This is a genomic window from Cupriavidus sp. C1SS-2L (assembly GCF_057073735.1).
Map to the genome: position 1 here is coordinate 2,154,559 of NZ_CP172709.1, position 449,016 is coordinate 2,603,574.

At 64.4% G+C, this 449,016-nt stretch carries 419 protein-coding genes, 2 tRNA genes, 10 pseudogenes and 1 riboswitch (2 of these 432 cut by a window edge); of the genes and pseudogenes, 226 read left to right on the top strand and 205 right to left on the bottom strand.

The annotated features are described in order from the left end of the window. The 7 genes from ACIGJG_RS27615 to ACIGJG_RS27645 all read left to right on the top strand — a co-directional run. Positions 1 to 502: the 3' portion of an alpha/beta hydrolase gene (locus tag ACIGJG_RS27615; protein ID WP_140949482.1), read on the top strand. Its footprint begins 428 nt before the window's first position; 502 of the gene's 930 nt are visible here — the last part of the coding sequence; the start codon falls outside the window, past its left edge; the stop codon is at positions 500 to 502. 188 nt (positions 503 to 690) lie between these two features. After that, positions 691 to 1,923 carry an efflux RND transporter periplasmic adaptor subunit gene (locus tag ACIGJG_RS27620; RefSeq protein ID WP_011300454.1) on the top strand — a complete coding sequence of 411 codons (1,233 nt, stop codon included), beginning with the start codon at positions 691 to 693 and terminating at the stop codon, positions 1,921 to 1,923. 117 nt (positions 1,924 to 2,040) lie between these two features. Continuing rightward, positions 2,041 to 5,232: an efflux RND transporter permease subunit gene (locus ACIGJG_RS27625; protein WP_483673415.1), complete on the top strand. Its 3,192-nt coding sequence runs from the start codon at positions 2,041 to 2,043 to the stop codon at positions 5,230 to 5,232. Positions 5,233 to 5,243: 11 nt separating this feature from the next. Continuing rightward, entirely contained in the window at positions 5,244 to 6,743 is a 1,500-nt protein-coding gene (locus ACIGJG_RS27630; RefSeq protein WP_483673417.1) for an efflux transporter outer membrane subunit, read from the top strand. Between the two features lie 97 nt (positions 6,744 to 6,840). Then, positions 6,841 to 7,398 (top strand): SRPBCC family protein, encoded by a 558-nt coding sequence (locus ACIGJG_RS27635; protein ID WP_041680486.1) that lies wholly within the window; start codon positions 6,841 to 6,843, stop codon positions 7,396 to 7,398. A gap of 98 nt (positions 7,399 to 7,496) precedes the next feature. Further along, positions 7,497 to 7,931: a hypothetical protein gene (locus ACIGJG_RS27640; RefSeq protein ID WP_011300450.1), complete on the top strand. Its 435-nt coding sequence runs from the start codon at positions 7,497 to 7,499 to the stop codon at positions 7,929 to 7,931. 81 nt (positions 7,932 to 8,012) lie between these two features. After that, positions 8,013 to 8,474 (top strand): DUF2127 domain-containing protein, encoded by a 462-nt coding sequence (locus ACIGJG_RS27645; protein ID WP_011300449.1) that lies wholly within the window; start codon positions 8,013 to 8,015, stop codon positions 8,472 to 8,474. A gap of 66 nt (positions 8,475 to 8,540) precedes the next feature. On the opposite strand, the gene oxlT is transcribed toward ACIGJG_RS27645, so the two are convergent. After that, a complete protein-coding gene (gene oxlT / locus ACIGJG_RS27650) occupies positions 8,541 to 9,857 on the bottom strand; it encodes an oxalate/formate MFS antiporter (RefSeq protein ID WP_220630293.1) in 1,317 nt (438 codons plus the stop codon). A 210-nt stretch (positions 9,858 to 10,067) separates the two neighbouring features. Here oxlT and ACIGJG_RS27655 point away from each other — a divergent pair, with 210 nt between their 5' ends. Continuing rightward, complete coding sequence (locus ACIGJG_RS27655) at positions 10,068 to 10,355, top strand: hypothetical protein (RefSeq protein ID WP_483673418.1); 288 nt, start codon at positions 10,068 to 10,070, stop codon at positions 10,353 to 10,355. A 342-nt stretch (positions 10,356 to 10,697) separates the two neighbouring features. Further along, positions 10,698 to 11,288 carry a hypothetical protein gene (locus ACIGJG_RS27660; protein ID WP_011300447.1) on the top strand — a complete coding sequence of 197 codons (591 nt, stop codon included), beginning with the start codon at positions 10,698 to 10,700 and terminating at the stop codon, positions 11,286 to 11,288. Here ACIGJG_RS27660 and ACIGJG_RS27665 read toward each other — a convergent pair. Continuing rightward, positions 11,264 to 12,406, bottom strand: coding sequence for an ExeM/NucH family extracellular endonuclease (locus ACIGJG_RS27665; RefSeq protein ID WP_483673419.1), 1,143 nt, complete (start codon positions 12,404 to 12,406; stop codon positions 11,264 to 11,266). The genes ACIGJG_RS27660 and ACIGJG_RS27665 overlap by 25 nt on opposite strands. 872 nt (positions 12,407 to 13,278) lie before the next feature. After that, entirely contained in the window at positions 13,279 to 14,868 is a 1,590-nt protein-coding gene (gene tnpC / locus ACIGJG_RS27670; protein ID WP_483673420.1) for an IS66 family transposase, read from the bottom strand. A 43-nt stretch (positions 14,869 to 14,911) separates the two neighbouring features. Here tnpC and ACIGJG_RS27675 point away from each other — a divergent pair, with 43 nt between their 5' ends. Continuing rightward, on the top strand, positions 14,912 to 15,340 hold the full coding sequence (locus ACIGJG_RS27675) for a hypothetical protein (protein WP_483673422.1): 429 nt from the start codon (positions 14,912 to 14,914) through the stop codon (positions 15,338 to 15,340). Further along, entirely contained in the window at positions 15,341 to 16,372 is a 1,032-nt protein-coding gene (locus tag ACIGJG_RS27680; protein ID WP_483673423.1) for an AAA family ATPase, read from the top strand. 523 nt (positions 16,373 to 16,895) lie between these two features. Here ACIGJG_RS27680 and ACIGJG_RS27685 read toward each other — a convergent pair. Beyond that, complete coding sequence (locus ACIGJG_RS27685; protein WP_483673424.1) at positions 16,896 to 18,233, bottom strand: IS4 family transposase; 1,338 nt, start codon at positions 18,231 to 18,233, stop codon at positions 16,896 to 16,898. Positions 18,234 to 19,329: 1,096 nt separating this feature from the next. Between ACIGJG_RS27685 and ACIGJG_RS27690 the strand changes: the two genes are divergently transcribed. Continuing rightward, positions 19,330 to 19,773, top strand: a complete 444-nt coding sequence (locus ACIGJG_RS27690; RefSeq protein WP_483673426.1) for a MarR family winged helix-turn-helix transcriptional regulator — start codon at positions 19,330 to 19,332, stop codon at positions 19,771 to 19,773. 357 nt (positions 19,774 to 20,130) lie between these two features. Here the strand turns inward: ACIGJG_RS27690 and ACIGJG_RS27695 are convergent, their stop codons facing one another. The 4 genes from ACIGJG_RS27695 to ACIGJG_RS27710 form a co-directional block, all read right to left on the bottom strand. After that, a complete protein-coding gene (locus ACIGJG_RS27695; RefSeq protein WP_483673427.1) occupies positions 20,131 to 21,150 on the bottom strand; it encodes a LacI family DNA-binding transcriptional regulator in 1,020 nt (339 codons plus the stop codon). 129 nt (positions 21,151 to 21,279) lie between these two features. Then, positions 21,280 to 22,266, bottom strand: a complete 987-nt coding sequence (locus tag ACIGJG_RS27700) for a Bug family tripartite tricarboxylate transporter substrate binding protein (RefSeq protein ID WP_483673428.1) — start codon at positions 22,264 to 22,266, stop codon at positions 21,280 to 21,282. A 58-nt stretch (positions 22,267 to 22,324) separates the two neighbouring features. Further along, a complete protein-coding gene (locus ACIGJG_RS27705) occupies positions 22,325 to 23,548 on the bottom strand; it encodes a CaiB/BaiF CoA transferase family protein (RefSeq protein ID WP_043355344.1) in 1,224 nt (407 codons plus the stop codon). A gap of 34 nt (positions 23,549 to 23,582) precedes the next feature. Continuing rightward, entirely contained in the window at positions 23,583 to 25,292 is a 1,710-nt protein-coding gene (locus tag ACIGJG_RS27710) for an FAD-binding oxidoreductase (RefSeq protein ID WP_483673429.1), read from the bottom strand. A gap of 367 nt (positions 25,293 to 25,659) precedes the next feature. Here ACIGJG_RS27710 and ACIGJG_RS27715 point away from each other — a divergent pair, with 367 nt between their 5' ends. The 6 genes from ACIGJG_RS27715 to ACIGJG_RS27740 all read left to right on the top strand — a co-directional run bounded on the left by ACIGJG_RS27715 (position 25,660) and on the right by ACIGJG_RS27740 (position 32,137). Beyond that, on the top strand, positions 25,660 to 26,541 hold the full coding sequence (locus tag ACIGJG_RS27715; RefSeq protein WP_043355340.1) for a LysR substrate-binding domain-containing protein: 882 nt from the start codon (positions 25,660 to 25,662) through the stop codon (positions 26,539 to 26,541). Between the two features lie 332 nt (positions 26,542 to 26,873). Then, positions 26,874 to 28,385, top strand: a complete 1,512-nt coding sequence (locus ACIGJG_RS27720; protein ID WP_483673430.1) for an FAD-linked oxidase C-terminal domain-containing protein — start codon at positions 26,874 to 26,876, stop codon at positions 28,383 to 28,385. A gap of 1 nt (position 28,386) precedes the next feature. Continuing rightward, complete coding sequence (gene glcE, locus ACIGJG_RS27725) at positions 28,387 to 29,460, top strand: glycolate oxidase subunit GlcE (RefSeq protein WP_435384340.1); 1,074 nt, start codon at positions 28,387 to 28,389, stop codon at positions 29,458 to 29,460. Positions 29,461 to 29,470: 10 nt separating this feature from the next. Continuing rightward, on the top strand, positions 29,471 to 30,730 hold the full coding sequence (gene glcF / locus ACIGJG_RS27730; protein WP_483673431.1) for a glycolate oxidase subunit GlcF: 1,260 nt from the start codon (positions 29,471 to 29,473) through the stop codon (positions 30,728 to 30,730). Positions 30,731 to 30,857: 127 nt separating this feature from the next. Further along, positions 30,858 to 31,382 (top strand): gamma carbonic anhydrase family protein, encoded by a 525-nt coding sequence (locus tag ACIGJG_RS27735; RefSeq protein ID WP_435384342.1) that lies wholly within the window; start codon positions 30,858 to 30,860, stop codon positions 31,380 to 31,382. A gap of 389 nt (positions 31,383 to 31,771) precedes the next feature. Beyond that, a complete protein-coding gene (locus tag ACIGJG_RS27740; RefSeq protein WP_435384460.1) occupies positions 31,772 to 32,137 on the top strand; it encodes a MarR family winged helix-turn-helix transcriptional regulator in 366 nt (121 codons plus the stop codon). Positions 32,138 to 32,393: 256 nt separating this feature from the next. On the opposite strand, the gene ACIGJG_RS27745 is transcribed toward ACIGJG_RS27740, so the two are convergent. The 5 genes from ACIGJG_RS27745 to ACIGJG_RS27765 all read right to left on the bottom strand — a co-directional run bounded on the left by ACIGJG_RS27745 (position 32,394) and on the right by ACIGJG_RS27765 (position 37,591). Then, complete coding sequence (locus tag ACIGJG_RS27745) at positions 32,394 to 33,821, bottom strand: NAD-dependent succinate-semialdehyde dehydrogenase (protein ID WP_435384343.1); 1,428 nt, start codon at positions 33,819 to 33,821, stop codon at positions 32,394 to 32,396. 62 nt (positions 33,822 to 33,883) lie between these two features. Further along, positions 33,884 to 34,852, bottom strand: a complete 969-nt coding sequence (locus ACIGJG_RS27750) for a tripartite tricarboxylate transporter substrate binding protein (protein WP_483673432.1) — start codon at positions 34,850 to 34,852, stop codon at positions 33,884 to 33,886. 31 nt (positions 34,853 to 34,883) lie between these two features. Continuing rightward, a complete protein-coding gene (locus ACIGJG_RS27755; protein WP_483673433.1) occupies positions 34,884 to 36,083 on the bottom strand; it encodes an NAD(P)/FAD-dependent oxidoreductase in 1,200 nt (399 codons plus the stop codon). Further along, positions 36,080 to 36,277, bottom strand: a complete 198-nt coding sequence (locus ACIGJG_RS27760) for a ferredoxin (RefSeq protein WP_062802147.1) — start codon at positions 36,275 to 36,277, stop codon at positions 36,080 to 36,082. The genes ACIGJG_RS27755 and ACIGJG_RS27760 overlap by 4 nt, the downstream gene beginning before the upstream one ends. Positions 36,278 to 36,301: 24 nt before the next feature. Further along, positions 36,302 to 37,591, bottom strand: coding sequence for a cytochrome P450 (locus ACIGJG_RS27765; RefSeq protein WP_483673434.1), 1,290 nt, complete (start codon positions 37,589 to 37,591; stop codon positions 36,302 to 36,304). A 962-nt stretch (positions 37,592 to 38,553) separates the two neighbouring features. On the opposite strand from ACIGJG_RS27765, the gene ACIGJG_RS27770 reads away from it, so the two are divergent. The 3 genes from ACIGJG_RS27770 to ACIGJG_RS27780 all read left to right on the top strand — a co-directional run bounded on the left by ACIGJG_RS27770 (position 38,554) and on the right by ACIGJG_RS27780 (position 42,214). Continuing rightward, complete coding sequence (locus tag ACIGJG_RS27770; protein ID WP_483673435.1) at positions 38,554 to 39,930, top strand: MFS transporter; 1,377 nt, start codon at positions 38,554 to 38,556, stop codon at positions 39,928 to 39,930. Next, positions 39,923 to 41,548 carry a GMC family oxidoreductase gene (locus ACIGJG_RS27775; RefSeq protein WP_483673437.1) on the top strand — a complete coding sequence of 542 codons (1,626 nt, stop codon included), beginning with the start codon at positions 39,923 to 39,925 and terminating at the stop codon, positions 41,546 to 41,548. The genes ACIGJG_RS27770 and ACIGJG_RS27775 overlap by 8 nt, the downstream gene beginning before the upstream one ends. A 327-nt stretch (positions 41,549 to 41,875) precedes the next feature. Further along, positions 41,876 to 42,214: an EthD domain-containing protein gene (locus ACIGJG_RS27780; RefSeq protein ID WP_052495067.1), complete on the top strand. Its 339-nt coding sequence runs from the start codon at positions 41,876 to 41,878 to the stop codon at positions 42,212 to 42,214. Positions 42,215 to 42,444: 230 nt separating this feature from the next. Here ACIGJG_RS27780 and ACIGJG_RS27785 read toward each other — a convergent pair whose 3' ends face one another. Next, positions 42,445 to 43,443, bottom strand: coding sequence for an AraC family transcriptional regulator (locus ACIGJG_RS27785; protein ID WP_043355323.1), 999 nt, complete (start codon positions 43,441 to 43,443; stop codon positions 42,445 to 42,447). Between the two features lie 124 nt (positions 43,444 to 43,567). On the opposite strand from ACIGJG_RS27785, the gene ACIGJG_RS27790 reads away from it, so the two are divergent. Both ACIGJG_RS27790 and ACIGJG_RS27795 read left to right on the top strand, forming a co-directional pair. Continuing rightward, a complete protein-coding gene (locus tag ACIGJG_RS27790) occupies positions 43,568 to 44,524 on the top strand; it encodes a sterol desaturase family protein (RefSeq protein ID WP_483673440.1) in 957 nt (318 codons plus the stop codon). 10 nt (positions 44,525 to 44,534) lie between these two features. After that, entirely contained in the window at positions 44,535 to 44,942 is a 408-nt protein-coding gene (locus ACIGJG_RS27795) for a DUF4345 domain-containing protein (protein WP_483673442.1), read from the top strand. A 359-nt stretch (positions 44,943 to 45,301) separates the two neighbouring features. Here ACIGJG_RS27795 and ACIGJG_RS27800 read toward each other — a convergent pair. Both ACIGJG_RS27800 and ACIGJG_RS27805 read right to left on the bottom strand, forming a co-directional pair. Beyond that, positions 45,302 to 45,550: pseudogene (locus tag ACIGJG_RS27800) on the bottom strand (transposase domain-containing protein); the annotation flags it as partial. Between the two features lie 148 nt (positions 45,551 to 45,698). Further along, positions 45,699 to 45,932, bottom strand: a complete 234-nt coding sequence (locus tag ACIGJG_RS27805) for a helix-turn-helix domain-containing protein (RefSeq protein ID WP_432261725.1) — start codon at positions 45,930 to 45,932, stop codon at positions 45,699 to 45,701. A 139-nt stretch (positions 45,933 to 46,071) separates the two neighbouring features. On the opposite strand from ACIGJG_RS27805, the gene ACIGJG_RS27810 reads away from it, so the two are divergent. The 9 genes from ACIGJG_RS27810 to ACIGJG_RS27850 all read left to right on the top strand — a co-directional run bounded on the left by ACIGJG_RS27810 (position 46,072) and on the right by ACIGJG_RS27850 (position 57,602). Then, positions 46,072 to 46,362: a hypothetical protein gene (locus tag ACIGJG_RS27810; RefSeq protein ID WP_483673444.1), complete on the top strand. Its 291-nt coding sequence runs from the start codon at positions 46,072 to 46,074 to the stop codon at positions 46,360 to 46,362. Between the two features lie 920 nt (positions 46,363 to 47,282). Next, positions 47,283 to 47,678: a hypothetical protein gene (locus ACIGJG_RS27815; protein ID WP_483673446.1), complete on the top strand. Its 396-nt coding sequence runs from the start codon at positions 47,283 to 47,285 to the stop codon at positions 47,676 to 47,678. A gap of 1 nt (position 47,679) precedes the next feature. After that, entirely contained in the window at positions 47,680 to 48,186 is a 507-nt protein-coding gene (locus ACIGJG_RS27820; protein ID WP_483673447.1) for a 3'-5' exoribonuclease domain-containing protein, read from the top strand. Between the two features lie 93 nt (positions 48,187 to 48,279). Further along, on the top strand, positions 48,280 to 48,783 hold the full coding sequence (locus ACIGJG_RS27825) for a 3'-5' exonuclease family protein (RefSeq protein WP_483673448.1): 504 nt from the start codon (positions 48,280 to 48,282) through the stop codon (positions 48,781 to 48,783). 957 nt (positions 48,784 to 49,740) lie between these two features. Then, the gene (locus tag ACIGJG_RS27830; RefSeq protein ID WP_483673450.1) at positions 49,741 to 51,483 is read left to right on the top strand and encodes a phage integrase family protein; all 1,743 of its coding nucleotides are present in this window, start codon (positions 49,741 to 49,743) and stop codon (positions 51,481 to 51,483) included. A 1,231-nt stretch (positions 51,484 to 52,714) separates the two neighbouring features. Then, positions 52,715 to 53,950 carry a hypothetical protein gene (locus tag ACIGJG_RS27835; protein ID WP_483673451.1) on the top strand — a complete coding sequence of 412 codons (1,236 nt, stop codon included), beginning with the start codon at positions 52,715 to 52,717 and terminating at the stop codon, positions 53,948 to 53,950. Continuing rightward, on the top strand, positions 53,947 to 55,518 hold the full coding sequence (locus ACIGJG_RS27840) for a TnsD family Tn7-like transposition protein (RefSeq protein WP_483673452.1): 1,572 nt from the start codon (positions 53,947 to 53,949) through the stop codon (positions 55,516 to 55,518). Before ACIGJG_RS27835 ends, ACIGJG_RS27840 begins: the two co-directional genes overlap by 4 nt. A gap of 106 nt (positions 55,519 to 55,624) precedes the next feature. Then, positions 55,625 to 56,368, top strand: coding sequence for a hypothetical protein (locus ACIGJG_RS27845; RefSeq protein WP_483673453.1), 744 nt, complete (start codon positions 55,625 to 55,627; stop codon positions 56,366 to 56,368). After that, the gene (locus tag ACIGJG_RS27850) at positions 56,310 to 57,602 is read left to right on the top strand and encodes a hypothetical protein (RefSeq protein WP_483673454.1); all 1,293 of its coding nucleotides are present in this window, start codon (positions 56,310 to 56,312) and stop codon (positions 57,600 to 57,602) included. The genes ACIGJG_RS27845 and ACIGJG_RS27850 overlap by 59 nt, the downstream gene beginning before the upstream one ends. Before the next feature lie 136 nt (positions 57,603 to 57,738). Here ACIGJG_RS27850 and ACIGJG_RS27855 read toward each other — a convergent pair whose 3' ends face one another. After that, entirely contained in the window at positions 57,739 to 58,713 is a 975-nt protein-coding gene (locus tag ACIGJG_RS27855; protein WP_483672899.1) for an IS5 family transposase, read from the bottom strand. Between the two features lie 59 nt (positions 58,714 to 58,772). Here ACIGJG_RS27855 and ACIGJG_RS27860 point away from each other — a divergent pair, with 59 nt between their 5' ends. The 5 genes from ACIGJG_RS27860 to ACIGJG_RS27880 all read left to right on the top strand — a co-directional run bounded on the left by ACIGJG_RS27860 (position 58,773) and on the right by ACIGJG_RS27880 (position 66,534). Beyond that, positions 58,773 to 60,080, top strand: a complete 1,308-nt coding sequence (locus ACIGJG_RS27860) for a hypothetical protein (RefSeq protein ID WP_483673455.1) — start codon at positions 58,773 to 58,775, stop codon at positions 60,078 to 60,080. Between the two features lie 897 nt (positions 60,081 to 60,977). Beyond that, entirely contained in the window at positions 60,978 to 61,724 is a 747-nt protein-coding gene (locus tag ACIGJG_RS27865; RefSeq protein WP_483674052.1) for a TnsD family Tn7-like transposition protein, read from the top strand. A gap of 644 nt (positions 61,725 to 62,368) precedes the next feature. Then, complete coding sequence (locus ACIGJG_RS27870) at positions 62,369 to 63,934, top strand: ATP-dependent nuclease (RefSeq protein ID WP_483673456.1); 1,566 nt, start codon at positions 62,369 to 62,371, stop codon at positions 63,932 to 63,934. Next, positions 63,919 to 64,950, top strand: a complete 1,032-nt coding sequence (locus tag ACIGJG_RS27875; protein WP_483673458.1) for a DEAD/DEAH box helicase family protein — start codon at positions 63,919 to 63,921, stop codon at positions 64,948 to 64,950. The genes ACIGJG_RS27870 and ACIGJG_RS27875 overlap by 16 nt, the downstream gene beginning before the upstream one ends. Positions 64,951 to 65,205: 255 nt before the next feature. Beyond that, positions 65,206 to 66,534 (top strand): hypothetical protein, encoded by a 1,329-nt coding sequence (locus ACIGJG_RS27880; RefSeq protein ID WP_483673460.1) that lies wholly within the window; start codon positions 65,206 to 65,208, stop codon positions 66,532 to 66,534. Positions 66,535 to 67,110: 576 nt separating this feature from the next. On the opposite strand, the pseudogene ACIGJG_RS27885 reads toward ACIGJG_RS27880, so the two are convergent. Next, a pseudogene (locus tag ACIGJG_RS27885) lies at positions 67,111 to 67,959 on the bottom strand (ExeM/NucH family extracellular endonuclease); the annotation flags it as partial. 154 nt (positions 67,960 to 68,113) lie between these two features. Between ACIGJG_RS27885 and ACIGJG_RS27890 the strand changes: the two are divergent. Then, entirely contained in the window at positions 68,114 to 68,404 is a 291-nt protein-coding gene (locus tag ACIGJG_RS27890; RefSeq protein WP_041680205.1) for an antibiotic biosynthesis monooxygenase family protein, read from the top strand. Positions 68,405 to 68,415: 11 nt separating this feature from the next. Next, entirely contained in the window at positions 68,416 to 69,048 is a 633-nt protein-coding gene (locus ACIGJG_RS27895; RefSeq protein ID WP_011300444.1) for a CDP-alcohol phosphatidyltransferase family protein, read from the top strand. A gap of 40 nt (positions 69,049 to 69,088) precedes the next feature. Here the strand turns inward: ACIGJG_RS27895 and ACIGJG_RS27900 are convergent. Continuing rightward, positions 69,089 to 69,331, bottom strand: a pseudogene (locus tag ACIGJG_RS27900) (IclR family transcriptional regulator); the annotation flags it as partial. On the opposite strand from ACIGJG_RS27900, the gene ACIGJG_RS27905 reads away from it, so the two are divergent. Further along, positions 69,242 to 69,736, top strand: coding sequence for a discoidin domain-containing protein (locus ACIGJG_RS27905; protein WP_483673462.1), 495 nt, complete (start codon positions 69,242 to 69,244; stop codon positions 69,734 to 69,736). The pseudogene ACIGJG_RS27900 and the gene ACIGJG_RS27905 overlap by 90 nt on opposite strands. 10 nt (positions 69,737 to 69,746) lie before the next feature. Here the strand turns inward: ACIGJG_RS27905 and ACIGJG_RS27910 are convergent, their stop codons facing one another. Both ACIGJG_RS27910 and ACIGJG_RS27915 read right to left on the bottom strand, forming a co-directional pair. Then, on the bottom strand, positions 69,747 to 71,057 hold the full coding sequence (locus tag ACIGJG_RS27910; RefSeq protein WP_011300442.1) for an MFS transporter: 1,311 nt from the start codon (positions 71,055 to 71,057) through the stop codon (positions 69,747 to 69,749). 123 nt (positions 71,058 to 71,180) lie between these two features. Beyond that, positions 71,181 to 71,777: a TetR/AcrR family transcriptional regulator gene (locus ACIGJG_RS27915; protein ID WP_220630296.1), complete on the bottom strand. Its 597-nt coding sequence runs from the start codon at positions 71,775 to 71,777 to the stop codon at positions 71,181 to 71,183. 141 nt (positions 71,778 to 71,918) lie between these two features. Between ACIGJG_RS27915 and ACIGJG_RS27920 the strand changes: the two genes are divergently transcribed. From ACIGJG_RS27920 to ACIGJG_RS27970, 11 genes are all read left to right on the top strand, one after another. Then, on the top strand, positions 71,919 to 72,686 hold the full coding sequence (locus ACIGJG_RS27920) for an SDR family NAD(P)-dependent oxidoreductase (RefSeq protein ID WP_011300440.1): 768 nt from the start codon (positions 71,919 to 71,921) through the stop codon (positions 72,684 to 72,686). 194 nt (positions 72,687 to 72,880) lie between these two features. Further along, entirely contained in the window at positions 72,881 to 74,221 is a 1,341-nt protein-coding gene (locus tag ACIGJG_RS27925; protein ID WP_011300439.1) for an MFS transporter, read from the top strand. 90 nt (positions 74,222 to 74,311) lie between these two features. After that, the gene (locus tag ACIGJG_RS27930) at positions 74,312 to 74,935 is read left to right on the top strand and encodes a TetR/AcrR family transcriptional regulator (RefSeq protein ID WP_011300438.1); all 624 of its coding nucleotides are present in this window, start codon (positions 74,312 to 74,314) and stop codon (positions 74,933 to 74,935) included. 132 nt (positions 74,936 to 75,067) lie between these two features. Further along, positions 75,068 to 76,297 carry a YbfB/YjiJ family MFS transporter gene (locus ACIGJG_RS27935; protein WP_140949487.1) on the top strand — a complete coding sequence of 410 codons (1,230 nt, stop codon included), beginning with the start codon at positions 75,068 to 75,070 and terminating at the stop codon, positions 76,295 to 76,297. Between the two features lie 80 nt (positions 76,298 to 76,377). After that, complete coding sequence (locus ACIGJG_RS27940) at positions 76,378 to 77,493, top strand: NADH:flavin oxidoreductase/NADH oxidase (protein ID WP_483673464.1); 1,116 nt, start codon at positions 76,378 to 76,380, stop codon at positions 77,491 to 77,493. A 43-nt stretch (positions 77,494 to 77,536) separates the two neighbouring features. Next, positions 77,537 to 77,959: a VOC family protein gene (locus ACIGJG_RS27945; RefSeq protein WP_011300435.1), complete on the top strand. Its 423-nt coding sequence runs from the start codon at positions 77,537 to 77,539 to the stop codon at positions 77,957 to 77,959. Between the two features lie 95 nt (positions 77,960 to 78,054). After that, positions 78,055 to 78,531 (top strand): YjjA family protein, encoded by a 477-nt coding sequence (locus ACIGJG_RS27950; protein ID WP_483673465.1) that lies wholly within the window; start codon positions 78,055 to 78,057, stop codon positions 78,529 to 78,531. A 207-nt stretch (positions 78,532 to 78,738) separates the two neighbouring features. Further along, positions 78,739 to 78,906: a hypothetical protein gene (locus tag ACIGJG_RS27955; RefSeq protein ID WP_011300433.1), complete on the top strand. Its 168-nt coding sequence runs from the start codon at positions 78,739 to 78,741 to the stop codon at positions 78,904 to 78,906. A 731-nt stretch (positions 78,907 to 79,637) separates the two neighbouring features. Beyond that, the gene (locus tag ACIGJG_RS27960) at positions 79,638 to 80,933 is read left to right on the top strand and encodes an MFS transporter (protein WP_483673466.1); all 1,296 of its coding nucleotides are present in this window, start codon (positions 79,638 to 79,640) and stop codon (positions 80,931 to 80,933) included. Between the two features lie 76 nt (positions 80,934 to 81,009). Then, entirely contained in the window at positions 81,010 to 81,447 is a 438-nt protein-coding gene (locus tag ACIGJG_RS27965) for an EamA family transporter (RefSeq protein ID WP_011300431.1), read from the top strand. A 256-nt stretch (positions 81,448 to 81,703) separates the two neighbouring features. Further along, the gene (locus tag ACIGJG_RS27970) at positions 81,704 to 82,009 is read left to right on the top strand and encodes a hypothetical protein (protein WP_011300430.1); all 306 of its coding nucleotides are present in this window, start codon (positions 81,704 to 81,706) and stop codon (positions 82,007 to 82,009) included. Here the strand turns inward: ACIGJG_RS27970 and ACIGJG_RS27975 are convergent. Together ACIGJG_RS27975 and ACIGJG_RS27980 are read right to left on the bottom strand one after the other, a co-directional pair. Beyond that, positions 82,006 to 82,746, bottom strand: coding sequence for an AraC family transcriptional regulator (locus ACIGJG_RS27975; protein WP_483673467.1), 741 nt, complete (start codon positions 82,744 to 82,746; stop codon positions 82,006 to 82,008). The two genes, ACIGJG_RS27970 and ACIGJG_RS27975, sit on opposite strands and share 4 nt — an antisense overlap. Positions 82,747 to 82,763: 17 nt before the next feature. After that, positions 82,764 to 83,462 carry a Crp/Fnr family transcriptional regulator gene (locus ACIGJG_RS27980; protein ID WP_011300428.1) on the bottom strand — a complete coding sequence of 233 codons (699 nt, stop codon included), beginning with the start codon at positions 83,460 to 83,462 and terminating at the stop codon, positions 82,764 to 82,766. Between the two features lie 205 nt (positions 83,463 to 83,667). Here ACIGJG_RS27980 and ACIGJG_RS27985 point away from each other — a divergent pair, with 205 nt between their 5' ends. Beyond that, positions 83,668 to 85,302 (top strand): acyl-CoA synthetase, encoded by a 1,635-nt coding sequence (locus ACIGJG_RS27985; protein ID WP_483673469.1) that lies wholly within the window; start codon positions 83,668 to 83,670, stop codon positions 85,300 to 85,302. A gap of 8 nt (positions 85,303 to 85,310) precedes the next feature. On the opposite strand, the gene ACIGJG_RS27990 is transcribed toward ACIGJG_RS27985, so the two are convergent. From ACIGJG_RS27990 to ACIGJG_RS28000, 3 genes are all read right to left on the bottom strand, one after another. Beyond that, positions 85,311 to 85,583, bottom strand: a complete 273-nt coding sequence (locus ACIGJG_RS27990; protein WP_483673470.1) for a hypothetical protein — start codon at positions 85,581 to 85,583, stop codon at positions 85,311 to 85,313. A 12-nt stretch (positions 85,584 to 85,595) separates the two neighbouring features. After that, positions 85,596 to 85,871, bottom strand: coding sequence for a hypothetical protein (locus ACIGJG_RS27995; protein ID WP_011300425.1), 276 nt, complete (start codon positions 85,869 to 85,871; stop codon positions 85,596 to 85,598). 221 nt (positions 85,872 to 86,092) lie between these two features. Next, a complete protein-coding gene (locus ACIGJG_RS28000) occupies positions 86,093 to 86,341 on the bottom strand; it encodes a hypothetical protein (protein ID WP_011300424.1) in 249 nt (82 codons plus the stop codon). Positions 86,342 to 86,520: 179 nt separating this feature from the next. On the opposite strand from ACIGJG_RS28000, the gene ACIGJG_RS28005 reads away from it, so the two are divergent. Further along, positions 86,521 to 87,624: an AGE family epimerase/isomerase gene (locus ACIGJG_RS28005; protein ID WP_483673473.1), complete on the top strand. Its 1,104-nt coding sequence runs from the start codon at positions 86,521 to 86,523 to the stop codon at positions 87,622 to 87,624. On the opposite strand, the gene ACIGJG_RS28010 is transcribed toward ACIGJG_RS28005, so the two are convergent. Further along, the gene (locus ACIGJG_RS28010; RefSeq protein WP_041680480.1) at positions 87,621 to 88,487 is read right to left on the bottom strand and encodes a LysR family transcriptional regulator; all 867 of its coding nucleotides are present in this window, start codon (positions 88,485 to 88,487) and stop codon (positions 87,621 to 87,623) included. The genes ACIGJG_RS28005 and ACIGJG_RS28010 overlap by 4 nt on opposite strands. A gap of 161 nt (positions 88,488 to 88,648) precedes the next feature. Between ACIGJG_RS28010 and mdtD the strand changes: the two genes are divergently transcribed. Next, entirely contained in the window at positions 88,649 to 90,049 is a 1,401-nt protein-coding gene (gene mdtD, locus ACIGJG_RS28015; RefSeq protein WP_011300421.1) for a multidrug transporter subunit MdtD, read from the top strand. A 15-nt stretch (positions 90,050 to 90,064) separates the two neighbouring features. On the opposite strand, the gene ACIGJG_RS28020 is transcribed toward mdtD, so the two are convergent. Both ACIGJG_RS28020 and ACIGJG_RS28025 read right to left on the bottom strand, forming a co-directional pair. Further along, positions 90,065 to 91,075, bottom strand: a complete 1,011-nt coding sequence (locus tag ACIGJG_RS28020) for a Bug family tripartite tricarboxylate transporter substrate binding protein (RefSeq protein ID WP_140949494.1) — start codon at positions 91,073 to 91,075, stop codon at positions 90,065 to 90,067. A gap of 55 nt (positions 91,076 to 91,130) precedes the next feature. Then, positions 91,131 to 92,312, bottom strand: a complete 1,182-nt coding sequence (locus ACIGJG_RS28025; protein ID WP_140949509.1) for a M20 aminoacylase family protein — start codon at positions 92,310 to 92,312, stop codon at positions 91,131 to 91,133. Between the two features lie 134 nt (positions 92,313 to 92,446). Here ACIGJG_RS28025 and ACIGJG_RS28030 point away from each other — a divergent pair, with 134 nt between their 5' ends. Further along, positions 92,447 to 93,355 (top strand): LysR family transcriptional regulator, encoded by a 909-nt coding sequence (locus tag ACIGJG_RS28030; protein WP_483674053.1) that lies wholly within the window; start codon positions 92,447 to 92,449, stop codon positions 93,353 to 93,355. Position 93,356: 1 nt separating this feature from the next. Here the strand turns inward: ACIGJG_RS28030 and ACIGJG_RS28035 are convergent, their stop codons facing one another. From ACIGJG_RS28035 to ACIGJG_RS28050, 4 genes are all read right to left on the bottom strand, one after another. Further along, a complete protein-coding gene (locus ACIGJG_RS28035) occupies positions 93,357 to 93,725 on the bottom strand; it encodes a hypothetical protein (RefSeq protein ID WP_011300417.1) in 369 nt (122 codons plus the stop codon). Between the two features lie 33 nt (positions 93,726 to 93,758). Continuing rightward, positions 93,759 to 94,457: an alpha/beta hydrolase gene (locus ACIGJG_RS28040; RefSeq protein ID WP_140949495.1), complete on the bottom strand. Its 699-nt coding sequence runs from the start codon at positions 94,455 to 94,457 to the stop codon at positions 93,759 to 93,761. 313 nt (positions 94,458 to 94,770) lie between these two features. Further along, positions 94,771 to 95,067 carry a hypothetical protein gene (locus tag ACIGJG_RS28045; RefSeq protein WP_011300415.1) on the bottom strand — a complete coding sequence of 99 codons (297 nt, stop codon included), beginning with the start codon at positions 95,065 to 95,067 and terminating at the stop codon, positions 94,771 to 94,773. Positions 95,068 to 95,319: 252 nt separating this feature from the next. Further along, positions 95,320 to 96,189, bottom strand: coding sequence for an alpha/beta hydrolase (locus tag ACIGJG_RS28050; RefSeq protein WP_483673474.1), 870 nt, complete (start codon positions 96,187 to 96,189; stop codon positions 95,320 to 95,322). Positions 96,190 to 96,608: 419 nt separating this feature from the next. Here ACIGJG_RS28050 and ACIGJG_RS28055 point away from each other — a divergent pair, with 419 nt between their 5' ends. The 4 genes from ACIGJG_RS28055 (at position 96,609) to ACIGJG_RS28070 (ending at position 99,874) form a co-directional block, all read left to right on the top strand. Beyond that, positions 96,609 to 97,115, top strand: coding sequence for a hypothetical protein (locus ACIGJG_RS28055; RefSeq protein WP_011300413.1), 507 nt, complete (start codon positions 96,609 to 96,611; stop codon positions 97,113 to 97,115). A gap of 362 nt (positions 97,116 to 97,477) precedes the next feature. Further along, complete coding sequence (locus tag ACIGJG_RS28060; RefSeq protein WP_011300412.1) at positions 97,478 to 98,044, top strand: TetR/AcrR family transcriptional regulator; 567 nt, start codon at positions 97,478 to 97,480, stop codon at positions 98,042 to 98,044. A 422-nt stretch (positions 98,045 to 98,466) separates the two neighbouring features. Next, positions 98,467 to 99,090, top strand: a complete 624-nt coding sequence (locus ACIGJG_RS28065; protein ID WP_011300411.1) for a hypothetical protein — start codon at positions 98,467 to 98,469, stop codon at positions 99,088 to 99,090. A 214-nt stretch (positions 99,091 to 99,304) separates the two neighbouring features. Beyond that, positions 99,305 to 99,874, top strand: a complete 570-nt coding sequence (locus ACIGJG_RS28070; protein ID WP_011300410.1) for a TetR/AcrR family transcriptional regulator — start codon at positions 99,305 to 99,307, stop codon at positions 99,872 to 99,874. On the opposite strand, the gene ACIGJG_RS28075 is transcribed toward ACIGJG_RS28070, so the two are convergent. From ACIGJG_RS28075 to ACIGJG_RS28115, 9 genes are all read right to left on the bottom strand, one after another. Further along, positions 99,858 to 100,610 carry an alpha/beta fold hydrolase gene (locus ACIGJG_RS28075; RefSeq protein WP_011300409.1) on the bottom strand — a complete coding sequence of 251 codons (753 nt, stop codon included), beginning with the start codon at positions 100,608 to 100,610 and terminating at the stop codon, positions 99,858 to 99,860. The genes ACIGJG_RS28070 and ACIGJG_RS28075 overlap by 17 nt on opposite strands. After that, the gene (locus tag ACIGJG_RS28080; protein ID WP_483673476.1) at positions 100,607 to 101,629 is read right to left on the bottom strand and encodes a M14 family zinc carboxypeptidase; all 1,023 of its coding nucleotides are present in this window, start codon (positions 101,627 to 101,629) and stop codon (positions 100,607 to 100,609) included. Before ACIGJG_RS28080 ends, ACIGJG_RS28075 begins: the two co-directional genes overlap by 4 nt. A 68-nt stretch (positions 101,630 to 101,697) precedes the next feature. Further along, a complete protein-coding gene (locus ACIGJG_RS28085) occupies positions 101,698 to 102,585 on the bottom strand; it encodes a LysR substrate-binding domain-containing protein (protein WP_483673477.1) in 888 nt (295 codons plus the stop codon). 105 nt (positions 102,586 to 102,690) lie between these two features. Then, a complete protein-coding gene (locus tag ACIGJG_RS28090; RefSeq protein ID WP_140949499.1) occupies positions 102,691 to 104,826 on the bottom strand; it encodes a phosphocholine-specific phospholipase C in 2,136 nt (711 codons plus the stop codon). Positions 104,827 to 104,876: 50 nt separating this feature from the next. Then, positions 104,877 to 105,080, bottom strand: coding sequence for a hypothetical protein (locus tag ACIGJG_RS28095; RefSeq protein WP_041680201.1), 204 nt, complete (start codon positions 105,078 to 105,080; stop codon positions 104,877 to 104,879). Between the two features lie 49 nt (positions 105,081 to 105,129). After that, complete coding sequence (locus ACIGJG_RS28100; protein ID WP_483673478.1) at positions 105,130 to 107,166, bottom strand: hypothetical protein; 2,037 nt, start codon at positions 107,164 to 107,166, stop codon at positions 105,130 to 105,132. A 186-nt stretch (positions 107,167 to 107,352) separates the two neighbouring features. Beyond that, entirely contained in the window at positions 107,353 to 107,496 is a 144-nt protein-coding gene (locus ACIGJG_RS28105) for a DUF2474 domain-containing protein (RefSeq protein WP_084791945.1), read from the bottom strand. After that, entirely contained in the window at positions 107,496 to 108,503 is a 1,008-nt protein-coding gene (cydB, locus tag ACIGJG_RS28110) for a cytochrome d ubiquinol oxidase subunit II (RefSeq protein ID WP_140949501.1), read from the bottom strand. The genes ACIGJG_RS28105 and cydB (ACIGJG_RS28110) overlap by 1 nt, the downstream gene beginning before the upstream one ends. A 4-nt stretch (positions 108,504 to 108,507) precedes the next feature. After that, a complete protein-coding gene (locus ACIGJG_RS28115) occupies positions 108,508 to 109,950 on the bottom strand; it encodes a cytochrome ubiquinol oxidase subunit I (protein ID WP_140949502.1) in 1,443 nt (480 codons plus the stop codon). Positions 109,951 to 110,313: 363 nt separating this feature from the next. Here ACIGJG_RS28115 and ACIGJG_RS28120 point away from each other — a divergent pair, with 363 nt between their 5' ends. Next, on the top strand, positions 110,314 to 111,066 hold the full coding sequence (locus ACIGJG_RS28120; RefSeq protein WP_140949503.1) for a sulfite exporter TauE/SafE family protein: 753 nt from the start codon (positions 110,314 to 110,316) through the stop codon (positions 111,064 to 111,066). A gap of 38 nt (positions 111,067 to 111,104) precedes the next feature. On the opposite strand, the gene ACIGJG_RS28125 is transcribed toward ACIGJG_RS28120, so the two are convergent. The 3 genes from ACIGJG_RS28125 to ACIGJG_RS28135 all read right to left on the bottom strand — a co-directional run bounded on the left by ACIGJG_RS28125 (position 111,105) and on the right by ACIGJG_RS28135 (position 114,593). Then, entirely contained in the window at positions 111,105 to 112,199 is a 1,095-nt protein-coding gene (locus ACIGJG_RS28125; RefSeq protein ID WP_483673479.1) for a branched-chain amino acid aminotransferase, read from the bottom strand. Between the two features lie 246 nt (positions 112,200 to 112,445). After that, on the bottom strand, positions 112,446 to 113,579 hold the full coding sequence (locus ACIGJG_RS28130; RefSeq protein ID WP_483673480.1) for a 3-deoxy-7-phosphoheptulonate synthase: 1,134 nt from the start codon (positions 113,577 to 113,579) through the stop codon (positions 112,446 to 112,448). A 72-nt stretch (positions 113,580 to 113,651) separates the two neighbouring features. Next, a complete protein-coding gene (locus ACIGJG_RS28135) occupies positions 113,652 to 114,593 on the bottom strand; it encodes a LysR substrate-binding domain-containing protein (RefSeq protein ID WP_011300399.1) in 942 nt (313 codons plus the stop codon). Between the two features lie 131 nt (positions 114,594 to 114,724). Between ACIGJG_RS28135 and ACIGJG_RS28140 the strand changes: the two genes are divergently transcribed. From ACIGJG_RS28140 to alaC, 12 genes are all read left to right on the top strand, one after another. Next, entirely contained in the window at positions 114,725 to 115,744 is a 1,020-nt protein-coding gene (locus tag ACIGJG_RS28140; RefSeq protein ID WP_483673481.1) for a tripartite tricarboxylate transporter substrate binding protein, read from the top strand. 7 nt (positions 115,745 to 115,751) lie between these two features. Continuing rightward, the gene (locus tag ACIGJG_RS28145; protein WP_011300397.1) at positions 115,752 to 117,275 is read left to right on the top strand and encodes a UxaA family hydrolase; all 1,524 of its coding nucleotides are present in this window, start codon (positions 115,752 to 115,754) and stop codon (positions 117,273 to 117,275) included. A 39-nt stretch (positions 117,276 to 117,314) separates the two neighbouring features. Then, positions 117,315 to 118,790 carry an NAD-dependent succinate-semialdehyde dehydrogenase gene (locus tag ACIGJG_RS28150; protein WP_483673482.1) on the top strand — a complete coding sequence of 492 codons (1,476 nt, stop codon included), beginning with the start codon at positions 117,315 to 117,317 and terminating at the stop codon, positions 118,788 to 118,790. A gap of 40 nt (positions 118,791 to 118,830) precedes the next feature. Next, complete coding sequence (gene hpaI, locus ACIGJG_RS28155) at positions 118,831 to 119,637, top strand: 4-hydroxy-2-oxoheptanedioate aldolase (RefSeq protein WP_011300395.1); 807 nt, start codon at positions 118,831 to 118,833, stop codon at positions 119,635 to 119,637. Between the two features lie 74 nt (positions 119,638 to 119,711). Further along, the gene (locus ACIGJG_RS28160) at positions 119,712 to 121,115 is read left to right on the top strand and encodes an FAD-binding oxidoreductase (protein ID WP_166487143.1); all 1,404 of its coding nucleotides are present in this window, start codon (positions 119,712 to 119,714) and stop codon (positions 121,113 to 121,115) included. A 127-nt stretch (positions 121,116 to 121,242) separates the two neighbouring features. Further along, positions 121,243 to 122,316: an MBL fold metallo-hydrolase gene (locus ACIGJG_RS28165; RefSeq protein WP_011300393.1), complete on the top strand. Its 1,074-nt coding sequence runs from the start codon at positions 121,243 to 121,245 to the stop codon at positions 122,314 to 122,316. A 168-nt stretch (positions 122,317 to 122,484) separates the two neighbouring features. Beyond that, positions 122,485 to 123,120, top strand: a complete 636-nt coding sequence (locus ACIGJG_RS28170) for a PadR family transcriptional regulator (RefSeq protein ID WP_049796495.1) — start codon at positions 122,485 to 122,487, stop codon at positions 123,118 to 123,120. Between the two features lie 65 nt (positions 123,121 to 123,185). After that, positions 123,186 to 124,019, top strand: a complete 834-nt coding sequence (locus tag ACIGJG_RS28175; protein WP_483673483.1) for a siderophore-interacting protein — start codon at positions 123,186 to 123,188, stop codon at positions 124,017 to 124,019. 113 nt (positions 124,020 to 124,132) lie between these two features. Next, positions 124,133 to 124,477: a hypothetical protein gene (locus ACIGJG_RS28180; RefSeq protein WP_483674054.1), complete on the top strand. Its 345-nt coding sequence runs from the start codon at positions 124,133 to 124,135 to the stop codon at positions 124,475 to 124,477. Positions 124,478 to 124,567: 90 nt separating this feature from the next. Continuing rightward, positions 124,568 to 124,801, top strand: a complete 234-nt coding sequence (locus ACIGJG_RS28185) for a type II toxin-antitoxin system Phd/YefM family antitoxin (protein ID WP_483673484.1) — start codon at positions 124,568 to 124,570, stop codon at positions 124,799 to 124,801. Continuing rightward, on the top strand, positions 124,798 to 125,193 hold the full coding sequence (locus ACIGJG_RS28190) for a type II toxin-antitoxin system VapC family toxin (protein ID WP_041680197.1): 396 nt from the start codon (positions 124,798 to 124,800) through the stop codon (positions 125,191 to 125,193). The genes ACIGJG_RS28185 and ACIGJG_RS28190 overlap by 4 nt, the downstream gene beginning before the upstream one ends. A 129-nt stretch (positions 125,194 to 125,322) precedes the next feature. Continuing rightward, a complete protein-coding gene (gene alaC / locus ACIGJG_RS28195; protein WP_011300387.1) occupies positions 125,323 to 126,579 on the top strand; it encodes an alanine transaminase in 1,257 nt (418 codons plus the stop codon). A gap of 38 nt (positions 126,580 to 126,617) precedes the next feature. Here alaC and ACIGJG_RS28200 read toward each other — a convergent pair whose 3' ends face one another. Further along, positions 126,618 to 127,619 (bottom strand): AraC family transcriptional regulator, encoded by a 1,002-nt coding sequence (locus ACIGJG_RS28200; RefSeq protein ID WP_245001813.1) that lies wholly within the window; start codon positions 127,617 to 127,619, stop codon positions 126,618 to 126,620. A 254-nt stretch (positions 127,620 to 127,873) separates the two neighbouring features. Between ACIGJG_RS28200 and ACIGJG_RS28205 the strand changes: the two genes are divergently transcribed. The 5 genes and pseudogenes from ACIGJG_RS28205 to ACIGJG_RS28225 all read left to right on the top strand — a co-directional run bounded on the left by ACIGJG_RS28205 (position 127,874) and on the right by ACIGJG_RS28225 (position 131,750). After that, a complete protein-coding gene (locus tag ACIGJG_RS28205) occupies positions 127,874 to 128,218 on the top strand; it encodes a hypothetical protein (RefSeq protein WP_483673485.1) in 345 nt (114 codons plus the stop codon). Continuing rightward, the gene (locus ACIGJG_RS28210) at positions 128,208 to 128,849 is read left to right on the top strand and encodes a Dabb family protein (protein ID WP_483673487.1); all 642 of its coding nucleotides are present in this window, start codon (positions 128,208 to 128,210) and stop codon (positions 128,847 to 128,849) included. The genes ACIGJG_RS28205 and ACIGJG_RS28210 overlap by 11 nt, the downstream gene beginning before the upstream one ends. A 29-nt stretch (positions 128,850 to 128,878) precedes the next feature. Continuing rightward, positions 128,879 to 129,301: pseudogene (locus ACIGJG_RS28215) on the top strand (SDR family NAD(P)-dependent oxidoreductase); the annotation flags it as partial. Between the two features lie 3 nt (positions 129,302 to 129,304). Next, complete coding sequence (locus tag ACIGJG_RS28220) at positions 129,305 to 130,333, top strand: NADP-dependent oxidoreductase (protein ID WP_483673488.1); 1,029 nt, start codon at positions 129,305 to 129,307, stop codon at positions 130,331 to 130,333. Between the two features lie 37 nt (positions 130,334 to 130,370). Beyond that, on the top strand, positions 130,371 to 131,750 hold the full coding sequence (locus ACIGJG_RS28225; protein ID WP_220630313.1) for a DUF1329 domain-containing protein: 1,380 nt from the start codon (positions 130,371 to 130,373) through the stop codon (positions 131,748 to 131,750). A 34-nt stretch (positions 131,751 to 131,784) separates the two neighbouring features. On the opposite strand, the gene ACIGJG_RS28230 is transcribed toward ACIGJG_RS28225, so the two are convergent. The 5 genes from ACIGJG_RS28230 to ACIGJG_RS28250 are packed head-to-tail and all read right to left on the bottom strand — an operon-like array spanning position 131,785 to position 137,363. After that, positions 131,785 to 132,915 (bottom strand): enoyl-CoA hydratase/isomerase family protein, encoded by a 1,131-nt coding sequence (locus tag ACIGJG_RS28230; protein ID WP_483673489.1) that lies wholly within the window; start codon positions 132,913 to 132,915, stop codon positions 131,785 to 131,787. 9 nt (positions 132,916 to 132,924) lie between these two features. Next, the gene (locus tag ACIGJG_RS28235) at positions 132,925 to 133,695 is read right to left on the bottom strand and encodes an enoyl-CoA hydratase (RefSeq protein WP_011300379.1); all 771 of its coding nucleotides are present in this window, start codon (positions 133,693 to 133,695) and stop codon (positions 132,925 to 132,927) included. A 12-nt stretch (positions 133,696 to 133,707) separates the two neighbouring features. Next, complete coding sequence (gene mmsB / locus ACIGJG_RS28240; RefSeq protein ID WP_011300378.1) at positions 133,708 to 134,601, bottom strand: 3-hydroxyisobutyrate dehydrogenase; 894 nt, start codon at positions 134,599 to 134,601, stop codon at positions 133,708 to 133,710. Between the two features lie 44 nt (positions 134,602 to 134,645). Then, a complete protein-coding gene (locus ACIGJG_RS28245) occupies positions 134,646 to 136,169 on the bottom strand; it encodes a CoA-acylating methylmalonate-semialdehyde dehydrogenase (RefSeq protein WP_140950119.1) in 1,524 nt (507 codons plus the stop codon). A gap of 60 nt (positions 136,170 to 136,229) precedes the next feature. Further along, the gene (locus ACIGJG_RS28250; RefSeq protein ID WP_011300376.1) at positions 136,230 to 137,363 is read right to left on the bottom strand and encodes an acyl-CoA dehydrogenase family protein; all 1,134 of its coding nucleotides are present in this window, start codon (positions 137,361 to 137,363) and stop codon (positions 136,230 to 136,232) included. A 165-nt stretch (positions 137,364 to 137,528) separates the two neighbouring features. Between ACIGJG_RS28250 and ACIGJG_RS28255 the strand changes: the two genes are divergently transcribed. Continuing rightward, on the top strand, positions 137,529 to 138,545 hold the full coding sequence (locus ACIGJG_RS28255) for an AraC family transcriptional regulator (protein ID WP_011300375.1): 1,017 nt from the start codon (positions 137,529 to 137,531) through the stop codon (positions 138,543 to 138,545). 25 nt (positions 138,546 to 138,570) lie between these two features. Here the strand turns inward: ACIGJG_RS28255 and ACIGJG_RS28260 are convergent, their stop codons facing one another. The 5 genes from ACIGJG_RS28260 to ACIGJG_RS28280 all read right to left on the bottom strand — a co-directional run bounded on the left by ACIGJG_RS28260 (position 138,571) and on the right by ACIGJG_RS28280 (position 142,391). Then, positions 138,571 to 139,773, bottom strand: coding sequence for a GGDEF domain-containing protein (locus ACIGJG_RS28260; protein ID WP_140950120.1), 1,203 nt, complete (start codon positions 139,771 to 139,773; stop codon positions 138,571 to 138,573). 120 nt (positions 139,774 to 139,893) lie between these two features. After that, the gene (locus ACIGJG_RS28265; protein ID WP_166487079.1) at positions 139,894 to 140,046 is read right to left on the bottom strand and encodes a hypothetical protein; all 153 of its coding nucleotides are present in this window, start codon (positions 140,044 to 140,046) and stop codon (positions 139,894 to 139,896) included. A 171-nt stretch (positions 140,047 to 140,217) separates the two neighbouring features. Continuing rightward, entirely contained in the window at positions 140,218 to 141,036 is an 819-nt protein-coding gene (locus ACIGJG_RS28270) for a class I SAM-dependent methyltransferase (RefSeq protein WP_140950121.1), read from the bottom strand. A gap of 69 nt (positions 141,037 to 141,105) precedes the next feature. Beyond that, on the bottom strand, positions 141,106 to 141,480 hold the full coding sequence (locus ACIGJG_RS28275) for a cupredoxin domain-containing protein (protein WP_011300372.1): 375 nt from the start codon (positions 141,478 to 141,480) through the stop codon (positions 141,106 to 141,108). 23 nt (positions 141,481 to 141,503) lie between these two features. Next, the gene (locus ACIGJG_RS28280; protein WP_140950123.1) at positions 141,504 to 142,391 is read right to left on the bottom strand and encodes a metallophosphoesterase family protein; all 888 of its coding nucleotides are present in this window, start codon (positions 142,389 to 142,391) and stop codon (positions 141,504 to 141,506) included. Positions 142,392 to 142,580: 189 nt separating this feature from the next. On the opposite strand from ACIGJG_RS28280, the gene ACIGJG_RS28285 reads away from it, so the two are divergent. Next, positions 142,581 to 143,204 (top strand): RNA polymerase sigma factor, encoded by a 624-nt coding sequence (locus ACIGJG_RS28285; RefSeq protein WP_011300370.1) that lies wholly within the window; start codon positions 142,581 to 142,583, stop codon positions 143,202 to 143,204. Then, on the top strand, positions 143,191 to 143,991 hold the full coding sequence (locus tag ACIGJG_RS28290; protein WP_011300369.1) for an anti-sigma factor family protein: 801 nt from the start codon (positions 143,191 to 143,193) through the stop codon (positions 143,989 to 143,991). The genes ACIGJG_RS28285 and ACIGJG_RS28290 overlap by 14 nt, the downstream gene beginning before the upstream one ends. Before the next feature lie 5 nt (positions 143,992 to 143,996). Here ACIGJG_RS28290 and ACIGJG_RS28295 read toward each other — a convergent pair whose 3' ends face one another. Next, entirely contained in the window at positions 143,997 to 145,697 is a 1,701-nt protein-coding gene (locus ACIGJG_RS28295; RefSeq protein WP_483673492.1) for an MBL fold metallo-hydrolase, read from the bottom strand. 257 nt (positions 145,698 to 145,954) lie between these two features. Between ACIGJG_RS28295 and ACIGJG_RS28300 the strand changes: the two genes are divergently transcribed. After that, positions 145,955 to 146,320 (top strand): short-chain fatty acid transporter, encoded by a 366-nt coding sequence (locus tag ACIGJG_RS28300; RefSeq protein ID WP_483673493.1) that lies wholly within the window; start codon positions 145,955 to 145,957, stop codon positions 146,318 to 146,320. Between the two features lie 246 nt (positions 146,321 to 146,566). Continuing rightward, the gene (locus tag ACIGJG_RS28305) at positions 146,567 to 147,985 is read left to right on the top strand and encodes a DUF1254 domain-containing protein (RefSeq protein ID WP_011300366.1); all 1,419 of its coding nucleotides are present in this window, start codon (positions 146,567 to 146,569) and stop codon (positions 147,983 to 147,985) included. A 78-nt stretch (positions 147,986 to 148,063) separates the two neighbouring features. Here the strand turns inward: ACIGJG_RS28305 and ACIGJG_RS28310 are convergent, their stop codons facing one another. Both ACIGJG_RS28310 and metE read right to left on the bottom strand, forming a co-directional pair. Further along, positions 148,064 to 150,160, bottom strand: coding sequence for a TonB-dependent receptor family protein (locus tag ACIGJG_RS28310; protein WP_483673494.1), 2,097 nt, complete (start codon positions 150,158 to 150,160; stop codon positions 148,064 to 148,066). A 153-nt stretch (positions 150,161 to 150,313) separates the two neighbouring features. Continuing rightward, positions 150,314 to 152,683, bottom strand: a complete 2,370-nt coding sequence (gene metE, locus ACIGJG_RS28315) for a 5-methyltetrahydropteroyltriglutamate--homocysteine S-methyltransferase (protein ID WP_483673495.1) — start codon at positions 152,681 to 152,683, stop codon at positions 150,314 to 150,316. 136 nt (positions 152,684 to 152,819) lie between these two features. Between metE and ACIGJG_RS28320 the strand changes: the two genes are divergently transcribed. Next, positions 152,820 to 153,740 carry a LysR family transcriptional regulator gene (locus ACIGJG_RS28320; protein WP_011300363.1) on the top strand — a complete coding sequence of 307 codons (921 nt, stop codon included), beginning with the start codon at positions 152,820 to 152,822 and terminating at the stop codon, positions 153,738 to 153,740. Positions 153,741 to 153,749: 9 nt separating this feature from the next. On the opposite strand, the gene ACIGJG_RS28325 is transcribed toward ACIGJG_RS28320, so the two are convergent. Then, positions 153,750 to 154,082, bottom strand: a complete 333-nt coding sequence (locus ACIGJG_RS28325; protein ID WP_483673496.1) for an AsnC family transcriptional regulator — start codon at positions 154,080 to 154,082, stop codon at positions 153,750 to 153,752. 154 nt (positions 154,083 to 154,236) lie between these two features. Between ACIGJG_RS28325 and ACIGJG_RS28330 the strand changes: the two genes are divergently transcribed. The 5 genes from ACIGJG_RS28330 (at position 154,237) to ACIGJG_RS28350 (ending at position 163,134) form a co-directional block, all read left to right on the top strand. After that, positions 154,237 to 154,707: an Lrp/AsnC family transcriptional regulator gene (locus ACIGJG_RS28330; protein ID WP_140950126.1), complete on the top strand. Its 471-nt coding sequence runs from the start codon at positions 154,237 to 154,239 to the stop codon at positions 154,705 to 154,707. Between the two features lie 181 nt (positions 154,708 to 154,888). Next, a complete protein-coding gene (gene ribA, locus ACIGJG_RS28335; RefSeq protein ID WP_011300360.1) occupies positions 154,889 to 155,485 on the top strand; it encodes a GTP cyclohydrolase II in 597 nt (198 codons plus the stop codon). Positions 155,486 to 155,824: 339 nt separating this feature from the next. Further along, entirely contained in the window at positions 155,825 to 161,698 is a 5,874-nt protein-coding gene (gene uvrA, locus ACIGJG_RS28340; RefSeq protein WP_011300359.1) for an excinuclease ABC subunit UvrA, read from the top strand. A gap of 153 nt (positions 161,699 to 161,851) precedes the next feature. Further along, on the top strand, positions 161,852 to 162,229 hold the full coding sequence (locus ACIGJG_RS28345) for an endonuclease (RefSeq protein ID WP_011300358.1): 378 nt from the start codon (positions 161,852 to 161,854) through the stop codon (positions 162,227 to 162,229). Between the two features lie 170 nt (positions 162,230 to 162,399). Continuing rightward, on the top strand, positions 162,400 to 163,134 hold the full coding sequence (locus tag ACIGJG_RS28350; RefSeq protein WP_220630319.1) for a BON domain-containing protein: 735 nt from the start codon (positions 162,400 to 162,402) through the stop codon (positions 163,132 to 163,134). A 159-nt stretch (positions 163,135 to 163,293) separates the two neighbouring features. Here ACIGJG_RS28350 and ACIGJG_RS28355 read toward each other — a convergent pair whose 3' ends face one another. The 3 genes from ACIGJG_RS28355 to ACIGJG_RS28365 all read right to left on the bottom strand — a co-directional run bounded on the left by ACIGJG_RS28355 (position 163,294) and on the right by ACIGJG_RS28365 (position 164,374). Beyond that, the gene (locus ACIGJG_RS28355) at positions 163,294 to 163,677 is read right to left on the bottom strand and encodes a hypothetical protein (protein ID WP_011300356.1); all 384 of its coding nucleotides are present in this window, start codon (positions 163,675 to 163,677) and stop codon (positions 163,294 to 163,296) included. Between the two features lie 23 nt (positions 163,678 to 163,700). Then, on the bottom strand, positions 163,701 to 163,922 hold the full coding sequence (locus ACIGJG_RS28360; protein WP_041680192.1) for a hypothetical protein: 222 nt from the start codon (positions 163,920 to 163,922) through the stop codon (positions 163,701 to 163,703). Positions 163,923 to 164,002: 80 nt separating this feature from the next. Next, positions 164,003 to 164,374, bottom strand: a complete 372-nt coding sequence (locus ACIGJG_RS28365; RefSeq protein ID WP_041680191.1) for a BON domain-containing protein — start codon at positions 164,372 to 164,374, stop codon at positions 164,003 to 164,005. A gap of 388 nt (positions 164,375 to 164,762) precedes the next feature. On the opposite strand from ACIGJG_RS28365, the gene ACIGJG_RS28370 reads away from it, so the two are divergent. After that, positions 164,763 to 165,338 (top strand): hypothetical protein, encoded by a 576-nt coding sequence (locus tag ACIGJG_RS28370; protein WP_011300354.1) that lies wholly within the window; start codon positions 164,763 to 164,765, stop codon positions 165,336 to 165,338. 8 nt (positions 165,339 to 165,346) lie between these two features. Here ACIGJG_RS28370 and treY read toward each other — a convergent pair whose 3' ends face one another. The 8 genes from treY to ACIGJG_RS28410 all read right to left on the bottom strand — a co-directional run bounded on the left by treY (position 165,347) and on the right by ACIGJG_RS28410 (position 186,134). After that, the gene (treY, locus tag ACIGJG_RS28375; RefSeq protein ID WP_483674055.1) at positions 165,347 to 168,001 is read right to left on the bottom strand and encodes a malto-oligosyltrehalose synthase; all 2,655 of its coding nucleotides are present in this window, start codon (positions 167,999 to 168,001) and stop codon (positions 165,347 to 165,349) included. Next, positions 167,979 to 169,964 (bottom strand): malto-oligosyltrehalose trehalohydrolase, encoded by a 1,986-nt coding sequence (gene treZ / locus ACIGJG_RS28380; RefSeq protein WP_483673497.1) that lies wholly within the window; start codon positions 169,962 to 169,964, stop codon positions 167,979 to 167,981. Before treZ ends, treY begins: the two co-directional genes overlap by 23 nt. 174 nt (positions 169,965 to 170,138) lie before the next feature. Beyond that, on the bottom strand, positions 170,139 to 172,685 hold the full coding sequence (locus ACIGJG_RS28385) for a glycogen/starch/alpha-glucan phosphorylase (RefSeq protein WP_011300351.1): 2,547 nt from the start codon (positions 172,683 to 172,685) through the stop codon (positions 170,139 to 170,141). Between the two features lie 24 nt (positions 172,686 to 172,709). Continuing rightward, positions 172,710 to 174,911, bottom strand: a complete 2,202-nt coding sequence (malQ, locus tag ACIGJG_RS28390) for a 4-alpha-glucanotransferase (RefSeq protein ID WP_483673498.1) — start codon at positions 174,909 to 174,911, stop codon at positions 172,710 to 172,712. Then, positions 174,908 to 177,139 (bottom strand): glycogen debranching protein GlgX, encoded by a 2,232-nt coding sequence (gene glgX / locus ACIGJG_RS28395; protein ID WP_140950974.1) that lies wholly within the window; start codon positions 177,137 to 177,139, stop codon positions 174,908 to 174,910. The genes malQ and glgX overlap by 4 nt, the downstream gene beginning before the upstream one ends. Next, positions 177,136 to 179,388, bottom strand: a complete 2,253-nt coding sequence (gene glgB, locus ACIGJG_RS28400; protein ID WP_483673499.1) for a 1,4-alpha-glucan branching protein GlgB — start codon at positions 179,386 to 179,388, stop codon at positions 177,136 to 177,138. Before glgB ends, glgX begins: the two co-directional genes overlap by 4 nt. After that, complete coding sequence (treS, locus tag ACIGJG_RS28405; protein ID WP_220630322.1) at positions 179,385 to 182,750, bottom strand: maltose alpha-D-glucosyltransferase; 3,366 nt, start codon at positions 182,748 to 182,750, stop codon at positions 179,385 to 179,387. Before treS ends, glgB begins: the two co-directional genes overlap by 4 nt. A 33-nt stretch (positions 182,751 to 182,783) precedes the next feature. Then, positions 182,784 to 186,134 (bottom strand): maltotransferase domain-containing protein, encoded by a 3,351-nt coding sequence (locus ACIGJG_RS28410; RefSeq protein ID WP_483673500.1) that lies wholly within the window; start codon positions 186,132 to 186,134, stop codon positions 182,784 to 182,786. A 322-nt stretch (positions 186,135 to 186,456) separates the two neighbouring features. Here ACIGJG_RS28410 and ACIGJG_RS28415 point away from each other — a divergent pair, with 322 nt between their 5' ends. Beyond that, on the top strand, positions 186,457 to 186,723 hold the full coding sequence (locus ACIGJG_RS28415) for a hypothetical protein (protein ID WP_011300345.1): 267 nt from the start codon (positions 186,457 to 186,459) through the stop codon (positions 186,721 to 186,723). Between the two features lie 72 nt (positions 186,724 to 186,795). Here ACIGJG_RS28415 and ACIGJG_RS28420 read toward each other — a convergent pair whose 3' ends face one another. From ACIGJG_RS28420 to ACIGJG_RS28430, 3 genes are all read right to left on the bottom strand, one after another. Then, entirely contained in the window at positions 186,796 to 187,143 is a 348-nt protein-coding gene (locus ACIGJG_RS28420; RefSeq protein ID WP_011300344.1) for a hypothetical protein, read from the bottom strand. Further along, positions 187,140 to 187,298, bottom strand: coding sequence for a hypothetical protein (locus ACIGJG_RS28425; RefSeq protein ID WP_166487078.1), 159 nt, complete (start codon positions 187,296 to 187,298; stop codon positions 187,140 to 187,142). Before ACIGJG_RS28425 ends, ACIGJG_RS28420 begins: the two co-directional genes overlap by 4 nt. An 82-nt stretch (positions 187,299 to 187,380) precedes the next feature. After that, positions 187,381 to 187,971, bottom strand: coding sequence for a DUF421 domain-containing protein (locus ACIGJG_RS28430; RefSeq protein ID WP_011300343.1), 591 nt, complete (start codon positions 187,969 to 187,971; stop codon positions 187,381 to 187,383). 264 nt (positions 187,972 to 188,235) lie between these two features. Here ACIGJG_RS28430 and ACIGJG_RS28435 point away from each other — a divergent pair, with 264 nt between their 5' ends. Then, entirely contained in the window at positions 188,236 to 188,772 is a 537-nt protein-coding gene (locus ACIGJG_RS28435; RefSeq protein WP_220630327.1) for a BON domain-containing protein, read from the top strand. An 85-nt stretch (positions 188,773 to 188,857) separates the two neighbouring features. On the opposite strand, the gene ACIGJG_RS28440 is transcribed toward ACIGJG_RS28435, so the two are convergent. Next, positions 188,858 to 189,082 (bottom strand): DUF2188 domain-containing protein, encoded by a 225-nt coding sequence (locus tag ACIGJG_RS28440; protein WP_483673502.1) that lies wholly within the window; start codon positions 189,080 to 189,082, stop codon positions 188,858 to 188,860. A gap of 186 nt (positions 189,083 to 189,268) precedes the next feature. On the opposite strand from ACIGJG_RS28440, the gene ACIGJG_RS28445 reads away from it, so the two are divergent. After that, the gene (locus tag ACIGJG_RS28445; protein ID WP_011300340.1) at positions 189,269 to 189,577 is read left to right on the top strand and encodes a hypothetical protein; all 309 of its coding nucleotides are present in this window, start codon (positions 189,269 to 189,271) and stop codon (positions 189,575 to 189,577) included. Between the two features lie 57 nt (positions 189,578 to 189,634). On the opposite strand, the gene ACIGJG_RS28450 is transcribed toward ACIGJG_RS28445, so the two are convergent. The 4 genes from ACIGJG_RS28450 to ACIGJG_RS28465 form a co-directional block, all read right to left on the bottom strand. Continuing rightward, entirely contained in the window at positions 189,635 to 190,957 is a 1,323-nt protein-coding gene (locus ACIGJG_RS28450; RefSeq protein ID WP_220630328.1) for an MFS transporter, read from the bottom strand. 105 nt (positions 190,958 to 191,062) lie between these two features. Further along, positions 191,063 to 191,308, bottom strand: coding sequence for a DUF2783 domain-containing protein (locus ACIGJG_RS28455; protein WP_011300338.1), 246 nt, complete (start codon positions 191,306 to 191,308; stop codon positions 191,063 to 191,065). Positions 191,309 to 191,345: 37 nt separating this feature from the next. Further along, positions 191,346 to 193,085 (bottom strand): FAD-dependent oxidoreductase, encoded by a 1,740-nt coding sequence (locus tag ACIGJG_RS28460; RefSeq protein WP_483673504.1) that lies wholly within the window; start codon positions 193,083 to 193,085, stop codon positions 191,346 to 191,348. 52 nt (positions 193,086 to 193,137) lie between these two features. After that, complete coding sequence (locus ACIGJG_RS28465) at positions 193,138 to 194,097, bottom strand: MBL fold metallo-hydrolase (protein WP_140951156.1); 960 nt, start codon at positions 194,095 to 194,097, stop codon at positions 193,138 to 193,140. A gap of 288 nt (positions 194,098 to 194,385) precedes the next feature. On the opposite strand from ACIGJG_RS28465, the gene ACIGJG_RS28470 reads away from it, so the two are divergent. Together ACIGJG_RS28470 and ACIGJG_RS28475 are read left to right on the top strand one after the other, a co-directional pair. Then, positions 194,386 to 195,180: an IclR family transcriptional regulator gene (locus tag ACIGJG_RS28470; RefSeq protein ID WP_011300335.1), complete on the top strand. Its 795-nt coding sequence runs from the start codon at positions 194,386 to 194,388 to the stop codon at positions 195,178 to 195,180. Then, complete coding sequence (locus ACIGJG_RS28475; RefSeq protein ID WP_220630331.1) at positions 195,177 to 196,016, top strand: IclR family transcriptional regulator; 840 nt, start codon at positions 195,177 to 195,179, stop codon at positions 196,014 to 196,016. Before ACIGJG_RS28470 ends, ACIGJG_RS28475 begins: the two co-directional genes overlap by 4 nt. A 21-nt stretch (positions 196,017 to 196,037) precedes the next feature. Here ACIGJG_RS28475 and ACIGJG_RS28480 read toward each other — a convergent pair whose 3' ends face one another. Beyond that, the gene (locus tag ACIGJG_RS28480) at positions 196,038 to 197,012 is read right to left on the bottom strand and encodes a Bug family tripartite tricarboxylate transporter substrate binding protein (protein WP_011300333.1); all 975 of its coding nucleotides are present in this window, start codon (positions 197,010 to 197,012) and stop codon (positions 196,038 to 196,040) included. A gap of 105 nt (positions 197,013 to 197,117) precedes the next feature. After that, complete coding sequence (locus ACIGJG_RS28485) at positions 197,118 to 198,290, bottom strand: EAL and HDOD domain-containing protein (RefSeq protein WP_049796489.1); 1,173 nt, start codon at positions 198,288 to 198,290, stop codon at positions 197,118 to 197,120. A gap of 4 nt (positions 198,291 to 198,294) precedes the next feature. Between ACIGJG_RS28485 and ACIGJG_RS28490 the strand changes: the two genes are divergently transcribed. From ACIGJG_RS28490 to ACIGJG_RS28510, 5 genes are all read left to right on the top strand, one after another. Beyond that, the gene (locus tag ACIGJG_RS28490; protein ID WP_166487077.1) at positions 198,295 to 198,504 is read left to right on the top strand and encodes a hypothetical protein; all 210 of its coding nucleotides are present in this window, start codon (positions 198,295 to 198,297) and stop codon (positions 198,502 to 198,504) included. Positions 198,505 to 198,809: 305 nt separating this feature from the next. After that, on the top strand, positions 198,810 to 199,661 hold the full coding sequence (locus ACIGJG_RS28495; RefSeq protein WP_235679794.1) for a helix-turn-helix domain-containing protein: 852 nt from the start codon (positions 198,810 to 198,812) through the stop codon (positions 199,659 to 199,661). Further along, positions 199,648 to 199,965: a flagellar transcriptional regulator FlhD gene (gene flhD, locus ACIGJG_RS28500; protein WP_011300330.1), complete on the top strand. Its 318-nt coding sequence runs from the start codon at positions 199,648 to 199,650 to the stop codon at positions 199,963 to 199,965. The genes ACIGJG_RS28495 and flhD overlap by 14 nt, the downstream gene beginning before the upstream one ends. Beyond that, complete coding sequence (gene flhC, locus ACIGJG_RS28505) at positions 199,962 to 200,594, top strand: flagellar transcriptional regulator FlhC (RefSeq protein ID WP_011300329.1); 633 nt, start codon at positions 199,962 to 199,964, stop codon at positions 200,592 to 200,594. Before flhD ends, flhC begins: the two co-directional genes overlap by 4 nt. A 180-nt stretch (positions 200,595 to 200,774) precedes the next feature. Further along, positions 200,775 to 201,554, top strand: a complete 780-nt coding sequence (locus tag ACIGJG_RS28510; RefSeq protein WP_182142221.1) for a hypothetical protein — start codon at positions 200,775 to 200,777, stop codon at positions 201,552 to 201,554. Positions 201,555 to 201,575: 21 nt separating this feature from the next. Here ACIGJG_RS28510 and gabD read toward each other — a convergent pair whose 3' ends face one another. Beyond that, positions 201,576 to 203,024: an NADP-dependent succinate-semialdehyde dehydrogenase gene (gabD, locus tag ACIGJG_RS28515; RefSeq protein WP_483673506.1), complete on the bottom strand. Its 1,449-nt coding sequence runs from the start codon at positions 203,022 to 203,024 to the stop codon at positions 201,576 to 201,578. 298 nt (positions 203,025 to 203,322) lie between these two features. Here gabD and ACIGJG_RS28520 point away from each other — a divergent pair, with 298 nt between their 5' ends. The 4 genes from ACIGJG_RS28520 to ACIGJG_RS28535 are packed head-to-tail and all read left to right on the top strand — an operon-like array spanning position 203,323 to position 206,967. Continuing rightward, the gene (locus ACIGJG_RS28520) at positions 203,323 to 204,114 is read left to right on the top strand and encodes a hypothetical protein (protein ID WP_140948874.1); all 792 of its coding nucleotides are present in this window, start codon (positions 203,323 to 203,325) and stop codon (positions 204,112 to 204,114) included. 7 nt (positions 204,115 to 204,121) lie between these two features. After that, positions 204,122 to 205,501 (top strand): COG3014 family protein, encoded by a 1,380-nt coding sequence (locus tag ACIGJG_RS28525; protein WP_483673507.1) that lies wholly within the window; start codon positions 204,122 to 204,124, stop codon positions 205,499 to 205,501. 21 nt (positions 205,502 to 205,522) lie between these two features. Then, positions 205,523 to 206,149: a penicillin-binding protein activator LpoB gene (locus ACIGJG_RS28530; RefSeq protein ID WP_483673508.1), complete on the top strand. Its 627-nt coding sequence runs from the start codon at positions 205,523 to 205,525 to the stop codon at positions 206,147 to 206,149. Between the two features lie 5 nt (positions 206,150 to 206,154). Continuing rightward, entirely contained in the window at positions 206,155 to 206,967 is an 813-nt protein-coding gene (locus ACIGJG_RS28535) for a hypothetical protein (RefSeq protein WP_483673509.1), read from the top strand. 21 nt (positions 206,968 to 206,988) lie between these two features. On the opposite strand, the gene ACIGJG_RS28540 is transcribed toward ACIGJG_RS28535, so the two are convergent. After that, complete coding sequence (locus tag ACIGJG_RS28540) at positions 206,989 to 207,192, bottom strand: DUF3079 domain-containing protein (RefSeq protein ID WP_041680465.1); 204 nt, start codon at positions 207,190 to 207,192, stop codon at positions 206,989 to 206,991. Between the two features lie 269 nt (positions 207,193 to 207,461). Further along, on the bottom strand, positions 207,462 to 207,713 hold the full coding sequence (locus ACIGJG_RS28545) for a hypothetical protein (protein WP_011300321.1): 252 nt from the start codon (positions 207,711 to 207,713) through the stop codon (positions 207,462 to 207,464). Here ACIGJG_RS28545 and ACIGJG_RS28550 point away from each other — a divergent pair. Beyond that, complete coding sequence (locus ACIGJG_RS28550) at positions 207,712 to 207,969, top strand: hypothetical protein (RefSeq protein WP_483673510.1); 258 nt, start codon at positions 207,712 to 207,714, stop codon at positions 207,967 to 207,969. The genes ACIGJG_RS28545 and ACIGJG_RS28550 overlap by 2 nt on opposite strands. A 7-nt stretch (positions 207,970 to 207,976) precedes the next feature. Here ACIGJG_RS28550 and ACIGJG_RS28555 read toward each other — a convergent pair whose 3' ends face one another. Together ACIGJG_RS28555 and ACIGJG_RS28560 are read right to left on the bottom strand one after the other, a co-directional pair. Beyond that, complete coding sequence (locus ACIGJG_RS28555) at positions 207,977 to 210,220, bottom strand: NADP-dependent isocitrate dehydrogenase (RefSeq protein WP_011300320.1); 2,244 nt, start codon at positions 210,218 to 210,220, stop codon at positions 207,977 to 207,979. 25 nt (positions 210,221 to 210,245) lie between these two features. Further along, a complete protein-coding gene (locus ACIGJG_RS28560; RefSeq protein ID WP_140950732.1) occupies positions 210,246 to 210,590 on the bottom strand; it encodes a hypothetical protein in 345 nt (114 codons plus the stop codon). Here ACIGJG_RS28560 and ACIGJG_RS28565 point away from each other — a divergent pair. Next, entirely contained in the window at positions 210,589 to 211,104 is a 516-nt protein-coding gene (locus tag ACIGJG_RS28565; protein ID WP_483673511.1) for a hypothetical protein, read from the top strand. The two genes, ACIGJG_RS28560 and ACIGJG_RS28565, sit on opposite strands and share 2 nt — an antisense overlap. Before the next feature lie 33 nt (positions 211,105 to 211,137). Here ACIGJG_RS28565 and ACIGJG_RS28570 read toward each other — a convergent pair whose 3' ends face one another. Beyond that, positions 211,138 to 211,356 (bottom strand): hypothetical protein, encoded by a 219-nt coding sequence (locus ACIGJG_RS28570; RefSeq protein ID WP_483673512.1) that lies wholly within the window; start codon positions 211,354 to 211,356, stop codon positions 211,138 to 211,140. Between the two features lie 725 nt (positions 211,357 to 212,081). On the opposite strand from ACIGJG_RS28570, the gene ACIGJG_RS28575 reads away from it, so the two are divergent. From ACIGJG_RS28575 to ppk2, 5 genes are all read left to right on the top strand, one after another. Next, positions 212,082 to 212,843, top strand: coding sequence for a GntR family transcriptional regulator (locus ACIGJG_RS28575; RefSeq protein WP_483673513.1), 762 nt, complete (start codon positions 212,082 to 212,084; stop codon positions 212,841 to 212,843). 457 nt (positions 212,844 to 213,300) lie between these two features. Continuing rightward, positions 213,301 to 214,251, top strand: coding sequence for an ATP-binding cassette domain-containing protein (locus ACIGJG_RS28580; RefSeq protein WP_483673514.1), 951 nt, complete (start codon positions 213,301 to 213,303; stop codon positions 214,249 to 214,251). A gap of 20 nt (positions 214,252 to 214,271) precedes the next feature. After that, a complete protein-coding gene (locus tag ACIGJG_RS28585) occupies positions 214,272 to 215,207 on the top strand; it encodes a polysaccharide deacetylase family protein (protein ID WP_483673515.1) in 936 nt (311 codons plus the stop codon). Then, complete coding sequence (locus ACIGJG_RS28590; RefSeq protein WP_483673516.1) at positions 215,204 to 216,169, top strand: beta/alpha barrel domain-containing protein; 966 nt, start codon at positions 215,204 to 215,206, stop codon at positions 216,167 to 216,169. The genes ACIGJG_RS28585 and ACIGJG_RS28590 overlap by 4 nt, the downstream gene beginning before the upstream one ends. A gap of 41 nt (positions 216,170 to 216,210) precedes the next feature. Further along, a complete protein-coding gene (ppk2, locus tag ACIGJG_RS28595; RefSeq protein WP_483673517.1) occupies positions 216,211 to 217,047 on the top strand; it encodes a polyphosphate kinase 2 in 837 nt (278 codons plus the stop codon). 67 nt (positions 217,048 to 217,114) lie between these two features. Here the strand turns inward: ppk2 and ACIGJG_RS28600 are convergent, their stop codons facing one another. From ACIGJG_RS28600 to phnG, 7 genes are read right to left on the bottom strand one after another with little or no spacing between them, the layout of a single operon-like run. Then, positions 217,115 to 218,347 carry an alpha-D-ribose 1-methylphosphonate 5-triphosphate diphosphatase gene (locus tag ACIGJG_RS28600; RefSeq protein ID WP_483674056.1) on the bottom strand — a complete coding sequence of 411 codons (1,233 nt, stop codon included), beginning with the start codon at positions 218,345 to 218,347 and terminating at the stop codon, positions 217,115 to 217,117. A 33-nt stretch (positions 218,348 to 218,380) separates the two neighbouring features. Beyond that, complete coding sequence (phnL, locus tag ACIGJG_RS28605; protein WP_483673518.1) at positions 218,381 to 219,109, bottom strand: phosphonate C-P lyase system protein PhnL; 729 nt, start codon at positions 219,107 to 219,109, stop codon at positions 218,381 to 218,383. Positions 219,110 to 219,111: 2 nt separating this feature from the next. Continuing rightward, the gene (gene phnK / locus ACIGJG_RS28610) at positions 219,112 to 219,888 is read right to left on the bottom strand and encodes a phosphonate C-P lyase system protein PhnK (RefSeq protein WP_220630338.1); all 777 of its coding nucleotides are present in this window, start codon (positions 219,886 to 219,888) and stop codon (positions 219,112 to 219,114) included. Then, on the bottom strand, positions 219,885 to 220,766 hold the full coding sequence (locus ACIGJG_RS28615) for an alpha-D-ribose 1-methylphosphonate 5-phosphate C-P-lyase PhnJ (protein WP_011300308.1): 882 nt from the start codon (positions 220,764 to 220,766) through the stop codon (positions 219,885 to 219,887). Before ACIGJG_RS28615 ends, phnK begins: the two co-directional genes overlap by 4 nt. Next, positions 220,763 to 221,899 (bottom strand): carbon-phosphorus lyase complex subunit, encoded by a 1,137-nt coding sequence (locus tag ACIGJG_RS28620; RefSeq protein ID WP_483673519.1) that lies wholly within the window; start codon positions 221,897 to 221,899, stop codon positions 220,763 to 220,765. Before ACIGJG_RS28620 ends, ACIGJG_RS28615 begins: the two co-directional genes overlap by 4 nt. 1 nt (position 221,900) lies before the next feature. Continuing rightward, positions 221,901 to 222,521, bottom strand: a complete 621-nt coding sequence (gene phnH / locus ACIGJG_RS28625; RefSeq protein WP_483673520.1) for a phosphonate C-P lyase system protein PhnH — start codon at positions 222,519 to 222,521, stop codon at positions 221,901 to 221,903. Between the two features lies 1 nt (position 222,522). After that, the gene (gene phnG / locus ACIGJG_RS28630; RefSeq protein ID WP_483673521.1) at positions 222,523 to 223,008 is read right to left on the bottom strand and encodes a phosphonate C-P lyase system protein PhnG; all 486 of its coding nucleotides are present in this window, start codon (positions 223,006 to 223,008) and stop codon (positions 222,523 to 222,525) included. Positions 223,009 to 223,258: 250 nt separating this feature from the next. Between phnG and phnF the strand changes: the two genes are divergently transcribed. The 4 genes from phnF (at position 223,259) to phnN (ending at position 226,614) form a co-directional block, all read left to right on the top strand. Next, complete coding sequence (phnF, locus tag ACIGJG_RS28635) at positions 223,259 to 224,008, top strand: phosphonate metabolism transcriptional regulator PhnF (RefSeq protein WP_011300304.1); 750 nt, start codon at positions 223,259 to 223,261, stop codon at positions 224,006 to 224,008. 85 nt (positions 224,009 to 224,093) lie between these two features. Next, positions 224,094 to 225,320, top strand: a complete 1,227-nt coding sequence (locus ACIGJG_RS28640; RefSeq protein ID WP_483673522.1) for an alpha-D-ribose 1-methylphosphonate 5-triphosphate diphosphatase — start codon at positions 224,094 to 224,096, stop codon at positions 225,318 to 225,320. Beyond that, on the top strand, positions 225,317 to 226,036 hold the full coding sequence (locus tag ACIGJG_RS28645) for a DUF1045 domain-containing protein (protein WP_483673523.1): 720 nt from the start codon (positions 225,317 to 225,319) through the stop codon (positions 226,034 to 226,036). Before ACIGJG_RS28640 ends, ACIGJG_RS28645 begins: the two co-directional genes overlap by 4 nt. Continuing rightward, complete coding sequence (gene phnN / locus ACIGJG_RS28650) at positions 226,033 to 226,614, top strand: phosphonate metabolism protein/1,5-bisphosphokinase (PRPP-forming) PhnN (protein WP_483673525.1); 582 nt, start codon at positions 226,033 to 226,035, stop codon at positions 226,612 to 226,614. The genes ACIGJG_RS28645 and phnN overlap by 4 nt, the downstream gene beginning before the upstream one ends. 73 nt (positions 226,615 to 226,687) lie before the next feature. Here the strand turns inward: phnN and ACIGJG_RS28655 are convergent, their stop codons facing one another. From ACIGJG_RS28655 to phnC, 6 genes are all read right to left on the bottom strand, one after another. Next, a complete protein-coding gene (locus ACIGJG_RS28655; RefSeq protein ID WP_483673526.1) occupies positions 226,688 to 227,008 on the bottom strand; it encodes a GNAT family N-acetyltransferase in 321 nt (106 codons plus the stop codon). Next, positions 226,975 to 227,175, bottom strand: coding sequence for a hypothetical protein (locus ACIGJG_RS28660; RefSeq protein ID WP_483673527.1), 201 nt, complete (start codon positions 227,173 to 227,175; stop codon positions 226,975 to 226,977). The genes ACIGJG_RS28655 and ACIGJG_RS28660 overlap by 34 nt, the downstream gene beginning before the upstream one ends. Then, on the bottom strand, positions 227,172 to 227,711 hold the full coding sequence (locus ACIGJG_RS28665) for a phosphonate degradation HD-domain oxygenase (protein WP_483673528.1): 540 nt from the start codon (positions 227,709 to 227,711) through the stop codon (positions 227,172 to 227,174). Before ACIGJG_RS28665 ends, ACIGJG_RS28660 begins: the two co-directional genes overlap by 4 nt. Before the next feature lie 29 nt (positions 227,712 to 227,740). Continuing rightward, the gene (phnE, locus tag ACIGJG_RS28670; RefSeq protein ID WP_041680183.1) at positions 227,741 to 228,553 is read right to left on the bottom strand and encodes a phosphonate ABC transporter, permease protein PhnE; all 813 of its coding nucleotides are present in this window, start codon (positions 228,551 to 228,553) and stop codon (positions 227,741 to 227,743) included. Positions 228,554 to 228,628: 75 nt separating this feature from the next. Further along, the gene (gene phnD / locus ACIGJG_RS28675) at positions 228,629 to 229,609 is read right to left on the bottom strand and encodes a phosphonate ABC transporter substrate-binding protein (protein WP_483673529.1); all 981 of its coding nucleotides are present in this window, start codon (positions 229,607 to 229,609) and stop codon (positions 228,629 to 228,631) included. 93 nt (positions 229,610 to 229,702) lie between these two features. After that, positions 229,703 to 230,548 (bottom strand): phosphonate ABC transporter ATP-binding protein, encoded by an 846-nt coding sequence (gene phnC / locus ACIGJG_RS28680; RefSeq protein WP_483673530.1) that lies wholly within the window; start codon positions 230,546 to 230,548, stop codon positions 229,703 to 229,705. A gap of 143 nt (positions 230,549 to 230,691) precedes the next feature. Here phnC and ACIGJG_RS28685 point away from each other — a divergent pair, with 143 nt between their 5' ends. From ACIGJG_RS28685 to ACIGJG_RS28710, 6 genes are all read left to right on the top strand, one after another. Further along, a complete protein-coding gene (locus ACIGJG_RS28685) occupies positions 230,692 to 230,961 on the top strand; it encodes a CDP-diacylglycerol pyrophosphatase (RefSeq protein ID WP_224010235.1) in 270 nt (89 codons plus the stop codon). 305 nt (positions 230,962 to 231,266) lie between these two features. Then, the gene (locus tag ACIGJG_RS28690; protein ID WP_049796488.1) at positions 231,267 to 231,605 is read left to right on the top strand and encodes a type 2 periplasmic-binding domain-containing protein; all 339 of its coding nucleotides are present in this window, start codon (positions 231,267 to 231,269) and stop codon (positions 231,603 to 231,605) included. 98 nt (positions 231,606 to 231,703) lie between these two features. Further along, entirely contained in the window at positions 231,704 to 232,522 is an 819-nt protein-coding gene (locus tag ACIGJG_RS28695) for a CDP-diacylglycerol diphosphatase (protein ID WP_483673531.1), read from the top strand. A 143-nt stretch (positions 232,523 to 232,665) separates the two neighbouring features. Further along, the gene (locus ACIGJG_RS28700; protein WP_140950721.1) at positions 232,666 to 232,977 is read left to right on the top strand and encodes a hypothetical protein; all 312 of its coding nucleotides are present in this window, start codon (positions 232,666 to 232,668) and stop codon (positions 232,975 to 232,977) included. 92 nt (positions 232,978 to 233,069) lie between these two features. After that, positions 233,070 to 233,747, top strand: a complete 678-nt coding sequence (locus tag ACIGJG_RS28705; protein ID WP_140950720.1) for an alpha/beta hydrolase — start codon at positions 233,070 to 233,072, stop codon at positions 233,745 to 233,747. A 13-nt stretch (positions 233,748 to 233,760) separates the two neighbouring features. Next, positions 233,761 to 235,383, top strand: coding sequence for an AAA family ATPase (locus ACIGJG_RS28710; RefSeq protein ID WP_483673532.1), 1,623 nt, complete (start codon positions 233,761 to 233,763; stop codon positions 235,381 to 235,383). Between the two features lie 62 nt (positions 235,384 to 235,445). On the opposite strand, the pseudogene ACIGJG_RS28715 reads toward ACIGJG_RS28710, so the two are convergent. Together ACIGJG_RS28715 and msrA are read right to left on the bottom strand one after the other, a co-directional pair. Next, positions 235,446 to 236,837: pseudogene (locus ACIGJG_RS28715) on the bottom strand (c-type cytochrome); the annotation flags it as partial. A gap of 191 nt (positions 236,838 to 237,028) precedes the next feature. Then, complete coding sequence (gene msrA, locus ACIGJG_RS28720) at positions 237,029 to 237,535, bottom strand: peptide-methionine (S)-S-oxide reductase MsrA (RefSeq protein WP_483673533.1); 507 nt, start codon at positions 237,533 to 237,535, stop codon at positions 237,029 to 237,031. A gap of 467 nt (positions 237,536 to 238,002) precedes the next feature. On the opposite strand from msrA, the gene ACIGJG_RS28725 reads away from it, so the two are divergent. The 3 genes from ACIGJG_RS28725 to ACIGJG_RS28735 all read left to right on the top strand — a co-directional run bounded on the left by ACIGJG_RS28725 (position 238,003) and on the right by ACIGJG_RS28735 (position 240,986). Then, the gene (locus ACIGJG_RS28725; protein WP_483673534.1) at positions 238,003 to 239,064 is read left to right on the top strand and encodes a MaoC family dehydratase; all 1,062 of its coding nucleotides are present in this window, start codon (positions 238,003 to 238,005) and stop codon (positions 239,062 to 239,064) included. Between the two features lie 51 nt (positions 239,065 to 239,115). After that, entirely contained in the window at positions 239,116 to 240,111 is a 996-nt protein-coding gene (locus ACIGJG_RS28730; RefSeq protein ID WP_483673535.1) for an HpcH/HpaI aldolase/citrate lyase family protein, read from the top strand. A gap of 80 nt (positions 240,112 to 240,191) precedes the next feature. Continuing rightward, a complete protein-coding gene (locus ACIGJG_RS28735; protein ID WP_483673536.1) occupies positions 240,192 to 240,986 on the top strand; it encodes a GntR family transcriptional regulator in 795 nt (264 codons plus the stop codon). A gap of 2 nt (positions 240,987 to 240,988) precedes the next feature. On the opposite strand, the gene ACIGJG_RS28740 is transcribed toward ACIGJG_RS28735, so the two are convergent. Beyond that, on the bottom strand, positions 240,989 to 241,864 hold the full coding sequence (locus ACIGJG_RS28740; RefSeq protein ID WP_011300266.1) for a LysR family transcriptional regulator: 876 nt from the start codon (positions 241,862 to 241,864) through the stop codon (positions 240,989 to 240,991). Positions 241,865 to 242,013: 149 nt separating this feature from the next. Between ACIGJG_RS28740 and ACIGJG_RS28745 the strand changes: the two genes are divergently transcribed. Further along, entirely contained in the window at positions 242,014 to 242,448 is a 435-nt protein-coding gene (locus tag ACIGJG_RS28745) for a VOC family protein (RefSeq protein ID WP_483673538.1), read from the top strand. A gap of 21 nt (positions 242,449 to 242,469) precedes the next feature. Here ACIGJG_RS28745 and ACIGJG_RS28750 read toward each other — a convergent pair whose 3' ends face one another. After that, on the bottom strand, positions 242,470 to 243,393 hold the full coding sequence (locus ACIGJG_RS28750; protein ID WP_483673539.1) for a LysR family transcriptional regulator: 924 nt from the start codon (positions 243,391 to 243,393) through the stop codon (positions 242,470 to 242,472). A gap of 138 nt (positions 243,394 to 243,531) precedes the next feature. Between ACIGJG_RS28750 and ACIGJG_RS28755 the strand changes: the two genes are divergently transcribed. From ACIGJG_RS28755 to ACIGJG_RS28770, 4 genes are all read left to right on the top strand, one after another. Next, positions 243,532 to 244,992, top strand: coding sequence for an amidase (locus ACIGJG_RS28755; RefSeq protein WP_220630346.1), 1,461 nt, complete (start codon positions 243,532 to 243,534; stop codon positions 244,990 to 244,992). 106 nt (positions 244,993 to 245,098) lie between these two features. Continuing rightward, positions 245,099 to 246,085 carry a Bug family tripartite tricarboxylate transporter substrate binding protein gene (locus ACIGJG_RS28760; RefSeq protein ID WP_483673540.1) on the top strand — a complete coding sequence of 329 codons (987 nt, stop codon included), beginning with the start codon at positions 245,099 to 245,101 and terminating at the stop codon, positions 246,083 to 246,085. Positions 246,086 to 246,321: 236 nt separating this feature from the next. Then, on the top strand, positions 246,322 to 247,914 hold the full coding sequence (locus ACIGJG_RS28765) for an aspartate:alanine exchanger family transporter (protein WP_011300261.1): 1,593 nt from the start codon (positions 246,322 to 246,324) through the stop codon (positions 247,912 to 247,914). A gap of 58 nt (positions 247,915 to 247,972) precedes the next feature. Next, positions 247,973 to 248,965 carry a 2-hydroxyacid dehydrogenase gene (locus ACIGJG_RS28770; RefSeq protein WP_011300260.1) on the top strand — a complete coding sequence of 331 codons (993 nt, stop codon included), beginning with the start codon at positions 247,973 to 247,975 and terminating at the stop codon, positions 248,963 to 248,965. An 85-nt stretch (positions 248,966 to 249,050) separates the two neighbouring features. On the opposite strand, the gene ACIGJG_RS28775 is transcribed toward ACIGJG_RS28770, so the two are convergent. Genes ACIGJG_RS28775 through ACIGJG_RS28810 form a run of 8 tightly spaced genes read right to left on the bottom strand, consistent with a single transcriptional unit; the run spans position 249,051 to position 256,440 of the window. After that, the gene (locus ACIGJG_RS28775; RefSeq protein WP_483673541.1) at positions 249,051 to 249,374 is read right to left on the bottom strand and encodes a Dabb family protein; all 324 of its coding nucleotides are present in this window, start codon (positions 249,372 to 249,374) and stop codon (positions 249,051 to 249,053) included. A 51-nt stretch (positions 249,375 to 249,425) separates the two neighbouring features. Further along, positions 249,426 to 249,728, bottom strand: a complete 303-nt coding sequence (locus ACIGJG_RS28780) for a YciI family protein (RefSeq protein ID WP_483673542.1) — start codon at positions 249,726 to 249,728, stop codon at positions 249,426 to 249,428. A gap of 3 nt (positions 249,729 to 249,731) precedes the next feature. Beyond that, positions 249,732 to 250,628 carry an intradiol ring-cleavage dioxygenase gene (locus tag ACIGJG_RS28785; RefSeq protein ID WP_140950705.1) on the bottom strand — a complete coding sequence of 299 codons (897 nt, stop codon included), beginning with the start codon at positions 250,626 to 250,628 and terminating at the stop codon, positions 249,732 to 249,734. Between the two features lie 30 nt (positions 250,629 to 250,658). Further along, positions 250,659 to 251,627, bottom strand: coding sequence for a sugar ABC transporter substrate-binding protein (locus ACIGJG_RS28790; RefSeq protein ID WP_011300256.1), 969 nt, complete (start codon positions 251,625 to 251,627; stop codon positions 250,659 to 250,661). Between the two features lie 52 nt (positions 251,628 to 251,679). Then, positions 251,680 to 252,603: an ABC transporter permease gene (locus tag ACIGJG_RS28795; RefSeq protein WP_483673543.1), complete on the bottom strand. Its 924-nt coding sequence runs from the start codon at positions 252,601 to 252,603 to the stop codon at positions 251,680 to 251,682. Then, positions 252,600 to 253,574, bottom strand: a complete 975-nt coding sequence (locus tag ACIGJG_RS28800) for an ABC transporter permease (RefSeq protein WP_483673545.1) — start codon at positions 253,572 to 253,574, stop codon at positions 252,600 to 252,602. Before ACIGJG_RS28800 ends, ACIGJG_RS28795 begins: the two co-directional genes overlap by 4 nt. Beyond that, entirely contained in the window at positions 253,567 to 255,075 is a 1,509-nt protein-coding gene (locus tag ACIGJG_RS28805) for a sugar ABC transporter ATP-binding protein (protein ID WP_011300253.1), read from the bottom strand. The genes ACIGJG_RS28800 and ACIGJG_RS28805 overlap by 8 nt, the downstream gene beginning before the upstream one ends. 9 nt (positions 255,076 to 255,084) lie before the next feature. Beyond that, positions 255,085 to 256,440: an amidohydrolase family protein gene (locus ACIGJG_RS28810; RefSeq protein WP_483673547.1), complete on the bottom strand. Its 1,356-nt coding sequence runs from the start codon at positions 256,438 to 256,440 to the stop codon at positions 255,085 to 255,087. Between the two features lie 221 nt (positions 256,441 to 256,661). Here ACIGJG_RS28810 and ACIGJG_RS28815 point away from each other — a divergent pair, with 221 nt between their 5' ends. Continuing rightward, positions 256,662 to 257,576: a LysR family transcriptional regulator gene (locus ACIGJG_RS28815; protein WP_011300251.1), complete on the top strand. Its 915-nt coding sequence runs from the start codon at positions 256,662 to 256,664 to the stop codon at positions 257,574 to 257,576. A gap of 39 nt (positions 257,577 to 257,615) precedes the next feature. Here the strand turns inward: ACIGJG_RS28815 and ACIGJG_RS28820 are convergent, their stop codons facing one another. The 4 genes from ACIGJG_RS28820 to phbB all read right to left on the bottom strand — a co-directional run bounded on the left by ACIGJG_RS28820 (position 257,616) and on the right by phbB (position 260,851). After that, complete coding sequence (locus ACIGJG_RS28820; RefSeq protein WP_483673548.1) at positions 257,616 to 258,500, bottom strand: NAD(P)-dependent oxidoreductase; 885 nt, start codon at positions 258,498 to 258,500, stop codon at positions 257,616 to 257,618. Between the two features lie 38 nt (positions 258,501 to 258,538). After that, positions 258,539 to 259,612 carry a maleylacetate reductase gene (locus ACIGJG_RS28825; protein WP_011300249.1) on the bottom strand — a complete coding sequence of 358 codons (1,074 nt, stop codon included), beginning with the start codon at positions 259,610 to 259,612 and terminating at the stop codon, positions 258,539 to 258,541. Between the two features lie 149 nt (positions 259,613 to 259,761). After that, the gene (locus ACIGJG_RS28830) at positions 259,762 to 260,016 is read right to left on the bottom strand and encodes a hypothetical protein (RefSeq protein ID WP_235679791.1); all 255 of its coding nucleotides are present in this window, start codon (positions 260,014 to 260,016) and stop codon (positions 259,762 to 259,764) included. A gap of 91 nt (positions 260,017 to 260,107) precedes the next feature. Further along, positions 260,108 to 260,851 carry an acetoacetyl-CoA reductase gene (gene phbB, locus ACIGJG_RS28835; protein ID WP_483673549.1) on the bottom strand — a complete coding sequence of 248 codons (744 nt, stop codon included), beginning with the start codon at positions 260,849 to 260,851 and terminating at the stop codon, positions 260,108 to 260,110. Positions 260,852 to 261,688: 837 nt separating this feature from the next. On the opposite strand from phbB, the gene ACIGJG_RS28840 reads away from it, so the two are divergent. Continuing rightward, positions 261,689 to 262,600: a LysR family transcriptional regulator gene (locus tag ACIGJG_RS28840; RefSeq protein WP_011300245.1), complete on the top strand. Its 912-nt coding sequence runs from the start codon at positions 261,689 to 261,691 to the stop codon at positions 262,598 to 262,600. A 31-nt stretch (positions 262,601 to 262,631) separates the two neighbouring features. Here the strand turns inward: ACIGJG_RS28840 and ACIGJG_RS28845 are convergent, their stop codons facing one another. Continuing rightward, positions 262,632 to 263,531 (bottom strand): N-acyl homoserine lactonase family protein, encoded by a 900-nt coding sequence (locus ACIGJG_RS28845; RefSeq protein WP_483673550.1) that lies wholly within the window; start codon positions 263,529 to 263,531, stop codon positions 262,632 to 262,634. 126 nt (positions 263,532 to 263,657) lie between these two features. Continuing rightward, the gene (locus ACIGJG_RS28850) at positions 263,658 to 264,047 is read right to left on the bottom strand and encodes a cupin domain-containing protein (protein WP_011300243.1); all 390 of its coding nucleotides are present in this window, start codon (positions 264,045 to 264,047) and stop codon (positions 263,658 to 263,660) included. Between the two features lie 457 nt (positions 264,048 to 264,504). On the opposite strand from ACIGJG_RS28850, the gene ACIGJG_RS28855 reads away from it, so the two are divergent. The 5 genes from ACIGJG_RS28855 (at position 264,505) to ACIGJG_RS28875 (ending at position 269,959) form a co-directional block, all read left to right on the top strand. Beyond that, positions 264,505 to 265,695, top strand: a complete 1,191-nt coding sequence (locus ACIGJG_RS28855; protein WP_011300242.1) for a mandelate racemase/muconate lactonizing enzyme family protein — start codon at positions 264,505 to 264,507, stop codon at positions 265,693 to 265,695. 185 nt (positions 265,696 to 265,880) lie between these two features. Next, on the top strand, positions 265,881 to 267,218 hold the full coding sequence (locus tag ACIGJG_RS28860) for an MFS transporter (RefSeq protein WP_140950825.1): 1,338 nt from the start codon (positions 265,881 to 265,883) through the stop codon (positions 267,216 to 267,218). Positions 267,219 to 267,294: 76 nt separating this feature from the next. Continuing rightward, a complete protein-coding gene (locus tag ACIGJG_RS28865) occupies positions 267,295 to 267,438 on the top strand; it encodes a 2-dehydropantoate 2-reductase N-terminal domain-containing protein (RefSeq protein WP_483673552.1) in 144 nt (47 codons plus the stop codon). Positions 267,439 to 267,547: 109 nt separating this feature from the next. Next, on the top strand, positions 267,548 to 268,324 hold the full coding sequence (locus tag ACIGJG_RS28870) for a GntR family transcriptional regulator (RefSeq protein ID WP_011300239.1): 777 nt from the start codon (positions 267,548 to 267,550) through the stop codon (positions 268,322 to 268,324). 384 nt (positions 268,325 to 268,708) lie between these two features. After that, positions 268,709 to 269,959: an MFS transporter gene (locus tag ACIGJG_RS28875; protein WP_011300238.1), complete on the top strand. Its 1,251-nt coding sequence runs from the start codon at positions 268,709 to 268,711 to the stop codon at positions 269,957 to 269,959. 59 nt (positions 269,960 to 270,018) lie between these two features. Here ACIGJG_RS28875 and ACIGJG_RS28880 read toward each other — a convergent pair whose 3' ends face one another. The 3 genes from ACIGJG_RS28880 to ACIGJG_RS28890 are packed head-to-tail and all read right to left on the bottom strand — an operon-like array spanning position 270,019 to position 271,915. Then, on the bottom strand, positions 270,019 to 270,549 hold the full coding sequence (locus ACIGJG_RS28880; protein WP_483673554.1) for a PAS domain-containing protein: 531 nt from the start codon (positions 270,547 to 270,549) through the stop codon (positions 270,019 to 270,021). Continuing rightward, the gene (locus ACIGJG_RS28885; RefSeq protein WP_483673555.1) at positions 270,546 to 271,004 is read right to left on the bottom strand and encodes a helix-turn-helix domain-containing protein; all 459 of its coding nucleotides are present in this window, start codon (positions 271,002 to 271,004) and stop codon (positions 270,546 to 270,548) included. The genes ACIGJG_RS28880 and ACIGJG_RS28885 overlap by 4 nt, the downstream gene beginning before the upstream one ends. Further along, positions 271,001 to 271,915 (bottom strand): LysR substrate-binding domain-containing protein, encoded by a 915-nt coding sequence (locus ACIGJG_RS28890; RefSeq protein WP_483673556.1) that lies wholly within the window; start codon positions 271,913 to 271,915, stop codon positions 271,001 to 271,003. The genes ACIGJG_RS28885 and ACIGJG_RS28890 overlap by 4 nt, the downstream gene beginning before the upstream one ends. A 110-nt stretch (positions 271,916 to 272,025) precedes the next feature. Between ACIGJG_RS28890 and ACIGJG_RS28895 the strand changes: the two are divergent. The 3 genes and pseudogenes from ACIGJG_RS28895 (at position 272,026) to ACIGJG_RS28905 (ending at position 276,002) form a co-directional block, all read left to right on the top strand. Next, positions 272,026 to 273,111: pseudogene (locus ACIGJG_RS28895) on the top strand (tartrate dehydrogenase). Between the two features lie 106 nt (positions 273,112 to 273,217). Further along, positions 273,218 to 273,862, top strand: a pseudogene (locus ACIGJG_RS28900) (porin); the annotation flags it as partial. 220 nt (positions 273,863 to 274,082) lie between these two features. After that, a complete protein-coding gene (locus tag ACIGJG_RS28905; protein WP_140950822.1) occupies positions 274,083 to 276,002 on the top strand; it encodes a PAS domain-containing hybrid sensor histidine kinase/response regulator in 1,920 nt (639 codons plus the stop codon). 27 nt (positions 276,003 to 276,029) lie between these two features. Here ACIGJG_RS28905 and ACIGJG_RS28910 read toward each other — a convergent pair whose 3' ends face one another. Continuing rightward, complete coding sequence (locus ACIGJG_RS28910; protein WP_011300233.1) at positions 276,030 to 276,428, bottom strand: DUF1801 domain-containing protein; 399 nt, start codon at positions 276,426 to 276,428, stop codon at positions 276,030 to 276,032. Positions 276,429 to 276,719: 291 nt separating this feature from the next. Between ACIGJG_RS28910 and ACIGJG_RS28915 the strand changes: the two genes are divergently transcribed. Next, entirely contained in the window at positions 276,720 to 276,980 is a 261-nt protein-coding gene (locus tag ACIGJG_RS28915; RefSeq protein ID WP_483673557.1) for a hypothetical protein, read from the top strand. Between the two features lie 149 nt (positions 276,981 to 277,129). Here the strand turns inward: ACIGJG_RS28915 and ACIGJG_RS28920 are convergent, their stop codons facing one another. Continuing rightward, positions 277,130 to 278,029 carry a GNAT family N-acetyltransferase gene (locus ACIGJG_RS28920; protein ID WP_483673558.1) on the bottom strand — a complete coding sequence of 300 codons (900 nt, stop codon included), beginning with the start codon at positions 278,027 to 278,029 and terminating at the stop codon, positions 277,130 to 277,132. Between the two features lie 353 nt (positions 278,030 to 278,382). Continuing rightward, on the bottom strand, positions 278,383 to 278,631 hold the full coding sequence (locus ACIGJG_RS28925) for a type 2 periplasmic-binding domain-containing protein (protein WP_011300230.1): 249 nt from the start codon (positions 278,629 to 278,631) through the stop codon (positions 278,383 to 278,385). A gap of 323 nt (positions 278,632 to 278,954) precedes the next feature. Between ACIGJG_RS28925 and ACIGJG_RS28930 the strand changes: the two genes are divergently transcribed. The 4 genes from ACIGJG_RS28930 (at position 278,955) to ACIGJG_RS28945 (ending at position 281,753) form a co-directional block, all read left to right on the top strand. Beyond that, the gene (locus ACIGJG_RS28930) at positions 278,955 to 279,215 is read left to right on the top strand and encodes a hypothetical protein (RefSeq protein WP_011300229.1); all 261 of its coding nucleotides are present in this window, start codon (positions 278,955 to 278,957) and stop codon (positions 279,213 to 279,215) included. 48 nt (positions 279,216 to 279,263) lie between these two features. Beyond that, a complete protein-coding gene (locus tag ACIGJG_RS28935; RefSeq protein ID WP_011300228.1) occupies positions 279,264 to 279,524 on the top strand; it encodes a hypothetical protein in 261 nt (86 codons plus the stop codon). Positions 279,525 to 279,571: 47 nt separating this feature from the next. Next, the gene (locus ACIGJG_RS28940) at positions 279,572 to 279,832 is read left to right on the top strand and encodes a hypothetical protein (protein WP_220630361.1); all 261 of its coding nucleotides are present in this window, start codon (positions 279,572 to 279,574) and stop codon (positions 279,830 to 279,832) included. A gap of 874 nt (positions 279,833 to 280,706) precedes the next feature. After that, positions 280,707 to 281,753 carry a hypothetical protein gene (locus tag ACIGJG_RS28945; RefSeq protein ID WP_220630362.1) on the top strand — a complete coding sequence of 349 codons (1,047 nt, stop codon included), beginning with the start codon at positions 280,707 to 280,709 and terminating at the stop codon, positions 281,751 to 281,753. On the opposite strand, the gene ACIGJG_RS28950 is transcribed toward ACIGJG_RS28945, so the two are convergent. Continuing rightward, on the bottom strand, positions 281,754 to 282,212 hold the full coding sequence (locus tag ACIGJG_RS28950; protein WP_140953538.1) for a hypothetical protein: 459 nt from the start codon (positions 282,210 to 282,212) through the stop codon (positions 281,754 to 281,756). It abuts the gene before it with no gap. Between the two features lie 12 nt (positions 282,213 to 282,224). Then, positions 282,225 to 282,566, bottom strand: a complete 342-nt coding sequence (locus ACIGJG_RS28955) for a helix-turn-helix domain-containing protein (RefSeq protein ID WP_211951933.1) — start codon at positions 282,564 to 282,566, stop codon at positions 282,225 to 282,227. 430 nt (positions 282,567 to 282,996) lie between these two features. Here ACIGJG_RS28955 and ACIGJG_RS28960 point away from each other — a divergent pair, with 430 nt between their 5' ends. From ACIGJG_RS28960 to ACIGJG_RS28995, 8 genes are all read left to right on the top strand, one after another. Then, positions 282,997 to 283,257, top strand: coding sequence for a hypothetical protein (locus ACIGJG_RS28960; RefSeq protein ID WP_483673559.1), 261 nt, complete (start codon positions 282,997 to 282,999; stop codon positions 283,255 to 283,257). Between the two features lie 47 nt (positions 283,258 to 283,304). Next, positions 283,305 to 283,565, top strand: a complete 261-nt coding sequence (locus tag ACIGJG_RS28965) for a hypothetical protein (RefSeq protein ID WP_483673560.1) — start codon at positions 283,305 to 283,307, stop codon at positions 283,563 to 283,565. 226 nt (positions 283,566 to 283,791) lie between these two features. Further along, on the top strand, positions 283,792 to 285,243 hold the full coding sequence (locus ACIGJG_RS28970) for a cytochrome ubiquinol oxidase subunit I (RefSeq protein WP_220630364.1): 1,452 nt from the start codon (positions 283,792 to 283,794) through the stop codon (positions 285,241 to 285,243). Positions 285,244 to 285,256: 13 nt separating this feature from the next. Then, positions 285,257 to 286,264: a cytochrome d ubiquinol oxidase subunit II gene (cydB, locus tag ACIGJG_RS28975; RefSeq protein WP_140950854.1), complete on the top strand. Its 1,008-nt coding sequence runs from the start codon at positions 285,257 to 285,259 to the stop codon at positions 286,262 to 286,264. After that, positions 286,264 to 286,401: a DUF2474 domain-containing protein gene (locus ACIGJG_RS28980; RefSeq protein WP_011300221.1), complete on the top strand. Its 138-nt coding sequence runs from the start codon at positions 286,264 to 286,266 to the stop codon at positions 286,399 to 286,401. Before cydB (ACIGJG_RS28975) ends, ACIGJG_RS28980 begins: the two co-directional genes overlap by 1 nt. A 9-nt stretch (positions 286,402 to 286,410) precedes the next feature. Further along, entirely contained in the window at positions 286,411 to 288,492 is a 2,082-nt protein-coding gene (locus ACIGJG_RS28985; RefSeq protein ID WP_220630365.1) for an FUSC family protein, read from the top strand. Further along, entirely contained in the window at positions 288,479 to 288,691 is a 213-nt protein-coding gene (locus tag ACIGJG_RS28990) for a DUF1656 domain-containing protein (RefSeq protein ID WP_041680173.1), read from the top strand. The genes ACIGJG_RS28985 and ACIGJG_RS28990 overlap by 14 nt, the downstream gene beginning before the upstream one ends. Further along, entirely contained in the window at positions 288,688 to 289,500 is an 813-nt protein-coding gene (locus ACIGJG_RS28995) for an HlyD family secretion protein (RefSeq protein ID WP_483673562.1), read from the top strand. The genes ACIGJG_RS28990 and ACIGJG_RS28995 overlap by 4 nt, the downstream gene beginning before the upstream one ends. 55 nt (positions 289,501 to 289,555) lie before the next feature. Here ACIGJG_RS28995 and ACIGJG_RS29000 read toward each other — a convergent pair whose 3' ends face one another. The 5 genes from ACIGJG_RS29000 to ACIGJG_RS29020 form a co-directional block, all read right to left on the bottom strand. Then, complete coding sequence (locus tag ACIGJG_RS29000; RefSeq protein ID WP_011300217.1) at positions 289,556 to 289,843, bottom strand: helix-turn-helix domain-containing protein; 288 nt, start codon at positions 289,841 to 289,843, stop codon at positions 289,556 to 289,558. Positions 289,844 to 289,848: 5 nt separating this feature from the next. Next, positions 289,849 to 291,288 carry an aminotransferase-like domain-containing protein gene (locus ACIGJG_RS29005; protein ID WP_483673563.1) on the bottom strand — a complete coding sequence of 480 codons (1,440 nt, stop codon included), beginning with the start codon at positions 291,286 to 291,288 and terminating at the stop codon, positions 289,849 to 289,851. A gap of 78 nt (positions 291,289 to 291,366) precedes the next feature. Further along, positions 291,367 to 292,587, bottom strand: a complete 1,221-nt coding sequence (locus ACIGJG_RS29010; RefSeq protein ID WP_483673564.1) for a molybdopterin molybdotransferase MoeA — start codon at positions 292,585 to 292,587, stop codon at positions 291,367 to 291,369. After that, a complete protein-coding gene (fdhD, locus tag ACIGJG_RS29015; RefSeq protein WP_011300214.1) occupies positions 292,581 to 293,453 on the bottom strand; it encodes a formate dehydrogenase accessory sulfurtransferase FdhD in 873 nt (290 codons plus the stop codon). The genes ACIGJG_RS29010 and fdhD overlap by 7 nt, the downstream gene beginning before the upstream one ends. A gap of 35 nt (positions 293,454 to 293,488) precedes the next feature. Beyond that, positions 293,489 to 295,813: an FdhF/YdeP family oxidoreductase gene (locus tag ACIGJG_RS29020; RefSeq protein WP_483673565.1), complete on the bottom strand. Its 2,325-nt coding sequence runs from the start codon at positions 295,811 to 295,813 to the stop codon at positions 293,489 to 293,491. Positions 295,814 to 296,417: 604 nt separating this feature from the next. Between ACIGJG_RS29020 and ACIGJG_RS29025 the strand changes: the two genes are divergently transcribed. The 6 genes from ACIGJG_RS29025 (at position 296,418) to ACIGJG_RS29050 (ending at position 304,443) form a co-directional block, all read left to right on the top strand. Next, positions 296,418 to 297,578 carry an efflux RND transporter periplasmic adaptor subunit gene (locus tag ACIGJG_RS29025; RefSeq protein ID WP_483673566.1) on the top strand — a complete coding sequence of 387 codons (1,161 nt, stop codon included), beginning with the start codon at positions 296,418 to 296,420 and terminating at the stop codon, positions 297,576 to 297,578. A 27-nt stretch (positions 297,579 to 297,605) separates the two neighbouring features. Next, positions 297,606 to 300,758, top strand: coding sequence for an efflux RND transporter permease subunit (locus tag ACIGJG_RS29030; RefSeq protein ID WP_483673567.1), 3,153 nt, complete (start codon positions 297,606 to 297,608; stop codon positions 300,756 to 300,758). Then, on the top strand, positions 300,755 to 302,224 hold the full coding sequence (gene adeC, locus ACIGJG_RS29035) for an AdeC/AdeK/OprM family multidrug efflux complex outer membrane factor (protein ID WP_483673568.1): 1,470 nt from the start codon (positions 300,755 to 300,757) through the stop codon (positions 302,222 to 302,224). The genes ACIGJG_RS29030 and adeC overlap by 4 nt, the downstream gene beginning before the upstream one ends. 132 nt (positions 302,225 to 302,356) lie before the next feature. Continuing rightward, a complete protein-coding gene (locus ACIGJG_RS29040; protein ID WP_011300209.1) occupies positions 302,357 to 302,698 on the top strand; it encodes a cupin domain-containing protein in 342 nt (113 codons plus the stop codon). Positions 302,699 to 303,043: 345 nt separating this feature from the next. Further along, a complete protein-coding gene (gene pgl / locus ACIGJG_RS29045) occupies positions 303,044 to 303,739 on the top strand; it encodes a 6-phosphogluconolactonase (RefSeq protein WP_011300208.1) in 696 nt (231 codons plus the stop codon). Positions 303,740 to 303,939: 200 nt separating this feature from the next. Continuing rightward, positions 303,940 to 304,443 (top strand): hypothetical protein, encoded by a 504-nt coding sequence (locus ACIGJG_RS29050; protein WP_235679790.1) that lies wholly within the window; start codon positions 303,940 to 303,942, stop codon positions 304,441 to 304,443. Positions 304,444 to 304,516: 73 nt separating this feature from the next. Here ACIGJG_RS29050 and ACIGJG_RS29055 read toward each other — a convergent pair whose 3' ends face one another. Then, entirely contained in the window at positions 304,517 to 305,425 is a 909-nt protein-coding gene (locus tag ACIGJG_RS29055) for a LysR family transcriptional regulator (RefSeq protein WP_011300206.1), read from the bottom strand. 180 nt (positions 305,426 to 305,605) lie between these two features. On the opposite strand from ACIGJG_RS29055, the gene ACIGJG_RS29060 reads away from it, so the two are divergent. From ACIGJG_RS29060 to ACIGJG_RS29115, 12 genes are all read left to right on the top strand, one after another. Beyond that, entirely contained in the window at positions 305,606 to 307,618 is a 2,013-nt protein-coding gene (locus ACIGJG_RS29060; protein ID WP_041680172.1) for an FUSC family protein, read from the top strand. Beyond that, complete coding sequence (locus ACIGJG_RS29065) at positions 307,608 to 307,817, top strand: DUF1656 domain-containing protein (protein ID WP_041680171.1); 210 nt, start codon at positions 307,608 to 307,610, stop codon at positions 307,815 to 307,817. Before ACIGJG_RS29060 ends, ACIGJG_RS29065 begins: the two co-directional genes overlap by 11 nt. Further along, positions 307,814 to 308,698 carry an efflux RND transporter periplasmic adaptor subunit gene (locus ACIGJG_RS29070; RefSeq protein ID WP_140950393.1) on the top strand — a complete coding sequence of 295 codons (885 nt, stop codon included), beginning with the start codon at positions 307,814 to 307,816 and terminating at the stop codon, positions 308,696 to 308,698. Before ACIGJG_RS29065 ends, ACIGJG_RS29070 begins: the two co-directional genes overlap by 4 nt. A 23-nt stretch (positions 308,699 to 308,721) precedes the next feature. Next, positions 308,722 to 310,248: an efflux transporter outer membrane subunit gene (locus ACIGJG_RS29075; RefSeq protein WP_049796487.1), complete on the top strand. Its 1,527-nt coding sequence runs from the start codon at positions 308,722 to 308,724 to the stop codon at positions 310,246 to 310,248. A gap of 166 nt (positions 310,249 to 310,414) precedes the next feature. After that, positions 310,415 to 311,620, top strand: coding sequence for an amine dehydrogenase large subunit (locus ACIGJG_RS29080; RefSeq protein WP_483673569.1), 1,206 nt, complete (start codon positions 310,415 to 310,417; stop codon positions 311,618 to 311,620). Continuing rightward, on the top strand, positions 311,617 to 312,180 hold the full coding sequence (locus ACIGJG_RS29085) for a MauE/DoxX family redox-associated membrane protein (protein ID WP_483673570.1): 564 nt from the start codon (positions 311,617 to 311,619) through the stop codon (positions 312,178 to 312,180). The genes ACIGJG_RS29080 and ACIGJG_RS29085 overlap by 4 nt, the downstream gene beginning before the upstream one ends. 34 nt (positions 312,181 to 312,214) lie before the next feature. Then, positions 312,215 to 312,802, top strand: a complete 588-nt coding sequence (gene mauD / locus ACIGJG_RS29090; protein ID WP_140950395.1) for a methylamine dehydrogenase accessory protein MauD — start codon at positions 312,215 to 312,217, stop codon at positions 312,800 to 312,802. A gap of 19 nt (positions 312,803 to 312,821) precedes the next feature. Beyond that, entirely contained in the window at positions 312,822 to 313,337 is a 516-nt protein-coding gene (locus tag ACIGJG_RS29095) for a methylamine dehydrogenase light chain (RefSeq protein ID WP_011300199.1), read from the top strand. After that, the gene (locus ACIGJG_RS29100) at positions 313,334 to 313,789 is read left to right on the top strand and encodes a c-type cytochrome (RefSeq protein ID WP_140950396.1); all 456 of its coding nucleotides are present in this window, start codon (positions 313,334 to 313,336) and stop codon (positions 313,787 to 313,789) included. The genes ACIGJG_RS29095 and ACIGJG_RS29100 overlap by 4 nt, the downstream gene beginning before the upstream one ends. A 1-nt stretch (position 313,790) precedes the next feature. Continuing rightward, entirely contained in the window at positions 313,791 to 314,210 is a 420-nt protein-coding gene (locus tag ACIGJG_RS29105; protein ID WP_483673571.1) for a cytochrome C, read from the top strand. Positions 314,211 to 314,244: 34 nt separating this feature from the next. Then, positions 314,245 to 315,744, top strand: coding sequence for an aldehyde dehydrogenase family protein (locus tag ACIGJG_RS29110; RefSeq protein WP_011300196.1), 1,500 nt, complete (start codon positions 314,245 to 314,247; stop codon positions 315,742 to 315,744). Between the two features lie 258 nt (positions 315,745 to 316,002). Further along, positions 316,003 to 317,445: an amidase gene (locus ACIGJG_RS29115; RefSeq protein ID WP_483674057.1), complete on the top strand. Its 1,443-nt coding sequence runs from the start codon at positions 316,003 to 316,005 to the stop codon at positions 317,443 to 317,445. A 15-nt stretch (positions 317,446 to 317,460) separates the two neighbouring features. Here ACIGJG_RS29115 and ACIGJG_RS29120 read toward each other — a convergent pair whose 3' ends face one another. Next, positions 317,461 to 318,453 (bottom strand): helix-turn-helix domain-containing protein, encoded by a 993-nt coding sequence (locus ACIGJG_RS29120; protein ID WP_140950399.1) that lies wholly within the window; start codon positions 318,451 to 318,453, stop codon positions 317,461 to 317,463. A gap of 354 nt (positions 318,454 to 318,807) precedes the next feature. Here ACIGJG_RS29120 and ACIGJG_RS29125 point away from each other — a divergent pair, with 354 nt between their 5' ends. From ACIGJG_RS29125 to ACIGJG_RS29135, 3 genes are all read left to right on the top strand, one after another. Further along, on the top strand, positions 318,808 to 319,140 hold the full coding sequence (locus tag ACIGJG_RS29125; RefSeq protein WP_483673572.1) for a hypothetical protein: 333 nt from the start codon (positions 318,808 to 318,810) through the stop codon (positions 319,138 to 319,140). Positions 319,141 to 319,202: 62 nt separating this feature from the next. Continuing rightward, positions 319,203 to 319,397, top strand: coding sequence for a hypothetical protein (locus tag ACIGJG_RS29130; RefSeq protein WP_041680169.1), 195 nt, complete (start codon positions 319,203 to 319,205; stop codon positions 319,395 to 319,397). A 93-nt stretch (positions 319,398 to 319,490) separates the two neighbouring features. Beyond that, the gene (locus ACIGJG_RS29135; RefSeq protein WP_041680168.1) at positions 319,491 to 319,871 is read left to right on the top strand and encodes a bleomycin resistance family protein; all 381 of its coding nucleotides are present in this window, start codon (positions 319,491 to 319,493) and stop codon (positions 319,869 to 319,871) included. A 77-nt stretch (positions 319,872 to 319,948) separates the two neighbouring features. Here the strand turns inward: ACIGJG_RS29135 and ACIGJG_RS29140 are convergent, their stop codons facing one another. From ACIGJG_RS29140 to ACIGJG_RS29150, 3 genes are all read right to left on the bottom strand, one after another. After that, on the bottom strand, positions 319,949 to 323,803 hold the full coding sequence (locus ACIGJG_RS29140) for a response regulator (RefSeq protein WP_483673573.1): 3,855 nt from the start codon (positions 323,801 to 323,803) through the stop codon (positions 319,949 to 319,951). Then, positions 323,804 to 324,937 carry a response regulator gene (locus ACIGJG_RS29145; protein WP_011300190.1) on the bottom strand — a complete coding sequence of 378 codons (1,134 nt, stop codon included), beginning with the start codon at positions 324,935 to 324,937 and terminating at the stop codon, positions 323,804 to 323,806. 211 nt (positions 324,938 to 325,148) lie between these two features. Then, complete coding sequence (locus ACIGJG_RS29150; RefSeq protein WP_011300189.1) at positions 325,149 to 325,472, bottom strand: thioredoxin family protein; 324 nt, start codon at positions 325,470 to 325,472, stop codon at positions 325,149 to 325,151. A gap of 340 nt (positions 325,473 to 325,812) precedes the next feature. Between ACIGJG_RS29150 and ACIGJG_RS29155 the strand changes: the two genes are divergently transcribed. From ACIGJG_RS29155 to ACIGJG_RS29170, 4 genes are all read left to right on the top strand, one after another. Next, positions 325,813 to 326,211 (top strand): AMP-binding protein, encoded by a 399-nt coding sequence (locus ACIGJG_RS29155; protein WP_483673574.1) that lies wholly within the window; start codon positions 325,813 to 325,815, stop codon positions 326,209 to 326,211. 50 nt (positions 326,212 to 326,261) lie between these two features. Further along, entirely contained in the window at positions 326,262 to 327,083 is an 822-nt protein-coding gene (locus ACIGJG_RS29160) for an AMP-binding protein (RefSeq protein ID WP_483673575.1), read from the top strand. A gap of 335 nt (positions 327,084 to 327,418) precedes the next feature. Beyond that, complete coding sequence (locus ACIGJG_RS29165) at positions 327,419 to 327,772, top strand: ArsR/SmtB family transcription factor (protein ID WP_483673577.1); 354 nt, start codon at positions 327,419 to 327,421, stop codon at positions 327,770 to 327,772. An 87-nt stretch (positions 327,773 to 327,859) separates the two neighbouring features. Then, a complete protein-coding gene (locus ACIGJG_RS29170; RefSeq protein WP_041680167.1) occupies positions 327,860 to 328,915 on the top strand; it encodes an alkene reductase in 1,056 nt (351 codons plus the stop codon). Positions 328,916 to 329,007: 92 nt separating this feature from the next. Here the strand turns inward: ACIGJG_RS29170 and ACIGJG_RS29175 are convergent, their stop codons facing one another. Next, positions 329,008 to 330,021 (bottom strand): J domain-containing protein, encoded by a 1,014-nt coding sequence (locus ACIGJG_RS29175; protein ID WP_220630378.1) that lies wholly within the window; start codon positions 330,019 to 330,021, stop codon positions 329,008 to 329,010. A 123-nt stretch (positions 330,022 to 330,144) separates the two neighbouring features. Then, positions 330,145 to 330,894 carry an HD-GYP domain-containing protein gene (locus tag ACIGJG_RS29180; protein ID WP_011300184.1) on the bottom strand — a complete coding sequence of 250 codons (750 nt, stop codon included), beginning with the start codon at positions 330,892 to 330,894 and terminating at the stop codon, positions 330,145 to 330,147. 806 nt (positions 330,895 to 331,700) lie between these two features. On the opposite strand from ACIGJG_RS29180, the gene ACIGJG_RS29185 reads away from it, so the two are divergent. Then, positions 331,701 to 332,120, top strand: a complete 420-nt coding sequence (locus ACIGJG_RS29185) for a hypothetical protein (protein ID WP_041680442.1) — start codon at positions 331,701 to 331,703, stop codon at positions 332,118 to 332,120. Positions 332,121 to 332,136: 16 nt separating this feature from the next. Here ACIGJG_RS29185 and ACIGJG_RS29190 read toward each other — a convergent pair whose 3' ends face one another. The 4 genes from ACIGJG_RS29190 to cls all read right to left on the bottom strand — a co-directional run bounded on the left by ACIGJG_RS29190 (position 332,137) and on the right by cls (position 335,216). Next, entirely contained in the window at positions 332,137 to 332,310 is a 174-nt protein-coding gene (locus ACIGJG_RS29190; protein ID WP_166487071.1) for a hypothetical protein, read from the bottom strand. Between the two features lie 86 nt (positions 332,311 to 332,396). Then, a complete protein-coding gene (locus tag ACIGJG_RS29195; RefSeq protein ID WP_235679789.1) occupies positions 332,397 to 332,720 on the bottom strand; it encodes a hypothetical protein in 324 nt (107 codons plus the stop codon). A 314-nt stretch (positions 332,721 to 333,034) separates the two neighbouring features. Then, positions 333,035 to 333,691, bottom strand: coding sequence for a TetR/AcrR family transcriptional regulator (locus ACIGJG_RS29200; RefSeq protein ID WP_011300180.1), 657 nt, complete (start codon positions 333,689 to 333,691; stop codon positions 333,035 to 333,037). A 91-nt stretch (positions 333,692 to 333,782) separates the two neighbouring features. Continuing rightward, on the bottom strand, positions 333,783 to 335,216 hold the full coding sequence (gene cls / locus ACIGJG_RS29205; RefSeq protein ID WP_041680441.1) for a cardiolipin synthase: 1,434 nt from the start codon (positions 335,214 to 335,216) through the stop codon (positions 333,783 to 333,785). Positions 335,217 to 335,500: 284 nt separating this feature from the next. On the opposite strand from cls, the gene ACIGJG_RS29210 reads away from it, so the two are divergent. Both ACIGJG_RS29210 and ACIGJG_RS29215 read left to right on the top strand, forming a co-directional pair. Further along, the gene (locus tag ACIGJG_RS29210) at positions 335,501 to 336,316 is read left to right on the top strand and encodes a response regulator transcription factor (RefSeq protein WP_084791943.1); all 816 of its coding nucleotides are present in this window, start codon (positions 335,501 to 335,503) and stop codon (positions 336,314 to 336,316) included. 209 nt (positions 336,317 to 336,525) lie between these two features. Then, positions 336,526 to 337,119 (top strand): HAD domain-containing protein, encoded by a 594-nt coding sequence (locus tag ACIGJG_RS29215; protein WP_011300177.1) that lies wholly within the window; start codon positions 336,526 to 336,528, stop codon positions 337,117 to 337,119. Between the two features lie 68 nt (positions 337,120 to 337,187). Here the strand turns inward: ACIGJG_RS29215 and rocF are convergent, their stop codons facing one another. Both rocF and ACIGJG_RS29225 read right to left on the bottom strand, forming a co-directional pair. Next, positions 337,188 to 338,102, bottom strand: coding sequence for an arginase (gene rocF / locus ACIGJG_RS29220; protein ID WP_011300176.1), 915 nt, complete (start codon positions 338,100 to 338,102; stop codon positions 337,188 to 337,190). A 135-nt stretch (positions 338,103 to 338,237) separates the two neighbouring features. Beyond that, positions 338,238 to 338,759, bottom strand: a complete 522-nt coding sequence (locus ACIGJG_RS29225; protein WP_011300175.1) for an MgtC/SapB family protein — start codon at positions 338,757 to 338,759, stop codon at positions 338,238 to 338,240. A 161-nt stretch (positions 338,760 to 338,920) separates the two neighbouring features. Here ACIGJG_RS29225 and ACIGJG_RS29230 point away from each other — a divergent pair, with 161 nt between their 5' ends. Beyond that, positions 338,921 to 339,292, top strand: coding sequence for a 5-carboxymethyl-2-hydroxymuconate Delta-isomerase (locus ACIGJG_RS29230; protein ID WP_011300174.1), 372 nt, complete (start codon positions 338,921 to 338,923; stop codon positions 339,290 to 339,292). Positions 339,293 to 339,582: 290 nt separating this feature from the next. On the opposite strand, the gene ACIGJG_RS29235 is transcribed toward ACIGJG_RS29230, so the two are convergent. Together ACIGJG_RS29235 and ACIGJG_RS29240 are read right to left on the bottom strand one after the other, a co-directional pair. After that, on the bottom strand, positions 339,583 to 340,047 hold the full coding sequence (locus ACIGJG_RS29235; RefSeq protein WP_011300173.1) for an HU family DNA-binding protein: 465 nt from the start codon (positions 340,045 to 340,047) through the stop codon (positions 339,583 to 339,585). A gap of 299 nt (positions 340,048 to 340,346) precedes the next feature. Beyond that, positions 340,347 to 340,604, bottom strand: a complete 258-nt coding sequence (locus ACIGJG_RS29240; protein WP_041680165.1) for a hypothetical protein — start codon at positions 340,602 to 340,604, stop codon at positions 340,347 to 340,349. 108 nt (positions 340,605 to 340,712) lie between these two features. Between ACIGJG_RS29240 and ACIGJG_RS29245 the strand changes: the two genes are divergently transcribed. The 3 genes and pseudogenes from ACIGJG_RS29245 to ACIGJG_RS29255 all read left to right on the top strand — a co-directional run bounded on the left by ACIGJG_RS29245 (position 340,713) and on the right by ACIGJG_RS29255 (position 342,719). Then, complete coding sequence (locus ACIGJG_RS29245; RefSeq protein ID WP_140950406.1) at positions 340,713 to 340,943, top strand: hypothetical protein; 231 nt, start codon at positions 340,713 to 340,715, stop codon at positions 340,941 to 340,943. Further along, a pseudogene (locus tag ACIGJG_RS29250) lies at positions 340,916 to 341,368 on the top strand (winged helix-turn-helix domain-containing protein); the annotation flags it as partial. The gene ACIGJG_RS29245 and the pseudogene ACIGJG_RS29250, both read left to right, overlap by 28 nt. A 16-nt stretch (positions 341,369 to 341,384) precedes the next feature. Next, positions 341,385 to 342,719, top strand: coding sequence for a sensor histidine kinase (locus ACIGJG_RS29255; protein WP_483673578.1), 1,335 nt, complete (start codon positions 341,385 to 341,387; stop codon positions 342,717 to 342,719). 11 nt (positions 342,720 to 342,730) lie between these two features. Here ACIGJG_RS29255 and ACIGJG_RS29260 read toward each other — a convergent pair whose 3' ends face one another. After that, a complete protein-coding gene (locus tag ACIGJG_RS29260) occupies positions 342,731 to 343,228 on the bottom strand; it encodes an Mpo1 family 2-hydroxy fatty acid dioxygenase (protein ID WP_483673579.1) in 498 nt (165 codons plus the stop codon). A 178-nt stretch (positions 343,229 to 343,406) separates the two neighbouring features. Here ACIGJG_RS29260 and ACIGJG_RS29265 point away from each other — a divergent pair, with 178 nt between their 5' ends. From ACIGJG_RS29265 to ACIGJG_RS29280, 4 genes are all read left to right on the top strand, one after another. Further along, positions 343,407 to 344,189 carry a Crp/Fnr family transcriptional regulator gene (locus tag ACIGJG_RS29265; protein ID WP_011300167.1) on the top strand — a complete coding sequence of 261 codons (783 nt, stop codon included), beginning with the start codon at positions 343,407 to 343,409 and terminating at the stop codon, positions 344,187 to 344,189. 14 nt (positions 344,190 to 344,203) lie between these two features. Beyond that, positions 344,204 to 345,049 (top strand): arylamine N-acetyltransferase family protein, encoded by an 846-nt coding sequence (locus ACIGJG_RS29270; RefSeq protein ID WP_220630379.1) that lies wholly within the window; start codon positions 344,204 to 344,206, stop codon positions 345,047 to 345,049. Positions 345,050 to 345,264: 215 nt separating this feature from the next. Next, positions 345,265 to 346,029: an SDR family oxidoreductase gene (locus ACIGJG_RS29275; RefSeq protein WP_011300165.1), complete on the top strand. Its 765-nt coding sequence runs from the start codon at positions 345,265 to 345,267 to the stop codon at positions 346,027 to 346,029. 134 nt (positions 346,030 to 346,163) lie between these two features. Beyond that, positions 346,164 to 347,912, top strand: coding sequence for a class I adenylate-forming enzyme family protein (locus ACIGJG_RS29280; protein WP_483673580.1), 1,749 nt, complete (start codon positions 346,164 to 346,166; stop codon positions 347,910 to 347,912). A 30-nt stretch (positions 347,913 to 347,942) separates the two neighbouring features. Here the strand turns inward: ACIGJG_RS29280 and ACIGJG_RS29285 are convergent, their stop codons facing one another. The 4 genes from ACIGJG_RS29285 to ACIGJG_RS29300 form a co-directional block, all read right to left on the bottom strand. Beyond that, positions 347,943 to 348,416, bottom strand: coding sequence for a CreA family protein (locus ACIGJG_RS29285; protein WP_011300163.1), 474 nt, complete (start codon positions 348,414 to 348,416; stop codon positions 347,943 to 347,945). Positions 348,417 to 348,423: 7 nt separating this feature from the next. Further along, positions 348,424 to 348,909, bottom strand: coding sequence for an acyl-CoA thioesterase (locus ACIGJG_RS29290; protein WP_011300162.1), 486 nt, complete (start codon positions 348,907 to 348,909; stop codon positions 348,424 to 348,426). A 180-nt stretch (positions 348,910 to 349,089) separates the two neighbouring features. Then, positions 349,090 to 349,371 carry an HU family DNA-binding protein gene (locus ACIGJG_RS29295; RefSeq protein ID WP_008651272.1) on the bottom strand — a complete coding sequence of 94 codons (282 nt, stop codon included), beginning with the start codon at positions 349,369 to 349,371 and terminating at the stop codon, positions 349,090 to 349,092. Between the two features lie 326 nt (positions 349,372 to 349,697). Continuing rightward, a complete protein-coding gene (locus ACIGJG_RS29300) occupies positions 349,698 to 349,859 on the bottom strand; it encodes a hypothetical protein (RefSeq protein WP_181184431.1) in 162 nt (53 codons plus the stop codon). A gap of 32 nt (positions 349,860 to 349,891) precedes the next feature. On the opposite strand from ACIGJG_RS29300, the gene ACIGJG_RS29305 reads away from it, so the two are divergent. Then, complete coding sequence (locus tag ACIGJG_RS29305) at positions 349,892 to 351,094, top strand: ammonium transporter (RefSeq protein WP_483673582.1); 1,203 nt, start codon at positions 349,892 to 349,894, stop codon at positions 351,092 to 351,094. A 190-nt stretch (positions 351,095 to 351,284) separates the two neighbouring features. Next, positions 351,285 to 352,112 (top strand): mechanosensitive ion channel family protein, encoded by an 828-nt coding sequence (locus tag ACIGJG_RS29310; RefSeq protein ID WP_483673583.1) that lies wholly within the window; start codon positions 351,285 to 351,287, stop codon positions 352,110 to 352,112. 4 nt (positions 352,113 to 352,116) lie between these two features. Here ACIGJG_RS29310 and ACIGJG_RS29315 read toward each other — a convergent pair whose 3' ends face one another. Beyond that, positions 352,117 to 353,337: a Bcr/CflA family multidrug efflux MFS transporter gene (locus ACIGJG_RS29315; RefSeq protein ID WP_483673584.1), complete on the bottom strand. Its 1,221-nt coding sequence runs from the start codon at positions 353,335 to 353,337 to the stop codon at positions 352,117 to 352,119. A 383-nt stretch (positions 353,338 to 353,720) separates the two neighbouring features. On the opposite strand from ACIGJG_RS29315, the gene ACIGJG_RS29320 reads away from it, so the two are divergent. After that, positions 353,721 to 354,302: a hypothetical protein gene (locus ACIGJG_RS29320; protein ID WP_041680164.1), complete on the top strand. Its 582-nt coding sequence runs from the start codon at positions 353,721 to 353,723 to the stop codon at positions 354,300 to 354,302. Positions 354,303 to 354,352: 50 nt separating this feature from the next. Here the strand turns inward: ACIGJG_RS29320 and mdoH are convergent, their stop codons facing one another. The 3 genes from mdoH to ACIGJG_RS29335 form a co-directional block, all read right to left on the bottom strand. Next, positions 354,353 to 356,938 (bottom strand): glucans biosynthesis glucosyltransferase MdoH, encoded by a 2,586-nt coding sequence (gene mdoH, locus ACIGJG_RS29325; RefSeq protein ID WP_140950410.1) that lies wholly within the window; start codon positions 356,936 to 356,938, stop codon positions 354,353 to 354,355. Further along, positions 356,911 to 358,512, bottom strand: coding sequence for a glucan biosynthesis protein G (locus ACIGJG_RS29330; protein ID WP_011300156.1), 1,602 nt, complete (start codon positions 358,510 to 358,512; stop codon positions 356,911 to 356,913). Before ACIGJG_RS29330 ends, mdoH begins: the two co-directional genes overlap by 28 nt. A gap of 353 nt (positions 358,513 to 358,865) precedes the next feature. Then, positions 358,866 to 359,237, bottom strand: coding sequence for a hypothetical protein (locus ACIGJG_RS29335; RefSeq protein WP_011300155.1), 372 nt, complete (start codon positions 359,235 to 359,237; stop codon positions 358,866 to 358,868). A gap of 282 nt (positions 359,238 to 359,519) precedes the next feature. On the opposite strand from ACIGJG_RS29335, the gene ACIGJG_RS29340 reads away from it, so the two are divergent. After that, positions 359,520 to 359,930, top strand: coding sequence for an RT0821/Lpp0805 family surface protein (locus ACIGJG_RS29340; RefSeq protein ID WP_011300154.1), 411 nt, complete (start codon positions 359,520 to 359,522; stop codon positions 359,928 to 359,930). A 15-nt stretch (positions 359,931 to 359,945) separates the two neighbouring features. On the opposite strand, the gene ACIGJG_RS29345 is transcribed toward ACIGJG_RS29340, so the two are convergent. Further along, a complete protein-coding gene (locus tag ACIGJG_RS29345) occupies positions 359,946 to 360,500 on the bottom strand; it encodes a surface-adhesin E family protein (RefSeq protein ID WP_483673585.1) in 555 nt (184 codons plus the stop codon). An 81-nt stretch (positions 360,501 to 360,581) separates the two neighbouring features. Further along, complete coding sequence (ribB, locus tag ACIGJG_RS29350; protein ID WP_011300152.1) at positions 360,582 to 361,253, bottom strand: 3,4-dihydroxy-2-butanone-4-phosphate synthase; 672 nt, start codon at positions 361,251 to 361,253, stop codon at positions 360,582 to 360,584. 173 nt (positions 361,254 to 361,426) lie between these two features. After that, positions 361,427 to 361,590, bottom strand: a riboswitch (FMN riboswitch). A gap of 243 nt (positions 361,591 to 361,833) precedes the next feature. Between ribB and ACIGJG_RS29355 the strand changes: the two genes are divergently transcribed. Continuing rightward, the gene (locus ACIGJG_RS29355; RefSeq protein ID WP_483673586.1) at positions 361,834 to 362,412 is read left to right on the top strand and encodes an acyloxyacyl hydrolase; all 579 of its coding nucleotides are present in this window, start codon (positions 361,834 to 361,836) and stop codon (positions 362,410 to 362,412) included. On the opposite strand, the gene ACIGJG_RS29360 is transcribed toward ACIGJG_RS29355, so the two are convergent. Further along, on the bottom strand, positions 362,400 to 363,284 hold the full coding sequence (locus ACIGJG_RS29360) for a helix-turn-helix domain-containing protein (RefSeq protein ID WP_483673587.1): 885 nt from the start codon (positions 363,282 to 363,284) through the stop codon (positions 362,400 to 362,402). The two genes, ACIGJG_RS29355 and ACIGJG_RS29360, sit on opposite strands and share 13 nt — an antisense overlap. 167 nt (positions 363,285 to 363,451) lie before the next feature. Here ACIGJG_RS29360 and ACIGJG_RS29365 point away from each other — a divergent pair, with 167 nt between their 5' ends. From ACIGJG_RS29365 to ACIGJG_RS29375, 3 genes are all read left to right on the top strand, one after another. Further along, positions 363,452 to 364,765, top strand: a complete 1,314-nt coding sequence (locus ACIGJG_RS29365) for a hemolysin family protein (protein ID WP_011300149.1) — start codon at positions 363,452 to 363,454, stop codon at positions 364,763 to 364,765. Between the two features lie 265 nt (positions 364,766 to 365,030). After that, positions 365,031 to 366,353, top strand: a complete 1,323-nt coding sequence (locus ACIGJG_RS29370) for an EAL domain-containing protein (protein ID WP_483673588.1) — start codon at positions 365,031 to 365,033, stop codon at positions 366,351 to 366,353. A 130-nt stretch (positions 366,354 to 366,483) separates the two neighbouring features. Next, complete coding sequence (locus ACIGJG_RS29375; protein ID WP_041680161.1) at positions 366,484 to 366,615, top strand: entericidin A/B family lipoprotein; 132 nt, start codon at positions 366,484 to 366,486, stop codon at positions 366,613 to 366,615. 89 nt (positions 366,616 to 366,704) lie between these two features. On the opposite strand, the gene ACIGJG_RS29380 is transcribed toward ACIGJG_RS29375, so the two are convergent. The 3 genes from ACIGJG_RS29380 to ACIGJG_RS29390 are packed head-to-tail and all read right to left on the bottom strand — an operon-like array spanning position 366,705 to position 369,603. Continuing rightward, positions 366,705 to 367,346 (bottom strand): bifunctional 4-hydroxy-2-oxoglutarate aldolase/2-dehydro-3-deoxy-phosphogluconate aldolase, encoded by a 642-nt coding sequence (locus ACIGJG_RS29380; protein ID WP_483673589.1) that lies wholly within the window; start codon positions 367,344 to 367,346, stop codon positions 366,705 to 366,707. Positions 367,347 to 367,386: 40 nt separating this feature from the next. Next, positions 367,387 to 368,322, bottom strand: coding sequence for a sugar kinase (locus ACIGJG_RS29385; protein WP_140950413.1), 936 nt, complete (start codon positions 368,320 to 368,322; stop codon positions 367,387 to 367,389). Between the two features lie 12 nt (positions 368,323 to 368,334). Then, positions 368,335 to 369,603 (bottom strand): amino acid deaminase, encoded by a 1,269-nt coding sequence (locus tag ACIGJG_RS29390; RefSeq protein WP_011300145.1) that lies wholly within the window; start codon positions 369,601 to 369,603, stop codon positions 368,335 to 368,337. A gap of 195 nt (positions 369,604 to 369,798) precedes the next feature. Between ACIGJG_RS29390 and ACIGJG_RS29395 the strand changes: the two genes are divergently transcribed. The 5 genes from ACIGJG_RS29395 (at position 369,799) to ACIGJG_RS29415 (ending at position 375,419) form a co-directional block, all read left to right on the top strand. Next, positions 369,799 to 370,719 carry a MurR/RpiR family transcriptional regulator gene (locus ACIGJG_RS29395; protein ID WP_011300144.1) on the top strand — a complete coding sequence of 307 codons (921 nt, stop codon included), beginning with the start codon at positions 369,799 to 369,801 and terminating at the stop codon, positions 370,717 to 370,719. 3 nt (positions 370,720 to 370,722) lie between these two features. Next, complete coding sequence (locus ACIGJG_RS29400) at positions 370,723 to 372,186, top strand: N-acyl-D-amino-acid deacylase family protein (protein ID WP_483673590.1); 1,464 nt, start codon at positions 370,723 to 370,725, stop codon at positions 372,184 to 372,186. Between the two features lie 40 nt (positions 372,187 to 372,226). Further along, on the top strand, positions 372,227 to 372,619 hold the full coding sequence (locus tag ACIGJG_RS29405; protein ID WP_011300142.1) for a RidA family protein: 393 nt from the start codon (positions 372,227 to 372,229) through the stop codon (positions 372,617 to 372,619). Between the two features lie 141 nt (positions 372,620 to 372,760). Further along, on the top strand, positions 372,761 to 374,122 hold the full coding sequence (locus ACIGJG_RS29410; protein ID WP_011300141.1) for a GntP family permease: 1,362 nt from the start codon (positions 372,761 to 372,763) through the stop codon (positions 374,120 to 374,122). A 121-nt stretch (positions 374,123 to 374,243) separates the two neighbouring features. After that, complete coding sequence (locus tag ACIGJG_RS29415; RefSeq protein WP_011300140.1) at positions 374,244 to 375,419, top strand: ABC transporter substrate-binding protein; 1,176 nt, start codon at positions 374,244 to 374,246, stop codon at positions 375,417 to 375,419. 34 nt (positions 375,420 to 375,453) lie between these two features. On the opposite strand, the pseudogene ACIGJG_RS29420 reads toward ACIGJG_RS29415, so the two are convergent. The 13 genes and pseudogenes from ACIGJG_RS29420 to ACIGJG_RS29480 all read right to left on the bottom strand — a co-directional run bounded on the left by ACIGJG_RS29420 (position 375,454) and on the right by ACIGJG_RS29480 (position 388,338). Continuing rightward, positions 375,454 to 376,412 (bottom strand): annotated as a pseudogene (locus ACIGJG_RS29420) (phosphatidate cytidylyltransferase). 4 nt (positions 376,413 to 376,416) lie between these two features. Next, positions 376,417 to 377,052: a lysophospholipid acyltransferase family protein gene (locus ACIGJG_RS29425; RefSeq protein WP_011300138.1), complete on the bottom strand. Its 636-nt coding sequence runs from the start codon at positions 377,050 to 377,052 to the stop codon at positions 376,417 to 376,419. 7 nt (positions 377,053 to 377,059) lie between these two features. Continuing rightward, positions 377,060 to 377,506 carry a hypothetical protein gene (locus ACIGJG_RS29430; protein ID WP_011300137.1) on the bottom strand — a complete coding sequence of 149 codons (447 nt, stop codon included), beginning with the start codon at positions 377,504 to 377,506 and terminating at the stop codon, positions 377,060 to 377,062. Beyond that, positions 377,496 to 378,890 (bottom strand): phosphatase PAP2/dual specificity phosphatase family protein, encoded by a 1,395-nt coding sequence (locus tag ACIGJG_RS29435; RefSeq protein WP_483673591.1) that lies wholly within the window; start codon positions 378,888 to 378,890, stop codon positions 377,496 to 377,498. The genes ACIGJG_RS29430 and ACIGJG_RS29435 overlap by 11 nt, the downstream gene beginning before the upstream one ends. Further along, positions 378,890 to 380,665 carry a bifunctional alpha/beta hydrolase/class I SAM-dependent methyltransferase gene (locus ACIGJG_RS29440; protein WP_011300135.1) on the bottom strand — a complete coding sequence of 592 codons (1,776 nt, stop codon included), beginning with the start codon at positions 380,663 to 380,665 and terminating at the stop codon, positions 378,890 to 378,892. The genes ACIGJG_RS29435 and ACIGJG_RS29440 overlap by 1 nt, the downstream gene beginning before the upstream one ends. A 17-nt stretch (positions 380,666 to 380,682) precedes the next feature. Further along, positions 380,683 to 381,312: a CDP-alcohol phosphatidyltransferase family protein gene (locus tag ACIGJG_RS29445; RefSeq protein ID WP_011300134.1), complete on the bottom strand. Its 630-nt coding sequence runs from the start codon at positions 381,310 to 381,312 to the stop codon at positions 380,683 to 380,685. 182 nt (positions 381,313 to 381,494) lie between these two features. Beyond that, positions 381,495 to 382,196 carry an ABC transporter ATP-binding protein gene (locus tag ACIGJG_RS29450; RefSeq protein ID WP_483673592.1) on the bottom strand — a complete coding sequence of 234 codons (702 nt, stop codon included), beginning with the start codon at positions 382,194 to 382,196 and terminating at the stop codon, positions 381,495 to 381,497. Continuing rightward, the gene (locus ACIGJG_RS29455) at positions 382,189 to 382,941 is read right to left on the bottom strand and encodes an ABC transporter ATP-binding protein (RefSeq protein ID WP_483673593.1); all 753 of its coding nucleotides are present in this window, start codon (positions 382,939 to 382,941) and stop codon (positions 382,189 to 382,191) included. Before ACIGJG_RS29455 ends, ACIGJG_RS29450 begins: the two co-directional genes overlap by 8 nt. Further along, positions 382,938 to 383,975: a branched-chain amino acid ABC transporter permease gene (locus tag ACIGJG_RS29460; protein ID WP_049796548.1), complete on the bottom strand. Its 1,038-nt coding sequence runs from the start codon at positions 383,973 to 383,975 to the stop codon at positions 382,938 to 382,940. The genes ACIGJG_RS29455 and ACIGJG_RS29460 overlap by 4 nt, the downstream gene beginning before the upstream one ends. 17 nt (positions 383,976 to 383,992) lie before the next feature. After that, positions 383,993 to 384,856 carry a branched-chain amino acid ABC transporter permease gene (locus ACIGJG_RS29465; RefSeq protein WP_483673594.1) on the bottom strand — a complete coding sequence of 288 codons (864 nt, stop codon included), beginning with the start codon at positions 384,854 to 384,856 and terminating at the stop codon, positions 383,993 to 383,995. A gap of 51 nt (positions 384,857 to 384,907) precedes the next feature. Continuing rightward, on the bottom strand, positions 384,908 to 386,095 hold the full coding sequence (pobA, locus tag ACIGJG_RS29470; RefSeq protein WP_011300129.1) for a 4-hydroxybenzoate 3-monooxygenase: 1,188 nt from the start codon (positions 386,093 to 386,095) through the stop codon (positions 384,908 to 384,910). Positions 386,096 to 386,249: 154 nt separating this feature from the next. Then, positions 386,250 to 386,888 carry a VTT domain-containing protein gene (locus ACIGJG_RS29475; protein WP_483673596.1) on the bottom strand — a complete coding sequence of 213 codons (639 nt, stop codon included), beginning with the start codon at positions 386,886 to 386,888 and terminating at the stop codon, positions 386,250 to 386,252. A 79-nt stretch (positions 386,889 to 386,967) separates the two neighbouring features. Beyond that, complete coding sequence (locus ACIGJG_RS29480; RefSeq protein WP_140950161.1) at positions 386,968 to 388,338, bottom strand: APC family permease; 1,371 nt, start codon at positions 388,336 to 388,338, stop codon at positions 386,968 to 386,970. Positions 388,339 to 388,572: 234 nt separating this feature from the next. Between ACIGJG_RS29480 and ACIGJG_RS29485 the strand changes: the two genes are divergently transcribed. Continuing rightward, entirely contained in the window at positions 388,573 to 389,496 is a 924-nt protein-coding gene (locus ACIGJG_RS29485) for an aldo/keto reductase (RefSeq protein ID WP_041680160.1), read from the top strand. A gap of 3 nt (positions 389,497 to 389,499) precedes the next feature. After that, the gene (locus tag ACIGJG_RS29490) at positions 389,500 to 390,891 is read left to right on the top strand and encodes an NTP/NDP exchange transporter (protein ID WP_011300125.1); all 1,392 of its coding nucleotides are present in this window, start codon (positions 389,500 to 389,502) and stop codon (positions 390,889 to 390,891) included. Positions 390,892 to 390,901: 10 nt separating this feature from the next. Here the strand turns inward: ACIGJG_RS29490 and ACIGJG_RS29495 are convergent, their stop codons facing one another. Then, entirely contained in the window at positions 390,902 to 392,641 is a 1,740-nt protein-coding gene (locus ACIGJG_RS29495; protein ID WP_483673599.1) for a methyl-accepting chemotaxis protein, read from the bottom strand. 256 nt (positions 392,642 to 392,897) lie between these two features. Here ACIGJG_RS29495 and ACIGJG_RS29500 point away from each other — a divergent pair, with 256 nt between their 5' ends. Together ACIGJG_RS29500 and fghA are read left to right on the top strand one after the other, a co-directional pair. Then, a complete protein-coding gene (locus ACIGJG_RS29500; protein WP_483673601.1) occupies positions 392,898 to 394,004 on the top strand; it encodes an S-(hydroxymethyl)glutathione dehydrogenase/class III alcohol dehydrogenase in 1,107 nt (368 codons plus the stop codon). Positions 394,005 to 394,014: 10 nt separating this feature from the next. Then, positions 394,015 to 394,867 (top strand): annotated as a pseudogene (gene fghA, locus ACIGJG_RS29505) (S-formylglutathione hydrolase). 44 nt (positions 394,868 to 394,911) lie between these two features. Here fghA and ACIGJG_RS29510 read toward each other — a convergent pair. From ACIGJG_RS29510 to ACIGJG_RS29525, 4 genes are all read right to left on the bottom strand, one after another. After that, on the bottom strand, positions 394,912 to 395,166 hold the full coding sequence (locus ACIGJG_RS29510; RefSeq protein ID WP_011300121.1) for an RNA-binding protein: 255 nt from the start codon (positions 395,164 to 395,166) through the stop codon (positions 394,912 to 394,914). Between the two features lie 43 nt (positions 395,167 to 395,209). Then, entirely contained in the window at positions 395,210 to 395,791 is a 582-nt protein-coding gene (locus tag ACIGJG_RS29515; protein ID WP_011300120.1) for a GNAT family N-acetyltransferase, read from the bottom strand. A gap of 183 nt (positions 395,792 to 395,974) precedes the next feature. Further along, a tRNA-Arg gene (locus ACIGJG_RS29520) sits at positions 395,975 to 396,051 on the bottom strand. Between the two features lie 96 nt (positions 396,052 to 396,147). After that, a complete protein-coding gene (locus ACIGJG_RS29525) occupies positions 396,148 to 397,020 on the bottom strand; it encodes a hydrolase (RefSeq protein ID WP_483673603.1) in 873 nt (290 codons plus the stop codon). Between the two features lie 264 nt (positions 397,021 to 397,284). Here ACIGJG_RS29525 and ACIGJG_RS29530 point away from each other — a divergent pair, with 264 nt between their 5' ends. After that, the gene (locus tag ACIGJG_RS29530; protein WP_140950156.1) at positions 397,285 to 399,072 is read left to right on the top strand and encodes a GGDEF domain-containing protein; all 1,788 of its coding nucleotides are present in this window, start codon (positions 397,285 to 397,287) and stop codon (positions 399,070 to 399,072) included. A gap of 112 nt (positions 399,073 to 399,184) precedes the next feature. Here ACIGJG_RS29530 and ACIGJG_RS29535 read toward each other — a convergent pair. The 11 genes from ACIGJG_RS29535 to ACIGJG_RS29585 form a co-directional block, all read right to left on the bottom strand. Then, positions 399,185 to 399,271 (bottom strand) — tRNA-Leu (locus ACIGJG_RS29535). A gap of 95 nt (positions 399,272 to 399,366) precedes the next feature. Next, complete coding sequence (locus ACIGJG_RS29540; RefSeq protein WP_483673605.1) at positions 399,367 to 400,665, bottom strand: amidohydrolase family protein; 1,299 nt, start codon at positions 400,663 to 400,665, stop codon at positions 399,367 to 399,369. 27 nt (positions 400,666 to 400,692) lie between these two features. After that, entirely contained in the window at positions 400,693 to 401,658 is a 966-nt protein-coding gene (locus tag ACIGJG_RS29545) for an ABC transporter permease (RefSeq protein ID WP_041680433.1), read from the bottom strand. Further along, positions 401,655 to 402,746, bottom strand: coding sequence for an ABC transporter permease (locus tag ACIGJG_RS29550; RefSeq protein ID WP_011300114.1), 1,092 nt, complete (start codon positions 402,744 to 402,746; stop codon positions 401,655 to 401,657). Before ACIGJG_RS29550 ends, ACIGJG_RS29545 begins: the two co-directional genes overlap by 4 nt. Further along, positions 402,736 to 404,328 (bottom strand): ABC transporter ATP-binding protein, encoded by a 1,593-nt coding sequence (locus tag ACIGJG_RS29555; RefSeq protein WP_483673606.1) that lies wholly within the window; start codon positions 404,326 to 404,328, stop codon positions 402,736 to 402,738. The genes ACIGJG_RS29550 and ACIGJG_RS29555 overlap by 11 nt, the downstream gene beginning before the upstream one ends. A 47-nt stretch (positions 404,329 to 404,375) precedes the next feature. After that, positions 404,376 to 405,383 (bottom strand): BMP family protein, encoded by a 1,008-nt coding sequence (locus ACIGJG_RS29560; protein WP_011300112.1) that lies wholly within the window; start codon positions 405,381 to 405,383, stop codon positions 404,376 to 404,378. A 39-nt stretch (positions 405,384 to 405,422) separates the two neighbouring features. Further along, positions 405,423 to 406,124: a TetR/AcrR family transcriptional regulator gene (locus ACIGJG_RS29565; RefSeq protein WP_011300111.1), complete on the bottom strand. Its 702-nt coding sequence runs from the start codon at positions 406,122 to 406,124 to the stop codon at positions 405,423 to 405,425. After that, positions 406,124 to 406,807: a uracil phosphoribosyltransferase gene (upp, locus tag ACIGJG_RS29570; RefSeq protein WP_011300110.1), complete on the bottom strand. Its 684-nt coding sequence runs from the start codon at positions 406,805 to 406,807 to the stop codon at positions 406,124 to 406,126. Before upp ends, ACIGJG_RS29565 begins: the two co-directional genes overlap by 1 nt. Positions 406,808 to 406,901: 94 nt before the next feature. Beyond that, entirely contained in the window at positions 406,902 to 408,206 is a 1,305-nt protein-coding gene (locus ACIGJG_RS29575) for a URC4/urg3 family protein (RefSeq protein WP_011300109.1), read from the bottom strand. After that, entirely contained in the window at positions 408,203 to 409,441 is a 1,239-nt protein-coding gene (locus tag ACIGJG_RS29580) for a GTP cyclohydrolase II (RefSeq protein ID WP_483673607.1), read from the bottom strand. The genes ACIGJG_RS29575 and ACIGJG_RS29580 overlap by 4 nt, the downstream gene beginning before the upstream one ends. 276 nt (positions 409,442 to 409,717) lie before the next feature. Further along, entirely contained in the window at positions 409,718 to 410,809 is a 1,092-nt protein-coding gene (locus tag ACIGJG_RS29585; protein WP_011300107.1) for an acyltransferase family protein, read from the bottom strand. A 273-nt stretch (positions 410,810 to 411,082) separates the two neighbouring features. On the opposite strand from ACIGJG_RS29585, the gene ACIGJG_RS29590 reads away from it, so the two are divergent. Further along, positions 411,083 to 411,997 (top strand): amino acid ABC transporter substrate-binding protein, encoded by a 915-nt coding sequence (locus ACIGJG_RS29590; protein WP_483674058.1) that lies wholly within the window; start codon positions 411,083 to 411,085, stop codon positions 411,995 to 411,997. A 194-nt stretch (positions 411,998 to 412,191) separates the two neighbouring features. Continuing rightward, positions 412,192 to 412,494, top strand: coding sequence for a hypothetical protein (locus tag ACIGJG_RS29595; protein ID WP_011300105.1), 303 nt, complete (start codon positions 412,192 to 412,194; stop codon positions 412,492 to 412,494). Between the two features lie 78 nt (positions 412,495 to 412,572). Here the strand turns inward: ACIGJG_RS29595 and ACIGJG_RS29600 are convergent, their stop codons facing one another. After that, complete coding sequence (locus ACIGJG_RS29600) at positions 412,573 to 413,454, bottom strand: hypothetical protein (protein WP_011300104.1); 882 nt, start codon at positions 413,452 to 413,454, stop codon at positions 412,573 to 412,575. Positions 413,455 to 413,616: 162 nt separating this feature from the next. On the opposite strand from ACIGJG_RS29600, the gene ACIGJG_RS29605 reads away from it, so the two are divergent. From ACIGJG_RS29605 to ACIGJG_RS29640, 8 genes are all read left to right on the top strand, one after another. Then, a complete protein-coding gene (locus ACIGJG_RS29605) occupies positions 413,617 to 414,177 on the top strand; it encodes an HdeD family acid-resistance protein (RefSeq protein WP_483673608.1) in 561 nt (186 codons plus the stop codon). Positions 414,178 to 414,597: 420 nt separating this feature from the next. Further along, the gene (locus ACIGJG_RS29610; protein WP_140950150.1) at positions 414,598 to 416,319 is read left to right on the top strand and encodes a glycosyltransferase family 39 protein; all 1,722 of its coding nucleotides are present in this window, start codon (positions 414,598 to 414,600) and stop codon (positions 416,317 to 416,319) included. Between the two features lie 10 nt (positions 416,320 to 416,329). After that, entirely contained in the window at positions 416,330 to 416,701 is a 372-nt protein-coding gene (locus ACIGJG_RS29615; RefSeq protein ID WP_011300101.1) for a DMT family transporter, read from the top strand. A gap of 43 nt (positions 416,702 to 416,744) precedes the next feature. Continuing rightward, the gene (locus ACIGJG_RS29620; RefSeq protein WP_011300100.1) at positions 416,745 to 417,920 is read left to right on the top strand and encodes a DegT/DnrJ/EryC1/StrS family aminotransferase; all 1,176 of its coding nucleotides are present in this window, start codon (positions 416,745 to 416,747) and stop codon (positions 417,918 to 417,920) included. After that, positions 417,899 to 418,876: a glycosyltransferase gene (locus ACIGJG_RS29625; RefSeq protein ID WP_011300099.1), complete on the top strand. Its 978-nt coding sequence runs from the start codon at positions 417,899 to 417,901 to the stop codon at positions 418,874 to 418,876. Before ACIGJG_RS29620 ends, ACIGJG_RS29625 begins: the two co-directional genes overlap by 22 nt. Continuing rightward, the gene (locus ACIGJG_RS29630; protein ID WP_140950163.1) at positions 418,876 to 419,811 is read left to right on the top strand and encodes a formyltransferase; all 936 of its coding nucleotides are present in this window, start codon (positions 418,876 to 418,878) and stop codon (positions 419,809 to 419,811) included. Before ACIGJG_RS29625 ends, ACIGJG_RS29630 begins: the two co-directional genes overlap by 1 nt. Then, positions 419,808 to 420,860, top strand: coding sequence for a bifunctional UDP-4-keto-pentose/UDP-xylose synthase (locus ACIGJG_RS29635; RefSeq protein WP_011300097.1), 1,053 nt, complete (start codon positions 419,808 to 419,810; stop codon positions 420,858 to 420,860). Before ACIGJG_RS29630 ends, ACIGJG_RS29635 begins: the two co-directional genes overlap by 4 nt. A 10-nt stretch (positions 420,861 to 420,870) precedes the next feature. After that, on the top strand, positions 420,871 to 421,764 hold the full coding sequence (locus tag ACIGJG_RS29640) for a polysaccharide deacetylase family protein (RefSeq protein ID WP_140950221.1): 894 nt from the start codon (positions 420,871 to 420,873) through the stop codon (positions 421,762 to 421,764). Positions 421,765 to 421,816: 52 nt separating this feature from the next. On the opposite strand, the gene ACIGJG_RS29645 is transcribed toward ACIGJG_RS29640, so the two are convergent. Further along, on the bottom strand, positions 421,817 to 423,907 hold the full coding sequence (locus ACIGJG_RS29645; RefSeq protein WP_258234536.1) for a heavy metal translocating P-type ATPase: 2,091 nt from the start codon (positions 423,905 to 423,907) through the stop codon (positions 421,817 to 421,819). Positions 423,908 to 424,024: 117 nt separating this feature from the next. On the opposite strand from ACIGJG_RS29645, the gene ACIGJG_RS29650 reads away from it, so the two are divergent. From ACIGJG_RS29650 to ACIGJG_RS29670, 5 genes are all read left to right on the top strand, one after another. After that, positions 424,025 to 424,195, top strand: coding sequence for a hypothetical protein (locus ACIGJG_RS29650; protein ID WP_258234537.1), 171 nt, complete (start codon positions 424,025 to 424,027; stop codon positions 424,193 to 424,195). Positions 424,196 to 424,317: 122 nt separating this feature from the next. Beyond that, the gene (czcI, locus tag ACIGJG_RS29655; protein ID WP_220630390.1) at positions 424,318 to 424,689 is read left to right on the top strand and encodes a cation efflux protein, CzcI family; all 372 of its coding nucleotides are present in this window, start codon (positions 424,318 to 424,320) and stop codon (positions 424,687 to 424,689) included. A gap of 171 nt (positions 424,690 to 424,860) precedes the next feature. Continuing rightward, on the top strand, positions 424,861 to 426,141 hold the full coding sequence (locus ACIGJG_RS29660; RefSeq protein WP_483673609.1) for a TolC family protein: 1,281 nt from the start codon (positions 424,861 to 424,863) through the stop codon (positions 426,139 to 426,141). Between the two features lie 19 nt (positions 426,142 to 426,160). Then, on the top strand, positions 426,161 to 427,384 hold the full coding sequence (locus tag ACIGJG_RS29665; RefSeq protein WP_483673611.1) for an efflux RND transporter periplasmic adaptor subunit: 1,224 nt from the start codon (positions 426,161 to 426,163) through the stop codon (positions 427,382 to 427,384). Between the two features lie 16 nt (positions 427,385 to 427,400). Continuing rightward, positions 427,401 to 430,628, top strand: coding sequence for a CusA/CzcA family heavy metal efflux RND transporter (locus ACIGJG_RS29670; protein ID WP_483673612.1), 3,228 nt, complete (start codon positions 427,401 to 427,403; stop codon positions 430,626 to 430,628). On the opposite strand, the gene ACIGJG_RS29675 is transcribed toward ACIGJG_RS29670, so the two are convergent. The 3 genes from ACIGJG_RS29675 to ACIGJG_RS29685 form a co-directional block, all read right to left on the bottom strand. Further along, positions 430,625 to 431,125, bottom strand: coding sequence for a GAF domain-containing protein (locus tag ACIGJG_RS29675; RefSeq protein WP_373460989.1), 501 nt, complete (start codon positions 431,123 to 431,125; stop codon positions 430,625 to 430,627). The genes ACIGJG_RS29670 and ACIGJG_RS29675 overlap by 4 nt on opposite strands. Continuing rightward, positions 431,125 to 432,096 (bottom strand): Bug family tripartite tricarboxylate transporter substrate binding protein, encoded by a 972-nt coding sequence (locus ACIGJG_RS29680; RefSeq protein ID WP_041680158.1) that lies wholly within the window; start codon positions 432,094 to 432,096, stop codon positions 431,125 to 431,127. The genes ACIGJG_RS29675 and ACIGJG_RS29680 overlap by 1 nt, the downstream gene beginning before the upstream one ends. An 82-nt stretch (positions 432,097 to 432,178) precedes the next feature. Continuing rightward, positions 432,179 to 434,008, bottom strand: a complete 1,830-nt coding sequence (locus tag ACIGJG_RS29685; protein WP_220630394.1) for a gamma-glutamyltransferase family protein — start codon at positions 434,006 to 434,008, stop codon at positions 432,179 to 432,181. Positions 434,009 to 434,123: 115 nt separating this feature from the next. On the opposite strand from ACIGJG_RS29685, the gene ACIGJG_RS29690 reads away from it, so the two are divergent. Further along, a complete protein-coding gene (locus ACIGJG_RS29690; RefSeq protein WP_011300087.1) occupies positions 434,124 to 435,071 on the top strand; it encodes a LysR family transcriptional regulator in 948 nt (315 codons plus the stop codon). A gap of 73 nt (positions 435,072 to 435,144) precedes the next feature. On the opposite strand, the gene ACIGJG_RS29695 is transcribed toward ACIGJG_RS29690, so the two are convergent. From ACIGJG_RS29695 to ACIGJG_RS29705, 3 genes are all read right to left on the bottom strand, one after another. Continuing rightward, a complete protein-coding gene (locus ACIGJG_RS29695; RefSeq protein WP_011300086.1) occupies positions 435,145 to 435,552 on the bottom strand; it encodes a VOC family protein in 408 nt (135 codons plus the stop codon). A 107-nt stretch (positions 435,553 to 435,659) separates the two neighbouring features. Further along, positions 435,660 to 437,102, bottom strand: coding sequence for a heavy metal sensor histidine kinase (locus ACIGJG_RS29700; RefSeq protein ID WP_011300085.1), 1,443 nt, complete (start codon positions 437,100 to 437,102; stop codon positions 435,660 to 435,662). Continuing rightward, positions 437,102 to 437,791, bottom strand: a complete 690-nt coding sequence (locus tag ACIGJG_RS29705) for a heavy metal response regulator transcription factor (RefSeq protein ID WP_011300084.1) — start codon at positions 437,789 to 437,791, stop codon at positions 437,102 to 437,104. The genes ACIGJG_RS29700 and ACIGJG_RS29705 overlap by 1 nt, the downstream gene beginning before the upstream one ends. 172 nt (positions 437,792 to 437,963) lie before the next feature. Here ACIGJG_RS29705 and ACIGJG_RS29710 point away from each other — a divergent pair, with 172 nt between their 5' ends. Next, the gene (locus ACIGJG_RS29710) at positions 437,964 to 438,368 is read left to right on the top strand and encodes a hypothetical protein (RefSeq protein WP_483673613.1); all 405 of its coding nucleotides are present in this window, start codon (positions 437,964 to 437,966) and stop codon (positions 438,366 to 438,368) included. Between the two features lie 110 nt (positions 438,369 to 438,478). On the opposite strand, the gene ACIGJG_RS29715 is transcribed toward ACIGJG_RS29710, so the two are convergent. Beyond that, positions 438,479 to 438,805, bottom strand: a complete 327-nt coding sequence (locus tag ACIGJG_RS29715; RefSeq protein WP_011300082.1) for an H-NS family nucleoid-associated regulatory protein — start codon at positions 438,803 to 438,805, stop codon at positions 438,479 to 438,481. A 254-nt stretch (positions 438,806 to 439,059) separates the two neighbouring features. On the opposite strand from ACIGJG_RS29715, the gene ACIGJG_RS29720 reads away from it, so the two are divergent. Continuing rightward, the gene (locus tag ACIGJG_RS29720) at positions 439,060 to 439,299 is read left to right on the top strand and encodes a hypothetical protein (protein WP_483673614.1); all 240 of its coding nucleotides are present in this window, start codon (positions 439,060 to 439,062) and stop codon (positions 439,297 to 439,299) included. A gap of 11 nt (positions 439,300 to 439,310) precedes the next feature. Here the strand turns inward: ACIGJG_RS29720 and ACIGJG_RS29725 are convergent, their stop codons facing one another. Together ACIGJG_RS29725 and ACIGJG_RS29730 are read right to left on the bottom strand one after the other, a co-directional pair. Then, entirely contained in the window at positions 439,311 to 440,171 is an 861-nt protein-coding gene (locus ACIGJG_RS29725) for a beta-keto acid cleavage family enzyme (protein WP_483673615.1), read from the bottom strand. Next, a complete protein-coding gene (locus ACIGJG_RS29730) occupies positions 440,168 to 441,136 on the bottom strand; it encodes a 3-hydroxyacyl-CoA dehydrogenase family protein (protein WP_140951309.1) in 969 nt (322 codons plus the stop codon). The genes ACIGJG_RS29725 and ACIGJG_RS29730 overlap by 4 nt, the downstream gene beginning before the upstream one ends. Positions 441,137 to 441,315: 179 nt before the next feature. On the opposite strand from ACIGJG_RS29730, the gene ACIGJG_RS29735 reads away from it, so the two are divergent. Together ACIGJG_RS29735 and ACIGJG_RS29740 are read left to right on the top strand one after the other, a co-directional pair. Then, positions 441,316 to 442,257: a LysR family transcriptional regulator gene (locus ACIGJG_RS29735; protein ID WP_483673616.1), complete on the top strand. Its 942-nt coding sequence runs from the start codon at positions 441,316 to 441,318 to the stop codon at positions 442,255 to 442,257. Further along, positions 442,254 to 444,431, top strand: coding sequence for a cation:proton antiporter (locus ACIGJG_RS29740; protein ID WP_140951305.1), 2,178 nt, complete (start codon positions 442,254 to 442,256; stop codon positions 444,429 to 444,431). Before ACIGJG_RS29735 ends, ACIGJG_RS29740 begins: the two co-directional genes overlap by 4 nt. 9 nt (positions 444,432 to 444,440) lie before the next feature. On the opposite strand, the gene ACIGJG_RS29745 is transcribed toward ACIGJG_RS29740, so the two are convergent. Together ACIGJG_RS29745 and ACIGJG_RS29750 are read right to left on the bottom strand one after the other, a co-directional pair. Then, a complete protein-coding gene (locus tag ACIGJG_RS29745; RefSeq protein WP_140951303.1) occupies positions 444,441 to 444,656 on the bottom strand; it encodes a hypothetical protein in 216 nt (71 codons plus the stop codon). Between the two features lie 14 nt (positions 444,657 to 444,670). Next, positions 444,671 to 445,903: an MFS transporter gene (locus tag ACIGJG_RS29750; protein ID WP_483673617.1), complete on the bottom strand. Its 1,233-nt coding sequence runs from the start codon at positions 445,901 to 445,903 to the stop codon at positions 444,671 to 444,673. Positions 445,904 to 446,107: 204 nt separating this feature from the next. Here ACIGJG_RS29750 and ACIGJG_RS29755 point away from each other — a divergent pair, with 204 nt between their 5' ends. Beyond that, positions 446,108 to 447,088 (top strand): GlxA family transcriptional regulator, encoded by a 981-nt coding sequence (locus tag ACIGJG_RS29755; RefSeq protein ID WP_140949292.1) that lies wholly within the window; start codon positions 446,108 to 446,110, stop codon positions 447,086 to 447,088. Between the two features lie 15 nt (positions 447,089 to 447,103). Here ACIGJG_RS29755 and ACIGJG_RS29760 read toward each other — a convergent pair whose 3' ends face one another. Together ACIGJG_RS29760 and ACIGJG_RS29765 are read right to left on the bottom strand one after the other, a co-directional pair. Further along, a complete protein-coding gene (locus ACIGJG_RS29760) occupies positions 447,104 to 447,736 on the bottom strand; it encodes a GntR family transcriptional regulator (RefSeq protein WP_425332980.1) in 633 nt (210 codons plus the stop codon). Between the two features lie 51 nt (positions 447,737 to 447,787). Then, positions 447,788 to 449,016, bottom strand: the 3' portion of a protein-coding gene (locus tag ACIGJG_RS29765; protein ID WP_483673618.1) for an IlvD/Edd family dehydratase. It continues 535 nt past the right edge of the window; 1,229 of the gene's 1,764 nt are visible here — the last part of the coding sequence; its start codon lies off the right edge, out of view; the stop codon is at positions 447,788 to 447,790.

Genomic DNA, 449,016 nt, shown 5'->3' on the forward strand with positions numbered 1-449,016 from the left:
GATCGCGCTGTCGCAGATGCTGCGCGACCGTTGCGCCCCGCAACCGAGCGGGCAATGGCTGATCCGCCCGGTAACGGACCCGTGCCTGCAGCATGCGTCGTGCACCGGCGCGGGCCGTGGCGCGGTACCGCTGGAAACCCTGCAGCGGCTCGCCTGCAATTATCGCGACTATCTGCCGACGCCGGCCGCCAGCGTGCATCCGTATGCCGCGCCGGCGCTGGCCTCGCGGCTGGCAGGGCTGCCACCCACGCTGGTGCAGGTGGCGGAAGTCGATGCGCTGCGCGCCGAAGGCGAAGCCTTCGCGGGGCGCCTTGCCAAGGCCGGTGTGCCGGCCGAGGCCATGATCATGCCTGGCGCCTGTGGCGACGGCGTAGAAGACACCCACGACGACTGTCAGTCGTGGGTAGACGAAGGTGCGCGGTTCCTGCGGCGATGTCTGGCCGTGGCCGACGACACCTCATCCCGGCGCGAAAGCCGGTCCGGAATGAAGCCTGCCGGCTGAGGCATTCCGGGTAACACGCCAGCCGGTACTGATGCCGCCGAGACGGACTGCGCGGCATCCGGCAAACAGACTTGCTGATCTGTCCGACAAGCTCCGGACCGCATTCCGCGGCCCGGCCGGCGGCGTTCGTGCTTTCGCAGCCTTTTGCTTTTCCAGTTGAAGAAAACCCGCAACAGGAGTGAAGAGAAATGAGTACCCTGAATCGACGCACGTTGATCGCGATTGCCATCGTGGTCGTCCTCGGCGCTGGCGTTGCCACCTCCATGCTGCAGCCATGGCATGGCGGCGAGGCGCATGCCAACACGCCGCCGCCGGCTCCGACTATTGAAGTGGCAAACGTGGTCGGCAAGACCATTACCGAATGGGACGAGTTCTCGGGCCGTATCGAAGCCGTGGACCGCGTGGAAATCCGCCCGCGCGTTTCCGGCACGATTGAAACGGTGCATTTCCGCGAAGGCTCGATCGTGAAGAAGGGCGATCCGCTGTTCACGATCGATCCGCGTCCGTACGCGGCTGAAGTGGCGCGCGCCGAGGCAGCGCTGGCCGCGGCTCAGGTGCGCGCCTCGCACGCGCAGACCGAGAAGGCGCGCGCCCAGCGCCTGCTGGACGACAACGCCATCTCGAAGCGCGAATTTGACGAGCGCATCAACGCCGCCAGCGAACTGTCCGCCGACGTGCGCGGCGCGCAGGCGGCGCTAGAGGTGGCGAAGCTGAACCTGAGCTATACGCGCATCGTTGCGCCGGTATCGGGCAAGGTATCGCGTGCGGAAATCACGGTAGGCAACCTTGTCGCAGCGGGCGCCGCATCGCCGCCGCTGACGTCGGTGGTGTCGGTCTCACCGGTGTATGCAAGTTTCGATGTCGACGAGCAGAGCTACCTGCGCTATACCGCGCCCGGTGCCGGCGGCGGCAAGAACGGCCTGCCGGTGTTCCTGGGCCTGGCTAACGAGGACGGCAATCCGCACGAGGGCAAGATCCACTCGATCGACAACCGGCTCGATACGCGCAGCGGCACCATCCGCGTGCGCGCGGTGTTCGACAACGAGGATGGCCGCCTGTTGCCGGGCCTGTATGCGAAGGTCAAGCTTGGGGGCGGTTCGCCGCACGACGCCGTGCTGATCAACGACCGCGCGATCGGCACTGACCAGGGCAAGAAGTTCGTGCTCGTGGTCGATAAGGCCAACAAGCTGACCTATCGCGAAGTCGACCTCGGGCCGACCTTTGAAGGGCTGCGCGTGATCCGCAAGGGTTTGAAGCCCGGCGAGAGCATCGTCGTGAACGGCCTGCAGCGTGTGCGCCCCGGCGATACGGTGGCACCGAAGCCCGTCTCGATGGCGTTCCGCAGCGAACTGGAGCCACGCCCCAACGCGCCTGACCGCAAGCAGGCGGCCGCCGAGGCCGAAGGCAAGCCCGTCAGCTAAGCAGGCAGACAAGCCCCAACACAGACAGTCAGGCGCTTTGCTTCCCCGCATGTGCATGGCGCCCGCCACGGCGGGCCGCCAGGGGGGCTTGCATGCCGAAACAGGCCGAGAACCAAGATGAATCTCTCGAAATTCTTTATTGACCGCCCGATCTTCGCGGGCGTGTTGTCGGTGCTGATCTTCCTGATCGGTGCCATCTCGATGTTCAAGCTGCCGATTTCCGAATACCCGGAAGTCGTGCCGCCATCCGTCGTCGTGCGCGCGCAGTTCCCGGGCGCCAACCCGAAAGTGATCGCGGAAACCGTGGCCACGCCGCTGGAAGAGCAGATCAACGGCGTCGAGGACATGCTCTACATGAACTCGCAGGCCAACAGCGACGGCTCGCTCACGCTGACGGTAACCTTCAAATTGGGCACCGACCCCGACAAGGCCCAGCAGCTCGTGCAGAACCGCGTGTCGCAGGCCGAGCCGCGCTTGCCTGAGGACGTGCGGCGCCTGGGTATCACGACCGTCAAGAGCTCGCCCGACCTGACCATGGTGGTTCACCTGGTCTCGCCGAACGATCGCTATGACATGACATACCTGCGCAACTACGCGCTGATCAACGTGAAGGACCGCCTCGCGCGTATCCAGGGCGTGGGCCAGGTGCAGATGTTCGGCTCGGGCGACTACTCGATGCGTGTGTGGCTGAACCCGGAGAAGATCGCCGAGCGCAACCTGTCGGCATCGGACGTGGTCAAGGCCATCCGCGAGCAGAACGTGCAGGTGGCGGCCGGCGTGATCGGCCAGTCGCCGACGCTGCCTGGCACTGACCTGCAGTTGTCAGTGAACGCGCAGGGCCGCCTGCAGACCGTGGAAGAGTTTGGCGACATCATCGTCAAGACGTCTTCGGACGGCGCGGTCACGTACCTGAAGGACATCGCGCGCATTGAACTCGGTGCGTCGGAATACGCGCTGCGCTCACTCCTGGACAACAAGTCCGCGGTCGCGATCCCGATCTTCCAGGCGCCTGGTTCGAACGCGATCCAGATCTCGAACGATGTGCGCAAGACCATGGAGGAACTGAAGCAGAACATGCCGGAAGGCGTGGACTACAGCATCGTCTATGACCCGACGCAATTCGTGCGCCACAGCATCGAGGCGGTGGTCCACACGCTGTTCGAGGCCATCGCGCTCGTGGTGCTCGTGGTGATCCTGTTCCTGCAGACGTGGCGCGCGTCGATCATTCCGCTGCTCGCAGTGCCGGTGTCGATCGTCGGTACGTTTGGCCTGATGCACGCGTTCGGCTTCTCGATCAACGCGCTGAGCCTGTTCGGGCTGGTCCTGGCGATCGGTATCGTCGTGGACGATGCGATCGTGGTGGTCGAGAACGTCGAGCGGAACATCGAGGAAGGGCTGTCGCCGAAGGAAGCGACCTACAAGGCCATGCGCGAAGTCAGCGGCCCGATCATTGCGATCGCGCTGACGCTGATCGCCGTGTTCGTGCCGCTGGCATTCATGACCGGCCTGACCGGCCAGTTCTACAAGCAGTTTGCACTGACGATCTCGATCTCGACGATCATCTCGGCCTTCAACTCGCTGACGCTGTCACCTGCGCTGTCGGCGCTGCTGCTCCGTGGTCACGACGCGCCCAAGGACTGGCTCACGCGCGGCATGGACAAGGTATTGGGCGGCTTCTTCGCGCGCTTCAACCGCTTCTTCGGCCGGAGTTCGGACAAGTATGGTCGCGGCGTGAAGGGTGTGATTCGCCGCAAGGGCTCGGTGTTCGGCGTCTATGCCGTGATGCTGCTGGCTACGTGGGGCATTTTCCAGATGGTGCCGAAGGGCTTCGTCCCGGCGCAGGACAAGCAGTATCTGGTGAGCTTCGCCAAGCTGCCCGATGGTGCGACGCTCGATCGCACCGAAGACGTGATCCGCCGCATGTCCGAGATCGCGCTCAAGCATCCGGGCGTGGAATCGGCCGTGGCATTCCCGGGCCTGTCGATCAACGGCTTCACCAACAGCCCGAGCGCCGGCATCGTGTTCGTCACGCTCGATCCGTTCGAGAAGCGCAAGGGCAAGGAATTGTCCGGCGGTGCGATCGCAGCGGACCTGAACAAGCACTATGGGTCGATCCAGGATGCATTCATCGCGGTATTCCCGCCGCCGCCAGTACAGGGCCTGGGCACGATCGGCGGGTTCAAGATGATGATCGAGGACCGCTCCGCACTCGGCTATGACGCGCTGTTCGACGCGACCAACGCGTTCATGGCGAAGGCACGCGCCACGCCAGAGCTGGCCGGGATCTTCAGCAACTACCAGGTCAATGTGCCGCAGCTCGACGTGCAGCTCGACCGTACCAAGGCCAAGCAGCTTGGCGTGCCCGTGACCGATGTGTTCGAGACGCTGCAGACGTATCTTGGCTCGGCCTACGTGAACGACTTCAACAAGTTCGGCCGCACATACCAGGTCAAGGTGCAGGCGGATGCGCAGTTCCGGCAGCATGCCGAGGACATCCTGCAACTCAAGGCACGCAGCGCCAGCGGCGAAATGGTGCCGTTGTCGTCGCTGGTGAAGGTCAAGCAGAGCTTTGGTCCGGACAGCGTGAGCCGCTACAACGGCTTCACCGCTGCCGATATGAACGGCGGTCCGGCGCCGGGCTTCTCGTCTGGCCAGGCACAGGCTGCAGCTGAGCGGATCGCCGCCGAGACGCTGCCGAAGGGCATCGGCTTCGAGTGGACCGAGCTGACCTACCAGGACATCCTGGCCGGCAATGCGGGCGTGTGGATCTTCCCGCTGTGCGTGCTGCTCGTGTTCCTGGTGCTGGCCGCGCAGTATGAAAGCCTGACGCTGCCGCTGGCCGTGATCCTGATCGTGCCGATGAGCCTGCTGGCCGCCATGACGGGCGTGTGGTTGACGCGTGGGGACAACAACATCTTCACGCAGATCGGCTTCATCGTGCTCGTCGGGTTGTCCGCGAAGAACGCGATCCTGATCGTGGAGTTCGCACGGGAACTGGAGCATCACGGCCGCACGGTGGTGCAGGCCGCGATCGAAGCAAGCCGCCTGCGTCTGCGCCCGATTTTGATGACCTCGTTCGCGTTCATCATGGGTGTGGTGCCGCTGGTGGTGTCGACTGGCGCCGGCTCGGAGATGCGCCATGCGATGGGCGTGGCGGTGTTTGCGGGGATGCTCGGGGTGACTTTCTTCGGCTTGTTCCTGACGCCGGTGTTCTATGTGGCGCTGCGTTTGCTGGCTACGCGCAAGCAGCGCCGGGAAGCGGCGGCGGCCGGTGCTTCGGCATCGCACGCCGTGCCGTCGGCAGAATGATGGTGAACGACATGAACAACAACATGATGAAGCAGTACCTGCCCAGGCTTGCGACATTGGCCGCCGCGCTGGTGCTCGCCGGTTGCTCGTTGGCGCCGACCTACAAGGTGCCGGAAACGCCCACCGCCGCGACCTTCAAGGAGGCCGACGCCGCGGCCGCCGAAGGCGCGCAGTGGAAGACCGCCGCGCCGGCCGAAGGCCAGCATCGCGGCGACTGGTGGAAGATCTTTGGCGACGCCGAGCTGGACCGGCTGATCGACGCGGCCAACAGCTACAACCAGGATCTCGCTGCCGCTGCGGCGCGCCTGAAGCAGGCGCGGGCATTCACCGGCGCGACGGAAGCGGACCTGTATCCGCAGCTGAGCGTCGGACTCGATCCGACGCGTTCGCAGCCGTCGGCCGCTTCGCAGGGTTTGCCGGATGGCACGCGCGTGGCGCCGCAGACGGTGCTCAAGGCGCGGGCCCTTGCCAGCTACGAGCTTGACCTGTTCGGCCGTGTGGCCAGCAGCGTGAACGCGGCCCGCGCCGACGAGCAGGGCGCCGAAGACCTGTACCGTTCGGTGCAGCTCGCGCTGCAAGCCGACACGGCGCAGGCGTACTTTGCGCTGCGCACGCTGGACAGCGAACGTAATCTGCTCAACGCGACAATCAAGCTGCGTGAAGATGCGCTGAACTTGCTGCGCAAGCGCTATGAAGCAGGCGAAACGACGGATCTGGACCCCGCCCGCGCCGAAGCCGAACTCGGCACCGCGCGAGCCGACCTGGCCGGTATCGAGCGTCGCCGCGCCAACCAGGAACATGCGCTGGCGGTGCTGACCGGCGTGTCGCCGTCGCAGTTCGGGCTCGCCGCGAAGCCGTTCGACACGGCACCTGTGGCGGTGCCGGCAGGCTTGTCGTCGGAACTGCTCGAACGCCGCCCTGACATCACGGCAGCGGAGCGGCAGATGGCAGCCGCCAATGCGCGGATCGGTGTGGCGAAGGCAGCGTTTTTCCCGCGCATTTCGCTCACGGCGCTGTTCGGCTTCGAGTCGGCGGACCTGTCAAACCTGTTCAAGTGGTCGTCGCGCACATGGATGCTTGGCCCGTTGCTGGGGTCGACGGTGGCGCAGACCGTATTCGACGGCGGCCGCAACAGCTCGAACCTTGCCGGCGCCCGCGCTGCGCATGAAGAGAGCGTGGCGCGCTACCGGCAGACCGTACTCGTGGCGTTCCGCGAGGTCGAGGACAGCCTTGCCGATGTACGTTGGCTCAGCCAGCAGGCCACGGCACTCGACAGCGCGCTGGCGGGTGCCCGGCGCGCCCAGCGTACCTCGCGCAGCCGCTATGACGCGGGCGCCGTCGATTACCTGACGGTGATCGATGCCGACCGGACCGTGCTGCAATCGCAGCGCGATGCCAATGCGGTGGCCGGGCTGCGCGCGGCGGCGACCGTGGCGCTGGTGCGCAGTCTCGGCGGCGGCTGGGGGCCGGTGCCGGAGTCGGTGGCGTCCGCGTCGGCACCCGCGCAGTAATATCGGGCGCCCGGCAAGTGCCGCAGGGGTGGCGCGATGCAATCGGATCACTACACTGAATGCATTGCGCCGCTCCCGAATGCGCGCGGCACCTGCCATGCACCGACACAAGACGCTGTTCTGGATATTCATCGCCGTGGCCGTGAGCGTTGCGGCATTGTTCGTGCCGTTACCGTGGACCGATACCACCCGCATCCACAATGAAGCGGTCATCGCGCGCCCCCCGGCTGTGGTGTTCGACTATGTATCCACGCCCGGCAACTGGCCTGCCTGGCATCCGTCATCGCTGGGGGTGAAGGGGGCTACGGATCACTCTTTGCTGCCCGGCGAGCGTGTGACCGAGACTTTCGTCGTAGCCGGGCGCAGCGGCGTGGTCATCTGGACCGTGACGAAGCGCGATCCCCCGCGCGCATGGACGATCGAAGGCGAGATCGAAGGCCGCAAGGCCGGCACCGTCGCGTACACGCTGACCCCGGCGCTGACGCCGTCGTTGACGCCCACCGAGGAAAGCACGCGCTTCGAGCGCGATTTCAGCTATCAGTCGCCCACGCTGTTGTTCCTGCTGCTGAACCGCGTGGTGCTCCGTCCCCGCATCGAGGCGGAGTCGGCCGAAGCGGTCAGGCGCCTCAAGGCCACGCTGGAAGCCCGGCGCTGACCGGGTGCTGCGCCAGCGCGTCGCTTGCGCGGCCGTTGCATCCCCACTAAGTTGGAAATATCACTACTGAACGAGCGTCCGCCCCACGGACACCTGTCATGAGTACTATGCTTCCTTTGACTCGCATGAAGTGCCCGCACGGTGGCATGGCGTCGGCGTTGCTGGCCGCACTGGCCCTGTGCGCATCCATTCCCTTGCACGCTCAGCCTCAAGAAACCGGGTCGATGACCGTTGGCGGCTCCGCGCATGTGCGAGGGCCGGTGGTCGTGCACGGCCCCCTCGTGGTCGCCGGACGCGTCCATGCGCGCGGGCCGTTGACGGCCGCGTACTTCACTGGGCCCGCCGCAGCCCGTGGCCTGCCTTACGCGGGCGGGTACTACAAGGTCTTCGATGGGCCAGTTACCGTACATGGCACGATGGTCGTCAACGGCGATCTGCTGGTAGATGGCCCACTCACCGTTGACGGGCCGCTGGAAGCGAGTGGCGGCATCGACGCGGACGGGCCCATGCGCGAGCGCTATTACGGGCGCTGACGTCATCGCTGACAAGAGGTGGAACCCGGGCAGCCTGTATTGCACAATATGGGCCTTGCATCACAACCCCGGAGCTTCGCCATGGCAAAACCGGCCTTAGTTGGCCTCAGGAGCATTGCGCTGTTCGAAGCCGCCAAAGGCGCGCTGGTCATCGTTGCGGGGCTCGGGCTCGTGGCCCTGCTGCACCGGGACGCGCAGGCGCTGGCCGAATCGATCATCATGCGGCTCCATATCAATCCGGCCAGCCGCTATCCCACCATCTTCCTGTCGCTGCTCTCGAACCCGAGCGATGCCCGCTTGTGGGCCATTGGCGGCTCCGCAGCCGTTTATGCGCTGATGCGGTTTGCGGAGGCCTGGGGGCTTTGGCATCGGCTGGCCTGGGGCAACTGGCTTGGCGTGTGGTCAGGCGGCATTTACCTGCCGATCGAACTCTATGAGGCGCTGGCGCACCCTAGCTGGATGCATGCGGGCCTGGCGGCGGCGAACCTGCTGGTAGTGCTGTACCTCGTCAAAAGTCTGGCGCGCCACGAAGTCAAAACCTGAGCTCGCTGCGCCATTCCCAAAAGCAAGCGGGCTTCCGACGAAGCCCGCTTGTACTTCGCGCCAGCGTCAGGCGGGAACCCGAGCGCCGGCTGCCGCGGTTTCCTTAGAGTGAAGGCTCCGGGCCGTTGCTACATGCGATGCCAGCACGGGGCGCAGGACCATCATCGCGAGGAATGCGGCGCTAAGATCCATGGCGGCGACTGTGTAGAGAACCGTCGACCACGTGCCGGTCGCCTCCATCAGCAGGTTACCAATCGGGACAAATAGCGCGCCGATACCCTTCGCCGTATAAAGCACGCCGTAGATCTTGCCGATGTGCTTCGTGCCGAAGGCATCGCCCGCCAGCGCCGAGAACAGCGAATACACCTCGCCCCAGGCCAGGAACACCACGCCGGACAGGATCAGGAACGCATACGGATTGCTGCCGAAGTAGCCGAGCGCGATGATGCCGAGGCCTTCGAGCGAGAACGCGATGACCATGGTTTTCTCGCGGCCGATGTTGTCCGAGATCCAGCCGAACAGTGGGCGCGAGATGCCGTTCATGATGCGGTCGAGCATCAGCGCGAGCGGCAGCGCGGCCATCACGAAGAAGTGCAGGTCGACCTGGAACTCCTTCACGCCAAGGTCCTTCGCAATGACGCCGAGCTGCGCAACGGCCATCATGCCGCCGGTCACGACCAGCACGAACATCACCAGCATCAGCCAGAACAGCTTCGTGCTCATCGCTTCCTTGAGCGTGTAGTCGCGCGTTGCCTGCACGAGCTTCTGGGAAGCCCGGACCTCATTGGCCTTCGGCGAGCGCAGGAACCACGCAGCGACGAACGCCAGGGAGCCCTGCAGGACGCCGAAGAACAGGAAGGTGTGCTGGAAGCCCGACGACTCGATCATCGCGGCGATCGGCAGGATGGTGGCTGCCGAGCCCGCGCCATAGCCGCCCGCAGTCAGGCCTACGGCCAGGCCGCGCCGGTCGGGGAACCACTTGAGCGCGTTGTTGATGCAGGTCGCGTAGATCGAACCCACGCCAAGACCGCCGACCGCCGCGCCGACGTAGAAGCCCATCAGCGTGGTGGCCTGCGAGTTGATGATCCACGCGGCGCCGATGAACACCGCGCCGAACGCGACCATCATGCGCGGCCCGAACTTGTCGATGAAATAGCCTTCGATCGGTGCGAGCCAGGTCTGGACCAGCACGAATACCGTAAAGGCGATCTGGATGCTGGCCCGGGACCAGCCATAGGTTTCCTGGATCTCGGGCACGAACAGCGTCCACGCGTACTGGATGTTCGCTGTGGCAATCATGCAGACAACGCCGACAATCAGCTGGATCCAGCGCGTGTTTTCCGGAGTTTGCTGCGAAGGGAGGGCTGCCGATGGATGAGTCATTGTGCGCTCCGTGAATTGGATCGGTGCAATCCGACGGCGTGAATGCCTGGTTCTCGTGAGGTCGCTCTCATTTTTCATGTCTCCTGTTCCATTGCTTATTAAGTCTGGGATTCCCTGATTTTTTCGAGGCGCAGGAATACCCGGCTCTCCGGTATATGCCGGTAGCAGAAATGGCAAAAAAATGGATTTGTCAGATCGACTCATCTGACGATGAAAGAAATATTTGGTAAATGCCCTGGCGATTCCTCCTCGGGAGATGTGCTGCCTGCCAATATTACAAAGCTGTCATGTTTATCCCGTGCGAAGCCGCTTTGTGGCACGCATTCGGATACACAGTATGTGATATATCAAGTAAGTCAAGGAAAAGAAACAATCATAGGCATAGTTGAATGTATTTATGAAAATATCAAATGGAAGAATGCATTAACGCGGACAGCGAATGATTATTGCCGCGCAAAAAAAAAGCCCGCAGGCAAGGCTTGCGGGCTTGAGGCGTGATGCGCGACTCCACCACAGTGCGGCAACACGTATTGCACTGGCTTGAATTAGTCTGGTGATGGACGTCGTGAATTATTGGATTATCGAATTGCGCAATTGTATTAGGGTTTTCTCCGAGGTATTTGTCACGGGCTGTCATTCGATTGGGCTACCACCGGCGCGGCATCCCGGATCGTGGGGCTTCGGCGACAGCAAGGTGAACGGACCGGTACAGGCGCGACAAGTCACGCAAGCAACACCTCTGGCCGTTGCAGATCATCGAGTAAAAAAAAATCCAGATTGATGTAATGCCGGGCGAGGCCAGCCGACCAACAGGGACATTCACCCCGCCTGGAGACTGCCATGCCCACGACCATCGCCAAGACCCTGCTGACCGCCGCTGTAGCTGCCGCGACGCTTTCGATCGGTTCCGTTCAGGCTGCCGGCAACACTGCAGTGCGCACGCCTGATCCCTATAGCGACGGCGCTCGCACCCGGCAGATCGACCTGTTCACCGATGGCGCGCTGATCCTCGCCGGGATGGACACTTCAGGCGTGTCGGCGTCACCGGCCCGCAGTTTTGATCCGTACAGCGACGGCACGCGCACGCGGCAAGTGGACCTGTTCACCGATGGTGGACGTACCCTCGCCGGAATGGACACTTCAGGCGTATCGGCGTCGCCGGCCCGCAGTGTTGATCCGTACAGCGACGGCGGCCGCACGCGGCAAGTGGATCCGTTCACCGATGGCGGACGTACCCTCGCGGGAATGGACACTTCAGGTGTGTCAGCGTCGCCGGCCCGCAGCGTCGATCCGTACACGGATGGCGGGCGCGTGCGCCAGGCCGATCCATTCACCGACGGTGGGCGGACCATCGCGGGCATGGACACGCGCGGTGTGTCCGGTACGCCCAGCCGCAGCTTCGATCCTTACCGGAACGACTGGCGCGTCTGACGCGCGGGGGCGGCCAGCGTTGCGCATGCGGCCAGCATGATCCCCAGCAGCGCGGCGAGTCCGACGCTGCCGCCGCCACCATCCGGCTCGGCCGCGCCGATGCCGTTCCTGGGGCTGGCATCAAGGCGGCCAGCGTCCGGAGCCGCCTCTCGCCACGACAAATCCACGAGCACGGGGTCGTGGTCGGAGGCGCGCCACGCATCCGGCGCGTAGTAGCGTTCCTGCTGGGCAGCGTTGCGATACGCCTGCGCGTAGGCAAAAGCGACCGGCTCGTCGGCATTGACATGCCAGATGCTGACGGCGCGAATGCGCGGGACGAGCGCAGCATCGGCGAGCGCATAGTCGAGGTAACCGGCCCGGCCGTCGAAGACGTAGGTGTAGGCATCGCGCCCGGCGAACCGTGCCACAATGTCTTCGTAGCCTTCGCGCGCGAGCACCGTAAGCGGATCTTCGCTGGCATAGCTGTTCAGGTCGCCGATCACGAGCTTGCCGGCATTCGCGACGCCGGTCGGCGACGTGCCAAGCCAGTCGGCCAGCGCCCGCGCTGCACGCGACCGGGTCGCGTTCCAGCATCCTTGTCCGTCGCCCTGGTCGCGGTCAGTTCCGTCAGCGTCCGCGCAACCCTTGGATTTCAGGTGGTTGACCACGACGGTGAACGTTTGCGACAGGTTGCCGATCAGCTGGAACGTCTGTGCGAGCGGCTGCCGGTTGCGCATATCGAGCACTGTGGTGGCGGGCATGCCTACCGGCTTCACGGCACGCTGGTTATAGAGCAGTGCGACGGCAATGGCGTCAGTCCCAAGCCTGGGCGTGCCGGGATCGACCGCGCGCCAGCCGGGCCCCATCAGTGCCGCGAGTCGCTGCACGGCACTGTGCGGACCATAGCCGTTGTTCTCCACTTCCATCAGGCCGATCACGTCGGCATCGAGCGCGTGCAGCGCCGCGAGCAACTTGGCTTCCTGCCGATCGAACTCGGCGGTGTTGCGGGCGCCACGGTTGTCGGGCGCATTGAAGCCGCCGCCCTGGCCGTTGCCGTTGAAGTAGTTGAGCACGTTGAACGCCGCCACGCGTACGTCGGTACCGCCGGTCCTGTGTCCCGGGAGAATAGGGTTTGTCAAACTCGCTGCTTGAGTTTGTCAAACTTGGCGGAATTGGCTGGAAACCCTTATGGCACCGAGCTTTGACAATTCGCTCCAGTTGTTACTCGGAGCGTTCGGAAATCGATGATGTACAGGATTTTTTTGGTTCTTCTGTCTTCCTGTTCGAGCGCCTTGGTTTCGACAGCCATCGCGCTGGAGAGGCCGTCCGTCAAGCCCAGTATAGGTCATGCGAGCCCCGGCGCGAAGGCCCTGTTGCTACGACCAAGGCTCGATGACGACGCATGCCCTCGAGCATCAGCGAAGCTCGTCGCTGATTTTGATGCGTGGGATGAGCGTGCAGAGGTTATCGGATGCGGAGTTTTACCTGGCGTTCTGGTGGTTGAGAGCCTGCTTCTCCAAGGCGATGCAGAACGGAGCGGCGCGGATGGGCTACTAGCTGTCGTGAGCAACGCGGCGGCGCGTTGACGCAGCCCTACGCGGTCCCTCGTTTTCTTTCTCCGTGTCCAGAAAGCTGCTTGGTTGCCTAATCGACAGACTCGCGCGCATCAAGGCGCCTTGCCACAACTCAATTAGGTACGTCCCCGCTCCTACGGAGGTTCGCCACCGTGTGGCTGGTGATGTCATACCCATCCAGAGCGCCTCGACCTCCCATCTTGGCATCTTCGGAAGGTCTCCCTCTATGCTCAGCTCATAGGTAGGCATTGGGACGAGGTATGTATGGTAGTTCCAACCATCACCGTTCTTGACTCCAACTACAATCGGCTTGGCCTTCTCACGCTTCCACCTCTCGATGGCTTGCCAGATTTCTGGGTCTGTCATGTCCGCAAGCCAGATTATCTGAGTGTAAGCGATCTTTTGAGGGCGTCCCTTGCGGCCGCCGGCGGTATTCGCTAGACGGTTGAGGGCTTGAGCCTCCAGGGCAGCAGAGCCTCGTAGTCGTCGGCGGTCTGTGCGTGTGGCAACGCCTTGAACAAGGCAACGAGATACTGATACGGATCGACGTCGTTGGCCTTGCAGGTTTCCACCAGTGAGTAAAGACTTGCGCTGGCGTTGGCACCGGCTACGGTGTCGCAGAAGAGGAAGTTTCTCCGTCCGATCACGAATGGCCTAATCGCGTTCTCGACCGGATTGTTCGAGATCGGCCAGGTTCCGTTCTCGATGTAGCGCACGAGCTTTGGCCACTGCCCATGCAGGTAGTGCAGCGCCTTGCCGAACAGGCTTTGCGGCAGTACGGTATGCAGGTGTTGCAGCAGCATCGTTTCGATCTCGGCCAGCAGCGGCTGGCTTTGTTCGGCGCGAACCTGCTGCCGTTGTTCTGGCTTCATCTCGAGCGTGTGGCGTTCGATGGCAAACAGCTTGCCGATGCGCTGCAGGAATCCGGTGACCGGGTGGTCGGTGCGCTTGTCCTTGGGCAAGGCTTGCTCCGCCTCGACCAGGTAGCGCCGCGCGTGCGCCCAGCATCCGATATGCACCAACTGATAGGTGTTTGCGACGTCGTCGTATGGTGCATAGCCGTCGGTCATCAACACCGCCCCAGGCTTGATGCCGGCATAGAGAGCCGTAGCCTGCTTTGTCTCGCGTGTGGGGCTATAGGCAAACAACCGTACCGGCGGGCCCGTGCCATTCATCTGCGCCCATAGGAAGCTCTTTCTCTGGGCAGGCCTGCCGGGCTCCTTGAGCACCTGTACCGTTGTCTCATCACCGTACACGACGTCTGCTTCCAGCAGATGGTCACGCAGCAGGTTGATGATTGGCTGCACCGCTTGGCCTACTCGCACTATGCTTGCGGCCAGGGTGCCGCGAGAGAGGTCCCCGCCGAAGCGATGCAGCAGCGCTGCCTGGCGGTACAGCGGCAGGCCATCCTGATACTTCGAGGTGATGCACCAGGCCAGCGCCGATTCGGTAAGGAGTCCCTTGGGAAAAATGCGTGCCGGTGCCGGCGTCGTCTTGATGCCGCCGTCGCAGCATGGGCAGGCATACTTGACCCGCTGGTGCTGGATCACGCGGACCTGTTGCGGCACGATGTCGAGCTGTTCGCTGACCTCAACACCAATCTCGACCAGAGTCTGGCCATCGAGGGGGCAGACGCGTTCCGATTCGGGTAGCTCGTGACGAACCTCGACACGGGGCAGCGCCGGGTCGAGCGGCTTGCGGCCGCGCTTCTTGCGTGTGTGCCCGGCCACTTCGGTCTCGGGCGTACCTTCTTCTTCCTGCGCCGGCTGCGCGGCCGCTGCCGCCATGGCTTCGGCCTCATTGAGGAACAAGTCCTTCTGCTCCGAGCCTCGCGCCTCGCTCTTGGCGGCGAACAGCTTACGCTGGAACGCCTTGAGCTGTTCCAAGAGCAGGTCTCGCTGGACCGTCATCACACGCAGCTCGCCCTTGATTGCCTCGCGTTCCGCGAGTATTGCCTTGAGCTCGCGCTCGGCGTCTCGCAACAGTTGCAGCTCGGCGGCGGTAACGGTGACGGGCGTGGATGGCATGGCGGGTTAGACCGCTGCCGCCAAGCAGCGTTCACGCAGCGCGATGGTTGTCTACATCAATCGTCTCGATGCGAGAGAGGCATGGGCAAGTGACGCGGAAACTGGCGAGAATTTGGGCAAGCTATACGGTGAGGAAAAATGGGAAAACTGGCGATGTGCATTGCGGGTCAGAGAACTCGTAGGCGCAAAAGCAAAGGGACGGCCCCGAGGCCGGAGCCCCGATATTTATGCTAGATCCGGAAAAGTAGATTATGAGTTTGTAACGAGCGAAAATAGCGGCGAAAATATCGGAAAAAAAACTGCGCTTGCGATAGCGAAAGTAGCTCGGGATAGCTTTACTGGTTCGAAATCAGCATCCCTAAAGCCGGCCGAAGAAGATCACCACAATAATAATGTTGGGAGTGATAACGATCTGCTTCCAAATATAAATCCGCGCGGAATATTCAGGCTGGATTCGAGGAATAAGAAATGATTGCGTGCGATCGTGGAGAAAGAAATGGATGAGGGTCATCTTCGAGCATTAATGCTGCAGCACCCGATTATATCCAAGAAGAGCAGAGCGGAATCACCATTATGGACACTCCCGATATCGAATTTTTATGACAACGCCAGAACTTTATTGTTTCTCAGGCAAAGTTTTTTCATAGAAGAGATCGCTGGCGAGGGAAAAACCATCATGATGAATGTCCTTCGTGAGCGGTTACCAAGAGATCTCAGCGAAATTCACGTACTCTCTTATAGAGGATTAAATAGGGAAATATTTTCTCATGGTGGATTTGTGAGGGATTTGCTTTATACGGTTAATCATGCCGCTCTTGATGGAAATTCATACGAATTAAGTCGGAGATTGATTAATGACATTGTGGCTTCTGCACTGGAGACTAATTGGAAGCTAATTGTGATGCTGGTTGACGAAGCGCAGGCCCTTCGTCCTATAGATTTCGGTTTTATCAAAGATCTGCATAATGAATTAGAAGAGGTGAGGATTGATTTCGTCGTGATTTGTTGTGGCGAGTCTCCAAAAATTCGTGAATTATTCAGAACCTTATCCAGTGAGCAGCAAATAGGCTGCCTGGATCGGTATTTTAGGCATCGGCTGAGACTCAGCGGATATGGGTTGGAAGAGCTGCGAGATCTGCTTGAGGTGATCGACGTGAAAAGATGGCCGACGGATTTTGGACCAACATGGACAGAATTTTGCTTTCCACTCGGATATGCCTCTGGCTTTCGTCTGGCTAATCAAGCCAGTTTATTTTGGCAGGCAATGAAGGAGGTGCATCTTATAAGAGACGATAAAATATCAGAACCAAGTCAAAAGGGAAAATTGCTTTCGAGGCGTATTTTCGATGCTCTTTGGTTTTTAGCGTTTAAGGGTATGGATAAAGATTGCCCAAACTTCGAGTTTCCAAAGGAAGATTGGCAGAGTGCCGCTAAGTTTGCAGCTAAATCGGCCTGGGATGAAAAACCGGATGCCACGGATAGACCAGACTGCTCTCAAGCTTAGGCATGAAAGACGCTCACTGGTGCGGTGGTGGATTAGATTCGATACCAAATGAGTCTTCATTCGGGTATTTTCATCGGTTGTGTTGGCTGAATGCAGTTGGCATGAAAGCCGCAATGAGGATACTCGATGCTCCGAATTTTCCCACGCGCACGCAGACTTTTTTCGGCAAGCTGAAACGAATCCGCCATGTCATAGAGCGAGTTAACTTCAATAGTACTAGGTTTCCAGAGGAGCGTTCGCTGGTGGCTGGGGAGGTTTCAAATTTGTTGGGCGCCATTTTTACTAGTCGCCTTAGATTTTGTCCCGTTTGTTTGGAGTCCGGATATCACTCGATCTGGTTTCAGTGTAGCAAGTTAGCGCGATGCCCGATTCACAATGTTGATATACATGATCGTTGCATGAAGTGTAGTAGCCTTCTCTCCGATATAGGTATTTTGGAAAACTTCAGAGAGGCGCTTCATTGTCCGGTATGTCACTGTGCATTATCGGGGGCGCCCCTTAGTCCCATTTGATTACACACATCTCAGTCGTCAAGTTCACGGGCGTACCTGAGGCCTGCGGCGAAATCCACCGCTCGCTGCAGGCCTTGCCAGATAGTCTTGACTCCGGGTTCGCCGTCGCCTTTGCGCGCCAGGAAGCCGCCGAGCATAGCGACCAAGCGCACGACCTCATTCAGACGCGGTGACGTCTTCGGCGGCTTCTTCTTGTTAAGAATGAATGCCGCGCGCCATTCATCGCGCTCGAACAACAGCCCTGCATCCAAGTCCGGGCAAGTTCGGCCCAGTCGCATCAACCGAGCGATGCGCCATGCCACCACCATGAACAGCGCCAAGGCACGCTCAAGCCGTGCCATCGATGCGAGTTGCAACGCCTCGACCCGACAGCCGTTCTTGAGCACGTGAAAGAATAGTTCCACTTCCCAGCGCGCGCGGTACCAGTCAATAAGCTGTGCTGCCGCGTCAAGGTCGTCCACCTCGCGATTACTCAGCAGTCGCCATTCAATCGGTTTGACGCCGGCCGGCGGGTCGACCTCCCGGGCGACGATGCAAGTGGCACTTACCACGCCGCCTGCAGCATCAGGCAACGCGACACGTTGTGCCCACACCTGCTGCCGTACCGCGCGCGCCGGCTGAGCCTGACGGGCTGCCAGCGTAAAGTGAATCCTGCCCACTGGCTCACCCGCAGTCACTTGGTCCCACAGCTTGCCGCCGCCAGGCAAGGTGCGATTGTGCTGCGAGCGCAGTAGCCAATCCGCCGGGTGGCCCAACTCCTTTGCCTTGACCATCAGCGCCATGATGTCCGACTCCCGGTCAGCCACATAGACGAGTCGCGTGGCAGGCAGTGCGGCCGCCTGTTCGGCGACCCGCTCATATCCTTCGGTCCAGCGGGTACTTTCCTTGATGCCGGGGCGCACGCCATCCGCACCCTTGGGCTCGCGCGCCCACATGTAGGCGTCAAGCACGCCCAGCGGTTCGCGCGCTGGCGTTACCGCGTAAGTCGGGTGCAGATATAGCCCGCGTTGCGCCTCATACGACAGCGGTCCCAGGCCTGCGATGGCCTGGCCGTTAAAGTCCAGCTCCGTGGTGTCTTGGATGCATAGCACCACTTCGCAAGCTCGCATCCGCTCGGCTGAACTCTGCCAGTGGGGCGCCAGAATATCGCGCCAGTCCAGTTCATCCTGAGCCAGGAAGCGGTACGCCGCAGCCGTTTCCGCCCAGCCGCCGCATGCACTGGGTATGCTTGCCGTCGGCTTCTCTGCGAGCCGCTCCGCTAGCAGTACCGCCCGCTTGTTCAGGCGCTGGTCGCCCAAGTCAATGTCCTTAAATTCTGCCGCCGCCCAACTCGTTGCCTCTCGCTGCATGTGCCGCCCAAAATGCAAGAGTGAACGACAATCCGAAAGAGTTTACAACCCCACCCGCTATGTCATTGACCGTAAACGACTTTCTGCGGAGCACCAGCCGCCAGGAGTTGTGTGTAACGAGGTGCCTTAGTCCAGGAGTTTTTGTCGAAAGCTACCTCCACGAACATCGAACCCACGTAAAAATATATCGACAAGCATTCTCTACGTTGAATGAGTGGGTAGAGGATGTCTCCGCTCGCGGTGACAGTTGGATCGCCTACTCCAACGTCGAAATATGGGCCGCGGATGCGAAATGTGCCTTTGCGATTGCATGTGCGCTGGCAAAGCCTCCGGAGATATTGGAACGGCCATCATGCAACGGCGTAGCCCTGTTCTGGCAACGACATTTGGCGGGAAATATGTCATTCGTGCCTTTGTTTACTATTAGACGGCGCGAAGACGAGCTTATACGCGTTGTCTATTGCTGCACTTTGCGGCTTCTGCGTTCTTATGCTGCGGGTATTGCGAGCTCCGGGAGGGTTCCGCTGAAGCAATTTGTCGTCTTCAGGAAGGGCGACGGAATACAAGTCAGCACAGGGGATGTACGAGTACAGGCCTACCTGCTGCTACGCTATTTTGTGGAACAACCTGCCAATAGTGTTATCGCGCTTGATTCAGCAGTAGAACAGGTGTCGCCAAGTAGAGATTTGGGATGGTTTCTCTCCAGGGACGAGAACTCGAGAGCATCGACCCGAGCAGGAATTCTATTGGCGTATGCGACAATGCATCGTGCGATTCGAGAAGCAGCGACCTCCGGATTTGTAAAATGGGATCGTCTGATCGAACTGGTACAAGGTGTCGTCATGGCCCATCAATACTCGGAGACTGTCGAGCGGGGAGTCGTAGTATTCCGGATGCCCGTGGGAATGCCTTTGGCTCCGTTTCGGCCTTTGCCGAATCTTCCCCGCATTTCTGCGTAAGAATGACGGGGCTTCGGTTCGCATCAGGCCCGGTCGGATAGGCGTGGCCATTGCGCTTCAAATTAATTGTAGTTGCAATCGTCTGGGCATTGTGAGCGCTCTGCGGCATAATTGCAACTGCAACTATTGGAGATACCATGTCGACTGAGAAGCCGGATTTGTGGTTTTCGTTTGTACGGTCGCACCGGGCCTTGATACGTGAGGTGGATCGGCGTCTTGCCGAGGCTGGACTGCCTGTCTACGCGTGGTACGACGTGCTGTGGGGGATGGAAAGCGGGCCGGAGGAAAGCCGCCGGATGCATGAGCTGGCCGATGTGCTTGCCATCGAGCGGTACAACCTGACTCGCCTGATTGACCGGCTGGAGCGTGAAGAGCTGGTGACCCGTATCCGGTCAGAGGAAGACGGCCGCGCCGCGTTCGTGTCCGTCACACGGCAAGGTAAGGCCTTGCGCAAGAAGATGTGGGGCATCTACGAGGCGGCGGTCAAAGAACTGTTTCTGGCCGAGTTCTGGCCGGAAGACATCGGGCGATTTTCTCGCGCGCTGGATGCGGCGGCAGCCAAAGCGGGGTGGCCGAAATAGGTTCGAACTCCCTTTTCGTGCGGTGACGCTTCTGGCTCGCGCCGGAGGGGACGAATGTGTCCGCTTTTTGGGACACGTTCGACTTAGTTGGCAACGGCGGTACCCTGACGCCTCAATCAAAGGTCAGTGGCATGACCGGCGCTTACCGGCCCACCCTAAGCGGACATCAGGATGGAGCAGAGACTGATATCCATTAGGCGCCCCGCATGACTGAAGAATTCCCTCAGAACGTTGTCTGCAACGGTTCATTTAATAGCTGGACAACGTATGCTTCGACCGCTTTGTGCCCGGTGAGGGCCTAGCTAGAGCGACGGCTGAGTTCCGTCCGTAGCGACAAAACGTAGTTTGGCTCACCAACTATCGGGGCGGCGCCGTACTTTCGCGAACTACAAGGTCAGGCTCGAACTCGGTCTGAATGCGTTTGGACCCGCCTTCAATCTGATCAACCAGGTTACGAGAAGTAAGTTCGCCAATCAGAACGGGATTCGAGTGTACGGTCGTGAGTGCGGGCGTCATCAGTTCCGCCATCTGCCAGTCGCCGAAGCCTGTAACTGAGATGTCGCTCGGAACCGATAGTCCCAATGTGCGGCACTCCGCGATCGCTGCCACAGCAACGAAGTCATTGATGCATATCAGGGCAGTCGGCTGTTCCTGATGCGGCAGCGAGTCATTACGCTCGAGACAGGTCCGAACCGCTTGCCGGACGGCAGATGCTTCGTACGGTGTCGGGAGAATGCGGTCGTCGGGTATCGAAATGCCGTTCTCACTGAGGACGTCTTGGATGCCCAGAAGTCGTTGAGAGGAGAGAAATTGAGTCTCTAGTGGCCCTGGGAGGACGGCAAACTTTCGATGTCCCTGTTTGACCAAATAGCTCGTCAACCTGCGCATCGCCAAGCGATTGTCATATCCCACCGTGGGATGCATACCCTCACGATCGACGGCCCACATTAGGACATACGGAATGGCATGCTTGTGGATTAGCGAGAAGACGTCAGGGTGATGCTGTGACCCGATAATGGCGATTCCGTCGACTCTGCGCTCCAAAAGCGCGCGCGCGCAGCGTAGTTCTGTCTCACTGTCGTCCCGGTGGCACGTCAATAAAACGCTGTATCCGAGCCGATCGAGCTGCGCCTCTAAGGTATCGACCGCTTTCGCGTAAAGCTCGTTCATCAGTGTCGGCGCAATGATGCCGACCGATCGCGTGCGCCCTTGACGCAGGTCCCGAGCCGAGGAAGACGGGACGTAGTTGAGGCTTGCGATGGCGTTCTGCACGCGCTCCAGCGTGTCAGGTCGCAGCCGATCCGGCGATGTCAGTGCACGGGAGACTGTTGCCGAGGAAACGCCGGCGAGGAGGGCGACTTGCTTGACATTCACCATATCGGATCAGCGGTTATCTTCAGCCTGGGATATCGGCCGACTGCCGTCATTGTAACGACCTTGGTAGTCCACAGGCAGTTTCCGTCGTCGGGGGGTATCCCGACGACGGACCGGCATTCCCGGTGAGGGCTAGTCGAGCCGGACCTTTGCTGAATCAGCCACGCGCTTCCATTTCGTAACTTCGGTGCGCAGAAACGCATCGAATGCTTCCGGGGTGCCGCCTGCGATCTGCGCGCCTTGAGCCATCAGCTTGTCGCGGACCTCCGGATCCTGAAGGGCTTTGTTGAACTGGCTGTTCATCTTAGCAACGATGGCTGGTGAGGTCCCGGTCGGCACCATAAATCCACCCCAAGAAACGGCTTCGTATCCGCTTATCCCGAGCGCTTCATCTACCGTCGGCACATCGGGCAGTGCCGGCAATCGAGTCTTGCTCGTGACCGCAAGAGCCCTGAGTTTTCCACTCTTGACATGTGGCATTCCAGCAAGCGCGGTGGGAAGGGCAACATTGATCTGCTGACCGAGCACGTCTGTGAGCGAAGGCGCGTCTCCCTTATAGGGAACGTGGTTCATCTTGACGCCAGCCATGGTACTAAGGAGTTCCCCGGCCAGATGGCTGCCCGAACCGTTGCCTGCAGATCCAAAGGTAATCTGTCCTGGCTTGGCCTTTGCTAATGAGACCAGTTGGCGCAGGTCCTTCACCGGCGAATTTGCTGCCGTGACGATAATGAGCGGCACCTTTGTCACCAACACAACTGGCGTAAAGTCTTTCAGCGTGTCATAAGGAAGTCTCCCGTATACGGCCGGGTTGATGGCATTCGGCCCAAGGTTGGCCATCAGCACGGTGTAGCCGTCAGGCTGCGCCTTCGCAACGGCTTCATTAGCGATGATGCCGTTTGCGCCAGGCCGGTTCTCCACAACAGCAGACTCTCCCCATGCCTGGCTAAGCTTAGCGCTTAGGAGCCTGGCGGTCACGTCTGAGGCGCCGCCAGGGGGATATGGAAGAACGACCCGAATCGGCTGGACCGGCCATTCCTTAGCGTGGGCGGCGGCCAGACCGATGGTCAGTGTCACTCCGCAAACGGCTAATGCCCCCGCAATTCGTAGCAATCGATGCATGTCTGTCTCCTTTGAACGTGATCTTTATGGTGATCACTGTGGTCGGGCGGATTACACGTCAGATCGTCCCATCGCGGCGCATTGCCTCAATTTGCTCCACAGACTTCCCGAGCTCATTTTTCAGGATGGTTTCAGTGTGTTCGCCCAGCGCTGGGGGCGCGCGAAGGTAGTCGATACTGCTGCGAGAAAACTTGATAGGGTTCGCAACCTGGGGCGCGCTTGCACCGCTGCTGTGGGGCAAAGAGAAAACCATTTCACGCGCCCGGATATGGGGATCCTCCAGTGCTTCTGGAATGCTCTGGATCGGGCCACAAGGTACGCCGACCGATTCCAGCAGTTTGAGCCACGTGTCTCTCTCTTCTTCTTCAAAGCGAGCCGAGAGCACCTCCACAAGACTTTCACGGTTCTTTAGACGATCCGCATTGCGTCGATAGCGGTCATCATCCGGAAGATTGATTAAACCCAGCGCTTCGCACATGGCTCGGAACTGCCGGTCATTACCGACTGCTACGATCAGAGAGCCATCGCTTGCAGGGAATGACTGATAAGGTGCGAGATTGGGGTGCGCGTTGCCCCAACGACGCGGGTGGCTCCCGCCCACCAAATAGTTCGAGGCCTGGTTTGCCAGCCACGCCACCTGCGTATCCAGCAGGCTCATATCGATGTACTGCCCGCGGCCACTGCCGACTCGCTCAAATAGCGCGCTGACAATTGCAACGCTTGCATACATGCCAGTCATCAAGTCCGATATGGGCACCCCGCATTTTTGCGGGCCGCCACCGGGGACGCCGTCGCGCTCGCCTGTGATGCTCATCAGCCCGCCCATGGCTTGCACCACGAAATCGTATCCAGCCCGCTTGCGGTATGGGCCCGTCTGCCCGAAGCCGGTGATGGAGCAGTAGACGAGCCGAGGATTGATCTCACTCAGGGTCTTGAAGTCCAACCCGTAACGTTGCATATCGCCGAACTTGTAGTTCTCAACGAAAACGTCGCAATCTTTGACTAGCTCGTGCAGCAAATCCTGACCGACCTTGCTGCTGACATCCAGAGTGATCGAACGCTTCCCGCGATTGGCGCAAAGGAAGTACGCCGACTCTTCCGTCGTCGTGCCATCCTCACGAGTAAGGAACGGCGGGCCCCAAGCTCGCGTGTCATCGCCGGTGCCGGGACGCTCAACCTTCATCACGTCAGCGCCCAGGTCGGACAATAGTTGCGTGCTCCAGGGTCCAGCAAGGATCCGGCTCAAGTCTAGGACCTTGATACCTGCAAGGGGGCCTGCCATATCTCCTACTCCTCTTTTTTGAGTTTCTAACTAATTAGCTCGGGTCGAACAGCACGCCAGGGTTCAAGACCTGGTGCGGATCAAAGGCCTGCTTGGCGGCCTTTAGCGCGGTGCAGAACAGCTCCGGCCGTTCCTTGTCGTACCAAGGGCGATGGTCCCGACCAAGCGCATGGTGGTGGGTCACCGTACCGCCTGCGTCCACCATGGCTTGCTCTCCAATGCGTTTGATCGCTTGGAACTGCTCGGGCAATCGAGCCTTATCGCCATAGGCAAACCACGTGAAATATGGCGCAGGGCCATCAGGGTAGAGGTGGGTAAAGCGGCAAGTCACCGAACCCGGGCGGCCGGTAACTTCGCGAATGGCCCTATGCGTTTCTGCCTTGACGTGCGCGTGAAGAGCGGCGAACTTGTCCCACGTGCACGCGGTTTCCATGGTCTCGCGCATGACGCCGCGAGCAATGGCGTACTCGCGCAGGTATGGGCCGCGCAGGAACTTGTTTCGCCAGCTCGATGTCGCAGCGTCCGCACCACCTTGGTTTCCGCTGACCGGATCATCGTCCCATTCGCCGCCGCACTCCGCGCAAATTTCCTGTGCTCGCTTCAGGCGTGCCTCGACCGGGTGGTCGGCGGACTCGAATCCCAGCACGAGAATGTCATAGCTGCCGTCGCTCGAACCCGTGTACAAGGCTTCTTCGCGTTCCACAAGGCGGGCATTGGCAGGGTTCAGTCCAGATTGAGACAGTACCCGTGTGGCCTCGACAGCGCGCGCATAGTCACGGAAACGTACGGTCACCTGCTTGCGGAAGACCGGCCGGCGGTGAAGCTTGACCCACGCCTCGGTAATGATGCCCAGTGCGCCTTCGGAGCCGAGGAAAAGTCGATCCGGATTGGGTCCCGAACCCGATACCGGGAAACGTCGGGATTCAATGGCACCCTGGGGCGTTACCACTCGCATGCTCTCGACGTGGTCGTCGATCTGAGTGAACGCGGTCGCAAAGTGGCCTGCTGCTCGCGTTGCGATCCAACCCCCCAGTGACGAGAACTCCCACGCTTGCAGGAAGAATCGCATGGTCAGGCCGGTGGGCTTGAGCTGTCGTTCCAGCTCCGGGCCAAGGACGCCCGCTTGAATGCGCGCGGCCTGCGATGTTTGGTCTACCTCCAGCACTTTGTTGAAGTGCTTCATGTCGATGGACACCACGCCACGGTAACGATCGTGCTCGGGCGGATTCACGCCGGCCACGACGCTGGTGCCGCCGCCGTACGGAACTGCAGCAACGTTCTGGCGCCCGCACCAGTCGAACAGGTCCACGATGTCCTGCTCAGTGCGCGGGTAGGCGATGACGTCCGGCGGGTTGGAAAATTCCCGGCGCATTGCGCGCGCAACATCCATGGTGCCCGCGCCGTAGGTGTGATACAGGCGGTCGTAATGATCGCTTGTGCAGATTTCGCGAAGCGACGCGGGCAGCTGTACGCGAGGTTTGCGCAGCGAAATTTCTTCGGGCGTCGGAAAAGGTGTCGCTTCGAAGTGCTCGACACCCAGCAAGCGTGTCCACGCTGCCTCGAACTCCCGGATTTCGTCCGGCGTGACGGTGTCACCCTCATAGCCCCACCCGTAAAACTTACGACGACGTTCCTGCATTGTTGCCTCCTGTGTGATTTGGTAATCGATTACATACGTTACGGTAACCTGCATCATAGACTGTAAATAACCAATGACAGTACGGTGATGAGGCGAAAACTGCACTGCGTGCAACCGATTACATAAGTTTAGATTGGTGCGGCATAATGTCAAGCAGTTAACGCAGTCGCGGCCATGGGTTGGAGCAGGAGTCGACGAAGAGATCGGATCGCTAAGAGACCTTCCCGCGGCGACGTCACTGTGGGTTGGAGAGCGACTTACTTGGTGGTCTTCCCTTGCAGGGCGTCACGTACGTCCTTGCCTGAGGACCCAGTGAGTCGATCCTGAGCAAGCAATCTGGGGGCGCTTGCTCGTTGCAGCGTTGGCATGGTGCTCGAGCGACAGAGCAGCAAGAAGTGTGGCCGCTCCCTAGGCCTCAAGCGATGACATGCGGCATATCCGCCCTGGGTAGCCCACCAAACGGAGAGAAGATATGGCCCTGCAACACATCCCGCCCATTCAATGTCTTGTCACCTTCGAGACGGTTGCAAGGCTTCGGAGCGCCACACGTGCCGCCGACGAGTTGTGTGTAACAACCAGCGCCGTGAGTCATCGAATCCGCCAGCTTGAATCTCACCTCGGTGTTGAACTCTTCGGGCGGAGTGACTTCACGCTTTCTGCACATGGTGCAGCGTACCTGGCGAATGTCCGAAGCGGCCTCGCTGCGCTACAGCAGATGCCGGTCAAAAATGGAAAAGCCTCTTCCACGCGACTGCGGGTCGCGGTGACCCCAACTTTCTCCAGGCAGTTCCTGATGCCCAAACTGGAACTGTTCCGCAACAAGTATCCGGACATCGACCTTATCTTGCAGGTCTCCATCCCATTCCTGGACGTCACAGCCGAGCCATCCGATTTGGAAATCCGGTACGGCGCGGGCGGATATGCGGACGTCGATCATCGCGTCGTTCTCTCGGAGGAGGTGGCGCCGGCTTGCAGCCCTACCTATCTCAACGAGTTCGGCCCCTTCGAAGGCTTCGAAATGGCGGGTGAAATCGACCAAGCGCGTCTGATACGTAGCCCGCTTGAGCCTTGGACGACATGGTTCTCCTCATGTGGATTGACGAGAACGGAGCCGCATGTGGGCGCTCAATTCAACGATCTAGGGCTTCTCTATGACGCAGCCGCGTGCGGGTTCGGCGTGGCACTAGTGAGGACCCGTATGGCGCAGTCATGGCTAGAGGGGGGGCGACTCATCCGCATATCGGATCGATCCGTGCCTTCACCGATGGCGCACTACTTATGCTGGGAACCTGGGGCCCTGGAGAGATGGGAGTGCGCCGCCTTTATGGAGTGGCTCACCGACTCGCTAAGTTGAGCGGCCCAAACACGGCAATCAAGTTTTCTGCAACTCAACCGCAAATAACTCTCAACCTGCTATATCGCGTGATTGTCTACAGTCAAGTCATGGCGTCTCGTCGACGCCTTTGACAGAAGTGTATTAGAACCTCCCCACACAATGCATCGCATTCATCGCTCAACGTTTGAGCCTCAGCGCCCGGAAGCAACGCTCCGCCTTGGAGCTGCAGCATCCGTCCAGGCTGATTGCGTGGTTCGCCGGCTCGCTACGGTCGCGCCGTCGCTCCGCACTGATTATCCAATAGACCGGCACAGCACGACGCAGCTTCATCGCACCAGGAGGGCAAAGTCATGAATGCGACGCGTGACGGCTGGTTGGCACATCCTACTGACGCTGAGCGGAGGGAAGCCCGGCGTGCGGAAGTGGTTTCCGCGCTAGAAGGCGTGCTGCCTAGGGACCTTATCCTGTCGCAGCGCGAGGACACCCAGCCATTTGAATGCGATGGCCTTACGGCCTATCGGGCGCAGCCGCTCGTGGTGGTGCTTCCCGAAACAGAAGATCAGGTTGTTGCCATTCTGCGAACGTGCAAGACGCTCTGTGCGCCCGTCGTGGCTCGGGGCGCAGGCACGGGATTGTCAGGCGGTGCGCTCCCGCATGAGATGGGCGTGCTCCTTTCGCTAGCTCGTTTTAACCGCATCGTCAGGGTAGATCCTGTCAGTTGTACCGCGGTGGTCCAATGCGGTGTACGCAACGCCGCAATCAGTGAGGCAGCCGCTACGCATGGACTGTACTACGCCCCCGATCCGTCCAGCCAGATTGCCTGCACGATTGGTGGAAACGTGGCCGAGAATTCCGGAGGCGTCCATTGCCTCAAGTACGGACTCACGTTGCAGAACGTAATGAGGGTACGGGGATACAACATTCAGGGCGAGGCGATAGAGTTTGGATCGGAAGCCCTTGATGTTCCTGGGCTCGATTTGCTCGGCGTCGTTGTAGGAAGTGAAGGGATGCTCGCAGTGACATTGGAAGTCACCGTCAAGTTAATTCCTAAGCCAGAACTTGCGCGATGCATCGTTGCAAGCTTCGACACCGTCGAAGCCGCTGGTGACGCCGTAGCCAACGTCATCGCGGCCGGCATCATCCCAGCCGGCCTGGAACTGATGGACAAGCCGATGACCGCCGCCGTGGAGGACTTCGTGCATGCTGGCTATGACTTGGACGCGGCCGCAATCCTATTGTGCGAGAGTGATGGGACGGCGTTGGAGGTCGAGGACGAGATTGTAAAGATGAAAGCCGTCCTCACCGCCAGCGGGGCCACTCGGCTTGAAGCAAGTCAGGACGAGGCGCAGCGTCTTCGTTTCTGGAGCGGGCGAAAGAATGCATTTCCCGCGACGGGACGCATGAGTCCGGATTACCTGTGCATGGATTCCACGATTCCTCGCAAGAGTCTCGCTGCGATCCTTCGAGCAATCAGCGAGATGGAGGTGCGCTACGGGCTTCGCTGCGTGAACGTGTTCCACGCCGGCGACGGGAATCTACATCCGCTGATCCTTTTCGACGCCAACAATCCCGAAGAACTGCACCAAGCGGAGCAGTTCGGGGCAGAGATTCTGGAAACAAGCGTCGCGCTCGGCGGGACGGTGACCGGAGAGCACGGTGTGGGCGTGGAGAAGCTGAACTCAATGTGCGTTCAGTTCTCAGGCGCAGAGCGAGAACAAATGTTTGCGCTGAAACGTGCATTCGATCCGCAATCGCTCTTGAATCCTGGGAAGGTAATTCCGACGCTGCATCGATGTGCCGAATATGGTCGCATGACTGTTCGGCGTGGGATGCTGCCGCATCCAGAAATCCCGAGGTTCTAGAATGACGACGATCCCCACGGAAGTGTCTCATCTGATTGAGACAGTCCTGCATGCAAGAAAAACGAAGACCTCTCTCAACATCGTTGGCGGCGGTACGAAATGCTTCTACGGTGAAGAGCCGTCGGGGGAACCGTGTGATGTCAGGCGCCTCAGCGGAATTTGCAGCTATGAACCGTCTGAGCTGGTTGTCACCGCTCGTGCAGGCACACCGCTAGAAGAACTTGAGGCCGTGCTGGCCGAGCACAATCAGTACCTTGCCTTTGAGCCGCCACGCTTTGCTAAAGGAAGTACTGTCGGAGGAGCGGTCGCGGCAGGTCTGAGCGGGCCAGCACGCGTCGGGGTAGGGTCCATTCGGGACTTCGTTCTCGGCGCGACCATGATTAACGGCAAAGGCGAGCTTCTGACATTCGGCGGGCAAGTGATGAAGAACGTTGCCGGTTATGACGTTTCGCGTCTTCTAGCCGGCTCTATGGGAATGCTCGGTGTTATCTGTGAGGTCTCACTGAAGGTTCTGCCCATTCATTCATTGACTATCACCCTGGTCTTTGAACGCGACGAAGCAGGGGCGTTGTCTCTCTTAACCGGGCTGACTCGGCAAGCATTGCCAGTCAATGCGAGTGCCTGGCACGACGGAATGCTGTTCCTCCGACTGAGTGGTGCAGCCTCTGCTGTCACGGAAGCCAGAAAGCGTTTGGGCGGGACTGAGCTGGAACCAGACGAAGCGTTTTCCTGGTGGGATGCCGTCCGGGATCACCGCCACGACTTCTTCTCACAGAGCGACGTGCCTCTCTGGCGTGTTTCAGTTCCGGCAGTCTCCCAACCCTTCTTGGCCGCGAACCAGCTTATTGAATGGGGTGGTGCATTGAGATGGCTGTACACCGACGATCCCATCGAGGACGTTCGGGAAATGGCGTCATCGCTTGGTGGTCACGCCACGCTGTTCAGGGATCCGCATCATAGGAGCGGCGTGTTCACCCCACCGAGCGATGCGCTCTTCGAGATTCATCGCAATCTCAAGCAAGCGTTTGATCCCGATGGCATCTTCAATGTTGGTCGGCTCTACCCCGGCCTGTAAGGGGCTCCGTATGCAGACAAAACTAAGTCATGAGTTTGCCAATACTCCAGAAGGGGCGGAGGCCGAAGAGATACTGCGCAAGTGCGTGCATTGCGGCTTTTGTACGGCAACGTGTCCGACGTACCTCCTTCTGGGCGATGAACGTAACGGACCCCGGGGACGCATCTACTTGATGAAGCAGTTGCTTGAGGGGGAAGAGGTCACAGCAAGCACCCAACAGAATCTAGACCGCTGCTTGACGTGCCGGAACTGTGAAAGCACCTGTCCCAGCGGTGTCGAGTACGGCAAGCTAGTTCACATTGGGCGGAAGCTAGTCGACGAGCGCATTCCTCGTCGGCCAAAAGACCGCGCGGTGCGTTGGCTGCTGCGCGAGGGGATAACTTCGCCATTGTTCTTGCCGGCCATGAAGATTGGCCGAATGGTTCGGCCGCTACTTCCTTCCAAGCTCGCCAACAAGCTTACGCCGAGCAGACCTGCGGGACAGCGTCCAACGCGCCGCCACGCCAGGAAAGTGCTCATGCTCGAAGGTTGTGTGCAGCCGGCGATGATGCCGAATATCAATTCTGCGACCGTGCGGGTACTCGATGCAGCCGACTTCCAGGTTGTAAATGTTCCTCGAGCCGGTTGCTGTGGCGCGATCCGGCTGCACACCGGAGATTACAAGGGCGGTCTCGATGATATGCGCAGAAACATCGACGCCTGGTGGCCGGCGATTTCCAGCGGTGAAGTCGAAGCAATTGTCATGAACGCGTCTGGCTGCGGCGCGACCGTGAAGGACTACGCCGACTTGCTAAAACATGACGCGGAGTACGCCGAGAAGGCAGCTCGGGTTAGCGAGTTGACCCGCGACCTGAGCGAATTGCTTCCTGAACTTCTGCCACGACTGCGCGGCAAAGTCAAAGCGTTCGAAAAGCCGGCCTTGGCGTTCCATCCGCCGTGCACGCTGCAACACGGCCAGAAGCTGCGGGGAGTGGTGGAGGAGCATCTGGGACAGTTGGGATTTTCCGTTCATGGTGCCGGCGTGGAGAGTCACCTTTGTTGCGGATCAGCCGGCACCTACTCCGTTCTGCAGCCCGAAATTTCACTCCAGCTCCGAGACCGCAAGATCAGGCATCTGAGTGAGAAGCAGCCTGACTGTATCGTGTCTGCGAACATCGGTTGCATTCAGCATTTGCAAAGTGGAACGCCCACGCCAGTAAAGCACTGGATCGAGATACTGGATGATGCAATCGAGCCGGCAGTCCAACCAGAGGAACAAGTATTTATCTAGCGGCAGGGAAAGAGACGGGCGTCGAAGTCGGCATGGGCCGCGGAGCGGCCCATGCAGTAGTGTTTCGCCTCCTGCAAGTAACGCGGTCGGCGAAAAGTTAGTCACATCAAGATAAGAGGAGCATTTTGTGGCGATCTATCGAATTGGAGAGAAAGAACCGACAATTCATCCGAGCTCGTATGTATCCGAGCATGCGGTAATCATCGGCGACGTGGAAATCGCCGAAGACGTGTCCATCTGGCCCGGCGCTGTGATCCGCGGCGACAATGACAAGATCACGATTAGGCGAGGCGTGAACGTCCAGGAGGGGGCTGTGTTGCACACCGATCCTGGCTTTCCCGTCGAGGTAGGCGAGATGGTCTCCATTGGACACCAGGCGATGCTTCACGGTTGCAAGGTCGGAGCACGTAGTCTGGTCGGCATTCAGGCTGTGATCCTGAATGGCTCCGAACTCGGACAACAATGCCTCGTGGGGGCCGGATCCTTGATCGGCGAGCGCAAGAACTTCCCGGCAGGAAGCTTGGTCATGGGCACACCTGCAAACCAGGTACGCGAACTAACGGAGGAAGTCAAAGCTGCGATCGAGAAGAACGCTGACGACTACATTAGCAAGGCGAAGACGTACAAGAAGGACCTGGTCAAGCTGAGTTAGCGAGCTCCGCGCGTCGGCGGATCAAGCGTCGACGTCTTGAGACGAGAGCGCCAGCCAGCGCCTCGTCTCGTCATCCCTCTCCACCAAGATTGGTGCTCCGGCCATCGCGAACGGACCCGACAAGGCCCGGCCTTGAGTTGCTACCCGGCCACAGGCGCAGTACCCCTTCACGCGCCGCCGCTGTCTGCGTGGTCGCTAACCGCGCCAGTCGGACCATATCGACTCGGTGCCTCCAGGCACTTCGCGCGATCATTCTTCACTGAATCGTTATATCATCTGTTATCAGTGATTCCCCCATTTTTGTAGACATGACAGAACCCTCGGTTGAAATGCTTGCGGACGAACTTAGACCCCGCTTGATGCGGATCGTTGTAGCGCTGAGGCGGGAAATGAGAGCGGCGCACGTGCCCCCCGCGCAGAGCGCTGTTCTTAGTGCATTGCTCGTAAGAGGGCCGATGCGAGTTAGCGATCTGGCCAGGAATGAAGGCGTCAGATTGCCTACGATGACGCAGATTGTCGGGCGGATGGTCGACGCCGAGTTAATCGCGCGCTCCGCACCCGTCGGCTCGTACAACAACATGATTCAGATTACTGATGAAGGCCGGGCTGTGGCCGGAAAATTGGCCGCACAGCGGACGGCGGCACTGCGCAAGCGCATGGAGGGATTGACGCCCGAGGAGTTGCAGACGGTGATCGCGATGTTCCCCATCATCGATAAGATGTTCGAAAGAGAACCGTGGCTGGACCACGAGTAATACCAACGAAATCTACCTGAAAGACGACACGATTCGAGAAGGCTTATCGCTAGCCGGCCGCGCTTGCGCTGCAACTGCGGAACTATGCAGGTAGTTGTCAGAGTCGCCGAGAGCGACCGGATCGCCTAATATGGCCGCACTGCCGCGACCTGTACGCTAATAAAAAAGGCGCCTAACACTCATTTAGGCGCCAAAACCTGACTGGGAACGTAGTTTCGGGGGAAAGGGCTACGAATCGCCCTTTGCGACCCCCGATCTACACTTGAGTGACAAATTTAGTGACGAGATAGCCGTCGAACGTCTCGGTCCCACCTTCACTCCCGATACCGCTATCTTTGATGCCTCCAAACGGTGTTTCGGCGAGAGCGCTTCCAAAGTGGTTGATGTTGACCATGCCGGCCTCAAGGCGGGTAGAGACAGCATGCGCCGTCTTCGCTGACTCGGTAAACACGTAAGACGACAGGCCGTAAGTCAGTTTGTTCGCTCGTGCCAGTACCTCATCGAGATCGTCGAATGCTACAACTGGGGCGACAGGGCCGAATGGCTCGCAAGTCATGAGCATGGAGTCGTCTGAAATGTCTATAACGACGCTGGGCGCGAAGAAATGTCCTGTGTCGCTGCACCTGGTCCCTCCGACGACAACCTTTCCGCCGCGCGCTTTGGAGTCGGCAATCAACCCTTCCATTGCAGCAACACGGCGTTGGTTTGCGAGCGGTCCCATCTGTGTCGAGCTGTCTAGACCGTTGCCGACCCGCGCTGCGCCAATGACGTCCGTAAAGCGCCTGAGGAACCTATCGTAAGCCCGGCGCTGGACGAAGAAGCGGGAGGGCGAGACGCATACCTGACCAGCGTTTCGCAGCTTGTAGTTTGCAAGCATCTCGGCGGCGGTATCGGCATCCGCATCGTCGAAGACGATTGCGGGGGAGTGACCACCAAGCTCCATAGTGATTCGCTTCATATGGGAGCCTGCGAGAGCTGCTAGTTGTTTGCCAACAGCAGTGGACCCCGTAAAGGAGATCTTCTGGACCAGCGGAGATGCGATGAGGTGTGCTGACACCTCCGCCGGGACGCCAAATACAATGTTTAAGCAACCAGGAGGAAGGCCCGCATCATGGAACAGTTGAGCGATCGCCAACACGGCACTCGGTGTCTCTTCTGGTCCCTTCAGAATGATCGTACAGCCTGCGCCAAGCGCGGCAGAGATTTTCCGGATCGCCTGATTGAAAGGAAAGTTCCAAGGGGTGAAGGCTGCGCAGACTCCGACCGGCTGACGTAGCACGAGCTGGCGGACGATAGGGTTGCGGCTGGGGATCACGCGGCCGTAGATCCGTCGAGCCTCTTCTGCATGCCAGTCCGCATGCTCCGCACAAACCGTTACTTCGCCCACGGCTTCGTGCAGAGGCTTCCCCTGGTCAATGGTCATGTTGCGGCCGATCTCCGGCGCCCTTTGACGGGCGAGCTCCGCAACTTTACGCAAGATTGCACTGCGTTCCAAAGGCGATGAGTCGCGCCACTTCTGGAAAGCTCGATGAGCCGCCTCGACGGCGGTGTCGAGGTCCTCGCGGGTGGCGAGCGGCAGTCGCCCAACGACCTCCTCCGTCGCAGGGTTGACTACGTCCTGGTGTCGCCGGCCTTCAATGCCGAGAAATTCGCCATTGATGTAAAGGTATAATTCTGGATACACAGCGTGTACTCCAATGACTAAGAGGTTAGCTACGAAATTCCGTGGTTGTGACGGAGGTCGATCTATTCGAGCTTAAAATCACCGATTTTAATTACTGCATCAATGCTCTTCTTGCGCTGGTTAAGGAAGCCCTCAAAATCCTCCGGGGACTGCGTAATGACTTCCATTCCAGTGCCTTGCATCCGCGTGCGAAGCTCGCTGTTCTTCAAAACCGTAGCGACATCGTTCTGTATTCTTTTGATTGCGTTCCGGGGCATTTTGGCAGGCGCATACAGGGCGATGGTTCCGGTAAGCTGGACGTCAATCCCAGCTTCCTTGAAGGTAGGGACGTTTGGCAGCATAGGCGAGCGTTCTGGCGTCGACACGGCAAGGGCCTTCACTTTTCCTGCCTTAACGAGTTGCGCGATCGGTGCCATATCGATCATGAGCATATCGATCTCACCTGAGACGATAGCTGGGACACTTTGCCCAGCACTCTTGTAGCCGACTGGGGTCATCTTTATTCCGGTCTTTTGCGCGAATTCCTCCATACCGACACGCATGCCCAAGTTGGCCCATCCGTACGTGAACTTCCCGTTGGCCGCACGAGCTGCCTTAATGAGGTCAGCGAGGTTGTTGTATGGCGCGGAAGCCGGGGTCACCACAACGAGTGGGGTTGCGGCCAGCCCGCTCACAAGAGTGAGTTCCTTGGTGGGATCGACAGCAACAGTGGGGCGCAAGTATGCGTCGATGATCAACGTTGTCGGGGGCATGACCAGAAAGGTCGAACCGTCCGGTTCAGCTCGCGCGACAGCCTTGCTGGCGATCGACCCGTTTGCGCCGGGCCGATTTTCGACGATTACAGGCCGATTCCAGATTTTCGCCAGCTCTTCGCCAACTGCGCGTGCAACTACGTCGGTGCCACCGCCCGGTCCGTAGCCAACAAAGAGCCGGACCGGCAACCGGTCAGATTGCTGGCCGTACAGGATGGAGGGCAGGGCCAGGGAGCAGAGTAGGACTGCTCTGCGGATAGCCGAAGCGGGTTTTGTCATGTTGTCTCCTCATTTATTATGAAATACAGTCTCAACCTGCTACCGCAGCTGGAGCGTGGTTCTTCGTCCACTCCTCCTTCAACGGCTTGATGTACTCACGCGCTTTTCTACTGGCGTTCCAACTAAGAACGCCCATCAAAACGTCTCCCTGGTAGTAGCGAAAGATGCAGGAGTCGTCTTTCAGTGGATCCCCTTCGACAACTTCAACGGTGTATTGCGGGCCGATGCGTCCGTAGCTTTGGATTTGGACCTGGTACTGATCCGACCAGAAAAACGGAAGCGGAGCGTATTCAACGCGAGAGCCGAGCATGTTCTTTGCCGCGGCCATCGCCTGTTCGCTTGCATTCGTCCGGTGTTCAATGCGCATGTGCTCGCCGTAGCCTTTGTGAAACCACTCTGCAGCATCGCCGGCGGCATACACGTTCGGGGCTGCTTCACAGTATTCATTGCAGACTACGCCGCTGCGGATGTTTAATCCGCTGCACCACTGCACGCTGGGAACTGCGCCGATAGCCACAACAATTACGTCGCAAGTGATCACAGCCCCAGTGTCCAAGCGGACTTCGGTAATGGTGCGGTCACGCCATTTCACCTCCCTGAGTTCGCAGTCGTTGTGGAAAACCACGCCGTTGGCTTCATGGATTTTTTCGATCCGCTTCCCAACGATATCCCCGACTCTCGCCCCGAGAGGAACTTTCGACTTATCGATGACGGTCACCTCACAGCCGCTGGTCTTTGCAATCGCCGCTAACTCTGTGCCGATGAAGCCCGCGCCGACTACTAGCACTCGCTTTCCGGCAGTCAGATGTTCCCGAATCGCCAGCGCGTCGTTTAAGTTGCGCAGGCTGTAGCAGTTCGCCGCCTGGTTGAGGTTGGGAATCACTCGAGCGTCCGCGCCCGTGGCGATCAGCAAGCGATCATATTGAAGTGTAGAGCCGTTGCTGAGTTGCAGCGAACTGGCGTTCGTATCGAGGGCGGTGGCCGATGTCCCGTCCAGGTAGTGCAGGTTCAGCGCCTTCATGCCGTCCTCGGACACAAAGTTGAGCGCCTCTACCGGACATTCTCCTGCCATCAGCCTCTTTGAAAGAGGAGGGCGGTCATAAGGCATGCCGCCTTCCTTTCCGATCAGCGTGAGCCGCCCTCCCCAGCCCTGTGCGCGCAGCGCTCGTGCTGCCGTGATGCCGGCGGCCGAGGCGCCGACAACGACGATGTGCTCGGGGGAGTTCATCATTGATCCTCGTGAATCTCGATGGCGAGCGCTGGGCAGATGCCAGCAGCCAAGCGTGCTGATTCGAATTGGTCAGCCGACGGCTCTGCGTTCAAGAGAATGACGATGCCATCCTCCTTTTGGTCGAACAGATCCGGCGCGTTGACGACACATTGACCAGAACCGCAGCACTTTTCGGGGTAGATCGTGATTTTCATGATGCGTATCATTTAAGTGGTGGATTACCAGCGAACAGGGAGTTCCTTGACGCCATACATGAGTGAATCGCCCTTGAAATCAAGGTTTTCCACGGGAACAGCAAGCTCGAGGTTCGGAAACCGCTCCAGCAAGGCGGTGAACATGATCTGCATTTCGAGCCGTGCGAGGGGTTGACCGATGCACTGATGCGGGCCGTATCCGAACGAGACCTGCGTCCTTGAATCTCGGCGAAGGTCGAACACATTCGGATCTTCAAATTTCGAGCTGTCGCGATTGGCCGAGACACTCAGCACTACAACGGGGTCGCCCGCCTGGATCATTTGTCCGTTCACGACAATGTCCTCGGTGGCGACACGACGCTTTCCTGAATGTGTGACATCCAGATAGCGCAGAATTTCTTCCACCGCGTTTGGAACGAGGCTTGTGTCTTGTCGAAGCTCATTCCAGATATCCGGTCGTTGCAGGAGGAAAAGCACTCCCATTGCGGTCGTATTCGCCGTGGTCTCGTGGCCGGCGATCAGCAAGAGCCTTGCAAGGGAAACAACGTCCGTTTCGGTGATATCGCCCTTTCGTACGTGATTGACGATGAGGCGGCTGAGGATATCTTCCCCGGGGTTCTCCGATCTCTTCGCCACCAGGTCCTTCAGGTACACCTCGCACAACTCATGATTTGCAGCGATGGCCTCCTCAAGCGTCGCACTACTCGACGTCAGGACCATCGCCAGTTCCTGAAAGAAGTCATGGTCTTCGTACGGAACGCCAAGCAACTCTGAGATCGCCAATGCCGGCGTAGCCAACGTAAAGGCGCTAACCAGGTCGGAGGGTTGAGGCTTTGTTGCGAAGTCGTCCAGCAGCTTGTCTACGATCGCCTGAATCCGCGGGCGAAGGGCCTCGATTTTGCGGATCGAGAATTCACCTGTCAGCATGCGCCGATGCTCTGCATGCTTGGGTGCATCCATGGTGATGAAGGTCCGGTTACTACCCCGGGCAACTTTCATTGCAGCACTGACAGTGGGATAGCCGGGATTCGTAATGTCAGAACTAAAGCGAGGGTCAGACAGGACCGAGCGGACGTCGTCATAGCGCGTAATCAGCCAGGCGATCTTTCCGTCCCAGAGCCTAGCTTGCCCCAAGCCGCTTCCTTGCTGCATCTGGAAGTACACCGGCGGCGGCGACAAAGGATCGACCCGTTCGGGCGGAAAGTCGGGGATGCCGCTGTCCCCGCCAGCGTGCATCGGACACGTGGACTGCGCAGGTGAGGCCGCGTGAAACGGGCAGCCAGTCGACTGCGTGGGGGTTTGGGGGGCGGTCATGAATATGTCTCCGATGGGAAATTGTGAGTACATATTAGGCAGCCTACCTACTATATGCAAAAGGGGTTTACCCTAATCGGTGCAGAGGATTGACCTCGCGTCACAAATCTCGAGCGGGACCAGGGGTGGGAGAGGAGGGCGTGGCTAGACTGGGGGAGCCCAGTTGGCCTGAAGGCGGGCGACCGCCGATTTCAGTGGTCAAGATATGCCGCCGGTGACCCACTGGGTATGCGCGAGGACTGTTTGCCTTCTGGTTGTTATAGCTCGTCCCAGGGTAGATATGCGGTCTGGCCGGGCTGGCTGACGACAGAGGTCGGTACCGAGTGAGGCGCGGCCGGAGGCCCGCTTGGGACCCATGCGGGTGTTTTTTCTCGCCTATGCGTGGGGTTAGAAGTGCGCGATCGCCACCACTCGCTGACCAAGGGGGCAGCCTCACGACGCGTTGTTAAAGAGGCGCGGGGGGACAGTGAAGCCGGTGCAAGAAGGCAAGCGAGAAAGCCGAAGCGACCTCGCTTTGGCAGCCTACAAATCAAATAAATAGGCTCCAGCTCTCCCCTAACTCGGCACTGAGGTACTCGAACATCGACATGAATCGAAAGCGCTCCCATTGATTGAACGCCTCGCGTACCGCTGCCATCAGTGACATAGCTACCTCCGGGGTGATCGACTTTAGTTAGGGGGGCCACCGCAAGAAAAAAGCAGGTCTTTCAACACTCGTTCGCATCGGCGCATAGCCCATTCCACGATGCAATCGATTACATATAGCGTAGGTCGCCACGATGGTCTGTCAAGATAAAGCGTAAAAGTGCCATTTGCGGCTCAAAATCAGCCACCTGACTTCGTTGATGGGAGGGTAAACGCCTATTTGATTGCAATAGGTAGGCTACCTAATATTTACCACAAATAAGAGTAAGCGCGCTTCGGTTTTTCAAACATTGCTTATAGAAGTGGAGACAAAATCAATGCAACATCATCCCCGAAGAGGTTCGACCCCCAACCCCCAACGGGTCCGGGATGTTCTCAAGCCGATCTCCGGTGCCGCCGTGGGAAACATGCTGGAGTGGTTTGACTACTCGTTGTATGGCTATCTTTCCGCCACCCTGGCGAAGGTGTTCTTCCCAAGCAGCGACCCGATCGTTAGCCTGATAGCGGCTTTCGCGGCATTCTCCGTCGCATTCGTTACCCGACCACTCGGCGCTCTGTTTTTTGGATCGCTGGGAGACCGGCTTGGACGGCGCGATACGCTCGCGATTGTCGTTGGTTTGATCAGCGTTTCGACGGGGTTGGTCGGTGTCCTACCGGGATACGAGGCGATTGGCATCGCCGCTCCTTTGCTGCTGGTAGCCCTACGCATGATTCAGGGATTTTCCGCGGGAGGCGAAGCAGGTGGAGCACTCGCATTCCTTGCCGAGTACGCCCCGACACGCCGGCGTGGCGTTGTGATCGGGTTCTTCGGTATGTCGGCTGGAATTGGTGCGTTGAGCGGATCCGGTCTTGTTCTGGCGATCACCAGCATTTTTGGTCAGACGGCAGTTGAGGCATGGGCCTGGCGATTGCCCTTCCTGATCGCTGGTCCGATTGGGTTGGGTGCGTTCTGGCTGCGGCTGCGCATCGAGGAAACACCGGCATTCCGGTTGCACTTAGAACGCGAGGGCGCGGCACAAGCACCATTGCGCGAAGCCCTTCGTGACGACTGGCGAAGCATTGTCAAATGTCTTGGCGTAGCGATCTCACACGGCATCCCTTACTACTTGATCCTGGCGTATCTCCCGTCTTATCTCGTGTCAACTGGACGGTTGAGTAGCGGGCAAGCTCTAGCGGCGTCCGGCCTGGCCTTTCTGGGTTCAGTGATTGTGATCCCATTCGCTGCAGCGCTATCCGACCGCGTGGGTCGACGACCCGTCGCCTTTACGGCGGCATTGGCATACCTCGTCGTTGCGCTTCCTTTGTTCCGGATCGTCGTGGGCTCGACACCAGAGGTGGTAATTGCCACGATGGCTAGCGTCGGGGTATTGATGGGGATGTATGGCAGCGCGCCGTTCTGCATGATGACGGAGTTGTTTCCGACACGCACACGCTACAGCGCCATGTCGGTAGGCTACAACGTGGCCATGGTGCTATTTGGCGGCACCGCTCCTTTAATCAGCGCTTCTCTGACGAAGCTGACCGGAAACCCTTCATCACCCGCCTATTTCATGATGGGGGGCGCAGTGTTGTCTATTTTTGCCATCTTGGCGTCTCCTGAAACGTCACGAGTACCGATTGATGAGCTCGGACAGTCGGACGAGCACATTCGCCGCGTGCGCATGGCGCTCAAGGCATCGGCTCGCGTTGAGTGATCTCCTGATTATGAAAACCGCTTCATACGACTACATTGTTATCGGCGCCGGCTCGGCAGGGTGTGTTCTCGCTTCTCGGCTGAGTGAAGATCCCAGCGTCAAGGTACTGCTGATAGAGGCGGGCGCTCCCGCGTCATCCATCTTTGTTCAGATGCCGGCAGGGATCCGGGTTCTCTTTAAGAGCCAAAAATTCAACTGGCGCTATTGGACGGAGCCCCAGACACAACTGGACAATCGGAATATTTATATACCCCGGGGCAAGGTGGTGGGCGGTTCATCCTCGATCAATTCCATGATTGCTATCCGGGGGAACCGATCCGATTACGACAACTGGGCATCTCAGGGCCTGTCGGGCTGGGACTATGAATCCCTTCGTCCGTATTTTCGAAAGATTGAGGATGCATCACTGGTAACGAAGGCGAGGAATGACGATCGCGGGTACGCGGGTCCGATTCGCCTGTCATACGGCACGCAGCAAAACGCCATATCGACTGCGTTCATAGAGAGCGCAGTATCGGCCGGTATGCCGGAGAACAACGGATTCAATGGGGCGTCGCAGGTAGGCGCAGGATTCTACGAGCTTACGATTGCCGAGGGAAAGCGATCCGGTGCTTATCGTTACCTGGATCGAGCAGGTAACCGATCCAATCTGACATTGATGGCGAACTGTAAAGTCCGCAGGATTCTCCTTGCCGGAAAGCGAGCGCAAGGCGTAGTGATTGAGGATGGATGGGAGGAGGTGGAGCTTCGCGCGGACCGCGAAGTGATTCTGACAGCAGGGGCCATTGCCTCACCGCAACTCCTGATGCTTTCGGGGATCGGACCGGCCAAACATCTGCAGTCGATTGGTATCGCTCCCGTGGTCGATCTGCAAGGCGTCGGTGAGAACCTTCAGGACCATCTTGATTGCGCGATTCGCTTAGAAGCGTCGCAGCCCAATACGCTCACGCCCTATATCGGCCTGGTAAGAGGCGGAATGGCAGGAGCTCGCTATCTTCTTTCAGGAGGCGGGCCGGCTTCCTCTCAAGGCGTTGAGGCAGGAGCATTTTACAACTCCGACAGAAATCCGGATCTGCCTGAGTGGCAGGCCCATCTGATCATTGCGCTGCGCAATCCACCGCCTAACGAAAAAGTTCCCCACGGATTTGCAGTCCGCGTATGCCAGCTGCGTCCAAAAAGTAGAGGCGTGCTGCGACTGCGTTCTTCAGATCCGTCCGATTCTCCCCGAATCGACCCTCGCTTCCTCTCAGACGAGTCTGACCTGGAGAGTTTGGTGCGCGGCGTGGAACGCACGTGCGAGATTGTCGACCAGCCGGCGCTCCGGAAGTACATCAAACGAAGGCTCGACATCGATGCTTTCTCCACCGGTGCAGCCCGTAAGGCATGGATACGCTCGCATGCGGAAACCATCTATCACCCGGTTGGCACGTGTCGCATGGGAGTCGACGACAACGCTGTTGTTGACGAGGAGTTGAAAGTGCGCGGGGTTGAGAACTTGAGAGTAATTGATGGATCTGTGATGCCAACGATCATCAGTGGGAACACGAACCTTCCCATTATGGCCATGGCAGAGAAGGCCGCAGACTTGATACGAAATTCACGCACATCCGTTCGTTGAAGTTTTCGGAGAACTCTGTTCACTGGCGTTTCGAGCTTGCTCCGTCGCCTTCTTCCCGGTTGTCCCCTTACACGGGGACGAAAGGTTGCAGCATAGATTTCCCAGCATCGAATGGGAACGTCTACGGGCTTGCGTCGTTTGATGGAAGCGTTGGGCCACACCCTTTCTCTCAAGCGCCGAAACCGCCGGAATGCCAAAGCGCGGGTTCCAGCAAAGAGGACCACGTGAACAAGGGACTCGCCAGTCAACACATACCCATCACGGGCGCGTCACAGGGCATCGGCCGCTGGACATTCCCTGTACTTCAATAACCTTAAGGAGATAAGAATGGTCAAGTTCACCTATCTGGTACTCACGAACGCGGTTCCGGGGCGTGAAGAAGAGTTCAATCGCTGGTATACCGAGCAGCACCTTCCAGACGTGTTGCGCGTACCGGGCGTGGTGAGCGCACAGCGCTTCAGTCGCACGGAGCAGCAGCGAAAAGCGGGGCCTCATCCGTGGCAGTACCTGGCACTCTATAACTGCGAGGCCGCTGACCCGCAGGTCGTCACAGATGGGATCCAGGCTCGCGTCAACACAGCGGAGATGCAAATGAGTGACACGGTGGGCGATGTCAAATATGGTTGTTATTTCGAGCCAATCACCGAGGTGATTCGCAGTAAGTAGACGGCATGGAAGTACCTGCTTTCCCGTCGTCTCAAAGATGAGTCGGGTAGAAGCTCAACAGCTTCTCCGCCACGTGAGGCGACGGGCCAGGGCGGGTCGCTTACTCCGCCGTAGCGGCGATGGAAGGCCATGCAACCCGGTGCGAGAGCTTGGGACTTGGGCCGAGGAGGCCAGCCTAAAACCTTCAGCGCTGCAATCACATGGGCGACTGCACTGTTGCCCGTAGCGGATCACGCATCCATTTCGCGGCGCCAGGCTTGCGGGCTCTGCGATGTCCATCTCCGGAATGCGCGAGTAAATGCACTGTGCTCCGAGTACCCAAGTATCCAGGCCACCTCAGCGAGCGAAAGCCGTGGATCTTTTAGGTAATTCTCTGCAATCCGGCGTCTCGTGTCGTCACGTAGCTCGCGAAATTTCAGACCCAGTTTGTCGAGTCGCCGCTGCAACGTGCGGGGGGTCATGTGCATGGAGGAAGCCACTGTTTCAAGGCTCACTTCGCCTTGACGCGCGAGCCCGGCTACCGCTTGCCTGATGGCATGTTCCATGTCATCCATCTTCGGCATGGCACCCAGCAGAGCCTGTACCTGAAGCTCCATGATTCGCAGTAGCGCTTCATCAGGTTGACGCAGAGGCGCCTGCAAAAGGTCGACGGGGAAGCGCAGACTCGTCTCCGGTTGGTCGAACTTCACCGGGCAGCCGAAGTATGCAAGATAAGGGGTGGTGTCTTGAGGTGTTGCGTTAACAAAGCACACCTCCTCCAGCCTCACATCACCATCTGTCATGGCTCGCGTGAAACGGGTCATCGCAGCCAAGGCCGTTTCGTCAACGAGCGGCCCCGTTGGTTCCGTCGAACGGGGCCACGTCATCACGACGGACTTACCTTCGGTTCTTAGCTCCGCCGGCGTTACGTTTGCAACCACACGGTCGTACTGTTGCCAGCGTTGCAAGACAGCCCCGACGTCAGGGCAAGCCCCAAGTGCGTATCCAAGCACGCCGAGATGCGCAGGCGCAATGCGCTGGCCAACGTGCAATCCGAGGAGCGGATCATTGCAAACCTCGGCGGCACGCTCAAGCAAACGCCGCCAGTGATCGAGCGCGTAGAGTCGCACTTCCTGGCAATTAGGGCTGGATTCCCCCAGCACATGCACGGCATCCAGCCCTTGGTCCTGCAAGTAGTCGAAAAGCAGGTTCACGTAGGTGCTGGCGTAGTAAGCGGTGGGCGCGGACATGGGATGACAATGAACAATGTCGCGAAGTGTCAAGAAAGTGTCGAGGACTGTCAATGCGGAGGGTCACCAGTTTGATCAAACTGTCGGCAAGCCAAGCGAACAGGAGTCTAAATTGCCGTCCGATATGATGAACTGGCTGCATTCCATATTTGGGAAGACCGTGGATTGGAAGCAGGCGTTCATGCTCAGCATGGTTCCTCTCTTCATCATTGCATTCAGTCTCGAGACCCTGATCAATCGAAGGCGTAGAGCCGAATCGACACTGAACTGGAAAGAGGTGTGGGCGAACATCGCATTGGGCACCACTTACCAGATCATGGAGCCCCTGGGAGTGGCTCTTGTGACAGGATCCATCTATGCGTGGGTATATTCAAAACGTTTGTTTGATATCCCGGTGGACGGTTGGACCATTCTCCCAATCATTCTGTCGGTCGAGTTCTGCTACTACTGGTTTCATCGCGCCAGCCATCGAATCCGCTGGTTTTGGGCGGCGCACGTCGTTCATCATACCGGCGAGAACATGAACTTCACTACGGCGGCACGACAATCGATGCTCAATGTGGTCGCTGGGAGTTTCATCTTTTTCCTTCCTCCCGTGCTCCTCGGTGTGCCGCCGGCCGCAGTCGCACTCATCCTGGCCGTGAATCTGTCCTATCAGTATTTCATTCATACCGAACTGATCCGCCGCCTTCCTGGCTGGATTGAGTACATCTTCAATACACCGTCCCATCACCGTGCCCATCATGGCCGAAACGACCAATATATCGACAAGAACTACGGTGGCATGTTGATCATTTTCGATCGCATGTTTGGCACTTTCGAAGAAGAACGGGAGACGGTGCAATACGGCATCACCCAACAGATTAAGTCCTACAATATCCTGGTGCTGAATCTCCACGAGTTTGTCGACATGTGGCGTGACGTGATGTCACCGGGGCCCGTGTGGCAGCGACTGCAACACCTGTGGCGGCCGCCGGAATGGGTGCGCCGTGGTCATGAACCCATCCACACATGGACGGTGGACAGGAACGAGCCGACCGGCAGTGAGTCGACACCCACTCCGTCAACGTCCGCTACCTGAGAGCCAACTCATGCATCGCCTCTCTCAAATATACCTGGCCGTTTCGGCACTGGCTTTCCTGCTAATTGGCTTGCATACGTTTCACGACCCCGCTACGGCAATGGCGGGCCTCGATATGCAACCCCATTCGGTGAATGCCTTCAATGAGATCCGTGCCAACTACGGTGGCATGCATCTCGGTATCAGTCTGTTGCTGGCCCTGGGTCTACTCTCGAAGGCGTGGCGAAAGCCCTCGATGTGGATCAACGTCGTGTTCACCAGCGGCCTGGTGCTCGGGCGGCTGGTCAGCATTTCCGCTGACGGGTGGCCAAATGATCTCGTTCGAATGTTGCTTGGAATCGAAGCAGCAGCGGCATTGACCGGCCTAGCGCTGTTGTGCTTCCTCAACAAATATGATGCGCGCTCTTCCATGAGATGAGCGCTCACTTTGAGCGCCCGCGACGCGTGGACATGAGGTCATCGTTCACCCAGTCCTATCAAGTTAAACTCGCACCGATCAACCTCCACCTGTCCTGATACCGGTCTTGCGGACAACGCGCGAGATATCCGCGTTGACGGGCTTCACCGCTTTCTAAGCATCCTTTCATCGCGACGGGTCCGACGCAGCGAAGAGAACGCTAGCTCTCCCGAGAGCAGTCAAGGTGTTGGGGCCTGGCCCCAGTAGAGACTACGGAGGTTGCGTCCAGGACCGTAGTGTTCGGTCTCTTCTGGGGTCTTTCGATGCCGTGTCGTAAGCGGTCTTTTGAGGGCGTCCCTTGCGGCCGCCGGCGGTATCCGCTAGGCGTCTGAGGACTTGAGCGTCCAGGGCAGCAGAGCCTCGTAGTCGTCGGCGGTCTGTGCGTGTGGCAACGCCTTGAACAAGGCAACGAGATACTGATACGGATCGACGTCGTTGGCCTTGCAGGTTTCCACCAGCGAGTAAAGACTTGCGCTGGCGTTGGCACCGGCCACGGTGTCGCAGAAGAGGAAGTTTCTCCGTCCGACCACGAATGGCCTAATCGCGTTCTCGCAGGGATTGTCCGAAACCTGCTCGAATCATTGTCCGTTTTGTCCGAAAACTGTATGAAACGTCGAAACGTCGTGCGCTTTTGTGGTTGCTTTAGCACAAGGCGCGAACTCCGCCAGCGCACGCGAGCCCGTCAACGGGGCAGCGGGAGATGAATGCTTCTACCCGCTACCACCACTCGAAGCGCCTAAAGAACGCCGCGGGCTCAAGCCCGATTGCATGCAGCCAATCCACAACTTCGACGACGTCGAGACGCCGCTCCAGTAATTCGACTTTTGCGACATACGACTGTGGCTTCCGCAACAGTTCTGCGAGAGAGCTTTGGGTCACTTTTTGTTCGAGTCGGGCTTTACGCAACTCCGCAACGACGAACGCGTACCGCTCGGAATGAATGGTCTTCATGTTGCGAATGCGACCATTGATTCCAAAATATCCCAAAATAGGATATTTTGGGATAGAATGCTGGCCCTCTATCCCTACAGCAACTCATATGAGCTCACGCAGCGCACGCAGAAGAGCGGCGGCAGAAGGCCGCAGATCCGTGAAGGCCGAACTGAAGGTCCAGACTGATCAAAAGAAGGTCGAAGTCGAAGTGTCGAAGTTCGGCTTACACGTTGTCGTAGAGCAAGCAGATGTCGCGCAAGCAGTATTCTTTGAGGACGCAGAAAGGCTGGATATTTGCTTGAAGCAGGGCAGTAAGGTTTCCCTTCGTTGCACACTCGACGGCGCGCAATGGCTTGCCGTCAAGCTCTTACCCGAGGAGCGCGATCACGACTTCCTTTTCCATGCAAGAGACGGTCAACGTTATTGCGCTTGGGACGATCTACGTTGACTTTGCCACGCCTCTCGCCACCGCTAGGTGTTGGTATATGGCACGCGCTATGATTCTCTTCCTCGACTACGACGGGGCTTTTGCACCCTGATCATGTCGACTTGGTCAACGGCCGCCCGGTGCTGCGGACAGATGGCGAACTCTTCATGTGGCTCCCATCCTTCGCGGAATTCTGACGCCTTACCCCAACCTGAGGGTCGTCCTTTCGAGGTCACGGGGCAGCTTCTAGGATTCCGTCAACCTAAAATCGATCTCCCCAAAGAGTTATGCGATCGCGTCTTCGGGGGAACATGGCATTCATCGATAGGCATCATAATGAAGTTGCTCATCGGCTCGATAGCAACTGGTTGGTTGCTGCATCGCGCTATCACCAAATTACGACGTACGTTAGTCGTACGGGCCCAAGGGTGAGCACTAGCTCGCGTTGGACGACGACGGAGAAGGCTGGAGCCCACAACTGGAAGCTCACCTCATTCTCACGAATGCATTATTCAGTGATTGATTATATCCAATGTCAATTCAACAGAAATTGAGGCTTCTCGCAGCCTGGTTGCCAGCAGGGCTTCCCTGCTTCCTCCACGGGGCCACGACATATCTGTACCTGAAAGATGTACCCTACGAATTCGAGGGCATCATGGGGCGCTGGCTGTTACTGCATCCTGAGCTTACTGATAGCGACTCCTCGGAGTGTGCACTCATCGATCATACTGAAGGCTTGGCAATAAGTCAGGAAGGTTGGGAGCAGTTTGTCTTCTGGATCATGATGGTAGCGAGGGATCGACTGGATGCGATGGAGATGGAGAGAGGCAGTCCGTAGGATGGCTATGAAATTTAAGCGCACCACGATCCACGGGAAGACCCGCGTCCGCGAGGACCCTTGAAAGATGGTCCGTCGGAGAGCCATTTTGAGGTGCAGACCCATGTTGAGAATTCAAGTTCAGTTGATCCCGGATGGGGATGAAACTGCCACCCGTTTGCTGGGGGAAGTGGAAATTGTCAACGACGGAACGGGAACGGAGTTCACTGGTAATTACCTGATCGTCATGAATGAATATGATGAGCATATTCCGGGGCGCAGATCGATCTTTCGGACGATCGCGATGATTGAAGACGTGGAGAGGGACATTGCGAGGCCAATGCAGGTTGCTGGAATAGCGATGAATCTGCTGGCACCAGTGAAAAGAACACTGAGCAACAATCTTGAGTCTTGGGGAAAAATACTTTCCAAAGAGGAAGTCCAGAAGGATGCCCAGACGCCGGCGCCAGGGGGCCGATCGGCGGTGGTCAGATCAGGCGGTTCGGGCCAGGGCGAGTGAAATGCTTGTCTTCCTCGATACGGAATACACCGGCCGCAATGTGCCGACTCCGAAACTCATCAGCATTGCCCTTGTCGCCGAGGACGGGCATCGGGAGTTCTACGCAGAGCTCTCGGATGGCTGGCGAGTTGAGGATTGTAATGTTTTCGTTCGGAGCGAGGTGTTACCGCACCTTGATGCGGCCAACGTGCTTTCGAAGGCGGAACTCAAGTCCCAGTTGAGCCAATGGTTGCGAGCGGGACCAAGGAATATTCGGATTGCCACCGACTCCCCTGTCGACTTCCAGATTCTGGCCAGCTTACTGACCGGCGAATGGCCCCAAAATGTGGCGGTCGATCGCTATGACCTCAGGACTATGGTCGACAGTGGTGCTTTCCACCACGCCTTCCAACGGTACTTCGGCCCCGGGCGGCACGAGCATCATGCTCTTCATGACGCTCGCGCTCTCCGGTTAGGATGGTTGGCTTACGTGGACGCCCGGAAACTCCGTGGACAGGGGCGGTTTTAGTAGCGTGATTGCTGTGTAATCTAGTTGTCGCTGATACCGCAGGGGACCGCGATGTCTGGCTTCGGAGATTCGGTTGACTTGTCGGAGGTGAGCGTGAAGCTCTATGTCGATTGCGAATTCACAGACTTCATTTGCTGCGAGTTGATCAGCATCGCGCTGGTCAGCGAGACCGGCGATGAGTTTTACGGCGAATGCTCCGATTTCGATGTGTCAGTATGTAGCCCGTTTGTTCGCGAGGCGGTACTGCCCCAACTCGGGCAGTCGACCACCGACACCTACTCAACTTGTGACCTGCGTGATGCATTGCTAAGCTGGTGGCGGGAACTTTCCGTCACAGTGTCGGAGTGTCGAGTCTGCGTCGACAACGTTCTTGACTGGGACCTGCTCATCGAATTGCTCGGAGAGGTCCCTAGCGGATGGCGCGGGACCCTTGTCGGGCATTTGGCCGATCCTGGCCGCAAGGAGGCTTACTTTTCCGAGCACGGGGGGAGGCATCATGCCCTCCATGATGCTCGAGCGCTGCGAGTCTCTCTTGTAGGGGAGTTAATCAATGTTGTCTCGGTAGCTGACGTCAAGCCAACACGTTTCAATTTCTGATCTGTGCCGTACCGCTGTCAGCGCAAAGGGGGGGCAGTCTCCACAGTGAACGGCAAACCAACCCCGAAGCAATTCGGAACTCCGATCTCAATCGCACACACTGCCAAGGCCAACCGGGCCTTTGCTGCCATACCAGGCTCCAGCTACCCATAGGTCCCAGACCCATGCATCGACCACCGGTCCGATCGAGCCGACCGTTTCCTGGCCCTTCGTGGTTGAGACATTGTCCAAGCCGAGCGTCGCGTCGCGGCCGTCGAGAATGCGATCACAGTCGATTGCGGGCGCCTCAGGGCGGCGAGGCGGAGGCAGCCTTTGCACAACAGTGGATTGCCCCCCAGATGGGGGGCAGTCAAGCGTGCACTGGTAGCGTCGCGCGCAGGGTACCCCGACGAGGGGCGCGTTCGCCTTCTCCGGCCCGTCGGTCAGGGCGGCCCACTCTAAGAAACCCGGATCGGGCCATGTTTGTTCATGCTGTCGCCAGCGCACGACCATCAACGGTGTGGCTTGCGGGCGAGGTTTAAGCGTCGTGATTTTTGCATGCGAACCCATAGCAAGATAACTCGCCTTATTTAGCCCTGCAAAAGTGCCGACACGTCATGATCGGTGGCGATCGATGCGCCTTCCATGTGATGCCCTGGTGGCGCGGTGCGTCGCGCGCGCCGCCTAGTGACGGTCGGATGCGGCGCGCCGACCTAGTTCAGGCGGCTGTTCTGCGATTGCCTGCACAGCGGGCCAGCGTGGTGACTACAGTGAGAAAGGCACTGAGTCCGGCCACTGTCTGGCCAAGCCTTCGCGATGCCGTCTACCGATGCCCCGTTGCCCCGCATTACGCGCCCCCGCCTGCACCGAGGACACTTCGCCTTCCTGCGCGGAGTCATTCAGGGCTTGTCGCCCAGAGGGCTTTGGGATCGCTACCTCAGTGACCAGGGCGAGTTCGACGGCCCGGTCGTGCATCGGATGACCGGCTGGGTCCGCAGCGAACTGGCGGCCACCGCCGCGCGTGGCGGCAACTTTGGCCGCGCCCATCTGCTGCGCCTGGATCTGTCGCCGCGCGCGTCGTCGGAGTTGCCGCCGCTGGAAACCTTTGTCGCCACGGCCGGGCTCGAGGAGTTCAGCGAAGCCGAGCAGCAGGCCGCCTATGCCGCGCGCTACGGCACGGCACTCGCCCAGGACCAGCGGCGCGTCCGACTGTTACACCGCCAACTCTTTGCCGTGCATACGCTTGAGGCCCAGGCGGCGCTGCCGGTTGGCTTGGAGGATGGGTGCGAGGCGTGGTTTGTCGATTCCCTTGCGAGGCGCTTGGCCAGCCACGGGGTGGCGACGCTGGAGGACCTGCATGCACGGATGGTTGCGGACCCGGACTGGTGGCGGGACGTACCGGGTATTGGCGCGGGCAAGGGGCGGGCCCTGCGCCGCTTTGTGGAGGCGCACGCGCAGACGCTTGGGTCACTACCAGCGCCGGAGGCGCCGCTTCGCGACCGCGACCTTGCACTCCAAACGCTCCCGGCGCTCGCCACGGTGTCGCCGTTGATGCCGCTGGAGCGCCTGAAGCTGCCGGAAGCGCTTCGTGGCCACGTCGGCCGCTTTCGCGCCGATCGCGCGCACTGCCACCTCGCGGCCGACGATGACCGCGCGGCGATCCTAGCCTGGCTCGCGGCCAAGGGGCGGGCGCCGGGAGCGGGCGAGCGCCTGACCCACACCCAACTGGCCTATCGCAAGGAAGCGGAACGGTTCTTGTTGTGGATCACGTTGGAGCGCCGTTGTGCTTTGTCGTCGGCAACAGTGGAAGACTGCGTCGCCTACCGGGATTTTCTGCTCGACCCGCCTGCGCACTGGTGCGGGCCGCGCGCCACCCCGCGCTGGCAGGCAGGCTGGCGGCCGCTTGAAGGGCCGCTCTCGGCGCGGTCGTGCAGCTACGCGCTGTCCGTACTCGGCAATCTCTTCGGCTTCTTGGTCCACCAAGGCTATCTAGTGGGCAATCCGTGGCGCGCTGTCATTCAGCCCAAGCGGCTACCGCGAGGCCCCGACATCGGCCGGGGGTTCACCGTCGCTCAATGGGCTGTCGTGCGACAAGCCCTCGGTTGCCTGCCGCCCGGATTGGCGGCACAGCGTTTGCAGGTCGCCTTGCCGCTACTGCACGATACCGGGCTACGTCTGGCCGAACTGCTCGCCGCAACCACCGACGATCTAAGCTGGGCCTCGTGGAGCGGCGAGACGGCGGAGCGGATCGAGGGTTGGTGGCTGACGGTGCACGGCAAGGGTGGCAAGCTGCGCGAGGTGCCGGTCCCGGCCGCGTGGATCGAAGCGCTCTCGGACTATTTGACGGCGCGGGGCTATGTCGGCGGATTCGCGCAACTGCCGGGCGTACCGCTACTGGGTCGAGCTCGGGCCGGTGTTGGTCCCGCAAGCAACGCCGAATCGGGGGTGTCTGCAAGCGTCTTTCACCGGCAGTTGAAGCGCTTTCTGGTTGCCTGTGCTAGCGATCTTGAAGCGACCGAGCCGGTGGCAGCGCAGCGGCTGCGGCGCGCGAGCACGCACTGGCTGCGGCACACCCACATTTCCCACGCGCTCGACGCAGGCGTTCCGGTCGAAGTCGTGCAGCAGAACGTCGGTCACGCCTCGCTCGATACCACCACGCGCTACGTGCGCACCGAGCAGGCGCGACGCCAAGTAATGATGCAAAAGCTGTGGGATCAGTAGGCAAGTGTGTTGACGCATGCTGGTCGGCTGACGCGTCCTACGTCATCCATTGCGCGCGTGGCTGCTGAGGCTGACCTGGGGCGTTCGGCATCGGCTAGCGCGGGCAGCCACGTCTCATGTCCCAGTGTTTTAACTCACGCATGCCGCCGACGGTACATTCTAGCGAATCCGCGTCGGGGAAATACACCAAAGGTCGAAGAAACTAATATTTTGAGTGCATTGACTCGCCAACTCAGAACTAATTTAATATTCTTTTTTCTTTGTTTTTAAAACAAATCGACGCGTCGTCACTACTGCTTCACTGGATAATCGACACGTCGTCACTCCTGATTCAGTGGATAATTCCGTTATGGAGTTGAGTATAGGCGAAAGTCTCTCCTCCGTCGGTCGGATTGCGCCAAATAAGAAGGCCGTCCGTTCTGGAAACCGGGCGGCCTTCTGACTACCATCAGTTATCTTGGTGAGCCGGAGAAAGATGATGTCCGATCCATAAAGGCGCCGTTGAGGCGCTTGATTCTCCAACCATTCAGCATAACCCGCATGCCGATGTTCTTCCGGGTCTTCGTTTACTGCTCGTGCAAAGACAGTATCGAAGATCAGCCGGGGGTCGTCAAGCAGGAAATCCTTTTGTATCGGATCTTCGCGGAATGTTGATCACTGGACATATGCCGTGATGCCGAGTATCCGCTTCAGGCGCGGCGAGCCTTCCGCTCGCCCCTTGCGCCGCCCCGCGACCGCAGACGTCGGTGCGTATTCCGTTGAGCGCGATCTGCCCGCAGCTAAGCGAAAGCCTCAGCCTGCCGCCAGATCGGCGCGTCCGAATGCCGTTATTCCCCTTGAGCAGAGCCGCCAACGCCGGCACGCCGTCCTCGTGAGAGTCCACTTAATCGAGACGCCTCACAAAGACTATCTTGTCCTGCGCCTGCGCGGGGCCGCGGTCCCACCGATGGCGCGGCCGTTCCCGGCACGGGCAGGCGCGCGGGTGCCTCGCAGTGAAGTCTCATGGGTGTTGACCAGTGGCACGCCGGGTTCTCTTTTCGGCGCGGCCTTCACGGCCGCATGCGGCGTGTTGGACCGATTCTTGGGACGCTGGTAGGTCCGTCATAGGAACGTAGGTCGCAACGCCAACCGTCTGGGCGGACCTAGGCGATGACGCTGCTGTGGTCGTCGTGATTCGGCCGAACTCGCTTCGTCACCGCCAGTGCCCAAGGGGGAAAATATGCGAACCGCCATGCAAACCGGAGCGAAGCCGCTGCCGGATCCAAAACGTCTCGACCGTATGCTCAGCGCCGCGCCGGCGCAATTGCTATCGAAGCTGCCGGCGCTGCCACAATCCGCGCTGGAACTGAGCGAAAAGCTCTACCTCGCGGCGCTGCCAAAGCCATCGGCGCGCCTGGATCGCGACATGTCGGATTATGAGCGCGTGGACGAACGCGTACAGAACCATTTCATCGCCACACCCTTGGAGGCCGAAGCGTTGCTGGATGTCTATGCCATGGCGCGCGTCGTGACGGCGTCCATGGCGCGACGCTACATCGAGTGGTGCCACAAGCTCGCGGAACTCTCGGTCACCACCGACAATGTGCGGGCGTCGTCCAGGGTGCGCATGAGTATGGTGATTTGTGCACCGCTCTATATGGAGGTCAAGAAAGGACTCGATGCGTTGCAACAATTTATTGGCTCGCCCATTGCACACCAGTCATGGGCCGATTTTGATGCCAACGGGGACGTTGTCAACGTGCGCAAGGCAATCTTCTGGCAGTTGGTGCTTCTGCTTGTGCCCATGCCGAGCGGTAGAGAAGAATTCGACCTCTTGGAGGCGATCATAGCGGCCTACGATAGCACAGGCAACTTCGACGCCAGAGGCGAACTCCGAGCGGCATACGGTCGCCGGCGGTACGGCATCCATGACGTGATCCGCCGATTGCAGCGTACCCATGTTGCGGTGGTCGTCGTCTATGGATGGACCGAGATTCATCACACACATAGAGCACTGTGGGGCGTTTTGAATCAATTGCTCAACGCCGGCATCGCCGTGGTGCTCGTCGCCACGGCGGCCATTGCGTTATGTCGCGGCAATCCGCAATTCCTCTCGGTATTTCCGGCCCACCCCATCGAGATCGGTCCCTACGAAATGGACCAGGCCGCCAATCTGGCCCGTGCGTATGCGGCAACTTTGGAACTCGGCGACACGCCTCACGCCTTGGTCGGTGTGGTCCGCGACGTCTACGGCCAACGGCAACTGCTAGACGCGCTGGCCAAAGAGATCGCAAGGCGAGTGTATTTGGAAGGAATGGCGCCGAACGTGGCCGTGCGCGACGCCGTAACGACCATTGCGGCGGATTTCAATGGCGTGCTGGAGCCCTTTGAAATGCTCTTGCGCGGGGAGCCGTTGTCAACCGACATCATTGCGCGGCATCGCGATCGCTTGTCGTTGGCCACCGTACAAACAAAAGTCAAATCATGATTCCGTCACCCAACAAATGCGTGGGCTCGCCCGTCATCGAACTTCCCCCGCGCGCCACGGCCAGCAGCATTGCCGATCTGCTCGTTGGTTCATGGAATCCCGGCGACTACTCCTCGGACATGATGGCAGCTCGCGCGTCTTGCGCGCCGGTTGCCTTCGCCACCGTTACGGTCCCGCTTGGCATCCTCGAGCGCCTGTCGCACGGGATGTTTCCGGTGTCGACGCTCCTGATCGAGAATTCCCTGTGCTACCTGGCTGCTTTAGGCATGTCACCGGCCGCGCGGGAGGCGGGTATTCAACGTGCAGTCACCGGCCAGGCGCACAGCTATCGGCCCCCCCGTCTCCAGGCATGGGTCGGTGTGGATCATCGGCCGTCGCAAACGTGTGTCAATTGTGAATGGACGGGATGGAGGGATTTCGGTGTGCGCGCCATTCTTTGTCCGCATCAGATTCCCTTTGTGACCGCGTGCTTTGCTTGTGGCAACGTCCTGACGCGGCGCGTAATGGGCGCCGGCGCAAAGCCACCGAGTATGCGTTTCAAGGCGGCCGACCCCATTGCGCTACGCTTTGCTCAAGTGGCAGAGCGGCTTGCGATGGAAGCAATTTCTCCAAACGCTGTCCGTGCGCGACTATCGGCCTTACTCACGCAGGCCGGCTATGTTTACCCCCATGGCGACCATCGATGCGACGCGCTGAGTCGGGACTTTGCAGTGTTCTGCCGCCACGCGGTGACTGATCCGTGTCTGTGCAACCTTGCCCAATATCCGTTACGCGTACGAACGCTACTAAGTTGGATGTGCCAGGGTGGGCGGACCGTACATCCGGCTTTTGTGATTTTATTGGATCTGTTCCTGCTGACTGAAGGGAGCTATGGGTCCGTCGGCTCGAGATTTCAGACGAAGAGGGCACCGGTATGTTCCCCTGTTGCAGAGCGTCACAGCGGGTCCACGACTGCGACACGCGGTCGGAAACTCACGGTTGATGCGAGCAAGCCGTATGTTCGAGACGACTTGCCAAAACTTGTGGGCGCGGGATGCACCCGCCGCGAGATGGCCGAGCTGTTGCACATCTCGAAGAGCACTGTGGCGACAGAGCTGCGGCGCCAGGATTTGCGAGAGTATTGCAAGCAAATGCAGTACGCCAGAAAGATTGCCGAGGCGCGCGCGCAATGGCTGGCGCTACGGGACGCCTTCCCGAACCTGCGGCCCTACACGTTAGCCAAGAAGGACATCAACCTTGTGAACTGGTTGTTCAACAAGGATCGCACATGGTTTCGGGAGCATAGTCGGTCGACGGCAGTACCGCCATGGCCACGTGTACATCAGCACGGGCCCAACGGGCAGCATGCTCGTCTGGCACAGCGTATCCTCGCCGCGTCGAAACGCATTCGCGCGTGCCTCCCAGCTCGGTGGTGTTCCATTCAAGCAATCCTGAAGGAAACCGGAATGACCGTCTACGCGCTGGACCGCGCAAGGAGAATGCAGTCTCAGATAGACCGTCTCGTCTTAAGCGTGACGGAATCCCGCGCAGAGTTCTATGGGCGGAAGAGGGCTCAACAGAGCCGGTAAGTGGATGGGCACGGCTGGTTGGCATCGTGTAGGAGGGCATGTGGAGATATCGCTTAGAACGCTCTCAACCACCTGTGTCTTGGGTCCGAGGCTTGTGCTGCCGAAGGTGGACTATCTGCATAGCGCAACGGGCGCGAACTATGATAATGCGGCCTTCGCACCGGCGCCTTCTATCAACAGCTCCTTCGGACGATCGATCAATATTCGTGGTGGAAAAACGTTTTTCTTCAAAGGCGAGCTACTACGCAAGCTCGATTTTGTGCTGAAGACGTGCCCGTATATCTGCGATGTTCGGTGCTACGTGCCGGTCTATTTCACACCGACGGCTTGGCACAATCGACGTCCCGATATCACGCTCGAGCGAGTCATTACGGTCGAAGCCCGTGCAGCGCTCGGTCGTTACCATTTGCATGCCCTGTTGACGCGCGAGATTGCCGCGAGCAAGGCCGAGCATCTCGCGAGGCTCGGCGTGACAGTCGAGCGGGCCGATCTCTCGGCGTTTGCGCCCATCGTGTATGAGAACGCGTTGCAGCTCTACCAAGGTCTGCGCTTGAGCAATGTGGAAGCCTTGCGTACGCAAGCCCGCGTCATCTCCATCTGCTTGAGGACGAGCTCGCAAACGTTGTTGTGCGTGCGGCTGGAGCGATTACTGAAGCGGCTCGATCGAGATGTCGCGTTACGCGCTCGGTTTCAATGCGACATACGGGATCTGCACGACTTGTACCGATGGGTATTCGCGGCGATTGTGTTGGGCGAACTCCCCGTCGATCTCACTCGTAGAATTGGACCTCATGCGCCGATACCCCTTCTCACAGCTCGCCGTCGATGCACCTGCGACATGCGAAGCTGATCCGCCCTTCCCTGTCGTGCGGCTGACAGACGTAGCGGGCGATGCTCATTATTATCGATTGATCTGCCTTGAGACGACGGATGGTTACGTACTGTACGACCTGTCACAGCATCAAGATCAGCGCAGGCAAAGGCTGATTCTGCTGGACGACGCGACGGTATCCCCGGCAATGCGAGTCACCATGGAAGTGGTGCCCGATACGATCAGCCACCGGCGCATGACGGCCCAGCGCATCTGGGAAGCGGAGCGCCGGCACGCCGATCGCGAGAAGCGGACGCGCGCGGCCCGTCTGTGTCCCGTCGAGCTGGAGGGCGAGAATCAGGCGGGGTGGATGGCGGCTACCGATGCATTGAAAGGCATCATCGGCACCCTGGACGAACGCAATGGGCAGTTGCGAGGCGATGGTGTCGATCGTCTCTTCCTAGAAGCTCCGTTCCGGGAGGCGTTGTTACGAGAGGAAAGCCAGAGGGTGGGTATCGACAAGGCCGAACTCAAGCGACTCTTCTTCCGCTGGATCCGGTATGGCGGGGACGCCATTGCGCTGATGCCGCGCAGGGGGGGAGGCGATCCCCCAGGTACGCCTCGCGTGCCAGGACCTAACGCGGTGCGCGTGGGCCGTCCCGACGCCATGGAGCTTAATCTCGGACTACCCAGAAAGGTCAGGGGGATGACGTTCCATTGGCGTAGATGCATCCTGCTATTGGTCATGACTCTCATATGGGAGGTTCCACCGAAACGAAACCGAAAAATCGATATCGATGCCGTCATCGCGAAACTCAAGGATGCGAGTGGCTTTTGGCGGCAGTTCAAGGCGCGGTGCCTCGTCAGACCGGTCCGTCCCAGTGATGAGGCGAACTGGCCGACACCGGCAATGGTCGAATATCACCGTGAACGGGCGGTAGACGAGAACGAAGCCTTCATCCGAAAGGCGCTGCTGGACAGCAACGCCAAGCGCCTTCCAGCCAAGCACAGACCCGGCACCATTCCCGGTGGCGCGGCGACTGACCGAAATGCGGGGTTGTTGGAAACGATCGAAATGGATGCCACCGAGTTTCGTCGGATTGAAATCGTGGCAGTGAGCAAGAGCGGTAGGCGCAGAAGCCTTGGTTATGCCACGCTGATTGTTGCATGCAGCCGCTCCACAGCCACGATAGTGGGCTGGTACGCCATGATAGGCAAGGAAACGACGGAGGCGTACCGAAAATGTCTCTATTGGGCGCTAAGGCTACGCTGAACAAGCTGGGTAAATTGAGTGACGCAAGTTGATCAGGAGCCCGTTCGGCCGGAAAAATAGCTGTGGCGATGCGAATTTGCCTTCACGCGCCCCCAATTGGGGTGTGTTGACGGGGCGCCCGCCCCGCATTCGCCCTTTATGGGCGGACTGCTCCCATCAGATGCCCTCGACTCAAGTAGAGATTGGCCAGCGCCAGCGCCGTGAAGGCACGGCCGGCGTTCTTCTTCAGGCCACGGTAGCGGACTTTCGTGAAGCCCCACAGGCGCTTAACCACGGCGAAGACATGTTCAACCCGGGCCCGGATCTTCGATTTGTTACGGTTCTTCCCGCGTTGCACTTCGTCAATCTCCCCGTTCCTGCGGGTCCGCTGATTGGTGAAGTCCTTGGCGTGCGGCGCCTTCGATGCGATCAGCTCCTGCTGACTGGCGTATGCGCTATCACCGTAGACACGCCGCTCCTGCCCATGCAGTAGCTGGGGCAGCGCATGCTTGTCGTGAACATTGGCCGGCGTCACCACCGCGGAATGAGCCAACCCGCTCTGACTATCCACGCCAATGTGCAGCTTCATGCCAAAGTACCACTGCTGGCCTTTGCGGGTCTGATGCATCTCGGGGTCGCGCGACTTCTCTTCATTCTTCGTCGAGCTGGGCGCACCAATGATCGTGGCATCGACAATGGTGCCGGTCTTCAGCTTCACGCCATTGGCTTGCAGGCTTCGGCCAACCTCCGCGAACAGCCGTTCGGCAAGCTGATGTTTCTCCAGCAGCCGCCGAAACTTCAATACCGTGGTGGCGTCCGGCACCGGCTCACGACCCAGGTCAATTCCTACGAAGCGGCGCAGGCTGGCGCTGTCATACAGGGCCTCCTCGCAAGCCAGATCTGCCAGGTTGAACCAGTGCTGCAGAAAGTGGATGCGCAGCATCCGCTCCAGACCAATGGGCCGCCGGCCATTGCCAGCCTTCGGATAGTACGGCTCAATCGCGGCGCACAATGCCGCCCACGGCACGATCTGCTCCATCGTCGCCAGAAATTCCTCACGTCGCGTTGGCTTGCGGTGTTGCTCGAAACCTGCGCATTGGTCTGCACCCGCTGCCAACGTCATCTGCTTCATGTTCTTCTCTTTGCGCTCGTGATTCTTCAAATAACGCGCCTTCTCACGAACCGGAGGACTTGATCAGCATTGCCCTAAGTGATAAGGGGCCGCTTCTTCGGGCCCTGGGTCTAGATCCCGACAAGATGGACGGACTGGTGTCCGGGAGTGCTGACGAAGTCATGGTCGATCGCGGGCAGGGGGCAAAGGGAATGATGCCGATCTACGTTGTCGGCTCGGCAATTATGGATTTCTCCGTTACGCGTCCCTACACCGCGGTAGACAAAGGGACGGTCGAGAATGCCAACAAACTGATCAAGACGAAAATGCAGAAGAAGGTTGTCGCCTCAGCTGATCTAGAGAAGGAGCTACTGATGCGATACCGGGCGCTCCCGGTGGGCTACTGCACGGTCAAGAAGCTGAAGGCGATGGAGCTTCGCTTAGCAGCTCGTCGCAACGGTGAAGGGAAGAAGCGGACAAGGACGGACGACGGGGAAGTCAGGCGAAAGGGCGGAAAGATTGTTGAAATGGAGTTGATGACGTTCATGCGCATGGTCACTGTTGCGGTTAATGCGATAAATACGCAGTGTAGAAGAGACGAACTCGCACTGAGCCAGGACATGATCATTGACGCGGTGCCGCCGATACGTGCTGATATGCATCGTGCGAGACAAGCCGCTCGCGTGGCTGATGCAGCGAGGCGCGCAGACGCTGCGTTACTGGCGACGGATGTCCTGAAGTTCAAGCGTCTAAAAGTCTTCCAAGGTAAGGTGCGTCATAACAATGTGTGGTACGGAGCTGGATCCGAGCGAACGGGAGAGAGCCATCCGGGCCTACACACGATGCTCGCGGACGCGAGGACATGGGCTGAGACGTACCCTGGACGGCCATTCGAGATCGACGTGGCGTTCCCTCCCGATCCCTCGCGGCTTGTGGCGATATGGCGGCGAGCAAGCGGAGGGGAGCAGGGAAGCGAAAGCTTTGAACTCCTGGAATTGCCTGCCACCATCAAGTCGCTGCACACCTATGCCGGAGATGTCGACGACGCCGTAGGCGAAGAAGTCGTCAAAGGCTTGCGCAGATGCCTATTGATTCAGAAGAAAGAACGAGACAAGGACGACGGCGATGGGGAAGAGTCCGTCGCGGTAGACATCGACATGGTCGACCAAGGGGAACCCTTTCGGGATCCCATAGAGTCTTCCGATGGTGGCGTTGCGCTGCCACGCAGTACCGCCGGGCATGGCGGCACGACCAACGAGCACGGCGCGGACAAAGCCGCACCGTTGCCGGCCATGGCTTCGCGTGCCATCGCAGGTCATAAGTTCGATCTGCCGGCCTGGCTGGACAGTCTAAAGAATGCACTGAAAGGCAAGCGCGCAACGCGGTGAGCCCCTAACCTCTGGAGCCAAATGATGACAGCGCCGAACGAAAAGCGTTTATCCGTGCCTATCGTGGAGCTGCCCCCGTACGCAACTGCAAGCAGTATTGCCGATATGGTGCTAGGTTCATGGAGTTCTGGTGACTATTCTTCCGCGCGGAGAAAGACAGTGAGCTATCTGCAGACGATGGCATTTGCCACGGTGACCGTACCTCTGTCCGTCATCGCGCGTGTGTCCGGTGGGCTGTATTCGGTGCCGACTCTGCTGAGTGAAAACACACTATGCGCGCTAGCGGGTCTCGGAATGTCAGCAGTCGGGCGTGCGAATTTGCTTCAACGGGTGGTGACGGGCAATGGTGGCTACTACAAATCACCTTTCTTTCCACCCTGGGTCAATTGCGATAACCGGCCCGTACGGACGTGCGGGAAGTGTGAATGGGATATGTGGGCAACGTACGGGGTTCGCGCGATTCTTTGCCCTCATCAGATTCCGTTCGTGACGGCCTGCTTTACGTGTGGAAACCTGCTAACCAAGCGGGTTGAGGGGGTACGACCACCGAAGAGGGCTTTTACTGCCGCTCCCCGCAGTGTCCTAAGGTTCGCCCGGGTGGCACAAAGGGTTGCAGACGAGGCCAACGCGGTCGGCCCGTTCAAGAGGAAGCTCGTCGAGCTTCTTCGTGATCGTGGGTATGTTCACCCATACGGCACGTTTAGAACTTCGGCGCTGCGCCATGATTTCCACAGGTTTTGTCGAAGCAGCGTTTCGGACGAGCAGCTTCTTAAGCTTGCTCAGTATCCTTGGCGCATCAATGAGCTGCTTTGGTGGATTGGGGATGCAGGCCATGCGAACGAAGAACGCACTTGTACCATTCATCCCGTCTACATCATCCTATTCGAACAATTTCTAATGGAAGAGGGGCAGTACGGTGCCAAAGTTCCACATTCGTTGAAGTCCGAAGCGCTACGGACATGGCCGTACGATTGGGTGGCAAGAACCGCCGGAGCCGCGTATCGGATTCCTGTTGACCGTCGTCGGCGGTACGGAAGGCGGGATCTTCCGGCGTTGGTGGCGGCAGGTCGTACGCGTGAGGAAATCCGAGATCTTATCGGCGTGGCATGGGCTACGACAATCGACGAGTATTTGCGGGAAGATGGCCTACGCCCGCTCTATGACAACATTCGGAACAATTTGAAACGTCGTGAGGCACGGGAACGATGGGTCGCTCTGGAACGGCTCTTTCCGCGGTTGAGTTGCAGTGCGCTCCGCCGAAAGTCCCCTAACCTGTTTGCTTGGCTTGAGAGTAACGACAAAAGATGGTGGCGGCAGCGCCTCGAAAAGCGCCGTGGAAGACGAAACGATGAAAGTACAGAGATGCTGTTAGCAAAGATGACAAATAGCCAATGCTCGGCATTAGAGGATCGCGTTCGACAGGCTATCGATCGGATATACGAGAGCAATCCCCCTCGTCGGTGCTCCTTCGTGGCAATATTGGGCGAAGCGGGATTGAATCCTACTACGCTGCGCGTGGCACGAATGCTACCCCGTATCGATAAGTTGATTTTGTGCTCACATGAATCAAATGCCGAGTACCAGGCAAGGAGAAAGATCGCGAATAGTCGAGATAGTTGCCATGGGCTGGGGGGAAAGGTCTAACTTCAGAGATTCGGCCTGCATGAGGTCATACTCGTTGAAGACTATCGATCTGCGGATGCGCAGCCGGCTGAGCTGTTCTAGTGACAGGTGACTCCGATGCGATATCCAGAGGCAGTTTTGAGACGAACGGGGTCCGACGTCCACTCACATCGCGACCCAAAACCCCGCTGCGCCTCCTTCCTACTCTCCCTCGTACCATGGATGGTTGCTTTCGAAGGAGCGCACCTGCGCAGCGTTGGTGGCTTGACATGGCGGATAGCATGTGGATGATGCGGAGCTAGCGCGCATTGTCAAGATATCGGCCGCCGTCGCTCTCAAGTCGGGCCTTAGGCTCCCCTGTTCTCGTCTGGGGCGATCTACGCCTCGGTGCATGGGCACGGTCAGGCAGCTTTGCCAACGTCGCGCTCGATATCCCTCCGTCGGCGGATAGCACCTGTCTCGACAGCCGCGGATAATTGATGCGAGCCTCAAGGCGGGGCTGCGTTGTGCAGCGGCCGGACGTCCGATGCCGGGCCGGCATGGCGGGCAGTTCAGCGCTTGATCGACGAGGACTGGTCACGGCCGTCCTGACGCAGGGGATAGGCGCGGTGATTAGCCATACTATTTTCAGATGATTCGCCAGCTGCGGTAGCAATGGAGGGGGTGTGACAATAATTTCGAAGCTCGTGCTGCATAATTTTAAAAAGTTCGAAACGCTGGAGCTTGATTTCAATGCAAAGACCAACATTCTTGTTGGCGACAATGAAGCAGGAAAGAGCTCAGTGCTGCTGGCTCTCGACCTGATTCTTGGCGCGAGCCGGGGGCGAGTCGAAGCCGTGGGCGTGGAAAGCCTGCTGTGCAAGACAGCCGTCGATGGTTTCCTGGCCGGAGACCGGAAGCCCGAGCATCTGCCGTTGCTTTATGTTGAGGCCTGGCTGATGGCCGGGGATGATTTCGAGCTCAACGGCAGAAACAACTCCAAGGGCGTCGAGGCCGATGGCCTGCGCCTCGAGATCGCGCCGATCGAAGAGTACGGCAAGGCCATCGCGGAAGTCCTCGCGCAGGAGGAGCCCAATTTTCCTTACGAATACTACGGAATCCGGTTCCACACGTTCTCAGGGGACGCGGTGGTCGCCTACAAGCGTCCTGTCAGGCATTTGTCTTTGGACAGTTCCCGAATCGACAGTGAGCATGCAGTCCGGGAGTACACGCGGGCCGTATTCGGTGTGCACACGGACGTTCCCACCCGACACCGCCTGGAAAACCAGTATCGCCGCGGGAAGGACACCTTTCGCAAGGAATATTTGGGGCCTGTTAACCAGGACCTTGCTGACTACCAGTTCGGCGTGCGCAGTGGCCACCGTTCGAACCTGGAGGTGGACCTGCAGATTATGGAGGACGGCATTCCGCTGGAGAACCGCGGCAAAGGACGTCAGTGCTTCCTGAAGACCGAGTTCGCGTTGCGCCGCCACAAGAATAACGGCGCATCGCTGCATGCGTTGCTGCTGGAGGAGCCCGAAAACCATTTGAGTCACACGGGCATGCGGCGGCTCGTCCGGAGCCTGGAGGATGCGGTCCAGACGCAACTGTTTGTGGCCACTCACAGCAGTCATATTGCATCGCGGCTGGATCTGCGCCACGCACAATTGTTGGGCATCAACGATCAGGCTTCGAGTTTGCAAGCGCTCAGTGAAGAGACGGCCAACTTCTTCATTAAGGCCCCCGACAATAATATCCTGGAGTTCGCGCTGTCCCAACGCGTGATCCTGGTGGAGGGCGACGCGGAGTTTATCCTTCTCGATGCGCTGTACCGCGCCGCGTCGGGAGGGGTGTCGCCGGAGCAGGACGATGTGCACGTGATGGCGATTGGCGGGACGAGCTTTAAACGCTATCTAGAGTTGGGCAAGCTGTTGGGCATCCGGACCGCTGCCATTCGAGACAACGATGGCAACTTCCAAGCCAACTGTGTGGACAATTTCGCCGAGCACATCTATGACGCGGGGATGGTGTTCGCCGACGCCGATAATGCCAAATATACGTTCGAGGTGGGCTTGTATGACTGCAATTCAGCAGCTTGCGACGCCCTCTTTGCGGATGGCAGGCGCACGCTGACCCCCCTGCAATATATGCTGGCCAACAAGACCGACGCGGCCTTGAGCCTGCTCACCAGTCAGCATGCCCTAGTCGTCCCACGCTACATCGAGGAGGCCGTGCAGTGGATAAGAGGGTAATTTTCGCGGTCGCAGGCTCCGGCAAGACCACGCGCTTGATCGACGAGCTTGACCTGGAGCGGCGGGTACTGCTGATTACCTACACCGAGAACAATTTCGCCCACCTGCGATTTCGCGTGCTGCAGAAGTTCGGGTACATGCCGCCGAACATTGTGGTCTGTACTTACTTCAGATTTCTACACAATTTCTGCTACCGGCCACTGCTGCAGATGGGTCTGGGCAGCCGAGGCATGAATTTTCGGCTGCCCCCCGCTCAGACGTCAAAGCTCGCCTTGACCCAAGACGCGCGCTACCTTGATGGGAGTCGCCGCCTCTATCACAACCGCCTCGCTAAATTGTTGGAGGTGAAAGGATGTCTGCCGGCGCTTCTGGCGCGCATCGAACGATACTTCGACCGAGTCTTCGTGGATGAAGTGCAGGACTTTGGGGGCCACGATTTTAATCTGCTGTCCCGGTTGTGGCGGGTGAATACGGATGTGTTGCTGGTTGGAGACTTTTTTCAGCACACGTTTGATACCAGCCGTGACGGGTCGGTGAACCGGACGCTGCACAACGATTTTGGCCTCTACGCACAACGCTTTTCAGCCCAAGGGATTGCCGTGGACCGTCAATCTCTGCGCGCAAGTCGCCGGTGCAGCAAGACAGTCTGTGATTTCATCCGCGAGCGCTTGCAGATTGACATGCATGCGCATGAGGAGCGGGGCTCCGATCTGTCCGTTGTGGAGCAAGTGCCCGTCGCGAAGGACCTGTATCGGAATCCTTCGATCGTCAAACTCTTTTACAGCAGTCACACTCGGTATGGTTGCTTCTCTAACAATTGGGGGGCCAGCAAGGGCATGGACCATTTTCGCGACGTTTGCGTCGTCCTTGGAAAGGACGCGTGGGCGCGCTTGCGTGATGGCGGCCTTCAGGACCTTCCGCCGCAGACACGTAACAAGCTGTATGTGGCGTGCTCGCGGGCGCGTGAAAACTTGTTTTTTGTCCGTGAGCAGGACCTACGGGAATTCCTGACTTGACCATCACAACTCCATGCCATTGAAGAGCATTCCTAATTTGAACGTTCTGCGGGTGTCCCGTCGGCGATAATGCAGCATGTTCAACGATCGAGCTGCCCCAGCGTGAAAGCCCCATTCCTTGCTGTCCATGAACGGTTGCGGAGGTATTCGCTACGGAAGTGCCTTCCGCAGCTCGGTCGCATCGCGATGCATGTCCATGGCGATGGGCCACCGCCGTATCCGGTCCCGTCGCTCAAGGAGAAGGTGCCGGCCTTTATGTTGCCGCTGCTCGCGCGCGAGCTTGCGCTCCATGCACAGCCGGAGCGTGGACGATGCTTCGCGAAGCTGGGGGACCTGTACAAGGTACTCGATGTCATCAGGCACGCGTGGGACAAGAGCTTCAGTGTCGACATGACGCCAGAGGTCGCCTTGCGCGACCTGACGGCGATGGCGCACCAGCAGTTCCCATGGCAGGTCCAGAAGTCCCTGCTTTCGCTGATGCGCTACTACCGGATCCTGCGGCACCCGACGCTCGCCCCGATCGTGGAGACCGAGGTTGGGATGCCTGTGCGGACGTATTTCCTGCTGGGTGTCATCGGTGGCGGCGAACTGCTGAAACGACCATGGATCGAGCGCCAGCGCGTGCTGGACGCGGTAGGCATCACGCCGCAGCAGGTGCGCCGTTTCTATGAGCCCCTTACCACAGGGGTAGGCGGTTTGCGCGAACAGATCGTTAAGCATCAGCGCTTGGATCGCAGTTGGGGGTTCACCTGGAATCCGCTGGAGGGCACGCCGCTACTGCGGCTGAAGGGCAACTCTCCGCACGCCTTCGCGCCCATCCCGGAGTACTTCTACCGGGCGATCACCAATGGCCTGTACTACCGGCTCGTCAAGCGGGATGGATTCTCCAAGGGATTCGGGGCCGCATTCGAGGCCTACATTGGGGAGGTGCTGCGCGAGGCGTTCGCAACGCCGCGCTTCACCGTCACAGGCGAGGCGCCATACACCGTCGGCAAGGATGCGAAGCTCGGCACCGACTGGATTGTCACCGATGACACGGCCAATTTGTTTATCGAGTGCAAGACCAAGCGGCTGCGGCACGATGCCAAGATGCCTGATGCGATCGAAGAGTTTGATGAGCAACTCGACGTGCTGGCCGGCATCGTGGTCCAGCTCTACAAGAACATCCGCGATGCCCAAGGCGGTCACACGCCGGCGTGGCTGCCCAATGTTCGGCCGATCTACCCGGTGGTCATCACGCTGGACGAATGGCATCTGTTTGGGCCGATCGTCATGGAGTTGCTTGAACGTAAGGTGAAGGCCGGGCTGGAGCACTGCAAAATTCCGCTGTCGGTCCTGCAAGAGATGCCGTACACGACGTGTTCGGCGCAGGACTTCGAAAGCGCGGTGCTAACCGTGGCCGAGCTGGGCCTCGACAAATATCTGCGGGAGAAGACACATTTGGACTGCCGCGTCTGGTCGCTGCGGGATTTTACGCTGCAGCGACACGCCGGGGTGGCCGAGCGCGTTCACCGGCCCATGTTCTGGAATGACCTCAAAGAGATCGCGCCGTTCGAGGCCGTGCACTGCCCAGCATTGGGCTAAAGATAGCCCGCAGAAGGGCATAATACACGGACTGCTGCGGAGCCTTTTGGGGTATATTGGTGCGATGCAATATGGCGGATTGCCTTCACAAAGGGACAGTACACTGAGTGTTCTGACCAGGATCGCCAGTTGACCCGCTAGGCAATGGTTGATGGGCGATTATCGCTGTCCCCGCTACCGCCTTCTTTGGCAAAGTGTTGCTGCGCCCCAGTTCAAGACAGTTCGCCCCAAAAGCTGTGCGATCACATTCGCGCGGCCGCTCACATGGCAAGCGTCACGACATTCATCTGCGACGAGCCGTACCGGCAGCCAGCTTCTATGTGATCCCGGTCGCTTTAAGCCGGCCGCCGGCTATCCGGTAGATGTCGATGATTCCCAGATGCGATACTTTGACAAATCGCATTTCGGCGTTTGACACTCGCTTCAATTTTCGAAAAACGCATCTAAGAACCGGCGTATTTCGCGGACGCAACACCGCTTTGGCCATCGAGATTGTCCCCTGTTTCTAGGGGTTAATCGACGCTAGCCTTGGCCCCACCTATCGATTTGACAAATGGCATTCCTCCTTAACACGGTCCTGGCAGGCGCCGCATGGCGCGGATTCGTTGCAGTAAAGCGCGGTGGCGCATCGCCGGGCACAGGCTGCAGCCGCCATGTGCCGTAGCGCTTTTCCAGCACGCCGCGCACGCCACTGACGGTGTCACCGGCGCGCACCGGGTTTGCCGTGCTCAGCGCGGGCGCGGGGTAGGGCACGACCTCAGGAGTTTGCTGGCTCGACCCGTCGTCGAGCACCAGCCGGTTCAGCGCGTTGGCGGCGGCAAGCTGCGCGGCATCCCGGCCCGGTGCGGCGACTGCCGTGGGAATACGCAGCCTGCCATGTCCGAGCAGAAGGCTGCCGTAGCGGCCGAGTTCATGGGTGTCGTTGACGGTGAGGGTTTGGGGCAGGCTGACGAGCATGCCTTCGCGCGCGGCCAGTGCGGCTTCGTCGGCAAATGGCATCGTCATGCTGGCTGGCGTGACGGTTCGGCCCGTTGCACAGAGGACCGGCATGCCAGACAAGGCGAGCTGGGTCTGGCCGTAGCGTTCTTCCACGGTGCCGGGCAAGCGCATCAGATCGCCGGCGCGCGCGGTGTGGCGCGGCGCGTAGACAAACAAGCCTTCGGAAACGCCCGGCCGGTGCTGCCGGCGCGCATCTTCCTGCTGGGCGAAGAAACCCATGAAGCCGTCGGGCCCGCTGAAGTCGGCGGTGACAACGGCTTCGATCTCGACTGTCCTGCCGGCCAGCGGCGAAGTGGTCGATGCGCCTTGTACATCGGCGATCAGCGTGGACGGTGATCCGCACGGCGCGGTGGCCGCAACGGCGAGGGTCGTGCTTGCGGCGAGCAACAGTCCGGACAGCAGGGGGTTCGGCAGCATGAATGACATGGCGGTTCATCTGAGGATCATGGAAAGCCGCGATGCTAAGGGGCCGCAGTGACGAAAGGGTTGCGGCCACACGACCCTTGCGCATGAACGTGCTAAGGTAATGTCATTCGGCCGGCACGCGCCGGCAGCCACCCCAACCAGATACAGGGACATCATGATCAAGGAAATCGCGCAAATCACCGTCAAGCCCGGCAGCGAAAGCCAGTTCGAACAGGGCGTGAGCAAGGCCAAGCCGCTGTTCCTGCGTTCGCGCGGCTGCCATGGCGTGCAGCTGTTCCGCTCCGTCGAGCAGCCGCAGCAATACACGCTGGTGGTCGAGTGGGAAACGGTCGAAGACCATATGGTGCATTTCCGCGAATCTCCGGAATTCCAGCAATGGCGCGAACTGGTCAGCGACAGCTTTGCGGCCCCGCCGCAGGTCGGCCACGTGTCCAAGGTTCTCTGAGCGCAACGCTTATGTCGGCGCCTCAGGAGCGGCCCCGCCATTTCTCCATGCTGCGCGAGCTGCAGCTCGCCGATGTGTTCACGCTCGGCAATGCGGCGTGCGGCATGGGGTCGGTGTTCTTCGCCATGTTCTACGTGGGCACGCCGACACCGGCGCATTTCTTCACGGCGGCAGCGCTCGCGCCGCTGGCGTTCATCTTTGACGTGCTGGATGGGCGTATCGCGCGCTGGCGCCACCAGCATTCGGCGATGGGGCGCGAACTCGATTCGCTGGCTGACATCATTTCATTCGGAGTCGGGCCTGCCGCGCTGGCCTTTGCCGCGGGCATGCGCGGGGGCTGGGACCTGGCCGTGTTGATCTTTTTCGTCTGCTGCGGCGTCAGCCGGCTTGCGCGCTTCAATGTCACGGCGGAAACGCTGTCGGCCGGCAGCGACAAGGTCAAGTATTTCGAAGGCACGCCGATTCCGACGAGTGTGCTGTTGACCGGTGTGCTGGCCTGGTGTGCCGCGCAAGAGCGCACTGGCGCGGCGCTGCCCGGCGGCGTCTGGACGATTGGCCCCGCCGACCTTCATCCGCTGGTGCTGCTGTTCGCGCTATCGGGCTCGCTGATGGTCAGCAAGACACTGCGTATTCCCAAGTTCTGATCGAAGCCGGTCCCGCATGCGGGCCGGCGCCTTCATCTGCCTACTCCGGTTGCTCCGGCTGGTCCATTTCCAACTTTGCATTGAGCGACAGCGAGCGTGCCGCCTCGATCAGCAATTCGCGCGCTTCGTCCAGCGACGGCCCTGCATGGCGGTCAATGCGGCGGATATACGGCGAGGTCAGCACCGCGAGCGCATGTCCCTGCGGATCGAGGATCGGGCAACTGATATCGACCACGCCGAACGACTGCAGGCTTTCGCGCTGCTTGTAGCCAAGCTCGTGGATGTTTCGAGGGGCGCGACAACGACGGCCACCTCGTCGTGGACGCGCGATCCGGGCTATGGCCCGGAGATGGCGACTGACGGCGATCCGGCAACGCGGTGGGCATCGGAAGCGCCCACCGCCACGCTGACGCAAGTGTTCGCGGCGCCTGCGACGATCCGCCTGGTGCAGCTCGCCGAGTACCTCGACCCGACAGAGTCGGACTCCCGTACCGGCAGCTATATGCTGGAGGCACAGGTGAACGGCCAGTGGCAGGCGGTGGCCAGCGGTTCGGACATTGGCGCGAGCCGCTATGTCTCGCTGGCCGGTCCGGTCACGGCGTCGGCGTTGCGAATCCGCGTAGTGTCGCGCGACCAGCGGCCGCCGAGCCTCTACACGTTCCTGGCGGTTTCGACGGGCAACCGATGATGTCGCTGGCTCAGGCCTTTGCGGCCTGCGCCGGTGTTGCGTGGCCGGGCAGGGCATTGCGCCTGACCGCCAGCGCCAGCAGCGCTGCCACCAGGCAAGCCGCGCCGGCGGCATACAGCGCCGGCGTATAGGTCAGCAGCAGCGTGCGGCTCAGGCCCGCGCCGAAGGCCGCCGTGGCGGCGCCAACCTGGTGAGCGGCAAAGATCCAGCCGAATACCATCGGCGCGCGGTCGCGGCCGAACGCGGTGCCCGCGAGCTTGACGGTGGGCGGCACCGTGGCAATCCAGTCGAGGCCGTAGAACATGGCGAAGATCGACAGGCCATACAGCGTGAAGGTCGAGTGCGGCAGCCAGAACAGCGACAAGCCGCGCAGTCCGTAGTACCAGAACAGCAGCTTGCGGCTGTCATAACGGTCCGACAGCCAGCCTGACAGGATGGTGCCGACGAAGTCGAATGCGCCCATCATCGCGAGTGCCGAGGCGGCTGGCACGGGCCCCATGCCGAAGTCTCCGCATAGCGAGATGAAGTGGGTCTGGATCAGGCCGTTCGTGGACAGGCCACAGATAAAGAACGTGCCGGCCAGCACCCAGAACGTCTGGTTGCGCATGGCATCGCGCAGCACGACGAACGGGCCGCGCAGCGTGAGCGGGGCGGGCGGTGCGGATGGGGTAAGCGGAACCGCAGCGGGGACTTCGCCGAACGCCGCCAGGCCGACGTCGCTGGGGCGGTTGCGCATGAACCCTAACACCAGTACGGCCAGCACCGCACACGCGGCCAGCACCGGAAGCACCGCGACGCGCCAGCCCATGTGTTCGATCAGCCAGGCCGCCGCCGGCAGGAAAGCAAGCTGGCCGGTGGCCGAACTCGCGGTAAGCAGGCCGATGACCAGCCCGCGGCGCGCGCTGAACCAGCGGTTGGCGACCACAGCGGCGAGCACCAGCGCCGTCATGCCGGAACCGATGCCGAGCATCAGGCCCCAGGCCAGGAACAGTTGCCACAGTTCCGTGGCGACCGTGGCCAGCGCCATGCCGCCCGCAATCAGGGCCAGCGCTGCGCACACGACGTTACGCACGCCGAAGCGCTCCATCAGGATGGCCGAGAACGGGGCCATCAGTCCGAACAGCGCGAAACGGAACGCCAGGATCGATGAGATCTGGTCCGTGTTCCATCCCATTTCCAGGGTCAGCGGCTTGAGGAAGGCGCCAGGCAGGCCGAGCGCGGCCGAGGTCGTCAGCATGACGAGGAACGTGATGGCCGCGACGATCCACGCGTAGTGGATGCCGCGCCGGTCGAGCCGGCTGGAAATCGCTTGGGAGAACATGGGTCTCTTTCTCAGGGGGCGCTTTGCAAGCGTGAAAGGTGAGTCGGGCCATCCGCGTGCCGGTATGGGTGCGGAGGACAGAGTGCGTGATGGAGCTGCCGGAGCGGCAGATCGATTAATGGGTCAGCCGGATGACGTCCCGAGCAGCCGCTCACGGACTGCGTCCAGGATGGTGTCGGAGATTGTGTCGCCTTCGACGGCCCGGGCGAGCGTGATCGCGCCCACGAGCATGGCCATGCGAATCAACGCTTCCTTGTGGCGCGTCTCCGCGCTGTCACTCGCAACGGTCGCTTCCATATCCCCGACCAGTGCCTTGAAGCCTTCCAGGTAAGCGAGCCGCACTGGCTTGTCGGCCGGCTCGCGTGCCACGTCGCTGGCCAGCGAGGCGGCCGCGCATCCTTGTCCCGGATTCGCGCAATGCTCAGGCGTCAGATAGGGCGCGACGAGGTTCGCAAGCATCGCTTGCGGATCCCCCGAAGCGCGGTCGAGCCGGCGTTCCCAACGGACCGTCGATTCCTCGAACGCGCGTCTGCATGCCTGCGCCGCCAGCGCGTCCTTGGACGCGAAATGCCCGTAGAAGCCCCCGTGGGTGAGCCCGGCGCCTGCCATCAGTTCGGCCACGCTGACGCCATTGAGCCCGCGTTCGCGGAACAGGCGCGACGACGCCTGTTCGATCGCTTCCCGGTTCTTGTCGGCTTGTTCCCGTGATGCGCGTGCCATGTGAAGACTCCTTCGAAAATTGGTGCTTGACGAATTTTAGATGATGGTCATAATTTGTTCAATAGATGTTGATCGTAATTTAAGAGGTCATCCCCATTCATTTGACCTCGCACTTCACCCCAACCGACAGGAGTCCCTGTAATGCAGAACCTTTTTGATCTTTCCGGCCGCGTGGCCGTCGTGACCGGCTCGACCATGGGCATGGGCTTTGAAATGGCGCGTGCGCTGGGCAGCGCCGGGGCCAGCGTCATCGTTTCCGGACGCAATGGCGACGTCGCCCGTACGGTCGCCGCGCAACTGGAGAGCGACGGTATTCGCGCCGTGGGTATCGCCTGCGATATCGCCGACCTGGCCAGCGTGCACGCATTTGCGGAACAGGGGCTGGCGGCCTTTGGCAGGGTGGACGCCCTGGTGTTGAACGCTGCGGCCGATGGCGCCGCGGGTTCTTTGCTCTCGCAGGGCCCTGAAGTGTTCGATGCGGCGATGGCCGGCAATGTGCGCGGCAACCTGCAGCTGGTCAATGCGCTGGCACCGCAGATGGTGTCGCGCGGCGACGGTTCGATCACCTTCATGTCGAGCATCGCGGCCAAGCGTGGCTCGGCATTCCTCGGCATGTACAGCATCACCAAGGGTGCGGTCGACCAGGCCGTGCGCAGCCTTGCCCTGGAGCTCGGCGCGAACGGCGTGAACGTGAATGCCATCAATCCGGGTCCGGTCCGAACGGAATTCTCGCGTGAAGCCCTGTGGGGCGATCCCGCACGCGAGGCGCAACTGGCTTCGCGCATCCCGATGCGGCGCATCGGCGAGGCAAATGACGTGGCCGGGCTTGCAGTGTTGCTGGCCTCGCCTGCCGGACGTTTCATCAACGGGCAGAGCATCAGCGTGGACGGCGGGCTGTCCGTAGCCTGACGCGTCACGTTGTTCGGATGGCTTCAAATGTGCATACATATGAAGCCGTCTTCAGCGCGTTGAAGAGATTTGCCGTATTGTCTCGGTTGAACCGTGCCGGGCGATGAACCGGCCGCAAAGAGTCTCGCGCCGTGTCCAGTCCCGCCCCGATCCAAGCCGCTTCCCAGCCAGCGTCCGCCGCTGTCGCCCACGCCATGACTGCGCGCGAGCGCCGCGGCATGGCCGCCATCATGATCGCCGTGGCCTTGGCCACGCTGGACACGGCGATCGCCAACACCGCTCTGCCTTCGATCGCTGTGGATCTGCGCGCCACGCCGGCGGCGTCGGTGTGGGTGATCAATGCCTACCAGCTCGCGATGGTGGCGACCTTGCTGCCGTTCGCGGCGCTGGGCGGCATTCTTGGTCACCGGCGCATCTATATCGGCGGGGTAACGCTGTTCATCGCGGCTTCCGTAGTCTGCGCGCTGGCGTGGTCGCTGCCGTCGCTGGCGGCGGCGCGGGTGCTGCAGGGCATCGGCGCGAGCGCCATCATGAGCGTCAATACGGCGCTGATCAGCGCGATCTTCCCGATCCAACGGCTCGGCCGCGGGGTAGGGCTCAATGCATTGGTGGTAGGGGTCTCGTTCGCACTGGGACCGACCGTGGCGTCGGTGATCCTGTCCTTCGGCTCGTGGCCGTGGCTATTTGCCGTGAACTTGCCGATTGGCCTGCTCGCGCTCGGCATCGCGCGCGGCGCGCTGCCGCAGACGCCGCGCAGCCAGCATGGCTTTGATCGCGTGGCGGCGCTGCTGAACGTGGTGGCTTTCGCCGCGCTGATCTTCGCACTCGGCGAGGGGGCACAGCGCGCGCCGCTGGAAGAGTCGCTGGCGGCCGCGGCCGTCTTCGTCGTCGCCTTCGGCCTGCTGCTGTGGCGCGAGCGCGGCCACCCGGCGCCGATGCTGCCCTTGGACCTGTTCCGCCGTCCGATGTTCGCGCTGTCGACGCTGACCGCGATCTGCTCGTTTGCCGCGCAAGGCCTCGCCTTCGTTTCACTGCCGTTCTATTTCCAGCATGTGCTCGGGCGAGGCCAGGTGGAAACCGGCTTCCTGCTGACGCCATGGTCGGTTGTGGTCGCACTGATGGCGCCGATCGCGGGGCGCCTGTCCGATCGCTATCCGCCGGGCCTGCTCGGTGGCGTCGGGCTGGCTGTGATGAGCGTCGGCATGGCGTCGCTGGCGCTGATGCCGGCCAACCCCAGTACGCTGGAGATCGGCATCCGCATGTGCATCTGTGGTGCGGGCTTCGGCTTTTTCCAGTCACCCAACCTGAAGGCGCTGATGGCCAGTGCGCCACGCGAGCGTAGCGGCGGTGCGAGCGGCGTGATTGCCACCGCGCGGCTGCTGGGCCAGGCCACGGGCGCGGCGCTTGTCGCGCTGAGCTTTGGCCTCGCTGGCGACCATGGACCCGGTCTGGCCCTTGCGCTGGGCGCCGGTTTTGCCGGCGTTGCGGCCATTGCCAGCGGCCTGCGGCTGGTGATGCCAGAAGTGAAGCACTGACCGCACGGTCGGCCGAAAGCTGAGTCGCTTGCGTTTTGTATCGATCGATATATAATGTTTCATATCGATTGATACAAAACGGCATCCGTCATGGCCAGACCCCGTAAATTCGACGAACAGACTGCGCTGACCGCTGCCCAGGACGCCTTCTGGGCACGCGGTTACGAGGCCACGTCCACGCGCGACCTCACCAGCGCCATGGGCATGACCCAGCCCAGCCTCTACAACGCGTTCGGCGACAAGCGCTCACTGTTCCTGCAGGCGCTGGATTTCTACCTGGACCACAACCTCCGCGAAAGGATTGCGCGCCTGAGCAAGCTGCCTTCGCCGGCAGCGGCCATCAGTGCATTCTTTGCGGAAAGCATCGCACGCTCGCTCGCGGACCCTGAGCACCGCGGCTGCCTGCTGGTGAACACGGCGCTGGAAGTCACGCCGCAGGAGCCGGCGTTGCGGCAGAAGGTGTCGGAGGAGTTCGAGCGCATGCGCAACTTCTTCCACGACAGACTCGTTGCCGCACAAGCTTCCGGCGAAATCCCTGCTGCGGGGCCTGTTGAAGACAACTCGTCTCAACTGCTGGCCCTGGTTCTCGGTGTGCGCGTACTGGCGCGCACGGCACCGGACCCGCAACTGCTCGAAAGCGTCGTACGGCCTGCGCTCGCATCACTGGGCCTGCCGCCGTTACCGCTTGCCCCTGCCACAGCTGGCACCGGCTGATCCCCGCAGCACCGGCTGCATCGTCCCGATCCGTTCGCTGCTTCTGTTTCCGCACGCCCCCGGCCTGCGGAGGGGGCGCCTTTACGCCCCCGTTTTGCCGACACCCACGTGTGTCGTTTCCCGGAGTCCACCATGTCACAACCGCTCACCGCCAGACCCGGCACGGTCCCTCAGGTACCGCTCGACGGCGCCGCCATCTATGCCGCGCTGGCGGGTCTTTGCGCCAGCCTCGTTGCCATCGGGCTGGCACGCTTTGCCTACACGCCGCTGATTCCAACGCTGATCCAGGCGCACTGGTTCACCGCAGCACAAGCCGTGACACTCGGCGCGGCCAATTTTGCGGGCTACCTTGCCGGAGCGATGCTCGGGCGGCCGTACGCCTCGGCGGTGTCGAACCGTACCGCGTTGCGCACACTGATGCTGGCCGCGAGCGTTGCATTCATCGCGTGTGCATGGCCGTTGTCGGTGATCTGGTACTTCGCGTGGCGCTTTACCGCGGGCCTCGCCGGAGGCGCCATCATGGTGCTCGTGGCCACGTCGATCCTGCCGCATATCCCGGCGCCGCGGCGCGGGCTCGTCAGCGGCATGATCTTTCTCGGGCTTGGGCTTGGCATTGCGGCTTCAGGCACGCTGGTGCCGTGGTTGCTGCAACTCGGCTTGCGCGAAACCTGGATCGGCCTGGGGCTGGTGTCGCTGGCGCTCACGCTGCTGAGCTGGTTCGGCTGGCCTGCGGCCGATACGCCAGCGCATCAGCCTGCGAATGCCTCGCGACCGACCGCAATCCCTGCAGGCATGCGTCGGCTCTACGCGCAGTACGCCCTCAACGCCCTGGGTCTGGTGCCTGTGATGTTGCTGCTGGTCGACTACATCGCGCGCGGACTCGGCCGGGGCAGCAGTGTCGGTGCCGGCTACTGGGTGCTCTACGGCGTCGCTGCCATCGCCGGGCCGCCGCTGTGCGGGCTGGTTGCGGATCGCATCGGTTTTGGCCTGGCGTATCGCGGCGCCATGCTGCTGCAAGGCCTGGCGGTAGCGCTGCTTGCGGTGTCTGGACATGCGCTTGTCGTCGGCGTCGCGACGGTCATGCTCGGCGTGTTCACGCCAGGCATCGCGCCGCTGGCACTTGGCCGTATCCAGGAATTGATTCCGCATGACCCTGCTGCGCAACGGGCTTCCTGGAGCCATGCGACCAGCGCATTCGCGCTGCTGCAGGCCTTGTCCGGCTACGGCTACTCCTGGCTGTTTGCGCATTCTGGCCAGCGCTACGCGCTGATCTTCGCTTGCGGCGCGGCGGCCATGGTGGTCGCCCTGGCGCTCGACTTCGGCGGCGCGCGGCGGCAAGCGGCAAATTCCGCATCGGCCTAGAATCGAGCGGTTCACCCGTCGCATAGGGCGCCCTCTGTGCGCCGATTCTGATCTCCTGATCTGCAAGACAAGGTATTCGCATGAGCCACCTGTTTGATCCTCTCGACATCGGCAATCTCACGCTGCCCAACCGCATCATCATTGCGCCCATGTGCCAGTACTCGGCGCAGGACGGCAATGCGGTCGACTGGCACATGATCCACCTCGGCTCGCTGGCGCTGTCCGGCGCGGGCATGCTGATCCTGGAAGCGACGGCGGTTTCCCCGGAAGGCCGGATCACGGCAGGGGACCTCGGCCTCTATTCGGACGAGAACGAAGCCGCGCTCGGGCACGTGCTCAAGGCGATCCGCGCGCACGCGCCGATCGCCGTGGCCATTCAACTCGGGCATGCGGGGCGTAAGGCATCGAGCCAGGTGCCATGGGAAGGCGGGCAGCAGGTCGCGCCCGATGCGCCGGGCGGCTGGCAGGCGGTTGCACCCTCGGCGGTGCCCCATGCCGAAGGCGAGGCGCGCCCGACGGCGCTCGACCGCGCCGGCATGGACAAGGTGCGCGACGACTTCGTCGCGGCGGCGGTGCGTGCGGTGAGGCTCGGCATCCAGGGCTTCGAGATCCATGCGGCACACGGCTATCTGTTGCACCAGTTCCTGTCGCCGCTGGCCAATCATCGCGACGATGAATACGGTGGCAGCCTCGAAAACCGCATGCGCTTCCCGATCGAGGTCTTCGACGCGGTGCGCGCCGCAGTGCCGGCAGACCGGCCGGTGTGGATGCGCATCTCGGCCACAGACTGGGTGCCGGGCGGCTGGGATATCGAGGGAACGGTGGCGCTGTCGCAGGCGGTGAAGGCGCGTGGGTGCGCGGCGATCCATGTCACTACTGGCGGGGTCTCGCCGGCGCAGGCAATCAAGCTCGGCCCGGGCTACCAGGTTCCGTATGCGCAGCGCGTGAAGGCCGAGGTGGGCCTGCCGACCATCGCCGTGGGGCTGATCACCGAGCCGGAGCAAGCCGAGGCCATCATCACGGGCAACGAGGCCGACGCCGTCTCGCTGGCGCGCGCGATGCTCTACGATCCGCGCTGGCCGTGGCATGCCGCAGCGAAGCTCGGGGCTAGCGTGGCGGCGCCGAAACAGTACTGGCGTTCCCAGCCGCGCGAGTTGAAGGACCTGTTTTCGGGCGCCAACTTCGGCCAGCGCTGAATTTGCGCTGCACCGCTTTCACTCCACAAGAAGAGGAGGGCCCATGAAACCACGTGTCACGCTGATCACGCTGGGCGTCGACGACCTGGAACGATCGCTGCGCTTTTATCGTGACGGCCTGGGCCTGCCGACGCAGGGCATTGTCGGCGAGCAATTCGAGCATGGCGCGGTGGCATTCTTCGACCTGCAGTCCGGCCTCAAGCTCGCCATCTGGCCGCGCGCGAGCCTCGCGCATGACACCGGACTGCCGGTGTCCGTTCGCGCCGCGGCGGGGGCGTCTCTGGCCCACAACGTCGGCAGCCAGGCGGAGGCCGATGCGGTCATGCAGCAGGCCGCAGCGGCGGGCGCCACCATCGTCAAGCCCGCGCAGCCGACGTTCTGGGGCGGCTATGCCGGGTATTTCGCCGATCCGGACGGCCATCTCTGGGAAGTCGCCTGGAATCCGCAGATGCTGCCCGCAGATTGATCAACATAGCCTGAAGTGCGCGTGGGGTCGCAACGCTGCCGCGCGCACTATAGTAGAAGTTGACCTGTGTGGCGCATGACCGGAGGGAAGGCACGATGAAGGCATGCAAGACAACGTTCGGGCGGCATCGTCGCGCGGCTGCCGTGGTACTGGCATCGGCCGTGCTGATGGGCATGGCCCCGTTTTCGTGGGCTCAGTTGGGCGACGTCCTGAAAAACCCACTGGGTGGCGGGGCGGAAAGCGCAACCAGCTCGCTCGGAGGACTAGGCAGCGGTCTTTCGCTGCAGTCGCTGTCATCGGGCAGCATGGGCAATGTCACGGGCCTGCTCGACTTCTGCATCAAGAACAATTACCTCGGCGCTGGCGGCGCGGGTTCCGTCAAGGACAAGCTGATGGACAAGCTTGGCGGCCCATCCAAGGCATCTACGGACAATGGCTACACCAGCGGCGCCCAAGGCATCCTGCAGGATGGCCATGGCAAGACATTGGATCTGAGTGGCAGCGGCCTCAAGGCCAAAGCGACCGAGCAGGTGTGCGAAAAGATACTTTCGCAAGGCAAGGCACTGCTGTGATTTTGCGCAGCGCATCAAATTTTGAGGCCATTTTTCGCCGTTTTCGCAGGGATTTCCATGATTGCCACCCAACCGCGAAGTGGCGACCATGATCCGCAACAGACAGCAAACGCATTGCGCCAGGGCGTCCCCCCAACAAAGCGGCCTGGCGGCAGCACGATGTAGACCTATAAAAACATCCGGGGCATGACCCCACGGGAGACATCCATGCAAGTCTATGACGGCCTCGTGTACCTGACAGCGATGGTGCTGGTGTGCTTGTATGTCTATCTTGGCGTGCTCACGCGCAGCACGGCGATCAGGCTTGGTTCTCCGGCCATCGTCGCGGTGCTCGTGCTGGTGTACTCCATGTCGCCGATGCACGCCGTGGGCTGAGTATTGGCACGGCGGCCTGGTCGTCGCCACCACGCGGCAGAGCAAGAACGGGTCCTCGCAGCACTACGGAGTGCTGTGCTTGGCATGCGCTGCTGTACGCCGATTATGTGCGCGCAGCGCAGCCGAAGGCGTCCCACCCCGGGCGCTATTGGAACCTACCTATACGTGGTCGGGGCTCGTTCAAAAGTCGGCTGACGTCAGGCACCGCGCTGAAAACCTACGCATAGCAGGGTCGAACGGCCCACCACCATGACGGCGTCCAAAGCCGCATGAACCACTGCTGCCGCGGGATTGATGGCCAGCGGCAACGACGCGTTTTTTGGGTACTTTTTGTCGCTCGGACAAAAAGTGCCTCGCCGGCTACGCCGGCGAAACAGCGGCGCTAGTCAAGAGCGACACCCCATCCCCAACCACAAAACTCCCGCCGGCCCCGCGATCGCCCCAGCAGCACCCACCAAACCACACCAACCCCGCCGCCCTAAAAATCCACAACAATTCGCGCAGCAAAACCCAAACCACCAGTCCCCCGCTCGCGAATTCGCTCGGCGAGCCGTAAGGCATTCCCCGACATGCCTGGCAAATCGTCGGATACGACGAGTAACCCTCACCCGACCCTGTCCAGAATTTTTCCGTGACGGCCGGCCAAGCGGTGACGCCCCGCGTGTCGCCCACAATCAGTTTGCGCAAGCCCCAGGCCGGCTCTACAAACAAGAAAACGGAGACAAGGACGAATGAGTGCAACGTATCAGCGGGGCCGTGCATGGGTGGTGACCGTGCTGCTATTCCTGTTCGTGGTCGTGAACTTCCTCGACAAGATCAGCGTGGGGCTGCTTGCTGGCCCGATGATGGACGAACTTGGTCTCACGCCGGCGCAATTCGGGCTGGTCGGCAGCAGCTTCTTCTGGCTGTTCGCGGTGGCCGGCGTAGCCGGTGGCTTTATTGCCAACCGCGTTTCGTGCACGTTGCTGCTATTGTTGATGGCCGTGGCGTGGTCCCTGTTCCAGATTCCGCTGGCATGGTCATCGAGCCTGGCCGTGCTGATCGCAGCGCGTGTACTGCTCGGCATTGCTGAGGGGCCGTCGACCGCCATTGCCATCCATGCGGCCTACAAGTGGTTCCCCGATGATCGCCGCACGCTGCCTGTGGCGTTCTTTACGCAGGGCGGCGCTACGGGCCTGATCCTCGCGGGTATCACGATTCCATACATCACCGCGCACTGGGGCTGGCGCGCTAATTTCTACGTACTGGCCGCGCTCGGCGCCGCGTGGGCCGTGCTGTGGCTGCTGTTTGGTGGCGAGGGCAAGGTCGAACAGCCTTCGGCCCAGGCCACCACGCAACAGCGCGTTCCGTATCGGGCGCTGCTCGGCGATGCCACGGTACTGGGCTGCTTCCTGCTGCGCTTTGTGGCGTACTGGAGCCTCGCGCTGTCGCTGACGTGGTTCGCGGCCTACCTGCAGCGCGGACTTGGTTTCGACCATGCCATGTCGGGTCGGCTGTTTGCGGCCATCATCGCGGTCAACATGCCGGTCACGATGGCCGTGGCGTGGTGGTCGCAGCGCATGCTGCGTCGGGGCACGCCGTCGCGCATTGCCAGGGGCCGCCTGGCCGCGCTGATGCTCGTGGGCGCCGGGGTTTGCCTTGCGGCGCTGGTGGCGCCGGGGCTGGGCAACTGGCAGCGCGTCGCGCTGCTCGCGGCAAGCTGCGCGCTCGCGCCCTCGATCTACTCGCTCGGGCCGGCCATGCTGGCTGAAGTGTGCCCGCCGGCGCAGCGTGGTGCGCTGCTGTCGATCGACGCCTCGATTTCATCGATCGCCGGCATCCTAGCGCCGCTGGTGACCGGTTATCTGGTGCAGAACGCCACCGGGGCGCATGGTTACGAGACCGGCTTCGCGGTGTGCGGCGCGTTGATGATCGTTGGCGGGTTCGGTGGCGCCGCGCTGATCAATCCGGAGCGCTCGAAGCAGCGACTCGCCGGTCTGCAGCAGCAGGGAACCACCGTGCCAGACTCGCGCGCGGCGCACGCCTGACGTCAGAGATCGCGCGCTCGCCGATATACTGCAGGCTTTGCCGGGCCATGCGCCCGGGCGCCCCGGAGCGTTCACGATGATGCCTGCAGCTTCCAGCTGGTTCGCCTGGGCCGTGCTTTCCGCGATTTTCGCGGCCCTGACGGCGATCTTTGCCAAGGTCGGCCTTGCCGGCATCGATTCCGACATGGCCACGCTGGTTCGCGTGGTGATCATCTTCGTCGTGCTCGCCGCCTTCGTGGTGAGCACCGGCAAGTGGATGGACCCATCGGCCTTCTCGGCCAGAAACTGGATCTTCCTTACGTTGTCAGGGCTGGCCACTGGCGCCTCATGGGTGTGCTATTTCCGCGCGCTCAAGATCGGCGATGCATCCAAAGTGGCCCCTGTCGACAAGTTCAGCCTGGTGTTGGTGGCACTGTTCGCCGTGCTGTTCCTTGGCGAACGGCCTGCGCCGCGTGAATGGCTCGGCATCGGGCTGGTCGCGGCGGGAGTGATCGTGCTGAGCCTGCGGCGATAGCGCTGGGCACTGGCGCTTCATGCCACCGCGAGCCCGGTGGGCGGCTGCGGCGGCGCGGGCGTTCCTCGCATGCTGGCGCTCGGCCCTGCGAGTTCCCCGAGCCAAATTTGCCGACTTGGCAACGTCTCAGCTTTCTTCCTCCGTTTCAACGGTGCCGGCATATAGTGGAACCAGTCGGCCTGGCGCGGGCCGCGATGAAGGCAGCCCACGGAATCGCGCGTCGCCAAGGCGGCGTGCGCTGACCTGGAGAGACATCATGCTGATCGCCAGATGGCAGATTGACGCCCGCTTCGGGCACAAGCAGGAGGTGATCAGCCGCCTGCAACAGTGGGCGCAGGACATCGCGCCACAGGTTGGCCTGCAGTGCGGCCGGCTGCTGACCGGATCGATCGGCGCACTGGAGGCCACGGTCGTCCACGACTGGGAAGTGGCCGACCTGGCCGAACTGGACCGTGCGTGGCAGAAACTCGGCCAGCTTCCCGCGCATGCGCAATGGGGGCGTGAACTGGAACCGTTCGTGGTGTCCGGCACCGCGCGCTGGGAAATCTATCGCGTTATCTAGGCCGTAACAGGCACCGGCCACGCGGCCCAGGCCGGCGCGTGCGGGCGCCGGCTATCGTGCATGCCCGGCTGCAGTTGAGCCGGCTCTATGCCGAACAGATTGGCGCAGGCATTCGCGAATGCCGCGGCCGAGCGCAGGCCTGACTGCGTCGCCAGCAATTCCAGTCGGCTCGCTGGCAGCACCGGTGCGGCATCGGATAGCGCGAGCATGTAGAACGCCCGTGCAGCGCGCTGCTCGCGTACCAGCGGGTGCAAAGCCTCGCCTTCGGCGAACAGGCGCGCACGCACCAGGCGCTGCGCGACCTGCCACTGTTCGGCAAGCAGTGCGGCGTTCCAGTCCGCCGTCGGATGCTCAAAGACCAGCCGCGCCAGCGTGCGGGACCAGTGCTTGTCGTGATGGATTGCGTTCATGCGCGGGCAGACCGCGTCCGGCACGGCCTTGAACGTGATGGTGCACGTTTGTCCCGGTGCTGCCTGCAACTCGCAATCGAAATGCGCAAAGGCCGGGACCACGAACGGGTCGCCGGGCCGCACGTCGCGCCGCGCATTGACGTCGCGCAGCCGGGCCGCGCCCTGCACGGCTTCCACGCGCACGGCGAACGGAAAGCGCAGGCGGGTGATGCGGACGGGATTGCGGCTGACAAGGGGCATGCGGGCAATGGCGGTGGCGCAGGCGCGCGGCCGGTAACTGTCGCAGCATTCGGCGGCCGGCGCAACCTTCAAGGCCGCCGACGCCATGACATTTCGGCCGGGGGCTACAGCTCGGACAGCCCGAAGTGACGCAGCCGTGGCAGATCGGTCACGCGTATCGTCTGGTAGGCCAGGTGGACTAGTCCGTCGTCGGCGAGGCGCCGCAAGGCCTGGTTGACGCGCTGTCGCGACAGGCCGGTAAGCAGGCCGATTTCCTCCTGCGACAGCTCCAGCACGGGGCTGGTGCGCGGATACAGCGACGGGTGGAACAGTTGCGCAATGGCCTGTGCGACGCGTGCATCGGCGCTGAGCAGGCGGTCATTCTGCACGGTGGCGATGAACTGTCCCATGCGTTCGTTGAGCTGCGTGACGACAAAGCTGGAAAACGGCAGGCTTTGTGCGAGCAGGGTGTTGAACACGGGTTCCGGCACCAGCAGCACGCGCGAATCGCGGATCGCGATCACGTCGTAGCGGCGCAGCTCGCGCTTGATCACGCTGCCTTCGCCGCACCAGCCGCCGGCGGGCACGCCCGAGAACGTGCAGCCGCGCCCGTCGGGGGTATAGACGGCAAGCTTGATCAGCCCGCTGTCGACGCCGATCCAGTCGCGCGACGGTTCTCCACGCCGCGCGATGAAGGCGCCCGCTGCGAATTCCTTCAGCACAGTCTCGCGCGCCGCAAGTGCCTGATGCTCGGGCGCAAGCGCATGGAACCAGGCATGGCCGGCGAGCGGGGAATCGGTCGGGGAAAAGGCGGGCGCGGTCATGGTAGGCGAGCTTGCGAAACGGCGGGCAATTGGGGGCTGCGCGGGCGTGGCGCTGGCTCTGTAAGACTCCTGTAAGCCTTGCCTGGCGCGGCTTTCCGGGAGGTTTGTCGTCCGGATGACAGTGCGCAAGCGTGTGCGATGATAGCCTTGTGGAAGAAAAAGTTACAGCGCCCCCGTGCCAGACAGCTAAGCGGAGACACCAATCATGCCCACCGATTTCGACAGCGGCCTCGGCCGCAACGCGGCCAATTTCGTGCCGATCACCCCGATTGATTTCCTGGTCCGCGCCGCCGAGGTATATGGCGACCGGCCAGCTATCGTGCACGGCCCGGTGCGCCAGAACTGGCGCGACACCTATGTGCGGGCGCGCCGCCTGGCCAGTGCGCTCGCGCGAGCGGGCGTGGGCAAGGGCGATACCGTCGCAGCGCTGCTGCCCAATACGCCAGCCATGGTGGAGGCGCACTTCGGTGTGCCGATGGCCGGCGCGGTGCTCAATGCGCTCAATATTCGACTGGACGCTGCGAACCTGGTGTTCATGCTGCGCCATGGCGAGGCGCGCGTGCTGCTGGCCGATACCGAGTTCGCCGACCTCGCACGCCAGATGGCGCTGGAAATCCCGGGCCTGAAGGTCATCGCCGTGGAAGATGCGCTGGGCCCGCAGGCGGAGCGTTTCGGCGATACCGACTACGAGTCGTTCCTCGCTTCGGGCGATCCTGAGTATGCGTGGAAGATGCCTGACGACGAATGGGATGCGATTGCGCTGAACTACACATCGGGCACGACGGGTGACCCGAAGGGCGTGGTGTACCACCACCGCGGCGCGGCCATGAATGCGATCTCGAACATCCTCGAGTGGGACCTGCCCAAGCATCCGGTCTACCTGTGGACGCTGCCGTTATTCCACTGCAATGGCTGGTGCTTTCCGTGGACCATTGCGGCACGTGCGGGCGTCAACGTGTGCCTGCGCAAGTTCGAGCCGCGGCTCGTGTTCGATCTTATGCGCGACGAAGGCGTGACCCACTACTGCGCGGCGCCGATCGTGCATACTGCGCTCGTCAATGCACCGCCGTCGTGGCGCGAAGGCCTGCGCGGGCCGGTGCGCGGCATGGTGGCCGGGGCGCCCCCGCCTGCCGCGGTGCTCGCACAGATGGAGGCGATGGGGTTCGAACTGACCCACGTGTACGGCCTCACTGAGGTGTACGGTCCCGCGGCGGTATGCGCGGAGCAGGACGCCTGGGGCAGCCTGTCGCAGGAAGCGCGTGCGGTGAAGAAGGCACGGCAGGGCGTGCGCTATCACCTGCAGTCGGGCGTGGCTGTGCTCGATCCCGATTCGATGCAGCCGGTGCCGGCCGATGGCGAGACCATCGGCGAAATCATGTTCCGCGGCAACATCTGCATGAAGGGTTACCTCAAGAATGAGAAGGCGACGCGCGAGGCCTTTGCGGGCGGCTGGTTCCACACCGGCGATCTCGGCGTATGCATGCCGGACGGCTACATCAAGATCAAGGACCGCAGCAAGGACATCATCATTTCGGGCGGCGAGAACATTTCGAGCGTCGAGGTGGAGGATGCGCTCTACCGCCATCCGGCCGTGCTTGCGGCAGCAGTCGTGGCGCAGCCGGATGCCAAATGGGGCGAAACGCCGTGCGCGTTCGTCGAGCTGAAAGATGGGGCGAGTGCGACGGCAGAGGAACTGATGGCCCATTGCCGCACGCTGCTGGCGGGCTTCAAGGTGCCGAAGGCTGTGTATTTCGGACCGCTGCCGAAGACCTCGACCGGCAAGATCCAGAAGTTCGAGCTGCGCCGCAAGGTCAAGTCGGATTCGGCGATCGACGTCTGAGGCGACGATCAGGAGAACGAAGCCTCTTCGTCGGCTTGCCGGTTCGCGATCAGGCGGTCGATGGTTTCGCGACCCCACGCCAGCCCTGCACGGCTGGCGTCGGCAGCACAGGCAAAGCGCACGCCGCTGTTCGGGTACTGATCGGGCAGGGCGTGGCCTTGCTGCCAGATGTGCGCGCGCAGCGTCCACCAGCCGTCATGCTGGCCCCCGTAACGCAGTGCCGCGATGTGAATGCGGTAGCCGCGATAGGGGGCGCTGTGCTCGTGTGAGCCGCTAGGCATGGCAGATGTGGATCAACGCAGGCCCGCGTGCTGCGGCGGCCCGGGCCTGTGCCATTCCTGCGCGATTTCCGGGAACACCTCGAATTCACCGCGCACGATGTTTTCGATGGTGGTGCATACGCCCGCCGTGCCACGCGGCCCGACGCAGATCAGGCTGCGCGGATGGTCGGTGTGCTGCGGAATTGCGTACACGTGCATGCCCTCCTGGAACAGAGGGTGTTTCACCAGGCGCTCGTTCATTAACTCAACGAAACGCTGGGGACTGACGACCGGCTTTTCCTTTTCCATAGCGGGCTCCTGCGGCGCTGCCGTCGGGCGCACGATGCGTGCACGAGGCCGGCATACGCGGTAGTAAAGGCCAGGAAGATTGCGGGCAAGTGGCATGAGCCCCGAGAGGTTGCGGGGTGGCCGGAGGAAGCGCGAGCAAAAAAAGCCGCCCGCGTTGCCACTGCCAACGGTTTCAGGTTAGGCGATACGTCCGGCGGAGAAAAGCCGCCGGACGTATCAGGTCAGGAAGGCCGCACTTCTCCTGCGGCACGTGGCCCGTCGAGCATGTAGTTGCCTGCCGCCCAGCAGGCGGCTTCGGCTTCGGCCTCGGACGGATAGGAGGAGCTGGCTTCGATGGTGCAGTCGGCATCGGCCGCGCCGCAGTGCTCTTCCATCACGATGCGCCAGGTATAAAGGCCCGGCGGATCTTCGAGGACATGGAGCACGAGCGTGCGGTGGCTGTCGGCGAGGGTGAGGGGCTGAATCGACATGACAGTCTCCCGAAACAGCGACGACGTGGAGCTTAGATGCTAGCAATTGTGCGGCGCCAATTCCAGCTACGCATCCTGTCCCGACAATGGTGGTGACTGGCTGTGCATCTTCCGTCGCGGCGCGGTTTCCAGTATCTTCTGCGCGGAGGCGCCGGGTGGCGCCGCTTTTCCTGACTCGCATGCCCATCTCGCCTCAACTCGCCGAACTGGTTGCGTCGCTGCGCGCACACTATGACACCGCTGTCCTGCCGCACTGGACTGCCAACGGCTGGAATGCCGACCTGCTGCTCCCGTACGAGGCACTCGACGGCGCCACCAGCGACGCCTTGCCGCCAGTGCGCTATCGTGCCATGGCGTGCGCGCGCCAGCTGTACGTGTTTTCGGTGGCGGGGAAACTCGACCACGCCAATACGCTGTTCGGTTCGCTGCAGGCCTACTTCAGCAATGGTGAAGGCGGCTGGATTTACAGCGTGGATCCGATGGGCATGCCGCTGGACTCAACGCGCGACCTGTACACACACGCGTTCGTGATCTTTGCGTGCGCGCACTACTACGCCCGCAGTGGCAACGAGGACGCGCTCGCCGTCCTCGAGGAAACGCGCGACGTTGTCGAGCAGCGCTTCGCCGACGGCACGGGGCTGTACCACGCGGCGCTTTCCGAGTTTTTCAAGGACAAGGGTGCGGGCTTGCAGCAGAACCCGATCATGCATCTGACCGAGGCTTACCTTGCAGCACTCGACGCTACCGATGACGAATGGTATGCGGAGCGCCTGCGCGAGATCGCCGCGGCTGTGCATGGCCGATTCGTCGATCCGGCCAACGGCTGTATCGCAGAGTTGCCGAAGGAAGCCAACGGCAATCGCATCGAACCCGGTCATCAGTTCGAGTGGTTTTCGCTGGTCGCGGGCAATCACGATCTGTTCGAGGGCTCGCCGCTGACCGAGTCCCTGGAGCGGGCCTTCGTGTTTGCACAGACCCACGGCGTGGTGCCCGGGACGTTCGGCGTCAGCGCGGCGCTCGATGAGCACGGCGCGTTGCTCGATGGCACCCAGCGGATCTGGGCCCAGACGGAATATGCGCGTGCGCTGGCCGTGCATGGGACGCCCGAATCGCTGGCGACGCTAGAAGCGCAGTTGCGCCAGTACCGCGGCCGTTTCCTGCACAAGGGCGGCTGGCACGAATGCCTGGCGCCCTCGGGCGAGGTGGTGCGCGCCGAAATGCCTTCGACGTCGCCATACCATCTCGCCACGGCCTACGCCGAGCTGCCGGACCTCGAGAGCTAGGCGCTTGTCCAGCTGCTGGCGGCGCGCAGATCGCTCTTCTGCAGCAGCCGCAGCAGTGTCTCGGCCGGCTGGCTCAGCCGGCGCGCGGACAAGGAAATGAATTCCACCTCGGGCAGCGCCGGCAGCTTTTCCCAGTTGAGCGGAGGGGCGACGCCTTCGCCATACAGGTAGCGCGAGCGCACCGTCAGTCCGAGCCCGCCGCGCGCGGCGGCAAGGCAGCCGGAATGGCTACTGCTGCTGCAGACGACTTGCCACTGGCAGCCGGCCTTGGCCAGCGTATCGAGTACGACCGACCGCGTCACGCTGGGCTCGTGCACCAGGATCAGCGGCAGCGGTTGCGACAGGTCCACCACCGTCCCGGGACGCGCCAGCCACTCCAGCGAGCCGCGAAACAGCGGTACGCCACGGCGATCCCCCTGGCGGCGCTTGCCAAGCATCAGGTCGAGCGAGCCCGCATCCATCAGTTCGTACAGCTTGCTGGTCATGGCGATGGTGATTTCCATCTCCACGTCAGGGTGTGTATTGCGGAACGCGGACAACACCCCTGACAGCGGCCCCTGCGCCAGGTCTTCGGAGGTGCCGAGCCGCACGCGGCCTCGCAGCCGCGGCGCGGTGAACTGCGATTCCGCACGCGCCAGCGCCTCCAGGATGAGCCGTGCATGCACGAGCAGTGCTTCGCCGTCGGGCGTCATCGACAGCGAATGCGTATCGCGCACGAACAGGCGGCGACCCACGCTTTGCTCCAGGCGACGGATATGGTCGCTGACGCTCGATTGGGACAAACCAAGCTGCCGCCCCGCTTCGGTGAAGCTGCGTGCGGCGGCCACGGTGGCGAAGGTTTGGATCCAGACCGGGTTTAGCATGGCCGTGATTGTCATCGGCAAATCCGATCGCAGTCAACATCTCCAGTGGGGTTCCCGATCGGGTGGGTGGTGACTATGATCGGTTCCATGGCCTGGCTGCCAGGGCTTTGCAGACGTCGTCCGCCTTGGTTGCATGCTGTGCCAAGCACAATCCCACACCCATGAGCCAAGCTTTCGCCCCCTCTCTCAAGGCCATGTTGTGGATCGTCGCTGCGGGTTTCTTCATGCAGACGCTCGATACCACCATCGTCAACACCGCACTGCCTTCGATGGCACACAGCCTCGGGCGCAAGCCACTGGAGTTGCAACCCGTGGTTGTCGCGTACACGCTGACCATGGCGATGCTGACCCCTGCGTCGGGCTGGCTCGCCGACCGCTTCGGCACGCGGCGGGTTTACTTCTGCGCCATCCTCATCTTCGTGTTGGGATCCCTGTTCTGCGCGGGCGCGCAAACATTGCCGGAACTGGTAGTGGCGCGAGTGCTGCAAGGCGTCGGCGGCTCCATGCTGCTGCCGATCGGCCGGCTCGCCGTGCTGCGCAATGTATCGGGCGAGCAGTACATTGCCGCGCTCGCCTTTGTCTCCGTGGCGGGGCAGGTAGGTCCGATCTTCGGGCCGGTGCTCGGCGGCTGGCTGGTGCAGCACGTTTCATGGCACTGGATTTTCCTGATCAACGTGCCTGTCGGCGTTGTCGGTTTGCTCGCCGTGCGGCGCTATCTGCCTGCCGGCGACACAGCGGGCGCGCCGGCGTTCGACTGGGTCGGTTGCGGCTTGCTGTCGCTGTGCATGGTGGCGTTTTCGCTGGCACTCGATGCGCCGCTGCAGGAAAACCATGCAAGCTGGAGCGCCGGCCTCGCCGCGATCAGCGTGGTTGCCGCTATGTTGTATATCCCGCATGCGCGCCGCAGCCGCGTGCCGCTGTTCCGGCTGGCACTGTTTCGCGAGCCGAATTTCAGCGTGGGGCTGGTCGGGAATCTAGTCTGCCGCATCGGCTCCGGCGCGGTGCCGTTCCTGCTGCCGCTGCTGATGCAACTGCAGCTCGGCTACTCGCCGTTCCACGCGGGGCTGATGCTGCTGCCGGCCGCACTGGCGGGGGCGGTGTCCAAACGCTGGATCGTGCCGCTGGTGAAACGCTTCGGCTATGACAACTTCCTGCTCGTCAACACCGCACTGGTCGGCGCATCGATCGCGTCGTTCGGGGCGATGTCGCCGGGCTGGCCACTGGCGCTCTCCATTGCGCAACTGGCGTTGTTCGGCGCGACCAATTCGATGCAATTCGCTGCCATGAACAGCGTGACGCTCAAGGACCTCAGCGTCGAGGATGCGGGTAGCGGCAACAGCCTGTTCTCGATGGTGCAGATGTTGGCCATCGGACTGGGCGTGACCGTGGGCGGCGGGCTCGTGACCTTGTTCTCCGATCGGATCGGGGATGCGGGTCCCGCTTATCGGCTGGCCTTTGTGGTTGTCGGGACGATCACGCTTCTGTCGGCGCTGGTGTTTCGTCGGCTGGATATTGGGGAGCTTGGAAAAGGGCGGCGCGCAGCTGCGGCGCGCACGCCTTGAGTTGCAAACACGGGCTCAGGCCGCGTGAGTCTTTCGTCCCACGCTGCGGATCAGTTCCGTGACGCGAGCCTGGTACTGGTCGAAGTACTTGTTCGCCTGCTGCTGGGTTTCGACCGGTTGTACAACGGTACGCCCTTCGGCCTCGAGCTTGCCGCGCACATCGGGCTTGCTGAGCGCTTCACCGATAGCCTTGCGCAACACGGCCACGCGATCCGCCGGCGTGCCTTGCCTGACGAAGTAGCCGCCGCTGATCGCGTACTCGAAGTCCGGCACGATGCGGCTCTGCGAAATCAGCGGGATGTGCTTGACCGAAGCGGGCAGCGTTTTCGAGAAGCTGGTCAGCAGCTTCAACCGGCCTTGCTGCTGCATGGCGTCGAAGCTCGACTGGTAAGGCAGGATGGCAAAGTCCACTTCGCCACCGGCCAGGCCCTGCAATGCGGGTGCCGCACCTTTGTACGGCACGTGCAGGAAGGTCAGTCCGAGGCGCGTGCCGAGCGCATCGCCCATCAGGTGGTAGATCGAATCGATGCCGACCGTGGCGTAGGTCAACGGCTTGGCCTTGTTCTGCTTCGCATAGTCGATGAACCTGTCGAGCGTATCGGCGGGGATGCCGTTGCGCACCATCAGCACGATGTTCGCGTCGCTGATCGGTGCGGCCAGCATGAAGTCCTGCGGCTTGTAGCGCGCGGCCGGGTTCAGCAACGGCGCAAGGAAGACTTCGTTGATCGAGCCATGGAAGAAGGTATAGCCGTCAGCCGGGGCAGCGAGCACCTTGTTTGCGCCGATCAGTCCGGTGCCGCCGCCGTAGTTCTCGACCACCACCTGTTGCTTGACGCTCTTGCTGATCGATTCGCCAAAGATGCGCGCCGACGTATCGCTGGCGCCGCCGGCCGGATAGGGCACGACGAGCGACAGGGGCTTGGACGGAAAGGCTTCTGCGGCGAACGCCGGCAGGCCGGCGAGTGCGGTGCTGCCTGCGGTGAAGCCGGCATATTGAAGGAAGCGGCGGCGGTTCATCGAATGCATGGTGTCCCCGTTTTTGGATTATTCAGGCCGTTTCAGGTCGATTCAGGTCGCTTATTCAAACCAGGTAGCTTTGCGCGAGGTGCGCCCAGAATGCGGCGCCGACAGGCAAGGCTTTGTCGTTGAAGTCGTACAGGGGGTTATGGACCATGCAACCCCCGTCTTCGCCCAGCCCATTGCCAAGGCGCACGTATGCGCCGGGCCGCTGTTCGAGCATGTAGGCGAAGTCTTCGCTGCCCATCACGGGCGGGCGTTCCACGACGTTGTCCTCGCCGAGCAGGCGAATTGCCGCTTCCCGTGCGCGTTCGGTCTGCGCTGCATGATTGACGAGCACCGGGTACTTGCGTTCGTACACGACTTCCGATTGCAGGCCATAGCTCTCGGCCTGCGCGGCGACGAATGTCTGGATGCGCGTCTCGACCAGCGTGCGTACCTTCGGGTCAAGCGTGCGCACGCCGATCTTGATCAGCGCGCTTTCGGGGACGACGTTATAGGTTGCGCCGGCCTGGATCGAGCCGACCGTGATCACTGCGGACTTGAGCGCGTCGATTTCGCGGCTGACGATCGATTGCAGGCCCAGCACGATGCTGGCGGCGCACTGCATCGGATCAATGCCGTGGTGTGGCATGGCGCCGTGCGCACCGCGGCCGCGCAGCGTGACGGTGGCGCGGTCGAACGAGGCCATGGCCGGTCCGGTGATCACGCCGATCTGGCCCACAGGTAGCCCCGGCGAGTTGTGCAGCGCATAGACTTCGTCGCACGGGAAACGCTCGAACAGGCCGTCTTCCAGCATGCGCAGCGCGCCGCCTTCGTTTTCTTCGGCGGGCTGGAAGATCAGGTTCAGCGTGCCGTTGAAATTGACGGATTGGGCGAGATGGCGCGCGGCGCAGAGCAGGATGGCGGTGTGGCCGTCGTGGCCGCACGCGTGCATCTTGCCGGGAATGGTGCTCGCGTAGTCGAGGCCCGTCTTTTCCTGGATCGGCAGCGCGTCCATGTCGGCGCGGATGCCCAGCGACCTGGTCCCGTGTCCCTTCCTCAGCGTGCCGACGACGCCGGTCATGCCCAGGCCACGATGGATCTTGTAGCCCCATGCCGCGAGGCGTTCCGCGACCAGGTCGCTGGTCTGGCGCTCTTCGAAGGCGAGTTCGGGATGGGCGTGAATCTTCCGGCGGATTTCGACGAATTCGGGCGAGAGCGCCTGGATGGATTGCCGCAGTTCTGCAACGGTGGACGGGTTCATGGCGTGGCGGGGCTGGATCGTGGAGCTATTCTCCACGCGCACGCGTCCGGCATCCATGACAATGATTGCGGTAAAACGTTGTATAAAATGCAACGATTGAAGTTCGCCACGTTACGCGGATCGGGGGAGGAATGATGGACGATGTACTGGACCGGAAGCGGGCGATGTGCCTGCTGCAGATCATCGAGACCGGCTCGGTACGCGGCGCGGCCGATGTGCTGGAACTGGACCCGTCAGTGGTCAGTCGGGCTGTGGCCAAGCTGGAGCAAGACACCGGCCTCGCGCTGCTGGAGCGGCGCGGGCGCGGCGTGGTGGCGACGGATGCCGGCCGCCTGCTCGCGTTGTTTGCGCGTCGACAGCAAGACCTCAGTGATACCTTCCTGGCCGAGGTCAACAATTTGAAGAATTCGCAGCGCGGTCACGTGGAACTGGCCTTTGGCGAGGGCTTTATCGACCTGGTGCTCGAACCGGTGCTGCAGGGCTTCCTGCACAAGCATCCCGACGTCACGTACAACATCCGCGTGGCGGGCACGGAGGAAACGGTCCGCTGCATCCTTGAGGACCTCGCGCATATCGCCTTTGTGTTCCAGCCGCCGAACGACGTGCGGCTGCGCTCGCATTATTCACGGCTTGCGCCGATTCGCGTGCATGTGCGCAGGGACCATCCGCTGGGGCGCAGGCGAAAGCCGCTCACGCTGGCGGACCTGGCGCCGCATCAGGGCGCTTCACTGACGGAGTCGTTCGGCGTGCGCAAGCATATCGAGGCCGCGGAAATCGAAGAGCACATCACCCTGAACCATATGCTCACGACGAACTCGTTCAAGGTGTTGTGGGAATTCGCGGCGATGGGGCTGGGCTACATCATGACGCCGCGCTCGGTGGCGCTGAAGGGACCGCAATTCGCTGACCTGGTGTCGTTGCCGCTGGCCAATCCGATCCTGAACAACAGCCGCATCCACATCATTACCCGTGCAGGCCGGCCACTCTCGCCAGTGGCGGACCGCATGCTGCGGCATGTAATGAAGGCCTTCCCGCAGGTATGAGCTATTCGTTGACGCCGTTCTCGCGCAGCAGGCGCTCGCATTCGTCAAGCATGTCATGCGCGAAAGCCGACTGGTAATTCGGGTCGAGCGCTTCCATCATTTCGTGCGAGGCATACAGGCCGGCTTCGCGCGACAGCGTGTCGGCGAGCTGACGTGCGAACTGGTCGCTCAATTCCGATAGCAGGCGTCGTTCGGACAGTGCGAGTTGCAGTTTGGAGCGCGACAACCATTCGCCGGCCAGCGTCGCGCCTTGCGCGTCGGTCAGCCATTTGCCGTGTTCGTAATAGGCAGAAAGACGTTCGGCGGTCAGCGCGAACATCAGGGCCTTGCGGGTATTGAAATCGATCTTCAGAAGCGGGGCGGCTTTCATATACGTGGTGATGACAGTGGAGCGTGCCGTGTTTTAGCGTTGCGCCGTCTGCTCCGTGATCCGCGCAAAGGTGGCATTGAGCCACGCGCCGATCGCCGCGATTTCGTCCATGCAGACCGAATGCGGCATGGCATAGGTGTGCCATGCGACTGGAATGCTGCGTGCCTGCAGGAAATCGCGGGCCTGCTCGCCGAGGCGCAGCGATACGACGTCGTCCTGCGTGCCATGCGCGGCGAAGACCGGGATGGCGGCGTTCGCAGTCGTGGCTTCCGCGGTCAAAAGATCCGGCGCGGGGATGTAGGTGGACAGCGCGATGATGCCCGCAAGCGCATCGGGATGGGTGAGGGCAGTGGTATAGGCGATTGCGCCACCTTGCGAGAAGCCCGCAAGGACAATGTGGCTGGTCGCGATGCCGCGCGCATTTTCGCGCGCAATCAGCGCGCGGATGCGTTCGCGCGAAAGACGGATGCCCTGTTCGTCCGCGTGCCGGCTGGTTTCTCCGAGCGAGTAGATGTCATACCACGCTGGCATGACGTAGCCGCCGTTGCACGTAACGGGAATGGCGGGCGCATGCGGGAAGATAAAGCGCACCCCAGGCGCGGCGTCGAGCCCGAGTTCCGGCACTACCGGGACGAAGTCGTTGCCGTCGGCACCGAGCCCGTGCATCCAGATGACGCTGAAAGCGGGATTCGGCGCGGTCTCGATTTCGATCGCGGGCAGCAGTTCGTTCATGGGGGCACTCCAGGCTGATCAGGCAGACGCCGTCTTGCGCGGCGGGCAGCGCGAGTATCGCACAGGTCGGCGCAGGTCTATGCGCGCAGGCCGGCAACACGCGAGCTTCAGAGGCGTGCCTGGGGCGGGCGAAGTACGCATCCGCCATCGCGTCCAAGCGTGTTCGTGCCTCCGCGGGGCCGGCAGTGCGCGACAACAGGGCAGGCGTGGGCGCGACAACAGGGCAGGCGTGGGCGCGTGGCACCACACCTGGCCACCGGAGTGCGGGGCACACAGCCAGTGGCCAAGCCGCGGCAGACGGCTGTGCTGCCGGCTAGGCGGCAGACGGCACGATGGGCACGGTGGTCAGTCCGGGCGCCACGCGCGGAGCTTGCGCATAGCTTTCGATGGCGGGGGGCGCAGCGGCGCGCCGCTTGTCCACCACGTCCTCGACGCCTTTGGCCGCGACGTCTTCGAGAAACGCGACCATGTCGCGGTAATAGGCAACCTGCATCTGCGCCTCGAGCAGGCGCCGTTCGGCCTGGAACAACGTCAGCCTCATGTCTTGCAGTTCCCTTTCGGCAATCTTTTCCGGGGTCGGCGGACTGAACAAGTTTGCGAGCCAACGCATGGCATACCTCCTGTGCTGATCAACAGCTGAGAACCAATGTTTTTGCCATGGGAACCAATATAGACAAGAAATCGGCAAAAGAATCTCAACCTGCCCATTCGTCGCGCCTCGCCCACAAGGATGATTGCCGCGCTCGGGAGACTCGGTTAGATTGTCCTGTGGCAATCACAGTGTCACGATTCATGCGATGCGCGCATGGCGGTATTCCGGCAACGCTTTGCCGGCGACGCCGCCACCGGCCGGATGCCTGTGCTATATCGACCCGTCGATGCGCGGCGCTTGCGGTGCCAGCATGAAAGCAATGATCGGCGCCCAGAACGCTTCGATGTAATCGGGAAGGATGGCCGCGTCATGCGGCATGCCATCAAACAACACCAGTTCTTGCAGGCGCGATGCCGCCTGTGCCAGTCGCTCCGAATGCGCAAACGGCAGGACTTCATCATCGCGGCTGTGCAAGACCAGCAGAGGAACGTTCAGCCGGCGCGTACGGGCTAGATTGTTCCAGGGGTCCGGCAACAGCCAGGCCAGTCTCGCCGGAACCTTGCCGGTCTGGACTGCCGCCGCGCGAGCCGAACTGAAGCCGGAGGCAATGATCATCCCGTCGGGGACCGGCCTGAGTTCGCGCGCAACATCGAGCAATACGCCAGACCCCAGCGAATGTCCGAGGACATAGCGCCGCGATGCAGCAGGCGTGGCCTCCAGGAACATCCGGTAGGCCGCGCGCGCGTCCTCGCGCAGATGCCGAACTGTCGGGCGACCGCTGCTTGCCCCATAGCCGCTGTAATCGAATACGAAGGTGCTGATGCCCGCTCTCGACAGCATGGTCTGTACCGGCGCCCAGTCCGACAGGCATTCGTCGTCGCCATGGCACACCATTAATGCCGGCGCCTGAGCCGTGGCCGCGGGTGCGAAGGCAGCATGGAGCACGCGGCTGCCACTCGCGAATGTGCTGGCGTGCAGCGTCGTTTCGGACTGACCGCCTTGGGGCGGGATGGGCGGCGTGACGAAGGCCTCGCGTTCGAGCGCACGGAACAGCAGATGGCGGGCCAAGCCCGCCAGGACGGCAACGCCGGCAGTCCCGGCCAGCCAGCGAGGAATCGGGCTATCGGAATGAGGCAGCATAGGCCTAAGAGAAGCAGGTGCCCTCTAAGGCTAGCAGGTGTCGCGAGATTGGCACAGGCAGATCGGGAAGCGGAAGAACCGTTGTGATGTGCCGACATTCGTCACGCACGGAATGCCCAAGATGCGCTTTTGAAATCAACAGGTTATAAGGTCCAGGGAAAAACCTATCGGCGTCATAGGAAAGATTTTCCTTGACTGTCTACCTATTAGTAGATAGTATCCAATCCATGGAAGCGGTGCACCACCGGCAAAAAGAAGCGAAGCCGGTCCTGCAACAGAACCCATCGCAATACCGCAACGGCGGTCTTTTTTTAGATTCCCTTATCTATCTACCAGTAGATGCGGGATCGAAGAGAGACACCGGAAATGAACCGAATACCGCGACGCCTCAGGGAGGTCGCAAGCCCCAGGAGCTCATCATGAATGCCAAGTTCGCCAAGACCGTGATCACTGCCGCCGCCCTTGCTGCCGCGCTCGCCAGCGGCGTGGCCCAAGCGGCCGGCCCGCACGACACCAGCGCCGGTGACAAGTACGGCTACAGCTTCCGTGTCGGCAAGGTGGACGCCTTTACCGATGGCGCAAGGACCGGCAAGTTTGACCCGTTCACCGAAGGCGCACGCGTTGGCAAGACCGACCCGTACACCGACGGCGCGCGAGTGGGCAAGCCTGACCCGTACACCGATGGTGCCCGCACCGTAGCAGGTCTCGACACGCGTGGTGTGTCGCAGACGCCGGCTCGCGCCGTGGATCCGTACACCGATGGCGCGAAGATCGGCAAGTACGACCCGTACACCGATGGTGCCCACACCGTCGCAGGCCTGGATACGCGTGGCGTGTCGCAATCGCCGGCGCGCACCGTCGATCCGTACACGGACGGCGCCAAGGTGGGCAAGTTCGACCCGTACACCGACGGCCAAGTCGCATGATCGCCAGCTGGCCTTCCTAGCTAGGCCGGCCGCTTTCCCTACCACGGCAGCCCGGCGGTTCTGATGAACGCCGGGCTAGCCGCAATGGAGTCCATCATGAATTTGCGTGACAGCATCCTGTTGCTTGGCGGATGGCTGCTGGTTTGCGTGACGAGTGGCTCGATGATTACCTTCGCCGCGCAGGTCCTGCCGGGTTAGTCTGTTGTTTTCATGCCCGCCCCGGGTTGTCTGCCGGGGCTGTGGCTCCAAAGGCGCACCCCTCCAGGTGGTCTAATTTCCACCGTAAGGCTAATCCTAGGGATTACCCGCGCCTTCAGGCGTTCTCGCTTGAGCGTCTATCTTCATGTAGATAAACTGACCTCATGAAAACGCAATCTGTTCGTGAGCAATTGCTCGAGCACACGCTTGTGCTGATCCGGCGTCGAGGCTTCAACGGCTTCAGCTACCGGGATCTGGCCGAGCTCGTCGGCGTCAAGACGTCGAGCATCCACTATTACTTCCCGACCAAGGACGACCTTGTCCTGGAGGCGGTGAAGACGTACAGCGCGGCGATGTCCGAGCGGCTCCGTTCGATCGATACGACGCTGCCCGTGACGGAGCAGGCCGCTATCTACCTGGCCCCGTTTCGTGCGAGCTGTGGTTCGGACCAGATCTGCCTGTGCGGCATGCTTTCGGCCGAGACCTTGTGCCTGCCGGAATCCGTCCACAGTCTGCTGCAGACGTTCTTCCTGATGAATGAGCAATGGCTGACGGGCTTGCTGGAGCGCGCACAGCCGCAGCGCAGCACACCGTTCCCGGTGCCACCACCGCGCCTGGCGCAGGTGGTGTTCGGGTCGCTGCAAAGCGGGCTGATTTCGGCTCGCCTGTTTGGTACATCGGATCGTGTGGAAGCTGCGGCGGATACGCTCATGGCTGCCGTGAGCGGCTAAGACGCCGTCGGCCAGGCGCTGCCTGTAACCCCCATGTGGCGAATGCTGCATGGCGGTTTTGTTTTTCCGTCGACCCAGGAAGCAGAGTTGGTAGACTGAACTCCATTGCTACCAGCAAAAAATATCCGTTAAATCAGTGGCATAGCTTCGGTTGACTCACGGCTATCGGACCGATAGAAAGATTTTTGCTTGACTATCTACCTAGTAGTAGATAGTATTTGACTCATGGAAGCGCTGCTTCACCGGCAAGGAAAAAGAAGCCGGTTCAGCAACGGGACCATCGCCATAACCGTTACGACGGTCTTTTTTTGAATCTGGTTATCTATCTACTAGTAGATGTGGAATCAAAAAGAGACCTGAGACTGAACCGAAACGAACCCCGCGCGACGCTCTAGGGAGGTCGCCAAGCCAAGGAGCTCATCATGAATGCCAAGTTCGCCAAGACCGTGATCACCGCCGCCACCCTGGCCGCCGCACTTGCCAGCGGTATCGCGCAGGCCGCTGGCCCCGCCGACAGCAGCTTTGCCGGTGACAAGTACGGTTACAGCTTCCGCGTCGGCAAGACCGATGCCTTTACCGACGGAGCAAGGACCGGCAAGTTTGACCCGTTCACCGAAGGACAACGCGTCGGCAAGACGGATCCGTACACGGATGGCGCGAAGATCGGCAAGGTCGACCCGTACACCGACGGCGCCCGCATCGTAGCCGGGCTGGACACGCGCGGCGTGTCGCAGACGCCCGCCCGCGCCATTGACCCGTACACCGATGGCGCGAAGATCGGCAAGTATGACCCGTACACCGACGGTGCCCGCACCGTAGCAGGCCTGGATACGCGTGGCGTGTCGCAGACGCCGGCCCGTGCCGTTGACCCGTACACCGATGGCGCGAAGATCGGCAAGTACGACCCGTACACCGACGGCGCCCACACGGTAGCGGGCCTGGATACGCGTGGCGTGTCGCAATCGCCGGCGCGCACGGTGGATCCGTACACCGACGGCGCGAAGCTCGGCAAGGTTGACCCGTACACCGACGGCGCGCTTGCCTGAGCCTGACACGGACGGCCCGCTGATGGCCGGCCATCGGACTTCATCACCGGGCACGGGGTGCCCGGTTGCAGGGGAACATCATGAATTTGCGTGACAGCGCACTGGTACTGGTCGGATGGGTGGGGCTCTGCCTCGTCAGCGGTTCACTCATCACGCTCGTCGCGCAAACGCTGCCGGCTTGACTGGCAGCAGACATTGCAGAGGGGCTGAAACGATGAAAACGCAATCCGTACGCGAACAATTGCTCGAGCACACGCTGGTGCTGATTCGCCGCCGGGGGTTCAACGGTTTCAGCTACCGCGACCTGGCCGAGCTGGTCGGGGTCAAGACATCAAGCATTCATTACTACTTTCCGTCCAAGGATGACCTGGTCCTTGAAGCGGTACGCGAATACAGCGCGCGTACGCAGGAACGCATCCGCGCGATCGATACCAGCCTGCCTCCGCTCGAACAGGCGCGGCAATACCTGGCGCCCCTGCATGCGGGCTCCGGCACGGACCAGGCCTGTCTGGTGGGGATGCTGTCCGCCGATGTGCTGTCCCTGTCGGAACCTGTGCGCGCCACCATGCGAGAGTACGTGCGCATGCAAGAGCAATGGCTGACAGGCTTGTTCGAGCGCGCCCAGCCGCTGCGCGACAAGCCCTATCCGGTGCCGCCCGCGCAACTGGCCCAGGTCGTCTATGGCTCGCTGCAGAACGGGCTGATGGCCGCCCGGCTGTTTGGCACCGCCGAGAGGCTGGAGTCAGCCGCTGCGGTGCTGATCGGCGTCATGCCGCAGCAGTGAGCTGGCGCGCCACCACCGCGCACAGCCAATCCGGGTCATCGTGCGGCAGGTCGTGGCCTGCCCACGGATGGCGGAGCAGCGGCACGCTCCAGGCCTGCGCAAGCTGCGCCGAGCAGACCGGGTTGACCAGCCTGTCGGCCTCGGATGCAATCAGAAGTGTTGTCGGACAGGGGGCCATACTTTCGGTGCGGTAACGCGCCGCCGCCAGCAATTGCCGCAGGGCGGCGCGCCGGCTGACCGGCGCACTCGTCGCGATCTGCTTCCATGCTTCAAGGTCGGCGTCTTGCGTGTCCACCCTCGCACACGTCATCCGGTGGATGGTGGCCTCGCAATAAACGCGGTTCCCCCATACGCCTGCCATGCGCAGCAAACCTGGCCAGTTCGCGGGCTGCAGGCGCTCAGTGATGGTGCTGAAGGGCCGCATGCTCGTGTTGATCAGCACGAGCGCCGCCACCTCCTCTGGCTGCCGTCGCGCCCATTCCGCAGCGACCATGGCGCCCAGTGACATCGCGAGCACGCGCACGGGGCGCTGCTGTCCGGCCTGTCGCAAACTCTGCCGGACTGAAGCCACGAAGCCCGGTACGGTCGCCGGCGATTCCTCATGCCAAAGGGTGCCATTCCCCGGCAGATCGACCAACAGCGGCGCCCCAAGGCCTGCCGCCTGCCAGCGCGTGGTCAGCGCGCCCCAGTGCCGGCTTTCACGCGTCAACCCTCGCAGGAAAACCCAGTCCGTCATGGTGCTGGCCGGCGGTTCCAGTGCGCGCGCGCCTGTTCCTGCAGCATCGCGCGTCGCTCGCCGGTCGGCAGCCAGCGCTGCGGCGCAAAGGCGATGCGCCCCAGGAAATCGAACAGGCTCACATGCCGGCGCAGTACGCGTGCGGTGCGGTGTGCCTTGATCGGGTTGAAGATGCCGTCGCGCGAAAACAACTGCCGCGGGTTCTTCTTGATCCACAGCCAGGAACCGAGTTCCAGCGTCATCGGCAGGAACAGGTTCTGCGGCGGCGTCAGGTCATATGCGTAGTCCCACAGGTCGCCGTGCAGCAGGTACTGGTGGCTTTGCGGCTCGAACGCGTAGCCATGGTGCGGGTGGGCCTGTTCGAACATGGTCTTGAGCAGGTACATCTCGGGCAGGTGCGGCATGGGACGGTGCGTGCGCGCGTACGGAAACCAGATGCTGTCGCGCCAGCCATAGCCGGAATGGCAGTCCACGGCGAAGCTCAGCGGGCGCGTCAGCAGTTCGTTTCGCACCACGTCCAGCAGCGCCTGGCTTTCGATTTCCATCGGGTGGCCAGCGCGGCCACGGAACCACGGCAGCCACGCCCCGATGCGCTGGCCGCCAGCCAGGAACGGCACGCGCGCATCGGCGTCTTGCGGTGCGTTGCGCATCAAATCGACGCCGTTCGGGTTGGCGCGCGTGGCGGCCCACATGCCACCGGGGTTGACGATGGGCATAAAGACCAGGCGCACCGACTGCAGTTGTTCATGCAGCAGTTCGTCCCATTCCAGCCGGCAAAGCAGCGAGCGCAGATAGTCGAGCACAAGCTGCGTGCCGATCCGCTCGAGACCGTGGATGCCCCCGAAAATGCCGATGGCCGGCGCATCCGCAGCTGTCGCCCCGACGGTAGCGGCGTAGACCGAAAAGCGATGGCCCTGTACCGAGGCTTCGCATACTGCGCGCGCATCCAGCACACGGCTGCCCGCGTCCAGCAGGCTCAGCAACTGATCGTATTCGGCAAAAGCGGTGCGCTCGCTCATGGCACCAATATAGGCGCTGAGCGGCGCCGCGGCCACGCGCGGGCGGGGCAGGGCGTGTCCTGCATCACTCAGGCAGCCTGAGCCTGCTGGTCGGGCGCCAGCGATTCCACGCATTCGAGAAGGGCGCCGACCAGCCGCGTATGCCGCCGGCTTTCCAGGCAGTACAGGTACTCGTGGATGACGGGCGGGCGCTGCGCGAACGCCACAATGCGCAGCGCGGGATCGCGCGGGACTTCGCCAGCGGGTACGACACTCGCGCCTATGTTCTGGCGGATCGCCTCATAGATGGCCTCGCGGCTGCCGATGACCATATGGCGCGGCAGTTCCTGCCCGCATGCTGCGAGCGCAGCCTCGGTGGCCTGCCGTGTCATCGACCCGTGCTCGCGCACGAGCAGGTGGCATTCGGCAAGGCGGGCGATATCGATATGGGGCATCCGCGCGAACGGGTGTTCCGGATGGACGACCAGCACCATCGGATCGCTCGCCAGCCGGATACGCGCGAGCCGGCTGTCCTCCACCGCGTGCGAGGACACCGCGGCGTCGATGCGGTATTCCAGCAGCGCCTCGATCATCTGCTGCGAATTGCCGATCTCGATGCTGACTTCGACGGCCGGGTAGCGCTGCCGGAACGCGGCAACGCTGCGCAGGATGTAATACGGACCGGTTGCGCCGATGCGCAAATTACCGAAGCGCAGGTTCCCCGCATTGCGCAGGAGATAGTCGGCATTGCTTTCCTGTTGCATCAACTGCTCCACCACGGGCATCAGCGCGACACCGACATCGCTCAGGTCGACCCGGCTCGCACGGCGATAGAACAGCTCCACGCCATAGACATCCTCCAGCTGGCGGATGCGTGCCGTAACGGTGGGCTGGCTGACGCCGAGCTGCCGCGCGGCCGTGGTAATGCTGCCCTGGCGAGCCACTTCGAAAAAGGTCGTGAGAAGATCGCCGAGCATGGGTTGAGGGCAGGGAAAGGTAGCGGACGCGGCAGGCACCGGATTAGCGCGCAGTCTATCGGTGCAATGTGACAGTACCGCTACGCCTCCCCGACTTTCGGCGGATCAGGTACCCATCGCCGGATCGGACACGCTGTCGGCGCCGGTTTCCAGGCGGCCTGCAAAGCGCCGCTTGAAACCGCCCTGCGCCGTGCTCACCGTGAAGTCGTACCAGTTGCCCTGCAGGCCCACGGGCCAGTGCTGCTCGAGCTGTTTACCAGAGGGAATGTCGTACGTCCACGGGCCGTCCGTGCGGTACGCGTTGGGCTGGACCGTGAAGGTGCATGCGGCGCTGCCGGTGTTGATCATGGTCAGGTAGACGGCGGCATTGGCGATGTCGTAGCAGACTCGGATCTCCGGTGCGCTGGCGTACGCTGCCGTGACGGCGCTCACGTCGCCGCTGAAGGCTCGGTGAAAGCCGTTCGGACCGAGCACCCACAGGTCGTACTTGCCGCTGTCGCTGGCGAACGCATCCCAGCTGCCATTGAGTTCCTTGCCGGGCTCGACGAGGTAGCGGCGTGGTACGCGGTCGAGATGCAGGCGGTCATACACATGGAACACCGCGGCCTGCTTGCCTGTGTTGCTGAAGAGCAGCCATACCTGGCGTCCGGCGGCGTCTTCGCGTGCGCTCACGTGAAGCTCGTAGGGCAGGGCGCGCGAGGGACGCGTGCCCTTGTCCTGCTGCGGCAATTGCTGCGCAGCGGTGGAGGGCAACGGCACCTGCGGCAGCACGCCCTGCGCGGTGCGGATGGCATCGGCGCCGGTCTTGTCGCGGCTTGGCAAGGTTGGCAATGCGCCGGAATTCGGGTTGACGAAGTTGAACGCCGAAGTCAGATCGCCAGCGACGGCCCGCCGGTATGCCGTAACGTTGGTCTCCGCCACACCGAAGCGCGCCTCAATGAAACGCAGCACGGAGGTATGGTCGAACACCTGCGAGTTGACCCAGCCGCCGCGGCTCCACGGCGAAATCACATACATCGGTACACGCGGGCCCGGGCCATAGGGCTTCTGGTCCGTGTGGTATTCACCGTCGGTAGCGACCGTCGAGGCACCGGCGAGCACGCCGTTCTCGTAACCCGGTGCGCACGGCGGCGGTACGTGGTCGAAGAAGCCGTCGTTCTCGTCGAAGTTGACGAGCAGCACGGTCTTGCTCCACACGGCCGGGTTTGCCGTCAACGCGTTCAGGACCTCCTGCGTGTACCAGGCGCCTTGCACCGGGCTGGAAGGCCCGGGATGCTCGGAGTAGTTGGCGGGCGCCACGATCCATGTCACCTGCGGCAGCTTGCCCGCGGCGATGTCATCGCGTAGCGCCTGCAGGAAACCCGCATCCGGCATGGTGTTGGAAATGCCCTTGATCAGCGGGTTGATGGCATCGTCGCTGCTGGCATACGCGGGATACGGGCTGCCGTTGGCCGCGTTGCCGCGCGCAAGGTTCGCATCGCGATATTGCTTGAAGCCGGCGAGCGGGTTGTCGGTGTAGTTGTCCGGCATGTTCTGGTAGACCTTCCAGCTCACGCCGGCGGCTTCCAGACGTTCGGGATACGTGGTCCACGTATAGGGCGTGTTCGAGCCCGTGAACGAATCCCCGCTGTTGTCGATCACCGGGCCACCGTGCGTGCCGGACGGATCGTTGGTACCGGTCCAGTGGAACAGCCGGTTCGGGTTGGTGCCGCCGTGGAAGCCGCAATGGTAGGCATCGCAGATCGTGAATGCGTTGGCCAGCGCGAACTGAAAGTCCAGCTCCGCCTCGGTGTAGTAGCCCATCGACTGCGTGTTCTTGTAGGTAGGCCATTTGTTCATGCGGCCCAGGTCCCAGGCGTTCTGCGCATCGGGGTAGGTGTGCGGCGTGCCGCTGACACGCTGTGCATTGCCGGCCGTGCTGTCGAGGTGGTACGGCAGCACCGTGCGCGCCGTGCCGCTGGCGTAGGTTTGCTGCCAGACGTTGAGACCCCCCGCCAGCGGGATCGGGAAGCGGTCACCGAAACCGCGCACGCCGCGCAGAGTCCCGAAGTAGTGGTCGAACGAGCGGTTCTCCTGCATCAGGATCACGACGTGCTCGACATCGCGGATGGAGCCCGTCGCATTGTTGGCCGGGATGGCCAGCGCGCGCCGGATGGCCGGCGGGAAGGCGGCCAGCGCGGCGGCGGCCGCGGCGCTGCTGCCGGCGAGCTTGAGGAAACTGCGTCTGCTGTTGGCGTTCATGTCGTTCTGTGGCCGGATAGGTTCAGGATAGTCGGCGTGCTTGCTGCGGCTCAGGGCGCGCACCGGATAGCGGGCTTGACGGCGGGCGGCTGGTTGATCGCCCCCTCGCCGGTGGCCGGCGCGGGGCTGCCGGCCGGCGATTGCGAACCGCCGGATGCGTTGTCGTCGCTGCCGCCGCAGGCGGACAGCGTCGCGCACATCAGCAGAGTGGCCATCCAGTGCGAACGCGAGGCTGCGCGCAGGAGTCGGGTCATGGTTTGAATCTCCGGAATGCGTGGGCCGTGGAAGGACCAGGGCATGGGTTCAAGGATTGAGGCTGGACAGCGGCTGGCGCGACGCGGTGATGGACTTGAGTTCGTCCAGCGTCAGCACCCGTGTCCACATCGCCAGGTCGTTGAAGGCCATCACGCCCTTGAGCGATCCGGCGTTGTTGGCCACATAGTTGTGCGTGGCATCGTCATTGAGGCCCCAGACCTTGGTGGCGAGCCCGTTGAGCTTGGTCACGTCGGTCGATGCAATCGCCTTGTTCTCGACCTTCTGCAGGCCCAGCACCGGATCGATGACGTAGGCGCTGAACTTCTTCGCCACGGTATCGACGGACAGGGCGAGGTAGGCCCACTGGTTGGCCGAAACCTTCATGCCGTTGATGTCATCGCGCTTGCCGCCGCCGCTGCCGATGTTGAAACGCACCTCGCAGCTTCCGAACAGGCCGAGCGCGATGCCGGGGTTGGCGCCCGATGTGTAGTTCTTGTTGGAGATAATGGGCTCGCCCGTGCCGTTGCCCTGCGTGCAGTCCGTGCGGAACCACAGGCCGATGGTGAACTGCGGGCTCTGCGCGATGTCCGCACCGTTCTGCACGAGCTCGTATGCGTCAACGTTGGAATCGACGCGCAGGCCCTTGGTGCCGAAGTTGTCGTCGACGAGCGTACCGCCGTCCGTGGCCGGCAGCCACGGGTCTAGCGTGGCGCTGCCCTTGGCGTCTACCGGCGGCTTGGTGTCGAGGCTGAAGTACGTGGCGAGGTTATCGCGCAGCGTGGTCGCCAGCGGTACCGGCTTCACGTAATTGATCTGCGCCTGGTAGGACACTGGCACGCCGTTGCGCACGAGCGTGTAGTTGAAGCGGTACAGGCCGGTCGGCATGTCGAACGCATTGTCGACATACTGCGTGGCGCTGGCCGGCAACTTCGCAATCTGCACGCCATCGCGCAGCACGAGCGTTTCACCCGCGGATGCGGAAGCATTCTGCCACGTCAGTTCGATCGAATCGTTGTAGCGGCCTACCGCCATGCGGATACCGCGCACGCCGGCGCTGGCACCGTTCAGCGGCATGCCGTCGAACCGGTAGGCGGTGGCGTCGATGGCGATGCCGGCGTGCGTCAGCAGCGTCGGCGCGATGTCAGCCTCGGTCGGCAGCGCTGACAGGTCAGCCGGCGTGACCGGCGCCGCGGTGCCGGTGCTGGCCAGTGCCGCATTGAGCGGCTTGTTCATGGCGATGAAGGCCGTGCGGTTCTCCACCGTCGGCAGGGACGTGGTGGCGCCAGTGGCATCGAGCCCGTGGCTGGTCGTCACCATGACCAGCCAGTCCTCGTTCGGCTGCGCCTTGCGGCGTTCCGCAACGGCCGCCAGAAGCTGGCCCAGCGCCTGGTCAAAGCCTGCAAGCGCAGTGGCATAGGTGCCGGCGCCGAAGCCGTCAGCCTCGGCAGCCAGCGCCGGGGCGCTGTACTGTGCGAAGACCAGCCCGTAGCCGGCTTGCACCAGTTTCACGCTGTTCTGCGTTACGCAGCTGTCGGCGCTTGCACAATCGACGAACGTGTCGAGGTTGCCGGCGTCGCGCTCTGCCGTGAGCAGCGGCGGCACGACAGCCGAACTGATGGCGCTGCCAAGCTGCGTGCCGGCCTTCGCGCCATCGCGGAAGTAGCGGAACAGGCTCGGCGCTTGCGGTGCCACTGAACGCGTGTCGTCGGTCACGCCGTGCCGGTTGGACCAGGTGCCGGTCAGCACCGTGGCCCAGCTCGGTGCATCCAGCGGTGGCTGTGCGGTGACGGTGCCTGGCATGCCGCCCGTCGCGGCGGGTACGAGGTTCAGCTGCGCGAGGTTGGGCAGTTCGCGTCGCAGGATGGCGCTCTGCACCTGCTCATAGGTGGCGCCGTCCACACCGACCAGCAGCACCTTGCTGGCCGCCGGTGCGAGGTTGGTCTTGTTGCCGGAATCGGAGGGGTTGGCTGCCGTTGGCTGCGCATCGTCTCCGCCACAAGCCGTCAGCGCGGCGGCTGCCACGCCGGCCATGGCCAGGCTGAGGGCGTATCTGCCAGGCGCCGGCCGAGCAAGAATCCATGCCATCTTTCATTCCCCTGTCTGTTTGCCTTGTTGTGCGCAGGGCGGGCCCCGCGAAGTGATGGCAGAGTAAGAGCAGGGGTTGTCACAGTAGTGACAGGCAGGCAAAGAATCCTGATGGCGGCATTCGGATTCTTGAATGCATTGCAGACAAGGCCGGCGCAAAACAGCCGGCCCTGCCGCAGCAGCGGGTCAGCGGTGGAAGCCGGCTCCGGCCATCAGCAGGCGCAGCAGCCAGGCGGCGACGCCAAGGCCTGCCACGCTGGCGGCCCAGATCAGCACTAGCCAGCCGACGCGCTGGAGCCAGAGCGGCAGCCTCACGGAACGGGGTGCCATCAGTGGTACCCCTCGCCGTGGCGGACCTTGCCGCGGAAGACGTAGTAGGCCCACACCGTGTACATCAGGATGAATGGAATGATGAACAGCGCGCCCACCAACGCGAAGCCCTGGCTCTGCGGCGGTGCTGCCGCATCCCAGATGGAAATTCCCGGCGGGATGATATTGGGCCAGACGCTGATCGCAAGCCCCGTATAGCCGAGGAACACCAGCCCGAGTGCATACAGGAACGGCGCCATGTTCGGCGTCCGCCGCAGCGCGCGCATCAGCCCGAGCACGCACAGCACGACCAGCAGCGGCACAGGCGAGAACAAGACCAGATTCGGCAGGCTGAACCAGCGTTCGGCAATCTCCGGGTGCGTGAGCGGTGTCCAGAGACTGATCGCTGCGATAACGACAAGCAGCAGCCAGCCCAGCGTGCCGGCCAGCCGCACCATGCGCTGGTGCAGTTCGCCCTCGGTCTTCATGATCAGCCACGTGCTGCCCAGCACCGTATAGGCGACTACCAGACCGACGCCGCAGAACAGCGGGAACGGCGCAAGCCAGTCCAGCGGGCCGCCGGCGAAACGGTGGCCTTCCATGCGGATGCCGTCGATATACGCGCCCAGCGCGACGCCCTGGAAGAACGATGCCACGAGCGAGCCGCCAATGAAGGAGGCATCCCACACCGGCCGTTCGCGGTCATTGGCCTTGAAGCGGAACTCGAACGCCACGCCGCGGAAAATCAGGCCCAGCAGCATCAGCATGAGCGGCAGGTAGAGCGCACTCAGCACCACCGAATAGGCGAGTGGAAACGCAGCGAGCAGGCCGGCACCGCCGAGTACCAGCCATGTTTCGTTGCCGTCCCAGACCGGGGCCACGGTGTTCATCATCACGTCGCGGTCATGGCGGTCGGGCACGAACGGAAACAGCATGCCGATGCCAAGATCAAAGCCATCCATGACGACGTACATCATCACGCCGAAGAAGATGATGAGGATCCAGAGGAGGGAAAGGTCGATGCCCATGGCGTCAGCTCCTGCTGCGAGCGGGTTGATGGGGCGCCATCACGTCATCGTCCTCGACGGCGGAAATCGGGCGTGCAGGCGTGTGGCCGCGGCCGGGACCACCTTGGCGTTCGTGCTTGCCTTCGTCGATCACCGGGCCCTTGCGCACCAGCCGCAGCATGTAGGCAATGCCAACGCCGAACACGAAGAAGTAGGCGACGACGAACAGGCCGAGCGTGAGCGCGAGTTCGGGCACGTTGTGCGGCGTGACCGCATCGGCGGTGCGTTGCAGCCCATAGACCACCCATGGCTGCCGCCCGATCTCGGTCGTGAACCAGCCGGCGAGGATCGCGATCAGGCCGGTGGGCCCCATCCACATCGCCAGGTGCAGGAAGGCCCGCGACTTGAATAGCCGTTCGCCGCGCCTTAGCAGCAGGCTCCACAGGCCCAGCAGGATCATCAGCACACCGAGGCCGACCATTACGCGGAACGACCAGAACAGGATGGTGGAATTGGGCCGGTCTTCCGGTGCGAATTCCTTCAGGCCCTTGATCTGGCCATCGAGACTGTGCGTGAGGATCAGGCTGCCCAGGCGCGGGATGCCCACGGCAAAGCGTGTTTCTTCGCGCTCCATGTCAGGCAGGCCGAACAGCAGCAGCGGGAAGCCCTGCTCGCCATGCTCGGTCTCCCAGTGGCCCTCCATCGCGGCGATCTTGGCCGGCTGGTGCTGCAGCGTGTTCAGGCCATGCACGTCGCCGATCACGGCCTGGATCGGCGCGACGATCAGCAGCATCCACATCGCCATCGACAGCATCTTGCGGATGGCCGGGTTGTCTCGGCCGCGCAGCAGGTGCCATGCGCCCGACGCGCCCACGAACAGTGCCGTGGCCAGGAAGGCTGCTACGCTCATATGCATCAGGCGGTACGGGAAAGACGGGTTGAAGATGACCTTGAACCAGTCCGTCGGCACCACGCGGCCACTGATGATTTCGTAGCCCTGCGGTGTCTGCATCCAGCTATTGGAGGCAAGGATCCAGGTCGCCGAAATCAGCGTGCCCAGCGCCACCATGACGGTCGCGAAGAAATGCAGCCCCGGTCCGACTCGGTTCCAGCCGAACAGCATGACGCCGAGGAAGCCTGCCTCCAGGAAGAAGGCTGTGAGCACCTCGTAGGTCAGTAGCGGCCCTGTGATGCTGCCTGCGAACTCGGAGAAGAAACTCCAGTTGGTGCCGAACTGGTACGCCATGACCAGCCCCGAGACCACGCCCATGCCAAAGTTGACCGCGAAGATCTTGGACCAGAAGTGGTACAGGTCCCGGTAGACCGGGCGCTGTGTACGTAGCCAGCATCCTTCCAGTACCGCCAGGTACGCCGCCAGTCCGATGGTGATGGCGGGAAAGATGATGTGAAAGGAAATGGTGAAGCCGAATTGAATACGGGCGAGTTCTAGCGCGGTGAAGCCAAACATGTCTTGTTCTCCGTGGCGCTGGCCCATCGCACGCCGTCGACTGCGTCGCCATGCCGGTCAGGCGTGGCAGGCTTGCCGACAGGCGCGCCAGGGGCGCGGGCCGTTGGCGCGTGCGGTATGCGTAGTGTACGCCGCATGCGTCGCCATGTGCCGGCAAAGGCCGAGGTTGCCGCGGCGGCATATCGTCGCAGCGGGCGGACCCTGTTGGCCTTTTGCCGCACGTTCCGATGCTAGAGGTCCGCTGGAAAGGAGAACAGAAGCAAAAGGCGGGAAAAACACCGTATCAGATCGGGCAAGTGACAAGTCGGTGGTGGAAGCGCATAGTGGGCGACTTTTCCACTTCGCCGTATTCGCTTCATACCGATGGATTCCACGCTGATCATCGTCATTCTCGGCGCAGCCGTCGCCGGCTTCGTGCAGGGGCTCTCTGGCTTCGCCTTCGGCATGGTCGCGATGTCGTTCTGGGTGTGGACCATCGACCCGCGCATGGCGTCGGCAATGACGGTGTTTGGTGCGCTGACCGGGCAGTTGCTTGCCGCGTTTTCGGTGCGGCGTGGATTGCCGCTGCGGCGGTTGTGGCCCTTCGTGGCGGGCGGATTGGTTGGAATTCCAATTGGCGTGGCAATCCTCCCGGCACTCAACGCCCAACTGTTCAAAGCCGTGTTTGGCGCGTTCCTGACGCTGTGGTGTCCGGTGATGCTGATGGCGCCGCGACTGCCTGCGATCACGCATGGCGGGCGCGTGGCCGATGGCGTGGCAGGGGCTGCAGGCGGGGTGATGGGCGGAATCGGCGGCTTTACCGGCGTGATTCCCACGTTGTGGTGCACGCTGCGCGGCTTTGACAAGGACGAGCAGCGCGCGGTGATCCAGAACTTCAATCTGGCCACGCTGGCGGTGACGATGGCCACTTATGTCGGCAAGGGCATCGTTACGCGGGACATGCTGCCGATGTTCCTGGTGGTGGCGCCGGCGATGCTGGTGCCTTCGCTGCTTGGTGCGCGGGTGTATCTGGGCATCAGCGAGGCCACGTTTCGCAAGATCGTGCTGACGCTGCTCACTGCGTCCGGCGTCGTGCTGTCGGTGTCCTCGCTGCCGGGGTTGCTGGCGCGTTCATGACCCGGTCAGCCCGGGTCATGAACGGGCAGGGGCCAGCCTCAGGCGATGTGGTGCACCCAGCCGAAGGTATCTGCTTCCTTGCCGCGCTGGATACCGGTCAGCAGTGCACGCAGGCGCTTCGTGACTTCGCCTTCGCCGCCATTGCCGATGTTGAATTCACCGCCGGCGTGGCGAACCGTGCCGATGGCAGTCACCACGGCGGCGGTACCGCAGGCGAACGTTTCCTTCACGCGGCCGCTCGCGGCATCGGCTTGCCACGCCTCGAACGCGTACGGGGTTTCCGACACCTTAATGCTTTCACGGCGGGCCAGTTCGATCACCGATGCGCGCGTGATGCCGGGCAGGATCGTGCCGGACAGCGGCGGCGTCAGCAGCGAGCCGTCATCCATCACGAAGAACACATTCATGCCGCCGAGTTCCTCGATCCAGCGGTGTTCCGCGGCGTCAAGGAAGACCACCTGGTCGCAGCCCTTCTGTGCAGCTTCCGTCTGCGCGATCAGGCTGGCCGCATAGTTGCCGCCGCACTTGGCCGCGCCGGTGCCGCCGGGCGCGGCGCGCGTGTACTGGTCGGACACCCAAACCGTAACCGCCGACTTGCCACCCTTGAAGTACGGGCCGACCGGGCAGGCGATCACGCAAAACACGTATTCGTTCGCGGCGCGCACGCCGAGGAAGTTCTCGGCAGCAAACATGAACGGGCGCAGGTACAGGCTGCCGTCGCCGCCGGGGATCCAGTCGCGGTCGATGTCGACGAGCGCTTCGACAGCGCGCAGGAACTCGGCTTCAGGCAGGTCGGCCATCGACATGCGCGCGGCCGACGCACGGAAGCGCTTGGCGTTTTCCTGCGGGCGGAACAGCGAAATCTTGCCGTCGGCGCCGCGATAGGCCTTCATGCCCTCAAAGATTTCCTGCGCATAGTGCAAGACGGCACAGGCGGGATCGATCTGGAATGGACGGCGCGCTTCGACCTTGGCGTCATGCCAACCGCGCCCTTCGGTCCAGCGGATTGTGACCATGTGGTCGGTGAACACGCGTCCGAAGGCAGGGTCGACCAGCGCAGCCGCGATCTTGTCGGCCGGCGTGGGGTTGGGGTGACGTTCCACGGTGAACTGCAATTGGTTGTCAGCGCTCATGTTTCTGTGTCTCTTCGTCTTCGGACAGGGATTTCAGTTTTTCCGGTGCAAATCATGCAAGGGAGTCCCGGGCGGGTGCGGAAAGGGGCGATATTCGCGCATCTTCCCGCCCGGCCGGTGCCAAACATCAAGTGTAACTCGATGGTGCGGTGCAGCAGAAGTCCGATCGCTGGCCGTGGACGGGTGGGTGTTGGTGTCTGAAGGCGTCCGGGCCGTCGAGTGGCCGGAAGCACCGGAACATTTGGCTCAGGCTTTCTGCCTGCGCGCAGCGACCGCCTCGGCAAGCATGTCGAGCACCGCGAGGGAGTCGTCCCAGCCGATGCAGGCGTCGGTAATGCTCTGCCCGTACGTCAGTTCCGACGGGTTGTGCTGCCCCGGCGTGAATTTTTGCGCACCACCGATCAGATGGCTTTCGACCATCACGCCAAACACTGACCGGCTGCCGCCGCTGACCTGCCGCGCTACGTCGCGTGCGACGTCGATCTGCCGCAAGTGCTGCTTGCTGCTGTTGGCGTGGCTGCAATCGACCATCAGCCGGCGGTCCAGTCCGGCCGCGTCGAGATCCTTGCAGGCTGCTGCCACGGAATCGGCATCATAGTTCGGCACCTTGCCGCCGCGCAGAATGACGTGGCAGTCGGGGTTGCCCCGGGTGTGAACGGTCGCGACCTGCCCGTTCTTATGGACGCCCAGGAAGTGATGCGGACGGGAGGCGGCCTGGATTGCATCGATGGCGATCTTGATATTGCCGTCGGTGCCGTTCTTGAATCCGATCGGTGCCGAGGTGCCCGACGCCAGTTCCCGGTGCACCTGGCTTTCCGTCGTGCGGGCGCCGATTGCGCCCCAGCTGATCAGGTCGCCGATGTACTGCGGCGAGATGACATCCAGGAACTCGCCGGCCGCCGGTAGCCCGAGGCGGTTGATGTCCAGCAACAGATGGCGCGCCATCCGAAGCCCCTCGTCGATCCGGTAGCTTTCGTCGAGATACGGGTCGTTGATCAGACCCTTCCAGCCCACGGTGGTGCGGGGCTTCTCGAAGTACACACGCATCACGATTTCGAGCGTATCCGCGTAGCGCACGCGCTGTGCCATCAAGCGCTGCGCGTAGTCGAGCGCGGCGCGCGGATCGTGGATCGAGCACGGTCCCATGATCACGAGCAGGCGGTCATCCTGGCCGTGCAGGATCCGGGAAATGCTCTGCCGCGTTGCCGTGACCAGCGATTCGATCGGCGTCCCGGCAATGGGGAAGAACCGGATCAGATGCTCGGGCGGGGGCAGCGGAATGATGTCGTCGACGCGGGCATCGTCGGTGCCGCTGGTGCGGTCGGAGGGATGTGGCCAGCCCTCGCCGATGCTGGTTGTGGATGCCTGTGGGGTATTCATGGATGTCTCTTGGTGAACCGGGACGCCCCGGTATGGTAGCCGCTTTCTGCCGGGCCGCAGGCGCTCCGGGCGTCAGATCACTTTCAACCCGGCGGCAGCACGTCGGAGGTAATCCAGCATCTGCAAGGCACTGCTCGTCAGCGGCCGTTCGCGCAACGTCATGACGCCAACCGGAGGCAATTCGACGGGCACGTCCATCGCAACGATCCGCAGGCGGCCTTCGGCTTCCAGAGCCCGTGCGGCGGACTGTGCCATGAAGCCTGCCGCATCGCGCCTGGTGGCAAACGTGGCCAGTGCAAGGTAGGACGACGATTCGATGACGTCCTGCGGCGGATGCAGTCCGTGCTGGTAGAAGGCCTGTTCGATCTTCACGCGCAGCGAGGCCCACGGCGGCGGGAATACGCATGGCAGGTTGGCGAGGTCGTGCCAGCCGGGATTGGCCTTGCGCGTGATGCGGTGGCCGCGCCTGACCACGACCACCATGGGATCATCGTACAAGGCCTCGGCAACCAGGTCCGGCGCTGCGTAGCCAGGTTCCAGGCGGCCCACGATCAGGTCCAGTTCGCTCAGACGGAGCTTGGGCAGCAGGTGCGTGAGATCGCCTTCCTCGATCAGCACGGTAGCGCGCGGCGAACGGTCCTTGAGCATGCCGACCGCGTGCGCCAGCAATGCCGGCAGCGCCGCGCCCATCGAGCCGATGCGGATACGACCCGACGCGCCGCTTTCGACAGCTGCGATCTCGTCGCGCGTCTGCTCGTACTGCGCGAGCACCGAGCGCGCAAAGCGCACCAGTGATTCGCCGGCCGCGGTGGGTTCGGTGCCGCGCGTGGAACGCGTGAACAGCGTCAGGCCCAGCATCTTTTCGACTTCGGTGAGCACGCGCGAAACGGCGGGCTGGCTCACGGCGAGGAACTCGGCCGTGCGGCCCAGGTGTCGGAATTCGTCGAGCGCCACCAGCAGTTGCAGGTGGCGCAGCTTGATATTGGAGCGCAGCGCGCGGTCGATCGTGGCCATGCCCGGAGTCTACATAACGAAAACGGCATGAAGCAATGCCAAGTTCTGATTGGATTGTTATGTTCGGCGGACACACAATATCGATATAGCACGACGGCCTGACCGTCCCATAACTACGGAGACACCCTCACATGACCCAAGGACTCCCCTTTAATCCGAAGCGTCGCCAGCTGCTCATCAGCGGGGCGGCGGCCGCTGCCGCGGGTACCGCCGGCATCATCCTGCCGGGCATGAGCCGCGCCGCTACGGCGGAGTATCCCGATCGCCCCATCACATTCATCTGCCCCTGGCCGGTGGGCGGGACGGCGGACCAGTCGATGCGGGCCCTGTGCCAGGTCGCGTCCGGCATCCTGAAACAGTCGATCGTGGTCGAGAACCGTGCCGGCGCATCGGGCATGATCGGCACCAAGGCGCTCGCGCGCGCGAATCCCGACGGCTACACCATCGGGCAGATCCCGATCTCGGTCACGCGCTTCTCGCAGCTCGGCATGCTGCAACTCGATCCGCGCACCGAACTGACCTATCTCGCACGCACGTCTGGCCAGACCTTCGGCATCGCGGTGCCCACGAACTCGCGCTTCAAGACGCTGCAAGACGTGGTCGCCGCGGCCAAGGCCAACCCGGGGAGACTGACCTACGCGCACGCTGGCATCGGCGGCGCCACGCACGTCGGCATGGAACAGTTCGCACTGGCGGCCGGCGTGAAGTTCAACGCCATCGCCTACAAAGGCGGCGCTGCGGCCCTGCAGGATGTGCTGGCCGGGCAGGTGGACCTGCTCGCCGATTCCAGTTCGTGGGCCCCGCATGTCGAGGCTGGCAAGCTGCGCCTGCTGGCGACGTGGGGCGAACAGCGTGCCACGCGCTTCAAGGACACGCCGACCCTGAAGGAGCTTGGCTACAACGTGGTGGTCGAGGCGCCCAACGGTATCGGCGCGCCCAAGGGCTTGCCGGCGGCCGTGGAAAAGAAGCTGCGCGACGCGTTCCGCACCGCGGTGGCGAGCGTGGAATTCAAGCAGGTGGCGGCACGCCTCGATGCGCCCGTGATGTACCTGGACGGGCCCGAATACAAGAAGTACGTGGCGACGGTCTATGACCAGGAAACCCAGCTGATCCAGAAGCTGCGGCTCAAGGAACTGCTGCAGCAAGGTTGATCCTCAAGTGAAAACGAACCCCGTCATCCGGCTGCATGCTAACGATAACGTGCTGATCGCCAGGGGCGATCTTGCGCTCGGGCAGCAGCTGTCCGATCCCGCGTTGCGCGTGCGCGCCCAAGTCCCGGCCGGACACAAGATCGCGGCCAGCGCGATTGCCAGCGGCACGCCGGTGCGCAAGTACGACACGGTGATCGGCGTGGCGTCGCGCGATATCGTAGCTGGCGAGCACGTGCATTCGCACAATCTGAAGCTGGTGGATTTCTACCGTGACCCGGCCTTCTGCCAGGACGTTCGCGCGGTGGAATACGTGCCGGAAGCCGAGCGGGCCACGTTCATGGGTTTCGTTCGCCCGGACGGCCGCGTGGGCACGCGCAATTTCATCGGCATCCTGTCGTCGGTGAACTGTTCGTCGACAGTGATTCGCCAGATTGCCTCGCATTTCACGCCGGAGCGGCTGGCCGCCTATCCGAACGTGGATGGCGTAGTCGCCTTCGCCCAGACCAGCGGTTGCGGCATGTCGTCGCCGAGCGAGCATTTCGACGTGCTGCGCCGGACGCTGGCCGGGTATGCGCGGCATCCCAACCTGGCGGGTGTGCTGATCGTTGGACTCGGCTGCGAGCGCAATCAGGTCGCAGGTCTGGTGGAATCGCAAGGGCTCGAACCCGGCGCGGCCATGCACACGCTGGTCATGCAGGACAGCGGCGGCACGCGTGAAACGATCCAGGCAGGTATTCGCGCCGTTGAATCGATGTTGCCTGCTGCGAACCAGGCCGTGCGCCAACGCGTGCCAGCCAGCCACCTGAAGATCGGCCTCGAGTGCGGCGGTTCGGACGGGTTCTCGGGCATCAGTGCGAATCCAGCGCTCGGTGCGGCCATGGACATCCTGGTACGGCACGGGGGCACTGCGATCCTGTCGGAAACGCCGGAGATCCACGGTGTGGAGTTCATGCTGACGCGCCGCGCGGTGACGCCGGAAGTCGGCCAGAAGCTGCTGGACCGCCTGGCCTGGTGGGAGCGCTATACCGCCGGCCACAACGCGCAGTTCAACGGCGTGGTAGGCCACGGCAACCAGCAAGGCGGCCTGGCGAACATCTTTGAAAAGTCGCTGGGATCGGCCATGAAGGGCGGCACCACGCCGCTGCAGGCGGTGTACGAGTATGCCGAGCCCATCGACAAGGCCGGCTTCGTCTTCATGGATTCTCCCGGCTACGACCCGGTCGCCGTGACGGGCCAGATTGCCAGCGGCGCCAACCTGATCTGCTTCACCACCGGCCGTGGTTCCATGTTCGGCTCCAAGCCGGCGCCCACCATCAAGCTCGCGTCGAACACGCCGATGTACGAACGTTTGCGCGACGACATGGACATCAATTGCGGTCTGGTGGTCGATGGCGAGCTGACGATCGGGCAGATGGGGCAGCGCATTTTCGAACATATTCTGCAAGCGGCATCTGGCCAACCAACTCGAAGCGAACTGCTGGGCCTTGGCGACAACGAGTTCGTGCCCTGGCATCTCGGTATCGTGAGCTGACCGCGTTCCCGCCTTCATCGCCCTCTTTTTGTACGTCCCATGTCCCTGACGCTTGCTAACGCCGCGCTGCTGCGCAGCCAGAACTTCATCAATCAACAATGGCGCGATGCCGGCCTGGGCCGCCGCCTTGCGGTGGCCAACCCGGCCACGGGCGAGGTGTTTGCCCATGTGCCCGACAGCGACGACGACGATGCGGGACGCGCGGCTGATGCCGCAGCGGAAGCGTTTCCGGCCTGGAGCGCCCGCCCGGCGCGCGAACGCGCGCAGCTGATCAAACGCTGGCATGCGCTGATCCTCGCGAATCAGGAAGACCTGGCGCGCATCATATCGACCGAACAGGGCAAGCCGCTGAAGGAAGCACGCGGGGAGGTCCTGTATGGTGCTTCGTATGTGGAGTGGTTTGCCGAAGAAGCCACGCGCATCTGCGGCGATATCGTCGCGGAGGCCGTGCCGGGCCGCAAGCTGCTGGTGCTGAAGGAGCCGGTTGGCGTGGTGGCTGCCATTACACCATGGAACTTCCCGCTCGCGATGATCGCGCGCAAGATCGCGCCCGCACTGGCCGCGGGTTGCACGGTCGTGGCCAAGCCCGCCGAGGACACGCCGCTGACCGCGCTCGCGCTGGTCTGGCTGGCTGAGCAGGCCGGTCTGCCGGCAGGCGTGCTCAATATCGTGACGGCCTCGCGCGAAAGCACACCCAACGTGGTCGATGCGTGGCTGGCCGACAGCCGCGTGCGCAAGATCACGTTTACCGGCTCCACACCGGTGGGCAAGCACCTGGCGCGCGAATCCGCGGGCACGCTCAAGAAGCTGTCGCTGGAACTGGGCGGCAATGCGCCGTTTATCGTGTTCGAAGATGCGGACCCGGACGCGGCCGTCGATGGCCTGATGGCATCCAAATTCCGCAACGGCGGCCAGACCTGCGTGTGCCCGAACCGTGTCTACGTGCATGAGAGCGTGCATGACGACTTTGTCGAGCGCCTGGCCCGCCGCGTCGGTGCGCTGCACGTCGCACCTGCCACGGACGAGAACGCGCAGATCGGACCGATGATCAACGCGCGCGCCGTCGACAAGATTGCGCGGCATGTCGAGGATGCGGTGGCAAAAGGCGCCCGCGTGGTGACAGGTGGGCGGCGTGTTCGCACGGCCGATGGCCCGCACTACTACGCGCCGACCGTGCTGATCGACGCCACGCCCGCCATGGAACTCGCGTGCGAAGAGACCTTCGGTCCCGTGGCGCCGGTGTTCCGGTTCCGCGACGAGTCCGAGGTGATCCGCGATGCGAACGACACGCCGTTCGGGCTCGCTGCGTACTTCTACTCGAACGACGTGCGCAGGATATGGCGCGTGGCACAGGCACTGGAAACGGGAATGGTCGGCATCAACGAAGGCGCTATTGCCGCGGAAGCCGCGCCATTCGGCGGCGTGAAGGAATCCGGCTACGGGCGCGAAGGCTCCCGTCACGGGCTGGACGACTACATGCATACCAAGTACCTTTGCCAGGGCCAGCTCGGCTGAGCGGCAGTATTCCCGCATTCACAGAAGGCAAGACAACACCATGCCCGCACACAATCCGTTCAAGGCCGCCCTGGCGGCCCGCCAGGCGCAGATCGGCCTCTGGCTCTCGATGGCGACGCCTTACCTGGCCGAGGTGTCCGCCACCACCGGCTTCGACTGGCTCCTGATCGACGGCGAACACGCGCCGAACGACCTGCGTACGACGTTGCAGGCGCTGCAGGCTGTTGCGCCTTACCCGGCGCAGCCCGTGGTGCGTGCGCTGGCGGGCGAGGTAGCGCTGATCAAGCAGCTGCTCGATATCGGGGCGAAGAACCTGCTCGTGCCGATGGTCGATACGGCCGAGCAGGCGGCATCGCTGGTCAGCGCCACACGCTACCCGCCGCAGGGCATTCGCGGCGTCGGCAGTGCGGTAGGACGTGCGTCGCGATGGAGCAGCCGTACGGACTACCTCGATGTGGCCGATGACGAGATCTGCCTGCTGGTGCAGGCGGAAACCGTGACGGCGCTGAAGAACCTGGAGGCGATCTGCGCGGTGGAAGGTGTCGACGGCGTGTTCATCGGACCGGCAGACCTGGCCGCGTCGATGGGCTATCGCGGCAAGCCGGGTCACCCCGAGGTGCAGGCGGCCATCGAAGGCGCGATGCGGACCATCGTCGCCAGCGGCAAGGCCGCTGGCACGCTGACCTCGGACACGACGCTCGCGCGCCGCTACCTGGAGCTGGGCTGCACGTTCGTAGCGACCGGTGTGGACGTGACAATGTACGCCAACGCTGCGCGACGGCTTGCCGCGGAGTTCAAGCCGCAACAGACGGCCAGCGCTGGTAGCGGGCCTTCCGCCGCGTACTGAACACCGAAACCGAATCCCGAGCGAACATGCAAGCCGAAGTCCAAGCCCCAAATCCCGAAACCACCCTGCGCGCGATGCAGGCCATCGTCGGCGAGCACGCCTGCCTGAGTGGCGATGCCGACATGCAGCCTTTCGTCACCGACTATCGCGGCATCTACCGTGGCAAAGCACAGGTCGTGGTGCTGCCTGCATCCACGCAAGAGGTCAGCCAGGTCATGCAGTGGTGCTATGCGAATGGGGTGCCAGTGGTGCCGCAGGGCGGCAACACCTCGCTCATGGGTGGCGCAGTGCCTGACGACACCGGTGCGGCCGTGGTCATCAACCTGCGCCGCATGAACCGCGTGCTGGCCATCGATGCCGTCAACGACACGATGGCCGTGCAGGCCGGCGTCACGCTCAGCGCGGCACGCAGCGCGGCGGAAGCCGAGCAGCGCCTGTTTCCGCTGCGCATCGGCTCGGAAGGTTCGTGCCAGATCGGCGGCAACCTTTCCACCAATGCCGGCGGCACGGCGGTGCTGCGCTACGGCAATATGCGTGACCTGGTGCTCGGCATCGAAGCCGTGCTGCCGGACGGGCGCATCTATTCGTCGCTGCGCGGCCTGCGCAAGGACAACACCGGCTATGACCTGAAGCAGTTGTTCATCGGCGCGGAGGGAACGCTCGGCATCATCACCGGCGCGGTGCTCAAGCTCATGCCGCAACCGCGCAGCACGGCGGTCGCGTTCGTCGCCGTGCGGAGTCCCGCGGCGGCGATGCAACTGCTTGGCGAAGCCAAACGGCTGTCCGGGCAGGCGGTGACCGCGTTCGAACTGATTTCGCGCCCGGCGCTGGAACTCGTGCTCGAATACCTCGGCAATGTCCCGTCGCCGCTGCCGCAGATGCATGACTGGATGGTCCTGATCGAGCTGACCTCGGGCACCGATGCGGAAAGCCTCAACGCCACGCTGATGGAGATCCTGGAATCGGGCTTCGGCCAGGGCCTTGTACTCGACGCCGCGGTGGCTGCGAGCCTGTCTGATGCGCAGACCTTCTGGCGTATCCGCGAAGAAATCTCCGATGCGCAGACCCGTGCCGGCGGCAGCATCAAGTGCGATGTGTCGGTACCGCTGTCGCGCATTGCGGCGTTTGTCGAAGAGGCATCCGAGCGGGTACTGGCGCTTGAGCCGGATGCGCGCATGGTGATCTACGGTCATATGGGAGACGGCAACGTCCACTTCAATCCGCTGCGGCCCAAGGACCGGCCGGCCAAGGAATTCCTCGCCCAGTGGTACGCGCGAATTTCCGGCCTCGTCGATACGATGGCGCATGCCGAGAATGGATCGATCTCGGCCGAACACGGCATTGGCGTGGTGAAGCGCGACGATCTTGCGCAGTTCAAGTCGCCCGTGGAAATCGAACTGATGTGGCAGGTGAAGCAGGCGCTGGACCCGCGTAATCTGCTCAACCCGGGCAAGGTATTGCCGGCGCAGAGACGGTAGCCCCCCGCGCCGGTGCGTGACACGAATGGTGCAACTCGGCTAAGGTGTCTGCTGGACCTGAGACCCGGGACCCCCGTGCAGGCGGGCACCCGGGCGGACAGCCATACACTGACAAGGCCGAGAAAGCATGAGCCAGCAAGCCCCAAACACGCAGCCTCCGCTCGAAAAACCCACCCTCGACTATCCCTGCGGCGACGCGCCCGTACCCGGCGAAGCGCATGAAGTCGCGCCCGGCGTGCGCTGGCTGCGCATGCCGATGCCGCTGGGACTCAATCACATCAATCTTTGGGCGATCCGCGACGGCGCTGGCTGGGCGGCCGTGGATTCCGGTCTGCAGACGCCAGAAACCGCGGCGGCCTGGCGCACGCTATTCGGCGAAGGCGGCGCGCTCGCCGGTGGCGGCCTGACGCGGCTTTTTGTCACCCACATGCATCCCGATCACATCGGCATGGCCGGCTGGCTCACGCGCAAGTTCGGGTGCCGGCTGTGGATGACGCCGATGGAATACCTGATGTGCCGCGTGCTGGCCGCCGATACCGGGCGCGCCGCGCCGCCGGAAGCCGTGGATTTCTACCGGCGCGCCGGCTGGACCGAGGACGACATCGAAGTCTACCGAACGCGGTTTGGCGGCTTTGGCAAGTACGTGCATGCGCTGCCGGAGAGCTTCCAGCGCCTGACCGACGGCGACGTGTTGCGCATTGGCGAGCACGAATGGCGCGTGGTCGTCGGCACCGGACATTCGCCCGAGCATGCGTGCCTGTACTGCCCGGCACTCAAAGTGCTGATCTCCGGCGACCAGGTACTTCCGCGCATTTCGTCAAATGTCTCGGTGTTCCCGACCGAGCCGGAGGCCGATCCGATGGGCGACTGGCTGGACTCGCTGGACAAGATCCGACGCGAGGTGCCGGACGATGTGCTCGTGCTGCCCGCACACAACGAGCCGTTCCGCGGTCTGCACGCGCGGCTCGACTACCTGTCGCGCAGCCAGCACCAGGCGCTCGATCGCCTGCGCGACGCGCTGTCCGAGCCACGGCGGGCCGTGGATGTGTTCGGCCAGCTGTTTTCCCGGCCCATCGACAGTCCGGGCCTGCTTGGCATGGCAACGGGGGAGAGCATCGCGCATCTCAATTACCTGATGCACCGCGGCGAAGCTGTGCGGGAAACCGGGTCCGATGGGTTCCACTGGTACCGGATGAAATAGCGCTGTAACTGCCCGCCCCACCCCCCGCCGATGGCAGGCAAACCTTGACTTCGCAGCCTCCGATATATATCTTAAGATATGTTTTAAGATATATCGGAGGCGTTCGTGCGACATCCATTTGCTTCATTTGCCTCATTCGACCAAACCGGCCGTGGCCTTCGGTTCGGGATGGGGTTCTCTCATCACTTCTTTCGCCATGCCATCGGGCGCCATCATCGCGGCGGCTCCTTGGGCGGCCCCCCGGATGGTGGCGATGGCTTTGGCGGCCCCGGCGACTTTGATGGCGAGGGCTGGCGACGGGGCCGAAAGTTCAGTGCGGAAGACCTGCAACTGCTGCTGCTGGCTTTGCTGAAGGAGAAGCCCAGCCATGGCTACGAACTGATCAAGGCGCTGGAGACTCGAACCAGTGGGTTCTACAAGCCGAGCCCCGGCATGGTCTATCCGGCGCTGACGTATCTTGAAGAAGTCGGGCATGCCACGGTCGATACCGAGGGCAACAAGAAGCGTTACCAACTTTCCGACGCTGGCCGTACCTACCTGGCCGCCAACAAAGACAGGCTCGATCTGATGCTCGGGCGCCTGCGCCACGCTGCGCGCAAGATGGACTGGATCCGTCGTGCCATGGCCGGTGAGCCACAGGTAGAGCCGGAGCAGGGCGGCTGGGCGCCGGAGTTCGTACAGGCGCGCGTGGCGCTGAAACGCGCACTGGCACTGCGCAGCGACGCTTCGCCAGATGAACAGCGGCGCATCGCCGACATCCTGGCGCGGGCCACGGCCGAGATCGAAGCCGGCCCCAAGGACTGATCTGTGGCGTTGACTTTGGCGTCCGCCCTGGGCGCTGTGCGCGCGCCCCTCACATGAGCAATTCCATGACGATACCGACAGATACCACCCCATCCACTCGCGACCTGACCGTGCAGCGCGTGCGCCATCCGCTGAAGATGCGCATGCTGCAGGTCGTACGCACCCGACTTGTCTCCCCGCAGTTGCTGCGCGTGACGCTCCAGGGCCCCGACCTTGCCGACTTCGTTTCCGCTTCGTTCGATGACCACGTCAAGGTGTTCTTCCCGCAAGGCGGCGCCAACAAGCCTGTCATGCCCGAAGTCGGCCCCAACGGCGTGGTCTTTGCCGAGGACCAGCCCCGGCCCCCTGCGCGCGACTACACGCCGCGCCATTACGACCCTGTCGCGCACGAACTCGATATCGAGTTCGTGCTCCATGGCGACGGCCCTGCATCGACCTGGGCCGCTCTGGCGCAACCGGGCCAGTATCTCGGCGTTGGCGGTCCGCGCGGCTCATTCGTGGTGCCCACCGCGTTCGACTGGCATCTGCTCGTGGGCGATGAGACGGCTTTGCCGGCCATCGGCCGCCGGCTGGAGGAACTGGGGCCCGATACACACGCGCTGGTGGTGATCGAGGTACCCGAAGCCGCTGCAGAAATTCCGCTGCCGAGCCCGGCGAACCTGCAGGTGCACTGGCTGCATCGCGGCGACGCGCCCGAAGGCAGCCTGCTGGCACCCGCATTGCGCGGCATCGCGCTGCCGGACGGCGAAGGCTATGTCTGGGCGGCCGGCGAATCGGCGGCAATGAAGTCGGTGCGCCAGTATCTCGTGACGGACCGTGGCATCGACAAGAAGCGTATCCGCGCGTCGAGCTACTGGAAGCGGGGCGCGGCAGCCGTGCACGAGACGCTGGACGACTGAGTTGCGCTTGAATGGCCTAAGATGACGGCAGCGTAACTTTCAGGGAGGCTGCCGTGCCGGACACGACTTCACGTTGGAGATTGCTTCAAGCTGCCGCTGCGGCAAGCATCGCCATGGCGCTGGCCGCCTGCGCGCCGGATTCGGTCCGCAACATCGAAGCCAAGGGTTTCAACGCGTATCTGGATTCGCTGAAGACCGCTTGCCCGAATATGGTCATCGGCAATAACAACATCAGCCAGTGGCTCGCTGATAACGGCAATTCGGGCGATGACGACTACATCTACTGGCTGGACCAGACCTCGCGGCTTTACTACAAGCGGATCAGCCCGGCGCAATACAGGACGTCGGTGAGCGGCGCACTTGGTGCGGGGAAGAAGGATGCGGGCGCCATCGACTGCATTATTCGGCATTTGCCGGTGGACCGGCCAAGTAGTCCGCCGGGTGGGAAGTTGTTGTAAGAGATCCCGGGGTACGTTTCGTAAAATGACTATTTGACATAGTCATTTTGGGGTGCGAAGATCGATGTGTACCCACCAACAGGATTTGCGATGCCGGGCACCCAAGTTTCCAAAACGGAGTTCAAAGCAAAGGCACTCGAGTATTTTCGGCAAGTCGAGTCATCAGGCGAACACGTGATCGTCACGGATCACGGCAAGCCCACACTGGAAATCCGCCCTTTCCGAACTCTTGATCGCGACCCACTCGACGTATTGGCAGGCACGGTCGTTCGCTATGACGACCCTACCGAGCCGGTTGACGTGGAGTGGGAGGCCGGCCAGTGATCGTGTTGGACACACATACGCTGGTCTGGTGGGCGAGTGGAAGCGACGAACTGAGTGCGACGGCGAAATCCACCATCCACCGTGAATGCAACGAGGGACAGATAGTTGTATCTGCAATCTCTGCATGGGAAATTGCCATGCTGGTGGAGCGCGAAAAGCTGGTGCTGTCGATGGACGTCGAGAGTTGGCTCGACACCGTCGCGCAAATAGAAGCGATAACGTTCTACCCCGTTGACGTCGACGTCTCGATCAAATCGGTCCAACTGCCTGGCGAATTCCATAAAGATCCGGCGGACCGCATGATTGTCGCTACCGCGCGCAAGCTGGCTGTGCCCCTAATTACCAGGGATGAGAAGATACGCGCCTACGAGCACGTCAGGACCATTTGGTAGCCCAGGCGGCATCAACATCTGCCCGTTGTGCAATCCCCCCATCCCCGCTAAGATCATTTCCCGGCAGCCGAGACAGCGGTTGCCGACGTCGCTCGGACGGTTCCGGGCGCTTACGTAAAGGACTCCTTCATGACTGCCAGCTCTGGCAAGCGCCGCTTTGCGCGCATCGATCGCCTTCCCCCGTACGTTTTCAATATCACCGCCGAGTTGAAGATGGCCGCCCGCCGCCGTGGCGAGGACATCATCGACATGAGCATGGGCAACCCCGACGGGGCCACGCCGCCGCATATCGTCGCCAAGCTGGTGGAAGCCGCGCAGCGCCCCGACACGCATGGCTATTCCGCGTCGAAGGGTATTCCGCGACTGCGCCGTGCGATTTCGCATTGGTACCGCGAACGCTATGACGTGGAGATTGACCCGGATACCGAGGCCATCGTCACGATCGGCTCCAAGGAAGGACTCGCGCATCTGATGCTCGCCACGCTGGATCGTGGCGACAGCGTGCTGGTGCCGGACCCGAGCTATCCGATCCACATCTATGGCGCGGTGATCGCCGGTGCGGATATCCGCTCGGTGCCGCTGGTGCCCGGCGTCGATTTCTTCGCGGAACTGGAGCGCACGATTCGCGGCAGCTATCCAAAGCCGAAGATGATCGTGCTGGGGTTCCCGTCGAACCCGACCGCGCAATGCGTGGAGCTGGATTTCTTCGAGCGCGTGATCGCGCTGGCGCGCAAGCATGACATCTTCGTGGTCCATGACCTGGCTTATGCCGACATCGTCTTCGATGGCTGGAAGGCGCCGTCGATCATGCAGGTGCCCGGAGCGAAGGACATCGCAGTGGAGTTCTTCACGCTTTCCAAGAGCTACAACATGGCGGGATGGCGCATCGGCTTCATGGTCGGCAACCCCGATCTCGTCGCCGCGCTCACGCGCATCAAGAGCTATCACGACTATGGCACGTTCACGCCGGTGCAGATTGCCGCGATTGCCGCGCTGGAAGGGGACCAGGAATGCGTGAAGGAAATCGCCGCGCACTACCAGTCGCGTCGCGACGTGCTCGCGAAAGGGTTGATCGAGTCGGGCTGGCTGGTCGACATCCCAAAGGCCTCGATGTACATCTGGGCCCGCATTCCCGAGCCTTATCGCGCGCTGGGTTCGCTGGAATTCGCCAAACAGCTGCTGGCGAAGGCGAAGGTTTCAGTCTCGCCCGGCATCGGCTTTGGCGACTACGGCGATGAGTACGTGCGCTTTGCGTTGATCGAGAACGAAGCGCGCATCCGCCAGGCCGTGCGCGGTATCAAGGCGATGTTCCGTGCGGATGGACTGGTCAAGGTGCCCGCATCAGAACATGCAGACGGGCACGGCAAAGAGAAGGGCAAGGGCTGAGCGGGGTGTTGGATCGCCCGCACGCATAGCCGTGCGGGCTAACCTCGCACCTCGCGCCGGAACCGGCTTGGTGCGTGGCCGGTCCATCGCAAGAACGCCCGGCGGAATGCTTCCTCGCCGGAGAATCCGAGCTGCGCGGCGATTCGCCCAATCGGCCAGTTGGTCATGCGCAGGCAGTGTTCAGCGTGCTCGCGCAGGCAGTGCTCGCACAACGCGCGATAGCTGCTGCCGTCTGCGGCAAGACGGCGGCGCATGGTTGGTTCGCTGATGTCAAAGCGTGCCGCGAGTTCCGCCAGCGTGGGCAGCCTTGCCCCGTGCGCCAGCGCGGCATGCAGCACGCCGCGCGCTTGCTGGCTCAGCGAAACCACTTCCGAAGGCGCACCCACCAGGCGGTAAGGAAAATCTTCGAGGAAGGCGCCCAACTCTGCGGCCTGTCTCACGACACGCATGTCCAGTAGTGCCGGATCGAACTCGAACCCGTAGACCGGAGCGCCGGCGATCACAGTGGCATTGAACATGCCGAGGAACGGCATGGCATCTTCACGCCGCGGATGCGCCAGAAACACATGGTCCGGGCGCAATGGCTGGCCAATCAGCCAACCATAGAGCTGCATGTAGTAGAAGAGCCCCGTCAGGTCCACCAGGCAGGCCGCCGACGTCTTCACGCGCCGCAGCGAATCCATGGTGAACACTGCCCTGTCGCCAGGCTGCGTGAGGCTCAGGACACCCGCGCGCGGATACAGCATCGCGCAAAAGTCCGCCGCGCAGCCGATGGCTTCCCGCAGTGTCTGGCAACTCAGTACGCAGCGGCACAGCAGATCCACTTCCTGCTTGCGCATCGGCGGATGGCCGTCTCCCTTGGCGACGAGGGTTTCGAGTTGTTCGATCGAAGCGCGATAGAGCGCCGTGAACTGGTTCTGCCGCACGTGCTCGTCGGCGTCGGTAGCAGGCGGCATCTCGGCGCCTTGCCTTTTCAGTTCCTCCAGCAGTCGCTGCGCCATGCCGGTCGGAGCTGGCTTTCCCGTTGAAGTGGCACTCATGGAACGTTCTTGCTGATTGCTTCGGTAGGGATTCCTGACGGTCCGGGTAGGGATGCGTGTGCGGCTGGCCTCCCATAATCATCCCGGAACTTCACCGGCGCAAGGCGGGCGCAAAGCCCCGGACCCGGAAGGGTGCCATCCATCGAACCACGCGCATACATGGGGCAAACCATGACCTCGTTTCTCTGCTGCAGACTGCGAACACCGGGATTGCAAAACCGGTGCCACGTCCTTCCTTTTTGCGAGGGCCGGCGATGATCTACGTACTCGACGAGATCGTGCTCGACCCCGGACACGCGCCCGAGGTGCTCGCCCTGCTGCAACGCTCATACCGGCCGAACAGCGAGGCCCGGGGCATGACGCTTCTCCACCGCTGGATGTCACCACCTGCTGCCATCGAAGGTGTGTCCAATACGCTGCGGCTCCTGTGGCAAGTGGCGGATGCGCCGGCCTACTACGCCATGCGCGCCAGCATCGACGCTTCTTCCATGGCTGTCTGGCCTGAAGTCGATGCGCTTTGCGAAACGCGTCACCGACATGTGATGTCCGACGCAGCCGTGGCGCTGCGCTGGCCAAAGGAGCGCGAACATGAAGCTTGAGACCGCACAACTCCGGCTCGCCAGTTGCGCGGGCATGGCCGCAGTGGACCTGGAGCGCCAGCTTCGGGCCCGTGTCAGTGAACTGCCTGGTGTGCGTCACGTGGCGCTGGGACGGAACATGACGGGCAGTTTTGGTGCGGGCGACTATACGCTCGACCTGGCGTTTGCCGATGCGCCGGAGAGAAGCCTCGCTGCCACGTTGCGAGGCCTGGCAGACGTCGACAGCGTCGTATACCGCCAGATTGGCGGTGGTCAGCGTGACCCGGTACTGCGCGATGGCATCTGGCGAACGCTGATGTTCCGCGTTCGCCCGCAAGCCTCGGAGCAGCACGTCCGTGCGCTGGAGCGCGACCTGCTACGAATGCCCGATTACATGCCGGGCATTCTGAACTGGCGACTGGCTCGCGTCTCATCAGCCGACACCTGGACCCATGTCTGGCAACAGGAGTTTGCCAGCGTGAACGACCTGCTCGGCGAGTATCTGATGCACCCGTTTCATTGGGGCTGGGTCGACCGATGGTTCGATCCCGCGTGCCCCGACTGGACTGTCGAGGCGATCTCCCACGCCTTCTGCCCGCTTGCCACAAGCCTGATTGCCGGCCACGCCGGCAAGGAGACCCGGACGTCATGACGAGACACGAGATGCTGAAAGGAAACACTGCAACCGCGCTGGCACCGATACGTCCTTACCACGAGTTTGATCGCAGCGGCGGCGTCACTGCCTACGCAGCCGCCAAGGCGGCGATCAACCGGTTCACGGAAGGACTCGCCGCGGAACTGCAGGCCGACAATATCGCGGTGAACTCGGTTGCACCGAGCACGGCAATCCGCACGCCTGGCAGCGAGCGATTCATCCCCGACGGCTATCCCGTCGAGCCGGTGGAATACCTGGTGGAGACGGCACTCGCGCTGCGCAGCACACCGGCCCGGCAACGCACGGGGTGCATTGCCCACAGCCTGCATTTCCCGTTGGCCGCCGGCCTGGAGATCTTTGGGCTTGATGGGGCGGGCAAACTGCCGCCACCCGTTGTTCCGGCCTGGGCGCATCCGGGTCTGCTCCGTTCAACTCTGCAGGAGGGCTGAATCATGGAGACATTGATGCGCGCTGCCATCATCGACGCTACAGGCGGCCCCGAGGTGCTCAGAATTGCCAACGTCCCGGTTCCCGATCCCGCCGCAGGCGAAGTGCTGATCCGTGTGGCCTGTGCCGGCGTCAATCCCGCCGACTGGAAATGCCGCGAAGGTTATCTCGGCAACTTCATGCACTACAGCTTTCCGTTCGTGATCGGCTTTGATGTCAGTGGTGTCGTGGCGGCCGTGGGGGAGGGCGTAACGGGATGGATTCCCGGCCAACGCGTGTTTGCACAAACCGACGTTGGCGCCGGCAAATGGGGCTCCTACGCCGAGTACGTTGCCGTCAGTCAGGATTCGGTAGTCGCGATTCCGGATGGCCTTGGTGATGCCGAAGCGGCGGCGGTCCCCACGCCCGCGCTGGCGGCGTGGGCGGGGCTATTTGACGAAGGGGGACTGAAGCCAGGACAGACAGTGCTCATCCACGGCGGTGGTGGCGCCGTTGGCACCTTTGCCATCCAGTTGGCTCGCGCTGCCGGCGCCAGCGTGGCTGCCACCTGCAGCGCAAGCCGCTGCGATGAACTGAAGTCGCTTGGCTGCGATCTGCCGATCGATTACAGGTCCGATCTGACCGAACGCGCTGTCGAGAAATGGGCGCCGGGCGGCGTCGATCTTGTCCTGGACGCCGTCGGATGCGGCACGCTGCCGAATGGACTCGATTTACTGAAGCCAGGCGGCATCCTCGTGGCCATCATGACGCTGGTCAGCGGAGACAGCGGCCCGGATGCGGCTGAGGCCGCGCGCCGAGGCAAGCGTTGCGCGCTGGCATATAGCCGGATGCCGAGCGGTGCGCGGCTACGCGAAATTTCCGAGCTGCTCGCAACAGGAAAAATCCGGCCGCCCCGCGTCGAATGCCTGCCGCTGGAAGATGCAGCAGCAGCACTGGGGCTGGTCCAGTCAGGGAAGGCGCCTGCGAAGCTTGTGCTGCAAGTCAGCAGCCCGGCCGAAGCTGAAGTCCCGGCGCAGCACCGCCGCGTTGCATAGCCCCGTAGATAACGTCCATCGAAGACACAGGAGACACATGAACAAGGCAATACTGCTTCGCACCGTGGCCGGTGCACTGGTGACGGCTGCGCAGCTAGGCGCGCCGGCTTTGGCGACGATGACGCCTGACGAGATCAAGCGGCTCGAATCCACGCTGACGCCTGTAGGCGCCGAGCGGACCGCGAACAAGGACAGCAGCATTCCGGCGTGGAGCGGCAAGTGGCAGGGCGCGCCGACTGGCACGGCGTTCCGGCCAGGAGAGCCGTATCCGGATTCCTACGCTGCGGAAAAGCCGGTCACGACAATCACGGCCCAGAACATGGAGCAATACCGCGCTCATCTGAGCGATGGCCAGCTCGCCATGTTCCGGCTGTATCCGGCGACCTTCCGGATGATGATCTACCCGAGCCATCGTGATTTCCGCTATGGCGACGCCATCTACAAGGCCATCCACGACTACGCACCGAAGACGCAGATGACGGCCGATGCAAACGGCTTAAAGGAGTATCCGCCGACCGCGCCTTTCCCTGTGCCGAAGAATGGCCTGGAGCTGATGTGGAACCTTCGGTTTTCGTCGGCCATCGCCGAAGAGGCGGCGGTCTACGACCAGGCGGTCGTGTACCGCGACGGCAAGACGGCATGGGGTAAGTGGAAATATGACATCTGGTCGCCCGTCAACATCGTCGCCTCGGACAAGCGATCGACGCTCATCGATCGCACGTTTGCGCGAGTCGAAACTGAACTTCCGTTGCGCGAACGCGGCAATATCATCGTCTCCCAAAGTTTCTGGGATCGCGAAGGCTCCGATACAGCCAGGACGTGGCAGTACAACCCGGGCACCCGCCGCGTCCGTCAGGCGCCGGAGTTCGGGTTTGACCAACCGCTGGGGCCGGGCGGCTTCCGGACCGTCGATGACGATCGCCTGTTCAATGGATCGGGCGAACGCTACGAGTGGAAAATCGTCGGCAAGAAGGAGATCTACATTCCGTACCACAACTACAAGCTGGCCGATCCCGCTGTCAAGTACGCCGAGTTGCTGAGCGCCAATCATCCCAGCCCCGACTACGTCCGCTATGAGCTTCACCGCGTCTGGGTTCTGGAAGCCACATTGAAGCAGGGCTTCCGGCACCAGTACGCCAAGCGGGTGCTGTACCTGGACGAGGACACCTGGATGGCCGTGCTTGCGGACAACTACGACGCCCGCGGCCAGTTGTGGCGCACCAATATGCAGTCGTCGTTCTACGCCTACGATATCAAGCGCTACTATCCGGCGGCCGCTTTCTATCACGACCTGATCGCCGGTTCATATCTGGCGGACCGGTTGACCAACGAAGGCAAACCAGTCCGGCTGAACAGCAGCCCCCAGTTCAACGAGGCCTACTTTTCGCCAGACTCGATTCGCAGCGCCGGGCACTAGGTCGGGACGAGAAGCGGCGCCCGGGCGCCAGCCATCAGCCCAGCATGTGGAGCGGATCGGCGCCCGGCTGCCACCAGTGCGCAAACAGCGCTTCTACCGCTGCAGCATCCACGGCGTCGTAGCTGCCAATACGCCATTGGGGCATATTGTCCTTATCGACGATCAGCGCGCGCACGCCTTCGATGAAGTCTCCGCGCGCGAACGATTGCACCACTACGGCAAGCTCCATGCGGAAGCAATCGGCCAGATCTAGCCGGCGGCCACGCAGCAGCAGTTCGCGTGTGGCACAGGCGGCCAGCGGCGAGCGCTTGCGCAGCGTTTCTGCCGTCCGCGTCGCCCATTCGGCGTAGCGCGGATCGTCCTGGCAGGACAGGCTCGCGATGATTTCCGGAAGCCCGGCATCAGCAGGGAAGTGCCGCAGCAGGGCCGGCAGCACCTCGAGCAGCGGTGCATCGGCCGCGCTGCAGATCGGTTCGCCTACCAGCGCACGGCGCACGTCGTCCAGCGGCTGCCCGCTCCAGCGGATGCCGGCCAGCGCATCGTCGAGCGCGGCAAGCGTGACACTGTTGACCGCGACGTCGGCCAGCCCGCACAGCAGCGCATCTTCTGCGCCAATGGTCACACCAGTCAGGCCGAGATACAGCGCAAGCTGGACCGGCATTTTCGACAGGAAGTGACTGGCGCCCACATCGGGCACAAGCCCGATTCCCGTTTCCGGCATGGCCACGCGCGACCGCTCGGTGACGACGCGCAGATGCGCGGTCTGCGACAGGCCCATGCCGCCGCCCATGACGATGCCATCCATCAGCGCCACCACGGGCTTCGGATAGCGGTGCAGCCGGTAGTCGAGCTGATATTCGTCGATGAAGAACTGGCGCTGCAGCGGCGTGCCGTCGCGATGGCTGTCATACAGCGCGCGGATATCGCCACCCGCGCAGAAGGCCTTGGGTCCGGCGCCGCGCAGCACCACGGCCTCGATATCGTCCCGCCCGGCCCACGCTTCGAGCTGACCGGACAGCGCCACGATCATCGGATAGGACAGCGCATTGAGCTGCCGCGGCCGGTTCAGCGTCACCAACCCGACGCGGTTGATGACCTGAAAGAGGACTTCGGGCTCGGTGTCGGCCAGTGAACTGCCCGGCGCGATTTCAGGTGTCAGTCGCATGATGCGCTCCTACGCATTGCGCCACTGCGGCGCGCGCTTCTGCAGGAAGGCATTGACGCCTTCGCGCTGGTCCTCGCCGTCGAACAGGTCGACAAAGCGCTCGCGCTCCAGCGCAAACGCTGCCTGGCGCGGCACGCCCTGGCGCGACAGGTGCACAAGCTGCTTACTGTAGGCCGCCGCGCGCGGACTGACGGCGCACGCGCGTTCGGCCATGGCCAGTGCAGTGTCCAGCGCCTTGCCGCGCGGCACCACCTCTTCCACCAGTCCGATGCGCAGCGCCGTGGCCGCATCCACACGCTCATTGGTCAGGATCATCCGCTTGGCCCAGCCTTCGCCGACCAACCACGGCAGGGTTTGCGTGCCACAGCCGCATGGCAACAGCCCCACGGCGGCTTCGGGCAGTGCCATCTGCGCCTGCTCCTCCGCGATGCGCACATCGCAGGCGAGCGCGCATTCCAGTCCGCCGCCCATGGCATAGCCGTTGATCGCGGCAATCACGAGCGGCCGCGCATTCTGCAGCGCCTCGAAGGCACTGCCGAAGCGCTGTGCCATCACACGTGCATGGGCGCGGTCGCCTTCGGCGAAGCCGTTCAGGTCGGCGCCCGCGCTGAAGAAGCGATCACCCGCGCCGGTGATGACAACGGCGCGGACTTCCGGATTCGCGTCGATCTTCGCAATCAGGTCCTGCAATTGCTGCAGGCCCTCTGCGGTGAATGCATTGGCGGGCGGGCGGCTCAGCGTGAGACGGGCGATATGCCCGTCCAAGGAAAATTCAATCATCAGTCGCCTCCGTCAGGCCCCGGACTTGGGCTGGTATTGCCGGATCACGCCGGAGAAATCGAGCTGGCCATCGCCGGCCTGACTCATCGCCTGATAGATCTGCTGCGCCAGCGCGCCCAGGAACAGCGGCTGCTTCACGCTGCGTGCGGCGTCGGCGGCGAGGCCCAGGTCCTTGAGCATCAGGTCGGCGCCGAAGCCACCCGTATAGCCGCGCGACGACGGCGCGGTCTCGATCACGCCGGGGTGGGGGTTGTAGGTGTCGGAGGACCAGCATCGCCCCGTCGACGTATTGACGATGCCCGCGAGCACATTGGCATCGATGCCGAGCCTCACACCGAGCGCCATGGCCTCGGACACGCCGATCATCGAGATGCCGAGGATCAGGTTGTTACAGATCTTGGCGACCTGGCCGGTGCCGGTGTCGCCGCAATGGACCAGGTTGCGGCCCATATTGGCCAGCACGGGCTTGACCTGCTCGAACAAATCCGGCGTGGCGCCGACCATGAAGGTCAGCGTCCCGGCCTGCGCACCGCCGGTGCCGCCGGACACTGGCGCATCGGCCAGCGGGTTGCCGTGCGCCGCAGCGGCGGCGGCCAGTTCGCGCACGGTAGCCGGGTCGATCGTGCTCGAGTCCACCAGCGGCACACCGGCGCGCACGCCCGCCAGCACGCCCTCGTCACCGAGATACGCCGTCCGGACATGCGCGGCGGCGGGCAGCATCGTCATGACGAAGTCGGCCTCGGCCACCGCCTTGCGTGCGGAATCGGCCGAGGCTGCGCCTTCGGCGCACAGCGATGCCACGGCGGTGGCATTGAGATCGAAGACGGTGAGCGTGTGACCGGACTTGAGCAGGTTGCGCGCCATCGGGGCGCCCATGTTGCCTAGGCCGATAAAGGCGATATGCATGTCGGGTCTCCTGGATATGGTGCTTATTGGTTGCCTATGGGGTCTTACTTCAGGCTGATGGTGGTGTTCACGCCGTCATTCACCGTGGCATCGTCGAACCAGCGCGCCGTCACGGTCTTGGTCTGCGTGTAGAACTGCACCACCTGCTTGCCGTACGGGCCGAGGTCGCCGAGCTTGGAGCCGCGCGAACCCGTGAAGCTGAAGTAGGGGACGGGCACCGGAATCGGGATGTTGATGCCGACCTGGCCGACGTCGATCTCGCTCTGGAACTTGCGCGCGGCCGCGCCGCTCTGCGTGAAGACGCCGGTGCCGTTACCGAACGGGTTGCGGTTGACCAGCGCGATGGCCTCGTCGAGCGTTTCTACGCCCAGCACCACCAGCACCGGGCCAAAGATCTCGTTGGTGTAGACCGACATGTCGGTCGTGACATCGGTGAAGACGGTCGGGCCGATGAAATTGCCTTGCGCGTAGCCCGGGACTTCCACGTTGCGGCCATCCAGCACCAGCTTGGCGCCTTCCTTCTCCCCCGAGGCGATCAGGCCGAGGATGCGTTCCTTGGCCGCGACGGAGACCACGGGGCCAACATCGGTGCCAGCTTCTGCGCCGGCGCCAACCTTGAGCGTCTTCGCCTTGGCGACGAGTTCAGGCACCCATTCACGCGCTGCGCCGACGAGCACCACCACGGACGTCGCCATGCAGCGCTGGCCCGCAGCGCCGAAGCCCGCGCCGACGAGTGCATTCAGCGTCTGCTCCTTGTGCGCGTCGGGCAGCACCACGGCGTGGTTCTTCGCGCCCATCATCGACTGAACACGCTTGCCGTGCGCGCCCGCCAGGTTGTAGACATGGGTGCCCACGGCGGTGGATCCGACGAAGGAAACGGCCTTGATGTCCGGGTGCGTGCACAGCGCATCGACGACGTTCTTGGCGCCATGCACGACGTTCAGCACGCCCGGCGGCACGCCTGCTTCGACGGCCAGCTTCACCAGTTCCATGGTCGACAGCGGATCCTGCTCCGACGGCTTGAGTACGAAGGTATTGCCGCAGACGATCGCCATCGGGAACATCCACAACGGGATCATCGCCGGGAAGTTGAACGGCGTAATGCCGGCGCACACGCCGATGGGCTGCTGCAGCGTATAGGTATCGACGGTGGCGGCCACGTTCTCGGCAAAGCCGCCTTGCTGCAGCGTGCCGATCGAGCAGGCGTGCTCGACCACTTCCAGGCCGCGGAAGATATCGCCCTCCGCATCGGCCAGCGTCTTGCCTTGCTCGGCCGTCAGGATGGCGGCAATACGCTTGCTGTGTTCACGGATGAGTGCCTGGTAGCGCAGCATGATGCGCAGGCGCGCGCCGATCGGCGTGTGGCGCCAGGTGGCGAACGCGCGGTGGGCGGAGTCCACGGCCGCGGCGACTTCGCTGGCGGTGGCCAGCGGTACGCGCGCCAGCACTTCCTGCGTGGCGGGATTGACCACGTCGCGGAATTCGGTGGCGGAAGACTCCACCCATTCGCCGTTGATCAGCAGCGGGACGGACGGAACGGCGTTGGCGGTCTGGGGCAGTGCACTCATGATGTCTCCGGTCGGTTCTGGATTGGGATGCAAGTCAGGCAGCTTCAATAGGGCGGGGTGTTACAGGCTGCGCGCGATCAGCATGCGCTGGATCTCGCTGGTGCCTTCATAGATCTGGGTGATTCGGGCGTCGCGGTAGTGGCGCTCGACGGGGTAGTCCTCGAGGTAGCCATAGCCGCCATGGATCTGCAGCGCCTTGGAACAGACGCGTTCGGCGAGTTCCGACGCATAGAGCTTTGCCTGCGATGCTTCCGACAGGCACGGCAACCCTTGCGTACGCATGCGTGCGGCGCGATGCACCAGCAGTCGCGCGGCGTTCAACTCTGTCGCCATGTCGGCAAGCATGTTCGCGATGGGCGGGTGCTCGCGCAGTGGCCGGCCGAACTGCACACGCTCGGATGCGTAGCGGCACGCGGCTTCGAATGCCGAGCGGGCAATGCCGATGGCCTGCGCCGCAATGCCGATGCGCCCGCCTTCGAGGTTGGACAACGCGATGCGCAGGCCCTCGCCGGGCTCGCCGAGCAGCGCGTCGGCCGGCACTTCGCAATCTTCAAGCGTGATGGCACAGGTGTCGGACGCGCGGATGCCAAGCTTCTTCTCCGGCGCATGGACGATGAAGCCCGGCGTGTCGGTCGGCACCAGGAACGCGGAGATCCCTTTCTTGCCGCGTTCGGGCTCTGTCGCGGCAAAGACCACCGCCACGCCGGCGCGCTGGCCGTTGGTGACGAACTGCTTGCTGCCGTTCAGCACCCAGCCGCGCTCAGAGGGCCGGGCGCGCGTGCGCAGGTTGTGGGCTTCGGAGCCGGCCTGCGGTTCGGTCAGGCAGAACGCGCCGATCAGTTCGCCACTGGCCAGGCGCGCCAGGTAGCGCTGCTTCTGTGCCTCGGTGCCGTAGTGCAGGATCGGCCCGCAACCGACCGAGTTGTGCACGCTCATGAGCGTTGCGCAGGCGGCGCAACCGGCAGCGATTTCCTCGATGGCGAGCGCGTAGGCCACGTAGTCGGTGTAGGTACCGCCCCATTCCTCGGGCACGATCATGCCGAGCAGGCCTAGCGCGCCCATCTCGGCCACGACCTCTTCGGGCAGCCGGCCGGCGCGGTCCCACTCGGCGGCGCCGGCAGCGAGCCGTTCGCTTGCAAAGGCGCGCGCGGAGTCGCGGATCATGATTTGCTCTTCGGTGTAGTCGCTGTGCATGGCAGGGGCGCGGCGCGCGATAAAGGAGTCTTCGGATGGTTTTCTGGTGAACAGGCGCAGTGTAGAAACCGCCTGCCGCGGCTCCTATGCCAAAATCCGCCATTCTTTGTGAACTCGAATGCCATCCGTCCGGGCCGCCTGAGGCCGCCGGGCCGTGGCCGCACTATGGAAAAAGGCAGCGTCGCGATTTGCTTTGTCCACCATGCCATCTCGGGGCTGCAGGCCCGCGGGCTGGATCCCGAACCGGTGCTGCGCAGTGCCGGCATAGCGCCGGCGCTGCTGTCGGTGCCGCAGGCGCGCGTCTCCACGTCGAGCTACAGCGACCTGTGGATGGCCGTGGCCGCCGCGCTCGACGACGAGTTCTTCGGCCAGGATTCGCGCAGCATGAAATGCGGCAGTTTCGCCATGCTGTGCCATGCCGTCGCGGCCAGCCGCACTTTTGCGCAGGCGCTGGAGCGGGTCGCGCGCTACTTCGGGTTGCTGCTTGACGATATCGGCGTCAGGCTCGAACGGCATGAGGACCGCGCGGCGCTGGTGCTGACGGCGCCATCCGCGGCGCAAGGGCGCCTGCCCGGCATCTTCGCGCAGGAAACCATGCTGATCATGCTGCAGGGCCTGATGAGCTGGCTGCTGCACCGCCGCGTACCGATCCTGTTGGCCTCGTTCGCCTATCCAGAGCCACCTTACAGCGAGGAGTATCGGGTCATGTATTCGCGCCAGACCGCTTTCGGGCAGCCGGCCACCGCGCTGGTGTTCGACGCGGACTTGCTTGACCAGCCCGTGCGGGTGGACGAGCGCGGGCTGAAGTCATTCCTGCGTGATGCGCCGCACAATGTCGTGGTCAAGTATTCGGACCGCAGCAGCGTGGCCGCGCGCGTGCGGCGGCAGTTGCGTAACCAGCGCCCCGAACAGTGGCCCACGTTCGAATCGCTGGCGCTAAGCCTGAACCTGTCGGCGTCGTCACTGCGCCGGCGCCTGATGGACGAAGGCGCGAGCTACCAGGATCTCAAGGACCAGCTGCGGCGCGATCTGGCGATCGACGCGCTGAGCCGCACCACCAGGCCCGTGGCGGATATCGCGGCCGAACTGGGCTTTGCCGAGCCGGGCGCCTTCCACCGCGCGTTCCGACGCTGGACGGGGTCTCGTCCCGGCGCTTATCGCGGCGTTGCAGCGGAAGACTAGGGCTGCCACCTGGCCGATCGGGTAGTCAGGCGGGCAGTGCTTCGCGCGCCGGTGCCGTTGCGGTGGTCTGCCTGTCTTCATGCACAACGATCCGGTTGCGGCCTTCCAGCTTGGCCCGGTACAACGCGGCATCGGCACGCGCGCTAAGCTGGGCTAGGGTCTCGCCGGGGCGCAAGCACGCCACGCCGCCGCTGATGGTGTAGCGAACAATCGTGCCGTGTTCTCCGATACGAACCGCGTGCTGCTCCGCGCCTGCGCGGATGCGTTCCGAGATGACCACGGCATCGGCGACGCGCGTGGCCGGCAGGACGACGGCAAACTCTTCGCCGCCGAGCCGGCCAAGGCTATCAGTTGAGCGCACTTGCGCGCCCGCCAGGATGGCAAAGCCCTTGAGGACAGCATCACCCGCGGCGTGCCCGTAGGTGTCATTAACGCCCTTGAAGCGGTCGATGTCGATGATGAGAAGCGCCGGCGGGACGCCACCGCGGGCCCCTGCTGCAAGCGCACGGCTAGCCATGTCCTCCCAGGCCTTGCGCGACATCACGCCCGTCAGTCCATCGGTATTGGCGATGGCCTCCAGCCTGCGCACCATGGTGTCATGGATCATGAGCACCGCACCCATGGTCAGCGCTGGCATGACAAGGGCACCCAGGGTCAGGAAGAAGGTATTCAGGCCAAGCGACTGCAGGCTGTAGGGATCGCCCATCAGCGAGAACGCCGACAGCAGCCCTCGCGCGGTGTGGCCAAGCGCGAAAAACAGCGCGAAGCCGGCCGTTGTCAGATGGTAGTGGCCAAAGCGACTACGGGGCCGCCAGCGGATCAGGGTGATGCCCGTCAGCGCGCACAGCACCGCGTGAAAGGCGGAGACCGCGACCACACGCGTAGTGAAGACATCGAAGACATAGCGCCAGGCCACCACCACAGCCATGGTGGCCAGCAGGCCGGCGGCCAGTCTGCCCCAGCGAGGCTGGCCGCCACAGAACCGCACGCATCCGGCATAGAACAGCGCCAGCGCGCCGGCAAGGGCAGCGTTTGCCATGACCAGCGAAAAAATGTCGTTGACATAGCCGCGCAGCGTGAACAGCACCAGCGAGATGGTGACAAGCAGGTTGGCGTTGCACCAGTCCGGCACGCCGGGAAGCCCGCAGCGCCGCAGAGACCAGACGATGGCCAGCATCATGGCGCTCAGCGCCGCGGTGATCACAAGCAGCGCGGTAGGGACGGACATCGGTGGAAATCCAGGAGCAGGTCAGCCGCTGAGGCAAAGCCGTAATGATACGGTGTGCGGTAAAGCCAGCTCTTCCGCCCCCCTTCGTGCCGTGGTTCGGCGCCGCGCCGGGCGGGCCGCTCAGTCGCGCGGACGGGCGCAGGCCCGGCCATCCGGATCTCGCCATGGCTCGACGCGCAGCGCCGGATCGTGCTTCAGGAGCCAGCGCGCCGCAACCAGCAACGCAACCAGGACAGCGACCATATAGGCGCCCAGCGACGTAACGTATTCCATTCCGACCCCTTCGGATTCCGGTTCTCTATGACCGTTCGAGAGGACATTATGAAAAGCAGCACCTAACCCAACATCACCTGATTGGGGGTTGTCCCTACGAGCGTGGGGATCAGTTGTCCCGAAGTCCCGGTTGCTGCCACGGCGAAGCCCGTCGGCGCACGCGGCCTGCAGTCATGACAGAACGGCGACCACATGGGCCTGAATCCGCCCCGCGACAGGACCGGTCCCGAACTCCTGCGCAAGGGCTTGCTCCGAAGCGTCGGTAGCGCGCTGCAAGGCATCGGCACCCCGGGATTCGAGGTCCACACGCAGCGGCGTTCCCTGGCAGTAAGCCACCGCGACGATGTGCGCGGACGCCGCGGTGCTGGTTACCGCCAGCGTCTCGAAAGCTGGTTCCGACCGGAAGCCACCCTGCAGCAGGTGCCCGGCGATCTCGGCTTGCCGGTAGTAGCCGTGCGGGATGCGCGCCATGAAATCCGGTGGCGATGCGGGGAACAGTTCTGCCAGCGCCCGGGTGACGGTATGCGCGAAGTGGTTATCCTCGATGCGGTCCCAAACGTTGAACAGCAGGGTGCCACCCGGCGCCAGTACGCGGCGTGCTTCGCCGAATGCCGCGCCCTTGTCCGGAAAGAACATGGCGCCGAACTGGCAGACAACCAGATCGAAGCGGCCATCATCAAACGGTAACTGCATGGCATCTGCTGTCTGCCAGCTTACCGGGCGGCTGGTGCCCACCGCCTCGGCCCGCGCCAGCATGGGCGAGTTCAGGTCCGTTGCGACGATCTCGGCGTCCGGCGGCAACGTTCGGGCCAGCTCGCGGGTGAGCGCACCGGTGCCGGCCGCGATTTCGAGCACGCTGGCCGGCCGAAGAGCGGCGGCCCGGCGTGCCAGGTCGGCGGCGTACGGCGCAAAGATCATCGGTACGAGGTAGCGCTCGTATAGCTCCGGGATGGCCCCCGTGAAGGCCTTGTCACTGGCGGTTTGCTGCATGGCTGTCTCCCGTGCCGGACAGAAGGGCCGGCCGACTCCCTTCATGCTAGGCCGAGTCGGGCGCCATGCTCAACTTACCTCGATCTGCCCGTTCATCGACTCGTGCCCCGAGCCGCAGAAGATGTCGCAAAGGAACAGGTGTGACCCCGCTGCGGCGGCATTGATCGGGACTTCCACGGTCTTGCCCGGCGGCAGGTCGACGCGGATGCCGAGGTCGGGCACGCTGAAGCCCATCACCACGTCTACCGCCGTGAGCGCGAGGATCACGGACTCGTTCTTGTGCAGCGCAATGCGGTCCGGCGTAAAGACAAAGCGGCGCGCGGTCACGGCGATGCGCCGCGGCACGGCGGCCGACGCCGTCCAGAACGGCGCCGTGGCCGCCATGGCCGCAAGCCAGGCAAGATGACGGCGGCGTTCGGGACGGAATGAAGCTTTTTGGATCATGATCGTTCTCCGAAATGCTGTGCTCAGGCGGTGACGGGCTTTTCTTCCAGGGCCAGCCGCGGCGGTGCCTGCCGCGCTGCCACCTGCCGCCATCCCAGGCCGCGGTACGGGTGTTCGGCATCCCATGGCACCGGCTGGCGCAGCGGCTGCGATGCCGGCGGCGGCAGCGGGAACATCAGCGAGCGAGCGGCGTGATGGATGATATGGCCGGTCTGGTGATGGTGTTCCTGGTGGATATGGCCATAGAACACGGTGACATTGCTGTATGGGTCCAGGCGCTGCAGGACATCGGCGCCGTCGCGCGTGGCCCAGTCCCATTGCGGGTAGAGATCGAACAACGGCCGGTGCGTGAGGATGACGATGGGCGCTTCGTGTGGCAACCGCGCGAGATCCGAGACCAGCCATTCGATCTGCGCCGCTCCGACGCGGCCGGCGGGATCCGATACGTTATCGAGCGCGACGAAATGCACGCCCTGGTGGTCGAAGCTGTAGTGCGTCGGACCGAAAATCTCCTGGAACGCCTCGCCGCGGTCGAGGCCGGCGTCGTGTTCGCCCGGCATCAGGTAACGCGTCTTGACCTGGAGCGTGTCGATCTGTGCCTTCACTTCGCGCATGCGCCGGCGCCGCTCGTCGGGATCGTCCGTGGTGTGGGTCAGGTCGCCCGTGAAGACGATGAAGTCTGGCGGGGCGGGCAGCGCGTTGACCGCGGCGATGGCCTTGGGCAGCGTGCCGCGCGCGTCCGGATTGGGCGGCCCCTGGAAGCCCCAGTGCAGGTCGGACAGCTGCACGAAGTAGAAATCCTTGCCGGGCGAGGCGGCCCAGCCTGGCAGCGCCGAGGCGAGCACGGCGCCGCCGGCCGCGGCGGCAAGGCGCAGGAAATCGCGGCGGTCGGGGGAAGGTATGGCTGACATGGTGTGCTCCTGTGGGAGGACCGGTGGAGGGCCGGTTGCCTGTCATACCGGGCGGCGACGGCTTTTATTCCGGCGCGCAAGGCGTTGGTAGGGCAATGCCGCGACGGCGGAATAAACTGGATCGAATCCCGGTAAACACGCTGAGCGGAGGCCCCAGCATGCTCCGTCCGATTGACCCAAAGGAGTACCGTGAACGCCGCTGACGAGCGCCACCGGTTTGCCGAGCTGGTCCTGCCGCACCTCGATGCGGCCTACAACCTCGCACGATGGCTGAGCGGCAGCGCGGCCGAAGCGGAAGACGTGGTGCAGGAGGCGCTGTTGCGCGCCTACACCTACTTTGGCAGCTATCACGGTGACAGGCCGCGGCCATGGCTGCTGGCCATCGTGCGCAATACGTGGTTCTCGGCTTGGAACCGCGACCAGCCGTCCCGCGACGCTGCGACGTACGAAGACGGCGTCGATGCCGCCCAGGCCTTGCCCGGCTGGCAGGACGCCGCCGAACGGGAGCCGCTGTGCTGCCTGCTGCGTGCAGAAGACGTTCGTCTCGTGCATGAAGCGCTCGCGCGCTTGTCCGCGCCGCTGCGGGAAGTCATCGTGCTGCGCGAGCTGGAGGATATGTGTTACCGCGACATCGCTCAGGTTGCCGCGATTCCGCTCGGCACGGTCATGTCACGCCTTGCGCGCGCACGGCAGGCACTGGCAGTGGCGGTAAGCGCACTGCGCGTGGAGCGGGCCGGACAGCCGTCGGGCGGTGTGGCAACGGTCGATGGCCTGGCAGGAACGGCCGGGGAGGTGGGCAATGGACTGCAATGAAGCACGGCTGCTGCTGCATGCCAGCGCGGACGGCGAACTCGGCCCCGGTGAGCTGGCGCGGCTGGGTCCGCACCTGGCGTCCTGCCCGGTCTGCGCTGCAGAGATCGCCCGCATCCAGGCATTGCGCGACGCGGTGCGGGAAGGCGCTACCTATCATCGTGCGGACGGCGAGTTGCGGGCCCGGCTGCTGGCCAGCCTGCCGGCGCCTGTCCAGCGCGAGCGCGGCAGCCGGTGGGGCGGCCTCGGCAGATGGCTTAGCTGGAGCTATCCGGCGCGCGCGGGCCTGGCGCTGGCGATGGTGGTCGCGGTGGCCATCGGCATCGGTCAGTTCGCCAGCTATCGGTACGACGCGGACATCGTGGCCCGCGAAGTCGTGGCGAGCCATGTGCGGGCGCTGCTGTCGGGCCGCGCCATGGACGTCGCATCGCTGGACCAGCACACCGTTAAGCCCTGGTTCAACGGGCGGCTTGACTATGCGCCGGTGGTACGCGACCTGACTGCGCAGGGGTTCGTGCTGGCCGGAGGCAGGCTCGATTACGTGGACGGGCGCCCGGTGGCCGTGCTGGTCTACCGGCGCAACCGCCATCCCGTCGACATCTTCGTCTTCGTTCCGGGGCAGGCAGGCCTGCCGCCCAAGGTATCCGGATCGCGGCAGGGCTACCAGCTGGAAAGCTGGGACGCCGACGGCATGCGTTTCCTGGCCATTACCGACGCGTCGGCCGACGACCTGCGTACGCTGCGGCGGACGTGGCAGGCAGGCGCGCCCGCCGCCCCGTCCCAGCCATAGCGGCGCTAGACGGCTTGCCAGCGGCCGTCTGTGTCCCCGGCCTTGCCATCGGCGACAAGCTTGAGCAGGTGCGCATGCAGCGAGCGCTGGGCGACCGGGTACATGCGCTCCGGCACGTCGTCATAGACGCGCGGTAGCAGCGCCTCGATCGGGGCCGGCCCGAGATCGCGCAGCGCGCTGAGCACCTTGGCTTCGCGGTGCAGGCGGTGGCGCACAAGCAGACGGATGGCCTCCTGCGGACGGGTGATCAGGAAGCCGTGGCCCGGAGCCAGCCATTCGAGATCCTCTTCCTGCAACGCGGCCAGTGAATCCAGATAGGCGCGCATATCGCCGTCGGGCGGGGAGATGACGACCGTCGAGCCCTGCATGACGTGGTCGCCGGTGAAAAGCGTTTTCTCTTCCTCGAGCAGGAAACACAGGTGGTTGGACGCATGACCCGGCGTATGGATCACGCGCAGCGTGCAGTCGTCGCCGATGGCGATGCGCTCGCCGTGCTGCAGGTCGCGGGCCGGCGCAAACGCGATGTCCTGCCACTGCGTGGCCGGTGCGGCGCGGCCAAGCACGGTGGCGCCTGTGGCGGCCCGCAATGCGGGCGCGGCGGGCGAGTGGTCCATGTGCGTGTGCGTGGCCAGGATCCAGCGGATCGGGCCCGGCGCGGCAGCGAGCACTGCCTGCACATGCGCGGCGTCGTCGGGGCCCGGATCGATCACGGCCCATTCATTGCGTGCACCGCCACCGACCAGGTATGTATTGGTGCCCGGCCCGGTCATGACGCTGCCGTTGTTGGCCGTGACGCGCCAGACGCGTTCGGACAGCCGCACCGGCTCGCCCGGAGCCAGTTCATAGCGTGCGTGCGTCTTGCCTTCAGGGTCAATCCGGCCGATCTCGGCGTAGCACGACTCGTTGGGCATGACGGGCCGCACGCCCGCCGCACCGTTGGCCAGCCGGGGCATGATGCACGCGATGTCGCGCAGCAGCGAGGTGCTGGCAAAGCATTCCTGCGCCGTTTCAAAATGCGCGATCGACTGCAGCGTGCGGCGCGTGACATGCATCATCGGCAGGCCGCTGGCCGGGTCCGCGGCTTCGCCGGGGCGGATCCAGCGATGCTCGACGATTTCCATGCCATCGTGGATGGCGATCTGGCCCGCAGGCGCGATCGCGACAAAGAAGCGCGTGTCGAAGCGCTTGGGCAGGCCCGGCGGCGTGAGCCAGTAGCTGTGGTATGCCAGGCGGTCGGATGCCAGGCGCAGGCCCAGTTCGGCGCATGCGTGCGCCAGTCCGAGGCCGCCACGCTGCACCGCCTGGCGCAGGAAATCGAGTTGCGCGTCGTCGAGATGGCCCGGGGCCAGCAGATCGCCGTTGCGGTGGTAGGCAAGCAGCAGTCCCGCTTCCTCGAAGCATTCGCGGACAGCAGCCAGGTAAAAGTCCAGGCCGTTGGCCGGCAGGTTCAGGCGCTCGCTGGCGGCGGTGTCGTCGAGGCCGGCAGCATGAATGTGCAGCGCCTTGTCCTGTTCCGGGTCGAGCGTGCCGCCCGGAAACACGAAGGCGCCGCTGCTGCGGTCGTTGGCGCGCTCGACGCGCCGCACCAGCAGGACTTCCATGCCCTGCGGGCCGTCGCGCACCACCAGCAGGCTGGCTGCGGCGCGCAGGGACTTGGAGGGACTGGCGGGTCGGTTCGTGGTAGTGCTTGTCTCTGTCGTTGTCATTGTGTCAGCGCGCGGGGGCAGGGCCGCGCGGCAGTGTGTGGCTGGACCGGTCTGGCGCCGGCGTGGTACCAAGTTTCGCGCAGCGTTCCGGGCCGCGTTTTCACATTCTTCGGCCCATAGTGTAGCGGTGATGACAGATTCGCTCTGCTTCGGGCATCTCCGCAGACGGGGTCGCAGTGCGCAATAGTGCCTTTGGCATTTCCTGCCGAAAGACCTACTCTGATTGCTGTACTGCACATAATGAAGGAGGATGTTCCTTGTCCCGAGCCTCGTACCTTTGCCTGGCCTTCGCCTTGCTGCTTAGCGCATGCGAAACGCCGCCGCAGCAGGCAACCAGGCCAGCGCCGCGCCAGGCGGCCGAGCCACGCATCGCGCCGCGCGTGGCGATCGACGCGTGCGAGCAGGCCGTCACCGCCAACGTCAGGAAGGGGCACCCCGAGCCCGGCAGCCTTTTCCTTCTGGAAGACCGCGAGCAGGTTTACCAGCGCCCGGGCGGCATAGCGATGGTGACGGGCGAGGGCACCTTCGAGCCCGACAGCAGCCAGGCCTCGATCGGTTTCCGCTTTACCTGCCTTTACAACGGACGCACCGCCCGCGCGGACGACGTACAGTTGCGCTACTGAGCGCTGCGCGCCCGAATTCCGGCGCAACAAGCTGTTGCAACAGGCAGACAGTCTGATGGCGGCGCGGCCCGTGAGGCGCCGGTTCGTACGCTTCCCCTCGAAGCCCTTCTTCAGAGCAATTGACACGCACCGGGCGGTGCGCACATGATTCGGACGTAATTAGATGCGCCTCCGGGGCAACATGGCACCATGCCACCTGCAGACCCCGCATGAACGGCCGCAAAAACAGATCAGGGAAACGGGGTCATGAATCCATCCATCCGCCAACTGGCCGGCATTGCGGCGCTTGCCGTCCTGCTGAGCGCCTGCTCCACTACGCCCGAACCGGTGACGGCACCAGTTTCCGCCGTGCAACCGCCGTCGAACCAGGCGATGAAGGCGCTGTCCACCGAAGTCTTTACCTACGCCTATCCGCTGGTGCTGATGGACGTGACGCGCGAGCTCATGAGCCTGCGCACGCCCCCCAACACCTTCAGCCACAAGCGCACCTTCCCGGACGCGACGTTCACGGACGTGGTCACGCCGAACGCCGACACGCTGTACTCGTCGGCCTGGCTCGACCTGTCCAAGGAGCCGGTGGTGCTGTCCGTGCCCGATACCCGCGGCCGCTACTACCTGATGCCGTTGATGGATGCCTGGACCAATGTCTTCGCCTCGCCCGGCAAGCGCACCACGGGTACGCAGCGCGGCAACTTCGTGATCACGGGTCCGGGCTGGGAAGGGCCGCTGCCCAAAGGCATGAAGCAGATCAAGTCGCCTACGGCCATGGTCTGGCTGATCGGCCGCACGCAGGCCAACGGCAAGAAGGATTTCCCGGTCGTGCACCGCCTGCAGGACCAGTACCGCCTCACGCCGCTGTCCGCATGGCAGATGGGCGTACGCGCGGCGCCTGAAAAACCCGCACCGCGCTCGCCGACGCTGGACACGCAGTCGCCGCCCGTTGAGCAGGTAGCGGCCATGGACGCGCAGGCCTTCTTCAGCCGCTTTGCCAGCCTGCTGCCGGCCAATCCGCCCGCAGAAGCCGACGCCGCCATGGTCGAGAAGATGCACCGCATGGGGTTGGAGCCCGGTGTGCCGTTCAAAACCACGGTGATGGAACCCGCCACCGCGCGTGCCGTGCAGGAAGGTGCCACCGCAGCGCTGCAGGCGATTGCCGCCACGGCCCGCAAGGGCAACGCCGATGCCGGCAATGGCTGGGTCATGCACCGCGACCTCGGCAACTACGGTACCAACTATGGCCGCCGTGCGGTCACGGCCATGGTCGGGCTTGGCGCCAATCTGCCGGAAGACGCGATCTACGCCTCCACCCGGACCGATGCCTCAGGCAAGGCCCTGCAGGGCAGCACAAGCTATGTCCTGCATTTCGCCAAGGACCAGTTGCCGCCTGCCAGGGCGTTCTGGTCGCTGTCGCTGTACAACCAGCGTCAGGCGTTCGTCGACAACCCGATCGGCCGCTATGCAATCGGCAGCCGCGACCGCCTGCGCTACAACCGCGATGGCTCGCTCGACATCTACATCCAGCACGCACGCCCCGAACGCGGCAAGATGGCCAACTGGCTGCCTGCCCCGCCCGACGGCCTCAACATGACCCTGCGTGCGTACTGGCCGGAGCAGGCGCTGCTCGATGGCTCGTGGATGCCGCCCCCGGTTGAGCGAGTGAACTGAGCTGCGTCTGGCAGCCAAGTGAAAAGGCCGCGTCCCCGGGGACGCGGCCTTTTGTTTTGCACGGACCGTAGCAAACAGTCAGAACTTGTAGCGCACGCCTGCATAGAGTGCTCGCCCGGTACCGGGATAGAACACTGCCGTATTGGCGGTGCGCGCATCGGTCACTGTGCTGAAATCGCTCACATAACGCTTGTTGCCTAGGTTGCGCGCATCGAGGAACACCGTCAGGCCTTGCTTGAAATCGTAGCTGGCCTGCACGCCGAACAGCACGTACGACGGCACCTTGAGCGTGTTTGCGTAGTCGACGTAAGCGCCGGTCGGTACCCAGTCGATGGTGCCTGCGATGCGCAGCCCTGACGCCTGGCTGTACGCCAGCGTGGTACGCAGCACGTGCTCGGGCACGCCTGCAATGCGGTTGTTGCCGTATTGCGGGTCGTTGTCGAAGCGGAAATCGCTGTAGTTCCATAGTTGCGACAGCGTGACCTTGTCGGCCGTGGTGGCGACGTTCTGCAGCAGGTCCGCGCTGACGGCGAGTTCTACGCCTTGCAGCGTGGTGCGATTAGCGTTGAACGTGGCAGCCGGCACGTTGGGATTGGTCGTGTACTGCAGCAACTGGTCGCGCACCAGCGAGCGGTACAGCGTGAGATCCCATCCGAGCCGCTCGCGGCGCCCGCGTGTCCCAAGTTCCAGCGTCCAGCCATGCTGGGCGGAAAGCGGCACGAACTGCGTCGTGGTGCTGATGGTCTGGTTCAGGTCGCTGAAGTCCGGCACATCGGCGCTGCGGGTGATGTCGGCAAACGCCTGAATGTCCTTGGCCGGTTCCCAAAGCACGCCGAATTTCGGGTTCACGCCGCTGTACGTGGTGTCGTCGGACTTGGGCACCGGATTGGCGGGCAGGCCGCCATAGTCGGTGTAGCGGCGCTGGTTGTAGTAAGCCTTGGCGCCGGCCATCACCGCCACCGTGGGCATGACGTAGAGGCGGTCTTCGAAGTAGGCCTCGTAGTTGTAGGCATCCTGCCGGGAATTGAGCGTCTGTGCGCCGCGGTCGCCCGAGACGTTCACGTACTGGCGCGCATCGTTGTTGCCGCCAAAAAACCTTGCGCCGGCGATGAGCTGGTTGCGCATGCCGCCAATGGTCTGCGTGCCCGTGTAGCGCGGCGCGAAGCCATAGGTCCAGTAGTCCTGGTCGATAACCTGGAAGATCGGGTGGTACAGGTTCTTGTGGATCACCCATGTGGAAAAGTCGAGCTGGCCGCTGTCGAGCTTCACCGTAGTGACGTTGGCCAGCCGCTCGGTGCGCGTATTGCGCGCCTGGTCGCCGGCGAGCGCGCTGGCAGAGGCCTTCGTCGGGTTGTTCAGTGCGTCCTGTAGCGACAGCGTGCCGGGCAGCAGCTGGTCGACGACATAGGCGCCGACGTAGAAGCGCGTCTCGACGGTCGGGCTGAAGCGATAACCGAAGTTTGCATTGAGCTGTTCGTACTGGCCACGCTCATGGTCGCGATAGCCTTCCGAGTGGTCGACGCTCAGGTTGGCCATGAAATCGAAGTTGCCGATCTGGCGCGAGACCTGGCCGGCCGCGCGGACCGTGCCGAAGCTGCCGCCATCGACGCGCACCTGGTTGGGCGCTTCGGTGGTGAACGCGGTGGGCGTGGTGAAGTTGATCGCGCCGCCCAGCGTCGTGCTGCCATAGGCCAGGCCATTGCCGCCCTTGTAGACCTCCGCTGCGTTGAGGCCGATCGGGTCGATTTGGTAGAAGTCGCCGCTGCCGTCGGCGAAATTGGTGGGCACGCCGTCCTGCAGGATTTCCAGGCCCCGTGTATGGAATCCGCGCGCGATGCCGGAGCCGCGAACGGACAGGCGCAATTCCTGTCCATAGCGCTCCTGCACGTAGACGCCCGGAGCATCCTTCAGGACGTCGCGCAGGTTGCTCGCGTAGGTATTGGCGTAGCTCTCGGCGTCGACAAAGCCCACTGAACCGGCCGACTGGTACAGAGATTCCCGTTGCCTGGCGACGCCCGGCACGGTCAGCGAGCCTTCGGCTTTGGCCGTGGCAGTGACGGTCGGCAGTGTCACAGGCTCCGGCCCCGTAACCGGGGCGGTCTGCGCGATTGCGGCGCCCGTCAATGCGGCGGCTGGCAGCGCTGCGGCGCGCCGCCAGTGTCTGGCTCCTTTCATGATTTCCCTTTGCCGGCACATTGGCGCCCCGTTTTGGCAGGGGCCAGTGCTCTGAGTGTAATTCGATAGCCGGCAAGGATACGGAGCGCAGCACGCCTCGGCTATGTGACACAGCGCCGCACGCGCGGCGCACACGTCACAAGGCGGCTGCGCTCAGGCGGCGCGGGTGCTGCAGGCGCACTCGGCGCCGTGCCGATGTGCCGCCTGTGACGCCTGCGGCCGTGCCACACGCTTCCACGTCAGCGTGTCCTGACCCGCGAGGCGCCCGCGCAACTTGCGCGCCGCCGACACCATATTGGCCAGGGCGGCCTCGGTCTCATCCCAACCGCGGGTCTTCAGGCCGCAGTCCGGGTTGACCCACAGACGCTGCGGCGGCACGACCTCGCAGGCGCGGTCCAGCAGCTTTTCCATGGCTTCCACCGACGGCACGCGCGGCGAGTGGATGTCGTAGACGCCCGGTCCGATCTCGTTCGGGTAGTCGAAATCGCCAAAGCCTTCGAGCAGTTCCATGGCCGAGCGCGAGGTCTCGATGGTGATCACGTCCGCATCCATCGCCGCGATCGACGGCAGGATGTCGTTGAACTCGGCATAGCACATATGGGTATGGATCTGGGTCTGGTCCGCCACGCCCGCGGCCGACAGCCGGAACGCGTTGACGGCCCATGCCAGGTAGGCGTCCCAGTCGGCACGGCGCAGCGGCAGGCCCTCGCGCAGCGCCGGCTCGTCGATCTGGATCACGCGGATGCCGGCCTGTTCCAGGTCACACACTTCGTCGCGGATGGCCAGTGCGAGTTGGCGGGCGGTATCGGCGCGCGGCTGGTCGTCGCGGACGAACGACCACTGCAGCATCGTGACGGGGCCGGTCAGCATGCCCTTCATCGGACGCTCGGTCAGCGACTGGGCATAGCGCGCAGTGTCCACGGTCATTGGCTCAGGCCGGTACACGTCGCCGTAGATCACAGGGGGCTTGACGCAGCGCGAGCCGTAGCTCTGCACCCAGCCGTTCTCGGTGAACGCATAGCCGCACAGCTGCTCGCCGAAGTATTCGACCATGTCGTTGCGCTCGGCTTCGCCGTGCACCAGCACGTCCAGCCCCAGCGCTTCCTGCTTGCGCACGGCCAGCTCAATTTCGCCGCGGATGCGGTGCAGGTAGTCGAGCGCGCCGAGATCGCCGCGTTTGTAGGCCGCCCGGGTCTGGCGGATGGCGGCCGTCTGCGGGAACGAGCCAATCGTCGTGGTCGGGAGCAGCGGCAGTTGCAGGGCCTCGCGCTGACGTTCGATGCGGACATCGAACGCGCTGTCGCGGTCGGCCATGTCAGGCGTCACAGCAGCCAGTCGCTGCTGTACGCGCGGATTGACCACGCGGCGCGATTGGCGGCGCGACGCCTGCACGGCATCGGAAGCCTCGAGCTGGGCGGCGACGGCTGTCTCGCCTTGATTCAGCACCGTGGCCAGCACACACAGTTCGCCCAGCTTTTCGGTGGCAAAGGCCAGCCAGGACTTCAGCTCGGCATCGAGCCTGACTTCATGTTCGAGGGATACGGGCACATGCAGCAGCGAGCACGACGGTGCCAGCCACAGCCGATCGCCGAGTTCGGCATGCAGCGGTTTCAGCGTGTCGAGCGCGCGGCGCAGGTCGGTGCGCCAGATATTGCGGCCGTCGATCACGCCAACGGACAGCACGGCCTCGGGCGGCAGCGCCTGGCGCCATGCAACAAGCTGCGCGGGCGCCCGCACCACGTCGATATGGAAGCCGTGGACTGGCAGCGCGGCCGCACGCTCGGCATGGTCGGCTGCGCTGTCGAAGTAGGTTGCGAGCAGCAGTTTCACGCCCGACTGGGCCAGGGTCGCGTACGCCCGGTCGTAGGCATCGAGCCAGGCCGCGTCGAGGTCGAGGCTCAGCGCGGGCTCGTCGATCTGCACCCAATCGATACCACGCGCCTTCAGGCGGGTAAGGATGCGCTGGTAAGCCTGCGCGAGTTGCGGGAGGAGCGACAGCTTGTCAAATCCGGCCTCGTGCGTCTTGGACAGCCACAGGTAGGTCACGGGCCCGATCAGCACCGGCCGCGCCTTCAGGCCGAGCGCCAGCGCTTCTTCGAGTTCGTCGAAAAACCAGTCGGGGCCGCCGTCGAAGCGCGTGGCCGAGTCCAGCTCCGGCACCAGGTAGTGGTAGTTCGTATCGAACCACTTGGTCATTTCCATTGCGGGCTGTTCGCGATTGCCGCGTGCGAGCTCGAAATACTGGGCCAGCGTCAGCGCGGCCGGCTCGAAGCCGAAGCGGCGCGGCAGCGCACCGAGCAGCGCCGTGAGGCTCAGCACCTGGTCGTAGTAGGCAAAGTCGCCTGTAGCAACGGTATCCAGACCGCTGTCAGCCTGCAATTGCCAGTGGCGGCTGCGCAGCGTGGCGGCCACGGCGCGCAGGTCCGCTTCCGTGCTTTCGCCGCGCCAGAAGGATTCCTGTGCAAATTTCAGTTCACGACGAGCGCCGATGCGCGGAAAGCCGAGGATGTGTGTGCGTGCCACGAAGATGCTCCAAAAAGGTCTTGTCTGGCGCACAGTGTCGGTTTCACCGTAAAATGAATCAAGCGACAAGTTTTAAACAAAGTATGAATGAATTTCATATCACCCGAAGCCACAATGAAACGGGCAGGGTCACGTCATGATCGAGGTCCGGCATTTACGCTCGCTGGTGGCCATCGCCGAATCCGGCAAGCTGGCTACCGCCGCCGAGCGCGTTCACGTGAGCCAGTCAGCGCTGTCTCACCAGATCAAGGCGATCGAGGCGCACTACGGCCTGCCGCTGTTCGACCGCACGCGGCAGGGGTTACGGTTCACGCCAGCTGGCGAGCGCCTGCTGGCCTTGGCGCGCGAGGTGCTCGCGGCGGTGAGCGAGGCGGATCGGGATATCGAACGGCTCAAGGGTGACACGCGCGGCGAGCTGCGCGTCGTGCTGGAGTGCCACACCTGCTTTGACTGGCTGATGCCGGTGATGGACGAGTTCCGCCGGCGCTGGCCCGAAGTGGAGGTCGACCTTGTGGCGGGCTTCCACGCGGACCCGATCGCGTTGATCGGCGAGGGGCGTGCAGACATGGTGATTGGTTCATTGCCGGCCACGCGTCGCGGGCTGGAAGTGGCGCCGCTGTTCCGCTTCGAGATTCTTGCGGTCATGGCTAACGAGCACCGGCTGCGCAACAAGCGCCGCATCGAAGCCGCTGACCTGGAGGGCGAGACGCTGATCACCTATCCCGTGCCCGAGCAACGCATCGACCTGATCCGGGAAGTGCTGGAGCCCGCCGGCATCCGCCTGCAGCGCCGCACCGCCGAGTTGACGGTGGCCGTGCTGCAACTCGTGGCAAGCCGTCGCGGCGTCGCGGCGTTGCCAAACTGGGGTGTGAAGAACTACGTCGATCACGACTACGTGCTGGCCAAGCGAATCGGGGCGCGGGGCCTGTGGAGCGAGCTGTACGCCACGGTTCCCGCCGCCATCTCGCAGCGGCCGTATGTGGCGGATTTCGTGGCGATCGTCCGCGATATCTGCGCGGCGCAGCTCGACGGCATCGAATTGCTTGCGCCTGCCTGAGCGAATCGGTCAGGCGTGCAGGGCTACGGCAGGCATGAAAGCGGGGAGTGCGGGAGCGCTTTTGTCGACTGCCTCATCGAGATCGTCGTCGCCGAAATCCGCCATCAGCACTTCCACGTCCGCGCCGTTGCCGAGGCGCCGCACGAAGAGGTGCAGCAAGTCGGTGTCCGCTGCGGTCAGCGTGGCGCTGACGCGATGGCGGGCAGTGGCATCAAAGCGCAGTTGCTGGAGCGCCAGGCCGGTACGGCGCGCGTTGGCGAGTACCCATTCCATCGCGCCGAAGAGATCGGCGGCCGCAAGGCGCAGATCGAGTTGCAGGGTAGGGGTGGCAGAGGGTGGCATGTGGCGTCTGAAGCAAGAATGTCGGTCAGGTAAATTTACCAGTGGACCGGCAAAATGAGCTTCTGAATTTCCTGCCGTCTCGGTATGTTTGTAGATGAATTGTCTCTTGAGCGTAGAATTCAAGGATTATCCATCTGTCGCAAAGACACTCCTCATGCCAACCATCCCGAAGCTCGACGACGTTGACCGTCGCATCCTGCGTGAACTGCGGCGTGATGGCCGCCTGTCGAACGCAAAGCTGGCGGAACACGTCGGCCTGTCCGCGACACCATGCTGGAACCGGGTGCGCGCACTGGAAGAGAACGGAGTCATTGAAGGCTATGCGGCGTTGCTCAACCAGAAGGCGCTCGGATTGCCCGATACCGTACTGATCGAAGTGACGCTTGATCGACACGACGATGACATGCTCCACCGGTTCGGGCAAGCACTCGCCGAACTGCCGGAAGTCCTCGAGGCCCATTTGCTCACGGGCGAGTACGACTACCTGATCAAGGTCGCGGTAGCGGGCACCGAGGGCTATGAGGAATTCCTGCGTCACAAGCTGTACAAGCTGCCCGGCCTGCGCCATAGCCATTCCACCTTTGTGCTGCGCACATTGAAGCGCGAGCTGTCAGTCGCGCCTTAGCTCACGTGAAGCATGCGCCCTACAGTAGGTACTGCGCTGGCGCATCAGCAAGCCGGTTACCGCCCGGTCAATGCACGGTTGAGGTGCCTGCCGGCGGGGTCGGCAAGCGTAAAGATACAATTCCGCTCATAATGTCGAGCGGTGCCGGCCCGGCCGGCTCCCGATCTTCTTGAATACCGGTATGAACGACACAGAGATTGCGCTGATCGATTCAGCGCGCCTGCCGACCCGATTCGGCGAATTTACCGCTCACGCTTTCAAAGGCGTGGACTCGGGCATCGAGCACCTTGCCCTCAGCGTGGGGGACATCACGGGCGAAGATGTGCTGATTCGCATGCACTCGGAGTGCCTGACCGGTGATGTGTTCGGCTCGTGCCGCTGTGACTGCGGTCCCCAGCTCGAACTGGCGATGGAGAAGATCGCCGCCGAAGGCCGCGGCATCCTGCTGTACCTGCGCGGCCACGAAGGCCGGGGAATCGGCCTGGCGGAGAAGATCCGTGCCTATGCGCTGCAGGACACCGGCCTCGACACGGTCGATGCCAATCTTGCCCTCGGCCAGGCCATCGACGCCCGCAACTACGCGTTTGCCGCCGACCTGCTGCATCAGTGGGGCGTGAAGTCCGTGCGCCTGATGAGCAACAACCCGCTCAAGGCTGCGGCGCTGGAGAAGGCCGGCATCGTCGTGAAGGAGCAGCTGCGGCACATCGTGCCGTCGAATGCCGAGAACGAAAAATATCTGGCGACCAAGCGGTCGCGAATGGGACATTTGCTGGATTGAGTTTGGTCGGCCGGCACGTGCCGGTCGACATAGCAAGGATTGGACGCCCTTGGGTTTTGCCCAGGGGCGTTGTCATTTCATGGTTAGACGGTTTGCAATTCCAGGGGCGCGGCCTCCTGGCGGATGGCCCGAGACGGACTATCCTTTCCCGTTGCAACGAATTTGTGTCCGTGCTGATACACTGTACGGATATACAGTCCATGTGCCGTACACGGTCGGGGCTGTCTCCCAGGAACCCGGCCCTTACCAAGCGTCATCGCAGCCTGTGCTAAGGTTGTTTTCTTGCGCAGTCATGATTCTTGTCGGGTGGCATAACCATCTGATTCAAAAGAGAAAACCGTGTCGAGCAAGCAGCTGATCCGTATTCGGGGCGCCCGCCAGCACAACCTCAAGAACGTCGACCTGGATCTCCGTCCGGGCGAGATGACGGTGGTGACCGGCCCGTCCGGGTCGGGCAAATCCAGCCTGGTGTTCGACACGCTTTATGCCGAGGGCCAGCGGCGCTACGTAGAGACCTTCAGCGCCTATGCGCGTCAGTTCCTCGATCGAATGGACCGGCCGCAGGTCGAACGCGTGGACGGCGTGCCGCCGGCGATCGCGATCGACCAGACCAACCCGGTGCGCAGTTCGCGTTCGACGGTCGGTACGATGACCGAACTGAACGATCACCTGAAGCTGCTCTACGCACGCGCGGCGGAACTGTTCGACCGGCAGACCGCGCAGCCCGTTCGGCACGACTCGCCCGAAACGATCTACGCCGAACTGCTCGCACGCACCGCCGAAGGCCAGCCGCATCACGACGCGCGGCTGGTCGTGACGTTCCCGGTCGAACTACCTGAGTCGACCACCGAGGATGAAGTCCAGCAATGGCTGTCGGTCAGCGGCTATACGCGCGTGCAGGCACAGCGCGTGGTGGAATCGTCCACCGGGGCGCGCAAGGTGCTCGATGTGGTGGCGGACCGGTTCCGCATTGGCTCGGTGGAGAAGGCGCGCGCGGTGGAGGCCATCGAAGCGTCGCTGCGCCGCGGCGGGGGGCGCGTGAATGTCTATGCGCTGGCCGATGAGGGCGAAGGCCCGATCTGGCGCTTTTCGACCGGCCTGCACAGCCCCGATAGCGATCTGCGCTATGCCGATCCTCAGCCTGCGCTGTTCTCGTTCAACTCCGCCTATGGCGCCTGCGAGACTTGCCGTGGGTTTGGCCGCGTGATCGGCGTGGACCTCGGGCTGGTGATTCCGGATGTGCGCAAGTCGCTGCGCCAGGGTGCGATCAAGCCGATGCAGACGCCCGCGTGGAAGGAGTGCCAGGACGACCTGATGCGCTACGCGGTTAGGGCCGACATTCCGCGCGATACGCCGTGGGCCGAGATGACCGAAGCCCAGCGCCACTGGGTCATTCACGGCTCGCCCGACTGGAACGGCCAGTGGAACAAGCAGTGGTACGGCGTGATGCGGTTCTTCAGCTACCTGGAGTCCAAGGCCTACAAGATGCACATCCGCGTGCTGCTGTCGAAGTACCGCAGCTACACGCCGTGCGAAACCTGTGGCGGCGCGCGCCTGAAAACCGAGTCGCTGCTATGGCGCCTGGGTTCGAAGGTCAATGCCGATACCGTGCTGGCGCCGCAGCAGCGCTTCCTGCCGCGCGGCGTGGACTGGGATCGCACGCAGCTCGAATCGCTGCCCGGCTTGACCGTGCACGACCTGATGCTGATGCCGATTGCGCGCATCCGCCGCTTCTTCGACGACCTGACGCTGCCGAGCAGCATGCTCGACGACGCGCTCAAGCTGCTGCTCGCCGAAGTCCGCACGCGGCTCAAGTACCTGTGCGACGTGGGCCTTGGCTATCTGACGCTGGACCGCCAGAGCCGTACGCTGTCCGGCGGCGAGGTGCAGCGTATCAACCTGACAACAGCGCTGGGCACCTCGCTGGTGAACACGCTGTTCGTGCTGGACGAGCCCAGCATCGGCCTGCATCCGCGCGACCTGAACCGCATCGTCGAGGCCATGCATCGGCTGCGCGATGCCGGCAATACGCTGGTGGTGGTCGAGCACGATCCATCCGTGATGCTGGCTGCCGACCGCCTGATCGACATGGGCCCCGGCCCCGGCGAGCGCGGCGGCAATATCATTTTCGACGGCACGCCGAAGGATATCCGCGGCGCGGGCACGCTGACCGGCGAATACCTGGGCGGCCGCAAGCGCGTGGCCGATGCCTCGCATTGGCAACTGCGGCCGGTGGACGATACGGTGCCGCGCATCGTGCTGGAAGGCGCAACCGAGCACAACCTCCAGGACGTGACGGTGGAGATCCCGCTGCAGCGGCTGGTATGTGTAACGGGCGTGTCCGGTTCCGGGAAGTCCACGCTGCTGCAGGATGTGCTGTATCCCGCCATGGCGCGCCATTTCGGCAAGGCGACCGAATCACCGGGCGCGCACCGCGCGCTGCGTGGCGCCGATCTCGTCGATGACGTGGTCTTCGTCGACCAGTCGCCGATCGGCAAGACCGCGCGCTCCAACCCGGCCAGCTATGTCGGCGCATTCGACGAGATCCGCAAGATTTTCGCCAAGGCGCCCATGGCCATTCAGCGCAGCTATACCGCGGGCACGTTCAGCTTCAACTCGGGCGATGGGCGCTGCCCTACCTGCGGTGGCTCGGGCTTCGAGCACGTCGAAATGCAGTTTCTCAGCGACGTCTACCTGCGCTGCCCAGACTGTGATGGCAGCCGTTACCGTCCCGAAGTGCTCGAGGTCAAGATCGAGCGGAGCTTGCCTGGCCAGCGGGCGCGCTTGCTGAGCGTGGCCGATGTGCTGGAACTGACGGTGTCGGAGGCTGCGGCGTACTTCGCTGGCGATGCCGCCGTGCTGCGCGTGCTGCAACCCATTGTCGATGTGGGCCTGGAGTACGTGAAGCTGGGCCAGCCCGTGCCGACACTTTCGGGCGGCGAAGCGCAGCGCCTCAAGCTGGCGGGATTCCTCGCCGAAGCGGCGCAGGCAGCGCAGCCCAAGGGCCGCGTGATCCGGCCCGATACCTCGCCCAAGCGTCTGTTCATGTTCGACGAGCCGACCACGGGCCTGCATTTCGACGACATCGCCAAGCTGATGCGCGCGTTCGCAAAGCTGCTCGACGGCGGCCATTCGCTGGTGGTGATCGAGCACAACTTAGACGTGGTCCGTGCCGCGGACTGGCTGATCGACCTGGGCCCCGAAGGCGGCGACGCCGGCGGCCGCGTGGTCTGCACGGGCACGCCCGAAGATGTGAAGGGTTGCGCCGAGTCCCATACCGGCCAGGCGCTGATTCACTATGACGCCGCGCTTGGCGAAGCGGGCACATTGGCGGCAGAGCGCGCCGAAGGCGAAGGTGTGCCGCTACAGGCCGCGCTGCAGGCCCGGCGCGCGCGCCGCGCAATCGAAGGCGAGGACGTCGTGCGAATCGTCAACGCGCACGAGCACAACCTCAAGTCGCTCAACGTCGATATCCCGCACGGCAAGTTCAATGTGGTGACCGGCGTGTCCGGTTCGGGCAAGTCGACGCTGGCGTTCGACATCCTGTTCCATGAAGGGCAGCGCCGCTACCTGGAATCCCTCAACGCCTATGCGCGTTCGATCGTGCAGCCTGCTGGCCGGCCCGAAGTCGATGCGGTCTACGGCATTCCGCCGACCGTCGCGATCGAGCAGCGCCTGTCGCGCGGCGGCCGCAAGAGTACGGTGGCGACGACATCGGAGGTGTGGCACTTCCTGCGGCTGTTGTACGTGAAGCTCGGTATCCAGCACTGCGTGCATGACGGCGCACCGGTGACTTCGCAAAGCCCGGACTCCATCGCCGCGCAGTTGCTGCGCGACCATCGCGGCGAGCATGTCGGTTTCCTCGCCCCGCTGGTCGTGAACCGCAAGGGCGTCTACACGGACCTGGCCAAGTGGGCGAAGGCGCGCGGCAACACGCACCTGCGCGTGGATGGCGAATTCCTGCCGGTCGATCCGTGGCCGCGCCTGGACCGTTTCCGCGAACACACGATCGAACTGCCGGTGGGCGACCTCGTGATCTCGCCGGAAAATGAAGGCCAGTTGCGCGCGCTGCTGGCGCAGGCGCTCGAAGCTGGCAAGGGCGTGATGCACCTGCTGGCGCCGCTGGACGGCCTGCACGACGCTATGCACAACGGCGACGGCACCGCGCATGTTGGCGACGTGAAGGTGTTCTCGACCAAGCGCGCCTGTCCCGTCTGCGGTACCAGCTATCCGGAACTCGATCCGCGGATGTTCTCGTACAACAGCAAGCACGGCTGGTGCACGACCTGCGTAGGCACAGGCCTGACGCTGACGCGCGAACAGCGCGCCGTGTTCGATGACACGGTGCTGGCCAGCGATGACCGGGGCCGCGAGCAAAGCCTGCCGTCCGAGGAACAGGAGCCGGAAGGCGTGGGTGACACGCCATGCCCGGACTGCCATGGCACCCGCCTGAACCTGGTTGCACGCGCCGTGACGTTCGACGAGCAGGCCATTGTCGATGTGGCACAGTGGACCGTGTCGCAAACGCGTGAATGGGTTGACGGATTGCGCCTGACCGGCCGCGATGCCGACATCGCCCGCGACGTGATCAGCGAGATCGGCAGCCGCCTGCAGTTCCTGGAGGAAGTCGGCCTTGGCTACCTGAGCCTGGATCGTGCCGCGCCGAGCCTGTCCGGTGGTGAAGCGCAGCGCATCCGGCTGGCCGCGCAGCTCGGCAGCAACCTGCAGGGCGTGTGCTACGTGCTGGACGAGCCGACCATCGGGCTGCATCCGCGCGACAACCAGATCCTGCTCGACGCGCTGCGCAAGCTCGGCGAAAAGGGCAATACGCTGGTGGTGGTAGAGCATGACGAAGACACCATCCGCCGCGCCGACCACATCATCGATATCGGCCCCGGCGCGGGCAAGCGCGGCGGCACGCTGGTGGCGCAGGGCAGCGTGGCGGATCTCGCCTCGGCGCCGGATTCAACCACCGGGCAGTTCCTGGCCCGGCCCATTGTCCATCCGCTGCAGGCGCGGCGCACGGTGAAGCCCGGTGCCGCCGGGAAGCCGGCCGATCCGCCCGAATGGCTGACCGTGCATGGCGCCTCGCTGCACAACCTGCGCAAGGTCACGGCGCGCATCCCGCTGTCGCGACTGGTGGCCATTACCGGGGTCAGCGGGTCGGGCAAGTCCACGCTCGCGCGGGACGTGCTGATGACCAACCTGCTGGATGCGGTGGGCCGTTCGGTGCTGTCGTCGCCGGCCACGCGCCGCGCGCGCAGTGCTGCGCAGCAGGAGGCCGCGGCCAAGGGCGTCAAGGCGGAGCGCAAGGCGTTCAAGGTCGATCATGACTGGTACGGCTGCGAGTCGATCACCGGCTGGGAGTCGATCGACCGCGTGCTCGAAGTAGACCAGACCCCGATCGGCAAGACCCCGCGCTCATGCCCGGCGACCTATATCGGCGTGTGGGACACCATCCGCCGACTGTTTGCCGACACGCTGGAGGCACGTGCTCGCGGCTATACCGCATCGCGCTTCTCGTTCAACACCGGCGATGGCCGCTGCCCGGCCTGCGAAGGGCAGGGCGTGCGCACCATCGGCATGAGCTTCCTGCCGGACGTGAAGGTGCCTTGCGACGTCTGCCATGGCCAGCGCTTCAACCCGGAAACGCTGGCTGTCACGTGGCGCGGCAAGAACATCGGCGAAGTGCTGACCATGGAAATCGACGAAGCGGTGGAGTTTTTCGCTGCGATGTCGAACATCGCCCATCCGCTGCAGTTGATGAAGGATGTCGGTCTTGGCTATCTGACACTGGGCCAGCCATCGCCCACGCTGTCCGGTGGGGAAGCGCAGCGCATCAAGCTGGTGACCGAGTTGAGCAAAGTGCGTGACGACATCACGCGGCGCGGCCAGAAGGCGCCGCACACGCTATACGTGCTGGACGAACCGACCGTGGGCCTGCACATGGCAGACGTGGCGCGCCTGATTCGCGTGCTGCATCGCCTGACTGATGGCGGCCACAGCGTGGTGGTGATCGAGCACGATCTCGACGTGATCGCCGAAGCCGACTGGATCATCGACCTGGGCCCCGAAGGCGGCGCGGGTGGCGGCACCATCGTCGGCGCGGCAGATCCGGAGGCGCTGTCGCGCATGCCGGCCAGCCATACGGGCGCCGCGCTGGTGCCGGTGCTGGCGCGCACCGTCGAGCGGGCGCGTGTCAGTGTCGGATAACCGCCCCTCGCGATAGCAGGGAACAGCCAGGGAGCAGGTTCTTCCGTTTCAGGCAGAAGGGGCGCATGTTTCATGCGCCCCTTCTGCGCTGGGCATGCCTTTCGCTAGACAGTGGCGACAGGCGCGCACTTCGCGCGCTGAACGGAGGTAACCATGAAGCATTTACGACCCAGCGGCCTGCTGCTGGCCGCAGCGCTCGCGGCAGCAACGATTCCTGTGATGGCGCAGACCCCCACGACGCCGCGCGATCCGTATTCGCAAGGCGCCCGCGCGGGTGACAAGTTCGATCCGTATACGCAAGGTACCAACGCCACAACACGCCAGGGTCTGGCGCCGGATTCCCAGCCATCCACCGCGCCGGCGCAGCCTGGTGCCTACAGTCAGTCATACAGCCAGTCCAGCACCTACAGCCAGCCTGGAACCATGTCCATGCAGCGCAGCCCCAATCCGTATATGCAGGGCGGCGGTTGGGACAGCCCGAACCTCGGCCAGCGGCTGGGCCCGCGCAGCGCTTTCCTGGACGGATCCTGACCGGTAACAGCGCGCCCGCGAGCGCCCGCCGGCGTCCCCGGTCGTTCTTACCGCCGGTTGAAATTCCTGCGTGATGGCGGGAAGCGCCGGCAATCTGGCAGCGGGCGCGCAGTTGCGCTCGCTGCGCACCGTGTGGACGTGCCTTGTCACAGCCCGCCAAGGAGCACCTGATGAGACGAAGCGACTATCCGGACTATCCACGCTACTCCGACAGCCCTGATTACCCCTATCGCGACCGCGACCCTGAAGACCCGCGCGCCGATGAAGACTACCTGCGCCGGCCGCCGAGCCGCAAATACGGCAGCAACGACCAGGGTTACAGCGACCTCCCGGCACATGAGCGCAACGAGCGCCTGCGGCATCTGTCTTCTCGCCATGGAAACCCGGAACGGCGACTGCCACGCGAATCCGTGCGCGGTACATGGGGCGGTGAAAGCAGACGCGATGATGAGGAGTGGGCGCGCAGGTACCGAGACCAGCCCTACAGGCCGTCCGGTGCGGAAGCCTCACGCGGCGATTATGGCGCCGAGCGAGAGACGTGGCGCCAGGAGCCACGCCGGTATCCAATGTACGGGCTTGGCGACCCGCGCGCGCAGGAGTATTCGGAATATGGATCGGGCCGCTATGGCGGTTCGGGGTATCGCCGCAGCGAAGGCCCGCGCAATTACCGCCGCGCCGATGACCGGCTCCACGATGCCGTCTGCACACGCCTGGCGCATGAAGAGGGGCTAGACGTCAGCGAGGTGACGGTACACGTGCGCGAAGGCGTGGTGACGATGGAAGGCACGGTCAATGACCGTCGCAGCAAGTACGAGATCGAAGAGATTGCGGAGTCCGTGTTCGGGGTGCGTGACGTGGTCAATCATATCCACGTGCGGCGGTTTGGGGTTCTGGCTTCGGAGTAGCGCAGGAGCCCGGGTCGGCAGACGGGAGTCATGTGAGCATGGGTCCCATGAGTAGATGGCGTGCCTGGCATATGCCAGCCACGCCCCTTTGGCGAGATCGCTCCGGATCGCTCCGAATCAACCCGGATCGCGCCCGACCCTCGCCCCCAACGCGCACGCTCATCCGATCTTAGGCGGGGAAGGCGGCCGTTCTTCCCGCTCATCGGTGCGATCGGCCTTGTCTACCGGTACATCAGCGGGCAGCCGTTCTGCCGCGCGTTCGATTTCCTCGTTGATTTCCTCTTCGGGCAACGCCTCGTCGGGCAGCCCATGGCGGTCCTGATCGATCTGCGCCAGTTCTGCATCGATGTTCTCGGCCGGTTCGGTCAGGTCCGGATCCAGGGTGCTAGGCACATTGCCGCCCGTGGCCTCCACGGCGCTGCGTGCATCGCTGCTGGCCTGGATCGCGGCTGTGCGCTTGCGCCGCTTTGCCTCCGCGCCCGGCGTGGACGCCGCGGAGGCCTGGCTGTCGGCGCGTCCACCGGTTCGTGCGATCTTGCTCATTTGTGCTCCTTGTCCTTGTGCCGTCAGGTGTTTTCGACCGGCGGCTCCTTCGCATCCGGATTTCCGCCGCCATGGCGCACGGATGGCGGCTCGCCGTTCTCGTCCGGGATGTCATGTTCGCGTTCCACGTCGCGGCGGCGATCCTTGCCCGGCTTGCCGCGTTCGTGTTCGACGTCTGGCCCCTTGTGGGTCGTGCGTCTGGAATCCTGCTGGTTGTCATGCTCGTGCTGGCGGTGCGTGTTCATTTGCTATGCGCTCCATTGATACTGACGATACTGACCTGGGCCGATCCATCCGAACCCTCAAATCCTGAATCCTCGATCCCTTAGTCTGTGCGGGCCTTCAATTCGTCAGAGACGGCCGTGACACCGCGTACACCCCGGGCCGTTTCCATCACGCGCGCGCGCTGGGCGTCGTCGCGTACAGTCCCTTCGAGCCGCACCACGCCATCGGTGGTGCTAACGCGGATGTTGGCTGGCTCGAGACCCCGTGTCGCTGACAGTCGAGACCTGACCTCCGTGGTGATAGCGCGGTCCGTAGTCGCCTCCGTGTCGCGGGGTGCAACCGTGCGGCCAGGCGACGACGGGGCCGCCGGCGGATCGGTGGGCGCCCCATTGGCGACCGTGCCAGCGAACAGCAGCGCGGCTGCCACGGCCGGAACAACGAGACGTGAATTGGCACGCAGACGGATGTTCATGGCGAAGTCCTCCGAAATCCGTGGTCCCGGCTGGCACCGCACATGGCACAGCCAGTGGGGCCGGGCTGATCGGGGCCACCCTGCCGTATCTCTGCAAGCACCGTTCCCGCTTGGCGGCGCCGCCCAGCGCGAGGGAAAGTGGCGAGGACCGAACAACGCAGCAGTACTTTTTACAGCGGCTGCAGAAACTGCATGGGCAACGTACGCCGCGTACGGACGCGCTGGGAGGGGGCGAAGCTAGCGCTCTGGCGCCGGCCCGGCGGTGCCGTGGCGCGGCACTTGCGTGCAGCCACGTCTATAGTGAAGAGAGATGCTGGCCTTGGACCGCAAGCGGCGTGGCGTCCAGGCAGCCGGCCGGGGGGAACGGCTCACCGATCGCGAGGAAGCTATGAATCTGGCCGGCGTCCTGTCTTCCCTTGTTCTTGCCTCGTCCGTGGCGGTGTCTTCCACTCCTGTGGAGCGCCAGTTGCTCGCCATCACGCCAGCGGACTTTTCCCATCGCTTCAACACAGTGGCCCACGACACGGGCTCCGGCCTGACGCTGCCGGCCTTCCACACCAAGGCGGGATGGCACAAGGCAGCGCCCAGCACGGGCGTGTCCGTGCTGGTACGCGCGAGCCGGTCCGGCTACGCGCTCGACGAAGTCGTGGTGGTGTGCCAGGAGGTGGAACGCTGTTTCCTGACCATCTGTACCGCCGCGCTGGCGATCGACGAATCGATGGATCCACGCCTGCTGCAGCGCTTCATCGTTGCGCGCATTTCAACGGAGCTGGGCGAGGTCGGCCTGGTGATGTCGGGCGTGGCGTACATCGTGGTCACGCCGAAGGCAGATGATTACGTGGCGCTGGTGATCCGGCCGTACGTGCCACAGGACCAGGGTGCATCGCCAAGCCAGGCGGCAAACAGCAAGCCGCTGACGCCGATTGCGGCTCGCCGCGCACCGGGTGTGCCGCGGTCGATGTGAAACGGGGGTCAGCCCTGCCGTAACAGTAGCGCGACAGGAAGCGCGCCGAGCACGTGCTGGATCCGCAGGCCGTCCGCGGCGAACGCTTGCCCGGTGAGGGCGTCGACCCAGCAGCGCGCCTCGCCCGTGCCCGTGTCAATCCTGGTTCTGCCCCAGCGCGCCGGTGGCACAAGGGGAATGTCCGCCACCAGCGTAGCCCCCAGGCGGGAAACGACCGTCAACGCTTGCTGTTCGCCCAGCGTGCGCGCGAACGCCAGCACATGGTCGGCCAGCGGTCCTTTCGCCGCGAGCGGCTGGTAGTCCCCGTCCCGAAACAGCGCTTCGTGCGCACGGCGTGCCGCCAGTACATGGCGCACGATCTGCTGCTTGATGCGCCCGTCACGCCAGTCCGCCAGCCATTCAGCCCAGCCCGCCGGGCTTTCCAGTTGCACCTGCAGCCGTGCGTAGTCGACCGGGCGCCGGTTATCCGGATCGACGAGGCTCAAGTCCCAGTCTTCGCGCCCCTGGTAGCGGTCCGGCACACCCGGCGCCGTCAGCTGGATCATGACCTGGGCCAATCCGTTCATGGCACCGGCCGGGGCCACGCGCTGGACGAACTGCCCGATCCGCGCGAGCAGGCCGCCATGCGGCCACCCGACCGCCAGCCCGCGCAGGAAGGCGTCGCAGGCGGCTTCGTAGGCGGTGTCCGGCATAGTCCAGTTGCCATGCAGCTTGGCCTCGCGAATGGCCTTTTGCTGCCATTGGGCGATGCGATCGAGAAACGCCTCCAGCGCGCCATCGCGCCCGAGCGCGTCGCGCGGCATGGGCCAGGCGCCAAGCATGGACTGATACAGCATCAGGCGGTCTGCCGGATCCGGCACCTGCGGCAGCGATGCCAGCAGCGCGGCAGCTTCGACTTCCCATGCCCGCACGGCCGCCGCCCATTCCTGCGGCACCTCGCTCAGTACCGCGAGGCGCATGCGCGCATCTTCGCCACGCTTGTGGTCGTGCGTGGCGGTGGCGAGCATGGCATGGGGAAAGGATTGCTGCCGCCGACCCATGGCTACATGGAAGTCCGTCACGGACAGTGCCATGGTCGCCGGATGGCTGCCTACCTCGTTGCGCGACAGCAGCGGGCCATAGCGGTAGAACGCAGTGTCTTCGCCGGCCTTGGCGGCCAGCGCTGGCATCAGTTGCTGCAAGCGCCGCCGGACCTGCGCCGGCGCGCTGGCATCTGGCTCGCGCGTCCGCAGGCAGGCCAGGATGAAATCGAGCGCGGCAGCCTGTTCGGGCGCCAGGGTTTCGCGAGCGGTGCTGGCCGCTTCGTCTAGCATGGCCTGCTCGGCACGCAGCGCAGCCGCGTCGCGCCGGGCCGGCTCGCCGCTCATGTAGCTGCGATAGACCGGGATGGCTTCGAGCCAGCCCGTTAGCGCCCGCGCCAGCGCCGCACGCGTCAGGTCCCGCGTGGTGGGATCGGCAGATGCGTACGCGTGCAGCCGCGCGCACGCGGTGTCAAACTCGGTGACAAGATGGTGCCGCAGGATCTGACGGCGCGCATCCGCCACGGCGACGGGGTAGCTGTCGGGGCGTCCGCCGGCCTGGCGCCACAAGGCATTGAGCGCAGCGGGGCCCGCCTCGCTGTGCAGTACGGCGGCAACCTCGTCCATGAAGTCGTAGCCGGTGGTCCCGTCCACGTGCCAGTCCGCAGGCAGTATCTCTCCCGGCGCCAGGATTTTCTCTATCACCAGCCAGGGACGATGGCCGGCATGCTGGTCCAGGCAATCACGCAGCTGTCGACAATAGGCCGCCGGATCGGCAAGCCCGTCCACGTGATCGACACGTACGCCGTCAATAACCCCTTCGCGCAGCAGCCGGAACACCAGCGCATGCGTGGCGGCAAATACAGTGGGCTCTTCCTGCCTGATGCCAACCAGGTCGCTGATCTCGAAGAAGCGCCGCCGGTTGAGCGCGGCTGCAGCGGTGCGCCACCACGCCAACCGATAGTGCTGGCGTTCCAGCAAGGCATGCAGGTGTTCGCGGCCGGCCTCGTGCGTGGCATCGAACCACGCGGTGTCCATCATGGCGTGCCGGGGCAGGCTCTCCGGCGCAAGCGGGAAGTCGTGTTCGAAATAGCGCAGCGATGCCGCGCCGCTTGCCGAGGTCCACACCACGCGCAAATCGCCGCGCGCGAGCGTTTCCCAGTACGGATGGCCGAGTATGGGGACCAGCACCTTGCCGTGCAGCGTCGCATCAGGGGGCTGCCAGTCGATATCAAAGCACGCCCTGTGCTGGCTGTCCTGCCCGTGCGCCAGGACGTCGCGCCACCACGCGTTGTGCGTGGCATCGGCAGCCATGTGGTTGGGCACGATATCGAGGATCAGACCAAGTCCCGACTGGTGAGCCCGCTGTGCCAGCGCGCGCAGTGCGGCCTCGCCGCCAAGGGCCTCGCGCACGCGCGTGAAATCGGTCACGTCGTACCCGTGCGTGGAACCTGGGCGTGCGTCGGTCACCGGAGACAGGTAAAGGTGGCTCACGCCGAGCGCGGCGTAGTAGCCCACGACCCCGGCCGCGTCCGCCAGTGTGAAGCCGGGGTGAAGCTGCAGCCGCGCCGTGGCGCGCGGCGGCAGGTGTGCGTCACGCGCAGCCGGTTGCACCGGCGCGTCAGCGGGCGCCACCGGCGCCATGGGCTTGCTCGCCATGGCCGGACAGGATGGCGATGCAGCTCATGGCCGGCAGCGAACCGCCGGCGACGGCATCCGCGTGGCCGCTGGCTGTTTCGTGGAGCACCGCGTAACCCGGCGCGGGCGGCTGGCAAGCCGCGACATGCTCGCCCAGGTTCACCCAGATCGACAGGCACGTGCCGTCGCCCAGGCGCCAGCGTGCGCGCAGCGCCGCTGGTCCGAGCACATCGACGCCCGAAATGCGCGCGCGCGGCAGCCGGTGCATGAGCCATTCGCGCCGGATGGCGAGCAGCCTGCGGTAGTAGCGCGTCCAGTCGTTCTCCACATCCATCGGCGGGCGCGAGGCCTCGAATGTTGCCGGGTCGTTCGGGTCGGGAATCTCTAGCGCCTGAGATTCGTCGCGAAATGCGGCCATGCCCGCGAATTCCTGCCTGCGCCCCTGGCGGACCGCCTCGGCCAATTCCGGCGGATGGCTTGTGAAGTAGTAGAAGGGCGTCTGCGCGCCGCATTCCTCGCCCATGAACACCAGCGGCACCTGCGGGCAAAGCAGTTGGAGGGCGACTGCCACGCGCAACGCATCCGGATCAGCCAGGGTAGCCAGCCTGTCGCCGAAGGCCCGGTTGCCGATCTGGTCATGGTTCTGCAGGAAGCTCACAAAGGCCGTGGGCGGCAGGTGGCCACTGGGCTTGCCCCGACGGACCGGCCCATGCGCAGGATCGCATTCCGAGCGGTACGGCGACACTTCACCCTGGTAGGCGAAGCCTTCGCGCAGTACGCGGGCAAGGTGCCTCAGCGGTGTGTTCTGGCCTGCATTCTGGCTGGTGTTTGCCGGGCGCCCCGGGGTTGCGCCGTAGTCGCGATAGTAGCCGTCCTGTTCGCCGGTCAGCAGCACATGCAGCGCGTGGTGCGCGTCATCGTTCCATTGCGCATCGAAGCCCGCGGACAGCAGCGAGGCGTCGTTGTGGTCGTTTTCGAGCACCAGGTGGACATGGCGTCCTTGCAAGCCGTGCAACGCCCGCAGGTCCGACGGCAGCGTGGTGAGCCAGCCTTCGTCGTCGATCGCATGGACGGCGTCCAGGCGCAGGCCGTCGAAGCGGAATTCTTCCAGCCAGTAGCGCGCGTTTTCGGTAAAGAAGCGGCGCACTTCGCGGCGGCGGAAGTCAAGGGCAGGGCCCCACGGCGTCTGCCGGTCTTGACGGAAGAATGCGCTCGCATAGTGATGCAGGTAGTTGCCCTCCGGCCCGAAATGGTTGTACACGACGTCGAGCAACACCATCATGCCGAGGCTGTGGGCTTCATCGACCAGTGCGCGCAGGTCGTCAGGCTTGCCATAGCCGGACTCGGGGGCGAACGGCAGCACGCCGTCGTAGCCCCAGTTGCGCGCGCCGGGAAACTCGGCCAGCGGCATCAGTTCCACGGCGGTGAAGCCGAGCGCGGAAAGGCGCTGCAACTGCGCCATGGCTCCCGCATAGCCGCCGCACAGGCCGACGTGCAGTTCGCAGATGACGGCCTCGTGCCACGGTCGCCCGCGCCAGTCGGGACACTTCCAGGGATAGGTCCGGGCCTTGGGCTGGCACGCGACGCTGGGGCCGTGCACATCGTTCGGTTGCCACCGTGAAGCCGGGTCGGGAAAGGTAGTGCCATCATCGAGCCGGAACCAGTAGCGCGTCCCGTCGGCGCACGGCACTGCAGCGCGGTACCAGCCGTTCTCGCAAGCCGTCATCCGCACCGGGCCCATGCCGGCGATTTCCAGTCGCACCGACTCCCCGCGCTGGGCGGCGTCCGGCGCCCACAGCCGAAAGCCGATGCGGCCTTCAGGCAGCCACACCGGTCCGAAGGCATAACTGTGCGGATCGTCGTTGGCGGCGGGCACCTGCGGAGCGCTGGCCGAGAAGCTGTCCAGTGGCGCCAGCCGCGGCGTGGCCGAGGTTGCACCGGTGCCGAGGAAAAACGAAGTGAGGTTCAAGATCAGCTCCTGGGCCTGAAAGGATCGGTTCCAGTGGGAGAAAACTGCCGCAAGCCGGTGGGATGTTGCGAACTCCATGCCAGGTGGCGGCCGCTGCGCGGGCCGGCACCGGGGCCGGCTGCGCACCAGCCGGCATGGCGGGTTCCAGTACGGGGTTGTAGAAAGTGCATATGCCTACCGGACTTTGCTCACCGCGCGTATCCGGCTGTCCGCCTGGCGCGGGGTGCCCCCAGCACGGTGCAGCAGGTGGACCGGCACGGGGTCGACCTTCCAGATCCGGCCGCAGTATTCGCGGATGGCACGGTCCGACGAGAAGCGGCCTGAGCGCGCGCATGACAGAACCGACATGCGCTGCCAGCGTTGCGGCCGCACATAGGTCTCGCACACGCGCTGCTGGCATTCGACATAGGCGCCGAAATCGGCCAGCAGCAGGTAGGGGTCATGCCGCAGTTGCGCATCGAACAGGCCCCGGAAGACGCTGGCATCGCCATGCGAGAAGAAGCCCTGCTGGACAAGGTCGATGACCGCGCGCAGTTCGTCGTTGCGGTGGTAGTAAGCCGCCGGGTCGTAGCCGGTGGCACGCAGTGCGTAAACCTCGGGGGCGGTCAGTCCGAAAGCAAAGAAGTTGTCAGGGCCGATCGCCTCGCACAACTCGATATTGGCGCCGTCCATGGTGCCGATGGTCAGCGCGCCGTTCATCGCGAACTTCATGTTGCCCGTGCCCGATGCCTCCTTGCCGGCCAGCGAAATCTGCTCCGACAGGTCCGCCGCCGGGTAGATGCGTTGCCCGTACGTGACGTTGAAATTGGGCAGGAACACCACCTTGAGCCGGTCGCGCACCTGCGGGTCGCGGTTGACCACGTCGGCCACGCTGGTGATGAAGCGGATCATCAGCTTGGCGTATTCGTAGCCCGGCGCCGCCTTGCCGCCGAACAGGAAGGTGCGCGGTGTCAGGTCCAGGTCCGGGTCGGACTTGATGCGGTGGTACAGCGCAATGATGTGCAGCACCGCCAGGTGCTGGCGCTTGTACTCGTGGATGCGCTTGACCATGACGTCGAACATCGACGACGGGTCGATGACCACGCCCGTGCAATCGCGCACCAGCTCGGCAAGGGCCACCTTGTTGTCGCGCCGCACGGCCTGCCACTGCTCGCGGAAGCCCGCATCGTCGGCAAATGGCTCCAGGGCACGCAGTCGCTCCAGGTCGGTGACCCACTCATCACCGATGGCATCGGTCACCAGCCGAGACAAGCGCGGGTTCGACAGCGCCAGCCAGCGCCGCGGCGTGACGCCATTGGTGATGCTTGTGAACTTCTCGGGCCACATCTCGTGGAAATCCTTGAGCACGTCTTCGCGCATGAGGCGCGAATGCAGTTCGGCCACGCCGTTGATGGCATGGCTGCCCACGCAGGCCAGGTGCGCCATGCGCACGTGCCGTTCGCCGTGTTCGTTGATCAGCGACAGCCTGGCCAGGCGCGAGTCGTCGCCATAGAAGCGGATGCGCGCTTCTTCGAGAAAGCGCGCGTTGATTTCGAAGATGATTTCGAGATGCCGTGGCAGCACGCGGCCGAACAGCGGCAGCGGCCATTGCTCCAGCGCCTCGGGCAACAGCGTATGGTTGGTGTAGGCGAATGCTTGGCAGGTGATGTGCCACGCCTGCTCCCAGGGCAGGTCGTGTTCGTCCACCAGCAGCCGCATCAGCTCGGCAATGCCGACGGCGGGATGCGTGTCATTGAGTTGCACGGCGAACTTTTCATGGAAGCGTGATACCGGCATGCCATCGGCCGCGAGCAACCGCAGCATGTCCTGCAGTGAACACGCGACGAAGAAGTACTGCTGCTCCAGGCGCAATTCCTTGCCCTGCTCGGTCTCGTCGTTCGGGTACAGCACCTTGGTCAGGTTTTCCGACGTGATCTTCTTGCTGACCGCGCCGAGGTAGTCGCCGCGGTTGAAGGTCGGGAAGTCGAAGGCCTCGGTCGCGTCGGCGCGCCACAGGCGCAAGGTGTTGACGGTGTTGACGCGGTAGCCCAGGATCGGCGAGTCGAACGGTACGCCGATCACCGTCTTGGCCGGCACCCAGCGCACGCAATAGTGCCCGCGCCCATCGGCATAGTGCTCGGTGTGGCCGCCCAGGCGCACCTGTACCGCCCATTCCGAACGCTGGATTTCCCACGGGTTGCCATTGCGCAGCCAGCTATCGGTTTTCTCGACCTGCATGCCGTCGATGATGGCCTGCTGGAAGATGCCGTACTCGTAGCGGATACCGTAGCCGAGCGCCGGAATCTCCAGCGTCGCCAGCGAATCCATGAAGCATGCCGCGAGCCGGCCAAGGCCGCCGTTGCCGAGCCCCGGTTCGATCTCCTGCGCCAGGATCTGATCGAGATCCAGGCCGAGCGCCTGCATCGCGGCCTGCACCTCGCTGTAGATGCCGAGGTTGATCAGGTTGTTGCCCAGATGCGGGCCCATCAGGAATTCCGCAGACAGGTAGGCCACCGTGCGCGACGGCTGGTCCAGGTAAGCCTCCGACGTGCTGATCCAGCGCTGCACCAGGCGGTCGCGCACGGTATGCGCCAGCGCCTGGTACAGGTCGTTCTGGCTCGCATGGTCCGGTGGCTTGCCCTGGGTGTGGAACAGGTGATCCAGGAAAGCGCGCCGGATCGTGGCGCTCGAGAGTGCGGTGCGGGTATCGTCGGCATGCTCGGGCCGGTTGGCGTCCGTCATGAACGACCTCCGTAGCGTGATGGTTCAGCGCTGGCGCGGCGGGCCGGGAACCCGGCCGTGACGCACGGCCTGTGCCCGGGTGCGCATTGCCGGGGCGTCAAAGAGCCGGCGTACGTCCGCGTCAAGCCTGCGCTGCCAGTTGGGGTGGCCTGCCGTGGTCCCGGGCAGGTTCGCCTGCTCGGACACGCCAAGCAGGTCTTCCACCGGCAGCAGGCGCAACGGCGTGCGCGTGCGGCCCAGCCAGGCCAGCACGGCGTCCAGTGGCGGATGCTCCGGATCGGGCGCCGTCCCGCTGGCCAGGCCAGCATCGCACAGCGCCTGCCACAGCGCCGTGCGCTCGCGCACACGGGCGGCGTGTACGCCTTCCGGCGTTTCGTCCTGCGCCAGCAGGCCCAACTGCTCGCGCCATGTCAGGTCCCGGCCTTGCCACCAGCCCGCGACCGTGGGCAAGTCGTGCGTAGACGTGGTGGCCACGGCGTGCCGCGGCCACGCTTCGGCGGGCAGGAACGGCGGCGTGTCCGTGGCTGCAGACGCCGGGCTGTCGTTGTCGTCCGGTTTCAGTGTTTCGCGCTCAAACCACAGCACGTCGATGCCCAGCACGCCGCGCCCGGCGAGTGCGCTGTCCAGATGCGCCGGCACCGTGCCAAGGTTTTCGCCGATGATGATTGCGTGGTGCCGCCACGATTCCAGCGCCACCAGCCGCAACAACTCCTGCATCGGGAAGGCGAGATAGGCGCCGTCGCGCGCGGAGGCGCCAGCGGGCACCAGCCACATGCGCGCCAGCCCCAGCACGTGGTCGATGCGCAAGCCGCCCGCATGCGCCAGGTTGGCACGCAGCATCTCGATGAACGCCCCGTAGCCGCGCTGGCGCAGCCTTCGCGGCGAAAATACGGTGACGCCCCAGTCCTGCCCGTGCGGGTTATAAACATCGGGCGGCGCGCCCGCGTGGAAGCCCGGCAGTATGTCCTGCTGGCGCGACCACGCCTGGCTGCCGCCGGGATCGGCGCCGACTGCGAGGTCGCCGATCACGCCAATGGCCATGCCAGCGTCCCGCGCCGCGCGCTGCGCCCGCGCCAGGCCGTCGTCCGCGAGCCATTGCAGGAAGATGTGGTACTCGATCTCCTGCGGATGCGCGACTGCGAACGCGGTCACGGCTGCATCGGTCGGGGACCGCAGCGTGACGGGCCAGCAACGCCAGTCCGCGGAGCCGTTGGCGTTCATGGGGTTGGCTGCCTCGCCGAGGCGGCTCGCCTGGATCGCCTCATAGCACGCGTGGTCGTGCAGCGCCGTGCCGCCGCGTGCACGGAACGCGGCGCACGCATCCAGCGACGCTTGCGGCAAGAGGTGCGCACGGTGCTGCCATAGCCAGCGCAACACCGAAAGGCGCAGGCGCGAGATGTTCGCCCAATCGATCTCGCTGCGCGACTCATGCTGCGCGAATGCCGTGCCGACGTTAAGCGCCGCCATCGCGCTATCGACCGCTTCCTGGCCGAATGCCGCCGCCGGGTCGGCGTAGAGCGGGTTGTGGAACAGCCGGCTGGACGGCGAGTAAGGGCTGTAGCGATCCGGCAGCGCGGCAAAGCCAGCATGGAGCGGGTTGATTGCCACCGCATCCGCGTGCTGGCGGGCAGCGGCCTCGCAGCACTGTGCGAGCGCGGTCAGGTCGCCCATGCCAGTCGGTGCGCCGCGACGCAGCGCATAGAGCTGCACGGCCAGGCCCCATGCGCGTTCGCCCGCTGTGCGGCGGCCGGCTTCGCGCAGTGCGTCCTCCACGCCGAAGCAGCGCGGCGGGGCGACGGCCAGGACGGTCTCCGCCTCGCCGATGTGCAGGCAGTGGTAGCCACACACGGCCACGGGCGACAGGCGCAGCGTCCCGTTCCCGGCAGGCTGCGCGGTGCCGTCGAGGTGGCTGCCGTCCTCGAGTTGGATCCGGTACGGCCTGGCTTCGGCGCCATTGGGCCAGGGAATATCAATGGGCTCACCCGGGTCCGCCGTGATCAGCGGGGGCAGTCCCAGCGCGGCGTCTTCCGCATCGAGGCGTGCGCCGGAGGCCCGGCATTGCGCGGGCGTGTCGCAGGACAGCGCCAGGCCCTGCAGTATGCGCCGCAGTGCGTCGTCCGGAACCTGTTGCGGCCGGCCCCAGGCATCGAGCCAGCGTGGCTGTACGCCGACGTGCACGGCGAGCGCATGCAATGCGTCTGTATCGGAGGGGGTCTTGGGGCTCATGAGGCGGCCTCCTGCGGTGCGGCGCGTGCGGGCTCTGCCGGATGATCGAAGCGTTGTGGCGCGGCCTGCGCCGCCAGTAGCACCAGCGAATGGGCAGGCACGGCCTGCTCCGTGATGGCATTCGACGGCCGTCCGGCTTCCGCCTGTGGCTGGCTGCTGTCCAGTACCAGTTGCCAGGCGAGTGCCGGTTCGGGTAGCCGGAACACGACGTCGGTATCGCCGGCGTTGAGCAGCAGCAGGGTCACGTTGACCGGACCGGGCTGTCCTTCTCGTGTCGCGCGGTGGGCAAGTTCGAGGCGTTCCGAGCGCGGCGGCGCTGCCGCGCGGCGCAGCGCCAGCGTGCGGATCTCCGGGTCGGCCCACGCTTCCGGGCTCGGTGGTTGCCCCTCGGTATCGAACCACGCAATGTCGCCGATCCCCGGTGCGGGTTCCTGATTGCCGTGGGAAAAGTGGTTGGCGCCGAGTGAGGGCAGCCGCAGACGCAACGCGAGCAGGCGGCGCACCATCTGCAGCAGCACCTGTCCGCGCGGCGTCTGGGCTTGCTTCCAGTCCAGCCACGACATCGCGTTGTCCTGGCAGTACGCATTGTTGTTGCCCTGCTGGCTGCGGCCCCATTCGTCACCGGCGGTCAGCATCGGGGTGCCCTGCGCCAGCAGCAGCGTGGACAACATTGCTTGCGCGACACGGGCGCGCAGCGCCAGGATGGCGGGATCGTCCGTGGGGCCTTCGACGCTGCCGTCGGGGCTCCAGTTGGCGCTGTAGTTGTTGTCGGTCCCGTCGCGGTTTTCTTCGCCGTTGTCGTCGTTGTGCTTTCCGTTGTAGCTGACCAGGTCCGCCAGCGTGAAGCCGTCATGCGCGGTGATGAAATTGACGCTGGCCCAGGGCCGCCGGTGGCGCCGGTCGAACAGGTCGGCCGAGCCCGACAGCCGCGCCGCGAGCTCGCCGCGCTGGCCCGAGTCGCCCCGCCAGAAGCGGCGCACGGTGTCGCGAAACTTGTCGTTCCACTCGGCAAAGCCGGGCGGATGGTTGCCGAGCTGGTATCCCCCCGGCCCCAGGTCCCACGGTTCGGAGATCAGCTTGACGCGGCTCAGCACCGGGTCCTGCAGGATTGCGTCGAAGAACGAGGCGCCGGGGTCGAAGCCGTTGTGGTCGCGGCCCAGCGTCGCACCCAGGTCGAAGCGGAAGCCGTCGACATGGAAGCATTGCACCCAGTAGCGCAGCGAATCGAGCACCATCTGCAGCACGCGAGGATGGGGCAGGTTCAGCATGTTGCCGCAGCCGGTGTCGTTGAGGTAATGGCGTTCGTCGCCGGGCACGAGCTGGTAGTAGCTGGCATTGTCGAGCCCGCGCCAGGACACGGTCGGCCCGAGTTCGTTGCCTTCGCAGGTGTGGTTGTAGACCACGTCCAGGATCACTTCGATACCCGCGGCATGCAGGCGCCGCACGGCGACCTTGAGCTCATGAAGCTGGTCCGTGGCCAGGTACGACGGCTCCGGCGCGAAGTACGACAGCGTGTTGTAGCCCCAGTAATTGCGCAGGCCGCGTTCCAGCAGGAAGCGGTCCTGCAGGATCGCGTGTATCGGCAGCAGCTCGACGGCGGTGATGCCCATGCGCAGCAGATGGTCGAGAAAGCGCGGGTCGCACAGTGCGGCAAACGTGCCGCGCTGGTGCGGCAGCACATCGTCGCGCAGCATCGACACGCCGCGCAGGTGGGCTTCGTAGATGACCGTGTCCTGCCAGGGCACGCCGGGCGGCCGGTCGTCGCCCCAGTGGAAGCTTTCGTCGACGACCACGGCCTTCGGCATGGTCGGCGCGCTGTCGCGGCGGTCGGGCGTGAGGTCGGCGCGCGCACTCTGCAACCGGTAGCCGAACAGGGCATCGGACCAGCGCACCGGCCCGCTGAGTCGTCGTGCGTACGGGTCCAGTAACAGCTTGTGCGGGTTGAAGCGGTGCCCGCGCGCGGGGTCGTAGGGGCCGAACGCGCGGAACCCGTACAAGGTGCCAAGCGCAGCATTGGGCAGATAGCCATGCCAGATCTCGTCCGTGCATTCGGGCAGCGGCATGCGCGCCAGTTCCTTGCGTCCGTTTGCCGAGAACAGGCACAGGTCGATGCGCGAGGCATTGGCCGAGAACACGGCGAAGTTCACCCCGAGACCATCCCATTGCGCGCCGAGTGGATAGGGCTTGCCGGGAAGCAGGCGGTCCGGAACCTGAAGCGCTATGTTCATGCCTGCGTTCCGGCGTGCTGCAGGATCACCGTGGCCAGCGGCGGCAGCGTCAGCAAGACGGAGGCCTCCTGTCCATGCGATGGCACCGGCTCGGCGGTCACGGCACCGCCATTGCCCAGGTTGCTGCCGCCGTAACACGCCGCGTCGGTGTTGAGCCGCTCATGCCAGCAGCCTTCGGACGGCACGCCGATCCGGTAGCCGTACCGCGGCACTGGCGTCATATTCGTGACGGCCAGCACGACGTCTCCGCTGCCGGGCGCCGGACGGCGCAGCCACGCGAATACACTGTTCTGGTGATCGTCGCCGACTACCCACTGGAAGCCGGCGGGCGAATGGTCGAGTTCATGCAAGGCAGGCAACTCCCGGTAGAGCGCATTGAGGTCGCGCACCAGCGTGTGGACGCCGCGGTGCATCGGATGGTCGAGCAGTGCCCAGTCGAGCTCGGCGTCGTGGTTCCATTCCTGCCACTGGGCCAGTTCACCGCCCATGAACAGCAGCTTCTTGCCCGGATGGGCCCACATGAAGCCGTAGTAGGCGCGCAGTCCGGCGAAGCGCTGCCAGTCGTCGCCCGGGCACTTGCGCAGCATCGAGCCTTTGCCGTGCACGACTTCGTCGTGCGACAGCGGCAGCACGAACGCTTCCGACCACGCGTAGACGGTGCCGAACGTCATGTCCTGGTGGTGCCACGCGCGGTGAATCGGATCCAGCGACAGGTAGCGCAGCGTGTCGTGCATCCAGCCCATATTCCACTTGAAGTCGAAGCCGAGCCCGCCGCTGGCCGCGCTGGCTGTCACGCCAGGCCACGCTGTGGATTCCTCGGCAATGGTGAGCGCGCCGGGGCAGCGTTCATGCACGACGCTGTTGAGTTCGCGCAGGAAGGCGACTGCCTCCAGGTTCTCGCGTCCGCCGAAGCGGTTAGGCACCCATTGGTCGGGGGCGCGGCTGTAGTCGCGGTAGAGCATGGAGGCCACCGCATCGACGCGCAGGCCGTCGACGTGGAAGTGTTCGAGCCAGTGCAGCGCGCCCGCCAGCAGGAAGCCGCGCACCTCGTTGCGCCCAAGGTTGTAGATCAGCGTATTCCAGTCCTGGTGGAAGCCTTCGCGCGGGTCTTCGTGCTCGTAGAGCGCGGTGCCATCGAAGCGCGCCAGCCCGTGCGGATCCGTCGGGAAATGCGCGGGTACCCAATCGAGGATGACGCCGATGCCGTCGCGGTGACAGCGATCGATAAAGGCCGCGAACGCCTGCGGGGGTCCCAGTCGCGCCGTGGGCGCGTAGAGCGACAGCGGCTGGTAGCCCCACGAGCCGCCGAACGGGTGCTCCGTCACGGGCAGTAGTTCGATGTGCGTGAAGCCCAGTTCGTGGACATAGGGGATGAGCCGGTCGGCCAGCACCTCCCAGCCGCGTGCCGGGTCGTTGGCCGCGCGCAGCCAGGAGCCGACGTGGACCTCGTAGATCGACAGCGGCGCCGCATACGGATCGACGGCATTGCGCAGGCGCATCCACTCATCGTCCTGCCACGCGAACGGAGGCGCGGAAACCTGCGGCTGCGTCACGACCGATGCCGTTGCTGGCGGCGCCTCGGTCGCCAGCGCGAGCGGGTCGGCCTTGTCGGGCAATTGCGCGTCATGTGGGTCCAGCAAGTCGAACTTGTAGCGGCAGCCGGGCCGCGCGCCCATGGCTTCGGGAATGAAGAGTTCCCAGACGCCGCTCGGGTGGCGCAGCCGCATGGGATGCCGCGCGGGCTGCCAGCCGTTGAAATCGCCGATGACCGACACGCGCCGGGCGTTGGGCGCCCACACCGCAAAGCGCACACCCTGGACGCCGTCCACGTTGCGCCACTGTGCGCCAAGACAGGCCCCAAGCTCGAAGTGCCGGCCTTCGGCAATGAGGTGCAGGTCCAGCTCGCCCAGCAGCAGTCCGAACGCATAAGGATCGTGGCTCACCTGCTGAGTGCCGTTGTGCCAGCGGACCAGGAGCTGGTAGACGGAGACCCCGGCGGGCAGGCGGCCGGTGAACACGCCGCCCGCGTGCAGCGGCGTCATGGGGGCCAGCGGTTCACCCCGCGAATCGGCCAGCATCACGGAGTGCGCCCCGGGCACGCAGGCGCGCACGATCAGCGTATCGCCGTCGCGATGCGGGCCCAGAATCGCAAACGGATCGCGATGCCGACCTTCAACCAGCGCGCCCAACTCGCCGTCGGATATGGTTTGCGTCCGTCGCTCGGGCGGCCGGGTGTCGACTCGGTTCATTGCGCCTCCAGGTTTCCGGCCATGAGCTTGCGCACCATGCGCGCGAGCCCGCTGGCCGGAAGGTCGATCCAGGCGACGCGATTGGCCGCTTCATATTCGACTTCGTACGCAGCGCGTTCCAGCAGGAACAGATCGAGTAGCGGCTGAAACTGCGCGTTGTCGGCCCACGGCGTGCCGGAGGCCTCCATATGACGCCGGTAGCAGCCCAGGAAGGCGTCGCTGGCGGTTTCGCGGAAGCGTTCGAGCAAGCCGCCGCGGCGCTCCGCCAGCGCGGGCGGCAACTCCGCGTGGGTGCGTTCCTGCCGGTCCGTGCCAACGGTCGCAGCGGCGTAGTCGATCGAACGCAGCAGCCCCGCAACATCGCGCAGTGGCGAGGTTTTGCGCCGGCGCCAGTCGAGTGGCTGACCCGGCTCGCCTTCGAAATCCACCAAGTAGGTGTCGTTCTGCGCAATCAGCACCTGGCCCAGGTGGAAGTCGCCGTGGAATCGTGTCTGCAGGCTGCCGGGCGCGGCTGCGGCAAGCCGGTTGACCAGTGCGGGCAGGGCGTCGCGCGCCTTCAGCAGCGTATCGACGTCGGCCATGAAGCGCTTGCTTGCGGATTTCGGGTCGTTCTGCGCGCGCTTTTCCAGCAATGCCAGTGCATGCGTGATAGCCGCCATGGCCTGCTCGGCCCACTGCCGCGTTTCAGCATCGGTAGCGGGCCGCGGGGCAAAGGCGGGATCGTCGGTGGGACGCGCGAGCACTGCATGCAACTCGGCCAGCCGTCGGCCGAGCGTGCCGGCCATGGTGGCGTAGCCGTTCATCGCTTCGGCGAACTCGTCCGCGCTTTCCTGCGCGGGCAGCGCGTCATCGATCACGCGACTGAGGTAGTCGAGCGTCCAGTCCCAGCCGTTGCCCTGGTTCAGGATGTAGCCCTGCACCATCATCAGCGTATGGGGCACGCCGTCCGCGCCGGTCCGGACCACCTCGCCCAGCAGGGGAGGGGAATGCGGATAACCCTGCGCCGTCAGGTAGCGCGTCATCTCCACTTCCGGATGTGTGCCGCCGGAGAGGCGCCGCACCAGCTTGAGCACGGCCGTGTTGTTGTACGCCAGCGAGCTGTTGGACTGCTCCGCTGACATCCACTGGATTTCCTCCTGCTCGGGCTGTACCGCGGACAGCCCGGGCTCGGAGCGGAAGCGGATGGTCTCCTGTGGCCCCTGCAGTTCGGCGTCTGCACGCAGCGCGCGGATGACCTCGCGCGCGAACGGTTCCAGCACGAAGCCATCCGTGGCCAGTCCTACCCGGCTGCCCTGGCGTACGCGCGCCATCGACAGCCCGTGCGCCAGCTGGGACACGCTATCGGCACTCTCGCGGTCCCACAGCACCCCAAGCGGAAGCTGGTAGCGCTCGGTACGGCCGCCGGAAAGCCTGACTTCCACTTCGCCGAGATAGATTTCCTCGCCTGTGGTGCCTTTGGTGAACGGGGCCATGTAGGCGAGTGTGGCGCGCTGGATGCTGTCGTCCTTCGCGCCGAACCAGCGCCGGCGGCGGATATAGGGCGGCAGCACTTCATCGTTGAGCATGCGGCGCGCGGCCTCCGTCAGTTCGGGCCGCCCCTTGTTCTGCAGCACGAGCGTGATCTGGTCGGGCATCTGTTCCGGGGCCGAGACGTGCCAGGCAGGCGGATGGGCATCCTCGCTGAGCACGAACCAGTAGAAGCCATAGGGGGGCAGCGTCAGCAGGTAGGTCAGCGTGCCGATCGCGGGGAACGGCGTGGCGCCCATCATCTCCACCGGCACGCGCCCGTTGAAGGCCGAAAGATCGAGTTCCACGGCCTGCGGCGCCCGCGACAGGTTCGCGACGCACAGGATGTGCTCGCCTTCGTACTCGCGCAGATAGGCCAGGATCTTGCGGTTTCCCGGAAACAGGAAGCGCAGCGTGCCCCGCCCGAACGCGCGGTGCTTGCGCCGCAGCGCCAGCATGCGGCGCATCCAGTTGAGCAGCGAATGCGGATCGCGCGCCTGCGCTTCGACGTTGACGGCCTCGTAGCCGTACAGGGGGCCCTGCAGCGGCGGCAGCACCAGGCGCTCGGGGTCCGCGTGCGAGAAGCCGCCATTGCGGTCGGGCGACCACTGCATCGGCGTGCGCACGCCGTCCCGGTCGCCAAGGTGGATGTTGTCGCCCATGCCGATCTCGTCGCCGTAGTAGATCACTGGCGTGCCCGGCATGGAAAACAGCAGGCTGTTCATCAGTTCGATGCGACGCCGGTCGCGTTCCATCAGCGGCGCCAGCCTGCGCCGGATGCCAAGGTTGATGCGTGCGCGCCGGTCCGACGCATAGACTTCCCACAGGTAGTCGCGCTCGCTGCTGGTGACCATCTCGAGCGTCAGTTCGTCATGGTTGCGCAGGAAGATCGCCCACTGGCAGTCGGTCGGCAGCTCCGGCGTCTGGCGCATGATGTCGGTGATCGGGAAGCGGTCTTCGCGTGCGATGGCCATGTACATGCGCGGCATGAGCGGGAAGTGGAAGGCCATATGGCATTCGTCGCCCTTGTCGCCGGTGCTGCTGCGCCCGAAGTACTGCTGCGCATCTTCTGGCCACATGTTGGCCTCGGCGAGCAGCACGCGTCCCTGGTAGTGGGAATCGAGATGCGAGCGGATATGCCGGATCGCGGCATGAGTCTCGGGCAGGTTCTCGTTCGTGGTGCCTTCGCGTTCGACGAGGTAAGGCACCGCGTCCAGCCGCAGCCCGTCCACGCCGATGTCCAGCCAGAACCGCATGACCGACAGCACCTCGTTCATGACCTGCGGGTTGTCGAAGTTCAGGTCGGGCTGGTGCGAATAAAAGCGGTGCCAGAAGTACGCGCCGGCGACAGGGTCCCAGCTCCAGTTCGATTTCTCGGTGTCGCAGAAGATGATGCGGGTGCCGGCATAGGCCTGGTCATTGTCGGCCCACACGTAGTAGCGGCGCGCGGCGGAGCCCGGCTTGGCCTTGCGCGCGCGCTGGAACCACGGATGCTGGTCCGAGGTGTGGTTGATGACCAGTTCCGTGATGACGCGGATGCCGCGCGCATGCGCAGCCCCGACGAAGCGGCGGGCTTCGGCGAGCGTGCCGTAGTCGGGATGCACGTTGCGGTAATCCGCAATGTCGTAGCCGTCATCGCGCCGCGGAGACGGGTAGAACGGCAGCAGCCAGATCGTGTCAATGCCGAGGTCGACCAGGTAGTCCAGCTTGGCCAGCAGGCCCGCGAAGTCCCCCACGCCGTCGCCGTTCGCGTCGTAGAAGGACTTGATATGAAGCTGGTAGACCACCGCGTCCTTGTACCAGAGCGGATCCGCGTTGAGCAGCAGGGCGTTGGCGGGTTCGGTCAGGCGTTTCATCCGTATCTCCGTATGCCTTCGGTCGCCGCGCCTTCATGCGCCGTGCGGATCGGCGGAGGCCGGAGGCCTGGCATTGCGCTGTACCGGCTTGCCGATTGGGGTGATGTGCCACAGCGCAAACGGCAGCCGCGCCGGGTCAAGGTGGATGCGCTGGCGCTTGCCATGCCATGCGAAGCGGTGTTCGTCCATCAGGTCCTGCACGGCAACGCTGCCGTGATCCGGGAGGCCCCATTCCCATAGCGGGATTTCCACCGTGGCTTCCTGCGGCGCGTGCGGGTCCATGCTGATCGCCGCGAGCAGCACGTCGTCGCCGAATGTGGATTCCGTGCCGGGCACGAAGCGCGCGAAGTAAAGCACCGCGTCGTTGCCCGCGGGATAGATGCGCAGGCCCAGGTGGCTTTGGAGTGCCGGATGGCCGAGCCGGATCTGGTTCAGCCGCGTGATTTCCGCCACGATGTTGCCGGGCTGGTGCCAGTTGCGGGCACGGATCTGGTACTTCTCGGAGTCGAGATATTCCTCGCGCACCTTGCCGTCGAGCACCAGAGGCGCGGACTCGCACAGCTCGAACCCGCTGTACATGCCCCACAGGCCGGACAACAGCGTGGCCAGCGCCGCGCGGATCAGGAACGCCGGACGTCCGCCACGATGCAGGAAGTACGGGTTGATGTCGGGTGTGTTGACGAAGAAATGCGGGCGGAAGAACTCGCGCAGCGGCCCCTGCGTGAGCTCCGTCATGTACTCGGTCAGTTCGGCGCGCGTATTGCGCCACGTGAAGTACGTGTATGACTGGCTGAAGCCGAGCTTGGCCAGCCGCGCCATCATCTTCGGGCGCGTGAACGCTTCGGCCAGGAAGATGGTGTCGGGGTGCCGTGCGCGCACGTCGGCAATCATCCATTCCCAGAACGGCAAGGGCTTGGTGTGCGGATTGTCCACGCGGAAGATGCGCACGCCATGCTCGACCCAGAACATCACCACGTCGCGCAGAGCCTGCCACAGTGCCGCGGCGGCTGGCGCGGCCGCGTAGAAGTCGACATTGACGATGTCCTCGTACTTCTTGGGCGGGTTTTCGGCGTAGCGCAGCGAGCCATCGGGCCGCCGCGTGAACCACTCGGGATGCTGCCTGAGCCACGGATGGTCAGGTGAGCACTGGATCGCGAAATCCAGCGCCAGTTCCAGACCCGCCGCTGCCGCCGCGCGCCCCAGCCGCCGGAAATCTTCGAAGGTGCCGAGCTGCGAGTGCAGCGCATCGTGTCCGCCGTCTTCGGCCCCGATGGCATAGGGGCTGCCGGGTTCCTCAGGGCCGGCGCGCAGGCTGTTGTTGCGGCCCTTGCGGTGCGTCTTGCCGATCGGGTGGATCGGCGGGAAGTACAGCACATCGAAGCCCATCGCGCGGATGGCGGGCAAGCGCGCGATCACGTCGTCGAAGGTGCCATGGCGGCGATCGTCATCGCTTGCCGAGCGCGGGAACAGTTCATACCAGCTCGCGAAGCGGCTGGCCAGCCGTTCCGCTTCCACCGGCAGCGGCACCGGATGCCGGCTCGCGAACGGGCGTCCCTCTGGTTTCTGCATGGCGGCCTGCATGACCGCGGCAGTGCGAGGCGACAGCAGGATCTCGAGGCGTGCGGCGTCGTCGCCGGCACTGGCGGTCAGTTCATCGACCAGCGCCGCGAGATCGCTGTCCGGCGGCGGGGCATCGCCCTTCGCGGGCATCAGCGCATCGGCCACGATCCGGGCGCCTTCTTCGATTTCCAGCGAAATGTCTACGCCTGCCGCGCGCTTCTTGCCGATCTCGTCGAGCCAGCTCGCAAAGGCATCGCGCCAGGCCTCGACCGTGAACTCGTGGCGGCCCAGCGCGACAAGCGGGAAGCTGCCGGTCCAGCGGTCGTTGACCACCAGCCGCATTGGCGCTTCGTGCCACGTTTCCTCACCGGGCGCACGCCACAGGACGGCGGCTGCCAGCTTGTCGTGGCCGTCCATCCAGATATCGGCGCTGACCTCGACCCGTTCGCCGACCACGCGGCGCACTGCAAAACGCCCGGCATCGCAGGCGGGCTCGACAGCTTCTATCGCAATGCGCGGCGACGCCAGCGCGGCCACCACGCTACCGAGGCCGCTGGCCGTGATCGTTTCGCCGGGCTGCGGTGCGCGCACCAACGGTCGCAACGGCGAGGGTATGGCGCGATACAGGCGGATATCGGCAGGGGCCAGCGTGATGTCGGCCAGCGCGTCGAGGATCGTATCGGCGTCGACGCTGCCGCCCGGGCCGCCGTCGGATGCTTCGAGGCTTGCCGTAGCGCGCGGCAGCGTGGACAGCACGCGGTCGACGCCAAGCGTGCCCGGCTCCTGCGTGTCGGGGTTGACGACCACGGTCAGCGCCGATTCGGGGAGTGCCGCGCCATCAAGGCCATCCTGTGCCTGCAAGCGGGCGAGCACGGTGAGCGGCGCGTCGGGGCCGCTCAGCAGCCGTACCGACACCGCAGGCACCAGCGCGCGTGCGGAAAGCCAGGCATTGGCCTGCAGCACTTCATGGGTGATGTCATACGGCGCGCCATCCTGCGCGCCACCGTCGTCCGCCAGCGGATCGTGCGCCTGCGTGCCGCCGGTTTCGAAGCCGGCCGGCACCAGCAGGCCGTCGCCAATGGCGGCCGCCGTCCACAACGCACGGCGTGCGGACAGGGCATCCTGGCTCGCTGGGGACTGTGCTGGCGCTGCCAGCACGCGCCCGAAAGGCCGCAGTCGCGCGATTTCCTCGGTCAGCCACGCGCTGCGATAGTCCCACCACGGCAGGGAACAGAACGCGCCATCGAACTGCCCCGGCAACAGGCCTTCCAGTTGCGCCGGAGTCAGCCCTGGTGTCCAGGCCAGGAAGAGAGGCCGCCTGGCCTGCTGTGTCCCGGCGTCGCCACGCAACGCCCCGGTCAGTGCGGCCCAGTGGCATCCAGGCACGCGCGCTGGCGCGCGCAGGCAGAAGCCGGCAACTCCTGCTGCCATTGCCGCACGCAACTGCGTGGCCCACCAATCGACTAGAGCGGTAGCCACGTCTGACCCGTGCCAGCGCAGTCGCGCGCCGGGCAGGTGATTGTCGGTATCGTGCGGGGCGAAGGCGGGCGCGGTGTGATCGATCCACGCGGGATCCATCACGGCGGCGCCGTTGTCCTGATAGCGGTCCAGCGAAACGTCGAGCAGTGGCGTAAGGCCGTGCCGGGCGCAGAGCGCGCACAGCGCTGACAACCCTGGCAGGGCGTCCCGGTTGGCCGGCACAACGGCGAGCCGGCCGGAAAGCAGGACGTGGTCAAAGCCCAGCGCGGCGACACGCCGCAGTGCATCGTGCTGCGTGTCGGGCTGGTTGGAAGTTCGGTCGATAGTGATCTGGCAGATCCGCACGTAGTATTCCCTTGGCTGGTTGGGCCTGCATGCCCCGTATCCCCAGGCAGTACACAATTGGATTGAAGCCATGCGAAGTGCGTGCCAAGGCCGATTCCGTGCCGGCCCAACCCCGCGCTACTAACGCCGGCAACGGCGAGCGGCGGGGCGGTGTGCAACCGGCGTGGACGTTCGTCCGGGTAGTCCGTGTAAAAGGTGCAGCCGCCACCCCCGCGTTTGAAAAAATTGCCCTGGTGCAGACAGCGCCCGTGATGTGCGCGCGTAGCGGGGCCAGGTACGCTTCATGCTCGCTGGCAGGCCAGCCATGCAGCGGGGAGCAGACATGCAAGACTGGCTGGAAGCCATGCAGTGGCCGGCCATGGTGGCCACCGTGATCGCGACCTGGTTCGTGGGGTCGCGTTCGGTCGCGCGGCGGCGCGCCGGGTTCTGGATATTTCTCGTCAGCAACCTCCTGTGGATCGCATGGGGCTGGCAGGGCGACGCGTACGCGCTGATGCTGCTGCAGGTGGCACTGGTGGCAATGAATGTGCGCGGCATGCGCAAGGCGGACAAGACCTGGCGCGAGACGGGGAGGGCGGGTTCCCGGTGAAACGGGCTGACGGCGGAGATGTTTGCCGCTGTCAGCCACGACTGGCGCCTGTTGCCGATGGTGCCGGCCAGCTTACTGCTTCGGCAACGGATTCGGAGAATCCCCCTTCGGGCCGCTCGGCGCTTCCGCAGTCGGTGCGGGCGGTGTCCCTTGTTCACGTGGCTTCTTGTGGCGAGCGGTGGTGCCGGATTGCTTGCTTGGCGCCTTGTGCATCTTCTGGTCGGTCGCTGTGCTGGTGCCGGTGCCCGAGTTCATATCCGTCGCGGCAGGTGCATTGCGCCCGCCAGGCGCGCCTTCCATGGAGGTCGGGGGTTGGCTCGGGTTCGGCACATTGGGCGATGCGGGGGCCTGCTGGCCGTACGCCGGCAGGCAAAGCGCGGTACTAATGACCAGCGCGCTGGTGGCGAGGGTGCGTTTCATAGCGGTCTTCTCCAGTTGTCGTCATGGGACGAGCGGACGGCGCTGGTGTTCTGGCTGCCACGGCTGGTGTTGCCACGTCGGGCCAGTTCGCAGTAGTGGCACAGCCGCCCCAGCGCCCAATTGGCGGCGGCCTCGCGCACGGTGGTTCGCGGCATGCCGCCGCGGCCCCCGCAATTCGGGCCGGGCGCACGGTGCGGCACGGATTCAGGTGGGCGATGGCAGCGAATGGCAGGCTGTTCATCGTCCGGGCAAGCGGGTGACCGATGCGCCGTTGATCTTCCCCGGCGCGTGGGTTTCCGTGGGGTGGCCAGTTTCAGGGCCTCGCTTGTTCTTTTCCCGCACGAACGTCAGGACGCCATTGCGCTCGAGCACGACACGGCTGATACCCTCCAGCGTTTCGGCCTGCAGCGACGACCGCAGATTGGCCTTCAGATCCTCCTCGCTGACCATGGCCTGTGCGACGCGGGCATGGTCGACATCGCCGTCCTTGAGCAGGTCGATCGCCTGCCCGCTCGTGAAGCGGTCGAACCTGGGATAGCGCGACGACAGCCAGGCCACCCCGCGGTGCATCAGCACCAGCACAAGCGCGGCGGCAAACGCGGTCGGGAACGACGTGGCGCCGACGACGGCGCGTGAAAGCACTGCGCCGAGCAGCAACACCACGCACAGGTCGAACGCAGTCTTCTGCGCAAACGACCTGCGGCCAGCTACGCGCAGTAGCAGCCAGGTCGCGAGAAACACAATGACGGCACGCACAGCCCCCTGCCACCAGGCGAGGTGGTCGCCTTCGCCGAGCACGGCGTGCATGAAGCCGTTCAATGAATCCATGGCGCTCTGTGTGGGTTCGCGATGACTGACGCGGCGGCAGGTTTCGTGCCAGCCCGTCAGGTCACCTTGCCGTCGTTTCGCGAGGTTTATGCCCTTGCGGGCAGCAGAAAGTACATCCGGACCCAGCGCATCTTGTAATTCCTGCCCGCCCAGGTGGCCGTCGCGCGCACCTCCGTGCCGGCGGCGACGTGGCTTCCATCTTGCGTGGCGGCGCTGTGACCCCGGCGCGCCTGAGGGCCGGACAGCAAATCGACGGAGACAGACATGGATCGAAGCCGCAAACCATCAGCACCGGAGATGCCATGGCGCGAACCGCCGCTTGCGGATGCCGACATGCGCAGCCATTACGTGGGCGCATATGGCATTTTCGACTACGACCAGCCGGTAGATCCGGCCGAACTGGCGGAGCCTCGCAGTCGTGGCGAATGGGCGCAAAGCCCGGAGGGCCATGGCCAGTTCCGGTACGACGCGCCTTCGCAAGCGGACGCCTACGATCAGTTCACGGGGGTCAACGAACGCGCATCGCGCAGCGGACACGGACAATACGCTGGCGAGCGTTACCGGCCCCAGGGACCGCGTGGCTACCAGCGCAGCGACGAGCGGATCCTGGAGGACATATGCGACCGGCTGACGCGCAGTGGCCGTCTCGATGTGAAGGATGTGGAGGTTCGCGTTGACAGCGGCGTGGTCACGCTGGAAGGCTGCGTGCCGGACCGCCTGCAGAAGTACCGTGTGGAGGATATCGTCGACGACGTCTTCGGCGTGCGCGACCTGTTCAATCGACTGCGCGTAAGCCGGTAGCCGGCGCGGCGCCCTGCATCGCGCGCGGTGCGGGACGCCGTGGCTTCCCTCACCGGGCAACTCAGTGCCGTTCAACCGGCAATCTTCAACCCGCGATCGCGCTCAGATCCGGACCCACGTTGCAGCCAAACGTCCGTACACTGCCGTCGGGTGCGTGGACCAGCAGGTCCACCTTCTTCCGCCGTGCCAGCGCAGTGGCGGCGCTGATCGCGGCTTGCTGCGTGGCATGGTGGGATTCGGCGTAGCGCGCGCCTTCGTGAATCACATCCCAGCCGCTTCCGTACGGGACAACGTGTAGGTTGCTGCCCATCTCTGTCTCCTGAAGCGCCGATGGTTGCGGCGCTACATCTATTGTGGCGCCTGTGGCAGGGATGTCTATCGGTCACCATCTGACAAGACGGGAGCAGCAAAGCCGACATCGGGCGGAAATTTCTGGTCATTTGTGCTTGCTCTTATAAGCTAAGCTGGACGACGATCGCCTGCAAAGGAGCAAGCCATGCGTGCAAGATTTGCGCGGGGACTGACGCAGTCTCCAGTGACTGTGGTGGCCCGCGCTTTTGATGGCGATGTGGGCTGGATGCCCCAGATCGGGGACCTCGTGACGGTCTACAGCCAGGACCAGGACACCGAGTTCGATATCCGGCTCAGCGAAGTGGTGGACGCCGGGCGCTGGCGCGGCGTAGTCTACGCGATCAGCCGTGGCCCCGAAGTACTCGTCACCGCGGAAGGGCTCGAGATCGACGATGTAGTGGAGGTCATGCGCGAGGAGATTGCCGCAGTGATTCCGTGCAGCCATCCGCACTGAGATGGCAAGCGCCCGATGGCTTCCCGTCGGGCGTAGTTGAATGCAGCGTGCCGGCCGTCAAGCGTGCTCGGCCTGGCGCGGCACGCCAAGCCACATCGACACTCCGCTTGCCACCAGCAAGGCCGCCAGCAGGTACAGCGCATTGTCGAGGCTTCCTGTCTGAACCTTGATCTGGCCGATCACCCATGGGCTGACAATGCCGCTCGTGATGCCGACGCTGCTGATAAAGGCGATGCCGGCTGCGGCGCCGCTTGCGGGCAGATGCGACGGCGGCAGCGACCAGAACACCGGCAGTGCGGCAAAGATCAGTACTGCGGCCATGGACAGGATCGCCAGCATCGCCGCCAGGCTCTGCAGGTGCAACGTGAGCGCAGCCAGCGCCAGTGCGCCGCCGACCGTACACAGCAGGAAATGCCGGTGGCGTTCACCGCTGCGGTCCGAGTGCCGCGCGATCAGGATCAGGCCAACCGCGCCAACCGCATTGGGCACGACCGAATAGAGGCTGATGGAAACGACATCAGTAATGCCGAAGTCTCGGATCATCAGCGGCATCCAGAAGCTCAGCGCCAGCGAGCCACAGGTCAGCGAAAAATAGATGAACGCGAACAGGTACACGCGCGGGTTGCGCAGCACCTGCAGCAGCGCCTGCAGCGAATGCGCCTTGACGCCGTGATCCTGCGCGCGGGCACGCTCCAGGAACGCCTTTTCGCCGTCGCTGAGCCAGCTTGCCTGGCGCGGCTCATCGACCAGGAAGAACGCGGCGATCACGCCGAGCACGATGGCCGGCGCACCTTCGATCGCGAACATCCATTTCCAGCCCTGCATGCCGAACACGCCGGCCATGTCGCGCATGATCCAGCCGGACACCAGTCCGCCCAGCACACCCGCGATCGCCACGCCCGCGAAGAAGATCGCCATGACGGCGGCGCGGCGCTTTGCGGGAAACCAGTACGTCAGGTAGAGCACGATGCCGGGAAAGAAACCGGCCTCGAATACGCCTAGCAGGAAGCGCAGCGTATAGAACTGCGTCGGCGAGGACACCGCCATCATGCCGACCGATGCCACGCCCCACAGCACCATGATGCGCGTAAACGTGCGGCGCGCACCGAAGCGTGCGAGCAGCATGTTGCTGGGCACTTCGCACAGCACGTAGCCGACGTAGAAGACCGCCGCGCCGAGGCCGTACATGGCATCGCTGAAGCCGAGATCCTGCTTCATCTGCAACTGCGCAAAGCCGATGTTGATGCGGTCCAGGAATGACACCACGTAACACACGAACAGGAACGGGATCAGGCGCAGCCAGATCTTGCGATACAGCGCGTCTTCTTCGTGCGCGGCGTAAGCGGGGGCCGCAATCGCCCCTGAGGCCAGATTGCTCATTTGCTTTGTCTCCGGTGTGAGCGCCGCCCGCGCCGGCATTTTCTACGCCTTCGCAACGGGTCGGTGCGGGAAGGGGTGGGGCACGCGCGCGGCGTGCCCGCAGGGTCAGTTCGCGGTGGTGGTATCGCCCGCGATGCCTTCGCGTGCGGCGTGCATCGCGGCGAGCAATACGTCGTGGTCGCCGATATGGTTGGCCAGCAACAGGATGAGCTGCGCGTTGGCCGCCTGGCTTTGCGCGTCATCGAGATCGCGGTGCATGTCGATCAGCGCTTCATAGAAATCGTCAGGACGTGCGAGGTTGGGCTCGGTGTTGAGCGTGTGCGCCTGGGTGTCTTGGGCGTGGGCCGGCATGGCGATGTCTCCGAATTCTGTATGGCGGCGGGTTGGCTTATGCCGCCATCGCGGCCGATTCATGGGCCTTGCTCGCGGGCAATTGCGCACCGCTTGCGCGCGCCAGTGCGTCGCGGATACGCTGCGCGTCGATGCGGCGCCAGCGTGCGCAGACATGCTGGTCCGGCCGGATCAGGTAGAAGGTGCCCGGCGCGGCGTTGTAACGCTGAGCCGCAAGACCTTTGTCGTCACGCAGAATGGCGGTACCGGACACGGTTTGCGTCGATGTGCCGAGGTACACGATGCGCAGCGGCAGGCCCGACTGTTCGATCTGTTCGAGCGCAAGGCGGCTATCGCCGTCGAGGCTGTCGGGCGAGCCGAACACCAGCCCCGTGAATTCCCCACCGAGATGCTGGAGCAGCCAACCTGCACCATGCGCGTCGGAAACGGGGGCATCCACGCAAGCCGTGCCCGGCACCATCGTACCGCCGAAGCCATCGACGTCCGGCGTGTTGAGCGGCGAGCCGTGCAGCACCGCAGGCACTGACAGGCGCCCGCTGTTGACGAGCTTGCGCGCAAACGCGTGGCGCCGGGCAAGGCCCAGCACCGCATCGCGGAAAACGCGGCTGACCTCGCTCTTGGGCGTGATGAAATCGGTCGAGCGGGTGGAGTTCAGGATGTTCTCGTCGGCTGCGTACTCGCGTTCGCTCGCGTAAGTATCGAGCAGGCTGTCCGCGGCGCGGCCGTCCAGCACATAAGCGAGCTTCCACGCGAGGTTCTCGGCATCCTGCACGCCGCTGTTGGCGCCGCGCGCACCGAACGGCGAGACACCGTGCGCGGAATCGCCGGCAAACAGCACGTTGCCATGCCGGAAGCTGTCCATGCGCAGGCACGAGAACGTGTAGACGCTGACCCACTCGAGCGTGAATTTCGCATCCGGGCCGAGCAGCGCCTGCACACGCGGAATCACGCGTTCCGGCGTTTTCTCCAGCACGGGATCGGCGTCCCAGCCGAGCTGGAAGTCGATGCGCCAGACGTTGTCGGGCTGGCGGTGCAGCAGCACAGACTGATGCGGGTGGAACGGCGGGTCGAACCAGAACCAGCGTTCGGCGGGGAAGTCAGCCTCCATCTTCACATCGGCAATCAGGAAGCGGTCCTTGAAGGTCCGGCCCTTGCTGTCCAGGCCCAGCAGCTTGCGTACCGGGCTACGCGAGCCGTCGGCTGCGACCACGTAGCGGGCAGCGAGCGTGTAGCAACCGTCCGGCGTCTCGATGGTCAGCGCGACCGTCTCTTCGGGCGAGCCGGGCTGGCGCTGTTCGAGCCCGACGACCTTGTTGCGCCAGCGGATCTCGATATTGGGAAGTTCCTGCGCGCGTTCAAGCAGGTAACCTTCTACGTAATACTGCTGCAGGTTGATGAAAGCGGGGCGGTGATGGCCCGCTTCGGGCAACAGATCGAAGCTGTAGACCTGCTGGTCGCGCAGGAAGACGCGGCCGACGTTCCAGCTCACGCCCGTATCCACCATGCGCTGGCCGCAGCCCAGGCGGTCGAAGATATCCAGCGTCCGCTTGGCGAAGCAGATCGCGCGCGATCCCGTTGACAGCGTGCAGTCGTCATCGACCAGCACCACGCGCACGCCGCGCTGCGCCAGATCGATGGCCGTGGCCAGGCCGATGGGCCCGGCACCGACCACGACGACAGGATGGACCGCGCCGCCCGCTTGCCCGTCGCGCTGGTCCGCGCACGGCTGGTACTCGAATGACAGGCGCTGGTAATCAATGGCGCTGGCGATGGTCATGCCTATGTCTCCGTCCACTCTCGTTCAGTCTCTTGTATGTACCGTCTGCGCGTCAGTCCTGCAGAGCCGCCCACATTTCCTTGTCGCGCTGGGCCGTCCAGATGCGCGGGTGGCCGATGCCGCTGGCCTCGTCAAATGCGCGCGAGACGTCGAACGGCAGGCAATGCTCGTAGATGAAGACCTGGCCGAACTTCGGGTCCATCGCCAGCCGCGTATGTGCCATGGCGGCCTTCAGGTCGAGCTTGTCGGCTACGGCTTCCTTGCCGGCCTGGAACAGCGTGGTGACGAAGTCCTTGGTGTAGGCGATGCCCTTGCTGACCTCTTCGGGCGTGGTCAGCGCCGGGCCGCGGCCGGGCACGAGTTTTTCGGGCTGCAGCGCGGCCAGCGCATCGAGCGTGGCGGGCCACTCGGCGAGCTGGGCGTCGCCGCAGTAGCAAGCCGCGTCGTATTCGACCAGGTCGCCCGAGAACAGCACCTTCTGCGACGGCAGCCATACCACTGTGTCGCCCTTGGTGTGACCAGAGCCCAGGTGGGCGATGCGGACTTCCAGCTTGCCGAGGTACAGGGTGATTTCCTTCTCGAACACCAGCGTCGGCCAGGTCAGGCCCGGCACGGTCTCCACGCCGGCAAACAGACGTGGGAAGCGTTCGATTTCCGACTTCATGTCGGCCTCGCCACGCTCGACGATCATTTCATAGGTACCGCGGCTGGCGATGACCTGCTGCGCGCCCTCGGCAAAGTACGCCGATGCGCCTAGTACGCGCACCGCATGGTAGTGCGACAGCACCACGTACTTGATCGGCTTGTCGGTGACCGACCGGATCCTGGCGATCAGGTCTTGCGCCATGGCCGGCGTGGCGGTGGTGTCGACGATCAGCACGCCGTCGTCGCCGATGATCACGCCCGAGTTGGGGTCGCCTTCGGCCGTGTAGGCATAGGCGTTCTCGGACAACTGGGTGAAGGTGATCTGCTTGGCTTCCAGATCGGCCTGGGATGCGAATGCCTTGCTCATGCTGTCGGTCCTTTTGGTGGGGGCAGGGCGAGGCAGCCGCATAAGCCGTATGCGGTACTGCAGCTGTCTCGCCCCGTTTTCATGGATCTTGGTTCTGTCGCAGCGCCGGTCGGCGCGCTGTGCGACGGGGGTACTGTCATCTTAGGAAACCGGACCAAATTAATCAATAGCTAAGCGGTTAGCGTATGGTTAATTTACGGGGCGGATGGAAAATGCGCGGGTAAACACCGATGCCGGGAGCCGGTGCCGGTGACGTTCGATTAATATCTGGGGTTTCCGGAGAGGACGATGGCGGCAGCGGGGCGCAAGACGGCGCAGGCGGAAGGCGAGGAAAAGGTGCAGCGCGGCATCCAGAGCGTGGAGGTCGCCGGCCGCTTCCTGGGCGCGCTGGCCGCCGGGCGCGCGCCGATGACGCTGGCCTCACTCGCGGACGCCGCACAGCTAGCGCCTGCCCAGGCCCATGCCTATCTGGTCAGCCTGACGCGGCTCGGGCTAATCAAGCGCGATCATCTGTCGGGCCGCTACGAACCGGGTCCGCTTTCGCTGCAGTTGGGCATGCTGCATCTCGATTCCGACGCTGCCTACCGCGCCGCCGTGCCACGCGTGGATGAACTGGCCGAGGCGACCGGCTTCAGCGTGGCGATCAGCATCGCCGGCCCGCACGGGCCCGCCATCGTGCGCTATGTGCCGGCCGCGGCGCCGCTCCATGTCAACCTGCACGTCGGCACCGTGATGGCGCTGGCCGCGACGGCGACGGGACGCGTGTATTGCGCATTCGAGCCGCGCACGCGCTGGGACGCGATATGGCGACAGCAGCAACCGCATGCCACAGCGGCCGATGCGGCAGCGTTCGACGACAGGCTGCAGGCAATCCACGCACGCGGCATGGAGCGCAGCATCGACACGCCAAGCCCGGCCGTGAGCAGCCTCAGCGTACCGGTGCTCGATACGGATGGCGCATTGCGGCTGGTGCTGACCGTGGTGGGATCGACGGGCGCCATCGACGTCGACTGGCAAGGACCGGTGGCAAAGGCGCTGCGGGCCACTGCCAGGGCCATCAGCGCAGACCTTGGACAAGCATGACGACGCAAGCCGCCCCGAACGATGACAAAGCCGCTGACGGCGGGAAGCCCCAACGCGGCATCCAGTCGCTCGACAGTACTGGCCAATTGCTGGCGGCGCTGGTGGCGGCAGGCCGGCCGCTGCCGTTGCGCGACCTTGCGCAGGCCGCGGGCATGGCGCCGGCCAAGGCGTTTCCGCATCTGGTCAGCCTGCAGAAGACAGGGCTGCTGGCGCGAGATGCCGCCGGCAACTTCCTGTGCGGGCCGCTCAGCCTGGAACTCGGCCTGATCGCGCTGCAGCGCCTGTCGCCCACGCGCGAGGCGGAGCCCGAGATCATCGAACTGGCGGAGGCCACGGGCCTGAGCGTGGCCATGGCGGTGCTCGGGCCGCTGGGGCCGACCGTGGTGCGGCTTGAGGAATCGGCGCGGCCGCAGCATGTGAGCCTGCGCGTCGGCACGGTGCTGTCGCTGGTCAATACCGCGATCGGCCGCACCATGGCGGCCTATTTGCCGGAGAACGTACTGGCTGGCTTGCTGGAGCGTGACGACCTGCGCATGGCCGGCGTGCGGCGCGCCGATGTGCTGCTCGATGGCGGGGGCCTTGTACCGGACTACGCCGACCGGCTAGCGCACGTTCGTGCCGGACAGGTCGACAATGCGCTGAGCCGGCCTGTGCCCGGCATCGACACGCTGGCGGCGCCCGTGTTCGATCACACGGGCAGCCTGGCGCTAGTGGTGGCGGTGATGGGGTCCACAGGCAGTTTCGACAGCGGCACGCAGGGGGCTACCGCGGATCTGGTGCGCCACGCGGCGCACCGGTTGTCGTGGCGCTTCGGGGCCGTGCAGACGCCGCGCTGAACTTCCCTTTGCTTGAGGCGCTTACTGTTCCACGCGGATGTTCGCTGACTTGATCAGCCCATCCCACTTCTCGTACTGCGCGCGGATATAGCTGCCGAACTGCGCAGGCGTGGACGGGAACGGCACCGTGCCCTGGCTGGCAAGCTTGCTGGCCATTTCCGGCTGCTTCAGCGACGCGACGATCTCGCTGTTGAGCCGGTCGACCACCGCCTTCGGCGTGCCGGTTGGCGCCACGACACCAAACCACGCAGTCAGTTCATAGCCGGGAACGCCGGCAGCCGCCAGCGTCGGCACACCGGGCAGTTGGTCGGAAGGCTTCTGCGTGGTGACTGCCAGCGCGCGCACGCGGCCGTCGCGGATATACGGCAGCGCGGTCGATACGCTGTCGAACATCATCGTCAGCCGGCCGCCGATCAGGTCGGTCATGGACGGGGCGCTGCCCTTGTACGGGATATGCGTGATGCTGACGCCCGCCATATGCGTGAACAGTTCGCCGGCGAGATGCGACGAAGAGCCGTTGCCGAACGACCCGTAGGTCAGCTTGCCGGGTTCCTTGCGCGCGAGTGCGAGCAGTTCCGGCACCGTGCGCGCAGGCACCGAAGGATGCACGACCAGCACATTGGGCAAGTAGGCGACCGAGGCCACCGGGGCGAAATCCTTGAGCGGATCGTAGCCGGGCTTGTCATAGAGGCTCTTGTTGACGGCCAGCGAGCCGAACGTGCCGAAGAGCAGGGTGTAGCCATCGGCCGGGGCGCGCGCCACGGCAATCGCGGCGATATTGCCGCCCGCGCCGGGGCGGTTGTCGATGACCACGGGCTGTCCGAGCCGCACCGACAGCGCATTGCCGACCTCGCGCGCGAGCAGGTCGGTCGCGCCGCCCGGCGGAAAGGGCACGACAAGCCGCACTGGCTTGTCCGGGTACGCCGCCAGGGCACTGCCGGCCGCGGCCAGCGAAAATAGCAGCCCTGCGGCCGCATGCCTGATCCAACCCTTCATCGCTGTCTCCTCTGTCGTGTTTTGCGATGCAAAGCGGCAGTGTGTCGCAGCGCGTGAACGCGTGGGTTTCGATTTGGCAAAGGCCGCCTTTGCAGCGCGTTGCCGTCAGCCGGCGGGCATGCCGAGCATTGTCAGCGGATTGCCGCCGCGCTCGTAGACTTCGGCCGCTTGCAGCAGCGCGCCCAGTTCGCCGTGGCCATGGAGCACGGCGTCGCGGATGGCCTGCGTGACCGGAAACGTGTCCTGGATATCGCGCCGCGTGCCGTCAGGCTGCAACGGCGCCAGCGATAGCACGCCGGTCAGGAACGCCGCATCGGCCAGTGCGGCATCGTGCGGGCGGACGTGGCGCGCTGCCTGCGCCATGAAGCACGCGCGCCGTTGCGCGGCCTGGCTGCGCAGGCTGGGCTCGCCGGGCAGGCGGAAGCCATCGGACATCTGCAGCAGGCGCACCCAGCGCTGCACGCTGTCGGGCCCGAGCGCCTGCAGCAGCGCGCGCACACTGGCAATGCCGCCGCAGGGCTGGACGCCCGTGGCCACGGACAGCCGCAGCAACTGGGCGATGATCCCCGGGTTGGCGTGGAGTTCGGCCAACAGTACGTCGGTATGCGCGCCGTGCTGCAACAGCGTCTGCAGCCGCGCAAGTGCGCCGCGGTCGAGATGCGGCAGCGGGGCGGTCAGCGGCTCCGGCCGGGCAAAGTGGTAGCCCTGGAACAAGTGGAAGCCGAGCCGCTGGGCGAGCGCGAATTCTTCGGGGCCTTCGATTTTCTCCGCAATCAGAAGGCGGTCCGCGCGCAATACCGCGTCGGCCAGGCGCGGCAGTTCGGCGCGGCTGGCCAGCCTGAAGTCCACCTTGACGAAGTCGACCGCGGGCAAGGCCTTGCGAACGTGGGCGGTCAGGGTGGCCACATCATCAAGCGCCAGGCGGTAGCCGGCCATCCGCAGCCATGCCAGGCGGCGCAGCACGCAGGCATCCATCGGCACGTTTTCCAGCACCTCCAGCACAAAGTGCCCCGGTGGCACGAGCAGCAGCAGGTCGTCGAGCAGCAACTGGCGGCCTAGATTGATGAATCCGGCATGTTTGCGCAGCGTCCAGTCCAGCCCCGTGCCGCCAAGCGTGCGTGCGATGACATGGGCGGTTGCAGCGGTGTCGTCGATGACGTTTGCCCAGTTGCCGCCGGCTTCCCGGTACAGCAGTTCGTAGGCCTGCGGCGCGCCGGCGGCATCGACGATCGGCTGGCGGCCGAAGTGCAGCACCTCGGCATCGCGAAGGCCGGGCATTGGCATGGCTGACAGGGAATGTATCGAGTGCTGCATAGGAAAATTCCAGGAAAAGACCGGTAAATTCCTGATGCGGATTAAGGCGGTAAATGCGCAGAAATCGTCTGATTGCGATTTCCCGGCAGCACCGCAAAATCAAAAATCCGATCTGGCGCAACAGGAACCATTAAGAAAGCGCCGCGATGATAGAAATGGTGCCCGCCGACTTCCTTGATCCGCGCCAATAAACCTGGCTACGCAATCGCTATGGCCTTTTCTGACAACGGTTTGCAGGCATAGCTGCATCATGGTCGGAAAACTCCTAGTGCCAATTCGGAAACTACAGATTGCTCCGTGGACGTACGTCAATAAAATTGTATTCAAGGTTTTTGTGATTTGGTTTTCCCAGTTAATTTGATTATCTGGAAAAAACCAGCAAATAAACCGTCCAGTGTGAAACTCTATGCCGAGCTCCCCATCATGTTGCTGACCACCCGCCCACCATCGCCCGATTCGATCCCGTGCTGCGCCGGATGCTCCATGGCACGTGTTTGCCTGGCCGGGAACTGCGATTCCGACGGCGAGGGACCGGCGGACGGACTGGCCCAGCGCGTGATCCGCCTGCGCAAGGGCGAACCGCTCTACCTGCTGGGCGATCCGCTCGCCGCGCTGTTCGCCGTCCGCGTGGGGACCGTCAAGACCCACGTAGCCACGGAAGACGGGCGCACCCAAGTGGTCGGCTTTCATTTCCCGGGGGAGGTCGTCGGCCTGGACAGCATTGGCCGGCGCCAATACGCGTCGTATGCCACGGCGCTTGAAGACACCAAGGTCTGCATGATCCCCATGGACGTGCTGCGGCCGCTGGCGGCCTGCACGCCTGCGCTCGCAAGCCGTGTGTTCCGCGCGCTGGACGGCTACGCGCAACGCACGCGGGCGCTGCAGACCTTGCTTGCGCTGATGACCGCGGAAGAACGCCTGGTCACCTTCCTGCTATGGATCTCGGAGGGGTTGGCGGCACGTGGCTTTTCGTCCAGCGAGTTCATCCTGCGCATGAGCCGCGAGGAAATCGGCAGCTATATCGGCCTGACGCTGGAGACGGTCAGCCGGCAATTTTCGCGGCTGGCGGAATGCGGGCTGATCCGTGTGAAGCACCGCAGCGTGGCGCTGGTCGACAAGGCCGGGCTGCGCGCCATTGCCGACCGTTCCGCGATTTCCCCGATTCCGCCCGGCACCAACCGCCGGCGAGGTGGCGAGCAGCGCGTGCCGGCACAGGCATTGCGCACGTCGGCACCGGCATGGGCAACGCGGACCCAGCCCGCGACCGCCGCGATGCAGGCAGACAACCCGAAGATAAACCCGTTTGCATGGGAGGCTGGCAATGGACAGCAATGACCTGGTACGTGAGATCAAGGACGTGAATCTGGCCTATCTGCTGCTGGTGCAGCGCCTGATGCGCCAGAACGAGGCCGAGGCACTGTTCCGGCTCGGCATCGGCAAGGAAGTCGGCCACGCGTTGCGGGCGCTTTCGCCCGCGCAGATGCTGGCGCTGGCGCGCTCGAGCATGGTGCTGTGCCGGTTCCGGCTGGACAACGGTGCGTTGCTCGAAGCGCTCGCGGGCATCCGGCCCCAGCACGAGCTGTGCAATATGCATACGGCCATCGTGTTGGCCGCACAGGCCCTGGAGGAAGGACGATGAAAACCACTGCGCAGACCGCACCGGCGCGCAGCGCGCTGCAGGATGCCAGCGATACCCAGCTTGCCATCGAACTGATCGGCCTCGGCGCGCGCCCGCAAGTCGTTGAGGCCGAGGTCACGCTGTCGCGCAGCCGCGTGTACCGGCTGTACCGCGAATTGACGGGAGGCTCCCCGCCCAAGGGCATGCTGCCGTTCTCCGCCGACTGGTTCGTGACGTGGCGGCCCAATGCGCACGCGTCCTACCTGCTCAGCGTGCACGAGTACATGCAGCAGCGCGCGGGGTTGCCGGGCATTCGCGCCGTGCTGAACAGTTACCGCGTCTATGCCGAACACATGAAGGCCAACAACGAGGAATGCCTGATCAGTTTCACTCGCTTCTGGACCCTGGTGCGGTTCTGTGAAGGCGGGTTGCTGCAGCTGTCAACGTGCCCCTGCTGTGGCGGAAGATTCGTGACGCATGCCCACGAGCCGCTGGCATCCTTCATTTGCACGTTGTGTCAGCCACCGTCGCGGGTGCGGCGCAGCGTGCGCCGCGAGACGCCGCATGCCACCGCCAACGCGCCTGCGGCCGTCCTCGGCAACCGGCCGCCAGTCGCCATGCCGGGGTTCGGGATGGTGCCTGCGCTATGAGGGCCGTTGTGCCACCGCGATCCCGCGCGCCTGGCAGTCACTCGATACACGCCCGGCAGCCTATGCCGCACAACTGACACCGGAGGCTCTATGTCAGGCAATGGAACCCCAATCCCGACCCCTTACGCCGACGCGCTGCTATCGCCTGTGCGAGCCGGTGCATGGGACAGGCTAGGACCGATGATGCGGCCCCTGGCGCGCGCCGAGTTCACTGGCACCATGAAGCCGCGCGATATCATCAACGCGCTCGGCGGCGACGAAGAACGCGGGCGTTGCGTACGCGTCGGCCTGCAGGTGCTCGAAGAGGCAGTGCGGCCGCCCGCGCGCGCGGTGGTGACCATCGGACCGGGACGCTGGGCGAGCCTTGACTTCTACATCGATGCGGACTGCCGTACCTGCTGCGAGCTGGATGGCATCTTGCAGGATGGACTGGCCGAGCGCATCACCAGCGTGTTGCCGCCAGGGCTGTCGCTGGGCATCCGCCCACTGGCCGAGTATGTGCAGGCGGCCACGCCAGAGGCTGATCCCGGCATCGCCGACCGCTTCCGCGCATGCGCGCGCGACATGCTGCACCGTGGCGGCGAGATGAACCAGCGCTTGTCGGCGGTCTGCGCTTACCTGTCCGCGATGTACGCAGCACGCGCGGCAGTCGGCCGTCTCGGCTATCTCGACCAGAGCCTGCTCGAAGACGGCCAGGAGGCGCTGAGCTGGCGGCTGCGGCGGCACCGCAGCGTGGAAGGGCGGGCGCTTGCGCAGCGGCTGGAGCGGCTGTCTCATGCGGCGGAGGGCGCCCTCTATGAGTTCAGTACCCATTTCAGCTTCGAGAATGCGAGCTACCAGTTCGAGCTGATGCGCCGCTTCCACGACCAGCTCGAACAATTCCGCAAGGCCTGCCGGACCGACGCCGACGGCTGGTCCGACCTCACCAGCCGCGCGGCCTACGCGAACGGCAAGCGCTGAACACCGGCAGGCGGGCTCCGTTCAGATGCCTGCCATGCAGGTGTACTTGATCACCAGGTAGTCCTCGATGCCATAGTGCGAACCTTCGCGGCCGACGCCCGATTGCTTTACGCCGCCGAACGGCGCAACCTCGTTCGAGATCAGCCCGGTGTTCACGCCCACCATGCCGTACTCGAGCCGTTCCGACACGCGCCAGACGCGGCCGAGATCGCGCGCATAGAAGTAGCTCGCCAGGCCGAATTCGGTGTCATTGGCCATGGCCACGACATCGTCCTCGGTCTTGAAACGGAACAGCGGCGCCAGGGGCCCGAAGGTCTCCTCGCGCGCCACCAGCATGTTCGGCGCGACATCGGCCAGCACGGTCGGCTGGAAGAAGGTGTGTCCAAGCCCATGCCGATGGCCGCCTTCGAGCACGCGCGCGCCCTTGCCCAGCGCATCGGCAATATGCTCTTCGACCTTGGCCACGGCCTTCTCGTCGATCAGCGGGCCGATGCGCACGCCGTCCTCCATGCCGTTGCCGACCTTCAGTTGAACCACTGCCGCAACGAGCTTCTGCGCAAACGCGTCGTAGACCTTGTCCTGGACGTAGATCCGGTTCGCGCAGACACAGGTCTGGCCCGCGTTGCGGTACTTGGAGATGATTGCGCCTTCCACCGCGGCGTCGAGGTCGGCATCGTCGAACACGATGAACGGCGCATTGCCGCCAAGTTCCATCGATACCTTCTTGATCGTCGACGCGGTCTGGGCCATCAGCACGCGGCCGACTTCGGTGGAGCCCGTGAAGGTCAGCTTGCGCACCAGCGGGTTGCTGCTCAGTTCGCCGCCGATCGCCCCTGCCGAACCCGTCACCACCGACAACACGCCGGCGGGGATACCGGCGCGCTCCGCCAGAACCGCAAGTGCCAATGCCGTCAGCGGCGTCTGCGAAGCGGGCTTGACCACCATGGTACATCCCGCCGCCAGCGCGGGGCCGGCCTTGCGGGTGATCATGGCCGCCGGGAAATTCCACGGCGTGATGGCCGCGCACACGCCTATCGGCTCCTTGGTGACGACGATGCGTTGGCTGCTGACCGGTGCGGGGATGGTCTCGCCGTAGACACGCTTGCCCTCCTCGGCGAACCACTCGATGAACGATGCCGCGTAAGCAATCTCGCCCTTGGCCTCGGCAAACGGCTTGCCTTGTTCGGCGGTCATGATGCGGGCGAGGTCGTCCTGGTTCGCCAGGATCAGCTCGAACCACTTGCGCAGCAGCGCGGAGCGCTCCTTGGCCAGCCGCGCGCGCCAGGCAGGCAGCGCGCGGTTGGCAGCCTCGATCGCGTGGCGGGTTTCTGCGACGCCGAACCGCGGCACCTGCGCCACAAGTTCACCCGTGGCCGGGTTGGTCACGTCGATGCGGCGTTCGCCGTCGGTCCAGCGGCCGTCGATATAGCACTGCTGGCGCAGCAGGGAGGGGTCTTGGAGCTTCAGCATGGTCGTTCGTCCATTGAAAAAACTGCCGGAAAGGAGATGGCGCGATCGAAGCATTGTAATCGCCACTGAATATCCCGACGGGTGCCAGATGTGGCATGCCCTGCGCATGGATGGGCGATGCCGGGTTGGTTGCCGCAGGACGTTATCAATTCTGATGATGCGGCGAGCCGGCGCGGTCGCTAGAATCCCGCCGAAAAATATTCCCGTGCAGGGTTCAAGCACGGAACACGCCAGCCTGGTGCGCTATTGCGCTAGTGCGGCGATATCAGACCACAACAAAAAACGGGTAGGGGGTTACATGATCCAACGCATGCTTCTGGCAACGCTCGTTGCCAGCACGCTCGCGGGCTGCGGCACGCCGATGGCGTTGCGCGAGACCCGCACCGGCGGCGACGCTTCGCCGGCCGTACGGACCGACATCACGGGCAAGCCGGACCTCAAGGCAATCGGCTATGGCGACACGGTCGCAGTGTCACCGGGCAATATGAAGGCCGTGTTCGCATCGACGCCGCTGACTTACACGTTGTTCGAAGACTCCTTCACCACCACGGCCGAACTGGAAAAGCGCGAGAAGACCTTGTCGGTCAATCGCAAGGACATGCCCAACCTTGAACTGCTGAAAGCAGAGATGTCAAAGGGCATGATCCGTACGAACATCTACATCAGGCAGGACGACCCGGATCCGAACAAGTTCGACCGCACCATCCGCATGATTGCCATCAATCGGGGCGAGAAGCCGTTCCGCGGCGACCTGACCATCTATGACCTGATGCCGCCCGAGCTGCAGTTCGTGTCCGCCAGCGACGCGACCAAACTGGTCAGCCAGCAGGGCGTGAAAGCCTTCCTGTCCGTGGTGCCCATCGTGCAGTACGTGACGTTCGCCATGGACGACTACGCCAAGTCGGACGAGAAGGTGCCGATGACCCACGCCATGCTCGACCAGTTGCACAAGTACACGATGCAGCGCCTGGTGCTGGATCCGGGCCAGGCCGTCGGGTTCGAGATGAAGGTCAGGTACATTCCGCCGACCGCCGAAGAACTGGCCGAGCTGCGCGAGACCGCCACGCCGCTGCAATACCGTCAGCGCTGAGCCCGTCATGCGTCCATGCAATCCTTCGCGCAAGGGCAGGCTGGCGCGCCTGCTGCCGCTGGTGGCGGGTGTAGCGCTGGCCTGGTCGACGAACGCGGGTTCGGCCTGGTTCGACACCGACGAAAAGCGGCTGGTGCCTGAAGCCGACAAGTTCGTACAGGACAAGCCCGAAGCGCTCCGGCGCTTTCTCCATACGCTGTACATGGAGGGCGAGTGGAATGCTGTGCTGAACCTCGACCTGCTGTCGCTGGCCGCCATCGAGGTGAAGCGCCATGACCTGGCCGAGCGCGCGCTGGACATGGCGAACGAACGCATCCTGCGCATCTATGCCGATGATCCCAATGCGGAGAAGGCACGGTCGTTGTGGTCCTCCGAAAGTGTGAAGGACTGGAAGGGCGAGCCCTATGAACGCGCGATGAGCTTCTACTACCGCGGGCTGCTGTACCTGCGCGCGGGAGACTACCAGAACGCCCGAGCGGCCTTCCTGCAGGCAGATATCCAGAATGCCTTCGGGCAGTACGAGAAGTACGACGCCAACAGTTTTGCGCTGATGCGCTGGCTGGCGGCGTGGGCATCGCACTGCGACGGCGACAGCCGCATGGCCACGGAACTGGCCGCAGGCGCCACGAAGGGTGCGCCGGATCCGTTCTTCCGCACCGTGGGCACGCAGTTCCCCGCGCACCTGACCATCTATGAGATCGGACTCGGGCCCGAAAAGGTCACGCTGGGCGAGACCAAGAGCGTGCTCGGCTTTCTGCCGGAACCCGATGTCAGCGGGCAGCCGCGCGTGAGCTATCAGGGCACCTCGCCGGCGCCCCTCGCCGCGGACGTGGCGGCCAACATCGACTGGGTGGCCATGACGCGCGGCGGCAGGCCCATCCAGGGCATTCTCGACGGCAAGGCGCTGTTCAAGCAGAACGCCGCTGCGGTGGCCGATGTGGCCGGCGCCCTGTCGCAGGGCGCGGTCTATGCCGCCTTGTCGAATGTGGGCAAGGACAACGCGTCGGTGGCACGCAGCCTCGGCTCGCTGGGTCTTGCCGGATCCATGGTCGGGCTGCTGGCAGATTCGCTGTCGCGTGCCACCAATGCCGAGGCCGACACGCGCTATTGGGCATCGCTGCCGAAGAAGATCTATGTACAGGGGCTTGCGCAGTCAGTGCCGGACGGCAATATCCGCTTTGCCACGGTGGGCAACGCCACTGCGCGGGAGCCAATGCTCAGCGGCAAGCAGGGCAAGTGCTCGTTTGCGTGGAGCCGCGAATTGTCGGCGCTGGCAGCCGAGGAGGGCGGCGTCGCCAATCCATCGCCCTGGCCTGCCGAACCGGTCGAATCTGGCCGGGCCCAGGCCAACACCGTGTTCCGCGAGCAGATTCGCTCGTCGTTCTGATATCAAGGCAAAAACAGACTCATGAGCCTCAGCCTTCGCCATGCCCTCGCCGTCGCGGCGCTGCCCTTTCTCGTTACCGGATGTGCGATGCAAGGTGCCGGTGTACCGGCCATCGATGTGGATCTCACGCGCAAGGGGCCGGTATCGGGTGTGGGCATCGAGGGCCAGGATATCGTGGCGGTAACTGACCAGATGATGCGCGATATTCTCGCCGATCCGGCGTTCGCCAATACCGCGAAACGTCCGCGCGTCATCATCGACAGCGCGTACTTCGTCAATGAGAGCTCGCAGCCCATCAACCGCAACCTGATCACGCAGCGGCTGCTGGTCAACCTGAATCGCGCTGCGCGCTCGCGCATGCAATTTGTCAATCGGGCGCAGAGCGCGATGGTGGAACAGGAGCGCGCGCTCAAGCGCGCCGGCGTCACGGATACCGGCACCACAGGCATGACCAAGGCCACCCTCGGGGCCGATTACCGGCTCTCGGGGCGCATCGGTTCCCTGGACAGCCGTAGCACGCAAACCGGCATGATCCAGCGCTACACGCAGATCGCTTTTGAACTCACGGACCTCGAATCTGGCGAGCTCATATGGAGCGGGTTGTACGAGTTCAGCCGCGCTGCGACCGACGACATCGTCTACCGGTAAGTTGCATGCAAGGTGTCTTGTTCTACGTCCTGAATGCATGCCTGATCGCGAGCGCCGGTCCGCTGGTCGCGCAAACGATCATTCCCGACAGCGCATTCCGCAATGACGGCACGACAGTGCTGCAGCCCGCGACGCCGTCCGGCGCACAACGCGATAGTGGCACGGCAGCATTCCGCAGTGCCTATGCGCGCGCCGGATCGCCCCGCTTTGTCGTCCTGTGGGGCCAGGAGCTGGGCGACACACTGAGCGGCGGACGTGCGATGCGCACGACGATTGAAACTGCCGGCTCCATGCATCGCCAGCGCAGCGCTGGCGCGACACGTGTCACGACCGAATCCCTGCAACCGCCGGCTTCGCGCGCCATGCCGACTGACCGCTCAGACGCATTGGTGCGCGGCGACTTCCTCAAGGCGCTCGCCGACGCGGGCATGCGGCTGGTCGACAGTGAAGTCGTTCTGCGCAATGTGGCGACACCATCGATGCGCGATGTCGCGCAGGCTGGCGCGCTTACCACGCAGCAATTGGAAATGCAGGCACTGCGCGAGCACGCGCAGTACCTGCTCAAGGTGCACCGCATTGGCAATACGTCGACGAGCGCAGATGCCGTGTTCCAGGTTTCCGCGCTGCGCCTGACCGATGGCGCATTCCTGTCGTCGCTGACCGTGGACATTGCCGCTGTGGCCCGCAGCGCCAGCACGCCTGTGCACTTTGTCGCCGACCCGCAGGGCGGCTATCGCGCTGTGCAGGCCGTCGCAGCGCCTGGCAGCATATTGGCGGGGCAGATACTGGCGCGCCTCGCGGACGCGCTGGCACACTGAAGCGGCAGCGCCGTCGCGAGATCAATGCGCTGATGCGTTCGTTTCGCGATCGGGTTCGAGGCCCCAGTCGCCGAACTCCATCCAGTCGTCGCCGAGCAGTTCGGCAGGATGTTGGGTGCGGCTGGAGCCATTGCCGCAGCCCATCGATTCCTTGGGGCAATACTTGTCGCAGCCCCAGCAGATGCGCTCGGGATGGCTGGGATGCAGTGGGAATTTCTTTGCCATGGTGACGCGGGCGATACACTACGCCCATGTAACGAGAGTGCTGAGTGTTGACTCTTGTCAGTATGGAGCGGTCGCGCGGTCCTTCATTTGCTGCAAATCAAATCGCACGGACTCGGCAGCCAGCCGGCTCAGCCCGAGAACGCCTGCGCCGCCAGCTTCATCAGCAGGCCACTGGCCAGGCAAAGTGTGACCCAGCCGGCCAGGATCAGGGCATTGTCACGAAGTGTCATGGCGTGCTCCGGTGTTGCCTCGACTGACGCGACGCCGGCTCAGGCGCGCGCGCCATCGCTGTACGGGTCGAAGCTGCGGAACTGGTAACCATAGCGGTCGCCTGCGTGTGTGTCGGCCACGAAGCGGGCCCCGTCGCTGTACGGATCGGCATTGCGCACGCGGTATTCATAGCCATAGCGGTCCCCGGCGTGGGTGCTCACCGGCGTGGCGGCACGGGCGACACCGACAGCCGCTGCGAGCGACAGCAGCAGGACGGAAGCAACGATACGTACAGTAGTGGTGCGCGACATGGTGATCTCCAGTATGGTTGAATTTTTCAGAACGCTTGCCGCATCAGGCGTGTCGTTCATGTCAGCAACTATAGAGCCGAGATCGAGGTCATTCTGGACGGCGCTTAGGACGAGTTATTCAATTAATTTGAATTTATGGCGGCTGGCTGAATATCAGCGAACGAGCAGGGTGCCAACCAATAAAAAAGCCGGAGGCGGCATCAGCAATGCCAACCTCCGGCTTCAGGCAGGCGCCGAAGCGCCTGCGGCACAATGAATGCCTGTTAGCCCTGGACGGAATCCAGCGCCGCGTTCAGCGTCTTGCTCGGACGCATGATGGCGGACAGCTTCTCGGCGTCCGGCATGTAGTAGCCGCCGATATCGACCGGCTTGCCCTGCACGTCGGACAGTTCGCCAACGATAGTCTTCTCGTTGTCGGTCAGTTGCTTGGCCAGCGGTGCGAAGGTGGCAGCCAGGGCGGCATCTTCGGTTTGCGCGGCGAGTTCCTGGGCCCAGTACATGGCCAGGTAGAACTGGCTGCCGCGGTTGTCGAGCTGGCCGGTCTTCGGCGACGGGCTCTTGGCGTTGTCGAGCAGCTTGCCTGTGGCGGCGTCCAGCGTCTTGGCGAGCACCTTGGCCTTGGCGTTACCGGACTTGATGCCCAGCTCTTCCAGCGACACAGCCAGCGCCAGGAATTCACCGAGCGAGTCCCAGCGCAGGTGGTTTTCTTCCACGAGCTGCTGCACGTGCTTCGGTGCCGAACCGCCAGCGCCGGTTTCGTACATGCCGCCACCGGCCATCAGCGGAACGATCGACAGCATCTTGGCGCTGGTGCCCAGTTCCATGATCGGGAACAGGTCGGTCAGGTAGTCGCGCAGGATGTTGCCGGTCACCGAGATGGTGTCCAGTCCGCGGATCACGCGCTCGAGCGTGTAACGCATTGCGCGGACCTGCGACATGATCTGGATATCCAGGCCCTTGGTGTCGTAGTCCTTCAGGTACGTTTCCACCTTCTTGATCAGCTCGGCCTCGTGCGGACGATAGGCGTCCAGCCAGAACACCGCCGGCATGCCCGAGTTGCGCGCCCGCGTGACGGCCAGCTTGACCCAGTCGCGGATCGGCGCATCCTTGACCTGGCACATGCGCCAGATGTCGCCTTGCTCAACCTTCTGCGTGAGCGCGGACAGGACTTCGCCGGTCGCGTTGTCGACGATGCGGGCTTCGCCGTCTTCGGCGATCTCGAAGGTCTTGTCGTGGGAACCGTATTCCTCTGCCTTCTGCGCCATCAGGCCAACGTTCGGCACGGTGCCCATCGTCACCGGATCAAAGGCGCCGTTGGTCTTGCAGAAGTTGATGATTTCCTGATAGATGCGGGCGAAGGTCGATTCCGGGATCAGGCACTTGGTGTCCTTGGTACGGCCGTCGGCACCCCACATCTTGCCGCCGATACGGATCATGGCCGGCATCGAGGCGTCGACGATCACGTCGTTCGGCGCGTGCAGGTTCGAAATGCCCTTGGCCGAATCGACCATTGCCAGTTCCGGACGATGCTCGTGGCAAGCGTGCATGTCGCGGATGACTTCTTCCTTCTTCGACTCGGGCAGCTGCTCGATCTTGGTGTACAGGTCGACCAGGCCGTTGTTGACGTTCACGCCGAGTTCGTCGAACAGCTTCTGGTGCTTGGCGAAGGCGTCCTTGTAGAACACCTTGACGGCGTGGCCGAACACGATCGGGTGCGAGACTTTCATCATGGTGGCCTTCACGTGCAGGCTCAGCATGACGCCGGTCTTGCGCGCGTCTTCCATCTGGTCTTCGTAGAAGGCCAGCAGGGCCTTCTTGCTCATGAACATGCTGTCGATGATCTCGCCGTCCTGCAGCGAAACCTTCGGCTTCAGCACGATGGTCTTGCCGCTCTTGGTGGCCAGTTCCATGCGCACTTCACGCGCCTTGTCCAGCGTGATCGACTTTTCGCCATGGTAGAAGTCGCCGTGCTTCATATGGGCCACGTGCGTGCGCGAGGCCATGCTCCACTCGCCCATGCTGTGCGGGTGCTTGCGGGCGTAGTTCTTGACGGCGGCCGGCGCGCGGCGGTCCGAGTTGCCTTCGCGCAGGACCGGGTTCACGGCGCTGCCGAGCACCTTCGAGTAGCGCTTCTGGATCGCCTTTTCCTCATCGGTCTTCGGGTCTTCCGGATAGTCCGGAACCTTGAAGCCCTTCGATTGCAGTTCCTTGATGGCGCTGGTCAGCTGGAATAGCGACGCGCTGATGTTCGGCAGCTTGATGATGTTGGTGTCAGGGTCCTGCGTCAGCTTGCCCAGTTCGGCCAGGTTGTCCGGCACGCGCTGTTCTTCGGTCAGGAACTCGGGGAATTCGCCGAGGATACGGCCGGCTACCGAGATATCGCTGGTGACGACGTTGACATCGGCCGGCTTGGTGAAAGTGCGGATGATAGGTAGGAAAGCACTGGTCGCCAGCAGGGGGGCTTCGTCAGTCAGGGTGTAGATGATGGTGGGTTGCTGCGTACTCATTGCTTGCCTCTGGATCGGGGGGATGTCAAAGAATAGAACGACAAATGGAACCACTCGCCGGCGGCTGGGACCATTCAGCCACCGGCAAACACCGAATTTTGCCTGACTTTGCTTTCAGGCGGCTGACTTCCACCGCATTTCTTGCGCGGACATCGCCAATATGCCCAATTTTGGTGCGAAAATTGGGTGACAAGCCGGTCACATCCTTCGCTTGACGAAAAATTGGGCGGCCGGCATTGCGGTTGACGGAATATTTTGCCCCTGCCGCGCGTTTACCCGTAGAGCTGCCCGGCAATTCATGCGTGAGCAGCCTATCCTGAGGTCGTAAGGCATGGGTGCCGCGGCCCGGCCGACACTGGAGAAAGGTCATGCAAATCCGAACTGGCAGGTGGCTGGCGGCCGCCGCCTTCGTGCTGAGTGCGTGCGCGACGCTGCAGCCGGTCGAAACCGCGCAGAAGATGATCGGTAGCCCGGCATCGAGCGTGCGAGATGCCTTCGGCAAACCCACGGAGACCTACCCGCTCAGTGACGGCACCAGCCGCTGGATCTACTCCAAGCAACCGCTTGGGTTCGCCGTCTACGCGGCCGATTTCGACGCGTCCGGCAAGCTGACCAATTTCCGACAGATGCTGACCGAGGAAGAAATCTATACCGCGCGGCCGGGCGTCTGGACCAAGCGCGACATCGCCGAACGCTTCGGCATGCCACGCGAGCCGGTGCAGTACTACCCGCTGATGAAACGTGAAGCGTGGTCGTACCGTCTATACGTGGCCGGCTACCAGCCTGCGCATTTCAGCGCGTATTTCGATGACCGCGGCGTGCTGGACAGGACGATGATCATCGTCGATCCGATCGGTGGCGACGACCATAGCAGCAGCAAATAGCAGGCGGACATCCTGTCATCCGCGCCCCCGCGCTCAGGGGGCGCCGGGGAATTCATCGCCGAGCACCCAGCGGTCCGGCGCGTCTTCATGCGCAGCGGTCAGCAGGATGGCGTGGCCGCAGTCTTCGCACCGGTAGGCAAAGGCGTGCTGCCCTGTGGCAGTGTGGACCTGGCCTTGCTTGACCAGGCGTGCATGCGGCGGGAAATGGCCGGGCCGGTCGATCTGTGCCAGGCAAAGATCGCATAAGGACATTGCTGACTCCGAAGAAGAACTCCCTCGAATACGGAAATGCTGTACTGCAGCATTTTCAGTATAAAGGCGATGCGCCAATGCCGTGATGACAAATGCGGCGCAGTTGGTTGAGTGATTAAAGCGGCATTTTCATCCTGCGCCCCCGTCGGGAACGACGCCTTCCCCTTTTGTGCCGCTTTAGGAATGTCCCCACATTTCCATTGGTATAAATACGAGCATTTCCCAGCGGGATTCAGTAATTCCATAAATAATTCCTCGCCGCACCCCTTAATAGATTCCGCGTTGACAGGAAATCGACAGGGAAATGACAGCCAATCGACAGCGCAAACATGAAAAATCCATGTCGGATCGGCGAGGGGATATTTTCGGCATCACTTATTAATTTTCTTTAAAAGCCTGTCGATAGCCCTTTCGTCCTTCGGTGACAGAACGTTGTTGCGCAATATTAGCAACGGCAGGCACAAGATGCCGGAAAAGGAGACATTAGGACAATTACCTCAACGAATTGCATTGGGGTAAATATCTACGATGTCCTATTTCATGTCCCGTTGAGATAACAATACGTCTGATATACCTTTAGCGTCATTTCGAGAATCCACCAATTTAGGCAACGCAAGCCAGCGTTGGCATGCACTGCCTGTAGTGGTATTGCCGGCGGTCTATGCCGGCATCGGCCTGACGCCCTCGGATAACCAAAAATGATTATGGACAGCCCTCGTTCGCCTATGCCCCGTTACCACCAGATCTATGTGGCGTTGCGCCACCAGATCGTCAGCGGGGTCTATGACAGATCCGGCCTTCCGCCCGAACTCAGGCTGATGGAGCAATACCAGGTGGCCCGCGTGACCGTGCGCCGCGCCATCATCGAACTGGTCAGGGAGGGGATGGTCTACCGGCGCCCGGGTCAGGGTACCTTTGTGAAGCTCGATCATCCGAGCCGCGCGGAAAGCCAACCCAGGATTCAGGGCCTCCTGGACAACCTGATCGCCTCGGCAGAGCAGACGTCCGTGCGTCTGATCGAGTACGGGCTGCAGCCGTGCACACACGATGCTGCCGCAGGGCTGTCGATGGCCGAGGGGCAGAACGCCTTGCGCGTGGTGCGCCTGCGCAGTCATCAGGGCAAGCCGGTATCGCTGATCACGACCTATCTGCCGGCCCATTTGTCGCCGTTGCTGACGCCGGTGGAACTGGAGCAGCATCCCATGCTGTCGCTGCTGGAAAAAGGCGGCATCCGCATCGGCGCCGCCGAGCAGTCGGTGTCGAGTTGTCCCGCGGACGCCACGGTGGCCCCATTGCTCGACGAACCCGTAGGGTCCGCGCTGCTGTCAGTGGTGCGCGTAGTGCGCGATGTCGACGGCTATCCCGTCCAGTGGCTTCATGGCCTGTACCGGCCGCAATGCTATGACTACCGCATGGCGCTAACGCGCGCGGGCGAGGCAACGACCCGCATCTGGCTGGCCAGCGACATCACGACCGGCCTGCGGTAACCATTTCCGGGGCAGAAGGGGCGCACAAAATGAGCATTGAACACTCGACACCGTGCACCGGCCGCACCGCGCGCATATTTGCTGCCAGCGGCGCCAGTCCAGGCAAGCTGTTCCCCACCGCGCCCCGATTTTCCGCTTTCCTGTTTGCCGGCAAGGCCGGCTGCCAGAGTTGCACCTTTGTGTCTGCTGCCGCGAGATTGTTCTTCGGGGAACGGCGGTACGTGTTGCGTTACGGGGCCCGCCGCCTGGCGGGGCGCAACCGCAAAGGTGGAGCGCAAGTGCCACGCATCGAGGGAGTGCGCGGCGAATTGGCGGCCATTGCCGTGTTCGCCGCATTCGCGGCGGCTGCCGGTGTTTTTTTTACGTTGTGCTGGCCCGGTGCCGATGCGGGCCATCCTTGCGGGTCTGCCTGGTGCCTCGTGGAAATGTCCAACGGCGAAGCCGTCGGGAGCCGGGCATGAGGCCGGACATCATGCTGGCTGCCCATGGCCTGAGCTTCCGGCCCGGCGCCCATGCTGTGCTGAGTAATGTCTGGATGAATCTCGTTCGCGGGCGCATCACTGCGCTGGTAGGCCCCACCGGAGCGGGCAAATCGGCGCTGCTGGGCATCCTGTCGGGACAGCTGGCGCCGTGCTCGGGCGCCGTGGAACTGGACGGCCACAAGATCACCGGCCTGACACCGCATGTCCTGAACCGGCTCGGCATATGGAGAGTCGGCCCGGCAGTGGCAAAGCCCGACGTGCGGACCGTGCGCGAGCGCATTGCCAGCGCGGCGCAGTGGCACGTGCGCGGACATCATGTGGCACTCGCCCAGGCCGATGAAGTGGCACGGTGTCTTGGCCTGGAACCGCAACTGCACAAGGCGGCGAACGGCCTGCCACCGGCCGCCCGCAGACGGCTGGCACTGGCTTGCGCGCTGGCAGCCCGGCCCCGGTTGCTGTTGCTCGACGGCCTGCTGGAAGGTCTGGATGCACGGGACACGGCGGCCATGGCGACTGTCATCCGCAGCCTGTGCGCGGACGGCGTGACAGTGCTGATGGCCGAGCGCTTCACGCAGGCGGTCTCGAAGCTGGCCCATAACGTGGTGGTGCTCGCCGGCGGCAGCGTGGTCGCGAGCGGTTCCGCGGACATATTGCGCGACCCCGCCATTGCCCACGCCTGCACGGAGCAAGGCGATGCCACGGCGGCGCAGGATCCGGGCATATCGCCAGGCGTATCCCTCCACATAGCCCCGCACATATCCCAGCGCCTATCCCCACGCAAATCCTTGCCGCATTCCGGCCACACGGCTGCGAAGCCCGCCGCGACAAAGGCGCAGCACCACCACGACACACCCGTGGGCACTGCCACCGCGGGTGAAATCACGTCATCGAAAGAACCAGCATCTTCAACGCGAAACGACCCCTGATGTCCCTGGATGAGAATACCTTGCAACACCCGAAACGCGATGCGGACATTGAGCACGACCGCTACGCATGGTCCCGGCTCGCCGAACGGCGCCCGGTCGCGTGGCCCGGCGGCAAGCGCCTTGCCGTGTGGGTCAACGTCAGCCTCCAGTGGCTTCCGTTTCATGCCGGGGACGACCTGGCCGACGCGACCGCGCACCCGGCCAATTCCCATCCGGGCCTGCGCCATGACACGTTGCGCGACTACGGTAACCGGATCGGCATCTACCGGCTCCTGCAGGCTTTCGACCGCTATGGCGTCAGGCCAACCTTCGCCTGCAACGCGCGCCTAGCCCAGCAATACCCGGCGCTGATGCAGGAAATCGTCGCGCGCGGCAGCGAGATCATCGGCCATTCGTGGCACATGGACATGCCATGGCCGCACAAGCCGGACGGGCTGGATGTTGGCGACGAGCGCGCGCAGACCGCGGCATCGCTCAATGTGCTGCGCCGTGTGAGCGGGCGCGACATCCGCGGCTGGTTCGGGCCCGGGCACCTGCAAAGCGCGCATACGCCGGAGTTGCTGCGTGCGCAGGGAATCGACTACTTCTGCGACAGCGGCAATGAGGACATGCCGTACCGCTTCCATACGCGGCTTGGCGACCTGTGGTCCATGCCGCTGTCGAGCGAACAGGAAGATCGCTTCGTGTTGATGGAAAATTTCCATGCGGAGGGGGCTTGGCTCAAACAGTTCGCGGAGAGCTGCGATCTGCTGCTTGACGAAGCACGCGAGCAGGGCGGACGTGTTCTTTCGCTGTCATTGCACCCATGGGTGTTGGGGCAATCGCACCGAATCCGCTACCTGGAAGCCGCGCTGGAGTACGCGATGTCTCGCGAAGGGGTGTGGAGCGCCGGCGCCGGGGAGATCGTCCGGTCATTTGCGGCGCAGCATCATGCCACGGACGAGGCAGCATCATGACGGCGACGCGTTCGTCCGTCGGCGTGGTGGTCAGTGAAGCGGGGCTGTGCGACGGTCTGCAGTCGCTGCGCCAACGGCTGCCAGCCGCCGCCCGCCAGGCATGGATTTCCGCCGAAGCGGCCGCGGGCGTGCGCGATATCGAAGTCGGCACGCTTGCCGCTTTCGGTGTGCTGCCGCAGACGGCCGACTTGTCGGAAGCGGTGGCACATGCGCTCGCGGTTCCGGGACTGACGGTTGCGGCCCGCGTGCCCAATTTCATGGGCGCCGAACGCGCCCTTGCTGCCGGCGTGCACCGGATCGCCTTGCCCGTCTTCGCCGACGAAGCCGACAGCCTGCGCCACATGAACCGCACCCATGCCCAGATGCTGCGAGAGGTGCGCCGGATCGCCCAGCGCATCGGCGCCGTGCCGCGCCAGGCACGCCCGCGCCTGCAGGTGCGGCTGGAGATGGCATTCGGCTGCGCGCTCACCGGGCCGGCGGATGAAGCCGCCATTGCCTGCCTGGCCGAAACGCTGGCGGCGGCCGGCGCCGACGACATTGTCCTGTGCGATACGGCTGGCTGCGCCGATCCCCGGCAGGTGCGCCGGCTGACGCAAGCGGTCTGGCTGGCCGTGGGCGTGGAGGGGGCGCCGGGCATCCACCTGCTCAATACGCGTGGACTCGGCCTGGCCAATGCACTGGCTGCCGTCGAGGCCGGCATGACCGTCGTCCATGCCTCGCTTGGCGGACTCGGCGGCAACGTGGTCACCGAGGACCTTGCGTTCCTGCTGGAGTCGATCGGCATCCCTACCGGCATCGACCTCGACGCACTGATCGCCGCGCGCACGTGCGTGGCGCAGTACCTGCCCGGCGTGGTGCTGCAGGGCTGCACCCCCGTGGCCGGCCTGCCGGCGGGCTTCCGTGGGCAGCCTCCGGAGAGCGTAACGAAGCCTTGCCCTATGGCCTCCGAAGCACCAAAGTAGAACGTGGGCCGGCGGGGCCGGTCAGCCACGGGAGACTGCTCATGGGTAAAAAGAAACAGGAAAAGTACGGTACCAATGATGCCGGGGGGGGTGCTGGCACTGACGCGAAGATGTCCGGCAAGCAGTACGAGGAAGAGCTGTACCGGCTTCATGTCGAGCTGGTGAAGCTCCAGGAATGGGCCAAGGCCACCGGCGCCAAGGTCTGCATCCTGTTCGAGGGCCGTGACGGCGCCGGCAAGGGCGGGGTGATCAAGGCCATGACCGAACGCGTGAGTCCGCGCGTGTTCCGGGTGGTGGCGCTGCCCGCGCCGACCGAGCGCGAAAAGAGCCAGATGTACGTGCAGCGCTATATCCCCCACCTGCCCGCAGCCGGGGAAATCGTGATCTTCGACCGCAGCTGGTACAACCGCGCCGGCGTGGAACGGGTCATGGGGTTCTGCTCCGCGGAGCAGGTCGATTCCTTCCTGCGCGCCGTGCCGCTGGTCGAGCGCGCCATCATCCAGTCCGGTGTGCTGCTGCTGAAGTACTGGCTCGAAGTCAGTGAAGCTGAGCAGACCCGCAGGCTGCAGGCGCGCATCAACGACCAGCGCAAGACCTGGAAACTGACCGACATGGATCTCAAGTCGTATTCGCGCTGGTACGACTATTCCCGCGCGCGCGACGCCATGTTCGCCGCGTCGGACACCGAGGAATCCCCGTGGTTCGTCGTTCATTCGGACGACAAGCGGCGCGCACGGCTGAACATCATCAGCCATATGCTTGACCGCATCCCCTACGAAGCGATTCCACGGAAAAAGCCGAAGCTGCCGGCCCGGCAAAAGCCACAGGGTTACCACGAGCCCGACCATCCGTACCGGCGCGTGCCGGAACGGTTCTAGGCCCGCCTGTTGGTTCAGCGAGCGGCTGCCCGGGTCGCCACAACGGGCAGCTCGCGGCGCAGGCTTGTCAGGCGACCTCGCGCATCGGGGCGTCGGACACCGACACCGGGACCCGGACGTGCTGCACGGCCGGGTAGCCGGCCGAGAACACCAACCGGCCCGCGCACCATGTGTGCGTCACCAGCGGCTGTCCGGCAACACTCGACACGGCGATCACATCGGCGCGCGCACCCGGCACCAGGCGGCCCCGGTCGCCCAGCAGGCACGCATCGGCCGGGTTGGCCGTGACCAGCGCGAGCGCCTCGTTGAGCGGCATTCCGGCTTGCTGTGCGGCGGCGAAGGCGGCCGCGATCAATGTCGAGGGCTGGTAGTCCGAGCACAGGATATGGCCAACGCCCGCGTGGATCGCGTCGATCGCGCGCATCGAGCCGCTCTGGCTCTTGCCGCGAAGCACGTTGGGCGCGCCCAGGATGGTCGGCAGCGCGTGGTCTGCCGCGGCCTGTGCGGTCTTTACGTTGATCGGGAACTCGCTCATGCGCACGCCGAGCGTGTGCATCGCGGCAATGCGCTGTGGGGAGTCGTCGTCGTGGCTCGCGGTCGGGATCTGCAGGCGATGGGCCTGTGCCAGCAGGCGCTGCACACGTTCATGCGCGCCATCGAGCTGCGCGGTCTTCTTCTGCGCGGCATTGACCGCCTCTTCGCGGCTCATGCCGTGGTTGCCCATCATGTACGACAGGTAGGCGTCCAGCGTTTTGAACTGGCCCTGGCCCGGCGAATGATCCATGACCGAGAGCAGGTCCACGACACCTTCGGCCATCAGGCCTTCGAGCACCGGCACGGCGCTGGCATCGGTTACCTCATAGCGGCAGTGGATGCGGTTGTCGACGAGGCTGTGGTTGCGGTAAGCGGCCACGGTGCGCACCAGCGTGGAAGCGGTCTCGTTGTTGCGCACGCCGAACTGGTTGCTTGCGAACGACAGCGCGTGGTACGGCGTAGTAATGCCCGCCGCGGCATTGCGGCGGTCCACCTGAGCCACGGCAAAGTCCAGCGGGAACATCACGCCGGCGCGCGGCTCGGCTTCCTTTTCGATCGCGTCGGAATGGACGTCGATCAGGCCGGGCATGACGGTGTGACCGTGCAGATCGAATATTTGCGCCGAAGCGGGCACGGTATGCGGGGCGGGCTCGATCGCGGCGATGCGGCCGTTCTCGATCAGCAATGCGCTATCCGGCAACACGCGGTCGGGCAGTACCAGGGTGGCGTGCGTCAGGTAGATGGAAGACATTTCCGGTTCCTGTATCTCTGTATCTCGGCAACTGTCAGGCAGGGGCGTTCAGGCGATAGCCGTGGCAGGCTGCAGTGGCAGCAGGCGCGTAGCAACGGCTTCGCGCACGGCGTCGTCGTGGAAAATGCCGACCAGGCAACGGCCATCGGTCAGCGCTTCACGAATCAGTTCGACTACCACGGCGCGGTTGTCCGCGTCGAGCGAGGCGGTCGGCTCGTCGAGCAGCAGGATCGGATGTCCGCCGATCAGGCCGCGCGCAATGTTCACGCGCTGCTGCTCGCCACCGGAAAACGTCGCCGGCGGCAGGTCCCACAGCCGGCGCGGCACGTTCAGGCGTTCCAGCAGCACGGCGGCGCGGGCGCGGGCTTCTTCCTGGCTGGCGCCGCGCTGTTGCAACGGGTCGGCCACGACATTGAGTGCGGACACTCGCGGAATGGCGCGCAGGAACTGGCTCACATAGCCGATCACGTCGCGTCGCAGCTGAAGGATGACTTGCTCTGGCGCATGGCTGAGCGTCACCCACGGCGCGTCCTGCGCGGTGGTATCGCGCAGGCGGATCATGCCTTCGGTCGCCAGGTAGTTGCCGTACAGGCAGCGCAGCAGCGTGCTCTTGCCGGTTCCGGACGGGCCCGACAGGACCAGGCATTCGCCCGCGGCTGCGTCGAAATCGATCGCCTGCAAGACCGGCAGCCGGATGCCGCCCTGGTTGTGCAGCGTGAACATCTTGCCGAGGCCACGGACCTCGATCATCGTTTGCTTGGGTGCGGCTTGTGTCATGGTCAGCCTTGCAGGATGGACGAAACCAGCAACTGCGTATAGGGATGCTGCGGATCGTCGAGAATCTGGTCGGTCAGGCCTTGCTCGACCACGCGGCCGCCTTGCATCACCAGCGTGCGGTGCGCCAGCAAACGGGCCACGGCGAGGTCGTGCGTGACCAGGATGGCGGCGAGATCGAGATCTGTCACCAGCCTTCGCAGCAAGTCGAGCAGGCGCGCCTGCACTGAGACGTCAAGCGATGCCGTCGGCTCGTCCATGAAGACCAGCCGCGGATGCGTGACCAGGTTGCGCGCGATCTGCAGGCGCTGCTGCATGCCGCCCGAGAACGTGGTCGGCACATCATCCAGGCGGCCCAGGTCGATTTCCATCTTCTCGAGCCACGCGCCGGCAATCTCGCGCAAGTCGCCGTAGTGGCGCTCGCCGACAGCCATCAGCCGCTCGGCGATATTGGCGCCGGCGCTGACCTGCATGCGCAGGCCGTCCCGCGCATGCTGGCGCACGAAGCCCCAGTCGGTACGCGCCAGCAGGCGCATGCGCGCGCTCGACAGCGTGGCCAGGTCGGTCAGACCGGCTTCGCGCATGTCGTAGCGGACACTGCCGCGCTGCGGCGGCGCCTGCATCGACAGCGCCTGCAGCAGCGTGCTCTTGCCCGAGCCGGATTCGCCGACAACGCACAGTACTTCGCCGGGATAGAGGTCGAAGCTCACGTCATGGCAGCCATGCACGCCGTCCCAGGTGCGCGTGAGGTTGCGGACGGAAAGCAGCGGGGTGGCGCTCATTGTGCGGCTCCTTCGGCCCGCTGCGCGGCAACGCGGTCGCCGCAGTATTCCGTGTCGGAGCACACGAACATGCGCGTGCCGGCATCATCGGTAATGATCTCGTCAAGAAAGCTGTCGGTCGAGCCGCACTGGGCGCAGCAGCTGCTCCATGTCTCGACGGTGAACGGATGGTCGACGAAATCGAGGCTCTTCACCGAGGTGTAAGGCGGCACCGCATAGACGCGCTTCTCGCGCCCGGCGCCGAACAGCATCAGCGCGGGGCTGCGGTCGAGCTTCGGGTTGTCGAACTTCGGGATCGGCGACGGACGCATCATGTAGCGCTGGTTGACGATCACCGGATAGTCGTAGGTCGTGGCGATATGGCCGTGATGGGCGATGTCTTCGTAGAGCTTGACGTGCATCGAGCCATATTCGGCCAGCGCGTGCATGGTGCGCGTCTCGCGCTCGCTAGGCTCCAGCCAGCGCAGCGGTTCGGGAATCGGCACCTGGAACACCATGACCTGCCCGGCGCGCAGCGGCGACTCGGGAATGCGGTGGCGCGTCTGAATGATGCTCGCTTCAGCGGTACGCTCGGTCGTCTTGACGCCGGTCACGCGGCCGAAGAAGCGGCGGATGTTGATGGCGTTGGTGGTGTCGTCCGAACCCTGGTCGATCACCTTGAGCACGTCCTGCGTGCCGATGATGGCGGCCGTCACCTGGATGCCGCCCGTGCCCCAGCCATACGGCAGCGGCATTTCGCGGCTGCCGAACGGGACCTGGTAGCCGGGAATCGCCACGGCCTTCAGCAGCGCACGGCGCAGCATGCGCTTGGTCGATTCGTCCAGGTAGCCAAAGTTGTAGTGGTCGTCGCGGGCGACGGTGGCGTTGGTCTGACTCATGCCAGCGTCTCCTCTCGTGGCTGGATACTCGATACCGCGGCGGCAGGAGCAGCTTCCGTACCCGCGGCTTCCTGCTCGGTGCGCAGGCGGCGCAGCAGTTCCAGGTTGGCCTGGAAGTCCACGTAATGGGGCAGCTTCAGGTGCTGCACGAAGCCGGAGGCCTCGACGTTGTCGCTGTGGTAGAGCATGAATTCCACGTCATTGGCCGGGGCGTCGGCCGCTTCGCCAAGTTCTGCCGCACGCATGGCGCGGTCGGCCAGCGCCATCGACATGGCCTTGCGTTCGCCGTAGCCGAACACCAGCCCGTAGCCACGCGTGAAGCGCGGCGCCTCGTTGGCGTTGCCGGTGAACTGGCTCACCATCTGGCACTCGGTCAGCTCGACCTCGCCGATGGTGATGGCAAAGCCCAGTTCCTCCACGAACAGCTCGACTTCGGCAGTGCCGTAGCGGATTTCCGCCGCGAACGGGTGCGAGTTGCCGTAGCCGCGCTGCGTGGAATAGCCCATCGACAACAGGAAACCTTCGTCCCCGCGCGCAAGGTTCTGCAGGCGTGCCGCGCGGCCGGCCGGCAGCGTCGGCGGTTCGCGGGTCAGGTCGGGGGGAGCCGGGTCGCCCGGCGGAATGGCATCGGCCTCGACCAGTTCGTCGGCTTCGAGCAGCGCCGTCACGCGCGGCATGTCCGACGCCAGCGGCTCCGGCGACGGCGCCAGCGGAGCCGGATCGCGCTCGGCTTCGAGCGAGAAATCGAGCAGGCGCTGCGTGTAGTCGTACGTCGGGCCAAGTACCTGACCGCCAGGGACATCCTTGAACGTCGACGAGATCCGGCGTTCCAGGCGCATCCTGCCGGTATCGACCGGCACCGTGTAGCCAAAGCGCGGCAGCGTGGTGCGGTAGGCGCGCAGCAGGAAGATCGCTTCGATCTGGTCCCCCGCAGCCTGCTTGAGTGCCAGAGCGGCCAGGTTCGGGTCGTACAGCGAGCCTTCCGCCATCACGCGCGAGACGGCCAGGGGCATTTGTTCGCGGATCTGGGCCAGCGTCAGTTCAGGAACCGCGGTATCGCCGCGGCGATAGGCGTCGAGCATCTGATAGGAATTGAGGATGGCGCGCTCGCCACCCTTGACGGCTACGTACATCTCAGTCCTCCAGCTGCGTGGTGCGCGCCAGGGCGCAGAATTGCTCGCCGCTGGTCAGCAGCAGGTCGACGCCGAGCGGGAACACCGCATAGTTGTCGCGCCATTCGGTGCGGAAGCCCGCAGGCAAGCCCGTTACGCGCACGGTCTGCGTGGTCTCGATGCCGGGGCCACGCAGCGTCAGGAGTTCGCCGGCTGCAAGGGATTCCAATTCGACGATCAGGGTCGCCGAGCGGTCAGGGTAGGCGGGCTCGCCCTGCGCGCAATCGGCCAAGGCCGGTTGCGCATGACCCGCGGGCACGCAGACGAAAGTGGCCGTGCGGACATCGTCCACGAGCGGGCAACCGCAGTGAAAACGAAGGAACGAGCGCACGGCGGCCGGTACATCGGCAGGCAGCCACACCGGCGTGTCGGCGTCCGCGAGCGTCAGCAGCAACGCGGCCTGCGCGGGCGAAAGGCCCTCCGGCACGCCGCTGGAGGCGGGCAGTTGCTGCACGGTGCCGGGCCGCGCCATGGCATCGAGCGTGGCGCGGAATACCTGCTGGGCGTCTTCGACCGGGTTGTCGAAACCCGGCAACAGCGTGGCGCTCGCGGCGGCAGTGGTGGTCAATGGAAGCGTCTGCATCTCAGTCTTCTCCTCGAACCATGGTGAAAAACTCCACGCGCGTCTGTGCGGCAACGCCCGCCCGATTGGCAGCACGCGCAGCGTGAGCCTGCGCTAGCGGGGCCAGCACGGTGTCGCGCACGCGCTGGTGCCAGTCGGCGCGCTGGAGCAGGGCGTCCAGCACGGCCGCCTGTTCGGCGTGGCGTGTGCCGCGGCCCTGTACATAGGCGACTCCCGCGGTGCTGCCAGCCGAGCCGTCCTCGAGGACGATCGCGCAGCGTGTCACCGAGACTTCGCCGAGATTGAATTGCGCGCCAGTGCCGCCAGCACGGCCGCGCACCATCGCCATGCCGGCCTCCGGCTTGCGCAGCAGGCGGTAGGCGGGCAGTGCGCCTTGCCCGGAAAGTTGCGCGTAAGCCTCGTCAAGCGCATCCGGCTGCGCCAGCGCCAGAATCCGCAACCAGCCCGCACGGGCAGCGTTAGCATCCGCAATGGCAGTGTCTTGCATGGTCACCCCTATACGTCTATACGTGTAGATGTTCACTGTATCAGCACGGCGACACTAGAACACACTGGTATGAAGCTTTCGTGACGGACTTGGCCGGTGCTCGGGCTCGAACGCCATGCGCCCGCGGCTGAGGCACAATCACGGGTATGGACCGGATAAACACACGCGAGCCGACGCAGCACTCCAGTGAAATTCGTTCCGGTGAAGGCTTGATGACAAAAGGCAAGGCAACACTAGGCAAGGCAAGACGATGTCTGATCAGGAAGTCGAACGAGGTTCCGGCGTTGCGGTATGGCGCCAGATTGGCGAGGCGCTGGCGCAGGATATCCGCAACAAGCTGTATGGCCCCGGCGAGCAACTGCCGCCTGAGCCCGAGCTGGCCAGCCGGTTCGCGGTGAACCGCCATACCATCCGCCGCGCCATGGGCGAGCTGGAGCTGAATGGTCTCGTGCGGATCGAGCAGGGCCGCGGCACGTTCGTCCAGGAACATGCGATCGACTATGCGATCGGTCGCCGCACACGTTTTTCGCAGAACCTGGCGGCACAGGGCATGCGCGGCCACGTCGAGATTCTCGAAAGCAGCATGGTGCGCGCGCCCGAGGTCGCCAAGCAGCTGGGCCTGCCCCGTACGGCGGACATCCTGCACGTCCAGGTGATCGGCAAGGCCGAAGCACGCACCATCGACGTCGCCGAGCATTACTTCGATGGCAAGCGCTTTCCGGCTTTGGCTGACGAGATCCGGGAGCAACTGTCGATCTCGCGCGCGCTCGCGCACTTCGGCATTGCCGACTACACACGCAAGTGGTCGCGCATCACCGCGTCGATGCCGAGCGCACCGGTCGCACGCCTGCTGAACCAGCCGAAGACGCGCCCCGTGCTGCAAGTTGAAGCACTCAACGTGGATATCGACGGTGCACCGCTGCAATACAGCATGACCCGTTTTGCAGGAGACTGGGTGCAGCTCACCGTTTCCGACAGCGAATCGCCAGTCATTCCATGAAGCCCGGAGACGCGCCAGCGCAACCGGCCAACGTGATATTGGTCTAGACATCTGGCCGTCATCTACGCGCGCTAACTTGCTATCCATGCATACCACTAGCCAAGCTACTTCGGCCCCGCTCGCGGGCATCACGGGCCGCCGCGTGCTGGGCACCGGCGGCATCGGCCCCGCTACGCTGGGATTCCGCGACGGTTGCCTGACACAGCCCGGGCAGCAGGTGCCGCAGGCAGGGCCATGCATCGATACGGGCGACCTCCTCGTGCTGCCCGGCATCGTCGACATTCATGGCGATGCGTTCGAGCGCGCCGTGATGCCGAGGCCCGGTGTGAGCTTTCCCTATGCCACCGCTCTGCTCGATGTGGACCGGCAACTGCTTGCCCATGGCATCACGACCGAATTCCACGGCGTGACGCTGTCATGGGAAGGTGGCTTGCGCGGCGAAACCTATGCGCTGCGGATGTTCGAGGCGCTCGCGCAGCTCAAGCCGGTGCTCGGTGCCGAGCACATGGTCCACTTGCGTTTCGAGGCCTATCACGTGGAAGGCGTGGAAACGGCACTCGCCTGGATGGAAGCGGAGCGCGTGGGGCTGCTGGCCATCAACGACCATCTGCCGACCATGGCCCGTCGCATCGACGACGAGCGCAAGGTCTTGCAATACGCGGAACGGGCCGAGTGCGATGCCGAGACCTTCCGCACGCGCCTGCGCACCGCCAGCCGGCATGCGCAGGACGTGCCCGCGGCGATGTCCCGCCTGATCGCCGCGGCGCGCACGGCAGGGCTGCCCGTCGCGTCGCACGATGATCCGGACCTGGCCACGCGGCAGCACTATCACCGCCAGGGTTGCCGCATCGCCGAGTTTCCGCTCACGGTGGAAACCGCGCGCGCGGCACGGCAATTGGGCGATGACGTCGTATTCGGCGCGCCCAACGTCATGCGCGGCACCAGCCACACTGGCGCACCCAACGCGACCGAAATGGTATCCGCGGGCCTGTGCACGGTGCTCGCGTCCGACTACTACTATCCGGCGCCGCTGCAGGCAGCGTTCAAGCTCGCGCAGCTTGGCGTCGTGGACCTCCCCGACGCCTGGAAGCTGGTGTCGCGCAACCCGGCGCGCGCCGCCGGCCTGCGCGATCGCGGTGCGTTGATACCTGGCCTGCGCGCCGATGCCATCCTCGTCGACGACCGCCAGGCCGGCCTGCCGCGCGTCGTCGGCACCGTTGTCGGTGGCGAACTGCAGCACGCGGCCATGTCGCTGCCCATGATCGGTATCGACGGCGTAGCCGTGCCCCGCAACGACAGCATGGCGGCATGACCATGCAAGCCCATCGCTACGCCATCTACCTCGCTCCCGGCGGCCCGTTCCGCACGTTTGGCAGCCAGTGGCTCGGCCGCGACGCCGACACCGGCATCGCGCTTGCCCATGCGGATCGCCCGCAGGCATGGATCGATGCGCCCGCGCACTATGGTCTGCATGCCACGCTGAAGCCGCCTTTCAGGCTCGCCACCGGCACCGAGGCAGGGCAACTCGATGCCGCTGCCCGCGCCTTTGCGCAGGCACGCGCAGCGTTCGATGCGCCGCTGGTGCTGCGCTCGCTGCGCGGTTTCCTGGCCTGGTGCCTGGACGAAAACACGGCAGGTGCCCGCGACATGCACGCGCTCGCCGACGCCAGCGTGCAGGCGTTCGAGCCGTTCCGCGCGCCGGCCACGTCCGAGGAAGTGGCCCGACGCAAGCCCGATCAGCTCACCGCCGCACAGCGCCTGATGCTCGAAGCCTGGGGCTACCCCTATGTCTTCGATACATTCAAGTTCCATATCACACTGACCGGCATGCTTGCGCCCACGGATGCCGATGCCGCACTGGCGCGGCTGTCCGCCGATTGCCGCACGCTGCTCGAGTCGCCGCTGCACGTGGATGGCATCAGCGTTTTCGTGCAGCCAAAAGCGGGGCAAGACTTCGTTGTCGGCCGGCACTACGGTTTTGACGGACGCGTGCGCAATGGCGCCGGCGCCCGCTATCTCGAATCATGACCCGCACCGCGAACATCAACGGCACTGGCCTGTTCTATGTCATGGGGCCGTCGGGCAGCGGCAAGGATTCGCTGCTGCGCGCGCTGCATGACCGGCTTGGTCCGGACGACCGCGTCGTTGTCGCGCACCGCTATATCACGCGCGATGCCGATGCCAACGAGGCGTCTGTGCCGCTGTCAGCAGGCGAGTTTGCGCGCCGCGCGGAGCTTGGCTGCCTGGCGCTGCACTGGCGCAGCCACGGGCTGCACTACGGCATCGGCCTCGAGATCGAGCAATGGATGGCGCGCGGCCTGAAGGTCATCGTCAACGGCTCGCGTGAGTACCTGCCGCATGCGGTGGCACGCTATCCGGCATTGTGTGCCGTGCACGTCCGCGTCAAGCCGGAAGTGCTGGCCGCGCGGTTGCGGCAGCGCGGCCGCGAATCGGAGGATGCGATTGCAAGGCGGCTGGCGCGTGCGACCGAAGCGTTCGCCGTGCCTGCGCAGTGCCGGCTGGTCGAGATCGACAACAGCGGCGCGCTGGCGGATTCCGCCGAAGCTTTCGCGCGCCTGGTCGGCGTTGCGCCGCCATCCGCCTGAAGAACCAGCCGAAGCGCTCCGACGCCTTATGACGCGCTTTTGCCGCAGGGCCTGCCAGGAACGAGACAAGCTGCTAAACCCCAATACTAAAGCTAACCCCGTGCTGCCTGAACCCCAGCCCCCGATAAAACCCATGCGCCTGGACCCGCCGCACGCTGGACGATAGCGCCAGCTTGCAGGCACCGGCCTCACGCGCCAGCCGCATGGCTTCGAGCATCATGGCCTTGCCGACCCCGATGCCGCGCGCCGCCGGCGCAACGACCACGCCTTCGACGATGGCCTCGGGGCGGCCATCGTGAACCATCAGCGGAAACACCAGCAGACTGAACGATCCGAGCGGGATATCGTCGCCATCTACCATCAGGTAGCAACGATAGAAGGGATACTGCCGCATGGCCGCATGGCCGCATGGCCGCATGGCCGCATGGCCGCATAACGCTCCCGCATGCTCGCAAGCGGCAGCACGGGTTCGTCATCCATCGTAGCGAGCAGTTCTGCGAGTTGCTGCAGTTCGGCGTCGCTACCCTGAACCTCGCGCAGCGTCAGTACTGACTCCCTCATGCCGCACGCAAGCAACGCGCAGCCATGTGCATGTAGTGCGTCACCGGCGGCGTCACCAGGTCAACCACCTTGGCCAGATCGTCATAGCGCCGCAGGCGCACCGCGGCATCCGCATGCGATCCAGCGGCGAACGCGCTCGCCTGGGCGGCATCGAAGGGCCCGCCCTGCAGCGCAAGGCTGTGCACTGACGCTTCGGACAGCGTACTGAAGTAGCCCGCATCCACCGCGCACAGATACCGCTTGGCCGCGACATGCAGTCGGATTGGCTCCGTGACATCCGGGCCGAACAATTCGGCCAGCGCATCCGGGGCGGCTTCCTGGTGCCGCATATCGGTGGTGCTGCTTTCGGCCAGCATCAGGTGGCCGACGTCGTGCAGGAACGCGGCAACGATCAGCGGCTCGGGCTCGCCGGCTTGCTCCGCCAGTTGCGCGCATTGCAGCGCGTGGGCGGTCTGGCTGATGGCTTCGCCGCCGTAGTAGGCAGTACCGTGGCTGGCGAACAGCGATGCAATGCGGGGCAGGGTCAGGGTCAGCATGGAAATTTTGCGGGGAATTTTTGTGTCGATCAGACCAGCACCTTGCGGATCTGCGCCGAGATCACGTCAATGGCGGTCACGAAGACGATGATGATGATCATCACCGCGCAGGTCTGGCCGTACTGGAAGCTGCGGATGATTTCCCACAGCACGGTGCCGATGCCGCCCGCGCCGACGATGCCCACGACCGACGCCGAACGCACGTTGGATTCGAAGCGATACAGCGCGAACGAGAGCCAGAGCGGCAGCACCTGCGGAATCACGCCATAGATGATTTCTTCAAGCGGGCCGGCGCCGGTGGCGCGCACGCCTTCGACAGGGCGCGGGTCGATCGCTTCGACGGCTTCGGCAAACAGCTTGGCCAGCACCCCGGTGGTATGGATCCAGAGCGCCAGCACGCCGGCGAAGGGACCGAGCCCGACGGCCACGATGAACAGCATGGCGAAGACCATCTCATTGATGGCGCGGCAGGCATCCATGACACGGCGCGCCGGCTGGTAGATCCAGGCGGGCACGATATTGGCCGAGCACAGCAAGCCAAACGGCACGGCCATGAACACGGCAATGGCCGTGCCCCATACGGCGATCTGCACCGTGACGAGCATTTCGTCCAGGTAATGGCGCCAGTCGCGGAAATCGGGGGGGAAGAAGTCGGCGGCGAACTGCGCCATGTTGCCGGAATCGCGCAGCAGGTCCAGCGGACGCATGTCGGCGCCGTTCCAGGACAGGACAAGCATCGCCAGCACGATCGCCCAGATCAGCATCACGGAAAGCGGTGTGCGCGGGGGCCGCACCTGGCTCTTGGGAGAGGGCGGCAGGGCGTGCTTGGCAGTGGTGGTCATGGGGACAATCCGGTAATGCGAGAAGAGAAAATGCAATGCCGCGGCTGGCGGCATGCCGCCAGCCGCGGGTGGGACTTACTGTGTGCTGACAGCCTTGTCCAGGTCGGCCAGGCGTCGGCTCACGTCGGCGAGCTGCTTCTGCTTGTCGGCAGCGGCCAGTGTGGTGTCGGTCTCGATGCGAGCCTTTTCCTTGGCCAGTTCGATCTGGCGGATCGGCACGAGTTGCGCATCGGTCGACGGACGGAAGCCCTGGTACGTCAGCGTGGCCAGCACCTGCTTCTCGCGCGCGGCGTCAGGGCCCTTGCCGTAGTTGACGAAGAAGGTCTGGATCTTCTTCTTCACGTCGGCCGGCAGGTCCTTGCGATAAACGATCGGGTCGGCCGGGATCAGCGGCGACTTCCACAGCACGCGCACCTGGTCATACGGATTCTTGCCCGTGTTGATGCGATAGCGCTCGAAGTTCTCGGTGTTGTTCACGGCCACGTCCACCTGCTTGTTCAGCACCGACAGCAGGTTGGTTTCGTGGTTGCTGATGCGAACGGCCTTGAACAGCGTCTTCGGCTCGACCTTGTGGGCGGCCCACAGGTAGTAGCCCGGCACGGCCGTGCCCGACGTCGAGTTCGGATCGCCGGCGCCGTAACTGAGTTCCTTGCCGCGCTTGATCACGTCTTCGACGTTCTTGATGTCGCTGTCCTTGTTGACGATCAGCAGGGACCAGTAGCCCGGGTTGCCGTCCTTGTCGATCACCGAGGCGAACACTTCGCCATTGGCGCGGTCCACGGCTTCCATGGCCGACTTGTTGCCGAACCAGGCGATCTGGACCTTGTTGAAGCGCATGCCTTCGATGATGCCGGCATAGTCCGAGGCAAAGAACGGCTTGACGGCCACGCCCAGCGTCTTGCTGAGGTCATCGATCAACGGCTGCCAGGCCGACTTCAGGTTCGACGACGACTCCGTCGAGATGAAGCCGATGTTCAGCGTCTTGGCGTCCTGCGCAAAGGCCGGCATGGCAACAACGGTCGATGCGACAACGGCGAGGAATGTTCTGCGAAGCATGGATGACTCCGGTTGGAATTCGGTTTGGCGAACGTGTTGAATACGTCTTGAGTACGCCTTGGATCTGGAAAAGAACGCGATGCAAGACAGCCGTCAGGCCGCTGCGAGATTCATGGCCGCCAGCGCTGGCACGGGCACGGCGTCTGGTTCGCTGTCGAGGGTGTCGTGCAACAACTCCTCTGCCTCGGTGCCATACAGGTCGCGCAGCATGTCGGGCGTGAGCGCCGCGGAGGGGCCGTCATACACCACCTTGCCGTGGCGCAGCGCGACGACGCGCGGGCAGTAGCGCATCGCCACGTCAACCTGGTGCAGCGACACCACCACGGCCACCTGGCGCGTGCGGTTGATCTGCGCGAGCAGCGACATCACACGGCGCGACGACTCCGGATCCAGCGACGCGATCGGCTCGTCGGCCAAAATCACGCGGGCGTTCTGCACCAGCGTGCGCGCGATAGCGGCGCGCTGCTGCTGGCCGCCTGACAACGTCGAGGCGCGCTGGAACGCATAGTCGTCTATACCAACCTGGGCAAGCGCGTGGAGACCTGCCTGGATCTCGTTGGCCTTGAACAGGCGCAACAGGCTGCGCCACTTCGGCAGGCGCGACAGCATGCCGACCAGCACATTGGTCATCAACGGGAGACGGCCGACGAGGTTGAACTGCTGGAACACAAAGCCGATCTCCGAGCGGACGCTTCGCACATTGCGCGCCAGCCGCCCGTGGCGCTGGACAGCGCGGCCGTTCACGACGATTTCGCCCGCGCCCGCATCGCTGGTGACAAAGCCGGCGATATGGCGCAGCAGCGTGGACTTGCCGGAACCAGAGGCGCCCAGCAGGGCGACCATTTCACCGGGCGCGACGTCGAGCGTGACATCGTCAAGCGCCTTGCGGTCTGCGCGGAACGACTTGGTCAGGCCGCGGACTTCGATGGCATGCGTCATCTCGACTCCCTTGCTTGAATGACGAGCGCATTCTGGCGGCCGCCCGTGACAGAACGATGACGAATGCTGCCGGTTTGCGGGCAAAACATAACGCAATTGCGGCATTGAATTTCGTCACACAACAGTCATAATGAGTTTCCAGAATGCATTTCAATCGGGCTTCTCTGCAATCGCTGATGCGCGTGACGATTCGTATGATCACCGTACCGGGGACTCCCGGACGGGCCGCCCTGCACAGGGCGGCGGTGTACCCCACGTCGGAAGACGACTCGGCTCCGCTGATGGTGAGCGACTGGAGCCAGCGTGAACCTGAAGTCTTCCTCGCTGCGCAAACGTGGGCGCGAAGCCGCGCATACATCATTTCCAATCCGCGCAGCGGGTCGTTTTATGGCGGCAAGTACGGTCGTTACTAGCTGACTGCCAGCCAACTGTCTCGACCGCAACCGTGGTTTTCGCACCCATGCGGTGCGTCCATCCAGTGAATGCTTGCCGGGATGGATGAAAAACGACTGACACGTCGTCTCGCTTTCGCATGCACTGCGTGCGAGATGCCCTTCCGTTGCCGCGCGCAACGCATACAATCTTTTTTGTCATAGAAACACTCCCTGCCTGCGTTGCGCCGGAACGCCCATTGTCCGGCCGCAAGCGGGGTGATGCGGTCTGTTTCTCCGCTGGCACCGGATGACCGCGGACACTCAAAGAAGCACTGCAGCGCAAGTTGTCGTACACCGCCATGCAGAACCAGGCGGGCACCTACGTGCAGCCGACTCGCGACAGCTTCAGCGCGGCGGTGGCATCGGCAAGCTGGGCGCCGCAGCGGGACTTCTACCAGGTCGTCACGAATGCGCCCGGTTCCAATGCGTGGCCGATCGCGGGCGAGGTGTTCGTGCTGATGCCGCTCGCCGGACTCGCCAACGGCAGCACCAAGGACGCGCTCGCGTTCTTCCGGTGGGCGCTGCGCGAAGGGCAGGCCGATGCCGCAGTCGAAAACTATGTGGCGCTCCCGCCCGCGCTGGTCGAGCAGGTCGAAGCCTACTGGGGCCAGTTCCTCAAGTAAGCGTGCCCGCATGGACCACGGCGGCGGCGCCGGTCACGTTGGCGTCATGGCATGGTGCTATTGAAGATGGTTGCTGATGCCATGCGATTATTGCCGCCATGCGTGCCATTCCCCCTGATTTGAACACTGACTCGCACCCGTGGCGGCGCCGCGGCATGGCCGCCGCGGCATTGGCTGTGCTGTCGACGCTCGCACTGACCGCGCAATGCCGCCAGGATGACTTGTGGTTCCCTGGCATTACGCGTGACAGCCTGTGGAAGAACGTGCAGGAGCGCTGCCTGACGAGCGACCAGCCGCAGCACGCCGATTGCGCCGTCGTCGACCGTGAACGCGGCCTCGTGTTGTATAAGGACGCCATCGGGTCGAGCCATTACCTCGTGATCCCCGACCATAAGGTTACGGGTGTCGACGATCCCGCGCTTTGGGAGGGCGGTCCTCACAACCAATGGGCGTTCGGCTGGGAAGTGCGCGACATCGTGGGCAAGTCGATCGGCAAGCGCGTGCCGGACAATCTCGTCGGCCTGGCGGTGAACTCGCGGGCATCGCGCAGCCAGGACCAGCTTCACATCCATCTCGACTGCATCAGCGAAGCCGCGCGCGCGTTCGTTGCGGACAACGCGGGCAAAGCAAGCGACGGCTGGACCGAACTCCGTTTCCAGGGCAAGCCGGTACGCGCCCTGCTGATTCCGTCACCGGATACCGCGCTTCGCTTCAATGCGTTTGACATCGTGCGCAAAGGGCTGCCGGAGCCGAGTCGGGTAGGGGACCGCGGCGTGTTCGTCACTTACGTGACGCGGCAGGACGCTGCGCCGGGCTTCCTGGTCGTCGACCAGCCTGTGGACAAGGCGGCCGGCACGACCGGCCATGCGAGCGATTTCCTCGACCGGTCCTGCAAGCTGGGGCGCACGGCGGAGTGAAGCAACAGGCCGGTGTCCACGTGCCATGTGACCCGTGGGCCCACATCAGGGTTGGTGCGATCAAAAGAAGCCGAGATAAAGCCGGCGTCGGTGACGCCTTTGTCCTACGCTGTTGGCATCCGACCCGAGAGCGCGGGGTGCCCATGGCGACTCCATCACAATTTATCCAGTGCTACGCCGGTGCGCCTGAGTCGGCCCCCGGTGCATGGGACTGGAATTGCCCGATCTGCGTCGCCCGGTTCTGCGCCGGCGCCAAACAGGCGGTGCGCCATGGCGTGAGCTTCGCGCTGTATTGCCATCACGATGAGCGGCTGTTGATCGCCCGGCCCATGCTCGGTGACCAGTTCGAGCTGAGCCTTGCGGGGCCGATGCCCGAAAGCGCGGCCATCAACGCAGTGGCCGCCGCGAATGCCGACGGTCAGCGCCTGCTTTACCAGCACGACATGACGCACTGAAGGCTTTCCCGGCAACCCCGGCAGCGGTCGCCATGCGTGCAAGTTGGTGATATATTACATATCAACAAAGTGAACGTTGTACCATTTGCGCCATGTTCGATCCTTCGCTGCTGGGCCGGATGGCCTTCACCCATGCCGTGCCCTCAGCGGCGCCATTGCCACCGGGCCGCCACCGGCTTGGCATAGACGACGAACGCGACACGGTTCTTTTCGTGCCGGATGGGCTGGATGCCGGCGTTCCCGTGCCGCTGATGATCATGTTCCACGGGGCTGGCGGATTTCCCGGGAAGGTCCTGCCGTTCATCGAACCACGCGCGGCGCAGCATAAATTCCTGGTATTGGCACCGCATTCGATGTTTCCGACATGGGACATCGTGATCGGTGGCAACGGTCCCGACCTCCAGCGGTTGCACCAGGCGCTCGCCGCGGTCACGTCTCGCTACCACATCCGCCGCGATCAGCTGGCGTTCGCCGGCTTTTCGGACGGGGCGAGCTACGCGCTATCGATCGGCATCACCAACGGCGATATCGCCAGCCACGTGATCGCGTTTTCCGGCGGATTCATGTCGGTATTCATGCAGGAGGGTATGCCGAAGGTCTTTATCGCGCATGGGCTCGCCGATGAACAGCTCCCCGTTCAGACCAGTGGCCGCAACAACGCGATGCGTCTCCGTGCTGCCGGCTACGACGTCGAGTATGTCGAATTCGACGGCCCGCATGCGATACAGCCCGACATCGTCGACCTGGCCATCCGGTTCTTCCTGGCCTAATGGAGCGCCGTCCATGAATTTCGAAATCCCGCAGTCGCTGATCCATCCGCTGCTCGCGCTGATCCAAGCCGAATCGCCGCTGGCCCGGCAGCTCAGGGAACACGGTGTCTGCCACGGCAACATGGTGGTGTCGGCGCGCCTGTTCGACGCGCAATCGCTCAGTTCGCTCTATACGCTCAGCAAGGCACAGAACGAGCGCGAACTGCTGTTCCAGATGCTTGCGCTCGACAACATCTACAACGCGCCGCAAGCGCGCACGATTCCGGGCCTGGAGATGCTGGTGGCAGGGCTGATCGCCTACCTGTCGCGCGATGCCATCGATGGCTGGCTGTACCAGCGCAGCCGCGACGGCGTGCTGCTGCCGTGGCTGGTCCAGCGCATCCGCCATGTCGAGCCGGAGCAGGGCATGCCCTATGTGGCCATCGACATGCTCGCGAACACGATGCTGTCCGCCAACTCCGAGCAGACCGACCCCACGCGTCGCCGTTCAGGCATGACGACGTCGATCATCGTCACGCGCGACGAGATCGTCGACCGCACGATCCCCGAACTGCTTGCGGAATTCGGCTTCTTCAAGGAGTGTGCGGAGTTCCGGCGCGAATACGAGATCCATGCGCAGCGCTTCGTGCGCTACCAGCGCAGCTTTGGCGCGCAGTTCATCGCGACGCGCGCCGGCTTCACGGTCGAAGGCAAGAACACCGTCGCGCTGGCGCGCATGGCCGATGGCGTGACCGCACGCTGCATCAATGACGAAGAACGGCTCGAACGGCGCTTCGAGATGAACTGCGATGCGGAGTTCTGGCGCCGCGCCGGTGTCGTCAGCGGCTTCGAGAAGGTGCCGCTGCATGGCTACGTACACCTGTTCCACCTGGAGTGGCACCAGAACATCTGGGTACACGTGCAGCACCTGAGCGAGTACAAATACCGGCCCGAACTGCGGGACAAGCTGGTGCTGCCGGACCATCATCGCGATCTGATCGACATCCTGACGTCGCACATGGACGTGCTGGTGCAGGACTTCGTGCCCGGCAAGTCGGGCGGCACGACCATCCTCTGCCAAGGGGCCCCGGGACTCGGCAAGACGCTGACCGCGGAGATCTATGCCGAAGTCGTTGGCAAACCGCTCTACCGCGTGCATTCGGGGCAGCTCGGCACGACCGCCGCATCGGTCGGCGCCACGTTGATGGAAATCCTGCGTCGCGCCATGCGGTGGAACGCCGTCCTGCTGCTGGACGAAGCCGACGTCTACATTCGCCGCCGCGACAACGACCTCGAGCACAACGCCATCGTCGCCGAGTTCCTGCGCACGCTCGAATACTTCAGCGGATTGCTGTTCATGACGACCAACCGCACCGGCGACGTCGACGACGCCATCCTGTCGCGCTGCATTGCGACGATCCAGTATGAGACACCATGCAGGGAAGATGCCGCGCGCCTGTGGCGGCTGCAGGCCGAGCAGTGCGGCGTGTCGCTGCAGGACGAACTTGTCGATGCGCTGACAGCCGCCTACCCGAAAGCGAGCGGCCGCGACATCAAGGAGCTGATGAAGCTTGCCACGCGGTACAGCAAGGCAAAGCAGATCGCGCTGTCCGAAGACGTGTTCCGGCTGTGCGCGCAGTTTCGGGCGATCGAGTAAGCGTCCTTGCTTCAAATCAGCCGCCACCCCGTCATGGCTTGACGGAGCAGGCGGCTTTTCCATTACTGGCCGGTGCCGGCAACTGCCTTGGGCCGGATCGCATCAGCCGTGCCTTGAATGAAGGCCTTGAGTTTCTCGACATCGTCAGCGCTCAGCTTGCCGCTGAAGTCCGGCATGCCGCGCACCATGGCGGGCCCCTTGAAGATGAACTTGTCCAGGTTCTGGATGTAGGTGGCGTGCATATAGCCCAGGTTGGGAATATTGCCGCCGCGATCCACGCCCGGCACGCCATGGCAGGCCACGCAGTTGCTGACGTAGAGGCCGGCACCGGCCTTCACGTTGGCCGGATCGTAGCTGACCCCGGACAGCAGTTCCCCCACGCGAGCCTTGACGAATTCCGGCATGGCCGCCTTGCCCCCGAGCGCGAACGTGTAGACCGTGCCGGGACCTTCGCGGTCCGCGACGCGGCGGTACGCGCCGTACGCACCGCCCCAGCCCACGGCGATCGACACGTACTGCTTGCCATCGACCATGTAGGTCGTCGGGGCAGCGATGACGCCGGTGCCCGTCGGCGTTTCCCACAGCTTGTCGCCGTTGCGCGCGTCATAGGCGATCAACCGGCCGTCCGACGTGCCCTGGAACATCAGGTTGCCGGCCGTGGTCAGCGTGCCGCCATTCCACGGCGCGACGTATTCCTGCGTCCATGCCGCTTTGTGCTGCACCGGATCCCACGCAATCAGGCGCCCGAACGGCTTGTTGGCCGGGCTCGCGGCGCCGAGGATCTTGCCGGTATTCCAGCCGGTGTTGCTCTGCAGCGCACCGGGCGCAGCGGCATTAAAGCGCCAGCGCTTGTCGTCCATGAGGTTCGCCGGCACGTTCTGTGCCGGCACGTAGACCAGCCCGGTCTGCGGATTGAACGACATCGACTGCCAGTTGTGGCCGCCGTAGGGCCCCGGGATCGCGTCATAGGGCTTGTCGGTCGCGCGTGCTTCGGGAACTTCGGCGGGGCGGCCGTTGGCGTCATAGCCCGTGGTCCAGTTCACGTCGACATAGTTCTTCGCGGAGATGAACCGCCCATCGGTCCGGTCGATCACGAAGAAGAAGCCATTCTTCGGCGCGTGCAGGATCACCTTGCGCGGCTGGCCGTCGATCTTCAGGTCTGCCAGGATCATCGGCGATGTGGACGTGTAGTCCCAGTTGTCGCCCGGCGTTTCCTGGTAGTGCCACACGTACTTGCCCGTGTCCGGATCGAGCGCGACGATCGATGCAAGGTACAGGTTGTCGCCGCCGGCCGGGCTGCGCGCGCGGTGCGCCCACGGCGAGCCGTTGCCGGTCCCCACGTACATCAGGTTGAGTTCGGGATCGAAGGTGAGGGTGTCCCACGCCGTGCCGCCACCACCGGCCTCCCACCATTTGCCTGCTGGGTCCCAAGTCTGCGCGGCGCGCGCCATCGATGCAGCCATGGCGGCCAGCGGAAAAGTGGCACGGCGGCTTGAATTGCCCGAAGGGTTCCCGCTGCTGAAGCATCCGCAGCACGCCCTTCCATATCGAGGGGCCACCCTTGCGCTGGGCCGAACTCTATTTCCGGGCGACCGGTTCAGCTACAAGCGGACACTGTCGCGCTAGCGACAGCGCCGTACCCGCATCATCCGCGCTGCGGCAGCTTCCAGCCCGGCCGGATGAAGTGGCACGTGTAGCCGTTCGGATAGCGTTCCAGATAGTCCTGGTGCTCGGGCTCTGCCTCCCAGAACGGGCCTGCAGGCGCAACTTCCGTCACAGCCTTGCCAGGCCACAGGCCTGACGCATTGACGTCGGCGATCGTGTCTTCCGCTACCTGCTTCTGCGCATCGTCCCGATAGAAGATCGCCGAGCGGTAGCTTGTGCCGACATCGTTTCCCTGACGGTTCTTGGTGGTCGGGTCGTGGATCTGGAAGAAGAACTCCAGGATCTGGCGATAGCTGACCTGCTGCGGATTGAACACGACTTCGATTGCTTCTGCGTGGGTGCCATGGTTGCGGTAGGTGGCATTCGGCACGTCGCCGCCGCTGTAGCCCACGCGCGTTGCCAATACGCCCGGGTACCGTCGCAGCAGGTCCTGCATGCCCCAGAAGCAGCCGCCTGCCAGGATAGCGATTTCGCTTTGCGTCGTCATGGTTCTCCCTCTCTGTTCGGTTGCTGCCGCACCGCGTATGACTCGCCGCGCCGGCACATTCGCGCATTGTGCACGATAGCCCGCCGCGGCGTGCAGCCAGGAACTGAGCTGCAACCGCTGCGCCGCTTTCAGGGTCTGCAACAGCTGGCTCCGCTTTCCTGTTCCTGCAGTTCCCACGCGTTCTTTCCCGTTGCCGAGTCGCGGCACGCGTTCGAGCTCAGCTCCTGCACCTTGCACTCCTGGCGGCGTTCTGGGATTCCGTCATTATCAATGCATTTATGTACGTACATAATAACGCGGATACCCACCCGAATTTGGTGGGCATTATTCGCCTTATGCAAACGCATTCCATAGCCATGACGCACCGAAATCCAGTTGACATTGTCCGTTTCGCCAATCACTATGTACGTACATATAGCAAGGCAGCAGAACACGCAACCAGGGCCATGAGGGACAAGGAAACGCATATGAAGAAGGACCGCAGCGGCAACTATTTCGAGGACTTCCGCGTCGGCATGAAGATCAGCCATGCCACGCCGCGCACGCTGACCGAAGGTGACCGCAGCCTGTATATCGGGCTGACCGGCAGCCGCACGGCGTTGTGCACCGCAGAGACCAATGCCCGGCACCTGGGCTTCGAGCATCGACCGCTGGAAGACATGCTGGTGTTCAACACGGCGTTCGGCAAGACGGTGCCCGATATCTCTCTCAATGCCGTGGCGAACCTCGGCTATGCGGAAGTGCGTTTTGTCTCGCACGTCTATCCGGGCGACACGCTGGCCGTGGGAACCGAAGTGATCGGTCTCAAGGAGAACTCCAACCGCAAGAGCGGCGTGGTCTACGTGCGCTCGACCGCGCGCAACCAGCATGGCCGCGAAGTGCTGAGATGGGTGCGCTGGGTGATGGTGCACAAGCGCGACCACGGCGCCGTGTGCGGCGAAGCAGTGGTGCCGTCCACCCAGGCCGTGGTACCAGCCGAGCGCCTGCGCCGTAGCGACTACACGGCGCGCGTGCGCGAGATCACGGGCATGACGGGCTTCGATGACCTGTGGGAGGACTACGCGATAGGCGAGCGCATCGACCACCCGGGCGCGATGACGATCAACGACAGCGACCACAGCCTCGCTACGCGCCTGTACCAGAACACGGCCCGGGCTCACTTCGACGGGCACGCCATGGCCGCAAACGGCGGGCAACGCCTGGTCTACGGCGGGCACATCATCTCGGTATGCCGCGCGCTGGCCTATGACGGGCTGGAGAACGGCCTGTCAATCATTGCGATCAACGGGGGCAGCCACGTGAACCCGACCTATGCGGGCGACACCATCGCGTGCGCGACGCAGGTGCTGGAGAAAGTCGACCTCGGCCAGGAGCACGTCGGTGCGCTGCGCCTGCGCATGATCGGCGTAAAGAACGCCAGCGGCACCTCAATCGCCTTTCCGGAGCCGGGCCAGGGCAGGGCGGCGCACCCGTCCAATGTCGTGCTGGACCTCGACTACACCATCGCCATCCCGAAACGCCAGCGGTAAGCCCCACGCGCGGCCTGCCTCAATGCACATCACTTATCAGCGAGACAAGACATGACCACCGCAACGCATCCGAACGACGCCCTGTTTGCCGGCGAAAAATCCTTCCCGGTGCTGGCCGCCTGCGAGCACTTCGCCGGCAGCGAAAAGCTGATCGGCAAGGCTATGGACCTGCAGGTCGAGTACGGCCCGGTCTTCGACGTGACCTGCGACTGCGAAGACGGCGCCGCCGCCGGCCAGGAACGCGAGCACGCCGAGATGGTTGCGCGCATGATCGCCTCGGACCGCAACGTCCACGGCCGTGCCGGTGCCCGTATCCATGACCCGTCGCATCCGGCTTGGCGCCAGGATGTGGACATCATCGTGAACGGCGCTGGCGGCCGGCTCGCCTATATCACGGTGCCCAAGGCAACCAACAGCGGGCAGGTCGCGGAAGTCATCCGCTATATCGGCGACGTCGCCAAGCGCGCCGGCCTGGACAAGCCCGTGCCGGTGCACGTGCTGATCGAAACCCACGGCGCGTTGCGCGACGTGTTCCAGATCGCGGAACTGCCCAACATCGAAGTGCTCGACTTCGGCCTGATGGACTTCGTCAGCGGCCACCACGGCGCGATTCCGGCCGCCGCCATGCGCAGCCCGGGCCAGTTCGAGCACGCGCTGCTCGCGCGCGCGAAGGCCGACATGGTTGCGGCGGCACTGGCCAACGGCATCGTGCCGGCGCACAACGTGTGCCTGAACCTGAAGGACGCCGAGGTCATCGCCAGCGACGCGCGCCGTGCACGCAACGAGTTCGGCTTCCTGCGCATGTGGAGCATCTATCCGGCGCAGATCCAGCCGATCGTCAACGCCATGCGGCCGGACTTCACCGAAGTGGAAGATGCCGCCGGCATCCTGGTGGTCGCGCAGGACGCCGACTGGGGCCCCATCCAGTACAAGGGCGAACTGCACGACCGCGCCACCTACCGCTACTTCTGGGAAGTGCTGCAGAAGGCGAAGGTGACCGGCATGGCGGTGCCGGCCGAAGCGGAGCGGCGCTTTTTTGTCAACTGACTTCGCCAACTGAAGGCGCAGGAGCGGAACCGCACCGGCATCGTAAAATGTGCACACCCTCCGATTCCCCCCCCGCCGCCATGACCGCCGCGCCCCTGAAGGACAGCAAGCCCAAACCCGATCTGCCGGGTGCCCCGACCCGATACGCCGAACTCGCCAGCATGCTGGTGAAGGACATCGTGGAAGGGCGCCGCGTGGTGGGCAGCCTGCTGCCGACGGAACATGAACTGGCCGAACAGCACGGCGTGAGCCGCCACACGGTGCGCGCCTCGCTGCGCATGCTGCAGGACCTCGGCTATATCTCGCGCAAGAAGGCGGTGGGCACCATCGTCGAGAACGCCAACCCGAATGCGGCCTATACGCAATCGTTCGGCACGGCAGAAGACCTGGTGCGCGTGGCCGCCACCGAAGTGCGGGCCATCGACGACGTGCGCGATGTCACGCTGGACCGCGCGCTGGCACGCCGGCTCGAAGCGCCGGTGGGCAGCGCGTGGGTCTTGCTCAGCGGCACGCGTGTGGACGCGCGCAAGGGCAGCACGCCGGTGGCGCGCGCCGACATCTATATCGACGCTTCGCTGGCGGGACTCGTCGATACCATCCGCAATCATCCGCAAACGCTGGTCAGCGCGCTGATCGAGCGCGAGCGCGCGACTGCCATTGCGGAGATCCGCCAAGTGGTGACCGCCACGCTAATCGACGAGCCGCTGTCCACGCAGCTTGGCGTGCCGGCGGGGTCGGCGGGGCTGCGGCTGATCCGCCATTACAAGGAAAGCTCCGGCAAGATCCTCGAGATCACGGACACCGTCTATCCGGCCGACCGCGTGTCGGTGGCATTCCAGCTCAAGCGCAGCCGCGGGCCCGCCATCGGGCTGTAGCGCTATCCCGCCAGCGCTTTGGCAGCTTCCCCGATACGCTCCGCGAGCCGGCTCGCGACGGGCTGGCGGCTATGCGGCGCACGTTCGACCAGCCCGACTTCGCGATAGAACGTATCGTCTCCCAGCGACAGCGCGGTGACGCCGGCGGGCCGTTGGCCCTCAGCCAGCGTACGCGGCGACAGCCCGACACCGAGCCCGCGTGCGACGAGTTGCGCGATGCCTTCCAGTTCATCGAGTTCGATCGCTTCCTGCACGACCACGCGCTGCTGGCGCAGGAACTGGTCGACCAGCCGGCCGCCAAACGAACCCCGGTCATAGCGGATGAACGGCGCCGATTCGATCGCTTCACGCCAGTGGAGGCCGGCCATGGCAGCCGGCACCAGCAATTCGAACGGCTCGCGCAGCAGCGGGCGCCAGTCCAATTCGGCAGGCAGCGCATAGGGCGGCCGGATCAGCACGGCGATATCGATATCGCCGGCATCGACCTGCCCGAGCAGGCTCAGCGACACCCCCGGCACCATGCGCACGCGGCAGGCCGGCAATTCGGCGCGGAAACTTGCAATGGCATCCGGCAGGAACGTCACCTGCGCGGAAGCAATGGCGCCGATACGCACCATGCCGCCTTGCGCGTCCGGCCCCTGGTGGCCGATACGCTCATACAGGGCAACGAGTTCCTCGGCCAGCGCCAGCGTGTCGCGGCCGGCGGCATTGAGCCGTGCCGAGCGCCCGGTGCGATCGAACAGCGGGAAACCGACTTCTTCCTCCAGCCGCTGGATTTGTGCGCTGACGGCCGACTGGGTCAGGCCGATCCGCGCGCCGGCGCCGGCAAAGGTACCGTGTCGGGCCACGGCGATGAAAGTGCGCAGTTCACGCAGCATGATGGTAAATGATCGAAATTTGTGTTGCTCAGAGCGAAAATATATCGCTTTTCATCATCATTCGTCATGCTTAGACTTGGCTCCATGGGTCGGCGGAGGATTTCGCAGGCCCGCCCCGCAAAAACCGTCATCCATTGAGAGCCCCTACCATGAGCGCAGCCGCTGCCGTCGTGCCTCCGTTTCACCTGGCCTTTCCCGTCCACAGCCTTGCCAGCGCGCGGGAGTTCTACGGCGCACTGCTCGGCTGCCCGGAAGGCCGCAGTTCCGATGCGTGGATCGACTTCAACTTCTACGGCCACCAGATCGTCGCGCACCTGTCGCCAGACGAATGCGGCCACCGCGGCACCAGCGCGGTGGACGGCGACAACGTGCCGGTGCGCCACTTCGGCGTGGTGCTGTCGATGGAAGCCTGGCAGGCCGCGGCGGACAAGCTGAGCGCGGCCGGCGTGGAGTTCGTCATCGAACCGCATGTCCGCTTCAAGGGCCAGGTCGGCGAACAGGCCACCATGTTCTTCCTGGACCCGTCGGGCAATGCGCTCGAATTCAAGGCGTTTGCGGATATGTCGTCGCTGTTCGCGAAGTAGGCGTCTCTGGCCGGACGCCTTTCAGGATCCGATTCCGGCCTCCTCCACCAGACGGTCCCGCACGAAGCCCAAAAACGTACGCACGCCTTCGGGCAGCGTGCGGCCGGCCAGCGTCTGCAGTTCGATGGCGCGGCTTTTCATGCCGCGCTCGCGGATCGTCGCGGCATGGAGTTCGCCACGGCGCAGGCGGTCGCCGACCGTGACCCCGCCTGAGATCGACAGCCCGCCACCGTGCAGCACGAAGCTGGTCAGCGTCTCGAACTGGTTGCTGACCAGCACCGGTTCGAACGCAACGCCACGCTCACCGCAGGCAATGTCAAACAGCTGGCGCACCGTGTTGTCGCCCTCGGGCAGCGCAAGCGGATACGGCAGCATCTGCGACAGCGTGATGCTGCGGAACCGCGCGAGCGCGTGATCGGGCCGCATGATCGCAATCACGGGCGCCGCCTGCCTATGCTCGACCCGGATGCCTTGTTCGGCGGCACGGCTGTACGTGATGCCGATATCGGCGTCGCCGTGCAGCACAATGCCGGTTACCTCGGCCGGCGGTGCCACGCGCACATGAAAATGCAGCCCCGGATAGCGTTCGCGGAAATCGGCAATGGCGCGTGGCAGGAATTCGATCGCAAACCCGGCCGAACTCGCCACCCGCACGCGCCCGCGCCGCAGACCTTGCAGCGCATCGATTTCCGTCACGACACGATCAGCCTCCAGCGCATTGCGCAGCGCATAGGCGGCCAGCAACTCGCCCGCCGCGCTGGCCACCATGCCGCGCGGCCGGCGGTCGAACAGCGGCACCCCCAGCCATGACTCGAGCGCCGCAACCTGCCGGCTGACCGCGGACACCGTGACGTTTAGCCGCTGCGCCGCCTCGGTCAGCGAGCCGGCGCGAACGACTTCCAGGAAATAGCGCAGCGAGGTGTCCTGCAGGCGGTGCGACAGCATCGATCGTGGCTCCGGGATTGGCTTCCGGGTTTGTACCACGTTTGTGTTTTACGCAAGGGTATTTGAAAAATTCCTCGATTGTAGGAAAACCACGCCGACCCTATGCTCTTTCCTGACCAGACAGGAGACAGGCTTCCCATGAGCGCGATTCCCAGCATTCCGACCGATTCCATCATTGATCTCGACGCCGTTGCCCTGTCCCGGGCCATCCATGCGCGCGAGGTGTCGTGCGTGGAGGTGCTTGATGCCTACCTGAGCCAGATCGACCGCCACAACCCGCGCGTCAATGCCATTGTGGCGCCGATGGACCGGGATCCATTGCGAAAGCAGGCGGCGGGCCTCGATGACGAACTCGCCCGGGGGGCCAGCCGCGGTCCGTTGCACGGTTTTCCGCAGGCGCCCAAAGACATCATGCCGGCCGCCGGCATGGTCACCACCAAGGGCTCGCCGATCTTCGCCGGACAAGTCAGCCAGACCGACGCAGTGGTCTTCGAACGCATGCGCGCCGGCGGCGCGTTGTTCGTCGGCCGCACCAATTCACCCGAGTTCGGCCTGGGCGGCCACACGTACAACCCGATCTACGGCACCACGCGCAATGCCTGGGATCCGGCACGCTCGGCCGGCGGCAGCAGCGGCGGGGCGGCCGTAGCGGTGGCGCTGCGCATGCTTCCGGTGGCCGATGGCTCGGACATGATGGGATCGCTGCGGACGCCGGCCGCGTTCAACCATGTCTATGGGCTGCGCACCTCGTTCGGCTGCGTGCCGCATGGCCCGTCCGAGGAAGTGTTCTTCCAGCAGTTCAGCGTAGCCGGCCCGATGGCGCGCAATGTGCCGGACCTGGCGTTGCTGCTGTCGGTTCAGGCGGGCTTCGACGCGCGCTTGCCGCTGACGCGCCGCACCGAAGCGCCCGGCAGCTTTGCGCTGCCGCCCGAGCGCGACTGGGCTGGCGTGCGCATTGGCTGGCTCGGCGACCTCGGCGGCCACCTGCCGACCGAACCCGGCCTGCTTGATACATGCGTCATGGCGCTCAGCCATCTACGGGCGATCGGCTGCACAGTCGATGCCGCACTGCCGGATTTCAACCTCGAACGCCTGTGGCACGCATGGATCGACCTGCGCAGCTTTGCTGTGGCCGGCGCCAACGGCGCGCTGTACCGCGATCCCGCGAAGCGCGCGTTGCTCAAGCCGGAAGCCGTCTGGGAAATCGAGCGCGGGCTGGCGCTGTCAGGCTCCCGCGTGTACGAGGCCATGGCGATACGTAGCACGTGGTACCAGGCACTGCGCACGCTGTTCGAGCGCTTCGACTACCTCGTCATGCCGGCCGCGCAGGTGTTCCCGTTCGACGCCGATATGGACTGGCCCCATGCGATCGACGGGCGCGACATGGACACGTATCACCGCTGGATGCAGGCCGTGGTGCCCGCGACCATGGCCGGCCTGCCCGCGCTGGCCGCGCCCGCGGGCTTTGGCCGCGGCGGGCTGCCGGCCGGCATCCAGATCATCGGCCCGGCGCAGGCGGACGCGGAGGTGCTGCAGCTTGGCCACGCCTATGACCAGGCGGGCGGCTTCTCGCGCGTGCGCAGCCCCTGGCTGGCGTAGGTGCCAGACCGACCGACACATCGAGTTTGTCCACGGGCAGCAAGCTGCTGGCCGTGTTGACCGCATGGCTTCGTCTTTCCCCAAACAGCAGGCAGGAGTTGAACCGATGACCGTAACCCCCACCAAGCTTTTCCTTGCATGCACCGGCCTGGCCGCCATGCTGGCCACCGCGCCCGCCGCCGCGCAGGGTCCGTCGTATCCGGACCGGCCGATCCGGCTCGTGGTGCCCTTTGCCGCTGGCGGGGCCACTGATCTGCTGGGCCGCTTGCTGGCGGTTGGCCTTGGCGAGAAGCTAGGCCAGACGGTGGTGGTGGAGAACAAACCCGGCGCGAGCACGGTAGTCGGCGCCGCACAGGTCGCCAAGGCCCCGCCCGATGGCTACACGCTGCTGCTGGCCGCAAGTACCACACTCACGCTGAACCCTGCGATCCGCCAGAACATCGCGTACGACCCGGTCAAGAGCTTCACGCCACTGGGGCTCGTTGCCGACATGAGCCTGGTACTGGTTGCCAACCCCGAGGTTCCGGTGAACTCGCTCAAGGACCTGGTGGCACAGGCAAAGGCGAACCCCGACAAGTTTTCCTACGGCTCGTTCGGTGCGGGATCGTCGGTCCATTTCGGCGGCGAGATGCTGAAATCCGCCACCGGTATCCGCATGGTTCACGTGCCGTTCAATGGCAGCGCCCCGAGCCTGACCGCGCTGGCCGGCGGGCAGGTCCAGGTCGCCGTCGATACCGTGGTCGCCAGCCTGCCGCTGATCAAGGGCGGCAAGATCAAGCCAATCGCGGTGCTTTCGGCGCAACGGCTACCGGCGCTGCCACAGGTGCCTACAGTGGCCGAAAGTGGCTATCCGGGCTTCCAGATGGGGACCTGGTTCGCACTGATGGCGCCGGCAGGGCTGCCGGCGCCGGTCGCCCAGAAGCTGGAAAAGGCGCTCGCGGAAGTCGCCAACGCACCGTCAACCAAAGCGCGGATGGTCGAGCTGGCGCTGACGCCAGCTTATGGCAATGGCGCCGCCGTCAAGGCGCGCGTCGAAAAGGAGCTGCCGGAAATGCGCGCGGTGGCGGCAAGGGCCGATATTCGGGCGGAGTAGGGCGCGGAGGACCGACGGCCGGGCAGCATGCACCGCATGCCCGGAGAGTACCCGTCCCCGCGCTAACCGGTCCGGCACTCCGATGCGCGCAACAGTGGAATCTTTGACGTCAGCCACAATTGACCTACTCTGCATATTCGGGCCCGGAGGGGGAAGGGCATGCGCTCGCCTGCTTGTCCCTTTCCGCTGGCAATACCGGCCCGTCCTGCTGATCTTCCAGCCAGAAGGAGATGGCGATGGATGCAGTCCGGGTATTGTTCGAAACCCAGCCCTTGTTCACGTTGCTCCTTACGATTGCACTGGGCTACGTTGTCGGCGAAATCAATATCAAAGGCGTCGCGCTGGGATCCGGAGCCGTCCTGTTTGTCGGATTGGCGATCGGGGGCTTCGCGCCCAAAGCGGCACCGCCTGCGCTTGTCGGGACCCTGGGCCTGCTGCTGTTCCTCTATGGCATTGGCATCCAGTACGGCGCCCAATTCTTCGAGGGGCTGACCAGCGTCCGCGGTCTGAAGGCCAATGCCGCCGCGGCTGTGGGTGTTATCGGTGCCGGCATGGCGTCGCTGGCGCTGGTACCGCTGTTCGGCCTGCGGCTCGATGAGTCGCTGGGTATCTTTGCGGGTACCGGGACCAGCACCGCGACATTGCAGGCCGTCATTGCGGCCATGAAGGGCGATGGCGCGGCGGTTGGCTACAGCGTGGCATACCCGTTCGGGGTCGCGGGCCCGATCCTGTTGCTCTATGCCCTCAGCGTATTGCTGAAAGCGAAAATCGAGGCGCCAGCGGCCAAGATCCTCGAGACGGGCGAGATTTCCCTGCGCAACCCCGAGATCGTCGGCCTCACGCTTGCCCAGCTGAAGGCGCGCCTGCCAGTTGGACTCGCCATTGCCGCGGTGCGTCGCGAGCACCATAACCAGCTGCCGACCGAAGACCTTGTCCTGCGCCAGGACGACGTTCTGCTCGCGACATCCACGGAGCCGGCCTTGCTTCGGGAAGCTGCTGGCCTGCTGGGGGAACTGCAGCCCGGCCGGATTAGCAGTCACCGCGAGGACCTGGACTATGTCCGCTTGTTTGCCTCAAGCCGCGCCGTGGTCGGGCTTGCGCTACGCGATATCCGCTTTCCCGATGGCATTACAGGTTCGATCGTCCAGGTACGAAGGGGCGACGCCGACATGCTGCCAACCCCCGAACTCATCCTCGAAGTGGGCGACCGGGTAGGAGTGCTGGTCAATCGCGCTCATACCAAGGCCATGCGCAAGCTTTTCGGCGACTCCATCAAGGGGACCGCCGAACTGAGCTTTATTTCCATCGGCATCGGCGCGGCGCTCGGCCTGTTGGCGGGCATGATCCCGTTGCCGATCCCCGGCGCCGGCAAGCTGACCCTCGGCTTGGCGGCTCTGCTGCTGGTTGCGCTGTATCTGGGCAAGATCCGCCGGTCCGGCCCGCTGGTCTGGACCATGCCGCTTTCCGCCAATCTGGTGTTGCGCAATCTCGGGCTCACTATCTTCCTGGCACAGGTTGGCATATCGTCAGGACCGAAATTCTTCTCGACCATTGCCATCACCGGCGCTTCACTGCTCCTTTACAGCGTGCTGATTGTGCTGGTGCTCGTGCTGGTCACGGCACTGGCTTGCCTGTGGATCTTCAGGATGCCCTTCGATGTCACCGCCGGCGTCATCTGCGGCGCGACCGGTAATCCGGCAATCCTGGCGTTCGCCAACCGCGTAGCGCCCACGGAGCAGCCCGATATCGGCTACGCCATGATCTTTCCTTCGATGACGGTCACAAAAATCCTGTTTGTGGAGATTGTCATGGTCCTGGCTGGCGGGTAGGGCAATCTGGCATGCCTGCCCGAAGCCGGGGGACCTCGTTCCGATCCGGAGAGAAGCGATGAAAGCTGCCGTATTCAGCGCCAAGCCTTACGACCGAGAGTATCTTGACGCCGCCAATGTTGCCGAAGGCCATCAACTCGACTTCTTCGACGTCCCGCTCGACATCAACACGGCCGGCCTGGCCGCCGGCCATGGCGCGGTCTGTATCTTCGTCAACGATGTGGCGGATGCCGCCGTGCTCGATGCGCTCAGGCGTGGCGGCACGTCGCTGATCGCGCTGCGCTGCACCGGATTCAACAATGTCGATCTCGGCGCCGCTGCAAGTCTCGGCATGAAGGTGGTACGCGTCGTCACGTACTCCCCCAATTCGGTGGCTGAGCATGCCGTAGCCTTGCTGCTGGCCATCAACCGGAAGATCCACCGCGCCTACAACCGTACGCGAGACTTCAATTTCTCGCTTGATGGCCTGATGGGGTTCGACTTCTGCGGCAAGACCGTGGCCGTGGTCGGCACAGGCAAGATCGGGCGGGTATTTGCCCGGATCATGCTCGGGTTTGGCTGCGAAGTGATCGGCTATGATGCATATCCCTCACCGGAATTCGAGGCCTTGGGCGGCCGCTACGCCCAGCCTGGCGAAATCGGCGCCAGTGCCGACATCATTTCCCTGCATTGCCCGCTGACACCGCAGACGCACCACATCATCAATGCCGATGCTCTGGCGCGCGCCAAGCCCGGGGCGTTGCTGGTCAACACCAGCCGCGGCGGCCTGCTGGATACCGCGGCCGCGATCGACGCACTGCAGAGCCGCCAGTTGGGTGGGCTGGCGCTGGATGTGTACGAGCAGGAAGCGGATCTGTTCTTCCGTGATCTCTCCAGCACCATCATTGCCGACGACGTGATGCAGCGGCTGGTCTCGTTTCCCAACGTCATCGTGACCGGTCACCAGGCCTTTCTCACGCGGGAAGCCGTGTCCACGATCTGCCAGACGACTCTGCGCAGCATGACGGAATTCGAGTCCGGGCTGGCGCTGACGAATGAGATCAAGGCCTGAGGGGTTCGAATCGCTTGATGTTGCCGTTCATGGGCGTAGCGATTGCACGTTGGCTTCGAACAGCCGGATATTGTCGACCAGTTCCTTATTCACTTTGCAGCGCCTCGCCGTGGTAGTCGACCTGGTGCCGCGCAATGCGCAGGTCGCCAAGCTCGCGTTTGACGCGCAGGTGCTCAGGGTGGTCCGAATAGGCCTGGAGCGCGTGATGCGAGTCGAACTCCGTGTACAACACCACATCGCAGGCATAGTCGACCCGGCTCGAGTCCACGCCGACTTCCAGATGGCGCATGCCCGGAATCCGGCCGCGCAGGCTTTCAAAGGCCGCCTTGAGCTGAGCGATCGCATCGCGCTTTTCATGCTCGGTCTGCCCGCGCAGGTTCCACATCACGATATGTTTGACGACTTCCAAGATCGGCTCCCGGGCTGATGTAAGGGCTGATGTACGGTTCGGCGCCGCGGCTCAGGCGGCGGGAAAGCCGGTCTTCTGCGGCCACATATTGTTGAAGGCCAGCACGCTGCTGGCCCCATAGATGCCGGCACGCGTGAAGGGCTCGCGGGACAGCCACTCGCGTGCGGCGGCCAGTGACGGGAAATTGATCACCAGCAGGCTGCCGACCATGGTCTCGCCGTCTTCGGCAAGCAGCGGACCGGCAAACGCGATCTGGTCCTTGACGGCGCCCAGGTAGATCTTGTGATCCGGGCGGACCTTCAGACGCAGTTCGCCAACGCCGGGTTTGTCGATCAGGTGGAATGCAAAAAGCATGGCTTACCTTGTTGTTTGATTGGGGTTTGCGGCTGACGAGGCTGCCGGATTGAGCACGAAGTCGTAGTCGAGCGTATAGAAGGGCACGGCACTTTCTCCGCCGTCCGGGGTGCTGCCCGGCTTATGCCGGACCCAGTCCGCCACCAGTGACGAACGCACGCCGAAGACGGCGTCCGAGTCGAGGTAGTCGCTGTCGTTGCGGAATACGTGCGTGACCAGCGTCTCGTAGCCGGGCGCGGAGATCATGAAATGGAGGTGAGCCGGCCGCCACGGGTGCCGGCCCATGGCGTCAAGCATGCGGCCGACCGGGCCGTCATGCGGGATCGGGTAGCACTCGGCGACGATAGACCGGAAGCGGAAGTGACCGGTGTCATCGGCCGTCAGCGTGCCGCGGCCCTGTGCATGGCTCCGGTCAGGATTCTGCACATCGTAGAAGCCATCGGCATCCGCCTGCCAGACCTCGATCTTCGCGCCGGGCACGGCCTCGCCGGTGATGCTGCGCACCTGTCCGCTGACATAGCAGGGCTCGCCGGCCATGCCATTGCCAACGTCGTCGCCGAGTTCATAGTCAGGCGCGTCGTCCACATAGAACGGCCCGAACACGGTCGCCTCGGTGCAGCCACGCGGCTTGCGGTGGTTCTGCGCAGTCACGAGCGTCGACAGGCCCAGCGTGTCGGACAGCAGGATGAACTCCTGCCGGCTCGGGCTGCAGGTATGGCCCACTTCGGTCAGGAACTGGATGCCCGCCGCCCATTCCTCCTCGGTCAGCTTGATCTCGCGCGCGAACGCGTGCAGGTGCTGGATCAGGCTGGTCATGACCTCCTTGAGGCGGCGGTCCTTCATATCGACATTGCGGGCCAGCACTGCCTGGGTGATGGTTTCTTCGTCGAGATTGCGCATGGTTGTAGCTCCTGGAAAAACCCGCGCGCGTCAGGCCTTGGTCGCGTCTTCCCAGCGGGGGCAGGCGCGTTTGTCGGCGGGCACGTCGAGCGGCTGGTAGTTGGTCTTGTCAATTACGGTAGCAGGCAGCACGATGTCCTGCCTGACCGGCTGTCCGCGCAGCTTGCGGATGGCGGCCATGGTGCCCAGGCATCCCTGTACGAAGCCGTTGTAGTCGCCGGTGGCGAGCAGCGTGCCCGCCTTGATGGCGTCGATCGCTTCCTTGGTGCCGTTGATGCCGGTGACGAGCGCCTTGCGGTTGGCGCCCTCCAGCGCTTCGATCGCGCCGATGGCCATGGCGTCGTTGGCGGCGAAGACGGCGTCGATCTTCGGGAACGACTGCATCAGGTTCTCCATCACCTGCAGGGCTTGCAGGCGCTGGTAGTTAGCCGGCTGTGACGCCACCACCTTGATGCCGGGGAAGGCCTTGAGCGCATCCTGCACGCCGCGGATGCGGTCGACATTGGTCAGCGAACCCTTGATGCCTTCGAGCACCACCACATTGCCCTTGCCGCCCATGGTCTTGAACAGGTAGGTGGCGGTTTTCAGGCCAAGGTCATAGTCGCTGGCACCGACAAACGAGACGAAGTTGCCCACGTCGCTGCGGTCGGTCACGTTGACCACCGGGATATTGGCCGCATTGATCTTCTTCACGCCGGGACCCATTGCCTTGTAGTCGACCGGCACGAACACCACGGCGTCGGCCTTCTTGACGATCACGTCCTCGATCTGGCTCATCTGCTCGGGAATACTGTCCGGCTTGGTCGGGATGTAGTGGGTAATGCGCGCGTTCATGCTCTTGGCCGCCGAATCCGCGCCCTGACGCAGGACCTGGAAATACGGGTTGGTCTGGTTCTTGGTGAAGACGGCAATGCGCTCGCCGTCCGCATGCGCGGCGGGCATGGCCAGCACGCCGAAGGCGAGCAGGGCGGCGAGTGATTTCAGGTTGCGTGCTTGCATGTCTTGTCTCCTGGGATCGTTGGAATGTTTTCCGTACGTGTGGGAACTTGCTTCATGACTTGCCGAGACGGCGACGGGACAGCGTGTCCAGGAACACCGCCAGCACCACGATGACCCCGGTCACCAGCGGCTGCCAGTTGGCGCTGACGGTGAGCAGGTTCATGCCGTTGAGCACCAGCGTCAGCAGGATGGCGCCGACGAGCGTGCCGGATACCCGCCCTACGCCGCCGAACAGCGATGTGCCCCCGATCAGCACCGCCGCGATGGCCGGCAGCGTGAGCGTTTCGCCGATATCGCCTTCGGCGGAGTTCAGGCGCGCCAGGAAGACCAGCAGCAGGCGACGGGTTACCGGCACGCCAGAGAGCCGCGCCGCGACCGGGTTGGCGCCGATCGCATAGATCTCCTGGCCGTAGGTGGTCTTCTGGGAGATCACCGTGCCGGCTGTCAGGAAGGCGAGCATCAGGAACACGGGCACTGGCACGCCCCACAGGTAGCCGCTGCCGATGGCGCGGAATTCCGGCGCGAATCCGTGGATGGTTTCACCCGCCATGAACCAGTACGTCAGGCCATGCAGCACCCACAACATGCCGTACGTGGCAATGAACGGCGGGATACGCAGCGCAGCCACCAGCAGGCCGTTCGCCAGGCCGATCAGCACGCCGCAACCGAGACCGGCACCTACGCCGAGCATGGTCGATCCCGTCGCCTTCATGACGCTTGCCGCCAGACACGCGGACATCGCCACGTTGGCCCCGACGGAAAGGTCGAGGCCGCCCGTCAGGATCACAAGCGTCAGCCCAGAAGCGAGCAGGAACAGGAGGCTCGCCTGCCGCAGCACATTGAGCAGGTTGCCCAGCGTCAGGAACGCGTCCGACGATACCGACAGCAGCGCGCACAGCACGGCCAGCGCCAGCAGGCGGCCGACAAACGCGCGGGAGTCCGCGGACAGCGGCATGTTCAGGATGGCGGAGCTCATGCGTTCCCCTTGAAGGATTCGATCAACAGGACCACCAGCACCAGCAGGCCGATGGCCGCCACCTGCACCGAAGACTGCACGCCGATCAGGTTCAGGCCGTTGCGCAGCACGCCGACGGCGAGCACGCCAAGCACCGTGCCCGGCAGCCAGCCGTTGCCGCGGTCGAACGTGGTGCCGCCGACGGCTACCGCGGCAATCGCCTCGAACTCCAGTCCGATGGAGGCGGTCGGGTGTCCGGCATTCATGCGTGCGGTCAGCAGCAGCGCCGCTACGCCCGCCATGGCGCCGCCGAGCGTGTAGACCGCGATCAGCCAGCGATTGACGGAGACGCCTGCGAACTTCAGCGCCTCACGGTTGCCGCCGAGCGCGAACACATAGGCGCCGAATCGTGTGCGATACAAGAGCCAGTGGAAGAGGGCGTAGGTGGCAACGGCCAGCCACAGCGGCACAGGAATGCGGAGCAGTTCGCCGGAATAGAGCAGGGGGATCGTGTCGCCGACGCCGACCACGCTTTGCCCGTCGGTCAATACGAGCGCCACACCTTGGGCAACACCCAGCGTGCCCAGCGTCGACACGAACGGCGGAATGCCCAGCCGTGCCACCAGCAGGCCATTGAGCAGGCCGAACGCGAGCCCCACACCGATGGCAGCGGCCAGGGCCAGCAGCAGCGAGCCGGTGGCCACGATCACCATGGCAAGCACTACGCCGCACAGCGCGAGCACGGCACCCATGGAGAGATCCAGCCCCTCGGTCATGATGATCAGCGTCATCGGCAGCGCGATCAGCAGCAGGATCGTGGATTGCGTGCCGACATTGAGCAGGTTGGCTGTCGACAGAAAGCCCTGGCCCATTGCCGCGAAGGCAACGGTAAGCAGAAGCAGCACCCAGGCCGCGCCGGGCAGCTTGCCGAGTATTGGCACGAAAGCCAGGGGCAGGGCACGGGAGGCGGTGGCGGCAGTCGTATCAGGCATCGTTCATCCCCAGTTGCAGAATGCTTTCCTCGGTCATGGCGTCATGCGCAAGCTCGCCGGCGACGCGGCCGCCGCGCATGACATAGGTGCGGTCGCATACGTTGATGATCTCTGGCAGCTCGGAACTGATCAGCAGCACGGCGGCGCCTTGCTTCACCAGCCCGTCGATCAGCGCGAAGATTTCGGCCTTGGCGCCAACGTCGATGCCGCGCGTAGGCTCGTCGAAAATGAACAGGCGCGATTCGGCGACCAGCCACTTGCCGATCACGATCTTCTGCTGGTTACCGCCCGACAGGAACTGCGCGAGCTGGTCGCCGCTCGGCGTGGCAATGCGCAGCCGTCCAATCTCGCGCGTGGACAGCTGCGCCGCCTTGCCGCTGCGATACCAGTGTGCGGGAAAGGCGCGGCGCAGGCCGGCCAGGAGCAGGTTGTCGCGCACCGAGCGGATCAGCGCGAGCCCTTCGGTCTTGCGACTTTCGGGGATCAGCGCCGCGCCGAGCGCGCGTGCCTTGTCGGGACCGCCGCGCATGGACTTGCCGAAAATGCGGATTTCGCCCGCGCGCACCGGGTCCGCGCCAAACACAGCCCGCGCGACCTCGCTGCGCCCTGAGCCGACGAGCCCGGCCAGCCCGACGATCTCACCGGCACGCACCTGCAGCGTGATGTCGTCAATGCCGTTGTCAGCGCTGACGCCTTGCATGTCGAGCGCCACCTCGCCGACCGGGCCGCCGCGTGTGCGGGTGTAGCCCATGTCCACCTTGCGGCCGACCATGCGCGCCACCAGTTCATCAGGCGTGGCATCGCCGGGCATGTAGCTGCCGACCTTGCGGCCGTCTCGCATGACGGTGATGCGGTCACCGAGCGCGAAGACTTCCGCCATGCGGTGCGAGATATAGATCATCGACACGCCGTCGGCCTTGAGGCGTGCGATGACGCCGAACAGCTTTTCGGTCTCGCGCTCGGAGAGAGCGGCCGTGGGCTCATCCAGCACGAGGATGCGTGCGTTCTGCGACAGCGCCTTGGCAATCTCGATCATCTGCTGCTGCGCCACGCCCAGGCGATGCACGGGCGTATGCGTGCTGATGTCCATGCCGAGCGTGTCCAGCAGGCGCCGCGCTTCGGCATGCATCTTTGCATGGTCCACCGAGCCCGGCACCCGTCCGCGCGGCTCACGGCCAAGAAAAATGTTCTGCGCGATGTCGAGGTAGGGCACCAGCGAGAATTCCTGGAAGATCACGGCGATGCCGAGCCGCATCGTGTCCGCCGGCCCCGATACCTCGACGCGCTGGCCCTGATGGTGGAACTCGCCGGCATCGGCCACATAAACGCCGCACAGCACCTTCATCAGCGACGACTTGCCTGCGCCGTTCTCGCCAAGGAGCATGTGCACCTCGCCGGGATAGATGTCGAAGGAGACGTCGTCCAGCGCCTTGACGCCTGGAAAAGTTTTGCAGATGCCACGCATCTCGAGCAGTGGGCTGACCTGGGTCATCGCGTTCATGGGGGTTTCCTATGCAAGGGCGTGGGCCTGTGCGCCAAGCAGCCGTTCGCCGGATGCGCGCAGCGCGTCGAGCGTGCGCGGCACGCCATCGGCCAACAGCCGGCCGCGCCGCTTGCGCGCGACGCCAGCCACGAAGACGCTGTCGATATTGGCCAGGCTGGCCTGCATGACGACAGCGTTGATGGGGTCGTGCACGGGCATCATGTTGAGCCGCTGCGCGTCGATCAGGACGAGGTCGGCCTGCTTGCCGACCGCCAGCGAGCCAATGCGGTCCGCCATGCCGAGCATCCGTGCGCCGGCCAGCGTGATCCACTCCAGCGCCTCGCGACAGGTCACCTCGTGGCGCGGCGCGATGACTCCGTGCTCCGCGCGGTATGCCGCGTGATCCAGCGCGCGCTGCACGCCGAGCGCAACGCGCGCCGCCGTGAACATCTCACCGGACAAGCCGGACTCGAGATCGATGCCCAGCGACGGCGCCACGCCGAGCTTGCGCAGGCGCCCGGTAATCGGAAAGCCGTGGCCCTGCGTCAGCTCGTTTTCCGGCGTCAGCGAAAAACTTACCCCGGCATCGACGAGGCGCGCGAGTTGGGCATCGCTAAGGTCATTGCCGTGGACAATGTTGATGTGCGGGCCCAGCAGACCGGCCGCTTCCAGCCGAGCCCAGCCGTCGGGCGTGCGTGCCGCGCCGCCGCCCTGGTGCATGCTGGCTATCAAGCCGAACTCGCGGGCCAGCGCGAAATCGTGCAGCGCGACTTCCATGGTGGAGTAGTGTGGGCCAAGGATGGCCAGGCCCAGGCTGACCAGTTCCGAGCCCTGCAAGCGCTGCGCCAAACGTTCGATCTCATGGCGCGGGTGCGGCGTCTCCCAGAACGGCGCCATGCCGGGCTTGGGATCAGGCTTCGGCGATCCGTGCAGGAACGCAGCGCGGATGCCTGAGCGCTCCAGCGCATCGATGGCCGCGTCGCTATGTGCCGGAGTAGGGTTGTTGTGGCACCAGTCGACCAGCGTCGTCGTGCCGCAGTCGAGCTGGTTCCATGCACCGGCCAGCGTGGCCACGTGGATGTCTTCCGGCGTAAAGCGCGTTGCCAGCCCTGCATGCATCTGGCGGAAATATTCCGTGAGCGTCCAGCCGCCGGCGACGCCGCGCAGGGCGGTTTGCCAGGTGTGCATATGGGCGTTGACGAAGCCCGGCGCCACGATGAAGCCGCGTGCGTCGATCTGCTCGGTTCCGGCGGCATCCGCCACATCGAGATGCGGCGCAAGCGCGGCTATCCGGTCATCCTCGATCAGCAAGTCGCCAATGAACTCCCCATGGGCGGCTTCCATCGTGACGAGCGTAGCCCCGCGAATCAGGGTGCGCGTCATAAAACCTGTCTCCTTGGCGACGCGGCAACGCCACTTTCGCCTTGTGCTCGTAATCGTTCTGGTCTTCTTTTGTTTTGCGGTCTGGCGGCAATAACAAACGTTTGCAGCCCTGACGCAGATGAGTCTATACTCCCTCCGAACGAGAAAAAACGCGGCCCGAGGAAATGTTTCTTCCACCTGGAGAAAAACTCGGCAGGCGTAGCAGGCGGTGGATACAACGCATGGATCGCTGGACCGAAATCGAGTTGTTCGTACAGACCGCGGAGTTCGGCAGCATCTCGCGCGCCGCCGAAAGCCTCGAGATGTCCAATGCCGCGGCCAGCCGCTACCTGAGTTCGCTGGAACGGCGGCTGTCGGCGCGCCTGATCGAGCGCAACACGCGCCGCCTGTACCTGACCCAGGTCGGCGAGCAGTACTTCCGGCGTTGCAAGGAATTGCTGGCGGAGATGAAGGAGGCGGAAGCCGACGTCAGCGCCGCCGTGCTGGAACCAAGCGGGACACTGACGATCACTGCGTCGCTGTCGTTCGCCATGAAGCATCTGGCACCGTTGGTGCCGGAGTTCACGACGCGCTATCCGAAGGTGAATGTCAATGTGCTGGCGGCCAATCGCTACTACGACATCATGGACAGCGGCACGGACCTGGCCATCCGCACGCGCGAGTTCGAGCCGGACTCTAACCTGACGGTGCGCCGCCTTGCGCAGACGCGCCGGGTGCTGGCCGCCACGCCGCGCTACCTGGACACGCACGGTATTCCACGCAGCGTCGAAGCGCTGGCGGATCATTCCATGCTGATCTATTCGTACGCCAATCGCCCCAATGAACTCTCGTTCACACGCGGCGACGAAAAGCAGGTCGTCACGGTGCGCAGCAAGATGGAATCCAACGACGGCCAGGTACTACGCGCCGCGGCGCTGGAGGGCATGGGCATCCTCGTCCAGCCCAAGTACATCCTTTATGACGATATCGTCGCCGGGCGGCTGATCCCGGTGCTCGATGACTGGGACTTGCCCAGGCTCACGATCAATATCGCGTTCCAGAACCGGACGCACCTTCCGGCGCGGACACGCCTGTTTATCGAGCTACTGGTGTCGCACTTCGAGCGTATGGACTACGAACGCAAGTGGACGTCGTGACGCGCCCGCTCTGCAAATGCGTGGCGAGCGGGCCGGAGGCTATGGTTGACGTTGACCCGGCTGCATGCCCGCCGCCAGCTCAGCGGATTTGATGATGGCGGCGTAGTCATCGCCGGCCATGCCTTGCGCAGCGGCGCCATGCAGCATCTGGCCGAGCAGGGCGGTGAGCCCCATCGGCACGTGCAGCTGTGCGCCGGCATCCAGGATCAGCCCAACGTCCTTGAGCATCTGCTCGACCGTGAAGGTCGGCGTGTAGTCATGCACGGCAAGCTGTGCGGCCTTGGCCTTGACGATCGGTGAGGCGACCGCACTGGCCGTGATCACATCCCACATCGCCTGCCACTCTAGTCCGCCCTTGCTGCCCAGCGTTAGGGCCTCGGCCAGCATGCCACCAGTCAGCGCGATCAGCAGGTTGACGACGAGCTTCATCAGCCGGGCCTGTTCGGCATCGCCCAGATAGAACTGGGCCGGACCCAATGCGGCCAGCAGCGGCTTGATGCGCTCGTACGCGTCTGCGGGTCCGGATACCAATGCAGTGAGCTTCGCGGCCTCGGCCATGTGGTTGTTGCCGGACACCGTGACGCGCAGATAGGCGATATCACGCGCCGCGAACAACGGCGCTACTGCCGCCGACGCCGCGGGAGAGACCGTGCTGGTGTCGATATAGAGCGCGCCGGGCCGGGCCGCTTTGGCAATCTGGCCCGCCACCGCACTGAACGCGCCGTCATTCGGCATCGAACTGAAAATGACCTCGGCTGCGCTGACAGCGTCCGCAAGGGACGGGGCCACCGCCAGGCCGGCGTGTCGCGCCGCCGATGCCTGTTCCGGCGCGATGTCATAGGCGACGACGTCATGGCCCGCAGCGGCGATGTGGCGCGCCATCGGCAGGCCCATCTTGCCGGTGCCAATGAATCCGATCCTCATATCTTCTCCTGTCTGGAAATTCTGCGTGCCACGCAGCGTCAGTCCGGCCGCACGCCTTCGTAGGCAGCCTGGAGCAGGGCACGGATCGGCTCGCGCTCGATCGGGCGCGGGTTCCAGTAGGGGCTGGCGAGCGCGATATCCGCCGCGCGGTCGAGATCCTCTTCGCGCATGCCGATGTCCCGCAGGGCGACAGGGGCGCCATGGCGCTGGGCCAGGTCGAACAGCGTCGCTGCAGCGGATTGCTCGCCGGCGCCGGTCGCCCTGCGGATGCGGGCCATCGCCTCTGGCACGGCGGCGGCGTTATAGGCCAGCGCATGCGGCAACACGATGGTGTGCGTTTCGGCGTGAGGCAGGTTGAAGCTGCCACCCAGCGTATGGCACAGCTTGTGATGAAGCGCCATGCCGACGCCGCCAAGCACGGTGCCACACAGCCACGCTCCGTACAGGCACTGGGAACGCGCGTCGAGGTCGGCCGGATCGTTGAATACCGCTGGAATGCCCGCGGCGAGCGCGCGAATGCCTTCCTCGGCCATCAGCGACATCACGGGGTTGGCGTCACGCGCGTACAGGCCCTCGGCGGCATGGGCAATCGCATTCAACGCGCTCGTGACGGACAGGCCGCGCGGCAAGCCGACGGTCAGTGCGGGATCGTAGATCACCGTGCGCGGCAGCACGCGCGGATCGCGGCCGGTGCGCTTCGTGCCGGCTTCGGTGAGACCATAGACCGGCGTCACTTCGGAGCCCGCGTAGGTGGTTGGGATCGCCACGATCGGCATCCCCGTTTCCAGGGCGATGGCCTTGCCAAGTCCCGTGGTCGATCCACCGCCGACTGCCACGGCGCAATCCGCTCCGGCCTCGCGCGCCCGCGCTGTTGCGTCGCGCGCACTCTCGATCGGCACGTGCATGACGGCGCCCGCATACACGCCTGCGGACAAGGGGCCAAGCAAGTCGGCAATGCGCTCGGCCTCCGCCTGCTGGTTCGGCGTGCAGAGCACCAAGGCCCGCTTGGCGCCGAGCCTTTCGACTTCGGCGGCAACCTGGCTTGAAGACCCCGCGCCAAACACGACGCGCGCCGCGTGGGCCTCATAGATGAATGGCTGTGACGATTTCATGGTTTTGCTGACAAGCGCGGTCATTCGGACCGGATAGACAGAACGCTATATTTCCGGGAGCAGAAAGGAAATAGGGCCCGAGGAAAACAGTCTTCAGGCAGGCGGAAGAATCGGAGTGGGGCGCGTGAGCACCAAAGGCAGGCCGAGCGTCAGGCGTCCGTCGTCGTGCGCGTGGTGCTCAGGAGGGGGACAAAGTCGAAATGGGCGGCAGCGTACAGGGCATTGCACGACCAGACCTCTTCGTCGTCCCTGTAGAAACTGACCCACCTGCCGTCGCTGATGCAATGGGCACCAGGAAACACCTCTTCATGTCCGTCGGGTCCGTCCAGCAGGACAGGGGCATGAGGCACGGCCCAATAGTGGCCGCTCGGCAGGGCTGAAATCGATTTGCGCGACATATCCATGCGGTCCTGCCATTTCCTCAAGCAGCAGCCGGGCGCGTTCGCGCCCGCGAGTACGCTGCCCGGCTATTGTCCTACCACTCATTATGCGCGTTCATTGCATGTGCTGTCCGCCATTGATGGCGATATTGGCGCCGGTGACGAAACCCGCCTCGGCGGAACACAGGTATTGGACCAGCGCGGCAATTTCGTCTGGCTGGCCCAGTCGCCCCACGGGAATCTGCGGAAGCACCTTGGTATCCAGAATCTCCTGCGGCACGGCCATGACCATCTTGGTGGCGACATAGCCCGGCGACACCGTATTGACCGTGACGCCTCGCTTGGCAACCTCCAGTGCAAGTGCCTTGGTGAACCCATGCACGCCCGCCTTGGCCGCCGCGTAATTGGTCTGGCCGAATCCACCTTTGGACCCGATGACGGACGACACATTGACAATGCGGCCCCAACCTCGCTCGACCATGCCATCGCAGACCTGCTTGGTCATATTGAACAGGGAATCGAGATTGGTGCGAACCACCGCATCCCAGTTGACCTTATCAAGCTTCTTGAAGCTGCTGTCGCGCGTGATGCCGGCATTATTGATCAGGATATCGACCGGCCCGATTTCCTCCTGGATTCGCGCCACGCACGCCTGGCACGACGGGTAGTCCGACACGTCAACACTGTAGGCGGCAAAACAGCGCCCGGTTTCCGCCATGCGGGCTAGCCAGTCCGCCACGCCTTCATTGCCTGGCGAATGAGTGACCACCACCGTATAGCCTGCGTCGTACAGCCTGGTGCTGATCGCTTCGCCGATGCCGCCCATGCCACCGGTTACCAGCGCAATTCGCTTTGTCATGATCGAAAGTCTCCTGTCCTGTCTTTGTCTGCCAGGGCTGATTTGCCCAATTGACCGCCTGGCGCCTATGGCCAATCGACCATCGGCGCCAGGCGGTGTACCGTTTCCGTACCCTGGACGGGCCAGGTTCCGGAACATAGTGCTTATCGGTGGGCGATCACGTGCGAGTGGGTGCGCGGAGGTTGCTCAACTGTCGTCGTCAACAGCCACGGGGATTGGCTGAGCCTTGTGGCGATGTCCTGCAACTGTGAGTCGTCACGGCGATGTCAATCGTCAGGCTTTCACCACCACGGCCCGCATCACCGACGCGGACAGCAACGCGACAAACTTGTTCTGTGTATTGCGTCAGCGCCTGCCAGATCGGGACGATATGAAGCGCGCCGTTTCGGGAGCGCACTGTGAGCCGACGCGTCTTGTTCCTCAATCGTGCTCTCGGACTTGATGGCTTGACGAGAAAACCGCACCCATACGTTGGAGCCGTCAGCCTAATGAAGTCCTATGACAATCGGAACCGGGAAGACATGTACGTAATATTCAGATTTCGGACGGGGCCAACGGAAAGGTGGGCAATCGCGGGGAACAGCGGAGTTGTTGGACTCAAGGACGGAGACGTGCTTTATTTAACATAAGACAGATTATGCGGAAAATGGTTGTAGCAGCAAAGCGGTAATGTCCGGTTTTGGCCCAAATGTCCGCCTAAAGCCTCACTGCCCAATATTAAACTGCTGTTGCACTCCTCTCGCTTGCGGTGGCACGACAACATCCAGTCGAGCATTACGGATGTCGCTACAGCCACCGGCCCGCCATTACCAAGATGCCTCCGACAGAAACCAGAACATGAAACGGCAATTCGATGACCTCCAACTAGGCAGCATCGAGCTGTTCTGCCTTGCCGCCGAACTCGGAAGCTTCACCGCCGCCGCGGTGGCCGCGAGCGTGACGCCAGCAGCGGTCAGCCGCACCGTGCAAAGGCTGGAAGAACGCCTCGGCGCGCGCCTCTTCGTGCGAACCACACGTCAGATTCGCCTGACCGATGAAGGACGGGTCTATTTCGAACAGAGCCGTGCCGCATTGGCGCAGTTGGTTGACGCGGAACGGCAGATCAGCGGCCAGCAAGCCGCGCCGGCAGGACGGCTTCGTATCAGCCTGCCAACGCCTTATGCACACTATCGCGTGCTGCCTGTATTGCCTGAATTTCGGTCGCTGTACCCTGAAGTCGAAATCGACGTGCACATCAGCAACCGCAACGTGGACTTTGCCGATGACACCTACGACCTCTCCGTGCGCGGGCGCGCACCGGACGATTCGAATCTGATCGCACGCAAACTGGAAGATGCGGAGCTGGTTGTCGTGGCGACGCCCGAATATCTGCGGCGCGCCGGCAAGCCAGAGTCGCCGGACGACCTGCCCAGGCATGAGTGCATTCAGTTCGAACGCCCCAGCAGCGGCCGCAGGATCCCATGGACGTTCCAGGTCAACGACGAGGACACGGATATCATGACGGCCGGCTCTTACGCAGCCTCCGAAGATATTCTCGGTGGCGCGACATTGGTGCGTGCCGGCGCAGGCCTGTTCCAGACTTACCGTTTTGTCGTGGAACAGGATTTGCGGGACGGCACGCTCGTGGAAGTGCTGCAAGAATTTGGCGGCAGTACCCGGCCTTTCGTGCTGCTCTACCCTTCCGCACGCTACGTCACACGCCGGGTCCGCGCATTCGTCGATTTCCTGGTCGATAAATTCTCAGCATAACGGCATGCCCTCACGACCGGTCGCCGAAACCTCAATTGTAGAATGCAGGAATCAGCTTAAGCTGATCGGACTGTTTCTTGTCATGATTGATGAAGAGCTTCGCCTTGTAGGTTTCGATGAGTTTCCTGATTTTATTCATCGATGCGATAGATTCTTGATTGTCGGTATTCAGGGATGGAACTATGCTCCTCTCGAAATTCCCTTCCAGGTGAACAACGTCGCCAGACAGGATGACAAAGCCGGAATTTTTGAGATGCACCAGCAGGGCCTGGCTGCCAGGAGTATGACCGGGCGTTGAAATGAGAACGACGCTGCCATCGCCATACACATCGGTATCGCCATCTACAAGCTGCAAGTTCTTCGGCGTACCCAGCAGCTTGCGCGCCAGTGCCATCAACTGATTTACGTTCTCGTTCGATCCGTTGGGGGAATGTATCCAGCTATACTCAGCCCGTTGCATCAGAACTGCGGCGTTAGGAAACAGGTTCACATTGCCGATGTGATCGCCGTGCGTATGCGAAACGGCAACCCGACCTATATCACCCGGCTTCAGCCCGATTTCGGCAAGTTGATCCGTCAGTGTCTTGTCTAGGTGATAGACGATCAATTTCGGTAAGGTGGACCAACCTTTGGGATCGTTGAACGCCGATTCAGGAACACCCGTATCCCAAAGCAACCAGTCACTGCCGTGCCTTATCAGCCAGCAAGTTGATGAGAATTCAATACTGCGGCCGGCATTCTCGCCGGGCGTCCATACCGATTCATCGTTCGCAAGCGAGCGGCCGCAATCCATTCGAAAGAGCTGTTCGGCGACACCGGCCTTCACTGGGTCCGGGAGCTTAGTTCCTGCGTGCGCACTGGACGCACCTTCCATCATTAGCAAGAAGGCAATCAAAACCGATGACGCCACTGCTTTTGTTTGTCTCAGCATGACTATTAATCCTCTGGGAAAATTCGCGGATTATCGCCGCACCGGGCTCTGCACCGCGCCAAAACATGACAACGAAAGCTGCCAAGGCAAATCAATTGCAATGCTGTTGAAGTGATTCAATCAATATCAGTGATCATGCAACACCAACGGCTTGCCTTTTTCTACGATATAGTGAGCAAGCGCCTTGAATTTCCCGCTCCCAGTATTGCACACGGTGTGCATCTCCCGGGGTCCGAATTGCAACGGCCGCCCTGCTTTCAAGATCAGGTCCGGCTTATTATCGAACTTTGCGACGGCCTCTCCTTCCAGCACATAGGCGCTTTCGATCCCCGGATGAGCGTGCCGGCTCGTGCAGGCGCCCGGCTCGAGTTCAGCAATAACGGCCATGGTCTCGTAACCCTGCGGGAAGTCAATCGTCTGTAGTGTCGTTCGCGCCTGAGCAAACACGTTGGTTCCGCCTGCGGCAAGCGTAAAAATGGCCGTGGAAAATACCAATGACCGTTTCGTGGATAACATTTGTCTTCTCCTTGATTGAATCGTTGTTATGCGGTTGTTGTCCGCGGCCAGACTTTAGGCTGAGCTTTTTTTTCGATGAAGCTCCCGCGGGGAACAAGAATTGATACATCGAGGAATAACTCACCGGCTGCTCATCGATTACAACGAAACAGCAGCAATCCAAGTGACGCCGGCGGTCAGCCATACAGCCTTCAGACTGGAGGTGCGCAGGCGTGTTCGGGCGCCTGGCGCGATTACGAAGCGCCAATTTCCCCTACTGAGATTGCCGCGTGGCTGTTTCCGCTGCGCTTTCGCGCTTCGCGCAGGGAAGTGATGGCCGTAACGACTCTGTCGCCACCCAAGCGAAATCACGTGGCGACCTCGGGTTTACCTTAGTTGCCTCCCGGCATTGCTCCACCTAGGCTTCGTGTTAATTGTTAACAATTATTTGTTGTTTGTTGTCACGGACGAAAGAACCATGCGTATCGAGCACTTTGAGACCATTTCCTGCGATGCAGGGTGGCGAAACTACTACTTCCTGAAAGTGGTGACATCGGACGGAATCGTCGGCTGGAGCGAATATGACGAATCGTTCGGGCCGCCGGGTCTGACCGCTGTCATCGAGCAACTAGGGGCGCGGTTGGTCGGGAAATCGGTGTATGACCACGAAGAGGCATATGGCCGGCTTGCGGCATCCCTGCGCCCAGCTCCCTACGGGCTCAGCGCCGAGGCCATTGGGGCAATCGAGAATGCGCTGCTCGACGCGAAAGCCAAATCGCTGGGGTTACCCGTCTATCAATTGCTGGGCGGCAAGCACCGGGGCAGCATCCCCATCTATTGGTCTCACTGCGCAACCTGGCGAATCAGCCACCCAAACCTCTACCCACCGGCGATCGTCGATCTGGACGGCGTCAAGAAGGCTGGCGAGGACGCACGCAAATCCGGGATTTCCGCTCTCAAGACCAATCTCTTTATCAATGAAAACGGCAAGCCGCGACAGTGGATGGCCGGCTTCGGCTCGCCCTACGCGCCGTCGCTCAATGTGGACAAGGCATTGCTGCGCAATCTGCGTGCGCACCTCGAAGCGCTGCGCGATGGTGCGGGTCCGGACGTCGACATCCTGGTGGACCTGAATTTCAACGCGCGTACAGAGGGCTACCTCTCGCTCATCAACGCCATCAAGGACTTCGACCTCTTCTGGGTAGAACTCGATATCTACAATCCGGACGCCATGGCGTACATCCGCCAACGGAGCCACGCACCGATTGCAGCGTGCGAAACGCTCTTTGGCATCCGCCAGTTCCTGCCCTACTTCCAGGCGCAGTCAATGGATGTGGCCATCGTCGACGCAGTCTGGAATGGTGTGTGGCAAGCCATGAAGATCGCCAGCGTGGCAGACGCCTTTGACGTCAACATCGCCCCGCACAACTTCTATAGCCACCTGTCGACCATGATGAACGTCCATTTCGCGGCGGCGGTTCCAAACCTGCGCGTGATGGAAGTTGACGTCGATCGTCTGGCCTGGGACGACCAGTTGTTCACCCGTACGCCCGAGATCGTGAATGGTGCCATTCAAGTTCCGGACGCGCCGGGATGGGGCTGCGACCCCATCGAAGAGGCCCTGCGCGCCCATCCGCCGCAGGTTCGTCGCAGCCATCTTGGTCTGTGAGCCCAACCGCTGGCGCACGGGGAATCGATGCCAAGGGCGGGAATGCTTTTCCCCGTCGCGCCTGATTGTCACCTACTACTTCCAGTCAGCTTTCGAGGCGGGGTGGAGACCTGTCGTGGATGCTCGCGACCAGACTCCCCTCGGAAGCCACCAACCTCACAACAATCTGAACGGATGACAGGATCATGACAACAATCTCCACCTCCGCGGCGCGTCAGCGCACTGCGGACATACACTCGAGCGACGAAGTCCGAAGTGTCTACGCCAAGGTCACGCGGCGCATAATTCCGTTCCTTTTCATCTGCTATGTGTTTGCCTATCTGGACCGCGTAAACATTGGCTTTGCCGCGCTCCAGATGAAGCATGACCTCGGCTTCTCAGATGCTGTCTACGGCCTTGGCGCCGGCATCTTCTTCATTGGCTATTTCCTGTTCGAGGTGCCCAGCAACCTGCTGCTCGAGAAAATTGGTGCACGCAAGACCATGATGCGCATCATGGTCGTATGGGGCGTCATTTCGGCAAGTTTTGCCTTTATCACGAGCCCGACGCAGTTCTATGTGGCTCGCTTCTTCCTTGGCGCTTTCGAGGCCGGGTTCTTTCCCGGCATCGTGCTCTACCTGACATACTGGTTTCCGCCCGCGATGCGGGGCAAGATCATTACGCTCTTCATGTCGGCGATCGCGGTATCCGGCATCATCGGCGGCCCCTTGTCCGGCTGGATCATGACCAACCTCAGCGACACCTCCGGACTGCATGGCTGGCAATGGCTATTCATCATCGAGGCGGTCCCGTCCGTCATCCTCGGCGTGCTCGTCCTCTTTGTGCTCGCCGACAAGCCCGCCGATGCCAGTTGGTTGTCCGCCAGGGAACAAGAGGTTGTGGCACGCGAAGTAGGCGCCACGGACCCACATGGCCATGACCACTCCTTCCTGAAGACGCTGCGCGATCCGCGGCTGTATGCGTTGTCAGTGGTTTATTTCACCATTGCTGCGGGCCTTTACATCATCAGCTTCTGGCTTCCCGAAATGGTTCGCAGCTATCACGTGACCAACCCCTTGCACATCGGCATCCTCACGATGATTCCCTATCTGATCACCACCGTCGGCATGGTGGTGGTCGGCAAGCATTCGGACAAGACGCGTGAACGCCGCTGGCACGTCGCGCTCGGCATGATCGTTGCCGCCATGGGCCTGGTGGCCGTGACGTTCGTGCATAGCAGCCTGCCCGTCGCGTTGGCTGTGCTTTCGATCACTACGCTGGGCGTTCTGACCGCGATGCCCCTGTTCTGGACGATCCCGACCTCCTATCTTTCCAGCTCAGGTGCTGCGGGTGGTATTGCAGTAATCAACAGTATCGGACTGATCGGAGGGTTCGCCAGCCCATCCATGCTCGGCCTGGTGAAGACCACGACGGGGTCGCTGGATTACGGCCTGTACACCTTCGCGGCAGCGCTGGTACTCGGGGCAGTTCTCCTGCTTGCTGCCATGCCGCAGCATTTGCTGCGAGAGGAAATCGGCGGTTGAACTGCCGACTGACGTTTCAGGGCACGAGCAGCCGCCGTGTCCTGACCCTGTACAACCCTCTGCTGATGGGGCCCGTATGCGAATTCTTGTTTTGGGTGCTGGTGCAATTGGAGGCTACTACGGTGGCCAGCTGGTGCAACACGGTGCTGACGTTACCTTCCTGGTGCGCCCCGCGCGGCGTGCGACGATGTCCGGCGCGAGGCAGGCAGGCTCGGAGTGACTTGGGAAGCGCCTGCCCAAGTGACGGCAACACGGCTTGCGGCCGCGGCTTCGGGGTTGCCCCTCTTCAATTGGCAACAATTAACAATCATGACTCAGGTGGCGGTATCATGGCAGCGATCCTTTCCATCGGCGGGCGGACGGGGAAGCGCCATTTCCTGGGGCGATACGAGGGGCGACCGACTCACCTGCCAAGTCAAGCACCTATGAATACTCGCATTGAAATCGACAAGCGCAGCCTGGATCGACAGGCAGCCGACTGGATCCGGGACGCCATCTTTTCCGGGGATCTGGCACCGGGCTCACGACTCACGGAGATCTCGCTTGCGACCCAGATCGGCCTTTCCCGCTCCACGGTTCGTGCTGGCATGCAGCGATTGGCCAGTGAGGGTCTTCTGATCCAGCACGCCTATACCGGATGGGAAGTGGTATCGCTCTCGGCAGAAGACGCCTGGGAGCTATATACGTTGCGCAGCAACCTGGAAGGGATGGCCGCCAGCCTCGCAGCCGCAAATATCGACGATGCTGGCCGCACGCAGCTGCGCAAGGCTTTGGCGGAATTGAAATCCGCTATCGCAAACAAGGACCGCAGGGGCATAGCCGAAGCCGACCTGGCTTTTCACAAGACCGTCGTCGCGCTATCGCGCCATCGTCGCCTCATCGCCCAGTACGGACAAATCAGCGACCCGGTCATGCTCTACATCCTCATGACCACGAAACTAATGGAATATTCCGATGCCATCTATGCCGAGCACGAGCATATGGCCACTGCAATTCTCGATGGCAATGTTACGGAAGCCGAGAAACTTGCCCATGACTACGCGCGCATGCATGGCGAACACCTGGTGAAGGTTCTGCGAACGCAAAGCGAGTTCCAGGACGCCTGAGTGGGCGATTTGCAGACGGCCCTCGCTACGTTCCCACGCCGAAACAAAGAACAATGAACTGATGCTGGAGGCAGCGTCCGAATGACGCGGAATCGATGATGCACGGGAGCCGGGTCCTACCGCATCGTGCATTGATCCGCGCCGCACGGACCCACTGTCAATGCAGCGGAACAACTGATTTGCCGCCAACCCCGATGATCTCTCGCAACGGGTAGACCACAATGGCAAGCACCGATCGATTACTTCGTCACGCGTTCTAGCGACTCACTCAGGCCCCGAGCAAAGTCCGCCTTGCTCTGGCGGCAATCGGAGGATGGCGCGCTGATCTTGTGGCGTGTCCGACCAGGACGTGATCTCGGTCCACCGATCGCGAGATTTCTTGCCATGCCGAATCCCATCATCACCATCTCCGCCCGTGAAAGCCACTCGGGGGCCAACTACGCGGACCGCAACGCCTCGTACTGGAAGCGCAACCTGGCCGTGGCGACTTTCGGGTCATTTACCACGCTGGTCAGTCTCAGCATGCTGTTGCCGTTCCTGCCACTCTATGTGGAGCAGCTTGGCATCACGGCGCAGAACGAGATCGTCCAATGGTCCGGCGTCGCCTTTGGCGTGACCTTTCTGGCAACGGCCGTGACCGCGCCGCTATGGGGGCGACTGGCCGATCGCTTTGGGCGCAAGCCCATGCTGGTTCGCGCGGCGGTGGGCATGGCCATCGTCATGTCGATGATCGGCCTGGCGCATAACATCTACGAACTCGTCGCCCTGCGTTTTGCGGCAGGCCTCATCGGCGGCTATGCTTCGGCGGCCACCGTCATGATTGGCACGCAGGCGCCGGCCGAACGCGCGGGATGGGCGCTAGGCGTGCTGTCCAGTGGCGCACTGGTGGGCAATCTGGTTGGTCCGCTTGTCGGCGGCCTGCTGCCGAACCTGATCGGCATCCGCGGCACCTTTTTCGCGGGTGGCGCGATGATCTCGGTGGCCGCGCTGCTGACCATATTTCTGGTACGCGAGGACTTCAGGCGACCGGCGAAAAGGACATTGTCCCATGAGGCTATAGCGGATAGGCACGAGCGCAGTTCGCGCGTTCCGCTGGTCGCGTTGCTCGTTACAGCGACCATGGTGCTGTTTTCCAACATGTCGATCGAGCCAATTATCACCGTCTACATCGGTCAACTCGGCGTACCCCGTGCGCAACTATCGACCATTGCCGGCATCGTCATGGCGAGCTCGGCGCTCGGCAGCGTCTTGACGGCTTCCCGGCTCGGCGCGCTGGCTGACCGCCTCGGGGCCTGGCGCGTGATCATCGGCTGCCTGGTCGCCACTGCTGTCGTCATGATTCCGCAGGCGTTCGTCACAAACTGGTGGACTCTCGCTATTTTGCGTGGCCTCATGGGGATGACGGTAGCTGGATTGCTGCCAGCGATCGGCAAGCTTGTGCGGCAGGCAACAAAGGAACACCAGTCAGGCAAGATGCTCGGCTACCTGCAGTCGGCACAGTTTGCGGGCCAGGTGACCGGTCCGCTGATCGGTGGCCAGATCGGCGTGCATGTCGGCATGCGCGCGGTGTTCTTCGTCACCAGTGCGGTGCTGCTGGGCTGCGCCGCTTTCGACCGCTGGGCGAAAACGCGGTGACTGAGCCCAGGTGGCGTTGTGCAATCCGAACGCGGGCGCTTCAACTTCGCCGGCCGTGATCAGCCAGCGCACATCGCCAGCGCGTAGTACGACGCGCCGTCCTCGCTGCGCTCCAGCGTCGCGCGGACCGTTACCGCCAAGCCGCTTCCGTCCGCCCGCGGCAGTTCCGCATCGAACCTGGCTCGCGGACGGGCACGCGTCATCTTGCGCAGGCGCGCGCCGATATCGGCAAAGCGTTCCGCGAATCCGCTGCCGAGCAGTGCATCGGCATCGCAGCCGGTCAGCGCCGCCAGGGCCGCATTGACCGACTCGCAGCGCAGATCACCGTCCAGCAATGCCATGCCTTCCGACGTCAGTTCGAAGACCGCGCGGAACCGCGCCTGCTGGTCGCGCAGCGACTGCTCGGCAAGCTTGCGCGCGGTGTTGTCCATGCTGATGCCGACGATCTTGACGATGCGCCCGTCCAGTTCGCGTACCGGCGTGGCGCGCGATGAGATCCAGCGGATGCTGCCGTCGGGCTGATACAAGCGGAAATCGAACTCGTGCGCCTTCCCTGTACGCAGCGATTCTTCGTAGGCAGCATTCATCATGGAAACGCATCGGCATGTACATGCTTCCAGAAGCTCTCGTTGCTGACGATGCGCCAGCCATACACGGCTTCGACGTTGGAGGAAAAAGTCACGCCGTCCGTGATCAGGTTCCATTCCCACGTGACGATGCGCGCGCCCTCCTGCGCCAGCTTCATGCGCGCCTCGCTTTCCATGATCTCGGCCGTGTAGCGGCGGCGCATGTCGGTCATGGGGATTTCCACCGCGCTCGACGTTTCCGCCTCCTTCCGCGCCTGCTCGCCATAGCGCAGCCAGATCCAGTTGACGCCAAGGAACGCCGCCAGCTTGCGCAGCTTTTCATAGTCGATCTCGCCGCCCTTGGTCCATTTATGGACGGCCGGGCGCGATACGTCGAGCGCGTTAGCCACCGTCTGCAATGTGAGTTTCTTGTGTTCGAGCAATTCCTTGAGGCGGAATGCAAAGCTGTCTTCTGTCATGTGCTGGATTCCCCGGTGGCATCCCCAAGATGCCGCATGAAAAACTCGACGCAGGCGCGCAGCCGTGCAGAGCCGGAAAGGCGCGAAGGATACACCGCCCAGATATCCGCGTCCTGCCGATAGTCGGGCAGCACCTGCACCAGGCGGCCGGCTTCGAGGTCAGGTTTCACGTCCCACATCGAGCGCAGCATGACGCCTTGCCCGGCCAGCGCCCAACCCGTGACGATCTCTCCGTGGTTGGACGACAGCCGGCCGCCGACCTTGACGTTGCGGTCGCCCTCCGGCCCCGTCAGGCGCCAGATGCCAAACGGATGGTCGCGCTCTTTCGTCACAAGACAGTCGTGTTGCGCCAGCGCATCGAGCATCTGTGGCGCGCCGCGCGCCGCGAGATACGACGGGGCCGCGCACAGCACGCGCCAGTTGCGCGCCAGCCGCCGTGCGATCAGGTGCGGGGCGATGTCGTTGCCGATGCGGATGTCGAGGTCGATGCCCTCGGCCACGAGGTCGACCAGCTTGTCGAACACGTCAAAGCGGATTTCCAGGCCGGGGAACTCATCGCATAGCGTCGAGATTAGCGGCGCGACATGGCGCCTGCCGAATCCCACGCTGCTGCCGATCCGCACCAGCCCGCGCGGCGCGCCGCCACCCGCGGAGACGTCATCCATCAACTGGCCGATCTCGTCGAGCATGTGGCGCGCCCAGCGGCACACGCGGTCGCCGCTTTCGGTCAGCGACACCTGGCGCGTGCTCCGGTGCAGCAGTTGCGCGCCCATCGCCTGCTCCAGCGCCTTGACGCGCTTGCTGACATAGGCCGGCGAATTGCCCAGCTCTCCCGCAGCAGCCACGAAGCTGGCGCGCTGCGCGACCAGGCAGAACACCCGCAGGTCTTCCAGTGGGGGCAGATTATTCACGATTCGTGTTTCCTGTATCCACGCTTGCGCGGATGATCCGCGCGCGGTTTACCGGCATCCTCGATCGCGTCCAGACCACCAGACACACCAGACCCGAACGAGACACCGCCATGACCAAACCATCTCCAGCTTCGTTCCGGATTGCCGCCATTGCCGGCGACGGCATCGGCAACGAAGTCCTCCCCGAAGGGCTGCGCGTCGTCGAAGCCGCCGCGCGCAAGTTCAACCTGCCCATTGAAGTGCGCCACTTCGAATGGGCCAACTGCGACTATTACCTGCGCCACGGCAAGATGATGCCGGACGACTGGAAGCAGCAGCTCGACGGCTTCGACGCCATCTACTTCGGCGTCGTCGGCTGGCCCGACAAGGTAACCGACCACATCTCGCTGTGGGGCTCTCTGCTCAAGTTCCGCCGCGAATTCGACCAGTACGTTAACCTGCGCCCCGTGCGCCTGCTGCCTGGCGTGCCCTGCCCGCTGGCCGGCAAGAAGCCCGGCGACATCGACTTCTACGTGGTCCGCGAGAACACCGAGGGCGAGTACAGTTCCGTCGGCGGCCGCATGTACGAAGGCACCGAGCGCGAGCTGGTGATGCAGCAGTCGATCTTCAGCCGCCACGGCACCGACCGCATCCTGAAGTACGCGTTCGAACTCGCGCAATCCCGTCCCCGCAAAAAGCTTACGTCGGCCACCAAGTCCAACGGCATTGCCGTCAGCATGCCGTGGTGGGACGAGCGCACCGCCGCGATGGGGGCGTAGTACCCGGAGATTGAATGGGACAGCCAGCACATCGACATCCTGTGCGCCCGCTTCGTGCTGCAGCCCGAGCGCTTTGACGTGGTGGTGGCCTCCAACCTGTTCGGCGACCTGCTCTCCGACCTCGGCCCGGCGTGCACCGGCACCATCGGCCTGGCAGGTTCGGCGAACCTGAACCCGGAACGCAAGTTCCCGTCGCTGTTCGAACCAGTGCACGGCTCGGCGCCGGACATCTTCGGCAAGCAGATCGCCAACCCCATCGGCATGATCTGGTCGGGCGCGATGATGCTGGACTTCCTGGGCGGTGAAGCCGGACGCCAGGCACATGACGCGATCCTCGCCGCGATCGAGACCGTGTTGCGCGAAGGTCCGCTGACGCCGGATGCCGGCGGCAAGGCCGGCACGAGCGACGTGGGCAAGGCCATCGCCGAAGCGGTCTGAGGCCGCTCGCGCCGGGGCGTGACGCACGATTCGCCTCGCGAGTCGTTTCCCGTGGCGCACGACCATCCCTTCGTCACATAAGTAATTTTTTTCCGCGAGGATCGGCGGCGGCCGCTGGGGCCTGAAAGGCAACGAGGATCTCGGCGGCGGCAACAAGGCCATGTTCCTGCTGGAAAACGGCTTTGGCACCGACGAGGGCAAGACAGCCTACAACGCGCTGTTCGGCCGCCAGGCCTACGTCGGCCTCTCCGGCGACTGGGGCGCCCTGATTTTCGGCCGCCAGTACAACGCGCTGAACAATATCGGCTGGGCGTTCGACCCGCTTGACCAGAGCTGGGGCAATTTCTGGTCCGACCCGCTCTACACCGGCGGCGACATCTTCTTCCAGGGCTATCGGGTCAACAACAGCGTTGTCTACAAGAAGACCATCGGCCCGGTCAGTGTCCAGTTCGACTATGGTTTCGGCGAGCAACCCGGTAGCACGGCGCGCGGGGCAACATTTGGCGGCGGGGTCATGTACCAGCAGGGGCCGCTGTCCTTCGGCGTGGCCTATGACCAGCAGCGCCCGGGCACCGGCGACAACACGCTGCACAATTACTCGGTCGGCGCGTCGTACGTGATTGGCAACGCCACGGGCTACGTTGGCTACATGGGCCGGCGCGAGACCACGCGGGACGCGTGCTTCGGCATCGCCTTCGTCGGGCTGGGCTACCAGGTCACGTCCGCGCTGCACCTGTCGGGCGCCTTTTGGGGGGCAGTTCAGGACTCGTGAACCAATATTGATAAGCGCACGCTGTCCGGTGCCCCGCATAAGGCCTGCACGGTACCGCCTTACCTGCTTCTCCCGCTGCAACCCCAGCCGCCTAGCGTCATCTCGCCCGCATAAGCCTTGTAATTTGTAGGATTCTGTCCGACAGTAACCGAGGCCGCTTTGGGCGACTATTACGGCAGCCCCTGCCCCCTCCCTGTTCATGTCTGACTCCGGACGCCCTTCCAGCCCCCGCCCCGCGACCGAGCGGCACGATATCTTTCGCACGCTCGTCGAAACAATTTCGGACTACGCGATCTTCCTGCTCGATACCGACGGCACGATCACGAGCTGGAACCGCGGCGCGCAGCGGATCAAGGGTTACGAAGCGTCAGAGATCATTGGCTCACATTTCTCGCGCTTTTACCCCGAGGATTCGATCGCACGCGGCTGGCCCCAGAAGGAGCTGGAGCTGGCCAGGCGCCACGGCCGCGTCGAAGACAAAGGCTGGCGCGTGCGCAAGGACGGGACGCGATTCTGGGCCAATGTCGTGATCACCGCACTGCACAATGAAGCGGGTGAAATCATAGGTTTTGCCAAGATCACGCGGGACATGACGGACCAGATGCAGGATGCGGCCAAGCTAATGGAGAGCGAAGAGACTTTCCGGCTGCTGGTCCTGAACGTCAAGGACTACGCGATATTCATGCTCGATCCGCACGGCAACGTCGTGAGCTGGAACGCGGGTGCTGCGCAGATCAAGGGCTATCGAAGCAGCGAAATCGTCGGCCGGCATTTCTCCACGTTCTATCTGCCCGAGGATGTCGCAGCGGGCAAGCCAGAGCGGCTGATCCAGCGGGCCCGCGAGCATGGCAGCGTGCAAGACGAGGGCTGGCGGATGCGCAAGGACGGCTCGCTGTTCTGGGCCAGTGTCACGCTTACCGCGATCTATGACGAACATCGCCAGTTGCGCGGCTTCGCCAAGGTGACGCGGGACATGAGCGAACGCAAGCGGCTTGAGGAAGTCGAGGCTTCGGCGCGCCGGATGAAGGAGTTCCTGGCGATGCTGGCCCACGAACTGAGAAACCCGCTCGCACCGATGTACAGCGCCACGTCGATCATGGAGCGCGCGCCGGACGATTTGTCGCTGGTCAAAGCGAATCTGGGCATCGTCGGCCGTCAGTTGCGGCATCTGACCCGGCTGGTCGACGACTTGCTCGATGTCGGCCGCATTGCCGCGGGCAAGCTCGAACTGCGCCGCTCGGTCATCCCGATCCGCGAGGTGATCGCGGCGGCCATCGAAGGGAGCATGCCCGCGATCGAGGCCAGGTCACAACGCATCGAAGCGCAACTCGACGATGCGGATTTCCAGGTCTTCGGCGATCTCACGCGCCTGGCGCAGGTGCTGCAGAACCTGTTGATCAACGCGTCCAAGTTCTCGCCCGAAAGCACGACGATCACCTTGCGCTGCGGCCTGAACGGCCGCATCGGGCAACTGACGATTACCGACCAGGGCTGCGGCATCGCCCCGGAAAACCTGTCCGAGGTATTCAACCTCTTCGTGCAAGGCGGACCACCGGGCCAGACCAGTTCCAACGGGCTAGGCATCGGGCTGTCGCTGTGCCGGTCGATCATTGAACTGCATGAGGGATCGATCAGCGCCGCCAGCCAGGGGCTTGGCTTGGGCTGCACATTCTCGATCCGGCTTCCGATCATTACCGAACCGCGCACGTCGATGGCTCCCTTGCTGCGCCGTCCGCAGGAAGGCCTCAACATCTTGCTGGTCGACGACAACCGCGATGCCGCCGACAGCATGGGCCTGCTGTTGCAGATGACCGGCCACTCGGTCAAGGTTGCCTACGACGGCGTGACGGCACTGCGCAGCGTCGAGGATTTCACGCCCGACGTCGCGCTCATCGACCTGGCCATGCCGGATATGGACGGCTTCGAGCTGGTGCGCGAACTGCGCGACTACGCCCACCTGCATCACACCCGCTATTTCGCGCTCACCGGCTTTGGCGATCCCGGCATCAAGGAAGATACGGCTCGCGCTGGTTTTGACGGGCATCTGGTCAAGCCAGTGGATATCGACGCCATGACTGAAATCCTTCAGCAGACCCAGCACCGGCCCGCCGCCAGGTAGCAGTGGGTCGGGTCACGGCGAATCCTCTCAGCGCTTCTTCTTTGATTGGTTGAGCGCCACGGCCGCCTGGATGAGGGCCTTCAGCGCCGTCTCGTCGAACGCTTCGCCCTCGTGGATATCGATGGCGCGACGTGTATTCCCTTCCAGGCTCGAATTGAAGAGCTTCGAGGGATCTGGCAGTGACGCACCTTTGGCAAAGGTCATCTTCACGACGTTCTTGTACGTCTCGCCGGTGCAGAGAATGCCATCGTGCGACCACACCGGCACCCCGCGCCACTTCCACTCCTCGACCACTTCCGGATCGGCCTTCCGGATCAGCTCGCGGATACGGCTCAGCATTTCGCCGCGCCAGTCGCCAAGTTCGCGGATCCTCTCGTCGATCAGTTCGGTCGGCGACTTGCCATCCTGCAACCCGGTGTTCTTCATGCCCGTTCTCCTAGGAAGAGGGACATTCTAGCGCTGCCTGCCCGGCCGCGTTTGTCTGGTCAGCACAGGCATGTGTATCGAAATCTGTCTGACGGCGACCAACATATAGCAGCATGACATCGCTGGGCTTCACGGCAAAGATACGACTATTTTTCCTTTTTTTTCAATGACTTGATGACGCCATGACGCGTCGAACGCCGGCCTGGCACACCCCATGCGTATAGGACTGCGAGCGCAACACCCGATGCCCTCTAAACCCAAGCCAGACCAGCACCCTCAAGGAGTTACACCATGTCCCTCACCATCCAGAACCTGCCCCTCGAACAAGACCTCGACCACGTCAGGATGGGCGCCGTGCGCGGCGGCAGCATCTTCGTGAACTCCGGCACCAACGCCATCGTGGGCGGCAGCGGCGTGTCGTTCTTCAGCCCGAACACCATCGTGGCTCCGGTCACGCAAGTGGATGCCTCGAGCCGCACCAGCGTCGACCTGAAGACCATGGCGAACACCATCAACAACGTCGGCGGCATCGTTCAGGCGCTCCAGCACTAAGTCCATCGTGGCGGTGGGACCCTTCGCGGGTCCGCCCTCCGTTCCCACGAGCCGGCGTCCGGCACCCGGCTCATTTCAAGACCGCCTCGTGCGGTCTTTTTTCTGTTCCGCATCGATGGCCGGCACGAGAAGGGAGCGTTAAAGCGAACTCACATAAAGCCCGGGTTTCGCGGGAGATAGCGCGACCAGTCACCGAAATCGCCCCTCGACATCAGCACCATCGGAAGCGTGAATCGCATGCCCTGGCTGGCCGCGATTGCCAGCGCGTCGCTCGTCCCGGGAACGAACACGGATACCTGCCTCGCATCCCCCGCGATGGCCAAAGCCAGTGCCGCGCGGAATGCCCCGGACATCGCGTATGCATCCATGACCGCCAGCGGACCTACATGGCCCGACGCGGCCACATACGCGTACCCAACGCGCTCGCCTTCGTCTTCGAGAAAGACGCCCCTCATCCTCGGATCGGCCAGCAGATACCTGTGATGCTTCTCTCGCGAAACCCCCAAGGTGGCGACGTCGAGCCGTTGCAGCATGTCGAGATCGGCCGCACCCGTGCCGATCGGCGTCGCGCGAAGCCCGGGACCGCTTGCGAGCCCCGCCAGTGACGCACGCTCTGCAGTGCACAAATGGATGGGTACGCGCGGCAGCATGCCGTGCCGCACATACAGCCCTTGCGACACGACGTTGAAGGCAAAGGTAATCAGGCTCTTCTCGGTCGCCCCGGCCTGGTTCGCATGCTCCAGGGTACGGGCGAGCAATTCGTTGCCGATCCCCTGTCCCTGCCGGCCCGGTGCCACGAACAATTCGGCCAGAAACCAGAGCCGACCGCTCACCCAACTCTGCGCAAAGCCGGCAATCTCGCCATCGTCCTCCGCCAGCCATGAGCCGCGGGGATCGTCCCGAAGGCAGAACGATTGGAAATCCGGAGACCGCGACGCGGCAATCGTTCCGAACCCGTGCCGGACGGTCAGGTTGTTGATGCTGCGGGTCACCAGTTCTTCGGCACGGGCCAGTTCATCAACGCGTGCAGGTCGGAAAAGAAGCGGCATGGACTCCTCCGGCATGGCATGGCATGGCATGGCGTGGCAACGTCTGGTGGTATAGCAGAAGGCCCGGCAAGGGCCAAGCTGGCACGCTGGCCTCAGTACGATCCCCATGGCACGGCTTGTGTCTTCCGCGCAGAATCCGGACTCATAACACCGAGACAGACCGTACTGGCTCAGCCCGAGACGAAGCGCGCCGAGACTGTTGGCATCAAAGCGCGCTACATGGATCCACCGGCACTGGCCGCGCTGGTCAAGAAAGATGCCGAGTACTGGGGCAAGATCATCAAGGCGAAGAACATCACGGCCGACTGATCAATTGATCGCTGCCGGGAGCGCCGCCAGCTACAGGCGGCGTTTCAGCGCCGCCAGAGGCCTTCGCGGATCAACGCGTCAGCAATGCGGGGGATCATCTGCGCGACCCGGCGAGCCGACTCCATAAACGGGCGCTGGCTGCTCGTGGCCAGCACCACGGTCTGGCGCAAGGCGCGGTCCGCCAGCGGCACGGCTTCGAACGCGCCGCTTTCCAGTTCGGCGCTGATCGCGTGGTAAGGCAGCAGGCCTCGGTCACAACACGCCTTGGTTGCGCAGCGCTGCTTCCATGTCACGCGGAGTCAGTCCGACGGCGGCGTAGATTGGGCCGGTCCTCGGCGGCGCCGGTGTGTGGCCGGAGAAACGCGTGTTCCCCCACATGTCCGCGGGGATCCAACAGATGGCTGCGGACGTGTACGTCCGCACCCGACATGCGCGGACATGGACTGCATCCAAAAATAAGCGCCAAGAGAAAAATTTCTGCTTACCTTTCAATGACTTGATGATTCCCTGAGCGACTGGCACCTGGGCTGGCACACCCCATGCGTATATGACTGCGAGCGCAACACACGATGCCCTCTAAACCAAAGTCAGCCCAGCACCCTCAAGGAGTTTCATCATGTCCCTCACCATCCAGAACCTGCCCGTCGAACAAGACCTCGATCACGCCAAGATGAGCGCCGTGCGCGGCGGCAGCCTGTTCCTGAACAGCGGCATCAACGCGATCATGGGCGGCTCCGGCGTGTCCTTCGCCAGCCCCAACATCATCGTCGCCCCGGTTACCCAGGTCGATGCCTCGACCCGCACCAACGTCGACCTCACGAGCATCAACAACCTGCTCAATAACGTCGGCGGCATCGTGCAGGCCGTGCAGCACTAATCCCCCATCCACTCCATCTCGTTCATCCAGCCTACCCAGGAGACCATCATGTCCTTGACCATCCAGAACCTCCCGCTCGAACAAGACCTCGACAGCGCCAAGATGGGCGCCGTGCGCGGCGGCAGCATCTTCGTGAACTCCGGCACCAACGCCATCGTGGGCGGCAGCGGCGTGTCCTTCGCCAGCCCCAACACGATCTTCGCTCCGGTTACGCAGGTCGATGCTTCGACGCGCACCAACGTCGACATCAAGTCCGTGCAGAACACGATCAACAACTTGGGCGGCATGGTTGCAGCCCTGCAGCACTAATCCAGCCCCTAGCCCTTCAGCTCACTCAGCCTACCCAGGAGATCATCATGTCCCTCACCATCCAGAACCTCGCCCTCGAACAAGACCTCGACCATGCCAAGATGGGCGCCGTGCGCGGCGGCAGCGTCTTCGTGAATTCCGGCACCAACGCTATCGTGGGCGGCAGCGGCGTGTCGTTCGCGAGCCCCAACACCATCTTCGCTCCGGTTACGCAAGCCGATGCGTCGACCCGCACCAACGTCGACTTGAAGACCATGACGAACACCATCAACAACGTCGGTGGCATTGTTCAGGCGCTGCAGCACTAAGTCCTTCCGAGGCGGCGGAACCCGTCGCGGTTCCGCCTTGCCGCAAAACATCACGGCAATTGGCGACGTGTCTCGGCGCTACTGATGTCTTCCAAGTGCCGGAATGCCGGCGCGATCTTCTTGCAGTCCAGTGCACAGACGCCGCACTGCTCGAAGAACACCCTCCACTCCCGGACGACAGTCCAAATGCACGCGATCAGCTCTGCTGCGCGTGCCGCGCTGATCGAGAACCGCAGGCAGCCGGCCAGTGCGAATCCCAGGCGATTGGCAGCACCGCTCCGCTGGCGGATCAGCGAAAAATCGCGCGATAACCTACGGCACGCGTCTGTCGCCACGACCTCGACCTACTTGTAGACCGATGAAGTCAAACGGGCACGGCAGATAAGCGAAGCCCTCGTAGTGCGGTAGCAAGAAGCCTTGAAATGCAAATCTTTGTGAAGATTCGCGATTTTAGGAGTCGTCCGATAGAAATCGGCAGATCGCCGGGGTAGCCTGCAATGCTACCCCGCGTCTGTCGTTGGTTGGAGCGCTGCGCGCGGCCGCAAGACTATCGCTGGAGCGCCGCCTAGGGGCGGCCGACTGCCGTTGCAGGCCTGCTCGAAGACACCCGCGCGCAGTTGGAAACAATATTCGATGTCAGATGCAAAGCTTGCCTTCTGGGGTCATTACGGCGTGGCGGCGATCGTTCTGGGCCTGATTGCCGTTTCGCTGCTGGGCAGATTGCGCGGAAAGCACAGCTAACGTGCCAGGGTAGGCTACCGTGACCATTCCGATAAAGGCCTTGTTATCCGTGAATTTACGATTCCTTACGCTCCTCCTCTCAGTCCACTTAGTCCCCGCTGCCATTGCCGCGGCCCCATCAGGACCGATCGTAGTGAAAGCGATCACGTACAAAGGCTCGCTGCCCTACGCCGAATCCGGTGATGCCAGGCGTGACGCCCGCATCAACAATCGCATCTTCCTCGACATGGTCGAGCAGCCGGCCCCCGCCAGGTATTCCGACAGAATCAAGGAGTCGAAGGAACAGGACGGACTTCAAGGCAGCTCAGACTTCAGCTTCTCGGTGTTGCGCAACGATGATCGAGTGCTGGCACTCGAAGTCGACGCCGAGGGCTGTGGTGCCTATTGCGAGAATTACTCGAGGCAGTACAACTTCGACGCGACCACCGGGCGATCGATTGCCGCTTCGGACATATTCACGCCGGCGGGCGGCGCAGCGCTCCTGAAGCGCAACCTCACGAAACGCATGGTCGAGTACAGAAGAGCCATCGCCGGCTTGAACAAGGACGCCACTGCTTATCGCAAGAAGCACCGCATCACGACACCTTGGCCGCAGCCTCGGCCCGATACCAAGCAGGACGAGGAAGAACTGCGCATCGCGTCGACCATCGCCATGTACGAAGACTGCCTGGAATCGATGCCCGATTCTGGCAAGTACTACAGACTGACGGAAATCCCTCTGAGAATTGACGGTGAGTCCATCACCTTTCTATATGGGCGCTGCAGCAACCACGCTATGCGCGCGCTGGACGACGTGGGCGACCAGAAGGTTGCCTACAAGAACGCTGACCTCGCGCCGTATTTCACTGCTTACGGCAAGTACTTGATGATGAACGGCCCACAGGCTGCGCCGCGTGTCGATCCGTATCGACAGATTCTGAAAGGCCGCGTGGGGCAAGCGGCAATCACGCTGCACTTGTCCGAGCGCTACAGCGACGACTCACTGTCCGGTATCTACTTTTACGACAAGTACCGCAAGCCTATCGCGCTGAGCGGCAGGGTGACTGGCGACGTCATCGAACTCACCGAATCCGAAAGCAGCGATACGCTCAAACCGCTCATTCGGGCCACGATCCAGGGCGACAAGCTTGAAGGTCTATGGATCGGCGACAAGACTCTCAACTTCCGGGCTGCGCCTTGATCAACACGACTGTATGGCCCTGAGACCTCCGGGGCGACGCCCTAGATTGGTCACCATTCCGATAAGAGTACGTATCTCTATCTGGTCATCGATATGGCGGGCTCGTGTCCACCGCCCGCCAGCTAACCGTGCAATATTTTCCGAGCTCTCAAGGGACGCCACCCTGAGCTTGGCCTCCACCGCCCGGCGCCCCCACGAATCGGGCGCCGCATCGCGTATGCCACCGAAGCCCGTCAGCGCGTTCACAGGCAGCAACCGGCGGCCCTTCACCGGCTCGCCGTGGATGCCGAGACTCACGGGATCCACTTCGATCGCATCCGGGCGATCCAGATATCGAAGCCCATAGGCAAAGCTGGAAGCCAGCAGTGCAGATCCCTCCTCCGTCATGGTCAGCTGGCCACACGGTGCCCAGGCCTCCCCAAAGTGGGCAAAGGTCATTAGTTGCTGGTCTTTTGCCATCAGCGTAAGTCGTCAGAAATCGAGGCTCTGAAGCTCCGAGGCGGACAAATCCCGGACGCGTCTGGTGGCTTCGCGCGACTGCAGCGCCTTCAGCGCCGGATCGGTCTCCGCCAGAAGGCTCGCGAAGGTTGCGCCTGGAGAGATCGCGTCGAGGTAGCGAAGCAGCTGGCCGAAGGCGAGGCCGGGATCTCCCTTCTCGATCCGATAGGCCGTGTTGCGAGAAAGTCCCGCGCGTACAGCCGCGTCGGCTTGCTTGATGTGACGAGCCTGACGTAGCCGAGCCAGCAACCGTCCGACGTGGACCGCTTGCTGAGCCAGCTCTGGGGTGAGGACGGAGGACTGGGAGACTTTCATGTGTGAGAAATCACTCGCAATGCTGTTATTACGCGATTTAACGAACAATACCCGGCAATGTACACCACATCCAGCAAACTTCCAATGATCTTAAAATAGTGCATACATGCGTTAATGCTCGATTTTAAATCCCTTAACGAGCATTGGACGCACGTAGTCGGGTTGCGTGAGCCTCACAAGCTCGGCGGTTCGTGCATGTCTGCCGAGCGCCAACCATTTCCTCGGGATTGTGTCTGCCGCCATCCAACATGCCCTAGCTCGGATATGTCGACGGGCGGCGGCATACATCGAATTTCTTCTTTATTTTCAAATATTTGATGCAACTTCCGGTCTCCGACACAAGGACTGGCACACCTCATGCATATATACCTGCAAGCGCAACACCCGACGCCTGAACCAAAGCCAGACCAGCACATCCAAGGAGTCCATCATGTCCCTGACCATCCAGAACCTGCCCGTCGAACAAGACCTCAACCACGCCAGGATGGGCGCCGTCCGCGGGGGCAGCCTGTTCATGAACAACGCGATCAACGCGATCCTGGGTGGTGCCGGCGTGTCCTTCGCCAGCCCCAACATCATCGTGGCCCCGGTCACCCAGGTCGACGCCTCGAGCCGCGTAAACATCGACCTCTCGAGCATCAGCAACCTGCTCAACAACGTCGGCGGCATCGTGCACGGCCTGCAGCACTGATTTCCCAACAAGTCCATCTCGCTACTCAGCCTACCCAGGAGACCATCATGTCCTTGACCATCCAGAACCTCCCGCTCGAACAAGACCTCGACAACGCCAAGATGGGCGCCGTACGCGGTGGCAGCATCTTCGTGAACTCCGGCACCAACGCCATCGTCGGCGGCAGCGGCGTGTCGTTCGCGAGCCCCAACACGATTTTCGCCCCGGTTACGCAGGTCGATGCTTCGACCCGCACCGACGTCGACATCAAGACCGTGAGCAATATGCTGAACAACGTCGGCGGCATCGTTCAGGCGCTGCAGCACTGAGTCGCGAGGGGGGGCCGGCGATCACTTCGTTGACGCTCCCGCCCTCACCCCCAGCCCCTCTCCCGCCACGGGAGAGGGGAGCAAACCGCGCGAACTCCATCACAACTGAGCTTGCGCACATCCTCAACAACTGTACCCCTCCCCCACAAGCTGTATTCCCTACCCTTCTCCGTAATGTCGCGCGCCCCGCCATCACACCGGCGGCAACCCCACGGAGAGCACATCGATGCATGGACTTACAGCGCTGGAACTCGCCCGGATCCAGTTCGGATTCACGGTTTCATTTCACATCCTATTTCCCGCGATCACCATTGGCCTGGCTTGTTTCCTCGGTTTCCTGGAAGCGCGCTGGCTGCTGACCAAAGACACGGTCTACCGCACGCTGTACCAGTTCTGGGTCAAGATCTTCGCCCTGAATTTCGGCATGGGCGTGGTGTCCGGGCTGGTCATGGCCTATGAGTTCGGCACCAACTGGTCGTTCTTCTCGCAATTCGCTGGCGGCATTACCGGCCCGCTGCTGACCTACGAAGTGCTGACCGCCTTCTTCCTCGAAGCCGGCTTTCTTGGCGTGATGCTGTTCGGCTGGAACCGCGTCGGCCCGGGGCTGCACTTCTTCTCGACGGTGATGGTCGCGCTCGGCACCATGATCTCGTCGACATGGATCCTGGCGTCCAACAGCTGGATGCACACGCCCGCGGGCTACGCCATCGTGGCTGGCAAGGTCGTGCCGACCGACTGGCTCGCCGTGATCTTCAACCCGTCGTTCCCGTACCGCCTTGCGCATATGGTGATTGCCGCGTTGCTGTCCACGGCATTGTTCGTGGCGGCAGCGTCAGCGTGGCAACTGCTGCACGGTCGCGCGGTGCCCGCCGCGAAGAAGATGCTGTCGCTTGCGCTGTGGATGGTGCTTGTCACCGCGCCGTTGCAGGCCGTGGTCGGCGATGCGCACGGTCTCAATACGCTCGAATACCAGCCCGCCAAGATCGCCGCGCTGGAAGGCCACTGGAACACCGCCGCGAAGGACGACAAGAATGGCTTCCCGTTGATCGTCTTCGGCATTCCCGACATGGAACGTGAGGAAACGCGCTACGCGATCGAGATTCCGCGCCTGGGCAGCGTGATCCTCACGCACACGCTGGATGGGCAGATCCGCGGCCTGAAGGACTTTCCCAAGGCCGACCGACCCAATGCGACCGTGTTGTTCTTCACCTTCCGCACCATGGTCGGCCTGGGCGTGCTGATGATCCTGTACGGCCTGCTCGGCTGGCTACTGCGCCGCAACGGCGCCGTGTACCGGTCCCGCGCGTTCCTGCGCTTTGCCGTGGTCATGGGTCCTGCAGGACTGATCGCCCTGCTCGCAGGCTGGATGACCACCGAGATCGGGCGCCAGCCGTGGGTGGTCTACGGCCTGATGCGCACCCACGACGCGGTGTCCGCGCACGCCGCAGGCCCGGTTGCACTGTCGCTAGCGCTGTTCGTCATCGTCTATTTCATCGTCTTCGGCGTGGGCATCCGCTACATGCTCAGGCTGGCGAGCGCCGGCCCCGTTGCCGACAACCACGTGCACGCCCACCCGCAACCCTATGGCCCCGGCACTGTCGGCGCCATTCCGGCCGCCGTCAGCGCAGCGGCTTCCGCTCGCACCGCCATGGCTCCCCACGGCCACCGCAATTCCTGAACAGGTGAAAAACATGGGTATCGACCTCCCCGCCATCTGGGCCTGCCTGATCTTCTTCGGCGTGATGATGTACGTCATCATGGATGGATTCGACCTGGGCATCGGCATCCTCTTCTCCTTTGTCGGCGACCGCCATGACCGCGACGTGATGATGAACACCGTCGCCCCGGTCTGGGACGGCAACGAGACCTGGCTCGTGCTTGGCGGCGCGGCGCTGCTCGGCGCTTTCCCGCTCGCCTATTCGGTGCTGCTCAGCGCGTTCTACCTGCCGCTCATGCTGATGTTGCTGGGGCTGATCTTCCGCGGCGTGGCATTCGAATTCCGCTTCAAGGCCAGCAATCGCAGCCGCCCGTACTGGGACGCCGCCTTCACGTGGGGCTCGGTCGTCGCTGCATTCTTCCAGGGTGTGACGCTGGGCGCCTATATTGATGGCATTGCCATGCAGGGCACGACCTACACCGGCGGCGCGCTCGACTGGCTGGCACCGTTCCCGCTCTTCACCGGCGTGGGCGTGGTCATCACCTACGCATTCCTCGGTGTTACGTGGCTCATCATGAAGACGGAGGGCCGGCTGCAATGGACCATGCTGCGCGTGACAAACGTGCTGACCGGCGTGATGGTGGCGATGATCGCCGCGGTCAGCATCTGGACGCCGCTCACGCACCCTGCCATCGCCGGGCGCTGGTTCGCGCTGCCCAACCTGTTCTTCTTCCTGCCGGTGCCGCTGCTGGTGATCGGTGCGGCCATGGGCATCCAGCGTTCGCTGCACAGGCACCCGAATGCCGCGCCGTTCCTGTACGCGCTGCTGATGGTGTTCATGGGCTATACGGGGCTGGCGATCAGCGTCTGGCCAAACATCATCCCGCCGTCGATCTCGATCTGGGCCGCGTCGTCGCCGCCGCAGAGCCAGGGCTTTGCGCTGGTTGGCACGCTGTTCATCGTGCCGATCATCCTGGCGTACACGTCGTGGTCCTACTACGTGTTCCGTGGCAAGGTCCGCCGCGGCGAGGGGTACCACTGATGGCAACGATCTCGAAGCCGACGCTGGCAAGCCGTCTCGGCTGGCTGCTGGCGCTGTGGGCGGCAAGTGTCGGCACGTTGTTCGCCTTTGCCTGCCTGATGCGGCTGCTGATGCGCGCGGCCGGCCTTTCGACCTGAGAGGCAGGCATGGCATCCATCGGCACCTCCTCCGGCGACAGGCGGCCTGCCAGCCGCGCCGCCGGCGCGCTGGCCTCGGCCTGGGCCGCGCGGCCGGATCTTGCGCCGTGGGTCCATTCGCTCAAGGTGTTCGGCGCGGCCATGCTCGCGTTGTACGCGGCATTGGCGCTGAGCCTGCCGCGCCCCTACTGGGCGTTCGCTACGGTGTACCTGGTTTCCAGCCCGCTGGCCGGTGCCACCTACGCGAAGGGCACCTACCGCGTCGCCGGCACCTTGCTCGGCGCGCTGTGCGCCGTGGCACTGGTGCCGCTGCTGATCGGCGAGCCCGTGCTGCTCATGGCCGCGATCGCATGCTGGACCGGCACCCTGCTCTACCTGTCCCTGCTGGAGCCGGCACCGCGCAACTACATCTGCCTGCTGGCCGCCTATACGCTGCCGATCGTGGCACTGCCGACGGTGACCGCTCCGGGCAGCGTGTTTGCCGTGGCGCTGACCCGCATCGAGGAAATCGTGATCGGCATCGTCTGCGCCAGCGTGGTCAGTGCTGTGGTGTTTCCTGTGCGGACCCGGCCGGCGCTGGCCTCGCGCGCGGCAGGCTGGCTTGCGCATGCATCGCGCTGGATCCAGGACATGCTCGGCACGGGCGCCAGCCCGGCACGGCGTCACGACAGCTTCAGCGTGCTGGCCGCCGATATCGTCGCCATGGAAGCGCAGCTTGCCCAGCTGGCCTATGAGACCGACAGCGGCCCGGCGCTTCGGCGCGCACGCGCGCTGCACCAGCGCATGGCCGCACTGTTGCCGCGCGTCATTGCGCTGGCAGATGCTGTCGCCGCCCTGCGCCGCTCCCCGGAAGGGCTGCCCGACACGGTGGCGCAGCGCCTGCGCGCCACCGTGACATGGATTGCCGGTGAAGCCGACGCCAGCCGACCGCTGAACGCTTGCCCAACAGCGGGTTCGATGCCGGCTGCCAATGCGGACTGGCACAAACGGCTGGTCGCGGCCACCAGCGAATACCTCGACGAGCTGTCCGACCTGTGGCAGGACTGCCGCGTGCTGCAAACCAGCCTGCGGCAAGGCGCCGGGGAGCCCGCGGTGCTTCGCTATCGCGTCGAGCCGGCCGGACAGGCCCGGCACCACGACCACGCCCAACTGCTGTTCCGCGCCGCCACCGCCGGCATGGCGACACTTGTCGCTGGCCTGCTGTGGATGGCGTCGGGCTGGGTGGACGGCGCGGGGCCGGTCGGGCTGGCGGCGCTGGCAAGCTGCTTTATCGCAATCGCCGAGCAACCGCGGCTGATGGCCGGGCGCGTGGTGGTGTGGAGCATCGCCTGTGCGCTGCTGGCCTGGTACTACCAGTTCGTGGTGCTGGTGATGGCCCATGACTTCAGCGCGCTCGGGCTGTTGCTGTTCTGGCCTTATCTCTTGATCGGCGCGCTCACGACGCAGTCGCGCTATGCCCTGTTCGGCGTGCTGCTGGCAGTCACGGCGGCATCGTTCGCCGGCACGCCGCAACTGACCGCTGCACGCTTTGCCGACATCTTCAACAGCAGCCTCGCGAGCCTGGCGGCACTGTGCTTCTCCGCGCTGTGGGCGGCACTGATGCAACCCTTCGGCAGGCAGCTCGTGGCATACCGGCTCGCCCGGGCCAACTGGAGCGAGATTGCGCTGGTGGCGCATCCGCGTGCGCCGGTCAACAGTGCGCGTCTGAGAGGCCGCATGCTCGACCGGCTGCTGCGCCAGTGGCCGGCCGTGGCCGGCCGGCATCGCATGGGTGGTGGCGTCGGGACATTCCTCGTGGAATCCGCGGCGCTAGGTCTGCGGCGCGCCTGCGCCGATCTGCCCGCGCCACGCCGTCGCGCGGTCGAACGCGCACTGGCGGGCGTGGCACGCCATTACCGCGATTGCTCGCGCGCCGGCCACGAACTTGCGCCGCCGCCGGCGCTGGCCGTCACGATCGACGCGGCCTGGACCACGCTCGCCGCGCCGTCAGGCAATTACCCGCGCGCCGCACTGGCGGCACTCGTCAGCCTGCGCCTCGCACTGTATCCACCCCAACCCCTGACCGATGGAGGTGCGCATGCACGCCACTGACTTCAACGTGTACGGCGTATTCGTCCCCGCCACGCTGGCCTGGATGCTGGCCGCGTTCGCCGTCACGGCCGGCGTGCGCACCGTGCTCGACCGCCTCGGCTTCTACCGCTTCGTGTGGCACCGGTCGCTGTTTAACTTTTCCCTCTACATCCTCGTACTGGGCGCGCTGGTCGCGCTCGTCTGGGAGGTCCCATCATGAATCGAAAGCTTTCCCTTTTTGTCCCCGTCGTTGTCACGCTGATCGCCGTGGGTGCGGCGGTACTGACGGCATGGCATCTGTGGCAGTACTACACCGGCGCACCGTGGACGCGAGACGGCCGGGTCCGTGCGGAGGTGGTACAGGTTGCGCCCGACGTATCGGGGCTCGTCGCACAAGTCCTTGTTGCCGACAATGCGCAAGTGAAGCGCGGCCAGTTGCTGTTCGTGGTGGACGAAGCGCGCTTTCGCGTGGCCCTGAAACAGGCGCAGGGCGCGGCCAACGCCGCACGTGCAGCGCTGGTGCGCGCCGGCAAGGCGGACATGGCCACCGCACAGGCGCGCCTCGACCAGGCAGACGCGGCAGTGGACGCGGCCAGCCTCGACCTGGCGCGCTGCCGCGTGGCCAGCCCGGTCGACGGCCACGTCGCGGACCATCTGCCCCGCACCGGCGACTTCGTGAATCGTGGCCGGCCCGCGCTCTCGGTGGTCGCCAGCGGGTCGCAGTACGTCGAAGGCTATTTCGAAGAAACCAAACTGCCCGCAATCCGCGTCGGCGCCGCGGCCGACGTACGGATCATGGGCCAGAGCACGGCGCTGCGCGGGCATGTCGTCAGCATCGCCCCGGGCATCGACGACCAGGACCGCAGCAGCGGGCCGAACCTGTTGCCGACCGTCAACCCGACGTTCAATTGGGTACGCCTTGCCCAACGTATCCCGGTCCGCGTTGCGCTCGACGAGGTGCCGCCCGGCATGCATCTGGTCGCCGGCCAGACGGCCACGATCCGGGTAAGAAGCGCGTCGCATGACTGAAAGCAAGCGGCAATGCCGTGTGCAGCCGTTGCCCTTGCAGAAGACTGAACGGGATTCAGAAAGGATCGGGAAACAGCTGCGCGGCAAGCGCCGCGCCTTCCTGTGTCAGGCTGGCGTGCCCGCGGCCATCCGCTTCGACGCTGACATCGGCCAGGCCGGCCGCCTGTAATTGCGTGAGCACCCGGCGCAGTACGCTCATTGGCAACTGTGCGCGCTTGGCGATCTTGGGCAGCGACCACGGCGTGGCGCCGTTCTCGATGCCGGCCTCCCGCAGGACGAGCAGGACTTCCACAATGGCGGGATCGATGCCGTCGCCGTTCTGTTCGTTGCCGGGATCAGACATCGCGTTTACTCTCCTCGCCCGCTCGACCGCTTGGCAAGCAGGTGCGTGGCAACCTTGCCCAACGTCTGGACGGCCGATTCGATACCTGGCGACCATTCAGCGCTGTAGTTCAGCCGGATGCAGTTGTCGTAGGTCGCGCCAGGTGCAAACATATGCCCCGGCGCAACGGTAATACGGTGTTCCAGCGCCGCGTGGTACATCTCCATGGCATCGATACCTTCGGGAAGCTGCACCCACAGGACATAGCCGCCGGCCGGACGCGATGTGGTCGTGCCCTCCGGGAAAAACCTGCGCACCGTAGCCGCCATGATGCTGGCCTGCTGCGCATAGGCCTTGCGCACGCGCCGCAGGTGGAAGTCGTAGCCGTCGTTCTTCAGGAACTCGGCGATCGCCAGTTGCGGGATGGCTGGCGTGGTCAGCGTGTTCAGGAACTTGAGCCGCTCGACGGCGCCGCGGTAGCGGCCCGGCAGCGCCCAGCCGATGCGGTAGGCGTTGGTCAGCGTCTTGGAAAACGACGAGCAGTGCAGCACGATGCCGGCGGTGTCGAACGCCTTGAGCGAACTCGGATGGGCCTCGCCATAGTACAGCTCGCCATAGACGTCATTCTCGATGACAGGGATGTCCTTGCTCGTGAGCATTTCCACCAGCGCGCGCTTCTTCTCGTCGGGCATCTGGAAGCCGAGCGGATTCTGGAAATTGGGCATGACCATGCAGGCGGCGACGCTTTTCTCGTCGATCAGCCGTGCCAGCGCGTCAATGTCGATGCCCTCGACCGGATCGGTCGCGACTTCGATCGCGCGCATGCCCAGCCGCTCGATCGCGTGCAGCATCGCGTAGAAAGTCGGGGACTCCACCGCGATCGTATCGCCGGGCTTTGCCACGGCCTGCAGGCAGAGGTTGATGGCCTCGGTCGCGCCGATCGTGACGATCAGCTCGTTCGGGTTTACCGCGTAGCCGTTCTCCAGGTAGCGGCGGGAAATCTGACGGATCAGCTCAGGTCTGCCCGGCGGCAGATCGTCCAGCATGGTCCACTTGGCATAGCGCCGCGCGATATTGTTCGCGTACTGGTTGATGCGTTGCCACGGGAACAGCGCGGCATCGGGATAGGGTGAGCCCAGCGGGACGGCGTCGTCCGAGCGGATCGAGCGCAGTGTGGACAGCACCAGTGCGCTGACGTCGACCGCGGAAGGCTTGGCGCTGGGCCGCGACGGCCGCAACTCGACCGCGGTCTCTCCGGAACGCGGACGCACGAAATAGCCGGATTGCGGCCGGCTTTCGATGATGCCGCGGCTTTCCAGCAGCACATAGGCCCGGATCACCGTAGTGATGCTCATGCGGTGGTGCTGGCTGGCCTGGCGCACGGACGGAATCCGCTCGCCTGGCAGCAGCACCCCCTGCTTCACCAGCGCTTCGATGTCGGCAGCCAGTTTTTCATAGAGTTTCACGCCGCGCTCCCCTCGGTGGCCGATCCGGTTGCGCCTTCCCGGGCACCTGGGCGCCGGGTCTCCGTCCGCAGGCATTCCTTAGCCAAGCCAACGATGGAGATCATAGTACGGCAACGACACATGGTGGAGCTGGCCGGCGTTCTTCGGACCTACCCGGACAAAGCCGCTGGCCTGCCCGAGCGCCGACACGGCGGCTGCGCCCTGCTGCGCGGCGACGTGGACCAGGCCTTCCTGGCTGCCAGGGTCGCCGGAGTAGCCAACCTCTCCCACCCGCCAGAACGCATCGCACGGCGGCACGCGTGCGCCGGCCAGTGCCGCGCGGACCCGGCTCACCGGCGGGAACAGCCGGGTCCGGCCTTGCAGCCGGCGCAGCAACGGCGTCACCAGCAGCGCAAAGGTGGTATAGGCCGCCGCCGGATTGCCCGGCAGGCAGACCACGGGCTTGCCGCGCAGGCGTCCGATCGTCACCGGCTTGCCGGGCCGCATGTTGACGCCGCGGCAAAGCAGCTCGCCGCCAGCCGAGGCCAGCGCCGCGGCCACCAGATCACGCTGGCCGACCGACGCACCCCCGGTCACGAGGACAAGGTCGGCATGGCCGGCCAGCTCGCGCAATGCATGGTGCAGCACGCGCTCGTCGTCACGCACATGGCGGTGGCAGCGCACGACGGCTCCCATGGACTGCACGAGCGACTCGAGCATCGGCCCGTTGACGTCATGCACCTGGTATACGTCGTGCGGTTCATCGTTGGCCGCCACCTCGTCGCCAGACGTCAGGATGGCAATTTCGACCAGCCGGCAGACCGGCACATGGACAAGCCCCTGCGAGGCCAGCGCGGCAATATGGCCGGCTTCGATCAGCGTTCCGGCTGGCAGCAGCATCTCGCCACGGCGGACATCCTCGCCCTGGCGGCGGATATGCTGGCCAACGAGCGGCGTTCGGTTACAGGTTACGCCGCGAAAATTTTCCTCGGCATCTTCCTGCGCGACCACGGCATCGGCCCCGGCAGGGATCACCGCGCCCGTGTAAATGCGGATGGCAGGGGCGGGACGCAGCGCCTGCGGCCGGGTGCCGGCGTACACCACCTGCTGCACAGGCAGGCATGCGCCACCCTGCCAGTCCTCGCAACGCACCGCATAGCCATCCATCGCACTGCGGTCGGCCGACGGCGTGTCGGTCACGGCGACTAGGTCGCTGGCCAGCACGCGGCCGGTTGCCAGCCCCAGCCATAAGGTTTCGGTCTCGCGCACCGGCTCTGCGGCATTGGCGAAGATTGCCTGTGCCTCGTCGAAGCTCAGCATGCTGCCGCTCCTTCGAGAACACCTTCGGCCTGAGGACCGCAGCTGTCATCGAATGCTGCGCCGGTATATTCGACATAGCCGTCCTTCCGGCAAAAGCTAAGCAGGCGCAGGCCGGCCTGCGCCGCAATCCGGATGGCCAGCGACGTCGGCGCGGAAATGGTCGCCAGCATCTGGATGTTCATGCGCGCGGCCTTGCGCACCAGTTCATAGCTCGCGCGGCTCGACAGGAAGACGAAGCCGTCGTTCATGTTCACGCGCTGCATCGCCAGATGGCCGATCAGCTTGTCCAGGCCGTTATGCCGGCCGACATCCTCGAAGACGTGCAGGATTTCCCCGTGCGCATTGCACCATGCCGCCGCGTGGACGCCGCCGGTTTCACACATCAGCCGCTGGTGCGAAGGCAGCGCGGCTGCCACGCGGCCGATCATTTCCGGCGTCGGCTGCAACCGCGTTGCCGGCATCCGCATTGGCGTGGGCTCGAGGTCGAGCAGTTCGAGGCTTTCGATGCCGCAGACACCACAGCCCGTGCGGCCGGCCAGCGCGCGCTTGCGCGCCTTCATCGCGGCGAAGGCCTGTTCGCTGATCTGGAGGTGCACTTCGGCGCTGTGCGCGTGGACCCGCACATCGATGTCATGGATCTGCGCGTTGTGGCTGACGATGCCTTCGGTCAGCGAGAAGCCCACGGCAAACGCTTCGAGATCCAGCGGCGTGGCCATCATCACCGCATGCGAGATGCCGTTGTACACCAGGGCCACGGGAAGCTCCTCCGCCACGTTGTCCATGGCGGGCTTCACCGCGCCGCCCTTGTGGCGGACGATGCTGCGTGCGGCATAGCCGTGGTGTTCAACGAGTTCAGTGCATTCCATGATGGTCTCGCAAGGATAGGAGCGATACTTCTACGTCAGGCAGCGGCAGCCTGGAGACGCGACGGCGTCAGCAGCACGGGCACTGACTTCGACGTCGGCGTGCCGCAGCCATCGCCGATGCTTTCGAGCGGCACCAGCGGATTGGTCTCGGGGTAGTACGCACCGACGCAACCTTCGGGAATGTCGTACTGGACCAGTTCGAAGTCCTGTACCCGGCGTTGCACGCCGTCGTCCCAGACGCTCGTGATATCGACACGCTGCCCGGCCGAGAGTCCCAGCCGCGCCAGGTCGGCCGCGCTGATGAACACCACGCGGCGCAGCCCGAACACCCCGCGGTAGCGGTCGTCGAGGCCATAGATTGTCGTGTTGTACTGGTCGTGCGAGCGCGTGGTCATCAGCACCAGCAGCTTGTCGCCGTACTGCTCGCGCGCGCGGTGGATCGGGGTGTCCTTGTCGATCGCATGGACGAGGAACTGCGCCTTGCCCGACGGCGTGTGCCACTCGCGGTTGCACGCGGCAGGCGTCAGGTGGAAGCCGCCTGGCACGGCAACGCGTTCGTTGTAGTTTTCAAAGCCGTCGATCACCATCTCGATCGCATCGCGGATGCGCGCATAGTCCTGCACGTACCAGAGCCAGTCGATCTTCTCCGAGCCCAGCGTCGCCGCGGCCATGCGCGCAACGATGGCGGTCTCGGACAGCAGGTGCTGCGACGCCGGCTTGTTCATGCCGAACGAGATATGCACCATGCAGACCGAATCCTCGACGGTCACGCCCTGTGCCACGCCGTCCTGTTCATCAATCTCCGTGCGGCCCAGCGTCGGCAGGATCAGCGATTCCTTGCCGTGTATCAGGTGGCTACGGTTGAGCTTGGTGGCAATGTTCACAGTCAATGCACACTGGCGCAGGCCTTCGTGCGTACGCGGCGTATCGGGAGTAGCCGTCGAGAAGTTGCCGCCCAGGCCGATGAAGACTTTCACCTTGCCCTCCAGCATCGCCTCGATGGTTTCCACCACGTCATAGCCATGGTCGCGCGGCGGCTCGAAGCCGAAGGCAGTCTTGAGGCGGTCCAGGAACGCATCGTCCGGCTTTTCCTCGATGCCGACGGTGCGATCGCCCTGCACATTCGAATGACCGCGCACCGGCAGCAGGCCGGCCCCGGCCCGCCCGATGTTGCCGCGCATCATCATCAGGTTCGACAGGATCTGCACGGTCGGCACCGAATGCTTGTGTTGCGTCAGGCCCATGCCCCAGCACGCAATCACGCGCTGGCCGCGCGCATAGACGCGGGCCAGCGCATCGATGTCCGGCAGCGGGACGCCTGATTCCGCGACAATATCGGCCCAGCTCTCCACGCGCATGTCCTCGACGAAGGCACCGAAGCCGATCGTGTGCTCGCGCACGAAGTCGACGTCGATCAGTCGCGCCTGGCCGTGCCGGATCGCTTCGTCGTCGAGTTCGACCAGCCGCTTGGCCATGCCCTTGATCAGCGCGAAATCCCCGCCGAGCTTCGGCTGCACGAACATCGACGCGATCTTCGTGCTGGAGCCGGTGAGCATTTCGACTGGATGCTGCGGGCTGGTAAAGCGCTCCAGGCCGCGTTCGCGCAGCGGATTGATCGACACAATGGTCGCGCCGCGCCGTGCGCACTCGCGCAGCTCGCCGAGCATGCGGGGGTGGTTGGTGGCAGCGTTGTGGCCGAACAGCAGGATGGTGTCGGCATGCTCGAAGTCGTCGAGCACCACCGTTGCCTTGCCTACGCCAATGGTCTTGGGCAGGCCACGGCTTGTGGCCTCGTGGCACATGTTCGAGCAGTCCGGGAAATTGTTGGTGCCGTAGGCGCGCACGAACAACTGGTACAGGAACGCTGCCTCGTTGCTGGCACGGCCCGATGTATAGAACGCTGCCTGGTTCGGGTCCGGCAATGCGCGCAGGTGGCGACCGATCAGTGCAAACGCTTCGTCCCACGCAATGGCGCGGTACTTGTCGGTCTGCGCGTCGTACACCATCGGGTGCGTGAGGCGGCCGTGCTGCTCCAGCTCGTAATCGGTCTGTTCGAGCAGCGACGTGACCGTATGCTGCGCGAAAAACTCGGGCGTGACACGCATGCTGGTCGCTTCGGCGGCCACTGCCTTGACACCGTTCTCGCAGAACTCGAAGGTCGATGCGTGCTGTCGATCGGGCCATGCGCAGCCGGGGCAGTCGAAGCCATCGGCCTGGTTCTGCTTGAACAGCATCTTGTACTTGCCACCGGCAACCTGCTCCTTGACGAGGTTGATGGCAACGTACTTCAGCGCACCCCAGCCGGCGGCGGGATGGGTGTAGGGGGCGATGTGGCCTTTCTCGGGCTTCGGCGAACTCATGGCGTGTGTCCTGTCTGGCTGGGGGCGGTGCCTGGCCTGTCAATCGGTTCGGCCAGATCCTGTAGCGTCAGAGTAGGTTCGGGGCGCGTCCTGCGGTGCGTACAGACAGGAGCACAGTTCAAGAGCACAGTTGAGAAGTGCCTTGCCAGCGCCGCCCACGGCCGGAGAAAGGCATCAGCAGACACTTGGGGGACCGGCGGGACGGCTCGGGAAAAGAAAAAGCCCGTGCGGGGACGGGCATAAGGGCTTGAGGACCTGAGTCGGGTCTCTCAGGGTGGATTGTCACAGCTTGCGCTCCGCGGCAACACCCCCGGATGGGTGAAATGCAGGGTCCAGATCGCTGGGAAAGTTGCCCGCAAGCCTACGATGAAAGATTCTGAAATATTGAAAGCTGATAATCGCCCGGAACGTTTTCGTGAGTCGGGATAGACTTCTCGGCTACGCCGGGCAACTTCCGGGGCGTCCGCACGTCCTGGCATGCCGCCACAGCCGGCGGCGAGGCGTCGGGCATGGCATTTGCTACGCCTCGCTATCCGGCTCCGGACGGTCGTCGTGACTGACCGCCGAACACTTGATTCGCTTGATTTTTTCGCAGGAACTCGCAATGCAACGATCACGCGGCTGCCGCGCCTGGGGTCCGGTTACGCTGGCCATCGCCCTGTCCACGCTCGCCGGATGCGGCGGAAAAAAAGAAGCCGCCGCCCCGCTCCCGCCCCAGGTCAGCGTGGTCACGCTGAAGACCGAAGCAGTCACGCTGGATACCTCGCTTCCCGGCCGCACCACGGCCTACCGCATTGCCGAAGTCCGGCCCCAGGTGGATGGCATTATCCTGCGGCGGCTGTTCAAGGAAGGCAGCGACGTGACCCAGGGCCAGCAGCTCTATCAGATCGACCCGTCTACCTACGATGCGACCTACAAGAGCGCCAGGGCAACGATGGAGTCATCGCGGCTGCTGGCGCAGCGCTACGGACGCCTGGTTGGCGACGAAGCGGTCAGCAAGCAGCAGTATGACGAGGCCAAGGCCGCGTGGCAGCAGGCCCAGGCGACGCTGGACCGGGCCGAGATCAACCTGCGCTACACCAAGGTGCTGGCGCCCATTTCCGGGCGGATCGGCCGTTCCAGCGTGACCGAAGGCGCGCTGGTTACCAACGGGCAGGCGGCGGCGCTCGCCGTTGTGCAGCAGCTCGATCCGATCTACGTCGATGTGACGCAGCCTTCCGCCTCGCTGCTCCGGCTGCGGCGCGAACTCGCCAACGGCGCGTTGCAGAGCGCCGGCACCAATGCGGCGCAGGTCAACCTGGTACTCGAAGACGGCACGAAATACCCCGAGACCGGCCGGCTGGAGTTCTCCGAGGTCGCGGTGGACCAGGGCACCGGCTCGGTCACGCTGCGCGCCGTGTTCCCCAACCCGCGCCACGAGTTGCTGCCCGGCATGTTCGTCCACGCGCGCCTGCGCGAAGGCGTGAAGACCGACGGCCTGCTGGTGCCCCAGCAAGGCGTTACGCGTGACCTCAAGGGCCAGGCCACGGCGCTGGTGGTCAACGCGAAGGACGAGGTCGAACTGCGCCAGATCCGCACCGACCGCGCCATCGGCGACAAATGGCTGGTGGCGGACGGCCTCAAGGCCGGCGACCGTGTGATCGTCGAAGGCGTGCAGTTCGTCAAGCCCGGCGCGAAGGTCCGCGTCGCCCAGGCAGACAGCGGCACAGGCAACCCGCCCGCGGCCGCCGCCGGCGCATCCGCCGCGGTCGCGGCCAAGCCCTGAGCGCGTTACGAGGGCGAGGGAGTATTCATGTCCAATTTCTTTATCGATCGCCCTATCTTCGCGTGGGTGATCGCGCTGGTCATCATGCTGGCCGGCGTGCTGTCGATCCGCTCGCTGCCAATCAGCCAGTACCCGGCCATTGCGCCGCCAACCATCGCCATCTCGGTCAACTATCCGGGCGCTTCGGCCGAGACCGTGCAGGACACGGTGGTCCAGGTCATCGAGCAGCAGCTCAACGGCCTGGACCGGCTGCGCTACATCTCGTCGGAAAGCAACGCCGACGGCAGCATGACCATCACGGTCACGTTCGAACAGGGCACCAACCCGGATATCGCGCAGGTGCAGGTGCAGAACAAGCTTGCGCTCGCGCAGCCACTGCTGCCGCAGGAAGTGCAGCAGCAAGGTATCCGCGTGACCAAGTCGGTGCGCAACTTCCTGCTGATCGTGGGCCTGATTTCCACCGACCCCAAGGTCACACGGGAAGACCTGTCGAACTACATCGTCTCGAACATCCAGGATCCGCTGTCGCGAACCTACGGCGTCGGCGACTTCCAGGTGTTCGGTTCGCAGTACGCCATGCGCGTGTGGATCGACCCCGCCAAGCTCAACAGCTACCAGCTCACGCCGCTCGATGTCAGCAACGCGATCAAGGCGCAGAACGTGCAGGTCGCTTCCGGCCAGCTTGGCGGGCTGCCGGCCGTTCAGGGCCAGCAGCTCAATGCGAGCGTGATCGGCAAGACCCGCCTGCAGACCAGCGAGCAGTTCGGCAACATCCTGCTCAAGGTGAACCCGGACGGCTCGCAGGTGCGGCTGAAGGACGTGGCCGAGGTGGGCCTGGGCGGCCAGGACTACAACATCAACGCGCAGTACAACGGCCAGCCCGCTTCCGGTATTGCCGTGCGTCTGGCGGCCGGCGCCAACGCGCTGGAAACGGTGCGCGCGATCCGCAAGACGCTCGACACGCTGGAGCCGTTCTTCCCGGCCGGCATGAAGGTCGTCTACCCGTATGACACCTCGCCGGTGATCTCGGGCTCGATCCACGAGGTCGTGAAGACGCTGATGGAAGCCATCGTGCTGGTGTTCCTGGTGATGTACCTGTTCCTGCAGAACTTCCGCGCCACGCTGATCCCGACGATCGCCGTGCCCGTGGTGCTGCTGGGCACGTTCGGCGTGCTGGCCGCGTTCGGGTACACCATCAATACGCTGACCATGTTCGGCATGGTGCTGGCTATCGGCCTGCTCGTCGATGACGCAATCGTCGTGGTGGAAAACGTCGAGCGCGTGATGGCCGAGGAAGGCTTGCCACCCAAGGAGGCGGCGCGGCGGTCTATGGGCCAGATCCAGGGCGCGCTGGTCGGCATCGCCATGGTGCTGTCGGCCGTGTTCCTGCCGATGGCGTTCTTCGGTGGCTCCACGGGCGTGATCTACCGGCAGTTCTCGATCACCATCGTGTCGTCGATGGTGCTGTCGGTGCTGGTCGCGCTGATCCTGACGCCGGCCCTTTGCGCGACCATGCTGCAACCCATCGAAAAGGGCGACCATGGCGAGAACAAGGGCGGCTTCTTCGGCTGGTTCAACCGCAAGTTCATCTCCACCACGCAGGGCTATGAGCGCGGCGTATCGACGATCCTGAAGCGCCGCCTGCCGTTCGTGCTGATCTACGTGGCAATCCTCGTGGCGATGGGCTTCCTGTTCACGCGCATTCCCACGTCCTTCCTGCCCGAAGAAGACCAGGGCGTGCTCTACGCACAGGTGCAGACACCGGCCGGCGCCACCGCCGAGCGCACGCAGAAAGTCTTGGTCCAGATGCGTGAATACCTGCTGAAGGAGGAAGGCGGCGTGGTGGACTCGCTGTTTACCGTCAACGGCTTCAACTTTGCGGGCCGCGGCCAGAACTCGGGGCTCGCCTTCATCCTGCTCAAGCCGTGGGAAGAACGCACCGGCGACAACACCAGCGTGTTCGACCTGGCGGCGCGCGCACAGCGCAAGTTCGCGAGCTTCCGCGACTCGATGTCATTCGCGTTCGCCCCCCCTGCCGTGCAGGAACTGGGCAACGCCACGGGCTTCGACCTGTACCTGCAGGATCAGGCCGGCATCGGCCACCAGGCCCTGATGAACGCGCGCGACAAGTTCCTCGCGCTCGCGTCGAAGAGTCCGGTACTGCAGCGTGTGCGCCCCAACGGGCTCAATGACCAGCCGCAGTACCAGCTGGTGATCGACGATGAAAAGGCGCGCGCGCTCGGCCTCTCGCTGGCCGACATCAACAGCACGGTGACGATCGCGTGGGGGTCGAGCTATGTGAACGACTTCATCGACCGCGGCCGCGTCAAGCGCGTCTACGTGCAGGGCCGCCCCGATTCCCGTATGAACCCCGACGACGTGGATAAATGGTTCGTACGCAACGACAAGGGAGACATGGTGCCGTTCTCCGCGTTTGCCGAGGGCAAGTGGGGCTTCGGCTCGCCGAAGCTGCAGCGCTACAACGGCGTGCCGGCCGTGGAGGTACTGGGCGAACCCGCTGCCGGCCGCAGCTCCGGCGAAGCCATGAAGGCAATCGAGGAGATCATGAAGCAGATGCCGGCCGGCGTGGGCTATGCATGGACCGGACTCTCGTATGAAGAGCGGCTGTCGGGTTCGCAGGCGCCGGCGCTCTATGCGCTGTCACTGCTGGTGGTGTTTCTGTGCCTGGCTGCACTTTATGAAAGCTGGTCGATCCCGTTCTCGGTGATGCTCGTGGTGCCGCTCGGCGTGATTGGCGCCCTGCTCGCCACCATGGCACGCGGCCTGTCCAACGACGTGTTCTTCCAGGTCGGCCTCCTGACCACCATCGGCCTGTCGGCCAAGAACGCCATCCTGATCGTGGAGTTCGCCAAGAGCCAGTACGAGCACGGCAAAAGCCTCGTCGACGCCGCCATCGAGGCGTGCCGCATGCGTTTGCGCCCGATCGTGATGACCTCGCTCGCGTTCATGCTCGGCGTGTTCCCGCTGGCGATCTCCACCGGCGCCGGCGCGGGTAGCCAGCATGCCATCGGCACTGGCGTGATCGGCGGCATGATCACCGCGACGGTGCTCGCGATCTTCTGGGTGCCGTTGTTCTTTGTCGCCGTCAATTCGCTGTTCGCACGCAAACGCAAGCCGAGCCAGCCTGACACCCCCGCGGAAAAAGGCGCGCTGCAATGAAGAAGACTTTGACCTGTGCTGCCGCCGTCGCCCTGCTGGCCGGCTGCAGCTTGATTCCCTCCTATGAACAGCCGTCGCTGCCAGTGGCGCAAGCCTACCCGCAAGGCGCCGCGTATCCGACTGCCGATGCCGCCGCCGGCGCACAGCAGATGCGTGCGACCGATCTTGGCTGGCGCGATTTCTTTGCCGACGCGCGGCTGCGCCGCCTGATCGAAGTCGCACTCGACAACAACCGCGACCTGCGCGTGGCGGCACTGAACGTCGAAGCATTCCGTGCGCAATACCAGATCGAACGGGCCGACCTGTTCCCCGCGATCGGCGTGGCCGCGCAGGAAACGCGCCAGCGCATTCCCGCGGACCTGTCCACCACCGGGCGGCGCATCATCGCGAGCCAGTATGGCGTGTCGCTCGGCACGACCGCATGGGAGCTTGACCTGTTCGGCCGTATCCGCAGCCTCAGCGAAGCGGCACTGGAGCAATATTTCGCAAGCGACGAAACCCGGCGCAGTGCTCAGATCGCGCTGGTGGCCAGCGTGGCCAACGCCTACCTGGCACTGCTCGCCGACGACGCGCAGCTCACGCTCACGCGCAGGACGCTGGCGAACTACGAACGCAGCTATGGCCTGACGCGCCGCAGCTACGAGGAAGGCATTGCCTCGCGTCTGGACCTGCGGCAGTCGCAGACCGCCGTGGAAAACGCGCGTGCCAGCCTGGCGCGCTACACGCGCCTGGTCGCGCAGGACGAGAATGCGCTGGTGCTGTTGCTGGGCACCGGCATGCCGGACGACCTGCCGGCGCCGTTGCCGCTCGACCAGAAGCTGACGGCGGACGTGCCTGCCGGATTGCCATCCGACCTGCTGCAGAACCGTCCCGACGTGCTTGCAGCCGAACACCGCCTGCGCTCGGCCAACGCCAATATCGGCGCGGCACGCGCGGCGTTTTTCCCGCGCATCGCCCTGACGGCTTCGGCGGGCACGGCCAGCAATGAACTGTCCGGCCTGTTCAAGGCCGGATCGGGCACCTGGCTGTTCCAGCCGCAGATCAGCCTGCCGCTGTTCACGGCCGGCAGCCTGCGCGCGAGCCTCGACTACGCAAAGATCCAGAAGGACATCAACGTCGCGCAGTACGAGCGCACGATCCAGACAGCCTTCCGCGAAGTTTCCGACGGCCTCGCCGCGCGCGGCACGTATACGAGCCAACTCGAAGCGCAGGTGCGTTTTGTCGAAGCGGCGCAGGATGCCTACAACCTCGCAGACCGTCGCTACCGCACCGGCGTGGACAGCTACCTGGCGGTGCTGGATGCGCAGCGCTCGCTGTACAACGCCCAGCAGCTCCTGATCGTCGCACGACAGGAACAGCTGACCAGCGAGGTCAATCTCTACAAGGCCCTCGGCGGCGGCTGGCATGACCAGACCGGCCCTGCTGCCGACACCGGCGGCCAGCCGGCGCCCGCGCCCGCGTCCTGATCCCCGGCGGGCCCAGCCGGCGCAAAGTTGGCTGGCCATTGTTGCGCGGGTCCGGCGGGACCTTCATGGCTCCTACAATGACGAGGTCGCATGTCATTCCCGCCAGATAACGCCGCAACAAGGAGTCCCGCCATGTCCCTGCCCCACCTGTCTTCCGGCGAAGTCGCCAGCGTGCTGCCGCTCGGCAAGCAACTCACGCAGACTCCGAGTGCCGCACTGTTCAAGGAACACCGGCTGGAAGTGATGCGCATGGTACTGCCGGCGGGCAAGCAGGTCGGATCGCATTCCGTCGCCGGTCCATCGACCATCCAGTGCCTGGAAGGCGAAGTGGAGATCGGCGTGGACGGTGCCCAGCGGCGCCTGCATCAGGGGGACCTGCTCTACCTTGGGGCCGGCGCGGCACATGATGTCAACGCCATCACCAACACGTCGTTGCTGGTGACCGTCGTGCTGGTCGACCGCGGCGGTTCCTGAGCCGCTTTTCGCGCCGCAACAGCGCGCTACACCGCTCGTCGACGCTTCCTTCGTTGCGCATGAGCGTGAATTGTGAAGCCGTCTGCATGCTGCGGCAGTACGGAGTGGACTCGGCGCACCTTCGCGAACGTGTCAGTGCATGCCCGATTGTGCAGCGCACCGTTTGGCACCTAGAATCGATTCATCCGACAAGCGCTGTGCCCGGCAAATCGCCAAACCAGCCAAAAGCGCGACCCGAAACGTGGACCGGAATACCGGCATGAGCATGCCGTCCGGCCGCACGCGAGCCAGGCGTTGCACCCCGCCGTGGATCGCCTTGCCGCCACCTGCAGGGAGGAAGAGCCAATGCGCCAAATCGAACTGAACGATGCCTGCGCGCACGCCGATGCCATGGCGCGCGCCGTGGCGTGCGAGCTGGAACGCACGCTGGCCAGCAAGGAGGAAGCTTGCCTGGCCATCTCGGGGGACCGTTTGCCGCTGCCGCTGTTCGCGGCATTGCAACAGCGCCCCTTGCCATGGGATCGCATCAGCGTCATGCTCGTTGACGAGCGCATGGTCCCCATCGATCACACAGACAGCAATGCACGGCTCGTCTGCGACGTGCTGTTGCGCCAGGCCGCTTCGCGCGCGACGTTCCAGCCGCCCGTGCCGACGTTCTGTACGGAGATCGAAGAGATCGACACTTCGGCCGTCGTGGCCGAACTGAACCGCAATTACCGCCAGCCTGACGTGGTCGTGCTCGGCATGGGCGACGATGGCCATACCGCGTCGCTGTTTGCGGATGCGCCCGAACTGTCCGTAGGCCTGTCGCTGAACGAGCCCCCGGGCTACCTCGCCATGAGCCCGCGCGCGGCACCGCACCGCCGCGTCAGCCTGAACCTGCGTGCGTTGCTGGGCGCGCGGCGTGTGCTGCTGAGCTTCAGCGGGCCGTGGAAGAAACAGGTATTCGATGCCGCCACCATGGAGCCCACGCCGATGCTGCCGGTCAGCTACCTGCTGCACCAGGACAGCACGCCCGTGGATGTCTACTGGACCCAATAGGCGTCTCGTTCTGGCACCCTGATTCCCGCAATGCAAATACAGGCCTTGTTGCGCCGTAGGACAACGCCTGACAACAATCGGCACCGCCGCGCGCTACAGTGGGCAACGCGTGTTACCAGATGTTTCTCCCTGCGTTGCGGTCTTTCATGCCTTTCCCCTGCCTCCCTCTCGATAAACGGCGGGCATCATGCCTGCTCGCCGTGCTGCTCCTCACGACATCTACGGCCGGTTTTGCCGCACCTACGCTTTCCGGCCTGGCCAGCCTGCTGCTGGGCACCGTACGTGGCAAGCCAAGCGGGATGGCAGGCGTCACGCGGCTGACCGCGCGCGATGCCGAACGCCAGCTCGGCCTGGCGTGCGCGGAGCTGGCGCGAGCCACTCCGATCGCGCTCGATAGTTCAACCCGCCTGACCGGCTGCGCCACGCGGCCCGGCAAGATTGTGGAGTTTCACCTGCAGGTGACCGGCGTCGAACCGAAGCGCGAGGACACCAAGGCCTTCATGGTGTCGGCCCGCCCGATCCTGGAGCGCGGCGTTTGCCGCAACCCGGATGTCCCTGTGCTGGGCAAGCTTGGCGTGACGCTGGACTACCGCTATGCGGCGGGACAGGAGCCGCTGGTCGTGCTGCACATCCCGCCCGGAAGATGCGACACGTCGGGCGCATCGAGCGCCACGTCCCTCTATCCTTCACCAGAAGTCCGATAGGACGATCACCGCCCACCATTGCTGTGCTCGCCAGCAATTCGGCCTGCCCCAAGCCCACCGGGACAAGACAGGTTCACGCCGACAGCGTCTTCCCGCCCAGTACTTCGTCGCAGACCGCGAGCCATGCCCGCGCCGCGTGCGAAAGATAGCGGCCCGGCAGCCAGGTATGCGCCAGTGCCCAGTCCATCGCCGGCTCCGTCAGCCGCGCCACCGCAAGGTTGTCGCGGTCCTGCAACCGTGCCAGGAAGGGCTGAGGCAGGAACGTCGTACCGAGCCCGGCAGCCGCCATTGACGCCAGGAAATCCCAGTGGCCGCTTTGCGCGACCACGCGCGGCTCCATGCGCGCCTCCAGGAACGCCAGGCGCAGCTTGTGCGTGAGCGAGAACGCGTCAGTCAGCAACACCAGCGGTTCATCGCGCAGCGCCGCCAGGCTGACGGTCTTGCCGCGCGCCCAGGCCGCCTTGCGCGGCCCCACTGCCCAGATCGGATAGTTGGCGAACGGCTGGGTGGCCAGTTCCACGCCGTCGTCCACCGGCAGCACCGTGGCACCCACCTCCAGTTCGCCGCTGGCCACCATCTGTTCGACCAGATGGCCGCCATGCTCGGCCAGATGCAGTTCGAGATTCGGATAGCGTTTGCGGAATGCGCTGACCGCGGGCGAAAAGAACAGGTTGACCATGGGCGGAATGCCGACGGTCAACTGTCCGCGTCCCAGCGATGACAGATCCGCCACCTCCAGCGTGAGCCGGTGCACAACGCCGAGCGCTTCCTGGCCGCGCTCATACACCACACGGCCCACGTCGGTCAGTCGCACCGTCTTGCCTTCGCGGATCAGCAGCGGCTGCCCGACCTCGTCCTCCAGCTGGCGAACCATCTTGCTGATAGTCGATTGCGTGACGAATAGCGACGTGGCCGCCTGCGTAAAACTCCTCAGTCGCGCAGTTTCGACAAAGTAGCGTAGCGCGCGGATATCAATAGGCATGACGGTGTCTGCACTTCCATGAAAATATTGAATGATTCCAGGAATTTTAAATCATGATTGGAATGGCCGCCATTTGACTACACTTCGCTTCCACGCTCCGCTTGCGCCTGCGTCCGGCAACAGGGCCGTACCAGGCGGCGCACGATGCGCCCCCAAACCAGAACACTAAAACTCGATCTCATGGCCATGCGGCCGAATGCAAGACAGTGGCTGTTTTCGCTGAAAGCATTCCTGGCCGCCATGCTCGCGCTCTATATCGCGCTTGCGCTCGGCCTGCCGCGGCCGTACTGGGCCATGGCGACGGTGTACTTCGTCTCGCATCCGCTGACAGGCGCCACGCGTTCCAAGGCCGCGTATCGCGTCGCCGGCACCGTGCTGGGCGCCGCCGCCGCCGTGGCGACCGTGCCGCTGCTGATCAACATGCCCATCGTGCTGATGGGCGCCATCTCGCTGTGGATCGTCGCGCTGGTCTACCTGTCACTGCTGCAGCGCTCGCCGCGCGCGTATGTGTTTCTGCTGGCGGCGTACACGCTGCCGATCGTGGCGCTGCCGGCGGTGGACCAGCCCGCGCAGATCTTCGACCTGGCCGTCGCGCGCATCGAAGAAATCGTCATCGGCATTGTCTGCGCGGGCCTGGTCGGGTCGATCATCCTGCCGGCCAAGGTCGCTCCGGCCCTGCGCGCACGCGCCGCGAGCTGGCTGGCGGATGCCGCGGCATGGGCTGACGACATCCTCTGCGCGAATCCTCGGGCCGACGCAGGGCGCCATCGCCTCGCCGCCGACATCCTCGCGTTGGATCAATTGATCGCCCAGCTTTCGTACGACACCGAAAGCGCCGGTTCCTTGCGCCATGCGCGCGCCTTGCGGGCACGCATGACTACGCTGATGCCGTTGCTGTCCGCGCTGTCTGCGGTGCTGCAGGCGCTACGCATGCATCCGGCCGGCGTGCCGGCACCGCTCGCGCAGGCGTTGTCGGCGCTCTCGCAATGGCTGCGCGGTGGCCTGGCTGGCTCGCCGCCGCATGCGGATCGCCATGCGCTCGCCAGCGCCGCCGCAGACAGCTGGCACGCGCAGTTGCTCACGGCGGCAAGCAGCCAGCTCACGCAACTGGCCGCGTTGTGCAGCGACAGCGCAGCGCTCCAGCATGGCATCGGCGACCGGCCCGACCAGCCGCTTCCGAAACTGAGCGATTCCCCCGCCGCCGCAACCATGCCGGCAAGGGGTGCCCTGCATCACGACCACGGCATGCTGCTGTTCGGTGCCGCGTCCACCGGGCTGGCGGTGTTCTGCGCCGGACTGCTGTGGATCTTCTCGGGCTGGACAGACGGCGCCGGGCCGGTGGCAGTGTCCTCCATCGCATGCTGCTTCTTCGCGACCATCGACGAGCCGCGGCCGGTCGCGCGATCTTTCCTGCGCTGGAGCGCGGTCTGCTTCGTCGTGGCCTCGTTCTACCTGTTCCTGGTGGTACCGCATGCGCAGAACTTCGAGGCGCTCGCTGGCATGCTGGCCGTGCCCTACCTTGGCATCGGCATGCTGATCACACGGCCCGGCTTCAACCTGATTGCCATGCTGCTGTCGGTGAACACGGCATCGTTCGCCAATATCCAGAGCGTCTACGACGCCAATTTCCTTGGCACGTTCAACGGCAGCCTTGCCAATGCCGCGGCCATGCTGTTCGCACCGTTGTGGGCGCTGGCCACGCGTCCGTTCGGCGCAAGCGTGGCCGCGCGCCGGCTGATCCGCGCTAGCTGGCAGGACCTGGCCGGCGCCGCCGCATGGCCGGGTGCGGACCATGACGCGAAGCTTGGCGCGCGCATGCTGGATCGCCTCGGCCAGTTGGTGCCACGGCTTGGCGCCGTGCGCGCCGGCCCGGATGGCTTCAGCGAACTGCATGTTGGATTCTGCGCACTGGCGCTGCGGCGCGCGCTGCCGTCGTTACCCACCGTCGCACGGCGGCCCGTCCGGCGTGTGCTGGCACTGGTGGCGCGCCACTACCGTGCACGCCTGCGCAGCGGCCATGCCGCAGCGCCGTCCCCCGAATTGCCCGCTTGCATCGACTTGGCTATCGCCCAGATCGCCGCGCTGCCGGGGCATCGGGACGAGGCGATTGCCGCGCTCGTCGTACTGCGTGTCACGCTGCACGAGCCACACGTCCCCGGCGTACCGGATACAGGAGCCGGCGTTGAACACTGAAATCGACCTTTACGGCGTGTTCGTGCCTGCTCTGCTGGTGCTGATGCTTGCAGCGTTCGCGGCCACCACATGCGTGCGCGTGCTGCTCGCGCGGCTCGGGTTCTACCGGCACGTGTGGCATCGCTCCCTCTTCAATCTCTGCCTCTATGTGATCGTCCTGGGCGGCGTCGTCGCCCTCGGTCTGAGGCTGCCGACATGACGTTCAGATTCCGCCCCCTCTTTCGGCTGTTGCCCACGCTGCTGGCACTGCTCGCCGCTGTCCTGGTGCTGCGGCACCTGTGGGATTACTACACGGCCGCGCCGTGGACGCGCGACGGCCACGTGCGCGCCGATATCGTCCAGATCGCACCGGACGTCTCCGGCCTGGTGACGCGCGTGCTCGTGCACGACAACCAGCAAGTGCGGCGCGGCCAAGTGCTGTTCGAGATCGACCGCGACCGCTACGCGCTGGCCCTGCAGCAGGCGACAGCGAATGCCGCGGCATTGCGCGCGACACTGACGCAGGCAAGGCGCGAATCCGCGCGCAACCGCTCGCTCGACGGGCTGGTCGCTGGCGAAGTGGCCGAACAGAGCCGCGCCCGCGTCGAACAGGCCGAAGCCGCACTGGCACAGGCCGACGCCACCGTACGCCTTGCGCGCCTGAACCTGGAGCGCACCAGCGTGCTCAGCCCCGCCGACGGCTATCTCAATGACCGCCTGCCGCGGCTGGGCGACTACGTTTCCACCGGACGGCCCGTGCTGTCCATGGTCGATTCCGCGTCGTTCCATGTGGAAGGCTATTTCGAGGAAACCAAGCTGCACCGCATCCACATCGGCAGCCCGGTCGACGTACATATCATGGGCGAGCCACACCATCTGCGCGGCCACGTGCAGAGCATCGCCGCCGGCATCGAGGACCGGGACCGCAGCGCCGGCTCCAACCTGCTGCCGAACGTAAACCCGACGTTCAACTGGGTGCGGTTGGCGCAGCGCGTGCCCGTGCGCATCACGTTTGATGCGGTCCCGCCGGAGGTGCGACTGGTTTCGGGACGCACGGCCACAGTGTCCGTGCAGCAGCCAGTCGCGGAGCGCAAGCCGTGAGGATATGGCTATGGATATGGCTAATGCCACTGGTGCCGGCCTTGTTCGCGTGCACCACAGTCGGACCGGATTACCACTTACCGGACACCGCCGCCGTACGCGCCCCGGAAGCCAACGGGAAGCTGCTGGGCAGTGCGAATCCCGCTGTATCGATCGGCCCGGTCCCCGATGCGTGGTGGCAACTCTACAACGATCCCCGGCTCGACCGCCTGGTCCGCGAGGCGCTCGCGGCCAACACGGATATCCGCGTGGCATCGGCCAACCTGCGCCGGGCCACGGCTGCGTTGCACGAGGTAGAGGCGGAGAACCTGCCGCAAGGCGGCATCAGCGCGAGCGTCTCCCGCGCCCAGTTGTCGGGCCAGAGCTACCTGCAGACGACCAAGCCGCCGGTGTTCAACCTCGGGGACTTCGGGCCCGGCGTGTCCTACCTGATCGACTTCTTCGGCAAGCTTGCGCGGGCCGATGAAGCGGCGCTGGCGAACATGCAGGCCAGCGAAGCAGCCCTCGACGCCGCCCGCGTTGGCGTGGCGGCCCAGACGGTGCGCGCCTACGTGCAAGGCTGCGCGGCCAGCCATGAACTGGAAGTGGCCCGGCACCAGATTGCGCTGCAGGAACGTGCGGTCGATGCCACGCGCAGACTCGCATCTGCCGGCCGGGCCGAACCCACGGACACCGTGCGCGCCCAGGCGCGTGTGGAGGCCTTGCGCGCCGCGCTGCCCCCGCTGGCAGCCGCGCGCGAAGCCGCCGGGTTCCGACTGGCGCTGGTGCTCGGCAAGCCGCCGGCAGCCCTGCCAGCAGAGGACATCGAATGCCACGAGGAACCGCCGCTGACACAACCGCTGCCGGTTGGCGACGGCGCCGCGCTACTCAAGCGCCGGCCCGACATCCGGCAAGCCGAACGCGAACTGGCCGCTGCCACCGCGAAGATCGGGGTGGCCACGGCCGACCTGTATCCAAGCATCCGGATCGGCGCGTCGGCCGGGCTGACCGGCTTGCTGAGCGACCTGGGCAGTGGGCCTACGGTCCGCTGGAGCATTGGCCCGATGCTGAGCTGGAATTTCCCCACCAATGGCGTGCGCCCGCGCATTGCACGCATGGAAGCCGGTGCAGATGCCGCGCTCGCGCATTTTGATGGTGTGGTATTGCGAGCATTGCAGGAGACCGAAACCGCACTCAGCGCCTACGCGCGCGAGCTGGAGCGACAGCACGCGCTGCAGCTCGCGCGCGACCAGGCAGTGGAAGCCGCCCGGCAGGAACGGCGGCGTTACGAGGCTGGACGTACGCCATACCTGGCGCGGCTGGATGCAGAGCGAACGCTGGCCGATGCGGAAGCAGCGCTCGCGGAGTCGGACAGCCTTGTTGCCATGCGTCAGATCGACCTGTTTCTGGCGCTTGGCGGAGGGTGGCAGCAGCCTGAGGGGGCTCCGCGAGCGGAGGAACGCGGCCACGACGCCTCTCTTCCATTGCCAAAATCGGATACTCGCCCGGACGCCGTCGTGCTCCTGCACGGTGCAGCGCCACCCGCAAGGCCCTCTTCGCCCCCCGCCTGAGGCCAAATCTCGCGCCAATTCAGCGCTTTGGCACGGCTTATCCGCGTCCGCAACCTTGGTTCACCCTAGTAATTCCCCCGGTATGACCGTTGCCGATCCTGGCTAACGCCTGAGCGACCGCCATTTCTAGACTAAGGCTCCATTCCAATACAGACAGGAGCCTGTCGTGAACAACGCCAGCAGCGCGCCCAGGCGTGCGCCGCGGGAAGCCGGACGCAGATCCCGGCGCCTGATCCCCCTCTTGCTTGCCGCAGTGCTCGGCGCGGGCGCGGGCGCGGCCGTGGCCGAAGACCTGCCGCCCGAGACACTGACGGTGGCGCCGCTGGCGCCCGCCGACGAGAACCGGCTGTATATCTCCGACGTGGCGTTCCGCCACATGGTCGACGGCCGGCTGCATATCGTGGACGGCAGGAAGATGAAGTACCTGGGCCTGCTGCCCACGGGTTTCGGCGGGCAGTCCGTGCTGTCGCCGGACAAGCGCTCGATCTATGTCGTTTCCACCTACTACCCGCGCCTGACCCGCGGCGAGCGCACGGATGTCGTCAGCATTTACGACGCCGATACGCTGGCCTACCGCAGCGAGATCGTGATCCCGCCGCGGCACGCGCAGTCGCTGAACTACCGCGGCATCATCGCGGTATCGGCGGATGGCCGCTTCCTGTACGTGCAGAACGCCACACCGGCAACATCGGTCAGCATCATCGACCTCCAGGCCGGCAAGTTCGTCGCGGAAACGCAGACGCCCGGCTGCTGGGGCATCTTCCCGACGGCGGCATCGAGCCAGCGCTTTCGTACGCTGTGCAGCGACGGCGCCATGCTGACCGTATCGCACGACGCTCAGGGCCAGCCCACCGGCCAGAAGCGCAGTACGCGCATGTTTGACCCCGACGCCGATCCGGTCTTCCTGCACTCGGAGCGCATCGGCGACACGCTCTACTTCATGTCGTTCAACGGCAACGTGTACACGGCTGACCTGTCAGCCGACGCGCCGGCATTCGGCAAGCCGTGGCCCATCCTCTCCGCCGCCGATGCCAGGGGCGGCTGGAAGCCGGGCGGCTACCAGCTCTTCACGCTGCACGCGGCCACGCAGAGGCTCTACGTCGGCATGCATCCGCGCAGCCGCGAAGGCTCGCACAAAACCCCGGCCGCCGAGATCTGGACCGTCGACCTTGCCGAGCACAAGCGCGTAGCACGCGCACCAGGGCAGAACGCGCTGGCGCTGACCATCACGCAAAGTAGCCAGCCGGTGCTGTATGCGCTCGATGCCGCCAAGTCGGGCGTGGTCGCGCTGGACCCCGCCCGAAACCTGAAGCAGGTCGCGCGCATGGACAACGTCAGCGAGAACTCCGTGCAAGTGGAGGCGCACCAGTGACAGCCTACGATCTGATCGGCGACCCGGTCGTTACGGCGGCATGTAGCGCAGCCGCAGCCCTGGTACTGCTGCTGTCGGTCGCACCGAAGCTGCGCGAACCGGATCGCTTCCATGGCGCCGTCGATGCATACCGCCTCGTGCCGACTGCGTGGTCGCGCGTTGTGGCGATCGGCTTCATCGGCGCTGAGGTCCTTGCCGTGCTGCTGCTCGCGCTGATGCCGCTGCAGGCGGCTTCGGCTCTCGCGGCGATGGGCGTAACTGGCCTGGCAACGGGCGCCGTGGCCATCAACCTGATCCGCGGCCGGCGCGATATCCGCTGCGGCTGCGGCGGCGCAGACGACAGCATGCCGCTGTCCGCTGGACTGTTGGGGCGCAATGCCGTGCTGCTCGCCGTGCTAAGCATCGCGGCAGCATCTGCCGCAGTCGGCAACGGCCGGGACATGTCGGCGCTCGACTATGCCGCCGCAGGCTTTATCGCTCTCGCCCTGCTGCTCATGTGGCTCGGCGCCACGCAACTGCTCGTCAACGCCGGCCGTGTGCGTGGACCGGTACGAGCCTGAATCCCCTTTTCCTCTCTTTCTTCGTGAGACTGCCATGACTGCACTTGTCATTGCCAATATCGTGCTGTGGATCGCCGTGCTGGCGCTGTTGTTCGGGCTCTACGCCCTTGCCCGCCAGGTCGGCATCCTGTATGAACGCGTCGTCCCGATGGGCGCGCTGATGATCGACGCCGGCCCGCGCGTTGGCCAGCCGCTGCAGCCGTTCGCGCTGCAGGACGTGCGCGGCACCTCCGTCACCGTGGGCGGCCATCAGGCGGCCAGCACGCTGCTGTTCTTCCTGTCGCCGACCTGCCCGGTCTGCAAGAAGCTGCTTCCCGTCCTGAAGTCCATCCGCGCGAGCGAAGGCAACTGGCTGCGCATCGTGCTCGCGTCCGACGGCGAGCAGCCCGAGCATCTGGCCTTCCTGCGCCAGGCCGGCCTGGGCGATTTCGACTACGTGCTGTCGCGCGAACTCGGCATGCATCTGCAGATCGGCAAGCTGCCTTACGCGGTGCTGCTGGACGAGCACGGAACGCTGCGCGCCAAGGGCCTGGTCAACTCCCGCGAACAGCTCGAGAGCCTGTTCACGGCGATGGACCTGAACGTGGCGTCGGTGCAGCAGTTCCTGGAAACGCATGCCTGAGCGGCAAGGAGACACGACGATGTGGTTTGACAAGCTTTTTGAACGCCAGACCCGCCGTGCCGCCCAGCGCACCGGGCGACGCAGCATGCTGGCCACGCTGGGCAAGGCCATGGTGGGCACGGTGGCACTGCCGGTGCTGCCGTTCGACCGCAGCGCGCATGCCGCGGCCGCACACGGCGCAAAGACCGGCAAGGCCGTGGACGAAACCTCGTGCGACTACTGGAAGTACTGCGCCGTCGACGGTTTCCTCTGTTCGTGCTGCGGCGGCAGCTCCACCACCTGCCCGCCGGGCACCGAGCCATCGCGCGTGTCGTGGGTCGGCACGTGCCGCAACCCGGCGGACGGCAAGGACTACATGGTCAGCTACAACGACTGCTGCGGCAAAACCACCTGCGGCCGGTGCGAGTGCAACACCAACGAACGCGAGCGTCCGGGCTACAAGCTCGGCGTGCACAACGACGTGAACTGGTGCATGAGCAACTCGAGCACGATGTTCCATTGCACCACCTCGATCATTCTCGGAGTTCAGGAATGAAATTCCGCTCGCACCCAATGTGGCTGGCGCTCTTGCTCGCTGGCGCCGCAGCCACGGCCAGCGCGGCAGATCTCGTCGCACAAGGCAAGGAAGTGTTCGCCGCCAACTGCGCAGCCTGCCACAACAACGATGCCAGCGGCATTCCGGGCGTGGCGCCGCCGCTGGCCAATGCGCTGCGCGAACGCCTCGGCTCTGCCGCAGGCCGGACGTATCTGGCCAATGTGCTCGTGCACGGCATGGCCGGCCCGATCGAATCGCAGAGCCAGTCATTCAATGGCGTGATGCCGGCCTTCGGCACGCTGCCCGACGAATCGCTGGCCGCCGTGCTGGCGTGGCTCGGCACGCAGAACGGCCAGGCTACGGCCACCGTTGGCCCCGACGCGCTGGCCCAGGCACGCGCGCAGCGCAAGACGCCGGGCGCCGTGCGCAAGCTGCGCGACGCGGCGAACTGACATGCAGCGCGCCGCGATCCGTCTCGTCCTGGCATGGCTGGCCACTGCGGTGGTGGCCGGCGCCGCGCAAGCCGAAGGCCGGCTCGAGCGCGGCCACGCCAACTACGTGCTGCACTGTTCCGGCTGCCATCTGCCGGACGGATCGGGCAAGCCGGCGGCAGGCATTCCGGACATGCGCGCCACCGTGCCGCAACTGCTGGCCACGGCCGCCGGGCGTGCGTTCCTGATCCAGGTGCCCGGCACCTCGGGCTCATCGCTGACGAATGCCGAGGTCGCCGAACTGATGAACTGGATGCTGCCCGCACTGACCGGCCGCCAGGACATCGCCCCGTTCACCACCGAAGAAGTCACACGCTATCGCAATGACCGTCTGGACGACGTGGCCGCGCACCGCGCCGCCATTCTCGGCACCAGCCGCTGAACCGACACATCCATCAAGACATCCGAGGAGACCCATGGATACCCGTACCGAACTGCTTTCCGCCGCCACCCGCGCCTTCCTGCAGCGCCCGAAGCGCATGCTGATCGACGGCCAGTGGTGCGCCGCAACCGATGGCGCCGTGTTCACCACGGAAGACCCGGCCAGCGAGACCACGCTGGCTGAAGTACCCGCCGCCGGACCGGCCGACGTCGATGCAGCCGTGCAGGCAGCGCGCGCGGCCTTCGAACAAGGCCCGTGGAACGCCATGCGCCCGTCGGACCGCGAACGCCTGCTGCTGCGCCTGGCCGACCTGGTGGAAGCCAATGCCGAGGAACTCGCGCAGATCGAAGCGCTGGACAACGGCAAGCCCGCGACCATGGCTCGGGCGATCGATGTGGCCGGTGCCGCGGGCTTCCTGCGCTACATGGCAGGCTGGGCCACCAAGCTGCACGGCGAAAGCCTCGACGTGTCGGTGCCGCTGGTGCGCGAGCGCGAGTTCGTCGCGTTTACGCGCCAGGAAGCCGTGGGCGTCGTAGGCGCCATCATCCCGTGGAATTTCCCGCTTCTGATGGCCGCGTGGAAGCTCGGTCCGGCACTGGCCTGTGGCTGCACCGTGGTGCTCAAGCCGGCCGAGGAAACGCCCCTGTCGGCACTGCGCCTGGGCGAGCTCGTGATGGAAGCTGGCTATCCCGCAGGTGTCGTCAATATCGTCACCGGAGACGGGGCACGCTGCGGCGCGGCGCTGGCCGGCCATCCGCAGGTCGACAAGATCGCGTTCACCGGGTCGACAGAAGTCGGCAAGCTCGTCGGCGGCGCAGCAATGGAGCGCTTGGCGCGCGTGACGCTGGAACTCGGCGGCAAGTCGCCCGTGATCATGCTCGACGACATGTCGCCGGAGGCCGCTGCCACAGGCGCCGCACAGGCCATCTTCTTCAACCAGGGCCAGGTGTGCACCGCCGGCTCGCGGCTGTACCTGCCACGCTCGAAGTTCGATGCGACCGTGCAGGCACTGGCCGATATCGCCAACAGCCTGCGCCTGGGGCCGGGCCTGGAGCCGGACACCGGCATGGGTCCGCTGGTTTCGCGCCGACAGCACAAGCGCGTGGCGGGCTATGTGCAGGCCGGTGTGGATGCCGGCGCGCAACTGATCTGCGGCGGCAATGCCGACCTGCCGCGCGGCCACTTCTTCAAGCCCACGGTGCTGGCGCGTGCACCGGAGACGTCATCGGTCGTGCAGGAGGAAATCTTCGGGCCCGTGGTCGTGGCACTACCCTACGATGACATCGACGAAGTGGTCGGCCGCGCCAATGGCACGCCGTTCGGATTGGCGGCGTCGGTCTGGTCCAATGATCTCTCGCGCGTGCATCGACTGGTGCCGCGGATCAAGGCCGGCACCGTCTGGGTCAATTGCCATAACCTGCTCGACAACGCGATGCCGTTCGGCGGCTTCAAGCAGTCCGGGCTCGGCCGCGAAATGGGCCGCGCCGTGTTCGACCACTATACCGAGACCAAATCGGTCATGATCGCCGTGTAATTGCCGCCGGCTGCCGACGGGTTTCCCACCATGACAAGACAGACCATGAACGATACTGCCCCCTCATCGTCCACTCCGCAGCCCACCCCGCAGCCCGGCCGGCGACAGTGGCTGAGCCACCTGGCCGGCGCCGCCGTGACCACGGTTGCCGCCGCGGCCATGACCAGCCGGACCGCCAGCGCCGCCCCTGCGGGCACGGCACCTGCCGCGTCCGGCCCCGGCACCGCCGGCGGTGGGACGCCAGACCCGATCGTGCTGATGCCGGCGTGGCAGCTTTCACGCGAGATCCGCGGCGGCCGCCTGTCCTGCCGCCAGGTCATGAATGCCTACCTGGCGCATATCGACCGCGTCAATCCGGTGACCAACGCCATCGTCGCGCTGCGGGATCGCGATGCCCTGATGCAGGAAGCCGCCGCTGCCGACGAGGCGTTCGCCGCGCGCAAAGTGGCGGGATGGATGCACGGCATGCCGCAGGCGCCGAAGGATCTGGCCCTCACGCGTGGCATTCGTACCACGTTCGGCTCGCCGATCTTCAAGGACAACGTGCCGACGTCCGACGCAATCATCGTAGAACGCGTGCGCAAATCCGGCGCGATCCTGCTCGGCAAGACCAATACGCCCGAGTTCGGCCTGGGCTCGCAGACCTTCAACCCGGTGTATGGCCCCACGCGCAATCCGTACGACAGCACGCGCACCGCGGGCGGCAGCAGCGGCGGCGCCGCGGCGGCACTGGCCATGCGTCTGCTGCCTGTGGCGGACGGCAGCGATTTCGGCGGTTCGCTGCGCAACCCGGCCGGGTTCTGCAATGTTTATGGCTTCCGTCCTTCGGCGGGACGCGTGCCCTATGGGCCCACGCCGGAAGTCTTTATCCAGCAGCTCGGCTATGAGGGCCCGATGGGCCGCACGGTCGCTGACGTGGCCTTGCTACTCGCCACCCAGGCCGGCCCCGACCCGCGCACGCCGCAGGCGCTCGCGCCAGACCCAGTGCTCGCCACGCTGACGCCGGACAACGTCATGGCCGCGCTGTCGACGAACCTGAAGGGCAAGCGCGTGGCATGGCTCGGCGACTGGGACGGCTATCTGCCGATGGAAGACGGCATCCTTCAGCTGTGCGAGCAAGCCCTGCAGGCCTTCCCGGCCTTTGGCGTCGGTGTCGACAAGATCAAGCCGCCTTTCTCACCCGAGCGCCTGTGGAAGACCTGGCTCGTGCACCGGCACTTCCTGGTCGGCAACGGCATGCTGCCGTTCTACCGCGACGAAGCCAAGCGCGCGCTGCTCAAGCCCGAAGCGATCTGGGAAATCGAAGGTGCGCTCAAGCTTAGCGGCGCGGACATCTATGCGGCCAGCGCCGACCGCAGCGCGTGGTATCAGGCTGTGGAAGGCGTCTTTGCCAAATTCGACTACATCGCCGTGCCGACCGCACAGGTCTTTCCGTTCGATGTGCGTCAACCGTGGCCCAAGGAAATCGCTGGCCGGCAAATGGATACCTACCACCGCTGGATGGAAGTCGTATTCCCGTGGACGTTGTCGGGCTGCCCGGCAATCAGCGTGCCGGTCGGCTTCGGCAAGAACGGGCTGCCGATGGGCATGCAACTCATTGGCCGTCCGCGCGATGACCTGAGCGTCTTGCGCCTGGCTCGGGCATACGAGCAGGAACGCGACTGGGTGGGCCGCCACCTGCCGCGCGCGGTGATGGCCTGACGACGGAAAGACCGGTCAGCGGCGCGCGAGCGTCGCTGACGGCAGTTCGCCGAAGAACGCGCGGTACTGCGCTGCAAATCGCGGCAGATGCTGGAAGCCGAAGCTTGCTGCAGCCCCGCCGACGGACTCCGCCGCGCCGGTGCGAAGCGCCTGGCGTACGCCGTTCATGCGTACGGCGCGCACGAAATCGAGCGGCGACAGCCCGGTCACCTCATTGAAGCTGTACTGCAGCGTGCGCCTCGACACGCCCAGCCGTTCGCACAGCGACAGGATGCTCCACGGCTGGTCGGGGGCGCTGCGGATCATCTGGTAGGCGTCCGCCACCAGCCGGCGCCGCGCGGGGATGGTCGGCAGTGGTTCGTTGCCGTCAATGCCTTCGCCGACCAAGGCGGTCGCGGCCGCCAGTAGCAAGGCGTCGCGCATCGCGCTTTCGACAAAGCGGTTGCTGAATACCTCGGCATCGATGGCGGCAGTGGCCAGTACCGACAGCAGTACGGCCCGGAATTCGCGGCTGGCGCCTTTCGTCACCTGCCGTACGGGCGCCATCCGTTCCAGCCGGAGCGTCTCCCCGCCAGCCAGCGCCATGGCGCGCTGAAGCGCCGGCATCGGCACGGTCAGCCCGGCGAGATCGAGTTGCAGTGGCGTGCGCATCGCCAATGCGCGGCCGTTGCCGGCACACAGCAGTGTCTGGCCGTCCATCGCGTAACCGGAGAACCAGCCACCCTGGCACTGCACGTCGGGCAAGGCCAGCGAGACATAACCGCGCGCCGCTTCGCCCTCCTCAAGCAGGCTCTGCGACGTCAGTTCGCGGAAGACATGGACATCACCGTATGTCACCTGGGATACCTCGGCGCGAAAGACGCCGGGCGTGAGTTGCTGGTAACGCTGTTGCCAGCCGTCCAGTTCCGCGGCGGCCGCCTGCGCTTCATCGGCGACGATGTGCCGCAGCGTGCGCGCGGCCGCCGGTTCCTGCGGGGACGGTGAAGATGGCGTCGGGGCTTGATTCATGGGGGGCGCGACGTGAAACGCTCTACCCGCGCGCGGCGGTTCGGGCCAGCCTTGTTCCGCGCGGGTGCAGCGGTTCAGTGTAGCGAATGCCGCTACCGGCAATGGAGCGGGTCAACCCTGATTCGCAAGGCATGCAAACGCTTCACGATGAAAAAATCGACTGGAAGATCGCCGTTTAAATCATCAACGGAATAACGTTGCGTGACTACACTTGCTTCCGTGCCGCACAACAAACACTACGGCACCGCTCGCAAGGCGACCCGGACGGCATGTGGCGCGGCAGATCCGCCACGCCGCGTCCCCATGATTCCCAAGGGGAATGCCGCCTCCAATCAGTCAGAAGAAGCAGCAGACATGCACAACAAGATCCTCAAAGCCCTCCTCCTTACCGTCGCTACCGTTGGTGCCAGCGCCATGGCCGGCCACGCCGCCGCCCAAGGCATGCAGGACCGCGGCATCTCCGGCGACCGCTACGGCTACATCATGCGCCAGGGCAACCCGGACCCGTACACCGACGGCGGCAATGTTCTCGGCAAGCGCGACCCGTACACCGACGGTGGCAATGCCCTCGGCAAGCGTGACCCGTTCACCGATGGCGCCAACCACCCGGCGACCACGTTGAACATCGCCGGCATGGACCAGCGCGGCGTGTCGGCCTCGCCCGCACACATAGGCGCCAACGCGTAAGCGCTCCCGCAGGCTCCGTCCTCCACGGCGCCTGCGCAAACTTCCCTCCTCCAGAGATTGCAATGAAGAACATCCTGCTGGCGCTGCTCGGCGCCGCGGCTGTCACGGCGGCATGGCCAGCCATGGCCGGCCCAGACTGGGCCGTCATCGAGCGTGGCCGCGCTGCTGCGCGCGCGGCGCACCCGTGTGCGGAAAGCCATCAAACTTCGGCCAAATCGACCTCCGCAAGCGCGCCGGGCGCTCCTCACCACGGCTGATCACGACGGCGGCCGCGATGCGACGCTGCCGCCGCCATGCCGAACCCGGCTATCCTGTGGGGCACCTTTGCCCGCATACAGAAGGAATGCCGCATGCCCCAGCCAACCGATCTGCGCGCCTACGCCTACGTCCTCGCAGTACCGGATCTTCCCCGCAGCGCTGCGTATTTCGAGAACGCGCTGGGCTTTTCCACCGACTGGCAGGACGGCGACAACTGGCGCGCGCTCAGCCGTGGCAGCGTGCGCGTCATGCTAGGGCATTGCCCCGATGCTCTCCCGCCATCGCAGACTGGCGACCACAGCTACTTCGCGTACTTCCACGTGGACGATATCGACGCACTGCATGCCGAACTCGCATCGCGCGGCGCCATCATCGCGCAGCCGCCCGCCGACAAGCCATGGGGCATGCGTGAAATGGCGCTCGCTACGCCGGACGGACATCGGATGATGGTGGGACAGGAACTGGTCCGTTGAGCGAACGCTAGAAGTTCTCCATTTCCGGCACTACCCGAGCCGGCTCTATCTATGCCCCGGAGCCTGCGTGGCCAGGCTTAACCGGCGCTATCCGCCAGCACCTCCACTGCACTCTCGTAGTCATAGTTCTCTACCGCCTCGCACAGGCGGCGGAAACGGTCCCCTGCGAGCATGTCGGCCAGTCGCTGGCGATTCGCCGCAAACGTCAGGCTGGCTTCGCTGGCGCCGTCCGCAAGCTGGCGACGCAACCGGTCGAGCACGTCCGTCATGCTGGTCACCTGCGTGGCAACCGGCGCGGCGGGTTCGGGTGTTTCCGCCGGCAGGTGCTGGCGCAGCGCCATGCACAGGCTCGCGTGCGCCTGTTCCAGACCATTCAGCAGCGCAGATGCATCGTCCGCTGCCATGCCCATCAGCGTGCATTCCAGCGACGCGGCGGCGCCCGCCACCTGCCTGGCGCCGAGATTGCCGGCCAGCCCGGCGAGCGCATGCGCAAGACGCGCGGCCTCGACACGCTCGCCGGCCTGCAGCAAAGCGCCGATCTGCTGCGGCGTCTGGGCGTAGCCGGACAGCAGGCGTCCCAGCAACTGGCGGAACGTGTCGATCCGCCCGCCGACACGGGCAACCGCGCCGTCGACGTCGAGCAGGCCCGTGCCCGCCAGTGCCCGCATCCAGTCCGGGGCAGCCTCTTCCTCTTCCGCTTCCGGCTCGACCACTTCAATGATCTCGGCCACCGGATTCGCCACGTTCTCGTGCCAGGCCGCATCGTGCAAGTTGCCCCCTGTCCTGGCCGGCGCGCCAGTCAGCCAACGGTGCAGAGTCGTGAAGAATGTGGCGGGGCTGATGGGCTTGGCGATGTGGTCGTCCATGCCGGCGGCCAGGCAACGGTTGCGGTCTTCGGGCAAGGCATTCGCCGTCATCGCCACCACGGGCATCGACGCCAGCCGCGGATTGGCACGGATGTGGCGTGTAGCCTCGAAGCCGTCCATGACCGGCATCTGCATGTCCATGAGCACGAGGTCGTAGTCCTGCACGGCCAGCAGTTCGAGCGCGATCGCACCGTTCTCGGCCGTATCGGGCGTGATGCCGGCCTGCTGGAGCAGGTGCGTGGCCACCTCGCGGTTGATCTCGTTGTCTTCGACGAGCAGCACGCGTGCGTGCGGCAACGTCCAGCTCGGCCCGGTTACAGAACGCGGCGCGCCCTTGTCGGCCATGCGTCCCGGCTCCGAGGCCAGCACGCGCATGGTGGCGTCGAACAGCACCGAGGGACTGACCGGCTTGTGCAGCGTGGTCTCGAAGCCATTGCGCTCGCCTTCGCGCACGACTTCCTCGCGCCCGTTGGCAGTAATCATCAGCGGGCGCGGGCGCTGGCTCTGCAGCGACATGGCCGCCAGCTTGCGCACGGTCTGGATGCCGTCCAGGCCCGGCATGCGCCAGTCGATGAACACGGCGTGGTAGGGATCAGCGATGGCATCCGCATGCTGGATCGCGGACAGCGCTTTCTCGCCCGATTCGACTTCGTCCGCGCGAAACCCGAACCCGCGCAGCATAGATCCGATCACCTGGCGCGCATAGCCATGGTCGTCCACCACCAGCAGCCGGCGTCCGGCGAGTTCCGGCTGCACCAGCAGCGCCGGCGCGCGCCGGGTGCCTGGCAGCAACGATAGTTCGAACCAGAACGTGCTGCCCTTGCCGAGCTCGCTCTGCACGCCGATCGTGCCGCCCATCAGCGTCACCAGCCGATGGCTGATAGCCAGACCGAGCCCGCTTCCGCCATAGCGCCGCGTGGTGGAACTGTCGGCCTGCTCGAAGCTGCGGAACAGGCGAGGAATGGCATCGGCGTCGATGCCGATACCCGTGTCGCGCACCTCGAAATGCAACCGGACACGCGATTCGGCGTGCTCGCCGGCGCAGCGCGCCACGCGGATGACGATCTCGCCGCGCTCGGTGAACTTGACTGCGTTGGTGGTGAAGTTGATCAGTACCTGGCGGATGCGCAGCGGGTCGCCGCGCAGGGAATCCGGCACGTCGGGCTGCACGTCGACCACAAGCTCGAGCTGCTTGGCGGCAGCGCGCTCGCTGACCAGGTCGCCCACCGTGCGCAGCAGGCGCTCCAGCGAGAAATCGATCTGCTCGATCTCCAGCTTGCCAGCCTCTATCTTCGACAGATCGAGGATGTCGTTCAGGATGCCGAGCAGGTGCTGGCCCGAACGCTGGATCTTCTCGACGTAGTCGCGCTGCTGCGGATCAAGTTGCGTGCTGAGCGCCAAATGCGCCATGCCGATCACCGCATTCATCGGCGTGCGGATTTCATGGCTCATGTTGGCGAGGAAGCTCGCCTTGGCCTGCGCGGCCGATTCGGCCTCGTGCTTGGCCTTGGCAAGTTCCGCGTTGGCGACGGCAAGCTCGCGCGTGCGCTCCCACACCTTGTGCTCGAGCGTCTGCGACATCTCCTTCAGCTCCCGGTTGGCGCGTTCCTGGTCCGTGATGTCGATGCCCACCGCGCCCACGCCAACCACGGCATTGCTGGTCGGATCGTGTACGGGGAACCGTATGACTCGCAGCTGGCGCGAGCCCTCGGGGGCTTCCATGGCGTAGATCTGCTCTTCCGCGCGGCCGGTGGCCATCACGCGCGCTTCGATCTCCCAGCGCTCCCGGGTGCCGTCTGGCATGACCGCGAGCTCGCGGTCGGTCTTGCCCAGTACCTGATCACGCGTGAGGCCGAGCAACTTTTCCATCGAGGGATTGAGCTGCAGGAACGCGTGGTTGCGGTCCTTCAGGTGCATGATCGCGGGCGAGTGGTCCAGCAAGGCGCGCAGCCTTTCCTCGCTCTGCGCCAGGCGGTGCTGGCTTTTGCGCAGCGCCCAAGCTGCCACGCCAATCAGCAGCATGATCGCCGCCGCCATGCTCGCCACCACGGTACGCGTGGACAGGTAGGAACTGAGCGCTTCCTCCATGTCCTGCTCCAGGATCAGGGCGCTGCCCAGCGCCGGTATCCAGAGCCCGGCACCGGCCACGCGCTTGCCGCGGTAGTCGTGGTAGCCGAACGACACCTGCAGGGTTTCCGAATGCAGCACCTGCTGCGCCATGCGCGTGAGCGGTGCGTCGTCGTCGACACGCCACCGGCCGTCGCCGAGGTCGTGCGGCACGCGTACGCGCAGGTTGAACATGGACGCATCGCCCGGAGACAGCAAGCCTTGTCCGACCAGGCTCTCGTCGAAGCGGCTCGGAGAATTGAGCCGGCCGTCGCGGTCGATCACATAGAGTTCGCCGGTGTTGCCGAAGCGCGCGGCCTTCAGTATCTGCAGCATCACCGCATACGGGTCGATGCGCAGGCACAGCGCGCCCACGACACGGTCGTTGTCCCACAGGCGCGAGCACACGATCTGGAACGGGCTGCGGCCCACCGGGCCAACCGGCCCATCCGCCAGGACCGGGCCCGGGTATGGCGCCGACAGCGACGCGCCGTTCTCGCGCGCCCGTAGGGCTGCTGCCGCGGCTTCGGGCTGCAGCGGCTGTCCGTTGCGCTCGACCAGATCCGAGACGATGATGCGGTTGTCCATCGAGATCAGACCGTAGCCGATGTAGCCGTTGGAGCGGTACAGCGGCGTAATCCAGTTGACGAACTCCTGGACGCGCTCGGGACTGGGATCGGCACCATTGGCCAGCAAAGGCCGGGCAAGGCGGACCGTATCGTCGAGCGTGCTCATCGACACTGCGCGGCGGCGCTGCTCGCTGGCCCAGGTTTCGAGCTGGCGCGCGGTGGTGTTGACGGTCGCGCCCAGCCGTGCGCCAACGCTCACCTGCTCGTTCTGGCGCACCATCGACATGGCGGCAAACGCCACGAGCCAGACCGCGAGGATCAGCAAGGCGCCGTAGGCAAGCAGGGAGCTGCGCAGCCAGAAGCCTGCGGGTGGATTGGGCTTGGAAATCATTCAGATGGCGGGCAACAAGTCGCGCTGCGGCTCGTGTTCAGGATCGGCAAAGCGCAGGGCAATGGCGTGGAATTCGTCGGCGATGCTGTGGAAGGCGTCGACCATGCCGGGATCGAAATGCCGGCCGCGGCCTTCCATGATGATGCGCACGGACTCCTCATGCGAAAAGGCCGGCTTGTAGACGCGACGGGAAATCAGCGCGTCATAGACATCGGCAAGCGCCATCAGGCGCGCCGCTACGGGGATGTCATCGCCGGCAAGTCCTTCCGGATAGCCGGTGCCATCCCACTTTTCATGGTGATAGTGTGCGATCTCCCGCGCGTAGCGCAGGAAGGAGTTGCGCGTCCCGCACTGGGCTTCGGCGTCGGCAATGGCGTCGCGCCCCAGCATAGTGTGCGACTTCATGATTTCGAACTCTTCCGCGGTCAGCTTGCCGGGCTTGAGCAGGATGCGGTCCGGAATGCCGACTTTGCCAATATCGTGCAGCGGCGCCGACTTGAACAGCAGGTCGATTGTCCTGTCGTCGAGTTGCGCGCTGAAGCGCGGGTCATCGCGCAACGCGCGCGCCAGGGCCCTCACGTAATGCTGGGTCCGGCGGATATGGTTGCCGGTCTCGTTGTCGCGGGTTTCGGCCAGTGCCGCCAGCGCAATGATGGTGGCATCCTCGATCTGGGTAATCTCGCGCGTGCGCCGCTGCACCTCCGCTTCGAGATAAGCCGAGCGGTCACGCAAGAAATCGTGCGCCTGCTTGAGCGCGAGCTGGCTGGCAATGCGTGCGCGCGCCACCGGCGGGCTCACCGGCTTCATGATGTAGTCCACGGCACCGACCTCGAAGCCGCGCGCTTCGTCGAGTTCATCCGTGCGTGCGGTCAGGAAGATGACCGGCACATGGGCCGTAGCGGGATTGGCCTTCAGATGGCGGCACGTTTCATAGCCGTCCATCTCGGGCATCGAAACGTCCAGCAGGATCAGGTCCGGCGCCGACGACGCGGCTAGTTGCAGCGCCTTGGCGCCGCGCGTGGCTACGCGCACACGGTATTGGTCCTGCAGCATTGCCACCATGGCGGCAATGTTTTCCGGAATGTCGTCGACGACGAGTACGGTTGGTCGCTGCTCTGGGCTGTCGGCGCTCATTTTCAATGCTTAAGGTTGGCTGGCCGCCCGCTGGCATGCGAAGCGGACCGGCACCGGATTCAGGAACCAGGCGCCCATGGGTGCGCTGCCACACCGCAGGTATCGCCCTTCGGAGAATCGGCCCGAATGAGCAAAACTTGTTCCCTCCTGAAGCGGGGATTGCCAGCACGCTTATGATCGCGGCGGACTTTGCAAGGTGTTCGCGGTGCGCTCAGGCGATAGCCGCCATGGCCTCCAGGATGGGCGCGGCATCGCTGGGTCTGACCAGGCGCGACACCTCCCGGCCATCGCGCAGGAACACCAGCGTGGGCCACAGCTTGACGCGAAACGAGCGGCCCAGCGGGCGGCCGCTCCCGTCTTCCACCTTGATATGCCGCACGCCAGGATAAGAGGCAAAGGCCTGCGCCAGAGCAGGCTGGGCGCGCTGGCAATAGCCACACCAGTCTGTGCCGAACTCCAGCAGCGCGGGACCTTGAAGAGTGTCGATTTCCTCGCGCGGGGGCGCGTCGGAAAGATAATGATCCTTCGTAGGCATCGCAGCGTCTCCTCCCACAATGGGGGTAATGTCTTATTGATGTCGTTCTGTTTATGCGGCCGGTTGCCCTGCTGCCAAGCAACAACCATACCGGCCGCGGAGTTTGCCATGCCGTCAGGGTTCAGGCCAGCGTCCCTGCCCTCACGCGCCCCAAAGGCGCCGGTCCGATGCGCATATCCAACACGGGTCTCGCATAGCCCGCCCCGCACGTGCAGCTTCCTGCATAAGGAAAGAGCAAATCGTTATTTCACGCCCGTGTAATGAGCGCCTTATAGTTGACGGTTCATTCGAAAACAAGACGACCTGCCGGCATCCTGCCACGGCCCCGCGGAGTGCAACATTGACTGACGGCCTTACCCTTGGCGACACCCTGTCCTGGCCCGCCCGCTACCTGCCGCGCAAGACCGCGCTGGTGACCGGCACGGGCACTGCGCGGCGCGCGTGGACTTATGCCGAACTGGATACGGAGGTCAACCAGCATGCCAACGCCCTGCTCTCGGTCGGGATCGGCAAGGGCGATGTCGTGGCGGCCTTTCTCTACAACACGCCGGCCTTTGTCTTCACGCTGCTCGCTTTTGCACGCATCGGCGCCGTGTTCAACCCGGTCAACTACCGGCTGGCCGCGCAGGAACTCGCCTACATTCTGAACGACGGCAATGCCCGCGCGCTGGTGTTCGAGAAGGAAGTCGCATCGGTCACCGAGAAAGCCGCGGCCCATGCGGCCGGCACCCGCTGCTGATCTACGCCGACGATGGCGAGGCGCCGTCGTTTGCCACGCACGATCTCGCTGTGCTGGCCGCCGTCCAGCCCGCCACGGCGCCAGATGTCATCGTGCATGAAGACGATCCCTGCATCCTCATGTACACCAGCGGCACTACGGGGCGACCCAAAGGCGTCGTGCATACGCACCGCAGCAAGCTGTTCCACAACGCGATGATGCATCAGGCGATGGGGCTGACACGTGAGGACGTGGGCCTGTCGGTGGCGCCGCTCAACCACACCGCCGAGTTGCACACCAGCTTCCTGCCACGGCTTCAGGTCGGTGCCACGCAGGTGCTGCAGCGGCGCTTCGACGCCAGCGAGGCATGGGAGCTCGTTGAGACCGAGCGTGTCACGCATTTCTTCGCCGCACCGACCATGGTCGGCATGCTGCTGAACCATCCCGATACGGAGCGGCGTGACCTGTCGTCGCTACGACTGGTGGAATATGGCGGCGCATCCATGGCGCCGCACCTGATCCGCGAATGGGACCGCAAGATCGGCGCCGGCCTGGTACAGGTCTACGGCACCACCGAGATGGGTCCTTGCATGTCGGTGCTCTACCCGCAGGAGCAACTGAGCCACGCCGGTTCGGCAGGCCTGCCGTCACTGAGCCACGATCTTGTGGTGGCGCGCCTGCGCGATGACGGCGAGCCGACCGACCCGTCGCAGCCGTGCGAGCCCGGTGAAGTCGGCGAAGTGCTGGTGCGCGGGCCTTGCATGATGCGCGGCTACGTGAACCGCCCCGACGCCAATGCCCACGCGCTGGCCCATGGCTGGTACCACCCGGCGACCTGGGCAGCCTCGACGAGGACGGCTACCTCTGGATCCGCGACCGCATCGACTACATGATCAACTCGGGCGCCGAGACGCCTGGAAGTCCGTGTCGACAAGATCGACGCCCGCCTCGAAGCGATGGATGCCAAGATCGATGCCCGCTTCGAAGCCATGGACAGCAAGATCAATCGCATACTCGAATCGGTCAGACGCCGCTGATCGCTAGATCATACCGTCATAGTATTCGCCGTCGTGCCGGACGGCCCTCCAGGCTTGACGTATGACACAACGCAACTCATCCCACGTCCATCACTAGCTTCTGACAGAAAAACCCACGCTCTGCGAGGGGTCATGCAGGCTTCGTACGTATATCGTATAGTGGCGATATACATTTTGATGCCTCCCGATATATGGTTCGTGGATCACCGAAACAACGTGCACCGGACTCCGCCTCCGCGAAGCCGGAACTCGACGTCGATGCGATCCACAAGGCCCTGGCCAATCCCATGCGACGGAAGATACTGGCCTGGCTGCGAACGCCAGAAGCGTATTTCTCCGCGCAGGAACACCCGCTCGACATGGGTGTTTGCGCCGGGCTGATCGACACGCATTGCGGTCTGTCGCAATCGACAGTCTCGGCGCACCTTGCCACGCTGCAGCGTGCCGGGCTGATCCGCGCGCGGCGCATCGGGCAATGGGTCTTCTTCAAGCGCGACGAAGAGACCATTCAGGCGTTCCTCGACCATATTCACCAGGACCTTTGAGTTCGTACCGGCATGGCGCTTGCCGTCGTGCCAAAGCACTGCTGTGCGCTTCTCCCACCCATACGAAAATACGCAAGGCCAGACCTCATGCCTACCCTCTTCGACCCCATCCGCATCGGCGACCTCGACCTGCCCAACCGCGTCATCATGGCGCCGCTGACCCGCTCGCGCGCCGTCGGCGGCAAGCGTGTGCCGAACGCACTGATGGCCGAGTATTACGTGCAACGCGCGTCCGCCGGCCTCATCATCTCGGAAGCCACGGCGGTGACGCCGCAGGGCGTCGGCTATGCCGACACGCCGGGCATCTGGACCGACGAGCAAGTCGCGGGCTGGAAACACGTGACCGACGCAGTCCATGCCGCTGGCGGCCGCATCTTCATGCAGCTCTGGCACGTCGGCCGGATCTCGGACCCGATCTTCCTCGACGGCGAACTGCCTGTGGCGCCGAGCGCGATCGCGGCGCAAGGCCACGTGAGCCTGGTGCGCCCGAAGCGTGCCTACGTCACGCCCCGTGCGCTGGAAACCGAGGAAATCGCTGGCGTGATCGCGGCCTACCGGCACGGTGCCGAAAATGCCAAAAAGGCCGGCTTCGACGGCGTTGAAATCCACGGTGCCAACGGCTACCTGCTCGACCAGTTCCTGCAGGATTCGACCAACCAGCGCACGGATGCCTATGGTGGCCCCATCGAAAACCGCGCGCGGCTGCTGCTCGAAATTACCGACGCATGCATCGACGTGTGGGGTGCCGACCGCGTCGGCGTGCACCTGTCGCCGCGCGGTGACGTGCACTCGATGGGCGACTCCGATCTGGCGGCGACGTTCGGCTACGTGGCGCGCGAACTGGGCAAGCGCCGCATTGCCTTCATCTGCGCGCGCGAGGCACTCGGCGACAATCGCCTGGGTCCGGCCCTGAAGGCGGCTTTCGGCGGCGTCTATATCGCCAACGAGAAAATGACCAAGCAGACCGCCGAACACGTGCTGGCCGCCGGCGAAGCCGACGCCGTCGCATTCGGGCAGCTCTTCATCGCCAACCCGGACTTGCCGCGCCGCCTTGCGCTCGACGCATCGCTCAACGAGCCCCGGCCGGAGACGTTCTACCACCCGGGTGCCGAGGGATATACCGACTATCCGGCGCTGGTGTGACGAGCGGCAAGAACGGCCGTTAGACCCGGTTCGCACGGGCAAGGGCTACCGCTCTTGCCCGGTTTCCGTAGACCCCATCGCCGGGGTAGGCCCTAGAATTCGCTTTCTTCGATTTCCTGCGCCTGGGTATTGCCGTTGCGCACCGGATAAAGCGTCAGCGACATCCGGCTGTATCGCGTGGCATTGCCTTCCGCTATCTCTTCAAGTTCAAACGGGTTCGACTTGGCAATTTTTCCCGTATCCAGGTCCATGTAGCGAACGTCGAAGCTGCCGTGCTCGATATTGGAAAACTCGAATGACGTGCCAGCCTTGATCAGCGCGAAACGCACCGGGATGGTATCGCCACCACCAAGGGAAAACACTTTCAGAAAGACATCCGAAGAATTACGGGAATTGTCCACAGTCAATGACGACAATCCTCCGGTCTTGCGGATAGGGTAGCCTGGAATATAGCTGGTCCACGCGGGCCAGGCCTGGCCGTTCGGCGCGGTGGGCTGGCGCACGTACTGGGGTAGCGGCGCAGGCGACTTCGTCGGCGTCGCGGCCGCGTCGCGCGGCTCCCCAGTCATGGCGGCAATGGTCGAGACCGAAGGTGTCCAGCCCTCTGCCTGCCGGGAGCCATCCGCCGATTGGTGCGACGTCGGGATGATCAGATAAATCGCAGCCCCTGCCACCACCAGCACAAATAACGCCTTGGAGGCAGTGCTGGCGCCTGCCGGATTCACTGCGCTCCCACTGTCCGCGTTCTTGCGCGATGTCCTGGAATCCGCAGGAGGGGCCTGTCGCGCACCGCTACCGCTTCGGGACGCCGGATCCGCAGAAGTCCCCGACGCTGTCGAAGCCGGTCTCGCCCGCTGGCCGGCGTTTGCAGTCGCGCCCGCTTTCGCCTTTTCCTGCGACAGAATCCACGCATCATGCTGGGCACGCTTTGCCGGATTCATCAAAACCTCGTAAGCGGTGTTGATAATAGTCATGACCCGGTGAGATTCGGGCGAGTCATGGTTACGATCCGGATGATGCTTTTGACTTAATGCCTTGTATGCCGCACGAATGACCTCCGGGGGGGCGTCACGAGAAATCTTCAGATTATCGTAATGGGTATGCATTCTCGTGCCGGCGCTAAAAGGTCGGCACAGATTTTACCGTCCGGGTCGCGACAAGTGAATCTCCGTTGGTTGGGAAACCCTCACCAAATTGTGATAGCTGCCGAGGCGTACCTCGAACGGTAACTAGACCAATGCTTCAAAGTGCAACGGGGTCGCGACAACCTTGGTGACCAAGCGGGCCGCGGACCGAAAATCGGTACGTGACAGCCCGTAGAACCCTGCAATCACTGCCGTGTCGTTGCCGAGAGACAGCAACTCGTTCGCCGTGGCACGAGCACTGAGCAGATCCGGAAAACCTTCCTGGAAGACCTCCACCACTTCCGGATCAAAATGCGAGCCGCTACCTGACGCAATAATGGCCCGCGCTTCCTCGTCGGCCATGCGGGGCCGATAGCAGCGCGTTTCGGTCATGGCGTCGAATGCATCGACAACGGCCACGATACGCGCGGCCAACGGGATGCGCCGAGCGGCCAGGCGGTCCGGGTAGCCGCTGCCATCAAAGCGCTCGTGATGGTGCCTGGCAATTCCGGCAGCAAACTGATGCAGCGGGTCGGCACTGGTTGACAGCAGGTCCGCGCCCATCCCGGAATGCCGCTCCATGATGCTTCGTTCGGCTGGCGTCAGCTTGCCCGGCTTCAGCAGCACGCGGTCTGGAATGAGAAGCTTGCCAAGATCATGGACCGGAGTAGACAGGCGGATATGGTCTTGCGTCAGGCGATCCATTTCCATCAGGCCAGCCAGACGATCGGCAATGAAGGCGGTCCGGATGAAGTGGCCGGATGCGTCCGGATAACGCGAGCAACCGGCAAGCGCAAGGCTTGCGAGCGTAATAATCGATCGGTAATTCATTCTGGCTGCGATTTCGCCAGCCATTTCGGCCCGCGAAATTTCGAAACTCAATTTCTTGTTTTTTTGGCCATCGGCCGGGGCTGCAGCGCGTGACGCCGCTTGCTTCAGATTTGGCGATGCATTCTTCGATCACCGCCTATCCCGACTGCATTTTGAGGATTCCGAGTGTATCAACCGAGTGGATATTTCGACACACGCGCAATGAAAAATCCCTGAATCGCAGCCCATGAAGCTGGCGTTTGTTGATGTGTATCAAGTAATTTCGACACGCCGTTGGCGGCTGGGTAACGTTGCCGATCCATGTTTTATTACGTATTATGGAAACTCTCTACGTATCGATCATATTGTTTAGACATAATTATGCTTATGTCTTGAGATTGTCACTCCTGCCGCTTTCGTTCGAAAGTACGGCAATTTGCGGCTCCAAGGGACGCGCCAAGCGGGCGTGATCGTGCTTCATGAGAACCGGCGGGCACGGGTTCGCCCCACGAGCAGCGGCAGGTGTTTCCGGAGAAGATCATCGATGAGCTTTGCAACCTCTTCCGTTGCCGCGCGGCCGAGGCGCAACGGGGAGCGTCATGCGCCGCTCATGACCTCGTAAGGCATCCGTATATCGTTGGCGCGAGGCTAACGGGCGCAAGGCCATGCATGCCCAGCAATACGGGTATATCGCTAGCGCGGCGCGCTGGCCGCCCTGCCTATACTGGCAGGCGCACCGGGCACTGACAGGGAACGGCCCGCTTGCGCCCTGAATTTTCGGCAGGCACCGCCGCTCCGTTCGTGGACGCATTTGGGCTGCCTGCTCGCGGGCCATGAACATGGAGAAGGGCATGCCCAACGAACAATTTCTAGCGACGCAGGAAACGCGCCGCTCGGGCCTTCAGGCCCTGCGCGCAGCGTTGCTGCAGGTTCACAAGGAAGTTATCGGCTATGACCGCGGCCAGTACGAACGCCTGAACGGTCCCATCCCAGCAGGGTTGTTCGTGCAGTTGGTGACGGAAGACGATTTTTTCCGCTGGATGGACCCGTTGTCCCGGCTCATCATCGAAATCGACGAGGAACTCGAGTCGCCGGAATACCATGATGAAACGTGCCGCGCAGTAGCACGGGCCACCGAACGGCTGTTCAGCGACAAGGGCGATGGCGCGTTCCGCAAGCGCTACCAGGAAGCGCTGCAGGACGAGTCCGGCGTCATCGTTGCGCACGGACGGCTGATGTCCGTGATCGGGCAACTGCGCCAGTTGCCCTAGTCTGCCATCCGTTCTGTCACGACGTCTTCGACGGACGCGGCTTGTCCGGATCGACGGCGATCGGGTCGCTGGCAGGAAACGTTTCCTTCAGGGCCTCGTCCAGTTCTCGTTCGATCCGCTCGTCGGCCGGCGCCGACTTCGGCTGTTGCCGACCGCCCTTGGGCGCTTTCTCGGGTAGTGGTTTGCGCATCGCAAGACTCCTCTGCTGGCAGTTCTGGGGTGTAAACAGGTAGCCGCCTCGCTGGCTAGGGCTCCAGAGCCCTTCGCCGTATGGCATTACCGCCCGTGTCCGCCACCGCCGCGACCACCTCCGCTACCGCGGCCACCGCTCCTGCCGCCGCCATACCAGCCACCGGACCCATGCCAGCCCCCAGAGCCGTGCCACCCTCGGTGTCCGCCATACCAGCAGCATCGGCCTCCGCCATAGACATAGGCAAAGCTCCCGTAGTAGCCGCCATAGCCCGGGCCGTAGTATGGATAGCCAGGCGTTACCGGATAGCCGCTGTAGTACGGTGAGCCCACCGGATAAGCCGGGTAGCCGAGATAGTCGGCGCCGTAATAGTCGGGGTAGACCGCGCAACCCGCCAATAGTGCTGCCATCGTGAAAACGCTGCCGACCGCGTATCGCATGATCCACCCATCACTTGTCAAGGGCGAAATGCCCGGTTGACATCCCGTTAGACCGTCTGGCCATCCAGCCGATCCCCTGAATCGAATATGTGCCGGCAACGAGACTCTGTGCCCGAAGACACATTTTGGGAACAAATTTAGGACTTATCCAATTTTCTTATGAGACTTAACCGAATAGATTTGCCCGTGCACCCATCCCGCGGGTGCCCCGACGAGCCAGGGGACCCCATCCTGGTTCCTTACGCTGCCACGATGGTCCCCGCCATCGTGGCATTTTTTTTGAATCAGGTTGCTGACTGAAGTCCTCGCTCCACCATGTCCAGCAAACGCTGGCCAAGCGCCGCAGCCTCTCCGGGCTCCCTCCCACGCAGCGGGCCGTCCAGCACCAGCATGGCAAGGCCGTGCACAGCCGACCACGCCAGGTACTCGGCGCCCTGCCGATGCGCAGCCGGCAGGATTCCCGCTTCGACCATTCTGTCCAGTGCGGCCGACAACAATTGGAAAGGATTCAGCCCACTGTGGCCGGCCTTTGCCGGATCCGCATCATCTTCCACCTGGTCCGGAACGGAAAAGGCCGTACGGAACAGACCAGGCTCGGACAGAGCAAAACGCAGGTAACCCGTCCCGACGGCGCGCAGGCTCGCGCGCGCCAGCGTCGCCGCACTACTAGCCGGGCGCAGGCCACCGAGTTCGGCTTCCATGGCAATCGCGAGCGCGGACAATGCTGCCGCGCGCACGGCCCGCAGCAAGTCTTGCCGGCTGGAAAAGTGCCGATACGCGGCGTTGGGCACCACGCCCGCCCGTCGCGTGGCTTCACGAAGCACGATGGCATCGGGCCCGCCTTCACGCGCCAGGTCAATGCCAGCTTCCAGCAGCGCTCGGCGCAGGTCGCCGTGACGATACGTCGTGCGGGCCGGCATCGTTGAGGCAGTCCGGCTCATCATTTCCCCCCTGTACATACTGTTCTTATCTTGCCAACCAATAGTGAACAGTGTACACAATAGGGCGCGGCGTTGCTTCCCGACACCTCGCTTACAGGATCGGCGCAAACAGCTTTGCCACGTGCATCGCCACACGCAATGGCGCAGGCGCCCGCAGGAATTCGTCTACGCCGATGCGCCGCGCCTGCGCAAAATCGGCCTCCAGCATGTCAGCGACCTGGCTGGCGAACTCGCGGTCCGCCGTCATCACCATCAACTCGAAGTTCAGCCGGAACGAGCGGTTGTCGAGGTTCGCCGTACCGACTGCCGCCGCGTCGTCGTCGACCAGGATGACCTTCTGGTGGAGAAAGCCCGGCTGGTAGCGATACAGCTTGATCCCCGCGGCCACGGCCTGATGCGCGTAAAGCGTGGAAGCGGCGAACACGACGAGATGGTCTGGCCTGGCGGGAATCAGGATACGCACATCTACCCCGCGCAGTACCGCCAGGCGCAGCACGGCAAAGACTGCTTCGTCCGGCACGAAGTATGGCGACGTGATCCACACCCGGTGCCGCGCAGCCTGGATGGCTTCGACGAAGAACAGCGAGCAGGTCTCCTGCGCGTCGGCCGGGCCCGTCGGCACGACCTGGCAGGTCATGCGCCCGCCCACGTCAGGAGGCGGCATCAGCAGGTATGGCACTTCGCGCGCGGCCCAGTACCAATCCTCGGCAAACGCCATCTGCAGATCCAGCACAGCGCTGCCGCGCACGCTGATATGGGTGTCGCGCCACGGCGCTAGCGGGGGCCGCTCGCCGAGATATTCAACGCCGACGTTATGCCCCCCCACGAAGGCCTGCGACCCGTCCACGACCACGAGCTTCCGATGGTTGCGGAAGTTGAGCTGGAAGCGGTTGACGAAGCCGCGGTGCGTCGAGAACGCGCGCGCCTCGACGCCGGCCGCCATCAAGGTCTTCACATAGCCACGCGGCAACGCGTGGCAACCGATGCTGTCGTAGAGAAAATAGACCTTGACGCCAGCCTGCGCGCGCTCGCACAGCAATGCCTGCAGGCGCCGGCCGAGTACATCGTCATGGACGATGAAGAACTGCACGATCACCACCTGCCTGGCTGCGGCCACGGCTGCGAAGATGGCCTCGAACGTGGTCGTGCCGTTGACCAGCAGGCGCACATCGTTGTTGGCCAGGCAAGGCATGCCGGTCAGCCGCGGAAGCGCGCGCATGCAGGCTGGCTCCGGTGCGTGCACCACGCAGGCGCTGCGGGCGTCGCGGTCTTCAGGGGTCATGCCATGGCGGATCTCGCGCAGCCTGTCGTCATTGAAGCGGCGCGCATTGACATAGCCGGCGAAACGGCTCCTGCCGAAGATCAGGTAAGGCACCAGTGTGAGGTACGGCATCATCACCAGCGATCCCGCCCAGGCAATGGCCCCGGGCGCCGTGCGCACGGTCATGACGGCGTGCAATGCGGCCAGCACGCCAATGACGTGAAAAATCAGGATGACCGTCGCGACAACGCTCGGGCTTAGCATGTGCAGGCTTCCCAGGTGTCCGCCACGCGGAACCGGATCACGATGGTTCTTATTTTGGCACAGCGATATGCGTGGCGCGGCGCCCGGCCGCTGCTGCGTCGCGACAAACGCCTTCTGCGGCATTGCCTCGATCGAACAGTTCGCACATCTGAGCTAGCGCAATTTTCTGGCCGGAATCGGATTTGTCCGATTGTTCCGCCGCGTTTGCCTTTATACGCTCTCGACTCAGCACCTTCCGGCAAACCGACTTTTCTCATTTCCGCCGCCACTGTATGCCTGACCCCATGAATATCGCACTGCTGAGCGGTCAGTCCGCGCATCTGAAAGCCGTTCCCGAATTGCTGGCGCGCGCCGGCTTCCGATGCAACGTGTTTGCTTCCACTCGTGCGCTCATCCAGGGCGTCAGCCTTGCCTCGTACGATATGCTGCTGATCCATGACGAACTGCCCGACACAGCGGCGATTGACGTCATCCGCACTGTACGGTGCGCGCGCTCGCGCGATCTGCCGATCATGATGCTGGGCGGCAACGGTAGCGAGGAGGCCCTCGTCGAAGCGCTCGACGCGGGCGCCGACGACTACCTGAGCGGTCCGCAGAGTACGCGGGTCCTTCTGGCGCGAATGGCCGCACTGCGCCGCCGCGCCACAGGGGACCGTCAACGTCAGGGGCTGTTGGCGCGCGCGGGCCCGTACCAGCTCAACAGCGTCGGCCGCTTCGCAACGCTGCACGGCGAGCGCATAACACTGACCCCAAAGGAGTTCGATCTGGCCATGCTGCTGTTCACCAATGCCGGCCGGGTACTCGCTAACCGCCGCATCGAACAGGCCATCTGGCACCATGAACTGCCGCCCTTGTCGCGTGCGCTGGCCGGGTTGATGTCGCGCCTGCGCAAGACCTTGCGACTCAGTCCCGAGAATGGCATTTCGATCACGGTGGTCTATGCCCATGGCTATCGCCTCGACATCCATGAGGACAGCCCGACCCACCCACGGAAACACGGCAATCCGGCGTTAGCTCAGCAGCAGCCTGATCTTCACACTGGCCTGCTGGCCGACGATCGGGCCCACGGAGTGCGCCCCGTAACGGATTCGGCGTGCTAGGTGGCGCTTGTGCGCTGCTGCCGACGGATAAAGTGGCAGTACAGATGTGTCTGCCGGAAACATTTGACATTGAGAGGTAACCGGCATTTACGAGTTCAGCGAGGAAGTTACAGATATGTTTCACTTGCGGCTGGCGCCGTTACGCGCAGCCATCAGGTTGCCGAGTAATCTTTGCTCACACCAACCCGATGTGTAACCCCAAGGAAATCATGTCTGAACGACTCATCATGCTGGACGTACCTGGCGTACTGTATTCCGACCGGTCTCAGGCCCGGCTCGGCGGGGTTCCCGATTCGGGTACTTTGCGCGATGTCCGCTTCTTCGACCCCATTGCGCTTGGCTATATTCGCCGGCTCTTCGGACTGGCGGGCGCACGGGTGGTGGTGTCGGACGCGTGGCGGCGCGGCACGCCTGCCGCCATCTTCCAGCAACTGGACCTGCAGGTGGAAGGCATGACACCTGCCGTGGCAGGCGGCCACGGCGCGGAGATTGCCGCTTACTTTGCGGGCCGTGCCATGCCGTCCACCTATGTGATCTTGTCCTGCGCGCCGGCGGACTCCATGAGTGACGCCCAGCGCGAACACCTCGTGAGCGTCGATCCGGCGCAGGGCCTCACCGTCGAGAACTTCCGGCGAGCGCTGGACATCCTCGGCGTGGCCTGTCCGTCCACGCTGATGCCGCCGCCGCGCCTCGATGCGGGGTTGCGTGCCAAACTGGCGCAATTGCAACGGCTTGCGCGCGAAGAACCCGCCCGTTTCACCGCGCCTGCGGAGTCCACCGCTGCTGCGGCACTGCACGCCTGAGCGAGTCATTTCCGATGCACAAGGGGCGCCACCATGGCGCCCCTTAGTTTTTGGCGTGCGAGCGCCCGTCAGCGCGCCCGCAGTAGCGTGGACTTGCCAAACAGGCTTTCCAGGAAATCGACCACCAGCCGTGCTGTCTCATTACGCACATCGCAGGCAGGGTTGAGCTCCATTACGTCCAGCGAAGACAATCGTCCCGTATCAGCGATCATTTCCATGCAGAGTTGTGTCTCGCGATACGTGGGTCCGCCCAGCACCGTCGTACCGACGCCGGGCGCGATGGCCGAATCGATGAAATCGACGTCGAAGCTCACGTGCAGGTGCGTGTCGTCATCAACGCCGGCGAGCGCCTGCTCCATGGTCTGGCGCATGCCGTACTCGTCGATATAGCGCATATCGAACACCTTGAGGCCCAGCGCATGCAGCCGCAGCTTTTCCTGCGCATCGACGCTGCGGATGCCAACTTGCCGGATTTCCTCGGGACGTACCGCCGGCGGCTGGCCGCCGAGCGTGGTCAGTGGCGTGGGGCCGTCGCCGCACAGGCAGGCCACTGGCATGCCATGCATATTGCCGGTCGGCGTACTGGTCCCGATATTGGCATCGGCATGGGCATCGAGCCAGAGTACGACGAGCTTCCGGCCTGCCTCCCGGCAATGACGGGCGACTGCACTGACCGATCCGACCGCCAGGCAGTGGTCACCGCCAAGCAGGACCGGCATCCGGCCCGCCTGGAGAATGCGCGTACTGGCCTCGAACACGCCGCGATTCCACGCCACCACCTCATCGAGATGGCGCAGGCCCTGTACCGGCGGCGCGAGCGGATTCACCGGACCAGCAATATTGCCGGCGTCGCTGACATCGAGCCCCATCCGCGCAAGCGCCGGGACGATGTCGGCAATGCGCAGCGCTTCGGGGCCCATCGTGCAGCCTCTGGTGCTTGCGCCGACATCCGTCGGCGCGCCAAACAGGGTAATCGGCTTCATGGCGCGACCTCCTGAGCATGTTTGGTGACGGCTGTACCGGCGCGAACGCCGGAATGTCGCTACCTTTCTCGTGTGTGGCACCGGGTAACGCCGCAAGGTTCCCGATCCGCCTGTCCAGAATGCTTCCTGGGCGCTTCAGGGCCAGACGTCGTCGTCGGGTTCATTGCCCTTCGCCTGCTTCCCCGCCTCGCCGTTGTCGCGATGGTTGTGCTTGTCACCATTGATCGGATCGAGCACACGATGCAACCGCATTTCAAGGCGCCCGCCCATCCACAGCAGCAACATGCCGAGCACAAGCGCCAGGCCGCCGACCGCGTAGTAGCCTGCCCCCGCCGCCGCACCGAGGATCGCCGACAGCCAGATTGCCGCCGCGGTGGTCAGCCCCTGCGGGCGCTGGTGCGAGCCATGTCGCGCGATCACGCCCACACCGAGAAACCCGATGCCGGTCAGCAACCCCTGCAGCACGCGCGAGACTGCGTCCATCTGAGGTCCATACTGCGTCACCAGGCAGACGGCTGTTGCCGCGCCGAGCGATACCAGCCCCAGCGTGCGCATGCCGGCGGCCTTGCCGCGCAGGTTGCGGTCGAGGCCAATCGCGGCACCCGCGACCAGGCCGCAGAACAGGCGCAGGAAAATTTCGAAGCTGATGGTTTCCATGTGTGCTGTTGTGATGAATCCAACGCCGCAGTCTTCGACGCAAGCTAGCTTAACTCAGGGGCGGGGCCGGGCGGGAGTAACGCTGCGGAATGCACGTATCATGACGATTCGCCCCGGCTCTCCACAGCGTCCGGCTCGTACTGTTTCCACCCCGATCTGCCATGCCCCACCTCGTGATCGAAATCACAGAAAACACGCGTCTCAACTGTTCGCCCGAAGAACTGCTCGATGAGGCCAATGCCGCGCTGCTTGCATCCGGCGAATTCGGCGAAGCCGACATTAAATCGCGTTGCATCATGCTGTCCACGTTTCGGCAGGGGGTAGAGGCTGCAGAGCGCGCGTTCGTCCATGCTCGCCTGTCCATCCTCGATGGCCGCGAACTGGCCGTGCGGCGCGCGCTTGGGCAGGCCGTGTGCGATGTCATTGCCGAGGCGGTCCGCCCAGCCACTGCGGAAGGTCAGAGCGTGCAAATCAGCGTCGAAGTGCGCGAAATGGAGCGCGCAAGCTACGCCAAGCAGATTGTCGGCGGCTGACGCGCGGCCAGTGCGAATCGGCGCGCCAAAAAGAAAGCCCGCGGCCATTGCTGGCAGCGGGCGGGGCTTCCGGGAAGACGCCGGGAGCCGGTGCCATGGGGAGCGCCCCCGCACCCATGGCGATGTGAATTCTAGGCGCATGCCCAAGGGCGCAATTTGACCATGGTTAAGTCGTAGCCAGTTCCCGAACGCGTGTCGGCGGAAACTCACCCATCGTCGCGCAGCCCGACATCGGGCATGAAAAAAGGAGCCGACCAGCGGCTCCTTTTCTTTGCGGATCAACTGGCCGATCAAGCGGCAGCAGCGTCCTTCAGCTTCTTCAGCGGGCGAACCTTCACCTTGACGCTGGCCGGCTTGGCCGGGAACCAACGCTCTTCACCGGTGAACGGGTCCTTGCCGAAGCGCTTCTTCTTCGCCGGCACTTGCTGCGCGGTCACCTTCAGCAGGCCCGGCAGCGTGAATTCGCCAGCGCCCTTCTTGTTCAGCGCGCCGACGATGGTGTTTTCCAGATGGGCCAGCACCGTCTTCACGGCCTTGGGCTCCATCTGGGTCTGGGCTACCAGGTGAGCGACCAGGCTCGACTTGTTGAAGGTGTCCTTCAGCGGGCGCGGGGTCACCGCGGCAGCCGGAGCAGCCTTCTTGGCCGGCGCGGCCTTCTTGGCGGCAGCCTTCACAGGTGCCTTCGTTGCCGCGGCCTTCTTGGCAGCGGGCTTGGTTGCAGTCGTCTTCGCGGTCGGTTTCGCTTTGGTCGCCATATCGATATACGAGAGTTGAACAGATCAGAGCCGGCTGTTCGAAGGCTTCGCATTGCGTTGCACATACCCCTTGCCGGCGCCACTGAATCATAGCGGAAACGACCGTGTGTCAAAGGGTTTTCATACATGCAAACGCTAAAACCCCGTGAAAACCCCGTGTTTTGTCGCAGCAATACCTCAGCAGAAGCGCGTAGAGGCACCACGTCCCCCCACTTTCGCAGTCTCAGGCGTCTTCTCGCGGAAGAGAAATCGGGGCTGCGCGCGCCGCGTCAGATGCGACAGGACTCTATTTTCAAGGCCTATTCGCCGAGCCACGCGGCAATCAGCGAGCCCACGGCCATGGTGCCCAGCGCAATCAACGGCAGGTTGGCATCGGCGCGCGACCACTCGCGTAGCAGAGCGATCAGGTCGACATGGATCCAGAACACGCTAGACACGCAGAGCACGGAAAACAGCGCGCCAGCCGCCAGGAAAGCTGCGCGCCGGTCCGGCGAGCGATGCTGCGGGGACGGTGAAACGGACTGTGACAGGGATGCGGTAGACGGATGGTGCGACATGGCTGGACTCCTGATACGGTTGGCAAGCATTGTCGTGAACGGCACCTGAACGCTGGCTGAGGCATCCGTTCAGCCTGCGTTCAGGCGTTTTGACGCAAACTTCAGGCCATGAAGACATTTCACGTCCGCCGCCCTGCCCGGCTTCGCCACGCAAGCCGCCCTGCTTTCGCGCTCGCGCTGGCCGGTGCTGCGCTCGCGCTTGCGCTTGGCATCGCCGCGCCGGCACATGCCGACAAGGACGCCGATCGCGCCCGCGCGGCGGTGCAGTCCGGGGAAATCCTGCCGCTGTCCCGCATTCTCGAAGCGGTTTCGCAGCGCACGTCAACGTTCCCGTGCTGATTCTCGCGGCGCGAGACAGCTGGACAGAGAAGGTTGAAGGCATCGACGCGGGCGCCGACGACTACCTGGCCAAGCCGTTCCTCATGGAAGAATTGCAGGCGCGCATCCGCGCGTTGATTCGCCGCGCGCACGGCATGCCGGCCCCCGAACTGAGCTGCGGCTCCGTCCAGCTGAATCCGCGCGCCGGCACCGTGACCGTGGATGGCGCCGCCGTGGTGCTGACGGCGCACGAATTCAAGGTGCTCGACTACCTGATGCACCATCCGGGCGCCATCGTCAGCAAGTCCACGCTGACCGAACATATCTATGCGCAGGACTTTGACCGCGACAGCAACACGATCGAAGTCTTCGTCGGCCGGCTGCGCCTCAAGCTCGGCGTGGACGTGATCGAGACCGAGCGCGGCCAGGGCTACCGGCTGCGACCGGGAATTAAGGCACCGCATGCGCAACTCTCTCGCGCTGCGCCTGCTGGCCGTGGCCGCCATTTGGCTCGCCGCGGCGCTCGGCGCAAGCTGGTGGCTCCTTTCCACGCTGTTCGAGCGGCACGTCAACGATACCTACGTGCGCCAGCTGGAACACCAGTTCACCAGCCTGACCGCCGCGCTCGACTGGAGCCCCGACGGCTGGCTGCTGCTGACGCGTGCACCGGCGGACCCACGCTATGAATTCCCCTATTCCGGCGCCTACTGGCAAGCCCGAGCCCCCGGCGCGCTGCTGCGTTCGCGCTCGTTGTGGGACACAGAAATGCCGGAAAAGGCTGCGCACAAGGTAGCGGGAACGCCTGCCGAAGTTCGTCAGGGACCCAACCAGCAGTCGCTGCTGGTGGTGTCGCGCAGCATCGTGCTGGCTTCGTCCGACACGCCAGTGAGCGTTTCCGTGGCGCTGGATCGCACCGAACTGCGCGCCGCACGGCGCGCGTTCAACACCATGCTGGGCTGGTCGCTCGGAGCGCTTGGCATGGGCCTGATGCGGGCCGTGGCCGCTCAGGTGCGCTTCGGGCTGGCGCCACTCAAGCGCCTGCGGCAAGCGCTGGGCGCGATGCAGGCACGGCGCAAGAGTCGCTTGGGCGGCAATTGGCCCACTGAAGTCGAGCCATTGATCAGCGAAATCAACACGCTGCTGGACCACAACCCGCAGGCGCTCGAGCGGTCGCGGCAACAGGCGGCGGACCTGGCGCACGCGGTAAAGACACCGCTCGCCGTGCTCGCCAATGAGGCGTCCAGCTTGCCGAGCCCGGCTGCCGATGCCGTGTCCCGCCAGGTCGACGCCATGCGCCGGCAGGTCGACCGCCACCTGGCCCGCGCGCGCGCAGCAGGCGCCGCGGGGGCACGTGGCCAGCGCATCGAGGCCGGCCCCGCGGTACGCGAGCTGACGCGCGCCCTGACGCGCCTTCATGGCGCGCGGCAGCTCGACATCGGCGTGGAAGGCGAAGGACACTTCGCCGGCGACCGTCAGGATCTGGTGGAGATGCTCGGCAACCTGCTCGACAACGCCTGCCAGTGGGCACGCTCGCAGGTGCGCATCCACTTGCGCGAAGACACTGCCGCAGCGTTGCTGGAGGTGCTCGTGGAAGATGACGGCCCGGGCATGCCGCCCGAGGCGCGCGAACTGGCCACCACCCGGTTCGGGCGGCTCGACGAAGCCGCCGCCGGCAGCGGTCTCGGCCTGGCCATCGTCACAGAGATTGCGGCGATGTATGAGGGATCACTGGAGCTGGGTAACAGCGCGCTCGGCGGCCTGGCAGCGCACCTCCGGCTGCCGGCCGGCATGGCCTGATCGCTGCCGTATCAGGACGCGCGCGCCATCATTGCATCGCGGGTGCCGGCTGCCAGCCCGCAGGCAAAGGCGGTCTCCGCCACGAGGAACAGCGGGCCGATCAGCAGTCCGACCAGATCATCGACGAACGCGGGCTTTCGGCCTTCATAGTAATGGCCGACAAACTGGATGACCCAGCCCGCCACGAACAGGCCGATACCGGCAGCCAGCCAGCCGCCCGTCGGCAGCGCGGCAAGGTGAGCTCCGGCGTACAGGAACAGCGCCAGCACGATCGCCATCGCCACGCCGAATCCCGCCGACAGGCGCAGATAGAAGAGGCACGACAACGCGTACACCACCATGGCCGGCGTGAGGTACGCATCACCGTCGCCCAGCGGCATCACGGGCCGGCCGAGCAGCGTGGTGACGGCGAGCACGATCATCGGGATGCCGATGAAATGCGTGGCGACATTGCGGGGATTGCGGTGATAGGCGGCGTAGTTGGCCAGATGCTCGACCAGGGTGTTCACGGGGCGTCTCCTTGGATGCGGGCCGATGGCTGCAGCAGTGCAGCAGAGCCACAAGCCCGGCTGTCTTGTCGATTCTTGTAGATTTATAGTATTGATCGCGTCCCGCGGCGTCTGTCTGATTTTTGACAGTCGGACGTGCTACGCCGTACGTATCAACCCGAACACGACAGGAGACGACATGGGCATGGCTCAGCCCCCGGGCAGCGGGGCACGTGGCCCGTCAGGCATCCCGCGCGGCACACCGGGCGGCAACGCCGCACCGTCGCGCGCGGAGGCGGCCGCCACGCTGCAGGCGAGTGCCTGGTTTTCCCAGTTGCCGGGCCCACTGCGCGAGGCACTGCTGGACGATGGCACGTGGCGCCACCTCGCCGCCGGCGAGGCGCTGTTCGCGCGCGGCGATGCGTTTGACGGGCTTTATTGCGTTGCCAGCGGCACCATGCAGGTCGATGCCGCCGGCGAGTCCGGCAAGGCGGCGTTGCTCGGCCTGCTCGAAGCCGGCGCCTGGTTCGGCGAGATCTGCCTGTTCGATGGCCTGCCACGCACTCACGACGCACGCGCGGTGCACGCCGCGCGGCTGTGGCACGTCCCACGCGCGAGCCTCGAACGCCGGCTCGCTCAGCATCCCGCATGGTGGCGCGAGTTCGGCCTTCTGCTTGCGGCCAAGACGCGGCTGGTCTTTGACTATGTCGAGGAAATGCAGCTGCTGCCGCCGGCCGCGCGCACGGCTCGTCGGCTGGCAGCCATCGCGCGCGGCTATGGCAACCCGGCCCACGGCACGGACGATGCAACGCCTGCCGTTCAGGCCGTAAGGATTCCGCAGGAACAGCTCGCGCAGATCCTCGGCCTGTCGCGGCAGACCGTCAATCAGGCGCTGCGCGAACTCGAATCGCGAGGGCTGCTGCGGTTGCGGTATGGCAGCATCGAACTGCTCGATCTGACCGCACTCGAAATGCTCAACTGAACTCGGTACGCGACATGATCACGCTTGACGCTCCCCGCCTGGACGCCTACCTCGCACGCCTTGGCCTCGACGCACCACCGTCCCCCACGCTGGAATCCCTTGATGCGCTCATCGCGGCGCAGCTCGCACGCATCCCCTTCGAGAACATCGACCCGCTGCTGGGCCGCCCTGTACGGATCGACATCGATGCCGTGTTCGACAAGCTGGTCACGCGCGGACGCGGCGGGTATTGCTTCGAACTCAACACGCTGCTGGCCGCAGCGCTGACGGCGCTGGGCTACACCGTAACGCCGCTGGCCGCGCGTGTACGCTGGGGGGTGGCCAATGACGTGCAGACCATGGCTTCGCACATGCTGCTGCGCGTAGAAGTCGCGCATCGCAGCTATCTTGCCGATGTTGGCTTTGGCGGCCCCTCGCCGTTCAGGTCGCTGCCATTGTCGGCGCCGGCCGCGTCAGCATTCCCCTATCGGCTGGTCCCGGCTCCGGACGACACCACTGCCAGCACGTTCCATGGCCAGGATCTCGAAGTGCGCGGAGACGAGGGCTGGCTCAAGGTCTACCGCTTCGACCTGACACCGCAGCCGTGGATCGATTTCATCGCGCGCAACTGGTACATCTGCACGCATCCGGACAGCCCTTTCACGCAGCGGCTGATGGTGGCCCGTACCGATGGCGATCTGCGACTGACCCTGGCCAACGGCGAACTGGCCGAGCGCGCTGCGGACGGCACCGTGCACCGGCAGCCGTTGTCCACCGCGGGCGATGTCATCGACGTGCTGGCCGACCGCTTTCACGTGGCACTGGATGCCGACAGCCGCGCCGGGCTCGAGCGTGTGCTGCCTGCGCTGCTGGGCGCCTGAATATCGTTGCCATATCCCTGCCGCAAGACCGCCCCACCGGTCCCATGCACGCCGCGCATTGCCCGCAGAAAGAATACTGATATGGGCCCGCAGGCAGGGGCTTGCCTGTGGACTGGGCCGGATGCCCCACCCATAATGTCCCGGCAGGCCCGCAACGGGCGCTGTCCAACAGAACACAGGCGGGCCCTGCACGGGCCCCGATATCAGGAGACTCCATGTCATTGTTCGATTTGTCGGGCAAGGTCGCGATCGTGACTGGCTCATCGCGCGGCATTGGCCGCGCCATTGCGGAGCAGATGGCGGTTCAGGGCGCCAAAGTGGTGATTTCGTCGCGCAAGCTCGAGGCATGCCAGGAAGTCGTGGACGCCATCAATGCACGCCACGGCGCCGGCACCGCTATTGCCGTCCCGGCCAATATCTCGTCGCGCGATGACCTGCAGCGGCTTGTCGATGAAACCAATCGCACCTTCGGCAAGGTGGACGTCCTGGTCTGCAATGCCGCATCGAACCCGTACTATGGTCCGATGAGCGGCGTGTCGGACGATCAGTTCCGCAAGGTGCTCGACAACAACGTGATCTCGAACCACTGGCTGATCCAGATGGTCGCGCCGCAGATGATCGAACGCAAGGAAGGTTCGATCATCATCGTCTCCTCCATCGGCGGCCTGCGCGGTTCGCCGACCATCGGCGTGTACAACATTTCGAAGGCCGCTGACTTCCAGCTCGCGCGCAACCTCGCCGTGGAGTTCGGTCCGCACAATGTGCGCGTGAACTGCATCGCGCCCGGACTGATCAAGACCGACTTCGCGCGTGCGCTGTGGGAAGACCCCGAGCGCTACAAGCAATCCACCCAGGGCGCACCGCTGCGCCGCATCGGCGAGCCGATCGAGATCGCCGGCGCGGCTGTCTATCTGGCGTCCGCCGCAAGCAGCTTCATGACGGGCCAGGCCATGGTGGTCGACGGCGGCGTCACGATCTGACGTCGTGAGGTCCTGACGCAAGGCGGCACGGCCGCCTTGCGTGCTTTCTCGCGGTTCCCTGCATGTCCCCGCATGTCGTTCAGGGGTGGCGCGTTGCGCCATCCTCCACCTGCATTGCAGTCCGGGAGGCAGTCATGTCGAGCAATTTCCAGCCGGCCAGCAACTGGCCTGCCCTGTCACTGGCCGAGGCGCACGCCCGGCTCACCGCACCAGGCGCCCCGTTCGAGACGGAAACGCGCATGATTCGCGGCATCCCCACCACGGTCTGGAAGAACGCGCCACCGACGCTGCGCGACCTGTTCCAGGCAACCCAGGCCTTCGGCGAACGGACCTTCGTGGTCTACGAGGACGAGCGCGTGACCTATGCCGCGTTCCGGCGTGCGGCGTTGCATGTCGCGCACGCACTCGTGCGCGATGGCATCCGCCCCGGCGACCGCGTCGCGCTGGCCATGCGCAACCTGCCTGAATGGCCGGTCGCGTTCTACGGCGCGCTGCTGGCCGGCGCCATTGTCACGCCGCTCAATGCCTGGTGGACCGGCGCTGAACTCGAGTACGGACTGAACGACTCGGGGAGCCGCGTGGCGATCGTCGATGCGGAACGGCTGGACCGTCTCGCTTCGCATCTGGCCGCGTGTCCTGCGCTGGAACGCGTTTATGTCTCGCGCGCGGGCGCCGTCGACGGCGAGGCGAAGGTCGTATCGCTGGAAAGCGTGACCGGCGCCTCTCCGGCATGGGCAACACTCCCGGACCTGGCGCTTCCCGACGTAGCGATCGATCCCGAAGACGACGCGACGATCTTCTATACCTCTGGCACCACGGGCAAGCCCAAGGGTGCGCTCGGCACGCACCGCAATGCCACGACTGTCGCCGTCGCCAGCCTGTTCGGCCCGCTGCGCAACCTGCTGCGCCGCGGCGAGCCGATTCCCGCGCCCGATCCCGCCGCACCGCAGAAAGCCGCGCTGCTGTCCGTGCCATTCTTCCACGTGACGGGCTGCATGGCGGTACTGAACAGCGCGCTCGCCAACGGCGGCAAGATCGTGCTGATGCATCGCTGGGATGCGTTGCGAGCGCTGGAACTGATTGAGCGCGAACGCTGCACCACCGCAGGCGGTGTGCCCACCATCGCGTGGCAGCTTCTCGAACATCCCGAGCGCGACCGCTTCGATCTCTCTTCGCTGGAAAGCATGAGCTACGGCGGCGCGCCAGCGTCGCCGGAACTCGTGCGGCGCATCGGTGAAACCATTCCGCAGTCGGCGCCGGGCATCGGCTGGGGCATGACCGAAACATCCGCCACGTTCACGAGCCACAGCGCGGAAGAGTATGTGCTGCGGCCGGACAGCAGCGGGCCGGCCCTGCCCATCGGTGAAATGAAGATCGTCGATGGCCGCGGCCAGTCGTTGCCCGTTGGCGAAACGGGCGAGCTGATGGTGCGCGGCGCGAACGTGGTGCACGGCTACTGGAACAAGCCCGAAGCCACCTCGCAGACCTTTGCCGATGGCTGGCTGCGCACCGGCGACATTGGCAGGCTTGATGACGAGGGCCACCTCTATATCGTCGACCGCATGAAGGACATGCTGATCCGCGGCGGCGAGAACATCTACTGCATCGAGGTGGAAAGCACGCTCTACGAACACCCGGCGGTCATGGATGCAGCACTGGTCGGCATCCCGCACAAGACGCTCGGCGAGGAACCGGGCGCCGTGGTAAGCCTGAAGCCCGGCATGCAGGCTACGGAGGATGAATTGCGTGGATTTGTCGCGGAGCGGTTGGCTGCGTTCAAGGTGCCGGTGCGGATCGTCGTGCTGCCCGACCTGCTGCCGCGCAATGCGAACGGCAAGATTCTGAAGTCCAACCTGCGAAAGCTGTTCGAGCCGGCCGCGTGATACGAGCCGGCTCGTTGGTCTGCCGGGCGGTTATTTGACCGGAATGGTCGTGCCCCCCGGCACCGGCACCGCCGTCACGCTGTTCTGCGGGCTGCCGCTCACGATCCGGTCGGAGTAAGTCAGGTAGACCAGTGTATTGCGCTTGCGGTCGATCGCACGGATAACGTGCAGGGTCTTGAACATGATCGACATGCGCTCCGAGAACACGTCTTCTTGCTGACGCAACGGACCTTTGAACGAGATCGGCCCGACCTGCCGGCAGGCGATGGACGCCTCGGGCGGATCCTCGGCCATGCCCAGCGTCCCCTTGATGCCGCCCGTGCGGGCACGGGACACATAGCACGTCACGCCCTGCACCATCGGGTCGTCATACGCTTCAATGACGACCTTGTCCGAGCCGGTCATGCGGAAGTTCGTATTGACGCTGCCGATTTCCTCGGCCAGCGCATGCGTACCCGCCACCGCGAGGCAGGCGCCGGCAAGCAGGGAAAGGAAGCGTGCCATGGCCGCATCAGTTCCCGGACGACTTGATGGCGTCGTGCCGCTTTTCCATTTCCTGGCGCAGTGCGCGGCGCTGCTGGGCCGAGGCGAAGCGCTGGCGCTCGACTTCGTCGCGCGGTTCCAGCGGTGGCACCTCTGCCGGTGCGCCATTGTCATCGACGGCGACCATCGTGAAATAACAGCTGTTGGTATGGCGCACCAGCTTGCTGCGGATGTTCTCGGTCACCACCTTGATGCCGATTTCCATGGAGCTGCGGCCGGTGTAGTTCACGGCCGCGAGGAAGGTCACCAGCTCGCCGACGTGGATCGGCTGTCGGAACACTACCTGGTCCACCGAGAGGGTGACCACGTAACGGCCTGCGTAACGGCTTGCGCACGCATACGCGACCATATCCAGGTACTTCAGGATGGTGCCGCCGTGCACGTTGCCGGAGAAGTTGGCCATGTCCGGCGTCATCAGCACGGTCATGGAAAGCTGGTGGGACTGGTCGTTCATGGTGGTGATGCAGGTAGCGGGGGCCGAGGCGCGGCAGTGTAACCCGTAAACCGGCGCTCGGGGGCACCAGGGCAGGTCATGCGAAATGGCAGGAGCGCCACACAGTCGGTACCGGATAACCGCCGCCAATAAAAAAGCGGCCCGACAGGCCGCTCTCTCGCTAGTCCGGACGCAGACAGCTTACTTCTTCTTGTTCACGGCGTCCTTGAAACCTTGTCCAGCAGAAAACTTCACGGTCTTCGCGGCCGGAATCTTGATCGTTTCGCCGGTGCGCGGGTTGCGGCCCGTGCGTGCGGCGCGCTTGCCCGAGCTGAAGCTGCCAAAACCCACCAGCGTTACCGAATCACCCTTGGCCACTGCCTTCTTGATACTGTCCAGCGCTGCATTGAGCGCACGCTCGGCTGCGGCGTTGCTCAGTTCTGCTTCCGCGGCGATGGCCGATACCAGTTCACCTTTATTCATGGCTGATTTCCCTTGTTGGTCGACGTCACCGATGTATCTGCCAGAAGGCAATGCATCGATCGGCGCAGTCTAATCTGCCCTTCGCGCCTTGGGCAATCCCCAGTGGCACCAATGCAACGAAAAAACCCGGAAATCCTTGTTTGAGGCCGGTTAGCGGGGAATTTCGCCCTCTGTTCCGGTCGTTTTCGCGGCGTCTTTTCTGCCTGACGGCGCAGCGCCGGCCCAAGTCCGCCCACCGTCAGGCCGCAGCTTGCCCGGCCGCGCCCAGCATTCCCCGATATAGTGCAATGCACCACTAAGGTTCATCCTGGCGCTATCCGTCTGCATCATTCTGGCGCGCAGAGGCATGCGGGGCGTGAACCAACGAACGCGGCGTGCACCACATCGCGGTCAAAAATCCGACCCGTGCGGCCGCAATACGGTGCGAACTCCACCATGAAGGTGCAACTGGCACCAGGATGCAGCCGCTTCTGGAACGCTTTTTGCATACCCATGCTCCCATTTTGAGCATGAGGGACCTATGGACAATTGGAAGACTGGCACCGACGCCATGTTCATCCTGCTTGGCGCAATCATGGTGCTGGCCATGCATGCGGGTTTCGCCTTCCTGGAGCTAGGGACGGTACGCAAGAAAAACCAGGTCAATGCCCTGGTAAAGATTCTGGTGGACTTCGCGGTTTCCACCATCGCGTACTTCTTCATCGGTTATACCGTCGCCTACGGCGTGCAATTCATGTCCGGTGCTGACACGCTGGCACAAAAGAGCGGCTACGAACTGGTGAAGTTCTTTTTCCTGGCAACGTTTGCCGCCGCCATTCCGGCGATTATCTCGGGTGGCATTGCGGAGCGGTCCCGTTTCAACCCGCAATTGTGTGCCACCTTCGTGCTGGTCGGCTTTGTCTATCCGTTTTTCGAAGGGATTGCATGGAACCAGCGTTTTGGCATCCAGGACTGGATCACGCATCTGACTGGCGCGCCGTTCCATGACTTTGCCGGCTCCGTGGTCGTCCATGCGGTGGGCGGCTGGATTGCTCTGCCCGCGGTACTGCTGCTCGGCGCTCGCCGGGGTCGCTACCAGAAGGACGGCCGCATCAGCGCGCATCCGCCGTCGAACATCCCGTTCCTGGCATTGGGCGCCTGGGTGCTGGCGGTGGGTTGGTTCGGCTTCAATGTCATGAGCGCCCAGACCGTCGACAAGATCAGCGGCCTGGTCGCCATCAATTCGCTGATGGCCATGGCTGGCGGCACGCTGGCGGCCTGGTGGGCGGGTCGTAACGACCCGGGATTTGCCTACAACGGTCCGCTGGCAGGCCTGGTCGCCGTCTGCGCCGGCTCGGACCTGATGCACCCGGTGGGCGCGCTGGTGACCGGCGCCGTTGCGGGCGTGCTGTTCGTGCATTTGTTTACGCTGGCGCAGAACAAATGGCATATCGATGATGTCCTCGGCGTCTGGCCGCTGCACGGCCTGTGCGGCGCCTGGGGCGGCATTGCGGCGGCCATCTTCGGCAGCCATGCGCTGGGTGGGATCGGCGGGGTTTCGCTTGGCGCGCAGCTGATCGGTACGCTGCTCGGCATCGTGATTGCCGTGGCGGGTGGCACCATTGTCTACGGCACGCTCAAGAAGCTGGTCGGCATTCGCCTGGATGCCGAAGCCGAATTCAATGGCGCCGACCTGACGCTGCATCGCATCTCGGCTACGCCCGAGCGCGAAACCAACTGGTAAGTCCCGGCGGAATCAGGCTCTCGTGGGCCTGTTCCTGACAATTCTTTGCTTGAACTTCCCCTGACGGCATGGCAATAATTGCCGTGCCCGAAGTCTTGCGCCACTAACGCGCGCAAGATTTACCAGACAATCTTCGCAGTTCTTCGTTTTCCGGCCGGCATTTGCCGGCCAACAAACCAGGGGAATGCCGATGGATGCGTCAACGCTGGAGAAGTTGCAGGTTGTGGTGATTGCCTACGCCACGGAGTTCGGAGTCAAGATCCTGGCCGCCCTGGCCTTCTGGATCATCGGCCGCTGGCTGATCCATGTCGTGGTGCGGATGGTCCAGAATGCGCTGGGCCGGCAGCAGATGGATCCGACCCTGCTGCGCTACGTCGGCTCGATCGTGACCGTGGCGCTGAACGTTGTGCTGGTGATTGGCATCCTTGGCTACTTCGGCATCCAGACCACCACGTTCGCGGCGCTGATCGCCGCAGCGGGTGTGGCAATCGGCATGGCCTGGTCAGGGCTGATGGCCAACTTCGCGGCCGGCGCATTCCTGGTGGTACTGCGGCCGTTCAAGGTCGGGGAATTCGTCACCATCGGCGGTATCACCGGCACTGTGCGCGAGATCGGGCTGTTCGCGACAACGCTCGACACCCCGGACAATGTACTGACGGTGATCGGTAACAACAAGATTTTCTCGGACACGATCCAGAACTTCAGCGCCAACCCGTTCCGCCGCGTCGACCTGAAGGCCCAGCTCGCCGGAAGCACCGATGCCTCCGCCGCCGTGACGCTGCTCAAGGAGCGTATCGCGGCGATTCCCAATGTCCTGGCCGATCCGCCGGTCGACGTCGAGATCCTGGAATTCACGCTGGTCGGGCCCGTGTTGGCCGTCCGCCCGTACTGCCACAACGACCATTACTGGCAGGTGTATTTCGACACCAACCGCATCATCCGCGAAAGCTTTGGCCAGGCCGGCTATGCCGCGCCCATGCCCGCGCAGATGGTGGTGGTAAAGAACGCGGCAGCCTGAGGGCTCAGGCCGCTGCACGCGCCGACGATCCGGCGCAAGCCCACGCGCGCAACGCCACCGCGCCCATGCCGCACGCGGCCATCACGACCGCGAGCGGCAGGGCCGTGCCATCGTGCCACAAGCTGACGGCGGCGCCGGCAACCGTACCAAGCGAAAACTGCAGCGTGCCCATCAGTGCCGATGCGGTCCCGGCACGATGCCCCTGATGCGTTAGCGCCAGTGCAGACGCATTCGGTGTGATACAGCCCAGCGAGCCGATAAAGACAAAGAATCCGGCCAGCAGCACCGGCAGCACAAGCACGCCTGCCAGCGCCGCAGCGGCCAGTATCAGGCCTGCGGCGCATGGCGCGAGCACCGCGCGTCGGAGCACGCTATCCAGCGTGCGGCCGTGGACCAGGCGCGCATTGAGTTGCGACATGCCGATCAGCCCGAGCGCATTGGCTCCGAACACAAAGCCATAGTGCGAGGGATCGATGCCGTTGAGTTCGATCAGCACGAACGGCGAACCCGAGATATACGCGAACATGCCGGCCTGCCCGAAGCCGGCTGACAGCGAATAGCCAAGGAATTCACGGTCCCGCAGCAATCCTGTGTAGCTTGCCACGATGGCGCCGGGATGCAGCGGTGCGGCACGTTCGCGCGGCAGGGATTCTTCCATCCGGAAGTGGACCAGCGCCAGGATCAGCAGCCCCGCCAACGTCAACAACCAGAAGATCGCGCGCCAGCCCGATGCACTGAGAATGGCGCCGCCGATGATCGGCGCCAGGATCGGGGCCAGGCCCATCACCAGCATCATCGACGAGAATGCCCGGGCCGACTCATGGGCGTCGAGCCGGTCGCGGATGACGGCGCGGGCCATGACCATGCCTGCGCAGCCCCCCAGCGCCTGAAGAAATCGCCAGAGCATCAGGGACTCGGCGCTGCGCGCCATGGCGCAGCCGGCCGCAGCCAGTGCGTACAGGCCAAGGCCAACGTACAGCGGGGGCTTGCGTCCGAAACGGTCGCTGATCGGGCCGTAGAAGGCCTGCCCCAGGGCCAGGCCGACCAGAAAGGTGCCCAGCGTCAACTGAATCTGGCCGATATCGACGCGCATATCCGCGGCCAACGCGGGAAAGCTGGGCAGGTACATGTCGATCGACAGCGGCGCAATGGCCGTCAGCGAGGCGCAGATCAGCAGCCAGGCGGGGAAGCGCGCAGCCTTCTGGCTGCGTGAGGATTGGGGCATCAGTGTCAGTCCGGGAGTCCGTACCGGCGCCAGCTGCGTTCGTCAGCCATCCGCCAGACCGCGAATTGTTGCACAGCATGACAAAACTGGCTGGTAAGGCCAAGGTTCGATGTCTGCGACATTTGCCGACGGCGTTGTCCAGTATCGCCATGCCCCGCCAACGTCGGGTTCGGCAAATATCCTAATCTTGGCAGTATTGGATTGCGTGACAGATTGCGTGGTTGCGTGGAAGTCATGGCGGTCGCCCGCCGAATACCGTGTGGCGCTGCTTTCACGCGAATGGGGGTGGAGGGTACAATGCGAGCCTGACGGCTCTGTCTATGCGGCAGACCGATGGCCGCGCAGAGATGGGCGACAGGTTTGCCCCGGCAACGTTATCCTGCATGAGAATACGACACACGCCGCTCACCGCTTCGCTTGGCTCAGCCGCTCTCGCGGCTGCACTGCTGCTGCCATGGCCAGTGCAAAGCGCCCCGGCACCCATGCGCCCGCCACCCGCCTCGGCGCCTGCGCCCGTATTCGATGAAGCCGATGCAATGTCCCGCATGCTCAAGGGCGCGGCGACAGGCCAGAATACCGGCGCGGCAGGGGTGCCAGAACTGCTGCGCAGTACCAACCGGCCTGACGGCGTGCTGGCGCGCGCCTGCCGGCTGCTCAACGACGCACTGCCGATCGAGATCGATGGGGAAACGCGCTTGCGGCGCTGCCAGTCGACGCCTGGCAAACACGTGTTGTTTCAGCTCGAGCTGACCAACTACCGCGGACCGATGCTGGACCTTGCCAGCTTCGAGGTGAACTACGCCGCGCCGCTGCAGCGCAATATCTGCGCCAATCGCGACGTGGAAATCCTGACCAAGCTGGGCGTGAGCATGATGTTCCGCTACATGACGCGCAACGACCGCGGCGAACGCCGCGTCGGCGACGTCTACATCAACGCGCCGATCTGTACCTCCGCTTTGCGCTGACTGACGTTGCGTAATCCGCCCGAGGGGCGCGGCAGCGCCGCGCTCCTCTGTCAGGCGACGCGGGGGCGCAGCGGCAAGACGTTGGGCGCGCGCCGCACCAGCAGGCGGATATTCTTCCATCCCGCGTCAGCAAGCGGCGATCCCCACACAAGCTCATGCAGCTTTGACAGCGCGAACGGATCTCCCAGCAGGATATGGCGCTGCGAGGCCGTCAGCGCGCGCGGGCCGCCGGTCAACGCGTGCTGCACCAGCGCGGCGTGGCGCTCCTTAGCCGATGCCGGCTGTACGACACGCGCCGAAGCCGTGGCGCACATCAGGGCATTGGTGACCGGGTCGACTACGGCGTCGACAAAATTCGGCGTCTCGGTGGCCTGCTCCACGTGCTGCTGGGTTTCGACAATTTCCCGCGGCGGCAGAGCTTCCTCGGGAATCATGAACAGACCTGCTTCACGCGAAGCGCGGCCGAACGATACCCGCGACAACATGACCGACAGCGGAATCGACAAAGCCAGCGAGCCGACGATCGGCAACAGCCACAATACAAAGGACGGATTCAGCCAGTACACCAGCGCGCCCCATGCCAGGCCCAGCAGCGTGTGGGAACCATGCCGGCGCACAGCTTCGCCCCAGGTCGTTTCCGCGTCCTCGCGCGGCGGCGATTTCCACGAAATCCCCCATCCGCTGTAAGCCGCGATCACGAACTTGGTGTGGAACAGCATGCGGGTCGGAGCCAGCAACGCGGACAGCACGACTTCGATCAGCATGCTCATTACGAGCCTGGGCAAGCCGCCATACTGGCGCGCCTGGCGCACCAGCAGCAGTACGCTGGCCACCTTGGGCAGGAACAGCAGCGTCGCCGTCGCGGAGAACAGCGCAAGCGCCTTCTCGGGATGCCATTCGGGCCAGGTCGGGAACAACTGGTACGGCTGCGTGAAATACTCGGGCGGCACCAGCGCATGCCGGGCCAGCATGGCCGTCGACAACAGCAGGAACAAGAACCAGAGCGGCGCCGAGAGATAGGCCATGATCCCCGTCAGGAACACCGCGCGGTGCACCATGTGGAAGCCCTGCTTCAGCCACAGCCGGAAATTCATCAAGTTGCCCTGGCACCAGCGGCGGTCGCGCTTGACCTCGTCGAGCAGGTTCGGCGGCAGTTCCTCGTACGAACCGTGCAGGTCATACGCGATCCACACGCCCCAACCGGCACGGCGCATCAGCGCGGCTTCGACAAAATCGTGCGACAGGATCTCGCCTGACAACGGCCCGCGGCCCGGCAACGGTGCCAGCGCGCAGTGTTCCATGAACGGCTTGACGCGGATGATTGCGTTATGGCCCCAGTAGTGCGATTCGCCGAGCTGCCAGTAATGCAGGCCTGCCGTGAACAGCGGGCCGTACACGCGCGTGGCGAACTGCTGGACGCGCGCATAGAGCGTTTCGCGCCCCACGGCCAGCGGCGAGGTCTGGATGATGCCCGCGCCCGGGTTGGCCTCCATGAGCCGCACCAGCGTAGCCAGGCAATCGCCGCTCATCACGCTGTCGGCGTCGAGCACCACCATGTAGCGGTACTTGCTGCCCCAACGGCGGCAGAAGTCGGCTACGTTACCGGTCTTGCGCTTGACCCGGTGGCGGCGCCAGCGGTAGAAAATCCGGCCGAAACCGCCTACCGCGCGGCACACTTCCATCCACGCATCGACCTCCGCGGTGCGCAGGTCCGGGTTGCCACTGTCGGACAGGACAATGAAATCGAAGTTGGCAAGATGACCGGTTCGCCCAAGCGATTCGTAGGTCGCGCGCAGGCCGGCGAAGACGCGAGTCACGTCCTCATTGCAGATCGGCATGATGACCGCTGTGCGCGCATCGGGCGCCAAGGGCGCATCCGGTGCGGCCGAGCGCGAAATCAGATGCCGGTCGCCGCCCTTTGCCAGCACCAGGAAGCCCATCATGGCCGTCCAGAAGCCGGCGGATACCCACGAAAACAGCACCGCGAACAGGACCAGGATCGCGATCTCGAGCAGGTCGGCGCCGTGGTACGGCAACACCTTGGTCATGAAGTAGGTGGCCAGCGTGGTCTGCGCCACCACCAGCCCCAGCAGAAACCAGCGCCGGTGCGAACCAGCGGGATGCCATTTGCCTTCGGCATCCGGGCCATCATGCAGCGTGTCCCAGGTTTCGGGCACGGGCGGGCGCCCCAGCATGCGGCGCCAGGTGTTGCGCACCCAGCCGGTGACGATATGCGGCGGCCACTGGCGCGGCACCATGGAACTGCGCTGCGGTTCCGGCCCGGTGTCGACATGCACGGTGCCGTCGGGCCGGCGCTTCAGCAACGGTTCCCCGGCAACTTGCGGATTGCCGTAGGCCAGCGAGAACCGCCGTCCCACCGAACCGTAGGTCGAGCCACCGGGCTCGGGGGTTTCGCCTTTTGCCGGCTCGCGTGCCGACAGCCTGGACTGCAACTGCTCGATGGCCGCTTGGGCATCGCGGGGGTCGATCGAGATCCCCGCAGAAGCGGGCATGGACGGATCGGCCAGCAGTTCGCTGCGCAGTTCAGACGATACGGGCAGGCGGTCGACATAGCGCTCGCATGCCGCCGCCTGGGCCGGTCGCTGCTTTAGCCTGGGGGTAAGATGTAGCTCCACGTCTCGGATAAGGTTGTATTGCCGTTGCGAAGATAGCCGCGCAACTCAACCGGCTTGTTGGCATCCTTGCGGCGCATCACCATGGTCATGCGCCAGCCGCCAGTGGCGTCGTTACGCTGCACTGACGTTTTCAGAAGTTCGGCATTGGCGTCGGCCGACACCACCGGATCGATGCGCACATCGGCCGGCAACTTGCGGAACGCCGGGCCTTCGAAATCCACCACCAGCGAGAAGCTGGTGTCTTCCTTGTTGCGCGTGACGCCCTGCCCCATGCGCGTCTGCGTGACCCACGACAGCGGCGGCATCTGTTCGCCATCCTTCTGCCACATCAGCCGGTACTCGTAGTCGAACGGCTGCTTGGGCTTGGGCGGGTTGTCGGGCACCCAGTACGCGACGATGTTGTCGTTGGTTTCGTCAGGGGTCGGGATCTGGACCAGTTCCACGCGGCCGGAACCCCAGTTTCCGCGCGGCTCTACCCAGCCGCTCGGCCGACGCTCATACCATGCGCCGATTTCCTGGTAGTTGTTAAAGCTGCGGTCACGCTGCATCAGCCCGAAGCCCTGCGGATTGGTCGCGGCAAACGACGTCACCAGCAGCCGCTTCGGGTTGACCAGCGGACGCCATACCCATTCCCCCGTGCCCAGATGGATGGAGAGTCCGTCAGAGTCGTGCACTTCCGGCCTGAAATCGGCATCGGTCGACGGCTGGTTCTCGCCGAACAGGTACATGCTGGTCAGCGGCGCCAGGCCGAGCTTTGTCACGTTTTCGCGCAGGAACAGGCGCGACTTGACCTCCATCGACGTCTCTTCGCCGGGCTTGATGACGAAGCGATAGGCGCCGCTCACGCGGCGCGAATCCATCAGCGCATAGATCGTCAACTGCTTGTCCGATGCGGAAGGCCGCTCGATCCAGTATTCGACGAAACGCGGAAATTCCTCGCCGGAATTGAGCGCGGTATCGACGGCGAGTCCGCGCGCCGACAACCCGTACCACTGGTCCTTGCCCAATGCGCGGAAGTAGCTCGCACCAAGGAAGGAGGCCAGTTCATCCTTGCGCTTGCCCTGGTTGAGCGGGTACAGCACGCGGAAGCCGGCAAAGCCGAGGTTCTTCAGCCGCGCAGCATCGACCTTGTGCGGTCCGTAGTTGAATGCCGCCGGGTCGAACCGAAACTCGCGCACGTTGCCGCTGACCACCTCGTGGATGCGCACAGGCTGGTCGAACACCATGCCTTCGTGGAAGAACGACAGCTCGAACGGCAGGCGCGCGTTGCGCCACGCAAAGCGCTCAGGCTTGTATTCGATCTCGCGGTACTGCTCGAACGACAGCTCGCGCAATTCGCGCGGCAGATTCTGCGCCGGCGCCTTGTACGGAGAGGCCGCCAGCTGCCGTGCCCGTGCGGCCACGGTATCGAAATCGAATGCGTGTGCCGCCATGGCAAGCACGGCAAGCGCACCGCCACCCAGCCATCGGGCCATCCGTACACGCGCCGTGCCCGACACCCCTTGGCTGCGGACACGGACAAATGACCGTGCGGGCGATGGTTCGGACAGGCGTGGCGAGGTGTTTGATGACATGAATGCCCAGATTGGAAGCGTGGACGGTGCGACCGGCGCTCGCGGCCGGCACGACGGACGACTTGGGGGACAGCGCAGCGGCCCAACAAGCAAGACGGACCTGGCGAGGCCATGTCGGGCCCGAGGCGCGAAAAAACCGAGCCTGCTGGCCCGGTGTCGCTGGATTGCGATATGCGACAAACCTTAACAATTCGAGACCGCGAAGTCACGTTTCGATCACGCAAGGTTTGAAACAAAATGAAACCCACGCCGCCGCAAAGGCGCTTTATACCTTTGCAGCGGACGCCTGTGTCGACGCGCGGCCACGTCACGACACAGTTCGCGCGCCTAGGGTCCCGGCTGGCGACGAAACGCTATTGCTTCGCCCCGTCGGTATAGGTGTCGAATTTGCCTTGCTTCGCCCCGTCGGTATAGGTATCGAATTTGCCGGCCTTCGCACCATCCGTGTACGGATCAGACTTGCCGACGCGCTGAGCACCCTGGATCGGCTCAAGCTGATCGGTGCGCGCACCCGGGGCCAACGACGTCATATTGTCGGACTTGGCGCCTTCGGTATAGGGATCAAATTTGCCTGTCTTGGCACCGTCGGTATAGGTGTCGAACTTGCCGGCCTTCGCACCATCCGTATAGGGATCGAACTTGCCGCCCTTGGCGGGCGACTGGGCGTGCACGACGCCGAATGCGGCGGCGAGCGCCAGGCCGAGGGTAAGGTGGCGCAGCTTCATGGGGACTCCTCTCGCGGTGATTTCGCGTTGTGCCCCGCTGCCTGTCGATGCGGATGGCGTTGCGGCAAGCATCAGTGGCCAATCAACGCTAGGCCAGTGCAAATCGCCTGTCAACCGCACCATGACGCATGCGACGCGAAAGGCGCCGTCCGTGGCCAGTCGCACCAGGGTGGAGTCCGGAAACCCCTCCCCTTCCTCTTTGTGAATCGGGTTCTTACAATGCACTTGCCTGCGGCGGCTGACCGCCGCTTTCAAAGTACCACGTACCGAAAAGGAATCATCATGCTGTCTCGGCAAGCCCGACGCCTCTCTACCGTTGCCCTGGCCAGCGCATTGGGTGCCACGCTGATGTTCGCCGTGACCACTCCCGCCCGGGCATATTTCGACAGTTACCTGTCCGGCACCATCATTGGCAAGATGAGCAAGGATGAAGCCGCGTCTTTCGCAAAGTCCGTCCGCAAGGCGCTGAACGATACCGCGGACGGTCAATCGGTTTCGTGGGAGTTTCCGGCCACCGGCAAGCGCCTGCCGGTGGATGGCACGCTGACGCCGGTCACCACCAAGACCGACCAGGGACAGTCGTGCCGCCGCCTCAAGACCGACCTCAAGCGCGGCAGCGCCGAGGAGCACTGGAGCGGCTGGTTCTGCAAGCAGAAGGACGGCCAGTGGAAATCACGGCAAGTCGCTGATTGACGGTCTGCTGCCGCCTCAGCGGCACAGCCTCCGGAGTAGCTCGGCGGCCACCGAGCCGCTGGCCGCCGGGTGGAAGCGCGACAACTGCGGCGAGCGGATGGTGTAAAGCGCCTCGCCCTTTCCGAAGCGCTTCGTGTAGAGCGTCTGCTCGACCACGGCGACCATCGACGAGGCGCAGTTGAGCACCATGCGCTTCAGCGATGACCGGATCGGTTCACCGCTCGTGGTACGGATCACGCCCGACGGCGCATTGCGCATGACGACCACACCGACTTCGGGTCCCGCACGCTTGACGGCGACCTGATCGAAATACGAAATCACGCCGTTGGCACCCATAAGCGGAAGCCAACGCTGCGGGTCCGGCGCCGCGGGATCGGGCGCGGCAAGCACCGCGCACCCTTCGCGCGGCGTGGAGCGGAAAACGGTAGTACCCGACGGTTGCTGGCACTCGTACAGCCCTGCGGCAGCGGCAGGCCGATTGTCGAAGCCAGCTACGGGTTCGGCGTGAGCGGCCACGCTAATGGCGCAGCCGTAGAGTACAGCGGCGCATCGAAATATGCGGAGAAGCATTGAATCGCCCTCGAATTGACGGGAAAAAGCGAGCCGCATTGTCGCATAGGCAGCCGCACTTGCCGACCCGAGCAGCACAATTCAGCCGTGGATTTCGCGCCACGCCACGAGATCGGCGATGGTCAGGATCGGCAGACGGTACATCTCGGCAAACGACAACGCTTCCGGACGGCGCGCCATGGTGCCGTCGGGATTCATCAGCTCGCAAAGCACCGCGGCCGGCGACAGTCCGGCCATCCGCGCGAGTTCGACCGAACCTTCGGTGTGCCCCCGGCGCACCAGCACCCCGCCGTCGACCGCGACCAGCGGGAACACATGCCCGGGGCTGACGACAGCATCGGTGCCCGCATCCTTCGCAATCGCCGCACGGATCGTGGTGATGCGGTCCACCGCGCTCACGCCAGTGGTCACACCCTCGCGCGCTTCGATCGATACGGTGAACGCCGTTCCATACTGGCTGCGGTTGTTTTCCACCATGGGACGCAGGCCGAGCTGGCGCACCTTGTCGGTCGTCAGGCACAGGCACACGATGCCGCTGCATTCGCGGATCATCATCGCCATGTTGGATGGCGTCAGGCATTCCGCGGCCAGGATAAGGTCGGCTTCGTTTTCGCGGTCGTCATCGTCGAGCAGCACGACGGGACGCCCTTCACGCATGGCATCGAGTGCTTGCGCGATACGCAGGGCTAACGGGCGCTCGTCGGCATCGGCTGCGAGCGTGATGGAATCGGATTCGTGGGAAAGGCTTGGCATGAAACGCTCCTTGCTAGCTGATCAGTGGGCGTTTCAGGGGAGGATCAACGAAAGCGCGCAGGCAACCGCACGAGCGCATTGCATGAAGGCGCAACACCGTACGCCGGACGTCGATGTCCGACCGCGGCGAGCGGCATCCATGCCCTGCAACCGAGGTTGCCAGGCAAGCTTCCGCCCATCTTCTTTCATCCGGACTATGACCGTCGGCCCTGGCATCGCACCAGGTCTGCTGACCCTGCACGGCATGTGCAGGCGCTCGCGGGCTCGCTGCATCGTACGGAAACGCACGCTGCGGCATACCGCCGGTGGGGAGTTTCACCCCGCCCTGAAGACGTAACGGTGCCGGCAACTCGCGCAAATCCCTCGACGGGCCACGTGCGAAAAGTGCCGGCCGGCGGATCTTAGCACGCGTGTTCGATTTTCTTAGCGCGCAAGGTGGCCCGTCGTGTACTACAACTAGTTCAGGTGTGATGAAAAAGGGACTGAGCACGCCCCCGGAGCCCGCCCTCCTAAAACAACGAGCCAACCTGCTATGCGACCGATGCCCGAAGACCGGCCTGGCTGTTCCGCCCAACAAACCATGCGCCGCAAGCGATGCCGGGGCATGGGCATCCGGCAGGCTGCACTGGCCACGGTGCTGTCTGCCGTGACCTTCGGACCCAGCCTGGCTCAGGCGGCCCCGCCGATTCCCGCCGTCCAGATTGGCTATGGCATCGACACCAGCCACGATATTCAGAAAGTGGACGTGGCATTCCTCTGGGACTCGGGCTATGCCTGGGGCAACCCGGAAGGCTGGTTGCTCGACCTGCAATGGGAGGTAAATGTTGCGCGCTGGCACAGCACCAGCAGCAACAACCCCCGCAATCCGTGGGAGTTTGGCGCCTCTCCGGTGGTAAGGCTGGCCTGGAGGCGCTACAGCTGGGTGCCTTTCCTGGAATTGTCCGTGGGCGTGCGGCTGATCAGCGAAACCCGAACCTCCGACGACCACAACTATTCGACCGCCTTCCAGTTCTCGGACATGGCAGGCCTGGGCGTGGCGTTTGGCAAGGCACAGCAATTCACCGTGGGCTATCGCTACCAGCACATCTCGAATGCCGGCATCAAGCAACCTAACCCGGGCACGGCCTTCAGTACCGTGTACGTGCGTTACCGCTTCTGAGGAGCCGGAGAAGGATCGTGCGCCAGCGCCTCGAAGACCTCGCGCGTGGCATCGTCGGCCGGGAAGAAGCACTCGATGCGCATTTCCTGCAGGGTGACGTCCTGTGGAATGCCGAGTGTGGTGATGGTGGAAAACAGCGAGGCGCGGAACGCACCGGCGCGCAGTGTGACCGGCAGCACCGGCGGCGGCGGACCGTCCGTCGCCTCGTCATCGGGCAACTGCACGCCGCCGGCCCCCACCATGTCGGGATGCCAGACTGCAATCCGCGCGAAGATCTCCCGCGCGATCTCATCGTTCGCCTGAACCTGGAGTTCCTGCCAGACACGCCTCAGCAGGTAGCGGCCGACCTGCCGCGCGTTCTCGATCACAGGCCACAAGCCATTAGGATCAAACACCGTCAGCATCAGGTTGATGCGGCCCCCACCGTCTCCGAGTGCGGCGGGCACGCGGCCATCATCAAGCAGCACTTCGAGCATGCGGCGGTAGGCGGCGTTGGCGTCGATAAGATTCCAGAAGCGGTCGAGCACCACTGCCGGGAACGGCTCCTGCTTGGCAAGGATCAGCGAAATGGCCTGCTGCACCATCTGCAGCGGCGGAGACACCAGCTTGTACTCGCTGTAAGCCGGCGCAAAGCCACCCGCCAGCAGCATGCGGTTGCGCTGGCGCAGCGGTACGCCGAGCCGTTCGGCCAGCGCCAGCACCATCTCGCGGCTTGGCCGGGAACGGCCGGACTCGAGAAAGCTGATGTGCCGCTGCGACACGCCCGCCGCCAGCGACAGCGCGAGCTGGCTGTAGCCGCGCCTGCCGCGCCAGTAGCGCAGCAGGTCGGGAAAATCGAGAGCGGTCTCGGAGCCGGGCGTCAGGGTTTCCATGTGACGTATTACAGCATGTGCCGCGCAGGCGTGCGACTACCTGAGAGGTAATGACGCGCATTCACCTTACCTCAGTTTGCGCCCTATTCTGCACACCACGACAAGGTGTAACAGGCGAATGGTATGCTTGATCTTTTAACCCCCGCGCGCAAAGGGCGCGCACCCTGATGGAAATTGCCATACTGCTGGCGCTGATTCTGCTCAACGGTCTGTTCGCCATGTCCGAGATCGCGCTGGTCACCGCACGCCGGGCCCGGCTGCAGCGCCAGGTGGAAGAAGGCGACCGCGGAGCCATTGAAGCCATCAAGCTTGGCGAAGACCCGACGCGGTTCCTGTCGACCGTTCAGATCGGGATCACCTCGATCGGCGTGCTCAACGGCGTAGTGGGCGAATCGACCCTGGCACAACCGCTGGGCGTGTGGCTTCAGGGGCTTGGGCTGCCGCAGACCACGGCCGGCTATGTGGCAACAGCCATCGTAGTGGCCGGCCTGACCTATTTCTCGATCGTGCTGGGCGAACTGGTGCCCAAGCGCCTGGGCCAGATGGCGCCGGAGACCATCGCCCGGCTGGCGGCGCGCCCGATCTCCTGGCTCGCCGTGGCCAGCACGCCGTTCGTCAAGTTGCTGTCGGGATCCACGCGTCTGGTGCTGCGCCTACTCGGCGTCAACACAAACCGCGGCCCCGGCGTGACCGAAGAAGAAATTCACGCGCTGCTGGTCGAGGGCTCCGAGGCCGGCATCATCGAGCAGCACGAGCACACCATGGTGCGCAACGTGTTCCGCCTCGATGACCGGCAACTCGCTTCGCTGATGGTGCCGCGCGGAGACGTGGTGTATCTCGACGTGGAAGTGCCGCTGGATGAGAACCTCAAGCGTATCGAGGAATCGGATCATTCCCGCTTTCCGGTCGTGCGTGGCGGCATGCATGACATCGTCGGCGTGGTGAGCGCGCGCCAGTTGCTGGCCCGCCGCCTGCGCGGCGAAGAAGCCGACCTGATGGCCGCGGTGCAGCCGGCGGTGTTCGTGCCGGAGAGCGTCACGGGCATGGAGCTGCTGGAAAACTTCCGCGGCTCGGGCGGCCAGATCGCCTTCGTCATCGACGAGTACGGCGAAGTGCTGGGCCTGGTCACGCTGCAGGACCTGATCGAAGCCATCACCGGCGAGTTCAAGCCGGACAGCGCGGACGAGGAATGGGCCATCCAGCGCGAAGACGGCTCCTGGCTGCTCGACGGCCTGATCCCGATTCCCGAACTGAAGGATCGCATCGGCCTGCGCCAGGTCCCCGAGGAAGAGAAAGAGCGCTATCACACGCTCTCCGGCATGCTCCTGCTGCTGCTTGGCCGGTTGCCCCAGACCGCGGACAGTGTCCAGTGGGGAGACTGGCGCTTCGAGATCCTTGATATGGACGGCAAGCGCATCGATAAGGTCCTGGCCTCGCGCGTAGCGGCATCGGAAGGACCAGAAGACGAAACCACGGGCTGATTCCGGCACCGCCCTTCGTCGTCTTTCCCGCGCATCGGCAATTCGGGCGGCTGTCAAGGCCGGCGTACCGCGCACCGGCTCGATGCCGACGGCGCTCTCCTGCCGCCCTGCCTGCCGTATGATCGTAGTTGCGCCACATCGGACACCGCGATACTGCCTGCACGGCAACGTGCAATCGCAGTGGCAAAATACGATCACAACGACAGAACGGGGAAGTGTGGACAGTAGCCGGCATCTTGCCGGCCTTGCCTGCAAGAGAGATTGCATGCACCAAGACGACGCCGACGACAGCGCCGGTCAACGTGCCGGAAACGCATATGACATGGTCCAGCCGGCCGCCTTCGTGGCCGCGCTGGGGAATTGCCGCGCCACTTTCGCTGGCGCACCGTTGGTCATCCTCGTCATTCGACTGGACCGCTTTGCCAGCGCGTGCGAATCCGCGGGCCCCCGGCGGGCTGCGCATCTGCGCCAACTCGTCCAGGCGCGGCTCGCGCGATTGCTGCTGCCGGACGCGCGCATGTACTGGCTCGGGCCCGCGGACCTGGCGGTGGTGACGCCATTGCCGGCGGCGACGCAAGACCCGGCACGGCTCGGACAACGCATGGCCGACGAGCTGGGCCGACCCTTCACGCTGGACGGCTTCGAGCTGTTCCTGTCCTGCAGCATCGGCATGTCGCTCGACCATCCCGACGTGGCCGCCGAACGCAGCCTGCAGCACGCGTTTGACGCCATGCTGCGGATCTGCCGCCAAGGCGGCGACGGGTTGGCCAGCGCCATGCGTGCCGGCACGCCCGCCGCGGACCAGATGCTCGCCGCGCTGCCCCAGGCGCTTGAGCGCGGCGAACTGAGCTTGCACCTCCAGCCGCGCGCCGATTTCGCCGGCGCCCGCATCAGCGGCTATTCGGTCCGCCTGCGCTGGCGCCATCCCGCGCTCGGGCGGGTTGCGCCGCAGGACTTCCTGCCCGCGCTCGAAGGCTTGGGCCTGATGGGCCCGGTCGGCAACTGGCTGCTCGGCAGCCTGGCGCCGCTGGCACGCGCAGCCGAAGATGTCGGGCCGCTGCAGTTCACCCTGCTGGCATCGAGTGCGCAGCTGCATCAGCTTGAAATGGTCGATGCGCTTGCGCGAACGCTTGATGCTGGTGCCGTCGCGCCGGAGCGGCTCTGCATCGAAGTGCCCTCCACCAACCTGCCGGACGACCCGGAACTGATCGGAAGTTTCGAAGCCTTGCGCCAGCGCGGCCTGCAACTGTCGCTCAGCGACTTCGACGGCCGGCCGGAAAGCCTGGAGACCTTTGCCTGGTTGCGTCCCGACCGGGTCACGCTGGACGTGCGCAGCCTCGGGCATGCCGACCAGCCCGCCAACGCCGCGGCAGGGCTGCGCGACGCGTGCACGGTGGCGCGCAAGGCGGGCGTCATGGTTTGTGCGAAGGGCGTGGAAACGCGCAAGCAGCTGGAACAGGTGCATGCCTGGGGGTGCCACAGCATCCAGGGCTACCTGCTGGCGCAGCCATTCCCGGCCAACTGGCTCGCGCAGACGCACTGGGCCATCCAGCAGCGCGCGCGGGAACTGCTCGGGCCGGCGGGATGACGCCAGCGGCGAGCGTCCATGCGCCTCCCAGCCCAGTACGATTTACAAATTGCGACACATCACACGTGATGCGCACGGCCACTGGCGGTAAAATCTGCCGCGAAATGACCATGACTGAAAGGAGCCCGGCGTGAAGAAAGGTTGGATCTGGTGCGTACTGTTCGCGACCTTGCTGGCTGGCTGCAATACCATGGCCGGACTCGGCCAGGATATCCAGCGCGGCGGCCAGAAACTGGAAGGTGCGGCGGATCGCCACAAGTAAGCGGTACGCCCCGGCATCCGGGGCACAGCGCATCCCTGGCAAAACGGCACGCATGGCGTGCCGTTTTGCATTCCGGGCTATGCGGAGGCTCAGCCCCGGCGCAATGCCGCAGCGTCTTCCGCGAGCTTGCGGATGCGGCCCCAGTCGCCGGCAGCAACGGCGTCCTTCGGCACCACCCATGAACCGCCCACGCACACCACATTGGGCAAGGCGAGATAGCTCGGTGCCAGCGCTGCATCAATACCTCCGGTGGGGCAGAAACGCAGTTCCGCCAGCGGCCCGTACAGCGACTTGAGCATCGGCACGCCGCCGGCGGCCTGGGCCGGGAAGAACTTCAGGAAGGTGAAACCGGACTCCAGGGCGGCCATGGCCTCGCTGGCCGTGGCCACGCCCGGCAGCAGCGAGATGCCTGCATCCTGCGCACCAGCGGCCAGCGTCGGTGTCAGGCCCGGAGATACGGCGAACTGCGCGCCGGCATCGCGCACGGCGTGGAGCTGTTCCACGGTCAGCACCGTACCGGCGCCCACGCAGGCGCCCGGAATCTTGGCGGCCACGGCGCGCATGGCATCCATGGCGACCGGCGTGCGCAGCGTGATTTCGAGCAGCGGCAGGCCGCCGGCCACCAGCGCTTCGCTGACATGCAGCGCTTCGTCGACGGAACCGAATTCCAGCACAGGAATGACTGGCACATTGGCCAGCCGCGCGAGCAGCGGGGAAGGTTGAAGTTGCATGGCAGTCAGGTTCGTTGCGGACAAGGAAGTGTGGATCTGATCAGGCAATCACGGACACCGACTGCGCCAGCCTGGCGAGCACGGTCTCCGCGGAAGGAATCGGCGCCACCGCACCGTAGCCGGTGGTAGACAGCGCCGCGGCCACGTTGGCATAGCGTGCCGCCTCGAACGGATCGGCACCCGCAGCCAGCCGCGCGATGAAGCTGCCGCCGAAGCAGTCGCCGGCACCCGTGGCATCCACCGGCTTGACGGCAAACGGCTGCACCAGCGTGCGCGACTCCGGCGTGGCGACGTAGGCGCCCTCCTCGCCAAGCTTCAGCGCGACCAGGCCAATGCCACAGCCGAGCAGATAATCGACGATGGCATCGCGGTCGTCGAGTCCCGTCAGCACAGTAATGTCATCCCAGCTCGGCAGGCACACGTCGGTCAGCGAAAACGCCTCGCGCATGATGCCGCGCGCGCGCGCCAGCGACCACAGCCGCAGCCGCAGGTTGGTATCGAGCGACACCTTGGTGCCAGCCTTGCGCGCATGCTCCATCGCGGCCAGGCCCGCATCGCAGGCACTCGTGCTGATGGCCAGGCTGATGCCCGACAGATGCAGGAAGCTCGCCTGCGCAATAGCGGCCAGCGGCAGGTGTTCGTGTTGGTAGCGGCTCGCGGCAGAACCTTCGCGCAGGTAATCGAAGCGGTGGCCATGGTTGTCATGGCTCACGAAATACACGCCGGTCGGCGCCACCGGATCGACGCGCACGTGGCGCGTGTCCACACGCTCGCGCGTCCATAGCGCCATCAGGCGTTCGCCGAAGCTATCGGCGCCCACCGCGCTGATGTAGCCAGTGGTAGCGCTCTGCCGTGCCGCGGCAATGCAGAAGTTCGAGGTGTCGCCGCCAAAGCCCTGCAGGTAGCGGGTCGGGTCGTCGGGCTGCTGGTTGAATTCCACCAGCGGCTCGCCGTAGGCCAGGATGTCGATGCTCATGGCGGGCTCTTCTCAGAAGAAGGTCTGGACAATGTCGATGACGCGCATGTCGCCGTCGAGCACGGGAATATGCCGCCACTTGTCGAACGTCAGGCACGGGTGCGAGATGTCGAACGCGATCATGTCGCCGACCCGGATATCGTCGCCCGCGCGGATCTGCAGGTACGCGTGCTGGTCCATCATGCCGGTGACCTCCCAGTGCGCGGGCACGGCGAGCGGGGCATCGCTGCCTGGACGGTAGATTGCCGCGGGAGTCGGCATGCCTGCGTCGAACGCCGCGTCGCGCTTGCCCATGCCGATGATCGCGCGCTCAGGCTCCGGCACGGACTGCACGTACGCCCACAGCTGCAACGCCGGCAGCAGGCCTTCGCGCATCTTCTGTGCTACCGGGTTGCTCGCGAGGATGCGCTCCTGCGCGGCCTTGTAGATGCCAACGTCATGGGTCAGGTAGCAGCCAGGACGCAGCACGATCTCGATCGGCGTGCCAATCTCGGTGCGCGCAAACTCTTCGGCCACCACGTCGTACCACGCCGAACCGGCGCCCGACATGACCACCGGACTGCGGCCAAAACGGCCCTCTTGCGCGATCTCGCGCGTCACGGCAACCGTGCGCTGCAGGAATCGCCGGATATCGGCCTCTTCCTTCAGCACGCCTTCATAGATCTCCACGCCGGCCAGCGACAACGCGTCGGGCCAGCGCGCCAGTGCCGCCAGCACGTCCGCCTGCTGCGCGGCATCGCGCACGCCGGTGCGGCCGCCCTCCACGCCTAGTTCCAGCAGCACTTGCAGCTTCTGGCCACGCTCGCGAAAGTACGCGCCAAGCTGGTCCACGAGGTCCGCGGAGTCCACCAGGCTGAAGAATTCGAAGCCGGGATCGCGCAGCAGGTCCGCAATGATTTCCATATTACGGCGGCCCACGAGCTGGTTGGCCATCAGCACGCGGCGCACGCCGTGCGCGTAGGCCGCTGCCGTCTGGTGCGCCGTCGCGAGCGTAATGCCCCACGCACCCGCGCCAAGCTGGCGCGCAAACAACTTGGGCGCCATGGTCGTCTTGCCATGCGGCGCAAGCTGCACACCGTACTCGCCCATAAAGCGGTTCATCCATTCCAGGTTATGCGCCAGACGGTCTTCATAAAGCACTGCGGCCGGCAAGCTGAGTTCTTCGCGCAGCAGGTTCCAGCCCGTCTGGCCAGCATTTTCGGGGGCAATCGGCGCCTCCAGTCGGCCCAGCGCCTTGTTGAGCGGATCGATCGTGCCGGCTTGGTACTTTATTTCACGCATGCCTGTCATCACCCTGAAAAAATCTGATTGACGTAATGATATCCCTGAAATTACGATATTTCATCCTTTGTTATAAAGTAACACGCCGATCCACCGAGCGACAACCGGATGCGATCAGCGCCCCGCTGCGGCAACGCGACAGGGCCGGCATTACCAGTTATAGCCCTTCGCCAGCCCACGGACCCTCCCTCAGCCATGACCGCGCCTTTCGATATCCTGACCCGCATCGCCGAGCGCGGCCCCGCGTTGCGCCTGGCCGAGCAGAAAGTGGCGCAGGTGGTACTGGAAGACCTGGCCGGCGCAGCAGCAGCCAGCATCAATGAACTGGCGCGCAAGGCCGGCGTGAGCGAAGCGAGCGTGACGCGCTTTGCCAAGGCCATCGGCTGCCGCGACGTGCGCGACCTCAAGCTGCGGTTAGCGCAAGCGACTGCGGTTGGCATGCGCTTCCTTGACCCCGATGGCGTGCCGGCACCCGCCGATGCCCCCGCCACCGTGGCGGACCGCATCCATGCCGACGTGCTCACCGCGCTCGAGGTCAATCGCAAGCTCATCGACACCGACCGCATGGAACAGGCTGCGCGCCTGTTGCTCGGCGCACGCATGGTCTACGCTTTTGGCATGGGCGGCGGCTCGTCGATCATGGCCGACGAAGCGCGCCACCGCCTGGCGCGTCTGGGGCAACCCGTGGCCAGCTACCAGGACGGGCTGCTGCAGAAGATGGTGGCCGCGACGCTCAGCCGCGACGACGTGGTGCTCGCGTTTTCGGCCAGCGGCAGCGTGCCGGAGATGCTGGCGAGCTGCGATATCGCGCGCGAATACGGCGCGAAGCTGGTGGCCGTGACCGCGCTCGGTTCGCCGCTGGCTGCGCGTGCCGACGTGCTGCTGCCGGTGCGCACGCTCGAGACCGACTTCATTTTCAAGCCGTCGGCCTCGCGCTACGCGATGCTGCTGGTGCTCGATGTCCTGGCCACGCAATGCGCGCTGCTGCAGCAGGACCAGAGCAAGGAACGGCTGCGCCGCCTGAAATATGTGCTCGACGCCCACCGCGGTCCCGCCGGTGAGCGCGGCCCGGACAGCGGCGCCGGCCCGGACGGCCGCCAGCCGCTGGGAGACTGACCTATGCCACACCTGTTTGATACCCTGATCCGCTGCGTCATGCTGATCGACGGCTCGGGCGCCGCGGCGCGCATGGCCGACGTGGCGCTGCGCGATGGCCGCATCGCATCCATCGACGACGCCGGCGCCATCGACGCCGACTCCGCCGCGCACGTGGTCGAAGGCCACGGGCTGGTGCTCTCCCCCGGCTTCATCGACGTGCACACGCACGACGACACCAACGTGGTGCGCCAGCCAGAGATGACGCCCAAGCTGTCGCAGGGCGTGACTACGGTGATCGTCGGCAACTGCGGCATCAGCGCCGCGCCAGTGGTGCTCTCAGGCGATCCGCCCGATCCGATGAACCTGCTCGGGCATGCGGATGCGTTCCGCTACCCGGATTTCCGCTCCTACGTGCAAGCCGTCGACGCCGCCCAGCCATCCGTCAACGTCGCGGCACTCGTGGGACATACCGCACTGCGCAGCAACCACATGGACCGGTTCGACCGCGCCGCCACGCCGGCCGAAATCGCCGCCATGCGCGCGCAGCTCGAAGAGGCGCTGCAGCACGGCGCGCTGGGCCTGTCCACCGGGCTGGCCTACGCGAATGCGTTCAGCGCGCCGACGGAGGAAGTGCTGGCGCTGGCCGAGCCCCTCGCGCATGCGGGCGCGCTCTACGCCACGCACCTGCGCAGCGAATTTGCGGAGATCCTCGACGCGATGGACGAGGCCTTCCGCATCGGCCGCCATGCGCGCGTGCCGGTCGTGATCTCGCACCTGAAATGCGCCGGCGTCCCCAACTGGGGCCGCAGCACCGAAGTGCTTGACGCGCTCGACGCCGCGCAGCGCTGGCAACCGGTCGGCTGCGACTGCTACCCGTACACCGCGAGTTCCTCCACGCTGGACCTCAAGCAGGTCACCAGCGACTTCGACATCATGGTGACGTGGTCCGAAGGCGCGCCCGAGATGGGCGGCCGCCTGTTGGCCGAAATCGCCGCCGAATGGCAGGTCGACCTGCACGAGGCCGCCCGGCGGCTGATGCCGGCCGGCGCCGTGTACCACTGCATGGAAGACGCCGACGTCGACCGCATTCTGAGCCACCCCGCCACCGTGGTCGGCTCCGACGGCCTGCCCAACGACCCGCTGCCGCACCCGCGCCTGTGGGGCGCGTTCCCGCGCGTGCTCGGCCACTATGCGCGCGACCGTGAGCTGTTCCCGCTCGCCGTGGCCGTCAACAAGATGACCGGCATGTCGGCCGAGCGCTTCGGCCTGACCGAGCGCGGCTTCGTGCGCGAAGGCTATTGGGCCGACCTGGTGCTGTTCGATGCCAACACCATTCGTGACGCGGCCAGCTTCACCGATCCGATGCAACCGGCCGAAGGTATTGCCGCGGTCTGGGTCAACGGCGAGGTGTCGTGGCAGCAGCGACAGCCCACCGGCGTGCGCGCCGGCCGGTTCCTGCCGCGCGGCGCCCAGCCCGCGGCGTGACTTCTCTCTCTTCTTGTTTCACCCGATTTCAGGAGCATTTATGGATATCAAACGATTCGGCGTAGAAGGCGGCACCGGCCAGGGCGGCCAGCACATGCCGTTTGCCCGCGCAGTGGCCGCAGACGGCTGGCTCTACGTGTCCGGCCAGGTGCCGATGGTCAATGGCGAACTGGTCGACGGCGGCATCGTGCCGCAAACGCACCAGGCCATCAAAAACGTGCTGGCCATCCTGGCCGAAGCCGGCTACGGCCCCGAGCACGTGGTGCGTTGCGGGGTCTGGCTGGACGACGCGCGCGACTTTGCCTCGTTCAACAAGATCTTCAAGGAATACTTCGGCGCCAACCCGCCAGCCCGCGCCTGCGTGCAGTCCAGCATGGTGGTGGACTGCAAGGTCGAAGTGGACTGCATCGCGTACAAGAAGCCGGCAGCGTGAGCCAGTTGCCTGCTGATTGCCTTATTGCCTGACTGTCTGACTGTCTGATTGCGCTTTCCCCGCCCGCGACCCGGGCGGGACATGAACTGAACTACAAACATTGCCGCCACAAGCGGCCTTTTTTCCACTCAAGGAGACAACATGGGTGCCGTCACCGGAACCACACTGTTGGTGTACGCGCTGATCGCCGTGATCGCCCTGGTCATACTGATCGCGCGCTTCAAGCTCAACCCCTTCATCACCCTGGTCGTCGTCTCTGTGCTGCTCGGCTTCGCCGTGGGCATGCCCATGGGCGACATCATCAAGTCGTTCGAAGCCGGCGTAGGCGGCACGCTCGGGCATATTGCCCTGGTGGTGGGCCTCGGCACCATGCTCGGCAAGATGATGGCGGAATCGGGCGGCGCCGAGCGCATCGCCCGCACGCTGATCGATTTCTTCGGCGAGAAGAACGTGCACTGGGCCATGGTGACCATCGCCTTCATCGTCGGCCTGCCGGTCTTCTTTGAAGTCGGCTTCGTGCTGCTGGTGCCGATCGCCTTCAACGTGGCCAAGCGCACCGGCACGTCGATGGTGCTGGTCGGCATTCCGATGGTGGCGGGCCTGTCCGTCGTGCATGGCCTGATTCCCCCGCACCCGGCAGCGCTGCTCGCGGTCACCGCCTATGGCGCCGACATCGGCCGGACCATCATGTACGCGCTGATCGTCGGCATCCCGACGGCGGCCATTGCCGGCCCGCTGTTCGCGAAGCTGATGGACCGCTACGTCAAGCTGCCCGATGTCAACCCGCTGGCCGCGCAGTTCACCGAGGAAGACGAGAAGGTCAAGGAATCGCACGACCTGCCGGGCTTCGGCATCACGGTGTTCACGATCCTGCTGCCGGTGCTGCTGATGCTGATCGGCAGCTGGGCCGACCTGTTCACGACGCCCAAGACCTTTGCCAACGACTTCCTCAAGCTGATCGGCAACTCGGTCATGGCGCTGCTGATCGCCGCGCTGGTCAGCTTCTACACCTTTGGCAAAGCGCGCGGCTTCAATCGCGACGCGATCCTGAAGTTCACCAACGAGTGCGTGGCGCCTACAGCCATCATCACGCTCGTGGTCGGCGCCGGCGGCGGCTTTGGCCGCATCCTGCGCGATTCCGGCATTTCCAACGCCATCGTCGACGTTGCCACGAACGCGCACGTGTCCGTGTTGGTGCTCGGCTGGCTGGTTGCAGTAATGATCCGCATCGCGACCGGCTCCGCCACCGTGGCCATGACCACGGCCGCCGGCATCGTCGCACCGATCGCGGCCAGCGTGCCGGGGACGCGCCCCGAACTGCTGGTGCTGACCACCGGCGCGGGCTCGCTGATCTTGTCGCACGTGAATGACGGCGGCTTCTGGCTGGTCAAGGAGTACTTCAACATGACGGTGACCCAGACCTTCAAGACCTGGTCGGTCTGCGAAACCCTCATCTCGGTGGTAGCGCTGCTGCTCACGCTGGCACTGGCCACTGTCGTCTGACCTGCGCTGAGCCGGTCAGGGCCCCCGTGTCAATCGGGATTGCCTTGGCCCGGGCACCCTCCTACACTCCCTCCTCGATGCGGCCGCAAGTGCCGCACAGGTCCTATCGAGGAGACAATCCATGACCTTCACGCTGTTGCAGCGCGCCATCGTTGCCTGCGGCGCCCTTGCCCTGTTGTCGGCCGCGGCACACGCCGCCGATCCCATCAAGATAGGCCTGATCGCCCCGTTCTCCGGCAGCTTCGCCGATTACGGCAAGCAGATGGAAGCCGGCGTCAAGGCTTACCAGTCGCTGCATGGCGACACCGTGGCCGGGCGCAAGGTGCAGGTCATCATGAAGGACACCACGGGCCCGGTACCGGATGTGGCCAAGCGTCTCGCGCAGGAGCTGGTGGTACGCGACAAGGTCGACATCCTGGCGGGCTTCGGCCTGACGCCGGAAGCGCTCGCCGTCGCCCCGGTCGCCGAGCAGGCGAAGAAAGCGATGGTGATCTTCAACGCCGCTTCGTCGGTCATCACCACCAAGTCGAACTACATTGCGCGCGTGTCGATGACGCTGCCGCAGATTTCGGCGCCCATGGCCACTTGGGCCGTGAAAAACAATGTGCGCAAGGTGGTCACGCTGGTGGCCGACTACGCGCCCGGCATCGATGCCGAGACCGCGTTCAAGACCAACTTCATCGGCGGCGGCGGGCAAATCATCGAATCGATCCGCGTGCCGCTGCGCAACCCGGAGTTCGCACCGTTCATCCAGCGCATCAAGGACGCCAAGCCTGAGGCCGTGTTCCTGTTCCTGCCGGCCGGCGAACAGGGCGTCGCCTTCATGAAGGGCTTCCGCGAGCGCGGGCTGGCCGAGGCCGGCATCCGCGTGATCGCCACGGGTGACCTGACCGACGACCACGTGCTGCCCGCCATGGGCGATTCGACGCTGGGCGTGATCACGTCGTTCCACTACTCGATGGCGCACGATTCGCGTGAGAACAAGGCCTTCCTGAGCGCCTATTCCGCAGCCAACCCCGGTGCCGGCCGCCCGAACTTCATGACGGTAGCCGCCTATGACGGCATGGCCGCCATCTACGAAGCGCTGAAGAAGACCAATGGCGCCACCGATGGCGACAAGATCATCGGCGCGCTCAAGGGCATGAAGATCATGAGCCCGCGCGGGCCGATCATGATCGATCCGGCCACGCGCGACGTCATCCAGACCGTCTACATCCGCAAGGTGGAAAAACGCGGCAGCGAACTCTACAACATCGAGTTCGACAAGTTCGCCGACGTGAAGGATTCCGGCAAGTAAGCCGCTCGCCGCCCCGTTTCCGGACTGGCACCGCTCACGGTACCCACCAGTAGCGCGTGAGATGGAAGAACACCGGGGCGGCGAAGACCACCGAATCGAGCCGATCCAGCATGCCGCCATGGCCCTGGATCATGTGGCCCACCAGTCCTTGATGCCACGGTCGCGCTTGATCGCCGACATCACCAGCCCACCGAAAAAGCCCATCAGCGCGATGACGAGCGCGATCGCCCCGGCCATCCACGGTGAGCCGTAAGGCGTGATCCACCACAGCGAAGCGCCGAGCGCCGTCGCGCTCGCCACGCCGCCGACGAAGCCTTCCACCGTCTTGGACGGCGACAGAAACGGCGCGATCTTGCGTTTGCCGAACAACTTGCCCCACACGTACTGCAACACATCGCTGCCCTGCACGACGATTACCAGGAAGGCGATCAGCAGCAGGTTGCGGTCCTCATAGCCGGGAATCGGCAGGATCAGCAGCGCCGGCACGTGCGAGATGCAGAACACGCAGATCATCACCGCCCACTGCACGCCCGCACACCGCTCAAGGAAGCGTGTGGTTTCCGATGACAGCGCGGACAGGATCGGCAGGATCAGGAATGCATAGACCGGGATGAAGATCGAAAAGAGCCCATACCAGCCGATATAGACCAGGATGTACTGACACGGCAGGAAGACGAAGAACGCGGCGACCATCGCGCGATGGTCGCCGCGGCGGGTCGTGGTGATCGTGATGAACTCACGCAGCGCGTAGAACGACAGCAGGCCGAACAGCACGATGATCGCGGTACGCCCCATCGCGAACGCAATGCCGAGGACGGCCACCATCCACCACCAAGCCGATACCCGCGCGGCCAGGTTGTCGATCACTGCGTGCGGCGCGCCGCCCGCCACGCGCCAGCGCAGCAGCGCGGTCATCAGCGATGCCAGCAACAGCACGCACAGTACCCCGCCGAACAGCACGCGGGTGTCGTGGATTGCCTGAATACTCGACATGGTTTCACTCCAGCGCCGGCGCCAGCGCAAGCAGTTGCTCGCGGCAGCGGGACAGGAAGGATTCTTTCAGCTCCTCGGGTTGCAGCCGCAGCGGCGTGCCGAAGGTCACGGTACAAAGGAGCGGAACCGGGATAACCTCGCCCTTCGGCATCACGCGGTTGAGGTTGTCGATCCAAACTGGGACGAATTCGATATCCGGGCATGCGCGCGCCAGATGGAAAACGCCGCTCTTGAACGGCAGAAGCGGATCGTCGGTCGTGTTGCGAGTGCCTTCCGGGAAGATAATCAGCGAGGCACCGCCCTGCAGCGCCTGCTCCATCTGAGCAATCGGGTCCGGTCCTGCGCCATCCCGGCCGGCAGTGCGGTCGATCAGCAACGCGCGGAAGACATCGCGACCGATAAACCGCCGCATCGGCGAGGCCTCCCAGTAATCCGCACCGGCCACGGGCCGCGTCGCCGCACGCAGGTCCGGCGGCAGGCAGCCCCAGATCAGCACGAAATCGCCGTGGCTGCTGTGGTTGGCAAAGTAGACGCGCTGTATGGCCTCCGGCAGGCAACCGTTCCAGCGCGCCTGCATGCCCGTAAGCATCTGCGCGAACAGGATGATGGCGCGAGCCACCAGTCGTGAAAGCCAGGTCATGTGGAAATCATTTCAGTAGCAGCAACAGGAGCGCCAGCACCAACTGCGCAAACGTCAGGGCGCCAGCGAGCTTAAGGAAGCGCAGTGCGCCGCGCGAACGCTCGACCACCGAGCGGCCCTTACGCCCCGGCGCCAGCCAACCGAAAACGGAAAGCGCCTGATCGAGTGCGTCGAGTTCGGCCGCATCTCCTGACTCAGCCAGGGCGTCGAACAGTCGACGGTCCAGTTCGACACGAGCCAGCAGCCAGAGCTCGGCCGCGCCCACGACCGCCGCCACCAAACCGAGAATCAGGTACACCAGCGAAGCCGGAGCAAAGTACCCGGCAAGCAGGAGGTTGACCATTGCCAGAACCAGCCCGGCACCATTGAGCCGGGCGGCAGCGTGCATGGCGCCGGCGGCAATGCGCGCCACCCAGGCATCGCTGGCGGGAAGTGGATGAGCTTCAGTCGGCATGGGCGGCTCCTTGCGGATCGGCAACGGCGGCTTGCAGGTAGTGCGCCAATGCATCGACGCTTTGCGGCCCGAGCACCACGGCGGGACGGCTTTGCCGCAACAGCGCCAGCACCTGCTGCGGGTCGCGCAAACGTGCATGCAAGCCCAGCCACGCAGCCGCGATCAGCGCGCTGCGCGAGTAGCCAAGGGCGCAGCTGACCAGCACCGTGCGCCCGTCCTGCTGCCAGCGTTCGATGACCTCGACACCGGTGCGAATCTGCGTTTGCGATGGCACGGTCAAATCCAGCACGGGAACGCAGCGGTAGAGCACGCCCGTCACGAGCCGCGGCAGTTCCGCGGTCAGGTCGAGCACGGCATCCGCGCCGGACTCGCGCAGTTCGACTTCGGCGGGGAGGCGACCGATCCAGACGCCATCGGTGAGCCGGCTGACGGCGGGCTGGCGCCGAGTCCACCAGCGCGAGTTGGCGAAAGCGCCGAGCAGATACGGCCACAGCACCCACCACGCCGCCATGGACAGGGTTCCGTCAGCACGCTTCTGAAACGCGCCCGGCTTGCCGGCACGGTAAATCATGGCAACGCAGCCCAGCGAGATAGCCGCCGACGTCAGCAGGAAAGCAGCCAAGACGGAAACGGACACAACCGCGACGCATGCCAGCCCCAGCAGTCCCGCCGCCAATGCGTAGCTCCGCGCAAGCCTGGGATCAGGCGTGCTTGCATCCGGTCCAACCGCCGGCCTCGGGAGCGCCATGGGAAAAGCAAACACGCATAACCACCCGACCAGCCAGCCCGTCGGAATATCGATGAAATGATGCTGGTACGTCGTCAGGACGGAGACGCCGATCAGTGCAAACCAGATATGCAACAACCAACGCCACACGCCGCGCAGATGCGCGGCATACGCGACCCAGAGAATCACCAGCAGGCTGATATGGAGCGACGGCGCCTGGTTGAAGGGCTTGTCGAAGCCGCCAAGCAGCGTGAAAAGCTGCCCCGGCAGCCCCTCCGCGGGGGGACGCGCAAATGCAAAGCGCAGTGGAAACGCGATAAAGCATGCAACGGAGATAACCTGCGCCGCCAGCAAGCGCTTCACGTGGGCAAGCAGGTCCGCGCGGGTCGCCCACAGGAAAAACGAGATGCCATACAACAGGTCGATCGACCAGTACGGCACGATGGACCACGGCACGAACGGAATGCCGCGCTCCCAGCCGAAGTGGAAATACGGCACGTCTGCACGCTGGCTGGCCAGCCAGTTCGCCAGGCCGTAGGAGGAAAAGAATAGCGCACCCATGATGGCGAGCAGCCCCAGAGCCAGCCGCCATGGCCGGCCCGGTGCCGGATTCCCACCCAGCGTGGCAGAGCCATACGCTGCGCCGTCGCGCTGCATCAGGCGCCCTCGCCTTTCCGGCGCGCCAGGCTGACCGTGAAGATGCCCCACGGGTCGATGCGCTGCGCGAGCTTTTCGAAACCGGCGTGGCGCACGAGTTCATCCATCTCGGCCTGCGAGCGGCGGCGCATGACCCACGCGGATCCGGCACGGTGGCTGGTTAGCGCGCGTGCGATGAACTCGAGTTGCGGATGCCACGGCTGTCCCGTATAGACCAGATAGCCGCCGGGACGCACCGCCTGTGCCAGTCCGCGCAGCGAGCATCCGACCATCTCGTTGTCCCCGAACAGTTCATAGAGCCCGGAAACGATGGCCAGCGTCGGCGCCGGATTCAGCGCGGCAAGGCTGTCGCCATCGAACGCATCGCCCTTTTCGAAGCGCGCGATCGGATCGAGGCCCTTGCGGCGGATCAGGTTCCGTCCCTGCTCGACATTGAGGTCGCTGTAGTCACGCAGCAGGATGCTCTCCACCGCGTTGCCGTCGATGTTGCCGCTTTGCGAGGTCAGCGCCTCCAGCACATAACGCCCGTGGCCGGCGGCAATATCCACGATGCGCACCGGCTCGCCCATGGCCTGCAGGCGGCGAATGGCCTCGCCGATCAGTTCCTCGACATGCAGCTTGCGCTGCCGGATGCCACGCCAGCCAATCGCGTCCAGGTAGTTGCGGTCGACCGCCTGGCCAATGCCGAAGCGGCCCGTCGCCTTGTTGCGATAGACGTAGTCGAGCGTCGAACCCGAATCAAAACCGGTCTGGTGGCCGAGCCGTACGCCTTCGGACAACATGCCGCCAAAGCGCAGCCCTCCACGCACCATGCCCCAATACAGGCCCGCAGGACTGCCAGCGGACAGCGGCACGGCGAGCCGGTCGGCCTCGTCCTTGAAAGGCCCCCGCCGGTCGGCGCCCAGCAGCGACACCGGCTCCGACGGTGTATCGAACTCGCGAACGATGAAACGCCGCGCGGCGGCCACGGCGGATGCGCGATCGCGTTCGCCAAGCGTGTCGTGGTAGAAACCATCGAGCACGATGCGCTCCTTCACGCGCGCCCCCAGCCGATCGAAGAACGCGTCCTGCGGACCACGATGCACGACCCAGTCCGCGCCGGAAATCAGCAGTTGCGTGGGAACCGTAATCGCCGCTGCATCGGCCACGATGCGCTCGCCGGCATCGTAGAGATCGAGCAGCATATTGACCGCGATTGGCCGAGTAATGAGCGGATCAGCGTTGTAGCTGGCCACGCGCTGCGGATCGTGTGTCAGGAATTTCGCCTTGACGTAGCTGTTGACGAAGAACTTGCCGCGCATCTGCTGCATCAGCTTCAGGCCGGGCCGCGCGAATGGCACGTAGAGCTTGACCTTGAACGCCGGTGACGCCACGACCAGACAGCGGATGCGCGGCGCATAGTCGTGCACCCAGGTCGCAGCAAGCACGGCACCGACGCTTTGCGCCACCACGGCAATGCGATCCACGCCGATACCATGCATGGTCGCGATATGGTCGACGAAGGTCTGGATATCGCGGACCGAACAGGCGAGTCCCGGGCTGTAGCCACGCTCGCCGGGCGAGCGCCCGTGGCCGCGTGCATCCCACGCGAAGAAGGCATGGTCAGGCAAGTCCAACTCGTCCACAAGATGCGCAACGCGCCCGGAATGTTCATGTCCGCGGTGGAACAGCAGCACGGCACCGCGTGGCTGACGACTCGCAGCCGGCCAGTGCCGGTAGAACAGTTCCTGCCCGTCATGGGTGGCAAACGAGGACTCGATCGGCGTACGTTCCACGCAGTGCGTCTCCACAATTAGAACGTCGACCGGCGGGCCTGGCTCTCGCGAGCCTCCTGCACGCCACGGCGTACCCGGTTGATGATGGTCAGCACCGTCAACAACGACAGCAAGATCCAGAACCAGTGCCCGAACCCACCCAGCCCCTGCCCGCAGCCGACCCAGAATCCGAGCGCACCGAGCACCAGCGCGCGGTCGCTCTTGCCGAGCGGGCCGTCATAGCGCCGGCTCGCGCCGGCCAGCGGCCCGATCAGGCCCGCGCACTCGGCCACCACGGCCAGGATGGCGAACAGGATGACTTCGCCACCCGACGAGGGCATGGCCCAGGCAAACGGAATGGTCAGTGCGAGGTCCGAAACAATGTCGCCGAGCTCGTTGAGGTATGCGCCCAGCACGCTTTGCTGCCCGTGTTCGCGCGCGAGCATGCCATCGATGGCGTTCAGCGCCATCCGCACGAACAGCCACAGCGGCATCAGCAGGAACACCGCGGGCAGCCACGCCAGTCCGCCGGCCAGCGCGCCGACCACCAGGGAACCGGCAGCCGCCGCCAGCGTGACCTGGTTGGCCGTCACGCCCGACGCTGCAAGCCGTTGCACAGTGGGCCGCAGAAGTGCCTGGAACTTCGGTTTGATCTGGTAAAGCGTCATGGTCTGGTCGGTTCCGGGATCGAAGCATGCTGCCGTGCCACGGCGATGCCGCCGTGTGCGTGAGCTCGCCTGCACAATCTGCGGAGCATAGCGGGAGTTTGCGCAACCGCAAACTATCGTGACAGCCCCCGATACATTTTCGGCCACCTGCGCCAGGGCGGAGCCATTGTCCGGAAGCGTTGTCAGCCGATTCCCATCAGTCGGTCCAGGCGCCTTTTGTCCGCCAGCAGGCTGGCACTGTCTGACACGTGGACCACCCTGCCCCGGTCGAGAACCATCGCCTGCGCAGTCATTGCCAGCGCCAGACTTGCATGCTGTTCAACCACGATCACGGCCATCCCGCCCTGCCCGATCAGCTTGCCAATCACGCGCTGCAGTTCCTGGATGATGATGGGCGCCAGACCCTCCATGGGCTCGTCGAGCAGCAGCAAGGCAGGATTGAGCATCAGCGCGCGCGCAATGGCCAGCATCTGCTGTTCGCCGCCCGACAACTGGTTGCCGAGGTTTCGCCGGCGTTCCTGCAGGCGCGGGAACAGTTCATACACGCGCGCCAGCGTCCAATGGCCCGGACGCGCCACGGCACTCAGGTTCTCTTCCACGGTCAGCGAGGGAAACACCCAGCGCTCCTGCGGCACCCAGCCGATGCCGGCCTGCGCGCGCTGGTGGGACGGCAACCGCGCCAGGTCGCGCCCATGCCAGCACAGCGTGCCGCGGCGAACGCGCGTAAAACCCATTAGTGTGGCGAGCAATGTGGTCTTGCCCACGCCGTTGCGGCCGAGCAGCGCGAGGCTGTCCCCGGACCCCAGCGCAAGGTCGATGCCGTCGATTACCACGGCGTCGCCGTAGCCCGCGCTCAGTCCGTCGATACGCAGCAGCTCACCCATGCACCGCCTCCCCAAGGTAGACCTCTTTCACGCGCAGGTCGGCGGCGATTTCGGCCGGTGCGCCCTCGGTCAGCACCTTGCCGCCAACAAGCACCGTAATGCGCTCGGCAAAGCGGAATACGAGGTCCATGTCATGCTCGATGAATACGATCGTGATTTCGCGCGGCAGCGCGGCAATGACATCGAACAGTTCCGCGCTTTCCGCCGACGGAATGCCGGCCGCGGGCTCGTCCAGCAGCAGGATCGACGGCCGCGTGGCAAGCGCCAGCGCAATCTCAAGCAGCCGCTGCTTGCCATACGGCAGGCAGCGCGTCTCTACATCGGCGTCGCCATCGATCCGCAGGCTCGCCAGCACGGCCATGGCCTCGTCCACCAGCGCGCGCTGCGACGCCACGGTCCGCGACCAGATGCGCGCCGCGCCGGTACGTTCGGCCACAGCCAGAACCACCGATTCGAGCACTGTCAGCCCCGGAAACAGCGTGTTGATCTGGAATGTCCGTGTCATGCCCAGGCGCACGCGCGCATGCTGAGGCAGCTTGGTAATTTCCTGGGTCCCCAGCCAGATGCGACCCGAGGTCGGCGCCAGCGCACCGGTCAGCAGGTTGATAAACGTGGTCTTTCCCGCGCCGTTCGGGCCAATCAACGCATGGCGTGTCCCGGGCGCGAAGTTGAGCGAGATATCGCTGTTGGCCACGAACGCGCCCCACTGGCGCGACAGGCCTTCTGTACGAAGTACTGCTGTCATGGCGCACCGCCTTCGAGCCGTGTCCCGGTACGCCGCGTCAGCCGGCTTCGCGCGGCGTCCATGGCGCCCATGACTCCTCCCCTTGCAAACAGCACCACCAGCACCAGCAACAGGCCGATCCAAAACTGCCAGTACACCGGGTTCATGCCAGCCAGTACATCCTGCGCAATCATGTACAGCGCCGCGCCAGCCAGTGCGCCATACAGGCGTCCGGTACCGCCCAGCACCAGCATGACGAGCAGCTCCGCCGAGCGCGGAAAGCCGAGCACGTCCATGCCGACAAACTGTGTCGTCTGCGCGAGCAGTGCACCAGCCACCCCGGCAATCGCTGCGGACAGCGTGAACGTCGTGCGCAACCGGCGCGGCACGTCAGCACCGAGTGCGGGCATGCGCCGGCCGCCTTCGCGTATGCCGCGCAGCGACAGGCCGAACGGCGACTGGGTAAGGCGCCGCAACAGCAGAAATAGCGCGAAAGTCGCCGCCAGGCTGTACACGTAGGCGGTCTTGCCGATCAAGTCGAATTCAAATACGCCAAGCAGGCGGTCCATGGCCACGCCGGACAAACCGTCCACGCCTCCGGTGACGAATGCCGCCTTGTTGGCAGCCTCGAACAGCATCAGGCCGATGCCCAGCGTCACCATCAGGCGCGTGAGATCGCCGCCCCGCACCACCAGGAAGCTGCACAGCCAGCCGGCCACGGCGGCCATTGCCGCGGCGGCCAGCAGGCCACTGAGCGGCTCGCCCCAGCCGTGCGCCGCCAGCAAGCCAGCCGTATAGGCACCAAGTCCGAAGAATGCTGCGTGCCCGAGCGAGACAATCCCCGCATAGCCAAGGATCAGGTCGAGAGACAGCGCGAACAGCCCGCTGATCAGGATCTGGCTGCCGAGGATCAGGTAGTCCGGCAGCGCAAAGAAGGCCGCGACAGGCAACAGCCAGAACAAGAATTCGGCCGGATGCCAGCGCCCGTCCGGCAACTTCCGCCGCGCGGGCGCCGGTGCGCCGGCGGCTTCGCCGGACGATGCGGCGGGCCGCATCGCACGCATCAGCGTCTTCATGCGCGCCTCCCGTACAGGCCAGCCGGAAACAGGACCAGCAACAGCACCATCATCGCGTAGATGACAAAGGCACCGACTGCTGGCACGTAGTACTTCCCGGCCACGTCCGCGACGCCGAGCACCAGCGCCGCAAGCAGCGGCCCTCGGATGGACCCGGCGCCGCCGACAGCCACCACGAGCAGGAAATACACCATGTACTTGAGCGGGAACGCCGGATCGAGGCCAAGCATATCGACGCCGAGCCCTCCGCCGAGCCCCGCCAGGCCGGAGCCCAGCGCGAATGTCAGGCTGAATACGCGGTCAACATTGATGCCCAGCCCGCGCGCGGCCTGCTGGTTGTCCACCGCGGCCCGCACTTGCGCGCCGAAGCGCGTGCGCGCCACCAGCCAGCCCAGTGTCGCGGTGATCGCCACCACCACACCGATCAGGAAGAGCCGGTACACGCCCAGATCCACCCCGCCCACGCGCACTTGGCCGCGCAGCGCCGCGGGCAGTTCCACGGGCTGCTGGCCCGGGCCGAACAGGTAGTTCGCTCCGGCCATCGCCATGAATGTCAGGCCGATGGAAAACAGCACCTGGTCGAGATGGCTCGCCTGGTAGAGCCTGCGGTACAGTGTGCGTTCCAGTACCCAGCCCGCGGCCGCTGCCCCGGCGAACGCAATCAGCAGCGACAGCAGGAATGGCACGCCGGCGCGGTTCATCAGCACCACGGCGACATAGCCACCCAGCATCGCGAAGGCGCCATGCGCGAGGTTGACGAAATTCATCAGGCCCATGGTCACGGATAGCCCGACGCTGATCAGGAACAACAGGTTGCCGTACGCCAGGCCGTCAAACAGCACGCCCAAGAGACTTGTCATGGTGATCGGTACATTCGGTGGGGCTAAGTTGCGTTGAAGAAAGGGACGCGCTCACGCAGGCAACGGCGCGAACGGCAGGCCCACATAGTTTTCGGCCAGCATGCGCGATGCTGCCTGTGACGCGCACACATAGGCCAGTTCGGCATGCTGCAGCCGCGCCGTGAACGGCGTATGGTCATCGAAGCGATGCAGCAATGACGTCATCCACCACGAGAAATGTTCCGCACGCCAGACGCGCGCAAGGCAGGCCGACGAGTATCCGGCCAGCAGATCGTCGCGGCCGTGGCGGTAGTGCGTGACCAGCGCGTGGGCCAGGTTACGCACGTCGGCCACCGCGAGATTCATGCCCTTCGCGCCCGTTGGCGGCACGATATGCGCGGCATCGCCGGCCAGGAACAGGCGGCCATATTGCATCGGCTCGGTGACCAGACTGCGCATCGGCGTGATGCCCTTCTGCAGCACCGGCCCCTCGTTCAGATGCCAGCCGTCGCCGGTTTCGAGCCGTGCATGCAGTTCGTCCCAGATGCGCCGATCGGTCCAGCCGGCCAGGTCTTCGTCGGGCCGGCATTGCAGGTAAAGCCGCGTGATTTCAGGCGATCGCATCGAGAACAGCGCAAAGCCACGCGCATGGCTCGCATAGATCAGCTCCTGCGCCGCGGGTGCAGCGCTGGCCAGGATGCCCAGCCATGCAAACGGATAAGACCGCTCGAAGACCTGCAACGCGCCGGCCGGCACCGCGTGGCGCGACACGCCGTGCGAGCCGTCGCAGCCGGCAATGAAGTCGCACGCCAGCACATGGCGCTGCCCGCCATGCTCGAACGACAAGGATGGCGACTGCGTGTCCAACCCATGCAGGGCAACCTGCGACACCTCGAACAGCAGCGGCGCACCGCAAGCCTGCCTGGCGGCGATCAAATCGCGCACGACCTCATGTTGTCCATACACAGTGATTGCGCGCCCACCGGTCAGCCCGCTCAGATCGATGCGGTGGCGCTGCCCATCGAACAGCAGGTCGATGCCGTGGTGCACCATGCCTTGCTCGCGCAGGCGCGCGGCCACGCCAGCCTCTTCCAGCAGGTCGACAGTACCTTGTTCGAGCACCCCGGCGCGTATGCGCGCCTCGACATGTGCCTGGGTACAGTCTTCGAGAATGACGGAATCAATACCGGCCCGCTGCAGCAAATGACCGAGCAGCAGCCCGGCCGGGCCCGCGCCGATGATTGCGACCCGGGTGCGCATGTTGCCTGTCTCCAGTTCTGGGAATGGGCCACGCCCCGTTACGCGGGGCGTTACGGTAGCGGCACTTTATCGGGTGGATTGTTGCGGGTGCCAGGGATTTTTGCAATCGGGCGGTGTCCTGCCTCGATACGCTGCGAAGGCATATTTGCCAGGGCTACCTTCCCACCCTCAATCTGCGCCAGACATTGGCGACAACCAGCGCCCCCACACCCATCACAATCCCCGACAGCACAATGGCCCCCATGTGGTCACGCACCTGCGGCACGTTTCCGAAGAAGTAGCCAAGCACCGGCAGCGAAACAGACCATAGCAATGCGCCAGCCGCAGCCGCGAGCAGGAAGCGCGCTGCACCCATGCCTGCTATGCCACCCACGAACGGCGCAAAGGTACGCACCACCGCGATGAAAGGCGAAAGCAGGAAGGTCACGTCGCCGTGCTCGGCATAGAACCGATGCGTCCGCTCCAGCGCCGCCTGGTCTATCCACCGCAATTGCCTGCCCAGCACTTTCATACCGATCGCACGGCCCACGCCGTAGTTCAGCAGGCTGCCGCCCAGCGCCGCCACGAACAACAGCGGCATCAGCACCCACAGACTCAGGTAACCCGACGCGCAGAACGCGCCACAGATGAACAGCAAGGGATCGCCCGGCAGGAAAAACAGAGGCAGCACGCCGATCTCGGCAAACACCACGGCGAACAGGATGGCGTAGACCAGCGGGCCGTAGTGCGCGATGGCGGCGCCGAGATGCTGGTCGAAGTGCAGCAACAGCTGCCACAGAGATATGGAGTCCATGATCGGCGCGCACAGGCGTCTTGCAATTCATCGGGTATAAAAATGCCGGACAACATGACGCCGGCAGCATTGAGCGGGTTCAGGCGGCAGGAGATGCCCAGATCTTCTTGCGGTTCAGCGCCAGCGGAACGGCACCACAGGCTATGCCTCCCAGGCCAACGACATTGGTGACCCAATCGAAAGTCGGGATACTGTAGATCGCGATGAAGAAAAGGAACAGCCCGCTTCCCACCGGCCAGATGACGTGGCTAACGGCATGCCATGGACCTTGCGCCAGCATCGATCGGTAATACCAGCCGCAGGCGAGCCCGGTCAGCCCGAGGTAGAAGCAGATCTGAAAACCGATGGCGGTAATGGAATCCTGCAGGATGACGTTGATCGTCGGCAGGTAAGACGAAGCGAACAGCAGCACGAGTCCGGCGATCCAGATGAAGAAGATGGCAAAGTGCGGCGTCCGCCAACGCGGATGCAGGCGCGCGTAGCGATGGTGGAGTGCCCCGTCGCGGCTCGTGGCAAACAGTGTGCGTGTGAACTGGAGCATCTGCGTCTCGACCGTTCCCACTGTGCTCAGCAGCACCGCAATGATCGCGACATAGCCCCAGGTGGGTCCGAACAACTTCTCCGCAATGGCAAAGATGACGTTGGTGTTGTAGTGCTGGATCTCGGCATCCGACAGGCCGAGCAGCGTGATGACGATGAAGACCAGGAAGAACGTCATCAGGAACACCATCGACCAGAACGCGGCGCGACCCGGGATGCGGTTCGGGTCGCGCGTCTCCTCGCTGAGGTTCAGGGTCACGTCCCAGCCGTAGAAAAAGAAAATTGCGATCAGCGCGCAGTTGGCGAACATGCCGGGAGAGAACGCGAACGGCCAGAACCATGCCAGCGAGAACGGGTGCTGTGGCGCATGCGGAAACGTGAGGAAGCTCGCGATGATGATCACGAGCAGAATCGCGCCCTCGATGACTGTCATCAGCACTTGCAGGTAACTGGTGAGCTTGATGCCCTTGACGATCACTGCACTGACGAACGTGAGCCATGCCGCCGCGATCAGCGTCACGTAATGCACGTTATTCATCTTCGGCCGGTCGAAAACGAGCAGCGTGGCATTGGCCGCGGGAATCATGGCAGAGACCATGAACACGCAGCACAGCACCAGCAGCGCCCAACCGGCAAGAAAGCCGAAGGCTCGCCCGAATACCATGCTCACCCACGCATAGGAAGTGCCGGCGCTCGCCAGGGCCCGATTCAGGTTGATGAACGCAAATGCGATGCCAAACATGATGAGCCCGCACACCAGGATGCTCGCCGGCGACAGCGTGCCGGCCGTACCGATGATCGTGGAAGTCGTGATCTCGATGCTGTAGGCCGGCGCCGTGCCGGCGATGCCCATGATCACGGATTCGACGATGCCCAGCGAATCAGCGTTGAGCTTGGCAGATGGGTCCATGGAGCATGCAACGCTCGGTCGGCAATCATGGATCGATTTCTACTCTCCCCGGTCCATAGCGGCAAGAGGATTGGCCGGGATGGGGGAGATTCCGACCATGACGAACGATGGCCGGAACCCGCGATATGCGCTGCAGCGCATAAAGGCTAGTCAGCGGCACCCGCCGGGCCAAATGCTTTACAAGGCAGTCGCCCGGAGCTAAGGTCAACGGGTGCCATTCGCCTGGAATCCCCCATGTCGATCGATCGCCGCTCCTTTCTTGCGATTGCCGCCGGACTGGCTGCCGTGCCCCGCGTCGCGACTGCGGCCGGCACTGCTGCGGCCGCCACGGTAGAGGCGCCAATGCGGCGGACCATTCCCGGCACCACCGAAGCGCTGCCCGTTGTCGGCATGGGCACCGCCGATACCTTCAACGTTGGCACAGGGGCCGACGAACGCGCACCCCTGGCAGAGGTCCTGGGCCTGCTGCTGCGCAACCAGGGCTCGGTCGTCGATACCGCGCCGAGCTATGGCAGCGCGGAAGCCGTAACCGGTGACCTGCTGCGCAATGCCGGTGCGCGTGCCAAGGTGTTTCTCGCGACCAAGGTGTCCGCACCGGCCGGCGCTTCAGCGCAGGCGCAATGGGCGCGTTCGCTCGCCGACCTGCACACCGACAAAGTCGATCTGCTGCAGGTGCACAACCTGATCGACTGGCGCGAGAACCTGCGCTGGATGCGCGAACTCAAGGAACAGGGCAAGATCCGCTACCTCGGCATCACCCATTACCGTGAGGATGCACAGGATGCCGTCGCGCAGATTGTGCGCAGCGAACGTGTGGATTTCGTGCAGATCAACTATTCCCTCGCCGAGCGCGGCGCCGAACGGACGCTGCTGCCGCTGTGCCAGTCGCGCGGCGTGGCCGTACTGATCAACCGGCCATTCCAGGATGGCCGCATGTTCCGCGCTGTGAAAAACCGTCCGCTACCGCCATGGGCCGGCGAGATTGACTGCAACTCGTGGGGACAGTTGTTCCTGAAGTTCGTGGTGAGCCATCCGGCCGTCACCGCCGCAATTCCCGCCACGTCCAAGCCGAAGAACATGGCCGACAACCTCGGTGCCGCGCTCGGACGCATGCCGGATGCGGGCCAGCGCGAACGCATTGCGGCGCTGCTCGCGTAGCCGATGGACAACGATCCCGCTCAGGCAGGCACCGGGCCCTTCCCGCGCCTGCGCCACGGTTTTGGTATCCGGCCCGGCGAATCGGGCGCCGTCGTCGCCGGCTTCCTGTTCTTCTTCTGCCTGTTTGCGAGCTACTTCATGCTGCGCCCGGTACGCGAGACCATGGGTATCGCCGGCGGCGTGAAAAACCTGCAATGGCTGTTCACGGCGACGTTCGTCGTCATGCTGGCCGCCATCCCGATCTACGGCGCGTGCTGCGCGTGGCTGCCCCGGCGGCGCTTCGTGCCGTGGGTCTACGCCTTCTTCGTTGCCAACCTGGTCGGCTTTGCGCTGGCCACGCGCGCGGCACCGGACAATGTGTGGCTCGCGCGCGTGTTCTACGTGTGGCTGTCAGTCTTCAACCTGTTCGTGGTGTCCGTGGCCTGGAGCCTGATGGCCGATGTATTCCGGCCCGAACAGGCGCGCCGGCTGTTCGCGATGCTGGCGGCTGGCGCCAGCGCAGGTGGCCTGGCCGGCCCGGTGATGGGCGGCTGGCTGGTCGTCCATATCGGGCTCACCGGCCTGATGCTGCTGTCGGCCGCGCTGCTGGCTGCCACGCTGCCTGGCGCAGGCTGGCTGTTCGGCTGGCGCAGCCGCGCCGGTGCCGGCGTCGCGGTAGCGGGGGATTCCACGGCCCGCACAGGCGCAAACATGGACCCGTCCCATCCGGTCGGCGGTGGCCTGTGGGCCGGCCTGGCGCTGGTGATGCGCTCGCGCTACCTTCTCGGCATCAGCCTGTTCGTGATCCTGCTCGCCACGGCCAGCACCTTCCTGTACTTCGAACAGGCGCGGCTGGTGGCGGAAGCGTTTCCGGAACGTGCGCGCCAGACTCAGGTCTTCAGCGCGCTCGATGCCATCGTGCAGGCGCTGACGATCATCATCCAGCTGTTCTTCTCGGGGCGCATCGCGCGGCGCTACGGGGTTTCCGCGCTGCTGACAGCCGTACCGCTTGCGGTCGTTGCCGGCTTCCTGCTGTTGGCGATGTTCCCGACCTTCGGCGTGCTGGCCGGCGTGATGATCCTGCGCCGCGTCGGCGAATACGCACTGTTGCGCCCAGGGCGCGAGATGCTGTTCACCGTGGTGGATCCGGAAACCAAGTACAAGGCCAAGAACGTCATCGATACCGCTGTGTATCGCGCCGGCGATGCGGTGAGCGCGTGGGTCAAGACGGGTATCGATGCGATTTCCGGCCACGCCGCCACGGTGGCCCTTGCCGGTGCCGCAATGGCCCTGCTTTGGGCCGTGCTTGGGTGGTGGCTGGGCCGCCGGCATGAACTCCAGTTGATGCCGTCCGTCGCCGCCGCTGCGGGCGAGACACCGGACACGCCGGCGTCATCGGCCACGCAACCGCGCTAGCAACCGGCGCTCAGAACTGTTCCCAGTTGTCGCCAGCGTCGGCGCTTTCGGTGCGTGCAGCACGGGCCGGCTGCGCTTTCAGTGCTTTCGGTGCTTTCGGTGCTTTCGGTACTTGTGGCAGGACCGGCTCAGCCTTCGGCGCGGCCGGCCGGCGCGGTGCCGGAGCCGGCTGGTGCACGACGGCGGCGTGGCCGCCGCCATGTTGCGCGACCCGGAATGCCGCCACGGACTGGCGCAGCGCGGCAGCTTGTTCTTCCAGCGAATGCGCGGCTGCAGTAGCTTCTTCGACAAGCGCGGCATTCTGCTGGGTCACCTGGTCCATCTGGGCCACGGCCTGGTTGACCTGCTCGATACCGGTGCGTTGCTCCACCGACGCCGCGGCAATCTCGCCCATGATATCGGTCACGCGGCGGATCGACTGCGTGATCTCCGTCATGGTCGAACCCGCACGCTCCACGAGGTCCGAACCGCTGCGCACGCGATCGACCGACGTGCTGATCAGCGTGCGGATTTCCTTCGCAGCGCCTGCCGAGCGCTGGGCAAGGCTGCGCACTTCGCCCGCGACCACGGCGAAGCCCCGGCCCTGTTCGCCCGCGCGCGCCGCCTCCACCGCGGCATTGAGCGCCAGGATATTGGTCTGGAACGCAATGCCTTCAATCACGCCGATGATGTCCGCAATCTGACTGGAACTGTCGGCGATCTGCGTCATGGTGGTGATGACCTGCTCCATCACCTCGCCGCCGCGGTTGGCGATCTCCGACGCGTTGTCGGCCAGCCCGCTTGCCTGCCGCGCGCTGTCGGCATTGTGCTGCACGGTCGTGGTCAGCTCTTCCATGCTCGCGGCCGTTTCCTGCAGCGACGCTGCCTGCTGTTCGGTGCGCGACGACAGGTCCGAATTGCCGGCGGCAATCTGCGCCGTGGCCGTGGCCACTGAATCGACCGATGCACGGATGCCGCTCACGGTGCCCGCCAGCTTGCGCTGCATGCGCTGCATGGCAAAGAGCAGGCTCGAGGTGTCACCGGGGCGCACGTCGATATCGCGCGTGAAATCGCCATCCGCAATGCTGTTGGCGACCGACGCTGCATAGGCGGGCTCGCCACCCAGGTCGCGGCGCACGCCGCGCAGCAGCCACGCGGCCAGTACCGTCGCCGCACCGCCCAGGATGACCAGCGTCAGGATGGAGTGCAACAACGCCTGGCGGAACGCCGCCTCGATGTCATCGACATAGGCGCCCGTGGTAACGGTCCACTCCCACGTCTTGAATGCCTTGACGTAGCTGACCTTGGGCAGCGGCTGGCTCGCGCCCGGCTTGGGCCACATGTAGTTCAGGAAGCCCGCGCCCTGGCCGCTGGCGATCTTCGCGATCTCCACGTAGATCAGCACACCGTTCGGATCCTTCATCGTGCTGAGGTTCTTGCCTTCGTTCTCGGGCTTGAACGGATGCATCAGCGAGCGGCCCGAGAAATCCGTGATCGAAACATAGCCGTCCGTCCCAAAGCGCAGCGGCCGCAGGCGCTCCTTGGCCAGCTTCTGTGCCTCTTCGACGGACAGGCCCTTGCTTGCCGCTTCTTTTTCGATGGCGGCGACCAGGCTGACCGAGGCCTCCGCAACGCTCTGGATTTCTCGTTGGCGTCCGGCGAACATTTCCGCGCGCGTGACGAACGCCTCGTACGTACAGATGCCGAGCATGGCGATCCAGATCAGGCCAAAGGGGATCCAGAGCCGTTGGTTCAGGGTCAGTGTCTTCATTACAGTTGCGATGTGGGGGGCGTCTGACAGGCCATTGGGACGGGGCCGTATCCCCGAACGACAATGCCTCCAGCCTGCAAGCAACGGAATGTCAGACCAATTGCTCACCCCCACTTCCGAGGGGTACCAGGCATGGGGCGGTCGATCAGCGGCCACCGGCACGCGATAAGTGATGCCTGTATCTCTCCGGAAGGTCGTATAGTCATGCCTCCGGCCCAAGCGGGCCGATCCCTTTCCTTACCCCCCGGAGGATTCCATGAAAACCAAAGCCGCCATCGCCTGGAAAGCCGGCGCCCCGCTGACCATCGAAGACGTGGACCTGGAAGGCCCCCGCGCCGGTGAAGTGCTGGTAGAAATCAAGGCCACCGGCATCTGCCATACCGATTACTACACGCTGTCCGGCGCCGATCCGGAAGGCATCTTCCCGGCGATCCTCGGGCACGAGGGCGCGGGCATCGTCACCGATGTCGGTGCCGGCGTGACCTCGCTGAAGCCCGGCGACCACGTGATTCCGCTCTACACGCCGGAATGCCGCCAATGCAAGTTCTGCCTGTCGCGCAAGACCAACCTGTGCCAGGCCATCCGCGCCACGCAGGGCAAGGGCCTGATGCCGGACGGCACCTCGCGCTTTTCGATCGATGGCAAGCCGATCTTCCACTACATGGGCACGTCGACGTTCGCCAACCACATCGTGGTCCCGGAAATCGCGCTCGCGAAGATTCGCCCCGACGCGCCGTTCGACAAGGTCTGCTACATCGGCTGCGGCGTGACCACCGGCGTGGGCGCCGTCATCTTCACCGCGAAGGTGGAAGCCGGCGCCAACGTGGTGGTGTTCGGCCTCGGCGGCATCGGCCTGAACGTGATCCAGGGCGCGAAGATGGTCGGCGCGGACAAGATCATCGGCGTGGACCTGAACCCCGAGCGCGAAGCGATGGCGCGCAAGTTCGGCATGACGCATTTCATCAACCCGAAGGACGTGGGCAACGTCGTCGACCACATCATCCAGCTCACCGACGGCGGCGCGGACTACTCGTTCGAATGCATCGGCAATACGCAGGTCATGCGCCAGGCGCTCGAGTGCTGCCACAAGGGCTGGGGCAAGTCGATCATCATCGGCGTGGCGGAGGCCGGCGCGGAGATCTCCACGCGTCCGTTCCAGCTCGTCACGGGTCGCGAATGGAAGGGCTCGGCTTTCGGCGGCGCGCGCGGACGCGCTGACGTGCCTAAGATCGTGGACTGGTACATGGACGGCAAGCTCAACATCGACGACCTGATCACGCACACGCTGCCGCTGGACCGCATCAACGAAGGCTTCGAGCTGATGAAGCGCGGCGAGTCGATCCGCTCCGTGGTGCTGTACTGAGGAGCGCGCCGTGACCCTCGAACTGCTGTCCGAACACGGCTGCCATGGCGGCGTGCAGCGCTTCTACCGGCACGCATCGGCCACCATCGGGCTGCCAATGCGATTCTCGGTGTACCTGCCGCCACAGGCGCTGGCCGGTGGCGGCAAGCTGCCGGCCCTGTTCTATTTGGCGGGGCTGACCTGCACCGAGGAAACCTTCATGATCAAGGCCGGTGCGCAGCGCTTTGCCGCCGAGCACGGGCTGGTCCTGGTGGCGCCCGACACCAGTCCGCGCGGCGCTGGGCGTGCCGGGCGAAGCCGATGCCTGGGACTTCGGCGTTGGTGCGGGTTTCTACGTCGACGCGACTGAAGCGCCGTGGCGCCAGCACTGGGGCATGGAAAGCTACGTCACGCAGGAGCTGTTTGACCTCGTGAGCCGCGAGCTGCCGGTCGATCCGGACCGTGTCGGTATCTTCGGGCATTCGATGGGCGGACACGGGGCGCTGGTGCTGGCGCAGCGGCATCCGCAGCGCTTCCGCTCGGTGTCGGCGTTCGCGCCGATTGCAGCGCCGACGCGATGCCCGTGGGGGCAGAAGGCGTTCACGGGCTACCTCGGCACCGACCGCAGCCGCTGGGACGAATATGATGCCAGTGCATTGATGGCTGCCCAGAAGGTCGCGCCCTTCCCGGCCGGCATCCTCGTGGATCAGGGCCTGTCTGACCAGTTCCTGCAAAACCAGCTCCACCCCGAAGCGTTGGAGGCCGCGTGCGCGGCGGTCGGACAACCGCTGACGCTGCGCCGTCATACGGGCTACGACCACGGCTACTTCTTCATCAGCACCTTCATCGCGGACCATATCCGGCATCACGCCGGACAACTGTGACGATGCGGAGATGACGGCGATGCGTGGCCCGCGCCGCGCATCGCTCAGATGTAGCGCTCCGCCATGACCTGCGCGCTCAGGCGGCGCCGTTTCCAGAACATGCCGTTGATGCGCGTGATCAGCTTGCGCAGTGTAGCCGGGTCCAGCGCGCGGAACGTCAGCATGACCGCGGGGTTGCTGCCATCGCCGGGCACATGCTCCGCAGCGTCGAATTCCGGCAGCCCGTACTTCACCAGGAATGCGCGAATCTCGTCATCGGTCGTGCCGGGCTCGATATTGCCGAGCAACAGTACAGACATGGTGACCTCCCGTCGTTCGCCATGGCTTCGTCTTCCCCACGTTTCAACCGGCGGCGCCTGCGTTTTCCGGGGTGCCCTGGGTGCCAAGCGGCAGCGTGACGATGCGTACGGTCGCATCATCGGGGCACGCCACGTCAGTAAAGCCGAGCCGGCGCGCAAGGCGGCGCATGGGCGTGTTCATGGCCAGGACGAATCCTTCCATGCGCTGGTAGCCGCGTGCACCGGCCAGTTCGATCAGCGCCGTCATCAGGATGCGCGCCAGGCCAACGCCATGCCAGTCGTCATCGAGCGTGATGGCGAACTCGCAGACATCGCTATCCGGCGGCGCCACGAAACGCGCGCCGCCCACCAGCCTGCCGCTGCCGTCCTGGCCATCTGCCTCGCTGACGGCAACCAGCGCGCATTCGTGCCCAGGTTCCGGGTGGGTGGCCTGCTCGACCATGGACTCCGGCAACTCTCGCAATGGCGCCATGAAGCGTGTGTAGCGCGCGTCCGGCGACAAGCGGGCAAAGGCAGCGAGCAATCCCGCGCGGTCCTGCTCGCAGATCTCGCGCAACAGGATACGGCGGCCATCCCGCAGCGTCAGGCGGGCGGGCGAAAACGACGGGGGCTTGGGTGCGGTCATCGGAGCAATGGCTGCGTCACTGGGTGAACCGAAAACCCGGCTGAAACGCCGAGGCTCATTCACTGTAGTGCCAAATGACCCGCAGTGCAGAAGCGCGCAAGCCATGGTTGCGGGCTGGAGTTGCATGCAGACGCCGGAAATAAAAGGGCTTCCGTTTCCGGAAGCCCTTTTCTTCTGCATAGGTGGCGCGGCTGGCAGGATTCGAACCCACGACCCCTTGGTTCGTAGCCAAGTACTCTATCCAACTGAGCTACAGCCGCACGCGAGACAGAAATTATAACGTACTTTCGCTTTTGTGCAAGCCCCTCTCAAAAAAACTTCAGCTAGCACCTGTGGGGCCGGTGAAACCGCGACAGCTACCAGCGATAACGCGCACCCACGGTACCGCCTGCATTGCGTCCCGCCTTGACCTTGAACCACAACTTCACGCCCGATGCGGTATTGCCGTGCGCGCCGATGTTGAACGAAAACAAGCCGCGCAACAGGTCCGTATCGATCTTGGTGCCGTTGATGTTGATGGTCTGCTTGCGGCTGTCCTGCCACCAGTCCGCCTCGACGAACGGGTAGACGCCCGCGAGCCGCGTCGGCTGAGCGCCGTACAGGCGCACGCCAAAGCCGGTGGCACTGGAGTCGCCTAGCATGTCCGGCGTCTGTGTCTGCGTCGGCGACCCGGTGGGCGCATTGCCCGGCTGGTAAGCGATTTGCACGCGAGGCTGGATGGTCAGGCCACCGGCGCGCGGCACGACGGCATCGAGCGCCACAGCCATGGTACGCACGCGACTGTCCACGAATCCGTTCGCGGTGGTGGCATCGTCGACGTGAACCAGGAAGCGGCGCGGGCCATAACGCATGCGCTCAGTCTCGCGGTCGACGTCGGCCAGGCCGGGGGCATCGTCGTCAGGGCCCGGCCCTGCTGTCGCAGCGCCGCGCACGAAATAGCCGGGTGGCGGCGCGTTGTGTTCGACGGGAGACAAAGCAGTGCCTCTGGCCAGGACCTGCGAGTCCACTCCGGCGAGGTCGCTGGCGTGAACTTGCTGCCACCCCAGGATGGCGTTCGTACCGGGAGCGCTGTCGTCGGCTCTGGCCACGGCACACATCAGCATGGCCAGCACGCAGCAGTATTGAAGATGGTGGTGACGTGCCCCATGCGGTGTCACGGCACAGCCGTGCCAGACGGGGTACGCCCCGGCCTCCCTCTCTCTCGATGATGATGACAAGACCTCAGTCATGGCAACCACCTTCGGACGTTATCCAAGCTTGCCCGATTAGCTAGAGCATAGGTCAAATGCCCGGCTGCGGTAAGTCGGGATTGTTCGCTGCCACGCGGCCACTTGCGCAGCGTTTCGGACAGTCCGTACCCAGCCCGCTTAGTGGACCGCTGCTGTCGGCTTTGCGCGGAGCACTAGCGCTTTTCGTCAATAATGTCGAACTTCAACGATTTCCTATGCCTTTCCTGGCCTCTTTCCGGCCAAAGCGGCGCGGGAGGAGACCCCATGGCATTCTGGCGAAGATCTTGCCAAGCCGGCAATCCGCTGGCGACGGGCCGCAGCCAGAGCCTGAAGCGCAAGCTGGCGGCAGCCACGACGGTGGTTGGTGCGTGCACGGTCGGCCTGGCGTCCATGCTGATGGCACGTGCGTATGGCGATTTCGACGCCGCGCGGCAGAACCTGTATGACATCTCGGAATACCGCGTCCTGCTCGACGCAGCCAATGTGCTGTCCGCAGAACGCGGCCCCGCCAATAGCGTGCTCGGAGAGCCACCCGCGGAAAACAGTGCTGCACGCGACAAGCTGCACCAGTTTCGCGCGCGCAGCGATGCCGCGCTCGCGCGTCTACTGGTGCCGCCGCCCACCCCGACAGGTCTGCACCATCACCATCTGCCACCGCTGATGGTGGAGCGCGTGCGCGAGCGGCTGCGCCGCGCGCGCACGGAAGTCGATGCGCTGGCCACGCGGCCGCGCGAAGACAGGCAGATGGATGAACTCCAGCACGCGATCGAAGGCATGTTCGAAGCAGTCGACGCGCTGCAACCGCTGATCGGCTGGCAGGTCAGGCAGCTGTCCGCTTGCGATCCGGGCCTGGCAGCCCCCGCGCTCACCGGCAAGATGCTGGGCGACCTGCGTGAATACGGCGGCCGCGTGGCCTCGCAGATCATGGCACCCATTGCCGCGCATCAGCCGATCCCGATACGCAGCCTGGCCGATGCGTCGCGCTCGCGCGGGCGGCTGCTGGAACTATGGGCGCTCGCGGGGCCGGCCTACAACATGTATGGCGACGCGCCGCGGCTCGAACATGCCTATGCCGATGCCAGCCATCAGTTCTTCGGCCACGGCCTGTCGATGGTCGACAGCATGGTGGCGCAAGGCCGCCTGTCCGGGCATTACTCGATGAGTCCGACAGAATTCACTAATCGCTATGTGCCAACGCTGGAGCCGCTGGAACGCCTGCGCAGCGAGTTCCTCAACGAGGTGATCGCGCATTTCGAGGCGGACCGCCAGCATGCGCTGCGCGTGCTGGTGACGGCTGGCAGCGCGACGGCGCTGATCCTGCTGGTGCTTGGCTACGTGCTGGTGTTTGCGCAGCGTTCCGTGTTCCTGCCGTTGCTGGATGCGCGCGATGCGGTCATCGCGCTGGCCGAGGGCCGCAGCCGCCCTAGCTTCACCCTCCCGGCCTCCGGTCGCGAGATGCGGCGCCTGTTCGATGCGCTGGATATCCTGCGCCGCAAGCTCCGCGAGCGTGCATCGCTCACCGAGCAGCTGGAACACCAGGCCCGCACCGACAGCCTGACCGGGCTGCTCAACCGACGCGCACTGGAACGCATTGCCGCGCAGCCTGCCGATCCCGCCGGACCGTCGACGACGAGCCTGATCCTCATGGATGTGGATCGATTCAAGCAGATCAACGACCGGCACGGGCACCCCGCCGGCGATCAGGTACTGCGCGCAGTGGCTGATCTGATGCGCGATATGGTGGACCCGGACCATGCGCTGGCCCGCTTCGGCGGCGAGGAGTTTGCCGTACTGGTACCAGGCGCAAGCGCTGACGAAGCCGCGTCCCTTGCGCAGGCATTGTGCGCGGCGATCTGTGCCGAGCCGATCCGCCTGGCCGATGGCACCCGGCTGCCCGTGACCGCCAGTTTCGGCGTGGCCACCGGACTCAGCGGCGCCCCGCACTGGCCTCGCCTGTTCGCTGCGGCCGATGCGGCGATGTATCGCGCCAAGGCCGAGGGCCGCAACTGCGTACGCCGCGCGGACGCACCCGCCGAAGCCGTGGACCACTGAGCCGGCATGCCGTCCGGGGCGGACGGCACCGCTGACGGACTCACAAACCGGACGCACAAACCGGACGCACAAACGGAAAAAGGCCCGCATTGCTGCGGGCCTTTTCTGAATTTGGTGCCCAGAAGAGGACTCGAACCTCCACAGTGTTGCCACCGCTAGGACCTGAACCTAGTGCGTCTACCAATTCCGCCATCTGGGCTTCGTTTCGCTGCATTTCTGCTGCGATGCGAAGAACAAGATTATGCTGGGCGACCAATGTATTGTCAACACCCTTTCAACGAAAAATTGCACGGTTCAGTCGCCGCGCTGCGTACCGTCTCGCAAAACCATGAAATCCACCTGCGTCGGACGGCCCGGCAATTGCAGCGTTGCCGTAGCGGCCGGCGTGCTGGCGATGGTTTTGCCAGCACGCAATACCTTCAGGCGCGTGGCGCGCAAGCGGATCGCCTCGACCGGATCGCGGGCCTGCAGCAGGATCAGGTCCGCCCGGCAGCCCGGCGAGATGCCATAGCCTTCGAGCCCGAGGATCTGCGCAGGCGTGGTGGTCACGGCGGCGAAGCAGTTGCGCATCGCATCCTGCCCCGTCATCTGCCCGACGTGCAGGCCCATGTGCGCCACTTCCAGCATGTCGCCGCTGCCCAAGCTGTACCACGGGTCCATCACGCAGTCATGCCCGAATGCCACTGGCACGCCGGCCGCCAGCAACTCGGGGACACGTGTCATGCCGCGCCGCTTCGGGTAGGTGTCATGGCGGCCCTGCAAGGTGATGTTGATCAGCGGGTTGGCGATCGCGGCCACGCGGGCTTCGCGCATCAGCGGCAGCAGCTTGGACACGTAGTAGTTATCCATCGAATGCATCGACGTCAGATGCGAGCCAGCGACACGTCCGTACAGGCCCAGCCGTACCGTTTCGCTGGCGAGCGTTTCGATATGGCGCGACATCGGGTCGTCGCTCTCGTCGCAATGCATGTCGACGCGCAATCCGCGTTCCGCAGCCAGTTCGCAGAGCAGGCGCACCGACGCCGCGCCATCCGCCATAGTCCGTTCGAAATGAGGGATGCCGCCAACCACCTCCACGCCCATGTCGAGCGCGCGGCGAAGGTTCTCCAGCGCGCCCGGCGCGCGCAGCACGCCGTCCTGCGGAAACGCCACGAGTTGCAGGTCGAGGTAGGGACGCACGCGCTCGCGCACGTGCAGCAGTGCTTCCACAGCAAGCAAGCGGGGATCGCAGACATCGACATGGGAACGGATCGCCAGCAATCCTCTGGCCACGGCCCAGTCGCAGTAGGCCAGCGCGCGTTCGACCAGCGCCTCCTGCGTCAGCAGCGGCTTCAGTTCGCCCCACAGCGCGATGCCTTCGAGCAGCGTGCCCGACTGGTTTACGCGGGGCAGCCCGTATGACAGCGTCGAATCCATATGGAAGTGCGCGTCGACGAATGGCGGCGTCACGAGTTGCCCGGCGGCATCGATCTCGTTCGCAGCCTGCGCGGCAAGCGCGGGCTCCACGGCGACGATGCGGCCGTTGTCAATGCCGATATCTATGCCAGTGCGGCCGTCCGGCAGCGTACAGTGGCGCAAAATCAGTTCCAGCATGGTCGCTCCACAATCAGATCATTCAGGTCAGCGCTCGCCCCGGCGGTACGGTTTCATCAGCGCCTGCGGGTACGTGGCCCGGCGCGCCACCAGAATCAGCGCAAGGATCGATAGCACGTACGGCAGCATCAGGTAAAGCTGGTAAGGCAGCGGCGGCAACCCGGGCAGGCTGGCACCGCCCTGCTGCAGGCGCAGCTGCAGCGCGTCGAATGCCGCAAACAGCACCGCGCCCAGCAGTGCCCGCCCCGGCCGCCACGATGCAAACACCACCAGCGCCACGCAGATCCAGCCGCGCCCGTTGATCATGTTAAAGAAGAACGCATTGAACGCCGACAGCGTCAGGAACGCACCGCCCACCGCCATCAACGCCGAACCGACCATGACCGCACCGATGCGCACCGCGCCAACGCGAATGCCCTGGCCCTCTGCCGCCGCCGGGTTCTCGCCCACCATGCGCACCGCGAGCCCCAGCGGCGTGCGGTACAGCAGCCACGCAATCACCGGCGCCAGCAGCAAGGCCAGCAGCGTCAGCGATGTCTGCGCGCCGAGCACCGGCCCGAGTATCGGCCCCAGGACCGGCACACCATCCAGCCAGCGCATCGGCGCGAACGGCGTGATGGTAGGCGGCGACGACACGGAGGCAAAGCCGATCCGGTAGGCATAGTACGACAAGCTCGTCGCCAGCATCGTGACGCCCAGCCCTGCCACGTGTTGCGACAACGCGAGCGTTACGGTCAGCCAGCCGTGCAGCAGTCCGAACACCAGTCCAACGCCCGCGGCCACGGCAACGCCGCCCCACAGCGGTGCGCCATGGTAGACGGCCAGCCAGCCGGAGAACGCACCCGCCACCATGATGCCTTCGATGCCAAGGTTCAGCACGCCAGCCCGTTCGCACAGCAGCACGCCAAGCGTCCCGAAGATCAGCGGCGTGGCTACGCGCAGCACGGCGACCCAGAACGGCGCGGCGGCGATGATATCGAGCAGTTCCATCAGGCTACCCCGCGCACCCGGTCCAGCCGGATACGGTAGCGCGTCAGCATGGTGGCGACCAGCATGGTCAGCAGCGCCACCGCGACGATCACGTCCGCAATGGCGTTGGGCACGCCGACCGCGCGGCTCATGCCATCGGCACCGACCAGCACACCGGCTACGAAGACCGATGCCGCTACGACGCCAAGCGGATTCAACCCGGCCAGCATGGCGATGACGACGCCCGCATAGCCGTAGCCCGGCGACATGTCGAGCGTGAGGTAGCTCGTCCGCCCCGCCACTTCCACCACGCCGGCAAGCCCCGCGAGCGCACCTGACAGCAACGCGGCCAACAGCGTCACGCGGCCCACTGGCATGCCAGCAAACGCAGCGGCGCGCGCATTGGCACCGACTGCGCGCATCTGCAGGCCGAACACGGTGTAGCGGTTCATCGCCCATACGGCCACCGCCAGCGCACACGCTGCCAGCAGGCCGCTGTGCACGCGCGAACGCTCCATGAGCCGGGACAGCTCCATTTCAGGCAGCAAGGCCACGGACTGCGGCCATCCCATCGCCAATGGGTCCTTCATCGGTCCGTCGAGCATCCACGACACCAGCAGCAGCACGATGAAATTCAGCAGCAGCGTGGTCACGACCTCATCGACACCAAGCCGCAACTTGAGCCATGCAGGCCCCAGCAGCAGCAGCGCCCCCGCGAGCATGCCGGCCGCCACCATCAGCACGAATAGCAAGCCGGCCGGCAACTGCGCGGCCCATGGCGCGGCGCCGCCGTCGACTTGGCCACCCACGGCAACAGCGGCAAGCGCACCGAGATAGAGCTGCCCCTCGGCACCGATATTGAACAGCCGCGCGCGGAACGCCACCGCCACCGCCAGTCCGGTCAGCATCAGCGGCGTGGCGCGCGTCAGCGTTTCCGACCACGCAAAGCGCGAGCCGAAACCGCCCTGGAGCAGAGACAGGTAAGCCCGCCCGACCGGCGCACCGGCCCACGTGACCAGCAGCGCGCAGATCAGCAAGGTGGCTGCCACGGCGCCTACCGGTGCGGCCACCAGCGCCACGCGCGAAACCGTTGGCCGGGCCTCAAGCCGCATCGCACACCTCCGTGCCGCCAGGTGCGGCTGCGCCCGCTGTCGCCGCATCCGACCCTGCCATCGCAAGACCAAGTGTCGCCAGCGTCCATGCCTGGGCGGGACGCGCCTCGGTCAGGCGCCCGCGATGCATCACCGCGATGCGATCGGCAAGCGCCATCAGCTCGTCCAGGTCTTCAGAGATCAACAGCACCGCGGCGCCAGCCTCTGCAGCGTCCAGCAACTGCCGGTGGACATAGGCGACCGCGCCGATATCGAGTCCCCACGTCGGCTGGCTCGCCACGACGACGCGCGGCACGCGGCCATCGCCAGCCACCGACAGCGCCCGCCCGAGGATCAGCTTCTGCATATTGCCCCCGGACAGCGTGCGTGTCGGTGCGTCGATGCCGCCACCACGCACGTCGAAGCGCGACACCAGTTCGCGTGCGAATCGCCGCGAAGCGCCGCGGCGAATCACACCAGCGCGCGTGAAGCCGGGCTGCCCCAGTTGTTCCGCGATGGCGTTCTCCCACACTGCGAGTTCGCCAACCGCGCCCTGTGCGTGGCGATCTTCGGGAACGCGTGCCACGCCGGCCGCAATCCAGCGCTGCGGATCGGCGGGCATGGCGTGGCCTGCGATTGTCACCGTGCCCGACGCCGGCGCAAGCATGCCGCTCATCACCTCTGCCAGCGTAACCTGACCGTTGCCCGCCACCCCGGCGATACCGACGATTTCACCGCTGCGCAGCGTCAACGATACGTCATGCAGCGCGACGTGCCCCGCCAAAGCCGGCACGCTGACTTGTACCAGTTCGGCAAGCAACTCCGCCGCATCGCGCGCATCGGACCGTGTACGGGCAGGCATCTGCACGGCGCGGCCGACCATCAGCTCGGCCAGTTCGGCGCGCGATGTGGCACTTGCATTCCGCGTCGCCACGAGCCGTCCGCCGCGCAGCACAGCCACGCGGTGCGAGACGCGCAGCACCTCGTCGAGCTTATGGCTGATGAAGATGACCGACATGCCGTCCGCAATCAGCTGGGCCAGCGTGGCAAACAGGCTGTCAGCCTCCTGCGGCGTCAGCACGGCGGTCGGCTCATCGAGAATCAGCACACGCGCGCCGCGATAGAGCGCCTTGATGATTTCCACGCGCTGGCGCTCGCCCACCGACAGCGCGCCCACGCGCGCATTTGGCTGTACGGCAAGCCCGAAACGGCGCGACAGTTCCTCCACTCGCGCACGCGCGGCGCGCCGGCCTTGCCGCCAGCGCCACAGCGGCTCCGTGCCGATCAGGATATTGTCGAGCACCGACAGGTTGTCGGCGAGCGTGAAGTGCTGGTGCACCATGCCGATGCCGGCCGCAAGCGCGGCGCGCGGATTGCCCGGCGGCAAGGCCACGCCGTCGATCTCGACACTGCCCGCATCGGCCACATAGTGGCCGAACAGGATATTCACCAGCGTGCTCTTGCCGGCGCCGTTCTCGCCGAGCAGCGCGAGCACCTCGCCGCGCGCAAGTTCGAGCGTGATGTCGTCGTTGGCAAGCAAGGCGCCAAAGCGCTTGCGGATGCCGGCCATGCGGAGCACCGGCGGCGATGTGGGCAGGGACATGGAAAGGAAAGGAAGAAGGCGATCCGCATGGAATCGCCGCAGCACGCTTACGGTGTGGACTTCGGCTCCGTCTCGACCACTTTCACGGTGTCCTTGCCATCGAGGATGGCCTTTTCCTTCGCGCGCACCTTGACCATCAGGTCGGCAGGCACCTTGCCCTCAAACGTCCCGAGCGGCGCGAGTTCGGCGCCCTTGTACTTCATCAGCGAATACTGGCCGTAGTCCTCGTTCTTGAACTGCCCCGCCTTGACCTTGGACAGCGCCGCGCCGATGGTGGGCTCCATGTTCCACAGCGCCGACGCCACCACCGTGGCCGGATACTGCGGCTGCGTGTTGATGACATTGCCGATCGCGAGCTTCCCGCGCTCCTTCGCGGCATCGGACACGCCGAAGCGCTCCGCGTACAGTACGTCGGCGCCCTTGTCGATCATCGCGAACGCCGCTTCCTTCGCCTTGGGCGGATCGAACCAGGAGCCGATGAAGCTGACCGTGAACTTCACCTTCGGGTTGACCGAGCGGGCGCCTTCCATAAACGCATGCATCAGTCGGTTGACTTCCGGAATCGCGTAGCCGCCCACCATGCCGATATGGTTGGTCTTGGTCATGCCGCCGGCGATCATGCCGGTCAGGTATGACGGCTCCTGGATGTAGTTGTCGAACACCGAAAAGTTGGGTGCCTGCGGCTTGCCCGAAGACCCCATCAGGAACGCCGTCTTCGGATAGTCCTTGGCCACCTTGCGCGCGGCCGATTCCACCGCGAACGATTCGCCGACGATCAGCGCCGCGCCCTGCTCCGCATACTGGCGCAGCACACGTTCATAGTCGGCATTGGAGACGCTTTCGGAGAACACATAATCCACTTCGCCGCGGCCCTTGGCCTCGTTGAGCGCCTTGTGGATGCGCGACACCCACTGCTGCTCGACCGGCACGGTGTAGACCGCTGCCACCTTCAGCTTCGCCTGCGCGTGGGCCATCGGCATCGCGCCGATGGCGGCCACGGCGGCGCCTGCGGCGGCCAGCTTCAGCCAGGTCCTGCGATTGCGTCCAGCATTCATAGTTCTCCCTCCCTGGTTTGAGTACTACTGTGATGAGTACTACGGTGTTGTTATGTCCTGCGCCAACTGTGCGCTCACGGGCAGCAGTCCGCAGCCTCGCAGCAGCAGCGCCACCAGGTGTTCGGTGGCCAGCTCGAAATCGCGCCGGCCCAGTCGGCTCACACCGAGCACGGCGCAGATCTGCGATTCGAAATCGGCGTAGGTCTGGGTCGCCGCCCAGATCGTGAAGAACAGGTGTTGCGGATCCACGCTCGCCATCTGGCCCGTGGCGATCCAGTGGCGGATCACATCCGACTTGTGCTCGACCAGTTCGCGCAGCGCATGGCGCAGGACTTCGCCGATCTCCGGTGCGCCGTGCAGGAGTTCGTTGGCGAATACGCGCGAGGCATCAGGATGGCTCGCCGACAGGCGCATCTTGGCCCGGATGTACTGTTCGAGCGCGACCTCCGGAGGCAGCTCGGCGCGGATTGCCTCGGTCTCTGACAGCCAGAGCTGCAGCGTATGCGCGAGCACCGCACGGTACAGCGCCTGCTTCGTTCTGAAGTAGTAGTGGAGGTTGGATTTGGGCACCCCGGCGCGCACCGCGATCTCGGCCATGGTGGCGCCTGCGAAGCCGGCGCGTGCAAAGACGTGCTCGGCCGCGCGCAGGATCATGGCCTCGTTCTCCTGCCGGATGCGCCCGACGCTGGCGTCGCGCGCCAGCGGCAGGCGGCGCGCCGCGGCAACCGCGGGGCCGTCCATCACCGTGTGCCGTAGAGGCGGTCCCCGGCATCGCCGAGCCCGGGCACGATGTAGCCGTGCTCGTTCAGCTCCTCGTCGATGGCCGCCGTGACGATCGCAACGTCCGGATGCGCGGCCTGCAGCGCCTTCAGGCCCGGGCGCGACGCAATCAGGCAGACGTATTTCAGCATGCTCACACCGCTTTCCTTGAGGCGGTTGAGCGCGGCAATGGCGGAGTTGCCGGTGGCCAGCATGGGGTCCACCACGATCACGATCCGTTCCTGGATGTCCTCGGGCATCTTGAAGTAGTACTCGACCGGTTCCAGCGTTTCCGGATCCCGGTACAGGCCGATATGGCCCACGCGCGCGGCCGGCAAAAGCTCCAGCATCCCGTCGAGGAAGCCGTTGCCCGCCCGCAGGATCGACACCAGGCAGAGCTTCTTGCCCGCCAGCACCGGCGATTGCGTCGGCGCGATCGGCGTCTTGATGGCAATGGTTTCCATCGGCAAATCGCGCGTCGCTTCGTAAGTCAGCAGTTGGCTGATCTCGCGCACGAGCCGGCGAAAATTGTCGGTCGTGGTCTCTTCGCTGCGCGCCAGCGTGACCTTGTGCTGGACCAGCGGGTGATCGACCACCAGCACGGAGGCGGCCGGTGCGTTGGCGGCTTCGGCCGGAGCCACGGGGACGGCAGACATGTCGTTCATGGTGACGCTCCTATGCAATCGGACTGGCGAGGGAATCAGGGATTGCACCGCCGGATGGATCCGGCGGGCAAGCGTTGCTGCGCGGCTGTGGCGCTCAGAACACCGTGCCGTCGCTGTTGATCGCGAACGGTGGCGGGCCGCCGGGCCTGCGCTTGGCGGCAATACGCCGCCCCGCCGCCCAGGTGCCGCCTTCCAGCACACGCGCCAGCGGGAAGTCCGCTTCCGACAGGCCAAGCGCCTGGCGCACGCCGTCCGCCACGAGATCCAGGCCAGTCACGGTCAAGGCACGCCATTCGACAATGACGGGCTCCTGCACCTCGTGCGCGACCTCGGCGAATGCCGGGTCGCGCGGCACCATCAACTCGAAGTCGAACAGCAGGCCGCCGTTGCGATATTCGGGCAGCCCCGTCAACGCCTCCAGGCCGGTGACCACAAGTCCGGCGTCTTCGAGCGGCTCCAGCAGCGAATAGGTCAGCCACTGGGTCAGCTTGTGGAACGGCACCAGACCGCCCGGCGCGGCAGCGTGGCGCCAGGTATCGCCGAGCGACACGCCGTCGAGCACGATCCGTCCCGGCCACACCGGCCCGAGCGCCACCAGCAGCGTCTTCAGGATGAAGCTCGCTTCGATGCGCTCGTTGACTGCGTTCGCCTTCAGGTAATCGAACAGGTTGCCAAGCCGCGCCGGCGTGCCAAACACTGCCGGCGTGGCCTGCATGACTTCACCGAGGCGGCGCAGCAACCCCGCGCGCCCTTCCAGGCCTACCAGCGGATTGTGCTGCGCGACCTGGAACGCAGTGGCGATGCTGGACGCATCGATGCGCATCAGCCGTTCGGCATCGGCACGCAGCGGATCGCCGGGCTCGGCGGAGAAGCCGCCGCGCGCGAACAGATCGAAGCTCGCCACGCCCAGCCCTTCCGAACGCGTCAGGATCAGGTCACTGGCCGGATCGCGGTAGCGCCAGTCAGGACCAGCCCCCGCGTCGAGCAGCACGCTGGGGATGACCAGGTCGATGCCGATCCGTGCGCGGTCCTCGCGATGCTCGGGACCGCTCAGCGCCGCGCGCTCGCACAGGATGTGCCAGCGATCCAGCCGCTCGCCGGAGCCACCGCTTTCAAAATGGCGCCAGCGGCTGTGGTATGGCACCCGCAGGTCCGGATAACGCTGCCGAATGGTGCTGGCCACGTAGTCGGCAATCGCATGCACGCGATCGGGATGCCAGGTGAACAGTTCGGACTGGCCGGCGGCCACGTGCTCCGTGACCGCAGCACAGTGCGTGCGTACCGCTTCGGCGCACAGCAGCGCCGCAGCCGGATGCCCCGCCGGTACCGGACTGTACCAGCCACTGCCGAGACCGTCGGCCGGCCCTTCGGGCCGGTCCGCTTCGGGATACGTGTTCATTCGTTCAACCCCCTGCCCTTTGCCAGGGCGAGTTCGTTGGCGTCAGGCGGCGTGTAGTGCGTGAAATAACCGGCCGCCACCTTGGCGTCGATTTCCACGCGTGCATCCGCCGGGATCAATTCTTCCGGTATGGCAACCTGCTCGACGACCTCGATGCCCTGTGCCACCAGCGCACCGTGTTTCATATTGCTCATCGACGCCCAGCGGTCGATGCGGCGGATGCCCAGCCAGTGGAAGACATCCGGCATCAACTCCTGGAAGCGCATGTCCTGCACGCCGGCGACGCATTCGGTACGAGCGAAGTAGGTTTCGGCGCGGTCCCCGCCGACCTGGCGCTTGCGGGCGTTATAGACCAGAAACTTCGTCACTTCACCGAGCGCGCGCCCTTCCTTCCGGTTATAGACCACCAGGCCTACGCCGCCTTGCTGGGCCATCTCGATGCACACCTCAATGCCGTGTGCAAGGTAGGGCCGGCAGGTGCAGATATCCGAGCCGAACACGTCCGAACCGTTGCATTCGTCATGCACGCGGCATGCCACGTGGGTCTCGGGCTTGCCGAGCTTGGCGATATCGCCGAAGAAGTACAGCGTCATGCCGCCGATCGGCGGAAGGAAAACCTTGAGGTCCGGACGGGTCACCAGTTCCGGGAACATGCCGCTGGTCTGCTCGAACAAGCTGCGGCGCAGCACCGTTTCCTTGATCTCGAAACGGCGCGCCAGCCCCGGCAGGTACCAGACCGGGTCCACGGCGGCCTTGGTCACCCGCACGTCGCCGTTGGCATGGAGGATATCGCCGTCGGGCTTGAGCCGTCCTGCCGCAATCGCCGACGCCAGTTCCGGCATGTTGATGTGCGCGCGCGTCACCGCGATGGTCGGACGGATGTCCACGCCTGCCGCGATGCGATCGGCAAAGGCGCTCGACACCAGGTGGCCCCACGGATCGAGCGAGACGATCTTGTTCGGGTCGCCCCATTGCGCGTGCGGGCCGATTGCTTCGGCGGGCGCGGTATCGGTGAGGTCGGGGCGATGGTCGCGCTGGAGGCGGCCCGACGCCACGGCCAGTGCCCGGTAGATAGCGTATGCACCGGAATGCGTGCCGATCACATTGCGTCGCGCCGGGTCGGTCAGGCTCGCGATCACCGGTCCGCGCTCCGCCGCAGTCGGCGCCCCCCAATTGATAGGCTCGGCCGGCTTGTCGCGGCGTGCGTGCGAGGTCAGGACGATATGATCGGACATGACACCTCTCGATTCCTTGATGGAATCCTGACCAAATGGTCAGGTTTACGATTCCATACTAGGCAATCTCCGTGCCATCACCCAAAGGCCGTTTCAACCCGTCCGTGGGTCGTCGCACGCTGGCAACGCCGGGCTTGTGCACAGGTGGTGTGCGGATGGCGCCGACACTCATGGTGCTCGCGCACCACGAAAAAGCGGCACGCGCCGTAGTCCGCACGTGCCGCTTTTGCTGCACTGACCATCCGCGCCATGCGACACGGACGAGACATCGGGCTGTTACGTCGTCGATTCTCCGGCCGTCCTGCGACGGCCGCCCGCCAGCATCCCGCGCAGCGCCGCGAACGGGCTGGTGCTTTCTACGTAACGGTGGAACAAGGATCCGGCAACATTGCTCGCCACCCAGGCCAGCAACATACCGAGCGCGTTGATCACCGGACGCCCCGGGGCGAGGTGCGAAACCACTGCGTTCACCACCAGGCAGATCGGGAAGTGAACCAGGAACACGGAATACGAGATGCGGCCAAAGAACCCCACGACCGCCGCACGCGGCCAGCCCTCTAGCCACCCTTCGCGCCTCGCCACAGCGAGCAGCACGGCAGTCGCCAGCGCCACGGCGATGCGCAGGCGGAAATCGATGATCAGCGCAGCCAGCCCCATCGCGCCAAGCAGCAGCAGCGGAATCGCCGAGCGCTCCGGATTGGATGCCCAGTACGCAAGCGTGCCCATGCCATAGGCGCCGAAGAAGTACACCGCCCAGATGTCCCACGACGCATCGCGGTTGAACCAGAACAGCGAGGCGATCGCCAGCGCGGACACCAGCACGATACCCGCGCGCGCACCCTGCCCCGACACGCTGCGCGCGAGCCACAGTGCCGTCACCAACAGTGCGAACAGCTGCAAGTCGATCGCGACGTACCAGACGCCCGCCGACAACGCATCGACGTCGAGCACGTTATGCAGCAGCAGCACATGGGCAAGGAACTGCATCAGGTGCGGTGGCGCCGGAATCGACTCGTGGACCATCCACGTACGCGCGATGGCAGCCCCGGCGATGCTGATGAGAATCGCCGCGGCATAGGGTGTAACCAGCTTCTGATAGCGGCGCCAGACAGCGACCAATGGATGCTGGCGAATCGTCAGGCGCCCTTGGGGCGCGAGGCTGCGCGCTGCCAGAAAGCCGCTGACGACCAGGAACACCTGCACCGCGATGCGGGCGTATTGCGACAGCCAGTCCAGCATGTCGGGCGCCAGCGAATAGGCGGCGTCGGACATCGGGCCGTAGAACGCAAGGTGATGAAGCACGATCAGCTGTGAACTGACGGCTTTCAGGGCGTCAATGCACGCTAGGCGCGAAGGACGGGGGCTCATTGTTATAAGAACGTTGCAAATAAGCGGGACGGGCCGGATTTTACCGCCTTCGCCGACACAATATGCGGCTTATTTGTCACAAAATGAGTAATGGTTACACAAATCAGCAGGATGTGCGGCTTGCGTGAGGATGCCCCCCAAGCGCGCATCACTTGCTCATGTCTTCTCGACGAAGCATTTGCTTATGAAAAAGTTGTCGTTCCGCATTCAGGCGTGCGGGTATACCCTTGCGACTTTGCTGCAACCGGCGTCATGACGCCTCGCCCGTTTCCTATGCCGTCCTTCCGCCTTACCGCCTCCAACCTGTTCCGCCCGTTGACCGCGCTACTGCTAGCCGTGGCCACGCTGTCTCCGCTTGGCGCCCGCGCGCAAAGCCCGGTGCTGGACAAGATCCGCGACAGCGGCACCATCGTGCTCGGTTATCGTGAATCCGCGCTGCCGTTCTCGTTTGCCGATGACAAGGGCCAGCCGGCCGGCTATGCCGTCGACCTGTGCCTGCGCGTGGCCGAGGCCGCCCGCCAGAAGCTTGGCCTGAAGGACATCAAGGTTCGCTGGCTGCCGCTCACGCCGCAGAACCGCTTCCCGGCCGTGGTCAACGGCCTGGTCGACCTCGACTGCGCGCCGAACACGAACTCGCTGGAACGGCAAAAGCAGGTGGCGTTCAGCGTGTCGCACTATGTTTCCACCGTACGCATGCTGGTGCGCGCAGATTCCGGCATCCAGTCGTTCGAAGACCTGCGCGGCAAGACCGTCGTCACCAGCGCCGGCTCAACAGGCGACCGCCATGTGCGCCGCTTGAAGCAGCAATACGGCTATCGGGACGTCTACGCCAAGGACCACGGCGAATCGTTCCTGCTGCTCGAATCGGGCCGCGCACAGGCCTTCGTCATGGACGACGTGCTGCTCGCCGGCCTGCGCGCCCGCGCCAAGGATCCGTCGCAGTTCGTGATCGTCGGCCCTCCACTTTCGACGGAACAAAACGCGCTGATGATGTCGAAGGCGGACCCGGAGTGGAAACGGTTCGTCGACCAGACACTGGCCGGCACATTTGCGGGCACGGGCATCACGACCCTGCAGAAGCACTGGTTCCAGCAGCCTATTGGCAGCCGCAAGATCAATCTCGCGCTGCTGCCGTCGAACCAGGTCCGGGACGCCTGGAAGCATCCGTCCGACGTCGCCTCGGAGTGATTTGAACGCAACAATCGCAATCAGATTGATGCGGCAATCCATGATTTCCATGAGGCCTACTGCCGGGTAGGCCCCCAGTTGACAGCTTGGCGAGTGCTTGGCGACACTGAAACTGGTTGCTCCGCGAACGGGGCGGCCGCGAACAATCAACCGCCCGATGGGGCGGTATAACCAGGCAGGACTCAGGAGAAATCATGAACAAGTTCGTTGCGATCGCAATCGCGCTCGCACTGGGCACGGCTGCTGTGGCCGCCCAGGCGCAGACCGGCGGCAAGAAGTTCGACCCGTACACCCAGGGTGCCAAGTCGGGTCAGAAGTTCGACCCGTACTCCGAAGGTGCCAAGAGCGGCGACAAGTTCGATCCGTACAGCCAGGGCGCAAACAAGAGCACCCGCAGCGACCTGACCGACGCCTCCGCTCCGGAAGCCAAGAAGTCGACCAAGTCGAAGTCCAAGAAGAGCAAGAAAAAGGCAGCTTCGGCGCCGGCCGCCAGCTGATACTGGTAAGCCCAATGACAAAGCCCGCGCCATGGCGCGGGCTTTGTCATTGTTGGTGAGGCGGCATCGCGAATACGCTTACGGCGCCTTCGTGTCCAACTCCATCGCCGTCACATCAATGCGCTGCACCTTGCCATCCTGCTTGACTTCCGTGCGCAACACGAAAGCCTCCGCGGGACAGTACCAGTCGGTAATCTGCATCACGGAAGGCTCGACCTGCACGACCTCTTCGCCGACCAGCAGCGGTCCCAGCGACGTGCGCTTTTCATAAGTGATCGGCAGGCATTCCCTGCGGCCGAGCACGGTATCGATCATCTGACGGCGGCCCACCTGGCGCGAACTGATGTTGATCGACGCATGCAACGCGCGCATGGTGCCCACCACCTGATCCGAACCCAGCGGATATATCTTCAGCGACAGGCTGGATTCGAACGTTTCACCATCCAGCGTGCTGCCTTCGCGCAGGTTCAGGCCGGCATAGTTGAAGACGCCTTTGCCCTTGAAGGCGGCCTCGCCGTACATGCGGGCGTAGCGCGCGCGGGCATTGATGATGGCGTGCTGGCTTTCGATGCTGGTTTCTTCGGCGGGGGTGCGCCGGTCAATGTTGACCATGTGCACCTGGTCCATGACCACCGGTGGTCCCATCAATGCCGACATGGCGGACTTTGACATGACCTCGAGTTGCGCGCGGCAACCCGACGGGCTGCGTCCGACGTTGCGCAGCGTCATGGTGATCGACATCGGCAACGCGCCGTCGCCCTCCATCTGCACTTGCGAGCCAGAGCGGAACCACGGCGCGTCGCAGATGACGGCGCCAGCCGGCATGGCCCGGGACGCAGCTGGCGCTGCGGTGCCCTGGCGAGACTCGGCTGGCTCCTCACCCCAGACCACTCCACTCGCGAGCAATGCCAGGGCGGCGACCGGGGCGTTTCGCAGGTAGTGCTGCGCCTTTGTCTTCACATGAATCCCTGTCTAGAATGGTCTTGCGTCCCCCACTGGCACCCGCCCGGGCCGGTCCGCAACCGCTGCGCTCTTTAAATTAGCGTGTTTCCCGCGTGCTGTCTCGTCGGGTTTTTCGGATGCCGCCACCGGCTGGCATTCCGGTACCTTGCAGGAGATCCCATGCTTCAGTACTACGCGAAATTATGGTGGGTGATCGCACTGCGCGGCATGCTCGCGCTGGTTTTCGGCATCTGCGCGTTTTTCGCGCCGATCGCCACGCTGGCGGCGCTGATCCTTATCTTCGGCGCATTCGCCGCCGCCGACGGGCTGATGGCGCTGCTGATGGCGATCTCCGGCAAGGAACGCGAGACCAGCGACCGCTGGGTCCTGGCATTGCAAGGCCTGCTCGGCCTCGGCGTGGGCGCGCTTACCCTGCTGAGCCCGACGATCACTGCGCTGTCACTGCTGATCTATATTGCCGCCTGGTCCCTGGCCACCGGTGTGCTGCAGATCGTCGCGGCGGTGCGGCTACGCAAGGAAATCCCTAACGAATGGTGGCTGATCCTTGCCGGACTGGTAAGCATCGCTTTCGCGTTCCTCGTTTTGTGGAAGCCGCTGGCCGGTGCGCTGGCCGTGCTGTGGATGATCGGCTCCTGGGCGATCGTGTGCGGCATCCTGCTCCTCGGCGTCGCGCTGCGCCTGCGCAGTGCCAAACCAGTGACCGTCGCCCAACCTGCCTGACGTCGCGTCTGTCCGGGCGCAAGGGTTCGGTCCGGGCATTCCGGGGGTCCACATACCCCGGAAAGGCAGGATGAGCCCCAGCCCGTGCTACCATTGCCCGCCCGTGCGAGGGACGGGGTCCGCGCAGCAGGAAAAGATACGTTTAAATCACAAATTTTTCCTGCCACAGGCCTTCAGCGGTGGCTTGTCCACCGGGAAGCGTTCGCAAACGTTGTGACGGCTTCCCGCCATGTCCGGCCGCATGCAGTCAGGCCGGAATGCCGGAACGGCCCTCGCCCGGGACATGTTGGATGGAGCCGATTCCAGGCCAGCCCCGCGCATGACCGGCACAGCCCGTGATGCGCCGGGGCGGCGCTGGCCGGCTCCCTGTCGCGCCAAGCGGCGCAAGCCATTCATCCGTCGACATTTCCAGGGAGTTCTATGCGTAGTTCCTCGACCTCGCGCTATGCCGGGCTGTCAGTTGGCGTTATCGCCCTGATCAGTCTGGGCATCCTGCTGGTCTGGTTCGGCACGCTCGACATGCGGCACCTGCTGCGCTCGGACGAAGGCCGCTACGCGGAAATTGCCCGCGAGATGTTTGTCACCGGCGACTGGGTCACGATCCGCTACCAGGCGCTCAAGTACTTCGAGAAGCCGCCTTTCCACCTGTGGGCGACCGCGCTGTCCTATACGCTGTTTGGCATTGGCGACTGGCAGGCGCGGCTCTGCGTGGCGCTGTCCGGGGCAATCGGCCTGCTGGTTTCCGTGCTCGCCGCGCACCGCTGGTTCGGCGCACGCGCTGCCGTGCTCACCGGATTCGTGATGGTCGCTGCACCGATGTGGAACGTGGCCGCGCATTTCAATTCGCTGGATATGACGCTGTCCGGCGCCATGGCCTGCGTGCTTGCCTTCATGCTGCTCGCGCAGCATCCCCACGCCACACCGGCGGCGCGCCGCAACTGGATGCTGGCGTGCTGGGTGGCCATGGGCGTCGCCGTCCTGACCAAAGGCCTGGTCGGTATCGCGCTGCCCGGCCTTGTGCTCGTCGTCTACACGCTCGTCACGCGGGATTTCGGCCTGTGGCTTCGCCTGCATCTGGTGTCCGGCATCGTGCTGATGCTCGTGGTCACGGTGCCATGGTTCTGGCTGGTGTCGGAACGCAATCCCGAATTCCTGAACTTCTTCTTCATCCACGAACACTGGCAGCGTTACACCTCGACGGTGCATTCGCGCAAGGGTCCGCTGTGGTTCTTCGTGCCGTTGCTGGTGGCGGGCTTCCTGCCGTGGCTGGGCGCATTCCCGGGCATGTGGCAAGCGGTGCGCGAACGCGCAGGCGTGGAGCGCGGCAGCGTCGCGCGGCCATTCCAGCCGGCGCTGCTTGCTGCGATCTGGGCCATTGCGATCTTCGTGTTCTTCAGCCTGTCGGGCTCGAAGCTGCCAGGCTATATCGTGCCGATCTTCCCGGCGCTGGGCATCCTGGCCGGCGTGGCACTCGACACCGCGACGGAACGCTCATGGCGGCGCCAGGTGAACTTCATGCTGGTCCTGGGCGTGCTCGGCCTGCTCGCCACGCCTTATGTGGCAACCCTCGACAAGCCCAGCACGCCAAACGTGGTCTATCGCGAGTTCGCGCTGTGGGTAGGCCTGGCCTTCGCCTGCATGCTGGCTGGCGCGTTGCTTGCACGGCACCTGCTGCGCACGCGTGGGGTATTTGCAAGCGTCGTCGCCTATGCTGTGGCCATGTTCCTGTGCGCGACACTTGCCTTCCGCGGGCATGAAGCCATGGGGCGTCCCGCTTCCGGCGCTGACCTGGTTCCTGCGATCAACGCGGTGCTGACGCCCGATATGCCGATTTACAGCGTGCGGCTGCTCGATCACACCCTGCCGTTCTACCTTCGCCGCACCGTCATCCTCGTCGAGCACCCCGACGAACTGGAGTTCGGTGTGGGCCAGGAGCCGCAGAAATGGATTCCCACCGTCGATGCCTTTGCCGAACGCTGGAGACAAGGCCCGCACGCCATTGCCATGATGTCGGCCGAGACGTTCGCCGACCTGACGGCGCGCGGCGTCCCGATGTTCACCATCGGCCAGGACAAGCGTCGCATCGTCGTGGCAAATTTCCCGCTGCCGGCAACCGCCCGGCCTCAATCTTCGAAGGACTGAACCCGGCGCCATGACGCTATCGACTTTCGCTTTCATCTTCACCGGCGTGCTGCTCAATGCCGCCGCGCAACTGCTGCTCAAGGCCGGCGTCAACGCCGTCGGCGCCATCACGATCGAACGGAGCACACTACTGCTCACGGCACTGCGCGTGCTGACGCAGTGGCCCGTGCTCGCCGGGCTGACCTTGTACGTGGTCAGCGTTGGCGTGTGGATCGTCGGCCTCTCGCGCGTCGATGTATCGATCGCCTATCCGATGCTGTCGCTCGGCTATGTCGTCAATGCGCTCGCCGCGTGGTGGCTGTTCGGCGAGATGATCGGGCCGCTGCGCGTGTTCGGCATCCTGCTGATCCTGGCCGGCGTGTTCCTGATCGCGCGCTCGTGATCCGGCGCCCCTTTATGCTGCATACCTACTGGCAAGCTACCCGATGACCGCTACCGCCGCTTCCGAATTCCTTCCCTTCGTCCGGCCCGAGATCGACGCGGACACCATTGCCGAAGTCGGCAAGGTGCTGGCATCCGGCTGGATCACCTCCGGCCCGAAGATGCAGGCGTTCGAGGACGCCCTGTCCCAGCTCTTTGGCGGACGCCCCGTGCGCACCTTCGCCAATGGCTCGGCCACGATGGAAATCGCGCTGCGGATCGCGGACATCGGCCCCGGCGATGAAGTCATCACCACGCCGATCACGTGGGTCGCCACCGCGAACGTGGTGCTCGCCGTGGGCGCGAAGCCCGTGTTCGTCGACATCGACCCGCGCACGCGCAATATCGACCTCGACGCCGTGGAAGCGGCCATCACGCCGCGTACGCGCGCCATCATGCCGGTGTACCTGTCTGGCCTGCCGGTCGACATGGACCGCCTCTATGCGATCGCCACCAAATACAATCTGCGCGTGATCGAAGATGCCGCGCAGGCCATCGATTCGCGCTGGCAAGGCAAGCGCATCGGCGCCTTTGGCGACCTGGTCAGCTTCAGCTTCCAGGCCAACAAGAACATCACCAGCGTCGAGGGCGGCTGCCTGGTGATGAACACGCCGGAAGAAGCCGTGCGCGCCGAACGCCTGCGCCTGCAGGGCGTGATCCGCTCGGGCATGGACGGCATGGACGTCGAAGAGCCCGGTGGCAAGTTCAACCTGACCGACGTGAATGCCGCGATCGGCCTCGCGCAGCTCGCAAAGCTCGACGCCATCACCGCGCGCCGCGCCGCACTGGCCGAGACCTATTTCCGATGCGCCGCCGACGCGGGGCTGGCCGAACTCGGCATTGAACTGCCCCAGCCGCTGGACCCGCAGCAAGCCACGACCAACTGGCACATGTTCCAGGTCGTGCTGCCCACGGAGCGCCTCGAAGGCGGCCCGCAGCAGGCTCGCCAGAACGTGATGCAGGCCATGCGCGAGCGCGGCATCGGCACCGGCGTGCACTATCCCCCGATTCACCTTTTCACCTACTACCGTTCCCTTGGCTGGCGCGCTGGCATGCTGCCGCACGCCGAACGCATCGGTCGCGGCATCGTCACGCTGCCGCTGTTCCCCGCCATGCAAGCCGCCGATGTGGAACGGGTCTGCGCAACTCTCAGCGAAACATGCAAACGTCTCTCCAAATGAGCCCGGTCGAGGTTTCGGTCGTCATTCCGGTCTACAACGAAGAAGACGGGCTGCAAGCCCTGTTCGATCGTCTGTATCCGGCGCTCGATGGCCTTGGTGACTCGTACGAGGTCATTTTCATCAATGACGGCAGCGTCGACCGCTCGGCGGCCATGCTCGCCGCGCAGTTCCACAAGCGCCCGGACGTGACCCGGGTGGTGCTGTTCAACGGCAATTTCGGCCAGCACATGGCCATCCTGGCCGGCTTCGAGCACACGCGCGGCAAGATCGTGATCACGCTGGACGCAGACCTGCAGAACCCACCCGAGGAAATCCCGCGTCTCGTGCAGACCATGCGCGAAGGCCATGACTACGTCGGCACGATCCGCCGCCAGCGCAACGACACGGCGTTTCGCCGCTATGCGTCGCGCGCCATGAATGGCCTGCGCGAGCGGATCACGAAGATCCGCATGACGGACCAGGGCTGCATGCTGCGCGCGTATGACCGCAATGTGGTCGACACGATCAACGCCTGCCGCGAGGTCAACACGTTCATTCCCGCGCTGGCCTACACGTTTGCGTCGAGCCCGGTGGAAATCGAAGTCGGCCACGAGCAGCGTCATGCCGGCGAGTCGAAGTACTCGCTGTACCAGCTCATCCGCCTGAACTTCGACCTGGTGACCGGTTTCTCGATCGTTCCGCTGCAATGGTTCTCGGCCATCGGTACGGTACTGTCGCTGTTGTCCGGCGTGCTGTTCGTGGTGCTGCTGATGCGCCGGTTCCTGTTCGGCTCGGAAGTGCAGGGTGTGTTCACCCTGTTCGCCATGAACTTCTTCCTGATCGGCATCCTGCTGTTCGGCCTGGGCCTGCTCGGCGAATACGTGGGCCGCATCTACCAGGAAGTGCGCGACCGGCCGCGCTACCGTATCAAGGCCGTCCTTGAGGCGGAGCCTTCCCGCCACCGGACGGAGGCATGATGCGCGCAGTCGTCTTTGGCTACCACAACGTCGGCGACCGCTGCCTGCGCGTGCTGCACGCGCGCGGCGTCGATGTGGCGCTGGTCGTCACGCACCGTGACCGCGCTGACGAGAACATCTGGTTCCGCCGCGTGGCGGATACGGCTACGGAACTCGGCATCCCGTTTATCTACGGCGAAGACCCGGCCGATCCGGCGATTGCCCAGGCCGTGCGCGACGCGAGCCCCGACGTGATCTTCTCGTTCTACTACCGCTCGATGATCCCGGCGAGCGTGCTGGCGCTGGCCCCACAAGGCGCCTTCAACATGCACGGCTCGCTGTTGCCTAAGTACCGCGGCCGCGTGCCGGTGAACTGGGCCGTGCTGCATGGCGAAACGGAAACCGGCGCCACGCTGCATGCGATGGAAGCCAAACCGGACGCCGGCTACATCGTGGACCAGACCGCGGTGCCCATTCTGCCGGACGACACGGCCGGCGAAGTCTTCGAGAAAGTCACCGTGGCCGCCGAGCAGACGCTGTGGCGCGCGCTGCCGGCCATGATGGCAGGCAACACGCCGCAACATCCGAACGTGCTGGCACAAGGCAGCTACTTCTCGGGTCGCCGTCCCGAGGATGGCCGCGTCGACTGGAGCCGCCCCGCGGCCGAGGTCTACAACCTGATCCGCGCGGTGGCGCCGCCCTACCCCGGCGCGTTCACCGACATCGCCGGCCAGCGCTTCGTCGTTGCGCAGGCGCGCCGCCCGCTGTCCGCCCCGGCGCTGCCGACCGGCTGGCGCCCCGGCCTGCACGTGAGCCAGGGCCAGATCATCGGCCTGTGCGGCGACGGCGGCCAGGTGCGCATCGACACTCTGCTTAATGCCGCGACATCCGCGCCGGTCACCGCGCAAGCGCTGGCACCCATTCTTACCGAACAGTCCAACGAGGAAAACCGATGAAAAAGGTCCTGATTCTTGGCGTCAACGGCTTCATCGGCCACCACTTGACGCGCCGCATCCTGGAAACGACGTCGTGGGAGGTCTACGGCATGGACATGTCGTCCGACCGCCTCGGTGACCTCGTCGACCATCCGCGCATGCACTTCTTTGAAGGTGACATCACCATCAACAAGGAGTGGATCGAGTACAACATCCGCAAGTGCGACGTGGTGCTGCCGCTGGTGGCCATCGCCACGCCCGCGACCTACGTGCGCCAGCCGCTGCGCGTGTTCGAGCTCGACTTCGAGGCGAACCTGCCGATCGTGCGCGCCGCCGTGAAGTACGGCAAGCACCTGGTGTTCCCGTCGACCTCCGAGGTCTACGGCATGTGCGCCGACGACGAATTCGATCCCGAGTCGTCGCCGCTGATCTACGGTCCGATCAACAAGCCGCGCTGGATCTACGCCTGCTCCAAGCAGCTCATGGATCGCGTGATCCACGCTTACGGCATGGAGCAAGGCCTGAACTACACGCTGTTCCGCCCGTTCAACTGGATCGGTGCGGGACTCGACTCGATCTTCGAATCGAAGGAAGGTTCGTCGCGCGTGGTCACGCAGTTCCTCGGCCACATCGTGCGCGGCGAGCCGATCAAGCTCGTCGACGGCGGCGAGCAGAAGCGTGCGTTTGCCGATATCTCGGACGGCATCTCGGCGCTGATGCGCATCATCGAGAACCCGAACGGCATCGCCACGGGCAAGATCTTCAATATCGGCAACCCGTCGAACATCCACTCGGTGCGCGAGCTCGCCGAGATGATGCTGAAGATGGCCGCCGACTATCCCGAATACGCCGAGGAAGCGCGCAAGACGCAAATCGTCGAGACCTCGTCGGGCGACTTCTACGGCAAGGGCTACCAGGACGTGCAGCACCGCGTGCCGAAGATCGACAACACCATGCAGGAACTCGGCTGGAAGCCCGAGGTGACGATGGAACAGGCGCTGCGCCGGATCTTCGAGGCGTATCGCGAGAAGGTCGTCGAGGCCCGCACGCTGGTCGACGGCGACAACTGAGTACGGACCCATGGCCAGAATCGCCCTCAAGGTCGACGTCGACACGCTGCGCGGTACGCGCGAAGGCGTGCCGACGCTGTTGTCCATGCTGGACGCGGTGCAGGCGCAGGCTACCTTCCTGTACAGCCTGGGACCGGACCACACCGGCTGGGCGCTGCGCCGGGTGTTCCGGCCGGGTTTCCTCAAGAAGGTGTCGCGCACGTCGGTGGTCTCCAACTATGGCCTGCGCACGCTGATGTACGGCGTGCTACTGCCGGGGCCGGACATCGGCCGCAAGGCCGCTGCCGAGATGCGCGCGGCGCGTACGGCCGGACATGAATGCGGCATCCACACGTGGGACCATGTCTACTGGCAGGACAACGTGCGCCAGCGCGACCCGGCGTGGACGCGCCGGCAGATGCAGAACGCATTCGACCGCTACGTCGATATCTTCGGGGAGGCACCGCCCACGCATGGCGCGGCGGGCTGGCAGATGAACGACGAGGCGTTCCGCCAGATCGACGACTGGGGCATGGCCTATGCGTCCGACGGACGCGGCACGGCGCCGTATATCCCGGCCGTCGGTGGCGTGGCGTGCCGTCACGTGCAGATGCCCACGACGCTGCCTACGCTAGATGAAATGATCGGCGTGGACGGCCTCACCGAGGACAACGTCCATGAGGCCGTGCTGCGGCTCACGGAAGCCAACGTTGGCGACCACGTCTTCACGCTGCATACGGAGCTGGAAGGCGGCAAGCTCGCGCCCGTGTTCCGCCGCCTGCTGCAGGGCTGGCGCGCGCAGGGGCATGAGCTGGTGTCGATGGCCACGTACTACCGGCATATCGACCGCGACACGCTGCCGACGTTGCCGGTGACGTGGGGGTCGATCGAGGGACGCAGCGGCGAGCTGATCATCCAGCCCTGAGCATCACCGCCCGGCCGGGCGCGCCTGGCGCCCGGCTTGTTCCCATTGGCCGCTACCGCCGCGCCAGCCGCAGCCCGTTGAACACCACCAGCAGGCTCGCGCCCATATCGGCGAATACCGCCATCCACATCGTCCCCATCCCGGCCAGGGTCAGCGCGAGAAACACGGCCTTGATGCCGAGCGCCAGCGTGATGTTCTGCCACAGGATGCGCGACGTGCTCCGCGACAGCCGCACGAATGCGGGAATCTTGCGCAGGTCGTCGTCCATCAGCGCCACGTCGGCGGTTTCAATCGCGGTATCGGTGCCCGCGGCGCCCATCGCAAAGCCGATGTCCGCACGCGCGAGCGCCGGGGCGTCGTTGATGCCGTCGCCCACCATGCCGACCTTGCCACGCGCGGCATGCGTGTCGGCGGCCAGCGTGCCGATGGCGTCCGCCTTGTCCTGCGGCAACTGGTTGCCCCGCGCCTCGTCAATGCCGACCTGTGCGCCGATTGCCTGCGCCGTATGCGGGTTGTCTCCGGACAGCATGATGGTCTTCACGCCAAGCGCGTGCAGTTCGGCAATGGCCTGCCGGCTGGTGTCGCGCACGGTATCGGCCACGGCGAACATGGCCAGCGCTGCCGCCGCGCCGTCCTTGCCGAGGCGGGCCAGCAGCACCACGGTCTTGCCCTGGCGCTCAAGCGCCTCCAGACGATCTTCCAGCGTGGGCGAGCATGCGCCCATGTCGTGGATCAGGCGGTGGTTGCCCAGGCAGTAGTCGTCGCCATCAATACGGCCGCGCGTGCCGCGACCGGCCAGCGCCTCGAACTCCGTGACATCAAGCAACGCGATGCCGTCGGCCTGCGCCGCCGTGGCCACGGCCTTCGACACCGGATGATCGGAACGTGCGGCAAGGCTCGCGGCAATCGCGCGTGCGCGGGGCGCATCCTCCACGAGCATCGCGTAATCGGTCTGCGCAGGCTTGCCGTGCGTGATGGTGCCGGTCTTATCGAGTGCGACCCATGACAGGTCCTTGCCCTGCTCCAGGTACACCCCGCCCTTGATCAGGATGCCTCGCCGCGCGGCCGCCGCAAGGCCGCTGACGATGGTCACCGGCGTGGAAATCACGAGCGCGCACGGGCACGCGATCACCAGCAGCACCAGCGCCTTGTAGATCCAGTCGACCCACGATGCGCCCGTCACCAGCGGCGGCACCACCGCCACTGCCAGCGCGATGGCGAACACCGTTGGTGTATAGATGCGCGCGAACTGGTCGACAAAGCGCTGCGTCGGCGCGCGGCTGGCCTGCGCGGCCTCGACCGCGTGGATGATGCGGGCCAGCGTGGAATCGTTGGCCGGCGCCGTGACCTCGTATTCAATCTCGCCCGACTGGTTGATCGAGCCTGCGAACAGCGCGTCGCCAACGCCCTTGTCGACCGGCACGCTTTCGCCGGTGATGGGCGCCTGGTCCAGCGCCGACTGCCCGCGCACCACGCGCCCGTCCAGGGCCACGCGCTCGCCGGGGCGCAATCGGACCACTGCGCCCACCGCCACGCCGGCGGCGGGCACGCCAGCCCAGGTGCCATCCAACTGACGGACGGTCGCCTGCTCAGGCGCCATTGCCATCAGGCCACGGATCGCGTTGCGCGCGCGATCCAGCGACGCGGCCTCGATGCGTTCGGCCAGCGCGAACAGCACCATGACCATGGCCGCCTCCGGCCATTCGCGCAAAACCAGTGCGCCGGTCACGGCAATGCTCATCAGCGCGTTGATGTTCAGGTTGGCGTTGCGCAGCGCGATCCAGCCCTTGCGGTAGGTCGTCAGCCCGCCGAGCGCCACCGCAGCAATGGCGAGCAAGGCCGGCAACCACGTATTGCCGAGTCCCGCCCATTCGGTGACTTCGGCGCCGATCGCCGCCACGCCCGCGAGCGCCAGCGGCCACCACGGCTTGTGTTCTGCGGCGGGCAGCGGCGCTGCCTGTTCCGGGACGAGGGGCTCGGCCTTCATACCGAGGCTCGCAATGGCATTCACCACGGACTCGGTCGACGCCAGCGTGTGATGCACGGTCAGCACGCGCTGCATCAAGTTGAAATCGAGCGCCGCCACGCCGGCCATGCCGCCGAGCTTGTTGCGGATCAGCGTCTCCTCGGTGGGGCAGTCCATCGCGTCGATGCGATAGCTGGCCGAACCCGCGCCGGCCGGGATGGCTACGTAAGCTGCAGGCGCGACGCTGATCGTCGTACTGCATGCGCTGCCACAGCAGGCTGGCGCTTGCGGCGCATGGTCGTGATGATCGTGGCCGTGATCATGATCGTGGCCATGGTGGTGGCCATGGTCGTCGCGGGTACGCGCGTGATCGTGGCCGCAGCCTTCGCTGCGAACGTGTTCGTGTGGCAATGCGTGTTCAGGTGTCGTGCGAGCCATTTCTTCTTTCCCGCTGGTTTGACTTGATGCCATTGAAGACCCTGTAGCCGCTACAGAGTCAAGCCTCACGCCGGGAAGACCGTGCCTGCGTCAGGGTGACGCACGGTACGCTTGCCAGCCAGCCGAGGCGCGCCGCTATAATCGCCGCCATGCGCCGCCTGCTGATCCTTCTCTTCGCCGTCATGCTGCCGCTCCAGTTCACCTGGGCGAGTGCAGCTGCGTACTGCGAGCATGGGCGCGAGCAACAGCGCCAGCAGGAAACCGGCGCCGCGCCAGTCTGGCACTTCGGCCACCACACGCATGAGCATGAGGCCGGCGCCGCCCACGGCAAGTCCGGCACCAAGCTGCCCGATGTCGATTGCGCCGTCTGCCACTTCGCTGGCTCGCAGGTCATGCTGCCGGCCGAGACGCAACCCGCGTCCTATCACTTCATCACCGTGCGCTACCGCGTGCTGCCCGTGCACTACGCGTCAGTGACCGCGCGCACACCGGATCGCCCCCAGTGGCTGCCCCTGGCGTAATCCGCCGGTTCGGGGCCATGGCCTACTCCCTTCCTTTGCCACGCCTGTCCTGAGCGGACAGGTTACGGCGTCCCGGATCGACGGATCTCGCGGCGTGATTGCCGTCGGGGCGCGCACGCGCTTCTGACGCGGTCTCGCCAGTGTTCCTGGTCTTCGATCCGGTGATACCCGATGAAACATGTAGTGATACCGCTGGGGCTGGCTGTCGTCTTGCTCGGCCCCGTTGCGCATGCCGCCACAGATGCGGCCATGCCGCCCGTCTTGCAGGACCAGCGCCCTGCACAACCACACGACGCCTCGGAGACGCAGGGCGTGCTGACTCTCGATACCGCGCTGGCGCTTGCCGTCGCCCGCAGCCCCACCCTTTCGGCTGCCCGACGGGAGCTCGATGCCACCGAAGGCGGCATCACGCAAGCGCGCACGATCCCCAATCCGTCCGTCGGCTATGAGATGGAAGACACGCGGCGCGCATCGCGTACGACCACCGCGCAAGTGAGCGTGCCGATCGAACTCGGCGGCAAACGCTCCGCTCGCATCGACGCCGCGCAGAAGGCGCACGAGCTCGCCAGTGCACAGCTCGGCAATGCCGAGTCGGACCTGCGCGCCGCCGTGATTGGCGCGTTTTTCCAGGTGCTGGTGGCGCAAGAACGTGTCAGCCTGGCCGAGAGTTCGGTCGGCATCGCCACGCGCGGCACGCAGGCCGCGGCAAGGCGCGTGGCGGCCGGCAAGGTCTCGCCCGTGGAGCAGACCCGCGCCGAGGTCGAACAGGCCAATGCCGAACTCGAACTGGCCGAGGCGCGCGCCACGCTCGACGCGGCCCGCCAGCAGCTGGCCGCCCAGTGGGGCAGCCAGCTGCCGGTGTTCGCGTCGGCAAGCGGCGACCTGGAGGCACTGCCGTCGCGGCCCCTGCCCAATGTCCTCGATGAAGCGCTCGATACCGCCCCGGAGATGCGCGCGAGCCAGAGCGAAATGGCACGGCGCCAGGCGATAGTCAACGTAGAACGCAGCCGCCAGTACCCCGACGTGACCGTGAGTGTCGGCGCCAAGCGCGAATATTCGTCGGACCGCGGGTACTACCCGGTGCTCGGCGTCTCGCTTCCATTGCCGCTGTTCGACCGCAACCAGGGCAACCTGTACACGGCGATCCGGCAGGCCGACAAGGCCGCCGACGAATCGCGCGCCACGCGCGTACGGCTGGCCAGTGACCTGCGCCAGGCCTCGAACCAGCTCGCGCTGTCTCGCAATAGCGCGCTGACCTTACGCCAGACCGTGCTGCCTGCCGCGCAGCGTGCGTACCAGGCCGCGTCGCAAGGATTCGAAGCTGGCAAGTTCGCCTATCTCGAAGTGCTGGACGCCCGGCGCACGCTGCTGCAGGCACGCGTGCGCTATCTCGGGGCCGTGGCCGCGACCTACCAGGCCGCCACGACCATCGACCGCATGCTCGGCCGCTGAGCGGCTACCAAGGATTCCCATGGCAATCACCAAGACCCAACGCAACGCGATCGTTGCCATCATCGGCGGTGGCGTGCTGGCTGGCGCCGCACTACTCTTCATCGGCCGTGGTCCCGGCGACGACCACGATCACGGCGAACACGCCGCGGAGCCGCGCAGCAACGAAAGTGGAAAGGAAGACAAGGCCACCGCATTGGCCAAAGACGCGCATGCCGCCGACCGCATCGCCATGACGCCCGAGCAGATCCGCAACGCCGGACTGGAATTGCACACAGCCGGCCCCGGCCGCGTGCAGGCCGCCGTGCAGTTTCCCGGCGAAATCCGCTTCAATGAAGACCGCACCGCCCACGTCGTGCCGCGCATGGCCGGCGTAGCGGAGTCCGTGCCGGCCGTGCTGGGCCAGCGCGTGAAGAAGGGAGAACTGCTTGCGGTACTGGCCAGTACACAGCTTTCGGATCAGCGCAGCGAACTGCTGGCTGCGCAGAAGCGGCTGGAACTCGCCCGCACGACCTATACGCGCGAGAAGCGCCTGTGGGAGGACAAGATCTCGGCCGAACAGGATTTTCTGGCCGCGCGCACCGCGCTGCAGGAAGCCGAGATCGCGGTGCAGAACGCGACCCAGAAGCTCACCGCAATCGGCGCCCGGCCGGCGTCGGCCGGACTCAACAAGTTCGAGTTGCGCGCGCCGTTCGACGGCATCGTCGTCGAAAAGCACCTCGCGCTCGGCGAAGCGGTAGCGGCGGACACGACCGTCTTTACGATTTCCGATCTCGCCACCGTGTGGGCTGAGTTCGCGATCGCGCCGAAGGACCTGAGCCAGGTACGGCTCGGCGAGAAAGTCAGCATCGCTTCCACCGCGTTCGACGGCACTGCCACGGGCACCGTGTCCTACGTGGGCTCGCTGCTCGGCCAGCAGACACGCACCGCGACCGCGCGCGTAACGCTGTCGAACCCGGACATGGCATGGCGCCCCGGCCTCTTCGTTACGGTCAGCGTGGCCGGACAGGAAACCGAAGTCCCCGTCGTCGTCGAAAGCGAAGCCGTGCAGACTGAAAGCAGCCAGCCAATGGTCTATGTCGAGGTCCCAGGCGGCTTTGAGGCGCGCCCGGTCGCCACGGGACGCAGCGACGGCAAACGGATCGAGATCGTCAAGGGGCTGGAGCCAGGCGCACGCTACGTCGCACGCAACAGTTTCGTGCTGAAGGCCGAGCAAGGCAAGGCCGGCGCCGAGCACGCCCACTGATCCGCAGGAGCTGACCATGTTCGAACGCATCATCCGCTTTGCCATCGAGCAGCGCTGGCTGGTCCTGCTGGCAGTGCTTGGCATAGCGCTGCTGGGCCTCTACAGCTACAGCCGCCTGCCGATCGACGCCGTGCCCGACATCACCAATGTGCAGGTGCAGATCAATACCGAGGCGCCCGGCTATTCGCCGCTGGAAACCGAGCAGCGCGTCACCTACCCGATCGAGACCGCCATGGCGGGCCTGCCCGGTCTGGAGCAGACACGCTCGCTGTCGCGCTATGGGCTGTCGCAGGTCACCGTGATCTTCAAGGACGGCACCGACATCTACTTCGCGCGCCAGCTTGTCAACCAGCGCGTGCAGGAAGCACGCGAAAAGCTGCCCGAAGGCATGACACCGCAGCTCGGCCCGATCTCGACCGGTCTCGGCGAAATCTACCTGTGGACCGTCGAAGCCGAAGACAGCGCGCGCAAGCCTGACGGTACGCGCTACACGCCGACCGACCTGCGCGAGATCCAGGACTGGATCATCAAGCCGCAACTGCGCACCGTCGCGGGTGTGACGGAGATCAACACCATCGGCGGCTTTGCTCGCGAGTACCTGGTCGCACCGAGTCCCGAACGCATGGCCTCCTATGGCTTGAGCCTGCAGGATGTGGTGCTGGCATTGGAGAAAAACAACAGCAACGTAGGCGCGGGCTATATCGAACGGCGCGGGGAGCAGTATCTGGTGCGCGCACCGGGACAGGTCACCTCCATGGACGATATCCGCGACGTGATCGTCGGCACCGCGCAGGGCCAACCCATCCGCATCCGCGATCTGGCCGAAGTGGGCGTCGGCCGTGAGCTGCGCACCGGCGCGGCCACTGACAATGGCCGCGAAGTGGTGCTCGGCACGGTCTTCATGCTGATCGGCGAGAACAGCCGCGCGGTGTCGCGGGCGGTAGACGTCCGCATGGCCGAGATCAACCGCACGCTCCCCGAGGGCGTACGCGCGGTGACCGTGTACGACCGAACCATACTGGTCGACAAGGCCATCGCCACGGTGAAGAAAAACCTGCTCGAAGGCGCGGCCCTGGTCGTGGCAGTGCTGTTCCTGTTCCTCGGCAACATCCGCGCGGCGGTCATCACCGCACTGGTGATCCCGCTGTCGATGCTGTTCACGTTCACCGGCATGGCCACGTACCGCATCAGCGCGAACCTGATGAGCCTGGGTGCGCTGGACTTCGGCATCATCGTCGACGGTGCGGTGGTCATCGTCGAAAACTGCGTGCGGCGCCTTGCCCATGGGCAGCAGCACCACGGCCGGCCGCTCACGCGCAGCGAACGCCTGCACGAGGTGTTTGCGGCCGCCCGCGAAGCCCGCCGTCCGCTGGTGTTCGGGCAGCTGATCATCATGATCGTCTACGTGCCGATCCTTGCGCTGTCCGGCGTCGAAGGCAAGATGTTCCATCCGATGGCGATCACAGTAGTACTGGCACTTGCCGGCGCGATGTTGCTGTCGGTGACCTTCGTTCCCGCAGCCGTGGCCCTGTTCATCGGCGACCGTGTCGCGGAGAAGGAAAACCGCCTGATGGAGTGGGCCCGCAAGCTGTATGCGCCGGCACTGGCCCGTTCCGTAGCGAATACGCCGGTGGTGCTGACCTTTGCCGCGGTCGCGGTGGTGCTGAGCGGACTGGTCTCAACGCGGCTCGGCAGCGAGTTCATCCCGAACCTCAATGAAGGCGACATCGCCGTGCAGGCGCTGCGCATACCGGGCACGAGCCTGAGCCAGTCGGTGGCCATGCAACAGCAGATCGAAACGCGACTCAAAGAGAAATTCCCTGAGATCGAACGCGTGTTCTCGCGCACGGGCACTGCAGAGATCGCCGCCGATCCGATGCCGCCCAATGCATCGGATGCCTACATCATGCTGCGGCCGCGCGGCGAATGGCCGGACCCGCGCAAGACACGCGACGAACTGCTTGTCCAGATGCAAGCGGAACTCGAGAAGATCCCCGGCAACCGCTATGAGTTCTCGCAGCCCATCCAGCTTCGCTTCAACGAGCTGATCTCGGGCGTACGAAGCGATGTCGCGGTCAAGCTGTTCGGCGACGACAACGCGATGCTCGAAGCCACGGCGCAGAAGATTGCGTCCGCGCTGCAGTCGGTGCCGGGCGCCGCGGAGGTCAAGGTGGAGCAGACGACGGGCCTGCCTGTGCTGACCGTCGCCATCGATCGCGCACGCGCGGCACGGTACGGTCTGAACATGACGGACGTACAGGACACCGTCGCCATTGCCATCGGCGGTCGCGATGCCGGCACGCTGTTCGAAGGCGACCGCCGCTTCCGCATCGCCGTGCGCCTGCCCGAAGATGTCCGTGCGGACGTGGATGCATTGCGCCGCCTGCCGATCCCCTTGCCGCCCGATGCCCGCCGCCCCGCCGCAGCCAATGGCGTGCGTACGACATCGAGCGACACCGCGCCACGCACCAGTTACATCCCGCTGGGCGAGATCGCCACGCTCGACATTGCGCCGGGACCCAACCAGGTCTCTCGCGAGAACGGCAAGCGCCGCATCGTGATCAGCGCCAACGTGCGCGGGCGCGATGTCGGCAGCTTCGTGCCCGAGGCACAGTCAGCCATCGCCGAACGCGTGACGATTCCCACTGGCTACTGGATCGCGTGGGGCGGCACATTCGAGCAGTTGCAGTCGGCCACCGACCGTCTGCAGATCGTGGTGCCGCTCGCGCTGCTGATGGTATTCGTGCTGCTGTTCGCGATGTTCGGCAACCTGAAGGACGGCTTGCTCGTGTTCACCGGCATTCCGTTCGCGCTCACGGGCGGCATTCTGGCGCTGTGGCTACGCGGCATTCCGCTGTCGATCTCGGCAGCGGTCGGCTTCATTGCGCTGTCAGGTGTGGCGGTGCTCAACGGACTGGTGATGCTGTCATTCATCCGCAGCCTGCGCGAAGAAGGACTCGCACTCGACGACGCCGTGCAGACCGGTGCGCTGAGCCGGCTGCGGCCGGTGCTGATGACGGCGCTGGTGGCGTCCCTTGGCTTTATCCCGATGGCAATCGCCACAGGCACGGGCGCGGAGGTGCAGCGGCCGCTGGCGACGGTGGTGATTGGTGGGATCGTGTCGTCGACAGCGCTCACGCTGCTGGTGTTGCCGGTGTTGTACCGGCTCGCGCACCGGCGCGATGAGCCGATGGCTCCCGGTGAGGACGTGCGCGAGGCGCTTGCGCAGGAGCCCCTGCGCTAGGCGCGAACCGCCGGTAATGCCAGATTGGCCAGGACGCGCAGCGTAGCGATTTCGCGCGCGTCCCAGGCAGCCCGATCGGACAGGTAGTTGAACGTGCCGAAGACGCGCCCGGCCCTGCACATGGGCACGTTGACGACGGCCGTGCAGCCGAGCGAGCGGATCAGTGCGACGTCGTCGAAGACAGCCGCCAGCGCAGCATCGCCCTCGCCTACGAACACTTCTCCGGCTTCGAGCAATTGCCGCCGCCACGGGCTGTCGGGCTTGGACTTCTTACCACCCGGCGGATAGGCGGCGGGATTCGACGACCAGATCCGCTCGATTTCCGCCGTGCCCGCATGCCATGCATTGATCGTCAGCAGGCCTGGCCCCAGCAGCCGTAGCGTGGCCTGGCCTACCGCATCGAGCGTTTCCAGCGGGCTGGCCGCACGCTCCAGGTCATCGCACAGTCCATTGGTGGCGACGAGCACCTCTGCAATGTGGTCAATGGCAGCGCTCATCATTCCGCCTGGATGCCGAGTTCGCGGATGAGCTTGCCGTAACGGTCCGCATCCTTGCGCAGGATGGTGCCGAACTGCTGCGGCGTGGATGTAGCGGTCTCTACGCCGATCGCATTCATCTTGCTCTTGACCTCGGGCAGCGACATCACTGCGTTGATTTCGCGGTTCAGGCGCGCGACCAGCTCGGCGGGCATGCCCTTCGGGCCGAACGCGCCATACCAGACAGCCAGTTCATAGCCCGGCACAGTTTCGGCGACCGTCGGGGTGTCGGGCAGCAGCGGCGAGCGCTTCGCCTCCGTAACCGCCAGCAACCGCAGCTTGCCGGCCTTTACGTGCGGCAGCGTCTGGGTGCCGGCCGAGAACAGCAATTGCGTCTGGCCCGCAACGGTGTCGACGACGGCCGGAGCGCCGCCCTTGTACGGCACGTGGAGCATCTGCACGCCGGCCATGCGCTCGAACAGCACCGCGCTCAGGTGATTGGTCGAGCCCGGGCCCGCGCTCGCATAGGCCAGCTTGCCGGGGTTGGCCTTAGCGTAAGCAATCAGTTCCTTCACGTTTTTCGCGGGCACCGACGGATGCACCACCATCGTGTTGGTCACATAGGCGAGCAGGCCGAGCGGCGTGAAATCCTCGACGCCGCGGAACGGCATATTGGCCATCAGCGCAGGGTTCATGGCATGCGTGCTCATCGAGCCGACCAGCAGCGTGTAGCCATCCGGCTTGGCGCGCGCCACCATCGCGGAGCCGATATTGCCCGACGCGCCCGGCTTGTTGTCGACGATGACCGGCTGGCCGAGGGAGCGCGTCAGGTGCTCGGACAGCACCCGAGCCAGGATGTCGGTCGAGCCGCCCGCGGCCCACGGGACGATCAGCGTCACGGGCTTCTGCGGATAGGGATCTGCGGCATGCGCGGTGGCGCATAGCGCCAGCGCGGCAACACCGCACAGCAGTCGTTTCACAATGGATTTCATGGTCTTGCTCTCCTCAATCCTCAATCGCGCGCGAGCCAACCTGCAGCTGCCCGCGCCCTTTTCTGTTGATGAATGACCGGATTCAGCGCCCGACGGCATAGCCCTGCATGCCGCGTGCATTGGCACCGGCCCGCAGCACCAGCCGCCCGTGCGCGTCGCGCTCGCGCGTGCACGCAGACATGCGCCCTTCGGACCATGGATCGCCCACGCGGACGTCATGGCCGCGATCGCGCAATGCGGCAAGGGTGGCCTCGGGGAAGCGGGATTCCATCGTGATCCGGTTGAGCACGGTCTGGCGCGGCCAGAACGAGCCCGGGAAATGGTCGATATGCCAGGCGGGCGCATCGATGGCCTCCTGCAGGTTCATGCCATGCACCGCATGGCGCAGGAAAAACGCGAGCGACCACTGGTCCTGCTGGTCGCCGCCGGGCGTGCCGAACACCATGTACGGTTCGCCATCGCGCAGCGCGAGCGAAGGCGACAGCGTCGTGCACGGGCGCTTGCCCGGTTCGAGCGAATTCGGCAGGCCCGGCTCGAGCCACGTCATCTGCAGGCGCGTGTTGAGCGCGAAGCCCAGCGCCGGGATGGTCGGGCTCGACGACAGCCAGCCGCCGGACGGCGTGGCGGCCACCATATTGCCGTGCCGGTCGATCACGTCCACATGGCAGGTATCGCCGACGAACAGTTCGCGCTCCGCCCATTCGGACACCGGCGGCAGTTCGGCAAACGTCGGCTCGCCGACGCCGAAGCGCACATCGGCGCGCTGCAGCGTGCGCACCGCCGCTTCCAGGTCGGGCAGCCGCGGCGTCGCGCCGCCCGGCATGCCGGCGTCGATCGCGCGCGAGGCGCGTTCGCCGATGCGCTGCGCACGGCCGGCCAGATAATCGCCATCGAGCAGCGCGGCAAGCGGGCTGGCGTCGAAGCGGGGGTCGCCGTACCACGCGAGCCGGTCCGCCATGGCCAGCTTGCAAGCCTCGGCAATGCGGTGCACGAATTCCGCCGAGTCCGGCGCGTGCTGTTCGAGTTGCGCTTGCCGCAGCATGCCGAGCTGCTGCAGGAACACCGGGCCCTGGCTCCAGATATCGCACTTGGCAACGGTGTAGCGGCCGAAGTCAAGCGTCACGGGCGCTTCCACGTCGGGCTGCCATGCGGCCATGTCCTCGTAGCGAAGCAGGCCCGCATGCTTGTCGCCGGTGGTGTCCCGCACTGGCGTGTTGCGGCAATAGTTGTCGATCTCGCGGGCCACGAAGCCTCGGTACCAGCAGTCCATGGCAGCGTCGATCTGTCCTTCGCGCGTCTGGCTGCGCTGTTGCGCTTCCTCGACGATGCGCGTGTAGGTGGCCGCCAGCACCGGCAGCGTGTGCAGGCTGCCCGGGCGCGGCACCTTGCCGCCCGGCAGCCAGGTCTCTGCAGAGCTATGCCATTCATCGCGGAACAGCGCCTGCACGGCCAGAATCGCGCGAGAGATGCGGGGCACCAGCGGAAATCCGTCACGCGCATACCCGATGGCCGGCGCCAGCACGTCAGCGAGCGACCACGTGCCGTGCTCGCGCAGCATGGTCAGCCAGGCCCCAAAGGCGCCCGGCACCGTGGCCGGCATCAGGCCGATGCCGGGCATCATCTCAAGCCCCATGGCGCGCAACTGCGCCGGATCCGCCAGCGCCGGCGCGGCGCCCTGCCCGCAGACCGAACGTACGCGGCGCTCGCGTTCGCTCCAGTACAGGATCGGCACTTCGCCACCGGGACCGTTCAGGTGCGGCTCCACCACTTGCAGCACAAAGCCGGCCGCAGCAGCGGCGTCGAAGGCATTGCCGCCCCGCTCCAGCACGCCCATCGCTGTCTGCGTGGCCAGCCAGTGGGTCGAGGCCGCCACGCCAAAAGTGCCGACGATTTCCGGGCGGGTAGTGAACATGAATAGGGCTCCAAAGGTTCAAGCCAGTATAGGAGCATGAAATAACCGCAATGACGTCTTTGGTTATCATTGCATTACCGATTGGTTATACGACTTCGCTGCGCCCCTGCCCCCTATGTCCATTGCTTCCGACAAACTGGTCCATCGCGTCATATCGCGGCTGCGCCTGCGGCACATGCCGCTGCTGCTGGCGCTGGAACAGCAGCGGTCGGTATCGCGCGTCGCCGCGGAAATGAACCTGTCGCAGCCCGCTGTCACCAAGATGCTGCGCGAAATCGAAGACATCTTCACGGTGCCGCTGTTCACGCGTACGCGGCAAGGGCTTGAGCCGACCCCAACCGGCCTGAGCGTGCTCGCGCACGCGCGCCTGGCGCTGGCCGACGCGGACGCGCTTAGCCGCGAACTGGCCGTAATCGAGGCCGGGTTGTCCGGACGCCTGCGCCTTGGCGTGATCCCGTACATCGCGCGGCCAGTGCTCGATGCCGCCTGCACGTTCGGGCTGGGGCGCTCGCCTCGCATCTCGGTGCTGGTGCGCGAAGGCACCACGGATGAACTGGTGGCCGCGCTGCGTGCCCACGAACTCGACTGCGTAATCGCGCGTACGTTTTACGTGCCCGGCGAAGACATCGCGCAACGGCCGCTCTACCGCGAAGAGCCGGTGCTGGTCGTGCCAAGCAAGGTGGCGACGCGGCTGTCAGGCAGCGCCCTGGACTGGGGCCGGCTGGCCGAGCGCGACTGGATCCTGCCGCCGCCCAATACGCCGATCCGGCGCACCATCAACACCATGTTCGCGGTGGCCGGCGTGGCCCAGCCCACGCCAATCGTCGAAACGTACTCGATCAAGACCATGGCTACCGTGATGCGTAGCCATCTGGGTGCCATCACCATCGTGCCCAGAGGCGTTGCCGCCGAACTGGTCGAAGCCGAGGGCGCGACGATGCTGCCGCATCCGCTGAGCTGGGACTTGCCGCCGGTGGGCGTGATGTGGCGAAGGGAATCCGGCGAGGATGAGAAGATCGCGGCGCTCGTGGCCAGCGTGGCCGCGGTGGGGGGACGCGTCTAGTCTGCTCGCTTCTCCACTCTCCCTGAAGCGAGAGAGCGGAGCCGGCCATCAATGATCCGGCATCGGCAACGACTCAATGCTCGCAATTCACCATCCAGCTCATGCCGAATCGATCCACTAGCATGCCGAAACCGGCAGCCCAGAAGGTCTTCTGGTAAGGCAGCACCACCTGTCCGCCTTCCGACAGCGCCTGGAAAATCTGCGCGCCTTCGGCCTCGCTAACCGCACCGACCGACAGGCTGAATCCTGAAAATGCGGGCGCCGGAATGCCCGGCCTGCCGTCGGACGCCATGATCTGGGTCTCGCCGATCTGGATGTTGGCGTGCATGACCTTTTCCCGCCATGCCGGATCCACCGGCTGGTCGGGGGGAGCGTCCTTGTACCGCATAACGAAGGTCACCGTGGCGCCGACCGCCTTGCCGTAGAACGCCACCGCTTCGTCGAAGCGACCGCCAAAGTCCAGATAAGGTTGCACCTGCATGTCCTGCTCCTTGCAAGAGATGGAACGACCAAGTTGGCCCCGGCCGCAACGGACCGGGATGCCCGCAAGATAGGCCTCGTACGGCGACTTGGCAAGCCGCCATGGATTCAGGCGACTGCGTGGGGACGCGGGTCGCCACCAGCGGGGAACAGCAGCGAAAACACGGTCTCGCCGTCGCTGCTGCTGACGAGCGCCCGCCCGCCGTGCAGGCGCATGATGGAATCGACGATGGCCAGTCCCAGCCCCGTGGATGCCGCGGAATTGCGCCGCGACGGATCGGCACGGTAGAAGCGGCCGAAGATGTGCGGCAAGACCTCGGGGGCGATGGCCGGGCCCGCATTGACCACGCGGATGCACGTGCCATCGCCCGCTTCGCCAACTTCGCCGGCGCGCCGCGCGATGTCCACGCGTACCGTGCTGCCAGCAGGGGCATGGCGCAGGGCATTGTCGAGCAGGTTCGTGACGGCACGACGCAGTAGCGTCTGGTCCGCGTGGATGCTTGCATCGCCCGCCACCGACAGGCGCACGTTGCGGTCGGCGGCCACGGCCTCGAAATACTCGGCTACCTTGTCGAGCTCCGCGCGCGCATCCAGCCCACGCACGCCCATGGCGACCTGGGCGTGGTCGGCACGCGCGAGGAACAGCATGTTTTCGATCATGCGCGACAGGCGCTCGTATTCCTCGAGATTGGATTCGAGCAATGCCTCGTACTCCGCCACGCTGCGGCTCTGCGCGAGCGTGACTTCGGTCTGGCCGACAAGATTGCTGATGGGCGTGCGGAAGTCGTGCGCAAGGTCCGCCGAGAACGCGGACAGCCGCGAGAAGCTGTCCTGCAGGCGCGCCAGCATGCCGTTGAGTTCGCGCGCCAGTTCGCGCAGTTCGGCCGGCGCGCTGCCGGCATCGAGACGCGTGGCAAGGCGGCTCGTGGTCACCGCCGCCGCATCGGCCGCCATGCGGCGCAGCGGTCGCAGCCCGCGCCGTGCGAGCACAAAGCCGAGCGCCGCCGCGACTGCCGCACCACACAGCGTGGCCGCAAGCAACCGATGACGGTACTCGCGCATCAGCGCCACGCGGTAACCGGCGTCGCGCAGCACCACGATCTCGACCGAGCGGCCGGTGTCGCCAAGCTGGCCAAGCGCCGCAATGGCCGGCGACTGCGCCCCGCTCTTCGGCCGCCAGGCTTCCAGCATCGACTTGTGCGGCTGCGTGGTGACCGGCAGCACGTGCAGCGGCGGAATGGCTTCGTTGCGCGGATTGAGCGTGACCAACGGATCGCCCTGCGGCGTGCGCACGACCAGGATCAGGCCTTCATGGCCCATGGCGATGTCCGCAAAGCGATGCGTGTCGGCGCGGACCTCGTCTTCGTTGCGCACCTCGCGCAGCAGATGGCGCACGAGCAGCACCTCGCTGACCAGCTCACTTTCGTCACGGCCCTGCAACTGCGCCGACAGTGCGCTCGACAGGTATGCGGCAACGCCCGCCAGGATCGCGGCAGTCGCCAGTCCATATGCGAGCGTCAGGCGCGCGGTAAGCGACGATGGCAACCGCATCACGCGTCGCCCAGTCCGGGCTCGCCATCATCGAGCACGTAGCCCATGCCGCGCCGCGTGTGGATCAGCTTGTGGTCGAACGGATCGTCGACCTTCGCGCGTAGCCTCCGGATGGAGACATCGACCACATTGGTGTTGCTGTCGAAGTTCACGTCCCACACCTGCGAGGCGATCAGCGAGCGCGACAGCACCTCGCCGCGGCGCCGCGCGAGCAGGTAGAGCAGCGCGAATTCCTTCGATGTGAGGTCGATCTTCTGGCCCGAGCGCGACACGCGTCGGCGGATTGCGTCGATCTGCAAATCGGCGACTTCGATGAACTCGCTCTCGCGCAGCGGCCCGCGGCGCAGGATGGTGCGGATGCGCATGACCAGCTCGGCAAACGCGAATGGCTTGACCATGTAGTCGTCGGCGCCAAGCTCCAGTCCCTTCAACCGGTCCTGCAGTTCATCGCGCGCGGTCAGGAACAGCACCGGCGTATCGCGTTCGCGGCGCAGTTCACGCAGCACGCTCCAGCCGTCCATGCCGGGCAGCATCACGTCGAGCACGATGAGGTCATAAGGCTGCTCGCGCGCGTGGGCCAGACCGTCGACACCGTCGCGCGCAAGGTCGACCACAAAGCCGGATTCGGTCAGCCCCTTGAGCAGGTAATCGCCCGCCTTGGGCTCGTCTTCGACAATCAGGATGCGCATGCAGGCCCTTTCAGGCGGGCACCATTGCGCCGCCAGGGCATAACGCTAGCGGAGTCTGGCGACGTGTGGCGAAAGATGTCAAAAATGTCATCTACAGGTGACGCATCCGCGTCGCACAGGCCGGTAAAATGCGCGGTGACACCGAACGCGCCTATTGGTTCCGAGCCATCCGATGAAACGCCTGCCGATCCGATTTTTCCTGCTGTGCCTTCCGTTGCTCGCGCTGTCCGCCCAGGCCCGGGCCGCGTCCCACGCGCCGGCCTGCGGCGCGGTGCAGGCAGCAGGCCTGTCACTGGCAGAACGCCATGCGGCGGCCAAGGCGAGCGCCGAGGCAGCGCTTGATCCGGCACAGCTATGCGCAGAGGGCGCCGTGCGGGTCATGGCTGGCCCGGATAGCGATGGCCGGCCGCTGAAGTTGCACGAGCGCCGTGAGGAGGCCGATGACGAGCCCGTGCAAAGCGGCGGTTTGCCGGAGCTGCCTGTGTCAGCGCTGGCGCACTATGCGCATGCTGCGGCGATGGTTTCGCCGGCTACCACGTTTGCTGGGCCGTTTAGTGGGTTTCCGTTTTTGCCGTGATTAGTGGGGTGAGGGGTTGTCGTCGCTCTTGGCTGGCGCTGCTGTTTCGCCGGCTACGCCGGCGAAACAGCAGCGCCAGCCAAGAACGCTACCCCCATTTCACCGAACCCCTAATCAACCCGATAAAAATCAATCGACTGCCCCGCATTCACCGCCCGCTGCAGCCAATCCGGATATTCCCCAGTCCCATCCCAACTCTGCCCCAACGCATTCCGGTAAATCGGCCCCTTCTTAGGCGGCTGGGGTGCTGCAGTGGCGGCCATAACGGCCGGTACGTCGGGGGCGCCGGGCATTTCCCCAGCTTCCACATCCCCGTGGGATGGTTCCCCGTCAAAACATCCAGCGGCAATCAAATCGTCAAGCGTCAGGGCGTAGTTGTCCATTTGCTCGCGAATCCAGGCGATCGCGGCCAGTTTGGCTGAATCAGACTCAGGCATGAGTATCGTGAGAAGCCCGCCGCGATGTCTCCGATCCCGGCGGTGCAATAGAAGACCGGCGCCAGGCGGCGCCGGTGTGATTTCCACGATTTTACCGTGTTTGGCAGACCCGTCGGCGAAATACGCCCGTCATGGCCCATGCAGCGGTCCATGACGGCATTGTCATGGCGCAGTCATGCTGCTGTGCGGCACCGCTCCCTAGACTGGCTGCATGGTTGGTCAAGCCCTGACCGGCCCACTACCGGAGAAGAACCATGCAACTGCTCAGACATATCCTGATGGCCACGGCGATGGCCGCCACGCTCGCCGGCATGGCGACCGCGGCGAGCGCAGCCGGGACACGTGACCCTTACCTGGACGGCAGTCGCAGCATCCACAGCCCGCGCGATGTCTTCACCGATGGCGCCCGCAGTGGCCCGCGTACGCCTGATCCATACACTGACGGCTCACGCAGCGGTCCACGCACGCCCGACGCCTACACGGACGGCGCCTGAACGCACTGGGCTCAGCGCACCTCGCCGTAAATACGGCGCGCGTCCGCCGCCGTGGCGAGCGGGCGGCCCAGCGTCAGCGCGCCGTGCGCGGCCTGTTCCACCAGCGATGCATTGCCCGGTGCCAGGCTGCCATCGCGCAGGTACAGATTGTTCTCGAAGCCCACGCGGACATGGCCGCCAAACGCTGCCGCGGCGGTCACGCAGGCATTCTCTTCGCGGCCAAACGCGCAGATGGACCACGGCAAGGTGTTGTCGGCCACCTGCAGGAACGGCAGCAGGTCGCGCGGTGACGATACCTGCCCCGCCGAGTAACGCCCCAGCACATACAGTACGGACCACGCTCCGGGCGGGACCATGCCGCGCTCACGCATGGCCTGCCAGCGCTGCACATCGGCCGCGTCATACAGGATCACCTGCGTCATGATGCGCTCGCGCGCGAGCCAGCCGAGGAAGTCCGCCAGTTCGGTCTCGCTGACTTCCGGCACTGCAATTTCGCGCAGGCCCACGGATACGGCTTCCGGCCGCAGTTCGCGCACCATGGCCATCTGCTGCGGGGCCTTGTACACGCCGGCTGCCTCGCTGGTGACCTGCACCAGCAGTGCATCGCCAACCGCCTGCTTCACCGTGGCCAGTGCGTCGCGGTAGGTTTCCACGTCGAGCGAGTGGCGCCCTTCGGCGTCGCGCACATGCATGTGCATCATGGCCGCGCCTGCGTCCAGGCAGGCCCTGGCGTCCGCCGCCAGCGCGGCGGCGGTCAGCGGCACCGCGGCGTGGTCGCTCGCGCGCTTGTAGGCGCCGTTAGGCGCCACCGTGATGATCAGCGGTGAACTGGCCAGCGGTTGCTGGGTGGGAATTTGGGTCGCTTGCGTCATGGCTGGATCTCGGGCAGTTCGGGGGCAATCAGGTCAAGGCCGGCGCGTAGCAGCCTGTCGTAACGCGCGCGTTCGGCGGCAATGGTTTCGGGCGTCCACGCGTAGAAGCCCTCGCCGCGCTTCATGCCGTGTCGGCCATCTGCGGCGCGCTCCGCGAGGCAGCGCGCGGGATGGTCGTCATTGCAGAACGTCGGGTACATGGTAGCGCCGGCGGCCGCATGCACGTCGATGCCGGCATGGTCGCGCTGCAGCACAGGGCCCGCAGCCAGAAAGCGGAAGCCAAAACCGAAGCGCACGGCGGCATCCACGTCTTCAGCAGAAGCAATGCCGCGGTCGATCAGGCTGAATGCCTCGCGCGACAGTGCGTGCTGCAGGCGGTTGGCCAGGAAACCGGGCAGGTCCTGCTTTACCTTGACCGGCACCATGCCGCAGCGGCGCATAAACGCGATCAGCGCGTCGGCACACGCTTCATCGCTGCCGATGCCCATGACCACCTCCACCAGCGGCACCAGATGCGCCGGCATGAAGAAGTGCAGGCCTAGCATGCGGCCGTGCCCCGACAGGCCATCGCCGATGGCGCTGATCGGAAAGCTGGAACTATTGCTGGCGAGCACGGCATCGGGCCGGGCGCGCGCAGCCAGATCCGCGAACAGCGCCTGCTTCAGATCCAGGCGCTCGGGAATGCATTCGATCACGAGATCCACCGTCGACCAGTCGAGAGCATCAAGATCCGGCACCACGGCCAGCCGGTCGGCGCCTTCAGAGCGACCGATAGCCTCCAGATTCGCGGCCACGCGTCCCGGCATCGCGGCGGCCCGCCCGGCATCAGGTTCGATCACGGTGGTGCGGCACAGTGCCCGCGTCAGGACCACAGCGACATCGGCGCCCATGGTGCCGCCGCCGACCACGACGGCATGGGCGCTGCCGGGACGGTCGAGGGGCACAGGCGTAGCGGAATTCTGCATGGCGTCTCTTCAGATGGCTAAGGCGGCCGGCACGCTTTGGCCCCCGCCCGAATGGGTGAATCGGGAATGGCAGCAGTGTAGAGAAGGCGCTTTGATTGATGAAGTCGATTCTATGGATAAAATGATCTGAATTCGAGATCAATCAGACGACCCCGGAGCCCACCCGGGTGCGAGCGCCCATGAAGATCAACCTGTCGATGCGTGACATCGAGACCACGCTGGTACTCGCCCGCACGCTGAATTTCCGTCAGGCGGCCAGCCAACTGCACCTGTCGCAATCCGCCTTGTCCACCCAGATCCTGCGCATCGAGGAATCGCTCGGCGTGCGGCTGTTCGACCGCACCACGCGCACGGTACGGCTCACCGCGGCGGGCGGGGTGTTCATGCAGCAGGCCGCGCTGCTGCAGGCGGCGTTCCGTGGTGCGATCGACGCCGTCACCGGCATAGCAAGCGCCGAGCGCGGGCAGGTGGCCGTGGCGGCGCTGCCGTCGCTGGCGGCGCGCATGCTGCCGCGCGTGCTGATGGCCTACCACCGCGCGCGTCCCGAAGTGGCGCTGAAGGTGTTCGATACGCTATCCGGCCCCGCGTTCGACATGGTCCGCGCTGGCGAGGTCGATTTTGCGCTGACCGCGGCCGATCCGCAGCAGGCCGACCTGCACTACGAACCGCTGCTGTCCGACCGCTTCGTGCTGCTGATCCCGGCCGCGCACGCGATGGCGCGCGGCTCGGGCCCGCTACGCTGGGCCGACACCGCGAACGCGCCGCATGTATCGATGACGAATCCGAGCAGCGTGCGCCAATACACCGAATGGGCCTTCCTGCAGAACCGCATTCGCTTCCAGCCCGTGTTCGAGGCCGAGCACCTGGCGACCATCGCGGCAATGGTCGAATGCGGCTTCGGCGTCGCCGCGCTGCCGGAGATCGCCGCCGGCACGGTACGCCAGCCGGGCATCGTCGAGCGGCTGCTCACGGCACCCGTAACAGAGCGGTCGATCGGCCTCGTCACCCCGCGCAACCGCAGCCTGTCGCCGGCGGCGGCTGAATTGGCCGATGCCGTGCGCGTGCACCTGGCCCAGTTCCGTGAACAGCCGGAGGCAGCCGGCGCCGGGGTGGGCGCATGAGCATCATCGTCGACGTCCTCGTGCTGGCCGGCGTGCTGCTGGCCATCGTGGCCGTAGTGCAGGTCGCCGCCGCGCGGCTGGTGTTGCCGGAATCGACGCTGCTGTCGGCGATCGGCATCGCGATCGGCGCGGGCTATGTGGCCATCGATGCCGCGCATCCCGCCTTCGCGCAGCACTTCCTGCATCCGCTGATCGATCCCGAACTGCCGCCGGAAGCCTACCTGTGGATCTTCCTGCCGCCGCTGCTGTTCCACGCCGCGCTGACCGCCGATGTGCGCAGCATGCTGCCTGACGCGGCGCCGATTTTGCTGTTAGCCGTCGTCGCGGTGATCGTGGCCACGGGCGTGATCGGGGTGGCCACCTCCGCCGCCAGCGGCATGCCGCTGGCGGCCTGCCTGCTGCTCGGCGCCGTGGTCGCCACTACCGATCCCGCAGCCGTCATCGCCATCTTCCGCGACGTGGGCGCGCCCGCGCGCCTGATCCGGCTCGTCGAAGGCGAAAGCCTGCTCAACGATGCCGCGGCCATTGCCATCGTCGGCGTGCTGGTGGCGATGCTGACGGGCCACGGCGCGCAGGCCACGCTGGGCGCCGGCGTGCGCGAACTGGCCTGGTCGTTCATCGGTGGCGTGCTGTGCGGTGCGCTGGCGGGCCGGCTCGTGGCCGAGGTGCTGCCGCGCCTGTCGGGCCTGGCCATGGCCGAAAGCGCGCTCACGCTGGCACTGCCCTACCCGCTTTACCTGCTGGCCGACCAACTGCTCGATGTGTCCGGCGTCGTAGCCGTGGTGTGCGCGGGCCTGATGGTCAGCGCACTGGGCCCCACGCGGCTGACGCCCGCCAACTGGCGGCACCTGCGCATGATCTGGGAACAGTTCGCGAGCATCGCGGGGGCCGTGGTCTTCCTGCTGGCCGCGGTGCGCGTGCCATCGCTGCTGGCCGGCGTCACGCCCCATCATGGCTGGCTGTTGCTGGTGCTGGTGGCCGCCGCCCTCGGCGCGCGGCTGCTGACGCTGTTCGGCCTGCTGCCTGTGCTGTCATGGCTGCGGCTGAGCGCGCCGATCAGCGGCGCGTTCAAGCTGGCCATCGCATGGGGCGGGCTGCGCGGCGCGGTCACGCTGGTGCTCGCGCTTGGCATTGCCGAGAACACCGCGCTGCCTCTCCAGGTGCGCCACTTCGTCGCGATCCTCGCGACCGGCTTCGTGCTGGTCAGCCTGCTGCTCAACGGCACCACGCTGCGCGCGCTGATCCACCGGCTCGGCCTCAACCAGCTGTCGCCGCAGGAACGCGCGCTGCAGCAGCAGGCCATCCGGCTCTCCACCGAAGAAGTCGAGGCGATGCTGGGCCGCGTCGCCGAAACGTTCGACCTGCCCCCGGCGGCCGCTCGCGAAGTTGCGCAGCACTACCGGCGCGGCATCGAGCTGGGTTCCGTGGAGTTCGATTTCGACAGCGCACTGTCCGAACGCGACCGGTTGACCATCGGGCTGGTCACGCTGGCCACACGAGAGCGCGAACTGATTCCTGAGTACGGCGACGGCGTGATCTCGGTGGCGAACCTCGATGCGATGATGCGCAACACGTCGCACATGATCGATGCCGCGCGCGAGCAGGGCCGCATCGGCTACAAGCGCGCGGCACGTGCGATCCTGCAGTACCACCTGGGCTACCGCATCGCGCTCTTTCTGCACAAGTGGCTAGGCCTCGATCGTCCTTTGGCACGCGCGCTGGCGGACCGTTTCGAACTGCTGATCTGCCGCCAGACCGTGCTGGACCGCCTGCGCCGCTACAACCGGTCGTTGCTGACGCCGGTGTTCGGTGCGCGCATGACTACGGTACTGGACGGCGTGCTCGAAGAACGCTTCCACTCTGCCGGCGAAGGCCTGGCGCAGATGCGCGAACAGTTCGGCGACTACACCGTAGCGCTGGAACGGCGCCTGCTGATGCTGTTCGCGCTGCGCAAGGGCCAGCGATCGCTGGCCACCATGCGCGAGGAAGCGGTGATCTCGAAGGAGGCCTTCAACCAGATCGACCAGATCATGCAGCATGCGTGGCAAGCCAATCTGGTACGGCCGCCGCTGCGCGCGGCCCCGGACCGCTGGCCGCGCTGGCACAAGCCGCCGCAGACGGAAACGCGTACCCCGGAGGAGACAATGCCGGAGCCGCCTCGGGAGCAGCGGTAGCCGCAGCGCTCACCCGCCGCACCCGGCGCGGAACAGTACGCCATCGACCCGTGCCTGCACATAGGCGGACACATCTACCAGACTCAGCAGCACGGCCAGCAGCGCGATGGCTGACCATGCTGCCGCCTGCTTCGCGCGCCCACCGGACTTCAACGCGGCTAGCACAGGCGGCAGCAGGCATGCGGCGATGAACAGGCATCGGACGAGATACGGAAGTGCCGACATCGACATGGGCTCCCTCAGCCCTGCGCACCTGCGCCGGCAGGCACAGTCGGCGGCGCGGTGACGCCACGACGCAGGCCGAGCCACGAGCAGATCGCCGCGAAGCCCGTCGCCACACCGAGGGCGACGATAGTCTGCACATAGCTGCCGGTCGATTCGAACGAACGCGCGCCAAGTTGCACACTCAGGAACGCGCCGGCCTGGTGGACCAGGAACAGCAGCCCGAATACCCTGCCCTTGACCTGGCCGCCATAGCGCTCGAAGCAGAACATCGACGTCAGAATGACGGTGCCGAGATAGCTGCTGCCGAACACCAGTGCGAACGGCAGCACACCGGCCTGCGGTACCAGCAGCAACAGCATCGCGATACAGCGCATGGCGTAGAACGCGGCCAGCAGCCGGTGCTTGTCGAAGCGCAGCGCCAGCGCGCCCGAGGCAAAGCCGCTGACGAGTTCCAGCACGCCAAGCGCGCTGAGCGCATAGCCCATTTCCATGCGGGCCACGCCGCGGTCCTGCCAGTGTGCAAGCAGATGCACGTCGATAAAGGCCATGGTCGCGCCGCAGCCGAAGAACCCTGCGGCCAGCACGTAGAACACGGGATCGCGCCGCACGATCGACCATGCCGAGGCGCTTGCCTGCGTGGTAGCTGCCGCCGGAGCTGGCGGCTCCCAGCGCGACAGCAGCCAGAGCACTGCGGCCACCGGCACCGCGAAGACCATGCCGACCGCACCGAACACCGTCGTCCACGCGGCCTTCGGCTGCAGCCAGATCCAGAATGGCGACAGCACGATAAAGCCGATCGCCGTGCCGTTCGTGACGACGGCATAGGCGAGCCCTTTTCGTCGCGCCTCGAACAGGCGGTCCACAAGCACGCCCATCGGCACGAACGTCATGGCCGCCAGCCCGAACGCGCCGGCCATGCCAAAAGCGAGACTGAACCAGACCAGCGACTGGTTCCACAAGGCTGCGCTGGCATAGGCCAGGCCCGCCGCCAGCGCGCCGATGGCCGACGTGCGCAACGGCCCCACCCGGTCGCTGAGCGCGCCGACGACCGGCGACATGAGGCCCGTCGCCAGCATGAACAGCGCCCCGGACCATGCGAACTGCGCGCGGCCTTGTCCGAAGTGCGACGCAAGCTGCACGAAATACACCTGGTAGACGCCTTTGACGGCGGTCGACGCAAACATCACCGCAAAGCCGGTGGCGACCAGCAACAGCGTGACGAAACGGGAGATCGGTGGGCTTTGCATGCTGGTGGCTCCTGGAGCGAAGTGGAGGGGGTTACTGCCATGCTATGGGCCGCCGCGGCCGCTCACCAGCAAAGGATCTGACACCTATGGCAAATTTTCAGCCATGCCTATTTTCCAATCGATCCGTAGAAATTCGCCACCAAATCACGATAGTGGCAAAATTCCGGTTCGTCACTGATCCGCGATGCATCAGGTTATCCGACCATGCCAACCGCCTACTTCCTCATGCTGCCCGGCATCCACATGCTCGACCTGGCCGGGCCGCTGCAGATCCTGTCGACCGTCGCCGAACTCGACATCGGGCCGCTCGCGGTGCGCTGCGTGGGCCCGCATTCGAGCGTGCAGGCGTTCCAGGGCATTGAACTTGGCCGTGTCGGACCGTTGCCGGCACGGCTGCTTCCGGGCGATCTCGTGCTCGCCATCGGCAGCAAGATGACGGACACGCTGTTCCGCTCGCCCGCCTGGCGGGATACGGCGGACTGGTTGCGCGGCGTAGCGGCAGACGCCAAGGAAAGGCCCACCATCGCCGCCGTGTGCACAGGGGCTTACCTGCTCGGCGAGGCCGGCTTGCTGGATGGCCGGTTATGCACCACGCACTACGCCCATGTTGGCAGGCTGCGCGCGAAGCATCCCAACGCGACCGTGGTCGACAACCGCATCTTCGTCAGCGACGGCAATATTTGGACTTCCGCGGGTGTTGCCTCGGGCATCGATATGGCGTTGCAGCTCGTGGCCGATACCTTTGGCGATGACGCCGCCATTCGCGTGGCGCGCGAGAACGTGGTGCCGTTCCGGCGCTTCAGCAGCGACCCGGAACTCGCGTCGAAATTCCGCTCGCGCTCGCATGGCAATGCGCTGGTGCATGCGGTGCAGGACGCGATCTCGGCCGACCTCTCGGTGAGCGTGTCCGATCCTTCATTCGCGCAAACCTTTGCCACCAGCGTCAGGCACCTGTCGCGCGTGTTTGCGCGGGAAACCGGGCTCACGCCCAAGCAGTACCAGCTAGCGCTGCGCATGGACAAGGCATGCCGGCTGCTGGAGGCGTCTTCACTGCCGATCGAGGAAATCGCCGAGCAATGCGGCTTTGCGAGCGTGCAGGCGTTCCGCGCCTGCTGGAACAAGGCGCAGCCGATGACGCCGGGTGAATTCCGGCAGGCGCATCCGGGCGAACGCATCGTCCATTGATCGCTGCCAGGCAGGCTACTGGCCGCGCGCTTTTTCGGCAGCCAGGTAAGCGTCGCGCGATGGCAGCAGGTGCCGGCGGCACAGTGCCACCAGGTCGTCGCGCCGCCCTTCGCGCAGCGCTTCGATCATGGCCCAGTGCTCCTGCCGGGCGCGTTCGCGGTACGCGGCCGCGGCAAGCGTGCCGAAGCGGATTGGATGGGTGCGCCGCGCGTATTCGCCGATGGCCTGTTGCAGCACGGCGTTATCGGTCAGTGCGAACAGTTCGCGGTGGAACGCCTGGTTGATGCGGAAGACCGCGCGCGCATCCTCGGCGGCGACAGCGGCATCGTGGCGTTGCTGGATGTCGATCAGCGCCTGCAGGCGCGCTGGCGGCACCGGCAACGCGATCAGCGCTGCAGCGTGGCACTCCAGCACCTCGCGCAAGCCGTAGAGCTCCACCACTTCATGCGCATCAAAGGCGCGCACGACGGCACCGACATTGCGCCGGCGCTCCACCACGCCCATCTGCTCCAGCTCTGCCAGCACCTGCCGGACCACGTGGCGCTTGAGGCCGAAACGCGCCATCAGCGCGTCTTCGGTCAGCCGCTCGCGCGGGTGCAGGCGGCCGAAGACGATGTCTTCTTCGAGCGTGTCGAGTGCCTGCTCCATCGCGTCGCCGCCGTCGATGGCGGTGACCGTTGCCGTGGTCGCAGTCATGGCTCAGCCCTGCTTCGGCACGGTATCGACCGTCTGCGCGGCGCGCAAGAAGTCGAAATCGACGCCCTGGTCAGCCTGCGTCACGGTCTCGAGGAACAGCTTGCGATAACCACGTTCCGCGCGCGGGCGTTCGACTGGCTGCGCGGCAGCGCGGCGGGCCAGCTCGGCGTCGTCGACGAGCAGCGCGATCTCACGGTTCGCGACCGACAGCCGGATGCGGTCGCCGCTCTGCACAAGCGCCAGCGGCCCGCCGATGGCCGCTTCGGGCGTCACATGCAGCACGATGGTGCCGGCCGCGGTACCGCTCATGCGCCCGTCCGACACACGCACCATGTCCTTCACGCCTGCGCGTGCGAGCTTCTTGGGGATCGGCATATAGCCGGCTTCGGGCATGCCCGGCGCGCCGGTCGGCCCGATGCGCTTGAGCACGAGGATGTCGTCGGCCTTGACGTCGAGCGACTCGTCGTCAATGCGCTGTGCCATGTCCTCGGCATTCTCGAACACCACCGCACGCCCTTCGTGCTCCATCAGCGCGGGGTTGGCGGCCGACTGCTTGATGATGGCGCCGCCCGGTGCCAGGTTGCCGCGCAGTACCGCCAGGCCGCCGGCCGGGTAGATCGGGTTGCCGGCACTGCGAATCACGTCCTGCGGGAACAGCGGCGGCGCAGCGTCGAGCTCCTCGCCGAGCGTGCGGCCTGACACGGTCAGCGTGTCGAGATGCAGCAGCGGACGCAGTTCGCGCAGCAGTGTCAGCATGCCGCCTGCCTTGTGGAAGGCTTCCATGTAGTGCTGGCCCGAAGGCTTCAGGTCGACCAGCACCGGCGTTTCCCGGCTCATGCGATCGAGCCCTGCCAGGTCGATGTCGATGCCCAGGCGCCCGGCGATCGCCGTCAGGTGGACGATGCCGTTGGTCGATCCGCCGATGGCCAGCAGCACGCGCAGCGCGTTCTCGAAGGCCTTGCCGGTCAGGATGCGGTCGGGCGTCAGCCGGGCGGCGGCCATGGCGACCGCCGTGGTACCGGTGCGCTCCGCCACACGCACGCGGTCGGCGGTCACCGCGGGTGCTGACGCGCCGCCGCTCACCATCATGCCCAGCGCTTCGGCAACACACGCCATGGTGCTGGCCGTGCCCATTACCGAACACGTGCCCACGCTTGCCACGAGCTGGTTGTTGACGTCGGCAATCTCCGCGCTGTCGATCTCCTCGGCGCGGTAGCGGCCCCAGTAGCGGC

Coding starts and splice junctions, on each gene's coding strand:
- ACIGJG_RS27620 (WP_011300454.1), top strand. CDS start 691: ATGAGTACCCTGAATCGACGCACGTTGATCGCGATTGCCATCGTGGTC.
- ACIGJG_RS27625 (WP_483673415.1), top strand. CDS start 2,041: ATGAATCTCTCGAAATTCTTTATTGACCGCCCGATCTTCGCGGGCGTG.
- ACIGJG_RS27630 (WP_483673417.1), top strand. CDS start 5,244: ATGAACAACAACATGATGAAGCAGTACCTGCCCAGGCTTGCGACATTG.
- ACIGJG_RS27635 (WP_041680486.1), top strand. CDS start 6,841: ATGCACCGACACAAGACGCTGTTCTGGATATTCATCGCCGTGGCCGTG.
- ACIGJG_RS27640 (WP_011300450.1), top strand. CDS start 7,497: ATGAGTACTATGCTTCCTTTGACTCGCATGAAGTGCCCGCACGGTGGC.
- ACIGJG_RS27645 (WP_011300449.1), top strand. CDS start 8,013: ATGGCAAAACCGGCCTTAGTTGGCCTCAGGAGCATTGCGCTGTTCGAA.
- oxlT (WP_220630293.1), bottom strand. CDS start 9,857: ATGACTCATCCATCGGCAGCCCTCCCTTCGCAGCAAACTCCGGAAAAC.
- ACIGJG_RS27655 (WP_483673418.1), top strand. CDS start 10,068: ATGAAAGAAATATTTGGTAAATGCCCTGGCGATTCCTCCTCGGGAGAT.
- ACIGJG_RS27660 (WP_011300447.1), top strand. CDS start 10,698: ATGCCCACGACCATCGCCAAGACCCTGCTGACCGCCGCTGTAGCTGCC.
- tnpC (WP_483673420.1), bottom strand. CDS start 14,868: ATGCCATCCACGCCCGTCACCGTTACCGCCGCCGAGCTGCAACTGTTG.
- ACIGJG_RS27675 (WP_483673422.1), top strand. CDS start 14,912: ATGGTTGTCTACATCAATCGTCTCGATGCGAGAGAGGCATGGGCAAGT.
- ACIGJG_RS27685 (WP_483673424.1), bottom strand. CDS start 18,233: ATGCAGCGAGAGGCAACGAGTTGGGCGGCGGCAGAATTTAAGGACATT.
- ACIGJG_RS27690 (WP_483673426.1), top strand. CDS start 19,330: ATGTCGACTGAGAAGCCGGATTTGTGGTTTTCGTTTGTACGGTCGCAC.
- ACIGJG_RS27695 (WP_483673427.1), bottom strand. CDS start 21,150: ATGGTGAATGTCAAGCAAGTCGCCCTCCTCGCCGGCGTTTCCTCGGCA.
- ACIGJG_RS27700 (WP_483673428.1), bottom strand. CDS start 22,266: ATGCATCGATTGCTACGAATTGCGGGGGCATTAGCCGTTTGCGGAGTG.
- ACIGJG_RS27705 (WP_043355344.1), bottom strand. CDS start 23,548: ATGGCAGGCCCCCTTGCAGGTATCAAGGTCCTAGACTTGAGCCGGATC.
- ACIGJG_RS27715 (WP_043355340.1), top strand. CDS start 25,660: ATGGCCCTGCAACACATCCCGCCCATTCAATGTCTTGTCACCTTCGAG.
- ACIGJG_RS27720 (WP_483673430.1), top strand. CDS start 26,874: ATGAATGCGACGCGTGACGGCTGGTTGGCACATCCTACTGACGCTGAG.
- glcE (WP_435384340.1), top strand. CDS start 28,387: ATGACGACGATCCCCACGGAAGTGTCTCATCTGATTGAGACAGTCCTG.
- glcF (WP_483673431.1), top strand. CDS start 29,471: ATGCAGACAAAACTAAGTCATGAGTTTGCCAATACTCCAGAAGGGGCG.
- ACIGJG_RS27740 (WP_435384460.1), top strand. CDS start 31,772: ATGAGAGCGGCGCACGTGCCCCCCGCGCAGAGCGCTGTTCTTAGTGCA.
- ACIGJG_RS27750 (WP_483673432.1), bottom strand. CDS start 34,852: ATGACAAAACCCGCTTCGGCTATCCGCAGAGCAGTCCTACTCTGCTCC.
- ACIGJG_RS27755 (WP_483673433.1), bottom strand. CDS start 36,083: ATGATGAACTCCCCCGAGCACATCGTCGTTGTCGGCGCCTCGGCCGCC.
- ACIGJG_RS27760 (WP_062802147.1), bottom strand. CDS start 36,277: ATGAAAATCACGATCTACCCCGAAAAGTGCTGCGGTTCTGGTCAATGT.
- ACIGJG_RS27765 (WP_483673434.1), bottom strand. CDS start 37,591: ATGACCGCCCCCCAAACCCCCACGCAGTCGACTGGCTGCCCGTTTCAC.
- ACIGJG_RS27770 (WP_483673435.1), top strand. CDS start 38,554: ATGCAACATCATCCCCGAAGAGGTTCGACCCCCAACCCCCAACGGGTC.
- ACIGJG_RS27780 (WP_052495067.1), top strand. CDS start 41,876: ATGGTCAAGTTCACCTATCTGGTACTCACGAACGCGGTTCCGGGGCGT.
- ACIGJG_RS27785 (WP_043355323.1), bottom strand. CDS start 43,443: ATGTCCGCGCCCACCGCTTACTACGCCAGCACCTACGTGAACCTGCTT.
- ACIGJG_RS27790 (WP_483673440.1), top strand. CDS start 43,568: ATGATGAACTGGCTGCATTCCATATTTGGGAAGACCGTGGATTGGAAG.
- ACIGJG_RS27795 (WP_483673442.1), top strand. CDS start 44,535: ATGCATCGCCTCTCTCAAATATACCTGGCCGTTTCGGCACTGGCTTTC.
- ACIGJG_RS27805 (WP_432261725.1), bottom strand. CDS start 45,932: ATGAAGACCATTCATTCCGAGCGGTACGCGTTCGTCGTTGCGGAGTTG.
- ACIGJG_RS27815 (WP_483673446.1), top strand. CDS start 47,283: ATGTTGAGAATTCAAGTTCAGTTGATCCCGGATGGGGATGAAACTGCC.
- ACIGJG_RS27820 (WP_483673447.1), top strand. CDS start 47,680: ATGCTTGTCTTCCTCGATACGGAATACACCGGCCGCAATGTGCCGACT.
- ACIGJG_RS27830 (WP_483673450.1), top strand. CDS start 49,741: ATGACCGGCTGGGTCCGCAGCGAACTGGCGGCCACCGCCGCGCGTGGC.
- ACIGJG_RS27835 (WP_483673451.1), top strand. CDS start 52,715: ATGCAAACCGGAGCGAAGCCGCTGCCGGATCCAAAACGTCTCGACCGT.
- ACIGJG_RS27840 (WP_483673452.1), top strand. CDS start 53,947: ATGATTCCGTCACCCAACAAATGCGTGGGCTCGCCCGTCATCGAACTT.
- ACIGJG_RS27850 (WP_483673454.1), top strand. CDS start 56,310: ATGCGCCGATACCCCTTCTCACAGCTCGCCGTCGATGCACCTGCGACA.
- ACIGJG_RS27855 (WP_483672899.1), bottom strand. CDS start 58,713: ATGAAGCAGATGACGTTGGCAGCGGGTGCAGACCAATGCGCAGGTTTC.
- ACIGJG_RS27865 (WP_483674052.1), top strand. CDS start 60,978: ATGGAAGAGGGGCAGTACGGTGCCAAAGTTCCACATTCGTTGAAGTCC.
- ACIGJG_RS27880 (WP_483673460.1), top strand. CDS start 65,206: ATGTTGCCGCTGCTCGCGCGCGAGCTTGCGCTCCATGCACAGCCGGAG.
- ACIGJG_RS27890 (WP_041680205.1), top strand. CDS start 68,114: ATGATCAAGGAAATCGCGCAAATCACCGTCAAGCCCGGCAGCGAAAGC.
- ACIGJG_RS27895 (WP_011300444.1), top strand. CDS start 68,416: ATGTCGGCGCCTCAGGAGCGGCCCCGCCATTTCTCCATGCTGCGCGAG.
- ACIGJG_RS27905 (WP_483673462.1), top strand. CDS start 69,242: ATGTCCCTGCGGATCGAGGATCGGGCAACTGATATCGACCACGCCGAA.
- ACIGJG_RS27910 (WP_011300442.1), bottom strand. CDS start 71,057: ATGTTCTCCCAAGCGATTTCCAGCCGGCTCGACCGGCGCGGCATCCAC.
- ACIGJG_RS27915 (WP_220630296.1), bottom strand. CDS start 71,777: ATGGCACGCGCATCACGGGAACAAGCCGACAAGAACCGGGAAGCGATC.
- ACIGJG_RS27920 (WP_011300440.1), top strand. CDS start 71,919: ATGCAGAACCTTTTTGATCTTTCCGGCCGCGTGGCCGTCGTGACCGGC.
- ACIGJG_RS27925 (WP_011300439.1), top strand. CDS start 72,881: ATGACTGCGCGCGAGCGCCGCGGCATGGCCGCCATCATGATCGCCGTG.
- ACIGJG_RS27930 (WP_011300438.1), top strand. CDS start 74,312: ATGGCCAGACCCCGTAAATTCGACGAACAGACTGCGCTGACCGCTGCC.
- ACIGJG_RS27935 (WP_140949487.1), top strand. CDS start 75,068: ATGTCACAACCGCTCACCGCCAGACCCGGCACGGTCCCTCAGGTACCG.
- ACIGJG_RS27940 (WP_483673464.1), top strand. CDS start 76,378: ATGAGCCACCTGTTTGATCCTCTCGACATCGGCAATCTCACGCTGCCC.
- ACIGJG_RS27945 (WP_011300435.1), top strand. CDS start 77,537: ATGAAACCACGTGTCACGCTGATCACGCTGGGCGTCGACGACCTGGAA.
- ACIGJG_RS27950 (WP_483673465.1), top strand. CDS start 78,055: ATGAAGGCATGCAAGACAACGTTCGGGCGGCATCGTCGCGCGGCTGCC.
- ACIGJG_RS27955 (WP_011300433.1), top strand. CDS start 78,739: ATGCAAGTCTATGACGGCCTCGTGTACCTGACAGCGATGGTGCTGGTG.
- ACIGJG_RS27960 (WP_483673466.1), top strand. CDS start 79,638: ATGAGTGCAACGTATCAGCGGGGCCGTGCATGGGTGGTGACCGTGCTG.
- ACIGJG_RS27965 (WP_011300431.1), top strand. CDS start 81,010: ATGATGCCTGCAGCTTCCAGCTGGTTCGCCTGGGCCGTGCTTTCCGCG.
- ACIGJG_RS27970 (WP_011300430.1), top strand. CDS start 81,704: ATGCTGATCGCCAGATGGCAGATTGACGCCCGCTTCGGGCACAAGCAG.
- ACIGJG_RS27975 (WP_483673467.1), bottom strand. CDS start 82,746: ATGGCGTCGGCGGCCTTGAAGGTTGCGCCGGCCGCCGAATGCTGCGAC.
- ACIGJG_RS27980 (WP_011300428.1), bottom strand. CDS start 83,462: ATGACCGCGCCCGCCTTTTCCCCGACCGATTCCCCGCTCGCCGGCCAT.
- ACIGJG_RS27985 (WP_483673469.1), top strand. CDS start 83,668: ATGCCCACCGATTTCGACAGCGGCCTCGGCCGCAACGCGGCCAATTTC.
- ACIGJG_RS27990 (WP_483673470.1), bottom strand. CDS start 85,583: ATGCCTAGCGGCTCACACGAGCACAGCGCCCCCTATCGCGGCTACCGC.
- ACIGJG_RS27995 (WP_011300425.1), bottom strand. CDS start 85,871: ATGGAAAAGGAAAAGCCGGTCGTCAGTCCCCAGCGTTTCGTTGAGTTA.
- ACIGJG_RS28000 (WP_011300424.1), bottom strand. CDS start 86,341: ATGTCGATTCAGCCCCTCACCCTCGCCGACAGCCACCGCACGCTCGTG.
- ACIGJG_RS28005 (WP_483673473.1), top strand. CDS start 86,521: ATGCCCATCTCGCCTCAACTCGCCGAACTGGTTGCGTCGCTGCGCGCA.
- ACIGJG_RS28010 (WP_041680480.1), bottom strand. CDS start 88,487: ATGCTAAACCCGGTCTGGATCCAAACCTTCGCCACCGTGGCCGCCGCA.
- mdtD (WP_011300421.1), top strand. CDS start 88,649: ATGAGCCAAGCTTTCGCCCCCTCTCTCAAGGCCATGTTGTGGATCGTC.
- ACIGJG_RS28020 (WP_140949494.1), bottom strand. CDS start 91,075: ATGCATTCGATGAACCGCCGCCGCTTCCTTCAATATGCCGGCTTCACC.
- ACIGJG_RS28025 (WP_140949509.1), bottom strand. CDS start 92,312: ATGAACCCGTCCACCGTTGCAGAACTGCGGCAATCCATCCAGGCGCTC.
- ACIGJG_RS28030 (WP_483674053.1), top strand. CDS start 92,447: ATGGACGATGTACTGGACCGGAAGCGGGCGATGTGCCTGCTGCAGATC.
- ACIGJG_RS28035 (WP_011300417.1), bottom strand. CDS start 93,725: ATGAAAGCCGCCCCGCTTCTGAAGATCGATTTCAATACCCGCAAGGCC.
- ACIGJG_RS28040 (WP_140949495.1), bottom strand. CDS start 94,457: ATGAACGAACTGCTGCCCGCGATCGAAATCGAGACCGCGCCGAATCCC.
- ACIGJG_RS28045 (WP_011300415.1), bottom strand. CDS start 95,067: ATGCGTTGGCTCGCAAACTTGTTCAGTCCGCCGACCCCGGAAAAGATT.
- ACIGJG_RS28050 (WP_483673474.1), bottom strand. CDS start 96,189: ATGCTGCCTCATTCCGATAGCCCGATTCCTCGCTGGCTGGCCGGGACT.
- ACIGJG_RS28055 (WP_011300413.1), top strand. CDS start 96,609: ATGAATGCCAAGTTCGCCAAGACCGTGATCACTGCCGCCGCCCTTGCT.
- ACIGJG_RS28060 (WP_011300412.1), top strand. CDS start 97,478: ATGAAAACGCAATCTGTTCGTGAGCAATTGCTCGAGCACACGCTTGTG.
- ACIGJG_RS28065 (WP_011300411.1), top strand. CDS start 98,467: ATGAATGCCAAGTTCGCCAAGACCGTGATCACCGCCGCCACCCTGGCC.
- ACIGJG_RS28070 (WP_011300410.1), top strand. CDS start 99,305: ATGAAAACGCAATCCGTACGCGAACAATTGCTCGAGCACACGCTGGTG.
- ACIGJG_RS28075 (WP_011300409.1), bottom strand. CDS start 100,610: ATGACGGACTGGGTTTTCCTGCGAGGGTTGACGCGTGAAAGCCGGCAC.
- ACIGJG_RS28080 (WP_483673476.1), bottom strand. CDS start 101,629: ATGAGCGAGCGCACCGCTTTTGCCGAATACGATCAGTTGCTGAGCCTG.
- ACIGJG_RS28085 (WP_483673477.1), bottom strand. CDS start 102,585: ATGCTCGGCGATCTTCTCACGACCTTTTTCGAAGTGGCTCGCCAGGGC.
- ACIGJG_RS28090 (WP_140949499.1), bottom strand. CDS start 104,826: ATGAACGCCAACAGCAGACGCAGTTTCCTCAAGCTCGCCGGCAGCAGC.
- ACIGJG_RS28095 (WP_041680201.1), bottom strand. CDS start 105,080: ATGACCCGACTCCTGCGCGCAGCCTCGCGTTCGCACTGGATGGCCACT.
- ACIGJG_RS28100 (WP_483673478.1), bottom strand. CDS start 107,166: ATGGCATGGATTCTTGCTCGGCCGGCGCCTGGCAGATACGCCCTCAGC.
- ACIGJG_RS28105 (WP_084791945.1), bottom strand. CDS start 107,496: ATGGCACCCCGTTCCGTGAGGCTGCCGCTCTGGCTCCAGCGCGTCGGC.
- cydB (WP_140949501.1), bottom strand. CDS start 108,503: ATGGGCATCGACCTTTCCCTCCTCTGGATCCTCATCATCTTCTTCGGC.
- ACIGJG_RS28115 (WP_140949502.1), bottom strand. CDS start 109,950: ATGTTTGGCTTCACCGCGCTAGAACTCGCCCGTATTCAATTCGGCTTC.
- ACIGJG_RS28120 (WP_140949503.1), top strand. CDS start 110,314: ATGGATTCCACGCTGATCATCGTCATTCTCGGCGCAGCCGTCGCCGGC.
- ACIGJG_RS28125 (WP_483673479.1), bottom strand. CDS start 112,199: ATGAGCGCTGACAACCAATTGCAGTTCACCGTGGAACGTCACCCCAAC.
- ACIGJG_RS28130 (WP_483673480.1), bottom strand. CDS start 113,579: ATGAATACCCCACAGGCATCCACAACCAGCATCGGCGAGGGCTGGCCA.
- ACIGJG_RS28135 (WP_011300399.1), bottom strand. CDS start 114,593: ATGGCCACGATCGACCGCGCGCTGCGCTCCAATATCAAGCTGCGCCAC.
- ACIGJG_RS28140 (WP_483673481.1), top strand. CDS start 114,725: ATGACCCAAGGACTCCCCTTTAATCCGAAGCGTCGCCAGCTGCTCATC.
- ACIGJG_RS28150 (WP_483673482.1), top strand. CDS start 117,315: ATGTCCCTGACGCTTGCTAACGCCGCGCTGCTGCGCAGCCAGAACTTC.
- hpaI (WP_011300395.1), top strand. CDS start 118,831: ATGCCCGCACACAATCCGTTCAAGGCCGCCCTGGCGGCCCGCCAGGCG.
- ACIGJG_RS28160 (WP_166487143.1), top strand. CDS start 119,712: ATGCAGGCCATCGTCGGCGAGCACGCCTGCCTGAGTGGCGATGCCGAC.
- ACIGJG_RS28165 (WP_011300393.1), top strand. CDS start 121,243: ATGAGCCAGCAAGCCCCAAACACGCAGCCTCCGCTCGAAAAACCCACC.
- ACIGJG_RS28170 (WP_049796495.1), top strand. CDS start 122,485: ATGGGGTTCTCTCATCACTTCTTTCGCCATGCCATCGGGCGCCATCAT.
- ACIGJG_RS28175 (WP_483673483.1), top strand. CDS start 123,186: ATGACGATACCGACAGATACCACCCCATCCACTCGCGACCTGACCGTG.
- ACIGJG_RS28180 (WP_483674054.1), top strand. CDS start 124,133: ATGGCGCTGGCCGCCTGCGCGCCGGATTCGGTCCGCAACATCGAAGCC.
- ACIGJG_RS28185 (WP_483673484.1), top strand. CDS start 124,568: ATGCCGGGCACCCAAGTTTCCAAAACGGAGTTCAAAGCAAAGGCACTC.
- alaC (WP_011300387.1), top strand. CDS start 125,323: ATGACTGCCAGCTCTGGCAAGCGCCGCTTTGCGCGCATCGATCGCCTT.
- ACIGJG_RS28200 (WP_245001813.1), bottom strand. CDS start 127,619: ATGAGTGCCACTTCAACGGGAAAGCCAGCTCCGACCGGCATGGCGCAG.
- ACIGJG_RS28205 (WP_483673485.1), top strand. CDS start 127,874: ATGATCTACGTACTCGACGAGATCGTGCTCGACCCCGGACACGCGCCC.
- ACIGJG_RS28210 (WP_483673487.1), top strand. CDS start 128,208: ATGAAGCTTGAGACCGCACAACTCCGGCTCGCCAGTTGCGCGGGCATG.
- ACIGJG_RS28220 (WP_483673488.1), top strand. CDS start 129,305: ATGGAGACATTGATGCGCGCTGCCATCATCGACGCTACAGGCGGCCCC.
- ACIGJG_RS28225 (WP_220630313.1), top strand. CDS start 130,371: ATGAACAAGGCAATACTGCTTCGCACCGTGGCCGGTGCACTGGTGACG.
- ACIGJG_RS28230 (WP_483673489.1), bottom strand. CDS start 132,915: ATGCGACTGACACCTGAAATCGCGCCGGGCAGTTCACTGGCCGACACC.
- ACIGJG_RS28235 (WP_011300379.1), bottom strand. CDS start 133,695: ATGATTGAATTTTCCTTGGACGGGCATATCGCCCGTCTCACGCTGAGC.
- mmsB (WP_011300378.1), bottom strand. CDS start 134,601: ATGCATATCGCCTTTATCGGCCTAGGCAACATGGGCGCCCCGATGGCG.
- ACIGJG_RS28245 (WP_140950119.1), bottom strand. CDS start 136,169: ATGAGTGCACTGCCCCAGACCGCCAACGCCGTTCCGTCCGTCCCGCTG.
- ACIGJG_RS28250 (WP_011300376.1), bottom strand. CDS start 137,363: ATGCACAGCGACTACACCGAAGAGCAAATCATGATCCGCGACTCCGCG.
- ACIGJG_RS28255 (WP_011300375.1), top strand. CDS start 137,529: ATGGAAAAAGGCAGCGTCGCGATTTGCTTTGTCCACCATGCCATCTCG.
- ACIGJG_RS28260 (WP_140950120.1), bottom strand. CDS start 139,773: ATGTCCGTCCCTACCGCGCTGCTTGTGATCACCGCGGCGCTGAGCGCC.
- ACIGJG_RS28265 (WP_166487079.1), bottom strand. CDS start 140,046: ATGGAATACGTTACGTCGCTGGGCGCCTATATGGTCGCTGTCCTGGTT.
- ACIGJG_RS28270 (WP_140950121.1), bottom strand. CDS start 141,036: ATGCAGCAAACCGCCAGTGACAAGGCCTTCACGGGGGCCATCCCGGAG.
- ACIGJG_RS28275 (WP_011300372.1), bottom strand. CDS start 141,480: ATGATCCAAAAAGCTTCATTCCGTCCCGAACGCCGCCGTCATCTTGCC.
- ACIGJG_RS28280 (WP_140950123.1), bottom strand. CDS start 142,391: ATGTCAGCCATACCTTCCCCCGACCGCCGCGATTTCCTGCGCCTTGCC.
- ACIGJG_RS28290 (WP_011300369.1), top strand. CDS start 143,191: ATGGACTGCAATGAAGCACGGCTGCTGCTGCATGCCAGCGCGGACGGC.
- ACIGJG_RS28295 (WP_483673492.1), bottom strand. CDS start 145,697: ATGACAACGACAGAGACAAGCACTACCACGAACCGACCCGCCAGTCCC.
- ACIGJG_RS28305 (WP_011300366.1), top strand. CDS start 146,567: ATGAATCCATCCATCCGCCAACTGGCCGGCATTGCGGCGCTTGCCGTC.
- ACIGJG_RS28310 (WP_483673494.1), bottom strand. CDS start 150,160: ATGAAAGGAGCCAGACACTGGCGGCGCGCCGCAGCGCTGCCAGCCGCC.
- ACIGJG_RS28320 (WP_011300363.1), top strand. CDS start 152,820: ATGATCGAGGTCCGGCATTTACGCTCGCTGGTGGCCATCGCCGAATCC.
- ACIGJG_RS28325 (WP_483673496.1), bottom strand. CDS start 154,082: ATGCCACCCTCTGCCACCCCTACCCTGCAACTCGATCTGCGCCTTGCG.
- ACIGJG_RS28330 (WP_140950126.1), top strand. CDS start 154,237: ATGCCAACCATCCCGAAGCTCGACGACGTTGACCGTCGCATCCTGCGT.
- ribA (WP_011300360.1), top strand. CDS start 154,889: ATGAACGACACAGAGATTGCGCTGATCGATTCAGCGCGCCTGCCGACC.
- ACIGJG_RS28345 (WP_011300358.1), top strand. CDS start 161,852: ATGAAGCATTTACGACCCAGCGGCCTGCTGCTGGCCGCAGCGCTCGCG.
- ACIGJG_RS28350 (WP_220630319.1), top strand. CDS start 162,400: ATGAGACGAAGCGACTATCCGGACTATCCACGCTACTCCGACAGCCCT.
- ACIGJG_RS28355 (WP_011300356.1), bottom strand. CDS start 163,677: ATGAGCAAGATCGCACGAACCGGTGGACGCGCCGACAGCCAGGCCTCC.
- ACIGJG_RS28360 (WP_041680192.1), bottom strand. CDS start 163,922: ATGAACACGCACCGCCAGCACGAGCATGACAACCAGCAGGATTCCAGA.
- ACIGJG_RS28365 (WP_041680191.1), bottom strand. CDS start 164,374: ATGAACATCCGTCTGCGTGCCAATTCACGTCTCGTTGTTCCGGCCGTG.
- ACIGJG_RS28370 (WP_011300354.1), top strand. CDS start 164,763: ATGAATCTGGCCGGCGTCCTGTCTTCCCTTGTTCTTGCCTCGTCCGTG.
- treY (WP_483674055.1), bottom strand. CDS start 168,001: ATGGCGCCGGTGGCGCCCGCTGACGCGCCGGTGCAACCGGCTGCGCGT.
- ACIGJG_RS28385 (WP_011300351.1), bottom strand. CDS start 172,685: ATGACGGACGCCAACCGGCCCGAGCATGCCGACGATACCCGCACCGCA.
- malQ (WP_483673498.1), bottom strand. CDS start 174,911: ATGAGCCCCAAGACCCCCTCCGATACAGACGCATTGCATGCGCTCGCC.
- glgX (WP_140950974.1), bottom strand. CDS start 177,139: ATGAACATAGCGCTTCAGGTTCCGGACCGCCTGCTTCCCGGCAAGCCC.
- glgB (WP_483673499.1), bottom strand. CDS start 179,388: ATGAACCGAGTCGACACCCGGCCGCCCGAGCGACGGACGCAAACCATA.
- treS (WP_220630322.1), bottom strand. CDS start 182,750: ATGAAACGCCTGACCGAACCCGCCAACGCCCTGCTGCTCAACGCGGAT.
- ACIGJG_RS28415 (WP_011300345.1), top strand. CDS start 186,457: ATGCAAGACTGGCTGGAAGCCATGCAGTGGCCGGCCATGGTGGCCACC.
- ACIGJG_RS28420 (WP_011300344.1), bottom strand. CDS start 187,143: ATGAAACGCACCCTCGCCACCAGCGCGCTGGTCATTAGTACCGCGCTT.
- ACIGJG_RS28425 (WP_166487078.1), bottom strand. CDS start 187,298: ATGCCGCGAACCACCGTGCGCGAGGCCGCCGCCAATTGGGCGCTGGGG.
- ACIGJG_RS28430 (WP_011300343.1), bottom strand. CDS start 187,971: ATGGATTCATTGAACGGCTTCATGCACGCCGTGCTCGGCGAAGGCGAC.
- ACIGJG_RS28435 (WP_220630327.1), top strand. CDS start 188,236: ATGGATCGAAGCCGCAAACCATCAGCACCGGAGATGCCATGGCGCGAA.
- ACIGJG_RS28440 (WP_483673502.1), bottom strand. CDS start 189,082: ATGGGCAGCAACCTACACGTTGTCCCGTACGGAAGCGGCTGGGATGTG.
- ACIGJG_RS28445 (WP_011300340.1), top strand. CDS start 189,269: ATGCGTGCAAGATTTGCGCGGGGACTGACGCAGTCTCCAGTGACTGTG.
- ACIGJG_RS28450 (WP_220630328.1), bottom strand. CDS start 190,957: ATGAGCAATCTGGCCTCAGGGGCGATTGCGGCCCCCGCTTACGCCGCG.
- ACIGJG_RS28455 (WP_011300338.1), bottom strand. CDS start 191,308: ATGCCGGCCCACGCCCAAGACACCCAGGCGCACACGCTCAACACCGAG.
- ACIGJG_RS28460 (WP_483673504.1), bottom strand. CDS start 193,085: ATGACCATCGCCAGCGCCATTGATTACCAGCGCCTGTCATTCGAGTAC.
- ACIGJG_RS28465 (WP_140951156.1), bottom strand. CDS start 194,097: ATGAGCAAGGCATTCGCATCCCAGGCCGATCTGGAAGCCAAGCAGATC.
- ACIGJG_RS28470 (WP_011300335.1), top strand. CDS start 194,386: ATGGCGGCAGCGGGGCGCAAGACGGCGCAGGCGGAAGGCGAGGAAAAG.
- ACIGJG_RS28475 (WP_220630331.1), top strand. CDS start 195,177: ATGACGACGCAAGCCGCCCCGAACGATGACAAAGCCGCTGACGGCGGG.
- ACIGJG_RS28480 (WP_011300333.1), bottom strand. CDS start 197,012: ATGAAGGGTTGGATCAGGCATGCGGCCGCAGGGCTGCTATTTTCGCTG.
- ACIGJG_RS28485 (WP_049796489.1), bottom strand. CDS start 198,290: ATGCCCGGCCTTCGCGATGCCGAGGTGCTGCACTTCGGCCGCCAGCCG.
- ACIGJG_RS28490 (WP_166487077.1), top strand. CDS start 198,295: ATGGCTGACAGGGAATGTATCGAGTGCTGCATAGGAAAATTCCAGGAA.
- ACIGJG_RS28495 (WP_235679794.1), top strand. CDS start 198,810: ATGGCACGTGTTTGCCTGGCCGGGAACTGCGATTCCGACGGCGAGGGA.
- flhD (WP_011300330.1), top strand. CDS start 199,648: ATGGACAGCAATGACCTGGTACGTGAGATCAAGGACGTGAATCTGGCC.
- flhC (WP_011300329.1), top strand. CDS start 199,962: ATGAAAACCACTGCGCAGACCGCACCGGCGCGCAGCGCGCTGCAGGAT.
- ACIGJG_RS28510 (WP_182142221.1), top strand. CDS start 200,775: ATGATGCGGCCCCTGGCGCGCGCCGAGTTCACTGGCACCATGAAGCCG.
- gabD (WP_483673506.1), bottom strand. CDS start 203,024: ATGCTGAAGCTCCAAGACCCCTCCCTGCTGCGCCAGCAGTGCTATATC.
- ACIGJG_RS28520 (WP_140948874.1), top strand. CDS start 203,323: ATGATCCAACGCATGCTTCTGGCAACGCTCGTTGCCAGCACGCTCGCG.
- ACIGJG_RS28525 (WP_483673507.1), top strand. CDS start 204,122: ATGCGTCCATGCAATCCTTCGCGCAAGGGCAGGCTGGCGCGCCTGCTG.
- ACIGJG_RS28530 (WP_483673508.1), top strand. CDS start 205,523: ATGAGCCTCAGCCTTCGCCATGCCCTCGCCGTCGCGGCGCTGCCCTTT.
- ACIGJG_RS28535 (WP_483673509.1), top strand. CDS start 206,155: ATGCAAGGTGTCTTGTTCTACGTCCTGAATGCATGCCTGATCGCGAGC.
- ACIGJG_RS28540 (WP_041680465.1), bottom strand. CDS start 207,192: ATGGCAAAGAAATTCCCACTGCATCCCAGCCATCCCGAGCGCATCTGC.
- ACIGJG_RS28550 (WP_483673510.1), top strand. CDS start 207,712: ATGGTGATCTCCAGTATGGTTGAATTTTTCAGAACGCTTGCCGCATCA.
- ACIGJG_RS28545 (WP_011300321.1), bottom strand. CDS start 207,713: ATGTCGCGCACCACTACTGTACGTATCGTTGCTTCCGTCCTGCTGCTG.
- ACIGJG_RS28555 (WP_011300320.1), bottom strand. CDS start 210,220: ATGAGTACGCAGCAACCCACCATCATCTACACCCTGACTGACGAAGCC.
- ACIGJG_RS28565 (WP_483673511.1), top strand. CDS start 210,589: ATGCAAATCCGAACTGGCAGGTGGCTGGCGGCCGCCGCCTTCGTGCTG.
- ACIGJG_RS28560 (WP_140950732.1), bottom strand. CDS start 210,590: ATGACCTTTCTCCAGTGTCGGCCGGGCCGCGGCACCCATGCCTTACGA.
- ACIGJG_RS28570 (WP_483673512.1), bottom strand. CDS start 211,356: ATGTCCTTATGCGATCTTTGCCTGGCACAGATCGACCGGCCCGGCCAT.
- ACIGJG_RS28575 (WP_483673513.1), top strand. CDS start 212,082: ATGCCCCGTTACCACCAGATCTATGTGGCGTTGCGCCACCAGATCGTC.
- ACIGJG_RS28580 (WP_483673514.1), top strand. CDS start 213,301: ATGAGGCCGGACATCATGCTGGCTGCCCATGGCCTGAGCTTCCGGCCC.
- ACIGJG_RS28590 (WP_483673516.1), top strand. CDS start 215,204: ATGACGGCGACGCGTTCGTCCGTCGGCGTGGTGGTCAGTGAAGCGGGG.
- ppk2 (WP_483673517.1), top strand. CDS start 216,211: ATGGGTAAAAAGAAACAGGAAAAGTACGGTACCAATGATGCCGGGGGG.
- phnL (WP_483673518.1), bottom strand. CDS start 219,109: ATGACACAAGCCGCACCCAAGCAAACGATGATCGAGGTCCGTGGCCTC.
- phnK (WP_220630338.1), bottom strand. CDS start 219,888: ATGAGCGCCACCCCGCTGCTTTCCGTCCGCAACCTCACGCGCACCTGG.
- ACIGJG_RS28615 (WP_011300308.1), bottom strand. CDS start 220,766: ATGAGTCAGACCAACGCCACCGTCGCCCGCGACGACCACTACAACTTT.
- ACIGJG_RS28620 (WP_483673519.1), bottom strand. CDS start 221,899: ATGTACGTAGCCGTCAAGGGTGGCGAGCGCGCCATCCTCAATTCCTAT.
- phnH (WP_483673520.1), bottom strand. CDS start 222,521: ATGCAGACGCTTCCATTGACCACCACTGCCGCCGCGAGCGCCACGCTG.
- phnG (WP_483673521.1), bottom strand. CDS start 223,008: ATGCAAGACACTGCCATTGCGGATGCTAACGCTGCCCGTGCGGGCTGG.
- phnF (WP_011300304.1), top strand. CDS start 223,259: ATGTCTGATCAGGAAGTCGAACGAGGTTCCGGCGTTGCGGTATGGCGC.
- ACIGJG_RS28640 (WP_483673522.1), top strand. CDS start 224,094: ATGCATACCACTAGCCAAGCTACTTCGGCCCCGCTCGCGGGCATCACG.
- ACIGJG_RS28645 (WP_483673523.1), top strand. CDS start 225,317: ATGACCATGCAAGCCCATCGCTACGCCATCTACCTCGCTCCCGGCGGC.
- phnN (WP_483673525.1), top strand. CDS start 226,033: ATGACCCGCACCGCGAACATCAACGGCACTGGCCTGTTCTATGTCATG.
- ACIGJG_RS28655 (WP_483673526.1), bottom strand. CDS start 227,008: ATGCGGCAGTATCCCTTCTATCGTTGCTACCTGATGGTAGATGGCGAC.
- ACIGJG_RS28660 (WP_483673527.1), bottom strand. CDS start 227,175: ATGAGGGAGTCAGTACTGACGCTGCGCGAGGTTCAGGGTAGCGACGCC.
- ACIGJG_RS28665 (WP_483673528.1), bottom strand. CDS start 227,711: ATGCTGACCCTGACCCTGCCCCGCATTGCATCGCTGTTCGCCAGCCAC.
- phnE (WP_041680183.1), bottom strand. CDS start 228,553: ATGACCACCACTGCCAAGCACGCCCTGCCGCCCTCTCCCAAGAGCCAG.
- phnD (WP_483673529.1), bottom strand. CDS start 229,609: ATGCTTCGCAGAACATTCCTCGCCGTTGTCGCATCGACCGTTGTTGCC.
- phnC (WP_483673530.1), bottom strand. CDS start 230,548: ATGACGCATGCCATCGAAGTCCGCGGCCTGACCAAGTCGTTCCGCGCA.
- ACIGJG_RS28685 (WP_224010235.1), top strand. CDS start 230,692: ATGCATTTCAATCGGGCTTCTCTGCAATCGCTGATGCGCGTGACGATT.
- ACIGJG_RS28695 (WP_483673531.1), top strand. CDS start 231,704: ATGCGTGCCATTCCCCCTGATTTGAACACTGACTCGCACCCGTGGCGG.
- ACIGJG_RS28700 (WP_140950721.1), top strand. CDS start 232,666: ATGGCGACTCCATCACAATTTATCCAGTGCTACGCCGGTGCGCCTGAG.
- ACIGJG_RS28705 (WP_140950720.1), top strand. CDS start 233,070: ATGTTCGATCCTTCGCTGCTGGGCCGGATGGCCTTCACCCATGCCGTG.
- ACIGJG_RS28710 (WP_483673532.1), top strand. CDS start 233,761: ATGAATTTCGAAATCCCGCAGTCGCTGATCCATCCGCTGCTCGCGCTG.
- msrA (WP_483673533.1), bottom strand. CDS start 237,535: ATGACGACGCAAAGCGAAATCGCTATCCTGGCAGGCGGCTGCTTCTGG.
- ACIGJG_RS28725 (WP_483673534.1), top strand. CDS start 238,003: ATGAAGAAGGACCGCAGCGGCAACTATTTCGAGGACTTCCGCGTCGGC.
- ACIGJG_RS28730 (WP_483673535.1), top strand. CDS start 239,116: ATGACCACCGCAACGCATCCGAACGACGCCCTGTTTGCCGGCGAAAAA.
- ACIGJG_RS28735 (WP_483673536.1), top strand. CDS start 240,192: ATGACCGCCGCGCCCCTGAAGGACAGCAAGCCCAAACCCGATCTGCCG.
- ACIGJG_RS28740 (WP_011300266.1), bottom strand. CDS start 241,864: ATGCTGCGTGAACTGCGCACTTTCATCGCCGTGGCCCGACACGGTACC.
- ACIGJG_RS28745 (WP_483673538.1), top strand. CDS start 242,014: ATGAGCGCAGCCGCTGCCGTCGTGCCTCCGTTTCACCTGGCCTTTCCC.
- ACIGJG_RS28750 (WP_483673539.1), bottom strand. CDS start 243,393: ATGCTGTCGCACCGCCTGCAGGACACCTCGCTGCGCTATTTCCTGGAA.
- ACIGJG_RS28755 (WP_220630346.1), top strand. CDS start 243,532: ATGAGCGCGATTCCCAGCATTCCGACCGATTCCATCATTGATCTCGAC.
- ACIGJG_RS28760 (WP_483673540.1), top strand. CDS start 245,099: ATGACCGTAACCCCCACCAAGCTTTTCCTTGCATGCACCGGCCTGGCC.
- ACIGJG_RS28765 (WP_011300261.1), top strand. CDS start 246,322: ATGGATGCAGTCCGGGTATTGTTCGAAACCCAGCCCTTGTTCACGTTG.
- ACIGJG_RS28770 (WP_011300260.1), top strand. CDS start 247,973: ATGAAAGCTGCCGTATTCAGCGCCAAGCCTTACGACCGAGAGTATCTT.
- ACIGJG_RS28780 (WP_483673542.1), bottom strand. CDS start 249,728: ATGCTTTTTGCATTCCACCTGATCGACAAACCCGGCGTTGGCGAACTG.
- ACIGJG_RS28785 (WP_140950705.1), bottom strand. CDS start 250,628: ATGCGCAATCTCGACGAAGAAACCATCACCCAGGCAGTGCTGGCCCGC.
- ACIGJG_RS28790 (WP_011300256.1), bottom strand. CDS start 251,627: ATGCAAGCACGCAACCTGAAATCACTCGCCGCCCTGCTCGCCTTCGGC.
- ACIGJG_RS28795 (WP_483673543.1), bottom strand. CDS start 252,603: ATGAGCTCCGCCATCCTGAACATGCCGCTGTCCGCGGACTCCCGCGCG.
- ACIGJG_RS28800 (WP_483673545.1), bottom strand. CDS start 253,574: ATGCCTGATACGACTGCCGCCACCGCCTCCCGTGCCCTGCCCCTGGCT.
- ACIGJG_RS28805 (WP_011300253.1), bottom strand. CDS start 255,075: ATGAACGCGATGACCCAGGTCAGCCCACTGCTCGAGATGCGTGGCATC.
- ACIGJG_RS28810 (WP_483673547.1), bottom strand. CDS start 256,440: ATGACGCGCACCCTGATTCGCGGGGCTACGCTCGTCACGATGGAAGCC.
- ACIGJG_RS28815 (WP_011300251.1), top strand. CDS start 256,662: ATGGATCGCTGGACCGAAATCGAGTTGTTCGTACAGACCGCGGAGTTC.
- ACIGJG_RS28820 (WP_483673548.1), bottom strand. CDS start 258,500: ATGAGGATCGGATTCATTGGCACCGGCAAGATGGGCCTGCCGATGGCG.
- ACIGJG_RS28825 (WP_011300249.1), bottom strand. CDS start 259,612: ATGAAATCGTCACAGCCATTCATCTATGAGGCCCACGCGGCGCGCGTC.
- ACIGJG_RS28830 (WP_235679791.1), bottom strand. CDS start 260,016: ATGGATATGTCGCGCAAATCGATTTCAGCCCTGCCGAGCGGCCACTAT.
- phbB (WP_483673549.1), bottom strand. CDS start 260,851: ATGACAAAGCGAATTGCGCTGGTAACCGGTGGCATGGGCGGCATCGGC.
- ACIGJG_RS28840 (WP_011300245.1), top strand. CDS start 261,689: ATGAAACGGCAATTCGATGACCTCCAACTAGGCAGCATCGAGCTGTTC.
- ACIGJG_RS28845 (WP_483673550.1), bottom strand. CDS start 263,531: ATGCTGAGACAAACAAAAGCAGTGGCGTCATCGGTTTTGATTGCCTTC.
- ACIGJG_RS28850 (WP_011300243.1), bottom strand. CDS start 264,047: ATGTTATCCACGAAACGGTCATTGGTATTTTCCACGGCCATTTTTACG.
- ACIGJG_RS28855 (WP_011300242.1), top strand. CDS start 264,505: ATGCGTATCGAGCACTTTGAGACCATTTCCTGCGATGCAGGGTGGCGA.
- ACIGJG_RS28860 (WP_140950825.1), top strand. CDS start 265,881: ATGACAACAATCTCCACCTCCGCGGCGCGTCAGCGCACTGCGGACATA.
- ACIGJG_RS28865 (WP_483673552.1), top strand. CDS start 267,295: ATGCGAATTCTTGTTTTGGGTGCTGGTGCAATTGGAGGCTACTACGGT.
- ACIGJG_RS28870 (WP_011300239.1), top strand. CDS start 267,548: ATGGCAGCGATCCTTTCCATCGGCGGGCGGACGGGGAAGCGCCATTTC.
- ACIGJG_RS28875 (WP_011300238.1), top strand. CDS start 268,709: ATGCCGAATCCCATCATCACCATCTCCGCCCGTGAAAGCCACTCGGGG.
- ACIGJG_RS28880 (WP_483673554.1), bottom strand. CDS start 270,549: ATGATGAATGCTGCCTACGAAGAATCGCTGCGTACAGGGAAGGCGCAC.
- ACIGJG_RS28885 (WP_483673555.1), bottom strand. CDS start 271,004: ATGACAGAAGACAGCTTTGCATTCCGCCTCAAGGAATTGCTCGAACAC.
- ACIGJG_RS28905 (WP_140950822.1), top strand. CDS start 274,083: ATGTCTGACTCCGGACGCCCTTCCAGCCCCCGCCCCGCGACCGAGCGG.
- ACIGJG_RS28910 (WP_011300233.1), bottom strand. CDS start 276,428: ATGAAGAACACCGGGTTGCAGGATGGCAAGTCGCCGACCGAACTGATC.
- ACIGJG_RS28915 (WP_483673557.1), top strand. CDS start 276,720: ATGTCCCTCACCATCCAGAACCTGCCCCTCGAACAAGACCTCGACCAC.
- ACIGJG_RS28920 (WP_483673558.1), bottom strand. CDS start 278,029: ATGCCGCTTCTTTTCCGACCTGCACGCGTTGATGAACTGGCCCGTGCC.
- ACIGJG_RS28930 (WP_011300229.1), top strand. CDS start 278,955: ATGTCCCTCACCATCCAGAACCTGCCCGTCGAACAAGACCTCGATCAC.
- ACIGJG_RS28935 (WP_011300228.1), top strand. CDS start 279,264: ATGTCCTTGACCATCCAGAACCTCCCGCTCGAACAAGACCTCGACAGC.
- ACIGJG_RS28940 (WP_220630361.1), top strand. CDS start 279,572: ATGTCCCTCACCATCCAGAACCTCGCCCTCGAACAAGACCTCGACCAT.
- ACIGJG_RS28950 (WP_140953538.1), bottom strand. CDS start 282,212: ATGGCAAAAGACCAGCAACTAATGACCTTTGCCCACTTTGGGGAGGCC.
- ACIGJG_RS28955 (WP_211951933.1), bottom strand. CDS start 282,566: ATGAAAGTCTCCCAGTCCTCCGTCCTCACCCCAGAGCTGGCTCAGCAA.
- ACIGJG_RS28960 (WP_483673559.1), top strand. CDS start 282,997: ATGTCCCTGACCATCCAGAACCTGCCCGTCGAACAAGACCTCAACCAC.
- ACIGJG_RS28965 (WP_483673560.1), top strand. CDS start 283,305: ATGTCCTTGACCATCCAGAACCTCCCGCTCGAACAAGACCTCGACAAC.
- ACIGJG_RS28970 (WP_220630364.1), top strand. CDS start 283,792: ATGCATGGACTTACAGCGCTGGAACTCGCCCGGATCCAGTTCGGATTC.
- cydB (WP_140950854.1), top strand. CDS start 285,257: ATGGGTATCGACCTCCCCGCCATCTGGGCCTGCCTGATCTTCTTCGGC.
- ACIGJG_RS28980 (WP_011300221.1), top strand. CDS start 286,264: ATGGCAACGATCTCGAAGCCGACGCTGGCAAGCCGTCTCGGCTGGCTG.
- ACIGJG_RS28985 (WP_220630365.1), top strand. CDS start 286,411: ATGGCATCCATCGGCACCTCCTCCGGCGACAGGCGGCCTGCCAGCCGC.
- ACIGJG_RS28990 (WP_041680173.1), top strand. CDS start 288,479: ATGCACGCCACTGACTTCAACGTGTACGGCGTATTCGTCCCCGCCACG.
- ACIGJG_RS28995 (WP_483673562.1), top strand. CDS start 288,688: ATGAATCGAAAGCTTTCCCTTTTTGTCCCCGTCGTTGTCACGCTGATC.
- ACIGJG_RS29000 (WP_011300217.1), bottom strand. CDS start 289,843: ATGTCTGATCCCGGCAACGAACAGAACGGCGACGGCATCGATCCCGCC.
- ACIGJG_RS29010 (WP_483673564.1), bottom strand. CDS start 292,587: ATGCTGAGCTTCGACGAGGCACAGGCAATCTTCGCCAATGCCGCAGAG.
- fdhD (WP_011300214.1), bottom strand. CDS start 293,453: ATGGAATGCACTGAACTCGTTGAACACCACGGCTATGCCGCACGCAGC.
- ACIGJG_RS29020 (WP_483673565.1), bottom strand. CDS start 295,813: ATGAGTTCGCCGAAGCCCGAGAAAGGCCACATCGCCCCCTACACCCAT.
- ACIGJG_RS29025 (WP_483673566.1), top strand. CDS start 296,418: ATGCAACGATCACGCGGCTGCCGCGCCTGGGGTCCGGTTACGCTGGCC.
- ACIGJG_RS29030 (WP_483673567.1), top strand. CDS start 297,606: ATGTCCAATTTCTTTATCGATCGCCCTATCTTCGCGTGGGTGATCGCG.
- adeC (WP_483673568.1), top strand. CDS start 300,755: ATGAAGAAGACTTTGACCTGTGCTGCCGCCGTCGCCCTGCTGGCCGGC.
- ACIGJG_RS29040 (WP_011300209.1), top strand. CDS start 302,357: ATGTCCCTGCCCCACCTGTCTTCCGGCGAAGTCGCCAGCGTGCTGCCG.
- pgl (WP_011300208.1), top strand. CDS start 303,044: ATGCGCCAAATCGAACTGAACGATGCCTGCGCGCACGCCGATGCCATG.
- ACIGJG_RS29055 (WP_011300206.1), bottom strand. CDS start 305,425: ATGCCTATTGATATCCGCGCGCTACGCTACTTTGTCGAAACTGCGCGA.
- ACIGJG_RS29060 (WP_041680172.1), top strand. CDS start 305,606: ATGGCCATGCGGCCGAATGCAAGACAGTGGCTGTTTTCGCTGAAAGCA.
- ACIGJG_RS29070 (WP_140950393.1), top strand. CDS start 307,814: ATGACGTTCAGATTCCGCCCCCTCTTTCGGCTGTTGCCCACGCTGCTG.
- ACIGJG_RS29075 (WP_049796487.1), top strand. CDS start 308,722: ATGCCACTGGTGCCGGCCTTGTTCGCGTGCACCACAGTCGGACCGGAT.
- mauD (WP_140950395.1), top strand. CDS start 312,215: ATGACTGCACTTGTCATTGCCAATATCGTGCTGTGGATCGCCGTGCTG.
- ACIGJG_RS29095 (WP_011300199.1), top strand. CDS start 312,822: ATGTGGTTTGACAAGCTTTTTGAACGCCAGACCCGCCGTGCCGCCCAG.
- ACIGJG_RS29100 (WP_140950396.1), top strand. CDS start 313,334: ATGAAATTCCGCTCGCACCCAATGTGGCTGGCGCTCTTGCTCGCTGGC.
- ACIGJG_RS29105 (WP_483673571.1), top strand. CDS start 313,791: ATGCAGCGCGCCGCGATCCGTCTCGTCCTGGCATGGCTGGCCACTGCG.
- ACIGJG_RS29110 (WP_011300196.1), top strand. CDS start 314,245: ATGGATACCCGTACCGAACTGCTTTCCGCCGCCACCCGCGCCTTCCTG.
- ACIGJG_RS29115 (WP_483674057.1), top strand. CDS start 316,003: ATGCCGGCGTGGCAGCTTTCACGCGAGATCCGCGGCGGCCGCCTGTCC.
- ACIGJG_RS29120 (WP_140950399.1), bottom strand. CDS start 318,453: ATGAATCAAGCCCCGACGCCATCTTCACCGTCCCCGCAGGAACCGGCG.
- ACIGJG_RS29125 (WP_483673572.1), top strand. CDS start 318,808: ATGCACAACAAGATCCTCAAAGCCCTCCTCCTTACCGTCGCTACCGTT.
- ACIGJG_RS29130 (WP_041680169.1), top strand. CDS start 319,203: ATGAAGAACATCCTGCTGGCGCTGCTCGGCGCCGCGGCTGTCACGGCG.
- ACIGJG_RS29135 (WP_041680168.1), top strand. CDS start 319,491: ATGCCCCAGCCAACCGATCTGCGCGCCTACGCCTACGTCCTCGCAGTA.
- ACIGJG_RS29140 (WP_483673573.1), bottom strand. CDS start 323,803: ATGATTTCCAAGCCCAATCCACCCGCAGGCTTCTGGCTGCGCAGCTCC.
- ACIGJG_RS29145 (WP_011300190.1), bottom strand. CDS start 324,937: ATGAGCGCCGACAGCCCAGAGCAGCGACCAACCGTACTCGTCGTCGAC.
- ACIGJG_RS29150 (WP_011300189.1), bottom strand. CDS start 325,472: ATGCCTACGAAGGATCATTATCTTTCCGACGCGCCCCCGCGCGAGGAA.
- ACIGJG_RS29165 (WP_483673577.1), top strand. CDS start 327,419: ATGGTTCGTGGATCACCGAAACAACGTGCACCGGACTCCGCCTCCGCG.
- ACIGJG_RS29170 (WP_041680167.1), top strand. CDS start 327,860: ATGCCTACCCTCTTCGACCCCATCCGCATCGGCGACCTCGACCTGCCC.
- ACIGJG_RS29175 (WP_220630378.1), bottom strand. CDS start 330,021: ATGCATACCCATTACGATAATCTGAAGATTTCTCGTGACGCCCCCCCG.
- ACIGJG_RS29180 (WP_011300184.1), bottom strand. CDS start 330,894: ATGGCTGGCGAAATCGCAGCCAGAATGAATTACCGATCGATTATTACG.
- ACIGJG_RS29185 (WP_041680442.1), top strand. CDS start 331,701: ATGCCCAACGAACAATTTCTAGCGACGCAGGAAACGCGCCGCTCGGGC.
- ACIGJG_RS29190 (WP_166487071.1), bottom strand. CDS start 332,310: ATGCGCAAACCACTACCCGAGAAAGCGCCCAAGGGCGGTCGGCAACAG.
- ACIGJG_RS29195 (WP_235679789.1), bottom strand. CDS start 332,720: ATGGCAGCACTATTGGCGGGTTGCGCGGTCTACCCCGACTATTACGGC.
- ACIGJG_RS29200 (WP_011300180.1), bottom strand. CDS start 333,691: ATGAGCCGGACTGCCTCAACGATGCCGGCCCGCACGACGTATCGTCAC.
- cls (WP_041680441.1), bottom strand. CDS start 335,216: ATGCTAAGCCCGAGCGTTGTCGCGACGGTCATCCTGATTTTTCACGTC.
- ACIGJG_RS29210 (WP_084791943.1), top strand. CDS start 335,501: ATGAATATCGCACTGCTGAGCGGTCAGTCCGCGCATCTGAAAGCCGTT.
- ACIGJG_RS29215 (WP_011300177.1), top strand. CDS start 336,526: ATGTCTGAACGACTCATCATGCTGGACGTACCTGGCGTACTGTATTCC.
- rocF (WP_011300176.1), bottom strand. CDS start 338,102: ATGAAGCCGATTACCCTGTTTGGCGCGCCGACGGATGTCGGCGCAAGC.
- ACIGJG_RS29225 (WP_011300175.1), bottom strand. CDS start 338,759: ATGGAAACCATCAGCTTCGAAATTTTCCTGCGCCTGTTCTGCGGCCTG.
- ACIGJG_RS29230 (WP_011300174.1), top strand. CDS start 338,921: ATGCCCCACCTCGTGATCGAAATCACAGAAAACACGCGTCTCAACTGT.
- ACIGJG_RS29235 (WP_011300173.1), bottom strand. CDS start 340,047: ATGGCGACCAAAGCGAAACCGACCGCGAAGACGACTGCAACCAAGCCC.
- ACIGJG_RS29240 (WP_041680165.1), bottom strand. CDS start 340,604: ATGTCGCACCATCCGTCTACCGCATCCCTGTCACAGTCCGTTTCACCG.
- ACIGJG_RS29245 (WP_140950406.1), top strand. CDS start 340,713: ATGAAGACATTTCACGTCCGCCGCCCTGCCCGGCTTCGCCACGCAAGC.
- ACIGJG_RS29255 (WP_483673578.1), top strand. CDS start 341,385: ATGCGCAACTCTCTCGCGCTGCGCCTGCTGGCCGTGGCCGCCATTTGG.
- ACIGJG_RS29265 (WP_011300167.1), top strand. CDS start 343,407: ATGGGCATGGCTCAGCCCCCGGGCAGCGGGGCACGTGGCCCGTCAGGC.
- ACIGJG_RS29270 (WP_220630379.1), top strand. CDS start 344,204: ATGATCACGCTTGACGCTCCCCGCCTGGACGCCTACCTCGCACGCCTT.
- ACIGJG_RS29275 (WP_011300165.1), top strand. CDS start 345,265: ATGTCATTGTTCGATTTGTCGGGCAAGGTCGCGATCGTGACTGGCTCA.
- ACIGJG_RS29280 (WP_483673580.1), top strand. CDS start 346,164: ATGTCGAGCAATTTCCAGCCGGCCAGCAACTGGCCTGCCCTGTCACTG.
- ACIGJG_RS29285 (WP_011300163.1), bottom strand. CDS start 348,416: ATGGCACGCTTCCTTTCCCTGCTTGCCGGCGCCTGCCTCGCGGTGGCG.
- ACIGJG_RS29290 (WP_011300162.1), bottom strand. CDS start 348,909: ATGAACGACCAGTCCCACCAGCTTTCCATGACCGTGCTGATGACGCCG.
- ACIGJG_RS29295 (WP_008651272.1), bottom strand. CDS start 349,371: ATGAATAAAGGTGAACTGGTATCGGCCATCGCCGCGGAAGCAGAACTG.
- ACIGJG_RS29300 (WP_181184431.1), bottom strand. CDS start 349,859: ATGCAAAAAGCGTTCCAGAAGCGGCTGCATCCTGGTGCCAGTTGCACC.
- ACIGJG_RS29305 (WP_483673582.1), top strand. CDS start 349,892: ATGGACAATTGGAAGACTGGCACCGACGCCATGTTCATCCTGCTTGGC.
- ACIGJG_RS29310 (WP_483673583.1), top strand. CDS start 351,285: ATGGATGCGTCAACGCTGGAGAAGTTGCAGGTTGTGGTGATTGCCTAC.
- ACIGJG_RS29315 (WP_483673584.1), bottom strand. CDS start 353,337: ATGCCCCAATCCTCACGCAGCCAGAAGGCTGCGCGCTTCCCCGCCTGG.
- ACIGJG_RS29320 (WP_041680164.1), top strand. CDS start 353,721: ATGAGAATACGACACACGCCGCTCACCGCTTCGCTTGGCTCAGCCGCT.
- ACIGJG_RS29330 (WP_011300156.1), bottom strand. CDS start 358,512: ATGTCATCAAACACCTCGCCACGCCTGTCCGAACCATCGCCCGCACGG.
- ACIGJG_RS29335 (WP_011300155.1), bottom strand. CDS start 359,237: ATGAAGCTGCGCCACCTTACCCTCGGCCTGGCGCTCGCCGCCGCATTC.
- ACIGJG_RS29340 (WP_011300154.1), top strand. CDS start 359,520: ATGCTGTCTCGGCAAGCCCGACGCCTCTCTACCGTTGCCCTGGCCAGC.
- ACIGJG_RS29345 (WP_483673585.1), bottom strand. CDS start 360,500: ATGCTTCTCCGCATATTTCGATGCGCCGCTGTACTCTACGGCTGCGCC.
- ribB (WP_011300152.1), bottom strand. CDS start 361,253: ATGCCAAGCCTTTCCCACGAATCCGATTCCATCACGCTCGCAGCCGAT.
- ACIGJG_RS29355 (WP_483673586.1), top strand. CDS start 361,834: ATGCGCCGCAAGCGATGCCGGGGCATGGGCATCCGGCAGGCTGCACTG.
- ACIGJG_RS29360 (WP_483673587.1), bottom strand. CDS start 363,284: ATGGAAACCCTGACGCCCGGCTCCGAGACCGCTCTCGATTTTCCCGAC.
- ACIGJG_RS29365 (WP_011300149.1), top strand. CDS start 363,452: ATGGAAATTGCCATACTGCTGGCGCTGATTCTGCTCAACGGTCTGTTC.
- ACIGJG_RS29370 (WP_483673588.1), top strand. CDS start 365,031: ATGCACCAAGACGACGCCGACGACAGCGCCGGTCAACGTGCCGGAAAC.
- ACIGJG_RS29380 (WP_483673589.1), bottom strand. CDS start 367,346: ATGCAACTTCAACCTTCCCCGCTGCTCGCGCGGCTGGCCAATGTGCCA.
- ACIGJG_RS29385 (WP_140950413.1), bottom strand. CDS start 368,322: ATGAGCATCGACATCCTGGCCTACGGCGAGCCGCTGGTGGAATTCAAC.
- ACIGJG_RS29390 (WP_011300145.1), bottom strand. CDS start 369,603: ATGCGTGAAATAAAGTACCAAGCCGGCACGATCGATCCGCTCAACAAG.
- ACIGJG_RS29395 (WP_011300144.1), top strand. CDS start 369,799: ATGACCGCGCCTTTCGATATCCTGACCCGCATCGCCGAGCGCGGCCCC.
- ACIGJG_RS29400 (WP_483673590.1), top strand. CDS start 370,723: ATGCCACACCTGTTTGATACCCTGATCCGCTGCGTCATGCTGATCGAC.
- ACIGJG_RS29405 (WP_011300142.1), top strand. CDS start 372,227: ATGGATATCAAACGATTCGGCGTAGAAGGCGGCACCGGCCAGGGCGGC.
- ACIGJG_RS29410 (WP_011300141.1), top strand. CDS start 372,761: ATGGGTGCCGTCACCGGAACCACACTGTTGGTGTACGCGCTGATCGCC.
- ACIGJG_RS29415 (WP_011300140.1), top strand. CDS start 374,244: ATGACCTTCACGCTGTTGCAGCGCGCCATCGTTGCCTGCGGCGCCCTT.
- ACIGJG_RS29425 (WP_011300138.1), bottom strand. CDS start 377,052: ATGACCTGGCTTTCACGACTGGTGGCTCGCGCCATCATCCTGTTCGCG.
- ACIGJG_RS29430 (WP_011300137.1), bottom strand. CDS start 377,506: ATGCCGACTGAAGCTCATCCACTTCCCGCCAGCGATGCCTGGGTGGCG.
- ACIGJG_RS29435 (WP_483673591.1), bottom strand. CDS start 378,890: ATGCAGCGCGACGGCGCAGCGTATGGCTCTGCCACGCTGGGTGGGAAT.
- ACIGJG_RS29445 (WP_011300134.1), bottom strand. CDS start 381,312: ATGACGCTTTACCAGATCAAACCGAAGTTCCAGGCACTTCTGCGGCCC.
- ACIGJG_RS29450 (WP_483673592.1), bottom strand. CDS start 382,196: ATGGGTGAGCTGCTGCGTATCGACGGACTGAGCGCGGGCTACGGCGAC.
- ACIGJG_RS29455 (WP_483673593.1), bottom strand. CDS start 382,941: ATGACAGCAGTACTTCGTACAGAAGGCCTGTCGCGCCAGTGGGGCGCG.
- ACIGJG_RS29460 (WP_049796548.1), bottom strand. CDS start 383,975: ATGCGGCCCGCCGCATCGTCCGGCGAAGCCGCCGGCGCACCGGCGCCC.
- ACIGJG_RS29465 (WP_483673594.1), bottom strand. CDS start 384,856: ATGACAAGTCTCTTGGGCGTGCTGTTTGACGGCCTGGCGTACGGCAAC.
- pobA (WP_011300129.1), bottom strand. CDS start 386,095: ATGCGCACCCGGGTCGCAATCATCGGCGCGGGCCCGGCCGGGCTGCTG.
- ACIGJG_RS29475 (WP_483673596.1), bottom strand. CDS start 386,888: ATGGACTCCATATCTCTGTGGCAGCTGTTGCTGCACTTCGACCAGCAT.
- ACIGJG_RS29480 (WP_140950161.1), bottom strand. CDS start 388,338: ATGGACCCATCTGCCAAGCTCAACGCTGATTCGCTGGGCATCGTCGAA.
- ACIGJG_RS29485 (WP_041680160.1), top strand. CDS start 388,573: ATGTCGATCGATCGCCGCTCCTTTCTTGCGATTGCCGCCGGACTGGCT.
- ACIGJG_RS29490 (WP_011300125.1), top strand. CDS start 389,500: ATGGACAACGATCCCGCTCAGGCAGGCACCGGGCCCTTCCCGCGCCTG.
- ACIGJG_RS29495 (WP_483673599.1), bottom strand. CDS start 392,641: ATGAAGACACTGACCCTGAACCAACGGCTCTGGATCCCCTTTGGCCTG.
- ACIGJG_RS29500 (WP_483673601.1), top strand. CDS start 392,898: ATGAAAACCAAAGCCGCCATCGCCTGGAAAGCCGGCGCCCCGCTGACC.
- ACIGJG_RS29510 (WP_011300121.1), bottom strand. CDS start 395,166: ATGTCTGTACTGTTGCTCGGCAATATCGAGCCCGGCACGACCGATGAC.
- ACIGJG_RS29515 (WP_011300120.1), bottom strand. CDS start 395,791: ATGACCGCACCCAAGCCCCCGTCGTTTTCGCCCGCCCGCCTGACGCTG.
- ACIGJG_RS29525 (WP_483673603.1), bottom strand. CDS start 397,020: ATGACTGAGGTCTTGTCATCATCATCGAGAGAGAGGGAGGCCGGGGCG.
- ACIGJG_RS29530 (WP_140950156.1), top strand. CDS start 397,285: ATGGCATTCTGGCGAAGATCTTGCCAAGCCGGCAATCCGCTGGCGACG.
- ACIGJG_RS29540 (WP_483673605.1), bottom strand. CDS start 400,665: ATGCTGGAACTGATTTTGCGCCACTGTACGCTGCCGGACGGCCGCACT.
- ACIGJG_RS29550 (WP_011300114.1), bottom strand. CDS start 402,746: ATGCGGCTTGAGGCCCGGCCAACGGTTTCGCGCGTGGCGCTGGTGGCC.
- ACIGJG_RS29555 (WP_483673606.1), bottom strand. CDS start 404,328: ATGTCCCTGCCCACATCGCCGCCGGTGCTCCGCATGGCCGGCATCCGC.
- ACIGJG_RS29560 (WP_011300112.1), bottom strand. CDS start 405,383: ATGAATGCTGGACGCAATCGCAGGACCTGGCTGAAGCTGGCCGCCGCA.
- ACIGJG_RS29565 (WP_011300111.1), bottom strand. CDS start 406,124: ATGGACGGCCCCGCGGTTGCCGCGGCGCGCCGCCTGCCGCTGGCGCGC.
- upp (WP_011300110.1), bottom strand. CDS start 406,807: ATGAACGACATGTCTGCCGTCCCCGTGGCTCCGGCCGAAGCCGCCAAC.
- ACIGJG_RS29575 (WP_011300109.1), bottom strand. CDS start 408,206: ATGAACACGTATCCCGAAGCGGACCGGCCCGAAGGGCCGGCCGACGGT.
- ACIGJG_RS29580 (WP_483673607.1), bottom strand. CDS start 409,441: ATGTCCGATCATATCGTCCTGACCTCGCACGCACGCCGCGACAAGCCG.
- ACIGJG_RS29585 (WP_011300107.1), bottom strand. CDS start 410,809: ATGAGCCCCCGTCCTTCGCGCCTAGCGTGCATTGACGCCCTGAAAGCC.
- ACIGJG_RS29590 (WP_483674058.1), top strand. CDS start 411,083: ATGCCGTCCTTCCGCCTTACCGCCTCCAACCTGTTCCGCCCGTTGACC.
- ACIGJG_RS29595 (WP_011300105.1), top strand. CDS start 412,192: ATGAACAAGTTCGTTGCGATCGCAATCGCGCTCGCACTGGGCACGGCT.
- ACIGJG_RS29605 (WP_483673608.1), top strand. CDS start 413,617: ATGCTTCAGTACTACGCGAAATTATGGTGGGTGATCGCACTGCGCGGC.
- ACIGJG_RS29610 (WP_140950150.1), top strand. CDS start 414,598: ATGCGTAGTTCCTCGACCTCGCGCTATGCCGGGCTGTCAGTTGGCGTT.
- ACIGJG_RS29615 (WP_011300101.1), top strand. CDS start 416,330: ATGACGCTATCGACTTTCGCTTTCATCTTCACCGGCGTGCTGCTCAAT.
- ACIGJG_RS29620 (WP_011300100.1), top strand. CDS start 416,745: ATGACCGCTACCGCCGCTTCCGAATTCCTTCCCTTCGTCCGGCCCGAG.
- ACIGJG_RS29625 (WP_011300099.1), top strand. CDS start 417,899: ATGCAAACGTCTCTCCAAATGAGCCCGGTCGAGGTTTCGGTCGTCATT.
- ACIGJG_RS29630 (WP_140950163.1), top strand. CDS start 418,876: ATGCGCGCAGTCGTCTTTGGCTACCACAACGTCGGCGACCGCTGCCTG.
- ACIGJG_RS29635 (WP_011300097.1), top strand. CDS start 419,808: ATGAAAAAGGTCCTGATTCTTGGCGTCAACGGCTTCATCGGCCACCAC.
- ACIGJG_RS29640 (WP_140950221.1), top strand. CDS start 420,871: ATGGCCAGAATCGCCCTCAAGGTCGACGTCGACACGCTGCGCGGTACG.
- ACIGJG_RS29645 (WP_258234536.1), bottom strand. CDS start 423,907: ATGGACTGCCCCACCGAGGAGACGCTGATCCGCAACAAGCTCGGCGGC.
- ACIGJG_RS29650 (WP_258234537.1), top strand. CDS start 424,025: ATGGTCGTGATGATCGTGGCCGTGATCATGATCGTGGCCATGGTGGTG.
- czcI (WP_220630390.1), top strand. CDS start 424,318: ATGCGCCGCCTGCTGATCCTTCTCTTCGCCGTCATGCTGCCGCTCCAG.
- ACIGJG_RS29660 (WP_483673609.1), top strand. CDS start 424,861: ATGAAACATGTAGTGATACCGCTGGGGCTGGCTGTCGTCTTGCTCGGC.
- ACIGJG_RS29665 (WP_483673611.1), top strand. CDS start 426,161: ATGGCAATCACCAAGACCCAACGCAACGCGATCGTTGCCATCATCGGC.
- ACIGJG_RS29670 (WP_483673612.1), top strand. CDS start 427,401: ATGTTCGAACGCATCATCCGCTTTGCCATCGAGCAGCGCTGGCTGGTC.
- ACIGJG_RS29675 (WP_373460989.1), bottom strand. CDS start 431,125: ATGAGCGCTGCCATTGACCACATTGCAGAGGTGCTCGTCGCCACCAAT.
- ACIGJG_RS29680 (WP_041680158.1), bottom strand. CDS start 432,096: ATGAAATCCATTGTGAAACGACTGCTGTGCGGTGTTGCCGCGCTGGCG.
- ACIGJG_RS29685 (WP_220630394.1), bottom strand. CDS start 434,008: ATGTTCACTACCCGCCCGGAAATCGTCGGCACTTTTGGCGTGGCGGCC.
- ACIGJG_RS29690 (WP_011300087.1), top strand. CDS start 434,124: ATGTCCATTGCTTCCGACAAACTGGTCCATCGCGTCATATCGCGGCTG.
- ACIGJG_RS29695 (WP_011300086.1), bottom strand. CDS start 435,552: ATGCAGGTGCAACCTTATCTGGACTTTGGCGGTCGCTTCGACGAAGCG.
- ACIGJG_RS29700 (WP_011300085.1), bottom strand. CDS start 437,102: ATGCGGTTGCCATCGTCGCTTACCGCGCGCCTGACGCTCGCATATGGA.
- ACIGJG_RS29705 (WP_011300084.1), bottom strand. CDS start 437,791: ATGCGCATCCTGATTGTCGAAGACGAGCCCAAGGCGGGCGATTACCTG.
- ACIGJG_RS29710 (WP_483673613.1), top strand. CDS start 437,964: ATGAAACGCCTGCCGATCCGATTTTTCCTGCTGTGCCTTCCGTTGCTC.
- ACIGJG_RS29715 (WP_011300082.1), bottom strand. CDS start 438,805: ATGCCTGAGTCTGATTCAGCCAAACTGGCCGCGATCGCCTGGATTCGC.
- ACIGJG_RS29720 (WP_483673614.1), top strand. CDS start 439,060: ATGCAACTGCTCAGACATATCCTGATGGCCACGGCGATGGCCGCCACG.
- ACIGJG_RS29725 (WP_483673615.1), bottom strand. CDS start 440,171: ATGACGCAAGCGACCCAAATTCCCACCCAGCAACCGCTGGCCAGTTCA.
- ACIGJG_RS29730 (WP_140951309.1), bottom strand. CDS start 441,136: ATGCAGAATTCCGCTACGCCTGTGCCCCTCGACCGTCCCGGCAGCGCC.
- ACIGJG_RS29735 (WP_483673616.1), top strand. CDS start 441,316: ATGAAGATCAACCTGTCGATGCGTGACATCGAGACCACGCTGGTACTC.
- ACIGJG_RS29740 (WP_140951305.1), top strand. CDS start 442,254: ATGAGCATCATCGTCGACGTCCTCGTGCTGGCCGGCGTGCTGCTGGCC.
- ACIGJG_RS29745 (WP_140951303.1), bottom strand. CDS start 444,656: ATGTCGGCACTTCCGTATCTCGTCCGATGCCTGTTCATCGCCGCATGC.
- ACIGJG_RS29750 (WP_483673617.1), bottom strand. CDS start 445,903: ATGCAAAGCCCACCGATCTCCCGTTTCGTCACGCTGTTGCTGGTCGCC.
- ACIGJG_RS29755 (WP_140949292.1), top strand. CDS start 446,108: ATGCCAACCGCCTACTTCCTCATGCTGCCCGGCATCCACATGCTCGAC.
- ACIGJG_RS29760 (WP_425332980.1), bottom strand. CDS start 447,736: ATGGAGCAGGCACTCGACACGCTCGAAGAAGACATCGTCTTCGGCCGC.